Annotated in this window: 371 protein-coding genes, 8 tRNA genes and 4 pseudogenes (2 of these 383 only partly in view); 173 read left to right on the forward strand and 210 right to left on the reverse strand. The window is 72.4% G+C overall.

The window, feature by feature from the left end; translation table 11 throughout:
• Nucleotides 1-1,320 carry the 3' portion of a molybdopterin oxidoreductase family protein gene (locus IE274_RS00965; RefSeq protein ID WP_268255549.1) on the forward strand. 837 nt of this gene lie to the left of the window's left edge, so the window shows 1,320 of its 2,157 coding nt (coding positions 838-2,157); its start codon lies off the left edge, out of view; it ends in the stop codon at nucleotides 1,318-1,320.
• A 114-nt stretch (nucleotides 1,321-1,434) separates the two neighbouring features.
• Here the strand turns inward: IE274_RS00965 and IE274_RS00970 are convergent, their stop codons facing one another.
• Complete coding sequence (locus IE274_RS00970) at nucleotides 1,435-1,929, reverse strand: gamma-glutamylcyclotransferase family protein (protein ID WP_190113596.1); 495 nt, start codon at nucleotides 1,927-1,929, stop codon at nucleotides 1,435-1,437.
• Nucleotides 1,926-2,294, reverse strand: coding sequence for a divalent-cation tolerance protein CutA (cutA, locus tag IE274_RS00975; protein WP_190113597.1), 369 nt, complete (start codon nucleotides 2,292-2,294; stop codon nucleotides 1,926-1,928). The genes IE274_RS00970 and cutA overlap by 4 nt, the downstream gene beginning before the upstream one ends.
• A 280-nt stretch (nucleotides 2,295-2,574) precedes the next feature.
• Between cutA and IE274_RS00980 the strand changes: the two genes are divergently transcribed.
• Together IE274_RS00980 and IE274_RS00985 are read left to right on the forward strand one after the other, a co-directional pair.
• Entirely contained in the window at nucleotides 2,575-3,264 is a 690-nt protein-coding gene (locus IE274_RS00980; RefSeq protein ID WP_190113598.1) for a hypothetical protein, read from the forward strand.
• Nucleotides 3,261-4,610, forward strand: a complete 1,350-nt coding sequence (locus IE274_RS00985) for a sensor histidine kinase (RefSeq protein ID WP_190113599.1) — start codon at nucleotides 3,261-3,263, stop codon at nucleotides 4,608-4,610. The genes IE274_RS00980 and IE274_RS00985 overlap by 4 nt, the downstream gene beginning before the upstream one ends.
• A gap of 65 nt (nucleotides 4,611-4,675) precedes the next feature.
• Here IE274_RS00985 and IE274_RS00990 read toward each other — a convergent pair whose 3' ends face one another.
• On the reverse strand, nucleotides 4,676-5,335 hold the full coding sequence (locus IE274_RS00990) for an NADPH-dependent FMN reductase (protein ID WP_190113600.1): 660 nt from the start codon (nucleotides 5,333-5,335) through the stop codon (nucleotides 4,676-4,678).
• A gap of 63 nt (nucleotides 5,336-5,398) precedes the next feature.
• Here IE274_RS00990 and soxR point away from each other — a divergent pair, with 63 nt between their 5' ends.
• From soxR to IE274_RS01010, 4 genes are all read left to right on the forward strand, one after another.
• Nucleotides 5,399-5,857, forward strand: a complete 459-nt coding sequence (soxR, locus tag IE274_RS00995; RefSeq protein ID WP_190113601.1) for a redox-sensitive transcriptional activator SoxR — start codon at nucleotides 5,399-5,401, stop codon at nucleotides 5,855-5,857.
• Between the two features lie 167 nt (nucleotides 5,858-6,024).
• The gene (locus IE274_RS01000; RefSeq protein ID WP_190113602.1) at nucleotides 6,025-6,900 is read left to right on the forward strand and encodes an aminotransferase class IV; all 876 of its coding nucleotides are present in this window, start codon (nucleotides 6,025-6,027) and stop codon (nucleotides 6,898-6,900) included.
• Nucleotides 6,901-7,129: 229 nt separating this feature from the next.
• Nucleotides 7,130-7,690 carry a GVDTG sorting domain-containing protein gene (locus tag IE274_RS01005; RefSeq protein ID WP_190113603.1) on the forward strand — a complete coding sequence of 187 codons (561 nt, stop codon included), beginning with the start codon at nucleotides 7,130-7,132 and terminating at the stop codon, nucleotides 7,688-7,690.
• Nucleotides 7,691-7,869: 179 nt separating this feature from the next.
• Entirely contained in the window at nucleotides 7,870-8,511 is a 642-nt protein-coding gene (locus IE274_RS01010; RefSeq protein ID WP_190113604.1) for a class F sortase, read from the forward strand.
• 22 nt (nucleotides 8,512-8,533) lie between these two features.
• On the opposite strand, the gene IE274_RS01015 is transcribed toward IE274_RS01010, so the two are convergent.
• Nucleotides 8,534-9,316, reverse strand: a complete 783-nt coding sequence (locus IE274_RS01015; RefSeq protein ID WP_190113605.1) for a sulfite exporter TauE/SafE family protein — start codon at nucleotides 9,314-9,316, stop codon at nucleotides 8,534-8,536.
• Between the two features lie 868 nt (nucleotides 9,317-10,184).
• Here IE274_RS01015 and IE274_RS01020 point away from each other — a divergent pair.
• The 5 genes from IE274_RS01020 to IE274_RS01040 all read left to right on the forward strand — a co-directional run bounded on the left by IE274_RS01020 (nucleotide 10,185) and on the right by IE274_RS01040 (nucleotide 16,434).
• The gene (locus tag IE274_RS01020) at nucleotides 10,185-11,414 is read left to right on the forward strand and encodes an NAD(P)/FAD-dependent oxidoreductase (protein WP_190113606.1); all 1,230 of its coding nucleotides are present in this window, start codon (nucleotides 10,185-10,187) and stop codon (nucleotides 11,412-11,414) included.
• 2 nt (nucleotides 11,415-11,416) lie between these two features.
• Complete coding sequence (gene nirB, locus IE274_RS01025) at nucleotides 11,417-14,053, forward strand: nitrite reductase large subunit NirB (RefSeq protein ID WP_190113607.1); 2,637 nt, start codon at nucleotides 11,417-11,419, stop codon at nucleotides 14,051-14,053.
• Nucleotides 14,050-14,463, forward strand: a complete 414-nt coding sequence (nirD, locus tag IE274_RS01030) for a nitrite reductase small subunit NirD (protein ID WP_190113608.1) — start codon at nucleotides 14,050-14,052, stop codon at nucleotides 14,461-14,463. Before nirB ends, nirD begins: the two co-directional genes overlap by 4 nt.
• Nucleotides 14,464-14,528: 65 nt before the next feature.
• On the forward strand, nucleotides 14,529-15,308 hold the full coding sequence (locus tag IE274_RS01035; protein ID WP_190114068.1) for an SDR family NAD(P)-dependent oxidoreductase: 780 nt from the start codon (nucleotides 14,529-14,531) through the stop codon (nucleotides 15,306-15,308).
• A 172-nt stretch (nucleotides 15,309-15,480) separates the two neighbouring features.
• Nucleotides 15,481-16,434 (forward strand): oxidoreductase, encoded by a 954-nt coding sequence (locus IE274_RS01040; protein WP_190113609.1) that lies wholly within the window; start codon nucleotides 15,481-15,483, stop codon nucleotides 16,432-16,434.
• Nucleotides 16,435-16,458: 24 nt separating this feature from the next.
• Here the strand turns inward: IE274_RS01040 and IE274_RS01045 are convergent, their stop codons facing one another.
• Nucleotides 16,459-17,118 (reverse strand): hypothetical protein, encoded by a 660-nt coding sequence (locus IE274_RS01045; RefSeq protein WP_229909070.1) that lies wholly within the window; start codon nucleotides 17,116-17,118, stop codon nucleotides 16,459-16,461.
• A gap of 232 nt (nucleotides 17,119-17,350) precedes the next feature.
• On the opposite strand from IE274_RS01045, the gene IE274_RS01050 reads away from it, so the two are divergent.
• The 4 genes from IE274_RS01050 (at nucleotide 17,351) to IE274_RS01065 (ending at nucleotide 22,506) form a co-directional block, all read left to right on the forward strand.
• Nucleotides 17,351-19,231, forward strand: a complete 1,881-nt coding sequence (locus tag IE274_RS01050) for an APC family permease (RefSeq protein ID WP_190113610.1) — start codon at nucleotides 17,351-17,353, stop codon at nucleotides 19,229-19,231.
• A 183-nt stretch (nucleotides 19,232-19,414) separates the two neighbouring features.
• Nucleotides 19,415-20,674 carry an ABC transporter substrate-binding protein gene (locus IE274_RS01055; RefSeq protein WP_190113611.1) on the forward strand — a complete coding sequence of 420 codons (1,260 nt, stop codon included), beginning with the start codon at nucleotides 19,415-19,417 and terminating at the stop codon, nucleotides 20,672-20,674.
• 89 nt (nucleotides 20,675-20,763) lie between these two features.
• A complete protein-coding gene (locus IE274_RS01060; RefSeq protein ID WP_190114070.1) occupies nucleotides 20,764-21,666 on the forward strand; it encodes a carbohydrate ABC transporter permease in 903 nt (300 codons plus the stop codon).
• 3 nt (nucleotides 21,667-21,669) lie between these two features.
• Nucleotides 21,670-22,506: a carbohydrate ABC transporter permease gene (locus IE274_RS01065; protein ID WP_190113612.1), complete on the forward strand. Its 837-nt coding sequence runs from the start codon at nucleotides 21,670-21,672 to the stop codon at nucleotides 22,504-22,506.
• A gap of 13 nt (nucleotides 22,507-22,519) precedes the next feature.
• Here IE274_RS01065 and IE274_RS01070 read toward each other — a convergent pair whose 3' ends face one another.
• The 5 genes from IE274_RS01070 to IE274_RS01090 form a co-directional block, all read right to left on the reverse strand.
• A complete protein-coding gene (locus tag IE274_RS01070; protein ID WP_190113613.1) occupies nucleotides 22,520-22,885 on the reverse strand; it encodes an ArsR/SmtB family transcription factor in 366 nt (121 codons plus the stop codon).
• A gap of 185 nt (nucleotides 22,886-23,070) precedes the next feature.
• Nucleotides 23,071-23,445, reverse strand: coding sequence for a roadblock/LC7 domain-containing protein (locus IE274_RS01075; RefSeq protein WP_190113614.1), 375 nt, complete (start codon nucleotides 23,443-23,445; stop codon nucleotides 23,071-23,073).
• A 215-nt stretch (nucleotides 23,446-23,660) separates the two neighbouring features.
• On the reverse strand, nucleotides 23,661-25,262 hold the full coding sequence (locus IE274_RS01080) for an alpha/beta hydrolase (RefSeq protein WP_229909071.1): 1,602 nt from the start codon (nucleotides 25,260-25,262) through the stop codon (nucleotides 23,661-23,663).
• Nucleotides 25,263-25,506: 244 nt separating this feature from the next.
• A complete protein-coding gene (gene ppdK, locus IE274_RS01085) occupies nucleotides 25,507-28,242 on the reverse strand; it encodes a pyruvate, phosphate dikinase (protein ID WP_190113615.1) in 2,736 nt (911 codons plus the stop codon).
• Between the two features lie 480 nt (nucleotides 28,243-28,722).
• Nucleotides 28,723-29,967 (reverse strand): ROK family protein, encoded by a 1,245-nt coding sequence (locus IE274_RS01090; protein ID WP_190113616.1) that lies wholly within the window; start codon nucleotides 29,965-29,967, stop codon nucleotides 28,723-28,725.
• 211 nt (nucleotides 29,968-30,178) lie between these two features.
• Between IE274_RS01090 and IE274_RS01095 the strand changes: the two genes are divergently transcribed.
• Nucleotides 30,179-31,738 carry an MGH1-like glycoside hydrolase domain-containing protein gene (locus IE274_RS01095; protein WP_229909072.1) on the forward strand — a complete coding sequence of 520 codons (1,560 nt, stop codon included), beginning with the start codon at nucleotides 30,179-30,181 and terminating at the stop codon, nucleotides 31,736-31,738.
• Entirely contained in the window at nucleotides 31,731-33,821 is a 2,091-nt protein-coding gene (locus IE274_RS01100; RefSeq protein WP_190113617.1) for an amylo-alpha-1,6-glucosidase, read from the forward strand. The genes IE274_RS01095 and IE274_RS01100 overlap by 8 nt, the downstream gene beginning before the upstream one ends.
• A gap of 183 nt (nucleotides 33,822-34,004) precedes the next feature.
• Here IE274_RS01100 and dusB read toward each other — a convergent pair whose 3' ends face one another.
• Together dusB and IE274_RS01110 are read right to left on the reverse strand one after the other, a co-directional pair.
• Nucleotides 34,005-35,150, reverse strand: coding sequence for a tRNA dihydrouridine synthase DusB (gene dusB / locus IE274_RS01105; protein ID WP_190113618.1), 1,146 nt, complete (start codon nucleotides 35,148-35,150; stop codon nucleotides 34,005-34,007).
• Nucleotides 35,151-35,256: 106 nt separating this feature from the next.
• Nucleotides 35,257-36,174: a helix-turn-helix transcriptional regulator gene (locus IE274_RS01110; protein WP_229909163.1), complete on the reverse strand. Its 918-nt coding sequence runs from the start codon at nucleotides 36,172-36,174 to the stop codon at nucleotides 35,257-35,259.
• Between the two features lie 107 nt (nucleotides 36,175-36,281).
• On the opposite strand from IE274_RS01110, the gene IE274_RS01115 reads away from it, so the two are divergent.
• The 5 genes from IE274_RS01115 to IE274_RS01135 all read left to right on the forward strand — a co-directional run bounded on the left by IE274_RS01115 (nucleotide 36,282) and on the right by IE274_RS01135 (nucleotide 42,753).
• Nucleotides 36,282-37,763, forward strand: coding sequence for an MFS transporter (locus IE274_RS01115; RefSeq protein ID WP_229909073.1), 1,482 nt, complete (start codon nucleotides 36,282-36,284; stop codon nucleotides 37,761-37,763).
• An 84-nt stretch (nucleotides 37,764-37,847) separates the two neighbouring features.
• On the forward strand, nucleotides 37,848-39,329 hold the full coding sequence (locus IE274_RS01120; RefSeq protein WP_190113619.1) for an MFS transporter: 1,482 nt from the start codon (nucleotides 37,848-37,850) through the stop codon (nucleotides 39,327-39,329).
• An 88-nt stretch (nucleotides 39,330-39,417) separates the two neighbouring features.
• Nucleotides 39,418-40,434, forward strand: a complete 1,017-nt coding sequence (locus IE274_RS01125) for an aldo/keto reductase (protein ID WP_190113620.1) — start codon at nucleotides 39,418-39,420, stop codon at nucleotides 40,432-40,434.
• Nucleotides 40,435-40,491: 57 nt separating this feature from the next.
• On the forward strand, nucleotides 40,492-41,076 hold the full coding sequence (locus IE274_RS01130; RefSeq protein ID WP_190113621.1) for a TetR/AcrR family transcriptional regulator: 585 nt from the start codon (nucleotides 40,492-40,494) through the stop codon (nucleotides 41,074-41,076).
• A 105-nt stretch (nucleotides 41,077-41,181) separates the two neighbouring features.
• On the forward strand, nucleotides 41,182-42,753 hold the full coding sequence (locus tag IE274_RS01135; protein WP_190113622.1) for a GMC family oxidoreductase: 1,572 nt from the start codon (nucleotides 41,182-41,184) through the stop codon (nucleotides 42,751-42,753).
• Between the two features lie 101 nt (nucleotides 42,754-42,854).
• On the opposite strand, the gene IE274_RS01140 is transcribed toward IE274_RS01135, so the two are convergent.
• Both IE274_RS01140 and IE274_RS01145 read right to left on the reverse strand, forming a co-directional pair.
• The gene (locus IE274_RS01140) at nucleotides 42,855-43,070 is read right to left on the reverse strand and encodes a hypothetical protein (protein ID WP_190113623.1); all 216 of its coding nucleotides are present in this window, start codon (nucleotides 43,068-43,070) and stop codon (nucleotides 42,855-42,857) included.
• A gap of 74 nt (nucleotides 43,071-43,144) precedes the next feature.
• Entirely contained in the window at nucleotides 43,145-44,524 is a 1,380-nt protein-coding gene (locus IE274_RS01145) for a glycine--tRNA ligase (RefSeq protein ID WP_190113624.1), read from the reverse strand.
• A 214-nt stretch (nucleotides 44,525-44,738) separates the two neighbouring features.
• On the opposite strand from IE274_RS01145, the gene IE274_RS01150 reads away from it, so the two are divergent.
• From IE274_RS01150 to IE274_RS01165, 4 genes are all read left to right on the forward strand, one after another.
• Nucleotides 44,739-45,788: a metal ABC transporter substrate-binding protein gene (locus IE274_RS01150; protein WP_190113625.1), complete on the forward strand. Its 1,050-nt coding sequence runs from the start codon at nucleotides 44,739-44,741 to the stop codon at nucleotides 45,786-45,788.
• A gap of 32 nt (nucleotides 45,789-45,820) precedes the next feature.
• Nucleotides 45,821-46,597 carry a metal ABC transporter ATP-binding protein gene (locus IE274_RS01155; protein WP_190113626.1) on the forward strand — a complete coding sequence of 259 codons (777 nt, stop codon included), beginning with the start codon at nucleotides 45,821-45,823 and terminating at the stop codon, nucleotides 46,595-46,597.
• 9 nt (nucleotides 46,598-46,606) lie between these two features.
• A complete protein-coding gene (locus tag IE274_RS01160) occupies nucleotides 46,607-47,500 on the forward strand; it encodes a metal ABC transporter permease (RefSeq protein ID WP_190113627.1) in 894 nt (297 codons plus the stop codon).
• Nucleotides 47,501-47,603: 103 nt separating this feature from the next.
• Nucleotides 47,604-48,023, forward strand: coding sequence for a Fur family transcriptional regulator (locus tag IE274_RS01165; RefSeq protein ID WP_190113628.1), 420 nt, complete (start codon nucleotides 47,604-47,606; stop codon nucleotides 48,021-48,023).
• Nucleotides 48,024-48,084: 61 nt separating this feature from the next.
• Here IE274_RS01165 and IE274_RS01170 read toward each other — a convergent pair whose 3' ends face one another.
• Both IE274_RS01170 and recO read right to left on the reverse strand, forming a co-directional pair.
• Entirely contained in the window at nucleotides 48,085-48,906 is an 822-nt protein-coding gene (locus IE274_RS01170; RefSeq protein WP_190114074.1) for an isoprenyl transferase, read from the reverse strand.
• 35 nt (nucleotides 48,907-48,941) lie between these two features.
• Nucleotides 48,942-49,691 carry a DNA repair protein RecO gene (recO, locus tag IE274_RS01175; RefSeq protein WP_190113629.1) on the reverse strand — a complete coding sequence of 250 codons (750 nt, stop codon included), beginning with the start codon at nucleotides 49,689-49,691 and terminating at the stop codon, nucleotides 48,942-48,944.
• A gap of 148 nt (nucleotides 49,692-49,839) precedes the next feature.
• On the opposite strand from recO, the gene IE274_RS01180 reads away from it, so the two are divergent.
• Nucleotides 49,840-50,190, forward strand: coding sequence for a DUF6247 family protein (locus tag IE274_RS01180; protein ID WP_190113630.1), 351 nt, complete (start codon nucleotides 49,840-49,842; stop codon nucleotides 50,188-50,190).
• 271 nt (nucleotides 50,191-50,461) lie between these two features.
• On the opposite strand, the gene IE274_RS01185 is transcribed toward IE274_RS01180, so the two are convergent.
• Nucleotides 50,462-50,677, reverse strand: coding sequence for a hypothetical protein (locus tag IE274_RS01185; protein WP_190113631.1), 216 nt, complete (start codon nucleotides 50,675-50,677; stop codon nucleotides 50,462-50,464).
• A 274-nt stretch (nucleotides 50,678-50,951) separates the two neighbouring features.
• Here IE274_RS01185 and IE274_RS01190 point away from each other — a divergent pair, with 274 nt between their 5' ends.
• Nucleotides 50,952-51,794 carry a helix-turn-helix domain-containing protein gene (locus IE274_RS01190; protein WP_190113632.1) on the forward strand — a complete coding sequence of 281 codons (843 nt, stop codon included), beginning with the start codon at nucleotides 50,952-50,954 and terminating at the stop codon, nucleotides 51,792-51,794.
• Nucleotides 51,776-52,078 carry a DUF397 domain-containing protein gene (locus IE274_RS01195; protein ID WP_190113633.1) on the forward strand — a complete coding sequence of 101 codons (303 nt, stop codon included), beginning with the start codon at nucleotides 51,776-51,778 and terminating at the stop codon, nucleotides 52,076-52,078. The genes IE274_RS01190 and IE274_RS01195 overlap by 19 nt, the downstream gene beginning before the upstream one ends.
• Here IE274_RS01195 and IE274_RS01200 read toward each other — a convergent pair.
• From IE274_RS01200 to IE274_RS01210, 3 genes are all read right to left on the reverse strand, one after another.
• Nucleotides 52,038-52,637 carry a hypothetical protein gene (locus IE274_RS01200; RefSeq protein WP_190113634.1) on the reverse strand — a complete coding sequence of 200 codons (600 nt, stop codon included), beginning with the start codon at nucleotides 52,635-52,637 and terminating at the stop codon, nucleotides 52,038-52,040. The genes IE274_RS01195 and IE274_RS01200 overlap by 41 nt on opposite strands.
• Nucleotides 52,638-52,716: 79 nt before the next feature.
• The gene (locus tag IE274_RS01205; RefSeq protein WP_190113635.1) at nucleotides 52,717-53,670 is read right to left on the reverse strand and encodes an ornithine cyclodeaminase family protein; all 954 of its coding nucleotides are present in this window, start codon (nucleotides 53,668-53,670) and stop codon (nucleotides 52,717-52,719) included.
• Between the two features lie 230 nt (nucleotides 53,671-53,900).
• Entirely contained in the window at nucleotides 53,901-54,527 is a 627-nt protein-coding gene (locus tag IE274_RS01210) for a TetR/AcrR family transcriptional regulator (protein ID WP_190113636.1), read from the reverse strand.
• A 142-nt stretch (nucleotides 54,528-54,669) separates the two neighbouring features.
• Here IE274_RS01210 and IE274_RS01215 point away from each other — a divergent pair, with 142 nt between their 5' ends.
• Nucleotides 54,670-55,083 carry a nuclear transport factor 2 family protein gene (locus IE274_RS01215; RefSeq protein ID WP_190113637.1) on the forward strand — a complete coding sequence of 138 codons (414 nt, stop codon included), beginning with the start codon at nucleotides 54,670-54,672 and terminating at the stop codon, nucleotides 55,081-55,083.
• A complete protein-coding gene (locus IE274_RS01220) occupies nucleotides 55,076-55,954 on the forward strand; it encodes an NAD(P)H-binding protein (protein WP_190113638.1) in 879 nt (292 codons plus the stop codon). Before IE274_RS01215 ends, IE274_RS01220 begins: the two co-directional genes overlap by 8 nt.
• Here IE274_RS01220 and IE274_RS01225 read toward each other — a convergent pair.
• Together IE274_RS01225 and IE274_RS01230 are read right to left on the reverse strand one after the other, a co-directional pair.
• Nucleotides 55,903-57,840 carry a beta-galactosidase gene (locus IE274_RS01225; protein ID WP_190113639.1) on the reverse strand — a complete coding sequence of 646 codons (1,938 nt, stop codon included), beginning with the start codon at nucleotides 57,838-57,840 and terminating at the stop codon, nucleotides 55,903-55,905. The genes IE274_RS01220 and IE274_RS01225 overlap by 52 nt on opposite strands.
• A complete protein-coding gene (locus IE274_RS01230; protein WP_229909164.1) occupies nucleotides 57,837-58,598 on the reverse strand; it encodes a FadR/GntR family transcriptional regulator in 762 nt (253 codons plus the stop codon). The genes IE274_RS01225 and IE274_RS01230 overlap by 4 nt, the downstream gene beginning before the upstream one ends.
• A 284-nt stretch (nucleotides 58,599-58,882) precedes the next feature.
• On the opposite strand from IE274_RS01230, the gene IE274_RS01235 reads away from it, so the two are divergent.
• From IE274_RS01235 to IE274_RS01255, 5 genes are all read left to right on the forward strand, one after another.
• Entirely contained in the window at nucleotides 58,883-60,511 is a 1,629-nt protein-coding gene (locus IE274_RS01235) for an ABC transporter substrate-binding protein (protein WP_233103496.1), read from the forward strand.
• Between the two features lie 105 nt (nucleotides 60,512-60,616).
• Nucleotides 60,617-61,576 carry an ABC transporter permease gene (locus tag IE274_RS01240; RefSeq protein ID WP_190113641.1) on the forward strand — a complete coding sequence of 320 codons (960 nt, stop codon included), beginning with the start codon at nucleotides 60,617-60,619 and terminating at the stop codon, nucleotides 61,574-61,576.
• The gene (locus IE274_RS01245) at nucleotides 61,576-63,579 is read left to right on the forward strand and encodes a dipeptide/oligopeptide/nickel ABC transporter permease/ATP-binding protein (protein WP_190113642.1); all 2,004 of its coding nucleotides are present in this window, start codon (nucleotides 61,576-61,578) and stop codon (nucleotides 63,577-63,579) included. Before IE274_RS01240 ends, IE274_RS01245 begins: the two co-directional genes overlap by 1 nt.
• Nucleotides 63,572-64,657: an oligopeptide/dipeptide ABC transporter ATP-binding protein gene (locus IE274_RS01250; RefSeq protein ID WP_372447199.1), complete on the forward strand. Its 1,086-nt coding sequence runs from the start codon at nucleotides 63,572-63,574 to the stop codon at nucleotides 64,655-64,657. Before IE274_RS01245 ends, IE274_RS01250 begins: the two co-directional genes overlap by 8 nt.
• Nucleotides 64,654-65,589, forward strand: a complete 936-nt coding sequence (locus IE274_RS01255; RefSeq protein ID WP_190113643.1) for a dihydrodipicolinate synthase family protein — start codon at nucleotides 64,654-64,656, stop codon at nucleotides 65,587-65,589. The genes IE274_RS01250 and IE274_RS01255 overlap by 4 nt, the downstream gene beginning before the upstream one ends.
• Nucleotides 65,590-65,866: 277 nt before the next feature.
• Here IE274_RS01255 and IE274_RS01260 read toward each other — a convergent pair whose 3' ends face one another.
• From IE274_RS01260 to leuA, 6 genes are all read right to left on the reverse strand, one after another.
• Nucleotides 65,867-67,138: a sialidase family protein gene (locus IE274_RS01260; protein WP_190113644.1), complete on the reverse strand. Its 1,272-nt coding sequence runs from the start codon at nucleotides 67,136-67,138 to the stop codon at nucleotides 65,867-65,869.
• A gap of 510 nt (nucleotides 67,139-67,648) precedes the next feature.
• Nucleotides 67,649-68,326: a response regulator transcription factor gene (locus tag IE274_RS01265; protein ID WP_190113645.1), complete on the reverse strand. Its 678-nt coding sequence runs from the start codon at nucleotides 68,324-68,326 to the stop codon at nucleotides 67,649-67,651.
• Between the two features lie 5 nt (nucleotides 68,327-68,331).
• Entirely contained in the window at nucleotides 68,332-69,705 is a 1,374-nt protein-coding gene (locus IE274_RS01270) for a sensor histidine kinase (protein ID WP_229909075.1), read from the reverse strand.
• 127 nt (nucleotides 69,706-69,832) lie between these two features.
• Nucleotides 69,833-71,938 (reverse strand): MMPL family transporter, encoded by a 2,106-nt coding sequence (locus IE274_RS01275; RefSeq protein WP_190113647.1) that lies wholly within the window; start codon nucleotides 71,936-71,938, stop codon nucleotides 69,833-69,835.
• 164 nt (nucleotides 71,939-72,102) lie between these two features.
• Nucleotides 72,103-72,780 carry a TerB family tellurite resistance protein gene (locus IE274_RS01280; protein WP_190114077.1) on the reverse strand — a complete coding sequence of 226 codons (678 nt, stop codon included), beginning with the start codon at nucleotides 72,778-72,780 and terminating at the stop codon, nucleotides 72,103-72,105.
• A gap of 307 nt (nucleotides 72,781-73,087) precedes the next feature.
• Nucleotides 73,088-74,812: a 2-isopropylmalate synthase gene (gene leuA, locus IE274_RS01285; protein ID WP_190113648.1), complete on the reverse strand. Its 1,725-nt coding sequence runs from the start codon at nucleotides 74,810-74,812 to the stop codon at nucleotides 73,088-73,090.
• A gap of 322 nt (nucleotides 74,813-75,134) precedes the next feature.
• On the opposite strand from leuA, the gene IE274_RS01290 reads away from it, so the two are divergent.
• The 3 genes from IE274_RS01290 to IE274_RS01300 all read left to right on the forward strand — a co-directional run bounded on the left by IE274_RS01290 (nucleotide 75,135) and on the right by IE274_RS01300 (nucleotide 78,059).
• Entirely contained in the window at nucleotides 75,135-76,208 is a 1,074-nt protein-coding gene (locus tag IE274_RS01290; protein ID WP_190113649.1) for a M4 family metallopeptidase, read from the forward strand.
• Nucleotides 76,209-76,269: 61 nt separating this feature from the next.
• On the forward strand, nucleotides 76,270-76,536 hold the full coding sequence (locus IE274_RS01295; protein WP_190113650.1) for a protealysin inhibitor emfourin: 267 nt from the start codon (nucleotides 76,270-76,272) through the stop codon (nucleotides 76,534-76,536).
• Between the two features lie 116 nt (nucleotides 76,537-76,652).
• Nucleotides 76,653-78,059, forward strand: a complete 1,407-nt coding sequence (locus IE274_RS01300) for a GH1 family beta-glucosidase (RefSeq protein WP_372447190.1) — start codon at nucleotides 76,653-76,655, stop codon at nucleotides 78,057-78,059.
• Here the strand turns inward: IE274_RS01300 and era are convergent.
• The 3 genes from era to IE274_RS01315 all read right to left on the reverse strand — a co-directional run bounded on the left by era (nucleotide 78,056) and on the right by IE274_RS01315 (nucleotide 80,305).
• Entirely contained in the window at nucleotides 78,056-79,018 is a 963-nt protein-coding gene (gene era / locus IE274_RS01305) for a GTPase Era (protein WP_190113652.1), read from the reverse strand. The two genes, IE274_RS01300 and era, sit on opposite strands and share 4 nt — an antisense overlap.
• 84 nt (nucleotides 79,019-79,102) lie before the next feature.
• A complete protein-coding gene (locus IE274_RS01310) occupies nucleotides 79,103-79,456 on the reverse strand; it encodes a cytidine deaminase-like protein (protein ID WP_190113653.1) in 354 nt (117 codons plus the stop codon).
• A 30-nt stretch (nucleotides 79,457-79,486) separates the two neighbouring features.
• Nucleotides 79,487-80,305 (reverse strand): helix-turn-helix transcriptional regulator, encoded by an 819-nt coding sequence (locus IE274_RS01315; RefSeq protein ID WP_190114078.1) that lies wholly within the window; start codon nucleotides 80,303-80,305, stop codon nucleotides 79,487-79,489.
• 216 nt (nucleotides 80,306-80,521) lie between these two features.
• Between IE274_RS01315 and IE274_RS01320 the strand changes: the two genes are divergently transcribed.
• The gene (locus IE274_RS01320) at nucleotides 80,522-82,051 is read left to right on the forward strand and encodes an MFS transporter (protein WP_190113654.1); all 1,530 of its coding nucleotides are present in this window, start codon (nucleotides 80,522-80,524) and stop codon (nucleotides 82,049-82,051) included.
• Nucleotides 82,052-82,072: 21 nt separating this feature from the next.
• On the opposite strand, the gene IE274_RS01325 is transcribed toward IE274_RS01320, so the two are convergent.
• The 15 genes from IE274_RS01325 to hrcA all read right to left on the reverse strand — a co-directional run bounded on the left by IE274_RS01325 (nucleotide 82,073) and on the right by hrcA (nucleotide 98,004).
• Nucleotides 82,073-82,429 carry an MmcQ/YjbR family DNA-binding protein gene (locus IE274_RS01325; protein ID WP_190113655.1) on the reverse strand — a complete coding sequence of 119 codons (357 nt, stop codon included), beginning with the start codon at nucleotides 82,427-82,429 and terminating at the stop codon, nucleotides 82,073-82,075.
• Nucleotides 82,426-83,742 carry a hemolysin family protein gene (locus IE274_RS01330; RefSeq protein ID WP_190113656.1) on the reverse strand — a complete coding sequence of 439 codons (1,317 nt, stop codon included), beginning with the start codon at nucleotides 83,740-83,742 and terminating at the stop codon, nucleotides 82,426-82,428. Before IE274_RS01330 ends, IE274_RS01325 begins: the two co-directional genes overlap by 4 nt.
• 4 nt (nucleotides 83,743-83,746) lie before the next feature.
• On the reverse strand, nucleotides 83,747-84,244 hold the full coding sequence (ybeY, locus tag IE274_RS01335; protein ID WP_030357706.1) for an rRNA maturation RNase YbeY: 498 nt from the start codon (nucleotides 84,242-84,244) through the stop codon (nucleotides 83,747-83,749).
• 12 nt (nucleotides 84,245-84,256) lie between these two features.
• On the reverse strand, nucleotides 84,257-85,366 hold the full coding sequence (locus tag IE274_RS01340; RefSeq protein WP_190113657.1) for a PhoH family protein: 1,110 nt from the start codon (nucleotides 85,364-85,366) through the stop codon (nucleotides 84,257-84,259).
• A 155-nt stretch (nucleotides 85,367-85,521) separates the two neighbouring features.
• Complete coding sequence (locus IE274_RS01345; protein ID WP_190113658.1) at nucleotides 85,522-86,673, reverse strand: carbohydrate kinase family protein; 1,152 nt, start codon at nucleotides 86,671-86,673, stop codon at nucleotides 85,522-85,524.
• A 65-nt stretch (nucleotides 86,674-86,738) separates the two neighbouring features.
• On the reverse strand, nucleotides 86,739-87,740 hold the full coding sequence (locus IE274_RS01350; RefSeq protein WP_190113659.1) for an adenosine deaminase: 1,002 nt from the start codon (nucleotides 87,738-87,740) through the stop codon (nucleotides 86,739-86,741).
• Between the two features lie 47 nt (nucleotides 87,741-87,787).
• Nucleotides 87,788-88,696: a ribonuclease Z gene (locus IE274_RS01355; protein WP_190113660.1), complete on the reverse strand. Its 909-nt coding sequence runs from the start codon at nucleotides 88,694-88,696 to the stop codon at nucleotides 87,788-87,790.
• A 54-nt stretch (nucleotides 88,697-88,750) separates the two neighbouring features.
• Nucleotides 88,751-89,104 (reverse strand): histidine triad nucleotide-binding protein, encoded by a 354-nt coding sequence (locus IE274_RS01360; RefSeq protein ID WP_190113661.1) that lies wholly within the window; start codon nucleotides 89,102-89,104, stop codon nucleotides 88,751-88,753.
• A gap of 140 nt (nucleotides 89,105-89,244) precedes the next feature.
• On the reverse strand, nucleotides 89,245-92,574 hold the full coding sequence (locus IE274_RS01365) for a S41 family peptidase (protein WP_190113662.1): 3,330 nt from the start codon (nucleotides 92,572-92,574) through the stop codon (nucleotides 89,245-89,247).
• 45 nt (nucleotides 92,575-92,619) lie between these two features.
• Nucleotides 92,620-93,255, reverse strand: a complete 636-nt coding sequence (locus IE274_RS01370) for a hypothetical protein (RefSeq protein WP_190113663.1) — start codon at nucleotides 93,253-93,255, stop codon at nucleotides 92,620-92,622.
• A gap of 94 nt (nucleotides 93,256-93,349) precedes the next feature.
• Nucleotides 93,350-93,751 carry a VOC family protein gene (locus tag IE274_RS01375; protein ID WP_190113664.1) on the reverse strand — a complete coding sequence of 134 codons (402 nt, stop codon included), beginning with the start codon at nucleotides 93,749-93,751 and terminating at the stop codon, nucleotides 93,350-93,352.
• Nucleotides 93,752-93,773: 22 nt separating this feature from the next.
• Entirely contained in the window at nucleotides 93,774-94,523 is a 750-nt protein-coding gene (locus IE274_RS01380) for a 16S rRNA (uracil(1498)-N(3))-methyltransferase (protein WP_190113665.1), read from the reverse strand.
• A complete protein-coding gene (locus IE274_RS01385; protein ID WP_190113666.1) occupies nucleotides 94,520-95,635 on the reverse strand; it encodes a nitronate monooxygenase in 1,116 nt (371 codons plus the stop codon). Before IE274_RS01385 ends, IE274_RS01380 begins: the two co-directional genes overlap by 4 nt.
• Before the next feature lie 212 nt (nucleotides 95,636-95,847).
• A complete protein-coding gene (gene dnaJ, locus IE274_RS01390) occupies nucleotides 95,848-96,987 on the reverse strand; it encodes a molecular chaperone DnaJ (RefSeq protein ID WP_190113667.1) in 1,140 nt (379 codons plus the stop codon).
• Nucleotides 96,988-98,004, reverse strand: coding sequence for a heat-inducible transcriptional repressor HrcA (gene hrcA, locus IE274_RS01395; protein ID WP_190113668.1), 1,017 nt, complete (start codon nucleotides 98,002-98,004; stop codon nucleotides 96,988-96,990).
• Nucleotides 98,005-98,280: 276 nt separating this feature from the next.
• Between hrcA and IE274_RS01400 the strand changes: the two genes are divergently transcribed.
• Nucleotides 98,281-99,054 carry an MBL fold metallo-hydrolase gene (locus IE274_RS01400; RefSeq protein ID WP_190113669.1) on the forward strand — a complete coding sequence of 258 codons (774 nt, stop codon included), beginning with the start codon at nucleotides 98,281-98,283 and terminating at the stop codon, nucleotides 99,052-99,054.
• A gap of 23 nt (nucleotides 99,055-99,077) precedes the next feature.
• A complete protein-coding gene (locus tag IE274_RS01405) occupies nucleotides 99,078-99,896 on the forward strand; it encodes a DUF3097 domain-containing protein (protein WP_190113670.1) in 819 nt (272 codons plus the stop codon).
• Nucleotides 99,897-100,050: 154 nt separating this feature from the next.
• Here IE274_RS01405 and hemW read toward each other — a convergent pair whose 3' ends face one another.
• Together hemW and IE274_RS01415 are read right to left on the reverse strand one after the other, a co-directional pair.
• On the reverse strand, nucleotides 100,051-101,283 hold the full coding sequence (gene hemW / locus IE274_RS01410; protein WP_190113671.1) for a radical SAM family heme chaperone HemW: 1,233 nt from the start codon (nucleotides 101,281-101,283) through the stop codon (nucleotides 100,051-100,053).
• 203 nt (nucleotides 101,284-101,486) lie between these two features.
• Nucleotides 101,487-103,394 carry a SpoIIE family protein phosphatase gene (locus tag IE274_RS01415; RefSeq protein WP_233103478.1) on the reverse strand — a complete coding sequence of 636 codons (1,908 nt, stop codon included), beginning with the start codon at nucleotides 103,392-103,394 and terminating at the stop codon, nucleotides 101,487-101,489.
• 741 nt (nucleotides 103,395-104,135) lie between these two features.
• Between IE274_RS01415 and IE274_RS01420 the strand changes: the two genes are divergently transcribed.
• Together IE274_RS01420 and IE274_RS01425 are read left to right on the forward strand one after the other, a co-directional pair.
• Nucleotides 104,136-108,374 carry a HAMP domain-containing hybrid sensor histidine kinase/response regulator gene (locus tag IE274_RS01420; protein ID WP_190114079.1) on the forward strand — a complete coding sequence of 1,413 codons (4,239 nt, stop codon included), beginning with the start codon at nucleotides 104,136-104,138 and terminating at the stop codon, nucleotides 108,372-108,374.
• Between the two features lie 13 nt (nucleotides 108,375-108,387).
• Nucleotides 108,388-108,972 (forward strand): response regulator, encoded by a 585-nt coding sequence (locus tag IE274_RS01425; protein WP_190113673.1) that lies wholly within the window; start codon nucleotides 108,388-108,390, stop codon nucleotides 108,970-108,972.
• A gap of 109 nt (nucleotides 108,973-109,081) precedes the next feature.
• Here IE274_RS01425 and IE274_RS01430 read toward each other — a convergent pair whose 3' ends face one another.
• The gene (locus IE274_RS01430) at nucleotides 109,082-110,971 is read right to left on the reverse strand and encodes an AMP-dependent synthetase/ligase (protein ID WP_190113674.1); all 1,890 of its coding nucleotides are present in this window, start codon (nucleotides 110,969-110,971) and stop codon (nucleotides 109,082-109,084) included.
• A 306-nt stretch (nucleotides 110,972-111,277) separates the two neighbouring features.
• Nucleotides 111,278-113,143 carry a translation elongation factor 4 gene (gene lepA / locus IE274_RS01435; protein ID WP_190113675.1) on the reverse strand — a complete coding sequence of 622 codons (1,866 nt, stop codon included), beginning with the start codon at nucleotides 113,141-113,143 and terminating at the stop codon, nucleotides 111,278-111,280.
• Nucleotides 113,144-113,345: 202 nt separating this feature from the next.
• Between lepA and rpsT the strand changes: the two genes are divergently transcribed.
• Entirely contained in the window at nucleotides 113,346-113,606 is a 261-nt protein-coding gene (gene rpsT, locus IE274_RS01440; RefSeq protein WP_190113676.1) for a 30S ribosomal protein S20, read from the forward strand.
• 457 nt (nucleotides 113,607-114,063) lie between these two features.
• On the opposite strand, the gene holA is transcribed toward rpsT, so the two are convergent.
• Complete coding sequence (holA, locus tag IE274_RS01445) at nucleotides 114,064-115,050, reverse strand: DNA polymerase III subunit delta (protein WP_190113677.1); 987 nt, start codon at nucleotides 115,048-115,050, stop codon at nucleotides 114,064-114,066.
• Between the two features lie 171 nt (nucleotides 115,051-115,221).
• Here holA and IE274_RS01450 point away from each other — a divergent pair, with 171 nt between their 5' ends.
• Entirely contained in the window at nucleotides 115,222-115,467 is a 246-nt protein-coding gene (locus tag IE274_RS01450; RefSeq protein ID WP_190113678.1) for a hypothetical protein, read from the forward strand.
• Between the two features lie 86 nt (nucleotides 115,468-115,553).
• Here the strand turns inward: IE274_RS01450 and IE274_RS01455 are convergent, their stop codons facing one another.
• The 6 genes from IE274_RS01455 to leuS form a co-directional block, all read right to left on the reverse strand.
• Nucleotides 115,554-116,435 (reverse strand): YceI family protein, encoded by an 882-nt coding sequence (locus IE274_RS01455; protein WP_190113679.1) that lies wholly within the window; start codon nucleotides 116,433-116,435, stop codon nucleotides 115,554-115,556.
• 270 nt (nucleotides 116,436-116,705) lie between these two features.
• Nucleotides 116,706-119,558 carry a ComEC/Rec2 family competence protein gene (locus IE274_RS01460; RefSeq protein ID WP_190113680.1) on the reverse strand — a complete coding sequence of 951 codons (2,853 nt, stop codon included), beginning with the start codon at nucleotides 119,556-119,558 and terminating at the stop codon, nucleotides 116,706-116,708.
• Nucleotides 119,559-119,677: 119 nt separating this feature from the next.
• Entirely contained in the window at nucleotides 119,678-120,661 is a 984-nt protein-coding gene (locus tag IE274_RS39205; protein WP_443732143.1) for a ComEA family DNA-binding protein, read from the reverse strand.
• Nucleotides 120,662-121,328: 667 nt separating this feature from the next.
• The gene (locus tag IE274_RS01470; RefSeq protein ID WP_190113681.1) at nucleotides 121,329-122,174 is read right to left on the reverse strand and encodes a DegV family protein; all 846 of its coding nucleotides are present in this window, start codon (nucleotides 122,172-122,174) and stop codon (nucleotides 121,329-121,331) included.
• A 133-nt stretch (nucleotides 122,175-122,307) separates the two neighbouring features.
• Nucleotides 122,308-123,081: a hypothetical protein gene (locus IE274_RS01475; protein WP_190113682.1), complete on the reverse strand. Its 774-nt coding sequence runs from the start codon at nucleotides 123,079-123,081 to the stop codon at nucleotides 122,308-122,310.
• Nucleotides 123,082-123,547: 466 nt separating this feature from the next.
• Complete coding sequence (gene leuS / locus IE274_RS01480) at nucleotides 123,548-126,472, reverse strand: leucine--tRNA ligase (RefSeq protein WP_190113683.1); 2,925 nt, start codon at nucleotides 126,470-126,472, stop codon at nucleotides 123,548-123,550.
• 415 nt (nucleotides 126,473-126,887) lie between these two features.
• On the opposite strand from leuS, the gene IE274_RS01485 reads away from it, so the two are divergent.
• Both IE274_RS01485 and IE274_RS01490 read left to right on the forward strand, forming a co-directional pair.
• Complete coding sequence (locus IE274_RS01485; RefSeq protein WP_229909077.1) at nucleotides 126,888-128,321, forward strand: ferric reductase-like transmembrane domain-containing protein; 1,434 nt, start codon at nucleotides 126,888-126,890, stop codon at nucleotides 128,319-128,321.
• Nucleotides 128,318-129,910 carry an NADH-quinone oxidoreductase subunit NuoF family protein gene (locus IE274_RS01490; RefSeq protein WP_190113684.1) on the forward strand — a complete coding sequence of 531 codons (1,593 nt, stop codon included), beginning with the start codon at nucleotides 128,318-128,320 and terminating at the stop codon, nucleotides 129,908-129,910. The genes IE274_RS01485 and IE274_RS01490 overlap by 4 nt, the downstream gene beginning before the upstream one ends.
• 260 nt (nucleotides 129,911-130,170) lie before the next feature.
• Here IE274_RS01490 and IE274_RS01495 read toward each other — a convergent pair.
• Nucleotides 130,171-130,243, reverse strand: a tRNA-Ala gene (locus tag IE274_RS01495).
• A gap of 114 nt (nucleotides 130,244-130,357) precedes the next feature.
• Here IE274_RS01495 and IE274_RS01500 point away from each other — a divergent pair.
• Nucleotides 130,358-131,647, forward strand: coding sequence for a glycosyltransferase 87 family protein (locus tag IE274_RS01500; protein WP_229909078.1), 1,290 nt, complete (start codon nucleotides 130,358-130,360; stop codon nucleotides 131,645-131,647).
• Here IE274_RS01500 and IE274_RS01505 read toward each other — a convergent pair.
• The 3 genes from IE274_RS01505 to IE274_RS01515 all read right to left on the reverse strand — a co-directional run bounded on the left by IE274_RS01505 (nucleotide 131,616) and on the right by IE274_RS01515 (nucleotide 133,582).
• On the reverse strand, nucleotides 131,616-131,849 hold the full coding sequence (locus IE274_RS01505; RefSeq protein ID WP_016643127.1) for a hypothetical protein: 234 nt from the start codon (nucleotides 131,847-131,849) through the stop codon (nucleotides 131,616-131,618). The genes IE274_RS01500 and IE274_RS01505 overlap by 32 nt on opposite strands.
• A 3-nt stretch (nucleotides 131,850-131,852) precedes the next feature.
• Complete coding sequence (locus IE274_RS01510) at nucleotides 131,853-132,029, reverse strand: hypothetical protein (RefSeq protein ID WP_190113686.1); 177 nt, start codon at nucleotides 132,027-132,029, stop codon at nucleotides 131,853-131,855.
• Nucleotides 132,030-132,118: 89 nt separating this feature from the next.
• Complete coding sequence (locus tag IE274_RS01515; protein ID WP_190113687.1) at nucleotides 132,119-133,582, reverse strand: MFS transporter; 1,464 nt, start codon at nucleotides 133,580-133,582, stop codon at nucleotides 132,119-132,121.
• 176 nt (nucleotides 133,583-133,758) lie between these two features.
• Between IE274_RS01515 and IE274_RS01520 the strand changes: the two genes are divergently transcribed.
• Nucleotides 133,759-134,733 (forward strand): helix-turn-helix transcriptional regulator, encoded by a 975-nt coding sequence (locus tag IE274_RS01520; RefSeq protein ID WP_372447187.1) that lies wholly within the window; start codon nucleotides 133,759-133,761, stop codon nucleotides 134,731-134,733.
• Between the two features lie 182 nt (nucleotides 134,734-134,915).
• On the opposite strand, the gene IE274_RS01525 is transcribed toward IE274_RS01520, so the two are convergent.
• From IE274_RS01525 to IE274_RS01555, 7 genes are all read right to left on the reverse strand, one after another.
• Nucleotides 134,916-134,988 (reverse strand) — tRNA-Ala (locus IE274_RS01525).
• 70 nt (nucleotides 134,989-135,058) lie between these two features.
• The gene (locus tag IE274_RS01530) at nucleotides 135,059-135,700 is read right to left on the reverse strand and encodes a histidine phosphatase family protein (RefSeq protein WP_190113688.1); all 642 of its coding nucleotides are present in this window, start codon (nucleotides 135,698-135,700) and stop codon (nucleotides 135,059-135,061) included.
• Entirely contained in the window at nucleotides 135,697-136,155 is a 459-nt protein-coding gene (gene rsfS, locus IE274_RS01535) for a ribosome silencing factor (protein WP_190113689.1), read from the reverse strand. The genes IE274_RS01530 and rsfS overlap by 4 nt, the downstream gene beginning before the upstream one ends.
• Before the next feature lie 188 nt (nucleotides 136,156-136,343).
• A complete protein-coding gene (locus IE274_RS01540) occupies nucleotides 136,344-138,068 on the reverse strand; it encodes an LCP family protein (RefSeq protein WP_190113690.1) in 1,725 nt (574 codons plus the stop codon).
• 16 nt (nucleotides 138,069-138,084) lie between these two features.
• Nucleotides 138,085-138,735 carry a nicotinate-nucleotide adenylyltransferase gene (nadD, locus tag IE274_RS01545; protein WP_190113691.1) on the reverse strand — a complete coding sequence of 217 codons (651 nt, stop codon included), beginning with the start codon at nucleotides 138,733-138,735 and terminating at the stop codon, nucleotides 138,085-138,087.
• 67 nt (nucleotides 138,736-138,802) lie between these two features.
• The gene (locus IE274_RS01550; protein ID WP_190113692.1) at nucleotides 138,803-138,967 is read right to left on the reverse strand and encodes a hypothetical protein; all 165 of its coding nucleotides are present in this window, start codon (nucleotides 138,965-138,967) and stop codon (nucleotides 138,803-138,805) included.
• 109 nt (nucleotides 138,968-139,076) lie between these two features.
• Nucleotides 139,077-139,430 (reverse strand): hypothetical protein, encoded by a 354-nt coding sequence (locus tag IE274_RS01555; protein ID WP_190114153.1) that lies wholly within the window; start codon nucleotides 139,428-139,430, stop codon nucleotides 139,077-139,079.
• A 101-nt stretch (nucleotides 139,431-139,531) separates the two neighbouring features.
• Here IE274_RS01555 and IE274_RS01560 point away from each other — a divergent pair, with 101 nt between their 5' ends.
• Nucleotides 139,532-140,668 carry a M48 family metallopeptidase gene (locus tag IE274_RS01560; protein ID WP_190113693.1) on the forward strand — a complete coding sequence of 379 codons (1,137 nt, stop codon included), beginning with the start codon at nucleotides 139,532-139,534 and terminating at the stop codon, nucleotides 140,666-140,668.
• A gap of 76 nt (nucleotides 140,669-140,744) precedes the next feature.
• Here IE274_RS01560 and IE274_RS01565 read toward each other — a convergent pair whose 3' ends face one another.
• The 5 genes from IE274_RS01565 to proB all read right to left on the reverse strand — a co-directional run bounded on the left by IE274_RS01565 (nucleotide 140,745) and on the right by proB (nucleotide 146,338).
• On the reverse strand, nucleotides 140,745-141,809 hold the full coding sequence (locus tag IE274_RS01565; protein ID WP_190113694.1) for an SCO2583 family membrane protein: 1,065 nt from the start codon (nucleotides 141,807-141,809) through the stop codon (nucleotides 140,745-140,747).
• 146 nt (nucleotides 141,810-141,955) lie between these two features.
• Entirely contained in the window at nucleotides 141,956-142,594 is a 639-nt protein-coding gene (locus IE274_RS01570) for an SCO2584 family spore wall biosynthesis protein (RefSeq protein WP_190113695.1), read from the reverse strand.
• 164 nt (nucleotides 142,595-142,758) lie between these two features.
• On the reverse strand, nucleotides 142,759-144,042 hold the full coding sequence (locus IE274_RS01575) for a glutamate-5-semialdehyde dehydrogenase (protein WP_190113696.1): 1,284 nt from the start codon (nucleotides 144,040-144,042) through the stop codon (nucleotides 142,759-142,761).
• A 327-nt stretch (nucleotides 144,043-144,369) separates the two neighbouring features.
• On the reverse strand, nucleotides 144,370-144,873 hold the full coding sequence (locus IE274_RS01580; protein WP_504740278.1) for a DUF8830 family protein: 504 nt from the start codon (nucleotides 144,871-144,873) through the stop codon (nucleotides 144,370-144,372).
• A 277-nt stretch (nucleotides 144,874-145,150) separates the two neighbouring features.
• Nucleotides 145,151-146,338 (reverse strand): glutamate 5-kinase, encoded by a 1,188-nt coding sequence (proB, locus tag IE274_RS01585; protein WP_190113697.1) that lies wholly within the window; start codon nucleotides 146,336-146,338, stop codon nucleotides 145,151-145,153.
• 369 nt (nucleotides 146,339-146,707) lie between these two features.
• Here proB and IE274_RS01590 point away from each other — a divergent pair, with 369 nt between their 5' ends.
• A complete protein-coding gene (locus IE274_RS01590; RefSeq protein WP_190113698.1) occupies nucleotides 146,708-148,801 on the forward strand; it encodes a CDP-glycerol glycerophosphotransferase family protein in 2,094 nt (697 codons plus the stop codon).
• A gap of 248 nt (nucleotides 148,802-149,049) precedes the next feature.
• On the opposite strand, the gene obgE is transcribed toward IE274_RS01590, so the two are convergent.
• The 18 genes from obgE to folC form a co-directional block, all read right to left on the reverse strand.
• On the reverse strand, nucleotides 149,050-150,504 hold the full coding sequence (gene obgE, locus IE274_RS01595) for a GTPase ObgE (RefSeq protein ID WP_190113699.1): 1,455 nt from the start codon (nucleotides 150,502-150,504) through the stop codon (nucleotides 149,050-149,052).
• Nucleotides 150,505-150,667: 163 nt separating this feature from the next.
• Nucleotides 150,668-150,922, reverse strand: a complete 255-nt coding sequence (rpmA, locus tag IE274_RS01600) for a 50S ribosomal protein L27 (protein ID WP_030362615.1) — start codon at nucleotides 150,920-150,922, stop codon at nucleotides 150,668-150,670.
• 14 nt (nucleotides 150,923-150,936) lie between these two features.
• A complete protein-coding gene (gene rplU / locus IE274_RS01605; protein WP_030362614.1) occupies nucleotides 150,937-151,257 on the reverse strand; it encodes a 50S ribosomal protein L21 in 321 nt (106 codons plus the stop codon).
• Nucleotides 151,258-151,511: 254 nt separating this feature from the next.
• Entirely contained in the window at nucleotides 151,512-152,882 is a 1,371-nt protein-coding gene (locus IE274_RS01610) for a phospholipase D-like domain-containing protein (protein ID WP_190113700.1), read from the reverse strand.
• Between the two features lie 321 nt (nucleotides 152,883-153,203).
• Nucleotides 153,204-157,541 (reverse strand): Rne/Rng family ribonuclease, encoded by a 4,338-nt coding sequence (locus IE274_RS01615; protein ID WP_190113701.1) that lies wholly within the window; start codon nucleotides 157,539-157,541, stop codon nucleotides 153,204-153,206.
• Between the two features lie 265 nt (nucleotides 157,542-157,806).
• Nucleotides 157,807-158,607: a TIGR03936 family radical SAM-associated protein gene (locus IE274_RS01620; RefSeq protein ID WP_190113702.1), complete on the reverse strand. Its 801-nt coding sequence runs from the start codon at nucleotides 158,605-158,607 to the stop codon at nucleotides 157,807-157,809.
• A 46-nt stretch (nucleotides 158,608-158,653) separates the two neighbouring features.
• Nucleotides 158,654-159,871: a hypothetical protein gene (locus tag IE274_RS01625; protein WP_190113703.1), complete on the reverse strand. Its 1,218-nt coding sequence runs from the start codon at nucleotides 159,869-159,871 to the stop codon at nucleotides 158,654-158,656.
• 156 nt (nucleotides 159,872-160,027) lie between these two features.
• Nucleotides 160,028-162,088, reverse strand: a complete 2,061-nt coding sequence (locus IE274_RS01630; RefSeq protein ID WP_190113704.1) for a restriction endonuclease — start codon at nucleotides 162,086-162,088, stop codon at nucleotides 160,028-160,030.
• A 119-nt stretch (nucleotides 162,089-162,207) separates the two neighbouring features.
• A complete protein-coding gene (locus IE274_RS01635; RefSeq protein WP_190113705.1) occupies nucleotides 162,208-164,145 on the reverse strand; it encodes a TIGR03960 family B12-binding radical SAM protein in 1,938 nt (645 codons plus the stop codon).
• A 95-nt stretch (nucleotides 164,146-164,240) separates the two neighbouring features.
• The gene (locus tag IE274_RS01640) at nucleotides 164,241-165,800 is read right to left on the reverse strand and encodes a CYTH and CHAD domain-containing protein (protein WP_190113706.1); all 1,560 of its coding nucleotides are present in this window, start codon (nucleotides 165,798-165,800) and stop codon (nucleotides 164,241-164,243) included.
• Nucleotides 165,801-165,846: 46 nt separating this feature from the next.
• The gene (rodA, locus tag IE274_RS01645; RefSeq protein WP_190113707.1) at nucleotides 165,847-167,043 is read right to left on the reverse strand and encodes a rod shape-determining protein RodA; all 1,197 of its coding nucleotides are present in this window, start codon (nucleotides 167,041-167,043) and stop codon (nucleotides 165,847-165,849) included.
• Between the two features lie 53 nt (nucleotides 167,044-167,096).
• Complete coding sequence (mrdA, locus tag IE274_RS01650) at nucleotides 167,097-169,271, reverse strand: penicillin-binding protein 2 (RefSeq protein WP_190113708.1); 2,175 nt, start codon at nucleotides 169,269-169,271, stop codon at nucleotides 167,097-167,099.
• A gap of 100 nt (nucleotides 169,272-169,371) precedes the next feature.
• Nucleotides 169,372-170,046 carry a rod shape-determining protein MreD gene (mreD, locus tag IE274_RS01655; protein ID WP_190113709.1) on the reverse strand — a complete coding sequence of 225 codons (675 nt, stop codon included), beginning with the start codon at nucleotides 170,044-170,046 and terminating at the stop codon, nucleotides 169,372-169,374.
• A gap of 16 nt (nucleotides 170,047-170,062) precedes the next feature.
• Complete coding sequence (gene mreC / locus IE274_RS01660) at nucleotides 170,063-171,016, reverse strand: rod shape-determining protein MreC (RefSeq protein ID WP_190113710.1); 954 nt, start codon at nucleotides 171,014-171,016, stop codon at nucleotides 170,063-170,065.
• Between the two features lie 253 nt (nucleotides 171,017-171,269).
• The gene (locus IE274_RS01665; protein ID WP_030362602.1) at nucleotides 171,270-172,289 is read right to left on the reverse strand and encodes a rod shape-determining protein; all 1,020 of its coding nucleotides are present in this window, start codon (nucleotides 172,287-172,289) and stop codon (nucleotides 171,270-171,272) included.
• Nucleotides 172,290-172,708: 419 nt separating this feature from the next.
• On the reverse strand, nucleotides 172,709-173,122 hold the full coding sequence (ndk, locus tag IE274_RS01670) for a nucleoside-diphosphate kinase (protein WP_190113711.1): 414 nt from the start codon (nucleotides 173,120-173,122) through the stop codon (nucleotides 172,709-172,711).
• Nucleotides 173,123-173,252: 130 nt separating this feature from the next.
• On the reverse strand, nucleotides 173,253-173,636 hold the full coding sequence (locus tag IE274_RS01675; RefSeq protein ID WP_190113712.1) for a DUF4233 domain-containing protein: 384 nt from the start codon (nucleotides 173,634-173,636) through the stop codon (nucleotides 173,253-173,255).
• Nucleotides 173,637-173,641: 5 nt separating this feature from the next.
• Nucleotides 173,642-175,219: a bifunctional tetrahydrofolate synthase/dihydrofolate synthase gene (gene folC, locus IE274_RS01680; protein ID WP_372447249.1), complete on the reverse strand. Its 1,578-nt coding sequence runs from the start codon at nucleotides 175,217-175,219 to the stop codon at nucleotides 173,642-173,644.
• 155 nt (nucleotides 175,220-175,374) lie between these two features.
• Here folC and IE274_RS01685 point away from each other — a divergent pair, with 155 nt between their 5' ends.
• Nucleotides 175,375-176,382, forward strand: coding sequence for a rod shape-determining protein (locus tag IE274_RS01685; RefSeq protein WP_190113713.1), 1,008 nt, complete (start codon nucleotides 175,375-175,377; stop codon nucleotides 176,380-176,382).
• 453 nt (nucleotides 176,383-176,835) lie between these two features.
• Here IE274_RS01685 and IE274_RS01690 read toward each other — a convergent pair whose 3' ends face one another.
• Entirely contained in the window at nucleotides 176,836-178,047 is a 1,212-nt protein-coding gene (locus tag IE274_RS01690; protein ID WP_190113714.1) for a sensor histidine kinase, read from the reverse strand.
• Between the two features lie 228 nt (nucleotides 178,048-178,275).
• On the opposite strand from IE274_RS01690, the gene IE274_RS01695 reads away from it, so the two are divergent.
• The 5 genes from IE274_RS01695 (at nucleotide 178,276) to IE274_RS01715 (ending at nucleotide 183,659) form a co-directional block, all read left to right on the forward strand.
• Nucleotides 178,276-178,914, forward strand: a complete 639-nt coding sequence (locus IE274_RS01695) for a hypothetical protein (RefSeq protein ID WP_190113715.1) — start codon at nucleotides 178,276-178,278, stop codon at nucleotides 178,912-178,914.
• Nucleotides 178,911-180,053, forward strand: coding sequence for a PAS domain-containing sensor histidine kinase (locus IE274_RS39985; RefSeq protein ID WP_190113716.1), 1,143 nt, complete (start codon nucleotides 178,911-178,913; stop codon nucleotides 180,051-180,053). The genes IE274_RS01695 and IE274_RS39985 overlap by 4 nt, the downstream gene beginning before the upstream one ends.
• Nucleotides 180,050-180,739, forward strand: a complete 690-nt coding sequence (locus tag IE274_RS01705; RefSeq protein WP_190113717.1) for a response regulator transcription factor — start codon at nucleotides 180,050-180,052, stop codon at nucleotides 180,737-180,739. Before IE274_RS39985 ends, IE274_RS01705 begins: the two co-directional genes overlap by 4 nt.
• A 263-nt stretch (nucleotides 180,740-181,002) precedes the next feature.
• Nucleotides 181,003-182,148 carry a non-hydrolyzing UDP-N-acetylglucosamine 2-epimerase gene (gene wecB / locus IE274_RS01710; RefSeq protein ID WP_190114085.1) on the forward strand — a complete coding sequence of 382 codons (1,146 nt, stop codon included), beginning with the start codon at nucleotides 181,003-181,005 and terminating at the stop codon, nucleotides 182,146-182,148.
• A 161-nt stretch (nucleotides 182,149-182,309) separates the two neighbouring features.
• A complete protein-coding gene (locus IE274_RS01715) occupies nucleotides 182,310-183,659 on the forward strand; it encodes an XrtP-associated glycosyltransferase (RefSeq protein WP_190113718.1) in 1,350 nt (449 codons plus the stop codon).
• A gap of 104 nt (nucleotides 183,660-183,763) precedes the next feature.
• On the opposite strand, the gene IE274_RS01720 is transcribed toward IE274_RS01715, so the two are convergent.
• Nucleotides 183,764-186,388, reverse strand: coding sequence for a valine--tRNA ligase (locus IE274_RS01720; RefSeq protein ID WP_190113719.1), 2,625 nt, complete (start codon nucleotides 186,386-186,388; stop codon nucleotides 183,764-183,766).
• 494 nt (nucleotides 186,389-186,882) lie between these two features.
• Here IE274_RS01720 and IE274_RS39220 point away from each other — a divergent pair.
• The 7 genes and pseudogenes from IE274_RS39220 to IE274_RS01750 all read left to right on the forward strand — a co-directional run.
• Nucleotides 186,883-187,371: pseudogene (locus tag IE274_RS39220) on the forward strand (transposase family protein); the annotation flags it as partial.
• Nucleotides 187,372-187,524: 153 nt separating this feature from the next.
• Nucleotides 187,525-188,517: a hypothetical protein gene (locus IE274_RS01725; protein WP_190113720.1), complete on the forward strand. Its 993-nt coding sequence runs from the start codon at nucleotides 187,525-187,527 to the stop codon at nucleotides 188,515-188,517.
• Between the two features lie 110 nt (nucleotides 188,518-188,627).
• On the forward strand, nucleotides 188,628-189,602 hold the full coding sequence (locus IE274_RS01730) for a hypothetical protein (protein WP_190113721.1): 975 nt from the start codon (nucleotides 188,628-188,630) through the stop codon (nucleotides 189,600-189,602).
• A 95-nt stretch (nucleotides 189,603-189,697) separates the two neighbouring features.
• The gene (locus IE274_RS01735; protein ID WP_190114086.1) at nucleotides 189,698-189,937 is read left to right on the forward strand and encodes a DUF397 domain-containing protein; all 240 of its coding nucleotides are present in this window, start codon (nucleotides 189,698-189,700) and stop codon (nucleotides 189,935-189,937) included.
• Between the two features lie 204 nt (nucleotides 189,938-190,141).
• On the forward strand, nucleotides 190,142-191,050 hold the full coding sequence (locus IE274_RS01740) for a helix-turn-helix domain-containing protein (protein ID WP_190113722.1): 909 nt from the start codon (nucleotides 190,142-190,144) through the stop codon (nucleotides 191,048-191,050).
• 44 nt (nucleotides 191,051-191,094) lie between these two features.
• On the forward strand, nucleotides 191,095-191,715 hold the full coding sequence (locus IE274_RS01745) for a Uma2 family endonuclease (protein WP_190113723.1): 621 nt from the start codon (nucleotides 191,095-191,097) through the stop codon (nucleotides 191,713-191,715).
• Nucleotides 191,716-191,790: 75 nt separating this feature from the next.
• The gene (locus IE274_RS01750) at nucleotides 191,791-192,504 is read left to right on the forward strand and encodes a hypothetical protein (RefSeq protein ID WP_190113724.1); all 714 of its coding nucleotides are present in this window, start codon (nucleotides 191,791-191,793) and stop codon (nucleotides 192,502-192,504) included.
• 111 nt (nucleotides 192,505-192,615) lie between these two features.
• Here the strand turns inward: IE274_RS01750 and clpX are convergent, their stop codons facing one another.
• From clpX to IE274_RS01775, 5 genes are all read right to left on the reverse strand, one after another.
• Nucleotides 192,616-193,902, reverse strand: coding sequence for an ATP-dependent Clp protease ATP-binding subunit ClpX (clpX, locus tag IE274_RS01755; protein WP_190113725.1), 1,287 nt, complete (start codon nucleotides 193,900-193,902; stop codon nucleotides 192,616-192,618).
• 205 nt (nucleotides 193,903-194,107) lie between these two features.
• Nucleotides 194,108-194,779 (reverse strand): ATP-dependent Clp protease proteolytic subunit, encoded by a 672-nt coding sequence (locus IE274_RS01760; protein WP_229909079.1) that lies wholly within the window; start codon nucleotides 194,777-194,779, stop codon nucleotides 194,108-194,110.
• Nucleotides 194,780-194,882: 103 nt separating this feature from the next.
• Nucleotides 194,883-195,488: an ATP-dependent Clp protease proteolytic subunit gene (locus IE274_RS01765; protein ID WP_190114088.1), complete on the reverse strand. Its 606-nt coding sequence runs from the start codon at nucleotides 195,486-195,488 to the stop codon at nucleotides 194,883-194,885.
• 791 nt (nucleotides 195,489-196,279) lie between these two features.
• Nucleotides 196,280-197,674: a trigger factor gene (gene tig / locus IE274_RS01770; RefSeq protein ID WP_190113726.1), complete on the reverse strand. Its 1,395-nt coding sequence runs from the start codon at nucleotides 197,672-197,674 to the stop codon at nucleotides 196,280-196,282.
• A 187-nt stretch (nucleotides 197,675-197,861) separates the two neighbouring features.
• Nucleotides 197,862-197,938: transfer RNA gene (locus tag IE274_RS01775), tRNA-Pro, on the reverse strand.
• A 149-nt stretch (nucleotides 197,939-198,087) separates the two neighbouring features.
• Here IE274_RS01775 and IE274_RS01780 point away from each other — a divergent pair.
• A tRNA-Gly gene (locus tag IE274_RS01780) sits at nucleotides 198,088-198,158 on the forward strand.
• A 78-nt stretch (nucleotides 198,159-198,236) separates the two neighbouring features.
• On the opposite strand, the gene IE274_RS01785 is transcribed toward IE274_RS01780, so the two are convergent.
• Genes IE274_RS01785 through IE274_RS01790 form a run of 4 tightly spaced genes read right to left on the reverse strand, consistent with a single transcriptional unit; the run spans nucleotide 198,237 to nucleotide 200,643 of the window.
• Nucleotides 198,237-199,862: an outer membrane protein assembly factor BamB family protein gene (locus IE274_RS01785; protein WP_268255550.1), complete on the reverse strand. Its 1,626-nt coding sequence runs from the start codon at nucleotides 199,860-199,862 to the stop codon at nucleotides 198,237-198,239.
• Entirely contained in the window at nucleotides 199,831-199,956 is a 126-nt protein-coding gene (locus tag IE274_RS39225; protein WP_229909083.1) for a hypothetical protein, read from the reverse strand. The genes IE274_RS01785 and IE274_RS39225 overlap by 32 nt, the downstream gene beginning before the upstream one ends.
• A gap of 35 nt (nucleotides 199,957-199,991) precedes the next feature.
• Nucleotides 199,992-200,414, reverse strand: coding sequence for a protein kinase family protein (locus IE274_RS39230; protein ID WP_229909084.1), 423 nt, complete (start codon nucleotides 200,412-200,414; stop codon nucleotides 199,992-199,994).
• Nucleotides 200,415-200,448: 34 nt separating this feature from the next.
• Entirely contained in the window at nucleotides 200,449-200,643 is a 195-nt protein-coding gene (locus IE274_RS01790; protein ID WP_030362531.1) for a hypothetical protein, read from the reverse strand.
• A gap of 756 nt (nucleotides 200,644-201,399) precedes the next feature.
• On the opposite strand from IE274_RS01790, the gene IE274_RS01795 reads away from it, so the two are divergent.
• A complete protein-coding gene (locus IE274_RS01795) occupies nucleotides 201,400-202,686 on the forward strand; it encodes an acyltransferase family protein (RefSeq protein WP_190113727.1) in 1,287 nt (428 codons plus the stop codon).
• 57 nt (nucleotides 202,687-202,743) lie between these two features.
• On the opposite strand, the gene IE274_RS01800 is transcribed toward IE274_RS01795, so the two are convergent.
• From IE274_RS01800 to IE274_RS01815, 4 genes are all read right to left on the reverse strand, one after another.
• On the reverse strand, nucleotides 202,744-203,178 hold the full coding sequence (locus IE274_RS01800; RefSeq protein ID WP_372447250.1) for an HD domain-containing protein: 435 nt from the start codon (nucleotides 203,176-203,178) through the stop codon (nucleotides 202,744-202,746).
• A 59-nt stretch (nucleotides 203,179-203,237) separates the two neighbouring features.
• Nucleotides 203,238-205,694 (reverse strand): ABC transporter permease, encoded by a 2,457-nt coding sequence (locus tag IE274_RS01805; protein ID WP_190113729.1) that lies wholly within the window; start codon nucleotides 205,692-205,694, stop codon nucleotides 203,238-203,240.
• Complete coding sequence (locus tag IE274_RS01810) at nucleotides 205,691-206,527, reverse strand: ABC transporter ATP-binding protein (RefSeq protein WP_190113730.1); 837 nt, start codon at nucleotides 206,525-206,527, stop codon at nucleotides 205,691-205,693. Before IE274_RS01810 ends, IE274_RS01805 begins: the two co-directional genes overlap by 4 nt.
• Before the next feature lie 452 nt (nucleotides 206,528-206,979).
• Nucleotides 206,980-208,164, reverse strand: a complete 1,185-nt coding sequence (locus tag IE274_RS01815) for a PP2C family protein-serine/threonine phosphatase (RefSeq protein ID WP_190113731.1) — start codon at nucleotides 208,162-208,164, stop codon at nucleotides 206,980-206,982.
• 162 nt (nucleotides 208,165-208,326) lie between these two features.
• Here IE274_RS01815 and IE274_RS01820 point away from each other — a divergent pair, with 162 nt between their 5' ends.
• Complete coding sequence (locus tag IE274_RS01820) at nucleotides 208,327-209,562, forward strand: GNAT family N-acetyltransferase (RefSeq protein ID WP_190113732.1); 1,236 nt, start codon at nucleotides 208,327-208,329, stop codon at nucleotides 209,560-209,562.
• Here IE274_RS01820 and IE274_RS01825 read toward each other — a convergent pair.
• The 3 genes from IE274_RS01825 to IE274_RS01835 form a co-directional block, all read right to left on the reverse strand.
• Nucleotides 209,559-209,819 carry a superinfection immunity protein gene (locus IE274_RS01825; protein ID WP_190113733.1) on the reverse strand — a complete coding sequence of 87 codons (261 nt, stop codon included), beginning with the start codon at nucleotides 209,817-209,819 and terminating at the stop codon, nucleotides 209,559-209,561. The genes IE274_RS01820 and IE274_RS01825 overlap by 4 nt on opposite strands.
• Before the next feature lie 62 nt (nucleotides 209,820-209,881).
• On the reverse strand, nucleotides 209,882-210,715 hold the full coding sequence (locus IE274_RS01830) for an Fpg/Nei family DNA glycosylase (protein ID WP_190113734.1): 834 nt from the start codon (nucleotides 210,713-210,715) through the stop codon (nucleotides 209,882-209,884).
• A gap of 182 nt (nucleotides 210,716-210,897) precedes the next feature.
• Nucleotides 210,898-211,383 carry a ribose-5-phosphate isomerase gene (locus tag IE274_RS01835; RefSeq protein WP_190113735.1) on the reverse strand — a complete coding sequence of 162 codons (486 nt, stop codon included), beginning with the start codon at nucleotides 211,381-211,383 and terminating at the stop codon, nucleotides 210,898-210,900.
• A 224-nt stretch (nucleotides 211,384-211,607) separates the two neighbouring features.
• On the opposite strand from IE274_RS01835, the gene IE274_RS01840 reads away from it, so the two are divergent.
• Nucleotides 211,608-213,116 carry an amino acid permease gene (locus IE274_RS01840; RefSeq protein ID WP_190113736.1) on the forward strand — a complete coding sequence of 503 codons (1,509 nt, stop codon included), beginning with the start codon at nucleotides 211,608-211,610 and terminating at the stop codon, nucleotides 213,114-213,116.
• Between the two features lie 189 nt (nucleotides 213,117-213,305).
• Entirely contained in the window at nucleotides 213,306-214,667 is a 1,362-nt protein-coding gene (locus IE274_RS01845; RefSeq protein ID WP_190114089.1) for an FAD-binding oxidoreductase, read from the forward strand.
• Nucleotides 214,668-214,691: 24 nt separating this feature from the next.
• Here IE274_RS01845 and IE274_RS01850 read toward each other — a convergent pair whose 3' ends face one another.
• Nucleotides 214,692-215,273 carry a biotin transporter BioY gene (locus IE274_RS01850; RefSeq protein WP_190113737.1) on the reverse strand — a complete coding sequence of 194 codons (582 nt, stop codon included), beginning with the start codon at nucleotides 215,271-215,273 and terminating at the stop codon, nucleotides 214,692-214,694.
• 436 nt (nucleotides 215,274-215,709) lie between these two features.
• Here IE274_RS01850 and IE274_RS01855 point away from each other — a divergent pair, with 436 nt between their 5' ends.
• From IE274_RS01855 to IE274_RS01870, 4 genes are all read left to right on the forward strand, one after another.
• Nucleotides 215,710-217,029, forward strand: a complete 1,320-nt coding sequence (locus tag IE274_RS01855) for an amino acid permease (RefSeq protein WP_229909170.1) — start codon at nucleotides 215,710-215,712, stop codon at nucleotides 217,027-217,029.
• Between the two features lie 147 nt (nucleotides 217,030-217,176).
• Complete coding sequence (locus IE274_RS01860) at nucleotides 217,177-218,586, forward strand: amino acid permease (RefSeq protein ID WP_190113739.1); 1,410 nt, start codon at nucleotides 217,177-217,179, stop codon at nucleotides 218,584-218,586.
• A gap of 266 nt (nucleotides 218,587-218,852) precedes the next feature.
• Complete coding sequence (locus tag IE274_RS01865; RefSeq protein WP_164325020.1) at nucleotides 218,853-219,503, forward strand: superoxide dismutase; 651 nt, start codon at nucleotides 218,853-218,855, stop codon at nucleotides 219,501-219,503.
• 156 nt (nucleotides 219,504-219,659) lie between these two features.
• The gene (locus IE274_RS01870; protein WP_190113740.1) at nucleotides 219,660-219,887 is read left to right on the forward strand and encodes a hypothetical protein; all 228 of its coding nucleotides are present in this window, start codon (nucleotides 219,660-219,662) and stop codon (nucleotides 219,885-219,887) included.
• Between the two features lie 14 nt (nucleotides 219,888-219,901).
• Here IE274_RS01870 and IE274_RS01875 read toward each other — a convergent pair whose 3' ends face one another.
• The gene (locus IE274_RS01875) at nucleotides 219,902-220,558 is read right to left on the reverse strand and encodes a mycothiol-dependent nitroreductase Rv2466c family protein (RefSeq protein WP_190113741.1); all 657 of its coding nucleotides are present in this window, start codon (nucleotides 220,556-220,558) and stop codon (nucleotides 219,902-219,904) included.
• A 144-nt stretch (nucleotides 220,559-220,702) separates the two neighbouring features.
• On the opposite strand from IE274_RS01875, the gene pepN (IE274_RS01880) reads away from it, so the two are divergent.
• The gene (gene pepN, locus IE274_RS01880; RefSeq protein WP_190113742.1) at nucleotides 220,703-223,291 is read left to right on the forward strand and encodes an aminopeptidase N; all 2,589 of its coding nucleotides are present in this window, start codon (nucleotides 220,703-220,705) and stop codon (nucleotides 223,289-223,291) included.
• 248 nt (nucleotides 223,292-223,539) lie between these two features.
• Here the strand turns inward: pepN (IE274_RS01880) and IE274_RS01885 are convergent, their stop codons facing one another.
• Nucleotides 223,540-224,616, reverse strand: coding sequence for a S1 family peptidase (locus tag IE274_RS01885; protein WP_190113743.1), 1,077 nt, complete (start codon nucleotides 224,614-224,616; stop codon nucleotides 223,540-223,542).
• Between the two features lie 320 nt (nucleotides 224,617-224,936).
• Here IE274_RS01885 and IE274_RS01890 point away from each other — a divergent pair, with 320 nt between their 5' ends.
• Entirely contained in the window at nucleotides 224,937-226,019 is a 1,083-nt protein-coding gene (locus IE274_RS01890; protein WP_190113744.1) for a hypothetical protein, read from the forward strand.
• A gap of 133 nt (nucleotides 226,020-226,152) precedes the next feature.
• On the opposite strand, the gene IE274_RS01895 is transcribed toward IE274_RS01890, so the two are convergent.
• From IE274_RS01895 to IE274_RS01915, 5 genes are all read right to left on the reverse strand, one after another.
• Entirely contained in the window at nucleotides 226,153-227,316 is a 1,164-nt protein-coding gene (locus IE274_RS01895) for a serine hydrolase domain-containing protein (protein WP_190113745.1), read from the reverse strand.
• 54 nt (nucleotides 227,317-227,370) lie between these two features.
• A complete protein-coding gene (locus tag IE274_RS01900) occupies nucleotides 227,371-229,170 on the reverse strand; it encodes a TIGR03767 family metallophosphoesterase (protein ID WP_190113746.1) in 1,800 nt (599 codons plus the stop codon).
• Between the two features lie 465 nt (nucleotides 229,171-229,635).
• Nucleotides 229,636-230,082: an NUDIX hydrolase gene (locus IE274_RS01905; RefSeq protein ID WP_190113747.1), complete on the reverse strand. Its 447-nt coding sequence runs from the start codon at nucleotides 230,080-230,082 to the stop codon at nucleotides 229,636-229,638.
• 57 nt (nucleotides 230,083-230,139) lie between these two features.
• A complete protein-coding gene (locus IE274_RS01910; RefSeq protein WP_190113748.1) occupies nucleotides 230,140-231,057 on the reverse strand; it encodes a pyridoxamine 5'-phosphate oxidase family protein in 918 nt (305 codons plus the stop codon).
• Between the two features lie 8 nt (nucleotides 231,058-231,065).
• A complete protein-coding gene (locus tag IE274_RS01915) occupies nucleotides 231,066-231,572 on the reverse strand; it encodes a VOC family protein (protein WP_372447248.1) in 507 nt (168 codons plus the stop codon).
• Nucleotides 231,573-231,761: 189 nt separating this feature from the next.
• Between IE274_RS01915 and IE274_RS01920 the strand changes: the two genes are divergently transcribed.
• Together IE274_RS01920 and IE274_RS01925 are read left to right on the forward strand one after the other, a co-directional pair.
• Nucleotides 231,762-232,403, forward strand: a complete 642-nt coding sequence (locus IE274_RS01920; protein ID WP_190113749.1) for a CGNR zinc finger domain-containing protein — start codon at nucleotides 231,762-231,764, stop codon at nucleotides 232,401-232,403.
• 222 nt (nucleotides 232,404-232,625) lie between these two features.
• Entirely contained in the window at nucleotides 232,626-235,958 is a 3,333-nt protein-coding gene (locus IE274_RS01925; protein WP_190113750.1) for a S8 family serine peptidase, read from the forward strand.
• 95 nt (nucleotides 235,959-236,053) lie between these two features.
• On the opposite strand, the gene IE274_RS01930 is transcribed toward IE274_RS01925, so the two are convergent.
• From IE274_RS01930 to IE274_RS01940, 3 genes are all read right to left on the reverse strand, one after another.
• Nucleotides 236,054-237,553: a M28 family metallopeptidase gene (locus IE274_RS01930; RefSeq protein WP_190113751.1), complete on the reverse strand. Its 1,500-nt coding sequence runs from the start codon at nucleotides 237,551-237,553 to the stop codon at nucleotides 236,054-236,056.
• Nucleotides 237,554-237,905: 352 nt separating this feature from the next.
• Complete coding sequence (locus IE274_RS01935; RefSeq protein ID WP_190113752.1) at nucleotides 237,906-238,826, reverse strand: hypothetical protein; 921 nt, start codon at nucleotides 238,824-238,826, stop codon at nucleotides 237,906-237,908.
• Entirely contained in the window at nucleotides 238,823-239,356 is a 534-nt protein-coding gene (locus tag IE274_RS01940; RefSeq protein WP_190113753.1) for an RNA polymerase sigma factor, read from the reverse strand. The genes IE274_RS01935 and IE274_RS01940 overlap by 4 nt, the downstream gene beginning before the upstream one ends.
• A 235-nt stretch (nucleotides 239,357-239,591) precedes the next feature.
• Here IE274_RS01940 and IE274_RS01945 point away from each other — a divergent pair, with 235 nt between their 5' ends.
• Both IE274_RS01945 and IE274_RS01950 read left to right on the forward strand, forming a co-directional pair.
• Nucleotides 239,592-240,611, forward strand: coding sequence for an aspartate-semialdehyde dehydrogenase (locus IE274_RS01945; protein ID WP_190113754.1), 1,020 nt, complete (start codon nucleotides 239,592-239,594; stop codon nucleotides 240,609-240,611).
• Nucleotides 240,612-240,757: 146 nt separating this feature from the next.
• Nucleotides 240,758-240,955 carry a hypothetical protein gene (locus tag IE274_RS01950; protein WP_190113755.1) on the forward strand — a complete coding sequence of 66 codons (198 nt, stop codon included), beginning with the start codon at nucleotides 240,758-240,760 and terminating at the stop codon, nucleotides 240,953-240,955.
• An 80-nt stretch (nucleotides 240,956-241,035) separates the two neighbouring features.
• Here IE274_RS01950 and IE274_RS01955 read toward each other — a convergent pair whose 3' ends face one another.
• A complete protein-coding gene (locus IE274_RS01955; RefSeq protein WP_190113756.1) occupies nucleotides 241,036-242,220 on the reverse strand; it encodes an MFS transporter in 1,185 nt (394 codons plus the stop codon).
• 98 nt (nucleotides 242,221-242,318) lie between these two features.
• Between IE274_RS01955 and IE274_RS01960 the strand changes: the two genes are divergently transcribed.
• A complete protein-coding gene (locus IE274_RS01960; RefSeq protein WP_190113757.1) occupies nucleotides 242,319-243,206 on the forward strand; it encodes a LysR family transcriptional regulator in 888 nt (295 codons plus the stop codon).
• Nucleotides 243,207-243,246: 40 nt separating this feature from the next.
• On the opposite strand, the gene IE274_RS01965 is transcribed toward IE274_RS01960, so the two are convergent.
• From IE274_RS01965 to IE274_RS01990, 6 genes are all read right to left on the reverse strand, one after another.
• Nucleotides 243,247-243,759 (reverse strand): DUF1203 domain-containing protein, encoded by a 513-nt coding sequence (locus IE274_RS01965; protein WP_190113758.1) that lies wholly within the window; start codon nucleotides 243,757-243,759, stop codon nucleotides 243,247-243,249.
• Between the two features lie 101 nt (nucleotides 243,760-243,860).
• The gene (locus tag IE274_RS01970; RefSeq protein WP_190113759.1) at nucleotides 243,861-245,147 is read right to left on the reverse strand and encodes a flavin-dependent oxidoreductase; all 1,287 of its coding nucleotides are present in this window, start codon (nucleotides 245,145-245,147) and stop codon (nucleotides 243,861-243,863) included.
• Between the two features lie 5 nt (nucleotides 245,148-245,152).
• Nucleotides 245,153-246,013, reverse strand: a complete 861-nt coding sequence (locus IE274_RS01975) for an ABC transporter ATP-binding protein (RefSeq protein ID WP_190113760.1) — start codon at nucleotides 246,011-246,013, stop codon at nucleotides 245,153-245,155.
• Nucleotides 246,014-246,145: 132 nt separating this feature from the next.
• On the reverse strand, nucleotides 246,146-246,943 hold the full coding sequence (locus tag IE274_RS01980) for an ABC transporter permease (RefSeq protein WP_190113761.1): 798 nt from the start codon (nucleotides 246,941-246,943) through the stop codon (nucleotides 246,146-246,148).
• 49 nt (nucleotides 246,944-246,992) lie between these two features.
• Nucleotides 246,993-247,979 (reverse strand): ABC transporter permease, encoded by a 987-nt coding sequence (locus tag IE274_RS01985; RefSeq protein WP_190113762.1) that lies wholly within the window; start codon nucleotides 247,977-247,979, stop codon nucleotides 246,993-246,995.
• 197 nt (nucleotides 247,980-248,176) lie between these two features.
• Nucleotides 248,177-249,211, reverse strand: coding sequence for an ABC transporter substrate-binding protein (locus IE274_RS01990; RefSeq protein WP_190113763.1), 1,035 nt, complete (start codon nucleotides 249,209-249,211; stop codon nucleotides 248,177-248,179).
• A 229-nt stretch (nucleotides 249,212-249,440) separates the two neighbouring features.
• Between IE274_RS01990 and pepN (IE274_RS01995) the strand changes: the two genes are divergently transcribed.
• Nucleotides 249,441-252,005: an aminopeptidase N gene (gene pepN / locus IE274_RS01995; RefSeq protein ID WP_190113764.1), complete on the forward strand. Its 2,565-nt coding sequence runs from the start codon at nucleotides 249,441-249,443 to the stop codon at nucleotides 252,003-252,005.
• Between the two features lie 112 nt (nucleotides 252,006-252,117).
• Here pepN (IE274_RS01995) and IE274_RS02000 read toward each other — a convergent pair whose 3' ends face one another.
• From IE274_RS02000 to IE274_RS02010, 3 genes are all read right to left on the reverse strand, one after another.
• The gene (locus IE274_RS02000) at nucleotides 252,118-253,026 is read right to left on the reverse strand and encodes a LysR family transcriptional regulator (RefSeq protein WP_190113765.1); all 909 of its coding nucleotides are present in this window, start codon (nucleotides 253,024-253,026) and stop codon (nucleotides 252,118-252,120) included.
• 27 nt (nucleotides 253,027-253,053) lie between these two features.
• On the reverse strand, nucleotides 253,054-253,956 hold the full coding sequence (locus tag IE274_RS02005; protein ID WP_229909172.1) for a DMT family transporter: 903 nt from the start codon (nucleotides 253,954-253,956) through the stop codon (nucleotides 253,054-253,056).
• Between the two features lie 191 nt (nucleotides 253,957-254,147).
• Entirely contained in the window at nucleotides 254,148-255,107 is a 960-nt protein-coding gene (locus IE274_RS02010; protein WP_229909086.1) for an EamA family transporter, read from the reverse strand.
• Nucleotides 255,108-255,271: 164 nt separating this feature from the next.
• Between IE274_RS02010 and IE274_RS02015 the strand changes: the two genes are divergently transcribed.
• Nucleotides 255,272-255,826: a MarR family winged helix-turn-helix transcriptional regulator gene (locus tag IE274_RS02015; protein WP_190114092.1), complete on the forward strand. Its 555-nt coding sequence runs from the start codon at nucleotides 255,272-255,274 to the stop codon at nucleotides 255,824-255,826.
• Nucleotides 255,827-255,968: 142 nt separating this feature from the next.
• On the opposite strand, the gene IE274_RS02020 is transcribed toward IE274_RS02015, so the two are convergent.
• Genes IE274_RS02020 through IE274_RS02035 form a run of 3 tightly spaced genes read right to left on the reverse strand, consistent with a single transcriptional unit; the run spans nucleotide 255,969 to nucleotide 258,820 of the window.
• On the reverse strand, nucleotides 255,969-256,208 hold the full coding sequence (locus IE274_RS02020; RefSeq protein WP_030363363.1) for a hypothetical protein: 240 nt from the start codon (nucleotides 256,206-256,208) through the stop codon (nucleotides 255,969-255,971).
• A 59-nt stretch (nucleotides 256,209-256,267) separates the two neighbouring features.
• Complete coding sequence (gene malQ, locus IE274_RS02025) at nucleotides 256,268-258,583, reverse strand: 4-alpha-glucanotransferase (RefSeq protein ID WP_229909088.1); 2,316 nt, start codon at nucleotides 258,581-258,583, stop codon at nucleotides 256,268-256,270.
• The gene (locus tag IE274_RS02035; RefSeq protein WP_190113766.1) at nucleotides 258,584-258,820 is read right to left on the reverse strand and encodes a hypothetical protein; all 237 of its coding nucleotides are present in this window, start codon (nucleotides 258,818-258,820) and stop codon (nucleotides 258,584-258,586) included.
• Between the two features lie 443 nt (nucleotides 258,821-259,263).
• Between IE274_RS02035 and IE274_RS02040 the strand changes: the two genes are divergently transcribed.
• Nucleotides 259,264-262,251: a glycoside hydrolase family 84 protein gene (locus IE274_RS02040; protein ID WP_190113767.1), complete on the forward strand. Its 2,988-nt coding sequence runs from the start codon at nucleotides 259,264-259,266 to the stop codon at nucleotides 262,249-262,251.
• A gap of 101 nt (nucleotides 262,252-262,352) precedes the next feature.
• Here IE274_RS02040 and IE274_RS02045 read toward each other — a convergent pair whose 3' ends face one another.
• On the reverse strand, nucleotides 262,353-262,889 hold the full coding sequence (locus tag IE274_RS02045; RefSeq protein WP_190113768.1) for an HNH endonuclease: 537 nt from the start codon (nucleotides 262,887-262,889) through the stop codon (nucleotides 262,353-262,355).
• 266 nt (nucleotides 262,890-263,155) lie between these two features.
• On the opposite strand from IE274_RS02045, the gene IE274_RS02050 reads away from it, so the two are divergent.
• The 14 genes from IE274_RS02050 (at nucleotide 263,156) to IE274_RS02115 (ending at nucleotide 283,404) form a co-directional block, all read left to right on the forward strand.
• On the forward strand, nucleotides 263,156-264,250 hold the full coding sequence (locus tag IE274_RS02050) for a mechanosensitive ion channel family protein (protein ID WP_190113769.1): 1,095 nt from the start codon (nucleotides 263,156-263,158) through the stop codon (nucleotides 264,248-264,250).
• 173 nt (nucleotides 264,251-264,423) lie between these two features.
• Nucleotides 264,424-265,602 carry an ROK family transcriptional regulator gene (locus IE274_RS02055; protein ID WP_190113770.1) on the forward strand — a complete coding sequence of 393 codons (1,179 nt, stop codon included), beginning with the start codon at nucleotides 264,424-264,426 and terminating at the stop codon, nucleotides 265,600-265,602.
• Nucleotides 265,603-265,705: 103 nt separating this feature from the next.
• On the forward strand, nucleotides 265,706-267,046 hold the full coding sequence (locus IE274_RS02060) for an ABC transporter substrate-binding protein (RefSeq protein ID WP_190113771.1): 1,341 nt from the start codon (nucleotides 265,706-265,708) through the stop codon (nucleotides 267,044-267,046).
• Nucleotides 267,047-267,059: 13 nt separating this feature from the next.
• Nucleotides 267,060-267,995: a carbohydrate ABC transporter permease gene (locus IE274_RS02065; protein WP_190113772.1), complete on the forward strand. Its 936-nt coding sequence runs from the start codon at nucleotides 267,060-267,062 to the stop codon at nucleotides 267,993-267,995.
• A gap of 6 nt (nucleotides 267,996-268,001) precedes the next feature.
• The gene (locus tag IE274_RS02070) at nucleotides 268,002-268,913 is read left to right on the forward strand and encodes a carbohydrate ABC transporter permease (RefSeq protein WP_190113773.1); all 912 of its coding nucleotides are present in this window, start codon (nucleotides 268,002-268,004) and stop codon (nucleotides 268,911-268,913) included.
• 8 nt (nucleotides 268,914-268,921) lie between these two features.
• The gene (locus IE274_RS02075; RefSeq protein WP_190113774.1) at nucleotides 268,922-270,187 is read left to right on the forward strand and encodes a 6-phospho-beta-glucosidase; all 1,266 of its coding nucleotides are present in this window, start codon (nucleotides 268,922-268,924) and stop codon (nucleotides 270,185-270,187) included.
• Nucleotides 270,178-271,197, forward strand: coding sequence for an N-acetylglucosamine kinase (locus tag IE274_RS02080; protein WP_229909090.1), 1,020 nt, complete (start codon nucleotides 270,178-270,180; stop codon nucleotides 271,195-271,197). The genes IE274_RS02075 and IE274_RS02080 overlap by 10 nt, the downstream gene beginning before the upstream one ends.
• Nucleotides 271,198-271,459: 262 nt before the next feature.
• The gene (locus IE274_RS02085) at nucleotides 271,460-272,911 is read left to right on the forward strand and encodes a GlnX family signal transduction membrane protein (protein ID WP_190113775.1); all 1,452 of its coding nucleotides are present in this window, start codon (nucleotides 271,460-271,462) and stop codon (nucleotides 272,909-272,911) included.
• Nucleotides 272,912-273,024: 113 nt separating this feature from the next.
• Nucleotides 273,025-273,975, forward strand: a complete 951-nt coding sequence (locus IE274_RS02090) for a glutamate ABC transporter substrate-binding protein (RefSeq protein WP_229909175.1) — start codon at nucleotides 273,025-273,027, stop codon at nucleotides 273,973-273,975.
• Nucleotides 273,976-274,071: 96 nt separating this feature from the next.
• A complete protein-coding gene (locus IE274_RS02095) occupies nucleotides 274,072-275,391 on the forward strand; it encodes a coiled-coil domain-containing protein (RefSeq protein ID WP_190113777.1) in 1,320 nt (439 codons plus the stop codon).
• The gene (locus IE274_RS02100) at nucleotides 275,388-278,051 is read left to right on the forward strand and encodes a serine/threonine-protein kinase (RefSeq protein ID WP_190113778.1); all 2,664 of its coding nucleotides are present in this window, start codon (nucleotides 275,388-275,390) and stop codon (nucleotides 278,049-278,051) included. The genes IE274_RS02095 and IE274_RS02100 overlap by 4 nt, the downstream gene beginning before the upstream one ends.
• Nucleotides 278,052-278,053: 2 nt before the next feature.
• Complete coding sequence (locus IE274_RS02105; protein WP_190113779.1) at nucleotides 278,054-279,574, forward strand: PP2C family protein-serine/threonine phosphatase; 1,521 nt, start codon at nucleotides 278,054-278,056, stop codon at nucleotides 279,572-279,574.
• 186 nt (nucleotides 279,575-279,760) lie between these two features.
• Nucleotides 279,761-281,104: a vWA domain-containing protein gene (locus IE274_RS02110; protein ID WP_190113780.1), complete on the forward strand. Its 1,344-nt coding sequence runs from the start codon at nucleotides 279,761-279,763 to the stop codon at nucleotides 281,102-281,104.
• A 128-nt stretch (nucleotides 281,105-281,232) separates the two neighbouring features.
• Nucleotides 281,233-283,404: an FHA domain-containing protein gene (locus IE274_RS02115; protein WP_190114094.1), complete on the forward strand. Its 2,172-nt coding sequence runs from the start codon at nucleotides 281,233-281,235 to the stop codon at nucleotides 283,402-283,404.
• Nucleotides 283,405-283,470: 66 nt separating this feature from the next.
• Here IE274_RS02115 and IE274_RS02120 read toward each other — a convergent pair whose 3' ends face one another.
• A complete protein-coding gene (locus tag IE274_RS02120; RefSeq protein WP_190113781.1) occupies nucleotides 283,471-284,469 on the reverse strand; it encodes a methyltransferase domain-containing protein in 999 nt (332 codons plus the stop codon).
• 85 nt (nucleotides 284,470-284,554) lie between these two features.
• Between IE274_RS02120 and IE274_RS02125 the strand changes: the two genes are divergently transcribed.
• Nucleotides 284,555-284,959, forward strand: a complete 405-nt coding sequence (locus tag IE274_RS02125; protein WP_190113782.1) for a globin — start codon at nucleotides 284,555-284,557, stop codon at nucleotides 284,957-284,959.
• A 91-nt stretch (nucleotides 284,960-285,050) separates the two neighbouring features.
• Here IE274_RS02125 and IE274_RS02130 read toward each other — a convergent pair whose 3' ends face one another.
• The 7 genes and pseudogenes from IE274_RS02130 to IE274_RS02160 all read right to left on the reverse strand — a co-directional run bounded on the left by IE274_RS02130 (nucleotide 285,051) and on the right by IE274_RS02160 (nucleotide 294,610).
• Nucleotides 285,051-285,737: a DUF8185 domain-containing protein gene (locus IE274_RS02130; RefSeq protein ID WP_190113783.1), complete on the reverse strand. Its 687-nt coding sequence runs from the start codon at nucleotides 285,735-285,737 to the stop codon at nucleotides 285,051-285,053.
• Complete coding sequence (locus IE274_RS02135; RefSeq protein ID WP_190113784.1) at nucleotides 285,734-286,207, reverse strand: acyl-CoA thioesterase; 474 nt, start codon at nucleotides 286,205-286,207, stop codon at nucleotides 285,734-285,736. The genes IE274_RS02130 and IE274_RS02135 overlap by 4 nt, the downstream gene beginning before the upstream one ends.
• A 1-nt stretch (nucleotide 286,208) precedes the next feature.
• Nucleotides 286,209-287,873: an energy-dependent translational throttle protein EttA gene (gene ettA, locus IE274_RS02140; RefSeq protein WP_190113785.1), complete on the reverse strand. Its 1,665-nt coding sequence runs from the start codon at nucleotides 287,871-287,873 to the stop codon at nucleotides 286,209-286,211.
• A gap of 167 nt (nucleotides 287,874-288,040) precedes the next feature.
• Nucleotides 288,041-289,507, reverse strand: a complete 1,467-nt coding sequence (locus tag IE274_RS02145) for an LAETG motif-containing sortase-dependent surface protein (RefSeq protein ID WP_190113786.1) — start codon at nucleotides 289,505-289,507, stop codon at nucleotides 288,041-288,043.
• A 673-nt stretch (nucleotides 289,508-290,180) separates the two neighbouring features.
• Nucleotides 290,181-290,594, reverse strand: a pseudogene (locus IE274_RS02150) (single-stranded DNA-binding protein); the annotation flags it as partial.
• A 330-nt stretch (nucleotides 290,595-290,924) separates the two neighbouring features.
• Nucleotides 290,925-292,964, reverse strand: coding sequence for a YfjP family GTPase (locus IE274_RS02155; RefSeq protein WP_190113787.1), 2,040 nt, complete (start codon nucleotides 292,962-292,964; stop codon nucleotides 290,925-290,927).
• Nucleotides 292,961-294,610: a dynamin family protein gene (locus IE274_RS02160; protein ID WP_190113788.1), complete on the reverse strand. Its 1,650-nt coding sequence runs from the start codon at nucleotides 294,608-294,610 to the stop codon at nucleotides 292,961-292,963. The genes IE274_RS02155 and IE274_RS02160 overlap by 4 nt, the downstream gene beginning before the upstream one ends.
• A gap of 325 nt (nucleotides 294,611-294,935) precedes the next feature.
• Here IE274_RS02160 and IE274_RS02165 point away from each other — a divergent pair.
• A tRNA-Arg gene (locus IE274_RS02165) sits at nucleotides 294,936-295,011 on the forward strand.
• Nucleotides 295,012-295,084: 73 nt separating this feature from the next.
• On the opposite strand, the gene IE274_RS02170 is transcribed toward IE274_RS02165, so the two are convergent.
• From IE274_RS02170 to lanKC, 8 genes are all read right to left on the reverse strand, one after another.
• Nucleotides 295,085-295,879, reverse strand: coding sequence for an ABC transporter ATP-binding protein (locus IE274_RS02170; RefSeq protein ID WP_198898045.1), 795 nt, complete (start codon nucleotides 295,877-295,879; stop codon nucleotides 295,085-295,087).
• 9 nt (nucleotides 295,880-295,888) lie between these two features.
• The gene (locus IE274_RS02175) at nucleotides 295,889-298,054 is read right to left on the reverse strand and encodes a prolyl oligopeptidase family serine peptidase (RefSeq protein WP_190113789.1); all 2,166 of its coding nucleotides are present in this window, start codon (nucleotides 298,052-298,054) and stop codon (nucleotides 295,889-295,891) included.
• The gene (locus IE274_RS02180; RefSeq protein ID WP_190113790.1) at nucleotides 298,047-299,282 is read right to left on the reverse strand and encodes an MFS transporter; all 1,236 of its coding nucleotides are present in this window, start codon (nucleotides 299,280-299,282) and stop codon (nucleotides 298,047-298,049) included. Before IE274_RS02180 ends, IE274_RS02175 begins: the two co-directional genes overlap by 8 nt.
• Nucleotides 299,279-301,150: an FtsX-like permease family protein gene (locus IE274_RS02185; RefSeq protein WP_190113791.1), complete on the reverse strand. Its 1,872-nt coding sequence runs from the start codon at nucleotides 301,148-301,150 to the stop codon at nucleotides 299,279-299,281. The genes IE274_RS02180 and IE274_RS02185 overlap by 4 nt, the downstream gene beginning before the upstream one ends.
• Nucleotides 301,151-301,508: 358 nt before the next feature.
• Entirely contained in the window at nucleotides 301,509-301,598 is a 90-nt protein-coding gene (locus IE274_RS02190) for a class III lanthipeptide (protein ID WP_190113792.1), read from the reverse strand.
• A gap of 44 nt (nucleotides 301,599-301,642) precedes the next feature.
• A complete protein-coding gene (locus IE274_RS02195) occupies nucleotides 301,643-301,765 on the reverse strand; it encodes a class III lanthipeptide (RefSeq protein ID WP_190113793.1) in 123 nt (40 codons plus the stop codon).
• A 65-nt stretch (nucleotides 301,766-301,830) separates the two neighbouring features.
• The gene (locus IE274_RS40280; RefSeq protein WP_190113794.1) at nucleotides 301,831-301,920 is read right to left on the reverse strand and encodes a class III lanthipeptide; all 90 of its coding nucleotides are present in this window, start codon (nucleotides 301,918-301,920) and stop codon (nucleotides 301,831-301,833) included.
• Nucleotides 301,921-301,973: 53 nt separating this feature from the next.
• Nucleotides 301,974-304,505 (reverse strand): class III lanthionine synthetase LanKC, encoded by a 2,532-nt coding sequence (gene lanKC, locus IE274_RS02205; RefSeq protein ID WP_190113795.1) that lies wholly within the window; start codon nucleotides 304,503-304,505, stop codon nucleotides 301,974-301,976.
• Nucleotides 304,506-304,845: 340 nt separating this feature from the next.
• Here lanKC and IE274_RS02210 point away from each other — a divergent pair, with 340 nt between their 5' ends.
• The gene (locus tag IE274_RS02210; RefSeq protein ID WP_190113796.1) at nucleotides 304,846-305,502 is read left to right on the forward strand and encodes a response regulator; all 657 of its coding nucleotides are present in this window, start codon (nucleotides 304,846-304,848) and stop codon (nucleotides 305,500-305,502) included.
• Between the two features lie 145 nt (nucleotides 305,503-305,647).
• On the opposite strand, the gene IE274_RS02215 is transcribed toward IE274_RS02210, so the two are convergent.
• The 4 genes from IE274_RS02215 to IE274_RS02230 form a co-directional block, all read right to left on the reverse strand.
• Nucleotides 305,648-306,709: a winged helix-turn-helix domain-containing protein gene (locus IE274_RS02215; protein WP_190113797.1), complete on the reverse strand. Its 1,062-nt coding sequence runs from the start codon at nucleotides 306,707-306,709 to the stop codon at nucleotides 305,648-305,650.
• On the reverse strand, nucleotides 306,706-307,146 hold the full coding sequence (locus IE274_RS02220) for a hypothetical protein (protein WP_190113798.1): 441 nt from the start codon (nucleotides 307,144-307,146) through the stop codon (nucleotides 306,706-306,708). The genes IE274_RS02215 and IE274_RS02220 overlap by 4 nt, the downstream gene beginning before the upstream one ends.
• A gap of 63 nt (nucleotides 307,147-307,209) precedes the next feature.
• Nucleotides 307,210-308,451 carry a sensor histidine kinase gene (locus IE274_RS02225; RefSeq protein ID WP_190113799.1) on the reverse strand — a complete coding sequence of 414 codons (1,242 nt, stop codon included), beginning with the start codon at nucleotides 308,449-308,451 and terminating at the stop codon, nucleotides 307,210-307,212.
• A gap of 153 nt (nucleotides 308,452-308,604) precedes the next feature.
• Nucleotides 308,605-309,015 (reverse strand): DUF3291 domain-containing protein, encoded by a 411-nt coding sequence (locus tag IE274_RS02230; RefSeq protein ID WP_190113800.1) that lies wholly within the window; start codon nucleotides 309,013-309,015, stop codon nucleotides 308,605-308,607.
• A 98-nt stretch (nucleotides 309,016-309,113) separates the two neighbouring features.
• Between IE274_RS02230 and IE274_RS02235 the strand changes: the two genes are divergently transcribed.
• On the forward strand, nucleotides 309,114-309,797 hold the full coding sequence (locus tag IE274_RS02235) for a MerR family transcriptional regulator (protein WP_190113801.1): 684 nt from the start codon (nucleotides 309,114-309,116) through the stop codon (nucleotides 309,795-309,797).
• Here IE274_RS02235 and IE274_RS02240 read toward each other — a convergent pair.
• On the reverse strand, nucleotides 309,794-311,722 hold the full coding sequence (locus IE274_RS02240) for an AMP-dependent synthetase/ligase (protein ID WP_190113802.1): 1,929 nt from the start codon (nucleotides 311,720-311,722) through the stop codon (nucleotides 309,794-309,796). The genes IE274_RS02235 and IE274_RS02240 overlap by 4 nt on opposite strands.
• Before the next feature lie 502 nt (nucleotides 311,723-312,224).
• Here IE274_RS02240 and IE274_RS02245 point away from each other — a divergent pair.
• Complete coding sequence (locus IE274_RS02245; RefSeq protein ID WP_190113803.1) at nucleotides 312,225-314,075, forward strand: arabinofuranosyltransferase AftB family protein; 1,851 nt, start codon at nucleotides 312,225-312,227, stop codon at nucleotides 314,073-314,075.
• A gap of 71 nt (nucleotides 314,076-314,146) precedes the next feature.
• On the opposite strand, the gene IE274_RS02250 is transcribed toward IE274_RS02245, so the two are convergent.
• From IE274_RS02250 to IE274_RS02260, 3 genes are all read right to left on the reverse strand, one after another.
• Nucleotides 314,147-315,805: a VWA domain-containing protein gene (locus IE274_RS02250; RefSeq protein ID WP_190114096.1), complete on the reverse strand. Its 1,659-nt coding sequence runs from the start codon at nucleotides 315,803-315,805 to the stop codon at nucleotides 314,147-314,149.
• Between the two features lie 306 nt (nucleotides 315,806-316,111).
• Nucleotides 316,112-317,107, reverse strand: coding sequence for an ABC transporter permease (locus IE274_RS02255; RefSeq protein ID WP_229909096.1), 996 nt, complete (start codon nucleotides 317,105-317,107; stop codon nucleotides 316,112-316,114).
• A complete protein-coding gene (locus tag IE274_RS02260) occupies nucleotides 317,104-319,824 on the reverse strand; it encodes an alpha/beta fold hydrolase (RefSeq protein ID WP_190113804.1) in 2,721 nt (906 codons plus the stop codon). The genes IE274_RS02255 and IE274_RS02260 overlap by 4 nt, the downstream gene beginning before the upstream one ends.
• Before the next feature lie 183 nt (nucleotides 319,825-320,007).
• Here IE274_RS02260 and IE274_RS02265 point away from each other — a divergent pair, with 183 nt between their 5' ends.
• A complete protein-coding gene (locus IE274_RS02265; RefSeq protein WP_190113805.1) occupies nucleotides 320,008-321,246 on the forward strand; it encodes a threonine synthase in 1,239 nt (412 codons plus the stop codon).
• Nucleotides 321,247-321,311: 65 nt separating this feature from the next.
• On the opposite strand, the gene IE274_RS02270 is transcribed toward IE274_RS02265, so the two are convergent.
• From IE274_RS02270 to iolC, 6 genes are all read right to left on the reverse strand, one after another.
• A complete protein-coding gene (locus IE274_RS02270; protein ID WP_190113806.1) occupies nucleotides 321,312-322,745 on the reverse strand; it encodes an APC family permease in 1,434 nt (477 codons plus the stop codon).
• 313 nt (nucleotides 322,746-323,058) lie between these two features.
• Nucleotides 323,059-324,570 carry a CoA-acylating methylmalonate-semialdehyde dehydrogenase gene (gene mmsA / locus IE274_RS02275; RefSeq protein WP_190113807.1) on the reverse strand — a complete coding sequence of 504 codons (1,512 nt, stop codon included), beginning with the start codon at nucleotides 324,568-324,570 and terminating at the stop codon, nucleotides 323,059-323,061.
• Between the two features lie 13 nt (nucleotides 324,571-324,583).
• Entirely contained in the window at nucleotides 324,584-326,500 is a 1,917-nt protein-coding gene (gene iolD / locus IE274_RS02280; protein WP_190113808.1) for a 3D-(3,5/4)-trihydroxycyclohexane-1,2-dione acylhydrolase (decyclizing), read from the reverse strand.
• A complete protein-coding gene (iolB, locus tag IE274_RS02285) occupies nucleotides 326,497-327,300 on the reverse strand; it encodes a 5-deoxy-glucuronate isomerase (RefSeq protein ID WP_190113809.1) in 804 nt (267 codons plus the stop codon). Before iolB ends, iolD begins: the two co-directional genes overlap by 4 nt.
• A gap of 31 nt (nucleotides 327,301-327,331) precedes the next feature.
• Complete coding sequence (locus IE274_RS02290) at nucleotides 327,332-328,216, reverse strand: Cgl0159 family (beta/alpha)8-fold protein (protein ID WP_229909098.1); 885 nt, start codon at nucleotides 328,214-328,216, stop codon at nucleotides 327,332-327,334.
• A gap of 91 nt (nucleotides 328,217-328,307) precedes the next feature.
• A complete protein-coding gene (gene iolC / locus IE274_RS02295) occupies nucleotides 328,308-329,282 on the reverse strand; it encodes a 5-dehydro-2-deoxygluconokinase (protein WP_268255551.1) in 975 nt (324 codons plus the stop codon).
• Nucleotides 329,283-329,439: 157 nt separating this feature from the next.
• Here iolC and IE274_RS02300 point away from each other — a divergent pair, with 157 nt between their 5' ends.
• The 5 genes from IE274_RS02300 to IE274_RS02320 all read left to right on the forward strand — a co-directional run bounded on the left by IE274_RS02300 (nucleotide 329,440) and on the right by IE274_RS02320 (nucleotide 334,779).
• Nucleotides 329,440-330,357 (forward strand): sugar phosphate isomerase/epimerase family protein, encoded by a 918-nt coding sequence (locus IE274_RS02300; RefSeq protein WP_190114099.1) that lies wholly within the window; start codon nucleotides 329,440-329,442, stop codon nucleotides 330,355-330,357.
• Between the two features lie 211 nt (nucleotides 330,358-330,568).
• A complete protein-coding gene (locus tag IE274_RS02305) occupies nucleotides 330,569-331,570 on the forward strand; it encodes a helix-turn-helix domain-containing protein (protein WP_190113811.1) in 1,002 nt (333 codons plus the stop codon).
• 280 nt (nucleotides 331,571-331,850) lie between these two features.
• Nucleotides 331,851-332,051: a helix-turn-helix transcriptional regulator gene (locus IE274_RS02310; RefSeq protein WP_190113812.1), complete on the forward strand. Its 201-nt coding sequence runs from the start codon at nucleotides 331,851-331,853 to the stop codon at nucleotides 332,049-332,051.
• Nucleotides 332,052-332,190: 139 nt separating this feature from the next.
• Nucleotides 332,191-332,436: a heavy-metal-associated domain-containing protein gene (locus IE274_RS02315; protein WP_190113813.1), complete on the forward strand. Its 246-nt coding sequence runs from the start codon at nucleotides 332,191-332,193 to the stop codon at nucleotides 332,434-332,436.
• Between the two features lie 81 nt (nucleotides 332,437-332,517).
• On the forward strand, nucleotides 332,518-334,779 hold the full coding sequence (locus IE274_RS02320; protein ID WP_190113814.1) for a heavy metal translocating P-type ATPase: 2,262 nt from the start codon (nucleotides 332,518-332,520) through the stop codon (nucleotides 334,777-334,779).
• A 669-nt stretch (nucleotides 334,780-335,448) separates the two neighbouring features.
• Here the strand turns inward: IE274_RS02320 and IE274_RS02325 are convergent.
• Together IE274_RS02325 and recD2 are read right to left on the reverse strand one after the other, a co-directional pair.
• Entirely contained in the window at nucleotides 335,449-336,747 is a 1,299-nt protein-coding gene (locus IE274_RS02325; RefSeq protein WP_190113815.1) for a citrate synthase, read from the reverse strand.
• A gap of 228 nt (nucleotides 336,748-336,975) precedes the next feature.
• Nucleotides 336,976-339,234 (reverse strand): SF1B family DNA helicase RecD2, encoded by a 2,259-nt coding sequence (recD2, locus tag IE274_RS02330; RefSeq protein WP_372447234.1) that lies wholly within the window; start codon nucleotides 339,232-339,234, stop codon nucleotides 336,976-336,978.
• Between the two features lie 349 nt (nucleotides 339,235-339,583).
• Between recD2 and IE274_RS02335 the strand changes: the two genes are divergently transcribed.
• The 6 genes from IE274_RS02335 (at nucleotide 339,584) to IE274_RS02360 (ending at nucleotide 346,329) form a co-directional block, all read left to right on the forward strand.
• Nucleotides 339,584-340,615: a LacI family DNA-binding transcriptional regulator gene (locus IE274_RS02335; protein WP_190113816.1), complete on the forward strand. Its 1,032-nt coding sequence runs from the start codon at nucleotides 339,584-339,586 to the stop codon at nucleotides 340,613-340,615.
• Complete coding sequence (locus tag IE274_RS02340; RefSeq protein WP_190113817.1) at nucleotides 340,612-342,216, forward strand: sugar ABC transporter ATP-binding protein; 1,605 nt, start codon at nucleotides 340,612-340,614, stop codon at nucleotides 342,214-342,216. Before IE274_RS02335 ends, IE274_RS02340 begins: the two co-directional genes overlap by 4 nt.
• A complete protein-coding gene (locus IE274_RS02345) occupies nucleotides 342,203-344,182 on the forward strand; it encodes an ABC transporter permease/substrate-binding protein (RefSeq protein WP_372447235.1) in 1,980 nt (659 codons plus the stop codon). Before IE274_RS02340 ends, IE274_RS02345 begins: the two co-directional genes overlap by 14 nt.
• A gap of 84 nt (nucleotides 344,183-344,266) precedes the next feature.
• Entirely contained in the window at nucleotides 344,267-345,175 is a 909-nt protein-coding gene (locus IE274_RS02350; protein WP_190113818.1) for a ribokinase, read from the forward strand.
• On the forward strand, nucleotides 345,172-345,567 hold the full coding sequence (gene rbsD, locus IE274_RS02355) for a D-ribose pyranase (protein ID WP_190113819.1): 396 nt from the start codon (nucleotides 345,172-345,174) through the stop codon (nucleotides 345,565-345,567). Before IE274_RS02350 ends, rbsD begins: the two co-directional genes overlap by 4 nt.
• Nucleotides 345,568-345,783: 216 nt before the next feature.
• On the forward strand, nucleotides 345,784-346,329 hold the full coding sequence (locus IE274_RS02360; protein WP_190113820.1) for a DUF937 domain-containing protein: 546 nt from the start codon (nucleotides 345,784-345,786) through the stop codon (nucleotides 346,327-346,329).
• A 66-nt stretch (nucleotides 346,330-346,395) separates the two neighbouring features.
• On the opposite strand, the gene IE274_RS02365 is transcribed toward IE274_RS02360, so the two are convergent.
• On the reverse strand, nucleotides 346,396-346,668 hold the full coding sequence (locus tag IE274_RS02365; RefSeq protein ID WP_190113821.1) for a hypothetical protein: 273 nt from the start codon (nucleotides 346,666-346,668) through the stop codon (nucleotides 346,396-346,398).
• A gap of 152 nt (nucleotides 346,669-346,820) precedes the next feature.
• Here IE274_RS02365 and IE274_RS02370 point away from each other — a divergent pair, with 152 nt between their 5' ends.
• On the forward strand, nucleotides 346,821-347,423 hold the full coding sequence (locus tag IE274_RS02370) for an ArsR/SmtB family transcription factor (protein ID WP_190113822.1): 603 nt from the start codon (nucleotides 346,821-346,823) through the stop codon (nucleotides 347,421-347,423).
• A gap of 18 nt (nucleotides 347,424-347,441) precedes the next feature.
• On the opposite strand, the gene IE274_RS02375 is transcribed toward IE274_RS02370, so the two are convergent.
• Genes IE274_RS02375 through IE274_RS02385 form a run of 3 tightly spaced genes read right to left on the reverse strand, consistent with a single transcriptional unit; the run spans nucleotide 347,442 to nucleotide 350,577 of the window.
• Nucleotides 347,442-348,293 carry a sugar phosphate isomerase/epimerase family protein gene (locus IE274_RS02375; protein WP_190113823.1) on the reverse strand — a complete coding sequence of 284 codons (852 nt, stop codon included), beginning with the start codon at nucleotides 348,291-348,293 and terminating at the stop codon, nucleotides 347,442-347,444.
• Nucleotides 348,290-349,405: a dihydrodipicolinate synthase family protein gene (locus IE274_RS02380; RefSeq protein ID WP_229909178.1), complete on the reverse strand. Its 1,116-nt coding sequence runs from the start codon at nucleotides 349,403-349,405 to the stop codon at nucleotides 348,290-348,292. The genes IE274_RS02375 and IE274_RS02380 overlap by 4 nt, the downstream gene beginning before the upstream one ends.
• Before the next feature lie 11 nt (nucleotides 349,406-349,416).
• Nucleotides 349,417-350,577 (reverse strand): Gfo/Idh/MocA family protein, encoded by a 1,161-nt coding sequence (locus IE274_RS02385; RefSeq protein ID WP_190113825.1) that lies wholly within the window; start codon nucleotides 350,575-350,577, stop codon nucleotides 349,417-349,419.
• 185 nt (nucleotides 350,578-350,762) lie between these two features.
• On the opposite strand from IE274_RS02385, the gene IE274_RS02390 reads away from it, so the two are divergent.
• On the forward strand, nucleotides 350,763-351,815 hold the full coding sequence (locus IE274_RS02390; RefSeq protein WP_190113826.1) for a LacI family DNA-binding transcriptional regulator: 1,053 nt from the start codon (nucleotides 350,763-350,765) through the stop codon (nucleotides 351,813-351,815).
• A gap of 46 nt (nucleotides 351,816-351,861) precedes the next feature.
• On the opposite strand, the gene IE274_RS02395 is transcribed toward IE274_RS02390, so the two are convergent.
• A complete protein-coding gene (locus IE274_RS02395; protein ID WP_190114102.1) occupies nucleotides 351,862-352,050 on the reverse strand; it encodes a hypothetical protein in 189 nt (62 codons plus the stop codon).
• Between the two features lie 156 nt (nucleotides 352,051-352,206).
• Nucleotides 352,207-352,302: pseudogene (locus IE274_RS02400) on the reverse strand (DNA mismatch repair protein MutT); the annotation flags it as partial.
• A 45-nt stretch (nucleotides 352,303-352,347) separates the two neighbouring features.
• Here IE274_RS02400 and IE274_RS02405 point away from each other — a divergent pair.
• The 4 genes from IE274_RS02405 (at nucleotide 352,348) to IE274_RS02420 (ending at nucleotide 356,042) form a co-directional block, all read left to right on the forward strand.
• The gene (locus tag IE274_RS02405) at nucleotides 352,348-352,725 is read left to right on the forward strand and encodes a nuclear transport factor 2 family protein (RefSeq protein WP_190113827.1); all 378 of its coding nucleotides are present in this window, start codon (nucleotides 352,348-352,350) and stop codon (nucleotides 352,723-352,725) included.
• A 120-nt stretch (nucleotides 352,726-352,845) separates the two neighbouring features.
• Nucleotides 352,846-353,856, forward strand: coding sequence for an SMP-30/gluconolactonase/LRE family protein (locus IE274_RS02410; protein WP_190113828.1), 1,011 nt, complete (start codon nucleotides 352,846-352,848; stop codon nucleotides 353,854-353,856).
• Between the two features lie 91 nt (nucleotides 353,857-353,947).
• Nucleotides 353,948-354,886: a bifunctional helix-turn-helix transcriptional regulator/GNAT family N-acetyltransferase gene (locus IE274_RS02415; RefSeq protein ID WP_190113829.1), complete on the forward strand. Its 939-nt coding sequence runs from the start codon at nucleotides 353,948-353,950 to the stop codon at nucleotides 354,884-354,886.
• A 322-nt stretch (nucleotides 354,887-355,208) separates the two neighbouring features.
• Nucleotides 355,209-356,042 carry a sugar phosphate isomerase/epimerase family protein gene (locus IE274_RS02420; RefSeq protein ID WP_190113830.1) on the forward strand — a complete coding sequence of 278 codons (834 nt, stop codon included), beginning with the start codon at nucleotides 355,209-355,211 and terminating at the stop codon, nucleotides 356,040-356,042.
• A gap of 64 nt (nucleotides 356,043-356,106) precedes the next feature.
• On the opposite strand, the gene IE274_RS02425 is transcribed toward IE274_RS02420, so the two are convergent.
• Together IE274_RS02425 and IE274_RS02430 are read right to left on the reverse strand one after the other, a co-directional pair.
• Nucleotides 356,107-356,997 carry a MerR family transcriptional regulator gene (locus IE274_RS02425; RefSeq protein WP_190113831.1) on the reverse strand — a complete coding sequence of 297 codons (891 nt, stop codon included), beginning with the start codon at nucleotides 356,995-356,997 and terminating at the stop codon, nucleotides 356,107-356,109.
• Nucleotides 356,994-358,034 carry an EamA family transporter gene (locus IE274_RS02430; protein WP_190113832.1) on the reverse strand — a complete coding sequence of 347 codons (1,041 nt, stop codon included), beginning with the start codon at nucleotides 358,032-358,034 and terminating at the stop codon, nucleotides 356,994-356,996. The genes IE274_RS02425 and IE274_RS02430 overlap by 4 nt, the downstream gene beginning before the upstream one ends.
• A 149-nt stretch (nucleotides 358,035-358,183) precedes the next feature.
• Here IE274_RS02430 and IE274_RS02435 point away from each other — a divergent pair.
• From IE274_RS02435 to IE274_RS02445, 3 genes and pseudogenes are all read left to right on the forward strand, one after another.
• Nucleotides 358,184-359,077 (forward strand): annotated as a pseudogene (locus IE274_RS02435) (LysR family transcriptional regulator); the annotation flags it as partial.
• A 475-nt stretch (nucleotides 359,078-359,552) separates the two neighbouring features.
• Nucleotides 359,553-361,349 carry a glycoside hydrolase family 3 protein gene (locus tag IE274_RS02440; protein ID WP_229909099.1) on the forward strand — a complete coding sequence of 599 codons (1,797 nt, stop codon included), beginning with the start codon at nucleotides 359,553-359,555 and terminating at the stop codon, nucleotides 361,347-361,349.
• A 125-nt stretch (nucleotides 361,350-361,474) separates the two neighbouring features.
• The gene (locus tag IE274_RS02445; protein WP_190114104.1) at nucleotides 361,475-362,107 is read left to right on the forward strand and encodes a hypothetical protein; all 633 of its coding nucleotides are present in this window, start codon (nucleotides 361,475-361,477) and stop codon (nucleotides 362,105-362,107) included.
• Nucleotides 362,108-362,236: 129 nt separating this feature from the next.
• Here IE274_RS02445 and IE274_RS02450 read toward each other — a convergent pair whose 3' ends face one another.
• From IE274_RS02450 to IE274_RS02480, 7 genes are all read right to left on the reverse strand, one after another.
• A complete protein-coding gene (locus tag IE274_RS02450; protein WP_190113833.1) occupies nucleotides 362,237-363,673 on the reverse strand; it encodes a S28 family serine protease in 1,437 nt (478 codons plus the stop codon).
• Between the two features lie 148 nt (nucleotides 363,674-363,821).
• Nucleotides 363,822-364,214, reverse strand: a complete 393-nt coding sequence (locus tag IE274_RS02455) for a hypothetical protein (RefSeq protein WP_229909100.1) — start codon at nucleotides 364,212-364,214, stop codon at nucleotides 363,822-363,824.
• A 126-nt stretch (nucleotides 364,215-364,340) separates the two neighbouring features.
• Nucleotides 364,341-368,138 (reverse strand): ABC transporter ATP-binding protein, encoded by a 3,798-nt coding sequence (locus tag IE274_RS02460; protein ID WP_229909101.1) that lies wholly within the window; start codon nucleotides 368,136-368,138, stop codon nucleotides 364,341-364,343.
• A gap of 249 nt (nucleotides 368,139-368,387) precedes the next feature.
• A complete protein-coding gene (locus tag IE274_RS02465) occupies nucleotides 368,388-369,317 on the reverse strand; it encodes a serine hydrolase (protein WP_190113835.1) in 930 nt (309 codons plus the stop codon).
• Nucleotides 369,318-369,417: 100 nt separating this feature from the next.
• Complete coding sequence (locus tag IE274_RS02470) at nucleotides 369,418-371,103, reverse strand: thiamine pyrophosphate-binding protein (RefSeq protein WP_190113836.1); 1,686 nt, start codon at nucleotides 371,101-371,103, stop codon at nucleotides 369,418-369,420.
• A 43-nt stretch (nucleotides 371,104-371,146) separates the two neighbouring features.
• A complete protein-coding gene (gene speB, locus IE274_RS02475) occupies nucleotides 371,147-372,163 on the reverse strand; it encodes an agmatinase (RefSeq protein ID WP_190113837.1) in 1,017 nt (338 codons plus the stop codon).
• Between the two features lie 286 nt (nucleotides 372,164-372,449).
• Entirely contained in the window at nucleotides 372,450-373,919 is a 1,470-nt protein-coding gene (locus IE274_RS02480) for a sodium:solute symporter family protein (protein ID WP_190113838.1), read from the reverse strand.
• Between the two features lie 165 nt (nucleotides 373,920-374,084).
• Between IE274_RS02480 and IE274_RS02485 the strand changes: the two genes are divergently transcribed.
• Both IE274_RS02485 and IE274_RS02490 read left to right on the forward strand, forming a co-directional pair.
• The gene (locus IE274_RS02485; protein ID WP_229909102.1) at nucleotides 374,085-375,848 is read left to right on the forward strand and encodes a PucR family transcriptional regulator; all 1,764 of its coding nucleotides are present in this window, start codon (nucleotides 374,085-374,087) and stop codon (nucleotides 375,846-375,848) included.
• A gap of 249 nt (nucleotides 375,849-376,097) precedes the next feature.
• Nucleotides 376,098-376,886, forward strand: coding sequence for a phosphatase (locus IE274_RS02490; protein WP_190113839.1), 789 nt, complete (start codon nucleotides 376,098-376,100; stop codon nucleotides 376,884-376,886).
• A gap of 42 nt (nucleotides 376,887-376,928) precedes the next feature.
• Here the strand turns inward: IE274_RS02490 and IE274_RS02495 are convergent, their stop codons facing one another.
• The 4 genes from IE274_RS02495 to IE274_RS02510 form a co-directional block, all read right to left on the reverse strand.
• Nucleotides 376,929-377,852, reverse strand: a complete 924-nt coding sequence (locus tag IE274_RS02495; protein ID WP_190113840.1) for a cation diffusion facilitator family transporter — start codon at nucleotides 377,850-377,852, stop codon at nucleotides 376,929-376,931.
• A gap of 45 nt (nucleotides 377,853-377,897) precedes the next feature.
• Nucleotides 377,898-378,779, reverse strand: a complete 882-nt coding sequence (locus tag IE274_RS02500) for an acyl-CoA thioesterase (RefSeq protein ID WP_190113841.1) — start codon at nucleotides 378,777-378,779, stop codon at nucleotides 377,898-377,900.
• 7 nt (nucleotides 378,780-378,786) lie between these two features.
• On the reverse strand, nucleotides 378,787-379,944 hold the full coding sequence (locus tag IE274_RS02505; RefSeq protein WP_190114107.1) for an acyl-CoA dehydrogenase family protein: 1,158 nt from the start codon (nucleotides 379,942-379,944) through the stop codon (nucleotides 378,787-378,789).
• Between the two features lie 184 nt (nucleotides 379,945-380,128).
• Nucleotides 380,129-380,725, reverse strand: a complete 597-nt coding sequence (locus tag IE274_RS02510; RefSeq protein ID WP_190113842.1) for an SACE_7040 family transcriptional regulator — start codon at nucleotides 380,723-380,725, stop codon at nucleotides 380,129-380,131.
• 83 nt (nucleotides 380,726-380,808) lie between these two features.
• Here IE274_RS02510 and IE274_RS02515 point away from each other — a divergent pair, with 83 nt between their 5' ends.
• The 9 genes from IE274_RS02515 (at nucleotide 380,809) to IE274_RS02555 (ending at nucleotide 393,449) form a co-directional block, all read left to right on the forward strand.
• The gene (locus IE274_RS02515; protein ID WP_190113843.1) at nucleotides 380,809-382,425 is read left to right on the forward strand and encodes a carboxyl transferase domain-containing protein; all 1,617 of its coding nucleotides are present in this window, start codon (nucleotides 380,809-380,811) and stop codon (nucleotides 382,423-382,425) included.
• A 19-nt stretch (nucleotides 382,426-382,444) separates the two neighbouring features.
• A complete protein-coding gene (locus IE274_RS02520; protein ID WP_190114108.1) occupies nucleotides 382,445-384,535 on the forward strand; it encodes an acetyl/propionyl/methylcrotonyl-CoA carboxylase subunit alpha in 2,091 nt (696 codons plus the stop codon).
• A complete protein-coding gene (locus IE274_RS02525; protein ID WP_190113844.1) occupies nucleotides 384,532-385,542 on the forward strand; it encodes a hydroxymethylglutaryl-CoA lyase in 1,011 nt (336 codons plus the stop codon). Before IE274_RS02520 ends, IE274_RS02525 begins: the two co-directional genes overlap by 4 nt.
• A gap of 5 nt (nucleotides 385,543-385,547) precedes the next feature.
• Nucleotides 385,548-386,708 (forward strand): acyl-CoA dehydrogenase family protein, encoded by a 1,161-nt coding sequence (locus IE274_RS02530; RefSeq protein ID WP_190113845.1) that lies wholly within the window; start codon nucleotides 385,548-385,550, stop codon nucleotides 386,706-386,708.
• A 166-nt stretch (nucleotides 386,709-386,874) separates the two neighbouring features.
• A complete protein-coding gene (locus IE274_RS02535; RefSeq protein ID WP_190113846.1) occupies nucleotides 386,875-387,918 on the forward strand; it encodes an ABC transporter substrate-binding protein in 1,044 nt (347 codons plus the stop codon).
• Nucleotides 387,919-388,236: 318 nt separating this feature from the next.
• Nucleotides 388,237-389,679, forward strand: a complete 1,443-nt coding sequence (locus tag IE274_RS02540) for a pyridoxal phosphate-dependent decarboxylase family protein (protein ID WP_190113847.1) — start codon at nucleotides 388,237-388,239, stop codon at nucleotides 389,677-389,679.
• A 64-nt stretch (nucleotides 389,680-389,743) separates the two neighbouring features.
• Nucleotides 389,744-390,979, forward strand: a complete 1,236-nt coding sequence (locus tag IE274_RS02545) for a lysine N(6)-hydroxylase/L-ornithine N(5)-oxygenase family protein (protein WP_190114109.1) — start codon at nucleotides 389,744-389,746, stop codon at nucleotides 390,977-390,979.
• Nucleotides 390,980-391,020: 41 nt separating this feature from the next.
• Nucleotides 391,021-391,623: a GNAT family N-acetyltransferase gene (locus IE274_RS02550; protein ID WP_190114110.1), complete on the forward strand. Its 603-nt coding sequence runs from the start codon at nucleotides 391,021-391,023 to the stop codon at nucleotides 391,621-391,623.
• Nucleotides 391,620-393,449, forward strand: a complete 1,830-nt coding sequence (locus IE274_RS02555; protein WP_229909103.1) for an IucA/IucC family protein — start codon at nucleotides 391,620-391,622, stop codon at nucleotides 393,447-393,449. The genes IE274_RS02550 and IE274_RS02555 overlap by 4 nt, the downstream gene beginning before the upstream one ends.
• Before the next feature lie 75 nt (nucleotides 393,450-393,524).
• Here IE274_RS02555 and IE274_RS02560 read toward each other — a convergent pair whose 3' ends face one another.
• The gene (locus tag IE274_RS02560) at nucleotides 393,525-395,138 is read right to left on the reverse strand and encodes a beta-N-acetylhexosaminidase (RefSeq protein WP_190113848.1); all 1,614 of its coding nucleotides are present in this window, start codon (nucleotides 395,136-395,138) and stop codon (nucleotides 393,525-393,527) included.
• Between the two features lie 126 nt (nucleotides 395,139-395,264).
• On the opposite strand from IE274_RS02560, the gene IE274_RS02565 reads away from it, so the two are divergent.
• The 3 genes from IE274_RS02565 to glmS all read left to right on the forward strand — a co-directional run bounded on the left by IE274_RS02565 (nucleotide 395,265) and on the right by glmS (nucleotide 398,365).
• On the forward strand, nucleotides 395,265-396,161 hold the full coding sequence (locus tag IE274_RS02565) for a DUF4429 domain-containing protein (RefSeq protein WP_190113849.1): 897 nt from the start codon (nucleotides 395,265-395,267) through the stop codon (nucleotides 396,159-396,161).
• Nucleotides 396,162-396,259: 98 nt separating this feature from the next.
• A complete protein-coding gene (locus IE274_RS02570; RefSeq protein ID WP_190113850.1) occupies nucleotides 396,260-396,517 on the forward strand; it encodes a hypothetical protein in 258 nt (85 codons plus the stop codon).
• A gap of 30 nt (nucleotides 396,518-396,547) precedes the next feature.
• Nucleotides 396,548-398,365, forward strand: a complete 1,818-nt coding sequence (glmS, locus tag IE274_RS02575) for a glutamine--fructose-6-phosphate transaminase (isomerizing) (RefSeq protein ID WP_190113851.1) — start codon at nucleotides 396,548-396,550, stop codon at nucleotides 398,363-398,365.
• 406 nt (nucleotides 398,366-398,771) lie between these two features.
• On the opposite strand, the gene IE274_RS02580 is transcribed toward glmS, so the two are convergent.
• The gene (locus IE274_RS02580) at nucleotides 398,772-399,296 is read right to left on the reverse strand and encodes a universal stress protein (protein WP_030360002.1); all 525 of its coding nucleotides are present in this window, start codon (nucleotides 399,294-399,296) and stop codon (nucleotides 398,772-398,774) included.
• A 531-nt stretch (nucleotides 399,297-399,827) separates the two neighbouring features.
• Between IE274_RS02580 and IE274_RS40285 the strand changes: the two genes are divergently transcribed.
• From IE274_RS40285 to IE274_RS02600, 4 genes are all read left to right on the forward strand, one after another.
• Complete coding sequence (locus IE274_RS40285; RefSeq protein WP_372447240.1) at nucleotides 399,828-400,241, forward strand: hypothetical protein; 414 nt, start codon at nucleotides 399,828-399,830, stop codon at nucleotides 400,239-400,241.
• 396 nt (nucleotides 400,242-400,637) lie between these two features.
• A complete protein-coding gene (locus tag IE274_RS02590; RefSeq protein WP_190113852.1) occupies nucleotides 400,638-401,954 on the forward strand; it encodes a helix-turn-helix domain-containing protein in 1,317 nt (438 codons plus the stop codon).
• 10 nt (nucleotides 401,955-401,964) lie between these two features.
• The gene (orn, locus tag IE274_RS02595) at nucleotides 401,965-402,567 is read left to right on the forward strand and encodes an oligoribonuclease (protein ID WP_190113853.1); all 603 of its coding nucleotides are present in this window, start codon (nucleotides 401,965-401,967) and stop codon (nucleotides 402,565-402,567) included.
• 111 nt (nucleotides 402,568-402,678) lie between these two features.
• Nucleotides 402,679-402,751 (forward strand) — tRNA-His (locus tag IE274_RS02600).
• Nucleotides 402,752-402,836: 85 nt separating this feature from the next.
• On the opposite strand, the gene IE274_RS02605 is transcribed toward IE274_RS02600, so the two are convergent.
• Both IE274_RS02605 and IE274_RS02610 read right to left on the reverse strand, forming a co-directional pair.
• Nucleotides 402,837-403,250, reverse strand: a complete 414-nt coding sequence (locus IE274_RS02605) for an FxLYD domain-containing protein (protein ID WP_190113854.1) — start codon at nucleotides 403,248-403,250, stop codon at nucleotides 402,837-402,839.
• 191 nt (nucleotides 403,251-403,441) lie between these two features.
• The gene (locus tag IE274_RS02610) at nucleotides 403,442-404,497 is read right to left on the reverse strand and encodes a LacI family DNA-binding transcriptional regulator (protein ID WP_190113855.1); all 1,056 of its coding nucleotides are present in this window, start codon (nucleotides 404,495-404,497) and stop codon (nucleotides 403,442-403,444) included.
• 260 nt (nucleotides 404,498-404,757) lie between these two features.
• Here IE274_RS02610 and IE274_RS02615 point away from each other — a divergent pair, with 260 nt between their 5' ends.
• The 4 genes from IE274_RS02615 to IE274_RS02630 all read left to right on the forward strand — a co-directional run bounded on the left by IE274_RS02615 (nucleotide 404,758) and on the right by IE274_RS02630 (nucleotide 409,579).
• Nucleotides 404,758-406,095, forward strand: a complete 1,338-nt coding sequence (locus tag IE274_RS02615; protein WP_190113856.1) for an ABC transporter substrate-binding protein — start codon at nucleotides 404,758-404,760, stop codon at nucleotides 406,093-406,095.
• A gap of 7 nt (nucleotides 406,096-406,102) precedes the next feature.
• Nucleotides 406,103-407,128: a carbohydrate ABC transporter permease gene (locus IE274_RS02620; protein ID WP_229909104.1), complete on the forward strand. Its 1,026-nt coding sequence runs from the start codon at nucleotides 406,103-406,105 to the stop codon at nucleotides 407,126-407,128.
• Nucleotides 407,129-407,137: 9 nt separating this feature from the next.
• Nucleotides 407,138-407,989, forward strand: coding sequence for a carbohydrate ABC transporter permease (locus IE274_RS02625; RefSeq protein ID WP_190113857.1), 852 nt, complete (start codon nucleotides 407,138-407,140; stop codon nucleotides 407,987-407,989).
• 99 nt (nucleotides 407,990-408,088) lie between these two features.
• Entirely contained in the window at nucleotides 408,089-409,579 is a 1,491-nt protein-coding gene (locus tag IE274_RS02630) for a GH1 family beta-glucosidase (protein ID WP_229909105.1), read from the forward strand.
• A gap of 102 nt (nucleotides 409,580-409,681) precedes the next feature.
• On the opposite strand, the gene IE274_RS02635 is transcribed toward IE274_RS02630, so the two are convergent.
• From IE274_RS02635 to IE274_RS02645, 3 genes are all read right to left on the reverse strand, one after another.
• The gene (locus tag IE274_RS02635; RefSeq protein ID WP_190113858.1) at nucleotides 409,682-411,142 is read right to left on the reverse strand and encodes a cellulose binding domain-containing protein; all 1,461 of its coding nucleotides are present in this window, start codon (nucleotides 411,140-411,142) and stop codon (nucleotides 409,682-409,684) included.
• Nucleotides 411,143-411,326: 184 nt separating this feature from the next.
• Nucleotides 411,327-412,763 carry a sensor histidine kinase gene (locus IE274_RS02640; RefSeq protein ID WP_190113859.1) on the reverse strand — a complete coding sequence of 479 codons (1,437 nt, stop codon included), beginning with the start codon at nucleotides 412,761-412,763 and terminating at the stop codon, nucleotides 411,327-411,329.
• A gap of 28 nt (nucleotides 412,764-412,791) precedes the next feature.
• Entirely contained in the window at nucleotides 412,792-413,484 is a 693-nt protein-coding gene (locus tag IE274_RS02645; RefSeq protein ID WP_190113860.1) for a response regulator transcription factor, read from the reverse strand.
• 155 nt (nucleotides 413,485-413,639) lie between these two features.
• Here IE274_RS02645 and IE274_RS02650 point away from each other — a divergent pair, with 155 nt between their 5' ends.
• Nucleotides 413,640-414,191 (forward strand): hypothetical protein, encoded by a 552-nt coding sequence (locus IE274_RS02650; protein WP_190113861.1) that lies wholly within the window; start codon nucleotides 413,640-413,642, stop codon nucleotides 414,189-414,191.
• Nucleotides 414,192-414,218: 27 nt separating this feature from the next.
• On the opposite strand, the gene IE274_RS02655 is transcribed toward IE274_RS02650, so the two are convergent.
• Together IE274_RS02655 and IE274_RS02660 are read right to left on the reverse strand one after the other, a co-directional pair.
• The gene (locus IE274_RS02655) at nucleotides 414,219-415,079 is read right to left on the reverse strand and encodes a spermidine synthase (protein WP_190113862.1); all 861 of its coding nucleotides are present in this window, start codon (nucleotides 415,077-415,079) and stop codon (nucleotides 414,219-414,221) included.
• A 132-nt stretch (nucleotides 415,080-415,211) separates the two neighbouring features.
• Complete coding sequence (locus IE274_RS02660; RefSeq protein WP_190113863.1) at nucleotides 415,212-415,694, reverse strand: hypothetical protein; 483 nt, start codon at nucleotides 415,692-415,694, stop codon at nucleotides 415,212-415,214.
• 334 nt (nucleotides 415,695-416,028) lie between these two features.
• Between IE274_RS02660 and IE274_RS02665 the strand changes: the two genes are divergently transcribed.
• Nucleotides 416,029-417,477 (forward strand): NsdA family TPR-like regulatory protein, encoded by a 1,449-nt coding sequence (locus tag IE274_RS02665; protein WP_190113864.1) that lies wholly within the window; start codon nucleotides 416,029-416,031, stop codon nucleotides 417,475-417,477.
• Between the two features lie 52 nt (nucleotides 417,478-417,529).
• Here IE274_RS02665 and IE274_RS02670 read toward each other — a convergent pair whose 3' ends face one another.
• A complete protein-coding gene (locus IE274_RS02670; protein ID WP_190113865.1) occupies nucleotides 417,530-418,132 on the reverse strand; it encodes a histidine phosphatase family protein in 603 nt (200 codons plus the stop codon).
• Nucleotides 418,133-418,358: 226 nt separating this feature from the next.
• On the opposite strand from IE274_RS02670, the gene IE274_RS02675 reads away from it, so the two are divergent.
• The 7 genes from IE274_RS02675 to IE274_RS02705 all read left to right on the forward strand — a co-directional run bounded on the left by IE274_RS02675 (nucleotide 418,359) and on the right by IE274_RS02705 (nucleotide 425,355).
• Nucleotides 418,359-419,441, forward strand: a complete 1,083-nt coding sequence (locus tag IE274_RS02675; protein WP_190113866.1) for a phosphatase PAP2 family protein — start codon at nucleotides 418,359-418,361, stop codon at nucleotides 419,439-419,441.
• Nucleotides 419,428-420,504, forward strand: coding sequence for a hypothetical protein (locus IE274_RS02680; RefSeq protein WP_190114115.1), 1,077 nt, complete (start codon nucleotides 419,428-419,430; stop codon nucleotides 420,502-420,504). Before IE274_RS02675 ends, IE274_RS02680 begins: the two co-directional genes overlap by 14 nt.
• The gene (locus IE274_RS02685) at nucleotides 420,495-422,120 is read left to right on the forward strand and encodes a hypothetical protein (RefSeq protein ID WP_190113867.1); all 1,626 of its coding nucleotides are present in this window, start codon (nucleotides 420,495-420,497) and stop codon (nucleotides 422,118-422,120) included. The genes IE274_RS02680 and IE274_RS02685 overlap by 10 nt, the downstream gene beginning before the upstream one ends.
• Nucleotides 422,117-423,478 (forward strand): AAA family ATPase, encoded by a 1,362-nt coding sequence (locus IE274_RS02690; protein ID WP_190113868.1) that lies wholly within the window; start codon nucleotides 422,117-422,119, stop codon nucleotides 423,476-423,478. Before IE274_RS02685 ends, IE274_RS02690 begins: the two co-directional genes overlap by 4 nt.
• Nucleotides 423,479-424,058: 580 nt before the next feature.
• Nucleotides 424,059-424,466: a DUF8844 domain-containing protein gene (locus tag IE274_RS02695; RefSeq protein ID WP_190113869.1), complete on the forward strand. Its 408-nt coding sequence runs from the start codon at nucleotides 424,059-424,061 to the stop codon at nucleotides 424,464-424,466.
• A gap of 144 nt (nucleotides 424,467-424,610) precedes the next feature.
• A complete protein-coding gene (locus IE274_RS02700; protein ID WP_229909179.1) occupies nucleotides 424,611-425,291 on the forward strand; it encodes a bifunctional DNA primase/polymerase in 681 nt (226 codons plus the stop codon).
• Nucleotides 425,282-425,355: transfer RNA gene (locus IE274_RS02705), tRNA-Lys, on the forward strand. Before IE274_RS02700 ends, IE274_RS02705 begins: the two co-directional genes overlap by 10 nt.
• 157 nt (nucleotides 425,356-425,512) lie before the next feature.
• Here the strand turns inward: IE274_RS02705 and IE274_RS02710 are convergent.
• Nucleotides 425,513-426,739, reverse strand: a complete 1,227-nt coding sequence (locus tag IE274_RS02710; RefSeq protein WP_190114116.1) for a M6 family metalloprotease domain-containing protein — start codon at nucleotides 426,737-426,739, stop codon at nucleotides 425,513-425,515.
• 394 nt (nucleotides 426,740-427,133) lie between these two features.
• Here IE274_RS02710 and IE274_RS02715 point away from each other — a divergent pair, with 394 nt between their 5' ends.
• Entirely contained in the window at nucleotides 427,134-428,993 is a 1,860-nt protein-coding gene (locus tag IE274_RS02715; RefSeq protein WP_190113871.1) for a putative bifunctional diguanylate cyclase/phosphodiesterase, read from the forward strand.
• Nucleotides 428,994-429,002: 9 nt separating this feature from the next.
• Here the strand turns inward: IE274_RS02715 and IE274_RS02720 are convergent, their stop codons facing one another.
• The 4 genes from IE274_RS02720 to IE274_RS02735 all read right to left on the reverse strand — a co-directional run bounded on the left by IE274_RS02720 (nucleotide 429,003) and on the right by IE274_RS02735 (nucleotide 433,143).
• Nucleotides 429,003-429,911, reverse strand: a complete 909-nt coding sequence (locus IE274_RS02720; protein ID WP_190113872.1) for a LysR family transcriptional regulator — start codon at nucleotides 429,909-429,911, stop codon at nucleotides 429,003-429,005.
• A 145-nt stretch (nucleotides 429,912-430,056) separates the two neighbouring features.
• Nucleotides 430,057-431,244 carry an LLM class flavin-dependent oxidoreductase gene (locus IE274_RS02725; protein WP_372447242.1) on the reverse strand — a complete coding sequence of 396 codons (1,188 nt, stop codon included), beginning with the start codon at nucleotides 431,242-431,244 and terminating at the stop codon, nucleotides 430,057-430,059.
• 241 nt (nucleotides 431,245-431,485) lie between these two features.
• On the reverse strand, nucleotides 431,486-432,226 hold the full coding sequence (locus IE274_RS02730) for a maleate cis-trans isomerase family protein (RefSeq protein ID WP_190113873.1): 741 nt from the start codon (nucleotides 432,224-432,226) through the stop codon (nucleotides 431,486-431,488).
• Entirely contained in the window at nucleotides 432,223-433,143 is a 921-nt protein-coding gene (locus IE274_RS02735; RefSeq protein ID WP_190113874.1) for a maleate cis-trans isomerase family protein, read from the reverse strand. Before IE274_RS02735 ends, IE274_RS02730 begins: the two co-directional genes overlap by 4 nt.
• Nucleotides 433,144-433,601: 458 nt before the next feature.
• Here IE274_RS02735 and IE274_RS02740 point away from each other — a divergent pair, with 458 nt between their 5' ends.
• Together IE274_RS02740 and IE274_RS02745 are read left to right on the forward strand one after the other, a co-directional pair.
• Nucleotides 433,602-434,537 (forward strand): D-2-hydroxyacid dehydrogenase, encoded by a 936-nt coding sequence (locus IE274_RS02740; protein WP_190113875.1) that lies wholly within the window; start codon nucleotides 433,602-433,604, stop codon nucleotides 434,535-434,537.
• A 90-nt stretch (nucleotides 434,538-434,627) separates the two neighbouring features.
• Nucleotides 434,628-436,037, forward strand: coding sequence for an amidase (locus tag IE274_RS02745; protein ID WP_190113876.1), 1,410 nt, complete (start codon nucleotides 434,628-434,630; stop codon nucleotides 436,035-436,037).
• 22 nt (nucleotides 436,038-436,059) lie between these two features.
• On the opposite strand, the gene IE274_RS02750 is transcribed toward IE274_RS02745, so the two are convergent.
• Nucleotides 436,060-436,548 (reverse strand): DUF3830 family protein, encoded by a 489-nt coding sequence (locus tag IE274_RS02750; RefSeq protein WP_190113877.1) that lies wholly within the window; start codon nucleotides 436,546-436,548, stop codon nucleotides 436,060-436,062.
• A 109-nt stretch (nucleotides 436,549-436,657) separates the two neighbouring features.
• Between IE274_RS02750 and ehuB the strand changes: the two genes are divergently transcribed.
• From ehuB to IE274_RS02785, 7 genes are all read left to right on the forward strand, one after another.
• Nucleotides 436,658-437,563, forward strand: a complete 906-nt coding sequence (ehuB, locus tag IE274_RS02755; RefSeq protein WP_190113878.1) for an ectoine/hydroxyectoine ABC transporter substrate-binding protein EhuB — start codon at nucleotides 436,658-436,660, stop codon at nucleotides 437,561-437,563.
• Nucleotides 437,560-438,303 (forward strand): ectoine/hydroxyectoine ABC transporter permease subunit EhuC, encoded by a 744-nt coding sequence (ehuC, locus tag IE274_RS02760; protein ID WP_190113879.1) that lies wholly within the window; start codon nucleotides 437,560-437,562, stop codon nucleotides 438,301-438,303. The genes ehuB and ehuC overlap by 4 nt, the downstream gene beginning before the upstream one ends.
• Complete coding sequence (gene ehuD / locus IE274_RS02765) at nucleotides 438,300-438,965, forward strand: ectoine/hydroxyectoine ABC transporter permease subunit EhuD (RefSeq protein WP_190113880.1); 666 nt, start codon at nucleotides 438,300-438,302, stop codon at nucleotides 438,963-438,965. Before ehuC ends, ehuD begins: the two co-directional genes overlap by 4 nt.
• Nucleotides 438,955-439,770 carry an ectoine/hydroxyectoine ABC transporter ATP-binding protein EhuA gene (ehuA, locus tag IE274_RS02770; RefSeq protein ID WP_190113881.1) on the forward strand — a complete coding sequence of 272 codons (816 nt, stop codon included), beginning with the start codon at nucleotides 438,955-438,957 and terminating at the stop codon, nucleotides 439,768-439,770. Before ehuD ends, ehuA begins: the two co-directional genes overlap by 11 nt.
• 232 nt (nucleotides 439,771-440,002) lie before the next feature.
• Complete coding sequence (locus tag IE274_RS02775) at nucleotides 440,003-440,761, forward strand: IclR family transcriptional regulator (protein WP_190113882.1); 759 nt, start codon at nucleotides 440,003-440,005, stop codon at nucleotides 440,759-440,761.
• A 112-nt stretch (nucleotides 440,762-440,873) separates the two neighbouring features.
• Nucleotides 440,874-440,947, forward strand: a tRNA-Lys gene (locus IE274_RS02780).
• A 300-nt stretch (nucleotides 440,948-441,247) separates the two neighbouring features.
• Nucleotides 441,248-441,976 (forward strand): thioesterase II family protein, encoded by a 729-nt coding sequence (locus tag IE274_RS02785; protein WP_190113883.1) that lies wholly within the window; start codon nucleotides 441,248-441,250, stop codon nucleotides 441,974-441,976.
• Between the two features lie 37 nt (nucleotides 441,977-442,013).
• Here the strand turns inward: IE274_RS02785 and IE274_RS02790 are convergent, their stop codons facing one another.
• Nucleotides 442,014-443,387: a class II 3-deoxy-7-phosphoheptulonate synthase gene (locus IE274_RS02790; protein ID WP_190113884.1), complete on the reverse strand. Its 1,374-nt coding sequence runs from the start codon at nucleotides 443,385-443,387 to the stop codon at nucleotides 442,014-442,016.
• 246 nt (nucleotides 443,388-443,633) lie between these two features.
• Here IE274_RS02790 and IE274_RS02795 point away from each other — a divergent pair, with 246 nt between their 5' ends.
• Together IE274_RS02795 and IE274_RS02800 are read left to right on the forward strand one after the other, a co-directional pair.
• Entirely contained in the window at nucleotides 443,634-445,157 is a 1,524-nt protein-coding gene (locus IE274_RS02795; protein ID WP_190113885.1) for an anthranilate synthase component I family protein, read from the forward strand.
• Nucleotides 445,158-445,275: 118 nt separating this feature from the next.
• The gene (locus IE274_RS02800; protein ID WP_190113886.1) at nucleotides 445,276-445,899 is read left to right on the forward strand and encodes an anthranilate synthase component II; all 624 of its coding nucleotides are present in this window, start codon (nucleotides 445,276-445,278) and stop codon (nucleotides 445,897-445,899) included.
• Here IE274_RS02800 and pdxR read toward each other — a convergent pair.
• On the reverse strand, nucleotides 445,883-447,295 hold the full coding sequence (pdxR, locus tag IE274_RS02805) for a MocR-like pyridoxine biosynthesis transcription factor PdxR (RefSeq protein ID WP_190113887.1): 1,413 nt from the start codon (nucleotides 447,293-447,295) through the stop codon (nucleotides 445,883-445,885). The genes IE274_RS02800 and pdxR overlap by 17 nt on opposite strands.
• A gap of 194 nt (nucleotides 447,296-447,489) precedes the next feature.
• On the opposite strand from pdxR, the gene trpD reads away from it, so the two are divergent.
• From trpD to IE274_RS02830, 5 genes are all read left to right on the forward strand, one after another.
• Nucleotides 447,490-448,551 carry an anthranilate phosphoribosyltransferase gene (gene trpD, locus IE274_RS02810; protein WP_190114118.1) on the forward strand — a complete coding sequence of 354 codons (1,062 nt, stop codon included), beginning with the start codon at nucleotides 447,490-447,492 and terminating at the stop codon, nucleotides 448,549-448,551.
• 167 nt (nucleotides 448,552-448,718) lie between these two features.
• Nucleotides 448,719-449,570, forward strand: coding sequence for an endo alpha-1,4 polygalactosaminidase (locus IE274_RS02815; RefSeq protein WP_190113888.1), 852 nt, complete (start codon nucleotides 448,719-448,721; stop codon nucleotides 449,568-449,570).
• Nucleotides 449,571-449,751: 181 nt separating this feature from the next.
• On the forward strand, nucleotides 449,752-451,173 hold the full coding sequence (locus IE274_RS02820; RefSeq protein ID WP_190113889.1) for a sensor histidine kinase: 1,422 nt from the start codon (nucleotides 449,752-449,754) through the stop codon (nucleotides 451,171-451,173).
• Entirely contained in the window at nucleotides 451,106-451,816 is a 711-nt protein-coding gene (locus tag IE274_RS02825) for a response regulator (protein ID WP_190113890.1), read from the forward strand. Before IE274_RS02820 ends, IE274_RS02825 begins: the two co-directional genes overlap by 68 nt.
• A gap of 260 nt (nucleotides 451,817-452,076) precedes the next feature.
• On the forward strand, nucleotides 452,077-454,332 hold the full coding sequence (locus IE274_RS02830; protein WP_190113891.1) for an MMPL family transporter: 2,256 nt from the start codon (nucleotides 452,077-452,079) through the stop codon (nucleotides 454,330-454,332).
• Here the strand turns inward: IE274_RS02830 and IE274_RS02835 are convergent.
• The 7 genes from IE274_RS02835 to IE274_RS02865 all read right to left on the reverse strand — a co-directional run.
• Nucleotides 454,329-454,688, reverse strand: a complete 360-nt coding sequence (locus IE274_RS02835) for a hypothetical protein (RefSeq protein WP_229909106.1) — start codon at nucleotides 454,686-454,688, stop codon at nucleotides 454,329-454,331. The two genes, IE274_RS02830 and IE274_RS02835, sit on opposite strands and share 4 nt — an antisense overlap.
• Nucleotides 454,689-454,762: 74 nt before the next feature.
• Complete coding sequence (locus IE274_RS02840; RefSeq protein WP_190113892.1) at nucleotides 454,763-455,437, reverse strand: response regulator; 675 nt, start codon at nucleotides 455,435-455,437, stop codon at nucleotides 454,763-454,765.
• Nucleotides 455,395-456,723, reverse strand: coding sequence for a sensor histidine kinase (locus IE274_RS02845; protein ID WP_190113893.1), 1,329 nt, complete (start codon nucleotides 456,721-456,723; stop codon nucleotides 455,395-455,397). Before IE274_RS02845 ends, IE274_RS02840 begins: the two co-directional genes overlap by 43 nt.
• A gap of 90 nt (nucleotides 456,724-456,813) precedes the next feature.
• Nucleotides 456,814-458,562: an AMP-binding protein gene (locus IE274_RS02850; protein WP_190113894.1), complete on the reverse strand. Its 1,749-nt coding sequence runs from the start codon at nucleotides 458,560-458,562 to the stop codon at nucleotides 456,814-456,816.
• 161 nt (nucleotides 458,563-458,723) lie between these two features.
• Nucleotides 458,724-459,323, reverse strand: coding sequence for a lytic polysaccharide monooxygenase auxiliary activity family 9 protein (locus IE274_RS02855; protein WP_190113895.1), 600 nt, complete (start codon nucleotides 459,321-459,323; stop codon nucleotides 458,724-458,726).
• 246 nt (nucleotides 459,324-459,569) lie between these two features.
• A complete protein-coding gene (locus IE274_RS02860; RefSeq protein ID WP_229909107.1) occupies nucleotides 459,570-460,235 on the reverse strand; it encodes a nucleoside/nucleotide kinase family protein in 666 nt (221 codons plus the stop codon).
• 111 nt (nucleotides 460,236-460,346) lie between these two features.
• Nucleotides 460,347-461,373, reverse strand: partial view of an SPFH domain-containing protein gene (locus IE274_RS02865; RefSeq protein WP_190113896.1) — the 3' portion only. The gene runs 248 nt beyond the window's last position; the window shows 1,027 of its 1,275 coding nt (coding positions 249-1,275); the start codon falls outside the window, past its right edge; it ends in the stop codon at nucleotides 460,347-460,349.

The raw sequence follows: 461,373 nt of genomic DNA on the forward strand, positions 1-461,373 counted from the left end.
ATGGCGCATTGGCCCGAGTACGTGGAGCGGGTCACGGGCGTTCCCGTGCCTCAACTCCGTGACGTCGTACGACTGTTCTGCGATGCCGAGCACGCGATGGTCCTCACCGCGCGCGGGCCAGAGCAGCAGGCCAAGGGCACCGACACCGTCAGCGCCTGGATCAATCTGTGCCTGGCCACCGGACGGCCCGGGCGGCCGCTGTCCGGGTACGGGTGTCTGACCGGGCAGGGGAACGGACAGGGCGGGCGTGAACACGGGCAGAAGGCCGATCAGTTGCCCGGGTACCGGAAGCTGACCGATCCCGCGGCGCGGGCCCATGTGGCCGGGGTGTGGGGAGTGGATCCCGATGCGCTGCCCGGGCCCGGGCGGTCCGCGTACGAACTCCTCGACGCCCTCGGTCGGGACGTGAAGTCGCTGCTCCTGATGGGGTCCAACCCCGTCGTGTCGGCGCCGCGCGCCGCCCATGTGGAGGAGCGGATACGGTCGTTGGACTTTCTGGCCGTCGCGGACGTGGTGCTTTCCGAGACCGCTCGGCTCGCTGACGTCGTGCTTCCCGTCACGCAGTGGGCCGAGGAGACGGGCACCGTCACCAATCTTGAGGGGCGGGTGCTGCTGCGGCGGCGCGCCGTCGACCCGCCGGACGGCGTGCGCAGTGACCTTGAGGTGCTGCACGGGCTCGCCGCCCGGCTCGGGCACGGGGAGAAGTTCCCGGTGGTGGCGGAGGAGGTGTTCGAGGAGTTGCGGCGGGCCAGCGCGGGTGGCATCGCGGACTACTCGGGGATCTCGTACGGGCGGTTGCGGGAAGGGGACGGGGAAGGGGTGTTCTGGCCCTGCCCGCGGGAGGCGGCGGGTGCGGACGCGCACGGCGGTACGCCTCGGCTGTTCCTGGAGCGGTTCGCCACCGAGGACGGGCGGGCTCGGTTCGTGGCCGTCGCGCATCGGGACTCCGCCGAGGAGACCGACTCCGAGTATCCCGTCGTGCTCACCACTGGTCGGGTGCTCTCGCAGTACCAGTCCGGGGCGCAGACTCGGCGTGTGGAGGAATTGAACGCCGCCGCGCCGGGGGCGTTCGTCGAGGTGCACCCGCGGCTCGCCGCGCGGTTGCGGGTTGCCGACGGGGAGGCGGTGGCTGTGGTTTCGCGGCGGGGGCGGGTGGTCGTGCCTGCGCGGGTGACCGCCGGGATTCGGCCTGACACCGTGTTCATGCCGTTCCACTGGCCGGGGGAAGGGCGGGCCAATACGCTCACCCATCCCGCGTTGGATCCGGTGTCGGGGATGCCGGAGTTCAAGGTGTGCGCGGTGCGGGTGGAGCGGGTCTGAGGGGTTCCCCGGTCCCGCCCCTTCCCGAGACCGGGGCTTCGCCCCTGGGCCCCGGGGTGGGTGTCCCCCTCGGGTGGGACGGGCCGGCCCCGATCGGCGCTGCGCGCCTCGTCCTCAAGCGTCGGACGGGCTGGATCGTCGCCGGTGCGGGCTGGACCTGCCGTAGCCGGACGTGCCGGTGCCGGGAGGCCAGGTGCCCTCCGGCAGAAGCACCCCGCTCGCCCGCAACCCCGCCGCCAGCCTCTCCCCCGCCACATACACCCACGCCCTCCTCCTCACCCCGTCCGCACACCGCACCTCACGCGCCACCCGCTCGTACAGGCTGTACGGGTCGCCCGGCGCGTACTCCTCCAGGCGGTCCAGGGCCGCGCGGACCGCCTCGTACGCCGTCGGCGCCGGTGTGATCAGGTCGCCGTGGACCGGGCCGCCCCCAGGGGTCTCCACCGCGTAGGGGTAGCCGGGGCCGTCGTACAGGAGCGCGTGCGGCAGCTGGGCCGGGGTGTGGGTCAGGACGCGGCCGCCGAGGTGCGCCGCGTGGTTGCGTTCGCCGGGGCGGAGGGTGCCGTAGACGAAGAACGGCAGGTGTTCGGTGTCGGCGCCCGGGGTCACGCCGGGGCTCCCGGGGACGTCTCCGCCGCCACCCACGCCAGGTACGCCGCGCCGCCCCGCGTCACGGGCGTCGCGATGATCTCCGGGGTGTCGTAGTCGTGCGCCGCCAGGAGCCAGGACTCCAGAGCGGGGTAGCGGGACTCGGTCGTCTTCAGGAGCACCTGCCACTCCCGGGCCGTCTCGACCGCGCCCTCCCAGCGGTACACCGACGTCACCGGACCGCTGATCTGCGCGCAGGCCGCCACCCGCGCCTCCACGGCACCGCGCGCCAGCGCGTCCGCCTTGTCCGGGGTATCGGTCGTCGTCAGAACCGTCAGAACCGTCGGAGCGGTCGGAGCGGTCGGAGCGGTGGTGGGGTCGGTCACGGGGGGTGCTTCCTCTTCTCAAGGCTCAGGTATCAGGGCTCAGGTATCAGGGCTCAGGGCTCAGGTATCGGGGAGGCTACCGGCCAGGTCCAAGGTCCCGATTTCGGACGTTCAGCGACTTTCGTGGCTGTTGTTACACAACCTCGTGGTTCCCGTGATGCGTCCTTCGTAGCGTCGACAGTCGTAGTGGTGGCCGGTGGCCGGTAGCCGCCGGACCCCCGGTGCCCCCCCCGACCGGACGCCACCCAGCCTCCCCCTACCCCCACTCCCCCGGCCCCCCATGAACCTGCGCTTCCGCATCCCGCCCGGCGTGCCCCTCGCCGCCCTGGCCGTCGCCGTGCTGTCCGCGTGCGGGGCCACCAGTGGCCTCGGCGCCACCGAGCCCGCCCCGCCGGTCTCGGTGCAGCCGCGCCCCGAGCCGCTGTGGTCCGCCTGGTCGGGGTCGTCGGCGCCCGGCGCGGACCCCACGTCGCAGCAGCCGCCGCCCGAGCCGCTGGCGGGGCTCGGCGCGCTCGGGCCCGGCGGGCTCGCCAAGGCCGACGTACGGGAGCTGCTGCGCGCGGACACCCGGCTGCGTACCCTCGCCGACCGGCCGCTGGTGAAGAAGCCGGGGCGGCCGGGCATCCGGCCGCCGGTGCTCACCGACCTCACCGGGGACGGCAAGCCCGAGATGCTGGTCGCCGTCGACGTGGAGAGCGGGCGCAGCGTGCTCGTCGTGTATCTCGAAAAGCGCGGGAAGGTCTATCCGGTCCTGTTCACCGCCGGGCGGCGGCTCTCCGTGGAGACCGTCGGCAAGGACCTGCTCGTACGCAGCCCCTGCGCCGAGGGCGGCGAGCAGGCCGTGCGCTTCCATTGGGACGGCACCCGGATGTCCACCGTCAGTGATGTCAAGAGCTACGGCGGCAAGGGCGGCAGCTCCCCCTCGCCCGCCGACCCCGGATCCCCCGGATCCCCCGGAGCCCGCCCATGAGGCTCCGCTTCCCGCGCACCCGCCTCGTGCGCACCCCGCGCCGCGCCCGCGCCGCCCGCGGCCCGCGCCGCCACTCCCTCTCCCTCCGCTGGCACGCCCTGGGCCTGCGCTGGAAGATCGCCGCCCTGCTCGCCGGGGGCTGTGCGGTCGTCGCCGTCGCCATCGGGCTGCTGATCCACGACGCGCGTCTGGATCAGGTGTGTGCGGGCGCGCGGTCGGCGGCCACGGCGCAGCTCGTCCGGGTACGGCAGGTGTACGAGCTGACGGGGCAGGTCCCGCAGGACGACACGGACGCGGCGGTCGACGCGCGCGGGCTGCCGGAGCCGCTGCGGGCCGCCGCGCTCGACGGGCAGCGCAGTACGTATCTGGACATGGACGCGGACGAGCCGTCGGTGTGGGCGGCGCGGCCGGTCGGCGACCACGTCCTGTCGGTGCGGCTTCCGCTGCGCGAACAGGCCGACGAGATGGCCGAGTTCGACCAGCAGCTGATCGTGTCGGGGGCCGTCGTCGTGGCCCTGGCCGCGCTCGGCGGGGCCGCCCTCGCCAGCAGGCTCAGCCGCGACCTGCGGACCGCCGCGGCCACCGCGCGCCGCATCAGCCAGGGCGAGCTGGACGCCCGCATCGGGCATCCGCTGCCGCCGGGTTTCCGGCACGGCCGGAACGAGGTCGCCGACCTCGCCACCGCCGTCGACACCATGGCGGCGACGCTGCAGCGGCGCCTGGAGGCCGAGCAGCGGTTCACCGCGGACGTCGCCCACGAACTGCGTACGCCGCTGACCGGGCTGCACACCGCCGCCGAACTCCTGCCGCCGAGCCGCCCCACCGAGCTGGTCCGCGACCGCGTCGGGGCGCTGCGCACCCTCACCGAGGACCTCCTCGAAGTCGCCCGGCTCGACGCGGACGCGGAACGGCCCGACCTGGACGTCCATCCGCTCGGCACCCTCGTCCAGGGCATGGTCCAACGGGCGGGCTGCGCCGAGCAGTTCAGGGGGCGCGGGGTGCGGCTGAGCAGCGTCGACGAGCGTCTCGTACGGACCGACGCGCGCCGCCTGGAGCGGATCCTGACCAACCTCGTCGGCAACGCCTGCCGGCACGGCCGTGGCCCCGTCGACCTGTGCGTCGACGGGGCCACGGTGACGGTCCGCGACCACGGCCCCGGCTTCCCGGCGCACCTGCTGCGCGAGGGCCCGCAGCGGTTCCAGACGGGCGCCCGCGAACGCGGCCAGGGCACCGGGCTCGGCCTGACCATCGCCCTCGGCCAGGCGGTGGTCATCGGGGCGCGGGTGGAGCTGGGCAACGCGGACGACGGGGGCGCGGTGGCGGTGGTCCACCTGCCGGAGGCGTGAGCGGGCCGGGCCGCCCTTCGCCCCGGCCGCCCCGGCCCGCCTCCGGGACGACGCCCACGCACCGCTCAACTCCCGTACGACCGCACCTCCTTGGCCGACCGCAGCGCCCAAGCCCACCAGTGCAGCTGGTCCAGCATCCCCTTCGCCGCCGCCTCCGCAACCGACGGGTCGCGGTGGGCGCCCTCGTCGTCGAAGAGCGCGCCCGCGTTGTGGAAGGAGACGGTGTCGCGGACGGTGACCATGTGCAGCTCGGCGAAGACCTGGCGCAGGTGCTCGACCGCGCGCAGGCCGCCGGAGATGCCGCCGTAGGAGACGAGGGCGACGGGCTTGGCCCGCCATTCGCCGTGGTGCCAGTCGATGACGTTCTTCAGGGACGCGGGGTAGGAGTGGTTGTACTCGGGCGTGAGGACGATGAACGCGTCGGCCGCCGCCAACTTCGGTGTGACCTTGGCGAGTTCGGCGATGACCTCGGCGGACGGGCGGTAGGACAGGGACGTGGGCAGGTCGACCTCCGCCAGGTCGACGACGTCCGCCTCGAACCCCTCGTGGCCGCGCACCCGGCCGAGCAGCCACTCGGCGACGACCGGGCCGAAGCGGCCCTCGCGGTTGCTGCCGACGATCACGGCGACCTTCACCGGCGTACCGGTCGAGGACGCGAAGGCGGGGTCGGTGGAGGCGGCGGGGGAAGCGGACTCGGAGACGGCCTTGGCCGTGGTGGTGTTCATGCGGAGAGCTTCTTAGTTAAACCTTGGTTCAGGTCAAGCCGTGTCCGGGACTAATCTGGCCGCATGACGACGCATCTCGCACCGGACGCCAAGGAAGCCACCGTCGGTGAACTCGCCGAGCGCAGCGGGGTCGCGCCCTCCGCCCTGCGGTTCTACGAGCGCGAAGGGCTCATCTCCAGCCGCCGTACGACCGGCAACCAGCGCCGCTACGGCCGGGACACGCTGCGCCGCGTCGCCTTCATCCGCACCTCGCAGCGGCTCGGCATCCCGCTGGCCACCATCCGCGACGTGCTGAAGCTGCTGCCGGAGGACCGTACGCCGACCCGCGCGGACTGGGCCCGCATCTCCGAGTGCTGGCGCGCGGACCTGGACCAGCGCATCCGCACCCTGCAGCGGCTGCGCGACAACCTGAGCGACTGCATCGGCTGCGGCTGCCTCTCGCTGGACCGCTGCGCCCTGTCGAACCCGTGGGACGAGCTGGCCGCGCACGGGCCGGGGCCGCGTCGCCTCCTGGAGGACTGAGGACGGGGGACTGAGGACGGGGGACTGAGGACGGGGGACTGAGGACGGGGGACTGCGGGCGGCGGACTGCGGGCGGCGGACTGCGGGGCCGGCCGACCCGCCTGACCAGGGCCTGCGGCAGCCGGGCGGCCGTCCGGGCCCGCGAACTCCGCACGTACGGTGGGGCCATGACCACACCAGCACCCACCACCGCCGACGTCACCCGGCTTGAGATCGACGGCCTGCCCGGCACCGCCGACACCCTGCGGGCCCGCGCCCTCGACGGCTTCGGGCACTTCACCGCCATGCAGGTCAGGGGCGGCAAGGTCCGCGGCCTCGGGCTGCACCTGGACCGCCTGGACGCCGCGAACCGCGAACTCTTCGACCAGGGGCTCGACGGGGACCGGGTCCGGGAGCTGATCCGGCACGCGCTCGCCGGGGACGGCAGCGGCGACGGTGACCAGGAGGGAGGGAGCGCCACCGGCTCGGCCGAGAGCACCACCGGCCTCATCGGCGACGCCTCCGTCCGCGTCTACGTCCACGCCCCCGGCGGCACCCCCTCCCTCATGGTCACCGTGCGGGCCCCCACCGAGTTGCCCGTCACGATGGCCGACCGGGCGCAGGCCCTGAAGTCCGTGCCGTACGTGCGGCCGGTCGCGCACATCAAGCACCTCGGCGGCTTCGGGCAGGCCTACCACGGCCGGGAGGCGCGCCGCGCGGGCTACGACGAGGCGCTGCTCACCGGGCACGACGGCCTGATCAGCGAGGGCGCGATCACGAACGTGGCGTTCTTCGACGGGCGCGAGCTGGTGTGGCCCGACGCCCCGCACCTGGCCGGGATCACCATGCGGCTCCTCCGGGCCGGGCTCGCGGACGCGGGGCTGCCCACGCGGCTCGCGCCGGTACGGCTGCGGGACCTGCCTTCGTACCGCGCGGCCCTCGTCATGAACTCCTGGGGCGTCAGCCCGGTGAGCCGCGTCGACGACCTGGACCTGCCGCTGGACGAGAAGCTGATGGGAACCGTGGCCGAGGTCTACGAGGCCGCGCCCTGGGACGTGATCTGAGCCGGGCTCAGCTGTCGACGCCACCTCGGGTCACCCATTCACCGGCGCCGCGCCACGGCTTCGGATCCTTTCCGTGACACGCGTGGTGACCTGCTGGAACGTTTCCGTCGGGGCGTCAGGAGCCGGGTCCGCGCAGTGTTTCTGAGGGGGCTTCAGCAGGCGTACGCGGCCGAGTGCCACTTACCTCGGAGGTGCGTCCCGCACGAAGGCCTCGACAGGAGCAAGCCCCATGCGCACAGCCCGCCAGCTGACGACCGCCGCCGCACTCGCCGTCACCTCGGCGGGCCTGTGCGCCGCCCCCGCGACCGCGGCGGCCGCGGGGCCCGCGGGGGGTCTGCAGGTGTCGCCGGCCACCGTCACGCCCGGCACCTCCGTCACGGTACGGACCACGGCGTGCGGCGTGGACGGCACCGCGACGGGCGACGCCAGCGCGGTCGGCGCGGGCACCTTCGCGCTGGCCCCGGGGGCGCGGGCCAAGGGGGCGTCCGGGCGGTTCAAGGTGCCGTCGTCGGCGCAGCCGGGCACGTACGAGATCGTGGCGCGGTGCGGCGGTTCCGGCGGCCGGGAGGTGGCGGGCGACCTGTCGGTGACGCTGACGTCCACGGCGTCCGCCCGCGCGGAGCAGCCCGTTCCGGTGCCGGTGCATCCGAAGGGGCACGTGAAGACGGGGGTCGGCGGCGCGCTTGGCCCCGACCCCGTGAAGACCGCGGCGGGCGTGGCGGTTCTCGCCGTCGCCGCCGCGGGCGGTACCTGGCTCCTGCATCGCCGGGCGAGAGGCGACAGGATCTGACGGACCCCCTCCGCGGTCCGCGGGTACCGCCGTTCCCCCTCTCCCCTGCCGGGCGCACGTCCCTCGTGACCGGCAGGGGGAGGCGGGAACGCCATCTGTATCCCAGGTCGCGGGCCCCGCACCCCGCGTCGCGGGCCCTGCACCGAGAACTTCCCTACCCTTCCCCGAGGGGGCGAGCCATGCGGCGGACGCGGCGGCGAGGCAGGTTCGGCACCTGGCTGATAGCGGTGGCCACCGCGCTCGCCCTGTGCGGCGGCGCCTGGCTGGTGCGCGAGGGCACCGCCTCACACCCGCCCCCGCAGCCGTCCGCCGAGCAGGCGGCGACGCCCGGCACCACCCGGGCCGGACCTGCCGCCGCCCCGCTCCCGCCGTCGCCGCCCGACCGGATCCGCATCCCGGCGATCGGCGTGGACGCCCCCCTCATGGGGCTCGGCCTGAACCGCCAGGGCAGCCTCGACGTACCGCCGTCGCGCCACCGGAACCTCGCCGGCTGGTACGAGGCGGGCACCACGCCGGGCGAACGCGGCACGGCGGTCGTGGCCGGGCACGTCGACAACGCGGAGGGCCCGGCGGTCTTCTACCGCCTGGGCGGCCTGGCGAAGGGCCGGGTCGTCGAGGTGGAGCGGCGGGACGGCGGGGTCGCGCTGTTCACGGTGTACGCCGTGGAGGTGTACGACGCGAAGGGCTTCCCCGACGAGAAGGTGTACGGGGCGGCGGCGCGGCCCGAACTGCGGGTGATCACCTGCGGCGGGGCGTACTCGAAGAAGACGGGCTACCTGGGCAACGTGGTGGTCTTCGCCCACCTGACGGGCACCCGCTGAGCCCGCCGCGGGCCTTTCCGGCTCACGCCACCCACTGCTCGTACGCCATCTTCGCCACGAGTGCGACGACGGTCGTCAGGAGCACGATCCGGACGAACCCGCTGCCCTTCTTCAGGGCGGTACGGGCGCCGAGGGTGCCGCCCGCGAGGTTGAAGACGGCCATGACGGCGGCGAGCTGCCAGAGCACGGCGCCCTGCCAGGCGAACATGCCGAGGGCGCCCGCGTTGGTGCAGCAGTTGACGATCTTCGCGTTCGCGGACGCGGTGACCAGGTCGAACCGGAGCACGGCGGTCAGGGCGAGCACGAGGAAGGTGCCGGTGCCGGGGCCGATGAGGCCGTCGTAGAAGCCGATGCCGACGCCCGCGAGGCCGATGGCGGCGAGGACGCGGCGCGGCGGCAGCGGGCCGGTCGCGGGGGCCGTGCCGAAGTCCGGCCGGAAGATGACGAAGGCGCCGACGCCGACGAGGACGGCCATGATGACCGGCTTGAGCACGTCGGTGCTCATCCCGGCGGCGAAGAAGGCTCCGCCCATGGAACCGGCGAGCGCCGCGAGCCCTATCCGCACCGCCGTACGCACATCGATCGGCGCCTTGCGTACGTACGTCACGGCGGCGCCCGTCGTCCCCACGATCGCCACCGCCTTGTTCGTCCCCAGCGCCGTCGCCGCCGGGGTCGACCCCGGCAGCCCCAGCAGCAACGCCGGCAGCAGCAGGAGTCCGCCGCCGCCCACCACGGCGTCGATCCACCCCGCCGCGAGCGCGGCCAGGCACAGGACGACGATCGTGGTCGTCGGTATGTCGGGCATGATCGCGACTTTATGGAGGGGTGCGTGTGGCGTCCACGCATGCCGGGGAGACTTGAGGATCTTCAGAGGTTGTCGCCTCGGGCGCCGTTGGACGGGGCCTGCAACCGTCTCCGCCGCTGCGCCGCTGGACGGGGCCTGCAACCGCCTCCGCCGCTGCGCGGCGGGACTCCCCCACCCGCCCACCCGTGGCCGCCGTCCCAGCCTGAACGCCGACAGACCTCGCCGCTCGACCAGGGGGCCCACGCCACCAAACGCGCGGGCCGGGGCTGCAACCGCCTCCGCCGCTACGCGGCGAAGCCGTCCCACCCGCCCACCCGTATCCGTCGTCCCAGCCTGAACGCCGTCAAGCCCCGCCAACCACAGCCCGACAGCCACCCCGGGCCGCACGGCGGCGCGCAGCAGGTGAGTGGGTGGCGGGGGGGGAGGTCCGGCCGCGCCAACGACGGCCCTCGGGGCCCACCCGACGTCCAACGGCGAACGGGTGGGTGGGCGGGAGAGACCCGCCGCGATAGCGGTGGGCACCACCCACCGAGGCGAAGGAGCCATCGCAACCCCAGCCCCCGGGGGCACCCCGCGTCCAACAGCAAACGGGTGGGCGGGCGGGAGACACCCACCGCGATAGCGGTGGGCACCACCCACCGAGGCGAAGGAGCCATCGCAACCCCAGCCCCCGGGGGCACCCCGCGTCCGGCGGTGAACGCGGGGGGTGGGTGGGGAACCCGCCGCGGTAGCGGTGGGTGTCGTCCGGGCTGGAGGCGGAGCCCGGCGTGCCCTCACAGCCCCTCCCCCCACCCCGCTGAGCCCCCCGTTCGACGCGGGAAACAGATCGGTACTCGGCGGGAAACGTCCAGGCAGCACGCTGCGGGACATGACCAAGAGGAGCCCGTACCCACGTGTGGTGGTGCTCGGTGCCGGGCTGGCCGGGGCCAGGCTCGCCGCACGGCTGGGCCCGGACGCGCTGTTGATCGGCGAGGAGCCGCACGCGCCGTACAACCGGGTGCTGCTCACGGAGGTGCTCGCGGGCCGGTACGGGCCGGAGGTGATCGCGCTGCCGGAGCCCGCGCCGGGGCGGTACCTGCGGACGCGGGCCGTGCGCCTGGACCGGGCGGAGCGGGTGGTGCTGTGCGAGGACGGGACGCGGGTGGCGTACGAGAGTCTGGTGCTTGCCACCGGCGCGAACCCGGTGCTTCCGCCGCTGCGCGGCCTGTTCGCGCCGGGCGCGAGGGAACTGCCGGGCGGCGTGCACGCGTTCCGGACGATGGCGGACTGCCTGGCGCTGTCCGGCGCGTCCCGGCCGGGCGCGCGGGCGGTCGTCGTGGGCGGCGGCCTGCTCGGGGTGTGCGCGGCGCGGGCCCTCGCGGACCGGGGGGTGCGGGTGGTCCTGGCGCAGCAGGGCGACCGGCTGATGGAGCGGCAGCTCGACCCGGACGCCTCGGAGCTGGTGCGCCGCCATCTGACGGCGCTGGGCGTGGAGGTGCACACGGAGTGCCGGGTGCGCGGCGTACGGCAGGTGGACGGCGCCGTCCGCTCGGTGGAGCTCGCCGACGGCTACGTGCTCGGCACCGATCTGACCGTCCTCGCCTGCGGCGTCCGCCCTCGCACCGGCCTCGCCACGGCGGCGGGCCTGGACGTGCGGCGCGGCATCGTCGTGGACGACGGGCTGCGTACCAGCGACCCGCACGTGTACGCCGTCGGCGACTGCGCCGAGCACGCGGGCGCGGCCCCCTGCCTGGCGGCGCCCGCCCTCGACCAGGCGGACGCCCTCGCCGCCGCCCTGACCGCCCCGGAGTCGGCCCGCCCGTACGTCGGCACCCGCTCCCTGACCCGGCTGACCCTGCCACACCCCGAACACCCCCTGGACGTAGCGGCGTTCGGTGATCCGGAGACCCGTCCGGACGACGACGTGGTGCGCCTCACGGACGCCACCCGGGGCACGTACCGCAAGGTCGTCGTGCGCGGCGACCGGCTCGTCGGCGGGGTGCTCCTCGGCGAGCTGACGGCCGTGGGCGCGCTCGCCCGGGCCTGGGAGGCCGACGAAACCCTGCCCGACGACGGCAGCCCGCTGCTGCATCTGCTCACTCACGACGGAGGCCACTGATCATGGACGCGACCTCGACCCACCCGCCGCAAGCGAAGAAGAAGCTCGTCCTGGTCGGGCACGGCATGGTCGGCCAGCGCTTCCTCGAAGCCCTCGCCGAGTGCGGCCTGACCGGCACGCACCACATCGTCGTGCTGTGCGAGGAGCCGCGTCCGGCGTACGACCGCGTCCAGCTCACCTCGTACTTCTCGGGCCGCACTCCGGACGAACTGTCCGTCACCGAGGGCGGGTTCATGGAGCGGCACGGCATCGAGCTGCGGCTCGGCGACCCGGCCGAGCACGTCGACCGGGCGGCGCGGACCGTCACCGCGCGCTCGGGGCGCGTCTTCGGCTACGACGTCCTCGTCCTGGCCACCGGCTCGGTACCGTTCGTGCCGCCGGTGCCGGGCAGGGACGCGGCGGGCTGCTTCGTCTACCGGACCATCGAGGACGTCCTCGCCATCGAGGCGTACGCGAAGGCGGGCGCCACGACGGGCGCGGTGGTCGGCGGCGGGCTGCTCGGCCTGGAGGCGGCGGGCGCCCTGCAGGGGCTCGGACTCGCCACGCACATCGTGGAGTTCGCCCCGCGCCTGATGCCCGCGCAGGTCGACGAAGGCGGCGGGGCGGCGCTCCTGCGCACGCTGACCGGCCGGGGGCTCGCCGTGCACACGGGCACGGGCACGCAGGAGGTCCTGACCGACGGGGCGGGCGCGGTGCGCGCGATGCGCCTGTCGGACGGCTCCGAACTGGACGTCGGCCTGGTGGTGTTCTCGGCGGGTGTGCGGCCCCGCGACCAACTGGCGCGGGACTGCGGCCTGGTGGTGGGTGAGCGCGGCGGCATCACCGTCGACGAGCGGTGCCGTACGAGCGATCCGGCGGTGTACGCGATCGGCGAGTGCGCGCAGGCGGTGGACGGCCGGGTGTACGGCCTGGTCGCGCCGGGCTACGAGATGGCGCAGACGGCCGCCGCCGCCCTCGCGTCCGACACGAGTGACGCCGCGTTCACCGGCGCCGACATGTCCACCAAGCTGAAGCTGCTCGGGGTGGACGTGGCGTCGTTCGGCGACGCGCACGGGACGGCGGCGGGCTGCCTCGACGTCGCGTACGCCGACTCGCGGGCGGGGACGTACAAGAAGCTGGTCGTGGGCGCGGACGGCACGCTCCTCGGTGGGGTGCTGGTCGGTGACACGGAGTCGTACGGGACCTTGCGCGCCCTGACCGGGTCCGTACCGCCGGTGCCCGCCGAGCAGTTGGTGCTGCCCGCGGGCGCGGGCGCGGCGCCCGCGCTCGGCCCGGAGGCGCTGCCGAGCGACGCCGTGGTGTGCAACTGCCACAACGTGACGAAGGCCGCCGTGCAGGCGTGCGCGACGCTGCCCGAGGTGAAGAAGTGCACCAAGGCCGGTACGGGCTGCGGCAGTTGCGTGAAGCTCATCGGCCAGCTCCTGCCGCAGTCCGGTGATCAGGGCCTGTGCGGCTGCTTCGGCCAGACCCGCCAGGAGCTGTACGAGATCGTCCGCACCCTGCGTGTCACCTCCTTCCAGGACCTGCTCGACCGGCACGGCCGCGAGGGGGCGCGCGGCGGCGAGGGCTGCGAGACCTGCAAGCCCGCCGTCGCCTCGGTCATCGCCTCCCTCGCCCCGGCGATCGGCGCCGACGGCTACGTCCTGGACGGCGAGCAGGCCGCGCTGCAGGACACCAACGACCACTTCCTCGCCAACCTCCAGAAGAACGGCTCCTATTCGGTGGTGCCGCGCATCCCGGGCGGCGAGATCACCCCGGACAAGCTCATCGTGATCGGCGAGGTGGCCCGGGAGTTCGGGCTCTACACGAAGATCACCGGCGGTCAGCGCATCGACCTGTTCGGCGCGCGGGTCGAGCAGCTCCCGCCGATCTGGGCACGCCTGGTGGAGGCGGGTTTCGAGTCGGGGCACGCATACGGCAAGGCGCTGCGCACCGTGAAGTCGTGCGTCGGGCAGACCTGGTGCCGCTACGGCGTGCAGGACTCGGTGCGGATGGCGATCGACCTGGAGCTGCGCTACCGGGGGCTGCGCGCCCCGCACAAGCTGAAGTCGGCGGTGTCGGGCTGCGCCCGCGAGTGCGCGGAGGCCCGTTCCAAGGACTTCGGGGTGATCGCCACGGCCGGCGGCTGGAACCTGTACGTCGGCGGCAACGGCGGCGCCACCCCGCGCCACGCGGACCTGCTCGCCCAGGACCTGGACGACGCCGGACTGGTGCGGCTCATCGACCGGTTCCTGATGTTCTACATCCGCACCGCCGACCGACTGGAGCGCACGTCGGCGTGGCTGGAACGGATCGACGGCGGCCTGGACCACGTACGGGATGTGGTGGTGGACGACTCGCTGGGGATCTGCGCCGAGTTGGAGGCGCTGATGGCCGACCACGTCACGCACTACCGCGACGAGTGGGCCGAGACCCTGGCCGATCCGGACCGCCTGGCCCGGTTCGTGTCGTTCGTGAACGCGCCCGAGGCACCGGACCCGCTGGTGGCGTTCGTGCCCGAGCGCGGGCAGATCAAGCCGGACCTGCCGCTGCTGACGCTGCGGCCGCCGTCGGCCGGGGGCCGTGACACCGCCCTCGCCCCGGAGCCCGACAGCGACCTGAACCTGGACCTCGACCTGGAAGGAGCCTCCACGCGATGACGACAGCAACGGTGCGCGAGACGACCACGGCGGCGGACCCCACCGGCGCACCCACCCCGCCCCTGGCGGCGGACGCGAGCGTGCAACTGCACCTGGACGGCGTCTGGTTGACGGTGTGCTCCACCGCCCGCCTCACCCCCGGCCGGGGCGTCGCCGTGCTGCTCCCGGACGGGCGGCGGCAGGCGGCGGTGTTCCTGGACCGGGCCGGGCGGCTGTACGCCATCGACAACCGCGACCCCTTCTCCGGCGCGGCGGTGCTGTCGCGGGGCCTGGTCGGCTCGGCGGACGGTCGCCCGTTCGTGGCGTCGCCGCTCCTGAAGCAGCGCTTCGACCTGGAGACGGGGCGGTGCCTGGACGACGAGGCGGCCGAGGCGGGGGTGGGGGTGTACGCGGTGCGGGTCGGAGCCTAGTATTAGATCGCTCGGTCCAATACTGACGCGTGGGCCGGGCGATCACCGACACCCAGGAGTCCCGCATGCCCGCCGCCGTCGCCCGCACCCGTTTCACCGGCCGCACCGCCCTCGTCACCGGCGGCGGCTCCGGCCTCGGCCGCGCCATCGCCCTCGCGTTCGCCGCCGAGGGCGCGAACGTCGTCGTCACCGGCCGCTCCGAGGGCCCGCTCAAGGAGACGGTGGCACTGGTCGAGGAGGCGGGCGGCACGGCCCTGGCGCACCCTGCGGACGTGACGCGCGCCGCCGACGTCGAGGCCGCGGTCCGCGCGGCCGTCGACCGCTTCGGCGCCCTCGACGTGGCCGTGAACAACGCGGGCGTCTTCCGCGGCGGCGCACCCGTGGCCGACCTCCCCGAGGACGACTGGCGGACGCTGCTCGACACCAACGTCACCGGCGTGTTCCTGGCCCTGCGGGCCGAGGTCCGCCAGATGCGTACGCAGGACGGCGGCGGCGCGATCGTGAACATCGCCTCCAACCTGGGCGCCCACAAGCGCCGCCCGGGCATCGCCGGCTACGTCGCCGCGAAGGCCGCCGTCTCCGCCCTCACCCGTGGCGCCGCCCTCGACCACATCCAGGACGGCATCCGCATCAACGCCGTCAGCCCCGGCCCCGCGGCCACCGCCATGTCCCTGCGCCCCGGCGAGACCGCCACCGACCGCGCCACCCGCATGCGGTCCGAGTCCCCCCTCGGCCGGGTCTCGGACACCACGGAGATCGCGGCAGCCGTCCTCTACCTGGCGTCGGACGACGCGGGCTCGGTGGTGGGCGCGGACTTGGTGGTGGACGGGGGCGCGGCGGCCTGACCGGGGCGCCGTCGCGGCGGGCCCGGACCCGGTTCACCGCGAGGCCGGGCCCGGCCCCGGCGTCCGCGAGCCCCGCCGTCACCACAAGGCCGGGCCCGGCCCCGCCCACCCTCACCACCCCCGCACAGTCACCCCCCTCACCGCCCACACATACAGGCGTACGCTCACCGGCATGACGGTGAGCGGGCGTACGAGGAAGTGGACCGCGCGCGACATCCCCGACCAGGGCGGACGCGTCGCCGTGGTCACCGGGGCCAACAGTGGACTCGGGTACGTCACGGCGCGCGAGCTGGCCCGGCGCGGCGCCCGGGTGGTCCTCGCCTGCCGCAGTGCGGAGCGCGGCGCCGAGGCCCTGCGGCGACTGACGGACGAAGTGCCCGCCGCCGACGCCGAGTTCCGCCCGCTCGATCTCGGGGACCTCTCCTCCGTACGGGAGTTCGCCGACCGGTACGAGCGGGAGCGCGGCGGGCGGCTCGACCTGCTGGTCAACAACGCGGGCGTGATGGCCCTGCCCTACCGGCGGACGACGGACGGCTTCGAGACGCAGTTCGGCGTGAACCACCTCGGGCACTTCGCGCTCACCGGGCTGCTCCTGCCGCAGCTCCTCGCCACGCCCGGCGCCCGCGTCGTCACCGTCTCCAGCATGGCCCACCTGTTCGCCAACATCGACATCGCGGACCTCAACAGCGAGCTGCGCTACCGCCGTTGGCCCGCCTACGCCCGCTCCAAGTCCGCCAACCTGCTCTTCGTCCACGAGCTGGCGCGGCGCCTCGCCGACACCGGCGCCGATGTCGTCGCGGCCGCCGCGCACCCCGGCTACGCCGCGACGAACCTCCAGGCGGCCGGGCCCCGCATGGCGGGCCGCCGGGCCATGGAGCTGTCCATGGCGGTCGTCAACCGCCTCGTCGGCCAGTCCCCGGAGACCGGCGCCCTGCCCACGCTGTACGCGGCCACGGCGCCCGGGGTGCGGCCGGACTCCTTCACAGGGCCGCGCCTCCTCGCCTGGCGCGGCGCCCCCGCACGGTCTCCGCGGGCCGGGTGGACCCGCGGCGACGTGGCGGGCGAGCGCCTGTGGGCGGCGTCGGAGTCGCTGACAGGCGTGACGTACACGGCGCTGAAGGCCTGACGGCCTCCTCGGCCCCGCCTGCGCCTACCGCAACCCCGACGCCTCGAACACCGCCTTCGCCTCCCGGCCGTCCAAGCGCGCCAGCAACCGCCCCAGCTCCACCGAGCCCGTCCGCAGCAGGCCCAAGGCCCGGGACGCGCGGGCCCCCGCGTCCAAGCGGTGCAGCAGCAGCGGGTTCTCGGCGAGGATCCTCGGGTCGAACTCGACGCGGTTGCCGAGGGAGTCGCACAGGACGAGCCGCGCGGCGACGGTCTCGCTGATGCGGACGCTGGTGAGCAGGCCGGTGCACACGTGCCCGCGGCGCAGCGGTCCGCGGACGGCGAGCCAGCCGGGGCCCGCGGTGACGCGCGCCGGATACAGGATCACGTACAGCAGGACGGCGAGCCCCGCCCACAAGCCCGTGCGCGCGGCGCTCAGCGTGCCCGCCGCGCCGTCGACCAGCATGATCAGGGCGAACAGGGCGAGCGAGCAGAAGACGGCGGCGCGCAGGTCGGCGGCCCAGCGCCGGTCCGCCACCACCGCGTCCCGGCCGAGGAGCGCGGGCACGGCGCCGCCGCCGTCGTCCTCGGGTGACGTGCGCGGATGCGGCCCGTGGTCCCGGGCGGAGCCCCAGGCGAGGTCACGCGCACGGCCGCGCGCCGTGACCCGGCGGCGCGTGCCCCGAGTCGTCCAGTCATGTCCCATGTGCCGCACCGTAGGCCGGGCCCTCCGCACCGTCCGCGCTGTTGACGTGGTGCATACACATTCATGGCACACCTTGACGCGGCGCTGACGAACCCTCTCAACAACGCGTCAAGAGGAGTGCCCGCCCCGTCAAAGAGGCGCCAAGGAGTGCCGACGCCCGGCGCGGACGCGCTGACGCTGGGGTGGCCCGCCGACTTCACCCCCTCGGCCGACCTGCACGAAAGGCACCAGCATGACGACCGTTTCCGAGCACCCCGGCGCCCCGGCCATCGAGGAACCTCCCGATACCGGCGCGGCGGACCCGGGTGACCGTCATCGCCTCACGGCCCTCCAGGGCCTGGCCGCGCTGTCCCTGGACGCGATGGCCTCCGTCGCGTACGGGCCGGAGGCCATCGTCCTCGTCCTGGCCGCGGCCGGTGGCCACGGACTCGGCTTCACGCTGCCGGTGACCCTCGCGATCGCCGCGCTCCTTGCCGTGCTCGTCGCCTCCTACCGCCAGGTCATCGCCGCCTTTCCCGACGGCGGCGGCAGCTACGCCGCCGCGAAGACGCACCTGGGCCGCCGCTCCGGCCTGGTCGCCGCCGCGTCCCTGGTCCTGGACTACGTCCTGAACGTGGCCGTCGCCGTGACGGCGGGCGTCGCCGCCCTCACCTCCGCCTTCCCCGAGCTGTACGGCGACCGCCTGGTGCTGTGCCTGGGCGTCCTCGTCGTCATCACGGCCGTCAACCTGCGCGGCATCGTCGACTCGGCGCGCGTGTTCATCGCCCCGACCGCGGTGTTCATCGGCGCGATCCTCACGATGGTCACCGTCGGCCTGTTCCGGGACGGCCCGGTCTCCGCCGCGGCCGCCCAGGGCCACGCCTCCGTCCTGTCCGACAACGCCACGACGGTCGGCGCGCTGCTTCTGCTGAAAGCTTTCGCCTCGGGCTGCTCGGCGCTCACCGGCGTGGAGGCCATCGCCAACGCCGTGCCGTCCTTCCGGACCCCGCGGGTCAGGCGCGCCCAGCACGCGGAGGTCGCGCTCGGCGCCCTGCTCGGCGTGATGCTGATCGGCCTGTCCGTCCTCATCTCCCGCTTCGGCCTGCAGCCGGTCGAAGGCGTCACCGTCCTCGCCCAGCTCACGGACGCCTCCCTCGGCCACAACTGGGCCTTCTACGTCGTGCAGTTCGCGACGATGATCCTGCTGGCTCTGTCCGCCAACACGTCCTTCGGCGGCCTGCCCGTCCTGATGAGCCTGCTGGCCCGGGACAACTACCTGCCGCACGTCTTCGCCCTGAAGGCCGACCGGCAGGTGCACCGGCACGGCGTCCTCGCCCTGGCCGTGGCGGGCGCCGCCCTCCTGGTGTTCTCCGGCGGCGACACCAACACCCTCGTACCGCTCTTCGCGATCGGTGTCTTCATCGGCTTCACGCTCTGCCAGACCGGCATGGTCATCCACTGGCGCAAGGCGGGCAAGCCCGCGAAGGCGCTGCTCAACGGCTTCGGCGCGGTCCTCACCGGCATCTGTGCCATCGTCGTGACGGCCACCAAGTTCACCGAGGGCGCCTGGCTGATCGTCCTCGCGCTGCCCGCGATCGTCCTCGTCTTCGAGCTGGTGCACCGGGCGTACGGCCGCATCGGCGAGGACCTCGGCCTCGGCCGCGTCCCCGAGCCGCCGCACCGCGACCACTCCCTGGTGATCGTCCCCGTGTCCGGCCTGTCCAGGCTGACCTGCGAGGCCCTGAACGCGGCGGTGTCCCTCGGGGACGAGGTGCGGGCCGTCACGGTCACGTACGCCGACGCGGAGGACCGGGCGGCGACGGCGGCGCTGCGGCGGGACTGGGAGCTGTGGAATCCCGGCGTGGATCTGGTCGAGCTGCCGTCCAGCGCCCGGACCGTCGGACGGCCGGTCGCGGAGTACGTGCGGAAGGTGTACCAGTACCACCCGACGACTCGGGTCACCGTACTGATCCCCGAGGTTGAGCCCGCTCATCTCTGGCAGCGGTTGCTGCAGAACCAGCGCGGGGCGGTGCTCGCGCACGCGGTGCGGCGGGACACGGACGCGGTGATCTGCCGGTTGCGCTTCCGCATCGCTGCTCGGCGACGGGCTGATTTCAGCCCGTCCGGCGCTTGAGGACGAGCCGCGGAGCGGCGACAGCGGGGGTCCGGGGGCGCAGCCCCGGGTTCGGGAAGGGGTGGGTCCGGGGCGCCCCGCGAGGGCTACACACGGCCGCAATACCTCTGTCGTAATCCCCCTGCATGGTTGATCGTTGGGCCCGGCATGTACCCGACGATCCAGCGCACTGGGGGACACGGCATGACCATCGACCGCAGGACTCTGCTCGCATCCGGCGCCGCGCTCGGGCTGCTCACCGCGTGCGGTTCGAACACGGGCCGCGGCGGCGACGGCTCGGACGGCGAGGGGCCGAAGCTGTCGCAGTGGTACCACCAGTACGGCGAGGCGGGCACCGAACAGGCCGTGAAGCGGTACGCCGACGCCTACGGCAAGGCCGATGTGGCCGTGCAGTGGCGCCCCGGCAACTACGACGAGCAGACCGCCGCCGCCCTCCTCACCAAGTCCGGGCCCGACGTCTTCGAGGTCAACGGCCCGACCCTGGACCAGATCCAGGGCGGCCAGGTGCTCGACCTCACCGACCTGCTCGACGGCGTACGGGACGACTTCAACCCGGCCGTGCTCGCGCCGAAGACGTACGACGGCCGGATCTGGGCGATCCCCCAGGTCGTCGACATGCAGCTCCTCTACTACCGCAAGAGCCTGCTCGCCGACGCGGGCCGCACCCCACCCAAGTCCCTCGGTGAACTCGTCGACACCGCAAGGGCGTTGACGACGAAGAAGGTCAAGGGGCTGTTCCTCGGCAACGACGGCGGTGCGGGCGCCCTCGGCGGCACCCCCCTGTACGCGGCCGGGCTCCAGCTCGTCACCGACGACGGCAAGGTCGGCTTCGACGACCCGGCCGCCGCCCGCGCCCTCGCCCACCTGCGCGATCTGTACGAGGACAAGTCGCTGCTGCTCGGCGCGCCCTCCGACTGGTCGGACCCGTCGGCGTTCGTGCAGGGCCTCACGGCGATGCAGTGGTCGGGGCTGTGGGCGCTGCCCGCGGTGAAGAAGGCGCTGGGCGACGACTTCGGGGTGGCCGCGTTCCCCGCCGCCGGGCCGGGCGGGAAGGCGGCGGTGCCGGTGGGCGCGTACGGCTCGGCGGTCAGCGCCCGCAGCGCGCACAAGCAGGCGGCCAAGGACTTCGTGAAGTGGCTGTGGGTCGAAAAGACCGACTACCAACGGGACTTCGCCCTCTCCTACGGCTTCCACATCCCCGCACGCCTGTCCCTGGCGAAGAAGGCCGACGCCCTCACCGAGGGCCCGGCGGCCGACGCGGTGCGCCACTCCACCGAGAGCGGGTTCGCCGAGCCGCTGCTCTGGACCCCGGCGAGCCGCGTCGCGTACCAGGACGCGCTCAGCCGCATCATCAAGTCCGGCGCGAACCCGGAGAGCGAACTGCGGTCCGTCGTACGGAAGGTGTCGGCGGAGCTGGACCGGGTCAAGAAGAAGTCGTCGTGAGCGAGGGCGCGGCGAGCGAGGGCGGAAGGGGCTCCTCGACGGCGCGCGGCACGGGCACCCCGCGTCCGCGCGCACGCCGGTGGCGCCGCCTGGCGGGACCGCAGAACCGCACTCTGTGGTTCTGGGCCTTCGTCGGCCCCTTCACCCTCGGCCTGATCGTCTTCACGTACGTGCCGCTGGGCTGGAGCGTCTACCTCAGCTTCTTCGACGCCCACAACACCGTCTCGCCCACGGACTTCGTAGGCTTCGACAACTACACGTCGATGCTGAAGAACGACGCGTTCACCGACAGCCTGTGGACGTTCGTGGTCTTCACGGCCTTCATCGTGCCGACGACCTTCGTCCTCTCCCTGTCGCTCGCGCTGATGGTGAACCGGATGCGCCGCGCCCAGGCGTTCCTCCGCTCGGTCTTCTTCCTCCCGGCGGCGTGCAGCTATGTCGTGGCGGCCCTGATCTGGAAGATGTCGATCTTCAACGGGGTGCGGTTCGGCCTGGCGAACACGGTGCTCGGCTGGTTCGGCGCCGACCAGACGGCGTGGCTGTCGACGACGGACCCGCCCTGGTACTGGCTGGTCATCGTGACGGTCCGGCTCTGGCTCCAAGCAGGCTTCTACATGATCCTGTTCCTGGCCGGACTGCAGCGCATCTCACCGACTCTCTACGAGGCGGCGGCAGTTGACGGCGCCCGCCCCGGCTGGCAGGTCCTCCGCCACATCACGCTCCCCCAACTGCGGACGACATCCGTGGCCGTCGTACTCCTCCTCGTCATCAACGCCTTCCAGGCCTTCGACGAGTTCTACAACCTGCTCTCGGACGCCCGCGGCTACCCGCCCTACGCCCGCCCACCCCTCGTCTACCTCTACTACACGGCCCTCGGCCAGGGCCAGAACCTGGGCCTCGGCAGCGCGGGCGCGGTACTGCTCGCCCTGATCATCGCCGTGGTGACGATCGGTCAGGCGCGCTGGTTCGGCCTCGGCAAGAAGGAGGACTGAGTCGTGTACGACGCGTGGGTACGCGTGGGCCGCGCCCTGCGGGTGGCCCTCCTGATCGCCCTGGCACTGCTGTTCCTGATCCCGTTCTACCTCCTCGTACGCAACGGGCTCGCGTCCGAGCAGGACATCACGTCCCCCGACTGGACGTTCTTCCCCGCCACCCTGCACTGGTCGAACATCCGCGAGCTCTTCGAGGACTCGACCGTCCCGATGGCCCGCTCCCTCTACAACTCCGCCCTGATCGCGGTCCTCACCACAGCGGGCACCCTCCTCCTCGCCTCCCTGGCGGGCTACGGCCTGGCCCGCATCCCCTACCGCCACGCCGACCGCGTCTTCTACTTCATCCTCGCCACGATGATGGTCCCGGCCGCGGTCACCTTCGTCCCCAGCTTCGTCCTGGTCTCGTCCCTGGGGTGGGTCTCCACGATGCGGGGCCTGATCGTCCCCACCCTCTTCTCGGCCTTCGCCTGCTTCATCTTCCGCCAGTACTTCCTCGGCTTCCCCCGCGAGCTGGAGGACGCGGCCCGCGTCGACGGCCTCGGCCACTGGCGTACGTACTGGCTCGTCGTCGTCCCCAACTCCCGCCCCGTCTTCGCGGCCGTCGGCACGATTGTCTTCATCGGCGCCTGGAACTCCTTCCTCTGGCCCCTGGTGATCGGCCAGGACCGGGACGCGTGGACCGTCCAGGTGGCCCTGGCCTCCTTCACCACCTCCCAAGTCATCCGCCTGCACGAACTGTTCATCGCGGCGGCCGTGTCGATCGTGCCGCTGCTTGTGGTGTTCCTGTTCTTCCAGCGGTGGATCGTGGCGGGGGTGGAGCGGTCGGGGATCGACGAGTAGGCGGCGGGCGCCGTCAGACCTGGGGTGAGTGCGCGGGGGGCCGTTCGGCGTCGTTGGAGTCCTGGAGTTCGGCCAGGAGCGCGGTCTGGCTGACGAGGAGTTCGGTGAGGATGCGGCGTGCCGCGCGCAGGAGTTCGGCGACGTCGCCACCGGCCAGCGCGTAGGTGACGGTGGTGCCTTCGCGGGTGGAGACGACGATGCCGGAGCGGCGCAGCACGGCGAGCTGCTGGGAGAGGTTCGAGGGCTCGATGTCGATGGCGATGAGCAGGTCCCGTACGGATACCGGCCCGTTCTGGAGGAGTTCCAGGACGCGGATGCGGACGGGGTGCCCGAGCATGCGGAAGAACTCTGCTTTGATCTGGTAGAGGGGCGCCTGCACGGGATCGCTCGCTTTCCTGACGCGGATGAGGCCCTGGAGACGAGGTGCGGCGGCCTCCGCCGCCGCACCCGGCGTGACGTCCCATCCTTCCCGGCCGAGGGCCTTTCGACCCGCGAGTTCGTCAGATGCAGAGATGACTGCTTGAAGAATTCTTCAAGTAACGGGCGCAGAAAGGGCGCCGGAGGTCACACCTCCATCTGCTCCTCGGTGCGCCTCAGGAGATGGCGTGCCATGGCCAGGTTCGAGCGGGCCTTGTCGATGACGAGATAGATGAAGAGACCGTTCCCGGCCTTGCCGGTCACCGGGCGGATGAGGTGGTACTGGGAACCCAGGGTGACCAGGATGTCCTCGATCTTGTCCCGGAGGCCCAGCGTCTCCATGGTGCGCACCTTGGCGCGGATCAGGTCGGTGTTGCCGGCTGCCGCGACGGACAGGTCCAGGTCCTTTCCGCCGCCCAGGGTGCCCAGCGCCATACCACTGGTGTAGTCGACGACGGCGGCTCCCAGCGCTCCGTCGACCTCGGTCAGCAGGGTCTTGAGGGACACTTCCACACTGGTCACGGGTCCTCCTCCAAGGGTGGTGAGGGCCGGTTCTCCGGCCACGCGGGGACTCTAGGAGTCGCGCCGCACCCCGAGGGGACATGGGGCGAAAGCAGCCGCAGTTGCCCGATCCGGTTCGGTTGGATGCGCTTTCGCCCGATCCGGATCGCGTCCTGTCCGGGAATCGAGGACTGACGCCCGTGCGCGGGAGGGCGTCCCCGCGCACGGGCCCCGGTCTAGCGCAGCCCGAAGGGCGCGGGTGCGGGCTCGGCGGACTCGGCGCGCCGCTGGCCGCCTGGGGCCGCCTTGCAGGTGAGGTCCTTCGCGGGGAGCTTGCCGGTGACGAGGTAGCCCATCGTGGCCTTCTCCGCGCAGGAGTTGCGGGCGTCGCCGAAGACGACGCCGTGGCCCTCGCCGCCCGCGACGGTGACCATGCGGGAGCCCTTCAGGGCGCGGTGCATGGCCTTGCCGGTGACCAGCGGGGTCTGCGAGTCCCACTCGTTCTGCACGACCAGCGACTTGACCTTGTTGTTCACCTGGGTGGCGGGCTCGGCGCCCTTGTCCCAGTAGGCGCAGGGCGTGATCGTGGAGGCGAAGTCGCCGTACAGCGGGTAGCGGGCGCCGTCGCGGATGGCGTCGCGGCGGTACGTCTCCGGGTCACGCGGCCAGGAGGCGTCGGAGCACACGACGGCGAGCTGGCTGGAGGTCATGTTGTCCATCGACTGCTCCTGCGCCCGGGGCAGTTCGCGCACCTGCCGGCCCTCGGCGGCCTTCTTCAGGTCGGCCACGACCTTGGCGCCGCTGCGGACGGTGAAGAACTCGGCGCGCGTGATGTCCCGCACCTCGGCGCCGTCGAGCTTCTGGCCGCCGATGACGATGGGGTCGACGTCCGCCCGCGCCACCAGCTTGCGGAAGGTCCGGGCGACCTTCGCCGGGGAGTCGCCGAGGTGGTACGTGGCGTCGCGCGCGGCCGTCCACTTGGTCCACCGTTTGAAGGCCCGCTCGACCTCCGGCGCCCAGACCTGGAACATGCCGCGCCACATCCGCGCCGGGTCGACGGCGCTGTCGAGGACGAAGCGGTCGGCGCGCTGCGGGAAGAGCTGCATGTAGACGGCGCCGAGCGCGGTGCCGTAGGAGACGCCGAAGTAGTTCAGCTTCTTCTCGCCGAGGGCGGCGCGCATGACGTCCATGTCGCGCGCGGTGTTGCGGGTGCTGATGTGGGGCAGCGCTTTGCCGTACTTCTCGCGGCACTTGTCGGCCACGGTCTTCGCCCACTTGTTGTTCGCGGCGAACTCGGCGGCGGTGCGGGTGGGCCGCGGGTAGACCTGCTCGGCGTCGGTGAGGCCGCATTCGAGGGGCGTGCTCTCCCCGACCCCGCGCGGGTCGAACCCGATCATGTCGTACTGCTCGCGCACGTTCTTCGGCAGCCCGTTGGCGAACATCAGCGACAGGTCGAGCCCCGCCCCGCCGGGCCCGCCCGGGTTGAAGGTCAGCACCCCGCGCCGCTTGCCCGGCACGCTGGTCCTGACCCGGGATATCGCGACGTCGATCCGCTTCCCCTCGGGCTTGCGGTAGTCGAGCGGCACCTTCAGCGTGGCGCACTGGTACTTGGCGGGCCGGTCGGCGGCGCAGCGCTTCCAGGTGAGCTTCTGCCGCGTGTAGGGGGCGAGGCGGTCGGCGTCCGCGGCGGCTCTCGCGGCGGTCGGGGCCGCCGTGTCCCCCGACGGGTCCGCCGAGGCCGCCGATGCCGACCCGGCGACAAGCCCCGGTGCGAGCCCGGCCACCACGCCCAGCGCGAGCACCGGCACGAGGCGCCGCCGATATGCGGAATGTTGCACGTGACGCTCCTTCTGATCGGTTTTGGGTACCGATCAGTTGGACGCAGAAGAGGCCCTGTACACCTCCCCCGAACCGCCCTTGAGCGAGAGCCGTTTCGCGGGACCCGAGCACACACCGAAGGAGCGGCACCTCCGCACAAGGTGCCGCCCCTTCATCGTGGACCGGGACCGCCGCCGCATCGGTTGAGGGTCGGGGACACGGCGGCGGTCCCGGGGTCTTCGCGGGGCCTGGCCCGCCGGCGGGTCAGCGGTGGTCGCTGCCCGTCGACGTCGATGCCGCGCGGCCCGCCTCCAGGCGGGCCACCGGGATGCGGAACGGGGAGCAGGAGACGTAGTCCAGGCCGACCTCGTGGAAGAAGTGGACGGACTCCGGGTCGCCGCCGTGTTCGCCGCAGACGCCGAGCTTGAGGTCGGGGCGGGTGGCGCGGCCGGCCGCGACGGCGTCGCGGACGAGCTTGCCGACGCCGTCCTTGTCGATGGTCTCGAAGGGGGAGACGCCGAAGATGCCCTTTTCCAGGTAGGCGGTGAAGAAGGACGCCTCCACGTCGTCGCGGGAGAAGCCCCATACCGTCTGGGTGAGGTCGTTCGTGCCGAAGGAGAAGAACTCGGCGGCCTCCGCGATCTGCCCGGCGGTCAGTGCGGCGCGCGGCAGTTCGATCATCGTGCCGAGCGCCAGCTTCAGGGCCACGCCGGTGGTCCGCTCGACGTCGGCGATGACCTGCTCGGCCTCCTCGCGGACGATCTCCAGCTCCTGGACGGTGCCGACGAGCGGGATCATGATCTCCGCGCGCGGGTCGCCCTTGGCGTTCTTGCGCTCGGCGGCGGCCTCCGCGATGGCCCGTACCTGCATGGTGAACAGGCCGGGGATGACCAGGCCGAGGCGGACGCCGCGCAGGCCCAGCATCGGGTTCTGCTCGTGCAGGCGGTGCACGGCCTGGAGGAGGCGCAGGTCGTTCTCGTTGTGGTCCTTGCGGGACTCGGCGAGGGCGACGCGGACGGAGAGTTCCGTGATGTCGGGGAGGAACTCGTGGAGGGGCGGGTCGAGGAGACGTACCGTCACCGGCAGGCCGTCCATCGCCTCGAACAGCTCGATGAAGTCCCGCTTCTGGAGCGGGAGGAGCTCCTTGAGCGCGTTCTCGCGCTCCTCGTCGGTGTCCGCGAGGATCAGGTGCTCGACCAGTTCGCGGCGCTCGCCGAGGAACATGTGCTCGGTGCGGCACAGGCCGATGCCCTGCGCGCCGAAGCGCCGGGCCCGCAGCGCGTCCTCGGCGTTGTCGGCGTTGGCGCGCACCCGCAGCCGGCGGACGCGGTCCGCGTACGCCATGATCCGGTGCACGGCCTTGACCAGCTCGTCGGCGTCGTCGGCGCCCGCGTGCATGCGGCCCTCGAAGTACTCGACGACCGGGGACGGGACGACCGGGACCTCGCCCAGGTAGACCTTGCCCGTCGAGCCGTCGATGGAGACGACGTCGCCCTCCTCGACGACGTGGCCGTTGACCGTCAGGCGGCGGCGCTTGGTGTCGACCTCCAGGTCCTCGGCGCCGCAGACGCAGGTCTTGCCCATGCCGCGCGCCACGACGGCGGCGTGGGACGTCTTGCCGCCGCGGGAGGTGAGGATGCCCTCCGCCGCGATCATGCCGTCCAGGTCGTCGGGGTTGGTCTCGCGGCGGATCAGGATGACCTTCTCGCCGGAGCGCGACCACTTGATGGCGGTGTACGAGTCGAAGACGGCCTTGCCGACGGCGGCACCCGGCGACGCGGCGATGCCACGGCCGAGCTGCTCCACCTTGGCGTCCTCGTCGAAGCGGGGAAACATCAGCTGGGCGAGCTGCGCCCCGTTGACGCGCTGGAGGGCCTCGGCCTCGTCGATCAGGCCCTGGTCGACGAGTTGCGTGGCGATGCGGAAGGCGGCACCGGCGGTGCGCTTGCCCACGCGGGTCTGGAGCATCCACAGCTGGCCGCGCTCGATGGTGAACTCGATGTCGCAGAGATCCTTGTAGTGCGTCTCCAAGGTCTCCATGATCTGCATGAGCTGGTCGTACGACTTCTTGTCGATCTGCTCCAGATCGGCGAGCGGGACCGTGTTGCGGATGCCCGCGACGACGTCCTCGCCCTGCGCGTTCTGCAGGTAGTCGCCGTACACGCCCTGCTGGCCCGACGCGGGGTCGCGGGTGAAGGCGACGCCGGTGCCGGAGTCGGGGCCGAGGTTGCCGAAGACCATCGAGCAGACGTTGACGGCCGTGCCGAGGTCGCCGGGGATGCGCTCCTGGCGGCGGTAGAGCTTGGCGCGGTCGGTGTTCCAGGAGTCGAAGACCGCGTGGATGGCGAGGTCCATCTGCTCGCGCGGGTCCTGCGGGAAGTCGCGCCCCGCCTCGGACTTGACGATCTTCTTGAACTTGGTGACGAGCTTCTTCAGCTCGGCCGCGTCCAGGTCCGTGTCGACCGTGACCTTCTTGGTCTCCTTGGCCTTGTCCAGCGCGTCCTCGAAGAGTTCGCCGTCGACGCCGAGGACGGTCTTGCCGAACATCTGGATGAGGCGGCGGTAGGAGTCCCACGCGAAGCGGTCGTCGCCGGACTGCTTGGCGAGGCCCTGTACGGACTTGTCGGAGAGCCCGATGTTCAGGACGGTGTCCATCATGCCGGGCATGGAGAACTTGGCGCCCGAGCGGACGGAGACGAGCAGCGGGTCGTCGGCCTGGCCGAGCTTCTTGCCCATCGTCTTCTCGAGGGCGGAGAGGTGCGCACTCACCTCGTCACGCAGTGCCGCGGGCTCGTCCCCGCTGTCGAGGTAGACCTTGCAGGCCTCGGTGGTGATGGTGAAGCCGGGCGGCACGGGAAGGCCCAGGTTGGTCATCTCGGCGAGGTTCGCGCCCTTCCCGCCGAGGAGGTCCTTGAGCTCCTTGTTGCCCTCGGTGAAGTCGTAGACGAACTTCACGCCCTGAGTTCCCTGAGGTACGTGGGGATCTTTGTTTTCCGACACGGGTCTCGACTCCTCGAGGACGCGGTGGCTGCCCTGACGGCGAGGAACATACCCAGATCAAAGGCGTCTGGGTACGTCCACTTGTGGGTCGCCCGGTCGTAACCACCCGTCCGCCACTAGATCGAAAGTGACTCGGGGGTAGGGCAGGTGGCCGAATCATGTTCAAGTCTTGAACGGGAAACCCGCGAGAACCCGCAATTTTGCTCAGATGAGCGGGATCAACTCAGATGTGAGTTCAGGTCATAAATGATCGAGCGATGGCACTGAGTGCCACCCCTTGGAGAAGTGCAGCCACCCTCAACCCGCTCATCTGAGCGCAAGGCCAATCAAGGGTGGCGAGAATCACGCCGTTTGAAGGGGCCGGATCCGGGCCCGGTCTCGCCATCCGGGCACCTCCGCGACCTCGGCCGACCGCACGCCGACACCACCCCGGAATCCCCCCGGCCTCCCCCGCAATCCCCCGGGCTCCCCCGGGCCCCCTCACACGCCCAGCGCCGCGAGCCGCTCCTCCACCCGCTCCGGCGCGTACAGGTGCTCCACCACCAGCGCACCCGCCCCGACGACGCCCGCGTGCCCGCCGAGCCGCGAGGTGACGATCTCCAGGTGGGCCGTGGAGCGCGGCAGGGCCCGCTGGTAGAGGAGCTCGCGCACGCCGGTGAGGAAGGGTGTTCCGGCCAGATCTCCGGCGATCATGAGAACGCCGGGGTTCAGGAGCGTCACGACCGTGGCGAGGACCTCGCCGACCAGCCGCCCGGCCTCCCGCGCGAGCCCCACCGCCTCCGGGTGCCCCGCGGCGAGCAGCTCCCGCACGTCCGAGCCGGACGCGGCCGGGACCCCCGCCGCCGCGAGCCGGGCCGCCACCGCCCGCCCGCTGGCCACAGCGGCCAGACAGCCGTACGAGCCGCACTTGCAGAGTGCGGCGGCGCTCCCCGGCGCCCCGGGCACCCGAATGTGCCCGATGTCGCCCGCGCCGCCGTCGATGCCCCGGTAGAGCGAGCCGTCGACGACGACGCCCGCGCCGATCCCGGTGGAGACCTTGACCAGCGCGAACGCCGAGCAGTCGGGGTAGTGGGCGCGCTGTTCCGCGTACGCCATGAGGTTCGCGTCGTTGTCGACCAGCACCGGCACCGGGGCGGTGGCGCCCGCGGGCCCGGCGTGCTCGGCGACGGCGCGGCGGAGTCTGCCGCGTATGTCGTAGCCGTCCCAGCCGGGCATGATCGGCGGCTGGACGATGCGGCCGGTGCCGGTGTCGACCGGGCCCGGCACGGCCAGGCCGATGCCGCACACCGTGTCCGCGGCCCGGCCGCTCGCCCGCAGCAGCTCGCCGAACTCCGCGCCGAGCCGGTCCAGGACCCGCTCCGGGCCCTCGTCCACGCGCAGCGCCGTGCCGCGCTCGGCGACGATCTCGCCGGTGAGGGTGAGCAGGGCCGTGCGGGCGTGCCGGGTCTCCAGGTCGGCGGCGAGGACGACGGCGTGCGCGTCGTCGAACTCCAGGCGCACCGAGGGGCGGCCGCCGAGCGGCGAGCTGACCGGTGTGCCCGCGCCCTCGCGGAGCCAGCCCGCGCGGAACAGCCGGTCCAGGCGCTGGCCGACGGTAGCCCGGGACAGGCCGGTGACCTGTTGCAGCGCGCCCCGTGTGGTCGCGCGGCCGCTGCGGACCAGGTGCAGCAGGTCGCCCGCGCTCGCCTGGGCGGCGGCCGGACGTGCCGGGACCCCGTTCCTCATGCCCACTCCCCGCGACTCCCCGCCCATCTGCCGCCCACTCCCTCTGTCTGCCCCCGTGCCCGGCCCGAGGACCCCTTGCGCTCGTCAACTCGGCGTTACATATTGAGTTTTGCGTGTTGCGCAGACGTAACTCTATGGTGGATGGATCCAAACTGACAGGCTGTCGGGCACGGCTCCGGTGAGGCGGCTCCGACGGCCCCGGGAGTGCCGCGTGGACCGTACGACCACGACGAGGGCCGCGATCCGGTCCCCTGCCGCCAACACCGCCGGGCCTCCGGGTCGGCGCCCCGCGGGTCCCCCGCACGCCCCACCGGCTCCTGGCCCCCCGCACCCCGCCCCCGCCTCGCTGCGCGAGCGCGCCGCCCGCGTCCTCGGCGCCAACTGGACCGGCACCGCCACCGTCCCCTCCCGCGCGCTGTACCCGCACCAGTGGTCCTGGGACTCCGCGTTCATCGCCATCGGGTTACGCCATCTCTCGCCGCTGCGCGCCCAGTTGGAGCTGGAGACGCTCCTGGCCGCGCAGTGGGCCGACGGCCGCGTGCCGCACATCGTGTTCAACCCCGCCGTCCCGCTCGACGCGTACTTCCCGAGCCCCGACTTCTGGCGGTCCACCACCGCCGGCCGCGCGGCGGGCGCACCGCAGGCCGTGCAGACCTCCGGCATCGTGCAGCCCCCGGTGCACGCCCTGGCCGCCTGGCTGGTCCACCTCGCCGACCCCGGCCTGTCCCGGGCCCGCTCCTTCCTGCCCCGCCTGCACCCGCGCCTCGCCGCCTGGCACCGCTACCTGCTGCACCACCGCGACCTCGGCGGCGCGGGCCTCGCGGCGGTCGTCCACCCCTGGGAGCAGGGCATGGACAACAGCCCCTGCTGGGACGGGCCCCTGAGCCGCGTCCCACCCGCACGCCCCCGCAGCTACCGCCGGGCCGACCTCGACCACGGCTCCCCCCAGGACCGGCCGACGGATCTCGACTACGGGCGGTACGTGCGGCTCGCGGCGGAGTACCGGGACGGGGGGTACGGGGCCGGGGCGCGGCTCGGCGCCGGGTCCGGGGACTTCGGGTTCGCCGTCGAGGACCCCGCGTTCAACGCCCTCCTGATCGCCTCCGAGCACGCCCTCGCCCGCATCACGGGCGAGCTGGGCGTGCCCGCGACGGCTCGGCACGACCGGGCGGAGCGGCTGACGCGGGTGCTCGTGGAGCGGCTGTGGGACGCGGCGGACGGGATCTTCCGGTGCCGGGACCTGCTGGGCGGGGACGCGCGGGCCGGCGGGGAGCTGGTGGGTGAGCGTGGCGTGACCGGGCTGATTCCGCTGGTGGTGCCCGGGCTGCCACAGGGGGTCGTGGCCGAGCTGGTCGCCACGGCCCGCGGGCCGCACTTCGAGCTCGGCGGGCGGGCCCGGCTCGTGCCGAGCCACGATCTGCTCAGCCCCGCGTTCGACCCGCGGCGGTACTGGCGCGGGCCCGCCTGGTTCAACACCAACTGGCTGCTCGCGCGCGGGCTGCGGCTGCACGGCGCCCGGGAGCACGCGGACGCGCTGCGCGCCGCGCTCCTCGACACCGCCGTGGCCTCGGACTTCGCCGAGTACGTGGACCCGTACACCGGAGAGGGCTGCGGCGCCCGCGGCTTCAGCTGGACCGCGGCGCTCGCCCTCGACCTGAGCGTCGACACGGCGCTCGACCTCGACCTGAGCGTCGGCGCGGCGCTCGACCTCGACCTGAGCATGGATACGCCAGCGGGGCCTGGTGCGGACGAAGGGGCTCGGAATGACTGACCGGGAGCATCAACTGCTGGTGCGGGGCGCGACGTTCGCCGCCGTCGGCGCGGGCGGCGACATCCGGGGCGTGCCCGGCGGCACCGCCCCCGACGGGCTGTTCGTGCGCGACGCCCGTCACCTGAGCCGCTGGCAGCTCACGGTGGACGGCGCCGTGCCCGAAGTGCTCACGCCCGCGACGGCGTACGGCCCGGACGCGGACGCCGACGTGGCACGCTGCGTGCTCGTGCCGCGCGGCGGCCGGCAGGAGCCGCCCGCGTACACGCTCTTCCGTGAACAGGCCGTCGTGGACGGCGCGTTGGTGGAGGCGCTGCGGATCACCAGCAACCGGCCCGTGCCGACGACGCTGCGGCTCGCGCTGACCGCCGACGCGGACTTCACCGATCAGTTCGAGCTGCGGGCGGATCACCGTACGTATACGAAGACGGGGGCGGTGCGGTCGCGGCGGGTGCTGACGGCGGCGGTGGACGGGTCCGGCGAGGGTGGTTCCGGTGAGCGGACTGCCGGTGAGCGCCCTTCCGGGTACGACGGGTCCCGGGCGCACGACCGCCACCTCCCGCAGTCCGCCCATCCCGCCCAACCGCCGGTCCTCGGCGTCGAGTTCGGGTACCGGCGCGGCGACTGGCTGGCGCGCACCACCGTCACCTCCGAGCCCGCGCCGGACGCCGTCGAGGAGACCGGTACCGGTGCGCGGCGGCTCGTCTGGGCCCTGGAGCTGGCCGCGCACGGGTCGGCCGACATGGCGCTGACCGTCATGGCCGGGCCGCACGGGGGCCCGCCGCTGCCCGCGCCGCCCCGCTCGCCGAGTGCCGCGCTGCGCCAGCTCACCGAGGCACAGGACGAGTTGACGTCCTCCGTGACGCTCCCCGGGAGCTGGCCCGAGCTGACCGCGGCCTGTACGCGCGGCCTCGCCGACCTCGCCTCGCTCCAGGTGCCCGCGCGGGGTCCCGACGGCGAGGAGCTGAGCGTGCCCGCGGCCGGGGTGCCCTGGTTCCTCACGCTGCTCGGCCGGGACGCGCTCATGACGTCCCTGTTCGCGCTCCCGTACGTACCGCGCCTGGCCGCCGCGACGTTGCCCGCGCTCGCCGCGACCCAGGCCACCGAGCACACCGAGGGGCGCGTCGCCCAGCCCGGCAAGATCGTGCACGAGGTGCGGCACGGGGAGCTGGCCCACTTCGGGCAGGTCCCCTTCGGGCGGTACTACGGCTCGGTCGACGCGACGCCGCTGTTCCTCGTCCTCCTCGGCGCGTACACCGAGCAGACCGGGGACACCGCGCTCGCCCGGCGGCTGCAGCCGCACGCGCGGGCGGCGGTCGGCTGGATGCTCGACCACGGGGGGCTCACCGCCCGGGGGTATCTGGTGTACCGCGCGGACGAGGGCGGGCTCGCCAATCAGAACTGGAAGGACTCGCCCGGGGCGATCTGTGACGCCGACGGGACGCGGACGCTGGGGCCCGTGATGGCTGCGGGGGCGCAGGGGTACGCGTACGACGCGCTGCGGCGGACCGCGTGGCTCGCGCGCACGGTCTGGGACGACGAGGTGTACGCGGCGCTGCTCACGCAGACCGCAGCGGATCTCCGCGACCGGTTCCAGCGGGACTTCTGGATGCCCTCCCGCTCCTTCCCCGCGCTCGCCCTCGACGGGGAGGGCGGGCAGGTCGACGCGCTCGCCTCCGACGCGGGGCACCTGCTGTGGTCGGGGCTGCTCGACAAGGAGTACGGGGAGGCGGTGGGGCGGCGCCTGCTCGAACCCGACTTCTTCTCCGGCTGGGGCGTCCGCACGCTCGCCTCCGGCCAGGGGGCCTACCACCCGCTCTCCTACCACCGGGGTTCCGTGTGGCCCCACGACAACGCCCTCATCACCCTCGGCCTCGCCCGCTACGGCCTCCACGACGAGGCCCGCGCCGTCGCGCACGCCCTGGTCGACGCCGCCGCCACGGCGTCCGGCCGCCTCCCCGAAGTCCTCGCGGGCTACGAACGCGGGGCGTACCCCGCGCCCGTCCCGTACCCCCACGCGTGCGTACGCGAATCCCGCTCGGCGGCGGCACCGCTGGCGCTGCTCACGGCGGTGGGCGGGGCGTAGCCCTGGCCGGGCGCCGGGCGGGGCGGGGGCCGAGCCGGGCGGGGCGGGGGCCGAGCCAGGCGGGGCGTGGGCCGAGCCAGGCGGGGCGTGGGCCGAGCCAGGCGGGGCGTGGGCCGAGCCAGGCGGGGCGTGGGCCGAGCCAGGCGGGGCGTGGGCCGAGCCAGGGGGCGCGGCCCTCGGGGGTCAGCCGCCCGACGTGTCCAGTTCCGCCTCGGCGGAGATGCCCGCGCAGTCGTAGGGGTCCTTCAGCCAGCCGTCCGGCAGGACCACGCGGTTGTTGCCCGACGTGCGGCCGCGCGGGCCGTCCGCGCCGGTGGGCCAGGGCTGGTCGAGGGACAGTTCGCCGAGGCCGTCCTCCAGTTCCGCGAGGGAGGAGGTGATCGCGAGGCGCTTGCGCATCTCGGAGCCGACGGCGAAGCCCTTGAGGTACCAGGCGACGTGCTTGCGGAAGTCGATGACGCCGCGCGCTTCGTCGCCGATCCACTCGCCGAGGAGCGCGGCGTGCCGCAGCATGACGGCGGACACCTCCCGCAGGGAGGGAGCCGCGGGCGCCCCGGTCCCCTCGAACGCGGCCACCAGGTCCCCGAACAGCCACGGCCGCCCGAGGCACCCACGCCCCACGACCACCCCGTCGCACCCGGTCTCGCTCATCATCCGGACCGCGTCCGCGGCCGACCAGATGTCCCCGTTGCCGAGCACGGGAATCTCCGGCACATGCTCCTTGAGGCGCGCGATGGCGTCCCAGTCGGCGGTCCCGCCGTAGTGCTGGGCGGCGGTCCGGCCGTGCAGGGCGATCGCCGTGACGCCCTCCTCGACGGCGATCCGGCCCGCGTCCAGGAACGTGATGTGGTCGTCGTCGATGCCCTTGCGCATCTTCATGGTGACGGGCAGGTCCCCGGCGCCGCTGACGGCTTCCTTGAGGATCGCCCGCAGCAGCGGCCGCTTGTACGGGAGGGCCGACCCGCCGCCCTTGCGGGTCACCTTCGGGACGGGGCAGCCGAAGTTCAGGTCGATGTGGTCGGCCAGACCCTCCTCCGCGATCATGCGGACGGCCTTGCCGACGGTCGCGGGGTCGACCCCGTACAGCTGGATCGAGCGCGGCGTCTCGCTCGCGTCGAAGTGGATCAGCTGCATGGTCTTCTCGTTGCGCTCGACCAGCGCGCGGGTGGTGATCATCTCGCTGACGAAGAGGCCCTTGCCGCCGCTGAACTCCCGGCACAGCGTGCGGAACGGCGCGTTCGTGATCCCGGCCATCGGCGCGAGCACGACGGGCGGCTGCACGGTGTGCGGTCCGATCGCGAGCGGCTGCTGCTGCTGGGGCTGGGACATGGGCGGGCTCTCCGGGGCGTACGAGGCGGGGCGGGCGGCCGGGACCGGGGGCGAGCCCCGTGCCGGGGGCGCGGCTCCGGGACGGGGGCCAAGCCTCCATTGTCCCCTACGCGCCGGACAGCTCCGTCAGCCGTACGAGGCGCCGCTCGGTCTCGTCGTCCGCGGGCACATACGCGACCAGCCGATGTGCCTGCGGCCGCGCCGCCATCCACAGGTTCCGGTGCTCCAGGCTGAGCAGCCCCACCTCGGGGTGCCGGTACCGCTTCACGTGCGGCGACATCGTCGCGACCTCGTGCCGTTCCCACAGCTCGCGGAACTCCGCCGACTCCGCGAGCAGCCCGTCCAGCCGTTCCTTCCACGCGGGCTCGGCCCCGTGCTCGGCCATGCCCACCCGGAACTTGGCGATCAGGTCCCGCAGCATCTCGTCCCGGTCGAGGAACGTCTCCCGCCAGCGGCTGCTGGTGGTGAGCAGCCACAGGCAGTTGCGCTCCCGCGCGGGCAGTTCGGTCAGCTCGCCGAAGACCTGCGCGAAGGGGCGGTTGTGGGCGAGGACGTCGTAGCGGGCGTTCTGGAGGGTGGCCGGGTAGGGCGCGATGGTGTGCATGAGGCGCAGGGCGGTCGGGGACCGCAGGGGGCAGTCGTAGTCGGGGCGGGGGTCGCCGGCGCCCGCGAGGACGAAGAGGTGGCCGCGTTCGGCGGGGTCCATGAGGAGGGCCCGGGCGATGGCGTCCAGGACCTGCGCGGAGACGCGGATGGCCCGCCCCTGCTCCAGCCACGTGTACCAGGTCACCCCGACCGCCGAGAGCTGTGCGACCTCCTCGCGGCGCAGCCCCGGCGTGCGGCGCCGGGCCCCGCGCGGCAGCCCGACCTGCTCGGGCGAGATCCGCTCGCGGCGGCTGCGCAGGAAGGCGGCGAGCTCCTGCCGCCGGGTGGTGTCCTCGGCCCCGGCGGCACGCAGGGCGGGCTCGTCCTCGGGCTCGCGTGACACCGGCTCGGACGAGAGGGGCCCTGCGTCTGCGGTGATGGTCACCCCTCCAGGCTGCCGCACCCCGCACCCCGTTGCCAGGTGCGTCTGGTACCAGGATAAAGAGACTCTGGTACCCCCCTGGGTGCCCGCCCATCGTCGTATCCGTGACTCCAGCGACCTCTTCCGGCAAGCCCCGTACCCGTACCGCTCCCCCGTCCCCCTCGTCTGCCTCGTCTCCCGCGTCTCCCGCGTCCGCGAAACCCCCCGTCCTCACCCCCCTCGGCCTCGCCACCATCCTGCTCGGCGCCGCGCTGCCGATGATCGACTTCTTTGTCGTGAACGTGGCGCTGCCCGACATCGAGGCGGATCTGCACGCCCCCGCCGCCACCCTGGAGATGGTCGTGGCGGGCTACGCGGTCGCGTACGCCGTGCTGCTGGTCCTCGGCGGGCGGCTCGGCGACACGTACGGACGGCGCGGGCTGTTCCTGTGGGGTGCCGTCGCCTTCGGCGTGACGTCGCTGGCGTGCGGGCTCGCGCCGACCGCGTGGTGGCTGGTGGCGGCGCGGGTGGCGCAGGGTGCGGCGTCCGCGCTGATGCTGCCGCAGGTCCTGGCGACGATCCACGCGACGACGAGCGGGGAGCGCCGGGCGCGGGCCGTGTCGCTGTACGGCTCGGTCGGCGGGGTTTCGATGGTGCTGGGGCAGATCCTCGGCGGCGTCCTGGTGGCGGCCGACCTGGCGGGCACCGGCTGGCGCATGGTGTTCCTGATCAACGTGCCGGTGGCGGCGCTGGCCCTGGTCCTCGCGGTGCGCTCGGTGCCGGACAGCCGGGCGGAGCGCCCGGCGCGCGGGGACGCCGGCGGGACGGTGCTGCTCGCGGTGGCGCTGACCGCGTTCCTGCTGCCCCTGACGGAGGGCCGGGCGGCGGGCTGGCCGCTGTGGTCGGTCGTGACGCTGATCGCGGCGCCCTTCCTGATCTGGGCGTTCGCGGCCGTCGAGCGCCGCGCCGAGGACAGCGGCGGCAGCCCGCTGCTGCCGCCGTCGCTGATGCGCGAGCCGGGCGTCCGCCGGGGGCTCCTCATCGGTGTGCCGATCTTCATCGGGTTCAGCGGCTGGATGTTCGTGAGCGCGGTGACCCTCCAGGAGGGCCTCGGGTACGGGGCGCTCAAGGCGGGCCTGACCCTGATCCCGATGGGCGTCGCGCAGTTCACCGCGTCCCTGCTGGCGCCGCGCCTGGTGAACCGGCTCGGCAGCCGCGCCCTCACCCTGTGCGCCCTGGTCCACGGCGCGGGCGTCGCCGTCCTCGCCCTGACGGTCCTGTGGGCGCCGTGGTCGGCGCTCACCCCGCTCGCGCTCGCGCCGGGCCTGGCGCTGTGCGGATTCGGCCAGGGCATCCAGCTCCCGCTGTACTTCCGCATCCTGCTGTCCGCCGTACCCGCCGCGCGTGCGGGCGCGGGCAGCGGGCTCGCGGCAACGGCGCAGCAGTCCTGCCTGGCCGTGGGCGTGGCGACGCTCGGGTCGCTGTTCCTGGCCCTGGAGTCCGGCACCGGCCTGCGGGAGGCCTTCGCGACGGTCCTCGCCGTCCAGCTCGCCGGGCTCCTCGGCCTGGCCGCACTCAGCCTGCGACTGCCGCGCGACCTCGGCTGACGCCCGGCCGGGGCGGAGCACACCGCGTGCGGAGCCGCCGCCCGGCCGGGGCGGAGCCTCCCACCTGGGGATACCGTCGACCGTATGCCCGAGTTGAGTCACCGGCGTCGGATGCTCGTGCTCGCGATCTGCTGTATGAGCCTGCTGATCGTGAGCCTGGACAACACTGTCCTGAACGTGGCGCTGCCCACCATGGGCCGCGAGTTCGACGCCGGGGTGTCGGGCATGCAGTGGACGATCGACGCCTACACCCTCGTCCTCGCGTCCCTCCTGATGCTCGCGGGCTCGACGGCCGACCGCATCGGCCGCCGCAAGGTGTTCCAGGCGGGCCTGCTGGTCTTCACGCTCGGCTCGGTCCTGTGCTCACTCGCCCCCAACCTGGAATGCCTGGTGGCGTTCCGCATGATCCAGGCCGTCGGCGGTTCGATGCTCAACCCCGTCGCGATGTCGATCATCACGAACACGTTCACCGAACCGCGCGAGCGGGCCCGCGCCATCGGGGTGTGGGGCGGTGTCGTCGGCATCTCCATGGCGGCGGGCCCGCTGGTCGGCGGGCTGCTCGTGGACTCGGTGGGCTGGCGGGCGATCTTCTGGGTCAATCTGCCGGTGGGCCTCGCGGCCCTCTTCCTCACCACCCGGTACGTCCCCGAGTCCCGCGCCCCGAAGCCCCGCCGCCCGGACCCCGTCGGCCAGCTCCTGGTGATCGGCGTCCTCGGCGCCCTGACGTACGCGATCATCGAGGCGCCCACGGCGGGCTGGACGTCCCCGTTGATCATGACGTTCGCCGCGACCGCCGCGACGGCCTTCGCGGGTCTGCTCCTGTACGAGCCGCGCCGCGCGGAACCCCTCATCGACCTGCGCTTCTTCCGCTCGGCGCCGTTCAGCGGCGCCACGGTGATCGCGATCGCGGCGTTCGCGGCCCTCGGCGGCTTCCTGTTCCTGGCCACGCTCCACCTCCAGGACGTACGCGGCCTCGACGCGCTGCACGCCGGTCTGTGGATGCTGCCGATGGCCGCCATGACGCTGGTGTGCGCGCCGCTGTCGGGGCGGCTCGTCGGCGCCCGGGGGCCGCGCCCCTCGCTGCTGATCGCGGGCGTGGCGATGACGGCGTCCGGGGTGCTGTTCGCGGCCTTCGAGGCGGAGAACGCGGTCCCGAGCCGGGTCCTCGCCTACGTCCTGTTCGGCCTCGGCTTCGGCTTCGTCAACGCGCCCATCACCAACACGGCGGTGGCCGGGATGCCCCGCGCCCAGGCGGGCGTCGCCGCCGCCGTCGCCTCCACCAGCCGCCAGATCGGCCAGACCCTCGGCATCGCGGTCATCGGCGCGGTCCTGGCCTCCGGGGTGGCGGCAGGGCACACGGCTTCGTACGCGGCCGACTTCACGCACGCGAGCCGCCCCGCGTGGTGGATCATCGCGGGCTGCGGTGCCGCGGTCCTTGCCGTCGGGGCCCTGACCAGCGGGAAGTGGGCGCAGGGCACGGCGCGGCGGACGGCGGAGCGGCTCGCGGAGGGGCCGGGTGACGTGCCGGTGCCGGAGGTCGGGAGACCCCTCCCGGGTGACAAGTAACAGAAAACAGATAACAAAACTTGAAATCTGTCAGCGACGGGTGCATGGTGGAACCACGCCATCTACCAGCAAAGGCTCTGGAGTCCTCATGCGCACCCTCACCCTCGGCACCACCGGCCCCACCACCTCCGCCCTCGGCCTCGGCTGCATGGGCATGTCCGCGCTGTACGGCGAGGCCGACCGCACGGAGTCCATCGCGACCATCCACGCGGCCCTCGAAGCGGGCGTCACGCTCCTGGACACCGGCGACTTCTACGCGATGGGCCACAACGAACTCCTCATCGGCGAGGCCCTGCGCTCCGCCCCCGCCGCCCACCGCGAACAGGCCCTCACCAGCGTCAAGTTCGGCGCCCTCCGGGACCCGGACGGCGGCTGGTCCGGCTACGACGGGCGCCCGGCGGCGGTCAAGAACTTCGCCGCGTACTCGCTGCAGCGCCTGGGCGTCGACCACATCGACGTCTACCGCATCGCCCGCCTGGACCCGGACGTCCCCGTCGAGGAGACCGTCGGCGCGATCGCCGAGCTGGTCGAGAAGGGGCACGTGCGCCACATCGGCCTCTCCGAGGTCGGCGCGGAGTCGCTGCGCCGGGCGGCGGCCGTCGTCCCGATCTCGGACCTGCAGATCGAGTACTCCCTCGTCTCCCGCGGCATCGAGGCCGAGATCCTGCCCACGGCCGCCGAACTCGGCATCGGCGTCACCGCGTACGGCGTCCTGTCGCGCGGCCTGATCTCCGGGCACTTCGAGCGGGACCGGCAGCTCGCGGCGAACGACTTCCGCGGCATGAGCCCGCGCTTCCAGGGCGACAACCTGCAGCGCAACCTCGACCTCGTCGACGCCCTGCGCAAGATCGCCGAGAACAAGGGCGTGAGCGTCGCGCAGACCGCGATCGCCTGGGTCCTCGCGCAGGGCCCGAAGTCCGGCGCCTCGATCGTGCCGCTGGTCGGCGCCCGCCGCCGGGACCGGCTCACCGAGGCGCTCGGCGCCCTGGACGTGACGCTCGACGCCGCCGACCTCGCCGCGATCGAGCAGGCCGTCCCCGTCGACGCGGTCGCGGGCGCCCGCTACCCCGAGTCGCAGCTGGCGCACCTCGACAGCGAGCACTGACATGACCGGGCACCGCCGCCGTCAGTGCCGTCAGTGCCGACGGGTACCTTCGTGACCATGGCTACGACCGAGACCCTGACCGCCGAGCGCATCCTCGCCGCGACCGAGGAGGTCCTGCGTCGGCACGGCGCCGCCAAGGCGACCGTGGTGGACGTGGCCCGGGTGCTCGGCGTCAGCCACGCCAGCGTGTACCGCCACTTCCGCACGAAGGCCGCGCTGCGCGAGGCGGTCACCAAGCGCTGGCTGGACCGCACGTCCGACGCCCTGTCCGGCGTGGTCGACGCGGACGGGCCCGCCGAGGACCGGCTGCGGCGCTGGCTGACCGGGCTCTTCGCGGCCAAGCAGCACAAGGCGGGCGACGACCCGGAGCTGTTCGCGACGTACACGGTCCTCGTCGGCGAGGCCAGCGAGGTCGTCGACGAGCACATCGCGGACCTCACCGGCCAGCTCGCCCGCATCGTCCGACAGGGCATGGAGAACACCGAGTTCACCCCGTCCGACCCCGCCACCACGGCCCGCGCCCTGTTCGAGGCCACGGCCCGCTACCACGACCCGGCGTACGCACCGGAGTGGTCCCGCGCGGACGCCGAGGAGGCCTTCACGGCCCTGCTCGACCTGCTCGTGCGGGGCCTGCGGCCCTGACGGGCACATTCGAAGAGGCGCCCGATTCTCCTGTTCCGCTGACCCGCTCCCGACCCGCCTGATTCCCTGATCCCCGGCACCCCCAGGGACAACAGGAGGCACGAAGTGGCTTTATCGGCAAGCGAGTTGACGGCAGGTACGGTCGAAGCCGACTACGTCGTCGTCGGCGCCGGGTCGGCCGGATGCGTGCTCGCCGCGCGGCTCAGCGAGGACCGAGGCGCCGGTGCCACCAGCGTGCTGCTGCTCGAAGCGGGCCCCCGCGAGACGAAGGCGGACCTCGCGACGCCCGCCGCGTGGCCGTCGCTGTTCGGCACGGACGTGGACCACGGCTACACCTCGGTGCCGCAGCCGGGCCTCGGCGGGATCGCGCCGCCCTGTCCGCGCGGCCGCACCCTCGGCGGTTCCAGCGCGATCAACGCGATGGTGTTCCTGCGCGGCCACCGCGCGGACTACGACGCGTGGGCGGCGGCGGGCTGCGACGGCTGGGGGTTCGACGACCTGCTGCCGTACTTCCGGCGGATGGAGTCGGTGCCGGGCGGTGGCGGCGCGGGCGCCGAACTCCGGGGCGACCGCGGCCCCTTGCGCCCCTCCCCCACCCCCGACGCCGACGTCAACCCCGTCTCACGGGCCTTCGTCGCTGCCGCTGCCGCCGCCGGACACCCCCTCACCGACGACTTCAACGGCGCCCGCCAAGAGGGCGCGGGACTGCACGACCTGACGGTCGCCGACGGGGTCCGGCAGAGCGCGGCGGACGCGTATCTGCACCCGGTCGCCGCGCACCGCCCGCGGCTGACGGTGTCCACGGACTCCCGCGCGCACCGGCTGCTCTTCGACGGCGACCGGTGCACGGGCGTGGAGTTCACCCGCGACGGCCGGACGGTGCGGGCGTACGCGCGGGCCGAGGTGATCGTCAGCGCGGGCGCGGTCGACTCGCCCCGGCTGCTCCTGCTGTCCGGCATCGGCCCCGCCGACGAGCTCCGCGAGGCCGGGGTCGACGTGCGCCACGACCTGCCCGGGGTCGGCCGCGCACTCCAGGACCATCCGCTGTGCGGGCTCGTGTACGCGGCCGAGAAGCCGATACCGGCCGGCCGCGCCAACCTCTCGGAGGCGTCCCTCTCCTGGCGCAGCGACGCCGGCCTGCCGGGCCCGGACATGCAGGTGATGTTCATCCACGTGCCGTACCACCCGCCGACGATGTCCGCGCCGGAGAACGGCTTCACCCTGGGCGTGACCACGGTGCCGCGCGCCCGGGGCTCGGTGCGGCTCGCCGACGCCGACCCGGACTCGGCGCCGCTGATCGACCCGGGGTACCTCGCCGACGAGTCGGACGTGCGGCGCCTGCTGCACGGCCTTGAGGTGGCGCGGGGGATAGCGGCGGCGGGCCCGTTCGCGGAGTGGGGGGCGCGGGAGGTGCTGCCGGGCGCCGGGGTGACGGACGCGGCGGGGCTACGGGCGTTCCTGGCGGCGGCGACGGGACCGTACTTCCATCTGGCGGGGAGCTGCGCGATGGGGCCGGGCCCGGCGGCGGTGGTGACGCCGGACCTCAGGGTGCGGGGCGTGGACGGCCTCCGGGTCGCGGACGCGTCGGTGATGCCGTCGATCGTGTCGGTGAACACGAACGCGGCGGCGCTGGTCATCGGCGAGAAGGCGGCTGACATCGTCCGCAGCGCCGCATAGGTGCTCCGCCTGCGCCGTGGCGACTTGGCCGCTTCTCCGGCTGCGGGTGCCTTGTGGCTGGTCGGGCAGTTCCCCGCGCCCCTACGGGGCTCGGAGCCCGCCTATGAACCCGCGGACGCCGACGGATCCACCGTCGCCTGGTGCTCCTCCGCCAGGTGTTCCGCCGCCTTGAGCCACGGCAGGAACTGCGCCTTGCGGCTCCAGTCGCAGGTGTCGCAGGTCAACTGCCGCTGCACACCGGCTTTTCGCACGTGGACGATGTGCTCGCGCCCGTGCTGATCCCATCTGCTGACCTTGCTCGTGGTCGTCGGAGGCATGGCGCCCAGTGTGCAGCAAGGCCCCCGGTTCCGTGGCCGGAACCGGGGGCCTGCGTGCCAAGAAGGAGTGAACGTCAGCAGCCGACGAGACGCGTCGCCAGGTAGCCCTCGATCTGGTCGAGGGAGACCCGCTCCTGCTTCATGGTGTCGCGCTCGCGCACGGTCACCGCGTTGTCCTCAAGGGTGTCGAAGTCGACGGTGACGCAGTACGGCGTGCCGATCTCGTCCTGGCGGCGGTAGCGGCGGCCGATGGCGCCCGCGTCGTCGAACTCGATGTTCCAGTTCTGCCGGAGGGCGGCCGCGAGGCCCTTGGCCTTCGGGGACAGCTCCGGGTTGCGGGACAGCGGCAGGACGGCGACCTTCACCGGGGCGATGCGGTGGTCGAAGCGCATGACGGTGCGCTTCTCCAGCTTGCCCTTGGCGTTGGGGGCCTCGTCCTCGATGTAGGAGTCGAGCAGGAAGGCGAGCATGGTGCGGCCGACACCGGCGGCGGGCTCGATGACGTACGGAGTCCAGCGCTCGCCGGCCTCCTGGTCGAAGTAGGAGAGGTCCTGGCCGGACGCCTTGGAGTGGGCCGACAGGTCGTAGTCGGTGCGGTTGGCGACGCCCTCAAGCTCGCCCCACTCGCTGCCGCCGAACTGGAAGCGGTACTCGATGTCGGCGGTGCGCTTGGAGTAGTGGGAGAGCTTCTCCTTCGGGTGCTCGAACCACCGCATGTTCTCCTCGCGCAGGCCGAGACCGGTGTACCAGTTCCAGCGCTGCTCCATCCAGTACTCCTGCCACTTCTCGTCCTCGCCCGGCTTGACGAAGAACTCCATCTCCATCTGCTCGAACTCGCGGGTGCGGAAGATGAAGTTGCCGGGCGTGATCTCGTTGCGGAAGGACTTGCCCATCTGGGCGATGCCGAACGGGGGCTTGCGGCGGGAGGTCGTCTGCACCTGGGCGAAGTTGGTGAAGATGCCCTGGGCGGTCTCGGGGCGCAGGTAGGCGACGGAGCCGCTGTCCTGGGTGGGGCCGAGGTGGGTGGAGAGCAGGCCCGAGAACTGCTTGGGCTCGGTGAACTGGCCCTTGGTACCGCAGTTGGGGCAGTTGATGTCGGCGAGGCTCTCCGGGGCGCGGCCCTTCTTCTCCTCGAAGGCCTCCTCCAGGTGGTCCGCGCGGAAGCGCTTGTGGCAGGAGGTGCACTCGGTGAGCGGGTCCGTGAAGGTGGCGACGTGGCCGGAGGCCTGCCAGACGTCGGTGGCCAGGATCACGGACGAGTCGATACCGACGACGTCCTCGCGCGAGGTGACCATGTAGCGCCACCACTGGCGCTTGAGGTTCTCCTTCAGCTCGACGCCCAGGGGTCCGTAGTCCCAGGCGGCGCGCTGACCGCCGTAGATCTCACTGCACGGAAAGACGAAGCCTCGGCGCTTGCTCAGGCTGACGATGGTGTCGATCTTGTCGGCGGCCACGGTGCTCTCTTCATTACGACGACGGCGAAGCCACGCTTCGGGGCTGACGAAGCGCATGCCTCAGGAGCGAATGCTTCAGATTACCGGCGGCCGTACCCCTCGGATCAAATCGGTTCCGGCATGGGCTGATTCCAGAAGTCGCCGAGCGCGAGTGCGCATGCACACATCGACACTTTGTTGACAATCGTTTCCAAGTTTGTTGAAAATGACTGTCATGAACGTACGACGCCTCATACCCACCGCCGCCCTCGCGACCGCCACGGTCCTCGGCCTCACGGCCCTGACCGCCTGCTCCCCCGACGCGGCGGACAAGAACAGCGAGGGCAAGCTGGACGTGGTGGCGTCGTTCTACCCGATGGAGTTCCTGGCCAAGGAGATCGGCGGCGACGACGTCGAGATCACGACGCTGACCGAGCCCGGTCAGGAGCCGCACGACCTGGAGATCAGCGCCAAGCAGACGGCGCAGCTGGAGAACGCGGACGCCGCGCTCTTCCTGAAGGGGCTGCAGCCCTCCGTGGACGAGGCCATCGGCCAGTCCGGCATCAAGACCAAGATCGACGCCGCGTCCCTGACCAGCCTGGAGAAGCACGGCAACGAGGTCGGCGGGCACGCCAAGGAGCACGACGAGGGCGACGGGCACGGCGAAGAGGGCCACGGGGGCGAGGAGGGCCACGAGGGCGAAGAGGGCCACGAGGGCGAAGAGGGCCACGAAGGCCACAGCCACGAGACCCCCGGCGGCAAGGACCCCCACATCTGGCTGGACCCGGTGCGCTACGCCGAGGTCGCCGAGGGCGTCGGCAAGGCCTTCGCGAAGGCCGACCCCGACCACAGGGCCACGTACGAGAAGAACACCGCGGCCCTGGTGAAGAAGCTCAAGGGCCTGGACACGGACTTCAAGAACGGCCTGCAGGACCCCGCCGCCAAGTCGAAGGTCTTCATCACCACGCACGCCGCCTTCGGCTACCTCGCCGAGCGCTACGGCCTCACCGAGGAGGCCATCACCGGCCTGGACCCCGAGGGCGAGCCGAGCGCGAACCGTGTGAAGGAGCTCCAGCAGATGGCGAAGGCCGACGGCGTCACGACGGTCTTCTACGAGACGTTGGTGAGCGACAAGACCGCCAAGACCCTCGCGGACGACGCGGGCCTGAAGACGGCCGTGCTCGACCCGATCGAGGGCATCACGGACAAGTCCAAGGGCGACGACTACATCGAGGTGATGCGGTCCAACCTCACCGCCCTGCAGCAGGCACTCGGCACCAAGTGACCACCGTCAGCCCGTCACGAGAGGCAGCCGCCATGGCCGACGCCAGGACCGAGCCCGTCATATCCCTGCGCGCGGTGACGGCGGAGCTGGGCGGCCGCCCGGTGCTCCGCGGCATCGACCTCACCGTGGCGCGCGGTGAGGTGGTCGCGCTGCTCGGCGCGAACGGCTCCGGCAAGTCCACGGCCGTGCGCACGGTCATCGGGCAGGTCCCGGTCACCGGCGGCGCGGTGGAGATCTTCGGTACGCCGCGGCGGCGCTTTAGGGACTGGGCGCGGGTGGGCTACGTCCCGCAGCGCACCACGGCCGCGGGCGGCGTCCCGGCGACGGTCACCGAGGTCGTCACGTCCGGGCGGCTCTCGCGGGCCCGCTTCGGCGTGCTGCGCAAGGCCGACCGCGCGGCGGTGACGGACGCCCTGGAGCAGGTCGGCATGGCGGACCGCGCCAAGGACTCCGTGAGCGCCCTCTCCGGCGGCCAGCACCAGCGGGTCCTGATCGCCCGCGCCCTGGTCTCCGAGCCCGAACTGCTGATCATGGACGAGCCGATGGCGGGCGTGGACCTGGCCAGCCAGGAGGTCCTCGCGGCCACCCTGCGCCACCAGGTCGAGCAGGGCGCCTCGGTCCTCCTCGTCCTGCACGAGCTGGGCCCCTTGGAGCCGCTGATCGACCGCGCGGTGGTGCTGCGCGACGGCTGCGTGCTGCACGACGGCCCGCCGCCCAAGGCCGTCGGCCAGCACGCGCTGCCCGGCCACGACCACGTCCACCCGCACGACGCCGACGCGGCCCCGGTCCGCACCGGCCTGCTCACCTGAGGACCGGCGATGGAATTCCTGAACTACGCGTTCATGCAGCGGGCGCTGCTCGCCGCCGCCCTCGTCGGCGTCACGGCGCCCGCGGTCGGCATCTATCTGGTGCAACGCCGCCAGGCCCTCATGGGTGATGGAATCGGCCATGTCGCGATGACGGGTGTCGGCCTCGGCTTCCTGCTCTCCACCTCGCCGGTGTGGATGGCCACGGCGGTCGCGGTGGTCGGAGCTGTCGCGATGGAGCTGATCCGCTGGTACGGCAAGACGCGCGGCGACATCGCCCTCGCGATGCTGTTCTACGGCGGTATGGCGGGCGGTGTGATGCTGATCAACATCGCGCCGGGCGGCTCGAACGCCAACCTGAGCTCCTACCTCTTCGGCTCCCTGTCGACGGTGTCCGACGACGACGTGACGGCGATCTGTCTGCTGGCCGCGTTCGTGGTGCTCGTCACGGTCGGGCTGCGGCGCCAGTTGTTCGCGGTGAGCCAGGACGAGGAGTTCGCGCGTGTGACGGGTCTGCCGGTGCGGGCCCTGAACCTCCTCACGGCCGTCACGGCGGCGGTCACGGTCACCGTCGCCATGCGGGTCGTGGGCCTGCTCCTGGTGTCGGCGCTCATGGTGGTGCCGGTCGCGGCGGCGCAGCAGCTCACCCGGAGTTTCGCGGCGACGTTCGCGATCGCGGTGGCCATCGGCATCTCCGTGACCCTCGGCGGCACGGTCACCTCGTACTACCAGGACGTGCCGCCCGGAGCGACGATCGTGCTCCTCACGATCGGGGTGTTCATCGTGCTCACGCTGCTCGCGACGCCGCTGGCCCGCCGGAGGGCACGAGCCTCGGCGGCCCGGGACGCGGCGTGCACGGCGGACGTGCCCGGTGCGCGGGGCACGGCGGACGAGGTCACTGTCTGAGATCACTCTGGTCACCGTCCGGCAGCGACCTGGCACAATGGCCGGGCGAGAGACGACGCGCTACGAAGTGCGGACGAGTCCTTACGAGTGCTAGGAGGCACCTGTGACGACCGCTGCGGGACCCCCCGTACGAGGCCGGTCCACCCGGCAGCGCGCCGCTGTGGCGGCCGCGCTCGACGAGGTGGACGAGTTCCGCAGTGCGCAGGAGCTCCACGACATGCTCAAGCACCGCGGCGACTCCGTGGGCCTGACGACCGTCTACCGCACGCTCCAGTCCCTCGCCGACGCCGGCGAGGTCGACGTGCTGCGCACCAACGAGGGCGAGTCGGTCTACCGCCGCTGCTCGACCGGCGAGCACCACCACCATCTCGTCTGCCGCGTCTGCGGCAAGGCCGTGGAGGTCGAGGGCCCGGCGGTGGAGACGTGGGCGGAGGCGATCGCCGCGGAGCACGGGTATGTGAACGTGGCGCACACCGTCGAGATCTTCGGCACCTGTGCGGACTGCGCCAGCAAGAAGCAGTGACGTGCGTACGAGGGGCCCGCACCGCCGACCGGCGGTGCGGGCCCCTTCGTGTACCCGTCGCCTAGCTGTTGGCGATCTGCTCCTCGTTGGGAATCGCACCGCCGAAACGCCGGTCGCGCGAGGCGTACTCCAGGCAGGCGCGCCACAGGTCGCGGCGGTCGAAGTCGGGCCACAGGACGTCCTGGAAGACCATCTCGGCGTAGCTGGACTGCCAGATCAGGTAGTTGGACGTGCGCTGCTCGCCGCTGGGGCGCAGGAAGAGGTCCACGTCCGGCATGTCCGGGTAGTACATGTACTTGGCGAAGGTCTTCTCGTTCACCTTGCCCGGGTCGAGCCTGCCCGCCGCCACGTCCCGCGCGATGGCCTGCGCGGCGTCGGCGATCTCGGCGCGGCCGCCGTAGTTGACGCAGAAGTACAGCGTCATGGCGTCGTTCTCGACGGTCTGCTCCTGGGCGATCTGGAGCTCCTGGACGACGGACTTCCACATCTTGGGCATGCGGCCCACCCAGCGGATGCGGATGCCCAGCTCGTTCATCTCGTCGCGCCGCCGCCGGATGACGTCCCGGTTGAAGTTCATGAGGAAGCGGACCTCCTCCGGGGACCGCTTCCAGTTCTCCGTCGAGAAGGCGTACAGGGAGAGGTTCTTGACGCCCATCTCCAGGCAGCCCTTGAGGACGTCGAGGACGACGCCCTCGCCGACCTTGTGGCCCTCGGTGCGCGGCAGGCCGCGGTCCTTGGCCCACCGGCCGTTGCCGTCCATGACGACGGCGACGTGCTTGGGGACCAGCTCGCCGGGGATCTTCGGCGGGCGCGCGCCGGAGGGGTGCGGCTCGGGCGCCTTGTACTCACGGCGGCTCCGTCCCAGGATTCCGCGTCGTGCCACTGCCATCGGGGGCTCTCACTCCTAGCTGAGCTCGGTCAGTTCTTCTCTACGTACCGCAGCGACCGCAGGCCGCGCTCCATGTGCCAGTGCAGGTAGGCCGATACGAGCCCGCTGCCCTCGCGGGCGTGCCGGGCCTCGCAGGAGTCGGCCGTCGCCCAGTCCCCGGTCAGCAGCGCGCCGAGGTGCGTCAGGGTCTCCGCCGACGGCACGACGCTGCCCGGCACCCGGCAGTCGACGCAAATCGAGCCGCCCGCGGCGACGGAGAAGAAGCGGTTGGGGCCGGGCAGGCCGCACTTCGCGCAGTCGTTGAACGTGGGGGCGTAGCCGTTCACGGCGAGGGAGCGGAGCAGGAACGCGTCGAGGACGAGGTGCGGTTCGTGCTCGCCGCGGGCGAGGGTGCGCAGGCCGCCGACGAGCAGCAGATACTGCTGCACGGCGGGTTCGCCCTCATGATCGGTGAACCGCTCGGCGGTCTCCAGCATGGCCGTCCCGGCGGTGTACCGGGCGTAGTCCGTGACGATTCCGCTACCGTACGGAGCGATCGTCTCACTCTGCGTGCACAACGGGAGCCCGCGGCCGACCAGTTCGCCGCCCCGCGCGAAGAACTGCACGTCCACGTGCGAGAAGGGCTCCAGGCGCGCCCCGAACTTGGACTTCGTCCGCCGCACCCCCCGGGCCACGGCCCGCACGCGTCCGTGCCCGCGCGTGAGCAGCGTGATGATGCGGTCCGCCTCACCCAGCTTCTGGGTGCGCAGCACCACACCGTCGTCACGGAACAGGCTCATGGGGCCATTCTCGCGTACGGCGCGCCCGCGACGACCCCGGGTTCAGCCCTGAGGGCCACGGTTCATCGCGGTCGCCCGCCAGTTTCCTCTGGTTTTCTCCAGCGGGCCGGTAGCGTACGAAGACACCCCTGTCCGCACCGGAGGCCCCGTGAGCGCGCAACCCGACGGCTCGTACGGCCCGCTGATCCCGATGCCCGAGCTGACGCCCGACGCGCTGCGTGCGGCGGTGGCCAAAATCGCGCCCAGCCGCGTCCCGGCGCTCACCCAGCACCTCTTCGAGGCGACCACGAACGCCCAGCAGACACAGAGCCTCGCCCCTTTGCGGGCGTTCATCCACTCCTGGGCCGTATTCGTGGCGATCGAGCGGCATCCGCAGCAGGCGGCACGGCTGCGGACGCTGGAGCGCCTGATCGCCGACGGCGAGCAGGACCCGACGGATGCCGTGATGGAGATCCGCCGGATCCGGGAAGCCGCAGAAGCCGAGGCCGGGCTGCGGTGAGCGACTGGACCTGGGGCTGGAACCTGAGCGAGGAATACCTCACCGAAGGCCTACCACCGGCGTGGTCGCCTAGGTCGAGCGCCTGGTAACCGAACTCGCCGTCCTCGGCCCAGACACCGTCCGGGTCGGCAGGCCGATCGGCCGAGAAGGCGGGCTGCGCGAGTTCGACATTCTGGGCGGTCGCGGGTTCCTCAGCTTCCTCCCCGTCCCTCGCCACGAGTGCGTCTACGTCTGCGACATCACCTGGTACGGCTGACCCTCCCGCAGCGCGTCAAGGCACCTCGCCGCGGCTGCGGGCGTTCGCGTACGCCGTCGCCGCGCGCAGCCGCTCCGCGCTCGTCGCCATCCTGAGCGCGTCCGGAGCACAGTCCCACTCCCGGCCGCCCCCGTACGGCCGCAGTTGTACGTACGGGCCCTCGTGGCCCATCACCCGGCCCACCCGGCCCGACCTGGTGTCCACCGCGTACGTGCCGATCGGCAGCCTCATGCCGTCACCGCCCCCGGCCGCGCCTGCCCGCAACCGGTCGCTTTCGGCAAAGAATTTCCTGCCCGACCCTGAGCGGCGCGCAATTCTTCCACTGTTTCCTCCACCTCTTCGAGGCAACCCGCAGAGTGCCGGTGGCCTGCGGCGTTAATCGCCGTCACGTGGCTCCCCTTTGCCATCGGATTTCACGCTTCACATCTCCACGATGACGCGGCCCGCCTACACTCGGCAGGAGTCTGTCCGCTACAAGTACGCGGCTGAGGAGGGGAGTTCATCCATGGCCAAAGGTGTTCATGGATCCCGGCAGGCCGCGTGGGAGTTCTTCGGCGCCGAGCTCAAGCGACGGCGCGAGGAGGCCGCGTTTACGCAGGTCGAGCTGGGTGCGCGGGTTTTCGTCTCCGGCGGGTACATCGGCCAGTTCGAACAGGCCATTCGTAAGCCGCAGTTGGATGTGGCCCAGCGGATTGACGCGGTCCTGCAAACCGCGGGCTTTTTCGAGCGAATGTGGCGCAAGCTGATCGACGACAAGCGGTATGCCGACTATTTCGCCGCCGTCGCCGACTTGGAGGCGCTGGCCACCAAGATCTGCGAGTTCGCGCCGACGGTGATCCCGGGGCTGTTGCAGACCGCCGCCTACGCGAAGGCGGTCACCCTCGCGGCCGACCCGTTCGTCAGCGACGACTACGTCGAAGACATGGTGTCGGCCCGGCTGGACCGGCAACGCATTCTCGCGGACGCTACGAGGCCCGTGTATTGGGTGATCCTGCACCAGAACGTGCTGAGCGTGCCGGTGGGCGGCCCGGCCGCCATGGCGGAGCAACTCGAGCACATCACCGTGCTCGCACGCGCGCGGAAGGTGCTCGTGATGGTGGTGCCGCGAGTGGAAGGGGCCTGCGCCTCCATGGCAGGGGACCTGCGGCTCATGGAGTTCGACGACGCGCCGCCTACCGCCTATACAGAGACGTCGTTTTGGGGCGAACTGCTGGACGATCCGGCTGTGGTGAAGCGTGCACAGCGAGCATACGATCTGCTCAGGGGCACTGCGCTGTCGCCGGGGGTGTCCCTCGCCCGGATCGAGTCGGCGGCTGAGGACTTCAGACGATGCGCGAGTACGACCTGAGCAACGCCCGCTGGCGCAAGAGCAGTCACAGCAACGGTGAAGGCGGCAACTGCGTCGAAGTCGCGCACGATTTCCCAGGCGCCGCCCGCTGGCGCAAGAGCAGCTACAGCGGAGGCAGCGGCGGGGAGGACTGCGTCGAAGTCGCCGACGGGCTCCCCGGGGTCGTGCCCGTCCGGGACAGCAAGGCGGGTCCCGACGGCGGCCCCGTCGTCCTCATAGGCGCCCCCGCCTGGACCACCTTCCTCACCTCTGTGTGCGGCGGCGACGCCAGTACGCCCAGGTGACCGCCCCCAGCAAGGGCCCCCACAGCAACAGCGGAGCGTAACTCACGTACAGGGCCGCGGCCTGCCACGGGCCCTGCCGCGTCGGGTAGTCGTCGGAAAGCGGCTCCCCCGTGATCGTCACCCCCGCCGCCTCCGACACGAACGCGCCCGTCCACAGCACCGTGACGAGCAGGGCGCCGATCGCCGCCGCGACGACCGCCGCCCTCGTCGGCACCCGGCGCCCCCGCAGGAACGGCACCCAGCGCGGGAACACCTCGCCCCACCGCGTGACGAGCCCCACCGCCGTGAAGGCGAGCAGCTCGGAGACGAGGGACAGGAACAGCATGTAGGACCATCCCGGCACCCACGCCGGGAGGTCACCCCCCTTCCCGTGGCTGCTCTCGTCGAGGAACCAGCCCGCGATGCGCCAGATGCCCGAAGGCAGCACGGTCAGCGGGACGGCGAGCGCCGCCAGCCACGCCCACTGGGGGACGCCGTCGGCGCGGGCGTGGGCGGCGGCCCAGCAGGAACGCAACCTGCCTGGCGCGGGCGGGAGTTCGGTACGGGTGTCGGTCGTCATGCGACCAGCCTCGCGATCACGCCCCACCCCCGGATCGCCCACCGGGACGAAGCGCCTCCGCCGCGCGGCGGACCGGGGATCAGCCCAGGAGGTCCACGGCGCCGCCGAGGCCGCGCCGCTCCGCCTCCTGGTGGGCGAGCCGGGCCAGGGCGAGGTCCTGCCAGGGAAGACCGACGGGCGCGTACACCGTGCGGGTGGTCGCGGGGGCGCCCGCGCGGCCGGGGTGCTCGCCGCGCAGGACCTCGCCGAGGGTGGCGTCGGCCGCGGCGGCGGGCAGCCCCGCGGCGGCCAACGCGCCCATGGATGCGGCCAGTTCGCGGTCGTCGACGACGAGGAGGGCGTTCTCCAGGAGGTCGGCGGCCAGCTCCTGCTTGCCGGGTTCGTCGGCGCCGAGGGTGGTGAGGTGCTGGCCGGGGCGGGTGTCGGCGAGGCCGAGGAGGGGGGTGCGGGACCAGGTGGCGAGGAGGACCACGTCGGCCTGGGCGGCGACGTCGGCGGCGGCCCCGGACACCCGGCCGTCGTGGCGGGCGGCGAAGTCGGCGGCGCGGTCCGCGTCCGTGTCGTACACAGCAAGGGCACTGAAGCGGCGCAGCGCCCGCAGGCCGCGCACCATCAGTTCCGCCTGCGCGCCCGCGCCGACCACCCCGAGCACGGCGGTGCCCGCGGGGTCGGGGGCGGCGAGGGCGTGCGTACCGAGGGCGGCGGCCAACCCGGTGCGCCAGGCGGTGACCGTGGCCGAGTCGAGCAGCGCCAGCAACTCGCCGTCCACGCCGCTGTACAGGCAGATCACCCCGCGCAACGCGGGCCGCGCGGCCGGGAACTTGGCGTTGACCTTCACGGTGTACGCCTCCACACCGGGCAGCAGGCCGGGGACGAGCGCCGTCGCCGTACCGGGAAACGGCAGGTCCGTACGCACCCGCTGCCCGGCGATCGACACCTCGTCCGCCGTGCGGAACCCCTCCGCGAGCACGTCGAGACACGCGGCGGGGTCGAGGAGGGCGAGGAGATCGCTGTGGGTCAGCAGACGCGTCATGCCCCGATCGTGCCACCCGCCCACCCACACCCCTGGACCACGCCAACACCACCCCACCCCAACCACCCACAGCACCCCTCTCAACCACCGCGGGCACCGCCCACCCCACCTACCTCGCGGTCCGCTCGGACGACGACAACCCGGAGGTACGCATCCTCCGGGCCCTCGCAGTGGCGCCGGCGCGGGAGTCGAGGCCGACGATCCGCTGAGCCACCCGCCGCTCGGGCCGGTCAGCGAGTGGCGCTCGCCCCGCACCCGCCCTGACCCGGACAGGAACTGTCCTGATCGAGCACCTTCCCCACGTACTCCCCCAACCGCCCCCGGATCTCCTCCCCCGACATCCCCTCCACCGCCACCAGATGCTCGACGAGGTCCGCCCGCACCGCAGCGAGCAGCGCGTGCGCCGCGAAGGCGGGGTCGGGCACCGCCTCCACCTCCGCGAGGGCGTCGCGTACGACGCCGTGCCACCACCCGTAGTGCTCCGCCGCGTAAGGGCTGCCTGAACCCGCGTCCTCCAGGGCGACCGACAGATGGCGGTTGTCCAGCTTGAAGCCGAGAAGGGCATCGAGGAGGGCGGGCACCCGGTCGCGGGCGGGGGCAGTGGGGCCGAGCGGCGGCGGTCCGGACTCGACGGCGGCGCGCACCGCCTCGCTGCGGGCCGCGAACACCGCGCGGATCAGGCCGGTGCGGTCGCCGAAGCGGCGGAACAGGGTGCCCTTGCCGACGCCCGCCGCGGCCGCGACCTGCTCCATGGACACACCGCGCGGGCTGTCGCTGCGCGCGAACAACTCGTCGGCGGCGGCGAGTACGGCCTCGCGGTTGCGCGCCGCGTCGGCGCGCGCCTTGCGCTCGGTCATGGGGACACCGTCATCTCAGGCATGGGCACACCGCCCTCTCGTACGGGGCCTTCGGGAGCCCTTTACAAAGCGGACCAGCGGTCCGTATCGTCGAACCGTCAACCGGACCGGCAGTCCGAATCGTAAAGGACGGCACCCCACCATGCCCACCACCCCTTCCGACCTGTTCCGCGAAGGCATCCGGCTCCTCCTCGCCGACGACGTCACGAGCTGGGCCGACCTGTTCGCCGAGGACGGCGTCGCCGAGTTCCCCTTCGCCCCGGCGGGCTACCCGCGCCGCGTCGAGGGCCGCACCGCGATCAGCGCCTACCTGCGCGGCCTCGGCGAGAACATCGCGTACCAGGACTTCCCGCACCTGGTGATCCACGAGACGGCCGCCCCGGAGACGATCGTGGTCGAGATGCGCGCGACGGGCCGCGCCACCGCGACAAACGCGCCCTTCGACATGACGTACATCGCCGTGATCACCGCCGAGGACGGCCGCTTCACGCACTACCGCGACTACTGGAACCCGTTGGACATCCCCGGTGCCCTCCAGGAGGCAGTCGGTGCCTGAGCGACACACCATCCTGGTCACCGGCGCCGGCGGCACCACCGGCAGCCGCGTCACCGCCCGCCTCGTCGCCCTCGGCCACACCGTGCGCGCCGCGAGCCGCTCGGCCCGCACCCCGCACCCGGGGGCCCGCGCGGTCCGCTTCGACTGGTACGACGAGGCGACGCACGCGCCCGCCCTGCACGGGGCCGACCGCGTCTACCTGGTGGCGCCGGTCGGCGACCCCGACCCGGCCGCCGTCATGCTGCCGTTCCTGCGCCGGGCCCGCGCGGCGGGCGTGCGCCGGGTGGCCCTGCTGAGTTCGTCGGCCATCGAGGCGGGCGGCCCCGCCCTCGGGCAGGTCCATCAACTCCTCGCCGAGGAAGGTCTTTTCGAGGAGTGGGCCGTCCTGCGCCCGTCCTGGTTCATGCAGAACTTCACCGCCGGCCACCTGCACGCCGAGAGCGTCCGCACCGACGGCGTCCTGACGACCGCCACCGGCACCGGCCGGGTGCCCTTCGTCGACGCCGACGACATCGCGGCGGTGGCCGTGCACGCCCTCACCGCCCTCCCCGCCCCCGAGCACGACCTGGTGATCACCGGCCCGGAGGCGCTGACGTACGACGAGGTGGCGGCGATCCTCACCCGCGCCACCGGGCGGACCGTCACCCATCACCCCGTGTCGGCCGACCGGCTCGCCGCCCGGCTCACGGAACTCGGCATCCCCGCCGGGTTCGCCCGCATCCTCGCCGCGCTCGACGACAGCATCCGCGGCGGCGCCGAGGACCGCGTCACGGACACCGTGGCGCGCCTCACCAACCGGGCGCCGCGCGCCTTCGCGGACTACTGCCGGGACGTCTGGTCGCGCTCGACCGTCACCGACCCGTCGCGGTGATCGAGGCGCAGCCGGACCCGCTCCCCCGCCGCCGTCACCCGCGTCCGCACCTGCACCCCCTCCGGCAGGCCCGCCACCACGGGCGACACCCCGGCTTCCGCCCGCACCCGGTCGAGCAGTTCGCGCATCGTCTCGGGGTCGGGGCTGAGGCCCAGGTACCAGGCGGTGCCCCGGCCGTAGGGGTGGCGGGTCACGGCGGGGCCGCCGTCGTCGCGCGCGAGGATACGCTCGGCGCCCTCCAGGCGGATCTCCTCCGCCCAGGTGCCGTCCGGACGGGGGTCGAACTCCTCGACGGTCAGGCCGAGGACCTCGCGGAGCGGTCCCGGATAGCCGCCCAGGTGCACGCGGTCGTGTTCGTCGGTGATGCCGGAGAAGTACGACACGACGAGCGTGCCGCCGTCGCGCACGTAGTCGGTGAGGCGCGCGGCCGTGTCGAGCGACATCGCGTACAGATGCGGCACGAGCAGCAGCCGGTACGCCGTCAGGTCCCCGTCGACCGGCACCACGTCGCACGCCACCGACGCGTCGTACAGCGCCTTGTGGTGGGCGAGCGCCCCGTCCAGGTAGTCGATGCGGGCCGGGTGCGCGTCCGTCTCCAGGGCCCACCAGTTGGGCCAGTCGAGGAGGAGGGCCGCGTCCGCCCGGTCGGGCCGTGACCTCAACAGGTCGGGGTGCGCGGCGAGTTCGGCGCCGAGCTCCGTCACCTCGCGGAACGTGCGCGTCTCGCGGCCCGCGTGCGGCACCATCGCCGAGTGGAACTTCTCGGCGCCGCCGCGCGACTGGCGCCACTGGAAGAACAGCACCGCGTCCGCGCCGTGCGCCACCGCCTGCCAGCTGTCCTGGCGCATCCGTCCGGGCGGCTTGCGGCCGTTGTGGGCCCGCCAGTTGACGGCCGAGGGGGCCTGTTCGAGGAGCAGCCAGGGCTGTCCGGCCCTGAGGCCGCGCATCACGTCGTAGGAGAAGGCGGTGCGCTGGGCGGCGTCCGGGTCGTGCGGGTCGGGATAGGAGTCGTACGAGACGACGTCCAGGTGCGGTGCCCAGCGGAACAGGTCGAGGGTCTTGGCGACCGGGACGAAGTTCGTGGTCACGGGGGTGTGCGGGGTGACGCGGGCGAGGACGTCCTTCTCCGCCAGGTAGCAGGCGAGGAGTTCGTCGGAGGAGAACCGCCAGAAGTCCGCGCGCTGCGCCGGGTTGCGGAAGGAGGGGGCCGCGCGCGGGGTGTGGATCTCCTCCCAGGCGCTGTAGCGCTGCGACCAGAACGTCGTCGACCAGGCGTCGTTCAGGGCGTCGAGGGTCCCGTACCGCCCGCGCAGCCAGTCGCGGAACGCCGCCGTGGACACCTCGCAGTGGCAGTGGCGTGAGATGTGGCAGCCGTACTCGTTGCCGATGTGCCACAGGGCGAGCGCCGGATGGTCCGCGTACCGGGTGGCGAGGCGTTCCGTCAGGCGCACCGCGTGGCTGCGGAAGACCGGGCTGGAGGGGCACCAGTGCTGGCGGGAGCCGGGGTGCAGGCGGGTGCCGTCCGCCATGACGGGGAGCGTCCCGGGGTGCAGGCGGGCCAGCCACGGGGGCGGGGACGCCGTCATCGTGGCCAGGCAGACGGCGACGCCCGCGTCGGCGAGGCGGTCCAGGTGCGCGTCCAGCCAGGTGAAGTCGTAGGCGCCGGGGGTCGGTTCGGTGGTGGCCCAGCCGAAGATGCCGAGCGTCACCAGGTTCACGCCCGCCGCGCGCATCAGCTCCCTGTCCTCGGCGTGCACGTCGGGGCCCCACTGCTCGGGGTTGTAGTCGCCGCCGTACGCGAGGGAGGGCAGCTTGCCGTAGAAGCGGTCCAGGCCGCCGGTGTCCGCCGGGTCCCCGTTGCCGCCGCCGGTCGTGTCCGGGCTCATCCCACGCCTCTCGATTCCTGCCCCGCCCGCGCCTCGATGCCGCGGAAGTGGTCCGCCATCGCCCGCTGTGCCGCGCCCACGTCGCCCGCGCGCAGCGCCGCCACTATGTCGCGGTGCCTGCGTACGGTGACGTCGGGCGCCGGATCCCGCGACCAGCCGCGGACGCCCGCGACCCGGTGGAAGACGTTCCAGAACGCGCCGAGCAGCTGCGGCACGAGCGCGTTGCCGAGCGGCCGGTACAGCGCCTCGTGGAACTCGCGGTCCAGGTCGGGGAAGGCCTCCCCGGCCGCCGCCGACACCTCCATGCGCCGCACCAGATCCTCCAGGCCGGTCAGCTCGGCATCGGTGAGCACCGCCGCGACCGCACGCACGAGACCCTCCTCCAGGACCGCGCGGACCTGCAGGATCTCGGCGAGGGCGTGCGTGTCGTCGGCGAGCTGGACCAGGGTGCGGAAGGTCAGGCCGTCGGCGAGAGGGGTCAGCGAGGCCTGGCCGACGTAGGTGCCGTAGCCGTGCCGGATCTCCACGATGTCGAGGGCCTGCAGCGCCTTCAACGCCTCGCGTACGGAGTTCCGGCTGACGCCCAGCTCCGCCATCAGCTCGGCCTCGGTCGGCAGCAGGGCGCCGGGGCGCAGCCGCCGGTCCAGGATCAGCTGTGTCACCTCGCGCTGGACCTGGCCGCTCACACGCCGTTCACCGGGGCGCCGCCGCGCGGACCCGGGTCGTTCACGGATGGGCTCCTGAGGCATGCGCCACATCGTAGGCACGGATGACATCCCACGTCCCACCTCCGGACGAGACTTCCGCCCGCAAAGCCGCCGATCGGGTGCGGAGCCGGGCTGAGGCGCACTCAATTCCGATCCGGGAACAGCGGGTTCTGATCCGTGCGCGTTCTCTTGACCGGCACTCGCGGCCCTCTTATGGTCGCCACGCCAGCATGACGTAGGACGTGGGATCTCCCACCGGAAGCACCGCACCCTCCTCTCACCCGGCCCTTGGGGAGCAGGCCTCCCCACTCCTTCATGGAGGCACTGTGAGCCACCTGATCCCCGTGACGCGCGACGGCGGGCACGGCCCGGACCGCCGGTCCTTCCTCAAGTACACCGGCGCCCTGGGCGCGGCGGCGGGTCTCACCAGCACGCTCGCGGCCTGCTCGGGACCGGACTCGACGAACGACACCGGTGGCGGCGGCAAGGACGGCGGCACCCTGACGGCCGTCATCGGCTATGGCAACGACGGCAGTTGGGACCCCACGCAGACGGCGTCGGCGTTCGCGATGGCCGGCAACGAGCACATCTACGAGGCGCTGCTCGGCACCGACCCGATCAGCCGCGAGCCCTACGCCCAGCTCGCCACGGCGGTGCCCGCCGACCTGAAGGCGACGACGTGGAAGTTCGAGCTGCGGGCGGGCGCCACGTGGCACGACGGCAAGCCCGTCACCGCCGACGACGTGGTGTTCGTGTTCGACCGGATCCTCGACCCGAAGACGCAGACCCTCGCCAAGGGCTTCTTCGCGAGCTGGCTGAAGGAGGTCCGGAAGGTCGACGCGCGGAACGTCGAACTGGTCCTCAAGTTCCCCTTCCCGGACGGCGCGGCCCGCCTCACGCTCGCGAAGATCATGCCGAAGCACGTCTACTCCAAGCCGGGCGCGTGGGACGACGCGACCAAGGGCAAGGCGATCGGCTCGGGCCCGTACAAGCAGACCGCCCACAACCCGAAGTCGAACACGACCTTCGAGGCGTTCGCCGACTACAACGGCCCGCGCAAGGCCGCCTTCAAGAAGATGAACTGGCTGACGATCGTCGACGCGGCGCCGCGCGTCGCGAAGATCTCCGGCGCCAGCGCGGACGCCGAGATCTCCGACAACATCCCGTACGCCAACATCGAGCAGCTCAAGAAGGGCGGCATGACGGTCGAGGGCGGCGCCGGGATGAACAACCTCTTCCTGATGTTCAACACCGCCCACAAGCCGTTCGACGACGTCCGGGTGCGCCAGGCGCTGCACTACGCCATCGACCGCGAGAAGATGATCGAGGTCGCCCTGAAGGGGCACGGCAAGGCCGCCTCGTCCTTCCTCAACGAGGGCAACCCCAGCTACCGCCCGGCGAAGACCGTCTACGGCTACGACCCGAAGAAGGCCAAGGCGCTCCTGAAGGCGGCCGGGGTCGACGGCCTGAAGATCAACATCATGGCGGTCAACGTCAGCTGGATCGTCGACTGCCTGCCGACCATCAAGGCGTCCTGGGACGCGATCGGCGTCGAGACCACGCTCGACCCGCAGGAGACCACGGCCGTCTTCACCAAGATGGACCAGAAGAAGGACTACCAGGTCGTCGCCGCCGCCTCGAACCCCAACCAGTTCGGCATCGAGGCCGACCTGATCATGCATTACAACTACGGGCCCGACAACCTGTGGATGGGTTACGCCCGCTGGGCGAAGAACGCCCGCGCCAAGGAGTTGTTCCGGCTCATGGACCAGGCGACACGCGAGTCGGACACCTCCAAGAAGAAGACGATGGTGCAGGACTACATCGACATCGTCGCCGAGGAGGCCGTGCTGTACCCCGTCGTGCACAACGAGCTGATGACGGCGTGGGACCCCGAGCAGCTCACCGGTGTCCGCGCCCAGCCCTACCCCGGGATCAACCTCCTCCAGGCCAAGTGGGCCTGAGCCGCCCCCGGGGCCCGTCCGCCGTGAGGGGCCCGTACGCCCGAGAGGAGGCCGTGCGCCCGTGAGGAGCCCGTACGCCGTGAGCGACCAGAGGAGCAGTGCGCAGTGACCGCGATCCTCCGCATCCTGGCCCGCCGTATCGCCCTGCTCGTGCCGCTGCTGCTCGGCATCGTGCTCTTCGTGTTCCTCGTGATGCGGTTCTCCGACATCGACCCGGCGTCGGCGTTCTACCAGGGCGCGAACCCCACCCAGGAGCAGCTGCACCAGTTCCGTGAGGACAACGGCCTGCTCGACCCGCTGCCGGTGCGCTACGTCCACTTCGTGGGCGACCTCGTCGGCGGCGACATGGGCATCAGCGTCCTGACCCGGTCCCCCGTCGTCGACCAGATCACCACCGCGCTGCCCCTGACGATGCAGCTCACCTTCCTCGGCCTCGGCGTCGCCGTGCTGCTCTCCCTGCCGCTCGGCGTGCTCGCCGCGATCTACCGCGACCGGCTGCCCGACCAGATCATCCGCGTCGTCTCGCTGACCGGCGTCGCCGCGCCCGGCTTCTGGCTGGCCCTGCTGATGATCCAGTACCTGGCGGTCGACCTGGGCTGGTTCCCGACCGGCGGCTACGTCAACCCGGCCGACTCCTTCACGGGCTGGCTGAAGACGATGACGCTGCCCGCCCTCGCCCTGTCGCTTCCGGTGGCCGCGCAGATGACCCGCATCGTGCGCACCGCCGTGGTGGAGGAGCTGGACAAGGACTACGTCCGCACGGCCGTCGGCAGCGGCCTGCCGCCGGTCGTGGTGGTCGGCCGCAACGTCCTGCGCAACGCCCTCATCAACCCGCTGACCGTGCTCGGCCTGCGCGTCGGCTATCTGCTGGGCGGCGCGGTCGTCATCGAGACGATCTTCTCGCTGCCCGGCATGGGCAAGCTCATGATCGACGCGGTGAAGAACGGCGACCCGGCCGTCGTCCAGGGCGTCGTCATCACCACGGCCGTCGGCTTCGTCGTGGTCAACCTGGTGATCGACATCCTCTACTTGCTGGTGAACCCGCGATTGAGGGGAACCTCCTGATGCTCCAGTCGCGCAAGAAACTCTCCGAGCGGCTGTCCGTGCCCGGCATCCGGCTGCGGTCCCTGGCGAAGCTGCCGGTCCTCTCCCGCATCTCCCTCGGCGTCGTCTCCGTGGTCGTCCTCGTCGCCGTCTTCGCCCCCCTCATCGCCCCGCACGACCCGCTCGACCAGCAGTCCCTCGTCGACGGCACCGGCCACCCCTCCGCCGACCACTGGATGGGCCAGGACAGCCTGGGCCGCGACATCCTCAGCCGGCTGATGTACGGGGCGCGCTGGTCCCTCGCCATCGGTCTGGGCGCGACGACGCTCGCGCTGATCGTCGGCGCGGTCATCGGCGCGATCGCGGCGACCTCCCGCAAGGCGGTCGACGAGACGCTGATGCGCTGCCTGGACGTCGTCATGGCGTTCCCCGGCATCGCGCTCGCGGCGGTCCTCGTCGCCGTCTTCGGCGGCGGCATCACCGTCCTGATCTGCGCGATCGCCTTCCTGTTCACCCCGCCGATCGCCCGTGTCGTCCGCGCCAACGTGCTCGACCAGTACGGCGAGGACTACGTCGTCGCCGAACGCGTCATCGGGGCGCGCACCCCGCACATCGTCATCAAGCACGTCGCCATCAACTGCGCCGCCCCCGTCCTGGTGTTCTGCACCGTCCAGGTCGCCGAGGCGATCGTGTTCGAGGCGTCCCTGTCGTTCATCGGCGCGGGCGTGCGGCCGCCCGACCCGTCGTGGGGCAGCGTCATCGCCGACGGCAAGAACATGGTCCTGATCGGCGGCTGGTGGGCGACGGTCTTCCCCGGCCTGCTGATGCTCCTGACCGTGCTGTCCCTCAACGTGCTCTCCGAAGGCGTGTCCGACGCCTGGGCCGCGCCGTCCGGCCGTGACGTCACCGGGCGCGGCCGCAAGGACGACCCGGTTGAGGCGCCCGAGCCGGGCAGCGGTGAGGTCCTGGAGCTGCCGGGCCTGACCGAGGCGGCGGCGAGGCTGCGCTCCCGGGCCCGGCCGCTGCCCGCAGGCGCGCCCGTGCTCACCGTGCGGGACCTCGCCATCGGCTTCGAGGAGCGGCACTCCGGCGTCGACATCGTCGACGGCATCAGCTTCGAGGTCCGGCCCGGCGAAGTCCTCGGCCTCGTCGGCGAGTCCGGCTGCGGCAAGTCCCTGACCGCGCTCACCGTCATGGGCCTGGAGCCCAAGGGCGCCCGGGTGCGCGGGCACGTCACCTTCGACGGGCAGGAGCTGATCGGCCTGCCGATGCGGGCCCGGCGGCGGCTCCTCGGCCACGACATGGCGATGATCTACCAGGACGCCCTGTCGTCCCTGAACCCCGCCATGACCGTACGCGCCCAGCTCAAGCAGGTCGTCCGGCGCGGCGGCCACCGCAGCCCCGCGGAGCTGTTGGAACTCGTCGGCCTCGACCCCGACCGCACCCTGCGCAGCTATCCGCACGAGCTGTCCGGCGGCCAGCGCCAGCGCGTCCTGATCGCCATGGCCCTGTCCCGCGACCCCAAGCTCATCGTCGCCGACGAGCCGACCACCGCGCTCGACGTGACCGTGCAGGCCCAGGTCATCCAACTCCTGCTGCGGCTGCGGGCCGAGCTGGGCTTCGCGCTCATCCTCGTCTCGCACGACCTGGCACTGATCGCCGACGTCACCGACCGGGTCGCGGTCATGTACGGCGGCCAGATCGTCGAGACCGGCGTGACCGCCGACCTCGTCGAGGCCCCCACCCACCACTACACCCGCGGCCTGCTCGGCTCCGTGCTCTCGCTGGAGTCCGCCGCCGAACGCCTCACCCAGATCAAGGGCGTCGTGCCCTCACCGGCCGACTTCCCCGCGGGCTGCCGCTTCGCCGACCGGTGCCCCCTGGCCGACGGCCTGTGCCACACCACCGCCCCCGAACTCATCGGCGAGGAACGGCACCTGACGGCTTGTCACCACCCAGCGCCGGTCGGCGGGACAGCGGAGCCCGGGCTCCGAGGAAGCGAGGCGGTCCGTGACCGTGGCTGAGACCGTGCCCCCCGGCGACCTGCCCGCCGACGACCCCGCCGCCCTCGTCACGCTGCGCGACGCGCACGTCGTCCACAAGGCCCGCACCGGCGGCCTGTTCTCCCGCGACCGGGTGTACGCCCTCACCGGCGCCGACCTCACCATCGCCCCCGGCGAGACCGTCGGCGTCGTCGGCGAGTCCGGCTGCGGCAAGTCGACCCTCGCGAAGGTCCTCCTCGGCATCCAACGGCCGACGTCCGGGCGCATCGCGTTCCGCGGCCGGGACCTGTGGGAGATGGGCGCCGCCGAGCGCCGCAGCACGATCGGCACCGGCACCGCCATGATCTTCCAGGACCCGTCGACGGCCCTCAACCGCCGGCTGCCCGTCCGGCAGATCCTCCGCGACCCCCTCGACGTGCACCGCCGCGGCACCCCCGCCGAGCGCACCGACCGGGTGCGCGAGCTGATGGGCCTGGTCGGCCTGCCCCCCGTCCTCGCCGACGCCCTGCCCGGGCAGCTCTCCGGCGGCCAGCGCCAGCGCGTCGCCATCGCCCGCGCGCTCGCCCTGGAACCCGAGCTGGTCGTGGCCGACGAGCCGACCAGCGCCCTCGACGTCTCCGTACGCGCCCAGATCCTCAACCTGCTCCTGGACCTCAAGGAGCGCCTGAACCTCTCCCTGGTGTTCGTCTCCCACGACATCCAGACCGTCCGCAGGATGAGCGACCGCGTCATCACCATGTACCTGGGCCGGATCGTCGAGGAGTCACCCGCCGCCGAGATCCTCGACAACGCCCGGCACCCGTACACCCGGGCGCTGTTCTCGGCCACACCCGGACTGCTCGACCCGATCGACCCGATTCCGCTCGTCGGCCCGGTACCGTCGGCCACGCGGCCGCCCAGCGGGTGCCCCTTCCGCACCCGGTGCTGGAAGGCCGACGAGGTGTGCGCGACGGCCATGCCGGACGTCGCGGACGCCGGTGCCGAGCACCGGTACCGGTGCCACCACCCCGTACTGGCGGGCGAGTCCACGCGTGACCTCGTCAGCCAGTCGTCCGCAGCGACGGCCGCCGCCACGGCCACGTCCAAGGAGACTCCATGACCTTGCCCTCCCCGTTGACCGGTGTCGTCCCTCCCGTCTGCACCCCCCTGACCCCGGACAACGAGGTGGACGTGGCGTCCCTCGAACGCCTCGTGGACCATCTGATCGACGGCGGCGTCGACGGCCTCTTCGTCCTCGGCTCGTCCTCCGAGGCCGCGTACCTGCCGGACGGGCACCGCGAGGTCGTCGTGGACCGGGTCGTCCGGTACGTCGGCGGGCAGCTGCCCGTCCTCGCCGGGGCCATCGACATGGCCACCCTGCGCGTCCTCGACCACGTCCGGACCGCCGCCGCCGCCGGGGCCGACGGCGTCGTCGTCACCGCGCCCTTCTACACCCGCACCCACCCGGCCGAGATCGCCCGCCACTTCCGGCTCGTCGCCGCCCGCGGGGAACTCCCCGTCTTCGCCTACGACCTCCCCGTCTCCGTCCACACCAAGCTCGACGCCGACCTCGTCCTCGAACTCGCCGCCGACGGCGCGCTGGCCGGGCTCAAGGACTCCAGCGGCGACGACGGGGGGCTGCGCCGCGTCGTCCTCGGCGCCCGTGCCCGCACCGACCTCCCCTCCTTCGCCGTCCTCACCGGCTCCGAACTCACCGTCGACGCCGCCCTCGCCATGGGCGCCGACGGCGTCGTCCCCGGCCTCGGCAACGTCGACCCGCACGGCTACGTACGCCTGTACCGCTACGCCCGCGAAGGCGACTGGGCGCGGGCCCGCGCCGAGCAGGAACGGTTGTGCGCGCTGTTCCGGATGGTGGGCGTCGGGGACCCCCTGCGCATGGGGGCCAGCTCGTCCAGCCTCGGCGCGTTCAAGGCGGCGCTGCACTTGCGGGGCGTGATCGCCTGCCCCCTGACCGCGGCCCCGCAGGTCCCCTTGTCCGAGGCGGAGACGGAACAGGTGGGCAAGCACCTGGCGGCGGCCGGGCTCCTGTAGGCCCCGGCCCGGCCGGGCGTGTGCGACTGGGCCGCCTCGCCCCGATCGCGGCCTCCGGCCTGGCTCGTCCTCAATCGCCGGACGGGCTGTCCCCCACCCACCCGCCCTTCTCGCCCTCCGGGCGGGATGGGTGGGGCGCGCTGAAACGGCGCCGCCGAGCTGGATCTTTCAGCCCGTCCGGCGTTTGAGGACGAGGCCGCCCAGGCCGATGGCGGGGTCCGGGGGCGGCAGCCCCGGTTTCGGGAAGGGGCGGGGCGGGGGAAAGCCCCGCAGGGGCCTACACCCCCACCCGCCGCCACGCGATCCGCTCATACGTCCCGGCGACCCCCGTCTCGTACAGAACCCCCACCACCCCGGGCCCCACCTGCACCAGGTCCGAGTACCCGGCCCGGTCCTGGGACAAGGTCACCGCCTTCACGAACGACCGCCCCCCGTCCCGGCTGCGCCACAGCGCCATCGCCTGCCGGGCGGTGGGCACGGACGGCCCGGAGAAGAGCAACGGCTCCCCCCACCCCCGCAGCTGCAGCAGCCCGCCCTGCACGACGGGCACGTCGTTGAGGGAGGCCTGGACGGCGTAGGGCCGATCGAGGCTGCGCCCGCCGTCGCTGGAGTAGCTGTCGAGCCGGTTGCCCACGGCCACCCCGTGCTGGTCCCGGGAGCTGAGATACAGCCGCCCGTCGGGAAGCTGCGCGGCGGCGGACTCGTTGGAGTTGTGCTCGCCGTCGTAGGTGTCGTCGACGAACCCGATGCGCCAGCTGCGCCCGTGGTCGTCACTGTAGAGGGCGTGCCCGCCGTAGTACTTGGGCTCCTGCCCGGTGTCGGAGGACCCGGGGGCGGGCGCGGCGGAGTGGTTGGCGGGTACGACGAGCCGCCCGGCGTGGGGCCCGCGGGTGAGGGCGACGGCGTGCCCGGGCCCGGTGGCGTACCACCGCCAGCGGGGCCGCTTCACGGCGGCGGTGATCTCGCGCGGCGAGGAGAACGTACGGCCGTCGTCGACGCTGGTCTGCACGAAGGCGCGACGGCTCTGCGCGGCCGTGACCTCGCCGCGCATGATCTGGCCCTCGGTGACGGCACCGCTGTTGTAGGAGGTGAGCAGCACGACGCGCCCGGTGCCGGGGTCGACGACGGGGGCGGGGTTGCCGCGGGTGTCGCCCCGGCCCGCGGCGACGACGCCGAGGGGGCCCCAGGTGCAGCCGCCGTCGGTGGAGCGGCGCAGGACGACGTCGATGTTGCCGGTGTCGGAGGCGCTGGCCCGCCGCCCCTCGGCGAAGGCGAGCAGGGTGCCTCGGCCGGTGCGGGCGACGGCGGGGATGCGGAAGGTGTCGTAGCCGTCGGTGTCGGCGGTGTAGGGCACGGAGGCGGTGCAGCCGGGGAGGCGGTGGTCGGGGGCGGCGCCGGGGGCGGTGAAGGCGGTGAGGCCGAGGGCGGCGGCGAGGACGCCGACGGCGAGCCGGGCCCGACCGCTTCGACCCGTGCGGCCGTCCCGGCCGGACGGGCTGCTCCGGACGGGTGGACGTCGTCTCTGGATCACGCGGCTCGTACGGCTCATACGGCTCCTCACGACGGGACGTGGGACGTAGGACGTCGCGCGTGAAGCTAATGCGCCTCAGGCGGTACGACAATACCCCTGTGTGACGACGGAGTTGACGCTGTGTTGACGCAGGAGAGTGACGGGGGTGCGCTGGGGCGGGTGTCCCCGGCCGGACGGCGGACCGTCGGACAGGGCGCCGGGGGACCGCACTCCGGGCCGGAACACAGGACGTCGGCCCCGCGCCGCACCCGAGGGGGCGGCGGCGCGGGGCGCTGCGGCCGGTGCCGGGGCGGGCACCCCGCGGGCACCACGGCCCCGGACCAGCCCGTCACACCGAGCGTCCCCAGCCGGACCAAGGCCGTAGCACCGAGCGTCCCCAGCCGGACCAAGGCCGTAGCACCGAGCGCCCCCGGCCGGGCTCACGCGTCATCGGCAGGCCGCCCGCGCCAGAACCGAGCCTTCCGCCCACGACCCCCACCCCGCCGTGCGGCGGCGACCCCCGCGAGCCCGAGCGACCGCCGGCGGCCCTCACCCCGTGGCCCCCGGCGTCACCAACCCCGACTCGTACCCCACGATCACGAGCTGGGCCCGGTCCCTGGCCCCCAGCTTCCCCATGATGCGGCTCACGTGGGTCTTCGCGGTGAGCGGGCTGAGGCCGAGCGCCTCGGCCACCTCGGTGTTGTTCAGGCCCCGGGCGACCAGCGTCAGGACCTGCCGTTCGCGGTCGGAGAGGGCGCCGAGGGCGGCGGGGGCCGGCGCGTCGGCGTGGGGCGGCTGGGGCTGGCGCAGGACGCGGGCGATGAGGCGGCCGGTGGGGCCGGGCGACAGGAGGGACTCGCCCGCGGCGACGGTACGGATGGCGTCGAGCAGCTCGGCGGGCTTGGTGTCCTTGACCAGGAAACCGGACGCCCCCGCGCGCAGCGCCTCCACCACGTGCTCGTCGGTGTCGTACGTCGTGAGCATCAGGACCTTCACGCCCGCCAGGTCCTCGTCGGCGGCGATCAGGCGGGTGGCCTCGATGCCGTCGAGGTCGGGCATGCGGACGTCCATGACGACGAGGTCGGCCCGCTCGGCACGGGCCAGGTCCACGGCCTCCCGCCCGGACCCGGCCTGCGCCACGACCTCCATGTCCCGGGCGGACTCCACCAGCATCGCGAAGGCGGCCCGCACGAGCGCCTGGTCGTCGGCCAGCAGCACGCGAATCACCCGGCTCACCTCTCCCCGCCCAACGGCAGCACCGCCACCACCTCGAACCCCCGGCCCGCGCCCGCCCTCGGCCCCGCCTCCAGCGTCCCGCCCACGCTCCGGGCCCGCTCCCGCATCCCGATGAGCCCGAACCCGGGCGCGCCCGCGCCCCCGTTCCCGGCCGGGTCCGCGGCCGCCTCCCCCGCCCGGACCGCAGGCGCCCTCCCGGCCCGAGCCGGGGCCGCCTTCCCGCTCTCCCCCGCGGCCGCGACGGCCGCAGCCACCGCCGACGCCCCGTTGTCCCCCGGCCCGGCGCCCCCGCCGGCACCCCCGTCGTCCCGCACCGTCACCCGCAGCTCCCCGTCCTCCTCGGCTATGCCCACCGCCACGCCCGGCCCCGGTCCGCCGTGCCGGACCGCGTTGGTCAGGGCCTCCTGCACGATGCGGTACGCCGCCGCGCCCACCGCGGGCGGCACCGCGGGGGCCGGGAGGCCGACCGCCAGGTCGACCTTCGCGCCCGCCGTGCGGGCCGCGTCCGCGAGGTCGATGAGGCCGTCCAGGCCGGGGAGGGGGCCGCGGGACTCGTCGAGGGCGTCGGGCCCGTCCGCGCCGGACGCCCGCAGCACCTCCAGCGTGGCCCGCAGTTCGCCGCGCGCGGTGCGGCAGGTGTCGGCGATGTCGTCGAGGGCGCCCGCGATGGCGGCCCGGTCGAGGCGGTCGGGGTCGGCGGCGAGGACGTGCGCGGCGACCGAGGTCTGCACGCCGACCAGGGTGATGCTGTGGGCCAGCAGGTCGTGCAGATCGCGGGCGACCCGCAGCCGCTCCTCGGCGACGCGCCGCCGCGCCTCCTCCTCGCGGGTGCGTTCGGCGCGCTCGGCGCGTTCGACGACGGAGGCGACGTACTGCCGGTGGACGCGGACGTACGTACCGAAGATCAGCACGGCGACGATCCAGCCGGTGATGCGCACGACCTCGGTGACCGGGTCGCCGCCGACGCCCGAGTTGACGACGAGGATGACGCCGATGATGTGGACGCCGGTCAGGAGGGTGCGCCGGGGGCGTCCGGAGACGGCGACGGAGTAGAGGGCGACCATGCCGACGTGGGTCGCGGCGGCGTGGTCGTAGTCCATGGCGTGGTACGGGCCGATGAGCGCCATCACGGCGATCAGCACCGTCATGGGGCGTTCGCGGCGCCAGATCAGCGGGACGTGGGCGGTCAGGAGGAGCGTCCAGCCGAGCGGGTCGGGGGTCCGGCCGTCCTGGAGGACCTGGGCGAGCACGGCGGCGCACGCGGCGAGCAACGCCGCGAGCAGCGCGTCCTCGCGCAGGGCGCGCCGCGACCCCGGCGCCGCTCCGGAGAACGGCCACCAGGGGCGCGAGGCGGACGGCGGATCGGGCACGTCGTCGGTTCCCCCTTCTCGTACACGCGTCGCGGGTACGCCCATGTGTGGCCCTCATCTTCCTGTAGGGCGGCGCCCCTCCGACAGGGAGGGGCGCCGGGCGGATGGGTTCAGCGGGCGTCGGGGGTCAGGGGGTGCGGACCAGTTCCGGGGCGCTGGGCTCGGGGGCCGGTGGCGGCGTCTGCCGCTTGGACAGCGGTCCCGGCCACCAGACCTTGTCGCCGAGGGCGAGGCTCGCGGACGTCACCAGGTACGTCCGCACCAGGAAGGTGTCCAGGAGTACGCCGACGGCGATGACGAAGCCGAGTTCGACGAGCTGGACCATCGGCATGTTGGTGAGGACGGCGAACGTCGCGGCGAGGACGAGGCCCGCGGAGGCGATCACGCCGCCGGTGGTGCGCAGCGAGGTGAGCGCGGCGGTCCCGGTATCCGCCCCGGCCAGGCACTCCTCCCGCATGCGGTGCATGAGGAAGATGCCGTAGTCGACGCCGAGGGCGACGAGGAAGCAGAAGGACAGCAGGCCGAGGCCGGGGTCGGTGCCCTCGAAGCCGAAGACGGGGCCGAAGACGAGTCCCGCGATGCCGAGCGAGGCGCCCCATACGGCGACGACCGCGAGGAGCAACAGGAGCGGGGCGATCAGGGCGCGGAGCAGGACGACGAGGATGAGGAGGACCGCTGCCAGGACGATCGGGACCACCACCCACATGTCCCGGCGGTTGGTGTCGTCCAGGTCGATCTGTTCGGCGCTCGCCCCGCCGACGTACGCGCCGCCCGGGTCCAGCTCGTCGCGGAGCTTCTCGATGGTCCCGGTCTCCGCCGCCGTCTGCGGCGGGGCCTTGGCGACGACGGAGATCTCGGTCCACTGCTTCGAACTCCGGCCGCGTTCCGCGCTGTCGACACCCGGCACGCCCCGTGCGTCGGCGAGCACGCGGTCGGCGCGGTCGGTGGGCGCGATGACGCTGATGGGCTGGGTGCCGCGTTCGGGGTAGGCGGCGGCGAGGGTCTCCATGGCGGCGATGGAGTCGGGCTTGCTGGTGAAGGTGTCCTCCTGCTTGAGGTTGCCGGGCAGGGCGAACGCGCCCAGGGCCAGGGCCCCGAGCAGGACCCCGCCGGACACGAGGACGGTGCGGGGACGGCGTCCGGCAGACGAACCCATCGACTGGAAAAGAGACTTCCGCTTCTTCGGCTCGCTGCCGAACGCGGGCACCAGCGGCCAGAACACCCGCCGTCCGAACAGCACGAGCAGCGCGGGCAGCAGCGTCAGCATGGCGGCGAGCGCGCACAGCACACCGACGGCGCCCAGCGGCCCCATGCCCCGGCTGCTGTTGAGGTCGGCGGCGAGCAGGCAGAGCAGGCCCGCGGCGACGGTGCCGGAGGAGGCGACGACGGCGGGCCCGCAGCCGCGCAGGGCGGTGCGCATGGCGTCGTACGGCCGCTCGGTCCGGCGCAGTTCCTCGCGGTAGCGGGAGACGATGAGGAGGGCGTAGTCGGTGCCCGCGCCGAAGACGAGGATCGTCATGATGCCCGAGCTCTGGCCGCTGATCGAGGTGTCGAAGCCCTGGTTGAGGCCGTAGGCGACGCCCATGGAGAGGTAGTTGGCGACTCCGGCGACCGCGAGCGGCACCAGCCACAGCAGCGGGCTGCGGTAGATCAGGATGAGCAGGATCGCGACGACGCCGACGGTGGTGTAGAGCAGCGGGCCGTCCAGGGAGCTGTAGACCTCGCTGGCGTCGGTGGCGAGCGCGCCGGCCCCGCCGACGTCGACCGTCAGGCCGTCCGCGCCGCCGGGGGCCCGCACCACGTCCCGGACGTCCTTGACGAAGGCGTCCCGCTTCTCCTCGTCGGTGCCGGGGGCGGTGCTCGCGGCCGGGTACATCAGGGTCGAACCGTCCTTCGACGCCACCCCCGTGGGCGTCGCGACCAGCTCGAACTCACGGTCCATGGCGGCGACTTGAGCGGCCGCGGTCTTCCGGTCGGCCGCACTGAGGCCACCGTCGCGGTGGTAGACGAGCACCAGTTCCGTCGTCTCGCCGCCGGGCAGCTGCTCCTGGATCTTGGCGACCTGCGTGGAGTCGGCGCTCGCGGGCAGGTAGTCGACGGCCCGGTCGCGCTGTACGTCGCCGAGCTTCCCGGCGAACGGGCTGGCGAGCGCGAGCACGGCGACCCACAGGCCGAGCAGCACCCAGGGCACGGCGCGTGGTCGTCGGCGCTTCGTCGTTGATGCGGCCCCCATCGGTGGGCCTCCCTCCGTGGCGGTGTCTGAAGGCTTACGGCTTCCAGACTTCCGCCGGACGGGGGCCGAGGCGTCGCGCCGCAGGGCGAGTTGGCGCCTACATCCGGGGGTGGCACGGGGCGGGGACTACTCCCCGGGGAGTATCGCCCGCGGTCGTACGCGGCTCAGGACGGCGTCCGCGTGGCCGCCACCAGGAGTCGCGCCACGTCGTCGGAGTCGATGGTCAGCGCGCACCCCGCGGTGGCGAGCACATCGCGTTCGGCGGGCGTGTACGGCCCGTCGGCGAGCGCGATCCGGGCGCCCTGCAGGAGCAGCGCCTCCCGGCCCGCGGGCGCGAGGTGCGGGGCCAGCGGGCCGAGCGCCTCGTGGAGTTCGATGGCGAGGCCGGGCACGCAGTCCGGGTCGGCGAGGCGGCCGGTGTCGGCGGCGAGCGCGTCGAGGAGGGCGCCGAGGCGTTCCTCGGTGCAGTCGTCGAACCCGGCGCCGCGCAGGGTGGTGACGGCCGCGTCGAGGGCGGCGCGGGCGGTGGTGCCGCCGGTGGTGAGGACGGCGAGGACGACGGTGTGCACGGCGTCGCGGAGCATCGCGGAGAGCCGGACGGTGGTGGGGTGGTCGAGGGCGTCGACGCCGAAGTGGTCCTGGCAGGCGGCGCATTCGACGACGGGCCCGGCGTCGCCGCGGGAGAGCAGCGGCAGGCCGAGGACCACGAAGCGGCGGCGGCCGGTGCGCCGCTGGTAGTTGCGGTCACCGCCGCAGCCGGGGCAGAAGAACTCGCCGTCGCAGAGGGTGGTCCAGACGGTGCGGGTGCCGATCAGGCGGGGGCCGCGGCCGCGGTGCAGCAGCCGCGCGAACGGTCCGGGACGGTCGAGGTCGCGGGCGCCCGGGACCCCAGGTGGGGTGAATCTGCCGAAGATGCGGGATTCCCGGCCTTTTCGTCCCCGATCTGGCAGCACCACGCACCTCCATGACGCCGCGGCAGCCCTGCCGCGTTGGCGTGATGTTAGCCACATCTGTGATGCCGCGTCAGTACCCCGTACGGGAGATGGCCGGTTGCTGGCCTGGACCAGTCCCCCGGACAGGCGGCGGCCCCGCCCGCCACGAGGGCGGACGGGGCCGGGAAAGCACCGGTCGAACGGGAGTCCGGCAGGATCAGCGGGCCGCTCGGTTGACGGCGGAGACGACGGCCTTCATGGAGGCACGTGTCGTATTCGCGTCGATGCCCACGCCCCACAGGACGCGGTCACCGATGGCGCACTCGATGTACGAGGCGGCCTGCGCGGAGGCGCCCTCGCTCATCGTGTGCTCCTGGTAGTCGAGCAGGCGCAGGTCGATGCCGACGATGGACTGCAGGGCGTTGAAGAACGCGGAGATCGGGCCGTTGCCGGAGCCGGTCAGGGTGATGTCGGCGCCGTCGACGGTGGCCTCGACGGTGAGGGTGTCGGTGCCGTCGACGTCGGTGATCGTCTGGCCGTTCCTGACCTGGATGCGGCCCCAGGGCTTGTCGGGGTTGGGCAGGTACTCGTCCTGGAAGACGTTCCAGATCGCGTCCGGGGTGACCTCGCCGCCCTCGGCGTCGGTCTTCGTCTGGATGATCTTCGAGAACTCGATCTGCATGCGCCGCGGCAGGTCCAGCTTGTGGTCGTTCTTCAGGACGTACGCGACGCCGCCCTTGCCGGACTGGGAGTTGACGCGGATCACGGCCTCGTAGGAGCGGCCGACGTCCTTGGGGTCGATGGGCAGGTACGGCACGGCCCACTCGATGTCATCAACGGTCTTGCCCGCCGCGGTGGCGCGGGCCTCCATCGAGTCGAAGCCCTTCTTGATGGCGTCCTGGTGGGAGCCGGAGAAGGCGGTGTAGACCAGGTCGCCCGCGTAGGGGTGGCGCGGGTGGACCTCCATGCGCGTGCAGTACTCGTACACGCGGCGGACCTCGTCGATGTCGGAGAAGTCGATCTGCGGGTCCACGCCCTGGCTGAACAGGTTCATGCCCAGCGCGACCAGGTCGACGTTGCCGGTGCGCTCGCCCTGTCCGAACAGGCAGCCCTCGACGCGGTCGCCGCCCGCCATCACGGCGAGTTCGGCGGCGGCGATGGCGGTGCCGCGGTCGTTGTGGGGGTGGATGGACAGGCAGACGTACTGTCGCCGGGACAGGTTCCGGGACATCCACTCGAAGCGGTCCGCGTGCGTGGCGGGCGTCGAACGCTCCACGGTGGCGGGCAGGTTGAGGATGATCTCGCGGTCGGCGTCGGGCTGCCAGACGTCCATGACGCCCTCGCAGACCTCCAGGGCGAAGTCCAGCTCGGTGTCGGTGAAGATCTCCGGGCTGTACTGGTAACCGAACACCGTCGCCGGGTCCAGGATCTTCTCCGCGTACTCCATGACCAGGCGGGTGCCGTCGACGGCGATCTGCTTGACCTGGTCGCGGGAGCCGCGGAAGACGACCTCGCGCCAGACCGGCGCGGTGGCGTTGTACAGGTGGACGGTGGCGCGCTTGGCGCCCTTCAGGGACTCCACGGTGCGCTCGATCAGCTCTTCGCGCGCCTGCGTCAGGACGGAGATCGTCACATCGTCGGGGATGGCGTTCTCGTCCTCGATGATGGAGCGCACGAAGTCGAAGTCGGTCTGGCCCGAGGACGGGAAGCCGACCTCGATCTCCTTGTAGCCCATGCGTACCAGCAGGTCGAACATGGCGCGCTTGCGGGCGGGCGACATCGGGTCGATCAGTGCCTGGTTGCCGTCGCGCAGGTCGGTGGACAGCCAGCGGGGGGCGACCGTGATGCGCTGGTCGGGCCAGGTGCGGTCGGGGATGTCCACCTGCTCGTACTTGCCGTACTTGTGAATCGGCATGGAGCTGGGGCGTTGGAAGTTCGGCATGGTGTGCGGGGCTCCTCGGAAGGTCCGGAAGGACGGCCGACGGTCTAGCACAGCACCCAACTCCGCGGGGAGGGGGTCGGCCTGCTACAGACCCTCGCCGCGGCAGCTAAGGAGAAGCAGCCCGAAACGCATGATGCGGGGCAGCCTAGCCGAGGTCCGCGAAATGCGCGGGCGCGTATCAGTATGCGGGACCACAGGGACGTATCGGACAAAACGTGCCGTATATCACCTGGAGAGGACGCCGGGGGTCCGTATACGTCTATTTCACCAATCATGGTGGCTGCTAGTGACAGCGGCATGACCCAGTGCCACATTGCCGCACATGACCGCCAACCCGACGGGCTTCGAGCCCGTCTTCTGCACCATCGTGCCACCCGTCGTCCTGGACACCCTCGCCCAGTCCTCGGACCCCGCGCTCGCCAGGGCCGCCCGCCGCACCCTCCAGCGCGACGCCTACGAGCGCACCCAGCGCCGTCTGACCACGGTCATCGGCGCCCCCTCCGTCGCCGCCCCCCGGGGCGCCGTCGAGGGCAAGCCCCACCGCACCATCTACGACGCCAAGACCAAGACGGACCTGCCCGGCCGCAAGGTCCGCGGCGAGGGCGACAAGCCCGGCAAGGACGCGACCGTCAACCGCGCCCACGCCGGCCTCGGCGCCACCTTCGAGCTGTTCTTCAAGCAGTACGCACGCGACTCCATCGACGGCGGCGGCCTGCCGCTGAACGCGACCGTGCACTACGGCGAGGAGTACGGGAACGCCTTCTGGAACGGCGAGCAGATGGTGTTCGGCGACGGCGACGGCGAGATCTTCCTCGACTTCACCATCCCCGTCGACGTCATCGGCCACGAGCTGACCCACGGCGTCGTCCAGTACACCGCCAACCTGACCTACTTCGGCCAGCCCGGCGCCCTCAACGAGTCCATGGCGGACGTCTTCGGCTCGCTGATCAAGCAGTTCACCCTCGGCCAGACCGCCGACCAGGCCGACTGGCTGATCGGCGCGGGCCTGCTCGCCCCGCGCGTCACCGGCACCGCGCTGCGCTCCATGAAGGCGCCCGGCACCGCGTACGACGACGACGTCCTCGGCAAGGACCCGCAGCCCGCGGACATGGACCACTACGTCAGGACCGGGCGCGACAACGGCGGCGTGCACATCAACTCCGGCATCCCCAACCGCGCCTTCTACCTCACCGCCGAGTCGCTCGGCGGGCACTCCTGGGAACGGGCCGGACAGATCTGGTACGACGTCCTCACCGGCGGCGAGCTGGCCCAGGACGCGTCGTTCGAGGACTTCGCGAAGCTGACGGTCGCGGCGGCCCGCGCCAAGTACGGCGACGGCGACGAGCTCAAGGCGGTCGTGGACGCGTGGGCGCAGGTCAAGGTGCCCGCGAGCTGAACCGGCCGGGAGCCTTCGGTGCCACCTGGCGGGGCGTCGGCGCCTGGAGTAGACAGGACCCATGCGTATCCAGGTGAAGCGCACCGGAGGTTTCGCGGGCATCGAGCGGCACGCGGAGGTGGACACCACCGCGCGTCCCGACGCCCAGGAGTGGCACGATCTGGCCGAACGAGCCGAGGCCGACGGCCGGGGCACGCCCCCCATAGGCGTGCCCGACGGATTCAACTACCAGATCACCATCGACGGGCGGACCGTGTACTGCTCGGACCCCCGGCTCACGGAGGAGCAACGGAAGCTGATCAGCCGGGTGCTCAAGGAAGGGTCTTGAGGAAGGGCCTCAGGGGGCGGGGGCGACGGCGGGCCGGTCGGCGTTCGACACCCGGGGTGCGCCCGCACAACAGCCGCTCCGTGCACGGGCGTTGACTTCCGTACCAGCCGGTACGGATGATCGCGCGCATGGCGACGACGCGCGCACCGCTGCCCCGCTTCCCCCGCGACTTCCTGTGGGGGGTGTCCACCTCCGCCCACCAGATCGAGGGCGCCGCCGACCAGCGCGGCCCCTCGGTATGGGACGCCTTCACCGCCCTGGCCGGCACCGTCAAGGACGGCACGACGGCCGCCGTGGCCTGCGACCACGTCCACCGCTACCGCGACGACGTCGCCCTGATCCGCGACCTCGGCGTGGGCGCGTACCGCTTCTCCGTCTCCTGGCCGCGCGTGCTGCCGCACGGCACCGGCGCGGTCAGCGAGCGCGGCCTCGACTTCTACGACCGGCTCGTGGACGAGCTGTGCGCGGCGGGCGTGCGCCCCGTGCCCACGCTCTTCCACTGGGACACGCCCCTCGCCGTCGAGGAGGCGGGCGGGTGGCTCTCCCGGGACACCGCACACCGGTTCGCGGAGTACGCCGCCGTCGTCGCGGCGCGTATCGGGGACCGCGTACCGAAGTGGATCACGCTGAACGAGCCCGCCGAGCACACGCTCCTCGGCCACGCGCTCGGGCAGCACGCCCCGGGCAGGCAGCTCCTCTTCGACGCGCTTCCCGTCGCGCACCACCAGCTCCTCGGGCACGGGCTCGCGGTGAGCGCGCTGCGGGCCGGGGGCGCCGACGACATCGGGGTGGCGAACTCGCACGGGCCGACGTGGCCCGCCTCGGACGACGCCGCGGACCGGGAGGCGGCGGACCTCTACGACGTGCTCCTCAACCGGATGTTCTCCGACCCGCTGATCGTGGGCCGCTACCCGGAAGTGATCGCCGAAATCCTCGGCGCCGAAGTCCCCGATCTGGACGGCGACCTGAAGGTCATCTCGGCGCCGATCGACTGGTACGGGATCAACTTCTACCAGCCCACGAAGGTGGGCGCGCCCCGCGCGGAGCCCACCCCCACGGAGTTCTCCGGCCTCACCCTGCCGTCCGGACTCCCCTTCTCCCCCCGGCCGATCGACGGCTACCCGACCACGTCCTTCGGCTGGCCCGTGGTCCCCGACGCCCTCACCGAGCTCCTCCTCGCCCTCCGCGACCGCTACGCCGACCGCCTCCCGCCCCTCCTCATCACCGAGAACGGCTGCTCCTACGACGGCCTCGACGACCAGGAGCGCATCAGCTACCTCGACGGTCATCTGCGCGCCCTGCACCGCGCCCTGGAGGCCGGAGTCGACGTGCGCGGCTACTTCGTCTGGTCCCTGCTCGACAACTTCGAGTGGGCAGCGGGGTACGCGCAGCGGTTCGGCCTGGTCCACGTGGACTACGCCACGCAGCGGCGGACGCCCAAGGCGTCGTACGGGTGGCTGCGGCGGGAACTGCTCGCGCAGCACGCCCCCGGGGCCGGCGACCCCGGACCCGCGCGGGGCTAGAAGCCCAGCTTGCGCAGCTGGCGCGGGTCCCGCTGCCAGTCCTTGGCGACCTTGACGTGCAGGTCGAGGTAGACGGGCGTACCGAGCAGCGCCTCGATCTGCTGCCGGGACTTGATCCCGACGTCCTTGAGCCGCTTGCCCTTGGGGCCGATGATGATCCCCTTCTGGCTGGGCCGCTCGATGTAGACGAAGGCGTGGATGTCGAGGAGCGGCTTGTCGGCGGGCCGGTCCTCGCGGGGCAGCATCTCCTCGACGACGACGGCGATGGAGTGCGGCAACTCGTCCCGCACCCCTTCCAACGCCGCTTCGCGGATGAGCTCGGCGACCATGACCTGCTCGGGCTCGTCGGTGAGATCGCCCTCGGGGTAGAGGGCGGGTCCCTCCGGCAGGAGGGGGACGAGCAGATCGGCGAGCAGGTCGACCTGCTTCTCACCGACGGCGGAGACGGGCACGATCTCGGCCCACTCGAAGCCCAGCTCCTTGCCGAGCTGGTCGATGGCGATGAGCTGCTCGGCGAGCGCCTTGCTGTCGACGAGGTCGGTCTTCGTGACGATGGCGATCTTCGGCGTCTTCTTGATGGACGCCAGTTCCTTGGCGATGAACCGGTCGCCGGGCCCGAGCTTCTCGTTGGCGGGCAGGCAGAACCCGATGACGTCGACCTCGGCCCAGGTGGCGCGGACGACGTCGTTGAGCCGCTCGCCGAGGAGCGTGCGCGGCTTGTGGAGGCCGGGGGTGTCGACGAGGATCAGCTGGGCCTCGGGCCGGTGCACGATGCCGCGGACGGTGTGCCGCGTCGTCTGCGGCCGGTTGGAGGTGATCGCCACCTTCTTGCCGACCAGAGCGTTCGTGAGGGTGGACTTGCCCGCGTTGGGGCGGCCGACGAAGCAGGCGAAACCGGCGCGGTGGGCGGCCTGCTCGGACGGCTCGGGTGACTGGGTACGCACGCTCATACGGCCCATTGTCCCCGATCCCGCGCCCCGCACCGCACCACGAGGCCCGTCCGGGCCCCGCGGCGGGGCGCTCGGCCCGCCCCGGCGGAGGGCTCAGCCCGCCTGGGCCGTGACCCGTACCACTCCGTCGGGCCCGGCGAGGAACACCGGCGTCCCGGCCCCGCCGAGGTCCCGTACCGCCGCCAGGTCCTCCGCGCCCAGCGCCGCCGCGCCGGAGACGACGGCCGCCGCCTCCAGGGATTCCGCCCCGGACGCCACGGCCATCGCCACGGCCGTGCGCAGCGCGGAGAGGCGCAGCGAGGCCAGCTCGACGGTCCCGGCGACGTACGTGCGTCCCGTCTCGTCCCGCACCGCCGCGCCCTCCGGCACGCCGTTGCGGGCGCGGGCCGAGCGGGCGAGGGTGACGATCTTCTGGTCCTCGGGGCCGAGGTCGGTGCGCTCAGTCATGGCACGAGCATAAGGAGCCGCCGCGGCGGCTCAGCCCGCCACCCGGTACATCGTGCCGCGCCGGGCCTCCGGCGACGCCAGCCACTCCAGCTTCGCCGCGGTGTCGGCCAACGGCAGCGGGGTGTGCAGGACGATCGTGAGGTGGGGCTGCGCGGGCACCTTCAGGGCGGTCGACTCCACGTGCAGGACGCCGACCAGCGGGTGGTCGAGTTCCTTGTGCACCTGGCCGGCGGGGCGGATGTCCTGCCGCTGCCACAGCGACGTGAACTCCTCGCCGGTGGCGTGCAGCCGGGCCAGGAGGTCCTGGAAGCCCTCGTCCTCGGGGTGCTCGGAGCAGGCCGCGCGCAGCTGCGCGACGAGCGTCGCCGCGTTCCGCTCCCAACTCGTGTTCCGGGAGCGGTACATGGGGTCGGTGAAGAAGTCGAGGACGCAGTTCTGGGTGGTCTCGGGGCGCATGCTGAGAACCATCGCGGCGGCGTCGTTGTAGACGAGGCAGTTGTAGTAGCGGTCCATGATGTGCGCCGGGTACGGCATCCAGGTGTCGATGAGCCGCCGCAGGCCCTCGCACATCTCCGCGCAGTCCTCATCGGCCTGCACGGCGGGCGGGTTGAGGCCCGCGAGCACGTACAGGTGGCGGCGTTCGATGCCGGACAGCTTCAGGACCCGCGCCACGGCGTCCAGGACCTGCGGGGACACGGAGATGTCGCGGCCCTGCTCCAGCCACTGGTACCAGGACGCGCCGACGCCCGCGAGCACCGCGACCTCCTCGCGGCGCAGCCCCGGCGTGCGGCGTCTGCCGCCCTCGGGGAGGCCCGCGTCGGCCGGGCTCACCCGGGCGCGGCGGCTCATCAGGAAGTCCCGCAGCTCCACTCGGCGACGCGCCTTCGTCCCGTCGGCCCGCTCCTCGACCTGGCCCGCCACCGCTCCCCCTGTCGTCCGTCCGCGCGCACGGTCACCCGCACACGGCCCCGCTGGTCGTACTCGTACGCGTGGTGCCTGGTGTTCGCACCACCAGCATAAGTTCCCGCTCCCCACGGCTATTCCTGCCGGTGGAGGCTCTTGACCATGGCGATAGACACCTCCCCTCCCTCCCCCACGACCCCGGGCACCACCGGCACCACAGACACCACCGGCACTGCAGACACCACCGGCACCTCGGGCACCTCGGCACCGGGCGATGCCCCGAAGACCTCGGGCCGCGCGGCCGCCGGAGCCGCCGCGGCCGCCCCGGCCGCCCCCCGGCTCTCCCGCCGCGACCAGCTCATCCTCTTCGTGCTGTGCGCAGCGCAGTTCATGGTCGCCCTCGACTTCTCCGTACTGAACGTGGCCCTGCCCGTCCTCGGCTCGGACCTCGGCATGAGCCATGCCGCGCTCCAGTGGGCCGTCACCGCCTTCGCGCTGCCGTCCGGCGGCTTCCTGCTGCTCTTCGGGCGGTTCGGCGACCTCTTCGGACGGCGCAGGCTGTTCCTCGGCGGGCTCGCCCTGTTCGGCGCCGCCTCACTGCTCGCGACGCTCGCCTGGGACCCGGCGTCGTTCCTCGCCGGGCGGGCGCTGCAGGGCGTGGGCGCGGCGGCGATCGTGCCGACCGGCATGTCGCTGCTCACCACGACCTTCCCCGAGGGCCCGCAGCGCGACCGCGCGCTCGGCATCTCCGGCACGCTGCTCTCCCTCGGCTTCACCGTCGGCATGGTCCTCGGCGGTGTCCTCACCGACACGCTCGGCTGGCGCTCCACGATGGGGCTGCTCACCCTGTTCGCCCTGCTCGTGCTCCCGCTGGCCCCCGGCCTGCTCCCCGAGTCCCGGACCCCGGACCGCCCGCGCCTCGACATCCCCGGCGCCGTCACCGTCACCGGCGGGCTGCTCGCCCTCATCTACGCCCTGTCCACCGCCGCCGAGCGCGGCTTCGGCGGCACCGACGTCATCGTCACGCTGATCGCGGGCGTGGTGCTGCTCGCCCTCTTCGGGTACGTCGAGTCGCGCGCCGCCGCGCCGCTGGTCTCGCTGCCGATGCTGCGGCGCCGCAGCGTCGCCTGGGGCAACCTCGCCGGGATCGTCACCTTCTCGATGATGACGACGGTCGTCTTCGTCCTCACCCTCTACTTCCAGGACGTCCTGGACCTGTCCGCCTTCCAGACCGGCCTCGTCTTCGGCGTGCAGGGCGTGCTCTCCGTCGTCGCGGGCATGCTCGCGCCCAAGGTCATCGGGCGCTTCGGGCCGCGCCGCACCCTCGTCTGGGGGCTTCTCGGCCAGGGGCTGTTCGTGGCCGCGCTCATCGGGGTCGGGGAGCAGATGTGGTCCGTGTGGCTGGCGGCCGCCGCGATCTCCGTGGCCAGCATGTTCCACCTCGGTGCGATCGTCTCGTACGGGGTGACGGTGACGTCGGGCGTGCCCGACTCGGAACAGGGCCTGGCCACCGGCCTCGTCACCTCCACCCAGCAGGTGGGCATCACCATCGGCATCCCCCTCCTCGGCATCCTCGCCACGACGTCGTCCGACGTCCTGACGGGCACCCGCACGGTCCTGGCCCTCGACGCGGCCATCGTCCTCGCCACCGCGGCACTCGTGGCCGTGGGCCTGCGCCCGCGCCGCCCCTAGGTCCGACCCATCGGACCGGCCCTAGGGCCGGTCCAGCCGAAGGCGTACGGCCCGGGGCAGCCCGGCGACCACCAAGTCGTACGAGTCCTCGATGAGTTCCCGGAGCTGGCGGTCGGGGAGGGCGCCGGACAGGGACACCGTGTTCCAGTGGCGCTTGTTCATGTGCCAGCCCGGGACGATCTCGGGGTGCGCAGCCCGGAGTTGGAGGGCGATCTCCGGCTCGCACTTGAGGTTCACGCGCAGGGGGTCCGCGTCCAGCGCCGACAGGGCGAAGAGCTTCCCGGCGACCTTGAAGACCGAGGTGTCCGGGCCGAAGGGGAACTCCTCGACGGTGTCGTTGAAGGAGAGGCAGAAGGCCCGGAGTTCGGCGGGGGTCATCGCGGGCCGCCTTCTCCGGGGCCGGGCCGCACCGGCGGCACCGGCTGCACCGGCTCCACAAGGACTGTGATGATCTTGTTGCGGCGCCCGGCCGCCGCCTCGGCGGTGAGCTTCAGGGCGCGCCCGTCGGGAAGGTCGACGACGGCCGAGGCCCCGGCGATGGGCACCCGCCCGAGGGCCTTGGCGAGCAGCCCGCCGACGGTCTCGACGTCCTCGTCGTCGTAGGACTCCAGGCCGTACAGCTCGCCGAGGTCGCCGATGTCGAGGCGGGCGGTGACGCGGTGGCAGTCGCCGTCGAGTTCCTCGACGGGCGGCAGCTCGCGGTCGTACTCGTCGGTGATCTCGCCGACGATCTCCTCGAGGATGTCCTCGATGGTGACGATCCCGGCGGTGCCGCCGTACTCGTCGATGACGACGGCGACGTGGTTGCGCTCCTGCTGCATCTCGCGCAGCAGGTCACCCGCGTTCTTCGTGTCGGGGACGAAGGTGGCGGGCCGCATGGCCGTGGAGACGAGGTCGTTCTCGGCGTCGCGGTTGATGTGGGTCTTGCGGACGAGGTCCTTCAAGTACACGATCCCGACCACGTCGTCGTCGCTCTCGCCGGTGACGGGGATGCGGGAGAAGCCCGAGCGGAGCGCGAGCGTCAGCGCCTGCCGGACGGTCTTGAAGCGCTCGATGGCGATCAAGTCGGTGCGCGGGACCATGACTTCGCGGACGAGGGTGTCGCCGAGCTCGAAGACGGAGTGCACCATGCGGCGCTCGTCGTCCTCGATCAGGGACTCCTTCTCGGCGAGGTCGACCATGGCCCGCAGCTCGGCCTCGGAGGCGAACGGGCCGCGCCGGAAGCCCTTGCCTGGGGTGAGGGCGTTGCCGATGAGGATGAGGAGCGGCGGGATGGGGCCCATGACGCGGGCGAGCGGCAGCAGGACGTACGCCGCGGCGGTGGCCGTGTTCAGCGGGTGCTGGCGGCCGATGGTGCGCGGGGAGACGCCGACGGCGACGTAGCTGACGAGCACCATCACGCCGATGGCGATGGCGAGGGCCTCCCAGGTGGCGTCGACGGCCTGCAGGCAGGCGTACGTGACGAGGGCGGCGGCCGCCATCTCGCAGGCGACGCGCACGAGCAGCGCCACGTTGAGGTAGCGGACGGGGTCGGCGGCGACCTGCGCGAGCTTCGCGCTGCCGCGCCGCCCGGAACGCACGGCCTCCTCGGCGCGGAAGCTGGAGACGCGGGCGATGCCCGCCTCGGCGCAGGCGGCGAGCCAGGCCACCACGATCAGGGCGACCGCGCCGGCGATGAGCTGGAAGGACATGGCGTCAGGAGACGGTGGGCGCCGGGGACGGGCCGGTGAGGCCCTGCTCCGCGCGCCAGCCGTCGACGATCGCCGCCTGCAGGCCGAACATCTCGGCCTTCTCGTCGGGCTCCTCGTGGTCGTACCCGAGCAGGTGCAGCACTCCGTGCACGGTGAGGAGCTGGAGCTCCTCGTTCATGGAGTGCTGCGTCGGCGCTTCCTGGCCCTGCTTCAGGGCGACCTCGGGGCAGAGCACGATGTCGCCGAGGAGGCCCTGCGGGGGCTCGTCGTCGTCCTTCATGGGCGGGCGCAGCTCGTCCATGGGGAAGGACATGACGTCCGTGGGCCCCGGCAGGTCCATCCACTGGATGTGCAGCTGCTCCATGGCGTCGGCGTCCACGACGATCACCGAGAGCTCGGAGAGCGGGTGGATGCGCATCCGCGCGAGCGCGTAGCGGGCGATGTCGAGGATCGCCTGCTCGTCGACCTCGGTTCCGGATTCGTTGTTGACGTCGATCGACATGGTGCTGTTCCGCTACTTCCCTCTGGACCGGCCGCGGCTCTGGTGGGAGCCGTTCTCCGTACCGTTCTCGCTGTCGTACTTCTCGTACGCGTCGACGATACGGCCGACGAGCTTGTGCCGTACGACATCACTCGACGTGAGCCGCGAGAAGTGCACGTCGTCCACCCCGTCTAGGATGTCCTGGACCTGGCGCAGACCGGACTTCGTGCCGTTGGGCAGGTCGATCTGCGTCACGTCGCCCGTGATCACGATCTTCGATTCGAAGCCGAGGCGGGTGAGGAACATCTTCATCTGCTCGGGGTTCGTGTTCTGCGCCTCGTCCAGGATGATGAACGCGTCGTTCAGCGTCCGGCCGCGCATGTACGCCAGCGGGGCGACCTCGATGGTGCCCGCGGCCATCAGGCGCGGGATCGAGTCCGGGTCCAGCATGTCGTGCAGCGCGTCGTACAGCGGGCGCAGATACGGGTCGATCTTCTCGTAGAGCGTGCCCGGCAGGAAGCCGAGGCGCTCGCCGGCCTCCACCGCGGGGCGGGTCAGGATGATCCTGCTGACCTGCTTGGACTGCAGGGCCTGGACCGCCTTGGCCATGGCCAGATAGGTCTTGCCGGTGCCCGCGGGGCCGATGCCGAACACGATCGTGTTCTTGTCGATCGCGTCGACGTACCGCTTCTGGTTGAGCGTCTTGGGGCGGATGGTGCGGCCGCGGGAGGAGAGGATGTTCTGCGTCAGGACGTCGGCGGGGGTCTCGTCGCCGTCGGCCTCGCCGCTGTCGTCCGCCCTGAGCATGGCGATCGAGCGTTCCACTGCGTCCTCCGTCATCGGCTGTCCGGTGCGCAGCACCAGCATCATCTGGTCGAACAGGCGCTGGACGAGGGCGACTTCGTGGGCGTCACCGACCGCGCTGATCTCGTTGCCCCGGACGTGGATGTCGGCCGCCGGGAAGGCCGTCTCGATCACTCGCAGCAGTGCGTCTCCGGAGCCCAGGACCATCACCATGGGGTGGTTGGCCGGGACGGTGAAATGAGCCTTGGCGCTGCCCTTGGCGGGCGCCTTCGTCCGTGCCGTGTCCTGTTCCGCGTCCTGCGGCTGCGCAGGGGTCTGAGCTGTCGGTGTCTGCGTCATGGGCCGGCCACTGAGGGCCTGCACATCCTCCTCGTCACGGGACTCGCCGCGAGGCGACTTCTGCACTCCCAAGCGTACGACGCGCCACTGACAAGGCCTAAGCCCTTTTCCGGGACCGGCGGGGACGAACAGCGACGGGCAGCGGCGGACGCGCCCTACAGCGACCGGCCGAAGCCGATCGTCGGCACCGCCCGACGCAGCGGCCAGGCCCGGCCGCCCGCGGGCAGCAGGTCCTCCAGGAAGGCGTACCGCCGCAGGGCCACCGGGTCCTGCTCGTCGAACTCGCCGACCCGCCGCCACCAGGCCGCGACCTCCGCCCACCCGGGCGCCGACAGGGAGCCGCCGAACTCCTGCACGGACAGCGCCGCGGTGAGCCCGGCGAAGGCGAGCCGGTCGGCGAGCGGCCACCCGGCCAGCGTGCCGGTGACGAACCCCGCGACGAACACGTCGCCCGCGCCGGTGGGGTCGAGGGCCTCCACCTCGATGGCGGGCACGGACGCCGTCTCGCCGGTGCGCCCGTCGACCGCGTACGCCCCCTCGGCGCCGAGGGTGACCACGGCGAGCGGAACGTGCTCGGTGAGGGCGTGCGCGGCGGCGCGCGGGCAGGTGGTGCCCGTGTACCGCATGGCCTCCTGGGCGTTCGGCAGGAACGCCTCGCAGTGCGCCAGGTCCGGCAGCGCGGTCAGGTCCCAGGCGCCGGTGTCGTCCCAGCCCACGTCCGCGAAGATGCGCGTCCCGCGCCGGGCCGCCGCGGCGATCCACGGCGCCCGCACCCCGGGCACCAGGGAGGCGATGGCGGCCCGCGCCCGCGGCGGGCACTTCGGGGCGCCGCCGTCCGGGGAGTCCGCGTCGGGCGGCGGCTCGTGGCCGTGGCTGACCATGGTCCGCTCGCCCTCGTACGCCATGGACACCGTCACCGGCGAGTGCCAGCCGGGCACCGTCCGTGACGACGACAGGTCGATGCCCTCGCCCCGCTCCAGGGCGTCCCAGCAGTACTCCCCGTAGTGGTCGTCGCCGAAGGCGGCGGCCAGGGAGGTGCGCAGGCCGAGCCGGGCCAGGGCGCTCGCCATGTTGGCGACGCCGCCCGGGCTCGACCCCATGCCGCGCGCCCACGACTCGGTGCCGCGCACGGGCGCCGAGTCGAGGCCGGTGAAGATGATGTCCAGGAAGACGGTCCCGGTGAGGTACACGTCGCAGGGCGGATCGCCCGCCCTGCGCGCCGACTTGAGGGGATCGACGACGGTCTCCGCAGCCGCGGCGGGTGTCTCCTGCGGTACGCCGGGTGGTACAGCGGGTGGTACGGCCATGAGGGCAACGTAACCCAGGCCTGTGACAACGCGTCGCGTACGTCGCCGGGACGGCCCGGTGTCCGTCAGTCGAACTCGTACGCCGCGACCTCCGCGAGGTACCGCGCGCGCAGCGCCTCCTCCTCCGGGCCGCCGTCCAGGAACGCGGCCTCGAAGGAGTTGCGGGCGAGCTCGCGCAGCCCCTCGGGGCCGATGCCCAGGGCCTCGTGCACGGCGTGGAACGTGTCGTCCACATAGCCGCCGAAGTAGGCGGGGTCGTCGGAGTTGATGGTGCACAGCAGCCCGGCCGCCATCATCCGCGGCAGCGGGTGCTGCTCCAGGATGTCGACGGCCCGCAGCCGCACGTTGGACAGCGGGCACAGCGTCAGCGGCACCCGGTCCCGCACCAGCCGCTCGACCAGCTCCGGGTCCTCCACGCAGCGCAGCCCGTGGTCGATCCGCTCGACCCCGAGTACGTCGAGCGCCTCCCGCACGTACGCGGCCGGGCCCTCCTCCCCCGCGTGCGCCACCTTCCGCAGCCCGAGCACGCCCGCGGCCTCGTACACGGCGGCGAACTTGCTCGGCGGGTGGCCGACCTCGGCGGAGTCCAGGCCGACGCCGATGATCCGGTCCAGGTGCGGCTTCGCGGCCTCCAGGGTCGCCATCGCCGACTCGGCGGACTGATCGCGCAGGAAGCACATGATGAGGCGGGTGGAGACGCCGTGCCGCTCCTCGCTGCGGTCCAGGGCGCGGCCGAGGCCCTCGACGACCGTGGCGAACGGGATGCCGCGCGCGGTGTGCGCCTGCGGGTCGAAGAAGATCTCGGCGTGCCGCACGCCCTGCGCGGCGGCCCGCGCGAGATAGGCGTCCGCGAGGTCCTCGAAGTCGGCCTCGGTGCGCAGGACGGCCATCAGGCCGTAGTAGAGGTCGAGGAACGACTGCAGGTCGTCGAAGAGGTAGGCCTTGCGCAGCTCTTCGGTGTCGGCGTACGGCAGCGGGACGCCGTTGCGTTCGGCGAGCGCGAAGGCGAGTTCGGGTTCGAGGGTGCCTTCGATGTGCAGGTGCAGTTCGGCCTTGGGGAGGGGCATGGTGGCGCGTTTCTCTCGGGTGACTCAGCTGTCTCAGATGGGTGGTGCTAGGGGGTGCGCTTGGGCAGCGGTACGCGCATCAGGTCCCGCGCGACCGTCAGCTCGCCCTCGAACCCGGCGGCCCGCGCCTGCCGTTCGAAGAGCGCGGGGTCGGCGTACCGCTGGCTGAAGTGGGTGAGGACGAGGTGGCGCACCCCGGCGTCCCGGGCCACGCCCGCGGCCTGCCCGGCGGTCAGATGACCGTGGTCGGAGGCGAGCCGGTGGTCCTCGTCGAGGAAGGTCGACTCGATGACAAGCATGTCGCAGCCGTCGGCGAGGGCGTGCACGCCGTCGCACAGCCGGGTGTCCATCACGAAGGCGAACCGCTGCCCGCGCCGCACCTCGCTGACCTCGTCGAGGGTCACGCCGCGCAGGCTGCCCGCGCGTTGCAGGACGCCGATGTCGGGGCCCTTGATGCCGCGTTCGGCGAGCAGCGCGGGCAGGATGCGGCGCCCGTCGGGCTCGACGAGGCGGTAGCCGTACGCCTCCACGGGGTGGGAGAGCTTCGCGGTCTCCAGGCGGTACGAGGGCGCGTCGGCGATGACGCCGTCGGCGGCCACCGGCGCCTGCACCAGGTCGACGGTCTCGCGGTAGGCGGTGGAGTACCGCAGCCGGTCGAAGAAGTGCTGGCCGGACGCCGGGTAGTGGGCGATGACGGGGTGCGGCACGCGGTCCAGGTTGATGCGCTGGATCACGCCCGCGAGGCCCAGGCTGTGGTCGCCGTGGAAGTGCGTGACGCAGAGCCGGTTCAGGTCGTGCGCGGCGACGGAGGCACGCAGCATCTGGCGCTGCGTGCCCTCGCCCGGGTCGAAGAGGATGCCCTCGCCGTCCCAGAGCAGGACGTAGCCGTTGTGATTGCGCTGGCGGGTCGGCACCTGGCTCGCGGTGCCGAGGACCACCAATTCACGTACGGACACAGGGGATCGTCCAAGCTGTTCGGGGTGCGGGCGGAGGTGGCGGTGCCGTGTCGGCTAGCCGGGGGGCCACTGGAGGCCGCGGCCGCCGAGGACGTGGGCGTGCGCGTGGAAGACGGTCTGCCCGGCGCCGGAGCCGGTGTTGAAGACGATGCGGTAGCTCTCGGCCTTCTCCTCGGCGGCGACCTCACCGGCCGCGCGCAGCACGTCAGCGGCGGCCTTCGGATCGGCGGCGGCGAGGGACGCGGCGTCCGGGTAGTGCACCTTGGGGATCACCAGGACGTGCGTGGGGGCCTGCGGGTTGATGTCGCGGAAGGCGACGGTCGTCTCGGTCTCCCGCACGACGGTCGCGGGCACCTCACCCGCGACGATCTTGCAGAACAGGCAGTCGGCCTGCGGTTCACCCGCCATGGGGACACCCTCCCGGGTCACTGGAATCACGTGAGTCGCATCGTATCGGGGTGGGGTGCGGGGTCGGCGGGGCGGCAGTGTGCCCGAGGGGCGAGGGGGGGCGGGCCGAGGGCAGGCGCCCCCGGCCGCGGCGGCGACCGTCAGGCCGACGGCGCCCCGTCCCCGGGCCCACCGGGCACGGCGGGCGGAGTCTTCGCCGGGGTCACCTCGAGCGCCGCCAACGCCACGCGTACGGCCTCGTCCAACTGCGGGTCCCGCCCCGCCGCGTAGTCCTCGGGGGTCACCACGACCTCGACGTCCGGGTCGACCCCGTAGTTCTCGACCCCCCACCCGTACCCCTCCATCCAGAAGGCGTACTTGGGCTGCGTCACGAGCGTGCCGTCGACGAGGTGGTACCGGCTGTCTATGCCGACGACGCCGCCCCACGTGCGCGTACCGACGACGGGACCGATCCCGAGCGCCTTGATCGCCGCGTTGACGATGTCCCCGTCGGAGCCGGAGAACTCGTTGGCGACGGCGACGACGGGCCCGCGCGGCGCGTCCCCGGGATAGCTGAGCGGCCCGGACCCGCGCGGCAGGTCCCAGCCGACGATGCGGCGGGCCAGCTTCTCCACGACGAGTTGCGAGGTGTGCCCGCCGCGGTTCTCGCGGACGTCGACGACAAGCCCCTCCCGGGCGACCTCGATCCGCAGGTCCCGGTGGATCTGGGCCCAGCCGGGCGCCTGCATGTCGGGCACGTGCAGATAGCCGAGCCGCCCGCCGGAGCGCTCGTGGACGTAGGCCCGCCGGTCGGCGACCCACGCGTGGTATCGCAGCGGCTCCTCGTCGTCCACGGGAACGACGACGGCGTGCCGCGGGTCGCCGCCGCCCGCGGGCGACACGGTCAGCTCGACGGGCTTGCCCGCGGTGCCGACGAGCAGCGGCCCGGGCCCGGTCACCGGGTCGACGGGCCGCCCGCCCACGGCGAGGATCGCGTCGCCCGCCCGCACCGCGACCCCGGGCGCGGCCAGCGGCGAACGCGCGTCCGGGTCGGACGTCTCGGACGGCAGCACCCGGTCGACGCGCCACGCCCCGTCCTCCCCGCGCGAGAGGTCCACGCCGAGCAGCCCCTGCCGGGTGCCCGCGCCGCCGCCCCAGCCGCCGCGCGGCGTCACGTAGGCGTGCGAGGTGCCGAGTTCGCCCTGCACCTCCCACAGCAGGTCCATGAGGTCGTCGTGGGTGGCGACGCGGGCGAGGACGGGGCGGTAGCGCTCCAGGACGGCGTCCCAGTCGACGCCGCCCATGTCGGGCCGCCAGAAGTTGTCCCGCATGAGGCGCCCGGCCTCGTCGTACATCTGCCGCCACTCGGCGGCCGGGTCGATGGTCTGGCGTACGCGGCCGAGGTCGACGGTGATGTTCGTGTCGCTGTCCTCGTCGCCGGACGCCCGCCGGTCGCTCGGCACGACCTTCAGCTTGCCGTCGGCCCACAGCAGCACCCGCTTGCCGTCGCCGGTGACCGCGAAGTGCTCGGCGACACCGGCGAGTTCCTCGACGCGGTGCTGCGCGAGGTCGTAGCGCTCCAGCTCGGAGCTGGGGTCGGGGTCCGTCGGGGTGGCGCGGGACGCCCCGAGCACGCCGTGCACGGGGTGGCGCAGCCACAGCAGTCCGTCCTTGGCGGCGCGCAGTGTGGAGTAGCGGGCGGCCTCCACGGGGAACGGCACGACGCGTTCGGCGAGCCCGTCGAGGTCGACGCGGGTCGCGGGCGTGCCCTCGCTGTCGGGCGTCTCGGCGTGCGGGGTGTCCGGGGCGTCGAAGGCCCGGCCGTGCCGCTGCGGCCCGAACGGCGAGGGCGTCGTGGCCGCGAGGGTGATCAGGTGCGGCCGGGCGCCGCCGACGAACGCGAGGTCGAAGACGTGGTCGTCGTAGACGGGGTCGAAGGCCCGCGCGGACAGGAACGCGAGGTGCTTGCCGTCGAGGGTGAACGCCGGGCTGTAGTCCCGGAATCTGAGCTGGGTGGCCTCCGACACGGCCAGGTCGGCGGTGTTGGCGAGCTTGAGCTGGCGCAGCGGGCGCGGCCCGGGATGCGACCAGGCGAGCCACGCGGAGTCGGGCGAGAACACGAGCCCGGTGGCCTCGCCGTGCTCCGCCCGGTCCACCTCCCGCACCTCGCCGCTGTCGCGCTCCACGAAGAGCACCCGCCCGTCGTGCGCGGCGACGGCCGCCCGGCTGCCGTCGGGCGCCATGGCGAGCGCGAGGACCCGGCCGAGCTGTCCGGCGGCGAGCCGCCGGGGTGTCGCGCCGGGCGCCAGGCCGGTGGCGGGCGCGAACTCCAGGGCGTCGTCGCCCTCGGCGTCCGTCACCCACACCACGTGCTCCTCGCCGTCCACCCGGAACGTGCGCGGAAGCCGCGCCCGCACCCCCGGTTCGGCGGCGAGCGCCCGGGCGGGCCCCTCGCGGTGCGTGACCCAGTGCACGGCGCCGCGCACGGCGACGGCGCTGCCGCGCCCGGTGTGGTCGGGCGCGGCGGCCCCGAACCAGCGGGCGGCGCTCACCGGATGCGGCTGCAGGTCCGTGCGCTGCCCGCCGAGGACGATGTCCAGGCGGCGCGGCTCGGCGTCCACGAGGTCGTCCAGGAGCCAGAGTTCACCGGCCGCGGTGTACGTGACGCGGGTGCCGTCGGTGGCGGCGTGCCGGGCGTAGAAGCCGCCCCCGACGGGCGTGTGGCGGCGCAGGTCGGTGCCGTCGGGCAGCGAGGAGTACACGGCGCCGACGCCTTCGTGGTCGCTGAGGAACGCGACGCGGTCGCCGACCCACAGCGGGTACTCGATGTTCCCGTCGAGGTCGGCGTGCAGCCGTACGAAGCGGGGCCCCGAGTCAGGACTGTCGGGGCTGTCAGCGCTGTCGGCGCCGGCCGGGCTGTCGGCACTGTCGGCGCCGTCGGCCCCTTCGGCCGCCGTCCCCGCCCCCTGCCGGATCCACAGCTTGCCCGCCGTGCCGCCCCGGTACCGCTTCCACCAGGCGGCCTCCCGCCCCATCGGCGCGGACAGCAGCAGCACGTCGCCCTGCGGCCCGTACGCGACGTCCCCGACGAGGCCGTACGGCAGCGTCTCGGCGGGCCCGCCGTCGAGCGGCACCGCGCGCGCCCGGGTGCGGCGCAGCGACGCCTCGCCCTCGGTGCTGATCGCGAGGACCCGGCCGTCGGCCGTCCAGCCGCGCACGGACGTCTTCCCGCTGCCCCAGTACGTCAGGCGCCGGGTGGGGCCACCGGCCACGGGCGCGACGTGCACCTCGGGGGCGCCGTCGCGCGTGGACGTCCACGCGACGGTGGTGCCGTCCGGGGAGATCCGTGGCTGGGTCACGGGTACGTTGTCGGCGCTGACCCGCCAGGCGCGGCCGCCGTCGAGCGGGGCGAGCCAGACGTCGTCCTCTGCGGTGAAGGCGATCAACTCGCCGCGCAGGTGCGGAAACCGGAGGTAGGCAGGCTGAGTCACACCGTCAGCCTAAGCAGGCGGCGCGCGGGGCGGAGGCGTTTTGGATCACTTGCCCGGTTCCTCGTCCGGCTGTTCGGTCACGGTGACGGTGGCGGTGGGCCCGGGATCGGGCTTCTCGTGCCCGGCGTTGTCGTCACTGCCGTTGCCGTTGCCGTCATGCCCGTCACTGCCGTTGCCGTCGTTGCCATTGCCGTCGTTGCCGTCATTGCCGCTGTCGTCGTTGCCCTGGTCGTCGTTGCCGTCGTCGTCGGGCGTGTGGTCGCAGTTGCCGAGGGCGTCGACGCGGAACCACTCCTCGCTGCCGACCTTCGCGGTCAGATGCCCGCGGACGCAGGCGCCGTTCTGCACCTCCGTCACCCGGCCCTTGATGGTGATGACCTCGTCGTCGTCGGACTGGCCGCGGCAGTCGACCTGCGCGGCCCGCGGCTCGTCGGACTCCGAGGCCTTCTTGTCCCGGCCGATGAACGACGCCGTACAGGTGAGCCAGTCCACCTCGGCGTGCTGGCGCTCCAGCTCCCGCGTGCCCATCTTGTCGGTGGTGATCGCGACGGCGGACGTACTCATGTCGCCCTCGACGGGGTCGCACGCGGTCAGGCCGAGACCGGCCGCCGCCATGGCCGTCACGGCGACGAGAACGCTGCGCGCCCGCCGTGTGCGCGGTATTCGCCTCAATGCCCCCATGAGCGGCAGCGTGCCACCGTGGACGGCACGGCGGTAGACCGCTTGTGGCCATCTGTCCGGTAACCGCCCCCGTCAGCGGCCCTGTCGCGTCCGGTCAGGCGCGATCCGTGCGCAGCAGCAGCCACTCCTGGAGCTCCACCAGGTTCCCCTCGGGGTCCTTGAGGTGGGCCACCCGCATCCGGTCCGTCATCGGCGCGGGCCCGTGCGTCAGCTCCGCGCCGCGCTCGGTGATCCGCTCGCAGTACGCGTCCAGGTCGTCGACGCGCAGCACCACCAGGGAGCGGTGGCCGGTCGCCGACTCGGCGAGTTCGCCGAGGAGTTCGGCCATCACGGTCCGGTCCTGCAGGGCGATGCCCGCGGAGCCCGTCGTGGGGCTGAACTTCTCGTACGGTCCGTTCGCCGCGCCCGACTGGGGCTTCAGGCCGAGGACGTCTGCGTAGAAGCGGTAGCAGGCGGGGAAGTCGGTGACGAGCAGGCGTACCTGGGCGAGTTCCACGGGGATGCCTTTCGGGCGGTGATCAGGACCAGCGTCCGGTCCGGCCGAGGAGGAGGGCCGTCGCGGCGGTGCCCGCGGTCGACGTGCGCAACACGCTACGCCCGAGCCGGTAGGGCTTGGCACCCGCCTGCGCGAACGCCGCCAGCTCGTCCGGGGACACGCCGCCCTCGGGGCCGACGACGAGGACGAGGTGGCCGGTGGCGGGGAGTTCGGCGGTGGCCAGCGGTTCGCTGCCCTCCTCGTGCAGGACGGCGGCGAGGTCGGCGGCGGCCAGGAGCGCCGCGACCTGCTTGGTCGTGGCCAGTTCCGCGACGTCCGGGAAGCGCACGCGGCGCGACTGCTTGCCCGCCTCGCGTGCCGTCGCCCGCCACTTGCCGAGCGCCTTCTGACCGCGCTCGCCCTTCCACTGCGTGATGCAGCGGGACGCGGCCCAGGGCACGACCTCGTCGACGCCGGTCTCCGTCATGGTCTCCACGGCCAGCTCGCCCCGGTCGCCCTTGGGCAGCGCCTGCACGACGGTGATCCTGGGCGTCTCCCGCGCCTCCTCGCGGACGCCGTCGGCGTCCAGGGACACCGTCAGGCGGTCCTTGCCCTCGGTGTCCGTGACGACGCCGTGCGCCCAGCGTCCGGCGCCGTCGGTGAGGACGACGTCCTCGCCCGCGTGCAGCCGCTTCACGGACACCGCGTGCCGCCCCTCGGGCCCTTCGAGTACGTAGCGGCCGCCGGGGCCCGCGCCCCGGAAGTCCTCGACGACGAAGACCGGCGCCGTCACTCCGCACCCCGCGCGCCGAACACGGCCTTCGCCTCGTCGAGTTCGGCGACCAGGACCTCCATCAGCTCCCCGGCGGGCAGCGCCCGCGCCAGGCGGTGACCCTGGCCCGCCCACAGCGCCATGGCCTGCGGGTCACCGGCCTTGGCCGCGGCCTTGCGCAGGCCCGCGGTGAGGTAGTGGACCTGCGGGTACGCGGCCGGGGCGTACGGGCCGTGCTCGCGCATGAAGCGGTTGACCAGGCCGCGGGCGGGGCGGCCGGAGAAGGCCCGGGTCAGCTCGGTGTGGCTGAACAGGGGGTTCGTCATGGCCTGCTTGTGCAGCGGCTGCGCGCCCGACTCGGGGGTGACCAGGAACGCGGTGCCGAGCTGGGCGAAGGCGGCGCCCGCGGCGAGGACGGCGGCGATCTGGCCGCCGCGCATCAGGCCGCCCGCCGCGATCACCGGCAGCTGCACGGTCTCGCGGACCTGCGCGATCAGGCTCAGCAGGCCGATGCCGGAGCCGTCCGCCTCCGGGTTGTCGCGGTGCGTGCCCTGGTGGCCGCCCGCCTCGATGCCCTGCACGCACACCGCGTCGGCACCCGCCCGCTGGGCCGCGCGGGCCTCCTCGGGCGTGGTGACGGTGACGACGGTACGGGTACCCACGCGGTCCAGCGCCTGTACAGCCTCCCGGGTCGGGCAGCCGAACGTGAACGACACCAGCGGCACCGGGTCGTCGAGGAGGATCGCGAGCTTCGCGTCGTAGCCGTCGTCGCGCTTACCCTCGGTGTCGCCGAGCTGCGTCTCGTACCAGGTGGCCTCGCCCGCGAGCTGGTTGCGGTACACCTCGACGGCGGCGTCGAGGGGCGCGGCGCCGACCGCTCCGGTGGAACCGGGGCCCGCACCGGGGTACTCCGGCTGCGGCATGAACAGGTTCACGCCGAACGGCCGCGCCGTCAGGCCCCTGACCTGCTTGATCTCCTGATACATCCCGTCGGCGGTTTTGTACCCGGCAGCGAGGAAGCCCAGCCCCCCGGCCTCAGCGACCGCCGCCGCGAGCTGCGGCGTCGAGCCACCGCCCGCCATCGGGGCCTGCACGATCGGATAGCGACAGAGATCGGTGAGCGCGGAGGACATACCGGCATCGTGCCACGTCTGGCGGAGGCGCCTCGTCCGGGGTCCAGCGGCGGCGCACCGTCCTGCCCGTCCTGCCCTGTGGGCAGCTGGGCCGCCAGGGGCGGCACGGGTGGGCACAGCCCCGGCCGACGGAGCCATCGCGCACAGGGTGACCACGCAAGTCGGCCCGGGGTGAGCGTGACGTCCACGCTCACCCCGGGCCGCCCAAGGCGCTAGCGCCCGTTGAACGCGTCCTTCAGGCGCGAGAAGAGCCCCTGCTGCCCCGGTTGAAACTGGCCGGTAGGCCGCTCCTCACCCCGCAGCTGCGCAAGCTCCCGCAGCAACCGTTCCTGCTCGGGATCGAGCTTGGACGGCGTGAGCACCTCGACGTGCACGATGAGGTCACCGCGCCCCCCACCGCGCAGGTGGGTGACCCCGCGCCCGTGCAGCGGGATCGACTGCCCGGACTGCGTACCGGGCCGGATGTCGACCTCCTCCATGCCGTCCAACGTCTCGAGGGGCACCTTCGTGCCGAGCGACGCGGCGGTCATGGGCAGCGTGACGGTGCAGTGCAGATCGTCCCCGCGCCGCTGGAAGACGGCGTGCGGCAGCTCGTGGATCTCCACGTACAGGTCACCGGCGGGACCCCCGCCGGGCCCGACCTCACCCTCACCGGCGAGCTGGATCCGGGTGCCGTTGTCGACCCCGGCCGGGATCTTCACGGTGAGCGTGCGCCGCGACCGGATCCGCCCGTCGCCCGCGCACTCGGGGCACGGCGTCGGCACGACGGTCCCGAAGCCCTGGCACTGCGGGCACGGCCGGGAGGTCATGACCTGGCCGAGGAAGGACCGCGTGACCTGGGACACCTCGCCGCGACCGCGGCACATGTCGCAGGTCTGCGCGGAGGTGCCGGGCGCGGCACCCTCCCCGGAGCACGTCGTGCAGACGACGGCCGTGTCGACCTGGATGTCCTTGGTGGTGCCGAAGGCCGCCTCTTCGAGGTCGATCTCCAGGCGGATCATGGCGTCCTGCCCGCGCCGGGTGCGCGAACGCGGCCCGCGCTGCGACGCCGTACCGAAGAACGCGTCCATGATGTCGGAGAAGTTGCCGAAGCCACCCGCTCCGAAGCCGCCCGCGCCACCGGCGCCGCCGGCCTGGGACAGCGGGTCGCCGCCGAGGTCGTAGACCTGCTTCTTCTGCGGGTCCGACAACACCTCGTACGCGGCGTTGATCTCCTTGAAGCGCTCTTGCGTCTTCGGGTCAGGATTGACGTCCGGGTGCAGCTCGCGTGCGAGCCGCCGGAAGGCCTTCTTGATGTCGTCCTGGGAAGCGTCGCGGCGCACGCCTAGTACGGCGTAGTAGTCCGTGGCCACTTACGACTCCGCCAGGATCTGTCCGACGTAACGTGCCACTGCGCGTACTGCTCCCATCGTTCCCGGATAGTCCATGCGGGTCGGTCCGACCACGCCCAGCTTGGCCACTGCCTCGCTCCCCGAACCGTAGCCGACGGAGACCACCGACGTGGAGCTGAGCCCCTCGTGGGCGTTCTCGTGACCGATCTTGACTGTCATGCCCGAATCCGTCGCCTCACCAAGCAACTTGAGGAGGACGACCTGCTCCTCCAGTGCCTCAAGGACGGGCCTGATGGTGAGGGGAAAGTCATGTCCGAAGCGGGTGAGATTGGCGGTGCCGCCGATCATCAGCCGCTCCTCGGTCTCCTCCACCAGCGTTTCGAGGAGGGTGGAGAGGACCGTCGTCACCGTGCCCCGGTCGTCCTTGTCGAAGGACTCCGCGAGGTCCTGCACGAGCTGCGGCACGTCGGAGAAGCGGCGGCCCGCGACCCGGCTGTTGAGCCGCGCCCGCAGGTCCGCGAGCGACGTCTCACCGAACGGCGCCGGGCAGTCGACCATGCGCTGCTCGACCCGGCCGGTGTCGGTGATGAGGACCAGCATCAGGCGGGCCGGGGCCAGCGAGAGCAGTTCCACGTGCCGCACCGTGGAGCGGGTCAGCGACGGATACTGCACCACCGCGACCTGCCGGGTGAGCTGCGCGAGCAGCCGCACCGTGCGCCCCACGACGTCGTCCAGGTCGACCGCGCCGTCCAGGAAGTTCTGGATCGCGCGCCGCTCCGGCGGCGTCATCGGCTTGACGCCCGCGAGGCGGTCCACGAACAGGCGGTACCCCTTGTCGGTCGGGATCCGCCCGGCGCTGGTGTGCGGCTGGGCGATGAACCCTTCCTCCTCCAGCGCGGCCATGTCGTTGCGGACCGTGGCCGGGGAGACGCCGAGGTGGTGGCGTTCGGTGAGCGCCTTGGAGCCGACGGGCTCCTCCGTGCCCACGTAGTCGTGGACGATGGCGCGCAGCACCTCAAGCCTGCGTTCACTGAGCATCGCGCACACCTCCAGCTGTCGTCCCGCACCCGGAGCCCCCCGCGGTGGCCCCTCACCTTGGCACTCACCACACACGAGTGCCAGCCTTCACCGAGTCAGTGTACGGCCGGTGGGTACAGCCCCGGCAAGGGCCGACCCCTTTGTCATGCCGACGAGTGCCGCCCTTGTCCCGCCTTGTCGTACCGACGGGTACCACCGCGTGACGTCCAGGGCAGCGGTTCGCTCTCGCCCCGGGCCCGTCCTGCCGCCGCGCGCCGTCGGCGTTAGCGTCACCCCATGGATACGAGGGATACGAGCACGCCTTCCCCCGCGCCCGCACCGGCCTGGGCGGAGGCGGGCTGGGAACGGCTCGCCGCGCGCGTGGGGCGGTGCAGGCTGCCGGTGTGGGACTGCACGGCCGGGCTCGTCGTCGGCGACGACGCGGCCCTGATGATCGAGGCCGGGTCGAGCCTGCGCGAGGGCTCCCGGCTGCGCGCCGACGCCCGGCGGCTCCTCGGCGGCGACCGGCGTGTGACCCATCTCGCCCTCACCCACCCCCACTTCGACCACGTCCTCGGCGCGGCGGCGTTCGCGGGCGTCGAGATCTTCGGCGCCGTCGGCGTCGACACGGTCCTGGACCAGGGCCGCGACGAGCTGCGCGCGGACGCCGTCGCCCAGGGCCTGGACCCGGCCGCCGCGGCCGAGGCCGCCGACCTCCTCGTCCACCCGCGCCACCTGGTGTGCGGCGAATGGACCCTGGACCTGGGCGGCATCCAGGTGCTGCTGGCCAACGTCGGCCCCGGCCACTCGGGCCACGACCTGGTGGTCCTGGTTCCCGGCGATGCCGACGGCGGCCCTGAAGTCGTCTTCTGCGGCGACCTGGTCGAGGAGTCCGGCGAGCCGCAGGCCGGTCCCGACGCGGCGCCCCGGCACTGGCCCGCCGCGCTCGACCGGCTCCTCGACCTGGGCGGCGAGGACGCGTTGTACGTGCCCGGGCACGGGGCGGTCGTCGACGCCGCCTTCGTACGCCGCCAACGCGACGAGCTGGCCCGGCGGTTCGGTGTCGCCTGACGCCATGCCATAACGTCTGGCCCATGCGCAGCTACCACCCGGACCTGACCCCGCCCTGGAAGAAGCAGGCTCCCGCCCCCGAGGTGCCCGCCGAGACCGACCTGGTCGTGGAGGAGGTCACCACGGGCTTCTGCGGTGCGGTGATCCGCTGCGAGAAGACGGCCGAGGGGCCGACGGTGACGCTGGAGGACCGCTTCGGCAAGCACCGCGTGTTCCCGATGGCGCCGCGCGGCTTCCTCCTGGAGGGCCGGGTCGTCACGCTGGTCCGCCCGACGGCCGCCGCCGCGCCCCGGCAGCCCGCGCGCACCGCGTCCGGCTCCCTCGCGGTGCCCGGGGCGCGGGCCCGCGTGGCCCGGGCGGGGCGGATCTACGTGGAAGGACGGCACGACGCCGAGCTGGTCGAGAAGGTCTGGGGCGACGACCTGCGCGTCGAGGGCGTCGTCGTCGAGTACCTGGAAGGCATCGACGACCTGCCCGCCGTCGTCGAGGAGTTCGCCCCCGACGCCGGGGCCCGCCTCGGCATCCTCGTCGACCACCTGGTCCCGGGCTCCAAGGAGTCCCGCATCGCCGCGGCCGTCAGCAGCGACCACGCCCTGGTCGTCGGCCACCCCTACATCGACGTGTGGGAGGCCGTGAAGCCGTCCTCCCTGGGCATCACGGCCTGGCCCCGGATCCCCCACGGCCAGGACTGGAAAACCGGCGTGTGCCGCGCCCTCGGCTGGCCGGACAACACCGGCGCGGCCTGGCAGCACATCCTGCGCTCGGTCCACAGCTACAAGGACCTGGAGCCGCAGCTTCTGGGCAGGGTCGAGGAGCTGATCGATTTCGTGACGGCTCCGTAGCCGGGCCCCTGTCAGGCGCCGAACGAGGAGGTATCAGCCCGTCCAGCACTTGAGGACGAGGCGCCGGACGAGGAGGTATCAGCCCGTCCGGCGCTTGAGGACGAGGCGCGAAGCGGCGACAGAGGGGGACAGGGGCGAAGCCCCATACGACCGGTCAGTCGACCAGGTCCCGCACGACGGCGTCGGCCAGCAACCGCCCCCGCAGGGTGAGCACGGCCCGCCCCTCCGCATAGGGCCCGGGGTCAAGCAGTCCGTCGGCAAGGGCACGCCGGGACGCGGCCAGCCCGGCCTCCTTCAACAAAGACAGAGGGCACCCTTCAAGCAGCCGCAGCTCGAGCAGCACCCGCTCGACCCGCCGGTCCTCGTCCGAGAGGACCTCACGCCCGGCCCCGGGCGACCTGCCCCCGGCGAGCGCGGCGGCGTACGCCCCGGGATGCTTCACGTTCCACCACCGCACGCCCCCCACGTGGCTGTGGGCCCCCGGCCCGGCCCCCCACCAGTCGGCGCCCCGCCAGTACAACTCGTTGTGCAGGCACCGCCCGGCCTCGGAGGTGGCCCAGTTGGACACCTCGTACCAGTGGAACCCGGCGCCGGAGAGCCGCTCCTCGGCGATCAGATACCGGTCGGCGTGCACGTCGTCGTCGGTCATGGGCACCTCCCCACGCCGGATCCGCCGCGCGAGCTGCGTCCCCTCCTCGACGATCAGCGCGTACGCGGAGACATGGTCGGGCCCGGCCCCGATGGCGGCGTCCAGCGAGGCCCGCCAGTCGTCATCGGTCTCCCCGGGCGTGCCATAGATCAGGTCGAGGTTGACGTGCTCGAACCCGGCGGCGCGCGCCTCGGCCACGCACGCCTCGGGCCGCCCCGGCGTGTGCGTACGGTCGAGGATCTTCAGGACGTGCTGCTTGGCGCTCTGCATGCCGAAGGAGACGCGGTTGAACCCGCCCTCGCGCAGCGCGCTCAGATAGGCGGGGTCGACGGACTCCGGATTCGCCTCGGTGGTGATCTCCGCGTCGTCGGCGAGCCCGAACTCGTCGCGTACGGCGGCGAGCATCCGTACGAGATCGTCGGCGGCCAGCAGCGTGGGCGTACCGCCGCCGACGAACACGGTCCGCACCGGGCGCGGGTCGTCGCCGAGGACCTTGCGCGCGAGGCGGACCTCGTCGACGAGGGTGTCGGCGTAGTTGTCGCGGGAGGCGAGCACGCCGCCGCTGCCGCGCAGCTCGGTGGCGGTGTAGGTGTTGAAGTCGCAGTAGCCGCAGCGGGTGGCGCAGTACGGCACGTGCAGATAGAACCCGAGCGGCCGCTCACCCGCTCCGACCAGGGCGGAGGCGGGCAGCGCCCCGTCCTCGGGCATGGGCTCACCGTCGGGCAGTGCAGAAGGCATACCTGCCATTGTCCCGGACGCCCGGGGTTCGCGGTCCCCGTAGGGTTGCCGGTCCCCGTGGGCGCCCCCGATCGCGCTGCGCGCTCGTCCTCAATCGCCGGACGGGCTGGTTACAGCCCCTCCGGCGATCGAGGAGCGGGGTCCGGGGCGGAGCCCCGGGTTCGGCGAAGGGGTGGGCCCGGGGCGCCCCGCGATGGCTCCCCTCACTTCGCCCTGAGCACCAGCAGCGCCAGATCATCGTCCGGCGGCCGCTGCGAGAACTCATGGACCAGCCGCCGGATCCGCTCGGCGACGAGCTCCGCGTCAAGGCCCGCACACCCCGCCAGCGCCTTGGCGAGCCCGTCCCCGTCGTCGAAGAGATGCAGCCCGGAGCGCCGCTCGGTCACCCCGTCGGTGACGCACAGCAGCGTGTCGCCGGTGCGCAGCTCGAAGGTGGTGCTGGTGTACGTCTCGTCGTCGACGACCCCGAGCAGCATCTGCGGCGCCGCCACGGCCCGCACCTGCCCGTCGGAGCCGAGCAGCAGCGGCAGCGGATGCCCGGCGCACGCCACGGTGCACCGCACGCCGCCTTCGACGGGCACGAGCTCGCCGTAGAGGAGGGACAGGAACCGGGAGGTGGGCCCGTCGACGGGCTCGTCCTGGCCGCCGGCGACGGCGAGGACGGCCGCGGCGGCGTCGGCGGCCTCGGTGGCGTCGTCGAGGAGGAGCTGGTTGAGCCGGTCGAGGACCTCCGCGACCTGGTACCCCTCGCGGGCGAGCAGCCGCAGCCAGGGCCGGGCGAGCCCGATGACGACGGCCGCTTCGGGCCCCTTGCCCTGGACGTCGCCGAGAGCGAAGCACCAGCGGCCCTGCCCGGCCTGGAACACGTCGTAGAAGTCGCCGCCGGGCCCGCCCTGCTCGCGGGGCTCGTACACGATGCCGCTGTCCATGCCGGGGATCTCGGCGACGGCGCTGGGCAGCAGGCCGCGCTGGAGGACCTGGCTGATGGTGGCCTGGCGCTGGTAGCGGCGGGCGGCGCTGATGGCGAGCGAGACGCGGCGGCTGAAGTCCTCGACGAGCCCGGTGGCCTCGTCGGGGAAGCGCACGAGCCCGGCCCGCCCGATCACGAGCGTGCCGAGCTGGCGGCCGCCCGCCACCAGCCGGTAGGCGAGCGCCGCGCCGCCCGACTGTCCGCCGCCCAGCGCGTCCCCGGGCCACAGCACGGCGACCGCGCCGGACCCCACCGCCTCGGTGAGCCGCGGCGGCTCCTTCTCCAGGAGCCTCCGCAGCTCCTCTATACGGTGTTCGCTGGTGTGCCAGACGCGGGCGAGGCGGGTGCCGGGGGCGCGCCCGTCGGGGGTGCGCCCGGGGCCCTCCGCCTCGTCGTCGAGCCACACCGCGCACCAGTCCGCGAGGCGGGGTACGAGCAGTTGTCCGGCGAGCACGGCGACCAGGTTCTCGTCGAACTGCCCGGCGAGCAGGTCGGAGGCCTCGGCGAGGAAGGTGAGGGCGCCGCGGTTGATCCACTCCGTGTCGTGGGTGGCTCTGCCGGGCAGCGGCGCGAGGATCTCGGCGGCGCGCAGGCCGCGTTGCAGGGCCTGTTCACCGGCGTACGTCTCGATGTCCTGGACGGCGGGGAGGCCTTCGACGGGCAGCCGGGCCCAGACCGTCTTGGTGCCGGAGCGGTAGGTGATGCCCCAGGACTCGGAGAGGGTGGCGACGAGTTGCAGGCCGCGGCCGTACTCGGGGGTGCCGGGCTGAAGGGCGGGGGGTTCGCTGCGCACGGCGCGCGCCGGGTGGTGGTCGGACACCTCGATGACCAGGGCGTCGATGCTCTCGCCCGGTGCGCCCTCGTCGAAGCGGCACAGGACGTCGACGGCGGTGCCCGCGTGCACGACGGCGTTCGTCACCAACTCGCTGACCAGCAGCACCGAGTCGTCGGCGAGCCGGTCGGTGATCCTGGTCGCGGCGGGCACCCCCAGCTCGGTCCAGTCGGCGAGCGCCGCCCGGACGAACCGGCGTGCCGCAGCGGGCGCCAGCGGGTTTCCGGGCAGGGACGTGCGCACCACGGCCCATGGCCCGGGGCGTGCCGCGGGCTGGGCGGAAGCACGAAAACTAGTCTCCCGTTGCATCGGAATGGCCCCCACTGTGCGGCTCCTGAGCAGTTCGGACGAATACGCCTCAGGTGACACGGACAGAGTGACAGACTGACTGGGCCCATAAGCACCGAGTTACCGAAGTGGGCCACCATGAGTGAGAACAGTGCTACGCCCGCGCTCGGACGCGGTCAGATTCCGTCATCCGCCGATACGGGCAGTCCTGCGCGGATTTCGGCCCCGGGTGCCGCGGTGGCTCCCGGCCCAACACCCCCACCGGCCACCGCGGATTCGGGTGGCCTGATCCGGCCCCGGACGGCGGCCGTGACGCCCGGCGAGATCCGGCCAGCCGAAGCGGGCAGCGTCGGCCGCGTCCCACCACCCTCACACCTCCCCCTCCCTAACCCTCTGTCACCGTCAACTGCCGCTGCTTTACCGGGACTTGACGACACGAAGGCGCCCGAATCGGCGACCCCTGGCACCCCGCGCGCATCCATGCCACCGGCGCCCGACGCCGTGCGCACGCCCCCGGCGCCGAAGTGCCCCCGCCCGGTTTCCCCGGCCGAACAGCGCCCCGCCCGCACCGTCCGCGCCAAGATCCCACCCCCGGCCGCGGCACCGCCCACCACCCCGCCCCCGGCCGAACAGCCCTCCGCGGCCACGGCCAGTCGGTCACCCAAACGCCCCGCCAAGTCCACCCGCACGCCGGACCCCGGCCCCGATCTCGGTGACCCGTGCGGCGAGTCCGCCGCCGACCTGCGCGTCCTGCTCGCCGCCATGCGGGCCGCCCGCGACGGCAACTTCACCAAGGCCCCGCACACCAGCTCCGGCCTGGTCGCCGAACTGGTCACGGTGTTCAACGAACTGGTGGACCGCTCCCGGCACTTCGACGGCGAGCTGCTGCGCGTACGCCGGGAGATGGTCCGGCACGGCCGCCTCGACACGCGGTTCACGGCGAGCCCGGGGCAGGGCAGCTGGGCCACCCGGATCATCGAGGCGAACTCGCTCCTGGACTCGCTGGTCGCGCCCGCCACGAACGCGACCCGGGTCCTGAACGCCGTCGCGGGCGGCGACCTCACCCAGCGCGTCGACCTGCACGACGGGTCCCGGGAGCTGCGCGGCGACCTGCGGCGCCTCGGGCGTGCCGTCAACACGATGGTCGACCAGTTGTCACTCTTCACGGGCGAGGTCACGCGCGTGGCCCGCGAGGTCGGCACGGAGGGGCGGCTCGGCGGGCGCGCCAAGGTCCGCGGCCTGTCCGGGAGCTGGCGGGACGTGACGGAGGCCGTGAACACCATGGCCTCCCGGCTGACCGCGCAGGTCCGCGACATCGCGCTGGTCACCACGGCCGTGGCGCAGGGCGACCTGACCCGCACGGTCACCGTCGAGGCCACCGGTGAACTCCTTGAGCTGAAGCTCACCGTGAACACGATGGTCGAGCAGCTCTCCGCGTTCGCCGCCGAGGTGACGCGTGTCGCCCGCGAGGTCGGCACCGAGGGGCGGCTCGGCGGGCGCGCCCAGGCCCGGGGCGTCTCCGGGGTGTGGAAGGACCTCACCGACAACGTCAACTTCATGGCGTCCAACCTCACCTCCCAGGTGCGCAACATCGCGCAGGTCACCACCGCCGTCGCCAACGGCGACCTGAGTCAGAAGATCACCGTGGACGCGCGCGGCGAGATCCTGGAGCTGAAGGACACCGTCAACACGATGGTCGACCAGCTCTCCGCGTTCGCCGACGAGGTGACGCGTGTCGCCCGCGAGGTCGGCACCGAGGGCAACCTCGGCGGCCGCGCGCACGTGCGCGGCGTGTCGGGGGTGTGGAAGGACCTCACCGACAACGTCAACTTCATGGCGGACAACCTCACTTCGCAGGTCCGCAACATCGCCCTGGTGTCGACGGCCGTCGCCCAGGGCGACCTGTCGAAGAAGATCACCGTGGAGGCCAAGGGCGAGATCCTGGAGCTGAAGTCGACGATCAACACGATGGTCGACCAGCTCTCCGCGTTCGCCGACGAGGTGACGCGTGTCGCCCGCGAGGTCGGCACCGAGGGCAACCTCGGCGGTCAGGCGCAGGTGCGGGGCGTCAGCGGCGTCTGGGAAGAACTGACGGACAACGTCAACTTCATGGCGTCCAACCTCACCTCCCAGGTCCGCAACATCGCGCAGGTCACCACCGCCGTCGCCAACGGCGACCTGTCGAAGATGATCACGGTGACGGCGCGCGGCGAGATCCTGGAGCTGAAGGACACCGTCAACACGATGGTCGAGCAGCTGCGCGCCTTCGCCGACGAAGTCACCCGGGTGGCCCGCGAGGTGGGCACGGACGGCAGGCTGGGCGGTCGCGCCCAGGTCCTCGGCGTGTCGGGGGTGTGGAAGGACCTCACCGACAACGTCAACTACATGGCGGACAACCTCACCGGGCAGGTCCGCAACATCGCGCAGGTCGCGACCGCCGTGGCGCAGGGCGACCTGTCGAAGAAGATCGACGTGGACGCGCGCGGCGAGATCCTGGAGCTGAAGACCACCATCAACACCATGGTGGACACCCTGTCGTCGTTCTCCTCCGAGGTCACCCGGGTGGCCCGCGAGGTCGGCTCCGAGGGGCAGCTCGGCGGTCAGGCCCGGGTCGAGGGCGTGTACGGCACCTGGAAGCGCCTGACCACGAACGTCAACGAACTCGCGCTGAACCTCACCACGCAGGTCCGCGCGATCGCCGAGGTCGCCTCCGCGGTGGCGCAGGGCGACATGTCCCGCTCCATCACCGTGGAGACGCGCGGCGAGGTCGCCGAGCTGAAGGACAACATCAACCTGATGGTGTCCAACCTGCGCGAGACCACCCGCGCCAAGGACTGGCTGGAGTCCAACCTGGCCCGCCTCGCCGGCCTGATGCAGGGCCACCGGGACCTGATGGAGGTCGCCGACCTCATCCTGCGCGAGCTGACCCCGCTGGTGAACGCCGGATACGGCGCGTTCTTCCTGGCCGACCCGGACGCCGACGGCACCGTGCCGCTGCAGACCTCGCCCGCCAAGGGCCTCGCCTTCATCGCCGGGTACGGCTCCGCGCAGGGCAGCGCCACCGAGGAGCAGGGCTTCCTCGTCGACACCGGCGGGATGCCCGCGCACGGACTGGTGCGGCAGGCGGCCCTGGAGAAGAAGCGCATCCTCCTCGACGAGGTCCCGCCCGACTACATCAAGATCCACTCAGGGCTCGGGGACGCCTCCCCGGCCAGCGTCGTCATCATCCCGATCCTGTTCGAGGACAAGCTGCTCGGCGTCATCGAGCTGGCCACGTTCTCCCGCTTCTCCGACGTCCACCTGGCGTTCTTCGACCAGTTCGTGAACACCATCGGCGTCGCCATCAACACCATCATCGCCAACTCCCGTACGGAGTCCCTGCTGAGCGAGTCCCAGGGGCTCGCCATCCAGCTGCAGGAGCGCTCCGACGAACTCCAGCGCCAGCAGGCCGAGCTGCGCCGCTCGAACGCCGAACTGGAGGAGAAAGCGGCCCTGCTCGCCACGTCCTCGCAGTACAAGTCGGAGTTCCTCGCGAACATGTCGCACGAGCTGCGCACCCCGCTGAACTCCCTGCTCATCCTGGCCCGGCTGCTCTCCGACAACCCGGACAACCATCTCTCCGACCAGGAGGTGCAGTTCGCGACCACCATTCACCGCTCGGGATCCGACCTGCTCCAACTGATCAACGACATCCTCGACCTGTCGAAGATCGAGGCGGGCCGGATGGACGTACGCCCCAAGAAGCTCCCGCTGATCAAGGTCCTGGACTATGTGCACGCCACGTTCCGGCCGCTCACCATCGACCGCGGCCTCGCCTTCGACGTGACGGTCGGCCACAACGTGCCGCGGGAGATGTTCTCCGACGAGCAGCGGCTCCAGCAGATCCTGCGCAACCTCCTGTCGAACGCGGTCAAGTTCACCGCGAACGGCCGCGTCGAGCTGCGCGTGCAGCACGTCACCGACTCCACCGACCCGCTCCTGAGCGACCGCGGCGACCTGATCAGCTTCGCCGTCCAGGACACCGGCATCGGCATCCCGCCCGAACAACTCCCGGTGATCTTCGAGGCGTTCCAGCAGGTCGACGGCACCACCAACCGTAAGTACGGCGGCACCGGGCTCGGCCTGTCCATCAGCCGCGAGATCGCCGGTCTGCTCGGCGGCCGCATCACCGCGGACAGCAGGCCCGGCGAGGGCTCCACCTTCACGCTGTACGTGCCCGTGGTGCACCCCGGCCACGGCGCGGCGGCCGCGGCGTACGCCTCCGCGCGCATCACGCCCGCCCCGGTCCCGCACGACGAGGCCGCCTCGACCGCGCACACCCTGCCGGAGACCGACGACAACTGGCCCGCGCCGACCAAGCTGGAGGTGTGGAAGGAGGGGCGAGCGGGCCGGATACTGCCGGGCCGCCGGGTGCTCATCGTCGACGACGACATCCGCAACGTCTTCGCCCTGACCCATGTCCTCAGCCGCGTGGGCCTGGTGGTGCTCTACGCCGAGAACGGCCGCGAGGGCATCGAGACCCTGGAGCGCAACCCCGAGACCGACCTGATCCTGATGGACATCATGATGCCGGAGATGGACGGGTACGAGACCATCGCCGCCATCCGCCGCACCCCCCGCTGGACCGGCCTGCCGATCGTCGCCCTCACCGCGAAGGCGATGCCCGGCGACCGCGAGAAGGCCATCTCGCAGGGCGCCACCGACTACGTACCGAAGCCGGTGGACGTCGACCAACTGCTCACGGCCGTCTGCGCACTCCTGGACCCGGAGGGCGCGTCGTTCTACAAACAGGCCAACGCGGCCCTCCACGACGCCACCGACCCGCTGGAACCGGCGTCGCCCGCCGCCGACCTCCTGGAAGCCGAAGCCATCGGCCCCCTCAGCCCCGTCGACCGTGTTGCCCCCATCAGCCCGGTCGGCCTCGTTGAACCCACTGAATCCGTTGACTCGGTGCGGCCCGGTGCGCAGGGGGAGCCTGCCGAGCCGCCCATGACTGAGTGAGGCACTTGTCACCATGAGCACTGAGGCGCCGACCGACAGCCGCGCCAGCATCCTCCTGGTCGACGACATGGAGGACAACCTGATGGCCCTGGAAGCGGTCCTGGGCTCCCTCAACGAGCCGCTCGTGCGGGCCCGTTCGGGAGAGGAGGCGATGAAGGCCCTGCTGCGGCAACGATTCGCCGTGATCCTCCTGGACGTACGGATGCCGGGCATGGACGGCTTCGAAACCGCGTCCAACATCAAGCGCCTCGACCAGACGAAGGACGTGCCCATCATCTTCCTGACGGGCACGGACAACGACGCGGGCTACGCCTTCCGCGGCTACGCGACGGGCGCGGCGGACTACCTCACCAAGCCCTTCGACCCCTGGGTGCTGCGTGCCAAGGTCACCGTCTTCCTCGAACTGCACCGCAAGAACCAGCAGTTGGAACGCATGCTGGCGCGCGAGCAGGTGCAGTTCGACGAACTGTCCGAGCGGCTGTCCGCGATCGAGCGACATATGGCGGCGAGCAGCCTGACCGACGTACTCGAACTGCGTCACCACGTGGCGCACATGGAGGAGCTGCTGCGGGAGATGCGGCGCGTGCGCGGCGGGTGACCGCCCGGGGCTCACGCGCCCCGCGCGGTCGGGCCCCGCGCGGGCCCGCGTACCGTCAGACTCCGCGCGGGCCCGCGTACCGTCAGACTCCGCGCGGGCCCGCGTACCGTCAGGCTTCGCGCGAGCCCGCGTACATCTCCTCGATCAGACCCTTGTACTCGCGCTCCACGACCGGCCGCTTCAGCTTCAGGCTGGGGGTCAACTCGCCGTGCTCGACGTCGAGGTCGCGGGGCAGCAGCTTGAACTTCTTGACGGTCTGCCAGCGCTGCAGGCCGTCGTTCAGCTGCTGCACGTACCCCTCGATGAGCGCGACCGTCGCCGGGGCGGCGACCACCTCGGCGTACGACTTGCCGTCGAGGCCGTTCTCCTTGGCCCAGCCCATGATGGACGGCTCGTCGAGGGCGATGAGCGCGGTGCAGAAGTTCCGGTCGGCGCCGTGCACGAGGATGTTGGAGACGTACGGACACACGGCCTTGAACTGGCCCTCGACCTCGGCGGGCGCGATGTACTTGCCGCCGGACGTCTTGATCAGGTCCTTCTTGCGGTCGGTGATCCGCAGATAGCCGTCGGGGGACAGCTCCCCGATGTCGCCGGTGTGGAACCAGCCGTCGGACTCCAGGACCTCGGCCGTCTTCTCGGGCTGACCGTGGTAGCCCTCCATCACGCCGGGGCTGCGCAGCAGGATCTCGCCGTCGTCCGCGATCCGCACCTCGGTGCCGGGCAGCGGCTTGCCGACGGTGCCGGTGCGGTACGCCTCGCCGGGGTTGACGAAGGACGCGGCGGAGGTCTCGGTGAGGCCGTAGCCCTCCAGGATGTGCACGCCGGCGCCCGCGAAGAAGTACCCGATCTCGGGCGCGAGCGCCGCCGACCCGGACACCGCGGCCCGCAGCCGCCCGCCGAAGGCCTCCCGCAGCTTGCTGTAGACGAGCTTGTCGGCGACCGTGTGCTTCGCGCCGAGCCCGAACGGCACCGAGGCCACCCCGGTCCTGCGGAAGTTGTCCTGGCTGGTCTTCGCGTACTCCCGGGCGACCTCCGCCGCCCACTGGAAGATCTTGTACTTCGCGCCGCCACCGGCCCGCGCCTTGGCCGCGACGCCGTTGTAGACCTTCTCGAAGATGCGCGGCACGGCGGCCATGTACGTCGGCTGCACCACCGGCAGGTTCTCGATGATCTTGTCCACGCGGCCGTCGACGGCGGTGACGTGCCCGAGCTCGATCTGCCCGCTGGTCAGCACCTTGCCGAAGACGTGCGCGAGCGGCAGCCACAGGTACTGCACGTCGTCGGCCGTGAGCAGCCCGGTCGCCGCGATGGCCTTCGCCATGTACGACCAGTTGTCCTGCGGCAGCCGCACGCCCTTGGGGCGGCCCGTCGTCCCCGACGTATAGATGATGGTCGCCAGGTCATCGGACCTGATCGCCTCGATGCGCTCCTTGACCGCCCCGGGGTTCTTCTCCAGATAGGCGGCGCCGCGGGCCTCCAGGTCGGCGAGCGTGAGCACCCAGCCCTCGGGGTCGTCCGCCGCGGGCGCCACGCCCTCGGCGTCGAAGACCACGACGTGCTTCAGCTCGGGCAGGTTCGCCCGCTGCTCGCGCGCCTTCGCCAGCTGCTCGGCGTTGTCGGCGATCAGGACGCGGCTGCCGGAGTCGGCGAGGATGAACGCGGACTCCTCGGCGTTGGTCTGCGGATACACCGTCGTCGTGGCCGCTCCGGCGCACAGGATGCCCAGGTCGGCGAGGATCCACTCGACGCGCGTCGCCGAGGCGAGCGCCACCCGGTCCTCCGGGGCGAGGCCCAGGTCGACGAGGCCGGCCGCGATGGCGAAGACCCGCTCGGAGGCCTCGGCCCAGCTCAGCGACCGCCACTCGTCCGGGCCCTCGCCGGCGGCGGCCGGGACGGGATAGCGGTAGGCCTCGGCATCGGGTGTGGCCGCCACCCGCTCCAGGAAGAGATGCGCCACGGAGGGCGGACGGTTCTCGATCAAGGTCTGTGTGTCGCTCACGACATCCTCCGGGCCCGCGACGGTGCGTCCTGACGGTGCGTTTCTACTGGCTACATGACTGCGGTCGCTGCGCTCCCGTGCCTCTCCGGGCACTTGTTTAACTTGCGAGTAACCTACGAGCAGTGATCAGAGTAAAGGCCGGACGCCATGTGCGTAAGGGGCTGCAGCCTGTCACTTCCTACAGCTTCAGCGGCGGTGAACGCGCAGAGCACCTGCCCGCCAGGCGGACAGGTGCTCTGCGTACGACGCGGCACGGCACGGCACGACGCGGCACGATAGGACGTGCGCGGGCGCCGGGGCGCGGGGCTACTTCTTCTTGCCGGAGCCCTCGTCGCTGGACAGCACCGCGATGAAGGCCTCCTGCGGGACTTCCACGGAGCCGACCATCTTCATCCGCTTCTTGCCTTCCTTCTGCTTCTCGAGCAGCTTCCGCTTACGCGAGATGTCACCGCCGTAGCACTTGGCGAGGACGTCCTTGCGGATGGCGCGGATGGTCTCACGGGCGATGACCCGCGATCCGATGGCGGCCTGCACGGGCACCTCGAAGGCCTGCCGCGGGATCAGCTCGCGCAGCTTGGCGACGAGCCGCACACCGTACGCGTACGCCGCGTCCTTGTGCGTGACGGCGGAGAAGGCGTCGACCTTGTCGCCGTGCAGCAGGATGTCGACCTTGACGAGCTGCGCGGACTGCTCGCCGGTGGGCTCGTAGTCGAGGGAGGCATAACCACGCGTCTTGGACTTCAGCTGGTCGAAGAAGTCGAAGACGATCTCCGCGAGCGGCAGCGTGTACCGGATCTCGACGCGGTCCTCGGACAGATAGTCCATGCCGAGCAGGACGCCGCGCCGGTTCTGGCACAGCTCCATGATCGAGCCGATGAACTCGCTGGGCGCGAGGATCGTGGCGCGCACGACGGGCTCGTACACCTCGTCGATCTTGCCCTCGGGGAACTCGCTCGGGTTGGTGACGACGTGCTCGGCGCCGTCCTCCATGATCACGCGGTAGACCACGTTCGGAGCGGTGGCGATGAGGTCGAGTCCGAACTCGCGCTCAAGGCGCTCACGGATCACGTCGAGGTGCAGCAGGCCCAGGAAGCCGACGCGGAAGCCGAAGCCGAGCGCGGCGGAGGTCTCCGGCTCGTAGACGAGCGCGGCATCGTTGAGCTGCAGCTTGTCGAGAGCGTCGCGCAGGTCGGGGTACTCCGAGCCGTCCAGCGGATAGAGCCCCGAGAACACCATCGGCTTGGGGTCCTTGTAGCCGCCGAGCGCCTCGGTCGCGCCCTTGTGTAGGGAGGTGATCGTGTCACCGACCTTGGACTGACGGACGTCCTTCACGCCGGTGATGATGTAGCCCACCTCGCCGACGCCGATGCCGTCGGCCGGGGTCATTTCGGGGGACGAGACGCCGATCTCAAGAAGCTCGTGCGTCGCGCCGGTCGACATCATCCGGATCCGCTCACGCTTGTTGAGCTGACCGTCGACGACTCGTACGTACGTCACCACGCCCCGGTACGAGTCGTACACCGAGTCGAAGATCATCGCGCGGGCGGGCGCGTCGGCGACGCCGACCGGCGGCGGGACCTCGGCGACGACCTTGTCGAGCAGCGCCTCCACCCCGAGGCCGGTCTTCGCCGAGACCTTCAGCACGTCGTCGGGGTCGCAGCCGATGAGGTTCGCCAGCTCCTCGGAGAACTTCTCCGGCTGCGCGGCCGGCAGGTCGATCTTGTTGAGCACCGGAACGATCTTGAGGTCGTTCTCCATCGCCAGATACAGGTTGGCGAGGGTCTGCGCCTCGATGCCCTGGGCCGCGTCGACCAGGAGGACCGTGCCCTCGCAGGCCGCGAGCGAACGGGAGACCTCATACGTGAAGTCCACGTGGCCCGGGGTGTCGATCATGTTCAGGATGTGCGTCGTGCCCTGGTCGGGGCCCTCGGAGGGGGCCCAGGGCAGACGCACGGCCTGGGACTTGATCGTGATACCGCGCTCGCGCTCGATGTCCATCCGGTCGAGATACTGGGCGCGCATCTGCCGCTGCTCGACCACACCGGTCAGCTGCAGCATGCGGTCGGCAAGCGTGGACTTGCCGTGGTCGATGTGCGCGATGATGCAGAAATTGCGGATCAGAGCCGGGTCGGTACGGCTCGGCGCGGGCACATTCTTAGGGGTCGCGGGCACGCAGGGTCCTGTCTCTTGAGGCGCCTTATGCCTCGGGTCGGATCGATACGTAGCCTCCATGGTCCCACGGGTGGGCCGTGGGGATCGGTTTGGGCCGGTCGGAGGACGGCTGGTAACGTGGTCAGCTGTGTCTCTCAGCCCTCTCGGCATCGAGGCACATGTCAGAGAAATCAGCAGTACCTGAACCTGAGAAGGCTCTTTCGTGGCGAACATCAAGTCCCAGATCAAGCGGAACAAGACCAACGAGAAGGCGCGCCAGCGCAACAAGGCCGTCAAGTCCTCGCTGAAGACCGCGATCCGCAAGGCCCGCGAGGCCGTTGCCTCCGGTGACACCCAGAAGGCGACCGAGCTGACCCGCGAGGCTTCGCGCCAGCTCGACAAGGCCGTCTCCAAGGGCGTCATCCACAAGAACCAGGCCGCCAACAAGAAGTCGGCGCTTGCTTCGAAGGCTTCGTCCCTCTAAGGCCGAACCAGTGATGTAACCGCCGGGAGGACCAGAGCGGGCCCTCTCTCATCCGCTCCCGACCGGCACCCCGATCCACACGCGGCCTGCGTTCGCCACGCGGGTGTGGATCTTGAAGAGCTTGAGCTTGACCGAAGGCCCCGTGCACTGTCCTTCCCCAGGACGGTGAGCGGGGCTTTTCGGGTTAGCGGGGCTTTTCGGGGTCCGGGTTTCGGGTTTCGGGGTCCGGGGTCCGCTGAGGTTGCCGGGGTCCGGGTTTCGGGGGCCCGGGATCCGGGGTCTGGGGTCCGGGGGCCGCCGAGGTCCGGGATCCGGCGAGGTTACCGGGGTCCAGGGCGGAGCCCCGGTTTCGGGAAGGGGCGGGATCGGGGAAGAAAAATCCCGCCGCAACGACGAGCAACCCCGAACAACCGCCCTCGGCGGTGCCAACCCCACCGCCCCCTCCCGGAGGGACGACCTACCCCCGACGAAGCCGAGCCGCCCCCGCAACAGCGACGACGGCCTTCTCCAAGGCGTACGCAGGATCATCCCCGCCCCCCTTGACGCCCGCGTCAGCCTCCGCACAGGCCCGCAACGCGACAGCGACTCCGTCCGGCGTCCACCCCCGCATCTGCTGCCGCACCCGATCAATCTTCCACGGCGGCATCCCCAGCTCCCGAGCAAGATCAGCAGGCCGCCCCCCGCGCGCGGAGGACAGCTTCCCGATGGCCCGCACCCCCTGCGCCAACGCGGAGGTGATCATCACGGGCGCGACGCCGGTCGCCAGAGACCACCGCAACGCCTCAAGCGCCTCCGCGGCCCGCCCCTCCACGGCCCGATCGGCCACGGTGAAGCTGGACGCCTCCGCCCGCCCCGTGTAGTACCGCCCGACGACCGCCTCATCGATCGTCCCCTCGACATCCGCGACCAGCTGCGCCGCCGCGGACGCCAGCTCCCGCAGATCACTGCCGATGGAGTCGACCAGGGCCTGGCACGCCTCGGGCGTCGCCGACCGCCCCAGCGTCCGGAACTCACCCCGCACGAAGGACAGCCGATCCGCGGGCTTGGTCATCTTCGGGCAGGCCACCTCCCGCGCCCCCGCCTTGCGCGCGGCATCGAGCAGCCCCTTGCCCTTGACCCCACCCGCGTGCAGCAGCACCAGGGTGATCTCCTCGACGGGCGCCCCCAGATACCCCTTCACGTCCTTGACCGTGTCCGCCGACAGGTCCTGCGCATTGCGTACGACGACGACCTTGCGCTCGGCGAACAGCGACGGGCTGGTCAGCTCGGCGAGGGTGCCGGGCGCAAGCTGGTCGGGGGTGAGGTCACGGACATCGGTGTCGGCGTCCGCGGCCCGCGCGGCGGCGACCACCTCCTGCACGGCGCGGTCGAGCAGCAGGTCCTCCTGGCCCACGGCGACCGTGAGGGGAGCGAGCGGATTGTCGTTTGCGTTCTTCCTGGCCATCGCGGTCAAGCATCCCACGCACCACTGACAGCGCGGCGCGAAGCGGCACCCGGCACCGCTGCGGGGGGGCGGGACCCACGAGCCCCGAGGCCGGGTCCGAAGCACGGGCACACGGCCCACGAGGCCCGAGCCGGAGCACACCCCGACCCAGCCGTATCGGAGAATGGCCAGGTGACCGACGTACGACATGTCCTGGTGCTGCCCGACCGCGACGCCGCGGAGCAACTCGCCGAAGAACTCCCCGACCGCTTCGGCGTCCCCGAAGAACCCCAGCTCGTCCGGGACGCGCTGGCCGGTGAGGACGACGCCGAGGACGCCCAGTGGCTGGTGGTCGTCGAGGACCCCGAGCGCCGCCTCGACCCGACGGAACTGGACGCACTGGCAGCCGAGTTCGAGGGGTGGCTGGAGGCGCCTTAGCGGGGGGCCTGGCCGGGGGGCCTAGCGGGGACTTCCGCCGGGGCTCCTGCCGGGGACTCCTGGGCTGAGGGCTCCTGGCCGGAGGCTCAAGCCTTGGGCAGGACCTGAATGTCCAACTCGATGGTGATGCTGGCGCCGACTGCCGCGATCCCCCGGGCGAGCATCGTCTGCCACGTGATGGTGAAGTCGTCGCGGTGCAGCTCGGTCGTCGCCCGGCACGCGGCCCGCGTCTCGCCCTCAAGCCCGTGCCCGACGCCCAGGTACTCCGTGTCCAGGGTGACCGTCCGCGTCACACCGTGCAGCGACAGCGCACCGGTGATCGCCCAGCGCGTACCGCCCTTGTGCACGAACTTGTCGCTGTAGAACTCCATCGTCGGAAACCGCGCCACGTCCAGGAAGTCGCCCGACCTCAGGTGGTCGTCGCGCATCTTGACGGCCGTGTCGATGGAGGACGCGTCGATCACGACATGCATCGCGGAGTCCTCCATCCGCTCGGCCAGCCGTATCGCCCCCGCGAACGTGTTGAACCGGCCGTGGATCCGCGCAAGACCGATGTGCCGCGCCGTGAACGCGATCGAGGAGTGCATCGGGTCGATGTCCCAGTCCCCGGACTCCGGCAGCCCCGGGAGCTGCGCGATCTGCAGCGTCACATCCCCCATCGACGCGTGCGCGCCCTCGCCCACCGTGACGTTCGCCCGGTACGGCGTGAACCCCTCCGCCACCACCGCGAGCCGGTACTCCCCCGCCGGCACCGTCGCCACGAACGACCCGAACGGATCCGTCCCCCCGCCGACGATCTTGCGCCCCATGGAATCGCTGACCGACAGCTCCGCGTGCTGCACCGCCTCATTGACCGGATCGAGCACCCGGCAACTGAGCACCCCCGCGCCGGTCGGCACCGTCACCGCCGACAGCGGCCCGGTCCGCCCGCCCCGGCTCAAACGGTTTCCCAGCCAACGGCCGAACACTGCGACACACCCCGCACGCCTTGACAACACCTGCAACGAATAGGCATTCGATCACCGTTGCGGCATTCGATGCAAACGCAACCACTTCAGCAAGAACATTGTGGAATTCCCCGGACCGCCCACACTGCCCCACTAACCCGAATTAACAGTTCCACCCCACTTCGCCTCCCCTCCCCTCCCCCCGGCCCCCGCCCCACCCCTTCGCCGCCCCACCCCTTCGCTGCCTCTGCCCCCGACCCCCTCGGCCCCTCGGCCTCTCGGCCTCGCCCCTCACCTGCGCGTCGTCACCTCCAGCTCGGTCGCCTCGTCCCCGCCCGCACCCGAGCCCCGCCCCGGTGACTCCGCCCGCGCCCCGGTCCGTCCCCCGGTCACCGCGATGGCGCCGCTGGTGTCCGTCCGCAGCACCTGCGCGCCCCCGGCCCGCAGCGCCGCGACCGTCCTGGGCGAGGGGTGTCCGTACGGGTTGTCCTCGCCGCACGAGACCAACGCGAGCCGCGGTGCCGCCCGTCGCAACAGCAACGGATCCTGGTACGCCGACCCGTGGTGCGCGACCTTCAGCACATCCACCCGCGGCAGCGCGGCGCCCGCCGAGGTGCGCAACAGGGCCCGCTGGGCTGGTGGTTCCAGGTCGCCGAGCAGGAGCAGGGTGAGTCCCGCGACCCGCGCCAACAAGGTGACGCTGGCATCGTTCGGCCCCTCCGGCCGCGCCCCAGGACCGGGCGGCGGCCAGAGCACCTGCCACTCCAGCGGCCCGGCACGTCTCCGCTCCCCGGCGACGGCCCGCGTCAGCGGAATCCCCCGCGCGGCCGCCTGCCCGCGCACGAACTCGGCCTGCCCCTGCGGCTCCTGGAACCCCGTCGTCTGGATCGCCCCCACCGACCTCCCCCGCAGCACCCCGGGCAGCCCCGCCACATGATCCGCGTGAAAGTGCGTCAACAGCACCAACGGCACCCTCGTGATCCCGAGCGAGCGCAGACACCGGTCGACCAGCACGGGATCCGGCCCCGCGTCCACGACCACCCCGGCGCCCCCGCCCGCCGCGAGCACCGTCGCGTCCCCCTGCCCCACATCGCACATCACCAGCCGCCACCCCTGCGGCGGCCAGCCCACGATGACCCGGGTGAGGGGCGGAGGTTGAACCACCACCAACAGGAGCAGCAGCACGCATCCCACACTCAGCCACAGATGCCGGGCGAGCCTGCGGCAGGCCAGGACGAGAGCCCCGGTCACGATCGCGAGCAGCAGTGCCCCGCTCCAACTGCCCGGCCAGTCGACCCCGTTCCCCGGCAGCGCCGCCCCCGTCCGAGCGATACTCGCGATCCAGCCCACCGGCCAACTCGCACTCCACGCGAGCACCTTGGCCACTGGCATCGCCACGGGCGCCAGCGCCAGCGCCGCGAACCCCAGCACCGTGGCGGGCGCGACAGCGAACTCCGCGAGCAGGTTGCACGGCACCGCGACCAGACTCACCCGCGCCGCGAGCACCGCCACGACCGGCGCACATACCGCCTGCGCCGCCGCGGCAGCCGCCAACGCCTCGGCCAGTCGCCCTGGAACTCCTCGCCGCCGCATCGCCGCACTCCACCTCGGCGCCAGCGTCAGCAGCGCCCCCGTGGCCAGGACAGACAGCAGGAACCCGTAACTCCGCGACAACCACGGGTCGTACAGCACCAGCACCAGCACCGCCGCAGCCAGCGCGGGCAGCAGCGATCTGCGCCTACCCGTACCGATGGCCAGCAGCACGATCAGGCCGCAGGCCGCCGCCCGCAGCACACTCGGCTCCGGCCTGCACACGATGACGAACCCCAGCGTCAACCCGCCGCCCAGCAGCGCCGTCGTGCGCAGCGGGATGCCCAACCTCGGGGCGAGCCCGCGTCGTTCCGCACGGTGTGCCGTACCGGGCGGGCCGATGAGCAGCGCCAGGATGATCACGAGGTTCCCGCCGCTCACCGCCAACAGGTGAGTGAGGTCCGTCGCCCGGAAGGCCTGGTCCAGGTCCGGTGGCACCCGCGAGGTGTCCCCGATCACCAGCCCCGGCAGCAGCGCCCGGGCATCCGCCGGCAGCCCGTCCGTCGCCTCCCGCAGCCCCGCCCGCAGCTCCCCCGCGAACCGCTGCGTCGCCGACGGTGCCCCGATCACCTGCGGCGCCTGCCCCTCGGGCACCCGCAACACCGCCGCGATCCGCTCGCTGTCGGACCACGGTCCCGCGAGGCTCCCGCGCGCCCGCAGCCGCGTGGACGGCAAGAGGTCCAGCCACGGTGACCCGCGCGGCCGCACATCCGTGCCCTCGGGGCCTACGTCCTCCGGTGAGCCACCGGCGCCGACCGGACCGCCTCGGCCGACGGCACCGTCCGGGCCGCGTGCGTCCTCCGGCCGCCAGGGCCCGCGCCCCGGGCCTTTGCCACTGCTCTCCCTCGGCTGCCTCGTCTCCCCTGCCTCCCTGGTATCCGTCCTCTCTTCGCGCACAATGACCAGCACCGGCGTTCGCGTCACACTCGTCGTGCCGTCGGCCTCTCTGACACGGACGACTTCCGCGTTCAGCACGATGGACGGCGGAGCCGTGCGGTCGCCGGTCACCCGGGGGCGGGTGCGGCGCGGGTCCGACGTCACCTCCACCTCCGCCGTCACCTCGGCGTACCGCTCAGCGAGCGCAGGCACTGGGCCGCGGTGCAGGTCCGCCCCGTGCAGCCCGGCGGAGGTGGCCGACGCCGCGGCGCACAGCAGCACGGCGGCCACACTCACCCGGCCCCATGTGAAGCGGCCCCCTCTCCGGGGCCGGTCATGCCCTCCCCCGATGTCTGCGCGCCCTGCCTGGGCTCGGCCACCCCCTCCTTGGCCCTGGGCCTGGGCACTCCCCGCGCGCGCCCGTCCGCCCCCGCACCCCCACGCGGTCCACACCACCAGGAGCGCTCCTGCCACCACTACGCAGACCACGACCGCGCCGATCACCACCCGGGGTGGGGCGTCCAAGGCGAGGGCCGCCGCGCCCCAGGCCGCGAGGGCGGGTGGGACCAGGCGAAGGTCGGCGGGACCCTCCTGGCGCGGGTCGGCAGGATCCTCCAGGCGTGGGTCGGGTCCGCTGGGACGGGGGTCGGGCCCGGGGGCGGGCGACCGGCGCCTCATGAACGTCCCCGCGCCCCCCGTCCCCGCACCGCCCGTCCCCGTACCGCCCGTCCCCGTACCCCGCGTCCCCGCGCGACTCCTCGCCGTCCCGGCGCCCCCCGTCGCCGTCGCCGCGCCCCTCATGGCCGCACAAGATTCTGCAGATCGGCGAACCGCTTCTCGCCGATGCCGTTCACTTCCCGGAGCTCGTCCACCGAGCGGAATCCCCCGTGCTCCGTGCGGTAGTCGATGATGTGCTGCGCCAGGACCGGGCCCACTCCCGGCAAGGTGTCCAGTTGTTCGGCGGTGGCGGTGTTGAGCCCCACGGGTCCGGCCGCCGCACCGGCGCCCCCTGCCGGTCCGGCCGCTGTGGCCCCAGCCGTCGGGCCCGGGCCGGAGCCCGGTGGGGCAGCTGCCGCGGAGCCTGGTTCCGGTGGCGCGGGGCCGCCCACCACGATCTGCTCGCCGTCGATGAGGAGCCGGGCGCGGTTGAGTCCGTCCGTCTTGGTGCCGGGGCGGACCCCGCCCGCCGCCCGCAATGCGTCGGCCACGCGGGAGCCTCCCGGCAGCCGCTGTACGCCAGGGCTGCGGACCTTGCCCCTGACATCCACGACGACGGCCGCCGCGCCCGCGCCGCTCCCCGCTCCGGTGGTGTCGCCTGCCGCGTCCGCCGGGAGTTCCCCGTCGGGTGCGGGTGGCGTCCCGGGCGACGGGGATGGTCCCGGCTCCCCGCCCGGCCCTGCCGCCTCGCCCACCACGTCCGGCGGCTGGACCGGTTGTGTCCGCCCGGTCCAGAAGTGCTGCGCCGCGAAGACCGCGGCCACGATCAGGACCAGGCCGAGCGCGACGACGCTCCGCCGCTCCATGCCGCACCGCAACCGCAGCCAGAGCGGCAACCGCTCCCGTACGGCAAGCCCGGCCCGCGCCCGCCACGACGACTCCCCTCGGGCATCGGCCCTGGAATCTTCGTCAGCCGCGCGCTCCGTGACCCCTGCGCCCGCCGCAGCCACCCTGCCCGAAGCACCCGCCGCGCCCCACCTTCCTGCGGGGCTCTCCCGACCCACCAGGCCCGAGTCCCCCAGCCCGGGGCCAGGCAAATCCGAGTCCGCCAAGTACGGGCCCAGGTCAGGGTCCGCCGAGCCAGCCAGACCTGCCGGGTCCACCGGGTCCACCGGGTCCACCGGGTCCACCGGGTCCACCGGGTCCACCGGGTAAACGAAACCCCCGTCACCCCCAACTTCCCCAGCCCACCGAGGAGTTCGCCGCACCCCCTGCTCCGGAGGCAAAGGCGACGTAGGAGCCCGCCCCCACCCGCCTCCCCGTACACCCGGCTCAGCGAAAAGCGCCTCGGCCCGCAGCCGCATCGCCTCCGCCGCCGCGCGCCTGCGCCGGGCCCGTCGCCGAGCATGGCGGCGCGTCATGTGTCCCACGGCCACGCGGTGTTCCCGCGTGCGGCCGTCCGATCCCGGCGCCCGGCCGGAACCACCATTCGCCGACCCCACCGAACCGCCGCTCGACGAGCCGACGGAGCCGCCGCTCACCAGGCCGACCGGCGGACCGCCGTCCGCCGAGCCCGCCCGACCACCACTCACCGCGTCTGAACCTGATCGAAGTGCCATGCCGAAAACGCTAGGCACCGCAGCGGAAAGCTGTTGATCTTGCTCAACTTCCGGGGATTACCCGGCAGTTGTGGATAACTCCGTCACCCGCACGAGCGAACCTCGCCCGCGCAGAGGGGAGACCAGACCCCACCTCAGCGCAGAGACAACACATCAGCGCAGAGACCACGCCTCACCGAGGCGAGACCACGGCCCCCAGCAGTCCGGGCCCCGTGTGCGCCCCGATCACCGCCCCCACCTCGCTGACGTGGAGTTCGGCGAGGCCCGGGACGCGGTCGCGGAGGCGGTCCGCGAGGGTTGCCGCGCGCTCGGAGGCCGCGAGGTGGTGCACGGCGATGTCCACGTCGTGTGTCCCGGCCCGCTCGACCACGATCTCCTCCAGGCGGGCGATCGCCTTGGACGCCGTGCGGACCTTCTCCAGCATCTCGATGCGGCCGTCGTCCAGGGACAGCAGCGGCTTCACGGCGAGCGCGGAGCCCAGGAGTGCCTGGGCCGCGCCGATGCGGCCGCCGCGGCGCAGATAGTCGAGGGTGTCGACGTAGAAGAACGCGGACGTGCCCGCGGCCCGCTTCTCCGCGGCGGACACCGCCTCGTCCATCGTGCCACCCGACTCGGCGGTCTCGGCGGCGGCGAGGGCGCAGAAGCCGAGGGCCATCGCGACCATGCCGGTGTCGACGACGCGGACCGGCACGGGTGCCTCGCGGGCGGCGAGGACGGCGGCGTCGTACGTTCCGGAGAATTCGGCCGACAGGTGGAGCGAGACGATGCCCGTGGCGCCTGCCTCCGCGACCTTGCGGTAGGTCTGGGCGAAGACCTCGGGGCTGGGGCGCGAGGTGGTCACGGGGTGGCGTTTCTGCAGTGCCAGCGCGAGCGAGCGGGCCGAGATCTCGGTGCCCTCTTCGAGTGCCTGGTTGCCGAGTACGACCGTCAACGGCACCGCGGTGATGTCGTGCCGCTCCATCGTCCGCTGCGGCAAGTAGGCCGTTGAATCGGTGACGATCGCGACATGGCGGGACATGAGCTGGAGATTACCCGCAGGAACCCTGGTGCGGCAGCCCGACCCCTGCACGCGGGCGCCCGGGGCGACGTGGGCCGACAGGGCTTCGGGCACGCGTGGGCCGGGTCGTGGCCGCGGCGGAGGGTCGTGCCGGTCAGGTGGTGCTCTCGGGCTTGGGCTTCTTCTGCCAGGGGTACGTCGGCTGCGGCGTCGGCGGGGTGATGGCGGCGGGCCTGGTCGGCTCCTGGGCCGTGTGGTCGGCTGTCTGGGGGCGCGACGGCTTGTTCAGGTCGGCGGCGGAGCCGGACGCGGTCTTCGCCTGATCGGGCTTCGGGGTCGCCGCCGGGTCGGACCAGGAGGTGAGGGGCTGGTCGTCGGACGGTCCGGCCGTCCAGTGCCGCAGCGCGCCCGCCTCCATGTCGATCTGCTGGCTGAGCAGATCCAGGTCGTCGTCCGCGAACTTGTGGGCGCGGTCGCGGGCCGCCCAGCGGAGTGAGTCGGCGGCCTTGACGATCTGCTCGGTGCGCTCCTTGAGGGCGGGCAGGCGCTGGCTGAGCTCGATCCGGTCGGGCTCCCGCTCCAAGCGCTTGAGGTCGTCATCCAGCTCATGGCCGTGGGCGCTCAGGCGTTGGAAGAGCGTCAGGGACTCGTGCAGCGAGGAGTCCTCGGCCACGCCCGCGCGCAGCGAGTCCTGGGTGGCCCGCATCGACGTGCGCAGCCGCAGCCGCAGCTGGGCCAGCTCGCCGACGGCGCCGGGCTGCGCGATGGTCCGGGCCCGCAGGGTGGTGTCCTCCACTGTGCGGCGGGCCTGCGTGATCGTGCGGTCCATGCCGCGGCGGGCCGCTCCGACCACCTTGACCGTCGCATACGCTCCCACCGCCAGGAACAGCACGAAGAGCAGCGCGACCACTGCGATCACGGCTTCCACGATGCTTCTCCTTCGGCCCGGCGAATCGGTTTGCGGCGGTTCGGGGTGGTGCGGGATGGTGCGAGGGGTGCTGCGGGATGGTGCGAAGCAGTGTCGGCGGAGCCAGTCTCTCCGCCTTCTCCACGGTAAACGCAGCAGGCCTCCCGAGGGTTCCAGCGGAACCCCCAAGCTGCCCGTAGGGGACTACCCCGATGCGCTGCGCCCGACCCGTAGTTGACCGGCCGCCCTCGGTTCACGACCGCCGGCCCCCGACCGCCCCGGCCAGCCGCAACGGAAAGCGGCGGAGCCCCCTAGGGCCCCGCCGCTCGCGGTCCGCGCCCGGCCGATCAGCCCAGCCGAGCAGCCGGGTCGATCAACCCGGCCCGTCCGCACCGGGCCGAGCAGCCCGGCCGGTCGCGCCGACCGGACCATGAAGGCCCGGTCACGCTGGCCCGACCACGCCACCCGGGTCGGTCCGAATCGCCCCTCACGCAGGAACGATGTTCACCAGCTTCGGCGCCCGCACGATGACCTTGCGGATCCCCGCCCCGGCCAGCGCCGCGACCACACGCTCGTCGCTCAGGGCCGCCTTCTCCAGTTCCTCCTCGGAGATGGCGGGCGGGACCTCCAGGCGGGCCTTGACCTTGCCCTTGATCTGCACGACGCAGGTCACGGTCTCGTCGACGACGTACGCGGGGTCGGCGACCGGGAAGTCCTGGTGGACGACCGAGTCGGTGTGGCCCAGCTTGCGCCACAGTTCCTCGGCGATGTGCGGGGCCAGCGGCGCGATCAGCAGCACCAGGCGTTCGGCGATGGAGCGCGGGACGGGGCCCGCCGCCTTGGTCAGGTGGTTGTTCAGCTCGGTGATCTTGGCGATGGCGGTGTTGAACCGCATGCCGTCCAGGTCCTGGCGCACGCCGTCGATCGCCTTGTGCAGGGCACGCAGGGTGTCCTCGTCGGGCTCGGCGTCGGTGACGGTCAGCTCGCCGGTGGCCTCGTCGACGATCAGGCGCCACATGCGCTGCAGCAGTCGGTACTGGCCGACGACCGCGCGGGTGTCCCAGGGGCGGGAGACGTCCAGGGGGCCCATCGCCATCTCGTACAGGCGCAGCGTGTCGGCGCCGTACTCCTCGCAGATCTCGTCCGGAGTGACGGCGTTCTTCAGGGACTTGCCCATCTTGCCCAGCTCGCGCTTGACCGGCTCGCCCTCGAAGAAGAACTGTCCGTCGCGCTCCTCCACCTCGGTGGCCGGGACCGGGAAGCCGCGGCTGTCGCGGTAGACGTAGGCCTGGATCATGCCCTGGTTGAACAGCTTGTGGAACGGTTCGGCGGACGAGATGTGGCCCAGGTCGAACAGGACCTTCGACCAGAAGCGCGCGTACAGCAGGTGCAGTACGGCGTGCTCGGCGCCGCCGACGTACAGGTCGACGCCGCCGGTGGGCTGGCCCTCGCGGGGGCCCATCCAGTAGCGCTCGGCGTCGGGGGCGACCAGCTTCTGGTCGTTGTGGGGGTCCAGGTAGCGCAGTTCGTACCAGCACGAACCGGCCCAGTTGGGCATGGTGTTGGTCTCGCGGCGGTAGCGGCGCGGGCCGGTGCCGTCGCCCAGGTCCAGGGTGACGTTGACCCAGTCCGCGTTGCGGGACAGCGGGGTCTCCGGCTGGGTGTCGGCGTCGTCCGGGTCGAAGGTGCGGGGGCTGTAGTCGTCGACCTCGGGCAGTTCCAGGGGCAGCATCGACTCGGGCAGCGAGTGGGCGACGCCGTCCTCGTCGTAGACGATCGGGAAGGGCTCGCCCCAGTAGCGCTGGCGGCTGAACAGCCAGTCGCGCAGGCGGAAGTTGACGGTGCCCCGGCCGATGCCCTTGCGCTCCAGCCACTCCGTGATGCGGGCCTTCGCCTCGACGACGACCAGGCCGTCCAGGGTGACGTCGTCCCCGGAGGAGTTGATGATCTTCGCTTCGTACGAGTCGAAGGAGTCGTCCCATGTGGCGGGGTCGGTGCCGCGGTCGTCCGCGGGCTCGACGACGCAGCGCATCGGCAGTTCGAAGGCGCGGGCGAAGGCGAAGTCGCGGGAGTCGTGCGCCGGGACGGCCATGATGGCGCCGGTGCCGTAGCCCATCAGTACGTAGTCGGCGATGAAGACGGGGACCTGCTCGCCGCTGACGGGGTTCGTCGCGTACGCGCCGGTGAAGACGCCGGTCTTCTCCTTGGCGTCGGCCTGGCGCTCGACGTCGGACTTGGCGGCGGCGAAGGCGCGGTACTTGGCGACGGCCTCGGCGGGGGTGGCGTGGCCGCCCGTCCACACGTCGTGGGTGCCTTCGGGCCAGGCGGCCGGGACGATGGTGTCGACCAGCTCGTGCTCGGGCGCCAGGACCATGTAGGTGGCGCCGAACAGGGTGTCCTGGCGGGTGGTGAAGACGGTGATCGCGTCGTCTTCGGAGCCGACGGGGAAGTCGACGCGCGCGCCTTCGGAGCGGCCGATCCAGTTGCGCTGCTGCAGCTTGATGGCCTCGGGCCAGTCCAGCGCGTCCAGGTCGTCCAGCAGGCGGTCGGCGTAGGCGGTGATGCGCATGTTCCACTGGCGCAGCTTGGCCTTGAAGACGGGGAAGTTGCCGCGCTCGGAGCGGCCGTCGGCGGTGACTTCCTCGTTGGCCAGGACGGTGCCCAGGCCCGGGCACCAGTTGACGGGGGCGTCGGAGGCGTAGGCCAGGCGGAAGCCGCTCAGGACGTCGGCGCGCTCCTGGGCGTCCAGTGCGCTCCACGCGCGCGTGGAGTTCGGTACGGCGCGCTCACCGGAGTCGAACTGGGCGATCAGGTCGGCGATGGGGCGGGCCTTCTTCGCCTCGTCGTCGTACCAGGAGTTGAAGATCTGTACGAAGATCCACTGGGTCCACTTGTAGTAGTCCGGGTCGATCGTCGCGAAGGAGCGGCGCTTGTCGTGGCCCAGGCCCAGGGCGCGCAGCTGTGCCTTCATGTTCTCGATGTTGGCTTCCGTCGACACGCGCGGGTGCGTGCCGGTCTGCACGGCGTACTGCTCGGCGGGCAGGCCGAAGGCGTCGAAGCCCAGGGAGTGCAGGACGTTGTGGCCGGTCATGCGCTGGAAGCGGGCGTAGACGTCCGTGGCGATGTAGCCCAGCGGGTGGCCGACGTGCAGGCCCGCACCGGAGGGGTACGGGAACATGTCCATGATGAACTTCTTGGGCCGCTCGACGATCGCCTGGTCACCTGCCAGGTCGCCGCTCGGGTTGGGTGCTTCGTACGTGCCGTTCGCGTCCCAGAAGTCCTGCCAGCGCGCCTCGATCTCGGCTGCCAGGGCGGCCGTGTAGCGGTGCGGGGCGGCTGCCTCGGCGGCGGAGGGGGCGCCTCCCGCGCCTGCCGCGCTTTCAGCAGTGGCGGAGGAATTCGTCTCGCTCATGGTCCTCAAAGCTCCATCGATCGTCTCTGCCTGCGGAAATGGCCGGACGGCCAAATAAAAATGCCCCTCGCACAGGAGGGGACGCCGCGCCGATTCCGACCGCGCTCACTGGGCGGTCGGGACTGATCAGCGCGGCCCGCTAAGCAGAAGGCGTACGGCACGCATGGCGTCAGGGTACCGCAGCGCTTCGGAGCCGGGCCACGCGCTTTGTCCGTATCCCCCGGAGAGCCGTGGTACCTCCCCGGAGGGCCCGGGAACCCCACCCCTGGCCAAGGGTTACTCCGCGTACCGACCACTATCGGGGCAACGCCAAGATCGAGTCGCGCTTTGATAACAACGCAATAACTCAAACCACGTACCCATCGGTATGGCTCGACTTAGCATGCGGCGACCGGACCATTTCGGAGTCGCCCCCATGAACCCTCTGAACCCGCACCGCAAGAGCCGTAGAAGTCCCGCGTCACCCGCAACGCCGCCGCAGCACCCCTCCTCGCCGCGGCGCCCCTCCCCGGCATCCGCGCCCTTCCCGCCGCCCGCACCGCCCTCAGCACCGGGTTTCCCGTCCTTCCGCGCGCCCGGCAGAGCGGCCCGCGGCATCGTCACCACGACCGCGCTGCTGCTGATACCCCTGCTCGTGTTCGCGGGCGGCGACGACTTCCGTGCCGCCCTCGACTTCACCACCGGCGTCCTTTCGCTCGTGTCCCTGACGGCCTCGGTGATGTGGGGCCTGGTCGCGTCGGACCGGCTCTTCCTGCGCTCCCGCCAGCGGCTGCTCGCCCAGGCCGTGCACCGGGCCACGGCGGTCGCGTCGGTGGGTTTCCTGCTGCTGCACGGCACCGTGAAGCTCGCCCTGGACCATGTGTCCGCGGTCGGCGCCCTGGTGCCCTTCGGGCTCGGATTCGGCGGCGGTGACGGGCTCATCGGCCTGGGCTCGCTCGCCGGGCTCCTCATGATCACCACCAGCGTCACCGGCGCGCTGCGCAGCTCCTTCGCCTCGCCGGTCCAGGTCGCGTCCCGGTGGCGGGCGCTGCACATGCTGGCCTACCCGGCCTGGTGCGCGGCCCTGATCCACGGCCTGTACGCGGGCCGCCCGCCGAAGCCGTGGGTGGTGGCCCTGTACTGCCTGTGCCTGCTCGCGGTCGCCGGGGCAGTGGCACTGCGCGCGGCGCCGCGTCCGGTCAAGCGCAAGGTGGCCGCGCGGATCTTCGCCCTCCTCGAACCCGACGCCCGGCCCGCGCCCGACCGCGCCCGCCGCCGCGAGGCCCCCGCGTCCACCCGGGACACCGCGTCGGCCCCGCTGCCCGGCACCGCGTCGGGCCGCGCCGCCGCCCCGCCCGACCAGCCCCCGGTCGTCGGCATCGCCGCTGCCTACCGCGCGCTGGCCGCGCCCTCCGAACCCGACTCGTCCCTGCGCCTGGACCTCCAGCCCACCGAGGTCCTGCCCACGATGACCCCCCGCTGGCCCGCGCCCTCCCCGCCCCCTCCGGCCGAGGCGCCCTCGACCTCGTTGCCGTACGACTCCGTGGACAACGGCTACGACTCCGTAGAGGCCGGATACGACTCCGTAGACACCGGTTACGAGCCGCCGGGCCGCGGTTACGACCGCCGGGACGCCCAGGACACACAGCACGACTACGGAGACAGGGGTTTCGGCTCCAGGGGTGCCGACCCGTACGACCCCTCGTACGGCACCGGCCCGCAGCCCGCCTACCACCCGCCCGTGCACGATCCCCTGCCCGTGCCCGACCCCGGGTACGACGACGGCCCCGCCACCCAACAGCTACCCGGCCCCTTCCAGGCGCCCAGCACCGGCGAACCCTGGAACGCGTCCACCGGAGGCAGCAAGTGAACGCGTCACTGCCCGACGTCCCCGAAGTCCGTGTCGTCGGGCTTCCGCTCCTGACCTCGGGCTTCGATCTGGTCGAGCGGCTCGACCTGGCCATGCACCTGAAGGTGCACGGCCCGCTGGAACCGATCGCGGGCGAGCAGCTCGCCACGCTGGCCGAGCAGATCTCGCTGCGCGGCCGCGGCGGCGCGGGCTTCCCGTTCGCCAAGAAGCTGCGGGCCGTCGCCGAGTCCGCGATCCGCCGGGGCGTACGTCCCGTGGTCGTCGTCAACGGCAGCGAGGACGAGCCCGCATGCCGCAAGGACACCGTGCTGATCAACCGCGCCCCGCACCTCATCCTGGACGGCGCGCTCCTTGCCGCCGAGGCGCTGGGCGCGCGCACGCTCGTCATCGGCGTGACCCGGGACTCCACGGAGGCCTCGATGCAGGCCGCGCTCGCCGAGCGGGGGCTGAGCAACCGGCGCGGATCGATCCTCCGCGCGCGCGTGCAGCGCAATCCCGTGCGCATGGTCACCGGTGAGTCGTCGGCCCTGGTGCGCTCCGCGGACGGCGGCCCGGCGCTGCCTCCGGGGCGCAAGGTGCGGACGTCCGACTCCGGGGTGGGCGGCGCGCCGACACTCCTGTCGAACGCGGAGACGTTCGCGCAGTTGGCCATCGCCGCCCGCATCGGCGCGGACCGCTACCGGCGCACCGGCCTGCGCGACGAGCCGGGCACCGTGCTGCTGACGCTTTCCGGAGCCGTCGCCCGGCCCATGGTCCTTGAGGTCCCAACGGGCGTGCCCCTTCGGTATGTTCTGCAGCTCGCCGGTGCACCGCCGCTGCCACAGGGCGTGCTCACGGGCGGCTATCACGGCAAGTGGCTCGACGCGGTCACCGCGCACGACGCGGTCGTGTCCCGGGCGGCCCTGGAGGCCTGCGGGGGCGCGCTCGGCGCGGGCGCGATCCTGCCGCTCGGCCCGGGCACGTGTCCGCTGGGCGAGGCGCTGCACGTGGCGAACTGGCTGGCCGGGGAGAGCGCCGGTCAGTGCGGGCCCTGCTATCTGGGCCTGCCGGCCGCCGCGCGCGGGCTCGCCGACGTCCTGGACGGCGGTGGGCCCACCGCCCTGGAGGCGCTGCGCGAGGTGACGCGGGCGGTGAAGCGGCGGGGTGCGTGCAAGCATCCGGACGGCTCGGCGGCGTTCCTGGAGTCGACGATCGCGGCGTTCACGGACGATCTCGCCGCGCATGTCCTGGGCGACGGGTGCGGGCGGCCCGTGGAGGGGGTCCTTCCGCTCCAGGACGACAGTCCCCAGGGGGAGGCGTCGAGCGGGCGCAAGCTCGCCGTCGACTGGACGCTGTGCCAGGGCCACGGGCTGTGCGCGGACATCGTCCCGGAGCTGATCCAGCTCGGCCCGGACGGCTTCCCGGCGGTCGCGGAGGCCGCGGTGCCGCGCTACTCGGAGGCGCGTGCGCAGCGTGCGGTGCGCCGCTGTCCGGCGCTGGCCCTGCGCATCGAGGAGGCCCCGGCAGCGCTCCCGGCGCAGGCGCCGTCGGCGGGCCTGCCGATGCTGCCTCGCGGCCGGGGGCGCAGGGCGCTCGGCAGCGGGCGGTGACGGCTGCAAGGGCGGTGCGGGTGGCCTGAGCGACGCGTACGGGGGCCGCTCGGCGTGGAGCTCACAACGAAGGGCCTGGGTGTGTGACCGGGCTCTCCGTACAGCTCCTGGAAGCACACGTTCCAGGCGCAGCCCGAGGCCGCGCGCCCGCACACTCCGTAGGCACCCGTCCCGAACCGGCACCCTCCTTGGGCCCACGGAAAAGCCCCGGGGCACACGAAAAGCGGGCCACCCGATTCGGGTGGCCCGCTCATCTGCTGTGGAGCTAAGGAGAATTGAACTCCTGACCTCCTGCATGCCATGCAGGCGCTCTACCAACTGAGCTATAGCCCCTTGCTGCTGCTCCGCCCGGTTTCCCCGGCGGCTCCGCAAACATTACACGGTCACCCCCGGGGTCCACCAAATCGTTTCCGTCCCGGACACACGCGGTCGTTAGCGTCCCGCCTCGTGTCCGTGATCGCCAGCGTTGTCATCCGCCGCCGCATACCCCTGGCCGCCGGGGGCTGCGTGCTCTCGTTCGCCCTCTTCTGGGCCGCGCAGCGCGCGGCCGACGTCTCGATGGTCGACTTGATGGTCTACCGCGCGGAGGGCGAGGCCGCGCGTACGGGCGCCGACCTGTACGCGCTGCGTGCCACCGAGTACGACCTCCCCATGACGTACCCGCCGTTCGCGGCGCTGCTGTTCATACCGCTGACGCTGCTGGACCCGGTGGACCTGCGTCCGCTCGCGACGGTCGGGAACCTGCTGCTCGTGTTCGCGTTCGTGCGGCTGTCGCTGCGGCTGGTGGGAGAGCGGCGGCACGCGCGCGTGGAGACGGCTCTGTGGGTGTCGGCGGTGGCTGTCTGGGTGGAGCCGGTGTGGACGACGCTGCGCTACGGGCAGGTCAATCTGCTGCTGGCCGTGCTGGTGCTGTGGAGCCTTACGCGGCGCCCGGACCACCGGTGGGCGGGGGTGGGCATCGGGGTCGCCGCGGCGATCAAGCTCACGCCCGCGCTGTTCGTGGTCTTCCTGCTGCTGGTGGGTGCCGTGGCGGGGGTACGGCGGGGTGCGTGGCGGCCGGCCGTGCGGCACGCGTGCGTGGCCGCCGCCGCGTTCCTGGGGGCGACGCTGCTCGCGGCCGCGGTGCTGCCGGGCGCCTCCCGGAACTTCTGGACGCGGGTGGTCTTCGAGGCGGGCCGCGCGGGGCGGGCGGAGAACACCGCGAACCAGTCGGTGCGCGGGGTGCTGGCGCGGCTGCTGCACACCCCGGAGCCGGGTGCCTGGTGGGCGGTCGGGGCGGCGGTGGTCTGTGTGGCCGGGCTGGGCGTGGCGGTGGCCGCTGCGGCGCGCGGGGAGCGGGCCTGGGGCGCGGTCGCCTGTGCGGCGACCGCGCTGCTGGTCAGTCCGGTGTCGTGGTCGCACCACTGGGTGTGGTGCGTGCCGATGGCGCTGCTGCTGTGGACGCGTGCGGCGCGGTGGGGTGGCCGGGGGCGGTGGGCGGCGGCGGGCGGCCTTGCGCTGGTGTTCTGTTCGTACGCGCTGTGGTGGGTGCCGCACGGCCATGGTCGGCCTGAACTCGCCCAGGATTTTGGCGAGATGACACTGTCGGCGATCTATCCACTGGCTGCTGTCGGCTTCCTCGCCGTCGCCGCGGCCGTCGCTCTGGGGTTTCCGCGCAGGGGGTCCAGGGTGCCGCGTGCGGGGGCCGGACGGCCACGTGGAGGGCTCAGGCGGTGGCGAACGAGTAGAAGCGCTTGAGGGTGCAGTGCTCGTCGAGCAGGCGGCCGTAGATCGGCTCGCCTTCGAGCTCGCGGTACGTCTCGATGGGGTCGCCCTTTATGATCAGCGCCCGCGCGCATTCCTCGCACCAGTACTGGTAGTCCGGGTTGACCGGCTCCATGTCGCGGACGATCGGCGTACCACTGCCGCACCAGTCGCATTTACGCCTGTGTGCACCCATCGATCAGCTCCAGCTGTGGCCGCAGGCGGTGCACACGTAACTGACTCCGCCGTTGTCACCGAGGACTTGAGCCACGTGGGCCGAACCGCAGGAAGGGCAGTGGAGGAGCGTGGCATCGCCGACCTGTATGTCCGCCACTTCGAAGAGGCCCCCGGCCTCTTCGAGGATGCTCGAAGGCATCGCGCTCTCCCTCCCGTCGGGTCACCGTCGGCGCTTTGGTGCAGTCCCCTTCCGGCCCCGTCGATTCTGCCACGACCACGGCGAGACGGTCAGCGACGCCTACGTACCAGTCCGGACACGGCCCCCAGGGCAGCCGCCGCGGCGAGCGCGTAGAAGCTCACCAGGAGCGCGTCCGCCGATGAATACGCCCCAGGAGCCCCCTGTGACTCAATCCCGGCGAGGAAAATCGCGCCGAAGACGGCGACGCCGGTGAGCTGCCCGAGCTGGGTGACGGTGGCGAGGAAGCCACTGGCGTCCGCCGCCTCCTCGGGCCGTACCGTCGCCAACGCGCGCGTGAGGGTCGGGCTGAATCCGAGGGACATGCCGACGCCGCCGCCCACCAACGCCGCGTACAGCCAGATGCCGCCGTCGCCGCCGTCCCGCAGCAGCAGCCCCACCGCGACGCAGGAGACCGCCGCGAGGGCGAACCCGCCCGGAATCAGCGCCCGTTGCAGCTGCACGGACCACTTGCGCCAGGTCAGACCGACCACTCCGAAGACGATCGCGGACGGCGCGAACGTCAGCCCCGCGCGCAGCGCGCTGTAGCCGAGGCCGCCCTGCACGTGCAGGGACAGCACGAACAGGAAGCCGGAGTTGACCGCCATCACCGCGCCGAGCCGGAACACGGCGAGACCCATGCCCGGCACCCGCAGGACCCGGGGCGAGATCAGCGGCGCCCCGCCGCGCCGGGCGAGCCGCCCCTCGTACCCGCAGAACAGGGCGAAGATCACGGCCGCGGCGCCGAGGGAGACCCAGGTCCACAGCGGCCAGCCCTCCTGCTCTCCGAGCACGAGCGGCACCGTGAACGCCGAGACGGCGGCGCCGAGCATGACGAGCCCCGGCAGGTCGAGCCCGCGCGCCCGCCCGGGCTCGCTGCGGTCGTCACGGGGCAGCACCCGGGCGGCGACGGCCAGCAGGACCAGGCCGACCGGCACGTTCACCAGGAACACCGGGCGCCAGCCGGTACCGAACAGGTCGGCGCTGACCAGGAGGCCGCCGACGACCTGCCCGGCGGCGGCGCCGGTGGCGAGGACCGCGGAATAGGCGCCGAGGGCCTTCATCCGGGCCTCGCCGGTGAAGTTCCGCTGGATGAGGCTGAGCACCTGCGGGATGAGGACGGCGGAGCCCGCGCCCTGCAGGAGCCGGAACGCGATCAGCTGGCCGGTGCTCTGACTCAGCCCGCAGGCGAGCGAGGCGGCGGTGAACACGGCGAGCCCGACGAGGTAGACGCGGCGGTGGCCGAGTCGTTCTCCGAGGCGCGCGCCGGTGATCAGCAGGACGGCGTACGTGATGGTGTAGCCGGCGATGACGAGCTGCAGCCCGGCGCCGGACGCGTCCAGTTCGACGCGGATCGTGGGCGCGGCGACATTGACGATGAACACGTCGAGCAGCGCCATGAACTGTGCGGTGAGCACGGCCGCGAGGATCCGTCCGGGGCGGATGTCAGTGCCGGGCGCTTTACTGGATCCAGGAGTTGAGGCGGGGGCCGCCGTGGGTGGGGTCGTAGTCGTCATGCCCCGAGCGTGGGCGCGGCCCGGTACAGGTAGTGAGAGCCCGCTGATGCTGGTACTGGCAGCACCTGGCACGGTCGGGCACAGGCACGGATTTTGCACGGACCATGGGGGATGTGACGACGATGGACATGACGGGGGCACCGCGCACGGGACCGGCCGCGCGCACAACAAGCGCCGTGCGTACGACTGGCGCCACGCGTACGGCCGGCGGCGCACGTACGGCCGGCGACGCGCGCACGGAACCGGCGGACACGGCATTCCCACCCGCGCCCCCCGCCGCGCCGCCCTGCCCCACGCCCGCCACCACGTCCTCCCGGCGCCGCCCCGAGCTGGCCGCGTTCCTGCGAGGCCGCAGAGCCCGGGTCACCCCGGCCGACGTGGGCATGCCGCCCGGCCCCCGGCGCCGCACGCCGGGCCTGCGCCGCGAGGAGGTCGCCCAGCTCTCCGGCGTCGGTGTGACGTGGTACACGTGGCTGGAGCAGGGCCGTCCCATCAACGCCTCCGCCCAGGTCCTGGACGCCGTCGCGCGCACGCTGCGCCTGGACCAGCCGGAGCGCGAGCACCTCTACCACCTGGCGGAAGTGCCGTACGCCTCCCGGCACGAGGCGGCCGCGCAGGCGGTGAGCCCGGACGTCCAGACCATCATCGACGCCCTGGATCCGTATCCGGCGGCGGTGTACAACGCGCGGTACGACATCCTCGCCACCAACCCCGCCTACAGAGACCTCTTCCTGATCCCGCCGATCGAGGCGATAGGCGTGGAGAACGTGCTGTGGACGCTGTTCGTGGTGCCGGTGAAGCACTGTCCGCTGGTCTTCCGGGATGCGGAGCTGCCGCTGATGGTGGCGACGCTGCGCGGGGAGTACGGCCGGCATGTGGGCGAGCCCGCCTGGGAGCACTTCATCCGGGAACTGTCCGCGGCCAGCCCGGAGTTCGCGGCGCTGTGGGCGAGCGGCGATGTGGTGCCGCCGGGGCCGCGGGTGAAGACGTTCTGGCACAAGGCGGTCGGCGAGCTGCGGATGACGTCGGTGTCGCTGTCCATCAACGGGATGCCGGACTGCCGGATCGTGGCGTACACGCCGGACGACGAGGAGACGACGGAGCGGATGCGGCAGCTTCGCGACCTTGAGCACGATGACATGCCCGTGTGAGGAGGGGAGCGCCGTCCGTCGGCGTCAGGGGATGCAGGTGGCGCAGTAAGGGGGTGCAGGTGGCAAGGACCCCCGCCACGCACGGACGAAGGCCGTGGAAGACGTACGGACGAAGGCCGTGGAAAATGACGAAAGCGACGCGGCTCACGCTTTCCGTGAGCACACGCCGCTTGTCGATCGAGTGGAGCTAAGGAGAATTGAACTCCTGACCTCCTGCATGCCATGCAGGCGCTCTACCAACTGAGCTATAGCCCCGCGTGTTCTTCCCGCTCGGCGGGCGAACAAGAAGAACTTTAGCCTGCGACCTGCCCGAACGCGAAATCCGCTAGTCGTCGTCGCCGAGGACCGGCTCGGGCAGCGTGCCCGCGTTGTGCTCGAGCAGGCGCCAGCCGCGCGCGCCCTGGCCGAGGACCGACCAGCAGCAGTTGGTGAGCCCGCCCAGGCCCTCCCAGTGGTGCGGCTCCAGGCCGAGGAGGCGGCCGATGGTGGTGCGGATGGTGCCGCCGTGGCTGGCGACGACCAGCGTGCCGTTGTCGGGCAGCTTCTCGGCGTGCCGCAGGACGACGGGGGCGGCGCGGTCGGCCACCTCGGTCTCCAGCTCGCCGCCGCCGCGGCGCACCGGCTCGCCGCGCTTCCACGCGGCGTACTGCTCGCCGTGCCGGGCGATGATCTCGTCGTGGGTCAGGCCCTGCCAGGCCCCGGCGTAGGTCTCGCGCAGGGACTCGTCGTGGGTGACGTCGAGGCCCGTGACGGCGGCCAGCTCGGCGGCGGTGGCGGCGGCCCGCCTGAGGTCGGACGCGATGATCGCGTCCGGCTTCAGGGAGGCGAGCAGCCGGGCGGCGCGCCGGGCCTGGGCCAGGCCGACATCGGTCAGCTCGATGTCCGTGGTGCCCTGGAAGCGGCGCTCCAGGTTCCAGGCGGTCTGGCCGTGCCGCCACAGGATGATCCGGCAGCCGCGGTTGCTCACCGCAGCTCACCGCCCAGCTCGCGCAGGGCTCCGGCCTCCTCGGCGGCCTGCTGCCGGTCGGCGTGCTCGGCGGCCTTGCCGCGGGTGGCCTTGGCCTCGGCGGGCAGCTCGATCTCGGGGCAGTCCTTCCACAGGCGCTCGAGGGCGTAGAAGACACGCTCCTCGCTGTGCTGGACGTGCACCACGATGTCGACGTAGTCGAGGAGGACCCAGCGGGCCTCGCGGTCGCCCTCGCGGCGCACCGGCTTGGCGCCGAGCTCCTTGTTGAGGCGCTCCTCGATCTCGTCGACGATCGACTTGACCTGGCGGTCGTTGGGCGCGGAGGCGAGCAGGAAGGCGTCCGTGATCGACAGCACGTCGCTGACGTCGTACGCGATGATGTCGTGCGCGAGCTTGTCGGCGGCCGCCTGGGCGGCGACGGTGATGAGCTCGGTGGAGCGGTCCGTGGCGGTCACTAGAGAGCTTTCCTTGAGATGGGCAATACCCGTCAAGGGTCTCACGGACCGCGCACGGCTCCCCAGAAGATTGTTTCGGCCCCTCCGGGACCATGCCCGGACCACGCCGGGACCGCTCCAGGAACACCCCGGGAACACCCGAGGGGGCCCTCCCCCACCAACCCGGAAAGGGCCCCCTCCCACCGGGCCTAGTAATCCCCGCCGAGCACCACCGACACGTCCGCGTTCGGTGCCGTCTTGCCCTTGCGGACCGCGCCGACGGGCAGGCCGAGGGTCTTGGCGACCTCCTGCGCCTCCGCCTTCTTGGCCGCGTCCGCGTACGTGACCTGCGACGACGACGCCGACGAGCCGGAGCCGCCGTCGACGAAGGTGTAGCCGCCGTTGACCAGCGCGATGCGGGCCTTCTCCGTGGACTCCTTGGCGCCCGTGGCGTTGCGCACGCCGACCCGGACGGCCGCGCCCTTCTCCGGGCTCTTCACGGCGCCGCCGAGGACGTCCTTGACCACGCTGGCGCTGGCCTTCTCGGTCAGCGTCCCGTCTTCCTGGACGGGCAGGAGCGCGGTGGCGTAGTCGCCGCCCTTGGCGTGGTCGGCGAGCTTCGCGAGGAAGGTGCCGAGGTCCTTCTCCTTCAGCGACGGGTCGAGGATCTGCGCGAGCGACTGCACGGTGACGGTGGCGGCCTGCGGGTCGGACGACAGCTTGCGCAGTACGCCCTGCATGACCTGCCCGAACCGGCTGAGCTGCGCGGTCTCGGCCTCGCCGGGGGCGCGGTAGGTGGCGTACGCGACGGCCATCGGCCCGCTGAGGGTCTGCTGCTCGCCCTTCTTGACGAGCGGCGCCTCGCCCTTCTTCTTCGACTTCGGGTCGGGGACGTCGGCGTTGGTGTCGATGTCGATGTTGCCGACGAGTTCGACGAGGTTGTTGAGGTAGGGAGTGTCCAGGCGCCAGGTGCCCTCGACATGCGTGCCGAGGGCCGTGTCGATCTCCTCGCGGGTACCGGTCGAGCCGTCGTCGTCGACGGACTTGGCGAGCGTCGTCGCACTGCCGTCGTCGCCGGTCAGGGCCAGGGAGTCGGGGAGCAGGACGGTGCTGCCGCGCTTGGTGGTGGTGTTGTTCACCAGGAGCGCGGTGGAGGTGCCGCCGCCCTTGGTGTTGTGCAGGTGGACGACGATGACGTCGCGCTTCTGGGGTCCGTCGGCCGCCTGCGCGCCGGACTTCTCCTCCGCGCCGCCGGGCAGCTTGTCCGAGGCCCACAGGTAGCCGACGCCGCCGACGACGGCCAGGACGAGTACGACGGCCAGCGCGACCACGCGCGAACGCCCGCGCCGCTTGGCCTCCTCGCGCCGCTCGGTGCGGCTCTCGGTGAACTTCAGCCAGTCGATGACGTCTTCGGATTCCTCGTCCGGTTCCTCTATGAACGAGAACTGCTCGGTGCGGTACTCCGGCGCTTCCCCGCCCGCGCCCGGCTGCTCCGGCCCGGCCTCCTGGTCCAAGGAAGAGTCGGGGTGCCGCTGTTGCTGCTGCGACGGCTGGTGGTGCTGCTGCGCGTGCTGCTCATGCTGGGGCTGCGGTGACTGCTGCGGCTGCCGTGCCTGGGGGGACTGCTGTGTCTGGGGGGACTGCTGCTGCGGGACCCACCCCGTCTGCTCCTGGGTGCCGTACGCACCCCCACCCTCGTAAGAGGCCCCGGAGTTGTACGGGTCGTAGCCGTACCCCTGCGGCTGCTGCTGCCCGGCGTACGTGTCGTAGGCGGGCGCCGCCTGCGGGGGCACCTGGGGCTGTTGCACCAGTTGGTACACCGGCCGCCCGTACTCGTCGTACCCGACGACCTCGTACTGGTCCGCCGCGTCAGCCGCGTACTGACCCGCGTACGGGTCCTGGCCCGCGTACGGGTCGTACTGTCGGTCGTTCACCGGTGCCCCTCTCGGCTCACTCGCCGCGGTACAGCTCGCGCTTGTCGATGTAACGCACCACGCCGTCCGGCACCAAGTACCAGACGGGGTCCCCCTTGGCGACTCGCGTACGGCAGTCCGTGGACGAGATCGCCAGGGCCGGTACCTCCACGAAGGAGACGCCGCCCTCGGGCAGGCCGGGGTCGGCCAGGGTGTGGCCGGGCCGGGTGACGCCGATGAAGTGTGCCAGCGAGAACAGCTCTTCGGTGTCGCGCCAGGTGAGGATCTGGCCGAGCGCGTCGGCGCCCGTGATGAAGAAGAGGTCGGTCTCGGGGTTGAGGCGGCGCAGATCGCGCAGGGTGTCCGTGGTGTACGTGGCGCCGCCGCGGTCGATGTCGATGCGGCTGACCGAGAACTGCGGGTTCTCGGCGGTCGCGATGACCGTCATCAGATAGCGGTCCTCGGCCGGCGAGACGTTCTTGTCGCTCTTCTGCCACGGCTGCCCCGTCGGCACGAACACGACCTCGTCGAGGTGGAACTGGGCGGCGACCTCACTGGCCGCCACCAGGTGTCCGTGGTGGATCGGGTCGAACGTTCCGCCCATGACGCCGAGGCGGCGCTTGGCGGCGCTCGCCGGGCCGGAGCCGGGGCCGCCCTGCGGGCCGGTAGGCATGTCCTGCTCTCCCATGCGTGCAGACACTACCGGCCCCGTCGCGGGGCTCAGTTCCAAGGCGCCTCGGCGGGCGGCCCGGGGCTCAGCGGTCGCGGTTGAAGCGGGTGGTGATCCACAGCAGCAGGAGCAGCACCAGGAGGGCGCCGCCACCGGTGATGTACGGGCTGAGGCTTTCGTGGTTGCCGGCGTGCTCGCCCTCGGAGGCGAGGGAGACCAGCTGGGCGGTGGCAGTGCTCTGGAGGCTCATCGTCAGCAGGACCTATCCGGGCTGTGGGATCGGGACAAAGACTCGGGGCCCATCGTATGCGGGCACCCGACCGCCGATCACGCCGACTCCGCCGTTCCGGTACGTGGCGTCAGGCGTCGCGGCCATCGGCGGCGGCGCCCTGGCGCTCCTCGCCGCCCCGGGAACCGTCCTCACCGTCTCGGGAACCGGCCTCGGCGTTCCCGGAACCGACCGCACCGTCCCCGGCGTTCCCGGAACCGACCGCACCGTCCCCGGCGTTCCCGGAACCGCCCCCAGCATCACGGGAACCATCCCCGGGCTCCTGTGCGTTCCCTTGTCGGTAGCCCCTCAGCAGTAGCCACGCCACCAGGACACAACCCACCACCATCACGATCAGCACGACGCGGAGCAGGTTGCCCGCGCCCTGCTTCTCGGCCGCGTGGGCGGCCACGGTGAGGGCTTCGGCTGCGGAGATGTGCTCCATGGCGGATGACTCCTTCTGTGTGCTGCCCTGTCACGGTATCTCCGCCTAGGCTGGGCCCCACCTCGGGGGCAGGAATGAGGACAAGACATGGGGGATGCGGCATGACCGACGGCAACGACAACGGCGCTGGGGACGGGCAGGAGAACGTGCCGAGCCGACAGCGCAGGCGCTTCCCCGGCATCTCCTCGCGGGCGTACGAGCACCCGGCGGACCGCTCGGCCCTGGTGGCCCTGCGCAAGCTCAGCGGCTTCGACACGGTCTTCAAGGCCCTCAGCGGACTGCTGCCGGAGCGCAGCCTGCGGCTGCTGTTCCTCTCGGACTCGGTGCGGGTCTCCGACGCCCAGTTCACGCACCTGCACACGATGCTGCGGGACGCCTGTTACATCCTGGACCTGGAGAAGGTCCCGGCGATGTACGTCCAGCAGGACCCGAAGCCGAACGCCATGTGCATCGGCCTGGACGAGCCGATCATCGTCGTGACGACCGGCCTGGTCGAGCTGCTCGACGAGGAGGAGATGCGCGCGGTGGTGGGCCACGAGGTGGGCCACGCCCTCTCCGGCCACTCCGTGTACCGCACGATCCTGCTGTTCCTCACGAACCTCGCCCTGAAGGTCGCGTGGATCCCGCTGGGCAATGTCGCGATCATGGCGATCGTGACCGCGCTGCGCGAGTGGTTCCGCAAGTCCGAGCTGTCCGCGGACCGCGCGGGTCTGCTGGTCGGCCAGGACCTGCAGGCGTCCATGCGCGGCCTGATGAAGATCGCGGGTGGCAACCACCTGCACGAGATGAACGTGGACGCGTTCCTGGAGCAGGCCGAGGAGTACGAGGCGGGCGGCGACCTGCGCGACTCCGTCCTGAAGATCCTGAACGTGCTGCCGCGTTCACACCCCTTCACCACCGTGCGCGCGGCCGAGCTGAAGAAGTGGGCGGCGACCCGCGACTACCAGCGGATCATGGACGGTCACTACCCGCGCCGCGAGGAGGACAAGGACACGTCGGTCAGCGACTCCTTCCGCCAGTCCGCGTCGTCGTACGCGGAGAACGTGCGCACCAGCAAGGACCCGCTGATGAAGCTGGTCAACGACATCGCGGGCGGCGCGGGCGACCTGGGCGGCAAGCTGCGCGGGAAGTTCACCGGGCAGGGCGGCCAGAGCGACCAGGGCTCGCAGGGCGGCCAGGGCAACGGCGACGGCGGCTCCGCGTCCAACGGCTCGGCGGACCGCCCGTCCGACAACTAGCAGCGCCCACCGGGCAGCGGCGCCCCCACCGGGCGCGCGCTCACAGCTAAGGCCGGGCTCACAGCGAAGGCCGCGCTCACAGCGAAGGCTGGGCGGCCCCCGCCAGCGTCCCGCACAGCGCCGTGGCGTCCCCCGTCGCGTAGGGGTCGGTGCCCGCGGGGCCGCCCGCCGTCGCCTTCTCGCCCGCGAGCAGCGGCCGCAGTTGCCGGGTGGTGTCGGCGGCGCAGGTGAGCGGCCCGGCCTGGACGTAGGAGGCGAGCAGTTCGGCCTGGTGCATGCGCAGGTCGTCGCGGTCGAAGCGGAAGTGCAGCTCGCGCCGGACGGTGAACAGGGAGGCGGGTGCGCCGGCGCCGGTGCGGGCCGCACGCAGCGCGTAGACGAAGGTGTGGTCCGAGGCGACCTCGAGGGTGTTCTTGTCGGTCTCGGAGGCGCGCAGGCTGCCCTGGACGCGCACGCCGGGGTCGGCGAGCGCCGTCCGCCCCGCGTCGAACCGCACCAGCCAGCCGGTCGGCGCGTGCCTGCCGTCGGCTGCGGGGTGCGCGAAGCTGCGGTCGAACTGGTCGAGCTGGCCGGGGTCGAGCAGGACGCGGGCCGGGCGGACGGCGCGGCCCAGAAGCACCTCGGGGTCGAGGGAGGACTGCACGAGGTAGTCCTTGGCGGTGGCGAGCGCGGAGACGACCTGGCCCTCGGAGAAGTGGGCGGTGCGGCGGGCCGCGGGCAGGTTGATGCCGCCCGCGCCGATGCGGAACTGCGCGGCGGGGCTCTTGGCGAACAGGTCGGCGACCTTCGCGGAGCCGGGCACGCGGCCCTGCGGGGCGAGCGGTATGACGGTCATCCGCAGCGGGTCGGGGCGTTTGGCGGCCGGGCTGCCGTACGGGTGTCGTACGCCCATGTAGATCGCGGTGCCGAAGGCGACAGCGATGAGGACGACGAGGACGACGACCTGCCGGGAGAGGCGGCGGTGGGCGTTGGGCCTGCGGCGCACGGCGCGCGCGTGATCGCCCATCCGTTCCCGCGCGGAGAACTCCTGCAGCCGCGCAGCACGCACGAACGACTCGTCGAAGACGACGGATCGGTACTCGTCCTCACCACCGGGAGCGCCCTCGGGTGTCCCCGCAGGTGGTTCTCCTGGCCCGCCCATACCTTCAGGGTAGGTCTCCGGGCCGTCAGGTAAACGCCCTGGTACACGACAAGTTCTGACAACTCCTCACGCACACGGCCCAGTTGGACACACCGGCGCACGCGGGCGGTCGTGGCGGGGCTGGCCTGGGCGGATGCGCCCGGCGGTCAGGGGGTGCGGGGTTCGGCGGGGACCGGGGACTGGCCGAACTCCGCCGACGCGGACGGCCCGCCGGAGTCGCTGGGGCCCGCGTTCTGCTCGATCTCGGTGGTGGCGGGCGGGGGTATCCGGTCCTGGCGGCCGGACGACGCCCCCCGGTAGACCGCGGCGAAGGCGAAGGCGACCATGCCTATGCCGAGCAGGAGGGCGAGCATCCAGGCCACCGGGCGGTGCCAGCGGACCTTGGCGCCGCGGCGGCCGTAGCGCCCTCGGCGGTCCTCCAGGAACTCCTGGTCACCCAGGTCATCGTAGTCGTCGAGGTCGCCGTCGCGGCCGAACTCGCCGCTGCCGTAGCCCTCGTAGAGGTAGTCGTCGTAGTCGTCGTCCGGGCCGTCCGGGCTGCCGGGGCCATGGGGGCCGCGGCGGCGGGAGCGGCTCCTGCGGGCCTCGGCCTCGGATGCCTCGGCGCGTGCCTGGGCGGCGGCGAGCAGCCGCTCCACCGCGGTGGGTTCATGGATCTCGGCGGCCCGCACGAAATCCTCGTCGAAGACCACGGAGGCGAACTCTTCGTCCGCACCCCCGTGGTCGCGGTCGTCGTCGGGCTCCCAGCCGTCGGGAAACGGCGAACCCCCCACGTCCTCCGGCACCCGTCCAGGGTAGACCTGGGAGGGGCAATTTGGGCAGACGCAAAGGCAATTCGACGGTTGTGACCCTCAACGCCCACTACCCCACAGGGGTCACGCGACGTGCCGCGCGCCGCGCACGACCGTCACGCGGCGCCGCGTCCGTGCCCGGGCACGCGGCACGACCGTCACCGCACGTGGCCGTCGCCCGTCACGATGTACTTCGTCGACGTGAGTTCCGGCAGTCCCATCGGGCCACGGGCGTGCAGCTTCTGTGTGGAGATGCCGATCTCGGCGCCGAAGCCGAACTGGCTGCCGTCGGTGAACCGGGTGGAGGCGTTCACGGCGACCGTCGTGGAGTCCACGAGCTGGGTGAACCGGCGGGCGGCCTGCTGCGAGGTGGTGACGATGGCCTCGGTGTGCCCGGAGGTCCACAGCCGGATGTGTTCGACGGCCTGTTCCAGGTCGTCGACGACGGCGGCGGCGATGTCGTACGAGAGGTACTCGGTCTCCCAGTCCTCGGTGGTCGCCGGTACGACGGTGGCCTTGGAGCCGGGGGCGTATGCCTGGACGCGTTCGTCGGCGTGCACGGTGACGCCGGCGTCGGCGAGGGCGTCGAGGGCGCGGGGCAGGAAGGCGTCGGCGATGTCGGCGTGGACGAGCAGGGTCTCGGCGGCGTTGCAGACGCTGACGCGCTGGGCCTTGGAGTTGATGAGGATGTCGACGGCCATGTCGAGGTCGGCGTGCGCGTCGACGTAGACGTGGCAGTTGCCGGTGCCGGTCTCGATGACGGGGACCGTGGACTCCTCGACGACGGTCCGGATCAGGGAGGCGCCGCCGCGCGGGATGAGGACGTCGACGAGGCCTCGGGCCCGCATGAGTTCGCGTACGGACTCGCGGCTCTCGCCGGGGACGAGCTGGACGGCGTCGGCGGGCAGTCCGGCGCCGTGCACGGCGTCGCGCAGCACGCGGACGAGCGCGGTGTTGGACTCGTACGCGGAGGACGAACCGCGCAGGAGCACCGCGTTGCCGGACTTCAGGCAGAGGGCGGCGGCGTCGACGGTGACGTTGGGGCGGGCCTCGTAGATGATGCCGACGACGCCGAGGGGCACGCGGACCTGGCGCAGGTCGATGCCGTTGGGCAGCGTGGAGCCGCGGACGACCTCGCCGACGGGGTCAGGCAGGGCGACGACGTGGCGCACGTCGGCGGCGATGGCGCGGACGCGTTCGGGGGTGAGGGTGAGGCGGTCGACGATCGCCTCGCTGGTACCGGCCTCGCGGGCGCGTGCGATGTCCTTGGCGTTGGCCGCCACGATCTCCGCGGTGCGCACTTCGAGGGCGTCGGCGATGGCGAGCAGCGCGTCGTCCTTCTCGGCGCGCGGCAGCGGCGCGAGGGTGGCCGCGGCGGCGCGGGAGCGGTAGGCGGCCTGGGCGACCGGGGACATGTTGTCGTAGGGCGAGAGCGCGGTCATGAGGGCAGCGTAACGGCGCGTCGCAGGGCGTCCAGACGCTGTTCCGCAGTACGAGACGTGGGGCGGGACGGCGGGCGGGGCGCCTGGCCTCGGGGGTGGGCCGCCGTGCGCGACGCCGCGCCATCGGGGACGGGACGCCGGATGGGACCCCTCGCCGGATGGGACCCCTCGCCGTCCGGGGTGCACCGCCGCACGAGGCCCGGCGTCATGAGACTGGCTGGTATTGACCACCGACCGCGGAACGAGGTGGCTCGCCCGCGCATTCGGGGTAACCCCGCCGGGGTACCCGGATCCGGGGCCCGGAAACCGCAGGCCGGACCGGGCGGGCTAGAACGGGTGGACGCCGACCGGCGTCGCGGGCAGCGGCCCGTAGCCCTCCGCGATCCGGTGGTGATACGTGTCGCGATCGATGACTTCGAGGCCCACGATCTCCCACGGCGGCAGCTGCGCGCTCTGCCGGTGCTCGCCCCACAGGCGCAGCGCGACCGCGGCGGCGTCGTGCAGGTCACGGGCCTCTTCCCAGTAGCGGATCTCCGCGTGGTCCTGGGCGTAGCGGCTGGTGAGCAGGAAGGGGTGGTCGTGGGCGAGCTGTTCCAGGCCGCGCCTGACCTCTTGGAGGGGCGCCTTGGCGCCGGACACGCTGAGCGTGACGTGCCAGAGGCGGGGTGCGTCGGCCGCCTCGCCGTCGTCGCCGTCCCGCGCCTGGCGCTCGCGCGCCTCCCGGTCGTGACCGTCGGCCGCGTCACCGCCGTACGCCGCCCCCGCGGCGACGCTTGTCAGCGCACGCTCAGCCGACCCGCGGGACGCCGCCCCTGGGCGCACTCGTCTCACGACGGCCTCCTTCAACCAGTGATGTCAACCAGTGATGGTGCGGATATGCAACGGTCGTGCGGAACTGCCTTGCAACAAAGTTGAGCAGGACAAGCGGTCCCGCGGGGCGGTTTTGCGGAGTTTCACCTCGGGCGAGCCAGCCGTGACACGGCGTTCGCGCCTGTTTTCGGCCTGATTTGCGCTGGTGTCTCCGGGGCGGGCGGGACTAGGGATGCACCGCCGGGCGGGGTCGGTGGTGCACCGCCGGGCGGGGTGGTGGTGCACGGCCCGGACAGGGTCAGGGCTGCAGGACCACCAGGTCGTCGCGGTGCACCACTTCGCGCTCGTAGGCGGGGCCGAGGTCGCGGGCGAGGTCGCGGGTGGAGCGACCGAAGAGGCGCGGTAGTTCCTTGGCGTCGAAGTTCACCAGGCCGCGGGCGACGGCGCGGCCCGCGGTGTCCCGCAGCTCGACCGGGTCGCCCGCGATGAACTCACCCTCGACCGCGGCGATGCCCGCGGGAAGGAGCGACTTGCGGCCCTCGACGACCGCCCGCACCGCGCCGTCGTCGAGCGTGAGGGAGCCGCGGGGCGCGGAGGCGTGCTGGAGCCACAGGAGGCGGTCCGCCGAGCGGCGTCCGGTGGGGTGGAAGTAGGTGCCGGTGTCGCGGCCCGCGAGCGCGTCGGCGGCCTGGCTGGCGGTGGTGAGCACGACGGGGATGCCGGCGGCCGCGGCGATCCGGGCGGCCTCGACCTTGGTGACCATGCCGCCGGTGCCGACGCCCGCCTTGCCGGTGCTGCCGATCTTGACGTGCGCGATGTCGTCGGGCCCGGTGACCTCGGCGATCCGAGCGGTGCCGGGGACGGCCGGGTCGCCGTCGTACAGGCCGTCGACGTCCGAGAGGAGGACGAGGAGGTCGGCGCGGACGAGGTGGGCGACGAGGGCGGCGAGGCGGTCGTTGTCGCCGAAGCGGATCTCGTCGGTGGCGACCGTGTCGTTCTCGTTGACGACGGGCAGGGCGCCCATGGCGAGGAGCTTGTCGAGGGTGCGGGACGCGTTGCGGTGGTGGGCGCGGCGGCTGGTGTCGTCGGTGGTGAGCAGGACCTGGCCGACGCGGACGCCGTAGCGCGCGAAGGACGCGGTGTAGCGGGCGACGAGGAGGCCCTGGCCGACGCTGGCGGCGGCCTGCTGGCGGGCGAGGTCCTTGGGGCGGCGGCGCAGGCCGAGCGGGGCCAGCCCGGCGGCGATGGCACCGGACGAGACGAGCACGATCTCGCGCTCCCCGCCGCCCGCCCGTCTCCCACCACCGCCCTCAACCGAGGACCTTCGGTCCACCCCCACGATGCGGCTCTTGGCGAGTACGTCCACGAGCGCGTCCACGCGGTCCGCGTCGAGCCCGCCCGACGCGGTGGTCAGCGACGACGACCCCACCTTCACGACGACCCGGTGGGCCCCCGCGACGTCCGTCCGTCCCTTTGCCCCTGTCACGGCCCTTGTCACGTACTTCCCCAATGGTCCCCATGTGCTGTGGACCAGCAATGTACGTGAGGAGGCGGCGGGAGCGCCCGTGCGTTTCGCCGACCGGACCGGCGTACGGAAGTACAGGGGCCCTAAGTCGTCAAGGGGCCGAATTTCGGACTCTGGGTTCCGTTACCTTTGCCCCTTTATCCGGTGATTAGCGTCACGGAAGATTGCTACCGAGGCACCGAGCGTCATACGGTCAGGGGTCTTCCACTAATCCGGATGAGTGTCGCCCACACGTCCGGACCCCGCATGACCGGCTTACCCGGCATTGCCCCGCAGTGCCCCGTAACGCCCTCCCCCATCCGTTACGCCCCCCGCCAGGAGCCAAAGCCCGTGCCCTCCGCCGGACTCGCCCCCCGCCGCCGCGTCGTACAGCTCACCGCCCTGCTGTCGATGTTCGCGCTCTTCACGGCACAGCTCGTTTCCGCGCTCGTCCCGTACGTCCCGGTGTTCGTCGCCGCGGCGGCGGCGAACCTCGCGCTCGACATCTATCTGCAGTACAAGCAGCCGAGTCTGCTCTCCCTCCTGGGCAAGATCCGCTTCGATGTCACCGTCCGGCAGCTCCTGCGCGACATGCTGATCCTCGTCGGCCTGCTGCGCGTCGACGGCATCGAGCCGCTGGCCGAGCAGTCGCCGCTGACGATCACGCTGCTCGCGTTCTACGCCCTGCACTTCTTCTGCCAGGCCGTCGCCGTCATGGTGCGCCGCGCCCGGACGCTGCCGATCGTCACGCGCAACATCGACGCCTCCGCGCTGCACCTGAGCGCCGCGCCGCCGCGCATCCTGTCCCGCCAGCAGGCCCGCCGCCTGCTCTCGTTCTCGGTGCCCGCGACGGCCGGCCTGCTGCTGACCGCGGCCACCACCGACGCGTACTGGGGCGGCATCGGCCTCGGCATCTCCGTCGTCCTGATGGGCGGCGGCGCCGCGTACCTGGCGACCTGGCTGCTGCCGAAGAAGCGCGCGAAGAGCGACCAGGCCGTCATGGAATGGCTCGACCAGTGGCTGGCGGAGTACCAGCCGACGGTCGCCATGTACTTCTCCGGCGGCACCACGTCCGCGTACCAGGCGAACATGTGGCTCTCCACGCTCTCCCAGCTCGACGGCAACCCGCTGATCGTGCTGCGCGAGCGCTTCATGGTGCAGAAGATCGACTCCACGGACGTGCCGATCATCTGCTTCCCGAAGGTCGCCACGATGTTCTCGCTGGAGACGTCGACGCTGAAGATGATGCTGCACCCGGCGAACGCCGCGAAGACCTCCCAGGTCCTGCGCATCCCCTCGCTCAAGCACGCCTTCATCAACCACGGCGAGAGCGACAAGCTGTCGTCCTGCAACCCGTACGCGAAGGCGTACGACGAGGTGTGGGTCGCGGGACCCGCCGCCCGCGACCGCTACCAGCTCGCCGACATCGGCGTCGAGGACAAGGACGTGGTCGAGGTCGGCCGCCCCCAGCTCTCGCCGATCCGCCCGTACGCGGGCCCGCCCACGGGCGCGTACACGACCGTCCTCTACGCCCCGACCTGGGAGGGCTGGGACGGCAACCCCGGCAACACCTCGGTCGTGCTCGCGGGCGAGAACATCGTCCGGCACCTGCTCGCCGACCCCGCCGTACGCCTCATCTACAAGCCGCACCCGATGACCGGCTCGCAGAACCCGGCCGCGGGCGCCGCCAACGAGCGCATCAAGGCCATGATCCGCGAGGCCGCCGCGAAGCGCTCCGGCGCCCGCCCCGGCCCCGAGGCCGCGGCCGAGCTGGCCGCCCGCACGGACGCGTTGAACCTGCTCACCGCCAAGAAGTTCCGCAAGAGCGTGGACGAGCAGGAGCGGATGATGCTCCAGGGCACGCCCGACGGCGACAGCCGGGCCGCGATCGCCGAGGCGACCGCCGCCTGGGAGTCGGCGTACTGGGCCTCGCTGCCCGAGTGGGAGCACCAGATCATCACCGAGTCCCGCCCGGCGATCTTCTCCTGCTTCAACCAGGCCGACCTGCTGATCAGCGATGTCTCCTCGGTCGTCTCGGACTGGCTCAGCAGCGAGAAGCCGTACGCCGTCGCCAACACCTCCGGCCTGTCCGAGGCGGACTTCCGCTCCGGCTTCCCGACGGTGCGGGCCGCGACGATCCTGGCGCCCGAGGCGGACGGCGTGCCCGCCCTCCTGGCGGCCGTGCGCACCCCGGAGACGGACGTGTACGCGGAGGCCCGCGCCGAGCTGAAGGAGCACCTCCTCGGCCCGTCCGACCCGCCCTCCATCGTCCGCTTCAACGCGGCGGCCCTGGCCCTGTCGGCCAAGTCCGACGCCCGCCGCGCCCGCGCCGCGGCCCGCCAGGAGGCGGGGATCCCGGCGCAGCGCGACGAGTCCTCGGACACGGTGGACGCCGCGGAGGCGGCGATGGACGCGGACCCGGCGGAGGAGCTGGAGTCGGCGTGACTGGCCGTGGGCCTTGGCCGGGGGCGGCAGCCGAGAGCCCCGGCGCTCCACGCCGGGGCTCTCCCACCCGCCCACCCGTTACGCTCGTCCCCGCCGTGCCGTAGAGACAGCGAAGGGGCCCCGGAGCAGTTCGCTCCGGGGCCCCTTCGCTGTCAGCCGAGGGTCACACTTCGACGGCAGGCCGGGTCTGGCAGCAACGGGCGGGGCAGCGGTTGCCGCCCCGCCCAAGGCCTCCGGCCCGAACCCGCCTAGAAGGGCTTGAACTCGTCGTACTCCTTCTCCGCCTCGTCCCGCTCCGCGTCGCGGTCCCTGCGGCGCTGTGCGGCCGGGCGGGGCGCCTCCATGCGGTGGTCCTCGCCGCGCCGTCCGAGCATCTCCGCGCCGGCGGACATCGAGGGCTCCCAGTCGAAGACGACCGCGTTGTCCTCGGGGCCGATGGCGACGCCGTCGCCCGCGCGGGCCCCGGCCTTCATCAGCTGGTCCTCGACGCCGAGGCGGTTGAGCCGGTCGGCGAGGTAGCCGACGGCCTCGTCGTTGTTGAAGTCGGTCTGGCGCACCCAGCGCTCCGGCTTCTCGCCGCGTACGCGGAAGACGACGTCCTCGCCGTCGGTCCCGTCCTCGCGGGTGACGGTGAATCCGGCGTCGTCGACGGCCTTGGGCCGGATGACGATCCGCGTGGCCTCTTCCTTGGGCTTCGCGGCCCGCGTCTCGGCGACGAACTCGGCGAGCGCGAAGGACAGCTCCTTGAGGCCCTTGTGGGCGACCGCGGAGACCTCGAAGACGCGGTAGCCGCGCTCCTCCAGGTCGGGCCGCACCAGGTCGGCCAGGTCCTGGCCGTCGGGGATGTCGACCTTGTTGAGGACGACGAGCCGCGGCCGGTTCTCCAGGCCCGCGCCGTACTCGCGCAGCTCGGCCTCGATCACGTCGAGGTCGGAGACGGGGTCGCGGTCGGACTCCAGCGTGGCGGTGTCCAGGACGTGCACGAGGACGGAGCACCGCTCGACGTGGCGCAGGAACTCCAGGCCGAGGCCGCGGCCCTGGCTGGCGCCGGGGATGAGGCCGGGCACGTCGGCGATGGTGTAGACGGTGGAGCCCGCGGTGACGACGCCGAGGTTGGGCACGAGCGTCGTGAACGGGTAGTCCGCGATCTTCGGCTTGGCGGCGCTGAGCACCGAGATCAGCGAGGACTTGCCCGCGCTCGGGTAGCCGACGAGCGCGACGTCCGCGACGGTCTTCAGCTCCAGGACGACGTCGCCGCCGTCACCGGGCTCGCCGAGGAGCGCGAAGCCGGGGGCCTTGCGGCGGGCGGAGGCGAGCGCGGCGTTGCCGAGGCCGCCGCGGCCGCCCTGGGCGGCGACGTACGTGGTGCCGTGGCCGACGAGGTCCGCGAGGACGTTGCCCTGCTTGTCGAGGACGACGGTGCCGTCGGGGACGGGCAGGACCAGGTCCTGGCCGTCCTTGCCGGAGCGGTTGCCACCCTCGCCGGGCTTGCCGTTGGTGGCCTTGCGGTGCGGGCTGTGGTGGTAGTCCAGGAGCGTGGTCACGGACTGGTCGACGACCAGGATGACGTCGCCGCCCCGGCCGCCGTTGCCGCCGTCGGGGCCGCCGAGCGGCTTGAACTTCTCACGGTGGACGGAGGCACAGCCGTGGCCCCCGCTACCCGCGGCGACATGCAGCTCGACGCGGTCCACGAAGGTGGTCATGGTGGGTGCCTCCAGTGACGAACGGCGCGAGCGCCGCATACGTAGGTACTAAATGTCTCAACTGCAACACGCGAAGGGCGGACCCGCTTCCCGGAATCCGGGAAGTGAGGTCCGCCCTCGCGAAGAAAACCGCTCTACGGAGCCTTGAGCCCTGGGAAAGGGATCAGGCGACCGGAACGATGTTCACGACCTTGCGGCCGCGGTGGGTACCGAACTCCACCGCACCGGCGTCCAGCGCGAACAGGGTGTCGTCCTTGCCGCGGCCGACGCCCGTGCCCGGGTGGAAGTGGGTGCCGCGCTGGCGGACCAGGATCTCACCGGCGTTGACGGTCTGACCGCCGAAGCGCTTCACACCGAGCCGCTGAGCATTGGAATCGCGCCCGTTCCGAGTGGACGATGCGCCCTTCTTGTGTGCCATCTTGTCTCAGTCCCTTACTTCGCAGCCGTGGGGATACCGGTGATCTTGATCGCCGTGTACTGCTGACGGTGACCCTGACGACGGCGGTAGCCGGTCTTGTTCTTGTAGCGAAGGATGTCGATCTTCGCGCCCTTGTGGTGGTCCACGACCTCGGCGGTGACCTTGATACCGGCAAGGACCCACGGGTCGCTGGTCACGGCGTCGCCGTCGACAACGAGCAGGGTCGAGAGCTCGACCGTGTCGCCAACCTTGGCGGTGGAAATCTTGTCAACCTCAACGATGTCGTCGACAGCAACCTTGTGCTGGCGACCACCGCTGCGCACGATGGCGTACACGCGGATCTCTCTTTCGCTCGGAACGGGACCCCCGCAGTCCAGCCGCCCCGCGCCGAGGGCACGAACGGCCTCTCCCCGATGTCGCGCGGAATTCCGCGTGATGTCCGGGAGGAATGAGGTTTACAGGGGTTGGACGTGCATAGGAACACGCCGACGGTCAAGGTTACGGGCCTCGTCCGTACGGGTCAAACCGGGTCCGCGCCGCCCTGCCGGGCGGGCTTCTCACCGTCCCGCCGGGCGGCCTTCCGACCGCCCTAGCGGGTGGGCTTCTCGCCGTCCGGCGGCAGCGGCTTCACGCCCCGGCACAGATCGGTCTTGTCGTTGGTCCCCGGCCAGGCCACCTTCTTCACCCGGTCGAAGTGCTTGCGGTAGGTGTCGTGCACCGAGTCGTCGTCGACCTTCACGATCACCTCGTCGTTCTCGCGCAGCGCGGGGGCCGTGTAGTTCTGCGAGCCGGTGAAGGTGACCTTGTTGCGCTTGCCGTCGTACACGCCGTCGATGAGGACGTACTTGCTGTGGATGATGTACGGCGTGGTCAGCTTCTGGCCGGGCACGAGCGGGTCCCGGTCGTCGTTGTAGCAGCGCAGCGCGGGACCGCCGGGCTTGTGCAGGGCCTCCCAGGTGCCGGGGGTGCCGCCCTGGCTCTTGGCGCTGTCGGTCTCGGCGTACACGAGGTCGACCGCGCAGCCCGCCTTCTTCAGGGCGACCAGCTTGTCGGCGATCTGCTTGCGGGTGATCTTGAAGATGGAGGCGCGGACCTTCGTCTGCCGCCGCACGCCGTTCGCGTCCTGGTAGCTGCACGCGACGTTGTTGAGGACCGAGTACATGGTGTCGGTCTCGTTGACCGTGCCCTCGCGCGGGAAGAAGTACGCCTTGTAGAGGCCGTTGCTGACCGTGCGGTAGTCCCAGCCCCGCCAGTCCATGCGGACCATGTCGTCGAAGTACTCGGCGAACGCGTCGTACATCGTCGGGTTGTTCGGGAGCTGCAGCGCGTCGTTGAAGAACTTGGTGTGCGCGGACGGCGTCGAGTTCGACGTGGTCTCCACGACGACGTCGCGGGCGCCCTTGACCTCGGAGAACAGCCAGAACTTGTTGTGCATGATCGACTTGCCGTGGCGCGGGTCGCCCAGACAGGACTTGTCCGTGGGACACAGCGCGACGAACGACTTCTCGGTCCGCTTCGTGCCGAGCGACGTCGCGAGCTTGGCGTACGAGGGGTTGTTCGGGCGGTCCGTGCGGCTCGTCGAGTCGAGCAGGATCTGTACGTTGACGCCGCGCTCACGGGCGTTCAGGAGCGCGTCGACGACCGGGGCCTCCCACACGTGGTAGACGGCGACCTTGATGGTCGAGCCGGGCACGGCCGCGTCGGTGAGCTGGATCAGGCGGGTGCGGATCGCGTGCTGGGCCTCGTCCGTGCCGAGCGGGTCGTTGAAGACCGGGCCCTCGGTCCACGTCGGCGTGGCCGCCGCCGTGTCGTCCGGGGCGGCACCGGCGGCGCCCGTGCCCGCGGCCTGCAGGCTCGCCGCCGCCGACAGGACCGTGGCGAGCGCCGCGGCCTGCCGCCCGCCCTTGACCTGTTTCACGGCGCGATGGCGGCCCGTGCCCTTGAGGCGCAGCTGCGCCATGGTGCATCCCTCCCCTGACTCCGGCGCGCGGTCTCCCCACGGCACACCGGTGTCCTGTCCTCACGGTCGACTCTTCGTCAACTCTTCACGACAACTCTTCACCACTACAAACCGCATGAGTCTTACAGGTAAGACGTGGCGATCCAAGTAGCGGGCGAAAACGGCACATTGGGGCCGCCCGGCGCGCATAACGCGCGCCGACGCGCCGGTGCCCCCGGCAGCGGCGAACTCGCCGTGCCGGGGGCACCGTTGCTGCGGTGACGCCCTGCGACGTCAGCCGGTGTCAGCCGACTGTGTCGCTGTCAGCCACGCGGGCCGACCTCAGCCCGCGTCGGCCGGGGCCGAGACCACGGTGCCCGACTGCTCGGCGGCGGCCTTCTTGGTGGTCTTCGCCGCCTTCTTGGCCGTCGTCTTCTTGGCGGCCGTCTTCTTCGCCGTCGTCTTCTTGGCCGCGGTCTTCTTCGTCGCGGCCTTCTTGGCGGTGGCCTTCTTGGCGGTGGCCTTCTTGGCCGTCTTGCGCGCCGCCTTCTTGGCGGCCGGAGCGGCTTCCTCGGCGGCGTCGGCGGCGGGCGCCTCGGCCGTGGCGTCGGACACCTGCTCCGCGGCTGCCTCGGACGGCTTGTCCGCCGCGGGCACGACCATGACGGCCGTCTCCGCGGACGCGGTCGGCGCGGTGGCCTTGCGCACGGCACGGCGGCGCGGGCGCGCCGGGGCCTCGGTGGCGGTCTCCGCGACCGGCTCGGCCTGCGCCGCCGTGGCGGGCTCGGCGGCCGGGGCCTCGACGACCGGCTCCGGCTTGGCCGGCTCCGCGATGATCACCTCGGCGCTGTCGGCGGCCTTCGGCGAACCGGCCGGAGCCGTCGCCTTGCGGGTCGCCCGACGCCGCGTACGCCCCTTGGGAGCCGCGTCGTCCTCGACGGGAGCGGCGGGGGCCTCGACGGCGGCGGCCACGGGGGCCTCGACCGGCTCGGCGACCGGCGCAGCCGGGGCCTCCTCGGCCGACGCGGCTTCCTCGGCCGGGACGGACTCCGCCTTGACCCTGCCCGCACGGGACTTGGCCTTCTTCTCGGCACGCCCGGCCTTGTCGCCCTTGGCCGCGCGCCCGGACTTGGGGGCCTTGTCGGGCTGTTCGGCCTGCTCCGCGCTCTCGGGCGCCTCGACCTCGGCCGTCTCCGACTTCGGCGCGCCCGCGGGAGCGGACGCCCGGCGCGTGGCCCGGCGCCGCGAACGGCCCCGGGTGGCGGCCGCCTCGGCCTCGGCGGGGCTGCTGTACAGCTCCTCGTCGGGGACGAACGCGGGCTCGGGCAGCGCCACCGGCTCGGCGACCTCCGCGGCGACCTCGGCAGCCGTCTCGGCCTGCTCGGAGACACCGGACTCGGCGGTCTCGTGCGTGTGGTCGTGGCCCGCGCCCTGGTCGCCGCCGCGGCCGCGCTTCTTGCGCTTGCCGCCGCCACCGGCCGTCGTCGCCTGGTCCATGTGCACGATGAGGCCGCGGCCGTTGCAGTGCACACAGGTCTCGGAGAAGGACTCCAGGAGCCCCTGGCCGACGCGCTTGCGGGTCATCTGGACCAGGCCGAGCGAGGTGACCTCGGCGACCTGGTGCTTGGTCCGGTCCCGGCCCAGGCACTCCAGCATCCGGCGCAGGACCAGGTCCCGGTTGGACTCCAGGACCATGTCGATGAAGTCGACGACGACGATGCCGCCGAGGTCGCGCAGGCGCAGCTGGCGCACGATCTCCTCGGCCGCTTCGAGGTTGTTCCTCGTCACGGTCTCTTCGAGGTTGCCGCCCTGACCGGTGAACTTGCCGGTGTTGACGTCGATCACGACCATCGCTTCGGTCTTGTCGATCACCAGCGAGCCGCCGCTGGGCAGCCACACCTTGCGGTCGAGGGCCTTGGCGAGCTGCTCGTCGATCCGGTACGTCGCGAAGACGTCGACCTCGGACGTCCACCGCGAGAGGCGGTCGGCGAGGTCGGGGGCGACGTGCGAGACATAGCCGTGGATGGTCTCCCAGGCCTCGTCGCCGCTGATGATGACCTTCGAGAAGTCCTCGTTGAAGATGTCGCGGACCACCCGGACGGTCATGTCCGGCTCGCCGTACAGCAGGCTCGGCGAGCTGGTGGTGGTCATCTTCGACTTCTTGAGGATGTCCTCCCACTGCGCCTGCAGCCGCTCGACGTCACGGCGCAGCTCGTCCTCGCTCGCGCCCTCGGCGGCGGTGCGCACGATGACGCCCGCGTCCTCGGGGACGATCTTCTTGAGGATGGTCTTCAGCCGGGCGCGCTCGGTGTCGGGCAGCTTGCGGCTGATGCCCGTCATGGAGCCTTCGGGCACGTAGACCAGGTAGCGGCCGGGCAGCGAGACCTGGCTGGTCAGGCGGGCGCCCTTGTGGCCGATCGGGTCCTTGGTGACCTGCACGAGGACGGACTGGCCGGACTTCAGGGCGGACTCGATGCGGCGCGGCCCGTTGGCCATGCCGAGCGCCTCGAAGTTGACCTCACCGGCGTACAGGACGGCGTTGCGGCCCTTGCCGATGTCGATGAAGGCGGCCTCCATCGACGGCAGGACGTTCTGCACCTTGCCCAGGTAGACGTTGCCGACGTAACTCGTCGACTGCTCCTTGTTGACGTAGTGCTCGACGAGGATGTTGTCCTCGAGGACGCCGATCTGGGTGCGGTCGCCGTTCTGACGGACGATCATCTCCCGGTTGACCGCCTCGCGACGGGCCAGGAACTCGGCCTCGGTGATGATCGGGACGCGGCGGCGGCCCTGCTCGCGGCCTTCACGGCGGCGCTGCTTCTTGGCCTCCAGGCGGGTCGAGCCCTTGATGGACTGCACCTCGTCGGAGGGCGAGTCGTCGCCCTTCTTGCGCGGCTCGCGGACCTTGACGACCGTGCGCTCCGGGTCGCCCTCGCCCGGCTCGGCCTCGCCGTTGTCACCGGCGCGACGGCGACGGCGACGGCGGCGACGGCTGCTGCTGGAGCCACCCGCGCCCTCGGCCTCGTCGGTGTCGTCGTCGGGCTGGTCGGCGGCGGCCTCGTCGGACTCGTCGGACTCGTCGGCGGGCTCGTCGGACTGCTCGGCGTCGTCCGACTGCTCGGCGCCGTCGGCGGACTCGCCACGACGGCGGCGACGGCCACCGCGGCGACGGCGACGGCCGTGCCGCTCACCGGCGTCGTCACCGTCGACGTCGTCGGCGGCGGCCTCGTCGGCCGTCTCGGTCCCGGCGTCGGCCTCAGCCGCGACGGGCTCGGCCGCGACGGCCTTCTCGGTCTCCTCGGGCTCCGCCGCGACGGGCGCGGCGGGCTGCTCGTCCACGGCGCGGCGGCGACGACGGCGGCGCGGGCCGGTCTCCTCCTCGGCCACGGGCGCGGGCGCAGGCGCGGGCTCGACGGGCTGCTCGGCCGCCTCGGCGGCGGCAGCGGCGGCGGCGCGCTCCGGGGTCTGGAACATCGGCTCGGCGAAGACGGGCGCCTGGAACACGGCCACGGCGGGCCGCGCGGGGCGGCGCTCGGCGTCGTCGTCGGAGCGCGTGCCCGTCGCTGCGGGCGCGGTGAATCCGGCGGCGGCCTTGCGGGTGGCGCGGCGGCGGGTGCGGCCGCGCGGCGCGTCGGCGTCGGCCTGCTCGGCGGCCTCGGTGTCGCGGCCGTTACGCCCACGCGGGGCGGCGTCGGCCTCCGGCGCGGCGGCCGGGGTGTCGGCCGGGGCAGACACGGCGGCCTCGGCGGGCTGCGTGTCGGCCGCGGTGGCGGCGGCGCGGGTGGCGCGGCGGCGGGAGCGGCGCGGGGCGGCGTCCTCGGCGGCCGGGGCCTCGGCGGTGTCCGGGGCGGCGGCCTGCGGCGCTGCGGCCTCAGTGACCTCGGGGGTCTCCGTGGTCTTCGCCTCGGCGGCGGGCGCGGCGGCACCGCGGGTGGCACGGCGGCGGGCGCGGCGCGGGGCGGCGTCGGCCTCCGGGGCCTCGGGGGTCTCGGCGGCCGCGACGGCCTCCTCGGTCGTGGCGGGCTCCGCGTCCGGGGCGGCCTGCGGCTCGGCGGCGGGCGCGGCCGAGGCACGCGTGGCGCGGCGGCGGGCGCGGCGCGGGGCGGCGTCCTCGGCGGGGGCCTCGGTGGTCTCAGGGGTCTCGGGGGCCTCGGTGGCGGGTGCGGCCGGGCTCTCGGCGACGGCGGCCGACGCCTGCTCGGCCTCGGCTGCCTGCGGCGCACCGGCGGGCGCGGAGGCACGGCGGGTCGCACGGCGACGCGTACGAGCGGGCGCGGACTCCGCCACGGCGGGCTCCTCGACTGCGGCCACCGGCTCGGCGGCGGGGGCGGCCGGGGCGTCGCCCTCGGCGGCGGACTGGGGCGCACCGGCGGGCGCGGAGGCACGCCGGGTCGCGCGGCGACGCGTACGAGCGGGGGCGGCCTCTTCGACGGCGGGCGCGGCCTCAGCGGCGGCCTCGGCGTTCCCTTCCGTCTCCTCGGCCTCGACCTCGTCCTCGAGGTCGCTCGCGGTGTCCACGGCGGTGGCGGGGGTGGCCGGTATGGCCGGCCCGGCGTTCGTGGTGGTGCCCGCGGGCGGTCCCGCGGGACGCGACGCGGCCCGGCGCCGGCGGCGCGGGGGCAGGGTGTCGCTGGGTGTGCTGTTGTTCGAACCCTCAGTGGGGTCGTTCGGCTCAAGCATGCGGGCGGTTCTCCCGTCACGCTCCCGGGCGCCGCGCCTGTACCGGACATGTCCGCGGCTCTCGCTTGCTGCGCGGGGCCGCCATCCGGGGGCGTGGGCGCCGCACGGGAGCTCTCTGTGTCTTGTCTCGCCGGTTCCGTACGCCCCTTGGTGCGGACGGCCTGGCGAAAGTCTTCTGGTCAGTGCGCCGCCCGACCCAGGTGGCTCCCGAGTACGAGGGCGGCGCTGCGGTGTTCTCGGCGAACGCCCCTGCGCGGGACCGTCCCTACTCCGGCGCCGTCGCGGCGGCAGGTGCGGCGTCCCCTGAACGATCGGATCGATCGGCCGGAGCGGCCATGTCTGCCTCGCGGTCGGGCGCGAGCGGGTCGGTCACCGTGCCGGTCTCTTCATCGAAAAGCCCCTGCGCCAGCCTGGTCACCGCTGCGGGGACCGGCGGCGCCAGGTCGGCCACAGCTCGGAGACCGGACAGGACGTCGTCGGGTCGGACGGCAGGTGTCACGTGCCGCACAACCAGCCGCAGTATCGCACAGGGCTTGTCGCTCGGCCTATCGGCACGGGAGGCGAGCGCCTCCGGGCCGAGGCTGTCGAGGCTCACGACGGCCGCGCGGGCGTCGAAGGTGCGCATGCCGTTCTTCGTGCGGCGCTGGACCTCGACGGTCTCGGCGGCGCGGAAGGCGTCGGCGGCGCGCTCGGCGTCGGCGGGCGCCACGCCGTCCAGCCGCAGCTCCCACACGGAGGCGGTGAGCCGGTCGGCGAGGCCCGAGGTGCGGGCCTCGACGGCGTCGGTGATGTCGAGGCCGTCGGGCAGTGACGCGTCGAGCAGCTCCCACAGGGTGTGCGGGTCGCGGTGCTCGGTGAGGGCGATCTCCAGGTACTCGGCCTCGCTGCCCGTGCCGGTGGGTGCGGCATTGGCGTACGACACCTTCGGGTGCGGGGTGAAGCCGGCCGAGTACGCCATGGGCACCTCGGCGCGGCGCAGCGCCCGCTCGAAGGCGCGCTGGAAGTCACGGTGGCTGGTGAACCGGAGGCGGCCGCGCTTGGTGTAGCGCAGTCGGATGCGCTGCACCGCGGGTGCGGGCGGCGGGCCTTCGGGCTGTCGCTTGCCCAGTGGTCTAGTCCTTCGTGAGTACGGTCGTGCCAGGGTCCAGGGTACGTCCCCGGCCGCTGTCCGGTTCCCGCCGGGCCTGCGGGACCCGCTCGACGGGGGTCCGCTCCCGGGCGCCGCCGAACAGGGCGCGCCGCACGTCCGCACGGGCCTGGCGGACGCTCTGCCGGGCGGTGGCCAGGGCCTGCCTGGTGGCCCGGCCCACGGCCCGGGCGGCGTCGGCGGCGGGGCGCCACACCAGGTCGCGGACGGCGTGCCCGGCCGGGGTGAGGACGCTGCGGTACACCCAGCGCGCCGGGCTCACGAAGATCCACCGAAGGAGCTGTCCGAAGAACCGCCACACGGCCCGCGACACGTGCCCCGCGACCCGCCAGGCGTGCCCGAGCGCGTCCCCGATCTCGCGCGCCACCACGGCGATGCCCCGCCCGATCGGCGCGAGCACCCACCGCCACACCGCCACCGCGGGCACCACGAAGATCCACCGCAGCAGCGTCCCGACGACGAACCCGATCCCCCGCAGCAGCCACACGATCCCGGCCCCGAGCCACATCAGCCCGGCGCCGATGCCCCGCGCGACCCAGGCGATCGCGTGCCCGACCGGCGTCAGGACGTATCGGTACAGCGCCACCGCGGGCACCACGAACAGCATCCGCAGCAGCCACCGCACACCGCGCCCGAGCGCCTTGCCGCCGGCGCCGATGCCCCGCGCGACCCAGGCGATCGCGTGCCCGACGGGCGTCAGGACGTACCGGTACAGCGCCACCGCGGGCACCACGAGCAGCAGGTGCAGGAGCCAGCCGAGCCCGAGGCCGACCGGCACGACCACGTACCGCCACAGCCCCACCCAGGGCCAGACGAACAGGCACTTGCCGAGGAAGAGACCGGCTGCCGCGAGCCCCCGGCCCAGCGGAGCGAGGACGTACGTCCACAGCGCGCCCAGCGGCAGCAGCACGAGGGTCCGGCCGAGCCAGGCCAGCGCACGGCCGACAGGGCGCAGCGCGGTGTCGAGCAGGAACCGCCCGGCCACCACGAGCGCGTCCCACACCAGGCGCACCGGCACGACGACCACCAGCGCCACGATCCGCACCGGCAACCGGATGGCCACGACGAGACAGCCCTCCGCCTGCGCGGGGGGCTGTCTCGGTGCGAACTGCGGCGCGGGTGCCGCCGGGTGCTGCGCGGCCTGCTCCGCGGGGGGTGCGGCGGGCCGTTTCTCCAGGTCCATGTGGTGCTAGACGCACGCGGGGGCCATCCGGCTCCCGGTTTCCGCGCCTACCTCTGCCTTTCCGTTCGGGGGCGGTGCCACGGCGACGGCGGGTCACTCCACGGCGATGGCAGGCTAGTCGACGGCGAAGGCTGACTGCTCCACGGCGATGGCTGGTTACTCCACGGCGATGCCGTAGTCCGGCAGGAGCTGCTCCAGGCCGCCGGTGTACCCCTTGCCGCCGAGGACGAAGTCCCAGTCGCCCCCCGCTCTGCGCCGGAACGAGCCGAGGACCAGGGCGGTCTCGCCGGAGCGGCCCTCGGAGACCTCGAGCGTGCCGAGTTCGGTGAGCGCCGGATCCAGGAGGCGGATGCGGGCGTCGGTGAAGCCCGACAGGTCCGCGTGCGGGTTGACCTCGGGGTCGACCGCGGCGACCAGCGCGAGCCGGTCGGCGGCCACGGGCAGGGACTCGAAGGCGACGCGCACCGCGGCCTTGTCCGGCGGGCTCGCGGTGTGCGCGCGCACCGAGCCGTCCGGGGTCCGGGAGTTGTTGAAGAACACGAAGTGGTCGTCGCTCAGGACGCGGTCGCCCGCGCAGACGAGGGCGCAGACGTCCACGGCCACGGTGCCGGACCAGGACATGCCGAGGACGTTGTAGTCCTCCTGGCGCGGGGCGGGGGCCGGGGGCGGCTCGGGGGCCGCGCCGCCGCGTTCGCCGAGGCGGCCGGTGAGTCCGTGCCGGTGCAGCAGGTCGACCAGTTCGGGGCCCGATATCAGCTCCAGCGGCTTGCCGTTGGCGAAGGTGTACGAGCCGGGGCCGAAGCCCGACGTGGTGACCAGGACGCCCTTGTTGGCGCCGCAGTCCTGGACGGTGCCGTACAGATCGCGGACGGCCGTCGGCGGCACGGTGTTGCGGTACCGCTTCACCTGGACGACGATCTTGCCGCCGCGGATCGGGGTGGGGTCGAGCGCGTCGACGTCCACACCGCCGTCGTTCGAGCGCTGCGTCATCACCGCCTGCATGCCCATGGCCCGGAACAGCTCGGCGACCAGGGACTCGAACACGATCGGGTCCATGTCCCGCAGATCCGGTTCCTCCCCCGCGCCGGCGCCGCCGTGGCTCGCGACGTGCTGGCCCACGTCGTCCGGCCTGCGCGCGGGCCGCACCGGGGAGAGCTGGTCGGGCCGCGCCGCCAACTGCCCGCGGAGGCCGTCGACCAGGCAGCTCACCGGGTCCACCTGCGCCAGGCGGAGGTCGGCGAAGGTGGCCCGCGAGGCCATGACCGTGGCGAGGAAGATGTGTGCCCGGACGCCCGTCGCCGGATCGTGGTCGTCGACGAAGGCGTTCAGCGCCACGGATTCGAGCGCGCCGTGCTCGTCCGCCGCGAACAGGTCGTGCAGCACGAGCAGCACGCACTGGGCGACGACGCCCCGGTACAGCGCCCGGCGCTGGCTCACCGGGCGCGGCGCTTCCTTGTCCTCGTCGGCGTTGATCATGTAGCGCACCGACTTCGCCTCGGGCACCACGTCGTAGCCCGGGAGTTCCCAGTCGAGCACCAGTTGGCGCGACGCCGGGTCGTAGGCCGCGGAGACCTGCCGCGGGAAGCCCTCGGGCCAGGCCGTCGAGGAGTACAGCGCGGCCGTGAAGTACTCGACGGCGGCTTCCGCGTCGCCGCTCCGGACGCCCGCGCCGACCTCGGCGATGCCCGCGTTGTGGCGGCGCACCTCCATCAGGTGACTGGTGACCCAGGCGTCGTACTGGCGCCGCAGTGCCGCCAGTTGCTGCTGCCGCTGGGCCTCCGCGGCCTGCGCCGCCTGCCAGTCGTACGCGAACCGGGCCCGCGCCTCCGCCTGCGCCTGGGCCCGGCGGCCCGGCGTCCAGCCGCCCTGCGCCTGATAGACGTCCGGGTCCGGCATGGGCACCGGCACCGCGAGCTGTCCGGCCGAGAACGGCATGACCTCCTCGGACCGCAGCAGGGCCTGCGCCCGGAAGGCGGGGGCACGGCAGCCGGCCGCTAACAGCCCTTGCAGGGACTCCACTTGCGCGTCGAGTTCCTGGGTCAGGCGCCGGGCCTCCGCCTGCCGGTACTCGCGGTAGTCCCGCTCCATCCGGCGCTGCTCGGCACGGGCCCGCCGCTCCTGTTCCCGGCGTTGTCGGGCCTCGGCCTCCAGCTGGCGTTGCTGCTGCCGCTGGACCTCGGCCCAGACACCGACAAGACCACTTGAGCGACGACTCATGCGTGCAGGCCCTCCCCAGGACGCCGACCTCTCCCCAAAACCGCTGGCCGGCCCTCCAACCAGCGGTTATGAGATGACTTTAGCCAGCATCCGGCGTCCCGCCCACGTCGCCGGGGGGCTCACTTCACGGCGGGCGTCTTCACCGACAGCGGCAGCAACTTCTTGCCCGTCGGCCCCACTTGGATCTCCGTCTGCATGGCGGGGCAGACACCGCAGTCGAAGCACGGCGTCCAGCGGCAGTCGTCGACCTCGGTCTCGTCGAGCGCGTCCTGCCAGTCCTCCCAGAGCCAGTCCTTGTCGAGACCGGAGTCCAGGTGGTCCCAGGGCAGCACCTCTTCGTACGTGCGCTCGCGCGTCGTGTACCAGTCGACGTCCAGGCCCACCTCGGGCAGCGTCTTCTCGGCGCACCGCATCCAGCGCTCGTAGCTGAAGTACTCGCGCCAGCCGTCGAAGCGGCCGCCGTCCTCGTAGACGGCGCGGATCACGGCGGCGAGACGGCGGTCGCCGCGGGAGAGCAGGCCCTCGACGATGCCGGGCTTGCCGTCGTGGTAGCGGAAGCCGATGGAGCGGCCGTACTTCTTGTCGCCGCGGATCTTGTCGCGGAGCTTCTCCAGGCGGGCGTCGGTCTCCGCGGCGGAGAGCTGCGGGGCCCACTGGAACGGCGTGTGCGGCTTGGGCACGAAGCCGCCGATGGAGACCGTGCAGCGGATGTCGTTGGAGCCGGAGACCTCGCGGCCCTTCTGGATGACGTTCATCGCCATGTCGGCGATCTGCAGGACGTCCTCGTCGGTCTCGGTGGGCAGGCCGCACATGAAGTACAGCTTCACCTGGCGCCAGCCGTTGCCGTACGCGGTGGCGACGGTGCGGATCAGGTCCTCTTCGGAGACCATCTTGTTGATGACCTTGCGCATGCGCTCACTGCCGCCCTCGGGGGCGAAGGTGAGGCCGGAGCGGCGGCCGTTGCGGGTCAGCTCGTTGGCGAGGTCGACGTTGAAGGCGTCCACACGGGTGGACGGGAGGGACAGGCCGATCTTGTCCTCCTCGTACCGGTCGGCGAGGCCCTTGGCGACCTCGGCGATCTCGGTGTGGTCGGCGGAGGACAGGGACAGCAGGCCGACCTCCTCGAAGCCGGTCGCCTTCAGCCCCTTCTCGACCATCTCGCCGATGCCCGTGATGGAGCGCTCGCGCACCGGGCGGGTGATCATGCCCGCCTGGCAGAAGCGGCAGCCGCGCGTGCAGCCGCGGAAGATCTCCACCGACATCCGCTCGTGCACGGTCTCGGCGAGCGGCACCAGGGGCTGCTTCGGGTAGGGCCACTCGTCGAGGTCCATGACGGTGTGCTTGGACACACGCCACGGGACACCGGACTTGTTCGGTACGACACGGCCGATGCGGCCGTCCGGCAGGTACTCCACGTCGTAGAACGCCGGGATGTAGACACTGCCGGTGCGCGCGAGGCGGAACAGGACCTCTTCGCGGCCGCCGGGGCGGCCCTCAGCCTTCCAGGCGCGGATGATCTCCGTCATGTCGAGCACGGCCTGCTCGCCGTCGCCGATGATCGCCGCGTCGATGAACTCCGCGATCGGCTCGGGGTTGAACGCGGCATGACCGCCCGCGAGGACGATCGGGTCGTCCAGGCCGCGGTCCTTGGACTCCAGCGGGATGCCCGCGAGGTCCAGGGCGGTCAGCATGTTCGTGTAGCCCAGCTCCGTGGAGAAGGACAGGCCGAACACGTCGAAGGCCTTCACCGGGCGGTGGGCGTCCACCGTGAACTGCGGGACCCGGTGCTCGCGCATCAGCGCTTCGAGGTCCGGCCAGACGCTGTACGTGCGCTCGGCGAGGACGCCCGGGCGCTCGTTCAGTACCTCGTAAAGGATCATGACGCCCTGGTTGGGCAGACCGACCTCGTACGCGTCCGGGTACATGAGGGCCCAGCGGACGTCGCACTCGTCCCACGCCTTGACGGTGGAGTTGAGCTCACCGCCCACGTACTGGATCGGCTTCTGCACATGCGGGAGCAGGGCTTCGAGCTGCGGGAAAACCGACTCGACAGACATCGCTGGACCTTCGTGAGCTGACAGGGGTGACCCTCAAGCCTAACGTGGCCCGGACCCGTCCCCGTACCCCGATCGGCCGACCCCCGCGCCCGGCGCTAGCCGCCGAGCGCCGCCCGCGCCTTCGGCCGCGACGCGCGCTCCCACACGCCCACCAGCTCCCGCTCCCGGGCCGCCGCGGCCGCCTCCTCGCGGCCGTACAGCAGCCCCCACACGAACGCCGACTCGCCCGCCCCGTGCGCCTGGATCGCCAGGTCGCGCAGGGCCTCGCGGGCCACCACGGAGTCCTGGTGGTCGCCGAGGACCTTCTGCACGGCCTTCATCCCCTTGGCGAAGCGGGCCGCGGGGTCGCCGAGGGCGGGGGTCGCCGCCTCCCCCGCGTACCTGGCCCGCTTCGCCGCCTTGCGGGCCTCGTGCATCGCCAGGTCCCGGTCCGTGCCGGGGGGCACGGCGAGCGCGTGGTCCACGCGGGTCGCGAGGCGGTCGTAGTCCTTCAGGACCGCCGTGGGCAGGGCCTCGGCGGCGGGGGTCCGCGCGGTCTTGCGGAGCGGAGGGTCGGCCAGGAGGGCGTCCAGGCCGTCGAGCAGGGCCAGGTAGCGCCTGCTGTCGAGCACGGCGACCGTCTTGCGGCGCGAGCCCGCGTGGCCCGCCGCCGTCCACCGGCGCAGTCTGCCGCGGACCGGGCCCAGGAGGAGGGTGCGGGGGATGTCCGTCAGGGCGGCCGTCAGGCGTTCGGTGAGGACCTCTCGGTCGCGGTCCACGCCCAGCTCGGCCGCCAGCCACTTCAGCTCCTCGCCGATCGGGTCCGTGACCGCGCGGTCGAGGATCTTGCTGTACGTCTTGAAGGCGCTGCGGGTCCTGCGGGTCGCCACCCGCATCTGGTGGACGGAGTCGGGGAGGTCCTGGCGGACCGCGGGGTCGAGGTCGACCAGGGCGTTTCGCTGCTCGCGGAGGTAGGCGAGGACTTGGGTGCCCGCTGCGTCGGGGTTCAGCTGGGGCTCGGGCTGCTCGCCGGGACGACTGCCCACAGCGGCAAGGGGCTCCTTCGCCGCCGTCTCGGCCAGGGCCCGTGCCAGCTTCGACTTGGACGTCGACCTGCGTACGCCCGCCTTGCGGAGTCTCTTCTCCACCTTGTCCAGGAGGTGGGGGTCGCCGTTCGGGGCCAGTTCCACCTCGATCTCCGACCAGGACGCGGTGGCCGTGGTGCCGTCCAGGCGGTCGGCGCGGACGGCGTCGACGCTGAGCTCGGCGAGGAGGGTGCCGTCGGTGTCGACGAGGTGACGCAGGTCGCGGGCGGAACGGAGGCGGACGACCGGGGTGAGGGGCGCCTCGCGGACGCGGGAGCGGACCAGGCCGAGGAGGGCGCGGGGGACGTCGTCGGACAGGGGGGCGTGCACCTCGTCGCGGGCGCCCTCGATCTCGGGCACGGGGAGTTTCAGGTGCCAGCCCGCGTCGTGGCCGCCGGTGCGGCGGCGCAGCGTGATGGCGGCCGCCGCGAGGCGCTGGTCGGCGGTGTCGTAGTAGACCGCGTCCAGGTCGGCGACGCCCTTGTCGAGGACGTCGGCCACCCCGGCGACTCCCCTGAGGTCGGGGAGCCCACCGGGGGCGTCGGCGTCGTACTTCCGCTCGATCTCACGCTCGCGCTTCGTGTCCGCCATGAACCGAATCTAGACGCGATCGGCCGTCTTGGGCAGACCCCGGCCGCTATGCCGAGAGCGGTCTTTCCACCTTGATCGACTGGAGTAGGCCCACGGCCAGCCAGACCGCGAACATGGAGGTGCCACCGTAGGACACGAACGGCAGGGGCAGACCGGCGACGGGCATGATGCCGAGGGTCATGCCGATGTTCTCGAAGGCCTGGAAGGCGAACCAGGCGATGATCCCGGCGGCGACGACGGTGCCGTACAGCTCGGTGGTCTCGCGGGCGATGCGGCAGGCGCGCCAGAGGACGACGCCGAGGAGCAGCAGGATGGCGCCCGCGCCGACGAAGCCCAGTTCCTCGCCGGCGACGGTGAAGACGAAGTCCGTCTGCTGTTCGGGGACGAACTGGCCGGTGGTCTGGGAGCCCTTGGTGAGGCCGGTGCCGGTGAGGCCGCCGGAGCCGATCGCGATGCGGGCCTGGTTGGTGTTGTAGCCGACGCCCGCCGGGTCGAGGGCGGGGTTGGCGAAGGCCGCGAAGCGGGCGATCTGGTAGTCGTCGAGGACGCCGAGCTGCCAGATGGCGACGCCGCCGAGGGCGCCCGTGCCGAGCAGGCCGAAGACCCAGCGGTTGGAGGCGCCGGAGGCGAGCAGCACACCGAGCACGATCATCACCATGACCATGACCGAGCCGAGGTCCGGCATGAGCAGGACGATCAGTATCGGGACGGTGGCGAGGCCGAGGGCCTGCAGCACCGTGCGGTGGTCGGGGCGGTCCTTGTCGCCCGCGTCGACGCGGGCCGCGAGGAGCATCGCCATGCCCAGGATGATGGTGATCTTGACGAACTCGGAGGGCTGCAGCGAGAACCCGGCCACCACGATCCAGGCGTGGGCGCCGTTGATGGTCGCGCCGAGCGGGGTGAGCACGAGCAGCACCATGAAGACCGAGATGCCGTAGAGGATCGGCACGGCCGTGCGCAGGTTGCGGTGACCGAGCCAGACCGTGGCGGTCATCAGGGCCAGGCCGATGCCGATGTTCACGACGTGCTTGATCAGGAAGGCGTACGGGTCGTCGCCGACGAGTTCCGTGCGGTTGCGGGTCGCCGAGTAGACGAGCGCGGAGCCGATCACGGAGAGCGCGAGGGCGGCGAGCAGCATCACCCAGTCGAGCCTGCGCAGTATCGAGTCGCGGGCGAACAGGCGGGAGAGCGTGGAGCGTTCGGGGCCGTAGCCCGAGACGGAGAAGCCACCGTTCATGGTCATGGGCGCGGCCCATTCGTCGGAAGGGCGGTGGTGGGAGACGGGTGGGCCATGGACTAGTCACGCCTCCCGGCGGCCGGGGGCCCGGCCAGTTGGGTCTGCTCGTTCGGCGGCTTGGGCTTGCCGGGCTTGAACGGCTTGATCTTCGGGGCGTCGATGGAGCCGTCGGCCTCGATCTTGGGCAGGGACTTCTGCGGCTCGGGCAGCAGGGCCTTCTTCAGGTCCTGGTTGCCGCTGTCGTCCAGGCCGTAGATGGCGTCGTAGATCTTGCGGACGGCGGGCCCGGAGGCGCCGGAGCCGGTACCGCCCTGGGAGATCGTCATCACGATCGAGTAGTCCTTGGTGTACGTGGCGAACCACGACGTCGTCTGCTTGCCGTAGACCTCGGCGGTACCCGTCTTGGCGTGCATCGGGATCTTGTCCTGGGGCCAGCCGCCGAAGCGCCAGGCGGCGGTTCCCTTGGTCGCGACGTCCGCGAGGGCACCGTCTATGTCCTTGCGCAGCGCCGCGTCCATGGGCAGCTTGCCGTGGGACTCGGGCTTGATCTCCTCGACGCGCTTGCCGTCGCCGCTGATGATCGCCTTGCCGACGGTCGGGTTGTACATGGTGCCGCCGTTGGCGATGGCCGAGTAGATGGTGGCCATCTGGATCGGCGTGACGAGGGTGTCGCCCTGGCCGATGGAGTAGTTGACGGAGTCACCGGCGCGCATCTTCATGCCTTCGAGGCAGTTCTCGTAGGCGATGCGCTCGGCGTACTCGCCGTCCTTCTTGCCCTGCTTGCACCAGGCGTCCTTGTTGGCACCCCAGTAGTCCTTCTTCCACTGGCGGTCCGGGACGCGGCCGCTGACCTCGTTGGGCAGGTCGACGCCGGTCTCCTTGCCGAGGCCGAACTGGTGGGCGGTCTTGTAGAACCAGTCCTTGGCGTCCGTCTTCGGCTTGTTGCCGCCGTCCTTGCGCCATTCGTCGTGCGACAGCTTGTAGTAGACGGTGTCGCAGGACACCTCCAGGGCCTGGCCGAGGGAGATGGAGCCGTGGCCCTGGGACTCGAAGTTCTTGAAGACCTGGCCGCCGATGGAGTACGAGCTGGGGCACGGGTAGCGGCCGTTGAACTCGTAGCCCGCGTTGACGGCGGCGGTGGTCGGGATGACCTTGAAGATCGAGCCGGGGGCGGCCTGGCCCTGGATGGCCCGGTTCAGCAGCGGGTAGTTGGACTTCTTGCCGGTGAGGCGGGTGTAGTCCTTGCCGGAGATGCCGCCGACCCAGGCGTTCGGGTCGTAGGTGGGGTTGGAGGCCATGGAGACGATGCGCCCGGTCTTGTTCTCCATGACGACGACGGCGCCCGCGTCGGCCTTGTAGTTCTCGCCGGTGTTGTCGTCGAACTCGTCCCGGGCCTTCTTCATCGCGTCGTTCAGCCAGTACTCGGACACGGCCTGCACGCGCGCGTCGATGCTGGTGACGACGTTGGAGCCGGGCTCGGCGCGGTCGGAGTCGGCCTTCCCTATCACCCGGCCGAGGTTGTCGACCTCGTAGCGGGTGACGCCGGCCTTGCCGCGCAGCTGCTTGTCGTAGGTGCGCTCGAGACCGGAGCGGCCGACCTGGTCGGAGCGCAGGTAGGGCGAGTCGGAGTCCTTGGCCTTGTTGATCTCGTCGTCGGTGACGGGCGAGAGGTAGCCGAGGACCTGCGCGGTGTTGGACTTGCCGGGCGCGGGGTAGCGGCGCACGGCGGTGGGCTCGGCGGTGATGCCGGGGAAGTCCTCGGAGCGCTCCCGGATCTGCAGGGCCTGCTTGGGCGTGGCCTCGTCGGTGATCGGGATGGGCTGGTACGGCGAGCCGTTCCAGCAGGGCTGGGGGGTCTTGGAGTCGCAGAGGCGGACCTTGTCGGCGACGTCCTTGGGGGTCATGTCGAGGACCCCGGCGAGCTTGTCGAGGACGGCCTTGCCGTCGTCCGGCATCTTCATCAGGTCCGTGCGGGACGCGGAGACGACGAGGCGGGTCTGGTTGTCGGCGATGGGCACGCCGCGGGCGTCGAGGATCGCGCCGCGCACGGCGGGCTGGACGACCTGCTGGACGTGGTTGCCGGAGGCCTCCTCGGCGTACTCGGCACCGTTGCGGACCTGGAGGTACCACAGGCGGCCGCCGAGGGTGAGGAGCAGCGAGACGACGAGGATCTGGATGATGACGAGACGGATCTGGACGCGCGGGGTGCGGCCCGTCTCCGGGATGTTGGTCACTGCTGCACTCCTCCCCTGGTGACTGCCGTGCCGGCCGCCCTGGTCACCGCTCCCCCGGTGCCGGGCGCCGTCGGCCGTGCGTACGTCGGCTGCTGCGCGCTCATAGGCGCTTGACCCCCTTGATGCGTCCGGCGCGGGCCATGCGGGCCTTGGCGGCCTTCATGCGCAGGCCGCTGCCGCGCTGGTTGCCGATGCTCAGGCCGGTGCCGGAGGAGAGCCAGCCGGAGGAGACGTCGGCGGCCTTGGCGTTGGCGCCGGTCTCCCCGAGCGGATCGTTCTCGGCGCGCCGGGCGAGCGCGATGATCAGCGGGATGGTGAACGGCGCGAGCAGCAGGTCGTACAGCGCGGCCGTGAAGAGCAGCCCGCCGAGGCCCACATGGCGGGCCGCGTCGTCGCCGACGAGGGCGCCCACGCCCGCGTACAGGAGCGTGGAGCCGATGGCGGAGCTGACCACGACGACGAGGGGGCCGCTGGCCGAGCGCAGCCGGCCGGTCTCGGGTTTGGCGAGTCCTGCCAGGTAGCCGATGACGCACAGGACCAGGGCGTAGCGCCCGGCGGCGTGGTCGGCGGGCGGGGCGAGGTCGGTGAGCAGGCCCGCGCCGAAGCCGATCAGGGCGCCGCCGGTGTGGCCGTAGACCAGGGCCAGGGCCAGGACGGTGAGCAGCACCAGGTCGGGGACGGCGCCGGGCAGTTGGAGCCGGGCGAGGACGCTGACCTGGATGACGAGGGCGACGACGACGAGGGTGCTGGAGAGCAGGATCCGGTTGAAGCGCATGGGGGTGTCAGTGCTCCTACTGCTCGTTGCCGTTGTCTGCGCCGTCGGCCGGGGGCTCCCCGGACGGCGTGGCCGTGACCGTCACCGTCGGGGCGGGTTTCGGCTTGGCCGGCTTGGGCGGGAGGACGGTGTCGCGGGGGTCCTCGCGCGGGGCCTCGACGACCACGCCGACGACGTCGAGCTTGGTGAAGCCGACGTAGGGGCGGACGTAGACGTTGCGGGTGAGGTCGCCGCCGGAGGGGTCGACGCGGACGACCTCGCCGACCGGGACGCCCGGCACGAACGGCTTGTCGGCCTGGGAGCCGAAGGTCACCAGGCGGTCGCCCTTCTTGACCTTGGCCTTGCCGTTGAGCAGCTGGACCCGCAGCGGGCGGTCGCCCTGGCCGGAGGCGAAGCCGAGCTCGTCGGTCTTCTCCATCCGGGTGCCGACGGTGAAGTCGGGGTCGTTGGCGAGCAGGACGGTGGCGGTGGACGGGCCGACGGTGGTGACGCGGCCGACCAGGCCGTCGCCGTTGAGCACCGTCATGTCCCGCTTCAGGCCGTCGTTGGCACCGGCGTCGATGGTGACGGTCCAGGAGAAGCCCTGGGCCGCTCCTATGCCGATGACCTCCGCGCCCTTGATGCCGTACTGTCCCGCGCCGGCCTTCTTCAGCATGGAGTCGAGCTGCGCGACGCGGCTGCGGTTGCGGTCGTCGCTGCCGAGTTTCGCCTTCAACGCGGCGTTCTGGCGCTCCAGTTCGGCGATGCGGTCGTGCCGGTCGCCGGAGTCGCGGACCGCTCCGATCGCGTTGCCGATGGGGTCGACGGCGGACGACATGCCGTCCTCGACGGGGCCGAAGACCGTGGCGGCGGCCTGTCGGGCACCGTCGACCGGCGAGTCCTCGCCGCCGCGGATGTCCACCGTGATCAGAGCGAACGCGATGGCGATCAGCAGCACCAGGAGCAGCCGGCTCTCTCGTGTGTCCCTCACGTGCGGCGGCCGTGCCTTCCTCAAGTCGGAATCTGCGGAAATTCCACTGACCGGACCGAACGGACTGAAGAGTCCGAACAGCCCGAACAGTGTGAACAGTCTGAACAGGTCGGGAATCCACTGAACAGAAATCTATGAAACCGCGAGCAGGCGAGTGCTCGCGGAATTGTGGGTTCCCTCAGTGTTGCCTCTATATCAACGATCCGCCGCACGAGGTGGCAGGCACTCGTACGGCGGACATTGACGCGTCACATCATCTGCGCGGCTGGGCGTCCAGAACCTGCTGGAGCGCCTCGAACTCCTCGACGCACTTGCCGGAGCCGAGCGCCACGCTGTCCAGCGGGTCCTCGGCGATGTGGATCGGCATGCCGGTCTCGCGGCGCAGGCGCTCGTCCAGGCCGCGGAGCAGGGCGCCGCCGCCGGTCAGGACGATGCCGCGGTCCATGACGTCGCCGGAGAGCTCGGGCGGGCACTTGTCGAGCGTGGTCTTCACCGCGTCGACGATCGCGTTGACCGGCTCCTCGATGGCCTTGCGGACCTCGGCGGCGGAGATCACGACGGTCTTGGGCAGGCCGGAGACCAGGTCGCGGCCGCGGATCTCGGTGTGCTCGTCGGCGTCCATGTCGTACGCGGAGCCGATGGTGATCTTGATCTGCTCCGCGGTGCGCTCGCCGAGGAGGAGGGAGTACTCCTTCTTGATGTGCTGGATGATCGCGTTGTCCAGCTCGTCGCCGGCCACCCGGATGGACTGTGCCGTGACGATTCCGCCGAGGCTGATGACGGCCACCTCGGTGGTGCCGCCGCCGATGTCCACCACCATGTTGCCGGTGGCCTCGTGGACCGGCAGGCCCGAGCCGATCGCGGCGGCCATGGGCTCCTCGATGATGTGCACCTGGCGGGCACCGGCCTGCGAGGAGGCCTCGATGACGGCGCGGCGCTCGACGCCGGTGATGCCGGAGGGCACACAGACCACCACGCGCGGGCGGGCCAGATAGCGGCGCTTGTGGATCTTCAGGATGAAGTAGCGCAGCATCCGCTCGGTGATCTCGAAGTCGGCGATGACGCCGTCCTTCAGCGGGCGCACGGCGACGATGTTGCCGGGCGTGCGCCCGATCATCTTCTTCGCTTCGGCGCCGACCGCGAGGATGCCGCCGGTGTTGGTGTTGATCGCGACGACGGACGGTTCGTTGAGTACGATCCCCCGACCCCTGACGTACACCAGCGTGTTGGCGGTCCCGAGGTCGACAGCCATGTCACGGCCGATGAACGACATGTTGTTCCCCATGAGGATGCGTCTGGCCTTCCCTAGTGGAGCGTGTGATGGCTTGTTAGGTAGGCGAGGTGGGTGCTGAGTGGCGTGGAGGCTTCCATCGTAGTCTCGCCCGCACGGACACGGCGCGAGGGTCTGCGCCATTGTCAGCAGATGATGAGCCGCCCCGCTTCTGGAGACGTGCCATCAGGGGCACGGGTTCCCCCAATCGGGCCGCATATGCCAAGGGACGGCCGGATTTCTCCGGCCGTCCCGGCCTTGCGAGAAGCGCCTCACGGGCCTTCGGTCAGCGTCTTCGGGGGCCTCGTGGCGATGGCGCCGTCAAAGAATCCTGATGGAGTACCGCGGGATTCCTGACGCGTCGTCCACGGGTCGGACGGTGCCGTCCGGGCGAGGCTCGGACGGCGCCGTCGGAGCGAGGTTCAGACAGCGCTCGGGAAGAAGATCTTCAGCTCGCGCTCGGCGGACTCCGCGGAGTCCGAGGCGTGGATCAGGTTCTCGCGCACGATCACACCGAAGTCGCCGCGGATGGAGCCGGGGGCGGCGGCGATCGGGTCGGTCGGCCCGGCGAGCGCGCGCACGCCCTCGATGACCCGCTCGCCCTCGACCACGAGGGCGACGACGGGGCCGGAGGCCATGAAGGCGACCAGGGGCTCGTAGAACGGCTTGCCCTGGTGCTCGCCGTAGTGCTGCTCCAGCGTCGCCTGGTCGAGCGAGCGCAGTTCGAGCGCGGAGATGGTCCAGCCCGCCTTGCGCTCGATACGGCCGATGATCTCGCCGATCAGGCCTCGGCGGACGGCGTCCGGCTTGAGGAGGACGAGAGTGCGCTCGCTCATGGTGTGCGGCTCCAAGAGGTGTTTTTACGGTTCCGTGGGAATGCCCGCACGATACCGGGGCCGCTACGCAGTGTGGCCACCGGCCGGGAACCGGCCAGGGGCGGCCGGGAACAGGCCCATGGCGCGGGCCTCAGCCCCCGGACGGCGCCGCCCCGCCCGCCGCCGCGTCCGCGCCGTCCGCCTCCGCCATCGCCGCGAACCGCGCCTTGGCCTCGTCGATCTTTCGGCCGAAGTGCACCGACGCCCACCACAGGGCGGCGAACATCGCGCCCATGAAGAACATCATCGGGACCACCACTCCGCTGGCGATCAGCGCGATCTGCAGGGCCCAGCCGAGCTGGACACCGCCCGGCCGGGTGACCATGCCGCACAGCAGGACGGACAGCGCCATGGCGACGCCGCAGACCGTCCAGACGGTGCTCATCTCCAGGTCCGGGTCCTTCATGGCGACGAGACCGGCGAAGCCGATGACCAGGAACTCGCCGATCAAGGTCGACGAACAGAGCGTACGCACAGCGGTCAGCCCCTCCCCAGGAGCAGTCGGGCCTCGCCGACGGTGATGACGGAGCCGGTGACGAGGACGCCGCCGCCGGCGAACTCCCCCTCCTCCTCGGCCAGGGTGATCGCGGCCTCCAGGGCGTCCGGCAGGCGCGGCTCGACCTGCACGCGGTCCTCGCCGAAGACCTCGACGGCGAGACCCGCGAGCTCGTCGACGTCCTGGGCGCGGTGGCTGGAGTTCTGCGTGATGACGACCTCGGCGAAGATCGGCTCGAAGGCCTCCAGGATGCCGCGGGCGTTCTTGCCGTCGCTGACGCCGATCACGCCGATGAGGCGGCTGAAGTCGAAGACCTCGCCGATCGCCCCGGCTGCGGCGCGGGCGCCCGCGGGGTTGTGCGCGGCGTCCAGGACGACGGTGGGCGAGCGGCGGACGACTTCGAGGCGGCCGGGCGAGGTGACGGTGGCGAAGGCCTTGCGGACGGTCTCGATGTCCAGCGGGCGGGCGTGCTGGGCGCCGATGCCGAAGAACGCCTCCACGGCGGCGAGGGCCACCGCGGCGTTGTGCGCCTGGTGCTCGCCGTGCAGGGGCAGGAACACCTCGGTGTACTCGTTGGCCGCCCCGCCGAGGCCGCGCAGGGTGAGGAGCTGGCCGCCGACGGCGATCTGGCGGCTCGCGACGCCGAACTCCAGGCCCGCGCGGGCGACCGTCGCGTCCACCTCGACGGCCTTCTTCAGGAGCACCTGGGCGGCCTCGACGGGCTGCTGGGCCAGGATGACCGTGGCGTCCGGCTTGATGATGCCGGACTTCTCGGTGGCGATCTCGGCGGGCGTGGTGCCGAGGCGGTCGGTGTGGTCCAGGTCGATGGGGGTGACGACGGCGACGGCGGCGTCGATGACGTTCGTCGCGTCCCAGGTGCCGCCCATGCCGACCTCGACGACGGCGACGTCCACGGGGGCGTCCGCGAAGGCGGCGTACGCCATGCCGGTCATGATCTCGAAGAAGGAGAGCCGGAACTCCTCCTTGGCGTCGACCAGCTCCACGTACGGCTTGATGTCCTCGTATGCCTCGATGAAGCGCTCGGCGCTGATGGGGGCGCCGTCCAGGCTGATGCGCTCGGTGATCGACTGGACGTGCGGGGACGTGTACCGCCCGGTGCGCAGTTCGAAGGCGCCGAGGAGGGCCTCGACCATGCGGGCCGTGGACGTCTTGCCGTTCGTCCCCGTGATGTGGATCGAGGGGTACGCCCGCTGGGGCTCGCCCAGGACGTCCATCAGGGCCGCGATGCGGGTGACCGACGGCTCCAGCTTGGTCTCACCCCAGCGGTCGGCGAGCTCCGCCTCGACGGCGCGCAGCGCCCTGTCCACCTCCGGGTCGGCCGGGCGGACCGGGACGTCGGCCTCGGGCGGGCTCCCCTGGGTGCGCAGGGTGCGGCTGCCGGCCTCGATGACGGCGAGGTCGGGGTCGCGGTCGGTCTCGGCCCCGACGATCTGGTCGAACTCGTCGAGCCCACTGCTCGCACCGGTCCCGCCGATCTCGTCGGCGGGTCCGCGCTCGTCGTCGTCATCGCGCTGGCTGTCGTTCGGAGGGAGGTCGCTCACGTACGCCAGTCTACGGAGGAGTGCTGACAGCGGCCGTGGGGACCGGCCCGTCGCGGTGCCCGTGGGCCCTCCAGGCCCCCTCAGGACCTTCGCCCCGTCCGATTCGGGACTTTGGTCCCTCCGTGTCCCGCTCCCACCGGGCAAACTTGGCGATCATGGACATAGGCATCGACCTCGGCACCGCCAACACCCTTCTCTACGTACGCGGTCAGGGCATCGTGCTCAACGAGCCGTCCGTGGTCGCCGTCAAGGCGGGCGCCCGCCACGCGCTGGCCGTCGGGACGGAGGCCAAGGAGACCATCGGGCGCACCCCCGGCTCCATCACCGCGATCCGCCCCCTCAAGGACGGCGTGATCAGCGACTTCGAAGCCGCCGAGGAGATGATCCGGCACTTCGTGCGCAAGGCAGTGCCCGGGCGCAGGCCCCGTACGCGGATGGTGATCTGCGTGCCCAGCGGCGTCACCCAGGTCGAGCGGCGCGCCATCGTGCACGCCTCGCAGCGGGCCGGGGCGCGGGCCGTCCACCTCGTCGAGGAGCCGATGGCCGCGGCCATCGGGGCGGGTCTGCCGGTGGCCGAGCCGCGCGGGTCGATGATCGTGGACATCGGCGGCGGTACGTCCGAGGTCGCCGTGATCTCCCTCGGCGGGATCGTCACGGCGCAGTCCCTGCGGGTCGGCGGGGACCGGCTCGACACGGCGATCACCGACTACGTACGCCGCGAGCACTCCCTCCTCATCGGCGAGCGCACCGCCGAGGACGTCAAGGTCGCCATCGGGTCGGCGTGGCCGGTGCCGGGCGAGGACGCCTTCGAGATGCGGACGTTCACCGTGCGGGGGCGGGAGAAGGTCGGCGGGCTGCCCAAGACGGTGGACCTGACCGTGCGGGAGGTGCGTGCCGCGCTCGACGAGCCCGTCGAGGCCATCATCGCCGCGGTGCGCACCACCCTGGAGGAGTGCCCGCCCGAGCTGTCCGGCGACGTCATGGAACACGGCATCGTCCTCACCGGCGGCGGCGCGCTCCTCCCCGGCCTCGACCTCCGTCTCGCCTCCGCCACCGGCATCCCCGTCTTCGTCGCCGACGACCCGCTGGACAGCGTGGCGCTGGGCTGCGGGAAGTGCGTGGAGGACTTCGACGGGCTGGAGCGGGTCATGTCCGCGGCGTAGCCCTCCGGGCGGGCCGGGGACGGGGGCCGGCCGTGGGCCGGGGGTACGTCCCTCCGGGCGGGGTGTCCCTGGGACGGGGGTTCGCCGTGGGCCGAGGGGTGCCCCTCGGGGTGGAGGTGCCCCGGGCCGGGGTGGCCCCCGATCGCTCTGCGCGCTCGTCCTCAAGCGCCGGACGGGCTGTTTTCGCGGCTCTGGGTGCCCCAACCCCCAGCAGGAGGTCAATCAGCCCGTCGTGGGTCCCCCCCTGCTCATGCAGGGCTTGGGGGAGCTTGAGGACGAGCCCGGAGGGCGATCGGGGGCGGCCCCGGACGCGGTCGGGATCACCCCCGCAGCAGCAGAAGTGGCTGCAGACCCGCCCCACAGCAGTGGATGAAGGGCGGGCGGGTGGGGAACAGCCCGTCCGGCGCTTGAGGACCAGCGCACAGCGCGACCCGGCGGCCGCCCCGGACGCGGTCAGGTGAGGTCGCCGGAGGGGAGGTCGGCCTCGACCACGTACGCGCCCCCGCGAGGACCCGCCACGAACGTGCCGCCCACCGCCCGGACCCGCTCCGCCATCCCGGCCGTCCCGATCCCGGCGGACACGGGCACCACGCCCCCCGCCCCGGCGCCCGCGGGGCCGACGCCCGCCGCCCCCGGCGAAGCGGTCCCCGCGCCCGTCGGCAAGGCGTTGCGCACCCGCACCCCGAGGCGGTCCCCGGCCACCTGTACGCGGACCTCGACCAGCTCCCCCGGCGCGTGCTTGGCCGCGTTGGTGAGGCACTCCTGCACCACCCGGTGCACCGCGGCCTGCCGCAGCGGCGACAGCCGGTAGGCGGCGCCGTCGACGAGCAGCTCGACGGGACTGCCCGCGCGCCCGCTCGCGGCGGCCAGCTCGGGCAGCGCCTCAAGGCCGGGTGTGGGCGCCCCGTCGACCCCCCGCTGGACGATGATCTCGTTGAGCATCCGGTGCGCCGACCGCGCGGTCTCCGACAGCTCGTCGAACCCGGCCGCGTACGGCGTCGCCCCGGCCCGCCGGGCGAGGACCTGCGAGCGCACGCTCAGCAGGGTCAGCTCGCGTCCGACGAAGTCGTGCACGTCCCGGGCGATCCGCAGCCGCTCCTGCTGGACGGCTTCAAGGGCCTGGGTCGCGGCCCGCTGGGCCTGGAGCTCCCGTACGAGGTCCTGCCGGTTGGCCGCGACGCCCACCCCCGCGGCGAGGACCCCGATCGGCACGACCAGGCTGAGGAATTCGCTGAGGGTGTCCCCGCGGTGCACGGGCCAGCCGGGCAGGGTGAACATCACGTACGCGAACGAGATGTACGCGACGACCCCCACCGCCCCGGCGAGCCGCCCCCGGTACCGCCCCAGCGAGTACAGCGCGAACTGCGCGAGCGTCAGCTCGTGCAGCCAGCCGAGCAGCACCAGCGCGACGAGGAACGGCACCCAGGGGACCGCTCGCCGCAGCAGCAGCGACGACGCGCCCGCCGCGAGGACCAGGGCGGCCATGACGCCGTTGAGGGAGTTGTCCTGCGCCGCGAGGCCCGGGACGTCCAGGGCCATCAGGGCGAGGCAGGCCAGGGCGGTGAGCACGTCCAGGGCCCGGGGTTCGCGGGCGCAACGCCGAGCGAGGCGACGGGCCGCGGCCGCCGCCTTGCGTAGCGCCTCGGCGGCGGGCAGGTCGTACATATCCCTCCCATCATCCCTGGCCCCGCGCCCCCGACACATCGGACTTTTGGCCTTGATGTCCCCCGGCCACCGGACGGCGGCGCCGAGCCTCACCGCGTCCGGGGGCGCCCCCAAGCACCCAGCGCGACCGGCACCCACCCCGGCCAGGAGCACCCCGCCCCCCGCGAAACGGGTGTACCCCCGGCGCGGCAGACGCGCCCCCGTGAGACCCGGCGTTCCAATACGACCATGTGGTATGCCCAGAATCCGGGTCGACGGACCCGCCAGCTCGCCGGTGACGCCGCGGTCCTGCTGTGGACCGCTGCCTGGACCGCCGCCGCGGTCGTCGCGTACCGCCTCGCCGTCCTCCTCACCCGCCCGGGCCCGGACTCGGGCGTCGCCTCCTCCGGCTCACCCGCCGCGCGCCTGCCGCTGGTCGGCGACGACGTGCGCGCCACGCTGCGCTCCGTGGTGGGCGTCGTGGACGACATCGACCCGGTGACGATGCGCGCCGGGCTGGTGGTGAGCGCGGTCGCCCTGCTCCTGGTGCCCGTCGGCCTGGTCCTCGCCCGCTGGCTGCCGCGCCGCCTGCGCTGGGTCCGGCAGGCCGCCGCCGCGCGGGAGCTCGCCGAGTCCGACGACGGCCGCGAACTCCTCGCCCTGCGCTCCCTGCTGCGTCCCCTCGACGAGGTGGCCGTGACCGCCGCCGCCCTCGCGGGCACCCCCGGCCTGCCGGACGCGACGCCCGGCAGCCTCGCCGAGGGCTGGCGCAGCGCCGACCCGCGCGTGCTCGACGCGCTCGCGGACGCCGAACTGGAGCGCCTCGGCCTCGCGCCCACGCCGGGACCGGGACCGGTGGGGGCGCCGGTGGCCGAGCCCGCCGCATGACGGCTGAGCCGCGGGGCCTGCACGCCCCGTACAGCGACGCGGTGCTCCGCGCGATCCCGCTCGGGGCGCTGCTCGTCAGCGAGGACGGCCAAGTGATCGCGGCCAACCCGCAGTTCGCGACGGTGTGCGGGATCGAGGGCGTCGACCTGTCGACGGGCGCCTCGGCCGAGCCCATCGCCGAGGCGATGGCGCGGCTGCTTCCTGACCTGGACGTCGCGTCGGCGCGCGCGCTGCGCGGCCAGTTCGTCCGCAAGGCGGAGCTGCGCCTGGTCGACGGCCGCATCCTGCGCCGCAGCCGCCAGCCGATCGACACCGGCGCCACCCGCCTCGGCGTCCTGTGGCTCGTCGAGGACGTCACCGACCAGCGCCGCCACGAGGACGACCTGCACCGGCACATCGACACCCTCGGCGAACTGGCCCGCGACCGCGCCGAGTTCGCCGCCCGCACCTCCCACGAGCTGCGCACCCCGCTGGCCACCGTGCTCACCTTCTGCGAGCTCCTCGCCGACCCGGCCGCGGGCACCCTCACCGCCGCCCAGCGCGAGTACGTCGACACCATCCGACGCGGCGCCCAGCGCATGCACGACATGGCCGACGGCCTCCTGCACCGCTACGCCCAGGCCGCCGGCACCACCCCGCCCGCCTACGCCCCCCTCGACCCCGGCCCCCTCCTCACCCGCCTCGTCGCCGACACCACCCCCCTCGCCACCCGCGGCGGCGTCTTCGTCAGCCTCGGCCTGCCCGCCGAGCGCCCCCCGCTCGTCGCCGACGCCGACCAGCTGGAGCGGGCCCTGGCCGCGCTGCTCGACAACGCCGTGAAGTTCACGCCCGCGGGCGGCAGCGTCACCGTCACCGCCCGCCCGCACGACGGCCCCGGCACCCCCGGGTGGGAGTTCGTCGTACGCGACGACGGCATCGGCATCCCCAAGGAGTTCCACGAAGAGGTGTTCACCGAGTTCGTGCGCGCCCCCAACGCCCGCCGCGGCCCCTACCCCGGCACCGGGCTCGGCCTCAGCGTCGTCCGCGACGCCGTCCGGCAGCACGCGGGCACGGTCACCCTGCACAGCGCCGAGGGCCACGGCACCGCCGTCGAGGTGTGGCTGCCCGCCGGGGGCCCGCCGGGGAGCGGCCCGGCATGACCTGCCTGCTGCTCGTCGAGGACGACCCCGACCTCGGGCTCGCGCTGCGCGTCCTGTTCACCCGCGCCGGGTACGAGGTCGTGACCGCCGACGACGGCCAGGCGGCGCTGCGCCTCCTCTTCGCCCGGCGGCCCGCCCTCATGGTCCTCGACCTGGTCCTGCCGGGCCTCGACGGCTGGGAGGTCCTCGACCGCACCCGCGACCTCACCGACCTGCCCGTCCTGATCCTCTCCGGCCGCACCAGCCCCGCCGAACGCGTCCGCGGCCTGCGCTCCGGCGCCGACGACTACCTCTGCAAGCCCTTCGACCACGTGGAACTCCTCGCCCGCGTCGAGGCCCTGCTACGCCGCAGCAACCCCGAGCACTGGCGCGGCGACTACGTCGAAGCGGGCCTCCGCCTCGTCCCCGAACGCCGTTCGGCTGTCTGGCAGGGTCACGAGACCCGCCTGAGCGCCATCGAGTACCGCCTCCTCGAAGTCCTCGTCCGCAACCGCGGCCGCGTGGTCACCACCGAACAGCTCCTGGACCTGGTCTGGGACGACCCCGACGCGACGGGCCGCGAACGCGTGAAGTTCGCGGTGCTGCGCCTGCGCAGAAAGCTGGCTGTCGGGGACAGCGAGGACCCCTTGGAGTCGGTCAGGGGCATGGGCTACCGGTACCGGGACACAAGCCCGTCCGGCGATTGAGGACGAGGCGCGGAGCGCCGACAGGCGGGGGAACGGGGGCGCAGCCCCCATCAGGTACCGGCTCCTGGGCCAAAGGTCCCGGCCTCCCGGGACCCATGGGCCAGGGCCTAAGCCCTGAACCAGCCTCGGCCGAAGGCTCGCAACCGTCGAGCAACCGACGGCACCCCGCCCCGGCAACCCACACCCCCCACGCTCCTGGAGTCCGCCGCACCCCGCACCCGCCAGGAGCCCACCCCGTGACGCCCGCCGCCCCGGTGACCCCCATGCCCACGCCCCCGCTGCCCCAGCGCTCCGTGGCCATCGTCCTCGGCACCCGCCCCGAGCTGGTCAAGCTCGCCCACCTGGTCCGTCTCCTCGGCCCCGCCGCGCACCTGGTCCACACGGGCCAGCACTACGACGCCGACCTGTCGGGCCGTTTCCTCACCGAGCTGGGCCTGCCGGAGCCGACCCTCCTGGAGGGCGTCGGCGGCAAGCCCCGCGCCGTACAGATCTCCGCCGCCCTCACGCAGCTCGACGCGCTGTTCGCGGCGGAGCCGCCGCTGGCCGTGGTGGTGCAGGGCGACACGAACGCCTCCCTCGCCGGGGCGCTCGCGGCGAACTCCCGCGGCATCCCCCTCGTACACGTGGAGGCGGGCCTGCGCAGCCACGACCGCGCGATGCCCGAGGAGCACAACCGCATCGTCATCGACCAGCTCGCGGACGTGCTGTGCGCGGCCACCGAGGACAACCGGGACCTGCTGCGCGCCGAGGGCGTCCCGTCCGGACGCGTCGCGGTCACGGGCAACACGGTCGTCGAGGCCGTACAGGAGCATCTGCCCGCCGCCGAGGAGCGTGCCGCGCTGCTCGCCGCGCACGGCGTCACCGCCGACCGCTACGTCCTCGCCACCGTGCACCGCCCGGAGAACACCGACGACCCGGCCGCCCTGCGCGCGATCCTCTCCGAGCTGGCCGCCCTGGCCGCCGACCTGCCGGTCCTCTTCGCCGTGCACCCGCGCACGAAGGCCCGCCTGGAGGCCGCCGGTCTGGGGCACCTGCTCGCCGTGCTCACGCCGCTGCCACCGCTCGGGTACGGGGAGTTCCTCGCGCTGGCCCGGCACGCCGCCGTCCTCGTCTCCGACTCGGGGGGTGTCCAGGAGGAGACCACGGTGCTCGGCCGGCCCCTCGTCGTCGTGCGCCGCTCCACCGAGCGGCCCGAGGCCATGGACTCCGGCTTCGCCGAGCTGGTCGCCCCCGGGCGGGCCATCGGCCGGGCCGTCCGGCGTCGGCTCGCCGAGGGCGAGGCCGGACTGCGGCGCCTGACGGCCGCCCCCTCCCCGTTCGGGGACGGGCTCGCCTCGCAGCGGATCGTGGCGCTCCTCGGCGCGATGGCCTCCGGGCAGCAGCCCGGCCGCCTCTCCGTCGCCGCCTGACCGGCCGCACCTAGGGGGCTGCACCCCCCTGTCCCCCGCCCTTCCGGTCCTTCGGGCCTCGTCCTCAATCGCCGGACGGGCTCACCTGCCCCCGCTCACCGGACGGGCTCGGAAACCCCCACCCGACCCGCCGCGTACTCCCCCACCACCCCGAGGACCCCGTGCTCACCCCCCACCACCTGCTCTACGCCCTGCCGTTCTTCCTGCTCGCCTGCTTCCTCCTGTACTGGGCCGGGGCCCGGCGCGCGTACACGCGCCGCAAGCCCACCCCGGACGGCGACCCGGCGGCCTTCGACTGGCACTTCTTCGTGCCGTGCCGCGACGAGGAAACCGTCATCGGCACGACCGTCACGCAACTGCGCACCGACTTCCCGGCCGCCCACGTCTGGGTGGTCGACGACGACAGCGACGACACCACCGCAGCCGTCGTGACCGCGCTCGCCGACGGCGACAGCCATGTGCACCTGGTCTCGCGCCGCCGCCCCGACGCCCGCATCGGCAAGGGCGCGGCCCTCAACTCGGCGTACGCGGCCCTGAACGACTTCCTGCCCGCCGACGCCGACCGCTCCCGGGCCGTCGTGTGCGTCGTCGACGCGGACGGCCGCCTGGCTCCGGACGCGCTCGCGCGGGTCAGCGGCGAGACCGGCTTCGGCGACCCGGAGATGGGCGGGGTGCAGGTCAGCGTGCGGATGCGCAACGTCACCGAGCCGCGTCCGCTGGCGGAGCACGGCCGCGTCGCCAACGCCTTCGCGCGACTGCTCGTGCGCATGCAGGACATGGAGTTCGCGGTGTCCAACGCGGGGATGCAGCTGCTGCGCGGCCGTACCGGCTCCGTCGGTCTCGGCGGCAACGGCCAGTTCACGCGGCTCAGCGCGCTCGACCGCATCGCCGCCGCCGAGCGCCGCCCCTGGCAGCGCGACGCGCTCCTGGAGGACTACGAGCTGGGCCTGCACATGATCCTCGGCGGCTACCGCGTCGCCCACATCGCCGACACCTACGTCTCGCAGGAGGGCCTGCCGCGCGCCCGGCGCTTCCTCACCCAGCGCACCCGCTGGGCCCAGGGCAACCTGCAGTGCGTGCGCTACGCGCCCCGCATCGTCGGCTCCCGGCACTACTCGGGCCGGGGCGTCCTGGAGACCCTGTACACGTTCATGCAGCCCCTCGCGCACGTCGCCACGCTCGTCCTGAGCGTGCTGCTGCTCGGCGCGGTCGTCGCGGGCGGCTCGATGCGGGACGCGTTCCTCGGCAACTGGCCGCTGATCCTGGTCCTGTGCGCCCTGTCGGTGCTGCCGTTCGTGGCCTGGGGCCCGCTCTACCGCCGGGACTTCGCCCCGGACCGCTCCCGCCTCACCGGCCTGCTGTGGGGGCTGGCCCTGTGGGTGTACGCGTACCACGTGTTCATCGTGTCGGCGCGCGGCTTCCTGCGCCTGCTGCGGGGCCGCAACGGCTGGGCGAAGACCCGCCGCAACGCGGAGTCCGTGGGCACGGGGCCGGTGGCCACCGAGGCCTGAGCGGCCGGGGGTACGAAGACTACGACGGCGACGGCGGTACGAAGACGAAGGCGCCCGGAACCGAACGGTTCCGGGCGCCTTCGTTCGCGTATGCCTGAACTGCCTTACGCGGCCGGGAGGTTGTCCAGCTGCGTCTGGAGGCGGGCGATGTCCTCCTCGGCCTTGGCGAGCCGACCGCGGATCTTGTCCACGACGTTGTCCGGCGCCTTGGCGAGGAACGCCTCGTTGCCGAGCTTGGCCGTGGCCTGGGCCTTCTCCTTCTCGGCACCGGCCAGGTCCTTGGCGAGGCGCTTGCGCTCCGCCGCCACGTCGATCGTGCCGGACAGGTCGAGGGCGACGCTCGCGCCCGCCACCGGCAGCGTCGCCGTCGCCGCGAAGGACTCGCCCTCGGGCTGGAGGCGCAGGAGCTGGCGGACTGCGGCCTCGTGCGGGGCGAACGGCGTGCCGTCCAGGGTGAGGCGGGCCGGGACCTTCTGGCCGGGCTGCAGGCCCTGGTCGGCGCGGAACCGGCGGACCTCGGTGACCAGGTCCTGGAGGGAGAGGATCTCCTTCTCGGCGCCCGCGTCCCGGAAGCCGCTGTCCTTGGGCCACGCGGCGACGACCACGGACTCTCCGCCCGTGAGCGTGGTCCACAGGGTCTCCGTCACGAACGGCACGACCGGGTGCAGCAGGCGCAGCGTGACGTCCAGGACCTCGCCGAGGACGCGCTTGCTGACCTCGGCGGCCGGGCCGCCCGCCATGAACGTCGTCTTCGACAGCTCGACGTACCAGTCGAAGACCTCGTCCCAGGCGAAGTGGAAGAGGGAGTCGGAGAGCTTCGCGAACTGGTAGTCCTCGTAGTACGCGTCGACCTCGGCGACCACCGAGTTCAGGCGGGAGAGGATCCAGCGGTCCGTCGCCGACATGTCGGCGGCGTCCGGCAGCGGGCCCTCGACCGTGGCGCCGTTCATGAGCGCGAAGCGGGTGGCGTTCCAGATCTTGTTGGCGAAGTTCCGGGAGCCCTGCACCCAGTCCTCACCGATCGGCACGTCCACGCCCGGGTTGGCGCCGCGGGCGAGCGTGAAGCGCAGCGCGTCGGAGCCGTACTTGTCCATCCAGTCCAGCGGGTTGACCGCGTTGCCGAAGGACTTCGACATCTTCTTGCCGAACTGGTCGCGGACCATGCCGTGCAGGGCGATGGTGTGGAACGGCGGGGTGCCGTCCATCGCGTACAGGCCGAACATCATCATCCGGGCGACCCAGAAGAAGAGGATGTCGTAGCCGGTGACCAGGACGGAGTTCGGGTAGAACTTCGCGAGGCTGTCGGTCTTCTCCGGCCAGCCGAGCGTGGAGAACGGCCACAGGCCGGAGGAGAACCAGGTGTCGAGGACGTCGGTGTCCTGCGTCCAGCCCTCGCCGGTGGGCGGCTCCTCGTCGGGTCCGACGCAGACGACCTCGCCGTTCGGGCCGTACCAGACGGGGATGCGGTGGCCCCACCAGAGCTGGCGCGAGATGCACCAGTCGTGGAGGTTGTCGACCCAGTCGAAGTAGCGCTTCTCCATCTCCTGCGGGTGGATCTTGACCTGGCCGTCGCGGACCGCGTCACCGGCGGCCTGGGCGAGCGGGCCGACCTTGACCCACCACTGCATGGAGAGCCGGGGCTCGATGGTGGTCTTGCAGCGGGAGCAGTGGCCGACCGAGTGCGAGTACGGGCGCTTCTCGGCGACGATGCGGCCCTCGGCGCGCAGGGCGCCGACGATCGCGGAGCGGGCCTCCAGGCGGTCCAGGCCCTGGAAGGGGCCGGGGACGGTGATGATGGCGTGCTCGTCCATGACCGCGATGTTCGGCAGGCTGTGGCGCTGGCCGATCTCGAAGTCGTTCGGGTCGTGGGCGGGCGTCACCTTGACGGCGCCGGTGCCGAACTCGGGGTCGACGTGCTCGTCGGCGACGACGGGGATGGAGCGGTCGGTCAGCGGCAGCTTGATCTGCTTGCCGACGAGGTGCTTGTACCGCTCGTCCTCGGGGTGCACGGCGACGGCCGTGTCACCGAGCATGGTCTCGGCGCGGGTGGTCGCGACGACGATCGTCTCGTCGCCCTCCCCGTACGTCATCGACACGAGCTCGCCGTCGTCGTCCTGGTACTCCACCTCGATGTCCGAGATGGCGGTCAGGCAGCGCGGGCACCAGTTGATGATGCGCTCGGCGCGGTAGATCAGCTCGTCCTCGAAGAGCCGCTTGAAGATCGTCTGGACGGCCTTGGAGAGGCCCTCGTCCATGGTGAAGCGCTCACGGGACCAGGCGACGCCGTCGCCGAGGCGGCGCATCTGGCCGGAGATCTGCCCGCCGGACTCGCCCTTCCACTGCCAGACGCGCTCGACGAAGGCCTCGCGGCCGAGGTCGTGCCGGGACTTGCCCTCCTTGCCGAGCTCGCGCTCGACGACGTTCTGGGTGGCGATACCGGCGTGGTCCATGCCGGGCTGCCACAGCACCTCGAAGCCCTGCATGCGCTTGCGGCGGGTGAGGGCGTCGATGAGGGTGTGCTCGAAGGCGTGGCCCAGGTGCAGGCTGCCGGTGACGTTGGGCGGCGGGATGACGACGGTGAACGGCGGCTTCTCGCTGCTCGCGTCCGCGTCGAAGTAACCGCGCTCCACCCAGCGCTCGTACAGCGCCCCTTCTACCTCGGACGGCGCGTACTGCGTCGGGAGTTCGGGGGCGGTCGCTGGCGGCTGCTGCTGAGCGTTCTCGGTCACGCGCCCAGTTTAGGGGTTGGGAACTGCTGCCCGCGTACTGTGCTGGAGTCACTCTCAGTGAGGGCGAGGGAGCTTCTCGGCCGGGCCGGGCCCGGCTGTCCGGCCGGGTACCGGGGGGGTCTCCTCTGTCATGACGCGTGCTCTGACTCCCCTTTCAGGATGAGAACGGAAGTTCCTAGATCGAATGGGTGACCGTTACGGGTGATGCTCGTTGACCAACGTGACGGATCTTCGGCCGGGTGGGGTGAACGGGTGGGCAGGCTAAGGGAGTTGACGGCTCCGTTCGTGGTGCCTGGACCCTCCGGGGTGGCTGTCCGGGACCGGCTGCGGATATCGGAGGCGGATGCGGTGGTGCTGGCCGAGGTCGGAAGGTTCCTCGGTTCGCTGGCCGCTGGCGATCTGGCGGATCGGTCCCAGCAAGGGCTGGGACATGATGCGGCCTCGTGGGCGGTGCGCAAGCGGGAGCTGACGGGGAAGTCCTCGGCGCGCTGGGCAGGCAGCAGCACGGCCGAAACAAGCGTTTCCGCCGTCTGATCTCCCGTTTCCCGACCGCGAAACTCCGCGCCCGGCTGGTGTCGATGGCCGCCGAGCAGGACATCGGCATCGTGGCGGTGGACCCGGCGTACACCTCCCGATGGGGTGCCCAGCACTGGCAGAACCCCCTGGCCACCCCGACCCGCAAGATTTCCCGGCACGATGCGGCGAGCATCGCGGTCGGGCGACGCGCCCTCGGACATCCGATCCGGCGACGGACGACACCGCCCCCTCATCACCAGAGCGATGGTGCGGGGCATCGGACCGCCCAGGCCGCCTCGGGTGCCCGTGGGTGTGAGGAACCCCGCCCCCACGTTCCCGGACCGCGCACACGATGCGTGCCACCGGACTGTGGGCCGAAAGCGGGGGACCAGTGTGCCCAGCACCGTTCGGGGCATGCGGCTGAGCACGAGTCCCGGAAACAGGACTCACGCCCGCTCAGTCACTAGGAACGGTGTCACAGACTGGTCCCGAAACCAGAATCTTGAGTAACGGTTGGCTCCCCGGGGCTCACGCGGGTCTCCGCGTCGGTGAGGATGTTGGGAACACATAAGCGCGCGGACAATGCAGGCGCGTTCAGGCGTTCGAGGGGAACCCCAGTAATGAGCTACAACCAGCCGGGCCCGTACGGCGGGCAGCAGCCGCAGCAGCCCGGGCCGTACGGCGGCCAGCCGCAGCAGCCTGGCCCCTATGGCCAGCCGCCGCAGGCCCCGCAGCCCGGCTATGGCTACCCCCAGCAGGCGCCGCAGGGGGTTCCGCCCCAGCAGCCGCCGCAGCCGCCCTACGGCCAGCCGCAGCAGCCCGGCCCCTACGGGCAGCAGCCACAGGCCCCGTACGGTCAGCACCCGCAGGCCCCCTACGGCCAGGTCCCCCCGCCCCCGCAGGGCGGCGGCAAGAAGACGGGCCTGATCATCGGCGCGGTCGCGGTCGTCGCGGCCATCGGCGTCGGCGCCTACTTCGTCCTCGGCGGCAGCGACAGCGGCGGCTCCGGCACGGTGAAGGACGACGGCCCGCACAAGCTGACCACGCCCGCGACGGTCCTCTCCGACTACAACTTGAAGCCGAGCAGCGACTCCGGCAGCGACATGTCGTCCGAGCAGATCGAGAAGGCCGAGGAGTACGGGGTGAAGAACCCCACCGAGGTCAAGGGCCAGTACATGGCGGGCACCGAGGAGGCCCCGCTCGGGCAGAAGATCCTGCAGATGAACGGCGTCTACGGCGACATCGAGGACCCCGAGGCGGTCGTCGACAAGATGTTCTCCTCGGCCAAGGAGAAGTCCGAGGACAGCAGCAACACCGGCGCCACCGGCCGCAAGGTGACGATCATCGGCAGCCCGAAGTCGTACAACCCGTCCGACCTCGACGGCGCGATGATGAAGTGCCAGGAGATGAAGTACGCCATGGGCTCCTCGACCGGCAGCAGCCAGGAACCGAAGGAGATGTCGATGGCGACCTGCATCTGGGGCGACAACAGCACGATCGGCGTCGTGGTCACCGCGGACGTGGCGAGCGCCATGGGCGGCAAGAGCGCCGACCTGGGCGAGGCCGCGGAGAAGACGGCCAAGTTCCGCAAGGAAGTCCGCGTCAAGCTCTGACGCCGAGGCGCGCACCGCGCACCGGCAAGGGCCCCGGCCGTCGCGGCCGGGGCCCGCTTTCCGTCACGATGGTGCGCGCAGCACCGCATCACGAAGGGGGAACCCCACACATGAGCCACAACCAGCCGGGCCCGTACGGCGGCCAGCAGCCCGATCCCTACGGCGGCGGCCAGCCGCAGCAGCCAGGACCCTACGGGCAACAGCCGCCCCAGGGCCCGGGCTACGGCTACCCGCAGCAGCAGCCCCAGCAGCCCGGCTACGGCTACCCCCAGCAGGCCCCGCAGGGCGTGCCGCCGCAGCAGCCGCCGTACGGCCAGCCACAGCAGCCGGGCCCCTACGGGCAGCAGCCGGGAGCCTCCTACGGCCAGGTCCCGCCGCCCCCGCCGGGCGGAGGCGGCGGCAAGAAGACGGGCCTGATCATCGGCGCGGTCGCGGTCGTCGCGGCCATCGGCGTCGGCGCCTACTTCGTCCTCGGCGGCGACGACAGCGGCTCCGCCAAGGTCAAGGACGACGGCCCGCACAAGCTGACCACGCCCGAGACCGTCATCGACGGCGAGTTCAAGAAGGACGGCGCGTCGGGCGGCGCGTTCGGCGGCATCAACACCGAGAAGGCCGAGAAGGCCGGGGTGAAGAACGCCAAGGACGTCGGCGCGGACTACCAGTCCGGGAACAAGGACAACCCGCTGTCGGTCAAGGCCCTGAACTTCGGCGGCGTGTACGGCGAGATCGACGACCCCGAGAGCGTCGTGGACAAGATGTTCGCCAACGCCAAGAAGGAGCAGGCCAAGGGCGGCGGCAACGGGCCGAAGACGACAGTGGTCGGCGACCCGAAGTCGTACAACCCGTCCGAACTCGACGGCGCGGTCATGAAGTGCCAGGAGATGAAGGTCGACACCAGCGGCTCGGCCAACTCCTCGGCACCCAAGGAGACGTCCGCCGCCGTCTGCATCTGGGGCGACCACAGCACGATCGGCTTCACCGTGAACATCGACGTGGCCAGCGCCATGGCGGGCAAGAGCGCCGACCTGGGCGACGCCGCGGAGAAGACCGCCAAGCTCCGCAAGGACGCACGCGTCAAAATCTAAGCGTGACCGACCCCCGTTGGAGGGGGCACTCGCCTGGCCCCCTCCAACGAGCCCGGGGGCGCGCCCCGCCTAGGCCCGTGCCGCACGACAGGCGGTTGAACGCCTCCTGGCGGAAGAGCACATACAGCGGCGGCGGTGGCGGCGACTGCCTGGAATTCGCCGACAACATACCCGGCACCGTCCCCGTCCGCGACAGCAAGAACCCCACCGGCCCCGCCCTGCACTTCCCGCCCACGGCCTGGTCCGCATTCATCGACGACGTCGTCCGCGTCGTCCGGGACCCGGATTCCCACACCCCGGTGAACCGCCCCCCGGCCGCCCACGCCGCTCTTTAAAGCAACGGGAAAGAACCCAAACCCAACCCCGCCCCACCGCCCCAGCCAGCCCAACTCCCCTGGCCACCCGATCGGGTGACAGCCCATCCGATATCCGGATAGGTGGGGTACGGTCGGCCGCGACGACCACAAACAAATAACGGCCCCCGGCAGGACTGCAATCCTGAACGAGGGCCTCACCACCCAGGAAGAAGACGCTTCCCGATGGCTGACCCAAAGTCTAGCGTGGCCCTGCCCGCGCACGCTCTCCCGGACGCATCCTCCGGCGCACTCCCGGGCGGAGCCCCCCGCTCCGGCGTACTCCACGTACGCCACCGCCACACCGACCGCTTCACGGTCGTCGGCAACCACCTCGCCCAGCACCCGCGCCTCTCCGCGGCCGCGATCGGCATCGGCGTCCACCTCCAGTCGCTGCCCGACGGCGCTTCCGCCACCGTCAAAACGCTGACCCTCCGCTTCCGCGAAGGCGAGACCACCATCCGCCGCGCGCTCAACGAGCTTGAGGAAGCCGGGTACTTGGAACGCCGCCGCGTACCCCTCGGCGGCGGCCGCGTCGCCACCCGCACGGTGTTCCACGACAACCCCGGCTGCGTACGAAAACCACAGCACCCGAAGCGACTCCCTCCGGCACCCCCAACCCCCTTACAGCCATGCCCAGTCGACGCCCCCACCGAAGCACCGCCTGACGTACCGCCGACGGAAGCCCCGCAGCACCCAAGGCAGCCACCCCCGAATCCCGCCCAGGGCCCCGCCCCCGACCTTCTGGCGCGCCTCCGCCTGGCCGACCCTCGCCTCCTCCTCTCCACCCACGACGTACGCCGCCTCACCCCGGCCGTCGACGCCTGGCTGACCCGAGCCGCCACCCCCGCCCAGATCACCCACACCCTCACCGCGAACCTCCCACCGGCCCGGGTCCCCATCCACCACCCGGCCCGCTTCCTGGAACACCGCCTCACCACACACCTCCCACCCCTACTGCCACGGAGTCAGCCCGCAGTCATCCCGCCGCCCGCAGCCCCTCTCCACACCTGCGACGGCTGCGACCGCGCCTTCCGCACCCACGACCCCACCGGACTCTGCCGCGACTGCCGCTCAGCAACCCTGGCTGCATGAGCGCGCCCCGTACCGACTGGACCCCACCCCAAAGGAGCCGCATCATGACAGTGATGCTGGAACGACCGACGACAAGCGGCACCGACCCCGACCGCTTCGAGGACCTGTGCAAGGCCCTCGACGAGCTGCACGTGCCCGACGGCTTCAAGGCCGAAATCATCAGGGGAAACATCGTCGTGTCACCGTGGTCGAAGGCGTACTACCTCGACGTGATGGACCTGATCTGCGATCAGCTGCGCCCGCACCTGCCCGAGGAGCATCGCATCAGCTCCGCACCCGCGCTGTACGTGTTCCCAGGAGTCCAGCGGGCGTACGGCCCGGACATCCACGCGGCGCACCGGCGGACCCGCCTGACGACGAGCAACCAGCTGGACGGCGACGGCCTCTCCTTGGTCGCCGAGCTGACCTCCCCCTCCACCCGTGACGACGACCTGACCGACAAGGTCGAGCGGTACGGCAAGGCGGGGGTACCGGTCTATCTCCTGCTCGACATGCAGGAAGAGCTGGCCACCGTCTACTGGTCGCCGACCGCCAAGGGGTACGCCGCCCACACGACCGCCCCGTTCGGGGAAGCGATCCGCGTCCCGGCCCCGTTCGACTGCGCACTCGACACCACCGGCTTCCAGGCCCCGGCCGACGATTCCGACGAAGCCACCGAACACTGACCTACCCCTGGCGTCCCTCCGGTCTCCCGGCTCCGTCAGGATGTCCGCGACACATGGACACCAGGGGGACCAGAAGTGAGCGACAACCAGCGGGGCAGGAAGGCCGTGACCGCCGTGGCCGGGATCGGCATCGTCGCCGTGCTCGGCGTCGGTGCGTACATCGGCTTCGGCGATGACTCCAGCGACGGCGGGGGCGGGGGCGGTGGCTCCGCGGCCGTCAAGGACGACGGCCCGCACAAGCTGATCGCGCCGAAGACCGTGCTCGACGGATACAAGCAGCTCGACGGGATCACCTCGACCGAGCTTGAGGAGCACGCGCGGTTCGGGGTACACGAGGCCGAGAACGTCCAGACGGTGTACGGGAACGGCAGCAAGGGCGATGACATGGGCGGCGGGATGATCCAGTTCACCGGTGCGTACGGGAAGATCGCCGACCCGGAGAAGACCGTGGACGCGATGTTCACGGACCTCTCCGAGAAAGCGGAGAAGGGGCCGGGCAAAGGCGGCGAGAAGAGCACATGGCTCGGCGACGGGCCCGAGGACTTCAGCGCGGACGGCGCGGTCCTCAAGTGTCAGGCGTCGCGGGTCGAGGACAGCTCCACCGCCGCCCGCAAGGGCCTCAGCCCCAAGGAGGCCCGCCTCGCCCTGTGCGTCTGGGCCGACCACAGCACCGTCGCCGTCGTGCTGCCGATGGACACCCGCGCCATCAAGGAGGGCAAGGCCGCGTCCCTCGACGAGGCCGCCACCACAACGAAGAAGCTCCGCAAGGAAGTTCGCGTCAAGCGCTGACGCAGCGACGACGACACGGCGTACGCGTGGAGAAGTAGGCCCGCGAGAGGGCAACGCAAGGGCGCCCGGCGAGGTCAACTCGCCGGGCGCCCTTGGGTGTTGTCGGGACCGCTACGCGGACTTCTGCTCGCCCGCCCCGGGGCCGCGCACCTCGCGCGGCACCAGCGTCGGGTTCACGTTCGAGTGGACGACGTCCGCCGTGATGACGACGCGGGCGACGTCCTTGCGGGACGGCACCTCGTACATCACCGACTGGAGGACCTCCTCCATGATGGCGCGCAGGCCGCGCGCGCCGGTCTGGCGCAGGATCGCCTGGTCGGCGATGGCCTCCAGGGCCTCGCGCTCGAAGTCCAGCTCCACGCCGTCGAGTTCGAAGAGGCGCTGGTACTGCTTGACGAGGGCGTTGCGCGGCTCGACCAGGATCTGGAGAAGCGCTTCACGGTCCAGGTTGTGCACGGACGTGATGACCGGGAGACGGCCGATGAACTCGGGGATCATCCCGAACTTCACCAGGTCCTCCGGCATGATGTCCTCGAACTGGTCCTTCTCCTCCAGCTCCCGCTTGGAGCGGATGGTCGCGCCGAAGCCGATGCCCTTGGCACCCGCCCGCGACTCGATGATCTTCTCCAGGCCCGCGAAGGCACCGCCCACGATGAACAGCACGTTCGTCGTGTCGATCTGGATGAACTCCTGGTGCGGGTGCTTGCGGCCGCCCTGCGGCGGCACGGAGGCCGTCGTGCCCTCCAGGATCTTCAACAGGGCCTGCTGGACGCCTTCACCCGATACGTCGCGCGTGATCGAGGGGTTTTCGCTCTTCCGGGCGACCTTGTCGATCTCGTCGATGTAGATGATGCCCGTCTCGGCCTTCTTGACGTCGTAGTCGGCGGCCTGGATGAGCTTCAGGAGGATGTTCTCGACGTCCTCGCCGACATAGCCCGCCTCCGTGAGCGCCGTCGCGTCCGCGATGGCGAAGGGGACGTTCAGCATGCGGGCGAGCGTCTGCGCGAGCAGCGTCTTGCCGGAGCCGGTGGGGCCGAGCAGCAGGATGTTGGACTTCGCCAGCTCGATGGCGTCGTCGCGGCCCTGCGCGCCGCCGTTCTCCCCGGCCTGGACGCGCTTGTAGTGGTTGTAGACGGCGACGGAGAGCGCCTTCTTGGCGGGCTCCTGACCGACCACGTACCCCTCGAGGAACTCGTAGATCTCGCGGGGCTTGGGCAGTTCCTCCCAGCGGACCTCGCTCGTCTCGGCGAGTTCTTCCTCGATGATCTCGTTACAGAGATCGATGCACTCATCGCAGATGTACACGCCGGGGCCTGCGATGAGCTTCTTGACCTGCTTCTGACTCTTTCCGCAGAACGAGCACTTGAGCAGATCGCCGCCGTCACCGATGCGTGCCACGGTGTGCTTCCCCTTCGCCTGGGAGACGCCGTTGGTCCAGCGGCTCCTGGTGCCTTGTATCCGACGGTACCTTGCCTGGCCCCCCGTTCGGGCCCCCCTTGGCGCGGTTCGCTTCCACGTGGACCGCGTCGAGGGGTGGGCGGATGGTGCTGCGATGCCCCGGGCCAGGCCGGCAGGTGGGCTCGCCCGGGGCTCGGACGAGACTCTAGAGAACCGAGGAGTTGTTCATCTTCCGGGTGGAGATGATCTGGTCGATCAGGCCGTACGCCAGCGCGTCCTCGGCCGTGAGGATCTTGTCGCGCTCGATGTCGTCGCGGATCTTCTCGATCGGCGTCGTGGAGTGCTTGGCCAGCATCTCCTCGAGCTGCGAACGCATCCGGAGGATCTCGTTGGCCGCGATCTCCAGGTCGGAGAGCTGCTCGCGGCCGGTGCCGCCGGAGGGCTGGTGGATCAGCACCCGGGCGTTCGGCAGGGCCATGCGCTTGCCCGGCGTGCCCGCGGCGAGGAGCACGGCGGCCGCGGAGGAGGCCTGGCCCATGCAGACCGTCTGGATGTCGGGCTTCACGAACTGCATCGTGTCGTAGATCGCGGTGAGCGCCGTGAAGGAGCCGCCGGGGCTGTTGATGTAGACCGAGATGTCCCGGTCGGGGTCCATCGACTCCAGGCACAGGAGCTGCGCCATGACGTCGTTGGCGGAGGCGTCGTCGATCTGGACGCCGAGGAAGATCACGCGCTCCTCGAAGAGCTTCGCGTACGGGTCGTACTCGCGCACGCCCTGCGAGGTGCGCTCGACGAAGCGCGGGATCACGTAGCGGTTGTCCACCTGGGGGCCGGTGTGCAGGCCCGCGGGCTGGCCGCTGACGGGGAAGGTGTTCATCTGAGGCGTTCCGTCCTGGTGTGAGCGTGGCTTGGTCGGCTGGGGCCGCTCCCGGCGGCCGCCGCTGCGCGGGGCCGGTGCCGGGGGCCCGGGGGTGCCTTGGTCAGGCCCCCGTGCCGCCGCCGCCCGGAACACCCGAAGCGGCGCTGATGATCTCGTCGATGAGGCCGTACTCCTTGGCCTCCTCGGTGGTGAACCAGCGGTCGCGGTCACCGTCGCGGATGATCGCCTCGACCGTCTGGCCGGAGTGGAGAGCGGTGATCTCGGCCATGCGCTGCTTGGTGCGCAGCAGGTACTCGGCCTGGATCTTGACGTCCGACGCGGTGCCGCCGATGCCGGCGGAGCCCTGGTGCATCAGGATGTCCGTGTGCGGCAGGGCGAAGCGCTTGCCCGCGGTGCCGCCGGTGAGCAGGAACTGGCCCATGGAGGCGGCCATGCCCATGCCGATGGTCACCACGTCGTTCGGGATGTACTGCATGGTGTCGTAGATCGCCATGCCGGCGGTCACCGAGCCGCCGGGGCTGTTGATGTAGAGGTAGATGTCCTTCGACGGGTCGGCCGCGAGGAGGAGCATCTGCGCCGTGATCTTGTTCGCGATGTCGTCGTCGACCTGCTGGCCGAGGAAGACGATGCGCTCGCCGAGCAGTCGGTTGTACACATGGTCGCCGAGGCCACCACCGATGGACGGCTCACCGGCTGCGTAAGGCATCAGATTCGTCACGTATCCACCTGCTCGTCTCTGACGGCTCCGGCCGTCTCGCATCTTCGTCCCGAGGGCAAGGACTCCACTGCCCCCGTATTCATGGACCCTAACGCGCAGGTGGGACAACGCCATCCCGGTTCCTGAACTGTTCGCTGGCAGCGCAAGGTCTGGCGGGGGCGCCTTGGGCAGGCTTGGCGGGTGGGCTTGCCCGGGGTTCCGGGGCGGCCCTGGTCGGGGGCGGCAGCCCTTCCGCCGCTGCGCGGCGGCTCCCCCACCCACCCGCCCGTGACTGCCGTCCTCGAGCCACCCCCGAGGGGCCACCCAGGCCCTGCGGGTGCTCTGCGGAGTGCGGGCAGGGGCGAGGTGGAGGTGCACCGACTGGCTGGAACTGGCGGGCGGGAAGATCGCGGGGGCAGGGGGTGCGGGGCCGCTGTGGGCCGGGGGGTGCGCGGCCCCCGGGCGGTGGGCCTGGGGTGGCCGCGGGGGCCGGGGTCCGGTCGCGCCCCCGTGAGGCGGGGTGCCGGGGCGGGGCGACTGTGCGGGCAGGGGCTTGTTCGCGCCGTAGCGGGTGACGCCTCCCGAAGGGGCCACCCCACGGCACCGCCGGACCCCACCATTTCGGGTGACCACGGAGCCCGGTCCCACCCCCGGCACGCCCTCGTCCGGTTCCGGGCGACCGCCACCCCGCGGCGTGCGGCGGCGGGGGTCGGGGGTCGCAGTGGGGGTACGCCGAAGGCCCCCGTACCGCGCTGGTGCGCTGTGCGGGGGCCTTCGGGGCGTACAGGGAGATCCGGAGATCAGGCCTTGGGCTCGTCCTCGGTGGACTCGGCGGCGGCCTCGGCCGGGGCCTCGGCGGCCTCCGTGGCGGCAGCCTCGTCCTCCTCGTCGTCGAGGTCGACGACCTCGCCGTTGGTGTCCTTGACCGTCGCCGCCTCGACGACGACCGCGAGGGCCTTGCCGCGGGCGACCTCGCCGACGAGCATCGGCACCTGGCCGCCCTCGACGACGGCCTGGGCGAACTGGTCGGGGCTCATGCCGGAGGACTGGGCGCGACGCATGAGGTGCTCGGTGAGCTCCTCCTGGTTCACGTTCAGCTTCTCCTTGTTGACGAGCTCGTCGAGGACGAACTGCGTCTTGATGCCCTTGACCGCCTGCTCACGGGTCTCGGCGTCGAACTCTTCCTCGGTCTTGCCCTGGATCTCCAGGTACTTCGCGAGGTCGAGGCCCATCTGACCGAGCTGGTGGTGCTCCAGGTTGTGCTTGCGGGTGCGGATCTCGTCCTCGAGCAGCTTCTCGGGGACGGGAACCTCGACCAGCTCGAGGAGCTTCTCCAGGACGCGCTCCTGGGCCTGCGTGGCCTGGTCGAACTGACGGGCCGTCTCCAGCCGCTTGCGGCTGTCGGCCTTCAGCTCGTCGAGGGTGTCGAACTCCGACGCGAGCTGCGCGAAGTCGTCGTCCAGCTCCGGCAGTTCACGCTTGGCGACCTGGGTGACCTTGACGGTGACCTCGGACTCCTTGCCGGCCGCCGAGCCGCCCTTGAGCTCGGAGGTGAAGGTGGCCTCGCCACCGGCCTCCAGGCCCTTCACGGCGTCGTCGATGCCTTCGAGCAGCTCGCCGGAGCCGATCGTGTAGGAGACGCCGGACGCGACGCCGTCCTCCAGGACCTCGCCCTCGACCTTGGCCTCCAGGTCGATCGTCACGACGTCGCCGTCCTCGGCGGGGCGCTCGACCGGGGCGGTCGAGGCGAAGCGCTCGCGCAGCTCCTCGACGGCCTTGTCGATGTCCTCGTCGGCGATCTCGACGGCGTCCACCTCGACCTCGATGCCGGAGTAGTCCGGGATCTCGATGGTCGGACGGATGTCGACCTCAGCGGTGAAGTTGAGGGTCTCGTTGTCCTTGAGCTCGGTGATGTCCACCTCGGGCTGGCCCAGGACGTTGAGCTCGGCCTCGTTGACCGCCTCGGTGTAGAACTTCGGGAGGGCGTCGTTGACGGCCTCCTCCAGCACCGCACCGCGGCCGAACCGCTGGTCGATGACGCGGGCCGGGATCTTGCCCTTGCGGAAGCCCTTCACCGTGACCTGCTGGTTGATCTTCTTGTACGCCGCGTCGAGGCTGTCCTTGAGCTCCTCGAAGGGCACCTCGACAGTGAGCCGAACCCGGGTCGGGTTCAGGGTCTCCACGGCGCTCTTCACGGTTCGGTCTCCTTGGTGGGCTGACTTCTTGGATTCTGCCCGGTTGAGAGACACACGGGCACGCAGCTTGCATAGTAACGGCACGCGGGAGCCGACCCACAATGCGATCTTGGACAACGGACCGCCGGGGCCGTGCGGAGTTCAGGTCCCCGCCGGGAAACAGGCCACCGGATGCGGGGGAACCAGCTGGTCGGGGTGGCGGGATTTGAACCCACGGCCTTCCGCTCCCAAAGCGGACGCGCTACCAAGCTGCGCCACACCCCGTCGGTGCGACACGTAGGGTACATGCCCGCAGGCCGTGCGGCGCCCGCTCGCACGGGAGTGAATAGGGGTGTGCGGCGCACGCCCTCGACCCGCTACGATGCTGTCCGTGCCGCGCACGCTGACCTGCGAGGGGTCGCTGCGCGAGCTGTGCGGGCGTAGCTCAATGGTAGAGCCCTAGTCTTCCAAACTAGCTACGCGGGTTCGATTCCCGTCGCCCGCTCTGTGGCCTCCGGCCCGGTGTGCAGGTCCTTCCCTGTGCCCGGGCCGGGGGCTTTTTCGTGCGCTGTCGCGCTTCGGGTCAGGGGTTTCGTACGTCGACGCTGTAGACGGAGCGGACTCCGTACGGGACGTAGAGGGCGTCGCCGACCAGGGTGAGCGCGGCGCCGGTCTCCGAGGCGACGGTCATCCCCGCGCCCCTGCCGCGCGCGGGCAGGCTCCACTTCTCCTCGCCGGTCCTGCGGTCGAGCGCCGCGAGACGGCCGCTCACGGAGGCCAGGTACACATGGCTCCCCGAAGCCAGCGGCGGGCCCGGCGACTCCACGACGGAGTTGACCGACCACCGCTGGCGGCCGGTGCGCGGGTCGATCGCGCGGATGTCGCCGTTGCGGTACGTGAAGTACAGGGTGTCCCCGGTGACCGTGGGCGTCGCCTCGTCGGCCCGGGGCTCGGCGGGAAGCGTCCGCACCCGGCGGGTGGCCAGGTCGAGCACGCTGATCCGGCGGGGCGACTCGTCCACTTCGTCGTGGCTGAGCAGCAGGCGGCCGGACGCCTGGCCCAGGAGTTCCAGGCCGCCGTGCGGCACGGTCGCCGTCCAGTCCGGCTTGCCGGACGTCAGGTCGATGCGGGAGACGCGGGTGCTCCGCGCGCTGTCGGCGCAGAGCAGATAGCCATGGCCCTCGGCGCCGCGCACCCGGCAGTGCGCCGAGGGGAGCTTCTCCCGCCAGCGGGGCTTGCCCGTGTCGCCGCGCAGCAGGGCGTAGTCGTCCCCTTTGGCGCCGAGGGCGGTGAGCACGCCCGCGTCGGTCCACACCGCGCCGCCGTGCTCCGCGTCCGGGACGGGGGGCTCGGCCCCTTCGCCGTGCTGGGCGGCGGTCGTCCACAGCTCCTTGCCGGTGCGGGCGTCGAGGGCCTGGATCGCGTAGTACGGGACGGGCGCCTCGTCGCGGTCGACCTGGTCGTTGCGGTACGCGAAGACACGGCCACCGGACACACCGATGACGCGGCCCTCCATGTCTCCCCACTCTCCCGGCGTCCGGTCGACCGGCCTGCTCCAGCCGAACGCGCCGGTGGCGAGCGAGAACCGCGCGGCCTGCACGTCGTCGCCGGCGCAGAAGAGCCCGCTCCCGGCGGCGACACAGCCGCCGAAGGGGCCTGACGCCTCCTTGCGGTCACGCGTGTCCTTCGCCTCCCAGGCCCGCCAGTTCCCGGGCAGGTCGCCGGCCTCGGGCTCGGCGCCCGTCAGCCACAGGGCGAGCCCCGACGCGACACCGGCGAGAAGTACCCCCGCCACGACGGCGATCAGGCGTGCGCGGCGGCGACGCGCGCGCACCGGGACCGGCGCCGCCACCGCGGGCGGCGGCGCCGGCGGCGGCAGCGGTTCGCCCCGCAGCAACGCCAACAGCTCGTCCGGCGTGGGGCGTTCCTTCGGGTGCTTGGCCAGGCACTGGGTGACGAAGGGGCGCAACTCGGCGGGGACACGGTCGAGTTCGGGGACCGATTCGACGACGCCGGTCGCGGTCTCGTACGGGGACACGGAGTCGAAGGGCCCCCGGCCGGTGGCCGCGTAGGTGAGGACCGAGCCGAGGGAGAAGATGTCGGAGGCGGGGCCCACGTCGCGGGGTGACGTGAGTTGTTCCGGGGACATGTACGGCGGGGTGCCCTCCCCCAAGCTCTCAACTTCGTTCGAGCAGGGCGGTACCCCCATCGCGGCCGGTCTGGGTGAGGGGGTCGCCCGCGAGGGCCGCCGCGGCGCGGGAGACGCCGAAGTCGATGACGCGGGGGCCGTCTTCGGCCAGCATGACATTGGCCGGTTTGAGGTCGCGGTGGACGACGCCTACGGAGGGGGTCCCCCCTGCTCCTTCAGAGCTTGGGGGCGGATGTCGCGCAGCGCCTCAGTGAGCCCGGCGGCGAGTTCCAGAAGGCGGTCCGGGGGCAGCGGGCCCTCGCGGCGGACGTGGGCGCCCAGGTTCTCGCCGGGGATGTAGAGGGTGGCCATCCAGGGCCGCGCGGCGTCGGCGTCGGCGTCCACGACGGGGGCCGTGAACGCGCCGCTGACCTGTCGCGCCGCCGCCACTTCGCGGCTGAACCGGGTGCGGAACTCGGGGTCGTCGGCGTACTGCCCGTGCACGACCTTGACCGCGAGGCGGCGTCCGGAGGCGGAGCGGGCGAGGTAGACGACGCCCATGCCGCCGGAGCCGAGGCGGTCCTCGACCGGATAGCCGCCGATCCGCGGCGGATCGGTTTCCCGCAACGCCATCCGACCAGGACCCCCCGTCCGCCGCCGCACACCGTCAGAACTGTATGTCCCCGATGGTCTCGGCCAGCGAGTCGAGGAGTTCTTGGATGTCGTCGGCCATTCCCGTGGAGGCGAGTACGAAGCCGAAGAGGGCCGCGACGATGGCCGGCCACACCTTGATGTTTCCCTGACGCACCATCATGACGAGGACGATCGCCAACAGCAGCACCACTGACAGCGAAATGGCCACACAGATCACACCCTAGGTCGGTCGCTCTCCCGCCCGGGGGGTACGACCCCGCACTCCCCCGCCAGAACCATCGTGCCACCAACAGGACCTCGCTATGCGGCCGGTGACACATCGTCGGCCAAGCCTTGACCAGTGGTGCGGGTATTCCCGGTGCGCCGGGAGGGCCCGGGAACCACGCGCCGCACACCAACCCGGGCCATCCGTACGGGAATTCGACGGGTCCACCGGACGGCGAATTTCGACTTGATCGTTTCCATGGCCAGCCATCTCGGGGACGTCGGCGCATCATCTTCCGGCCACCCGCGCCCGGCCGCGTACGCATCAGTGGTTCACAGGAATTCGAATTGTTGCCGAGCACACATTTGGCGCCGCGCCAGCACCCGCCACGCACCGATCAACCGGACATTTCACCAGAGTCGCCCGCAGGCGTTATGCACGATTTAAGCGGTGTGAATGCTGACCTATCGGACAGTTGGCCGTGGGGCAACTCGGGTACCCGTGCCACCCATACGGAAAGCCCGACGCGTGTGATGAACGGTGCGGAAGGACAACCGGCGGGCGTGGTGCCGGAAACGAGACAGAAGACGCCAAGGGAACACGGCAGGAACACGGAGCGATGAACGGCATGAATGAGTTGAGGGTTTTACGGGAACACCACGGCGACGCTAGGGTGCCTCAGATGTTCCACGCTGCCATGACCCCCGCAGGCGCAGTGCGGTCCCGGATCGTCTCACCGAGCTCCTGGTGGGAGGGCCTGTGACGAACTCCGCTCAGCCGCACGGGCGGCACCGGGCGCCACTGCCTCCCCTGCAGCCCGCCGGGCAGGAGCCGGTCGCCGGAATGCCGGGCCCCCGCGTCCACCAGTCCACCGCGACCACCGCGGCCCCGGCCACCCCCCGCCCGGCCGGCCGCCACTCCGCCCCACCGGTTCCCCCCACACACCGAACCCCCCACTCCCCCGCGGTTCCCGCCGCCGCACGCCCCGCCGACGGCGCGGGCAAGCCCGCCAAACAGCGCGACGCGTTCTTCGACAACGCCAAGTACCTGGCGATCGTGCTCGTCGCGATGGCCCACGCGTGGGAACCCCTGACGGATCACAGTCGTACCGCCGAAGCGCTGTACATGACCGTCTACACCTTCCACATGCCGGCGTTCATCCTGATCTCCGGCTACTTCTCGCGCAGCTTCGACATGCGCTCCGACCGGCTCAAGCGGCTCGTCACCGGCATCGCCGTGCCGTACGTGATCTTCGAGGTGGCGTACACCTTCTTCAAGCGGTGGGCCGACGACGATCCGACGCAGCCGATCAGCCTGCTCGACCCCTGGTACCTGACCTGGTTCCTGATCGCCCTGTTCGTGTGGCGGCTGACCACCCCGCTGTGGAAGATCGTGCGCTGGCCGGTGCCGCTCGCTCTGGCCATCGCCGTGCTCGCCGTGGTCTCGCCCGACATCGGCGACGACCTGGACCTGCAGCGGGTCCTGCAGTTCATGCCGTTCTTCGTGCTCGGCCTGTTCATCAGGCCCGAGCACTTCCAGCTGGTGCGGCGGCGCGAGGTGCGCATCCTGTCGGTGCCGGTGTTCGCGTGCGCGGTGGCGCTCGCCTACTGGGCCGCCCCGCGGATGACGTCCGTGTGGTTCTACCGCCGCGACAGCGCCCAGGAGCTCGGCGTCCCGTGGTGGGTCGGCGTGGTCATGACGCTGGCGCTCTTCGGCTGCTCGGTGCTGCTCACGGCGTGCTTCTTCGCCTGGGTGCCGCGGCGGAAGATGTGGTTCACGGTGCTCGGCGCCGGGACGCTGTACGGGTACCTGCTGCACGGCTTCCTCGCCAAGGGGTCCCGCTTCTGGGGCTGGTTCGAAGCCCACCCGTGGCTGCACGAGCCCGCCGGTGAGGTGGTCGTGACGGTGATCGCGGGCGCCGTGGTGACGCTCCTGTGCACGCCGCCGGTGCAGCGGATGTTCCGCTTCGCCATGGAGCCCAAGATGGAGTGGGCCTTCCGGCGCGACGCCGCCGCGCTGGCCCGCGAGCGGGGTTCCGCACGCTGACGCCGACGGGCCCGGCGGTGTGGTTCGCACCGCCGGGCCCGTGGGCTCCCGCGCTCCTCAGCACCCCGACAGCAGCGCCCGCAGGTGCGCGTACTTCGCCGTCAGGCGGTCCCGGGTCGTCTCGTCCAGTACGGCGAGGCGGCCCGGGTCCGCGTTGTGGGCCAGGTCGGACTCCTTGACCAGAACCGCGCCGGGTGTGGCCCGGATGCGGGCCGCGTAGGCCTCCGGGGGCTCGCCCGGCCGCTTCGTGAGGGCGAGCACGATGGCCTTCGTGGCGGGCGCGAGGGCCGCCGCCGCCAGCCACTCCGGCGTCAGCGCGTCGTCCTCGATCGCGTCGTGCAGCCACGCCGCCGCGATCTGCCCGTCCGAGCCGCCCCGCGCCCGCGTCCCCTCGGCGACCGCCGCGAGATGCTCGGCGTAGGGCCGCCCGGCCTTGTCCGTCTGCCCGGCGTGGGCCCGCCGGGCCACGGCCTCCACCTCGGCCAGGGTCATGAGCGCGTCCGACGGCTGCAGTGTCATGGGCGGCTCGGGCGGCTCCGGCGACTTGGGCGTCATGACGACGACCCTAGCGCCGCCCGCGCGGGCACACCCGTGGCCACCAGGCCGAGCAGCACGGCCGACCCGGCGAAGGAGACGTACAGCAGCGGCGGGATGTACGGGCCCTCGCCGGTGAGGCCCTTCATCATCGGGACCAGGGTGGCCAGGGCGATGCCGGTGCCGATGATCACGCCCGCGCAGGTCACGAGCAGCGCCTCCCAGCGCACCATCCGCAGCACCTGGCGCCGGGTGGAGCCGATGAGCCGCAGCGTGCCCAGTTCGCGCCGCCGGTCCAGGACCGTCATGACGAGGGTGTTGGCGGCGGCGACGGCCGCGAAGCCGCCGAGTACGGCCGCCATGGTGGTGTTCGCCCAGGCGCCCACCGCGCGGTCCTTGGACTGGGTGGTGGTGTAGTCGTCACGGTCCAGGAGCGTGCCCTGGGCCGTCAGGGGCTTCAGCTCCGCGGCGGAGGCGCCCTTCGTCCAGATCTCCGTGTCGAACGCCGACGTGACGTGCCGCTTCACATCGGCCGCGCCCAGGGTCACCTGGGACAGGCCGAGCCCGCGCTCGTACGTCGCCACGACCTCGGGCCGCGTCCTGGTGCCGTCGGGCAGGCGCAGGTCGACGCGGTCGCCGACCTTCAGGTGGGCGTTGCCGGCGAGGGTCGCGTCGAGGGCCACCTTGCCCTTGCCCAGGTCGAGTTCGCCGGACTTGACGTTGAGGTCCTGCACCTTGGCGAGGTTCGCGACCGTGCCGGTGACGGCCTGCGTGCTCGCCGACTGCAGATAGCGGTCGCCGCCCGAGCCCATGGGCAGCAGCACCGAGGTCTTCAGGAGGCCGACCGCGGAGCCGCCGCCGGGCCCGGTGGCCGCGCGTACCGTCGGCGCGTCGAAGCCCGTCCTCGCCGCCACGATGTGGTCCGCCGTGATGCCGTCCCGCTGCTGGTTCTCCGCGACCTTGTCCTCGGAGGTGTGCATGAAGACGAGCGTGGAGGCGAACGCCATCGCGAGCACGATGGGCGTGATGGCGGAGGCCATCCGGCGGGCGTTGCTGCGGGAGTTGGCCGCGGCGAGCGAGGCGGACGCGCCCGCGCCGCGCAGCGGCAGGCCGAACAGGCCCGCGCAGGCCCGCGCCACCAGCGGCCCGAGGAGCGCCACCGCGAGCATGAAGAGCATCACGACGCCGAGTGCCGCGTTCGCCGCGTCGTCGCCGGTGGCCTTGGCGGCGACGCCGGCGAGGACCACACCGCCGACGGCCGCGGCGACACCGAGGGGCGTACGGATCCAGCCGGGCCGCAGCCGCTCCACGGAGGCCTCGCTGAGGGCCTGGCCCGGCTTGATGCGGGCCGGGCGGTGCGCGGCCATGATCCCGGCGAACAGGGCGGTGAGGATGGCCGTGCCGACGGCGATGAGCAGCGGGAGGTACGACACGGACAGGTCGACGGCCTCCGGGATCGCGCCCCTGTCCTTGAGCTGCCCGAACCACCAGCTCGCCAGGGCGATGCCCGGCAGGCAGCCGAGGGCGCCCGCGAGCGGGGCCACCAGGAGCGTCTCGGTGGCGACGGTGCGGCGGATCTGGCGGGGCGTCGTGCCGATGGCGCGCAGCAGCGCGAACTCGCGGGCCCGCTGGCCCACGGAGAGCGCGACGGTGCCGGCCGCGGTGAACACGGCGACCATCGTGGCGACGCCGCCGAAGGAGCCGCCGAGGCCGGTGAGGAGTTCCTTGGCCTCGGCGAGGCCCGGGTCCTCGGCGCCGCCGCGGCCGTCGCCGGTGTGCACCTCGGCCTTGTCGCCGAGAGCCTTGGCCACCTGGGACTTGAGGGCGTCGTCCGTGACGCCGTCCTTGGGCAGCACGGCGATGGCGTCGATCCGGCCGGGGTGCCCGGAGACCCGTACCGCGTCGGAGTCCGCGAACCAGGCCGTCGGGGCCGTGCCGCCGCTCAGCCCCGAGACCCGGAAGTCCCGCGGTCCGTCCGCCGTCGTCAGCGTGACGCGCTCGCCGACGCGGGCCCCGGCGCCCGCGAGCACCACGTCCCCGGCGCCGGGCGCGCGGCCCGCCGACAGCTTCTCGCCGGTGAAGGCGGTGGAGCCCCAGCCGTGCGCGGTCAGTTCCTTGTCACCGTGCTTGACGGGGAAGGTGAGGTCCGCGACGGCGGTACGCGCGCCGGGCACCGAAGCCGCCTTCGCCACCAGGGAGTTGTCGAGGCGGGCGCGGTCCGGGACCTGCGCGCCGCCGTCGCTGCGGTCCTCGCCGCTGCCGGTCTCGTAAGGGGACTTCTGGTCGGCGGCGGCCACCACGGCCGCGTCGGCGTAGCGCACCGGCGGCACGGAGGCCCGCAGGCCCGTCTCCAGGAGGATGCCGCACGCGGACACGATCAACGCGGCCATCGCGAGGGCGACGAACGTCCCCACGAAGGCGGCGGGCTTGAAGCGGACGGCCGCGCGGGCCAGTCCGTTGGGTACGAAGCTCATGCCGCCACGCCCGCGTACTCCGGGGCGGTGGCCGTCGCCAGATGCGTCATGCGGTGCGCGATCCGGTCGGCCGACGCGCCCTGGAGGTGATCCACGATCGAGCCGTCCGCCAGGAACAGGACGCGGTCCGCGTGGGCCGCCGCGGCCGGGTCGTGCGTGACCATGACCACCGTGGCGCCCATGCCGTCCACGGCCGAGCGCAGCAGGTTCAGGATCTCCCGGGCCGTCGTCGTGTCCAGGGCGCCGGTCGGCTCGTCCGCGAACACCACGTCCGGGGACGTCACCAGGGCGCGGGCGATCGCCACGCGCTGCTGCTGGCCGCCCGACAGCTGGCCCGGGCGGCGCCTGCCCTTGTCCCCCAGGCCCACCCGGGACAGCATCTCCGCCGCCCTGCGGCGGTCCGGGCGGTGGCCCGCCAGGCGCATCGGGAGCAGCACGTTCTGCTCGACGGTGAGCGACGGGAGCAGGTTGAACGCCTGGAACACGAAGCCCAGGCGGGTGCGGCGCAGGGCCGTCAGCTTGTTCTCGCTCATCCCCGTGATCTCCGTGCCGCCCAGGCGGACGCTGCCGTCCGTCGGGCGGTCCAGGCCCGCCGCGCACTGCAGGAAGGTGGACTTGCCCGAGCCGGACGGGCCCATCACCGCGGTGAAGCTGCCCCGCGGCAGGGCCAGGTCTATGCCCCGCAGGGCGTGTACGGCGCCGGTGCCGCGCCCGTACCGGCGGCGCACCCCGCGCAGCTCCACGGCCCAGTCCGTCGCCGTCGGGGCCGGGCCCTCGTGCGGGGCCGGGGCGGAGTCGTGCTGCTGCCGCTGCTTCTTCTTGCGCAGCCCCATGGCGTGTGGCCTTCCGTCGTTCGTGCGTGGTCGATGCATTGAACGTACGGAGTGCGGGGTGGTCGCGACCATGAGGCGGCCCGCCGAGTGTGGGGTGGGGTTTCCCCCACCCTGTGGCGTCGTGCCAGGTGGGGGCCCTGCGGGGCTTTCCCCAGTCCCGCCCCTTCCCGAAACCGGGGCTGCGCCCCTGGACCCCGGGGGTGGGTGTCCCCTTCGGGTGGGACGGTCCGCCGCCGATCGGCCTTCGGCCTCGTCCTCAGACGCCGGACGGGCTGGAATGTGCCGGGCCGGGACTCAGACGCACCCTTTCAGCCGCGCCCCGTCCCGCCCGGAGGGCAAGAACGGCGGGCGGGCGGGGAAAAGCCCGTCCGGCGTTTGAGGACGAGCGCGCAGCGCGATCGGCGGCGGACCGTCCCACCCGCACGGGACACCCACCGAGGCCCCCGGCCAGCTCACGCGTCGCGGCAGATCAGCAGCAGCGCCCGATCGTCGTTGACGTCCTTCGCGACCGCCTCGATGAGGTGCCACGCGGCGCCGTGGAAGCCGCCGGGGACGTAGCGGTCGGCCTCGCCGGTGAGGCGGTCGATGCCTTCGGCGATGTCGCGGTCGGCGGCCTCGACGATGCCGTCGGTGAAGAGCATGAGGACGTCACCGGGGCGCAGGGAGCCCTTGACGGGGTCGAACTGGGCGCCGTCGTAGACGCCGAGGAGGGGCCCTTCGCCGGACTTCTCCTCCCAGCGGCCGGTCCCGGCGCTGAGCTGGAGGGCGGGCAGGTGTCCTGCGGAGAGGAGTTCGTAGTCGCCGGTCTCCAGGTCGAGGACGAGGTGGATGGAGGTGGCGAAGCCCTCGTCCCAGTCCTGGCGGAGGAGGTAGCCGTTGGCGGCGGGCAGGAAGGCGTGCGGCGGCAGGGAGCCGAGGAGGCCGCCGAAGGCGCCGGAGAGGAGCAGGGCCCGTGACCCGGCGTCCATGCCCTTGCCGGAGACGTCGGTGAGGACGACTTCGAGGGTGCGCCCGCCGTTGGTGCGGGCGGCGACGACGAAGTCGCCGGAGAAGGACTGGCCCCCGGCGGGCCGCAGCGCCATCTCGCGGTGCCAGCCGCGCGGCAGCTTGGGGAGCTTGCTCTGGACGCGGATCCGCTCGCGCAGGTCGAAGAGCATGGTCCCGCCGCCCCGCCAGGGCACCCCGACGCGGCTGCGGAACTGGGCGATGAGGAGCCCGAAGAATCCGCAGGCGGCGACGGCGAGGACGGTGCCGGGGGTGACCCGGGCGGGCCCTTCCGTGTAGGGGCCGAGCTGCACGGACTCCACGATGAGGGCGGCGGCCGAGGCGGCGTACAGGCCGAGCAGGCTGGAGGGCCGCAGCAGCAGCCCGCCCGCGACGATCGGCAGCACGAGCGCGGCGGGCGAGAACCACACCGGGTTGACGATCGTGCACGCGGTGATGACAGGGACGGTCAAGAGGAGTGCGGCGAGCGCCACCCAGTCGGAGCCGTCGCCCCGGAAGTAGTCGACACCGGATTTGCGCAGCCCTATGCGCGCCCGGTGCAGCCGCTTCTTCATGCGGGCCGGGAACGTCTCGGCTTCGGCGCGCCGCGCACGCTGCTCGCGCCGCTCGCGCCCTTCTCGTCGTACCGCCATTGCTCGTGGACCCTATCCACCGGGCCAGGCACTTCGCACGGGAGGTACCTCTTGTCCCCCTTCAGGGGCACCTCACCCGTATCTCCACGCCCAGCGTCCACACGCGTTCCGGTACGCGGAAAACAATTCGCCGCGCCCTTGGAGCCCTGGTAGGCATGGCATATGACAGCAGACTTGCGGGAGTTGAGCCAGGGCGACTGGGAGCAGTGGTACAGAACGCTGGACGTCGCCTTCGGGGGCGTCCCCGAGGCTCCGGAGGAGATCGAGCTGTGGCGCGACCTCACCGAGTGCGAGCGCTCGATCGGCGCCTGGGACGGCGAGACCTGCGTGGGCACGGCGGGCGCGTTCAGCTTCCGGATGGCGGTGCCGGGCGGCGCCGTGGTGGACACGGCGGGCGTGACGATGGTGGGCGTGGCGGCCACGCACCGGCGGCGCGGCCTGCTCACGGCGATGATGCGGCGCCAGCTGGACGACGTGCGGGAGCGCGGCGAGGCGGTGGCGGTCCTGACGGCGTCGGAGCCGGAGATCTACGGCCGGTTCGGGTACGGGGCGGGGTCGTTCCACCATCGGATGGAGATCGACAAGACCCGGGTCGGCCTGTCCGTCCCGCCGGGCACCGACGACGTGACGCTGCGCTACGCGAAGCCCGCCGAGGCGCTGCCGCTCTGCGAGGCGGTGTACGCGCAGCGGGTGGCGGGCCGTCCCGGCATGCTGGCGCGGCGGCCCGGCTGGGAGCGCCTGATCATCCTGGACCCGCCGGCCGACCGCAGCGGTGCCTCGCCGCAGCAGTGCGTGCTCGCCGAGCGTGACGGCGAGGTCGTCGGGTACGCGTTCTACGCGGTCAAGCCCGAGTGGGACGCGCAGGGTCCCAAGGGCACGGTCAAGGTCCAGGACGTGGAGGCCCTCGACCCGACGGCGTACGCCGCGCTGTGGCGCTTCCTCTTCGGCATCGACCTGACCTCGACGATCCTGGCGATGAACCGGCCGGTCGACGACCCGGTGGCCCAGCTCGTCACGAACGTCCGCCGCTGCGACCTGCGGACCCGCGAGTCCCTCTACGTGCGCCTGGTGGACCTCGGCGCCGCCCTCGAAGCGCGCACGTACCAGACGCCGGTGGACGTCGTCCTCGACGTCGACGACGCCTTCTGCCCCTGGAACCAGGGCCGTTGGCGCCTCGTCGGCGACCCCAAGGGCGCCTCCTGCAAGCGCGTCCCCGACGACACCCCGGCCGATCTCGCCCTCTCCGCGAAGGAGTTGGGCTCCCTCTACCTGGGCGGCGTCCCCCTCACCCAGCTCACCGCGGCGGGCCGGGTCCGGGAACTGCGCCAGGGCACGGCGGCGGAGGCGGGCCTGGCGTTCGCCTCGCCCGTGGCGCCGTGGCTGCCGCACGGCTTCTAGGCGGGCTCCGGCGGCGGCCCCTGGACCGGCTCCGGGTCACCCGGCCGCGTCCCGCGGGGTTCCTTCGCCGTGCGGGTCGCCAGGTACAGGGCGAGGAACCAGCCGAGGACGCTGGCGCCGAACAGGGCGTTGACGGCCAGGACCAGCCAGCGGTTCTCCGCGTTCCGCCGGAAGGCCACGAGCGCGGGAAGGAAGTAGAGGACGAAGAACGCCACGGTCGCGGCTACCACGAACGGTACGCCCACGTCGTCGAACACGGTGGTGGAACCTCTTCCTGCGAGGGTGCTTGTGCTGGGTCCCGGCCGGTGGCCGGGGCCGGTTACGGCCGGTGGGCCCGGGGCTGGCAGGCCGGGCACCAGAAGAGGTTGCGGGCGGCGAGATCGGCGGTGCGGATCTCGCCGCCACAGATGTGGCAGGCCTGCCGGGCCCTGCGGTACACGTACACCTCGCCGCCGTGGTCATCCACGCGCGGCGGGCGGCCCATCGCCTCCGGCAGGTGCTCGGGCCGGACCGTGTCGATGCGATTGTGCCGGACGCCCTCGCGCATCAGCTCCACCAAGTCCGCCCAGATCGCGGTCCATTGGGCGTACGTGAGGTCCTTGCCGGGCGTGTACGGGTCGATGCCGTGGCGGAACAGGACCTCGGCGCGGTAGACGTTGCCGACGCCCGCGACGATCTTCTGGTCGAGGAGCAGTGCGGCGATCGTCGTGCGGCTGCGGGAGATGCGGCGCCAGGCCGTGTCCGGGTCGTTGCCGTCCTCGTCCCGCGGGCGCAGGGGGTCCGGGCCCAGGCGGGCGTGTATCGCCTGCTTCTCCTCGTCCGTGATCAGGGCGCAGGTCGTCGGGCCGCGCAGGTCCATGTACGCGGTGTCGTTCGCCAGGCGGAGGCGGACCGTGTCCGTGGGCGGGGGTGGCTCCGCCCCGCCGAAGTCGACCTTGCCGAAGAGGCCCAGGTGGATGTGGATCCAGCCGGTGTCGGCGAAGCCCAGGAACAGGTGCTTGCCGTGGGCCTCCGCGGTGTCCATCGTGCTGCCCGTCACCAGGGCCGCGCTGTCGGAGAACTTGCCCTGCGGGCTGGTCGCGGTCGTCTTCCGGCCCTGGAAGCGGTCCCGGTGGTCGGCCGCGAGGCGGTGGATCGTGTGCCCTTCCGGCACGGGGTGCTCCTTCTGCGGGGGTGGGGGGTGGGGCCCTGCCGGGGGCTCTCCCCAGCCCCGCCCCTTCCCGAAACTGGGGCTCCGCCCCAGACCCCGCTCCTCAAACGCCGGAGGGGCTATGGGTAGCCCCTCCGGCGTTTGAGGACGAGGCGCGGAGCGCCGATCAAGCGGGGGCCGGGGGCTCAGCCCTGGGGGTGGTGGGCCGGGATGGCCGGGAGTTCGCCGGTGGTCTCGTAGCGGGAGAGCATGTCGATGCGGCGGGTGTGCCGCTCCTCGCCGGAGTACGGCGTCGAGAGGAAGATCTCGACGAACTTCGTGGCCTCGTCCCGGGTGTGCATCCGCCCACCGATGGAGATCACGTTGGCGTCGTTGTGCTCACGCCCGAGCGCGGCCGTCTGCTCGCTCCAGGCGAGAGCGGCCCGCACCCCCTTCACCTTGTTCGCCGCGATCTGCTCCCCGTTCCCGGAGCCGCCGATGACGATGCCCAGGGACTCGGGGTCCGCGGCCGTCCGCTCCGCGGCGCGGAGGCAGAAGGGGGGGTAGTCGTCCTGGGCGTCGTAGATGTGGGGCCCGCAGTCGACGGGCTCGTGCCCGTGGGCGGTGAGCCATTCGACGAGGTGGTTCTTGAGTTCGTAGCCGGCATGATCCGAGCCGAGGTACACGCGCATGGGCGAAGTCTGGCATGCACGGGGGCGGGCGGCCGCCGTGGGGCGGCGGGGCGCCCCTCCGGGCGCCGATTGGTGCAGGCCAATCCCCTGGTCGGTCATCGTGCGTAAGCGACCGTTCACGCGGCATTCCGCGGAATACAACGATCCGGAGACGGGTCTTTCGTCCCGTACTCCGCTGCGCTTTTAATGCGGGGGCTCGTCCCCGCGAACCAAAGGATCTGCCTATGACCTCGCAACCGTCCCTTGCGAAGGAAGACAGCAAGCCCGAAGGGCCCGATGATTCCCAGTCGGGCAAGGCGGGCAACGGCCATGGGCAGGGCGGCGACGGCCTGCAGGCCGGGCTGAAGAACCGCCATTTGTCGATGATCGCCATCGGTGGCGTGATCGGTGCGGGTCTGTTCGTCGGTTCCGCCTCCGGCATCAAGGCCGCGGGCCCGGCGATCCTCGTGTCGTACGCCCTCGTCGGCACGATGGTCGTGCTCGTGATGCGGATGCTCGGTGAGATGGCCGCGGCCCGGCCGACGTCCGGTTCCTTCTCCGCCTATGCCGATCAGGCGCTCGGCCGCTGGGCGGGCTTCTCCATCGGCTGGCTGTACTGGTTCTTCTGGGTCGTGGTGCTCGCGGTGGAGGCCACCGCCGGCGCCGTGATCCTGGAGGGGTGGATACCCGCCATCCCGCAGTGGGGCTGGGCGCTGATCGTGATGGTGGTGCTCACCGCGACGAACCTGGTCTCGGTCGGCTCGTACGGTGAGTTCGAGTTCTGGTTCGCCGGCATCAAGGTCGTCGCGATCGGCGCGTTCGTGCTGATCGGTGTGCTGGCGGTGTTCGGTGTGCTGCCGGGCTCGGACAACCCGGGTGACGGCTTCGCGCATCTGACGGACGCGGGCGGCTTCATGCCCAACGGCGCGGGCGCCATCCTCACGGGTGTCCTGATGGTGGTCTTCTCCTTCATGGGTTCGGAGATCGTCACGCTCGCCGCCGGTGAGTCGGAGGACCCGCAGCGTGCCGTCACCAAGGCCACGAACAGCGTCATCTGGCGCATCGGCGTGTTCTACCTCGGTTCGATCTTCGTGGTCGTGACGCTGCTGCCCTGGAACGACAAGTCCATCGAGAAGGACGGTTCGTACGTCGCCGCGCTGAACTCGATCGGCATTCCGCACGCCGGTCAGGTGATGAACGTGATCGTGCTCACCGCGGTGCTGTCCTGCCTCAACTCCGGCCTGTACACCGCCTCCCGGATGGCGTTCTCGCTCGGTCAGCGCGGGGACGCGCCGAAGGCCTTCGCCCGCACCGACTCCAACGGTGTGCCGCGGACGGCGATCCTCGGCTCGGTGGTCTTCGGCTTCGCGGCCGTCTGGTTCAACTACCAGTGGCCGGAGACGGTCTTCGACTTCCTCCTGAACTCCTCCGGCGCGGTCGCGCTCTTCGTGTGGCTCGTCATCTGCTTCACGCAGCTGAAGATGCGCGGCATCATCCTGCGCGAGCAGCCGGAGAAGCTCGTCGTGAAGATGTGGCTGTTCCCGTATCTGACCTGGGTCACCATCGGGATGATCTCGTTCGTGATCGTCTACATGCTGTACGACGACGCCGGGCGCAAGCAGATGCTGCTCTCGCTGCTCGTGGCGGCCCTCGTGCTCGGCTTCTCGCTGGTGCGCGAGAAGGTACGGCCCCGGGTCGCCGAGGGCACGGCGGACGCCGCGGGTACGGAGGGCGCGGAGCAGGGCAAGTCCTAGCTCCCACTCGGCGGTAGCGGTACGCGGCGGGGCGGTTCCGGGTCAGACCGGGGTCGCCCCGCCGTCGTCTGCGCGGACGCGGGTTCCGGCGGTCCGCCTCCGGAAAACCTGACGGGAACTGTCAAGTTATCCGGGCAGAGTGGGCCCCGTACGGACAAGATCCACACCACCCGACGGAGGCCCCCCGTGATCGACACCGCCCAGCCCGCCACGCCGCTCGCCTTCCGCCCCGGCCAGGACGGCTACGAGGACGAGCTCGCCGGATTCCAGACCGGGTACGCCCAGCGCCCCGACGTCGTCTTCGCGGTCGCGGGCACGGACGAGGTCGTCGCGGCCGTGGCGTACGCCGCCGAGCGAGGTCTGCCGGTCGGGGTAGAGGCAACCGGGCACGGCCGGCCGGACGCCTCGCGGGGCGGCGTGCTGATCAGCACCCGGCGCCTGGACGAGGTCGTCGTGGACCCCGTGGCGCGCACCGCCCGGGTCGGGGCGGGCGTCCGCTGGGGGCAGGTGGTCGCGGCCGCGGCGCAGCACGGGCTCGCGCCCCTGAACGGCTCGGCGCCGTCCGTGGGCGCCGTGTCGTACACGCTGGGCGGCGGGCTCGGCATCCTGGCGCGGGAGTTCGGGTACGCGGCCGACCACGTGCGGGCCCTGGACGTGGTCACGGCGGACGGCGCCGTGCGGCACGTGACGGCCGAGAGTGATCCGGAGCTGTTCTGGGGGCTGCTCGGCGGCGGCGCGAACCTCGGCGTCGTGACGTCCCTGGAGTTCGGCCTGGTGCCCGTGGCGCGGCTGTACGGGGGCGCGCTCGCCTTCGACGGGCGCGAGGTGGACCCGGCGGCGATTCTGCGCGCGTACACGGCCTGGGCGGAGACGGTCCCGGACGAGGTCAGCTCGTCCCTCGCCGCGCTGGTCTACCCGGACCTGCCGATGCTCCCGGAGGCGCTGCGGGGCCGCTATCTGGTGACCGTGCACGTCGCGTACACGGGCACGGCGGCGGACGGGGAGCGGCTGGTGGCGCCGCTGCGCGCGATCGGACCCGCCCACGACGACTCGCTGCGCGAACTGCCGTACACCGAGAACCACACCATCCACAGCGACCCGGACTTCCCGCACGCCTACTACGGGGAGAACCGCATGCTGGACGCCCTCGACACCGCGGGCCTTGAGCGCGTCCTGTCCCTGACCGGGCCCGCTGCCGACCGCATGCACGTCGTGCACCTCAAGCACCTGGGCGGCGCCCTCGCCCGGCCCGCCGCGAACGCCGTGCCGCACCGGGACGCGCGCTGGCTGCTGAGCATCCTGGCGCCCCTGAACGGCACCGGCGGCACCGAGGACACGGACGGGTCCGACCGGGAGCGCCTGCGGGAGCTGTACGCGGGCCTGTTCGGCGCGGTGGCGCCGGGGGCCGTCGGCCGGGCGCTGAACTTCACGTTCGCCGGGGGCGACCGGACCGAGGGGCTGTACGACGCCGAGACGCGCAAGAGGCTCGCCGGGCTGAAGGCCACGTACGACCCGGCGAACCTCTTCAGGCGGAACTACAACGTCCGTTGACGTACGGACGACGGACGTGCCGCGTCAGCGCTTGTCGTCGATGAGCTTCCACGCCAGCGGCAGCACACCCATCGCGAGCGCCGCCTTGAGCGCGTCGCCGATGAGGAACGGTGTGAGTCCGGCCGCGACCGCCTCGGTGAGGGACATGCCGGTGGCCGCGGCCAGGTACGGCACGCCGACGGCGTAGATGATCGCGGAGCCGAGGACCATCGTCCCGGCCGTGCGCACCACGTTCCGGTCGGCGCCGCGGCGGGCGAGGGCGCCCACGACCAGCGCGGCCAGCATCATGCCGAAGACGTAGCCGAGGCTCGGCGCGCCCATGCCCGCCTTGCCCTGTGCGAACCAGGGCATGCCCGCCATGCCGACGACCGCGTACACCGCGAGCGAGGCCGCGCCGCGGTAGGCGCCGAGCGAGGTGCCGACGAGCAGGGCCGCGAAGGTCTGGCCCGTGACCGGGACCGGGGAGCCGGGGACCGGGACGGCGATCTGGGCCGCGATGCCGGTGAGGGCGGCGCCGCCGAGGACCAGGGTGGCGTCCTTCACGCGGGAGGCGGGGATCAGGTCGGCCAGGACCTGGCCCGGACGGGTTATGGCGGCTGTGCTCATCGGGACTCCGTGATTCTGGGGGCCTGGGGAAGTGGGGTCTCCCCTGCTCGTGCGAAGCCGAGAGCTCGGGGAAGAGCGGGACGCTGTGACCTTATCCCCGGGAGGGGCGCCGGATCAGGGGGTGCCGGTGACAAAGGCAGCGGCCCGGCATTGGTGGGCTTCGTACAAAGGCACCGGGGCACACCTCGTTCGGCGTGACGCTCGTCACTGAGGTCAGTGCCGTGGCGGCCCCGGTTGCTTCGGGGGACATCCAGCGGCGACACTGTGGATTCCCGCCAAACTCCTTGAGCCCGAGAGCCGACGACACGTGAAGCACGACTCCTTGCCGTCCCGGTCTGCGGTGCCCCCTGCGGGAGCGACGGCGGTCGACACGCCCGCCGCCACGGACGCGGGTCCCGAACCCCTCGGCGGCGGCCTCAAGCAGCGCCACCTCACCATGCTGGGCCTCGGCGGCGTCATCGGCGCCGGGCTCTTCGTCGGATCGGGGGCCGGGATCGAGGTCGCGGGTCCCGGGATCGTCCTCTCTTATCTGATCGCGGGCGCGCTCGCGATGTGCGTGATGCGGATGCTCGGCGAGATGTCCGCCGCGATGCCCGCGTCCGGCGCGTTCTCCGTGCACGCGGAGCGGGCGCTGGGCCGGTGGGCCGGGTTCTCGGTGGGGTGGCTGTACTGGTTCCTGCTGGTCGTGGTGCTCGCAGTGGAGGCGACCGGCGCAGCCCGGATCGCGGGCGAGTGGGCGCCGGGGGTGCCGCAGTGGGCGTGGGTGCTGGTCTTCATGGTGTTCTTCACCGGCGCCAACCTCGCGGCCGTGAAGAACTTCGGCGAGTTCGAGTTCTGGTTCGCGGCCCTGAAGGTCTTCGCGATCGTCGCGTTCCTCGTTCTCGGGCTGCTCGCGATCTTCGGGGTCCTGCCCGACACCGACCCGGTCGGCTTCACGCATCTGACCGGTGACGGCGGCTTCCTGCCGCACGGCTGGGACGGGGTGGTCTCCGGTGTGGTCGTGGTGCTCTTCGCCTTCGGCGGTCTGGAGATCGTGACGATCGCGGCGGCGGAGTCCGACGATCCGGTGCGGTCGGTCGCGCGGGCGGTGCGCAGCGCGGTGTACCGCATCCTCTTCTTCTATGTCGGCTCGATGCTGGTCATCGTGACGGTGCTGCCGTGGACGGCGCAGCGGGCGGGTTTCAGCCCGTATGTCACGGTCCTCGACTCCATCGGTGTCCCGTCGGCCGGGACCCTCATGAACATCGTGGTGTTCGTGGCGCTCCTGTCGTCCCTGAACGCCAATCTGTACGGCTCCTCGCGCATGATCTTCTCCCTCGCCGAGCGCGGCGAGGCGCCGAGGGCACTCCTTCAGGTGTCGGGGGGCGGGGTGCCGCGCCGGGCCGTGCTCGCCTCGGTGGCCTTCGGCTTCGTGTCCGTCCTGCTGAATCTGAAGTGGCCCGAGTCCGTCTTCCTCTACATGCTCAACTCGGTCGGCGCGGCGCTGCTGTTCGTGTGGGCGCTGATCGCGCTCTCGCAGTTGCGGCTGCGGCGGCGCATCGAGCGCGAGGCGCCCGAGCGCCTGACCCTGCGGATGTGGTTCTTCCCGTGGCTGACGTGGGCGGCGCTCGCGGCGATGGCCGTGGTGATCGTGCTGATGCTCCGGGACGACGGGGCGCGGCCGCAGTTGCTGTGGTCGGCGGGCGCGACGGCCCTGGTGATCGCGGTGGCGTGGGTACGGGAGTGGCGTACCGGACGCGGACACTCACACTTCTGACGCAAATATGTTCTTGATGTAAAGACTTCTTCACCATGTGTGAGCGTGGTGTCCGTATACCGGTCAACTGTTCCCTGTGAGCGGTGCCCGCGCTCAGACTGTGGCCCGCTCCGCTCTCCCGTCTCTGCTACTGAACAGGGCACGCCCATGTCTCGGACGTCCTTGCAGGACGCACCACCCAAAGTCGATTCCCCGCTGGGCCACGGCCTCAAGCAGCGCCATCTGTCGATGATCGCCCTCGGCGGCGTGATCGGCGCCGGGCTCTTCGTGGGCTCCGGCACCGCCATCGCCGCGGCCGGACCTTCGATCATCCTGGCGTACGCGATCTCCGGCGCCCTGGTCATGCTCGTCATGCGCATGCTGGGCGAGATGGCCGCGGCCAATCCGGCGTCCGGCTCCTTCTCCGTGCACGCCGAGCGGGCGATGGGTCCGTGGGCCGGGTTCACCGCGGGCTGGTCGTTCTGGTTCCTGCTCTGCGTGGCCGTCGGCCTGGAGGGCATCGGCGCCGCGAAGATCGTGCACGGCTGGGTGCCGGGGGTCCCGGAGTGGGCCTGGGTCGCCCTGTTCATGCTGATGTTCTGCGCCACGAACCTCGCGGCCGTGAAGAACTTCGGCGAGTTCGAGTTCTGGTTCGCCGCCCTGAAGGTCGGCGCGATCGTCCTCTTCCTCGGCATCGGCGTGCTCGCCATCCTCGGCTGGCTCCCCGACACCGACGCGCCCGGCATGACCAACCTCACCGGGCAGGGCGGGTTCATGCCCAACGGTGTGGACGGTTTGATCGTCGGACTGCTCGCCTCCGTGTTCGCGTACGGAGGCCTGGAGACCGTCACCATCGCGGCGGCCGAGTCCGAGCACCCCGTGCAGGGCGTGGCCAAGGCCGTCCGCACGGCGATGTGGCGGATCGCGCTCTTCTACGTCGGCTCGATGGCCGTCGTCGTGACGCTGCTGCCGTGGACGGCCGAGGAGGTCGCCGCGAAGGGTCCGTACGTCGCCACGCTCGACCACCTCGGCATCGACGGCGCCGGCCAGATCATGAACGTGGTCGTCCTGATCGCCCTGCTCTCCGCGATGAACGCCAACATCTACGGCGCGTCCCGCATGGCCAACTCCCTGGTGGCGCGCGACCAGGGCCCGAAGGCGCTCGGGCGGCTCTACGGGGGCGTGCCGCGCATCGCCGTCGCCACGTCGTCGGCCTTCGGCTTCCTGTGCGTCCTGCTCAGCTACTGGCGGCCCGACGACATCTTCCAGTGGCTGCTCAACACCATCGGCGCGATCATCCTCGTCGTGTGGTTCTTCATCGCGGTCGCGCAGTTGAGGCTGCGCGCGAAGCTGGAGCGCGAGTCGCCGGAGAAGCTGGTCGTGAAGATGTGGCTCTTCCCCTGGCTCACCTACGTGGCCCTGGCCGGGATGGCGACGGTGTTCGTCCTGATGGCCCGCGAGTCCGAGACCCGCACCCAGCTCCTCTACACGGGCGGCCTGACCCTGCTCCTCATGGTGATCGGCTACGCCCGCCAGAAGGCCGTGGAGAACCGCGACTCCGGCGCGCCCTCCTCCTGACGCCCCCCGGCACCGCCTGGCGCCGACGCGCCCGAAGGCCCCGCTCCCCCTGTGGAGCGGGGCCTTCGGCCGTCCGGGCCGTCCGGGCCGTCCGGGCCGTCCGGGCCGGAGGACCGTGGGTCCCTCGGCCTAGGACGAAGGGCTGATCAACTTCACCGTACTCCTGCTGCTAGCCTGCAGTTGCACATAGGTCGCAATAAGAGGTGCGAAGCGGCGCCGCGCGACACGGCGCGGCACGCACGCAGAGCACGTCGGAGGGCTCTCTCATGGCCATTTACACGCTTCCTGAACTTCCGTACGACTACGCGGCGCTGGAGCCGGTGATCAACCCGCAGATCATCGAGCTGCACCACGACAAGCACCACGCCGCGTACGTCAAGGGCGCGAACGACACCCTGGAGCAGCTGGCGGAGGCCCGCGACAAGGAGTCGTGGGGCGCCATCAACGGCCTGGAGAAGAACCTGGCCTTCCACCTCTCCGGGCACATCCTGCACAGCATCTACTGGCACAACATGAACGGCCCGAAGGACGGCGGCGGCGGTGAGCCCACGGCCGCCGACGGCGTCGGTGAGCTCGCGGACGCCATCACCGAGTCCTTCGGCTCCTTCGCCAAGTTCAAGGCCCAGCTCACCAAGGCCTCGGCGACGACCCAGGGTTCGGGCTGGGGCGTGCTCGCCTACGAGCCGCTCAGCAACCGCCTGATCGTCGAGCAGATCTACGACCACCAGGGCAACGTCGGCCAGGGCTCGACCCCGATCCTGGTCTTCGACGCCTGGGAGCACGCCTTCTACCTGCAGTACAAGAACCAGAAGGTGGACTTCATCGAGGCCATGTGGCAGGTCGTGAACTGGCAGGACGTGGCGAAGCGTTACGAGGCCGCCAAGCAGCGCGTGAACAGCCTGCTGCTGGCTCCGTGACCCCACCTGCCAGGGGGCACCGCCCCCGGTGAATCGTCCTGCCTCGTGATCGTCTTCTCAACCTTCATGACGGCAGGCGGATGGACGAAAGGCCTCCGCGAGGACGTGACTCGCGGGGGCCTTTCGGTGTGCCGGAATCCGGCAGAAAGTGGCTCCATGCCGCAACCCACAGAGCTGTCCTGCTGGACATGCCCGACCAACGAGCTGCAGTTGCACCGTCCGTTGACCGAGGCGCAGAAGATCTGGCTGCGCGCCAAGATCGACGAGACCTACGTGGAGCACTACTGGATGTGCGCCAAACCCGGCTGCCGGAACGTACGCACCTATATGACCGAGCGGAGCTTCCGGGGCACGCCCGTGAAAATACCGCCGGGCATCGACTGAGCGCCCGTCGACGGTCAGTCGAAGATCGGACCCTGCGTACGCGTCCGCTTGATCTCGTAGAAGCCCGGCGTGGACGCCACCAGGAGCGTGCCGTCCCACAGGCGGGCCGCCGCCTCGCCCTTGGGGGCGGGGGTGACGACCGGGCCGAAGAAGGCGACCTGTTCGCCGTCGGTGCCGGGGACGGCGATGACGGGGGTGCCCACCTCCTGGCCGACCTTCTCGATGCCCTCGTTGTGGGAGGCGCGCAGCTCGGCGTCGTAGGGCGTGGACTCCCAGTGGTCGAGGAGCGAGTCGGGCAGGCTCACGTCCTTCAGGGCGCCCGCGACGGCCTCCCTGGTGGGGCCTTCGCCCTGGTTGTGGATGCGGGTGCCGAGCGCGGTGTAGAAGTCGCCGAGGACCTCGGGGCCGTGCTCCTGCTGGGCCGCGATGACGACGCGCACGGGACCCCAGGCGTGGGTCTCCAGCATCTCGCGGTACTCCTCCGGCAGCTCGTCGAGCTTGTTCTCGTTGAGGACGGCGAGGCTCATCACATGCCAGCGGACCTCGATGTCGCGGACCTTCTCGACCTCGAGGACCCAGCGCGAGGTCATCCACGCCCAGGGGCACAGCGGGTCGAACCAGAAGTCGACCGGGGTCTTGCCGTTCGCGGTCTGGGCGGCGTTCTCAGCCATGTCTCTCCCTAAGGGATCCGTTCGGGGACTGGCTTCGAAACGTCGGGGGCGCACCGGGGCATTCCCGGATGTCCGCCGAACGGACCGCGTGCGAGGATCAGTGGCATTCGAACGATTCATGCGAGCCACAAGGGAGTGCCGCCCGTGCCCGGTGAGAATCTGTCCCGCGACGAGGCCCAGGAGCGGGCCGCGCTGTTGTCCGTCGAGGGGTACGAGGTCTTCCTCGACCTGCGCTCGGCGGTGGGCGACAGCGACGGCGACGCGGGAGGTCCGCGCACGTTCCGGTCGGTGACGACGCTGCGCTTCCGCTGTGCCGAGCCGGGCGCCGCGAGCTTCGCGGACCTGATCGCGCCGAGCGTGACGGCCGTGTCCCTCAACGGCAAGGACCTGGACCCCTCGGAGGTCTTCGACGGCGCCCGCATCGCCCTTGAGGACCTGCGCGAGGAGAACGAGCTGGTGGTGGACGCCCAGTGCGCCTACAGCCGCACCGGTGAGGGCATGCACCGCTTCGTCGACCCCGAGGACGGCGAGGTCTATCTCTACACGCAGTACGAGCCCGCCGACTCCCGCCGCGTCTTCGCCAACTTCGAACAGCCCGACCTGAAGGCCCCGTTCCGCTTCTCCGTGCAGGCGCCGGAGGGGTGGACGGTGTGGAGCAACGGCGTCGGCGAGGTGACCGACCGGGTCTGGAAGTTCGCGGAGACCAAGCCCATCTCGACGTACATCACGGCGGTCGTGGCGGGTCCCTATCACTACGTGACCGACTCCTACGAGCGCGTCTTCGAGGACGGCACGCGCCTGGAGATCCCGCTCGGCGCGATGTGCCGCAAGGGCCTGGCCAAGCACTTCGACGCGGACGACGTCTTCCTCGTCACCAAGCAGGGCCTGGACTTCTTCCACGACAACTTCGACTATCCGTACCCCTTCGGGAAGTACGACCAGGCCTTCGTGCCGGAGTACAACCTCGGGGCGATGGAGAACCCGGGCTGTGTCACGTTCCGCGAGGAGTTCATCTTCCGCGGCAAGGTGACCCAGGCGTCCTACGAACGCCGGGCCAACGTCATCCTGCACGAGATGGCGCACATGTGGTTCGGCGACCTCGTCACCATGCAGTGGTGGGACGACCTGTGGCTCAAGGAGTCCTTCGCCGACTTCATGGGCTCCTTCTCCATGGTCGAGGCGACCCGGTTCACCAGCGGCTGGACCACCTTCGCCAACAACCGCAAGGCCTGGGCGTACCGCGCCGACCAGCTGCCCTCCACCCACCCCGTCACGGCCGACATCCGCGACCTGGAGGACGCCAAGCTCAACTTCGACGGGATCACGTACGCCAAGGGCGCCTCGGTGCTCAAGCAGCTCGTGGCCTACGCCGGGCGGGACGCCTTCCTGGAGGGCGCCCGGCGCTACTTCAAGCGGCACGCGTACGGCAACACCCGCCTCGGCGACCTCCTCTCCGTCCTGGAGGAGACCAGCGGCCGCGACATGACGGCCTGGTCGCGGGCGTGGCTGCAGACGGCGGGTGTCAACTCCCTCACCCCGCAGGTGACCCTGAACGCGGAGGGCCGGATCACGGAGCTCGCCGTCGTGCAGGAGGCCGCGGAGTCGCACCCGGAGCTGCGCCCGCACCGCGTGGCCGTGGGCCTGTACCGCAGGGCGGCGGGCGGCGAGCTGGTGCGGTACGCCCGCGCGGAGGTGGACGTCGAGGGTCCCCGGACCTCGGTCGCCGAGCTGGCCGGGGCCGAGGCGCCGGAGCTGGTCCTCGTCAACGACGACGACCTGACGTACTGCAAGATCCGCTTCGACGAGACGTCCCTCGGCACGCTCCGCGACCACCTCGGGGACATCACCGACCCGCTGGCCCGCGCGCTGTGCTGGTCGGCGCTGTGGAACCTCACGCGGGACGCGCTCATGCCCGCGCGGGACTTCATCGGCCTGGTCCTGCGCTTCGCCGGGCAGGAGTCCGACATCGGCGTCCTGCAGATGCTGCACACCTGGGCCAACACCGCCCGCACGCACTACGCCACCGCCGACTGGCGCGCGGAGGGCGGCCGCGCGCTCGCCGAGGGCGCCCTGCGGGAGCTGCGCGTGGCCGAGCCGGGCAGCCAGCACCAGCTCACCTGGGCGCGGTTCTTCGCGTCGGTGGCGTCGTCGGCGGCCGATCTGCAGTTGCTCCAGGGCCTGTTGGACGGCACCGCGAAGATCGACGGGCTCGATGTGGACCAGGAGCTGCGCTGGGCGTTCCTGGGCACGCTCGCGGTGAGCGGCGCGGCGGACGAGCAGGCGCTGGCCGCCGAGCTGGCCCGCGACGACACGGCGTCCGGCAAGCGGCACCAGGTGCGGTGTCTGGCCGCGCGGCCCTCGGCGGCGGTGAAGGCGCAGGCGTGGGCCTCCGTGGTGGAGTCGGACGCGCTGTCCAACGCCCTGGTGGAGGCGACGATCGCGGGGATCCAGCAGCCCTCGCAGCGCGAGCTGACCGCTCCGTACGCGCCGAAGTACTTCGAGGTGATCGAGCGGGTGTGGGCCGAGCGGTCCATCCAGATCGGCATGGACGTGGTGCGGGGCCTGTTCCCGCACTTCCAGGACCGCCAGGAGACGCTGGACGCGGCGGATGCGTGGCTCACCGGGCACGAGCAGGCGCCGCCCGCGCTGCGCCGCCTGGTCCTTGAGGCCAGGGACGACTTGGCGCGCTCGCTGCGGGCGCAGGCATGCGATGGGGCCGCGGGCCCCGTTTGAGGGGAGTAGGTGGGCCCGGGGGGGGCGCCCCCTGGGCCCCGACCGCCGCGCTGCGCGCTTGTCTTTCGTGTTTCGCGCCGCGGTGCTCGTTGTCAGGGCATCGCGCTGCGCGCTCGTCCTCAGACGTCGGACGGGCTGTGGTAGCCCCGCCCGGCGGTTGAGCTCGCGCTCGTCCTCAGACGCCGGACGGGCTGTGGTAGCCCCGCCCGGCGGTTGAGGGGGTGCGCCCGTGAAGGGCTGGTGGTGCGTCAGCCGATCTGGGCCCCGTAGCGGGACAGGGCGTCGGTGACCGGGGCGAAGAACGTCTGGCCGCCGCTGGAGCAGTTGCCGCTGCCGCCCGAGGTCAGGCCGAGGGCGCTGTTGCCGGCGAACATGGCGCCGCCGCTGTCGCCGGGCTCGGCGCAGACGTTGGTCTGGATGAGGCCGTTGACGGTGCCCTGCGGGTAGGTGACGGAGACGTTCAGGGCCTGGACGGAGCCGCCGTGCAGTTTGGTGGTGCTGCCGCTGCGCTGTACCTGCTCGCCGACGACGGCCGTGCGGGCGCCGGTGATCTGCTGGGCGCTGCCGTTGTAGAGGTTGACCTCGCTCGGGTGCGCCGTGCTGGCGGTGTACTTCACGATGGCGTCGTCACGGCCGGGGAAGCCGTAGTCCTCGACGGTGCCGATGGCCGAGCCGCCCTGGGTCTCCGACCAGGTGGTCCCGGCGAGCGCGGCGCAGTGGCCGGCGGTCAGGAAGTACGGCTGACCGTTCTTCACCACGTTGAAGCCGAGGGAGCAACGGCCGCTGGAGGCGTAGATGGCGTCGCCGCCGCGGATGAGGGGCTGGAACTTGCCCGCGGTGCGCTTGAGCACGGCCTTGCCGTCCTGGGCGGCGACCTCCGCGCGCAGCCGGTTCAGGGCCGCGCCCTTGACCGTGCTGTCGGCGGTGACGACGACCTTGTTGGCGACCGGGTCGACGGCGCGGGACGTGCCCGGGACGGCACGCTCGCCCAGGGACTTCTGCACGGAGTTCAGCTCGGCCCGGGAGTTCTTGACGAGCCTGGCCTCGGCGCCGGACGCGCGCGCCTGGTCGGCCGCCGCGCTGTCGAGCACGCTCACGACGAGCTTCTTGGCCGTGGCGTCGTAGTGGGCGCCTGCCAGGTCGCTCTTCAGGTCGGTGGAGAGGGAGTTCGCGAGCTTGCCCGCCGCGGTCGCGGTCAGGGTGTCCGGGGTGGGGGCGGGCGCCGCGGCGCTGGTGTTCGCCATCGTCAGGGTGCCGGCGACCAAGGCGGCGACCCCGACTCCGGTGATGGTCAGACGTCGCCTGCTCGCTCGTTGGGTGTTCACGCAGTACCTCCATGGGGGGATGGACCGCTCAAGTGGGGGGCGGTCATCGGGAGTTACCGGTGCCTGGCGCGGGCGCGCCTCAGGGATTGCCCGACTTACGTCGCGTCCATGCCAAACATCGCGCCGAGTATGACAACGGTGTCCGCCGCCCACAAGAGGGCCTCACAACGCCCCGCGCGCCCCTCGCCGCACCGGCGCGCCCCCCGAACCGGCCATTTTCGGCTCTCGAACGCCCGTACTTTAGGGCGGGGTTGTCCGGTTTTGTCGACGGGACTGTAACAGCGGTTAGCGGGCCGTCCAGGCGCGGGAAAAGCCCCGTCATGAACCACAACACCCCGCTCTCCCCCCGCCCCCTGCGTCACCTCACCGCCGTCCAGCGCCGCGTGATGAGCGCTGCCCAACTGCGCGAGCACGGCGTCTCCGGCGCCGACACCAGCGCGCACTGCCGCCCGGGCGGCCCCTGGCAGCAGTTCCTGCCCGGCGTCTTCCTGCTCCACCCCGGACCGCCCACCAGCGAGGAGCGGCTGCACGGCGTGCTCCTGTACTGCGGCCGCCCCCCGGCCAAGGAGGCCAGGACCGTGCCCGCGCAGCCCGGCGCGGGCGAGCCGCACGCCGCGTACGCGGACGCGATGATCACCGGACTCGCCGCGCTCGCGCTGCACCGCTTCTCCTCCGCGCCGCCGTTGCTCTCCCTCGACCGCATCGACGTGCTCGTCCCCCGCACCCGGCGGCTGCGCTCCACCGGCTCCGCCCGTCTCGTCCGCAGCAACAGCCTGCCGACTCCCCAGCAGATCACCGGACTTCCCGTCGCCCCCGTGCCGCGCGCGCTCGCCGACGCCGTCGCACAGCTCGCCGAGGCGGGCGCGGTGCGGCGGCTGCTCACCGAGGCGGTGCGCGGCGGCCACTGCGAACCAGCGGCGGTGGTAAGGGAGTTGAACAACGCACGGCTGCTCACCCGGCCGCATGTGGTGGACGCGGTGGAGTCGCTGCTCGCCGAGGGCCGGGCGATCGCGGAGGACCGGATGTACGCGCTGGTACGGGAGTTCGGCCTGCCCGACCCGCTGTGGAACGTCGACCTGCGACTGCCCGGCGGCCCGCATCTGGGCGGCGTCGACGCCTACTGGCCCGAGCACTCCGTCGCCCTCGAACTGGACACGCGGGCGCCGCGCCAGGGCGAGGACGGCCTGGACCCCTCCCTCACCGAGCGGAGCCGAGAGCTTGGGGAATGGTCCGAACAAGCCCGAAAGCGCGAGCACTTGGAGCGCCTGGGCATCACCGTCGTGCACGTCACCCCGAAGAAGCTCAGGGACACGCCGGAGCAGCAGGCCATGGTCGTGCGGACCGCGCTGATGGCGGCGGCCGACCGGGACCCGGCGGCGTACGTCGTGGTGCTGCCCAGATAGGCAGGCCACGGCGGACCGCAGGAGGGGAGTGCGGGGGCGGAACCCTGGACGGCGGGGTTCCGCCCCCGTACGCGTGCCCGGGACGCGCCCCTTGCGCAGGCCGGGCGCGCCCCCTACGCAGCCCCGGCCGGGGCTACTCGGCGCAGAACTCCGCCTCGACGATCGGCTTCAGGTCGCCCGTCCAGTCCCCGTTGAGGTTGAAGGCCAGCGCGCGGCGCCCGTCACCGGTGGCCATCGCCTCGGACTGCGAGCCCTGGATGCCGCCGCCGTGCCCCCACACGGCCGTCCCGCAGGACAGCTTGAGGCGCATCAGGCCGAGGCCGTAGCCGACGCCGGGGCCCAGGTCGGTCGCCGGGACCGTCTCCTTCATCTCGGAGAGCTGCTCGTCGGGCAGCAGCCGCCCGTCCAGCAGCGCCCGGTAGAAGCGGTTGAGGTCCGCCGAGCTGGAGATCATCTCGCCTGCGGCGCCCGCCTCGGACGGGTTCAGCTCGGTGACGTCGTAGGTCGTGGACCGCGACTCGGCGAACAGCTTGGAGTACGCCCGGGAGCTGGGCCGCGGCAGGGTCGGCCGGGTGCCGGGCACGGAGGTGTGGCGCAGGCCGAGGGGTTCGATGACGCGCGCGCGGATCTCGTCGGCGTAGGAGTGGCCCGTCGCCCGCTCCACGATCATTCCGGCGAGCAGGTAGTTGGTGTTGGAGTAGCCCCAGGCGGTGCCGGGCGGGAACTGCGGCCGGTGGCGCATGGCCAGGCGCACCCAGTGCTCGGGCGGCCGGGTGTCGAAGCGGTGCCGCATGAACTCCGGGGAGAAGTAGGCGCGTTGGAACTCGGGGTCGGCGAGGTAGTCGTAGATGCCGCTCGTGTGGTTGAGGAGTTGGCGGACGGTGATCCGGTCGCCGTCGTGGCCGTGGCCCTCGACGACGCCCGGCAGCCACTCCCCCACGGTGTCGTCCAGGCCGACCTTGCCCTCCGCCGCGAGCTGGAGCAGCACCACGGCGGTGAAGGTCTTCGTGATGCTGCCGACGCGGAAGTGGTCGTACGCGCCGCGCGACGCCCGCGTGCGCAGGTCGCCGATCCCCGAGGTGCCGGTCCACTGCCCGTAGGGGTCGACGGCCTGGCCGGTGACGCCGGGGACGCCGGACGCGACGGCCCGGTCCATGGCGCGCTGCGTGGCGCGGTGGCCGTGGTCGGCGCCGGACGCACCGGGCTCGGCCGGGGCGGCGGACACGGCGGGTGCGCCGAGGACGCCCGCCGCCGTCATCACCGCGGCCACCCCGAGGAGCCGCTTGCGTACTGACATGCGTCGTCCCTTCTCCAGGCCGAGACCGTAGCGCAGCCGGGCCCGGGTCCGGGATCACCCCTTACGCAGGACGAGTTCCGTGTTGCGGTCGCCGGGTTCGCCGCCGAGCGCGGGCTTCGCGCCGGGGGCGTTGAACGACAGCTCGCGGTACAGCGCGGCGAGCCCCGTCTGGGACAGGTCGGCGAAGTCCGTGCGGTGCGGGGCCGCGGACTCGATGAGCGTGGTGAACAGCGAGAGCGTCCCGTCGTGGTTGTCGGCCAGCTCGATGACCCGGGCGAGCTGCGGGAAGTCGATGTGCGACGCGGTGGACACCTCCCAGAACGAGCCGTGCTCCGAGTGGTGCGGGGTGATGGCGTTCTTGTGGCTGTGGCCGTTGACCCAGGCGAGCACCGAGCGGTGCCGCCCGAGCAGCGCCGCGACCTCGTCGCCGCCGTGCCGGGACTCGCGCGGGTGGTGGGGGTCGGTGCGCAGGTTCCGCATGGACTTGCTGGTGTGGTGGCTGAAGACGATGACGTACGACGCGTCGCCGCTCTTCTCGACCTCCGTGAGCCGCCGTTCCAGCCAGCGCAGTTGGGCGGTGCCGAGGGAGCCCTCGTAGTGGCCGCCCGGGTCGGTGGTGTCCAGGCTGATGCCCAGCACGTCGTCGGTGATGCGGAAGGAGTAGTACTGGGTGCGGTCCGCGAGGTTCCGCTCGGTGTAGCCGTGGCCGACGGGGCCGCGGCCCGCGTGCGCCGGGTCCAGGTGGGCCTTGACGTACTCGGCGGGCGTGAAGGGGGCGCGGGACTCGTCCGGGGTGACCGAACGCATCCGCCGGGACTCGGACTTCAGCAGGTCGCGGAAGGCGGCGCCCTTCGGGTCCTGGCCCTTCTTGACGGCCTTCCACAGGGCGGCGCCGCGCGCCTCGTCCAGCGACATCAGCTTCTTGCCGCCGACGGCGAACTCGGTGAAGTACGAGTCGCCGGGGGCGTAGCAGCCGCCGGGCAGGCCGTCGTGGTTGCCGACCGTGGAGTACCACGGCAGATTCAGGCCCGGGCTGTTGACCTCGCGGATCGCGGCGTCCAGGAAACCGTGCAGCCGGGGGAAGCCGACGCCCTTGTCGGCGTCGCGCAGGGCGGCGTCCGGGTGCCAGTAGAGCTTCAGACCGCTGTCCTGTACGCCCTCGTAGCGGCGCGGGTCGCCGGAGTTCGGGGTGACGCGGCCGCCGCTCATCACCTTCAGGAACCAGTCCAGCTCGTTGCGGGAGTTGTTGTCCGTGTTGTCGCCCGTCGTCATCACGAAGTGCAGCGGGGCGCCGGTGGCGGGGGCGCCGCGCAGGCCGTTGACCTGCTCCACCAGTGCCGTCGCGCCCGCGACGGACAGGGACTCCTGCGGGCGCCAGGCGCTGGCCGTCTGCGCCCGCAGGTACTCGTAGCGCAGCGGGTGCTGGACGTCCACCAGGTGCAGGTCCGTGAACTGGACGAACGCGGCCAGGGGGGTGCGGCGGGACTCGCGGCCCGGCTCGGCCGCCGCCAGGTCCGTGCGGACGACGCGGTCCCAGGCCGGGCCGTCGCCGAGGCGGCGGTAGCCGGAGGTGCCGCGCGGTGCCGAGACCGTGGCCAAGGTGGTGCCCGAGCGGTACGGGGCCAGGGGGGCGGACGGGGCCCTGCGGGACATCGGCACCGGGGCCGCGGCCGCGGCCGCCGCCTTGTCCGTGCCCAGGCCCGGGCCCAGGGTGTAGCCGATGCCCGCGGAGAGGGAGACCGCGCCCGTCGCCGCGAGGAACGCGCGGCGGTTCGGCCTTGAGGTGGGTGCGGCTGCTGGATCCGTGGTGGTGGCTGCGGTGGCTGCGGTGGCGACAGAGCGTGTGCGCGACATGGCGCGGTCTCCCCGAGTGCGAACGCTTCGGCAGTGGTCGCGGGAGCCTCGGCGGTGCTTGTGCCGCCGGGGTTTCCCGCTCGTACTGGATCGTTGGCAGCGGGGGTGGCCTGCGCGTTAACGTCGCCACAACGGGTGGCGCCGATCACCGTAAGTGGATCTGGGGGTGCGGTGCGTGTGCACTCGGTGCTCGTTGCGGGGTCGGGGGGTGGTTGCTCCGCGTTCATCTGCTGGGGTAGGCGGGTCCTGCCGGGGGGGCTCCCCAATCCCGCCCCTTCCCGAAACCGGGGGCTGCCGCCCCCGGACCCCCGCTATCGGCGCTTCGCGCCTCGTCCTCAATCGCCGGACGGGCTAAAAGCATTGCTGCACCGGCGAGATATATAGCCCCTCCGGCGTTTGAGGAGCGGGGTCTGGGGCGGAGCCCCAGTTTCGGGAAGGGGCGGGACTGGGGAGCCCCCGGCAGGGCTACGGCAGGTGGCCGTCGGCCGGGCGGGCGCGCCAGAGGTCGAGGCCGACGTCGACCAGGCTGACGCGGTCGAGGGCGGCGACGTCGTCCAAGGGGTGCCACGCCGCCCGGTCCGTCGACCCCGACGTCTCGTGGCGCAGGGACCCCCCGGTGACCCGCCCCTCGTACACGATGCGCACCCCGTGGAAGTCGGCCACGGCACCGAGCCGTCTCGGGTAGCGGCGCCGCAGGGAGTCCACGCCGAGCAGCGCGACCGGCTCCACGGTGTACCCGGTCTCCTCGTCGGCCTCCCGGATCACCGTGTCGTAGGGGTCCTCCCCGTGGTCCATGCCACCCCCGGGCAGCGTCCAGCGCTTGCTGCCGTCACCCGCCACCCAGCGGGCGAGCAGCACGGACCCGTCGCGTACGCATACGGCGTAGGCCGCCACCCGCAGTTCTTTGTGCACGGGCCGACGTTAGACCTCGTACACCGGATAGGCACGTCCCGTTACCCGACGGCCCGGTCACGGGGTGCGCGGCGGGCGCGGGTTGGCCGGGGAGTATTCCGGGGCCGACCAGATCCACGGGGACGCCGACTCCGTCGCCCTCGCCTCGGCCACCGTGAAGCGGACCGTGCGGGTGCCGTCGGCCGCGTACACGGTGACTGCCGTGCCCGTCAGTTGCAGTGTCGCGCCCGTCGTCCAGTCCAGGAACAGCAGGCCGGCGCGGGGGTCGGCCGTGAGGTTGCCCAGGGTCAGGAACATCGCGTTGCCGGGGTAGTCGGGCCATTCCAGTTCGCGGGGCGAGAGCACCCGCACGAAGCCGGGGTTGCCGCCCCGGTGGCTCGCGTCCGCGCCGGTTTCGTGGACCGTGGCGAGGAAGAAGGTGTCGGATGCGGTGATCAGCGCGCACTGGGGAGGGGTGAGGGCGGTACCGCGTGTCGTGCGCGGGGCGAGGTACGGCGCCCGCGCGCCCAGGAGTTCGCGCTTCTGCAGATGCTTCGGGCAGTTCGAGAAGACCTGGTCCGCCTCGATCGCGAGGCCGCGCCGCGTCGGCCGCGCCCTGCCGTTCAGGCGCATCCTTCGGCGGGTGCGCGGGTCCAGGGCGATGGTGCCGACGGGGGTGCCCGCAGTTTTCAGCGCGGGCGTCAGGGGGTCGGTGTCCGGGAGTTCCGTCGTGAGGGAGATCTGGTGCGGTCCCGTCGCCCGTACGAAGCCCGGCTCGCCCGTGCGCAGCGACGCCCACACCTTGCCGCTCGCCGGGTCCGCCCCGCCAAGCACCAGCATCGGCTGGAGTTCCAGGAACGCCGCCGCCACCGGGCGGATGCCCTGGCCCATCGATCTGCCCACGTGGTCGGCGAGTTCGCGCACTCCCACCCGGTCCTGCACGGCACGCGAACTCGGGCGGTAGGGGTCGGCCACGTGCTGTTGCTCGGTGTTCATGCGCACCCCTAGAAGAAGCCGCATGTCGGCGCCGACTCCACCGGAGCCTTCGCCGTCTCCGCGCCCGCGCGGGCGAAGATCTCCAGGCGCGTCCCGTCCGGGTCGTGGAAGAAGATCCCGCCGGACGCCGCGCCCTCGCCGTGCGGGACGACACCGTCGTACGCGAACTCCACTCCGTGCGCGCGCAGTTCCCGCTCGTACGCCCGCACCTCGTCGATCGTGTCGGCCTCGAAGGCGAGGTGGTGCAGGCCCGCGCGGCCGCCGTCGTACGCGTCGGCCGCCTGCTGCCACAGCGTGAGCGTCAGGGCGCCGTCGCGGCCGAGGTAGGCGAACCTGCTGCCCGCCGCCACGCCCTCCGCCCCGTCCGCCTTGCCCTCGGCGAGGACCTCGAAGCCGATGACGTCCCGGTAGAAGGCTAGGGAGCGGTCCAGGTCGGTGACGTTCACGCCGACGTGGCCGGTACGAAGCGTCGTGGAGCTCATGGGGCTCGTGAGGGTCGAGGAGGTCGTGGTCATGGTGCCGCCCTTCGGCATGTGCGGCCCGCCGCATGCGGGCTAACCGTCTAGATTGATGTTAAGGGTTATAGACTGGGAGCGTCAACCAGTCACGTAACCTTCAGGGGTTAGCCCGCCGATGTCGGTGCGGGCACCAGCACCAGCACCAGCACCAGCACCGACATCGGCGTCGACACCGAAGGGAGCCCCATGCCCGCCACCCCCACCCCGCCCGACCCCCGCCCCCTCACCGGCGAACCCCTCTCCCTGGACCTGCTCAACACCCGGTGGATGCACGACGGCGCCCGCGCGGACCTGCTCACCGGCGCGGGCATCACGGGCACAGGCGCGGGCACCGGCACGGGCGCGGGCGGACCCACCGGCACCGAGGAGCCCGACAGCACCGAAGGGCTCGCCGTCTGGCTCCGCGCCAACGCGCTCGACCAGCGCTTCACCGCCGACCAGCGCACCCTGCGGCACCTGCTGCGCGCCCGCGACGCCCTCGCCGGGCTCGTCGACCTGCCGGGCAAGCCCGGCGGGGACCCCGACGCCGTCGCCCGCGTCGACGCCGTCCTCGCGCACGGGCGGATCCGGGCGACGCTGACGCCGACCGGGCCGGGCGAGGAGGCCGAGTTCGAGGACGCGTCGTGGGGGCCCGCGTGGCTGGCGGCGCGGGACTACCTGGAGCTGCTCGCGACCGCCCCGGACCGGATTCGCGGGTGCGCCCACGAGGCGTGTGTCCTGCACTTCTTCGACACCTCACGGAACGGCACCCGCCGCTGGTGCTCGATGGCCGTGTGCGGGAACCGCGCGAAGGCGTCCCGTCACTACGCGCGGTCGCGGGACAGCTAGCGGCGACCGCGGGGAGCGGCGAACGCACCCCCGTAGGCGGCAAGTCCCGTTATGCGGGGCCTTGTTCCCGATGGCGTATGGCGGAAGTACGCCACCGGGCCAATCCAGCCCCGGGCAACTCTCCCCAAACAGGCACCCCTTACGTAAGGCTGAGCGGTCATCCGGCCCCGTATTCCGGACCCTCACCGCATCGGCTCGACCAGCCGATCTTCACGTACAGGGATGCTGATGACCCTCGATTCACCAGGCGCGCCCGAGCAGGGCGCGAGACGTGGCGACCGCGCAAGACGCACGGCCCGTCTCACCACCGCGATAGGCGTGGCCGCCGCACTCTGCGCGGCGGCCCCGCTCCCGCTGGCCCTCGCCGCCGACGGCCCCACCCCCGCCCCGGCCGCCCCCGCGCCCAAGGACGCCGCCGCGAAGCTCGGCGCCCAGGACGCCGAACTGCTCGCCGACGCCAAGGCCGAGGGCGAGAAGACCGTCACGATGATGGTCGCCACCGCGCCCGGCGCGACCGAGCAGGTCGCCGAGCAGCTGGACGCCGTCAAGGGCGGCTCCGTGGGCCGCACCTACGACAAGCTCGGCTACGTCCGCGCCGCCGTCCCGACCGCGCGCGCCGACGCCGCGATCAAGGCCGCGTCGAAGCTGACCTCCGTGCACGCCATCGACCTGCGGCACGAGATCGCGCTCGACGACCCGAAGCCCCGGAGCCCCAAGGGCGCCAAGTCCGCGCAGGGCCGGGCCGCGTACCCGGCACCGGACAAGAGCACGCCCGCCAAGAACCCGTACAACCCGTCGTTCGAGACGGGCGCCGTCGACTTCGTGAAGAAGAACCCGAAGGCGGACGGCCGCGGCACCACCATCGGCATCCTCGACTCGGGCGTCGACCTCGGCCACCCGGCGCTGCAGAAGACCACGACCGGCGAGCGCAAGATCACCGACTGGGTGACGGCGACCGACCCGATCGTCGACGCCGACGCGACCTGGCGCCGGATGACGAACCCGGTGACCGGGCCCGCGTTCACCTTCGACGGCGACTCCTGGAAGGCCCCCGCGGGCTCCTACCAGATCAGCCGCTTCCGCGAGGCCGCCACGACCGGCGGCGACGCCAAGGGCGACCTGAACCGCGACGGGGACACCACGGACACCTGGGGCGTCCTGTACGACCCGGCCGCCGGTACCGTCCGCGTCGACCTGAACGACAACAAGGACTTCGGGGACGACGCGCCCATGAAGCCCTACGGCAAGAACCACCAGGTCGGCTACTTCGGCAAGGACGACCCGGCGACCGACGTCGCCGAGCGCGTGCCGTTCGTCGTGGAGATCCGCAAGGACGTGCCGACGGACCCGTACGGCGGTGACTGGGTCGGCAAGAAGGCCGACTTCGTGAACATCGGCCTCATCGAGTCCGAGCACGGCACCCACGTCGCGGGCATCACCGCCGCCAACAAGCTGTTCGGCGGCAAGATGAACGGCGCCGCCCCCGGCGCCAAGCTGGTGTCCTCGCGCGCCTGCACCTGGACCGGCGGCTGCACCAACGTCGCGCTCACCGAGGGCATGATCGACCTCGTGACGAAGCGCGGCGTCGACATCGTCAACATGTCGATCGGCGGCCTGCCCGCGCTCAACGACGGCAACAACGCGCGCGCCGAGCTCTACAAGCGCCTCATCGACACCTACGGCGTGCAGCTGGTGATCTCCGCGGGCAACTCCGGCCCCGGCGCCAACACCATCGGCGACCCCTCCCTCGCCGACCACGTGGTCTCCGTGGGCGCCTCGGTCTCCAAGGAGACCTGGGCCGCCAACTACGGCTCCGCGGTGAAGAAGAAGTACGACATGTTCAACTTCTCCTCGCGCGGCCCGCGTGAGGACGGCGGCTTCCAGCCCCTGGTGACCGCGCCGGGCTCGGCCATCAACACCACCCAGACCTGGCTGCCGGGCTCCCCGGTCGCCGAGGCGGGCTACCAGCTCCCCGCCGGCTACTCGATGCTGCAGGGTACGTCGATGGCGTCGCCGCAGGCCGCGGGCGCCTCCGCGCTGCTCCTGAGCGCCGCCAAGCAGCAGCGCGTCGACCTCACCCCGGCCAAGCTGCGCACCGCGCTCACCTCGACCGCCCACCGCATCCCGGGCGTGCAGGCCTACGCGCAGGGCACCGGCCTGATCGACGTCGTGGACGCCTGGAGCGCCATCAAGGGCGGCGCCAAGGCCCATGAGTACACGGTCAAGGCCCCCGTCGACACGGCCCTGGAGCAGGAGCTGAAGAAGCCCGGCACCGGCCTGTACGACCGTGAGGGCGGCCTGAAGAAGGGCCAGAAGAAGACGTACAAGGTCACCATCAAGCGGACGACGGGCCCGTCCCGTCCGGTCATGCACAAGCTCGGTTTCGCGGGCAACCACGGCAAGACCTTCCGCCTGGTCGGCGACGACGACGTGCTGCTGCCCCTGAACACGGCCGTGACCGTGAAGGTGCAGGCCAAGCCGGAGTCGTACGGCGTCTCCAGCGCCATCCTCACGGTGAACGACAAGCGCACCCGCGGCATCGACCACCAGATCATGACGACGGTCGTCGTGGCCAAGGACCTGGCCAAGCCCTCGTTCACCGCCGAGGCGGCGGGCTCGGTGCGCCGCAACGGCACCAAGTCGTACTTCGTGACGGTGCCGAAGGGCGCGAAGACCCTGGAGGTCGCCCTCGGCGGCCTGAAGGACAAGAGCCAGACGCGGTTCATCTCCGTGCACCCGTACGGCGTCCCGGCCGAGTCGACGTCCTCGCTCGTCTGCTACCCGGACTTCCCGAACCCCGACAACACCTGCCGCCCCGACCTGCGTTCGTACGCGAACCCGACGCCGGGCGTCTGGGAGATCGAGGTCGAGTCGCGCCGTACGTCGCCGCTGCTCGACAACCCGTACAAGCTCGACATCGCCGCGCTCGGCGTGACCTTCGACCCGGCCACGCAGAAGGTCGCGGAGGCCAAGTCCGGTCAGGCCGCGCCCGTCACCTGGAAGGTGACGAACAAGTACGCCGCCGTCGAGGGCAAGCTGAAGGGCGGCACGCTCGGCTCGGCCGCGACCACGCGTCCCACCATCAAGCAGGGTGAGAAGCAGACCACCACGGTCGAGGTGCCCGCGGGCGCCGAGCGGCTCGACGTGGCGATCGGCGCCACCGCCGACGCGGCCGCCGACCTGGACCTCGCGGTCCTCAAGGACGGCGTGCCGGTGGCCAGTTCGGCGGACGGCGACTCCGAGGAGTCGGTGAGCCTGACGAAGCCCGCCGCGGGCAAGTACACCATCGAGGTCGCGGGCTACTCCATCCCGTCGGGCTCGACCGCGTACGACTACCGCGACGTGTTCTTCTCCGACTCGCTCGGCCAGATCAAGGTCGACGAGTCGAAGACGGTCAAGCTCGCGAACGGGGCGTCCGCGGACGTCTCGGCGGAGGTCGTCGCGAGCGGGCCCGCCGCCGCCGGCCGCGTCCTGTTCGGCGAGGTCAACCTCCTGAACGCGCGCGGGACCGTCGCGGGCACGGGCAGCGTGACGGTGGAGAAGGTCACGCCGTAGTGCGTCACTGATTCCGGCATGACGATGGGGGCGGGCACCGAGTGCCCGCCCCCATCTGTGTGTTCAGCCGGTCCGCCCGTTCAGGCGGGCCCCGCTCAGCCCTTCAGGGAGCTGAGGTCGTGGGCGTAGGTGCCCACCGCGTGCGCGATGACGTCGATGTTCGTCGCGAACGCCTTGCGGTCGATGTTCTTCAGGTCGTCGCCCGCGCCGTGGTAGTTCGGGTCGTACGGCTGACCGGCCTTGCCGCCCGCCTTCGCCGCCTGCTCCTCGGTCTTGAGGCCCTCGGCGCCGGTGAAGGTGCCACCGGCCGGGATGCCGTTCGCGATGAACGCCCCGTAGTCCGAACGGCCGTCGAAGTCGGTGCCCCAGTGCGGGACCTTGTTCTTGTCGAGGAAGCCGTTGATCAGCTTCTCGATCTGGGCGGACCCGGCCGGGCCCGCGCCCTCGCCGACCTTGTCGGAGTCGTCGCCGTCGTAGACCAGCTCGGCCGCGTTGGGCGAGGCGATCATGTCGAAGTTCAGGTACAGCTTGATGTTCTTCTTCTGCCGCGCCGACAGCGACTTCACGTAGTGGTCCGAGCCGAGCAGGCCGAGCTCCTCGGCCGACCACCAGGCGAAGCGGACCTTGTTGGTCAGCTTCTTGCCGCCCTTGGTCTCCTTGGCGAGCTTCTCGGCGACCTCGATCAGGCCGGCGGAGCCGGAGCCGTTGTCGTTGATGCCGGGGCCCTCGGGCACGGAGTCCAGGTGCGCGCCGAGGCCGACGACGCGGTCGGCGCGGCCGCCGCGGGTCTCGGCGACGACGTTGCGGGTCTTGTGCGGGACGGCCTTGGTGGCGACGTCCACGGAGACCTTGACCTCGCCCTTGGCGAGGTCCGCGGCCAGCTTCTCGCCCTCGGCCTTGGTGATGCCGACGGCCGGGATGTGCGCGTTCGCCGGGACCTCCAGGGTGCCCTTCACGGGCTGGTCGCCGGAGTGGTTGTACAGGACGAGGCCGATGGCGCCCGCCTTGGCCGCGGCGGCCTCCTTCTCGGCGAAGGTGCAGGTGCCGCGCTTCACCAGGGCGATCTTGCCGGTGAAGGTGTCGGACGTGTAGTCGTCGGCCTCGCAGCCCGGGGTGTCGTCGACGCGGGCGGCGGCGAGCGGCGCCTGGATGCCGCCCTCGGGCGTGGACTTGCTGAAGTCGAACGCCAGGGTGTTGAGCTTGCGCGCGTCGGGTGTGAGCACGGCGGCGCTCTCGCGCAGCGTCTTTGACTCGTAGAACGTGAAGTTCTGGTACGAGACCTTGTAACCGGCCTTCTTCAGGCGGTCGTACACGTACTTCGTGGACGCCTCGTGGCCCTTGGTGCCCGCGGCGCGGTTGCCGCCGTTGGCGTCGGCTATCTGCTGGAACTTCTCCAGGTGGCGGTAGGCGCTCTTGCCGGTGGACTTCTTCACCAGCTTCTTGGCGAGCTTCTTCGCCTTCTGGGACTGCGTCGACTGGTGCTCGGCGTGCCGGGGCGCGTCCTGGGCGCCCGCGGGGGCGGCGGCGAGCAGGAGCGGGGCGGCGACGGCTGCGGAGACGAGAGCGGCCGTGGTCCGGCTGCGGGGTGCGCGCACGGAGGTCCTTCCTTGCGTGGTCGGAGTTCGGCGCCGGTGACCTCCGTGGTCGGGCACGCGGTCGGTACTGGTCGGGTACGCGACCGGCGTGCGGCGGTGATCAACGGCGAGCGGTGGAAGGACGCTAGCCCGGAAAACGCCTGTTCAGAGCGCTATCCGGGCATCGCAATCGCGCCTTCACGCAGTTGTCACCGGAACTCAGTACTCCGCTACCGACCGGAGCATGACACTCCGGTCAGCGGCTCCGCGCACCGCTCGGCACGTCGTCCCACGTGCGGCTCGGCACGTCGTCCTACGTGCGGCTCAGCGCTTCGTCCCACGCGCTGCTCAGCGCTTCGTCCCCACATGCCGCTCAGCACGTCATCCCGCGCGAGCCGGGCAGCGCCTTCTCGATCCACTTGCGGTCCGCCGCCAGCCGCTTGCCCGTCGTCCAGAGGTCGGGCGTGGACTCGCCCTTGGTGATGCCGATGAGGGCGCGGTCGCCCGCCCGCAGCCGCGGGTCCACGTCCGTGTTCATCACGAACGTGATCCTCGACTCCCCCTCGGCGGGCTTGTAGTAGCGGGACACGTCCAGCGTGATCCGGTCCCGGGTACCGCCGGGCAGCGACTCGACGCGGTGCACGGTGCCCTCGACGACGAGCCGCGCGCAGGCGACGTAGGCCTCGGGCGACCGGTCGTCCGAGGCGCCGTCCGAGCCGTCGGAGCCGTCCTCGTCGTCCTTCGAGGCGTTCGGGGGCTTCGAGGCGTCCGGGGCGTCCGGGGCCCGCGAGGCGTGCTCCCGCGCGTCGCCGCCGCCCGGCACCGAGACCTTGGCGCCGTCGTCGCCCGCCCTGTCCCCGTCCCCGGTCGCACCGCTCGCCCCGAGCCAGACCACGCCGCCGAGCAGTCCGGCGCCGAGCGCGGCCGCGAGGGCGAGCACGGCACGGCGGCGGGCGGCGCCGGGCTGCCGGAAGGGGGCGGTGGGGGGCAGGGCGGGTGGGGGAAGCGGGGCAAGCGAGGGAAGCGGGGGGAGGGGAGCCGTCCGGGCCCGCCCCTCCGCACCGGCCCGCGGCACGCCCTCCGCACCGGCCCGCGTCTCCCCCTCCGTACGCCGCGCCAGCGTGTCCCCCACGATCCTGAGCTGCTCCCGCAGCAGGGCCACATCCGCGACCGCCGCCGCGTGCTCGGCCAGGAACCGTTCGTCGGCGCGCAGCCCCCCGGGCACCGGTGCGTCCGTGACCGCCAGCGTCAGCGCGTCGACGGCGTCGTCAGTCTCCTCGTGCGCCACGGTCACACCACCTCTCCCTCGTGCAGCCGCGTCCGCAGCATCCGTACGGCCGCGTGCAGCCTGCTCTTGACCGTGCCCTCCGGGATGCCCAGCTCGGCGGCGATGTCCCGGACCGGCAGGTCGGCGTAGAAGCGCAGGACGACGACCTGCCGCTGGCTGTCCGGCAGCGCGTCGAGCCCCTGCGCCACGGCCAGCGAAAGCACCCGCGACTCGGCGCCGTCCGCACCGGCCTCCGCGGGGCGCAGCGCGGCGAGCCGCTCGCCGAGCCGTTCCTGGCGGCGCCGGGCCCGGTGGAAGTCCATCGCCCAGTTCGAGGCGACGACCGCGGCCCACGCCGACACGTCGCGCGGCGCCTGCTCCCCCTTCGCCGCCCGCTCCAGGAGCCGCAGCCTGACCTGCTGCACCCCGTCCTGCAGCTCGCCGTGCGGCACCCCGCCCAGCGACAGGACGGCCCGGACCCGGTCCTCCTGGGCCGGGCCGAGCGGGTCGGCGGCCTGTTGTCCCCGTGGTCCGCGGCGCGTGATTCTGCGCAGCAATGGCCCTCCCCCTGTGTCCCGCGCTTGCCCGCGCTTGTCCCGCGTTTCCCCTAGGACGCCGGAGCGGGCCGAAACGTTCGCGGGAATGTGGCGTCCCGCACCTCGGACAATGGATTGGACAAAGCGGCCGTGGACAGACGCATCATGGAGCGGCGGCGGCAGCGCCCCTGGCCGGACGGCCGCACGCCCGGCAGGAGACTGCCGCAGCCAGGCACGCAACTACGGAGGGACCCCTGTGAAGGTCGGAATCGTCGGAGCCACCGGTCAGGTCGGCACGGTCATGCGCAAGATCCTCGCCGAGCGGAAGTTTCCGATCGACGAGCTGCGCCTGTTCGCCTCGGCCCGCTCGGCCGGTTCGGTCCTGGACGGCGTGACGGTCGAGGACGCCTCGACGGCCGACTACACGGGCCTGGACATCGTCCTGTTCTCCGCGGGCGGCGCCACCTCCAAGGCGCTCGCCGAGAAGGTCGCGGCCCAGGGCGCCGTGGTGATCGACAACTCCTCGGCCTGGCGCCGCGACCCCGAGGTGCCGCTGGTCGTCTCCGAGGTGAACCCGCACGCGATCGCGGACCGTCCCAAGGGCATCATCGCGAACCCGAACTGCACGACGATGGCCGCGATGCCGGTCCTCAAGCCGCTGCACCTGGAGGCGGAGCTGACCTCGCTGGTCGTCGCCACCTACCAGGCGGTGTCCGGCTCCGGCCTCGCGGGCGTCGAGGAGCTGTTCGAGCAGGTCAAGAAGGTGGGCGAGGACGCGCCGAAGCTCACGCACGGCGGCGACCAGGTCGAGTTCCCCGAGCCGGACAAGTACGTCGCGCCGATCGCGTACAACGTCCTGCCGCTCGCGGGCTCGATCGTCGACGACGGTCTGAACGAGACCGACGAGGAGCAGAAGCTGCGCCACGAGTCCCGCAAGATCCTGGAGATCCCGGCCCTCAAGGTCTCCGGCACCTGCGTCCGCGTGCCCGTCTTCACCGGCCACTCGCTGCAGATCAACGCCCGCTTCGCGCGGCCGCTGTCCGCCGAGCGCGCCGCCGAGATCCTCGCCGCCGCGGAGGGCGTCGTCCTCACCGACGTCCCCACGCCGCTGGTGGCCGCGGGCCGCGACGAGTCCTTCGTGGGCCGTATCCGCGGCGACGAGACCGTCGAGAACGGCCTCGCGTTCTTCGTCTCCGACGACAACCTCCGCAAGGGCGCCGCGCTGAACGCGGTGCAGATCGCGGAGCTGGTGGCGGCGGAGCTCGCGGCTTCCTGAGCCGCCGGAAAACCTGAGCGATCGGCAAACCTGCTGGTCGCAGGGGATCGTTTCGTCACCCACGGATGAGTGAAACGGCGCATGCCTCCCGGGCGGGTCCGGGCAGTACCTCGGTGCACCAACCGCACCACACACAAGGGAAGTTCATGCGCCGTATCACCGCCGTGGCCGCCATGGCCGTCGGAACCCTCGCTCTCGCCGGTGCGCTCGCCGCCCCGGCGAGCGCCGTCCCGGACCCCGTAGCCACCGTCGACTGCGCGGTCGCCGATGTCACGGGCCTCGTCGACCCGGCCAACCTCGGCGTGCCCGCCGAGGTGCCGGGCGCGGGTTGCCTGGCCCCCTGACCTGACGCTCGCAGGACCGGGACACCACCGCGCCCGTACGGACCCGACCAGGTCCGTACGGGCGCGGTGCCGTTGTCGCGTCACTGCTTGCCGCGCCCCGCAGTCGCCACCACCCCCAGCGCCACCACCGCGAGCCCGCCCCCGACCCACAGGACGTCGGTCACGCCGATCCCGTCGGCGACCCGGCCGCCGGTCAGCGCGCCCACCGCGATGGCCACGTTGAACACCCCCGCGAACAGCGCGGACGCCGCTTCCCTGGCGCCCGGCGCGGCCGCCATCACCCAGTTCTGCGAGGACACCGACACGCCTCCGTACGAGAGGCCCCAGGCGACGAGAAGCACCACCGTCACGGCGAGCGAGCCCCCGGCCGGGACCAGAAGGAGCACCACGCCGCCGAGCGCCGCCGAGATCAGCAGGAGCGCGCGGCGCGGGTCGCGGGCCGCGAGGGAGCCGCCGACGAAGTTGCCGACGATCCCGGCGACGCCGTAGCCGAGCAGCAGCGCGCTGACGAGCCCCGCGCCCAGGTCCGGCACCCGCTCCAGGACCGGCCGCACATAGGTGTACGCGGTGAAGTGCCCGACGACGAGCAGCGCGACCGCGACCAGGCCGACCCGCAGCCTCGGCATGCGCAGCAGCTCCGGGAAGACGCCGAGCCGCACCGGCTCGGTGGGCGGCAGCGGAGGCAGGACGACGGCGAGCAGCCCGGCGACCGCGGCGCCGAGCACGGCGACGGCGCCGAACGCCCAGCGCCAGCCCGCGAGTTCACCGAGGAAGGTGCCCGCGGGGACGCCGAGCACCGAGGCCACGGCTATGCCGCTGAAGATCACGGCGGTGGCCCGCCCGAAGGACTCGGTACGCACCAGACGGATCGCGAGGGAGGCCGCGACGGCCCAGACGCCGCCGATGCACAGGCCGACGACGATGCGCGCGCCGAGCAGCACCGCGAAGGACGGCGCGAGCGCGGACAGCAGGTTCGCGGCACCGAGCAGCAGCATCAGGCCGACCAGCACGGCACGCCGGTCCGCGCGGCGGGCGGCGACGGGCAGCAGCAGCGCGGCGAGGGCCGCGACGAGGCCGGGCAGGGTGACGGTGAGCCCGGCGGTGCCGTCGCTGACGCGCAGCCCCGACGACAGGGAGGTGAGGAGTCCCACGGGCAGCATTTCCGTGGTGACGACGGAGAAGGTGGCGGCCGCGACGGCGACGACGGACAGCGGCAGGGACCGGCGTCCGGTGGGGAGCGGCGCGGTTTCGGTCACGGTTTTCATGGGCACCAGCCAACGCCCGTGGGGTCACCGGGAACAACGGCGGACTTCTCATCCTTGAATGAGCGTGGCTCATTGATCGAGGGACGGGGCGAACGCGTATGAGTGGGCTCGAGGTCCGGGAGCTGGAGTGTTTCCTGGCACTGGCCGAGGAACTGCATTTCGGCCGGGCGGGCGAACGGCTCTATGTCTCCCAGAGCCGGGTCAGTCAGCTGCTGGCCGCGCTGGAACAGCGGATCGGCGCGCGCCTCGTGGAGCGTACTAGCCGCCGGGTCCGGCTGACCCCGCTCGGCGAACGGTTCCACGCGGAACTGCGGCCCGCGTACGCGGAGTTGTCGGGTGTGGTCGAGCGGGCGCGGGAGTCCGCGCGGGGGGTGGCGGGCCGGATCAGGATCGGCTTCCAGGGGACGGCGGACGCGCGCCTGATGGAAGCGATCACGACCTTCCAGAAGCAGCATCCGGGCTGCGTCACGGAGATCGCGGAGGTGCCCTTCGCGGACCCCTTCGGGGCGGTCCGCGCGGGCGAGGTGGACGCGGCGATCGTGCTGCTTCCGGTGGCGGAGCCCGAGCTGGTGCTGGGCCCGCTGTTCTCCCGCCAGCAGCAGACCGTCGCGGTCTCCGTACGGCACCCCTTCGCGTCCCGGCCGTCCCTGACCCCGGCCGACCTCGCCGACACCCCCCTGATCTCGGCGACGGCGCCCGCCCCCGCCTACTGGCGCGAGGCCCAGGCGCCGTCCGCCGTCCCCGCGCCCGCCGTGCGCACCCTCCAGGAGGGCCTGACCCTGGTCGCCGCCGACCGGGGCGCGATGCTGCTGTGCCGTCCGACGGCGGAGTACCACGGGCGGCGGGACGTCGCGTTCGTCCCCGTCACCGGCGTCCCGGACTCCGTCCTCGGCCTGGTGTGGCACCGGGACGGGGAGACGGAGCGGGTGCGGGCGTTCGCGCGGGCGGTGGCGGCGGCGGGCGACGTGGCCGCGTCGGCCGCGTGAGGTGCGCACCGGGCGGCGCGGCGCCGTCCGGGCCGGGCCGTCACCGCGGGCGGCGGACCTCGAAGTGGAAGCAGCCGTACTCCACGGCGCGGACGTGGACCAGGGCGACCTGCGGGTCCCCGAACGCCTCCGTGAGGGCCTCGTCGAAGGCCGCCGTCGTGTCCTCCGGCATCTCCACGAAGCGGCCGCCGACGATGTTGCCGCCGGCGTCGTAGCGGCGGAACGCCCGGAGGGCGCCCGGCCTGACGTACGGGTACTCCGTCCGCGTCGCCTCCGGCTCCGGGCCGTCGCACGGGTCGGCGTGGATGAACACGGGGCCCTGCTCGTCGTACGCCCCCGGGTCCGCGCCGGTCTCCGCCGCCCAGCGGCGCAGCGGGGCGTACGCGACCAGGGCGATGCGGTCGCCCTTGCGGGCGGGGCGCAGGCAGCAGCGGAGGGGGTCGCCGCCCTCCGGGTCGGTGTAGGGGAGGCAGGGGCGGCCCGCGTCGTCCGTGTCGCGGAGCTGCTTGAGGGTGTCGGGGGCGATGGGGCGCGGGGTGAATGTGGTGGTCATGGGCCCAGGTTCGCGCGTGCGCGACCGCTCCGGCTGGCGGTTTCCGGACGTCGACCTCTCCCTCGCTTCCCCTCGCCTTCCCACCATCCCGTCGGGGTGCCCTACCCCACGCCCCAGCTCCCCCTCCCGTTCAGCTCCGCCACGTCCGTCCCCGTCGTCCACCGGTACGCCGCGTCCAGCTCGGACAGCTCCTCGGGGGTGAGGACGTCCTCGACCCGTTCGAACCCCTCGGGGGCCCGCTCGGCGACGACTTGGAGGAGCCGGTCGGCGGGCATGCTCCGGTTGGCGAGGACGAGCTCGGCGGTGGCCTCCCGGCGGACCTCCTCGTACGCCCGCAACCCGGCGACCCGATCGGGGTCGTTGACGGCGAGGGACCGGGCGAGGACCCGCGCGTCGAGGACGGCCTGCGACCCCCCGTTGGACCCGACCGGGTACATGGGGTGGGCGGCGTCCCCGAGGAGGGTGACGGGCCCGCGCCCCCATCGGGGCAACGGCTCCCGGTCGACCATCGGGTACTCCAGGATCCGCCGGGTGGCGGCGAACAGCGCGGGCACGTCGAGATCCCCGATCCGCCACCCGGCGAAGTAGGGCAGGACGTCGGAGAGCCGCCCGCTGCGGTTCCAGTCGGCCGCCCCGGACATCCCCCCGTGCTCGACGGGAAAGCGCACCTCGGCGACCCAGTTGAGCAACGCGCGGCCCCGCCGCTCGGCCTCCCCGGAGATGGGGTAGACGACGAGCTTGGCGTGCGCGTTGCTCCCGGCGATGGCGACGGTGCGCCCGCCGAGCACGGGGTCCCACTCGGCGACGCCGCGCCACATCCGAATGCCGTTCCAGAGCGGCGGCCCCTCCCCGGGATGCAGCCGCGCCCGCACGGTGGAGTAGAGACCGTCCGCGCCGATGAGCGCCCGCACCCGCACGGAGTGCTCCCGCCCGCGCGCCAGGTCCCGCAGGATCACCCGCAGCAACTGCCCCTCGGTCTCGGCGCACCGCACGAACGCCGTGCCGGTGACGACGGCCCGTTCGCCGAGGCGTTCGCGCACCGCGTCGAGGAGGATCATCTGGAGGGCGCCGCGGTGGATGGAGTACTGCGGCCAGTGGTAGCCGAGGGCGTGGCCGCGCGGCTCGCCCCAGATGCGGTTGCCGTGCCGGTCGTAGTGGACCATCCGGGCGGTCGCGACGCCGGTGGCGGCCAGTTGCTCGCCGAGGCCGAGCTCGGTCAACTCCCGTACGGCGTGCGGCAGCAGGTTGATGCCGACGCCGACGGGCCGGAGCACCTGCACCGGCTCGATCACCCGCACCCCGATCCCCGCCGCGTGCAGGCTCAGCGCCGCCGTGAGCCCGCCGATGCCCGCGCCCGCGACCAGTACGTCGGCGTTCGCGGCGTTCATGGCGCTCACGGTCGCCGCACCGCCCGCCCGACCTCGGCCCGCAGCTTCACGAACTCCGGCAGGCCCCGGGTGACGATCTGGTCGCGCGGCGCGGGCAGTTCGACGCGCAGTTCGCTGTGGACGCGGCCGGGGGCACCGGTGAGGACGACGACGCGGTCACCGACGTACACGCTCTCGTCGATGTCGTGGGTGACGAGGAGGATGGTCATTCCGGGACTGCCGCCGCTCTCCGTACCGCCGTCGGCGTCGCCGCCCCCGCCGAAGTCACCGGGCCCGCCGCCGGAATCACCGCCTCCGCCCGACCCCCCACCCGACCCCCCGCCCCCGCCCGCACGCACCGAGAGCAGCAGATCCTCCAGATCCTCCCTGGTCTGCGCGTCGACGGAGCCGAACGGCTCGTCCATCAGGAGCAGGGCGGGCCGGTAGGCGAGCGCGCGGGCGATGGCGACGCGCTGCTGCATGCCGCCGGAGAGCTGCCACGGATAGCGGCCCGCGGTGCCGTCGAGGCCGACCTGGGCGAGGGCGGACTCGGCGCGGGCGCGCCGCTTCGCACGGGCGAGGCCGCGGCGGCGCAGCGGCAGGGCGACGTTGTCGCGGACGGTCAGCCAGGGGAAGAGCGAGCGGGTGTAGTCCTGGAAGACGACGGCGAGGTCGTCGGGCACGCCGTCGACGTCCCGGCCGCCGACGGCGATCCGGCCCTCGCTGGGCCGCTGCAGCCCCGCGACGCACCGCAGCAGCGTGGACTTGCCGCAGCCGGACGGCCCGACGATGCTCACCAACTCGCCGCGTGCGACGTGCAGTTCGACCCCTTCGACGGCCCGGTGCCCGTCGGCGTAGCGATGACTGAGCCCAGCGATCTCCAGCATCCCCTGTTCCCCCTGTCCCCCTGTTGCCAACTGCCTTGCGGTCTACGTGATGTGAGGGTCCGTGAACCCTTTGCGTTCCCTGTGTGTCCCCTGCATCGGGTGGCCGGTCCGCCGCCCGTGCGCCGGGGTGGTCTAGGTGTCCGCCCGTCGTGCGCCCCGGTGCCAGGCCAGGGCCCGGCGCTCGACGAGCAGGAACAGTCCGTTCAGTACGCAGCCGACGGCGCCGAGGAGCACGATCCCGGCCCACAGGTGGTCCGGCCTGAACTCCCGCTCGGCGGCGTTGAGCCGGGCGCCGATGCCTTCGCCGGACCCCATCAGCTCGGCGATGACCATGAGGATCAGGGCGAAGCCGAGGGCGACCCGCAGTCCCGCGAAGATTCTCGGGGCGGCGCCGGGCAGGACGACGTACCGGAGCCGCGCGACGCCGCCGAGCCCGAGTACGCGGGCGGTGTCGAGTTGCAGCGGCTCCACGGAGCGGACGCCGTCGGCGGTGTTGAGCAGCACCGGCCAGACGACGCCGAAGACGATGGCCGCCAGTTGCATGGACGTGCCGAGCCCGAAGGCGACCATGAAGAACGGGATGAGCGTGGGCGGCGGCACGGCCCGCCCGAACTGCAGCACCGGGTCCAGGACGTGGAAGGCCACCCGGGAGAGCCCGATCCCGACCCCCACGGCGATCCCGACGGCCCCGGCGACGGCCCAGCCGAGCAGCAGATGACTGAGACTCGGCACGAAGTCGTCCACGGCGAGATCACTCAGCCACAGCCGCGACGGCGGCCCCGACCACCACAGCTCCCGCATGGCCCGCACGATCCGCGAGGGCGGCGGAAAGTACAGGTCCTCGGCCCGCCGGGCGGCCAACTCCCAGAGCAGCACGAGCAGGACGAGCAGCCAGCCACGAGCGAGCAGCCCGAGGGCGACGCGACGCACACGCCCACTCATCGCCCCGCCCCCGACCCGTCAAGCCCGTCCGGCGACCTCATCGCCCCACCCCCGACCTATCAAGCCCGTCGAGGGGGCCCCTCCCTGCTCCTTCAGAGCCTGGGGGAGATTGAGGACGAGCGCGGAGCGCGACACGGGGGGTCCGGGGGGCGGAGCCCCTCGGTTTCGGGAAGGGGCGGGACTGGGGAAACAACACCCTCTCCACCCCCACGAGCCCAGCGTTCGCCGCAACACCGAGCACCCCCGCCCAACAAGCCCCCGCCACCATCAGATCCGGCCGACCGCCCCCGGACTGCGTATCGAGCAAATAGACGCCGAGTCCCCCGTCACCCCCGGCCCGCAACTCCGCGCTGACCGCCACGATCAACCCCACGGACGCGGCGATCCGCACCCCGGTGACGACGAAGGGCCCCGCGCTGGGCAGCGACACCCGCCACACCACCCCGAGCGGCCCGAACCCGAAGGACCGGAGGGTCTCCTTGGCGACGGGGTCGACGTCCCGGAGCCCGTAGAGGGTGTTGAGGAGGATGGGCCAGAGCGCGGCGTAACAGACGAGGGACCGCTCCACCCGGTCGGGCTCGACGAAGACGAGGATGGCGAGGGGGATGAGGGCGACGGAGGGGATGGGCCGGGCGAGTTCGACGACGGCGAGGGCGGCGGCGCGCAGCCGGGGCAGGGAGCCGAGGAGCAGCCCGGCGGGCACGGCGAGGGCGACGGCGAGGGCGAGCCCGCCGAGCCAGGCGGCGACGGTGGCCCACAGGTCGTCGAGGAACCCGTCGTCGACGGCCATCTCGGCGGCGCGGGCGAGCACGGCGGAGGCGGGCGGCAGCGCCTGCTCGTCGAACACCCCGCTGCGGGCGACGAGTTCGACGACGAGGAAGGCCCCGCAGAGCCCGAACGCCCCGAGCAGGGCACGGCCCGACCTGCGCTCGACCAGCTGCCCGGCGCGCCCACCGGCGCGCAGGCGAGCGCGCGCCCCGAACCCCGGGCCGAGGCCCGGACCGGAGCGCGCGCCCCGTTTCACCGCATCGCCCCATTCATCGCATCGCCCGCCGCACCGCGCAGCCACCGCACCGCGTGACCCGCCGCACCGCGCAGCCACCGCACCGCGTGACCCGCCGCACCGCGCAGCCACCGCACCGCGTGACCCGCCTCATCGCGTAGCCCACATCGTCCCCGTCACGCACGTCACGCCATCCCCCTGGCATCCCGTCGCCACCCTCACGGCCCCGCCCGCACCAGCAGCGGCTCCACGTCCAGTTCCCGCTTCAGATACCCGAACTCCCGCATCAGCCCGACCACCCGGCGCAGTCGCGCCGGATCGAGGGCCGCGGGGTAGCCGCCGAGGTTCAGCTGGGCGGCCTGGTCGGCGGTGATCTTCGTGTAGTCGGGGAGCGTGGCGACGACGGCGGAGCGGTTGGCGGCCTGTTTCTGGGCGCGGGCCATGGCGCGCTGGAAGGCGGCGACCGTCTTGGGGTTGTCCTTGGCGAACGACGCCGTGGCCGCGTACCCGGCGACCGGGAAGCCCGCGGTGGGCGGCTTGCCGAGGTCGGCGACGACCCGGCCGGTGCCGGAGCGCTCGATCGCGCTGACGAAGGGCTCGACGGCCTGTACGGCCTCGACGCTGCCGGACTTCAGGGCGGTCTCCATGTTCGGCATGTCGACCTCGGCGAAGTTCTTGTCGTCGTCGAAGGTGGCGCCCTCCGCCTTTCCGGCCTTCTTGACCAGCAGGGCGCTGATGTTCCGCTTGGTGTTGACGCCGATCTTCTTGTCCTGGAGGTCCTTCAGGGACTTGACCGGCGAGTCCTTGCGGACCAGGACCGCGTGCGTGCGGGGCGCGGACTGGAAGGCGTCGGAGACGATGCGGACGTCGATGGCCTTGTTGGCGTGGGCGAGGAAGTACGAGACGTAGTTGCCGAAGGAGATGTCGAGGGCGCCCGCCCGCAGCCGGCTGACGGACTCCGCGCCACCGCTGAGCGTGGTGGTGCGCACGGTCAGCCCCTCCGCCTTGAAGAAGCCCTTGCGCTGGGCCATCTCCAGCGGGGCGGTGTCGGCGACGGGCATGGTGCCGACGGTGATCCGGGTCTTCTCCGGACCCTTGCCGTCACTCCGGCCGGAGTCGTCGGACGAGCCGCAGCCGGCGGCGGCCAGCAGGACCAGGGCGAGGGCGGGCGCGGCCGCGCCGTGTAACCGTGCCCGGCTCCGTGACCGCCGCGGCCCGCGCGGGCCCTGTGCACCGCGTGCACCCCTTGCCATATGCATCTGCTCCCGCTGCTCCGGACCGTCGCGGTCGGCGTCCGGCCGCCTACGGCTGCTTCCGTCCGCTTCGGTCCCGCTTCCGTCCGCTCCTTGACCTGAGCCGACGCGCGGATGTTAACGGCCGCACGACCTGAGAACAATGGCCCGGGGCAGGCGGTGACCGCGCATGGAAGGATGGCGAGAAACATCGCAAAAAGTTCGCAAGTCGTACCGAGGAGATGACCGCGTGCCCGGCACCAATCTGACCCGTGAAGAGGCGCAGCAGCGGGCGAAGCTGCTCACCGTTGACTCGTACGAGATCGATCTCGACCTCTCCGGAGCGCAGGAGGGAGGGACGTACCGGTCGGTGACCACGGTGCGTTTCGACTCCGCCGAGGCGAACGCCGAGACCTTCATCGATCTGATCGCCCCCGCCGTCCACGAGGTCGTCCTGAACGGGCACGCCCTGGAGGTGGGCGCCGTCTTCCGCGACTCGCGGATCGCCCTGAGGCATCTGCACGAGGGCGCCAACGAGCTGAAGGTCGTCGCGGACTGCGAGTACACGAACACCGGCGAGGGCCTGCACCGCTTCGTCGACCCGGTCGACCAGCAGGCGTACCTGTACACCCAGTTCGAGGTCCCGGACGCGCGCCGCGTGTTCGCCTCCTTCGAGCAGCCCGACCTGAAGGCCACCTTCCAGTTCACCGTGAAGGCGCCCTCCGGCTGGACCGTCATCTCCAACTCGCCGACGCCGGAGCCGAAGGACGACGTCTGGACGTTCGCGCCGACACCGCGCCTTTCCACGTACGTCACGGCGCTGATCGTCGGCCCGTACCACGCGGTGCACAGCGTCTACGAGAAGGACGGGCAGTCGGTCCCGCTCGGCATCTACTGCCGTCCCTCCCTCGCGGAGTTCCTGGACGCGGACGCGATCTTCGACGTCACCCGGCAGGGCTTCGACTGGTTCCAGGAGAAGTTCGACTACACCTACCCGTTCGCGAAGTACGACCAGCTCTTCGTGCCGGAGTTCAACGCGGGCGCGATGGAGAACGCGGGCGCCGTCACCATCCGTGACCAGTACGTGTTCCGGTCCAAGGTGACCGACGCCGCGTACGAGGTGCGGGCCGCGACGATCCTGCACGAGCTGGCGCACATGTGGTTCGGCGACCTCGTGACCATGGAGTGGTGGAACGACCTGTGGCTGAACGAGTCGTTCGCGACGTTCGCCGAGGCGGCCTGCCAGGCGTACGCGCCCGGGTCGAAGTGGCCGCACTCCTGGACCACGTTCGCGAACTCCATGAAGACCTGGGCGTACCGGCAGGACCAGCTGCCGTCCACGCACCCGATCATGGCGGACATCCGCGACCTGGACGACGTGCTCGTCAACTTCGACGGCATCACGTACGCCAAGGGCGCGAGCGTCCTCAAGCAGCTCGTCGCGTACGTCGGCATGGACGAGTTCTTCAGCGGCGTGCAGGCGTACTTCAAGCGGCACGCGTTCGGCAACACGCGCCTGTCCGATCTGCTCGGCGCCCTGGAGGAGACCAGCGGCCGGGACCTGAAGACCTGGTCGAAGAAGTGGCTGGAGACGGCCGGCATCAACGTGCTGCGGCCCGTCGTGGACGTCGACTCCGCCGGGAACATCACCTCCTTCGCCATCAAGCAGGAGGCCCCGGCGCTGCCCGAGGGCGCCAAGGGCGAGCCGACGCTGCGCCCGCACCGCATCGCCATCGGCCTGTACGACCTCGACGACGACTCCGGCAAGCTGCTGCGCACCGACCGCGTCGAGCTGGACGTCGACGGCGAGCTGACCGCGGTGGAGGCGCTCGTGGGCCGCGCCCGGCCCGACGTGATCCTGCTCAACGACGACGACCTGTCGTACGCCAAGGTCCGTTTGGACACCGAGTCCCTCGCCTTCGTCACCGAGCACCTCGGCGACTTCGAGGCCTCGCTGCCGCGGGCGCTGTGCTGGGCGTCGGCGTGGGACATGACGCGCGACGCCGAGCTGTCGACGCGCGACTACCTCTCCCTCATCCTGTCCGGCATCGGCAAGGAGTCCGACATCGGCGTCGTGCAGTCGCTGCACCGGCAGGTGAAGCTGGCGCTCGACCTGTACGCCGCCCCGGCCGGCCGCGAGGCCGCGCTCACCCGGTGGACCGAGGCCACCCTGGAGCACCTGCGGGCGGCCCGGCCCGGCGGTGACCACCAGCTGGCGTGGGCGCGGGCGTTCGCCGCGACCGCCCGCACGGAGTCCGACCTGGCGCTCCTTGAGGGGCTCCTCGACGGCTCCGAGACCATCGAGGGGCTCGCCGTCGACACCGAGCTGCGGTGGGCGTTCGTGGCGCGGCTCGCCGCGACCGGGCGGCTCGACGAGGGCGGGATCGCCGCCGAGTTCGAGCGGGACAAGACCGCCGCGGGTGAGCGGCACGCCGCCGCGGCGCGGGCCGCCCGGCCCACCGCCGCCGCCAAGGCCGAGGCGTGGGCTTCCGTCGTCGAGTCCGACAAGCTGCCCAACGCCGTGCAGGAGGCGGTGATCTCCGGCTTCGTCCAGACCGAGCAGCGGGAGTTGCTCGCGCCCTACACCGCGAAGTACTTCGACGCCGTCAAGGCAGTCTGGGAGTCCCGCTCCCACGAGATGGCCCAGCAGGTCGTGGTCGGCCTGTACCCGGCCGTCCAGGTCTCCCAGGCCACCCTGGACGCGACGGACACCTGGCTCAAGTCCGCGGAGCCCACGGCCGCGCTGCACCGTCTCATCACGGAGTCCCGCGCGGGCGTCGAGCGGGCTCTGCGCGCGCAGTCCGCCGACGCGTAGCCCTCCGGGCGTCCGGGGACGCCGGGGGTGGGCCCAACGCAGGCCGTTGCGCCCACCCCCGGCACCGGACGCCCGTCTCCCCGGCGCCCCGCAGAGCCCCGGAGCCCCGCCGTCAAGCGCGCGTCGCCCCCCGCAGCGCCGCCAGGACGTGGCTCACCGTCGGCGAAGCCTCCGCGCCGCGGCGTACGGCGGCGATCACATGGCGGCGCGGGCGGTCCGCCGCCAGCTCCCGCATCGCCACCCCGCTCCGGCCAAAGGCCCCCGCCCCGGCCATCCTCGGCACGAGAGCCACCCCCATCCCGGCCTCCACCATCGCCAGAATCGCCTCCCACCCCGCCGCGCTGTGCGCCTGCTCGGGCACGAACCCGGCGGCCTCGCACGCGGTCCGCGTGATCTCGGACCAGGGCCCGGAGCCGCCGAAGATCCACGGCTCGGAGGCGAGGTCGGCGAGCCGCAGGGCGGCGGTGCGGGCGAGGGGATGGTCGCGGGGCAGCGCGACGTCGAGGGGATCGGCGAGCAGCGTGACCTGGGTGAACCGCCCTCCCTCGAACTCTCGGGGCGCCTGCGCGGCCAGGGACAGGGCGAGGTCGACGTCCCCGGCGGCCAGCAGGTCGTAGGCCTCCCCCGCCTCGGCCTCCCGGACGCGGACGGAGATCCCGGGGTGCGCGCCCCGCAGGGCCCGTACGGCGGGCACCACGAGCGCGGGCACGGCGGTGGCGAAGGCGCCGACCCGCACCTCCCCGGCCTCCCCCTTGGCATACGCGGCCAACTCCGCGTCGGCCCGCTCCAGTTGAGCGAGAACGGCGTCGGCGTGCCGGAGCAGAAGACGCGCGGCCCCGGTGAGCCGCACCCGCCGCCCGTGGGCCTCCAGGAGCGGCACACCGACCTGCTTGGCGAGGTTGGAGAGTTGCTGGGAGACGGCGGAGGGGGTCATCAGGAGCACCTGGGCCGTCGCGGTGACGGTCCCGCGTTCGTTGAGGGTGCGCAGGATCTGCAGCTTCTTGATGTCCCACTCGGTCATGGCGTCAACGTACCCGCGCACGTGCCGCTACTTCCCGCCCGCGGAGCCGAGCACCACGCCGCCCAGGATCAGCGCCATGCACATGACCTGCAGCCATCCCATCCCCTCGCCGAGGAGGGCGAAGGACAGCAGGGCCACACACACGGGCTGGAGGTAGTAGACGACGCCCGCGCGGGCCGCGCCGATGACGGAGATCGCCTTGTTCCAGGCGAAGAAGGCGACCGCCGATGAGACCACGCCGACGTACAGGAGCGGGGACACCGTCGCGGCCGTCGGCTCGAAGCCGCCCTGGACGACGAGGTTGACGAGGAACACGGGCAGCAGCATCAGCGCGCCCAGGACGAAGGTGGCGAAGAGGAAGGGCAGTCCGGAGATCTCGGCGGGCCTGCGGCGGAGCAGCGCGCTGTACGAGCCGAAGGCGACGGCGCCGCCGATCACCCACAGGTCGCCGACCGCGAGGTCCATGCCGAGGGAGCCGCCGCTGACCAGGAGCAGGACTCCGGCGCAGGCGACGAGCATGCCCGTGACGCGCCGCGCTCCGAGCCGGGCGCCGCCGAGGCGTTCGTACACCGCCATCAGGACCGGCGAGGCGGCCATGATCATGCCCATGTTGCCCGCGGTGGTGGTGACTCCGGCCTGGTTGACGAGGGTGTTGTAGACGGTGACGCCGAGCAGGGAGGCGGCGACCAGGAAGCCGAAGTGGCGGCGGAGCAGAGCTCGTTGACGCCAGGCCTGGCGGGCCGCGAACGGCGCGACGGCCGCGATGGCGATGAGCCAGCGCCAGAACGCGTGCTGGATCGGCGGGACGCTGTCGGCGAGGGCGCGGGAGGTGACGAAGCTGCCCGACCAGACGACGGTGGCGAGCGCGGCGAGCGCGAGCCCGACGCCGAGCCCTCCGGCGGCGGTACGCCCACCTCCCACGCCCCGCACACTCGCGCTGCCGCTGCCGCTGCTCCGGTCCAGGTCCAGGACGCTCGCCACTGGTATCCCCTTGCCTCTCTCCCCTGTACGGGGCTCTCGCCCGGCCCCCCTGCGGGACCGGGCGAGAGCTACCGTCGCAGCCCAGGACTGCTCAGGTCCATCGAATCTTTTCGATCATTCTTTGAAGCAGATCTGAACGATTACTTGATGAGTACTTGCGCCTGCGCCCCCTCGGTCACCTGCGCCCCCGCCCCCTCGGGCACCCGCGGCTGCGACTCCGCGAGCACCTGGTCCCGCGGCTTCGGCCGCGGCTTCGCCCGCAGTTGCCCGAACACCGTCGCCCCGAACGCGAGCACCATCCCCGCCACCTGCACCGGCGTCAGCGACTGGCCGAGCGCCGCCCACCCGATGACCGCGGCCGTGAGCGGCGAGAGCGGGCCGAGGAGGCTGGCCTGGGTGGCGCTGAGGCGGCCGATGCCGCGGAACCACAGCCAGTACGCGACGGCCGTACCGGCGAGGGACAGGTAGAGGTAGCCCGCGATGTTCCGTCCGTCCAGGGCGGGCGGCGCGCCCTCGACCAGGAACGCGACGGGGGCGATGAGCAGGCCGCCGACCGTGAGCTGCCAGGCCGTGAGCGCGAGCGGGCCGATGCCGTCCGGGCGCCCCCACCGCTTGGTGAGCACCGTGCCCGTGGACATCGAGGCCGTCGATCCCACGGCCGCGAGCAGCCCGACCGTGTCGAGCGCCCCGGTGGCCTTGAGGACGACCAGGCTGACGCCGAGCGCCGCCGCGGCGCCGGTGAGCAGGGTGCGCGGGGTGGGCCGGTCGGCGAGGAGGAGCGCCGCGAGTCCGGCGACGAAGAGCGGGCCGACGGAGCCGACGACGGCGGCCATGCCGCCGGGCAGGCGGTAGGCGGACAGGAAGAGCAGCGGGAAGAAGGCGCCGATGTTCAGGGCGCCGAGGACCGCCGACTTCCACCACCACTCCCCTCGGGGCAGCCGTCTGGCGAGCAGGAGCAGCAGCAGGCCGGCGGGCAGGGCCCGCGTCAGGGCCGTGAACAGGGGCCGGTCCGCGGGCAGGAACTCGGTGGTGACGGCGTAGGTGGAGCCCCAGGTGAGGGGGGCGTAGGCGGTGAGGAGGATCGCGGTGGCGCGGTTCATGACGGACGTCTCCCGAGGGCTCACGAAGGAAGCTGAGTGATGAGTAGCTTAGCCCTAAGCTACTTACGGTCAAGTCACTTAGTTGGAACCCACTCATTTGCAACCCACTTACTTGCAAGCATCCGTATCTCGTGGATACTTCCCTCATGAACGCGAGCAACGTGATGTCCTCCCCGAGCGCGACGCACTCCGGAGAAGCGGCCGCCCCGGCCGTGCCGGACGGCGTCGACGCGATCATCGAGCAGTGGGCCGCAGTCCGGCCGGATCTGGAGACCACGCCCATGGAGGTCTTCGGCCGCGTCTACCGCACCACGCAGGCCATGGGCGACCGCATCGAGAAGGCGTACCGCCGACTCGGCACCACGCGCGGCGAGTTCGACGTCCTCGCGACGCTGCGCCGCCACGGCGAGCCGTACACGCTCTCGCCGCGTCAGCTCTCCTCGACGCTGATGCTGACGACGGGCGGCATGACGGGGCGCCTGGACAAGCTGGAGCGGGCCGGGCTGCTGCGCCGCTCCCCCGACCCGCACGACCGGCGGGGCCTGCAGGTCACGCTGACCGAGGAGGGCCGGGAGCTGGTGGACCGGGCGGTCGCGGCGGGTCTGGAGGTGCAGCACGCGGCGCTCGTGGCCGCGGGGCTCGACGAGGCGGAGACGGCGCAGCTCGCGGCCCTGCTGCGCAAGCTGCTCGCGGGCTCGCAGCCGGGCGACGGCTCATGACGGCGGGTGGGGCCGGGGGTTTGTGAAACACCGAGGGCGCCCTCCGGCCTCGTCCGCGGACGTCAACAGGCGTCCGTGTACGCGGCCGAGGGGCGCCCTCGGCGAAGAAAAGCGAAAAGCGTGCAGGGGCGGACCCGCGTCGTCAGCTCTGCTTCTGCTGCTTGCGGGACTTGTCGCCGACCATCACCAGACCGGCGATCACCAGGAACAGCACGATCGGCGCGGCGACATACAGGCCCAGCGTCTCCATCACGCTCAGGCCCGGGCCCGGGTCGTCGCCGTCGTCGCGGTTGAGCGCGAGCGCGGGGGACGACATGAGCAGCATCATCAGCGTCGTACCGGCCGTCAGAGCACCGGCGCGCAGGGCGTTCTTCTTGTCCACGGTGCCAACGTAGCGAACCGCCGCGCGGCCCGCGCGCCCGGGGTGCCCGTACGGGCGCCTCATCCGGCGCCCGGCGGGTGCGGCCGCGGCTCCCGGAACGCGCGGAACACCTCCAGCAGGGCGTGCAGCCGGGGTGCGGCGGCCAGGTCCTCCAGGGTGACGGGGCGGCCCGCGGCGTCGGCGATCGGCAGGCGCCAGTTGGGGTACTGGTCCCGGGTGCCGGGCAGGTTCTGCGGGCGGCGGTCGCCGACGGTGTCGGGCAGCCAGACGCCGACCATGCGGGCGGGCGTCGCGAGCAGGAACCGGTGCACGGCGCGGACCTCGTCCTCCTCGTTCCCGGCGCCGCCCGGCAGCAGGCCGAGCCGGGACAGCAGGCCGAGCCATTCGCGGACGTCGGCGGCGGCCTCGGCGCGTTCGGCGGCCAGCGGGCGGCTGAGCAGGCCCAGGTCGTGCCGGAGGCGCACGTGGGAGCCGGTGACGCGGGCGGCGGTGGACGGCAGGTCGTGGGTGGTGGCGGTGGCCAGGCAGTCGGCGCGCCACGCGTCGGGCGCGAGGGGCTGGCCGGTGCCGTCCCAGTCCCGCTCGAACCACAGCACGGAGGTGCCGAGCACCCCGTGCTCGCGCAGCGTCCCGCGCACGCCCGGCTCGACCGTGCCGAGGTCCTCGCCGATGACGAGGGCGCCCGCGCGGTGCGCTTCCAGGACGAGGACGGCGAGCATGGCTTCGGCGTCGTAGCGTACGTACGTCCCGTCGACGGGGGTACGTCCGACCGGCACCCACCACAGCCGGAAGAGCCCCATGACGTGGTCGACGCGCACGGCGCCCGCGTGCCGCAGCGTCGCGCGCAGCAGCGCGCGGAACGGGGCGTAGCCGGACTCCGCGAGCCGGTCGGGCCGCCAGGGCGGCAGCCCCCAGTCCTGGCCGCGTTCGTTGAAGGCGTCCGGGGGCGCGCCCACGGACATGCCCGCCGCGAAGTACCGCTGCTGCGCCCAGGCGTCGGCGCCGTCCGGATGCACGCCGACGGCGAGGTCGTGGATGAGGCCGATGGCCATCCCGGCGTCGCGGGCGGCCCGCTGCGCGGCGGCGAGTTGCGCGTCGGTGAGCCACGCGAGCCGCTCGTGAAAGTCCACACGGTCCATCAACTCGGCGCGGGCGCGGGCGGTTTCGGGGGACGTCGGGTCCTGGAGGGCGGCGGGCCAGGCATGCCAGTCCGGCCCGTGCCGTTCGGCGAGCGCACACCAGGTCGCGTGGTCCTCCAAGTCCTCCCCGTGCTCGGCGAGGAAGTCGCTGTACGCGGCGCACCGGCCCGGACCGAGCGGCACGTCCCGGATCAACTCCAGCGCGGCCGCCTTGAGTTCCCACACCGCGTCCCGGTCGATGAGCCCGCCCGCACGCAGCACCGCCCGGCGCAGCTCCGCGCCCCGCTCCGCACAGCCGCCCGCCCGCTCGCGCGCCTCGCCCCGCAGGTGGGCGAACTCCGGGACGTTCTCGACGCGCAGGTGCACGGGGTCCGGGAAGCGGCGGGAGGACGGGCGGTACGGCGAGGGGTCCCCGGCACCGCCCACCGGTCTGGGCACCGCCGCGTGCAACGGATTCACCTGCACGAACCCCGCCCCCAACGCCCGCCCCGCCCACGCGGCCAGCTCCGCGAGATCGCCCAGGTCGCCCATGCCCCAGGAGTGCCCGCTCAGGAGGGAGTAGAGCTGGACGAGGAAGCCGTGGGTACGGGGCGGGGGCGCGGGGGCGCGGCGGGGGGCGACGATGAGGTGGGTGCGGGCGGTGACGCCGTCGGGGGTGGTGGCCGTCAGACGGTGAACGCCCAGGGGGAGCCGGGGGGATGCCGGGGTCGGGTGCTCTCCGGCGAGGGCGGCGGTGAGGTCGATCGGGGGCCCGTCTTGTTCCGTCTCCACGGTGAGCCGGGTGCCCGGGGGGAGACCGGAGAGGGCGGCCGGGGCTTGCGGGGGCTCCTGCGGCGTGGGGTGCGCGTGGCCCTCACGGTCGTCACGGTCCTCGCGGTCCTCGCGGTCCTCGCGGTCGTCACGGTCCTCGCGGTCCTCGCGGTCCTCGCGGTCCTCGCGGTCCTCGCGGTCGTCACGGTCCTCGCGGTCCTCGCGGTCCTCGCGCGGCGGATCCGCGCCCTCGCGTACGGGCCGTTCGTCCGTCCACAGCACCACTGTGGGGGGTAACAGCCTCTCCCGTAACTCCCGTTCGCGTGCCGCCACCGCGTCCCGTACCGCCTCCGGCGTGCTCGCGTCGACGTCGAGCGCGGCGAGGGCCGCGACGACCGCGGCCTCGGAGGCCCGGACCGTACGGTCCGGGGACGGTGCGTAGGAGGTGGCCACGCCGTACAGAGCGGCCAGCCGGGCAAGGGTCATCTATACGCCCATGGGGTCCAGGCCCGCGGCCATGCCCGTCGAGGTGGGCTCGCTGGTCAGCGGTGCGGCGTCCATGAGGGACGGCTCGCTGGTGAGGGGGGCGGCGTCGGCCAGCGGGGGCTCGCTCGTCAGGGGCGGCTCCAGACAGCCGCAGGAGCAGGAGCCGTCGAGGCCGGAGTCGGGGTGCGAGACCTGTTTGGACAGGGCGGAGAGGAGGAGGTTCGCGGAGGCGGGCATGGGGTGCTCCCTAGGTCGCGGATGCCGGTTCCGAAGCCCTACCCACTGCGGTGGGGGGCATCCGTATACGGCTGGGGAACGTGGCACTGGTCACACCGCACCCCGGCCGGAGGCTCCCCAACCCCGCCCCTTCCCGAAACCGGGGCTGCGCCCCTGGACCCCGAGGGTGGGTGCCCCTTTCGGGTGGAACGGGGCACCGCCGATACGGGGGTCCGGGGGCGGAGCCCTCCCCCGCGGCGGAGCCGCACATGGTCACAGCCGGGAAGGGGCGGGGCAGGGGAACGAACCGCCGGAGGCAACGCCCGCCCCCCACCCCCGCTTTGACACCCTCCCCACCCCGATGATGGGCTTCCGGCACCCTGTGTGACCACGCGAGTGTCCACAGTGACGAGACCGGCGGGGCGGGCCACCCCCGGAGTACTGCCGAGCGGCAAGGAGAAGGCGTGGAGCTGCGACGCGGGAAGGGCGCAGCCGCCCTCGCCCTCGCGGTGATCGCGGGCGCTCTCGGCGCGGCCCCGGACGCCTCCGGCACCCCACCCCCACCGGGCGGCACCCCGACCGCGCCGCCGGGCGGCACCTCGACCGCACCCCCGGACGACCAGCGATCGACGGCCGTGCCGGAGGTCTGGCCGAGGCCGCACGCCCAGGAGGCCACGGGCCGGGGGAACACGGTGGCCGTCGGCGACGAGGTGGCCCTCGTCACGGGCGAGCGGGCCGACCCGCACGCCGTGGAAGTCCTGCGCACCGTCCTCCGTACCACCGGCGCCCGCAGCGTCACCGAGGTCCAGGAGGGCACCCGACTCCCGCCAGGCCCCCACCTCGTGGTGCACGCCGGAGGCGCGAGCGCCGCGGAGGCGTTGCGCGCCCTGGGCGCGAAGCCCCGCGCCGACCTTCCCCGAGGCGGCTACCGCCTCGCCGTCGGCCGCGCGGCGGGCCGCGCCACCGTGGCCCTGGACGGCGTGGGCCCGGACGGCCTGTTCCACGCGGCGCAGACGCTGCGACAGCTCACCGACCCCAGGACCCGCACCATCCCGGGCACCCGCATCCGCGACTGGCCGGCGACGCCGGTCCGCGGCCTCGCGGAGGGCTTCTACGGCACCCCGTGGACCCACCCCCAACGCCTCGCCCAACTCGACTTCATGGGCCGCACGAAGCAGAACCGCTACCTGTACGCACCGGGCGAGGACCTGTACCGCCAGGCCCGCTGGCGCGAGCCGTACCCGGCGGCACGCCGAGCCGAGTTCCGCGCCCTCGCCGAGCGAGCCGCCCGCAACCACGTGACGCTCGCCTGGTCCGTGGCCCCCGGCCAGTCGATGTGCCTGTCGGAGGACGACGACGTCAGGGCCCTGACGCGGAAGGTGGACGCGATGGGGGCGCTGGGCGTGCGGGCGTTCCAACTGCAGTTCCAGGACGTGAGTTACAGCGAGTGGCACTGCGGCCGGGACGCGGAGGTCTTCGGCTCGGGTCCGCGCGCGGCGGCCCGGGCGCAGGCCCGCGTCGCCAACGCCGTCGCGCGGCACCTCGCCGCGCGGCACCCGGCCGCCCGGCCGCTGTCCCTCATGCCGACCGAGTACTTCCAGGACGGCGCCACGGACTACCGCGCGGCCCTGTCCGCCGCGCTCGACGACTCCGTCGAGGTGACGTGGACGGGGGTCGGCGTCGTACCGCGCACCATCACGGGCCGCGAACTGGCGCGGGTCCAGCGGGCGTTCGGGGATCATCCGCTGGTCACGGCGGACAACTACCCCGTGAACGACTTCGCCCAGGACCGGATCTTCCTCGGCCCGTACCGGGGCCGGGAACCCGCCGTCGCGCAGGGGTCCGTCGCGCTGCTCGGCAACGCGATGGCGCAGGCCGCGGCGTCCCGCATCCCGCTGTTCACCGTCGCCGACTTCGCCTGGAATCCCCGGGGTTACCGCCCCCGGGAGTCCTGGCGCGCCGCGAGCGCCGACCTCGCGGGCGGCGACTCGAAGGCGCGTGCCGCGCTGGCGGCGCTCGCCGGGAACGACGCGTCGTCCGTCCTCGGCGCCGACGAGTCGGTGTATCTCCGGCCGCTGATGCGGGAGTTCTGGCGTTCGCGTACGACGGCGGGACCGGGCCGCTTCGAGGCCGCCGGGCGCGCGCTGGGCGGTGCCTTCCGGGTGCTGCGGGACGCGCCGGGGCTGCTCGCCGGGAGCGACGTGGACGGCGTCGGCGACCTCGCGGCGGAGGTGCGGCCCTGGACGGAGCGGCTGGCACGCTACGGCGAGGCGGGTGAGACGGCTGTCCGGATGCTGAGCGCGGCGGCGCGCGGGGACGGGGAGGGCGCGTGGACGGCGGCGCGCGCCCTGCACGCACAACGTGCTGATCTGGCGGCGGAGGACAACAGGGAGGGGGGTCGGGTGACGGTCGGGGAGGGGGTTCTCGAACCGTTTCTGCAACGGGCGGAGGAGGCGTACGGGAGGTGGGCGGGGCTGGACGGGGAGCACGCCGTCCGGGGCGCGGTCGCTCGTTGGCGGGGTGCCCGGCCGCTCGCCGGGGTGACGGTCCTGACCGACCCCGGCAGTCGCGGCACCCTGGCGGGCCACGTCCCCGGCGAGGGCTGGCGCCGCCTCACGGCGCTGTCCCCTTCGGGCTGCACGGAGCCGGTGCCGCCCGTCCTCCCGGAAGGCCTGCGTGCCGACGCCCTCCGCGTCACCCTCGACCGAGGCGCCGTCCGGCACCTCGTGCCGTGGTTCGCCGACACGCCCGTCGCCCGGCTCGGGGTGGAGCGCGCGGAGGCGGACGCGGAGATCGGCGGCGGCCCGCGCCGGGTCACGGCGACGCTGCGGTCCCGGCGGCCCGGTGACGTACGGGGTGAGGTGACGGTGGCGGCGCCCGGGGGCGTGGAGGTGCGGGCGCCGCGGGCGGTGACGCTGCCGCGGGGCACGGAGGTCGGCGTGCCGCTCGGGGTGCGGGTGCCGGAGGGGACGCGCGCGGGGGCGTACGAGGTGTCCGTCACGTTCGGGGGCGAGACGCGGACCGTGCGGGTGCGGGCGTTCCCGCGCACCGGCGGACCGGATCTCGCGCGCGGCGCCAGGGCCACGTCCTCGGGTGACGAGACGGCGGACTTCCCGGCGGCGGCCGCGAACGACGGCGACGCCACGACCCGCTGGTCCTCGCCCGCCGAGGACGACGCGTGGTGGCAGCTGGAGCTGGCCGGGCCCGTGCGCCTCGGCCGGGTGGTGCTGCGCTGGCAGGACGCGTACGCCGCCGGGTACCGGATCCAGACCTCGGCGGACGGCAGGACCTGGCGCACCGCCGCCGTCGTGCGCGACGGCGCGGGCGGCCGCGAGTCCGTCCGCATGGACGCCCCGGACACCCGCTTCGTGCGGGTGCGGGGCGAGCGGCGGGCGACCCGCTTCGGCTACTCGCTGTGGTCGGTGGCGGCCTACGCGGTGGCGGAGGACTGAGCCCGCCTCCGGCACCGCGTGCGGCAGGGCGCGGGCGCCGGAGGCCCGGGTACGACAAGGCCCGGGTACACCCCCGGGTACAACAAGGCCCGGATCGGTTCCTAGGCGGAAATTCCGTCGATCCGGGCCATCGCGTCGTCCGCGCCGAACGGCTGCAAGTACGGCAGCCAGCGCGGATCCCTATGCCCGGTGCCGATGATGCGCCAGGCGAGGCCGGTGGGTGGCGCGGGCTTGTGGCGCAGGCGCCAGCCGAGTTCGAACAGGTGCCGGTCGGCCTTGACGTGGTTGCAGCGGCGGCACGAGGCCACCACGTTGTCCCAGGCGTGCCGGCCGCCCCGGCTGCGCGGAATGACGTGGTCGACGCTGGTTGCGACGCCACCGCAGTACATGCACCGGCCGCCGTCGCGGGCGAACAGGGCACGGCGGGTCAGTGGAACGGGCCCCCGGTAGGGGACCCGCACGAAGCGCTTGAGCCGGACCACGCTGGGTGCGGGGATGGTGCAGGTCGCGCTGTGCATGAAGGCGCCGGACTCCTCAAGGCAGAGTGCCTTGTTCTCCAGGACGAGGACGAGCGCGCGGCGGAGCGGTACGACGCCGAGCGGCTCGTACGACGCGTTGAGGACCAGGACATGCGGCACGGATGCCTCCTTGTACGCCGGCGGCGCGTGGCTCGCGCCGGGACGATCTGTAGCCAGTCTCCCCTCATGCCTGGTCGTAGCGCCACCATGTGCCGGTAACGGCCTTGAAGTGTTTTCGAGCACATCTCCGACGGCGCGCCCGTCCGCCCTGGTGAGCACCGTCTCTCCTTCGAACATGACAACGATCCCCACACAATGCCCCGTTAGTGTGGTGAGTCTGCCCGGTGCATCTCCTGGGCAGGCCGCTATGCCTGGAGGTACCAGCCGTGTTCCTGTCCGCCCTGTCGGCCGCCGGGGCCGACCCGGACCCGACACCGACGCCGACGCGCAAACCCGTGACGCTCGACGACGCCCAGGAGAGCGCGACCAACGCCGCCAGCTGGGTGGAGGAGAACTGGTCGACGTGGCTCGCCATCGGCCTGCGCATCCTGCTGATCGTCGTGATCGCCATGGTGCTCCGCGTGATCGTGCGGCGCGCCATCACCAAGCTGATAGAGCGGATGAACCGCACGGCGCAGGCCGTGGACGGCACCGCGCTGGGCGGTCTGCTCGTCAATGTGGAGCGCCGTCGGCAGCGCTCGCAGGCCATCGGGTCGGTGCTGCGGTCGGTGGCGTCGTTCCTGATCCTCGGCACGGCCGGGCTGATGATCCTCGGTACGTTCCAGATCAATCTGGCGCCGCTGCTCGCTTCCGCGGGTGTCGCGGGTGTCGCGATCGGCTTCGGCGCCCGGAACCTGGTGACCGACTTCCTGTCCGGCGTCTTCATGATCCTGGAGGACCAGTACGGCGTCGGTGACTCGATCGACGCCGGGGTGGCTTCCGGCGAGGTCATAGAGGTCGGGCTGCGCGTGACCAAGCTGCGCGGCGACGACGGCGAGATCTGGTACGTCCGCAACGGCGAGGTCAAGCGCATCGGCAACCTCTCCCAGGGCTGGTCGACGGCCGGTGTCGACGTGACGGTGCGCCCGGACGAGGACCTGGACAAGATCAAGCGGGTGCTCGGCGAGGTCGGCGAGCGGCTCGGCAAGGACGAGCCGTGGAACGAGCAGCTGTGGGGCCCGGTCGAGGTGCTCGGCCTGGACAGCGTGCTGCTCGACCAGATGGTGGTGCGGGTCTCGGCCAAGACGATGCCGGGCAAGTCGCTCGGGGTGGAGCGGGAGCTGCGCTGGCGCATCAAGCGGGCCTTCGACGCGGAGGGCATCCGCCTCGTGGGCGGCCTGCCGGTGCTGCCGGACGGCGGCGTGGCGCAGGCCCCGGACCCGACGGCGGGCATGGCGGCCCCGTCCGCGTACGCCTCGACGACGTCCCCGCAGTCGATGGCGGCGTCGCCGATAGCGCCGCCGCCGAACCTGTCGAAGTAGCCGCGCGCACGGCCCCGCACGACAGCGCCCCCGCAGGTAACGACTTGGTTGCCGCGGGGGCGCTTGCTCTTGACGCCCCCTTCACGGGCCTTTACGTTCCTCGCATCCAATAGGAAGCCTTCCTAACAGTGACATGAGGGAGGCGGGTCGCCGAAGGGCAGGTGTCGTCAGCGATGGCTGGAACCACCCCATCCAATGGGTCTCCCGGCGTGCCGGGCACGCCCCGCGTGCTCCGCGCCATGAACGACCGCGCCGCGCTCGACCTGCTCGCCGCCCACGGACCGCTCACCCGCACCCGCATCGGCGAGCTGACCGGCCTGTCCAAGCCCACCACGTCCCAGCTCCTGAGCCGCCTGGAGAGCGCCGGGCTCGTGCGCACCACCGGCCGCCAGAGCGGACGGCCAGGGCCCAACGCCGTCCTGTACGAGATCGACCCGGCCGTCGGCCACGTCGCCGCCCTGTCCGCCGACCCCACCGGCATCACCGCCCTGGTCGCCGACATCACCGGACGCGAGGTGGGCCGCTGCCGGATCGAGGCCGATTCCGTCTCCGAGGAGGTGCGGCACCGCACCGCCCAACTGGTCGTGGAGGCCGTGGACGGCGCCCTCGCCCAGGCCGGGCTCGGCCACCACGACCTGCGCGCCACCGTCATCGGCACGCCCGGCGCCATCGACCCGCACAGCGGCCAGCTCCGCTACGCCCCGCACCTGCCCGGCTGGCACTCCCGGGCCCTGCGCGCCGAGCTGGCCGAGGTCCTCGGCACACCGGTGGCCATCGAGAACGACGTGAACCTCGCCGCCATCGCCGAGCAGTACGAAGGCGCGGCGCAGGACAACGACGACTTCGTCCTGGTCTGGCTGGACGAGGGCGTGGGCGCGGCGATCGTGCTCGGGGGCGTGCTGCTGCGCGGCGCGACGGGCGGCGCGGGCGAGATCGGCTACATGCCGGTGCCGGGCGCGCCGCTGTTGCGCGGCCCCGGGGGGACGCCGTCCTCGTACCGGGGCGGCTTCGAGAGCCTCGTCTCCGGTGCGGTGGTCCGCGAGCGGGCGGGGGGCAAGCCGCTGCCCGACGCGCTCGCCGACGCCGTCGTGCGCGACGAGCTGGCCCACCACATCGCCACCTGCCTGGCCGCGATCGTGGCGGTCGTCGACCCCGAACTCGTCGTCCTGTCCGGCCAGGTGGCCCAGGCGGGCGGCGAGGAGCTGCGCCTGCGCGTCAAGGAGGAGATGACCGGGCTCGCGCTGCCGCGCCCGCTCCTGCGGATCAGCGAGCTGGACGGCGACCCGATCCTCACCGGCGCCCTGCGCACCGCCCTCGACCAGGCCCGCGAAACCCTCTTCGACACCGCCTGAGCCCACCGGCTCCACATCCCCCCGGGCACACCCCGCCCCGGACCCGCACCCGAGGTCGACCCGGCCCCGCCCCCGACGCCCCCTCCCGCAAAGGAAGTCCGCCATGCCGCGATGGCGCATACGCACCCGCGTGCCGGTCGCGCTCGCCACCGCCGGGCTGCTGTTGGCCGGTTGTGCCAACCCGAGCACCGGCAGCGCCGACGACGACCCGACGAAGCCGGTGACGCTGAAGTTCTGGCACGGCTGGGCGGCGCCCGGCGAGGTCAAGGCGATCAACGCGAGCATCGACCGGTTCGAGAAGCTGCACCCGAACATCAAGGTGAAGGCGACCGGCAACGTCACCGACGCCACGATCAACCAGGCGCTGCGGGCGGGCGGCGGGGACAGCCCCGACGTGGTGTCGTCGTTCACCACGAACAACGTCGGGCAGTACTGCGACTCCGGCATGTGGGTCGACCTCGACCCGTTCATGAAGAAGACGGGCCTCGACAAGAAGAAGACGTTCCCCAAGACCCTCCTCGACTACACGAGTTACGAGGGCACCCAGTGCGCGCTGCCGTTCCTCGCGGACGCGTTCGGCATGTACTACAACAAGGACGCCTTCAAGGAGGCGGGCATCAAGCGCCCGCCGCGCACCATGTCGGAGTTCAAGAAGGCCGCGGCGAAGCTGACGGTGCGCAGCGGCAAGGACTCGTACCGGCGCGTCGGTTTCATGCCGAACTTCCGGCTCTACCAGAACTCCCCCGACCGGCTGTTCGCGCAGTGGGGCCCGAAGTACTTCGACGCCGAGGGCAAGTCGAACCTCGCGAACGAGCCGAAGACGTACGACTTCTACAAGACCACCAATGAGCTGATCAGGGCGCAGGGCGGCTACGACGACCTGGAGAAGTTCCGGTCCACGTTCGGCGACGAGATGTCGAGCCAGAACGGCTTCCTCACCGGCAAGCTGGCGATGCACCTGGACGGCGAGTGGCGCGGGCTGATGCTGGACGACGCGAAGGCGAAGTTCGACTGGGGGGTCGCGCCGCTGCCGGTGCCGGACGACCAGGCCGACACCTACGGCCGCGGCTTCATCACCGGCACGGTCCTCGGCATCGCGCACAGCAGCAAGCGCCAGAACGCCGCCTGGGAGCTGGTCAGGTTCCTGACCGCGAACACGAACCAGGTCGTGGACCTCGCCAACGACATCCACAACGTCCCGTCCACCTTCGCGGCCCTCAAGTCGCCGCGCCTGGACGCCGATCCGCGCTTCCGCACCTTCTTCAAGATCCTGGAGAGCAAGCACAGCACGGCGCTCCCGCCGTCCACGAACGGCGGCGCGTACATCGTCTCGCTGGGCGACTTCTCGTACTCCGTGGAGGCGGGCGGCAAGAAGAACCTGCGCGCGGAGCTGAAGAAGCTCGACGACCAGATCGACGCCGACAACCTCCAGGCAGAGAACTGAGGAGCGCCCCGCCATGGCCCTGTCACTCTCCAATCCCGCGCGCCGCAGACTGCGCGTCCTCGGCTTCCTCTCCCCCTGGCTGATCGGCTTCAGCGTCTTCTTCCTGTATCCGCTGATCGCCACCGTCTACTTCTCGTTCATGCACTACAACCAGATCAAGGAGCCCACCTTCGTGGGCCTCAGGAACTGGCGGTACGTGTTCGAGCAGATGCCGCTGTTCGGCCCGGCGCTGTGGAACACGCTGTGGCTGGTGGTGGTGATGGTGGCGCTGCGGGTGGTCTTCGGGCTCTCGCTCGGGCTGCTCATCACGAAGCTCAAGTCGGGCGTCGGCCTCTTCCGCACCGCGTTCTACATCCCCTACCTCGCCCCGCCGGTGGCGGCGACGGTCGCCTTCGTCTTCCTCCTGAACCCGGGCACGGGTCCGGTCAACGAGATCCTGTCCCGGGTCGGCATCGACGCGCCCACCTGGTTCAACGACCCGAACTGGGCGAAACCGTCGCTGGTGATGCTGTCCCTGTGGGGCATCGGCGACCTGATGGTGATCTTCATGGCGGCGCTGCTCGACGTACCGAAGGAGCAGTACGAGGCCGCGGAGCTCGACGGCGCGGGCGCCTGGGCGAAGTTCCGGTACGTCACCTGGCCGTCGATCACACCGATCGTGATGTTCGCGGTGGTCACGGGCGTCGTCCAGACCATGCAGTACTACACGCAGGCCCTGGTCGCGGGAAAGATCGCCTCCGGTGTCTCCATCGGCCCCGGCTCGGTGATCCAGCCCGGCTATCCGGACCACTCGACCCTCACGGTCCCCCAGCTCGTCTACTCGATGGGCTTCCAGAACTTCAACACCGGTGCGGCGTGCGTGCTCTCGCTCGTGCTCTTCGCCATCGCCATGGCCGTGACGATGCTGCTGATGCGCAAGCGCTCCGGCCTGCTCTCGGCGGAGGACTGATCACCGATGACTTCCACGACACTCAGCGCACCCGCCGCGAAGGCCCCCGACGCCCCCGTGCGGCCGCACGGCCCGGAGGCCGCCCGCGCCCGCCGCAAGCGGATCCTGCACTGGATAGCGGTCCACAGCGTCGCCATCGCCGTGGCCCTGCTCTTCATCCTGCCCTTCGTGTTCGTCTTCCTGACGTCCGTGATGAGCGACTCGCAGGCGATGAGCGGCGACCTGTGGCCGTCCTCCTGGCACTGGGAGAACTACAAGGCCGTCTTCGAGACGGACGGCTTCCTCACCTGGTGGCGCAACTCCCTGATGTACGCGGGCCTCGGCACCCTCTTCACGGTGTGCTCGGCGATCCCGGTGGCGTACGCCCTCGCCAAGTTCCGCTTCCGCGGCCGGCGCACGGCGATGCTGCTCGTCATCTCGACGATGATGCTGCCGCCGCAGGTCATCGTGATCCCGATGTACCTGGTGTGGGCGCAGCAGTTCCACCTGTCGGGCACGCTGTGGCCGCTGATCATCCCGATGGCGTTCGGCGACGCGTACTCGATCTTCCTGCTCCGCCAGTTCCTCCTGACCATTCCCAAGGAGTACATCGAGTCGGCGCGCGTGGACGGCTGCGGCGAGTTCCGCACCCTGCTCACGATCATCGTGCCGATGGCGAAGCCCGGCATCGCGGCGATCGCGCTGTTCCAGTTCTTCTACTGCTGGAACGACTACTTCGGCCCGCAGATCTACGCGGCCCAGGACCCGGGCTCGTGGACGCTCTCCTACGGCCTCGAATCGTTCAAGAGCGCCCACATGGTGAACTGGAACATGACCATGGCGGCGACGCTGCTGGTCATGGCTCCGGTCATCGTCATCTTCTTCTTCGCACAGAAGGCCTTCGTCGAAGGCGTCACCCTCACCGGAGTAAAGGGCTGATTCAGCACATGAAGCTCGCAGTGGTCGGCGGAGGCTCGACCTACACACCCGAACTCATCGACGGATTCGCGCGGTTGAGGGACACCCTGCCGATCGAGGAACTCGTCCTCGTCGACCCGGCGGCCGACCGCCTGGAGCTGGTCGGCGGCCTCGCCCGCCGCATCTTCGCCAAGCAGGGCCACCCGGGCCGCATCGTCACCACGTCCGACGTGGACGCGGGCGTCGCCGACGCCGACGCGGTCCTCCTCCAGCTCCGCGTGGGCGGCCAGGCGGCCCGCCAGCAGGACGAGACCTGGCCCCTGGAGTGCGGCTGCGTCGGCCAGGAGACGACCGGCGCGGGCGGCCTCGCCAAGGCGCTGCGCACGGTCCCGGTGGTCCTCGACATCGCCGAGCGCGTCCGCCGCACCAACCCGAACGCCTGGATCATCGACTTCACCAACCCCGTCGGCATCGTCACCCGCGCCCTGCTCCAGGCCGGGCACAAGGCCGTCGGCCTGTGCAACGTCGCCATCGGCTTCCAGCGGAAGTTCGCCGCGCACCTGGGCGTGGACCCGGCGCAGGTGCACCTGGACCATGTGGGCCTGAACCACCTCACCTGGGAGCTGGGCGCGCGCGTCGGCGGCCCCGAAGGCGAGAACGTCCTGCCGAAGCTCCTCGCCGAGCACGGCGAGGCCATCGCCGCGGACCTGCACATGCCGCAGACGATCGTCGACCGCCTCGGCGTGGTCCCGTCCTACTACCTCCGCTACTACTACCAGCACGACGCGGTCGTACGGGAACTGCGCACCAAGCCGTCCCGGGCGGCGGAAGTGGCCGCGATGGAAGCCGAGTTGCTGACGATGTACGGCGACCCGGCGCTCGACGAGAAGCCGGAGCTGCTGGCCAAGCGGGGCGGCGCGTTCTACTCCGAGGCGGCGGTGGACCTGGCGGCGTCGCTCCTCGGCGGCGGCGGAAGCCCGTACCAAGTGGTGAACACCCGCAACAACGGCACGCTGCCCTTCCTCCCCGACGACGCGGTCATCGAGGTACAGGCATCCGTGGACGGCACCGGCGCCACCCCGCTGGCCGTCCCCGCCCTGGACCCGCTGTTCTCCGGCCTGATCGCGAACGTCACCGCGTACGAGGACCTGGCGCTGCACGCGGCCCTGCACGGCGGCCGCGACCGCGTCTTCAAGGCGCTGCTCGCCCACCCCCTGGTGGGCCAGTACGAGTACGCGGAGAAGCTCACGGACGACCTCGTCGCACACAACCGGGAGCACCTCGCGTGGGCCTGAGTACAACGCACGGCGCGGGCCCTTCGGCGTCCCTGTCCCTGCTCGCCATCGACGCGGGCAACAGCAAGACCGACGTCGCGGTGGTCACGGCGGCCGGAGAGGTCGTCGGCGCGGCGCGGGGCGGCGGCTTCCAGCCCCCGCTGGTCGGCGTGGAGACGGCCGTCGACATCCTCGCCGAGGCGGTGGACCGGGCGCTGGCCCAGGCCGGGCGCACCTCGGTCGGGCATGTCTCGGCGTGCCTGGCCAACGCCGATCTGCCAGTGGAGGAACGGGAGTTGGCGGCGGCGCTGCGGCGGCGCGGCTGGAGCACGAGCGTCGACGTCCGCAACGACACCTTCGCGATCCTGCGGGCGGGCCTCGTCGAGGACGCGGAACCGCGCGGGGTCGCGGTGGTGTGCGGCGCGGGCATCAACTGCGTGGGCATGCTCCCGGACGGCCGCACGGCCCGCTTCCCGGCGATCGGCAAGATCTCCGGCGACTGGGGCGGGGGCGGCGGCCTGGCCCAGGAGGCCCTGTGGCACGCGGCCCGCGCGGAGGACGGCCGGGGCGGGCCGACGGCCCTCATGGCGACCCTCCCCGCCCACTTCGGCCTGCCCACCATGTACGCCCTCATCGAGGCCCTGCACCTGGGGCACATCCCCCCGTCCCGCCAACACGAACTGACCCCCGTCCTCTTCGCCACCGCCGCCGCCGACGACCCCGTCGCCTGCTCCCTGGTGGACCGCATGGCCGAGGAGGTGGTGGCCATGTCCACCGTGGCCCTCGCCCGCCTCGGCCTCCTCGACGAGGCGGCCCCCGTCCTCCTCGGCGGCAGCGTCCTGGCGGCCCGCCACCCCCGCCTCGACGACACCATCCGCACCCTCCTGGCGGACCGCGCCCCCAAGGCGAATCCCCGCGTGGTCACGGAACGCCCGGTCCTCGGGGCGATCCTCCTGGGCCTGGACGAACTGGGCACTCCGGCGAAGGTGCACGCACGGGTGCGGGACCACTACACGACGCCCCACCACTAGGGCCTGTCCGGTGGGCAGGCCCCAGCCGCTCGGGGAGCCCCCGGCAGGGCCCCACCCGTCCCCACCCCGCGCGAAGGGAACCGAACACGCTCCCGAGGCGTGTTCAAAGACGCCAGGCCGGCCACCAATCCGCACAAGATCGAGTCAAGCCCTGTGCGGATGTCAGTCCCTACGGCGATACTTGCGGCCGTGCACTGCTTCCGCAGCCACCAAGGCCCGGAGGCAAGGGCAGTCCGAAGACCAAGGGGGAGGTCGAGGTCAGGTGACACACCCACCACAGGCACCACCGCAAGTGCCCGCGCCCAGCCACCCGCCGCTGCCGACGCAGGCAGCGGCGACGGCCAAGGCACCGCGCCAGGCGCCCACGCCGGCGCGAAGCACGGCGTGGGCCGAGGGCGTGGACCGCCTGCGCGCGGCGGCGACGACGGAGCCGGGCAGGCTCCGCGCGATAGGCGCCGTCCTGGCGGCCCTGGTCCTGGTGTTCGGCGCGGTCACGGCCTGGCAGACGACGTCCCGGGCGGACGCGGCGGACCGCGTCCTGAACCGCAGCCAGCCGCTGAGCAACGACGCGGCGGCGATCTACCGCTCGCTGGCGGACGCCAACACGGCGGCGTCGAGCGGCTTCCTGGCGGGCGGCCAGGAACCGGCGAAGGTCCGCGAGCGCTATCAGCGCGACATCGACCGGGCGAGCGAGAAGCTGGCGACGGCCGCGTCGAACGCGGGCTCGGACGCCTCGTCGGCGGCGTCGGTGAGCCAGTTGAACAAGCTCCTCCCCCAGTACACGGCCCTGATCGAGCGGGCCCGCGCCAACAACCGCCAGGGCCTGCCGCTGGGCGGCGCCTATCTGCGGTACGCGAACGACACGATGCAGACCCGGATGCTCCCGGCCGCCGAGAAGCTCTACAAGGCGGAGAACGAGCGCCTGACCGATGACTACGGGGACGCGAAGCCGTATCCGTGGCTGGCGATCGCCTTCGGAGTCGTGGCCCTCGCCGCCCTCGGCTGGGCCCAGCACCGCAACTACCGCCGTACGAACAGGGTGTTCAACACGGGCCTGGTGGCGGCCACGACGGCCGCGGCGGTGGCGCTCCTGTGGCTGCTGGCCGGACACACCTTCGCCCGCTCGGGCCTGAACGAGTCCTACGACCGCGGTGTGAAGTCCCTGAACGTCCTCAACGACGCCCGCATCAGCTCCCTGAAGGCCCGGGGCAACGAGAATCTGACGCTGGTCAGCCGCGGCGCCGAGACGGTCCTCGTGGGCGACGCCACGAAGGACAAGTTCGACGTGGCCTACCAACGGCAGATGGCACGGCTCGCGGGCGCGAAGGCGGGCGACGAGGGGCTGCTCGGCAGGGCCGCGGAGCTGGCCGACGACGCGTCGGGCGAGCGCCCGGTGGCGGCGGCCGCGAAGAACGTGACCGAATGGAAGGACCGCCACAAGTCGGCCCGCGCGAGCGACGACTCGGGTGACTACGAGGGCGCGCTCGACAAGGTCATAGGCGCGAAGAGCGCCGAGCCGACCGGCGAGTCCTTCGACAACGTGGACGCGGCCCTCGATGTCGCGCTCGCGCACGAGCAGCGCGAGTTCAAGCGGGCCGCCGAGGACGGCAAGGGCGCCATGACGGGCCTGCCCGTGGGCGCGGCCGTGCTCGCGGTCGTCGGTGCGGCGGCCGCCGTGCTGGGCATCGGCCGCAGGCTTTCGGAGTACCGGTGATGGGGGGCGCGCGGACGATGCGTACGCGACCTGGCGGGACGGAACAGCACGGCGCCGGAGCGCACCCGCGCCGCGGCCTCGCGGCACTGCGCGGCTGGGGCGGGGTCGCCTCGATGGCCCTCGCCTGTCTCCTGGCGACCGCCCTGATCCTGGCCCTGCCGCAGCTGCGCGGCGACAACGACCCGGGCAAGGACGGCGGTTCGGACGCGGCCGACCGACTGACGCAGGCCGCGCCCGCGCGCGCCGACGAGTGCCAGGCGCCCGAGCGCAGCCTGCGCCCCGCCACCAAGGACGGCCCGACGATCGAGAAGATCAAGCAGCGCAAGGTCAAGAAGCTCGTCGTCGGCGTCGACCAGAACAGCTACCGCTGGGGCTACCGCGACCCCAACAAGGGCGTCGGCAAGCTGGAGGGCTTCGACATCGACCTGGCGCACGAGATCGCCGAGAAGCTGCTCGGCGACCGCGACGCCGTGGTGTTCCGCGCGATCCCCACCAACCAGCGCGTGCCGGCGATCCAGAGCGGCCAGGTCGACATGGTCGTGCGCACGATGACCGTCAACTGCGACCGCATCAAGGACGTCGCCTTCTCCACGGCGTACTTCGAGACCGGCCAGCAGGTCCTCGCCCCGAAGACCTCCGACATCACGGGCTACGACGACTCGCTGAAGGGCAAGAAGGTCTGCTCCGCGGCGGGCTCCACGGCGGAGACGGCACTCAAGGAGAAGAGCTTCGGTGCCGACATCAGGACCACGGTGCCGAACCAACTCGACTGCCTGGTAAGGCTTCAGCTCGGCGAGGTGGACGCGGTGGTCACCGACAGCGCGCTCGCCGCGGGCCAGGCCGCCCAGGACCCGACGGTGGAGCTGAAGGGCGACAAGCCGTTCACCACGGAGTACTACGGCGTGGCGATGAAGAAGGACGCGGACGACCTGGTGCGGCGCGTGAACGACGTACTGGACGACTTCCGCAAGGACAAGGACGGCTGGCGCGCCTCCTACGACAGGTGGCTCGCGGACGACCTCGGCGACTCGGCGGGCCCGCCGAAGCCGAAGTACAAGGACTGACCCCCGGATACAAGGACTGACCCCCGGCCCACCCGGCAGCACCCGGACCACCCAGAAGCACACGGAACGCAGCAACGCAGAGCGGAGAGGTGATCGATGAGCGTCGCGGGACCCCCCGGCCCTGTCATGGACCGGGACGAGGTGGACCGTGCGCTGGTGCGGCTCGACGCCGAGCACGAGGCGATCGAGACGTCGCTCCTCGCCCTCCAGGACCACGCGGGCCGCCGCCTCCTCGAAGGCGCCCGGCTCACCGGCACCACGTACGAACGCTGGCTCGGCACAGAAGCCCAGATCACGCTGCTCTGGACGTACTTCGACGCGTACGCGGGCGCCCTGAACACCGCCCGCGACGTGCGTGAGCGCAGGCGCTGGCCCAACCGCGACGACCTGCTCGAACTGACCCGGCTGCTGCGCGGCCGGGGCGTCACCGTCGCGGGCGGCTCGTCGTCCGGCGCCGCGCCGTCGATCACGGGGCCCGCGAAGCTCACCGAACAGTTCACGCTCGAAGAGCTGGTCGCGCGGATGAACGAGCTGTACGCGCACTCCCTGGACATGGTCGTCGCCGCCGACGCCGTCTGGTCCGCGCTGCCCGCCCGCATCGACCTGCTCGCCGCCGAACTCCAGCGCACCCGCCAGCTCGCGCACTCCGTCGGCGTGCGCCCCGGCGAGCACCCCTCGGGCGACGACCTGGAGCGCATCACGCGGGAGCTGACGGCACTGCGCGAGCAGGTGGTGTCCGACCCGCTCGCGTTCTGGCAGCCCACGCGCGGCAGTTCGGCACCCGGCGGCGGCCGCCCGCACACCGACCGCTACGACCACGCGGCCCGCGCCCTGGAGGACGTGCGCCGCGAGATCGACGCCGTGCTCACGGTCCGCCAGGACGCCGAGGCGCGCCTGGGCAGGCTGCGCGACGTGCTGTCCCGCGCGGACCGCACCCTCGCCGAAGCCCGCTCCGCGCGCGGGGAGGTGCTCGCGAAGATCGCCGCCTCCGAGGTGCCCGCCGTCTCCGGGCCGCCGACCGCGCTCCAGGAACAGCTCGCGATGGCCGCGGACTACCGCAGGCACGCCCAGTGGCACCGCCTGTCGCCGCTCCTGGAGTCCCTGGAGGAGAAGGCCGAGGACGAACTGCTGCGCGCCCGCGAGTCGTTGACGGCGGTCACCGCGCCGCTCGCGGTCCGCGCGGAGCTGCGCGGCCGCCTCGACGCGTACAAGGCGAAGGTCGCCCGGCACGGCCTCGCGGAGGACCCGGTCCTCATCGAGCGGTACGACGCGGCGCGCCGCATGCTCTGGAGCGCGCCCTGCGACCTGCGCGTGGCCGAGCAGGCCGTGCTGCGCTATCAACAGGCGGCGGCCGACGCGCTGGCGCCCAGGGTCCCGCAACCGGGCGGGCCCACCGACCGGAGGGGGGAAGCATGAGCGAGGAGAACGGCGGACAGCAGCCGTGTCAGCGGCCCAAGTGCACGGGTTCGTACGAGGACGTGGGCGGCGGCGAGCTGTACTGCGACACGTGCGGACTCGCCCCGGTCGTGTCGGCGAGCGGCATGGTGGGCTCCCCGGCGACGGGCATCACGGTCGGCGGGCGCAGCGCCCGGGGCTCGCGGGCCTCGTCGAGCATCGGCACCCACGGCACCCGCGGCAGCACGCGCTCCTCCCGGTCGTCCTCGTCGCGCCGCTCGGTGTCGGGGCGCCTCTCGCGCTCCACGTCGGGCAGTACGTCGACGCGGTCGGTGTCGGTGCGCAGCTCCGGGTCGTCGGCGGCGTCGTCCGCCCGCAGCAGGCTGGGCGTCGGCCTGGTCTCGGTGCCGCAGGTGCCGCGCCCGGACCCGCGGGGCGCGGTGCAGCAGAACCCCGAGGTGCCCGAGCGGAAGCGATTCTGCTCGCGCTCCGACTGCGGCGCTCCGGTGGGCCGCGCCCGCGGTGAGCGCTCGGGCCGCACGGAGGGCTTCTGCACCAAGTGCGGCCACCCGTACTCGTTCGTGCCGAAGTTGACCACGGGCGACATCGTGCACGGCCAGTACGAGGTCGTGGGCTGTCTCGCGCACGGCGGGCTCGGCTGGGTGTATCTCGCCGTGGACCGCGCGGTGTCGGACCGCTGGGTGGTCCTCAAGGGCCTGCTCGACACCGGCGACCAGGACGCGATGGCCGCGGCGATCTCCGAGCGCCGCTTCCTCGCCGAGATCGAGCACGCCAACATCGTGCGGATCTACAACTTCGTCGAGCACCTGGACCAGCGCACCGGCTCCATGGACGGCTACATCGTCATGGAGTACGTCGGCGGCAAGTCCCTCAAGGAGATCGCCAACGGCCGCCGCACGCCCACCGGCAAGCGCGATCCGCTGCCCGTGGAACAGGCCTGCGCGTACGGCATCGAGGCCCTGGAGGCCCTCGGCCATCTGCACAGCCGCAACCTGCTGTACTGCGACTTCAAGGTCGACAACGCCATCCAGACCGAGGACCAGCTCAAGCTCATCGACATGGGCGCGGTCCGCCGCATGGACGACGACGAGTCGGCGATCTACGGCACCGTGGGCTACCAGGCCCCGGAGGTCGCGGAGGTCGGCCCGTCGGTGGCCTCCGACCTGTACACGGTCGCGCGCACCCTCGCCGTGCTCACCTTCGACTTCCAGGGCTACACGAACGTCTTCGTGGACTCGCTGCCCGACCCGGACAACATCGAGGTCTTCCGGACGTACGAGTCGTTCTACCGGCTGCTCGTGCGCGCCACCGACCCCGACCCGGCGCGGCGGTTCGGCTCCGCGCAGGAGATGGCCGAGCAGCTCACCGGCGTCCTGCGGGAGGTCGTGGCGGTGCAGAGCGGGCGGCCCCGGCCCGCGCTCTCGACGCTGTTCGGCCCTGAAGTGAAGGTCACGGACACGGAGTTGTTCGCGGAGCTGGCCGGGGAGGTGTCCGTGCTGGGGGCGCGGGGGCCGGTGGTCAAGGCTGCTGCCGGTACCGGGGGCGGCGGGGTGCTGGGCGCCGGGGCCGCCAGCGTGCTGGGACTTGAGGCATTCACGGAGGGCTCCGGGAGCGGTGCCGGTGCGCAGCCCGGCGGGACCGGCCCCGGGGAGGGCGCGGAGCCCGTGTCGATGGTGCGCGCGCTGGACGCCCCGGTGACGTCGCTCGCCCTGCCGGTGCCCCGGGTCGACCCCGGTGACGCCAACGCCGGTTTCCTCGCCGGGCTCGTGGACTCGGCGGGCAGCGAGCTGATCGCCGCCCTCGGGGCCGCGCCCGCGACCTCCACCGAGCTGCGCCTGCGCGAGCTGCGCGCCCTGCTCACCATGGGCGACCCCGCCGGGGCGGGCAAGACGCTGGAGTCCCTGGAGATCGACCACCCCGACGACTGGCGGGTGATCTGGTACCGCGGGGTCGCCTCGCTCACCAGCGGCGACCACGAGATCGCGGCGCTCTCCTTCGACGCGGTGTACGACGCGTTCCCGGGCGAGCCCGCGCCCAAGCTCGCCCTCGGCGTCTGCGCGGAGGTACTCGGCCAGCTCGACAACGCCGCCGAGTACTACCGCCTGGTGTGGGCGACCGACCCGAGCTACGTCAGCGCCGCGTTCGGGCTCGCCCGGGTGCAGCTCGCCGCGGGCGACCGGAGCGGGGCGGTGCGTACGCTGGAGTCCGTGCCGGAGTCGTCGATCCACTACACGGCGGCGCGTGTCGCCGCGGTGCGGGCGCGGCTGCGGCGGCGTATGACCTTCGACACGACGGCCGGGCCAGGAGCCCGCTTCCTGGACGACCTGACGGCCGCCGCCGGGCAGGTCGAGGCGCTCGCGGGCTTCGGCCTCGACGCGGTGCGCAGAGAGCGCCTGTCGACGGAAGTCCTCGGCACGGCGCTCGACTGGGTACTCTCCGGTAGCCACTCCGGCCACGCCACCGGCCCCTCCGGGCCCCCGGCGGCCGCGGGCGACGGGCGTACGGGAGCCGTACTGCTCGGCAGCGAGCTGGACGAGCGCGGCCTCCGGTTCGGTCTGGAGCGTTCGTACCGGACCCTGGCCCGGCTCGCACAGGGTGGCGAGGAAAGGATCGAACTGGTGGAGCGGGCCAACCGTTTCCGCCCCCGGACGTGGGTGTGAAAATGGCGCAGATGCACCAACCGGCGGCATTGTCCACGTGTCCGAGCTGCGAGGAGCCCCTGGAGACGGGCGACTTGTTCTGCGGCGCGTGCGGCTACGACCTCTCGGCTGTTCCGGCGCCGCCGGACGACCGGCCCACGCTCGCGATCAACGGCCTGCCGCCGATGCCGGGCTCGGCGCCCGCGGCTGCGGCTGCCTCCGGCCCGGGTTCCGGTGCCGATCCCGGCTTCGGCCCCGGCTCCGCCCGGTGGCCCGTCGCCCCCGAGGTCGACAGCTCCGACACCCCGGCCCCCACCCACCGGTCCTCCGACCTGCCCGGCACCGACTCCTCGGGCGGCGAACTCGGGGATTCCGGCGGCGTGGGCGCACCGGGCGCCGGGGCGGGGACGCCCGGACCCGCGGCCGCCCCGGGGGGCGAGGCGCGTGCTCCTGGCCGACCGGCCGCTCCGGCCGCTCCGGGCAGCGCGGAGCCTAGTACGACCGGCCACGCGGCCGCCCCCGCAGCCGAGCCGGACGACTACCCCCTGCCCGCCCCCGACCCACGCGCCGGCGCACCCACCCCCGAGCAGTCGGCGTCCCCGGCCCTCGCCCCCACCCCGCCCGCAGGAACGAAACTCTGCGTCGCCTGCCGCTCCGGCCACGTCGCCCCCGACGGCTACTGCGAGAACTGCGGGCACGCCCAGCCGCGCGAGCGCGACCACATGGAACTGGAGCTGGACGCGGTCGCCGCCGTCAGCGACCGGGGCCTGCGCCACCACCGCAACGAGGACGCGTTCGCGATCTCCGCGGCCACGCTGCCCGACGGCTCGCCCGCCGTCATCGCCGTCGTCTGCGACGGCGTCTCCTCGGCGACCCGGCCCGACGAGGCCTCCATGGCCGCGTCCCGCGCCGCCGACACGGTCCTGCGCGCCGCCCTGCCGCGCGGCACCCACCCGCAGCAGGCCATGCACGAGGCGATCGTCGCCGCCGCCGAGGCCGTGAACGCGCTCGCCGACGAGCCCACCGGAGCCCGCGAGCACAGCCCGCACCAGAACGCGCCCGCCTGCACCCTCGTCGGCGCCGTCGTCGCGGGCGGCCTGCTCGTCATCGGCTGGGTCGGCGACAGCCGCGTCTACTGGGTTCCGGTCGACCGCTCCGGCCCCGCCGCCCGCCTCACCGAGGACGACTCCTGGGCCGCCCAGATGGTCGCCGCGGGCCTGATGAGCGAGGCCGAGGCGTACGCGGACGAACGGGCGCACGCCATCACGGGCTGGCTCGGCGCGGACGCGTACGAACTGGAGCCGCACACCGCTTCCTTCAAGCCGGACCGCCCGGGTGTAGTGGTGGTGTGCACGGACGGCCTGTGGAACTACGCGGAGGCGGCCGAGGACATGGCCCGCGCCATCCCCGTCGACGCCGCCCTGCGGCCGCTGCACAGCGCCCAGGTCCTCGTCGGCCACGCGCTCGACGGCGGGGGCCACGACAACGTAACAGTGGCGGTCCTGCCGTTCCCCGCGGCGCCGCAAGGGGCAGGATCGGCCTAGCGCGGACGGGGACCGCGCCGCGCGGCCGACGGCCGGGAGGACCGACCGGCCCGCCGGTCGGCCGACCTGCCGCCGCACCACGTGCGTCACCGGCACCACCCGCACGCGCGGGCACCGCGGCGGGCACCAAGGCGAGCACCAGATCCGAGCTTCTGTGGAATGAAGTCCTAGGGGGGAGCACCATCCATGGCCAATTTCTCCAAGTCGAACGTGCCGCAGTTCACGGTCGACGTCTACCAGAACGAGTACCTGCCCGAGGGCGGCCGCGAGGTCAACGCGATCGCCACGGTCACCTCGACGGGCGGCGGAACCGTCGGCTCCGCGGTCGGCGCGCCCCATCTGTACGCGGTGGGGGAGGGCCCCGACGCCGCGGTCGCGATCATGGTCGACTGCTCGGGCTCCATGGACTACCCGCCGACGAAGATGCGCGGCGCCCGTGACGCCACCGCCGCCGCCATCGACGCCGTGCGCGACGGCGTCCACTTCGCCGTCATCGGCGGCACCCACGTCGCCACCGAGGTCTACCCCGGCGGCGGCCGCCTCGCCGTCGCCGGACCCCAGACCCGCACCCAGGCCAAGGAGGCGCTGCGCAAGCTCAGCGCGGGCGGCGGCACCGCCATCGGCACCTGGCTGCGCCTGGCCGACCGGCTCCTCGCCTCCGCCGACGTGTCCATCAGGCACGGCATCCTGCTCACCGACGGCCGCAACGAACACGAGTCACCCGAGGACCTGCGCGCCTCCCTCGACGCCTGCGCGGGCCGGTTCACGTGTGACGCGCGCGGCGTCGGCACCGACTGGGAAGTGAAAGAGGTCACAGGCATCGCCTCGGCGCTGCTCGGCACCGCCGACATCGTCGCCGACCCCGCGGGCCTCGCCGCCGACTTCACGCAGATGATGGAGTCGGCCATGGGCAAGGAGGTCGCCGACGTCAGCCTGCGGCTGTGGACGCCCATGGGCGTGGAGATCATGTTCGTGAAGCAAGTGGCACCCACGGTCGAGGAGTTGACCGACCGACGCACCGAGGCGGGTCCCCGTGCGGGTGACTATCCGACCGGCTCCTGGGGCGACGAGTCCCGCGACTACCACGTCTGTGTCCGCGTCCCCGGCGCCGATCTCGGCCAGGAGATGCTCGCGGCCCGTGTCTCGCTCGTCGTACCGGCCGCCGACGGCACCGTGCAGACCCTGTCCCAGGGCCTGGTCCGGGCCGTCTGGACGGACGACATGGCGGCCTCCACCTCCATCAATCCGCAGGTCGCGCACTACACCGGCCAGGCGGAACTGGCCCAGGTCATCCAGCAGGGCCTCGACGCTCGCAAATCGGGCGATTACGACGGCGCAACGGCCAAACTGGGCCGGGCAGTTCAACTTGCGAGCGCCTCCGGCAACGCGGACACCGCCAAGCTCCTTTCCAAGGTGGTGGACGTGGTCGACGCCGCGACAGGTACTGTTCGATTGAAGGCGCGGGTCGCCGAGGCCGACGAGATGACACTCGAGACGCGCTCGACGAAAACGGTCCGCGTGAAGAAGTAGCGAGGAAGCAGCAGGGCGCCTCGCGGCGTCCCGCACGCCCGGTACGCATCGCGTACGCCCTGTCAGTACCCGAAGAACGCCAGCGCACGCGGCCCACGGGCCGGAGAAGGAGAGGGGGAAGCGCCGACATGCCGACCTGCCCGAACGGACACCAGTCGGGTTCCGACGACTGGTGCGAGGTCTGCGGTCACCGCATGGCCGGTGCCGTACCACCGCCGCCTCCACCACCGCCCCCGGCCGCCGGTTACGGCTACCCGCCGGGGCCCGGCCAGCCCGGTGGGCCTGGTGGCCCCGGCGGTCCCGGTGGGCCCGGTGGCCCCGGCCAGCCCGGCCGCTCGCATCTCTCCGCGGTGCCGGACCTCGGGCCCGAGCCCGAGCTCTGCCCGCAGTGCCGCACGCCCCGCGAGGCCAACGCGCCGTTCTGCGAGGAGTGCCGGTGGAACTTCCTCACCGGTACGGCCACGTCGTACACGCCTGCCGCGCCTAATCCGCCGTTGCCCGGTGGTGGGCCCGGGGGTCCTGGTGGGCCTGGTGGTCCGGGGATGACTGGGCCTGGTGGGCACGGTCCGGGTGGTCCCGGTGGTCCCGGCCCGGGCGGTCCCGGTGGTCCCGGTGGTCCTGGGTTTGGTGGGCGTGGTCCCGGTCCTGGTGGTCCGGGTGCCGGTGGTCCCGATGGGTACGGGTATCCGCCGCAGGGTCCTGGTCAGCCTGGTGGTCCGGGGCAGCCCGGTGGTCCCGGTCCCGGTGGTCCCGGTCCCGGTGGTCCGGGTGCTGGTGGTCCTGGTCCTGGTCCCGGTGGGTCCGGTCCTGGTGGGTACGGGTATCCGCCGCAGGGTCCTGGTCAGCCTGGTGGTCCCGGGCAGCCCGGCGGTCCTGGGCAGCCCGGTGGTCCCGGTCAGCCCGGTGGGTTCGACGGTCCCGGCGGTCCTGGTCCCGGCGCGCACGGCGGGCCCGGCGGCCCTGGGCAGCCCGGTGGTCCCGGTCAGCCCGGTGGGTTCGACGGTCCCGGTGGGCCTCGTCCCGGTGGTCCCGGTGGCTTCGACGGACCCGGCGGTCCTCGTCCCGGCGGACCCGGTGGTCCCGGTGGTCCCGGTGGGTTCGACGGACCCGGCGGGCCCGGTGGCTTCGACGGTCCCGGTGGACCGGGCGGACCCGGCGGGCCTGGCGCCCCCAACCCCTCGCAGCAGTTCCAGCAAGGCCCTCCCCCGCCCCCGCCGGGCCCCGGCGCTCCGGGCGGCCCCGGTGGACCTGGTGGCCCCGGTGGACCTGGTGGCCCCGGCGCGTTCGACGGTCCTGGCGGCCCGGGCGGACCCGGCGCCCCGGGCGGACCTGGCGCGCCCGGTGGCCCTGGCGGCCCCGGCGCACCCGGCACCACCTCCCCGACCGGCCAGCAGTCCCCCGGCCCCGGCCAGGACCCGTTCGGCTACCAGGGCTCCCGGCCCTCGCAGATGAACCGTCCCGCCGAGCCGATCCCGCCGTTCGGCACGGGCAACGGCGGCCCCGGCGGCGGCGGACCCGGTGGTCCTGGCGGCCCTGGCGGCCCCGGCAGCGCGCCCGGGCAGAACCAGCCCGGCGCCCCGCAGGCGTTCCAGCAGCAGGGTCCGCCCGCACCGCCCGCGTTCCCGCAGGAGACCGGCGCCCCGCAGGGCCCGCCGCCCCCGCCCGGCCACGGCGGCCCCGGTGGACCTGGTGGCCCCGGCGGACCTGGCGCGGGCCCCGGTGGACCCGGCGCGCAGTCCTTCGGCCCCGGCGGAGACGACTGGGTCCTCTCCCCGCCCGCCTCCGGAGCACCCGGCCAGGGTCACCCCGGCGGCCCGGGCGGACCCGGCGCCCCGGCCCAGCAGCCCCCGCAGGGCTACCCCGGCCAGGGCGCTCCGCCCCAGCAGGCGGGCCCCGGCACCTGGACCGCGACCATCGGCCCCGACCGTGACTACTTCATGGCGATGATGCAGCGCAGCGGCCCCGAGGCCACGGGCCTGAACCTGCCCGCGTACTCCCCGGAGCAGCAGCGTCCGCTGATCGGCAACCAGATCACGATCGGCCGCCGCCGCCACTCCACCGGCGACACCCCCGACATCGACCTGTCGGTGCCGCCGGAGGACCCGGGCGTATCGCACCAGCACGCGGTCCTGGTCCAGCAACCGGACGGCGGCTGGGCGGTCGTCGACCAGAACTCGACCAACGGCACCACGGTCAACGGCGGCGAGGAGCCCATCCAGCCCTTCGTCCCGATCCCGCTGCAGGACGGCGACCGGGTGCACGTCGGCGCCTGGACGACGATCACCGTCCGCCGGGACTGACCCCGGCCGGCACCGAGGCCCCCGGGCCACCCGCACCACCGAAGGGCCGTACGCCTGGCCACCGCTTCACAGCGGCCAGGCGTACGGCCCTTCCGGGTCGTCCAGCCACGCCCACGCGTACGGCCCGCTGACCGTGACCCCGAACCGTTCCCGCACCGGCCGCCGCTCCCGCTGCCACAGCGCCAGCGCCTCGTGCGGGTCGAGGCTCCCCGCGGTGAGTTCGAGCAGGAACCGGAACAGCTCGCTCTGCAGCGCCCGGCGCGGCAGCCCGCCGATGTGCTGCTCGGTCCGCGGCGCCGCGCTGCCGCCGCGCAACGGCACGAAGTACGCGGGGGTGTGCAGGAACCGCCCCTCCGCGTGCTCGGCGTCCGCGACCCGCAGCGCGATCAGGCCGGTCGCCAGCGGCGCGAGCACCCGCGCGCCGGGGCGGCACTGCGCGAGCCAGGCCCGCGGCACCGAACTGAGCGTGCAGGTGGCGATGATCCGGTCGAAGGGCGCCCGCCGCGGACAGCCCGCGGCGCCGTCGCCGGTCGCGACGACCGGCCGGTACCCGGCGGCCGTCAGATGCCGGCGCGCGGACTCGGTGATCTCCGGGTCGAGGTCGACGGTGGTGACGTGCTCGTCCCCGAGCCGGTGCGCGAGCAGCGCCGCGTTGTAGCCCGTACCGGCCCCGATCTCCAGGACGTCGTGCCGCGCCCCGTCCCCGACGTCCAGCTCGATGAGCATCTTCGCCATCAGCGAGGGCTGGCTGCTGGACGAGACCAGCTCACCGTCCCGTACCCGGGTGGCCAGCGGCGCGTCCGCGTACGCCCCGCGCAGCCACCGCCCCCGCCGCACCGGGTCGGGGTCCTCGCCCCACAGCCGCTCGTACCCGCCGCTCGTGCTCACGTAGTAGTACGGCACGAACAGGTGCCGCGGCACCGCCTGGAACGCCTCCCGCCAGGCAGGATCGTCGTCCCAGACCCCGCCGGCCTCGATCTCCCGCACCAGCCCGGCCCGGGCCTCGGCCGCCTGCACGGGGTCGGGCCCACCGGGTTCGTCGGCAAGTGGAGCTTGCGCACCCATACCACCACTGTGCTGCCCCGGGCCGCTCGATGCGAGTGGTCCTAAGCCTTCCGTCCTCGGCCGTCGCGTCTGAGACCATGGAGGAGTGAACGAGATCCCGCGCGGCACGCTTCAGGAGCAGACCTTCTACGAACAGGTCGGCGGCGAGGAGACCTTCAGGCGCCTGGTGCACCACTTCTACCAGGGTGTGGCCGAGGACCCGCTGCTCCGGCCGATGTACCCGGAGGAGGACCTGGGCCCGGCCGAGGAACGCCTCGTCCTGTTCCTGATGCAGTACTGGGGCGGCCCCCGCACCTACAGCGACAACCGCGGCCACCCCCGCCTGCGCATGCGCCACGCCCCCTTCACGGTCAACAAGGAGGCCCACGACGCCTGGCTCAAGCACATGCGGGCCGCCGTCGACGCCCTCAACCTCTCCGAGGAACACGACCGCACCCTGTGGAACTACCTGACCTACGCGGCAGCTTCCATGGTCAACACCCCCGGCTGACCGAAGCGCCCCACAGCAGCCCCACCTGCTGTGGGCAGGCGCGGCCCCGATCACCGTGCCGCCGCCGCTGTGCGCACGTCGACGGTCAGTGTCAGGTCGGCGTGACGGTGAGCGCCCCGACGCCGGTCCGGCGCAGCGCGATGGAGCCGAAGGGCGTCCGCAGCCGCAGCCAGGGCCCGGCCGACAGCAAGTCCAAGGCGTCGCCCCGCAAAAAACCCAGCGCGTGCGCCGCGTGCGCGGCCCGCACGGGCAACTGGGTCCCAGGAATCTCCCGGGACCAGATCTCCCGCCCCACCAGATCCAGTTCGGCCCGAACCCGCCGCTCGGGCGCCAACTCCTCCACCCGCCCCCGGAATTCGGCGACGGCGTCCCGCACGAGCTCCCGCACCTCCCCCGCCGAAGGCAGCCCGTGCACCTGCCGCCACCCCGCGCGGGGCGGCAGCACTCCGGCCCACGGCGGCCCGGTGACCGCCTCCGGCACCACAGCCGTACCCGCGGTCTCCTCGGCCTCACCCGCCTCGGCCACGGCCTCCAGGAACTCCCCGGCGGAGACGGTTACATCGAGCGAGGTGTCGAGCCCGTACTCGTACGGCTTGGCGAGGCGCGCCGTACGCACGGCGAGCACCTCGAACGACGGCGGCCGCCCGAACACCGCCAGGGTGTCCCCCGCGGCCTGCAACCGCACCGCGGCCGCCTTGTCGTAGTGGACGAGCCGTGCCAGGAAGGCGGTGAGATCCACCGCCTCCCCGGCGTCGACGAAGTCCAGTCGCACGGTCATGCGACAAGCGCCCCCGCACCGCCCGCGCGCCGGCCACCGGCCGCGCCCGCGGTGTCCTCGGGGCGGTACTCCTCGAGCACGGCCCGCTCCTCGGCGGTGATCCGCCGCGGCCGCTGCGCGCTCAGGTCGAACGGCACGACGATCGTCGACGCCCGCACGTACACCTGCCCGCCCGCCTCGGGCTCCTTTATCTCGTACGAGATCGTCAGCGACGCGGCCCCGATCTTCGTCACCCACGACTCGATGGTGACCGGCTCGTGCCGGTGCACCAACGGCCGCAGATAGTCGATCTCGTGGCGCGCCACCACGGAGCCGCCCGAGAACGACGGCCCGCCGTCGTCGGACGAGAGCCGGAACATGAAGTCGATCCGCGCCTCTTCCAAGTACCGCAGGAAGACGGCGTTGTTGACGTGCCCGAAGGCATCCATGTCCGACCACCGCAACGGGCAGCTGTAGATGTGGCGCGCCATGTCAGCCTCGCGTGAGCTTCTTGTACGTGGCGCGGTGCGGACGCGCCGCGTCCGGGCCGAGCCGCTCGACCTTGTTCTTCTCGTACGACTCGAAGTTGCCCTCGAACCAGTACCACTTGGAGTCGCCCTCGTACGCCAGGATGTGCGTGGCGACCCGGTCGAGGAACCACCGGTCGTGGGAGATCACGACAGCGGCACCCGGGAACTCCAGGAGCGCGTTCTCCAGGGAGGACAGGGTCTCGACGTCCAGGTCGTTCGTCGGCTCGTCGAGGAGCAGCAGGTTGCCGCCCTCCTTGAGCGTCAGCGCGAGGTTGAGGCGGTTGCGCTCACCACCGGAGAGCACCCCGGCAGGCTTCTGCTGGTCCGGCCCCTTGAACCCGAAGGCGCTGACATACGCGCGCGAGGGCATCTCGACCTGACCGACGTTGATGTAGTCGAGCTCGTCGCTCACCACGGCCCACAGCGTCTTCTTCGGGTCGATGTTGGCGCGGCTCTGGTCGACGTAGGAGATCTTGACCGTGTCGCCGATCTTGATCTTGCCGGAGTCCGGCGTCTCCAAGCCCTGGATCATCTTGAACAGCGTGGTCTTGCCCGCGCCGTTCGGACCGATGATGCCGACGATGCCGTTGCGCGGCAGCGTGAAGCTCAGGTCGTCGACCAGAACCTTGTCGCCGAAGGCCTTGGAAAGGTTCTCGACCTCGACGACGACCGAGCCGAGCCGCGGACCCGGCGGAATCTGGATCTCCTCGAAGTCCAGCTTCCGCATCTTGTCCGCCTCGGCGGCCATCTCCTCGTAACGGGCGAGGCGCGCCTTGGACTTGGCCTGACGCCCCTTGGCGTTGGACCGCACCCACTCGAGTTCTTCCTTGAGCCGCTTGGCTCGCTTCTCGTCCTTGCGGCCCTCGACCTTGAGGCGCGTGGCCTTCTTGTCCAGGTACGTGGAGTAGTTGCCCTCGTAGGGGTGTGCGCGGCCGCGGTCGAGTTCGAGGATCCACTCGGCGACGTTGTCCAGGAAGTACCGGTCGTGGGTGACCGCGACGACAGCGCCGGCGTACTTGGAGAGGTGCTGCTCCAGCCAGTTCACCGACTCGGCATCGAGGTGGTTGGTGGGCTCGTCGAGGAGGAGCAGGTCGGGCGCCTCGATGAGGAGCTTGCAGAGCGCGACACGACGCTTCTCGCCACCGGAGAGGTTCACCACGGGCCAGTCGCCGGGCGGGCAGCCGAGCGCGTCCATGGCCTGCTCGAGCTGGGCATCGAGGTCCCACGCGTTGGCGTGGTCCAGGTCCTCCTGGAGCTTGCCCATCTCCTCCATGAGCGCGTCCGAGTAGTCGGTCGCCATGAGCTCGGCGACCTCGTTGAAGCGCTTGAGCTTGCCCATGATCTCGGCGGCCCCGTCCTGCACGTTCTCCAGGACCGTCTTCGACTCGTCGAGCTCCGGCTCCTGCATGAGGATGCCGACGCTGAAGCCGGGCGACAGGAACGCGTCACCGTTGGACGGCTGCTCGAGCCCCGCCATGATCTTCAGCACCGTGGACTTACCGGCGCCGTTGGGACCCACGACACCGATCTTCGCGCCGGGCAGAAAGCTCAGGGTGACGTCATCAAGAATCACCTTGTCGCCGTGCGCCTTGCGCGTCTTGCGCATGGTGTAGATGTACTCAGCCAAGAGAAACCGTCCGGCAATCAGTGTGTGGGCAGATACACCCCATCTTGCCGTACAGCCACCCCCCGCAAGAAACCAGTATCACGAGGACCGCGTGACCTGGCCCTTCCGTGCCCACCTGCGTAGTTGATCATCCACCCAACGTAGTTGCCGCTCGCCGCCGGCGCCGCTCACTCCTCGGGCGACGCAGCCTCCGCGGACCCCGCCGGGTCCTTCTTCCTGCGCAGGAAGAACACCGCGCCACCGCCGACCACGACAAGCACCACCGCGATGCCGGCTATCAGCGGCGTCGCGTTCGACCCGCCGGTCTCCGCGAGGTCACCGCCGCCGCTCGTACCGCCCGCCGACGCCGGGCTCGGGTTCGACGCGGGCTGCGCCTTGCCGTCGACCGCGACCGCGTTGCCCTCGGTCCGGCAGTCGAGCACTCCCTTGAACCGCTTCTCGAACCCGCCAGGGCCCATGATCGTGAAGTCGTAGGGCTGGTCCTCCTGCAGCGGTATCGTCACTGTCCGTCGCTCACCGGCCTTGATGGTGTGCTTGAACCGCATCAGGCTGAAGGTGAACGCCGCGTCCCCCTTGTTGCTCGCGGTGATGTCCACGCCGCTCTTGGCGCAGTTCTTCTCCGCCGACAGCGCGGGTATCGCGCCCTTCTTCGCCCACTGCGCCGTCGCCGCGGCGGACACCGTGGACTCGCTGGAGCCCGCGAGTATCTGCGTCTGGCTGCGGGTCTCGGAGGTGAAGGCCCGCCCGACCGGCACGGTCGTCGCCGCCTGCACCTCCAGCGAGGCCGCGCCGTCCGGCGTGCCCTTCGGCACGTCGAAGAACAGTCGGCTGCCGTCACGCGCCGTCTTGACCTGCTTGCCGTTCTTGCCGACGACCTTCACCCCGCTCGCCGAGTCCGCGGGCGGCGTGACGGTCACGCTCTCCGCGTCGGTCCGCACGGTCACCGGGCCCAGGCGCTTCCCGGCGCCGCCTGCGACGGCCGACGGCTCCAGCGTCAGTGACGCCTTCGGCTCGGGGCTGTTGCGCGCGCTGCGCTCCAGATAGTCCGCGAGCTTCTCGGCCCGCGGGTCGACGGCTGCCACCTTCGTCCTGCGCGGCTTCACCGATTCACTCGCCGCACGGGGCTCACCGGACTTGCCCGCCTTGCTCGACTCGCTCGGCTTGCTCGACTTGTTCGCGCTGCTCGACGTATGCGGCTTGCTCGGGATTTCCGAGAACCGCCAGATCGCCACCTGGGTGCCGGCCGCGGCCGACTTCTCGGTGAGCGAGCCCGCGCCCGACCGCCGCGCGAGCTGGGCGAGGTTGTTCACCCGGGGATAGGAGTGCTGCAGGATCCAGCGGATCTTGCCCGCGTGCGGGTTGCCGTTCAGGGACGTGCCGCTCCAGGGAGTCTCCTGGTACTTCGCGTCCTTCTGCGTGGGGTTGTGGAGGTCGATGCAGTACGTCTGCAGCGTGCCGCCGTTGTCCACGGACATCTCGAACAGGCCCGCGGGGATTCTGTGGCTCTCGCCGTTCTCACGGACGACCGCCTGGCCGTACGTCTGCAGGCCGCTGAGGGTCGCGCTCGCCCCGCCCCGGTACTCCGGGGCGTCCACCGCCGCGGCCTCGGCCGCGGTGACCGTCACGCCGGCCATGACAAGGCCGGAGGCCACCGTCGCGGCGGCGAGCCGGGCGGCACCTCGGCCACGCAGGGGCGATATCGCGAACGCCTTGAGCGCCCGACACCCTGACAACGCAGAAAACACAGAAATCCCCTCCGAGCGGGACCCAATTCACATGGGGGGACTGGCCCCGCCAGCAGATTCAACCGAGCAGACTCACCTGCCGACCGCTCCGTTCGGGCCTCAACCGCCCCACAGAGCCACGCCCGGCATCCTAAGGAAGCGACGCATCGCCGTTCCCAGTAGCGCCGTCAGACAACCGATCCGAATCGGAATTGTTATCGACAACGCCCCTTCTGAGCTGGGCATATCGACAAATCCATGGTTCCGGTTAGCGGCTCGGACGGTGTCCGGCCGCGCAGCGGGGTCACCCGACGGGGGCCGGGTCCCGCTCCAACTCGACGTCCGGGACGCCTTCCGAGACGACTTCCGGCAGGACCGCCGAGGCGATGTCCGGGACGACCGCCGAAGCGGCTTCCGGCGCGGTTTCCGACCCGACTGCCGACCCGACTTGCAGCTCGTCGTGCGGCTCGGCCTCCGACTTGGCCCGTGTCTCCGCCCCCGACCCCATCAGCGTCCGCGCCTCCTGCTGGGACTGGGCGTGGGCCCGGTCCCGGGCGCCGGACTGGGTGGGGAACTCGAACTCCGGCTCATCCCCCGTACCCCGCACGGGACTTCGCTCCTTCGCCGCGGAGTGCCCCGTCCTGCCTCCGCGCCGGAACGCGGACGTCCCGCGGGCGAGGTCGTGCCCGATGGACTGGGCGTCGATGTCCACCGACCGGAAGTGCTGCCCGCCCCGCTCCTCGTCCCGCACCCTCAACCTGCCCTGCACGATGACCGGTTCGCCGATCGCGAGCGAGCCCTGCACATTCACGCCGAGCGCCCGCCAGGCCCACACCGTGAAGAAGTTGGTGTGCCCGTCCGCCCACACGTTGCGCGAGCGGTCGAAGTGCCGTGCCGTGACCGCGATCCGAAAGCGTGTCACCGGCCCCGACGGCAGCTCCCGGAACACCGGCGTCGTCGCCACGTTCCCCACCACCGTCACCACCGTGTCGTTCATGCCGACCCCTCCCTACGTCCCCACACGTGCGGGCCCGTCCCGCACGCCCACGTCTGAGTCCGCGGCCGCGCACCCCCGTCCGCACCTCCGCCTTCGCGTTCCGGCGTCGGCGGTGGGTGGCTGCCGCGATCTCAGATTGCACCGGCCGGGCCGAGCCCGCTGAGCCCTGTGTTCTACCGGCCGGTTGTGGACAACTCCGTCACCCGACGGAGCCCTTCCGCTTCCCCTCGCTCCCCGGACCGCGCCCGGACCTCCTCCCCCGGTCCCGGGGCCCGGCCAGGGGCCCGGCCACCCCCCCGCCTCACCATCCGGCCCGCACAGCCCGCCCCCTCACCCCCGCTGAGCCACCCGCACGTACTGCTCCCGGACCTCCCGGTACCGCAACAGCTCCGCCGCCACCGGATCCAGCACCCGCGCCCGCCCGCACCCCGCGGCCGCCTCCCGCAGTCGGCGCTCGGCCTCGAAGCCGTACCGTCTGGCCGGCCCGCGCGCCGCCATCCCGCTGGCCCACTCCACGCACGGACCGCCGACGATGCCCAGGGCCATCAGGAGCACCGGCACGCCCAGGTTCGGCTCCACGACCCCGACGATCTGCCCCACCAGCCACAGCCCGCCGACGACTTGGAGCAGCGTCATCACCGCCTGCGCCAGGACCGCGACCGGCCACCAGCCGGGCCGCGGCGGTCGCCCGTCCGGCAGCGCGGCCCGCAGCGCCAGCTCGTCGAGCGCCTCGGGCAGCCCCTGTGCTCCCCGCGCCGCCGCCTCGCGTACGGCCTGCCCCCAGGGCGTGGGCAGTCCGGTGGCGGCCTCCTCGGCGACGGTGCGCACGGCGTGCTCCACGCGCGCGCGTGCCGTCGCCTCCTCGTCCGCGGGGGGCGCCACGACGTGCCTGCCGGTGCTGTGCGGGAAGCGCTGTGTCTCGTACCAGCGCCACAGCCGCAGCCATGGCGAGGAGCACGCCTTGCCCGCGTGCCTGCGCCAGGCCCGCTCGGCGGCCTGGCCCGCCGCCGCCGCGCCGACCGCCTCCGCGAGCCGGTCGGAGAACTCCTCGCGGGCCTCCTCGCTGAGCCCGATCGCGCCCCGCGCGGACGCGGATCCCACCCCGGCGGCGTACACCGGCCGCAGGCGGGCCGCCGCCGCGTCCAGGTCCGCCTCGACGCGCCGTGCCGCGGCTCCCCGCTCGCGGGTGAACTGGCTGAGGGCCTCCCGCAGATCGCCGACGCCCTCTCCGGTGAGCGCGGACAGCGCGAGCACCGTGGCACCCGGTTCGCCGTGCTCGCCGAGGGCGATGCCGTCCTCGTCGAGCAGCCGCCGCAGATCGTCGAGGACCTGGTCGGCGGCGTCTCCGGAGAGCCGGTCCACCTGGTTGAGCACGACGAACATGACCTCGGCGTGCCCCGCGAGCGGCCGCAGATAGCGCTCGTGCAGCATCGCGTCGGCGTACTTCTCGGGGTCGACGACCCAGATGACCGCGTCGACGAGCCCGAGGATCCGGTCCACGTGCTCGCGGTGGTCCCCCGCCGCCGAGTCGTGGTCGGGCAGGTCGACCAGAACGAGACCCTGGAGGACCTGCGCGTCGGCCCCCGGGAGCGGCCGTCTGCGCAGCCTTCCGGGGATGCCGAGCCGGTCCAGCAGCCCCGCGGCGCCGTCCGTCCAGCTGCACCCGATGGGCGCGGCGGTGGTGGGTCTGCGTACGCCCGTCTCCGAAATCATCACGCCCGCCAGGGCGTTGAAAAGGGTCGACTTGCCACTCCCCGTGGCACCCGCGAGCGCGACAACGGTGTGCCGGTCGGACAGCCGTCGCCGCGCGGCGGCCTCGTCGAGCACCCGCCCGGCCTCGGCGAGCGTCCCGGTGTCGAGCCGCGTACGGGACAGCCCGATCAACTCCCGCAGCGCGTCGAGGCGGCCGCGCAGGGCCCCTTCGTAGACGACGGTTGTGTCCTGCGTGGCGGTGCTGTTCTCGTACGGGGGCCGGGTGTCGTACGCGGCGGAGTCCCCGTACGAGGACGGCCTCTCCGTAGCCGTGGACACAGCCGACGGCGAACCGGACGCGACCGACCCGGCAAGGACCTCGGCCACCGTCCTGGGGTCCCCGTTCCCCGGGGACGAGCCGGGCACGACGCGCCGTGCGATGAGCCCGTCGTCCCAGACGCCTTCGGCCTCGCGCGCGTGGTTGCCGTTCTCCTCGCCGTCCCCGGCCTGCTGAACACCCCCCGCATCGCCGTCCATGCCCGGCGCGCTGGCGACACTCTCAGTGCTCTCCGCACCGCCGGGGCCGCCTGCCGTGCCGCCTGTGCCTTCCGTGTCGTCTGTACGTTCCAGATCGCCCGTGTGATCGGTGTGGCCCGTGACGGCGGTCACCGCGGTCACCTCTCCTTCTGCAGTACGGACAGCGCGGCGATGAGTTCGGCCTGGGGCTCCGGGTTGACGTCGAGTGCGTCGAGGGGGGCCAGGCGGCGCTCCCGCTCCGCGCCGAGGACCTTGTCCAGGTAGTCGGTGAGCAGTCGGCCGCCGCGGTCGCGCAGCCGCAGCGCCCCGTGGGCGCCGATGCGCTCGGCGAGGGTCTCTCCGGCGGTGCGTGCCCGCCGCCCGCCTAGCAGGGCGGTGGCGAGCAGCGCGGCGACGACGTCGGCGTCGGGAAGGGAGTTCTTGTCGGCGCGGTCGAGGGTGCGGACCTCGTCCTCGGCGTACTCCTCGAGTTCGCGCCGCCAGCGCCGTACAGCCATGCCGATGCGGTGTTCGGGGCTGTCGCCGTCTTCGTAGGGGGCTCTTTCGTACCGTCCGCCGCGGCGGACGAGCGCGGGGGCCTGGGCGGCGGGCTCGCGCCGCCACGCGTCGTCGATGTGTTCGTCGGCGGCGGTGACCGCGCACAGCAGGAGGGCTTCGAGGCTTTCGGAGATGGCGTCGAGGAGCTCTCCGGGGCCGCAGTCGAGCGGGTAGGCGCGCCAGCGCTTCAGGGCGTCTCCGGCGAGCGCGGCGCCTGCCTGGAGGCGGGCGCGGACGCGCGCGTGCTCGCTCTCGTAGGCCTCGTCGACGGCGGAGGTGAGGCGGAGGGCGGCGGCGTACTGGGCGGCGACGGCACCGGCGAGTTCCGGCATGCGGGAGTTGAGTGAACCGAGGACTCCGTAGGCGGTGCGTTCGATGGCCTGTCTACGGGAGGAGGGTTCCTGGGCGCGGTGGGCGAGCCAGGTGCGCAGGGGTTCGACGGCGGTGGCGGGGAGGAGTCCGCCACCGCCGGCGGACTCGGGGAGTTCGGGGACGGTGAAGCGCGGTACGTCGCCGAGTCCGGCCTTGGCGAGGAGGGCGCCGTACTGCCGGGACACCTCGCCGACGACCTGGTGGGGCACGCGGTCGAGGACGGTGACGAGGGTGGCGTCCTGTTCCTTGGCGGTACGCAGGAGGTGCCAGGGGACGGCGTCGGCGTACCGGGAGGCGGTGGTGACCATGACCCACACGTCCGCGGCGCAGATCAGCTCGGCGGCGAGCACGCGGTTGTCGGCGACGAGGGAGTCGATGTCGGGGGCGTCGAGGAGGGCGAGGCCGCAGGGCAGGGTGTCGGCGGTCAGCACGCGCAGCAGGCGCTCGCTGTCGCCCCCGGGGCCCGGGGCCGCCCCGTCGTCACCCTCACGGCCCTGGCGGGGTGCCCACGCGCGCGTGAGGTGCGGCAGGACGCGCATCCCGGCGAACCAGTGCTGGTCGTCCGGATGGCACACCAGGACGGGCGTGCGGGTCGTGGGCCGCAGGACGCCCGCCTCGCTCACCTGGCGGCCCACCAGAGAGTTCACGAGCGTGGACTTGCCGGCGCCGGTGGAGCCGCCGACAACGGCCAGCAACGGCGCTTCGGGGGCCCGTAGCCGGGGCACCAGATAGTCGTCGAGCTGTGCGAGGAGCTCGTCCCGGTTGGCCCGCGCGCGTGGCGCCCCCGCGAGGGGGAGCGGAAAGCGTGCGGCGGCGACACGCTCACGCAGGGCGGAGAGTGCGTCAAGCAGTTGAGGCCGTACGTCCAAGGTCACCACATGCGAAGAATGCCCAATTTTGGCGCCTTTCTGAAGCATATGGGCACCCCTGCGCGCCGATCGGACACCCGCGACGGAAGGGACGACTGGGGCGCAGGCATAACGAGTGCACAACACCCGGGGCGACAGACGCCAAAAGCGATGCGAGATTCGCACCTGCCTGCGATTATCAGGATCGCTTCACCGAACCTCCACATCGCGTGGCGGAGGTGAAGCATCAGGGACAAGCCACCAGGAGCCCTATCCTTGTCCCCGGTCCATGGTCCACGCCCCCCGGCAAGGCCACGGACCACCCACCGGGCTCCAGGCCACCGGCCGCCACCCGGCCCCCGTAGCTCAGTGGATAGAGCAGGTGCCTTCTAAGCACTTGGCCGCAGGTTCGAGTCCTGCCGGGGGCGCCACACTGAAGGTTCGCGCGGCACGCCCGTGGCGGCTACCGGGCCGTCGGCGACCAGGGCGGACAAATCGACTGTTTCAGGGCATGTCGCTGTGGCGTGTTCCGTCGAACCTGTTCATGCGTTCCAGGACCTGGAGGGCGTCCGGCCGCCGGACCTCATCGACGATGCGGCCGTCCGCGAGGAAGACGACACGGTCCGTGCGGGCGGCTGCCGCGGGGTCGTGCGTCACCATGACGATCGTCTGCCCCAGCTCCCGGGCCAACTGTCCGAGCAGCGAGAGAACTTCCGCCCCGGCCCGGGTGTCCAGGTTTCCCGTCGGCTCATCGGCGAAGATGATGGCGGGGCGCCCCGCCATCGCCCGCGCGCAGGCCACCCGCTGCTGCTGACCGCCGGACAACTGCGGCGGGCGGTGGGAGAGACGGTCCATCAGACCCAGCGCCGTGACGATCTGTTCGAGCCACTGCGGCTCCGGGCGCCGCCCGGCGATGCTCAAAGGGAGCGTGATGTTCTCGGCCACCGTCAGAGCGGGCAGGAGATGGAAATCCTGGAAGATGAACCCGATCCGCTCCCTGCGCAGTCGGGTCAGCGCCCTGTCGGAGAGTCCTGACAGCTCGACGCCTCCGACCCGCACCGACCCGGAGGTGGGGCTGTCGAGCCCCGCCAAACACTGCATCAAGGTGGACTTCCCCGAACCGGACGGCCCCATGATGGCCGTGAATTGCCCCTGGTAGAAGGAGACGGAGACATCGGCCAGGGCGGTGACTCGCTGTGCGGCGTCGCCGAGCACCTTGGTGAGGTCCGAGGCGGATGCCGCCACAGGGAGTGCCCGTGTCCGAGATCCCAGGTCGTTGGGCAGGTGGGCTGAAGTCACGTGGCACTCCTAGCGGTTCGCGGATCGATTGCCGGTGGAGGGCGCGCGCAAGCCCGTCCGGCCGGCCAGCAGAGCGAGGAAGCGGGCGTTCAAGGCCCGGGCGGCGCTTCCGGACCGTCCGTCGTGCCCGCCGTCCTCGTGATGGTCGAGGAGAACCGGTGCGTCACTGGAGGTGGCCTCCTGCAGCGCCGCACACAGCTTCCAGGCGTGCCACGGGCGCACCCGCGCGTCATTGCCCCCGGTCACGAAGAGCGTGGCGGGGTAGGGCGTGCCGTCACGGACTCGGTGGTACGGGGAGTACCCCAGCAGCGCCCGCAGCGCGTCCCGGTCCGCGGGATCTCCGTATTCGGCATGCCAGAGGTTGCCCAGGCCGCCGATGTGATAGCGCGCCATGTCCGTGAGCGGGGCCACGCAGACCGTGGCGGCGAAGAGGTGGGAGGCACGCACCATGGCCGCCGCCACGACCATCCCCCCGTTGCTGGCGGAGAGGGCGGCGAGCTGTCCCGGACCCGCCTCGCCTCCCGACTGGAGGTACCGGGCGGCCGCACACAGGTCGTCGACGGTTCCGGACTTTCCTGGACCGCGTCCGGCCCGGGCCCAGCGCGGCCCGAGCTCACCGCCGCCACGGGCATGAACCCAGGCGATGCGACCGCCCGCGGCCAGCCACGCCGCGACGATCGGATCCCAGGAAGGTTCGAGTGAGACGCCGAAGCCGCCGTAGACGGTGATCAGGGTAGGAGCCGCCTGGCCCGCGGACACGAACGGCGGGTCGCAGATGGTGAGGGGGACGGTGGCCCCGTCACCGCTCGTGGCGGCAGCCGCGCGCAGGACCGACCTGCGTGCGCGTGGGACGCACGGCGCCCCCACGGTGACTCGATGGCTGACCGCGCCGAACCGAGGGTCGTCCACCAGGACCCAGGCCCCGTCACCCGGTCCACCGTCGGCGCGGCGAGCGGTCGGTCCGATCCGAAGTCGCGCGTGCCAGGTGAACCCGGATGCGGCCGGTTCCCCGTTTCCTTCATCCGCGGTCGCCACCGCGTCGGACGCCACCGCACCGGATCCCGGCTCACCGAATCCCCGCTCACCGGATGCCACCGCATCGGATTCCGGCTCGTCGGGCACCGCGCCATGCGCTGCGATCACACGCTGGACGTCGAGCCGCCGCGTGGTGCCCAACTGCCGCAGCACCGCGAGCGACGGAGCGGCGTCGGCGCTGCCGGAGTCGAGTACGCGAAGTGCACGGATCGTCCCTTCGCTCCCGCCCTCGGACGGAGGCGGGACGAGCGGGCCGAGGGGAACGAGAGGGAGGAGGCGCACCGGGCAGCCCCGGGACACAGACACCAGGTCGAGCCCGAGCAGCCCGTTCCCGCCGATGTACATGTCGTTCGGGCCGACGGCGAACGCCGTGACAGGGAGACCGGCCAGCGGCAGCTCCTGCCAGTCCGGCGTGCCCGAGCCGTCCCACCGCGTGCACCACCAGCGCGCGGCCGGAGAAGCGGGTGCCCGGGTCCGCAGGAGCAGGTGGCCGCCAGGACCTGTGTGCAGCGAAAGCCGTACGGGTCCCGGAACGGGCAGCGCGACAGTCCGAGGAGTCCCGCCGGGAAGTCGACGGACACGCAGCTCGTGCTCGGTGCGACTCCCGGAGCTGTACAGCAGCAGCTCGCCGACGAACACGACGGCGGGGTGGGGGGACGCGTCGGGGACGTACCACGCCTCGCGGCCGTGAGCGGCGGGGACGATGTGGAGGCCGCCGTTCTCGTGACCGTCGAGGTGGAGTTGCAGCGCGACGGAATTCCCAGCGGCGTCCGGGAGCCAGCGGGCCACACGACCGTGCGCGGCGTGGTCGCCGGTGTCGAGGAGTACGCGGCTGCGGCCATCCGGTTCGGACACTGCGATCAACTCACCGCCATCAGCGGTGAGTTGATGGCTGAAGATGCTGTCGCCGATTTCCGTACGGGGGCTCAGCTCACGCCCGACGGCAGCGGCATCGATCTCTTTGAGTATGTGTCCCCAGGTACGTTCCTCATGGTGGCGTGCATGTCGTTCGAGCAGGCCTTGTTGAAGACGGAGCCACGAGCGCGTGCGCGGGGAACCCTCCTCCTCCAGCCAACGGTAGGGGTCGGCGCTGTCGTCCAGCGGCGCTTCGGAAGAGCCGACTGCTGCGGCGTCATCCACGATGAGCCTCCAGGCGGGGTGCTTCGGGGTGCGGGAGGTTGTCGGGATCCCTCGCGTGGTGGGTGGTGATGAAAGCGCCGACGGCGGCGAGAAGGAGCACCAGACCGGCTGCCCCGAACACCGTCGGTGTCAGGCCGAACGCATGGGAACTGGCCCCGGCCAGTACGGGGCCGAGCGGCGCAATGGCCTGAGCGAGGAAGCCGCTGCCGCTGTGAACCCTGCCCTGCAGACTCAGCGGGGTGATGCGCATCTGCGCGGCGGAGACGACCACAGAGATGACCGGTCCCGCGGCGGCGGCGAGCGCGAGCATGAGCGCCGAGCCCCAGGTGTCCTGTGCCACCGCGAAACCCGTCAGCGCGGCGGCGATCACGGCGGTGGCGCCGACAATGGCGTGTCGTACGGGAAGGTGTCGCGCCACGGGGGCCGCGGCGAGGGCGCCGACGAGAGCTCCCGCGCCGAGTGCGGCGGTCTGCACGCCGACGCTCACTTCGCCGGTGCCCTCGCGCTGGGAGGAGGCGATGATGACGATCAGGAGCCCGTTGAAGACGAGGTTGAGCACGGTGGCGTTGAGGGCGCCGTAGCGCAACAGGGGAGATCGCCACAGGAAGCGCAGGCCTTCGGCGGTGGCTCTGAGCGGTGTCTTCTCCGCACTGACGGGGCCCGTTCTCGAAGGGAGGAGGAAGGCACAGCAGGCGGCAGTGAGGTACGTGAGGGCATCGGCGCCGAACACCCAGGCGGCGTCGGCCTTGAGGAGCGCGCCGCCCGCCAGGGGCCCGGCGATCATGGCGAAGGCCGAACGGCCCTGGAGCAGGGCCAGTGCCCTCGGCAGGAGCGCCGCGTCGACGACGTTGCGCACGGCGACGTTCTCGGCGGGAGCCAGGGTGCTGCCGACGGTTCCCAGGAGGAAGGCGGCGACGAGGAGCACGGCCAGCTGCGCCGCGTGCGCTGCCTGCAGGACCGCGAGCGCGCCCAGGACCAGCGCGCCCACGGCGTTGCACCACAGCAGGATCGTCCTGCGCTCGTGCCGGTCGGCGAGCAGACCCGCCGGCAGCCTGGCGGCGACGATGCCGACGGACAGGGCGGTGCTGACGAGCCCTGCCGCCCGGACGTCACCGCTGTCCTGGAAGGAGACCAGCGGCAGCGCGATCGCCGAGGCGCCCGTTCCCACCGCGGAGGCGGACTCGCCGCAGAACAGCAGCCAGAACACTCCTCCCAACCGCGGTCTCACGCCCTCCTCCTGGCGAACTGCTCCTGGACGTTGTGCAGGGGATGGGCCGTCATGGCGGAAGGGACCGCGACGGCCAGCACCGCGGCGACCAGCACGCCGGCGGTCCAGGGCAGGTCGAGGGCCGGGGCCGCACCGACATCGAGCACCATGGCCAGCGGGATCAGGCAGGCCAACGCGGTGATCGCCGCCAGGCCGACACCGATCGTGGCGGCGCCGACCGATTCGTAGAGGACGCAGCGCAGCATCTGGACGCGGCCCAGTCCCAGTGCGCGGAGGTGGGCGTGCTGGGCGCGCCGGTCACGTTGGGCGAGCGAACACGTATTGGCGGCGGCCAACAGCGCGTACCCCGAGATGACGGAGACGATCAGGCGGGATGCCAGGTCGTCCGCCGGGTTCCTCGGGGTGAGGTGGTCGAGATAGTGGGCGCGCGTCTCCAGCTTCTGGCCCTTGTCGGCGGGCCATGAGCGCAGGGCGCCCGCGAGCAGGATCTTGTCGGCGTAGGGGGCCTTGGTGTGCTTGAGCGCCGTGGTGCGCGGGACCACGTACTCCGGGAAGGCCAGGTCGCGTTCGTAGACGGCCACCAGGGTCAGCGTCTGCCGTGATCCGTCCGCCATGGTCAGCCGGACGCGCTGACCGAGCCGCCAGTGATGCGAGTCGGCCTGCATGGCGCCCGCGGCGAAGGTTCCCCCGCGCAGGGCGGACATCCGGCCTTCGCGCACCCCGAGATCGAGCACCCGCACCAGTCGTGGGCCGTCCACACCCCAGGTATCGGCGGGTTCCGGCTGGTCGTCCAACGAGGTCGGCGCGGCGGTCACTTCGGTGTGTACGAGCGCTGTCGCGGATCCGCCGGGAAAGCGGGGGGCGGCGGGAAGGCGGTGTCCCGGCTCCGCGGTCACCACGCCGTCGGCGAGCAGCCCGTCCTCGGCCTGGTGGTGCACGGCCTTCCCAATGGTGGCACCGGCGCCGAGCAAGGACACGGCGACCCCGACCGCCAGCATGACCGGTACCGCCATGGCTGTCGTCCGCGAGGCGGCCGCGCTGAGTCCGGCCGCGGCCACGCGCCCGACGCGGCGGTCGACGATCCGCAGGACGGCGGACACCGGACGGATCAGGGGCGGCACGATCCAGGGAGCGAGCACGGCGAGGCTGGGAATCAGGGTCAGGGCGAGACCAGGGGTCATCGCGGCCCGCACGGTCACCGGCAGATCCATGAAAGCCATGACGCACAGCAGGGGAACGCACAGCATCAGGATCATGAGGAGACCGGTCACCAGGCGAGCCCGGCTGCGGGCGGTCGCCGTGGCCGACCCCGGGTCCTTCAGGAGCAGCCCGGGGCTGACGCGACCCGCCGCGAGCACACTGGCCAGCGCCGCCAGGACCGCCACGGCTCCGGTGATCAGGCAGACCCCGGCTCCTGTCGACCAGACGTGGCCGGCGGAGGGCAGCGAAGCCGTCTCGGGGAAGAGTTCGCGGTCCACGAGGAGCCGGCGTCCGAGCCGGGCGAGGGGCACCATGCCCAGCGCCGCCCCCACGGCGGCGGAGACGAGGGCCAGCATCAGCACGTCACCGGCGACCATGCGACGCAGCCGCCCGGACGTGACTCCGAGGGCACGCAACACGGCGAACTGGTGCAGCCGTTGCCCCGTCCAGAGCGCGACGGTGGAGCCGACGACCAGCACCGCGGACATCACCAGCAAGGACAGGAGCAGGGCCAGCACGTCCTGGGCGTCCTGAGCGGCGGCGGCCTCGACCGAGCCCTCCGCGTAGTCCGGGAGACTCGCGCCGATGAGCAGCAGTGCGCTCGCGCCCACCCCGGCCGCGGTCACGGCGCAGGCCAGGGCGGTGCCGGCGACCCGGCCGGGGTACACCCTGGCTTCTGAAACGAATAGACGGCGCATGCTGGTCGAGCCAGCAAGGGAACGAGAGGTGCGTGACGCCGCGGACATCGGCTTTCTGTCCTCCACCGGGGGCACATATGCTGGGAGGAGTACGGGGGGCCACCCGAATCGTGGCCCCCCGTACTCATTGGTGAGAACGGGACGGTCATGCTCCCGTTTCCAACGGGGCGGTCATGCTCCCGTTTCAGTGGCAGGCGGCGCCGCTGAGGGTACTGATCGGAGCGTCAATGACGGTCTCCTCGTCGAGCTCCTGAAGAGCCAGAACGTTCTGCATGTGCAATCACCTCCCTTCATCGCACGTCACCGACCGACAACCTCCGCTCATGCCTCAGTGGCAGCCGGCGGCGCTGAAGGTACTGATCGGAGCGTCAATGACGGTCTCCTCGTCGAGCTCCTGAAGAGCCAGAACGTTCTGCACGTGCAATCACCTCCCTTCATCGATCGACGGTCCGCACCCGCGTCTCAGTGGCAGCTGCCCACGCTGATCGTGGTCACGGGGTGGCAGCCGGTGAGGCTGAGGGTGCTGAGCAGGGCGTCGACGCCTGTCTCCTCGTCAAGCTCTTGGAGCTCAAGGACTTCGAGCATGCGGAGTGGCCTTCCCTCACGTCGCATTAGGGTCGATCGAGCCCGGCCGTGGCCAGGACCACCGATCAGTGGCAGCCACCGATGCTGATGGTGCTGACCAGCGCATCCGCGCCGGTCTCCGCAGCAAGCTCTTGGAGCGCGAGAACATTCAGCACAAGAAGTCACCTCCTCTCATGGGTCGGTACGGCAGGGTTCCGGAGTGTCCGCTTCAACCGAGGTCCACCTCGCAGACCGGGTGGGCGCCGGGGAGCAGACAACTGCCGGGGCTTTGGGCGGCCACCTGTGTGAGCACCGCACCCGCGGAGCCCGTGGCCAGATCCGTTGACAGCCGGATGAGCTGGTCGCCGTGCAGGACCTGGGCGTCCTTGAACGGTGCCAGGTGAAGCGCGAGGGCGCGAAGGTGATCGTCCAGCGCTTCCCGCCACTGGGGCGCTCGGGCGACGGCGTGGCAGAGCAAGTAGGCGAGCCCGGCTCTGCCGTTGAAGAGGCCGCCCTGGATGACGACTTCGACAGCGCCGGCCCGGACGGCCCCGTCGACGACGCGTTCGACGCCGAGGGAATCGGCTTGGGCTGCGGGCAGCGCCAGGGCGGCGAGCGCCACGCCGGCGGAGCCCTCACCGAGGTAGGGCAGCAGCCGATCCGAGCTGTGCATCTCCAGCATGCCGTCCAGTTCCCGGGCGTGGCGCAGATCGCAGCGCACCGCACGCTCGGCAGCCTGAGCCCACTCCAGGTCCCCGGTCGACTCGGCGCAGCGGGCGAACAGGACCGCGGGGCCGGACCAGCCGAACATCAGCCCGGGTCGGTCCAACAGGCCTTCCGTCCCGATGCGTTCGCGTACCCGAAGGGCCAGTTCGAGCGCTTCCTCCTTGAGGCCGACGTCCAGGAACAGATGGGCGATGCCGGTGCTCCCGCCGAACAACCCGGGCGAGGCGGGCATGGGACCGTCGATTAGGCGATCGATGAGGTTCGGAGCTTCCGGGTGGCCGAGTCGATGCAGGAGCCACGCGGCGCCCGCAAGGCCGTCGTAGAGTCCGGTCGGCCCGTCGGAGGGAGCCTGCCGTGCGGTGCGTACCAGCCATTCGACGTGCTCAGCGGCTGGTCTCACGCCCGCTGCGCGCTGTGCCAGCAGCACACCAGGAGTTCCATGGGCGAGCCCGAGGGACGCTCCTGGCTGGTGTCCGTGGACGTCTCCGGGAAACAGCCGGTCCGTACGCCCGGTATCCGCCGCACGAGAGATTCCGCGCAGCAGGTCCGCGGTGTCCGGAACGGGCAAGGGGGCAGCCGTCGCGGCCCCGGGAGAGGGCAGGTGGGGGCGGAGCGCCGGGGACAGTGCCAAGCGCTCGATCATCCGTCGCACGAAATCCGTCGGCACCGTCGGAAAGGACCTGGTCGCCATGTCGATCAGGGAGGCGACGACGGCTGGATTCCGCAGTGTCAGCACGGTGAGCGGAGCGAGAACCGCGAGTTGGCAGCATCCCAGTGCGAACAGATCCGCATCGCGTGGGTCGGTGATGGTCGTATCCGTGAAGCCCGGTGCGCCCAACGCGGCCTTGCGGACGGCGTCCACGGGTGTCGCGAGTTCGAAGTCGATGAGCGCGACGGTGTTGTCGGGGCGGATCAGGATGTTGCGGTGATGCAGGTCTCCGAAGGCGACTCCCGCGTCGTGCAGTGCCTCGATACAGGCTTCGACCTGTTCCAGGCGGTCAACGGCGAGTGCGGCGAATTCCACGCGGGCAGCCTCTGTGGGGCGGTGCCGCGTAAGGGGGAACTCGCGCCCCAGCCAGGAAGTGACGGTCTCCCCTGCCACGTACTCCATGACGAGAAAGGAGTGTTCCCAGGAGGTGAAGGAGTCGAATCGCCGGGGGACGAAAGGCAGTTGCTCAAGCCTCTTGAGCATGTCGTCCTCGATGCGCAGCCGGTCGACCGCGTCGACTCCGTTCGCGTCGAGACCCGCGTACCGCCGGGCCTCTTTGAGTACGACCTGTCGGCCTTGGGCGTCCTGAGCCTGATAGACGCCACCGCCATTGGAGAAGTGCAGCGCCTTCTCCACCCGGTACGCCGCCAACGGGCCACCGTTGTCGGTCGATTCGCCGGACGCCAACCCCTCGGCCAGGAAACGCGGGGTGTCGGCCCAGTCCGGCACGGTGAAGACGGGGCGGCGCTGATCAGGGACGAGCCGCCCCTGGGGGTCACGCAACGCCGGCACGCGGGAACCGTCGGGAAGTTCGCACCACATCAGCGTGAAGGCCCCGTACCGCACGGACACAGGCCCCTTGTTCCATCGGCGGTCGGACAGCACGTAGGGGCCCGGTCCGCCCCCCAGCGCGGTGTCCAGTTCTTCGAGTGCGGTGTGCAGCTCCTCGGCGGTCCGCGGGTACACCGTTATCGCCTTGCCACTTGTGGCCCGATTCGCGTACTTGGAGTTCATCATCGTGACGATGTGTCTGCTGCGCAGAAACTTCCAGGGAAGCGCCAGGCGACGGCACACCTCCCAGGCCGTCTCGATGGTTTCCGCGGCGCCGTCCGGAGTCGCACTGACATGTATCTTCCAGCCCTGCTCCGGCAGTTCACCGCCGCCATCCGGCGCGAGGAACCGCCAGACTCCGTGGTCTTCCCGACGCCAGCCCCGCGGCGGCTCCGCCGCACCCAGGGCGAACAGGGAGTCTGAATCCTTGCAGCGCTCCAACGGCTCGTACCACGTGGCGTCTGCGATTGCGTACGCCTCATATCTCGGATTCATGCACTCCCCCACCGGGCCAAGAGTTCACAGCGTTCAGTTCTTCATGAAACAGCGTTCAGTTCTTCATGAATCTGCGACGCGGGCAGGCGCGTCGGGCCGAACTCGAACCCAAGAGCCAGGAGCCATCGCTGCCCGTTGCACCTAATCTTTCAGCGTGGCGCTTTACGGCAGCAACCTTCTTAAGGTCACCCTTAATCGGAAGATTTCCCTCCGATTGCGAGCGATTTTCAGCCCGCCGATCCCATGGCAGAACCCTCCGCACAACGGCCGCCGCGCTGGCCGAGATTGCTCGATCGTGGCCTGAATTCTCCACCTGCATGCGATCACCTCGCATGGCACCATGAACGGCATGAAGACGCGCGTGCTCCTGGCGGACGACCAAGTCAGTATCCGGACAGGTTTTCGCAGGATCCTGGAAGCTCAGCACGACCTGCAGGTCGTCGGCGAGGCCGAGAATGGGGTGACGGCCCTGGCGGCCACCCGTTCCCTCGTACCCGATGTGCTGCTCGCGGATATCCGCATGCCGGAGATGAACGGTCTTGAGCTGACTCGGGAAGTCATGCAATCCACGCCTTCCGTGCACGTGGTGATCGTCACCACGTTCGACCTCGACGAATACGTTCATGCCGCGTTGGGCGCGGGAGCCTGCGGGTTCCTCCTCAAACGTTCCAGGTCCGCCGTGCTCATCGAGGCGGTCCGGGCCGCGGCGGCAGGCGATTCCATGATCAGCCCCGAGATCACCACCCGGCTTCTGAGCCGCTTTCGGAATAGGCCGCTCGTCGTTCATCAATCCAGTGAGCTCCTGACCAAGCGTGAACAGGAAGTCGCCAGGCTGGTGGCGGAAGGAATGACCAACGCCGATATCGGTGCCGAATTGTTCATCTCCGCGGGAACGGTCAAGACACACCTCGCGCACCTCCAGAAGAAGCTGAAGGTCCAGAACCGCGTGGGTATCGCCGCATGGGTCTGGGGCTCCGGACTGATGGAAGAACCGTAGCTCCGACCCCCCGCGCACGGCGCAATCTGCCGAACGGCCGATAGCCCGGCACCGCCGCTTTCGACATCATGAGCGGTGTGCGGAGGAATTCAGGTGTGCGGAGGAATTCAATGGTCTGCGTCGCCAAGGTGCTGCCCCCAACACGTCATGCGAAGGTCGGTCGCGGTGCGGACGCGGTCGGCCACGATTCAAGTGCCCCCACTTGCAGCAAAAGGCGGCCGAGGTGCGTGACGGTATGGACCACATGGCTGCGATTGCGATGCGTGGCGATCAGGCCGGCGGCCCGCAGTACGGTCGTGTGCTGGCTCACCGCGGCGGCGGACACCCCGAGCCGTTCGGCGAGTTCGGCGTTCTTCCAGCCTTCGCGCTCTCTCAGCACACGGAGCGCGGCGGCTCTCGTTCTGCCAAGGAGTGCCGCGAGGCCGTCCGATTCCCTGCCGCGCCGCTCGCCCGCAGCGGTGGTGTCACTCAGCAGGCGCGCGAGCTCATCCGCTGCCGGACGGTCGGGAAAGAACAGGACCGGAACGTCACGCCCTCTCCCGCCGGTGAACCGGGCCACGTGCCCGGCGCTCTGCAAGAAAATCGAAGGTGCCAATACGAGTCCGGTCCCGTTCAGTTCCAGCTCGCCCGCTTCGACATTGTGGATCTCCAACGCCGGAGCGTTCCAGCGGATGTCCGGGCCCAGGGCATCGAGCAGCACGCGGACCCCCTCGCGGGACATCACGTCTCTGCGCGTGTCCCCGGCCAGGCTCAAGTGGGCGCGCAAAGGCTCCCAGTGCGGCGCGACAGCCAGGCGGAAGAAGTCCCGTATCGCCGACATCGCCTGAGCCCGCGACGCGCTGATGTCACCGCGCGGCCTGGATTCCGAGGGTCCCGCGCCGGTACACAACGCAAGGAGTACCTCCGGATCGCTGACGGTACGGACCAGGTTCGCAGTACGTTGTGCCCGCGCACCCGAGCGCATCAAGTTCCTCGCTACGCGTAACCGCCACTCACCGAATCCATCATGGCCACTGCCGTGGAGCGCCTGCAGAGCAAAGACGGCCTCCACGGACGGATTGTTTGTCTCGCTTACCCTGATGCGCATGATGTCGTCAGCAGACAGAATGATTCGATACACAGCGAAGCTCCCCTGAGGGCAATGTATAAACAATCTACAAACAGGCAGCACAAACAGCCGACTCAAGTCGGCGGCAATCTGGTTCACACCTCCACATCGCACGTCTGTTGCGCACCATTCAGATCCATGATGGTGACACCTGGCGACGCCGAGACGAACACATCGACATCCGGGGGAAGGTGGACAACGTACTCAACGCTGCAATTTATCGCGATGCCGGTGCAGCGCGCGAAGAGGCGCAGGACCTGATCCTCCAGGCTCCAGGATGAATTCCCCTTCTTTGCCGCCGCACCGGTCAGCTTCCGGGTAACGGTGACCTCGTTCTTCTTCCCGTACCGCAGCCTTGCGCGGCCGTCGCCGTGCACCACGACGGAAAGGCGCGTTCCGTCGAAGACGAACTGGCGTCGTCCGTCACGAGGGCTGGCGTCCAGGTCGTCCAGCGCACCCGTGCTCACCCCGGTCAGCGCGACAAGTGTCGCCAGCGCCAACGCCAGAACGATCTTCGCCCCCGTTCGCTCAGACATGAGGATCATGCTGCCAGGACGGCCCTCATCCCGGTATCGGCCGTTTGGCAGATGCAAATCGGGTCAGGTGGGCGTCTCGCCTGGCAGGGGCACCAAGATGCTCACGCTCCACCCGTGCGGTGGGTGCGGGCCCGCCGTCAACTCGCCCCCCAGCGCCGCTGCCCGGTCGGCGAGACCGCTGATACCGGTGCCGCCCACACCTGTCGCACGGTCCACCAGGCCGGGCACGGGCTGCGGATGCTCGGCGTCGTCCGTGACCACGATGCGCAGTGCGTCGTCGCCGCGCCAGGTGTCGCCGCTGAGCACGATCTCCACCCGTGAGGCCGCGGCGGCGTGGCGACGCACATTGGTGAGGGCCTCCACGACCACGCGGTATCCCAGCGCGCTCACGTCCGCCGGCAGGCGCTCCAGTACTCCATCGGCCACCTCAAGGACCGCTTCAGGGGTGCCGGTGCGATTGAACCGGGCGACCAGGGCGGGCAGTTCACTGAGGTCACGCCGCGCTCCCGGGCCTCTCTTCGGGCGCGGCACCCCGTTCTCCCCGCCCGCCTCGCGCGGAGGCACGCTGCCGCTCGCCACCTCCGCAGCGCCGTCCCGCTCCGTACCCGACGGGGCCTCGGAGAGCAGCTGAACCGTGTGGTCCATCGCTTGCAGGGCCTGCACCCCGGCGGCGCCGATCTCGGGAAGCAGCTCCAACGCCTGTTGGGGGTGCTCGACGGCCAGGACCTGGGCGGCTTCGACAAGGACGACGACCGCCGAGATGTCGTGGGCGGCGTAGTCGTGCAAGTCCCGTGCCAGACTGATCCGTTCGGCTCGACGCTCGGCAGCCGCCCTGGCGAGGCTGCGGGTGTCCAGGCTGCGCAGATAGACGCCGATGCCTGCAGCGGCCATCGCAAAGATGGCCCACAGCAAGCAGAGCTGCAGGGTCTCGGCACCGCTCGCTCGAGGAACGACGTTCATGGTGATGCGCAGGGGCGACAGAATGATCGAGGTGGCCAGCAGGGTGCTGAGCCCCAAGGCCGTACTCACCGTCGCCCGGCGGACGCTGAAGATCACCAACGCCATCAGCGCCAGCGTCTCGGCCGTCCACCAGTTCGCCGCCGCGGTCCTGGCCGGACCCTGATAGGTGAAGGTGACGATCAGGGATGTCCCCGCCGCGATCAACATGGTGGGGAGCAGCACCGCCGACCGGCGTGATCGCCATGCGGTCAGCATCAGCACGGCTGCGACCGTCACCGAGCCGGACCCGCTGATGAGCGGCCCGACTGACGGAGTCGTGGCGGTGGCCACGATCAGCGTCACCACCGCCGACAGCGCGCAGAGAAGTTCGCGTAATCCCGTCCGCTTCCGTCTCGTCACGCAACGAAAGCGTAGTGGTGGCCGGGCGCCGTTAGTTCGTGTCCCTCAGTCGCCCCAGGGCCACGCATGACGGGCGCGACGTGGGCAGCCTTCGCCCCGTCACGCGTGGCCGTGCGGCGTCGACGCCTCCTCCGCCAAGCGGCGCTTCGCCTCCGCCCAGTCGATCGGCAGCTCCCCCGCCGGGACCTCCCAGAACGTGAACACCGAGTCCCGCATCGTCGGGCGCAGGCCCGTCATGATGCTCTTGTGGGGTTCCGTGCGGGCGTACGCGTACAGGGCGGCGCGGTCCTGCCAGGCGGAGAGGGTGTAGAAGACGCCCTTGGTGAGCTGGGCCTCCAGGGAGGCACCCAGGGCTCCGGGGGCGGTGCGGACCTGTTTCCAGGTCGCGTAGGACTTCCAGAAGAAGCGCGGGACGTGCTTCAGGGACTTCACCTCCAGGCGGGAGGCCATCACGAACGCGATCGTGTCGGGGGCCGCCTTGTGCGGGGTCACCCAGGGAATGATCGGCACGGTATCCTCGATCCCTAGTTAGAGAGTGGCGCTATCCATATTAGGTAGTGGCGCTCTCTAATGCCATAGGGTCAGTCACAGGGAGAGGGTCGGCGGCTGTGCGTATCTCCGAGTTGAGTCGGCGCAGCGGGGTGCCCACCGCGACGATCAAGTTCTATCTGCGTGAGGGGCTCATGCCGCCCGGGCGGGCCACCTCCGCCACGCAGGCCGAGTACGACGAGTCGCATCTGCGGCGGCTGCGGCTCGTCCGGGCGCTGATCGGCGCGCGCGGGCTGAGTGTCAGTGCGGCCAAGGAGATCGTGGGCAGCCTGAGTGAGGTGGAGGGCGATACGTACGAGTTGCTGGGGCTCGTCTTCGGGGTGTGGCCCGGGGCGGGCGGCGGCACGGACACCGGCGCCGGGCAGGGCGCCAAGGCCGATGGCGACGCCGACTCCAGCGCTAACGCCGGTCAGGACGCCGAAGTCGACGCGCTCATCGCCGAACTCGGCTGGGACGTCACCGAGTTCAGCCCCGCCCGCAAGACCGTCACGCGGACCCTGAACACGCTGCGCGGCCTCGGCATCGCGTACGACTGGCGCGCCCTGCTCCCCTACGCCCGCCTCGCCGAGCGCACCGCCGCCCTCGACCTCGACCAGATCGAGGGCCCGGAGGACCCGCTGGAGAAGGCCGAGCGCGCCGTCCAGCTCACCTTCCTCCTGGAACCGGCCCTGCTCGCGCTCCGCCGCCTCGCCCAGGAGTCGGAGGCGGCGGCGCGCTACCGCGGCCCATCGGACAGGCCCTAGCGCCCACCCGAGTCGTACAGTCCCTCGATCTCCTTCGCGTACGCCCCCACGACCGCCCCGCGCTTGAGTTTCAGGGATGGTGTGAGGAGGCCGTTCTCCTCGGTGAACGCGCCCTCGACGACCACGAAGCGGCGGATGGACTCCGCGCGGGACACTGCCTCGTTGGTGTAGTCCACCGCCTTCTGCAGGTCCTCAAGGAGCTGTGGGTCGTGGCACAGCTCGGACAGGGGGGTGTCCTTGGGGCGCTTGCGCACGGTCAGCCAGTGGGCGACGGCTTCCGGATCGAGGGTGATGACGGCGGCTACGTAGGGGCGGTTGTCTCCGACGACGAGGCACTGGCCGACGAGGGGGCGGCCGCGCAGGCGGTCCTCCAGGACGGCGGGTGAGACGTTCTTGCCTCCGGAGGTGACGATGATGTCCTTCTTGCGGCCGGTGATGGTGAGGTAGCCGTCGTCGTCGAGGGAGCCGAGGTCCCCGGTCGCCAGCCAGTCGTCCGCGAGGACGGCGTCGGTGGCTTCTTTGTTGTTCCAGTAGGCGTTGAAGACGATGCCGCCCTTGATGAGCACCTCGCCGTCGTCCGCGATGCGGATCGCCGTGCCGGGTACGGGCGTTCCGACCGTACCCGCGCGCGGGCCGAGCGGCGGCACGATGGTCGCGGCCGCGGTGGTCTCCGTCAGGCCGTACCCCTCGTAGATGAGGATTCCGGCGGCGTAGAAGAAGAGGTTGAGGCGTTTGTCGAGCGGGGAGCCGCCGCTGATCGCGTACCGCAGGCGGCCGCCGACCTCCTTGCGGACGCGGCGGTAGACGAGGAGTTCGTACAGCGCCCAGCCGGCGTAGAGGCCCAGGGACGGGCCGCGGCCGCGGCCCTGGAACTTGTTCAGGTACGCCTCGGCGAAGCGCACGGCGATGCGGTCCGCGCGGTCGAAGGAGGCGCCGCGGCCCATCCGTTCGGCCGTCGCGCGCCCGGTGTCGTGGATCCGCTCGAAGAGGTACGGGACGCCGACGACGAACGTCGGTCTGAAGGCGCGCAGTTCGGGGCGGAGCTCGTCCGGTCTGACGCTCGGGAAGTGGCCCAGTTCGATGCGGGCGAGCATGCAGGCGATCTGGATGGAGCGGCCCAGGATGTGGGCCAGCGGCAGGAACAGGAGGGTCGACGCGGTCTGGCCGGTGACCTCCTTGAAGACCGGGTGCATCAACGCGACGGTGTTCGCGGCCTCGGCGTGCAGGTTGCCGTGCGTGAGGACGCAGCCCTTGGGTCTGCCGGTGGTCCCGGAGGTGTAGCAGACGGTGGCTACGGAGTCGGGGGTGAGGGCCGCGCGGCGCGCGGTGACCTCCTCGTCGCCCACCCCGTGCCCGCGCTCCGCGAGTTCGAGGACCGCGCCGTCGTCGAGGACCGACACGGCCGGGGGCGTGGGGTGTCCGGCGACCGCGCGGCGCGCCGTCGCCGCGTTCTCCCCGGTCTCGGCGATGAGGAGCGTGGCGCCGGAGTCGCGGACGATCCACTCGATCTGTTCGGCGGACGACGTCGGGTAGACGGGCACGGTCTGGCCGCCCGCCGCCCAGATCGCGAAGTCGAGGACCGCCCACTCGTAGCGGGTACGGGACATCAGGGCGACCCGGCCGCCCGGTTCGAGGCCGGACGCGATCAGGCCCTTGGCGGCCGCGGTGACCTCGCGGGCGAAGGCGGCGGCCGTGACGGGGCGCCACTGGTCCGCCTCCTTGCGGCGCAGGACGACGGCGCCGGGGGCCTCGGCGGCGTTGGTGAAGGGGATGTCGGCGGTGCTGCCGCGGGTGGCCGACGCCGCCAGGGCGGGGGTGCGGGCCTCCCGTACGACGCCCTGGTCGTCCCTGACGGTCTCGACCTTGGCTCGGTCGGCCAGATCGGTGCGGCGGCGCGCCTGTTTCAGGTCCTTGCGTACGCCCATGACGGCTCCCGTTCGTTCGCTCGGCGCGGGTGCGGGGGTGCGGTGCATTTGCGGTGCGGGGTGTGGGGGATGCGGTGCGGGGGTGCGGTGTGGTGCAGGGGGCGCGGTGTGGCGCCGGTGCGGCGGATCCCAACGCTTACTTTCGAGTCAACTTACCGACGCGTAAGGGAATTTCAATGGTTCGCGCAGAAGAACTCCGGGCCGGGCGCGGGGCTCGAAACACACCGACCACACCGAGAGCATGCTGGTCCAGGCCCGCGCGCGGGAACATCCACCCCACGCTGAGGACGACGACGTCCGGCGGCCCGACGGGGACGTCGTCGCGCACCAGCGCGGCACGTACCGCGGCTACGCGCGGGAGCAGGGCCTCGGCCTCCTCAAGAGGTGCGGATTCCAGGCGGAGCACGGGAGTGGGAACGGTCCGTTCCCCGGCTGTACGCGGCTGCAGCCGGCTGGACAGCCACCGTTCAAGACCCGGCTGACCTGCGCCGAAGTACGGTGCATGACCTCTACACGCACCCCTGTCCGGCGCCGCGGCACGCTGGGCGCCCTCGCCGCCCTCGCCGGCACGGCCGCCGCACGGCCGGGCGGCCGACCCGGCCCCGCCCGGCCGCTCCTGCGGGCCGCCCTCTGCCTGGCGCCCGCGCTCGTGCTCCTCGTCGCCGGGTTCCAGCGGCGCTGGATGTCCGACGACGGGCACATCTACGTCCGCACGGTCCGGCAGATCCTCGCCGGGAACGGACCGGTGTTCAACGCGGGCGAGCGCGCCGAGTCGTCCACGGGGACGCTGTGGCAGTGGCTGCTGGTGCTCGCGGGGCTGCCGGGCGCCGATGTGGCCACCGCCGCCGTGTACGGCGGGCTGCTGCTCACCGCGGCCGGGTTCGGGCTCGCGGCGTGGGGGGCGGTGCGGCTGCACGACGGGGACGGCACAAGGGGCGGCGCGGATGGCGGCCGCGCCGGGGCCCGCGGCACCCGGACGCTGCTCCCCCTCGGCGCCCTGATCCCCCTGGCCCTCCCGCCCGTCTGGGACTTCGCCACGTCCGGTCTGGAGACCGGGCTCGCCACCTGCTGGATCGGCGGCGCCTGGCTGCTGCTCGTCACCCGGCCGCGCTCCCTCGCCACCGCCTTCGTCCTCGGGCTCGGCCCGCTCGTACGGCCCGATCTGGCCCTGGTGTCCGCCGTGTTCCTGGGCGCGCAGTGGCTGAGCGCGCGCCCCTCCCGGCGCGCCGCGCTGGCCGGTGCGGGCGCGGCGGGGGCGCTGCCGGTCGCGTACGAGATCTTCCGCATGGGCTACTACGGGCATCTGGTGCCGCTGCCCGGCGTCACCAAGGAGGCCTCGCAGAGCCTGTGGGGGCGCGGCCTGGGCTACCTCGGCGACTTCGCCGGACCGTATCTGCTGTGGGTGCCCGCGCTGTTCGTGGTGGCGGCGGTGCTGCCGTCGGGGCGCACCCGGCTGTCCGCACGCGGCGAGTGGTCCGTGCGCGCCGGGGCGGCCGCGCCCGCCGCGATGTCCGGGCCCGCCCACCCGACCGTACCGCTCGTCCCGGCACTCGCCCCCGTCCTCGCGGGCCTGCTCTGCTGGGCGTACGTCATCAAGGTCGGCGGTGACTTCATGCACGCCCGGATGTTCCTGCCGGGACTGTTCCTGATGGTCCTGCCGGTCTTCCTGGTGCCCGCCACGCGCGCGTGGGCGCTGGCCGCCACGGGGGTGTGCGGGTGGGCCGTGGTGTGCGCCGCCGTGCTGCGGATCGGGTACGAGGGGCACATCGGGCCCGGCGGCATCGCGGACGAACGCGGGGTGTACGTACGGCAGAACGCCGCCGCCCACCCCGTCCACCACACCTTCGGCGGCTACCGCGAGAACGCGGCCTACGCGCGCGAGGTGCGCGCGGCCGGGCACGGCGGCGCTTCCGCCCTGTTCGTCTCCCGCACCCGCGTCGACGCCGCCGCCCCCGCCGTGACCGGCTTCTACGCCACCCTCGGCCTCAACGGCACCGTCGTCCCCCTCGACGGCGCCGCCCTCGACCCCATCGGCCTCGCCTACCCCCTGGCCGCCCACTCCCAGCGCATCGCCCACGCGCGCGTGGGCCACGACAAGTGGCTGCCCGACGAGTGGGTCGTCGCCGACCGCGGCACCGCCGACCTGCCGTCCGGACTCGACCCGGCCCGGGTGGCCGCCGCCCGCCGCGCCCTCGGCTGCGGCCCGCTCGCCGAACTGCGCGCCGCCACGCGCGCCCCCCTCACACCGGGGCGCTTCCTGCGCAACGCCGCCGGCGCCCTGGAGCGGACGTCGTTCCGCTTCCCGAACGATCCGGTGCGGGCGGAACGGGAGTTGTGCGGCGGAGGGCGCTGAGGGGGGCGCGCGGCACTGCGGGGCGCGCGGCGCTGCGGCGGCGGGTACGACCGAAGCCGCAGTCGCCTCCGTCAGCGCGGCGTGGACCCGCCGTACCCCGGCGCCGGTGTCCCCGTGGCGTACGGGGCGGGCGGCGTCGTGTCCTGCCGTGTGGGCGCCCGCTCCCGCAGGTCGTTCGCCTTGCGGATGCTCTCCGCGAGATCGCGCACGTCCTCGTCGTCCGTCGTGTACGCGAGGCCGCGCGCCCACTGCTCGAGCCGGTCCGGCGACGGGGCGCCCGGCAGCGGTGTCGTCGTGCTGTCCTCGCCCTGGCTGCCGTAGTCCTCCCGGCCGTCCTCGCCGTATGTCTCGCCGCCGTCGGGGCGGTCGTACGGCGAGCGCAGCCCGTCGGCGAAGTACGCGGCGGTGGCGGCCACTTGGAAGCGCGGGTCGGCCTTGTCCAGCGTGCCGTCCAGGTCGCCGGCGCGGAGGTCGGCCGACTCCTCGCGCGGGGCGCGGCTCTCCGGGTCGAGCCAGCGGACGTGCGCCGTGGCCAGCGGGCCGCTCGCGCCGGGCCGGGTGCGGACCGCGTACAGGGCCGTCACGGTGTGGCCGGGCCCGACCTCCCCGCCGTCCACGCGGTCGTCGCGGAAGTCGTCGTCGGCGACGCGCCGGTTGTCGTACCCGATGAGCCGGAACCGCTCGACCGTCCGCGGGTCGAAGGACACCTGGGCCTTGGCGTCGCGGGCGCGCAGGTCGATGTTGGCGGGCAGTTGCTCGCAGAACACCTTGCGGGCGTCCTTCTCGTCCGCCACGTACGTGGTGTGGCCGTCGCCCCGGTCGGCGAGCCGTTCCATCAGGGCGTCTCCGTAGTCGCTGCCCACGCCGACGCCGAACAGCGTGATGCCGTGCGCCCTGCGGGCGTCCTCGACCCGGCGCAGGATGCCGTCGGCGCTGGTGTCGCCGGTGTTGGCGAGGGCGTCGGAGAGCAGTACGACGCGGTTGGTGGCGCCCTTGCGCAGGCCGCGGGACGCGGTGTCGTAGCCGGTGGTGATGCCCGCCTCCACGTTCGTGGACGCGGTGGGGCGCAGTGCGTCGACGGCGCCGTGCACGCGGTCGCGGTGGTCGCCGAGGCGGGTCATGGGCAGGACCGTCTCGGCACGGTCGCTGAAGGTCACGAGGGCCACCGAGTCGTCGTCGCGCAGCTGGTCGGTCATGACGCCCAGGGACTTCCTGACCAGGTCGAGGCGGCCCGGCTCGGCCATGGAGCCGGAGATGTCGATGACGAACGTGAGGGCGGCGGGCGGGCGGCGGCGCTCCTCGTCGTCCGGGCGGGTGGCGAGGCCGACGCGCATCAGGGACCAGCCGTCGGCGTTGGTGCGGGCGCCGTCCACGCTCACGGAGAAGCCGTCGCCGTCGGGCTTGCGGTAGTCCTGCCGGAAGCTGTTGACGAACTCCTCGGGGCGCACCGTCGCCGGGTCGGGCAGGCTGCCCCGGTCCAGGGTGCGGCGGGCGAAGCCGTACGAGGCGGTGTCGACGTCCAGGGCGAAGGTGGAGCGCATGTCGGCGGGGGTGGGACTGGGGGCGATGTCGTCGCGCTTGCCGTCCTGTTGCTCCCGCGAGTCCCGCGCCCCGTCGGGGACCGCCGGTGCGGGCGCGGGCAGCGCGTTCGACCCGCGTTCCTTGCTCGCCGTGCGGCGCTTGTCGCCGCCGCTGTCGTCCCCGCCGCCGCTGCAGCCCGCGAGGAGCATGCCGCCCGCGAGGAGGGCGGCGGCCAGCGCGGTGCGGCGGCGTCGGTCAGGTATGCGGGTGCGTGCGCGGGTGTGGCTGCGGGTGCGTGAGAAGGGCGTGTGTTTCATGGGTCGGTCCCCCGGTTCGTCTCGTCAGCGCTCGTGACTGTGACGGCCGAGGGGCCCAGGACGATCGATCCCGGATGTTGCGGAAGGGTCTCAAGTCGGCCACGGCGAGCGGAAGTCGATCCTCCGCCTCCGCCGAGCCCCGGCGCCCGCGCCTGCCCCGGCGCCCGCGCACCTGCACCACCCCGGGACCCACCCCGCCTACGACACCACGTCCTTCCGCGAGAACCCCCGGAACGCGAGCGCGAACAGCACCAGGGCGTACGTCACCGAGATCGCCGACCCCTGGATCATGCCGCCCCACTCCGGAGTCGGCTGGAACACGTCCGCCCAGGCGAACTGCCAGTGCGCGGGCAGGAAGTCGCGCCAGCTCCCGAGGGCCGTCACGGCGTCCAGGACGTTCCCGGCGATGGTGAGACCGACGGCGCCGCCGACCGCGCCCAGCGGGGCGTCGGTCTTCGTCGACAGCCAGAAGGCGAGGCCCGCGGTGACGAGTTGCGACACGAAGACGTACGCCACCACGATCGCCAGGCGCTGCGCGGCCGTGCCCGCGTCGAGCGTGCCACCGGTCGGGATCTCCAGCGGCCCCCACCCGTACGCCGCCACCCCGACCGCGAGCGCGACCACCGGAAGCAGCAGCATCGCGGCGGCGCTCAGGCCGAGCGCCACGGCGAGCTTGGACCACAGCAGCCGGGCTCGGGGCACGGGCGCCGCGAGCAGATAGCGCAGGCTGGACCAGCCCGCCTCGGAGGCGACGGTGTCCCCGCAGAACAGCGCCACGGGGATCACCAGCAGGAACCCGGCCGACACGAACAGACAGGTCGCGGCGAAGTTCACGCCGGACGCCGTCGCCGTGTCCATGAGGGTGACCTGGTCGTTCCGCCCGCCCGGCGACCCTGCGACGGCGAAGGCGATGAGCAGCACGAACGGGAGCAGGGCGAGGATGCCGCCCATCACCAGGGTGCGCCGCCGCTTGAGCTGGCGGACCGCCTCGACGCGCAGGGGCAGGGTGCGCCCGGCGCGGTATCCGGGCGCGGTGGCGCGCTCACCGGGGCCCGCTCCGGGGTCGGCGGTCACCGCGTCGGCCACGCCCACCGCGACCGACGCCTTCGAAGCGTCCGTCGCATTCGTCGCGTCCGGCACGTCGGGGGCGTCCGTCGCGTCGGGTGCGTCCGGTGTGCTCTCGGTCGCCGTCATGCGGTGCCTCCGATCAGGGTCAGGAACGCGTCCTCCAGGCGGCGGTGCGGTCCGGCGGACTCGACGGGGACTTCGAGCCGTACGAGTTCGACGAGCAGCCGCGCCGCCGGGGAGCCGTCCCCGGTCCCCGGTCCTTCGAGGCGCACCAGGAGCCCGCCCTCCGCGCGCGTGGCCGACACCACGCCCGGCAGCGACGCCACCTTCTCCACCAGCGGGTCCGGGACGTCGGCGGCGAGGCCGACCAGGAGCGTGTCTCCGGAGCCGACGATCTCGTCCACGGGCCCCGCCTGGACGAGGCGGCCTCGGTCCATGACGACCAGGTGCGTGCAGGACTGCTCGACCTCCGCGAGGAGGTGGCTGGAGACGATGACGGTGCGCCCGCCCTCGGCGTACCGGATCATCACCTCGCGCATCTCGCGGATCTGCGGCGGGTCGAGGCCGTTGGTCGGCTCGTCGAGGATGAGCAGGTCCGGCAGGCCGAGCATGGCCTGGGCGATGGCGAGGCGCTGACGCATGCCCTGGGAGTACGTCCGCACCGCGCGGGCGAGGGCGTCGCCGAGCCCGGCGATCTCCAGGGCCTCGTCGAGGTGGGCGTCCGCGGCGGGGCGGCCGGTGGCGGCCCAGTACAGCTCCAGGTTCTCCCGGCCGGAGAGGTGCGGCAGGAAACCGGCGCCCTCGACGAACGCGCCGACCCGGGACAGGACGGGCGCGCCGGGCCGGATCGCGCGGCCGAAGACGCGGATCTCGCCCGCGTCGGGGCGGATGAGGCCCATGAGCATGCGCAGGGTCGTCGTCTTGCCCGCGCCGTTCGGCCCGAGCAGGCCGAGGACCTGGCCCTTCTCGACGCGGAAGGAGACGTCCCGGACCGCGTACCGGTCGGTCGACTTCGCGTACCGCTTGCTCAGGTCCGTGATCTGCAGGGGGACTTCGGCGAGCGCCGGGTCGGGCGCGGGCGCCGTGGTGCGCCTGCGGCCGAGGACCAGCAGGCCCACCGCGAGGACGGCGCCGGTGATCGGCAGCCACCACACCCAGGCGGGCAGCGGGGCCGCGGCGGTGTCCACGCCGGGGGCCGTCGGGACCTTCAGGTCGCTCTTCAACGACACCGTGTACGCGGCCGGTCGGGCCGGTGAGGCGTAGCCGAGGTCGGTCGAGGCGAGCACGAGGCGCAGCCGGTGGCCCTTCTTCAACTCGTGGTCGACGGCGGGCAGCGTCAGGTCGACGTCCACGCCGTCCACGGCGTCCGCCACCCGCACCGGTGCGACGAGTTGGGCGGGCAGGACCCGCTGGTCGCCGCCGGGCCCGACGTCGTACACCTTCCCGAAGAGGACCGTGTCCTCGCTGTCGGACTTCACATGCGCCCGCACGGTCGGCGCGCCGGTGACGTGCAGGTCTTCGGAGACCGGCTTCGACTCGAACGACGCGTTCTGGCCGGGGAAGTCGAGGGAGACGCCGATGCCGAGCGAGGAGAGCTGGGCGAGACCGCCGCCGCGGCCGCCGCCACCGGCCGCCGTGCCGATGCCGGGCAGCGCGGACACGGCGGGCGGCGAGGCGCCCGCGGGGTTGTCGAAGGTCTGTGGGCGCCCGGCGAGGGGCACGTCGCGGACGCCGCTCTCCAGGCCCGGGTAGCGGTCGGCGCTCGCGCCGCGCAGGGTGGCCGCGCCGTCTGTGGAGTCGATGCCTCCGGTGCGCGTGACGCGGAAGGCGGGGCCGGTGTCGACGCCCTTGTCGTCCTTCAGATAGCGGTCGAACCAGGTGCCGACCCGGCCCGCGACCCGGTCGGTCTCCATGTCGCCGCCGTCGTGCCCGCCCGCGATCCAGTCGACCGACACGGGGGCGTGGTTGTCGCGGATCGCCCTGGCCATGGCGTCGGACTGGTTGAGCGTGAACAGCGAGTCGGTCTGGCCCTGCACGATCAGCGCGGGCACCTTGATGCGGTCGCCGACGGCGGACGGGCTGCGCTCGGACAGCAGCTCACGCGCCTTCGCGTCCGGCTTCCCGGCCACCGCGACCCGGTCGTACATCTCGCACAGCCGCTTCTCGAACCGGTCGCAGCCGCCGCCCGCGCTGAGGAAGATCCCGGCCCACAGCTTCTTGAACACGCCCTGGGGGAACAGGGCGTCCGCCAGGTTCCAGTACGTGATCACCGGGGCGATCGCGTCGACCCGCTGGTCGTACCCGGCGGCGAGCAGCGCGGCCGCGCCGCCGTACGAGGCGCCCGTGACGCCCACACGCGGGTCGCCCGCCTTGTCGAGGCGCACCTCGGGGCGCTCGGCCAGCCAGTCGATGAGCCGGGAGACGTCGGCGACCTCGCCCTTCGGGTCGTTCAGACCGATCCGGCCGGTGGACTTGCCGAAGCCGCGCGCGGACCACGTCATGACCGCGTAGCCCTTGCGGGCGAGCTTCTCGGCCTGCTCGCGCACATCGCTCTTGCTGCCGCCGAAGCCATGCCCGACGAGGACGGCGGGGCGCTTCTCGCCGGGGTCGCCCGCCGTGAAGTACGACGTGTCGATCCGCACGTCCTGGCCGTCGGCCGCCTTGCCCATGGCGAGCGTCTGGTCCGAGCGCCGCACGTCCGGGCCCTCGTCCGACAGCGCCGGCACCACCGTCAACGTACCCGCCCCGGCGAGCACCACCACGGCGGCCGCGGCGGCGAACAGCCGCCTCGGCCCGCGCAGCGCGGCCTTCCAGGCTCCGGCCTTGGGCCGTCGTAGATCCATGGCGTCAACGGTACGGGGGCCCGCCGACAACCAATGCCCCCGGCGGTCGGAACCCCGGGGCCTCCCCGGGAAGTACGGCGGGGTGCTGGCGTACCACCGACGCGGTAGGCGGGGGCCGGGTCCCGCCCTTGCCGCCGCGCCCCTCAGCGAGTCAACTGTCAGGGGCGCCTACCCTGTTGACCCATGACACCTCCGCCCGCGGCCCCCGGCGGCCCCGCCGTCCCCACGGAATCACTGGCCATCGGCCAGCGCTCGCTCGGCGACCCCTCCGTGCGGTTCCCGCTGTGGCCACCGCTCACCGAGGGCTGCCCGGTCACGTCTACGGAGTCCGTCGCGTACCCCGTAGAGGTCGATTACGCCTACGACAAGGTGCCCGCCGACTTCTTCGCGACCGCCGCGGAGCGGCCGCGCGGGCACGAGCGGTGGGCGCCGCTGCTTCCGCCCCTGCACTCCCCCGGGCTCGCGGAGGGGGGCACTCCGCTGGTGCCCCTGGAGGACGGGGTGTGGATCAAGGACGAGTCCCGCAATCCGACCTGGAGCCACAAGGACCGGCTCAACCGGGTCGCCGTCGGCGCGGCGGCCGGCGTCGGCGCGGCGGGGGTCGTCGTCGCCTCCTCCGGCAACCACGGTGCCTCCGCGGCGGCGTACGCCGCTAGGGCCGGGCTGCGGTGCGTCGTCCTCACCTCGGCGGAGGTGCCGCCCGCCGTCGACGCGTTTCTGCGCGGCTACGGGGCCGTTGTGCTGCGCGTCCCCGCGGAGGCGCGGTGGCCGCTTCTCCGGCGGATCGCCGAGCGGACCGGGTACCACCCCGTCAGCAATCTCACGCCCGCCGCGCACACCGGGCACGGGTTCGGGCCCGAGGGTTACAAGACGCTCGCCTACGAGATGTTCGCCGACCTCGGTGTCGTCCCGCGCGTGGCGTTCGTGCCCACCGGCTACGGAGAGATGCTGTTCGGCATCTGGAAGGGGTTCGCCGAGCTGGTGCGGCTCGGGTGTGCCGAGCGGGTGCCTCTTCTGTACGGGTGCGAGCCTGCCGCCGGGGGGCCGCTTGCCGCGGCCGTGCGGGACGGGGTGCCCGCGGCGCATGTCCCTCTGGGGCCCACCGCCGCGTACGCCATCGCCTGTCCCGTCGGTGGCTACCGTGGGGTCGTCGCCCTCCGCGAGTCGCACGGCGCGGCCCTGCTCGTCACCGACGACGAGATGACCGCCGCGCGCTCCGAGCTGGCTCGGAACGGGATCTGGGCGGAGCTCTCCGCCGCCGCGGCCCTCGCCGGCCTCCGCCGGCTCGGGCCCCAGGAGGGTCCCGTCGTCTGCGTCTCCACCTCCAGCGGCTTCAAGGACCTCGACCTCCTGACGGCCCGCCCCTCCGAGACGATCGACCCGGATGACTGGCCGGCCGTGGAACGCCGCCTCCGCGCCTAGCGCTGCCCTCGGGGGCTGGGGCGCCGACCCATCAGCCGCGTCAACAACCCTGCGAGTCAATACACCTAGTCCGTGGGGACCGTCACCAGCCACCGGCTCTCCCGCCGCGGCCGCAGGTACAGCGCCCAGTACAGCGTCGCCACGCCCACGATCCCCCCGGTCCACAGCAGATAGGGCGCCTCCTGCTGGCTCAGGACGTAGGCGAGGACGGCGATGAGGACCACGGGCACCCCGGGCCACAGCGGCATGCGCCACGCGGGAGCGGCCCCGTGGGACCCCCGCCGGGCGAGCAGCGCGGCGACGGCGACGAGGAGGTACATCCCGGTGACGGACACCCCGGTCACCCCGTACAGGGTGTCGAGGTTGACGAAGCAGAGGGCCGCGCCGGGCACGCCGACCAGGAGCGTGGCGACCCACGGCGAGCCGAAGCGCCCGAGCCGGGACAGGACGGAGTTCACGGGCGCGGGCCACGCCTTGTCGCGGGCGGAGGCGAAGAGGACGCGGGAGTTCTGGATGACCATGACGATGCCCGCGTTGATGATGGCGAGGGCGACGCACAGGCTGATGAAGGTGCCGACCCCGGAGCTGGACCAGGCGGCGACCATCGCGCCGATGTCCCCGCTGGTGAGCGCGGCGAGGTCGGGTGCGCCCATGGTGATCGCGGCGACGGGCACGAGGAGCACGACGGCCGAGATGCCGAGGGTGAGCAGCACGGTACGGGCGACGTTCCTGCGCGGGTTCTCCATCTCCTCGGAGAGGTACACGGCGGTGGAGAAGCCCTGGGTGACGAAGAGGGCGATGGCGAGCCCGGAGACGATCAGCATGGCGGTGACGGCTTTCGTGCCGTCGCCGGAGCCGGACCCCGTGGCCACGGTGAGGTCCACGAGGCTCCCCGCCCCCCGCTCCGCGTGCGCGAACCCCAGCACCGCCACCACTCCCGCGGCGATCACCTCGAGGACGAGGAAGATCCCGGTGATCCACGCGTTGGCCCGCAGGTCGAGGAGGCCCGCGAGGGTGGCGAGGAGCATGACTCCGGCGCCCGCGTAGGACGGGTCGAGGTGGACGACGGGGGCGAGGTAGTCGGCCGTGCCCATGGCGATCACGGGCGGCACGATCATCACGACGAGCAGGGAGAGGACGAAGACGAGCCAGCCCGCGAGCCGTCCGGCCATGGTCGACACCATCGCGTACTCGCCGCCCGCGCTGGGGATGAGGGTGCCCAGCTCCGAGTAGCAGAAGGCGACGCCCACGCAGAGCAGCGCGCCGATGGCGATGGTGAGGGCGGTGGCGGTGCCGAGGGTGGAGAAGAGGTCGGGTACGACGACGAAGAGCGTGGAGGCGGGCGTGACGCAGGACAGCGTGAGCAGGGTGCCGCCGACGACGCCGATGGAACGCTTCAGCTTGCGCGGGGCCTCGGCGGCCGTGGGAGCCGCCGGTTCCGTCGGCGCGGAAGCGGGCACGGCCACGGGCTCGGGCAGCGTGCGAAGCGTTTCGCTCATGCGGCGGTTCCGTTCGGTTCGGGCGGCAGAGCCGTCATGGAAACCCCGGCGTAAGGGGAACGTCAATGCCCGATTACCTACGGAATCCGCAGCCCTTCACGTAGCCAACTCGCCGTTGATTCCCAGCCCTTCGCAGCCATAGGTGAATTTCACCTGATCGATTTCACCCATGACCTTTGATAGCAAGGTCGATTACGAGTGCAGCCTGCGTCACCCGTTTCATCCCCTCTCCACGAGAACCGCAGCCCGAACCCCGAAAAAGAAACGAAGCCGTCCGGAATCCGGACGGCTTCGTCACCTGCTTCGCGACTGCTCAGTGGTTGCGCGGGAACCCCAGGTCGACCCCCGCCGGCGCGTCCGACGGGTCCGGCCAGCGGGTCGTGACGACCTTGCCGCGGGTGTAGAAGTGCGTGCCGTCGTTGCCGTAGATGTGGTGATCGCCGAAGAGCGAGTCCTTCCAGCCGCCGAAGGAGTGGTAGCCCACCGGCACCGGGATCGGCACGTTCACGCCGACCATGCCCGCCTCGACCTCCAGCTGGAAGCGGCGCGCGGCGCCGCCGTCCCGGGTGAAGATCGCGGTGCCGTTGCCGAACGGCGAGGCGTTGATGAGGGCGAGGCCCTCCTCGTACGTCTCCACGCGCAGCACGCACAGGACCGGGCCGAAGATCTCGTCCTTGTACGCGTCCGCCGTCACCGGCACCCGGTCGAGCAGCGAGAGCCCGATCCAGTGGCCGTCCTCGTGGCCCTCGACGGTGTAGCCGGTGCCGTCCAGGACGACCTCGCTGCCCTGGGCTGCGGCGCCCGCCACGTATGAGGCGACCTTGTCGCGGTGGGCGGCGGTGATGAGCGGGCCCATCTCGGAGGCCGGGTCGTTGCCGGGACCGATCTTGATCTTCTCGGCGCGCTCCTTGATCTTCGCGACGAGTTCGTCGCCGACCGCGCCGACGGCGACGACGGCCGAGATGGCCATACAGCGCTCGCCCGCCGAGCCGTACGCGGCCGAGACGGCGGCGTCGGCGGCCGCGTCCAGGTCGGCGTCGGGCAGGACCAGCATGTGGTTCTTGGCTCCGCCGAGGGCCTGCACGCGCTTGCCGTTGGCGGAAGCGGTGGTGTGGATGTAGCGGGCGATGGGGGTGGAGCCCACGAAGGACACGGCCGCCACGTCCGGGTGCTCCAGGAGGCGGTCCACGGCCACCTTGTCACCATGGACGACGTTGAACACGCCGTCCGGCAGGCCCGCCTCGGCGAGCAGCTCCGCGACCTTCATCGCGGCCGACGGGTCCTTCTCGCTCGGCTTGAGCACGAAGGTGTTGCCGCACGCGATGGCGAGCGGGAACATCCACATCGGCACCATGGCCGGGAAGTTGAAGGGCGTGATGCCCGCGACGACGCCGAGGGGCTGCCGGATGGAGGAGACGTCCACGCGGCTGGCGACCTGCGTGGACAGCTCGCCCTTGAGCTGCACGTTGATGCCGCAGGCCAGGTCGACGACCTCCAGGCCGCGGGCGACCTCGCCGAGGGCGTCGGAGTGCACCTTGCCGTGCTCGGCGGTGATCAGCTCGGCGATCTCGTCGCGGTGCGCGTCGAGCAGCGCCCGGAACTTGAACAGGATCGAGGTGCGCTGCGCGAGCGAGGACTGACCCCAGGTCAGGTACGCGGCCTGCGCGGCGGCGACCGCCGCGTCCACCTCGGCCACGGACGCGAACGCCACCCGGGTCGTCACGGCACCGGTCGCCGGGTCGGTGACCGGGCCGTACGTGCCGGACGCGCCCTCGACGCTCTTGCCGCCGATCCAGTGGTCGACGGTCTTCGTCGTGCTCGTCATGCCAAGAACTCCTTCACAGATGGCGGCGCCGGGCGGACACGTGCCGGTCGTACTCCTCGCGTGCCTTGACCGCCGACGCCCGGGTCGCGGTCTCGGCCACGGGCACATCCCACCACGCCTGTGCCGGGGGCGGGCCCGACACTGTGTCTGCCGTTTCCGTCTCCACGTAGACACATGTGGGGCCGTCCGCTTCGCGTGCTTCGCGCAGGGCCTCGCGCAGGTCGCCGACGGTCTTCGCGCGCCGCACCGGCAGTCCGAGGGAGGCCGCGTTGGCGGCGAGGTCGACGGGCAGCGGGGGGCCCGTGTAGGTGCCGTCGGGCGCGCGGTGGCGGTAGGCGGTGCCGAAGCGTTCGCCGCCGACGGACTCGGAGAGGCCGCCGATGGACGCGTACCCGTGGTTCTGCAGGATCACGACCTTGATCGGGATGTTCTCCTGCACGGCCGTGACGATCTCGGTGGGCATCATCAGGTACGTCCCGTCGCCGACCAGCGCCCACACGGGCCGCTCGGGCGAGGCCAGGGACACCCCGATCGCGGCCGGGATCTCGTAGCCCATGCAGGAGTAGCCGTACTCCACGTGGTACTGCCGGGGCGAGCGGGCCCGCCACAGCTTGTGCAGGTCGCCGGGGAGCGATCCGGCCGCGTTGATGAGGACGTCGGCGTCGGTGACCAGCTCGTCGAGGAGGCCGAGGACCTGTGTCTGGGTGGGCCGCACATCGGGCTCGTCCGCCGCGTAGGCGGCGAAAGCCTCGTCAACACGCCGCTCCCAGCGCTCCTTGTCGTCGGTGTACTCCACCGCGTACGCCGGGTCGACGCGGTGGCCGGACAGCATGTCCCGCAGGCCTTCGATGGCGGCGCGGGCGTCGGCGACGACCGTGGCGCCCGCCATCTTGTGCGCGTCGAACGCGGCGACGTTGATGTTGAGGAAGCGCACGCCGGGCGCGCCGAAGAGGGTGCCGGACGCGGTGGTGAAGTCGGTGTAGCGGGTGCCGACACCGATCACCAGGTCGGCGGTGCGGGCGAGTTCGTCGGCGGTCGCGGTGCCGGTGTGGCCGATGCCGCCGACGTCGGCGGGGTGGTCGTGGCGCAGCGAGCCCTTCCCGGCCTGGGTGGCGGCGACGGGGATGCCGGTGGCGGCGGCGAGGTCGGCGAGGGCCTGCTCGGCGGCGCTGTGGTGGACGCCGCCGCCCGCGATGATCAGGGGCCGGTCGCTGTCGCGCACGAGGCGGGCGGCGGCGGCGAGTTCGGCGGGGTCGGGGGCCTGGCGGCGTACCGTCCACACCCGCTCGACGAAGAACTCCTCGGGCCAGTCGTAGCCTTCCGCCTGCACGTCCTGCGGGAGCGCGAGGGTGACGGCGCCCGTCTCGACGGGGTCGGTGAGCACGCGCATCGCCTGCAGCGCGGCCGGGATCAGCGCCTCGGGGCGGGTGACACGGTCGAAGTACTTCGAGACGGGCCGCAGGCAGTCGTTCACGGACACGTCGCCCGCATAGGGCACTTCGAGCTGCTGGAGCACCGGGTCGGCGGGGCGGGTGGCGAAGGTGTCGCCGGGCAGCAGGAGCACCGGCAGGTGGTTGACGGTCGCGAGGGCCGCACCCGTGACGAGGTTGGTGGCACCGGGCCCGATGGACGTGGTCACGGCGTGCGTGGCCAGGCGCCCGCACTGCCGGGCGTACCCGACGGCCGCGTGCACCATGGCCTGTTCGTTGCGGCCCTGGTGGAACGGCATCTGCTCGCCGTACTCCACGAGCGCCTGGCCGAGGCCCGCGACGTTGCCGTGCCCGAAGATGCCCCAGGTCGCGCCGATGAGGCGGCGCCGCTCGCCGTCCCGCTCGGTGAACTGGCGCCCCAGGAAGCGCACCAGGGCCTGGGCCGTCGTGAGCCGGACCGTGCCGGGCGCGGCGCGCGTGCCCCCCTGCGTATCGCTCATCGGTAACCCTCCGTGTGGTCGGGGTGGAAGCAGATCTTCCACTCCCGCTCGTCCCCCGGTCCCGCCATGACGTTCAGGTAGTACATGGGGTGCCCCGGCTGGGCGATGGACGGGCCGTGCCAGCCGTCGGGCACGAGCACCGCGTCGCCGGAACGCACCTCGGCGAGCACGTCGGTGCCGCCCTCGCGGGAGGGGAACACCCGCTGGTAGCCGAAGCCGTGCTCGCCCTCGATCTCGAAGTAGTAGATCTCTTCGAGGACCGACTCGACGCCGGGACGGTGCTCGTCGTGCTTGTGCGGCGGATACGAGGACCAGTTGCCGCCCGGCGTGATCACCTCCACGGCGATGAGCCGGTCACAGTCGAAGGCGTCCGCGGACGCGAAGTTGCGGACCTGGCGCGCGCAGCTTCCGCTGCCGCGCGCTTCGACGGGGACCTCCGGCGCGGGGCCGTAGCGGGCGGGGAGTCGGCGCTCGCACTTCGCTCCTGCCAGGGCGAAGCGGCCTCCCACGCCGGAGGCGATTTGGATGTGGGCGTCACGGGGCACGTAAGCGAAGTCGGTGACTCCGCTGAACACGCTCCCACGGCCCAGGAGTTCGATGATCTCGCCCTCCGCGTGCACCGTACAGCCGCCGGTCAGCGGGAGCACGATCCATTCACTCTCACCGGTGGCGAAGGAGTGCGATCCACCGGCCGGGATCTCGACGACACGCAGCCCCGCATACGTCCAGGCTGCGCTTTTCGGGTCGATGGCGACGGCGTAGGGCCCGTCGGCCGCACTTCCTTTTGGTACGTACGTCATGCGGGGCTCCTCCTGATTGCGTACGTCACGGCTACAGCAGGCCGACCGCGGTGTCGACGGCGCCCGCGACATCGCCGTCCGCCGGGTACAGCAGCGTCCGCCCGGCGACCAGGCCCTGCACGGTGGGCAGCCGCAGGGCGCCGCGCCACTTCTCGTACGCGGCGTCCGCGTCCCCGGCGATGTCGCCGCCGAGCAGCACGGCGGGCAGCGTCGAGGTCTCCATGACGCGGGCCATGTCGTCGGGGTTCTCGGTGACGGGGACCTTCAGCCAGGTGTACGCCGAGGTGCCGCCGAGTCCCGCGGCGATGGCGATGGACCGGGTGACGGCCGCCGCGCTCAGGTCGTTGCGCAGCACGCCGTCGTCGGACCTGCGGCACAGGAACGGCTCCACGAACACGGGCAGCCTGCGCGCGGCCATGGCGTCGACGGCGCGGGCGGTGGCCTCCAGGGTGGTGAGGGACCCGGGGTCGGTGTAGTCGACGCGGAGCAGCAGCTTGCCCGCGTCGAAGCCGAGGCGGCGCAGGTCCCGGGGGCGGTAGCCGGTGAAGCGGTCGTCCAGCTCGAAGGCGGCGCCCGCGAGGCCGCCGCGGTTCATCGACCCCATGACGACCTTGCCGTCGAGCGCGCCGAGCAGCAGCAGGTCGTCCAGGATGTCGGCGGTGGCCAGCACGCCGTCCACGCCGGGGCGGGACAGGGCGAGGCACAGGCGGGCGAGGAGGTCGGCCCGGTCGGCCATGGCCATCGGGTCCTTGCCGACGCCGAGGGCGCCGCGGGCCGGGTGGTCCGCCGCGATGATCATCAGCCGCCCGGAGTCGCCGACCAGCTCCCGCCGCTTACGCCGGGCGGCGGCCTCGGCGATGGCTTCGGGCTCCCGCACCCGGGTCCGCACGAGCTCGCCCACGTCTACGGTGGTCACGCGACCACCTCCCCACCACTGTGGGCAATCGTGCCGCAGGGCGGCACGGGTGGGCACGGCCCACGGCGCACGGTACTGCGAGTCCAACGGTTCACAGGACAGCCCCCGCCTGAAGCGCAGCTTCAACCTCACCGGCGTACGGCATCGCCGACGAACACTCCAGCCGAGAGGCGACGATCGCCCCCGCCGCGTTCGCGTACCGAATCACCCGCTCCAACTCCCACCCCGCAAGCAGCCCGTGACACAGCGCCCCACCGAACGCGTCCCCGGCCCCGAGCCCGTTGAGGACGGTCACCGGCAGCGGCGGCACCTCGACGGTGTCCCCCGCCTGGTTCATGGCGAGCACCCCCTTGGGCCCCTGCTTGACCACGGCGAGCTCGACGCCCGCGGCGAGCAGCGCCCCCGCCGCGGCCCGGGGCTCCCGCACCCCGGTGGCGATCTCGACCTCGTCCACGTTGCCCACGGCGACACTCGCGTGCCGCAGCGCGGCGGCATAGTGCGGCCGGGCTTCGTCGGGGTCGCTCCAGAACATCGGCCGCCAGTCGAGGTCGAAGACGGTGATGCCGCCGGAGCGCGCCCCGAGCGCGGCGATGGTCGCGGTCCGGCTGGGCTCGGCGCAGAGCCCCGTCCCGGTGACCCAGAAGATGCTGGCCTCGGCGATCGCGTCGAGGTCGAGCTCGGCGGCGGACAGCTCCAGGTCGGGCGCCTTGGGCTGCCGGTAGAAGTACAGCGGAAAGTCGTCGGGCGGGAAGATCTCGCAGAACGTCACGGGCGTGGGCAGGCCGGCGACCGCGCCGACCCACCGGTCGTCGACCCCGAACTCCCGCAGCTGCTCGCGCAGATACGTGCCGAAGGGGTCCTGTCCGGTCCGCGTGACCACGCCCACGCGCCGCCCGAGCCGCGCCGCCGCGACCGCCACGTTGGTGGCCGAGCCGCCGAGGAACTTCCCGAACGTCGTGACCTTCGAGAGCGGCACCCCGGTCTGCAGGGGGTAGAGGTCCACCCCGATCCGGCCCATCGTGATGACGTCGTACGCGTCGTACGGATCGGTGTTCGGATCGCTCACCCTGCACATCCCTTCCTGGAGGCAGCCTGTCGTCGCCTGCCTCAGGTCTAATCCCGTCCCAGGAACCCTGTCAACATTTTGTCCTTACATTCGGACTACTCCTTGACACTCTTCTCGGCCGCCGTGGAGGCTGACGCCCATGGCGACCAAGACCCCCTTGACCCCATCGTCGGCATCGTCGGCTCTGTCCCGCATCCGCATCGGCTCCGCCCCCGACTCCTGGGGCGTGTGGTTCCCCGAGGATCCCCAGCAGGTCCCCTGGACGCGCTTCCTGGACGAAGTCGCCGACTCCGGTTACGAGTGGATCGAGCTGGGCCCGTACGGCTATCTGCCGACCGACCCGGCGCGGCTGACCGCCGAGACGGACCGCCGCGGCCTCAAGGTGTCCGCCGGAACGGTCTTCACGGGCCTGCACCACGGCCCGGACGTCTGGGACAGGACCTGGGACCACGTCTCCGCGATCGCCGAGCTGACCCGGGCGATGGGCGCACGCCACCTCGTCGTCATCCCGTCCTTCTGGCGCGACGACAAGACCGGCGAGGTCCTGGAGGACGCCACCCTCACCCCCGGGCAGTGGCGCCAGCTCACCACCCAGACCGAGCGCCTGGGCCGCGAGGTGCGCGAGCGCTACGGCCTCACGATCGTCGTCCACCCGCACGCCGACACCCACATCGACACCGAGGAGAACGTCGCCCGGTTCCTGGACGGCACGGACTCCGACCTGGTCTCGCTGTGCCTGGACACCGGGCACTACGCGTACTGCGGCGGCGACAGCGTCAAGCTCATCGAGACGTACGGCGAGCGCATCGGCTATCTGCACCTGAAGCAGGTCGACCCGGCCGTGCTCGCCGAGGTGCGCGCGCAGGACATGCCGTTCGGGCCCGCCGTCGCGCGCGGCGTGATGTGCGAACCGCCCACGGGGGTGCCCGCGCTCGGTCCTGTCCTGGAGGCCGCGCAGAAGCTGGACGTCGACCTGTTCGCCATCGTCGAGCAGGACATGTACCCGTGCGAGCCGGACAAGCCGCTGCCGATCGCCCGCCGCACCCGCTCGTTCCTGCGCTCCTGCGGCGCGTGAGCGCTTCGCTGGATGTGCGGTCTTGCTCCTGCGGGCCGGTGGGGGCTGGTCGCGCAGTTCCCCGCGCCCCTTAGGGGCGCTTCGTACCGCGGCGGACTTTGTCTGCCCGCTCGGAGCCCTGGCCCCGTCCGGGGCCTCCTGCCCGGCGCGCGGTTGCGGCACGCTTGTCCCACGACGGGCGGGGCCGGGCCGACGACGAGCGGGAGGCCGGATGAACGCGGGCCGCTGGCACGACGCACGTACGCGCACCCCGGTGCGCTCCCTGCGCGGCCCGGACGGCCTCTGGGAGGTCGCCCTGGCCCGGCCGCACCCCCGGCTGCGGCCGGGCGTCCTCAGCTACCGCGGCTTCCGGCTCGCCCTCGGCGCGCCCCGGCAACGGCTCGAAGTCCCCATCGGCGCGGTCACCTTGATGCTGGGATTCGGTGACCGACTGCGCATCCGGGGCCTCCCGGGCTCCACCCGCCCGCCGGTGTCGCTGGTCTCGGTGGTCTCCGGGCTCACCACGCGGCCGGTGCTCGGCGAGCACGACGGGCGCATCGCCGGCGTCGAGGTGCTGCTCACGCCGTGGGCCGCGTTCACGCTCTTCGGCACGGAACAGCACGAGCTGGCCGAGCGCGCCCTGGACCCGGACACGCTCGGCGTCCGGCCGGGGCGGGGCCGCCGGGACCACGTCGGGGACCTGGCGGCGGCGCTCGCCGCGCTGCCCCGCTGGAGCGACCGCTTCGGCCTCCTCGACGACGTCCTCGCCCACTGGTCGCAGGACGGGCCGCCGTGCTCGGCGCGGATCGTGCGGGCCTGGGACGCGTTGACGCGCACCGGTGGCCGGGCGTCCGTGGCCCGGATCGCGGAGGAGGTCGGCTGGAGCGTACGGCAGTTGGAGAACCGGTTCCGCGAGCAGATCGGCGTCGGCCCGAAGGCGGCCGGCCGGATCCTGCGCCTGCAGCGCGCCCGCCGCCTGCTCGCCGCGGGCCGCAGTCAGGCGGAGACGGCGGCGCTCTGCGGCTTCTACGACCAGGCGCACCTCAGCGGCGAGTTCAAGGCCATGACGGGCTGCACCCCGCGCCGGTTCGTGCTCGCCGGGGCGGTCCCGCTCCCGGCGCACAGCGGGCCGCCGTCCGCCGAGCGGCTCGCGGGCGAGCAGACGAGCCTGGTCCTGGTGCCGGGGTCGCCCGGGCAGCGGGCGGTGTTCGCGTCGACCGGACGCCGCCGCTGAGGGCACGGCGACACCGACGAATACCACCACGTGTAGTCACGCGCCCCGGACACGCCCCGTGTCCACGCCCTGCGCGAGCGGCACTTCCGTCACAAACACCCTTTTCCTGTCACACATGTCCCGGGTACGCGGGTCTTGCGTCACAGCCAGTCGACAGACGCCCCCGCGCGGTCACTCTGCGTCGTTCGCCGGGCACAGGCTGAGTGATCGCCAGTGTCGCGCCCAGCTCCCCCGTCGGCCGTACCGGCCGCCCCTGGGCGCGCACAGGGAGGAGCCACCCATGACCGACCGAAGGCTCTGGTCGTACAAGGACATCGCGGCGCACATCCGGGTCCAGCCCGACACCGTGCGCTCCTACCGCAAGCACGGTCTGCTGCCCGAGCCCGACCACGTCGAGGGCGGCAAGCCCTACTGGTACGCCGACACCATCCGCGCCTGGGTGGCCTCCCGGCCCGGCAACCGGGCCCGCAGAGACGGCTGAGAAGAGCCCGCCGCCCCCTCTTGGATGAGTACCCCCTAGGGGTATAGTGTGAAGCACGTCAGGGGTTCCCTGGAACCAACGGGACCCCACGCGTGCACAGACGTCCACCACGTCCACACCCTTCACCGAGGAGAACGACATGACCGCCAACGCCCAGACCTCGCAGACCGACTCCGTCACCACGGTGTTCGCCGTGACGGGCATGACGTGCGGCCACTGCGAGGGCGCCGTGTCCAGCGAGATCGGCGAGCTCGCGGGCGTCAGCTCGGTCAAGGCCGAGGCGTCCAGCGGCAAGGTGACCGTGGTCTCCGCCGCGCCGCTGGACGAGGAGGCGGTCCGCGCCGCGGTCGACGAGGCCGGCTACGAGCTCGTCGGCAAGGCCTGACCGCCACCTCGCCCCTCCCCCGGGCCCCGCGGCACGCCACCCACGGCCGCGGGGCCCGGCGCCTTCCCCGAAAGAGCCGTCATGAACACCTCCGAGGTCGAACTCGCCATCGGCGGAATGACCTGTGCCTCCTGCTCGGCCCGCATCGAGAAGAAGCTGAACCGCCTGGAGGGCGTGACCGCTTCGGTCAACCTCGCCACCGAGAAGGCCAAGGTCGCCTACCCGGACGGGATCGAGGTCGGCCAGCTCGTCGCCACCGTCGAGAAGCTCGGCTACTCGGCGCACGAGATCGTCCCGCCCCCACCGGACGCCGGGCCGGGCGACGGTGCCGACCGGCCCGTCAGCACCGACCTCACCGAGGCCGACCGGCTGCTGCAGCGCCTGCTCGTCTCCGCCGCCCTCGCGCTGCCCGTCGTGGTGCTCGCGATGGTGCCCTCGTTCCAGTTCGAGTACTGGCAGTGGCTGTCCCTGACGCTGGCCGCGCCGGTCGTCGTGTGGGGCGGGCTGCCCTTCCACAAGGCGGCGCTCACCAACGCCCGGCACGGCGCGGCGACCATGGACACCCTGGTGTCCCTCGGCACGCTCGCCGCGTTCGGCTGGTCGGTGTGGGCGCTGTTCCTGGGCACGGCGGGCGAGCCGGGCATGCGGCACGGCTTCGAGTTCACGATCGCGCGCGGCGACAGCTCCTCGGCGCTCTATCTCGAAGTGGCCGCGGGGGTCGTCACGTTCATCCTGCTCGGCCGCTATCTGGAGGCCCGCTCCAAGCGGAAGGCGGGCGCGGCCCTGCGGGCCCTGCTCGAACTCGGCGCCAAGGACGTGTCCGTACTCGGCCCCGACGGCACGGAGACGCGGGTCCCGGTGGGGCGGCTCGCCGTCGGGGACCGCTTCGTCGTACGCCCCGGGGAGACCGTCGCCACCGACGGCACCGTGGTCGAGGGCGCGTCCGCCGTCGACGTGTCGATGCTGACCGGCGAGTCCGTGCCCGCCGACGTCACAGTCGGCGACGCGGTCACCGGCGCGACCGTGAACGCGGGCGGGCGCCTGGTCGTCGAGGCCACCCGCGTCGGCGCCGACACCCAACTGGCCCGCATGGCCCGCCTCGTCGAGGACGCGCAGAGCGGCAAGGCCGAGGTGCAGCGCCTCGCCGACCGCGTCGCCGCCGTCTTCGTCCCCGTCGTCATCGCGCTCGCCGTGGCCACGCTCGGCTTCTGGCTCGGCAACGGCGTGGGCGCCGCCGCCGCGTTCACGGCCGCCGTCGCCGTACTGATCATCGCCTGCCCCTGCGCGCTCGGCCTCGCCACGCCCACCGCCCTGCTCGTCGGCACCGGCCGCGGCGCCCAGCTCGGCATCCTCATCAAGGGCCCCGAGGTCCTGGAGTCCACCCGCCGCGTCGACACGATCGTCCTCGACAAGACCGGCACGGTGACGACGGGACGCATGACCCTCCAGGAGGTGTACGCGGCCGAGGGCGCCGAAGAGAAGGAGCTGCTGCGGCTCGCGGGCGCCCTGGAACACGCCTCCGAGCACCCGGTCGCACGGGCCGTCGCGGCGGGCGCCGCCCAGCGGCTCGGCCTCGACGCGGGCGCCCTGCCGGTGCCGACGGACTTCGAGAACGTCCCCGGGTCCGGGGTGCGCGGCACGGTCGACGGGCACGAGGTGCTGGCCGGGCGCGAACGGCTGCTCGCACAGGCGGGCGTGACCGGCCTGGCCGAGCTGACCGCCGCGCGCGAGCGGGCCGAGGCCGCGGGCCGCACGGCCGTGCTCGTCGCCCGGGACGGGGTGGCCTGCGGGCTGCTCGCCGTCGCCGACACCGTCAAGGACACCAGCGCCGACGCCGTCCGCCGTCTGCGTGAACTCGGGTTGCGGCCGGTGCTGTTGACCGGCGACAACCAGGCCGTGGCGGAGACGGTCGCGCGGGACGTCGGGATCGCGCCCGAGGCCGTGTACGCGGAGGTCCTGCCCGCGGACAAGGCCGACGTGGTGCGGCGCCTGCAGGGCGAGGGGCGGGTCGTTGCCATGGTCGGGGACGGCGTGAACGACGCGGCCGCGCTGGCGACGGCCGACCTCGGGCTGGCCATGGGAACCGGCACGGACGCCGCCATCGAGGCGGGCGATCTCACCCTCGTCCGGGGTGACTTGCGCGTGGCCGCCGACGCCATCCGGCTCGCCCGCCGCACCCTCGCCACCATCAAGGGCAACCTCTGCTGGGCCTTCGGCTACAACGTCGCCGCGCTGCCCCTCGCGGCCGCCGGACTGCTCAACCCGATGATCGCCGGAGCGGCCATGGCGTTCTCCTCCGTGTTCGTCGTCACCAACAGCCTCCGCTTGCGGTCTTTCACATAGCCTCGCGATCCTTCACACTGTCTTCGCGGGACTCTCACCTCAAGGGAGATATCCGCATATGGGCCCCCTTGCGCGCGTTCGATGGCATATGCAAGAGACGTAGATCACAGCGATCGCAACGTAACCATCAGGGGGGCTCGCGAGTCTAAGAGGGCGACACCAGAGGGATCTTGGGGGATCCATCGGGCGTCGGGGGACATCTTGGGGGATGTCCCTGATGGAGGAACCCCTCTGCTCCTGCAGAGCTTGGGGGAGCGTTGGCCGGGGCACGTGCACCGGGGAGCTTTGAGCGGCCCTCCCGATCCCGTACGCGTCCCGGCAGATCGCACACCATCCATTCAGGACCCGCGCGCCCCCAGCGCGCACGACAGACTCCCGGCCGGATCCCGTGGGGGGAATCCGCACCGGGGCACAGGAAAGCGCCCCGACCGTCGACCCGTGGGGGGATCGACGGCGGGGCGCTTTTCATTGGCGGGGCGCCTTGACCAGTGGGCACCCGCGAGGCCGACCTGAGCCCGGTCAGGGGCGCGGGGAACTGCGCGACCAGCCACAGCGAAAGCCGCAGTCGCGTCTGCCGAGATCCCGGCAGACGCGACTGCGGCTCTTCGCGCGCTGAGCGCGCAGTTCCCCGCGCCCCTTGCGGGGCACAGAGTCAGCCGCGGCCGCAGGCTAGCGGGACTCCACCGGGACGAAGTCCCGGATCACCTCGCCGGTGTAGATCTGGCGGGGACGGCCGATGCGGGAGCCGGGCTCCTTGATCATTTCGTGCCACTGGGCGATCCAGCCCGGCAGGCGGCCGAGGGCGAAGAGGACCGTGAACATCTCGGTCGGGAAGCCCATGGCGCGGTAGATGAGGCCGGTGTAGAAGTCCACGTTGGGGTACAGCTTGCGCTCGACGAAGTAGTCGTCGGCCAGCGCGTGCTCTTCCAGCTTCAGTGCGATGTCGAGCAGCTCGTCGGACTTGCCGAGCGCCGAGAGGACATCGTGCGCCGCCGCCTTGATGATCTTCGCCCGGGGGTCGAAGTTCTTGTAGACGCGGTGCCCGAAGCCCATGAGCTTCACGCCGTCTTCCTTGTTCTTCACCTTGCGGATGAAGGTGTCGACGTCGCCGCCGGAGGCCTGGATGCCCTCCAGCATCTCCAGGACCGACTGGTTGGCGCCGCCGTGCAGCGGGCCCCAGAGGGCGGAGATGCCCGCGGAGATCGACGCGAACATGTTGGCCTGCGAGGAGCCGACCAGACGGACCGTGGACGTCGAACAGTTCTGCTCGTGGTCCGCGTGCAGGATCAGGAGCTTGTCGAGCGCGGCGACGACGACCGGGTCCAGGTCGTACTCGGCGGCGGGCACCGAGAAGGTCATGCGCAGGAAGTTCTCGACGTAGCCGAGGTCGTTGCGCGGGTAGACGACCGGGTGGCCCTGCGACTTCTTGTACGCGTACGCCGCGATCGTCGGAAGCTTGGCGAGCAGGCGGATCGTGGAGAGGTGCCGCTGCTTCTCGTCGAACGGGTTGTGGCTGTCCTGGTAGAACGTCGACAGCGCGGAGACGACCGACGACAGCATCGCCATCGGGTGCGCGTCGCGCGGGAAGCCGTCGTAGAACCGCTTGACGTCCTCGTGCAGCAGGGTGTGCTGGGTGATCTCGTTCTTGAAGGTGGCCAGCTCGTCGACCTTCGGCAGCTCGCCGTTGATCAGCAGGTACGCCACCTCGGTGAAGGTGGAGCGCTCCGCGAGCTGCTCGATCGGGTAGCCGCGGTAGCGCAGGATGCCCTGCTCGCCGTCGAGATAGGTGATGGCGGATTTATAGGCGGCGGTGTTTCCATAGCCGCTGTCCAGGGTCACCAGACCGGTCTGGGCGCGGAGCTTCCCGATGTCGAAGCCCTTGTCGCCGACGGTCGACTCGATCACCGGGTAGGTGTACTCGCTGTCGCCGTACCGCAGTACTACACCGTTGTTAGCGTTCTCGCTCACGTCATCCCTCACCGACGTTGTGCCTCTTCTTCGAGGTGCCCTGACTGTCTCTACCATCCCCCATTTGGCCCTGGAGAGTGCACTCGGGGTCGACCATTGGGCCTATTGGCGGCACTCAGTGCCGCCAACCTGCTCATCCTGCCCCCTTCGCCCCAGTTCCGAAAGTGCTGTGTGACCTTTCCGACTCGTTTGATCGATCAAAGGTCGGCAGTGCCTTGACGCCTACCCTCAACCGCCGCGCCGAACCGCGAGCCGATGATCCAGTGCCGTCCATCTGCGGCCCGCGGAGACCGTGCGGACCGCCTGCCCGAGAGCCTTGCGCGAGCCGACCAGGACGACCAGTTTCCGGGCCCGCGTCACGGCCGTGTAGAGCAGGTTCCGCTGCAGCATCATCCAGGCGCCGGTGGTGACCGGGATCACGACCGCTGGGTACTCACTTCCCTGGGAGCGGTGGATTGTCACCGCATAGGCGTGGGCGAGTTCGTCGAGTTCGTCGAAGTCGTACGCGACCTCCTCGTCCTCGTCCGTGCGGACGGTCAGGCGCTGCTCGTCGGCGTCCAGGGCGGTGACCACGCCGACCGTGCCGTTGAAGACGCCGTTGGCGCCCTTGTCGTAGTTGTTGCGGATCTGTGTGACCTTGTCGCCGACGCGGAAGACGCGGCCGCCGAAGCGCTTCTCCGGCAGATCGGGGCGGCCGGGGGTGATGGCCTGCTGGAGCAGGCCGTTCAGGTGACCCGCGCCCGCCGGGCCCCGGTGCATGGGGGCGAGGACCTGCACGTCCCGGCGCGGGTCGAGGCCGAACTTCGCGGGCAGGCGGCGGGCGGCCACGTCGACGGTGAGCCGCCCGGCCTCCTCGGTGTCGTCCTCGACGAAGAGGAAGAAGTCGTCCAGGCCCTGGGTGAGGGGTGACTGCCCGGCGTTGATGCGGTGGGCGTTGGTGACCACGCCGGACTGCTGCGCCTGCCGGAAGACCCGGGTCAGCCGCACCGCGGGGACGGGGCTGTCCGTGCTGAGCAGGTCCCGCAGGACCTCGCCCGCGCCGACGCTGGGGAGCTGGTCGACGTCGCCCACGAAGAGCAGGTGCGCGCCCGGCGGGACGGCCTTGACCAGCTTGTTGGCGAGGAGCAGGTCGAGCATGGAGGCCTCGTCGACGACCACCAGGTCGGCGTCCAGGGGCCGGTCCTTGTCGTACGCCGCGTCGCCGCCGGGCTTCAGCTCCAGGAGGCGGTGGACGGTGGACGCCTCGGCGCCGGTCAGCTCGGCCAGGCGCTTGGCGGCGCGGCCCGTGGGCGCGGCGAGCAGCACCTTGGCCTTCTTGGCGCGGGCCAGCTCCACGATCGAGCGGACCGTGAAGGACTTGCCGCAGCCCGGCCCGCCGGTGAGGACGGCGACCTTGCTGGTCAGGGCGAGCCGGACGGCCTCCTCCTGCTCGGGCGCGAGCTCGGCCCCCGTGCGCCCCTTGAGCCAGCCGAGCGCCTTGCCCCAGTCGACGTCCCCGAACCCCGGCATCCGGTCGTCCGGCGTCCGCAGCAGCCGCAGGAGCTGGGCGGACAGGGACAGCTCGGCGCGGTGGAAGGGGACCAGGAAGACGGCCGTGACGTCGCCCCCGCCGTCCGGTCCAGGGACGGGCTCGCGGACCACCCCTTCGGGGTCCTGGGCCAGCTCTCCGAGGCAGTCGATGACGAGGCCCGTGTCGACCTGGAGGAGCTTGACCGCGTCGGCGATCAGGCGCTCCTCGGGCAGGAAGCAGTTGCCCTGGTCGGTGGATTGCGAAAGGGCGTACTGCAGACCGGCCTTGACGCGCTCCGGGCTGTCGTGCGGGATGCCGACCGACTGGGCGATGCGGTCGGCGGTGAGGAAGCCGATGCCCCACACGTCGGCGGCGAGCCGGTACGGCTGGTTCCGGACGATGGAGATCGAGGCGTCCTCGTACTTCTTGTAGATCCGCACGGCGATCGACGTGGAGACGCCGACGCCCTGGAGGAAGACCATCACCTCCTTGATCGCCTTCTGCTCCTCCCATGCGGCGGCGATCTTCTTCGTGCGCTTGGGGCCGAGGCCGGGGACCTCGATGAGGCGCTTGGGCTCGGTCTCGATGACGTCGAGGGTGTCCACGCCGAAGTGCGTCGTGATGCGGTCGGCCATCACCGGGCCGATGCCCTTGATGAGGCCGGAGCCGAGATAGCGCCGGATGCCCTGGATCGTGGCCGGGAGGACCGTCGTGTAGTTCTCCACGGTGAACTGCTTGCCGTACTGCGCGTGGGAGCCCCAACGGCCCTCCATCCGCAGCGACTCGCCGACCTGCGCGCCGAGCAGCGCGCCGACCACGGTCAGCAGGTCACCGGCGCCGCGCCCGGTGTCCACGCGCGCGACCGTGTACCCGTTCTCCTCGTTGGCGTACGTCACCCTCTCCAGGACGCCCTCGACGACGGCCATGCGGGGTGCGGGAACACCGGCGACGCTCTTCCGCTGTGCGGCACTGGACATGACCCGACGCTACCGCCGCCCACTGACAGCGCCTCGCCAGGGGCGCATGCGGGGAGATGCCGTGCCCCGTCAGGGGCGCGGGGAACTGCGCGACCAGCCCCAGCAAAAGCCGCAGTCGCGTCTGCCGAGATCCCGGCAGACGCGACTGCGGCTTCTCGCGCGCTGAGCGCGCAGTTCCCCGCGCCCCTGACGGGGCCCAGCCGCTGGTCAAGGCGCCCCCACCCGGTCAAGGCGCCCACGCCAGCAAAAATCACGATCGAGTTTCAGCCATCGGACAGGGGGTTGCCACCAGCCGTGTAATCGATTCCAATCCTCGTGTAATCGATTCCACGAGGAGGTGGCATCGGCAGTGGCAAGCGTCGGCATCAAAGACGTCGCGGCCCGTGCGGGCGTCTCCGTGGCCACGGTCTCGCGTGTCCTGAACGCGCACGCGTCCGTGAGTCCGGCCGCCCGGGAGCGCGTGCTCGCCGCGGTGGACGCGCTCGGCTACCGGCCCAACACGCTCGCCCGGTCCCTCAGGACGGACCAGACGCGCACGCTGGGCCTGGTCATCAGCGACGTACTGAACCCCTACTTCACCGAGTTGGCCCGCTCCGTCGAGGAGGAGGCCCGCGCGCTCGGCTACAGCATCATCTTCGGCAACGCCGACGAGCGGCCCGAGTTGCAGGACCACCACATCCGCACGCTCCTGGACCGCCGCATCGACGGCCTCCTCGTCTCCCCCGCCGACGGCGGCTCCCCGCTCGTCCTGGACGCGGCCCGCGCGGGCACCCCGATGGTCTTCGTCGACCGCTGGATCCCCGGCCTCGACGTGCCCGTCGTGCGGGCCGACGGAAGCTCCGCCGTGCGCGACCTGGTCGCCCATCTGCACGGGCTCGGCCACCGCAGGCTCGCCATCATCGCGGGCCCGGCGGCGACGACCACCGGCAGCGAGCGCGTGGCGGCGTTCCGGGACGCGCTGGCCGCGTACGGCCTTGAGCTGCCCGCCGAGTACATCGGGCAGGGCGACTTCCAGGCCGCGAGCGGGCGCCGCGCCACCGAGCGGTTCCTGGCGCTGCCCGAGCCGCCCGAGGTCGTCTTCGCCGCCGACAACCTGATGGCGCTCGGCGCGCTGGACGCGATCCGCGCGCGCGGGCTGCGGATTCCGCAGGACATCGCGCTCGCCGCGTTCGACGACATCCCCTGGTTCGTGCACACCGATCCGCCGGTCACGGCGATCGCCCAGCCCACGGGCGAGTTGGGCCGGGCGGCCGTGCGGGCGCTCACCGACCTGATCGAGGGCCGGACGCCGGAGTCGGTGACGCTGCCCGCGCGCCTCGTCGTACGCAGCTCGTGCGGCGAGCACCCCCCGACCGGCACGACCCGAAGGAGTGACGCATGACTGGCCCCGCACCGGTGCGCGACGCCGCGCAGGACGCGCCGGAACTGCTGCGCGTCGAGGGCATCCGCAAGGCCTTCCCCGGCGTCGTCGCCCTCGACGGCGTGGACTTCGACCTGCGCGGCGGGGAGGTGCACGTACTCCTCGGCGAGAACGGGGCGGGCAAGAGCACGCTCATCAAGATGTTCTCCGGCGCCAACCAGCCCGACGCGGGCCGGATCCTGGTCGGCGGCGCGGAGGTGCGCGTCCACGGCGCGCAGGACGCCGAGCGGCTCGGGATCGCCACCATCTACCAGGAGTTCAACCTCGTCCCCGATCTGACGGTCGCCGAGAACATCTTCCTGGGCCGCCAGCCCCGCCGCTTCGGTCTGATCGACCGCAAGAAGATGGAGGCCGACGCGGCCGAGCTCCTCGCGCGCGTGGGCGTCGACGTCTCGCCGCGCGCCCGCTGCCGCGAACTCGGCATCGCCCGGCTGCAGATGGTGGAGATCGCCAAGGCGCTCAGCCTGCACGCGCGCGTGCTCGTGATGGACGAGCCGACGGCCGTGCTCACCTCCGAGGAGGTGGAGAAGCTCTTCACCATCGTGCGCGGGCTGCGCGCCGACGGTGTCGGCATCGTCTTCATCACCCACCACCTGGAGGAGATCGCCGCGCTCGGCGACCGTGTGAGCGTGCTGCGCGACGGCCGCAGCGTGGGGCAGGTGCCCGCGTCGACGCCGGAGGACGAACTCGTACGCCTCATGGTGGGGCGGTCCATCGAGCAGCAGTATCCGCGCGAGCGGGGCGCCGCGGGCGAACCGGCCGACGGGGACGCGCCGTTGCTGCGGGTGCGCGGCCTCACCCGGGGCGGGGTCTTCCACGACGTCGGCTTCGAGGTGCGGGCCGGTGAGGTCGTCGGCGTCGCGGGCCTGGTCGGCGCGGGGCGCACGGAGGTGGCGCGGGCCGTGTTCGGCGCGGATCCGTACGACGCGGGCACGGTGGAGGTCGCGGGGCGGGCGCTGCCCCGGCACGACGTGTACGCGGCGATGACCGCCGGCGTCGGGCTGGTCCCGGAGGACCGCAAGGGCCAAGGTCTGGTGCTCGACGCGTCCGTCGAGGAGAACCTGGGCCTGGTGACGCTGCGCTCGGCGACCCGGGCGGGCCTGGTCGACCGGGCCGGGCAGCGCGCCGCCGCCGAGCGGATCGCGGGCCAGCTCGGGGTGCGCATGGCCGGGCTCGGCCAGCACGTGCGCACCCTCTCCGGCGGCAACCAGCAGAAGGTCGTCATCGGCAAGTGGCTGCTCGCCCAGGCGAAGGTGCTCATCCTCGACGAGCCGACGCGCGGCATCGACGTCGGCGCGAAGGTCGAGATCTACCAGCTCATCAACGAACTCACGGCCGCCGGGCACGCCGTCCTGATGATCTCCAGCGATCTGCCGGAGGTCCTCGGGATGAGCGACCGGGTCCTGGTCATGGCACAGGGCCGCATCGCGGGCGAACTCGGCGCGGCCGAGGCGACGCAGGACGCGGTGATGGCGCTCGCCGTCAGCACCACGACCCCGGCAGTGCACAACGACAACGCCCCTGCGGGGGACGCGAAGGAGGACTCCCGTGGCAACCACTGACACCCGGCCGGACAACACCGGCAAGACGGGCACGGGCCGCGGCGGGGGCCTCGACCTGCGCCGCGTCCTGCTCGACAACGGCGCGCTCAGCGCCCTCGTGGTCCTGGTGGTCGCGATGTCGCTGCTCTCCGGCGACTTCCTGACCACGCAGAACCTCCTCAACGTCGGCGTGCAGGCGGCCGTGACGGCGATCCTCGCGTTCGGCGTCACCTTCGTCATCGTCGCCGCGGGCATCGACCTGTCGGTCGGCTCGGTGGCGGCGCTGTCCGCGACGGTCCTCGCCTGGTCGGCGACGAAGGAAGGTGTGCCCGTCTGGATCGCGGTGCTCCTCGCGGTCGCCACGGGCATCGCCTGCGGTCTGGTCAACGGCGTGCTCGTCTCGTACGGGAAACTCCCGCCGTTCATCGCGACGCTCGCGATGCTGTCCATCGGCCGCGGCCTGTCCCTGGTGATCTCGCAGGGCTCCCCGATCGCGTTCCCCGAGTCGGTCTCCAAGGTCGGTGACACGCTGGGCGGCTGGCTGCCGGTGCCGGTCATCGTGATGGTGGCGATGGGCCTGATCACGGCGCTGATCCTGACGCGTACGTACATCGGCCGCTCCATGTACGCGATCGGCGGCAACGAGGAGGCCGCGCGCCTCTCGGGCCTTCGGGTGAAGCGCCAGAAGATCATCATCTACGCGCTCTCGGGCCTGTTCGCGGCCGTCGCGGGCATCGTCCTCGCCTCCCGCCTGGTGTCCGCGCAGCCGCAGGCCGCGCAGGGCTACGAGCTGGACGCGATCGCCGCCGTCGTCATCGGCGGCGCGAGCCTCGCGGGCGGCGTCGGCAAGGCGTCGGGCACGCTCATCGGCGCGCTGATCCTCGCGGTGCTGCGCAACGGCCTCAACCTCCTTTCCGTGTCGGCGTTCTGGCAGCAGGTCGTCATCGGCGTCGTGATCGCCCTCGCGGTGCTCCTGGACACGCTGCGCAGGAAGGCCGGGGCGGGCGCGGGCGGCGGGGGTGCCGTCGGCAGCACGTCGTCCGGGTCCGGCGGCAAGGGACCGCAAGCCCTCAAGTACACGCTCGCCGCCGTGGTCGCGGCGGCCGTCATCGCCGCGGTGTCCGTCTTCCACTCCGGCTCGTCCGGTACGTCCACGAAGATCGGCCTGTCCCTCTCCACCCTGAACAACCCCTTCTTCGTACAGATGAAGGAGGGCGCGCAGGCGGAGGCCAAGAAGGCGGGCGTCGACCTGACGGTCACGGACGCGCAGAACGACGCGTCCCAACAGGCCAATCAGCTGCAGAACTTCACCAGCGAGAGCATGAAGGCCGTCATCGTCAACCCGGTCGACTCCGACGCCGTCGGCCCGGCCGTGCGCGCCGCGAACAAGGCGGACATCCCCGTCGTCGCCGCCGACCGGGGCGTGAACAAGGCGGACGTGGCCACCCTCGTGGCCTCCGACAACGTCGCGGGCGGCAGGCAGGCCGCGAAGGCCCTCGCCGACAAGCTCGGCGGCAAGGGCGAGGTCGTCGTCCTCCAGGGCACGGCGGGCACGTCCGCGAGCCGGGAGCGCGGGCAGGGCTTCGCCGAGGGCATCAAGGCGTTCCCCGGCATCAAGGTCGTCGCCAAGCAGCCCGCGGACTTCGACCGCACCAAGGGCCTGGACGTCATGACGAACCTGCTCCAGGGCAACCCGGGCGTCGACGGCGTCTTCGCGGAGAACGACGAGATGGCGCTCGGCGCGGTCAAGGCCCTCGGCGACAAGGCGGGCAGGTCGGTGTCGGTGGTCGGCTTCGACGGCACGCCCGACGGCCTGAAGGCGGTCGAGGCGGGCACGTTGTACGCGTCGGTGGCGCAGCAGCCCGCGGAGCTGGGCCGGATCGCGGTGCGCAACGCGATCCGCGCGGCGGACGACAAGAAGGTGTCCTCCGTGGTGAAGGTGCCGGTGAAGGTGGTCACCGAGAAGAACGTGGCACGGTTCAAGTGAGGTTCTCCGCGCGCGGGGCCACACGTGGCGTTCCGCGCGCGGAGGCGCACGTACACGGGGAAAGACTGGAAAGGCAGAACCACGATGCATGACTACGACCTGCTGGTCGTGGGCTCGGCCAACGCCGACCTGGTGACCGCCGTCGAGCGGCGGCCCGCCGCGGGCGAGACGGTCCTCGGCTCGGACCTGGCCGTCCACCCGGGCGGCAAGGGCGCGAACCAGGCGGTGGCGGCGGCCCGGCTCGGCGCGCGCACGGCGCTCCTGGCGCGGGTCGGCGACGACGCGTACGGGCGGCTGCTCCTGGACTCGCAGCGGTCGGCGGGGGTGGACACGGTGGGGGTCCTGGTGGGCGGCGCGCCGACCGGGGTCGCGCTGATCACGGTGGACCCGTCGGGCGACAACAGCATCGTGGTGGCGCCGGGCGCGAACTCGCGCCTGACACCCGAGGACGTACGGGCGGCCGGGAGCCTCTTCCAGGCGGCCCGGGTGGTGTCGGTGCAACTGGAGATCCCCCTCGACACGGTCGCGGAGGTGGTCCGCGCCCTGCCCGCGGAGACCCGCCTGGTCCTGAACCCGTCGCCGCCCGCTCCCCTGCCGCACGAGGTCCTGGCGGCCTGCGATCCCCTCGTGGTGAACGAGCACGAGGCGCGGGTGGTCCTGCGGGGCGCCGGGGCGGACGTCCCCGACGCGCCGGAGGAGTGGGCGAAGGGGCTGCTGGCGCTCGGCCCGAGGTCGGTGGTGGTGACCCTCGGCGGCGATGGCGCGCTGGTGGCGGGCCCGGACGGGATGGCGCGGGTGCCGTCGGTGACGGTGGACGCCGTGGACACGACGGGTGCCGGGGACGCGTTCACGGCGGCCCTCGCGTGGCGGCTCGGCGCGGGCGAGGGCCTGGAGTCGGCGGCGCGCTACGCGGCGAAGGTGGGGGCGCTCGCGGTGACGCGGGCGGGCGCGCAGGTGTCGTACCCGTCGGGTCCTGAGGTGGCCGCGCTGTGAGGAAGGCCGGGATACTCAACCGCCATCTGTCGGGCGCGCTGGCGGAGCTGGGTCACGGTGACCGGGTCCTGGTGTGCGACGCGGGCATGCCGATTCCGGCGGGCCCGCGGGTGGTGGACCTGGCGTTCGTCGCCGGGGTGCCGTCGTTCGCGCAGGTCCTGGACGGGCTGCTCGCGGAGCTCGTGGTGGAGGGTGCGGTGGCGGCGCGGGAGGTGCGGGACGCGAATCCGGGGGCGGCGGCGTTGCTGGAGCGGCGGTTTCCGGGGGCGGCGCTGGGGTGGGTGCCGCACGAGGAGCTGAAGGAGCTGTCGGCGGGGGCGCGGCTCGTGGTGCGGACGGGCGAGGCGAGTCCGTACGCGAACGCGTTGCTGACGTGCGGGGTCTTCTTCTGAGCCCGGGAACGTTTCGAGGGGGCCCTGTCCGTCGACCGGGCCCCCTCGGTTTCCCTCCCCTTGTCAGTTGCTCCGCGGATCCCCCCGGATCCCCCCTCCAGAGCTTCTGACACCCAGTACGACACGCATGGTGGCGGAAGGGTTGCACGCCGTCGGCAAGTTCCCCCGGAAGATTTCAGCGCGCCGACGAACCACCGCGGACGTAGCGTTTCGCCCATGAGCGACGACACCTCATTCGAGCAGGACGTACTGACCGAGCTGGGCGACGACAGGCTCCAGGAGATCGCCGACGCGCTCGGCACAGACCCGGCCGCGGCGCAGGCCGTCGTGGGCGAGACGGTCTCGACGCTGTCCGGCTCCTTGCGGGACAAGGCCCAGGCGGCCGACCCGGCGGAGGCGGCCGAGGTGCGCCAGGCCTTCACGGCGGAGGCCCCCCTCCAGGGCGTGGCCACCCTGGGCGGCGGCCTCGGCGGGCTGCTCGGCGGCGGCGTCATGGCAGGCATGCTCGGCAAGCTGAGCCGCCCGGTGGCGAACGCGGTCGCGAAGAAGACCGGCCTCCCGGTGGCGACGGTGACGCGCGCGGTGGAACTCCTGATCCCGGTGGTTCTCGCGGTGCTCACGAAGCGCGCCCAGAAGACGCAGCGGACCGGGTCCTCCGGCGCCGCGCCGGGTGCGGCGCCCACCGCCGGTCAGGGCGGCGGCGGGAGCGGGGGCGGGCTCGGGGATCTGCTGGGCGACATTCTGGGGAGCGGCAAGAAGTAGCCGCACGCGGCGGCACGCCCGCGAGCGCCGCGCCCCGCACCCGTCAAACGCCGCGCCCTGGACCCGTCAACAGCGGCGTGCGGCCTGCAGCCAGGCGAGGTTCATCACCGCGATCGCACCCCAGATCCAGCAGACGACGGCGCTTCCGTCCGGCGCCAGCGCCGTGGCGAGTGCGCCCAGTGCGACCGTGCCGAGCACCAGTCTGGTGCCGCGCCTCAGCTCCAGTGCCGTGCGCAGTGGCCCCGGTTCGGCCAGCCTGTCGGCCAGGTAGGCATCGAACGCCTCCGCGACCTGGTCGTCGATCTCGTCCCGCAACTGGGCATCCAGCGAGTCAGCCATGGTCGGCCACCCCCGCCCGGTTCTTCCGCATCTCGACCCCCGAGCGCTCCGGCGCCCGTTGGCGCCCCTTGAACCAACGTAGCCATTGCAGAGAGATTCTGCAAACAATCTCTGCAACAACTGCAGAGACTCTCTGCAGTACCCTGGTCGGCATGGTCGAGCGCCCCGAGAAGAGAGTCCTCACCGGCCCGGACCTCAAGGCCTTCTACAAGGCGCTGTCCAACCCGGTGCGCCGCGACATCCTGAGCTATCTGGGCGAGCACGGCGAAGCGAACTCCACCAGCGTCGCCAAGGCCCTCGGCGAGAGCACCGGCACCACCAGCTACCACCTGCGCAAACTCGCCGACCTGAAGCTGATCGCCGAGATCGAGGAGCGGTCCACCGGCCGGGAGCGCTGGTGGAAGTCGCTCATGACGGACATCTTCACGCCGCCGGGCCTGGAGCTGACGGCCGACGAACGCGAGGCCGCCGTCAAGATCGGCGCGCTCAAGATGACCCAGGACCTGAACCTGGTCGTGCGCGCGTACGCCGGGTACGACGCCTCCGCGGGCTGGAACCAGATCCATCGCTCCGGGCTGCGGATGACGAAGGAGCAGGTCGCCGCGTTCGCCGAGGAGTACCAGACACTGCTGCGCAAGTACCAGTCCGAGCCGGGCGACCACCCGCCCGGCTCACGGCAGGTGGCCGTACGCCTGGTGGTCGTGCCCGACGAAGGCCCCCGGCCCACCCTGCCGACCGTGCCTGACGACGAGTGACGGGCGGGCCGGGCAGGCTCAGCAGGCGTGCGCCAGATACCTCCGCACCGTCTCCCCCAGCACCTCCCGGCCGTCCCCCGCCCACAGGGTGTCGTTGAAGAGCTCGACCTCGATCGGGCCGGTGAAGCCGGAGGACTCGACCAGGGAGCGCCAGAAGCGGAAGTCGACGGCGCCGTCGCCGAGTTGGCCGCGGCCGGTGAGGACGCCGTGGGGCAACGGGGTGGTCCAGTCGGCGAGTTGGAAGGCGTGCAGGCGGCCCGTGGTGGTGGCGCGGGTGAGGGCGGCGGGGGCCTGGTCGTCCCACCAGATGTGGTACGTGTCGGCGCAGACGCCGACCTGGTCGGCGGGGAAGCGTTCGGCCAGGTCGAGGGCCTGGGTGAGGGTGGAGACCACGCAGCGGTCGGCGGCGTACATCGGGTGCAGGGGTTCGATGGCGAGGCGGACGGCGCGGGCGGCGGCGTAGGGGGCGAGGTCGGCGAGGGCGTCGGCGACGCGTTCGCGGGCGGCGGGCAGGTCGCGGTCCCGGTCGCCGGCGGGGAGGCCGCCGGAGACCAGGACCAGGGTGTCGGTGCCGAGGGTGGCGGCCTCGTCGACGGCGGCGCGGTTGTCGGCCAGGGCACGGGCCCGTTCGGCGGGGTCGCGCGCGGTGAAGAAGCCGCCCCGGCAGAGCGTGGTGACGGTCAGACCGGCGCCCCGCACCAGCTTCGCGGCCGCCTCCACCCCGTACTCCCTGACCGGCTGGCGCCACAGGCCGACGCCCCGGATGCCCAAGTCGGCGCAGGCGGTGACCAGTTCGGGGAGCGAGAGCTGCTTCACCGTCATCTGGTTGATGCTGAAGTGGGCCGGGGCGCGGGGCGGGGCGGGGGTCATGGGGTGACTCCGTGGATCGTCAGGAGCGTCCGCATGCGGTACGCGGCCAGGTCCGGGTCGGGGAACAGGTGCAGGTCGGCGGCCAGTTCGTACGCCCGGGTGAGGTGCGGCAGCGAGCGCGCCGACTGCCAGCCGCCGACCATCGTGAAGTGGCTCTGGTGTCCGGCCAGCCAGGCCAGGAAGACGACGCCCGTCTTGTAGAAGCGGGTGGGCGGCTGGAAGAGGTGGCGGGCCAACTCGACGGTGGGGTCGAGGAGTTCGCGGAAGGCCTTGGGGTCGTCCGCGTCCAGGGCGCGTACGGCTCGGGCCGCGAGGGGTGCCAGCGGGTCGAAGACGCCGAGGAGCGCGTCGCTGTGGCCCTGGTCGTCGCCCGCGATCAGGTCGGGGTAGTGGAAGTCGTCGCCCGTGTAGCAGCGCACCCCGTCCGGCAGGCGGCGGCGCAGGGCGACCTCGCGGTCCGCGTCCAGGAGCGAGATCTTCACGCCGTCCACCTTGCCGGGGTGCGCGGCGATCACCTCCAGGAAGGTGTCCGTGGCGGCGTCCAGGCCGGCCGAGCCCCAGTAGCCCGCGAGTGCCGGGTCGAACATGGGGCCCAGCCAGTGCAGGATCACGGGAGCGGCGGCCTGGCGGAGCAGGTGGTCGTACGTGGCCAGGTAGTCGTCGGCGCCGCGCGCCACGGCCGCCAGCGCGCGCGACGCCATCAGGATGGCCCGCGCGCCGGTCCCCTCCACGAGGCCCAACTGCTCCTCGTACGCGTGCCGTACGTCGGCGAGGGTCGCCGCGGGCGAGGTCAGCTGGTCCGTGCCGACGCCGCACGCGATCCGGCCGCCCACCGCCTCGGCCTCCGCCGCCGACCGCCGGATCAGCTCGGCCGCGCCCGCCCAGTCCAGGCCCATGCCGCGCTGCGCGGTGTCCATGGCCTCGGCGACGCCCAGGCCGTGTGCCCACAGATGGCGGCGGAAGGCGAGGGTGGCGTCCCAGTCGACGGCGGCGGGGTCGTCCGGGGACACGTCGGCACGCGGGTCGGCGACGACGTGGGCGGCGGCGAAGACGGTGCGGGTGCGCAAGGGGGGTGAGGGGGATGCAGGGGGCGAGGAGGGCGAGGAGGGCACGGACGCCGCGTTCACAGCGCGATCTCCGGTACGTCGATCCGGCGCCCCTCCGCCGACGACCGCAGCCCCAGCTCCGCCAGTTGCACGCCCCGCGCGCCCGCGAACAGGTCCCAGCGGTAGGGCGCGTCGGCGTACACGTGTCGCAGGAACAGCTCCCACTGTGCCTTGAAGCCGTTGTCGGACTCGCCCGCGGACCCGTTGTCGGGCACCTCCTGCCACTGGTCGCGGAAGGAGTGCGCGGCGGGCAGGTCGGGGTTCCAGACCGGCTTCGGGGTGGCCGCGCGGTGCTGGAAGCGGCAGCCGCGCAGGCCCGCGACGGCCGAGCCCTCGGTGCCGTCGACCTGGAACTCGACCAGTTCGTCGCGGTGCACCCGGACCGCCCAGGACGAGTTGATCTGCGCGACGGCGCCCCCGTCGAGCTCGAAGACGCCGTACGCGGCGTCGTCCGCCGTGGCGTCGTACGGCTTGCCGCGTTCGTCCCAGCGCTGCGGCACGTGGGTGACGGCGAGCGCCTGCACGGAGCGCACCCGGCCGAACAGTTCGTGCAGGACGTACTCCCAGTGCGGGAACATGTCGACGACGATGCCGCCGCCGTCCTCGGTCCGGTAGTTCCACGACGGGCGCTGGGCCTCCTGCCAGTCGCCCTCGAAGACCCAGTAGCCGAACTCGCCGCGCACGGACAGGATCTGCCCGAAGAAACCGCCGTCCACCAGGCGCTTCAGCTTGCGCAGGCCCGGCAGGAAGAGCTTGTCCTGGACGACGCCGTGCTTGACGCCGGCGTCCCGGGCGCGCCGGGCCAGGTCGAGGGCGGCGGCGAAGGAGGTGGCGGAGGGCTTCTCGGTGTAGAGGTGCTTGCCGGCGGCGAGCGCCTTCTTGATCGCGTCCTCGCGGGCCGAGGTGACCTGCGCGTCGAAGTAGATGTCGACCTCGGGGTCGGCGAGGACGGCGTCCAGGTCGGTCGACCAGTGCGTGAGGCCGTGGCGCCCGGCGAGCTCGCGCAGCGCGTGCTCCCTGCGGCCCACGAGGACCGGCTCCGGCCACAGCCGGGTGCCGTCGCCCAGGTCGAGGCCGCCCTCCTCGCGCAGCGCGAGGATCGAGCGGACCAGGTGCTGGCGGTGACCCATGCGTCCCGTCACGCCGTTCATGGCGATGCGGACCGTCTTGCGTGTCACGTGGTTCCTCCGTAGGCGCGGGGCGCTGGGCGCGCGGCGGGTGGGCGGGGGCGGTGGGCGGGGCGGTGGTCCTGTGCCCGGCGGGGTTCTTGGGCCCGGTGCGTCACTCCATGCGTAGCAAGCGCTTTCTATTGGGGAGAAGCTAGCCTGCCGGACAAGGTTCGTACAAGACCGGAGGCCAACAGATGACCGTGACCCTGGCGGACGTGGCGGCTCGCGCCCAGGTGTCCCCCGCCACCGTGTCCCGCGTACTGAACGGCAACTACCCCGTCGCCGCGGCGACGCGGGAGCGCGTACTGCGCGCGGTGGACGACCTGGAGTACGTCCTGAACGGCCCCGCGAGCTCGCTGGCCGCCGCGACCTCGGACCTGGTGGGCATCCTCGTCAACGACATCGCCGACCCGTTCTTCGGGATCATGGCGAGCGCGGTCCAGTCGGAGATCACCGGGCCCGGCGGGCGGGCCGGGGGCGAGCGGATGGCCGTCGTCTGCAACACCGGCGGCTCCCCCGAGCGCGAGCTGACCTACCTGACCCTGCTCCAGCGCCAGCGGGCCGCGGCCGTCGTGGTGACCGGCGGCGCCATCGAGGACGCGCCGCACGCGGCGGCGATCGGCGGGAAGCTGCGGCGGCTCGGCGAGGCGGGCTCGCAGGTGGTGCTGTGCGGGCGGCCGCCCGCCGACGAGGCGCCCGACGCGGTGGCCCTGACCTTCGACAACCGAGGCGGCGGGCGCCGCCTCACCGACCACCTCATCGGCCTGGGCCACCGCCGCATCGGCTACATCGCGGGCCCCACGGAGCGCACCACCACCCGCCACCGCCTGGAGGGCCACCAGGAGGCCCTCGCCGCCGCGGGCGTCCCCGACGACCCCCGCCTGACCCTGCACGGCCCCTACGACCGCCGCTCCGGCTACGACGCCACCCTCGAACTCCTGCGCCGCGCCCCCGAGTTGACCGCCGTCGTCGCCGCCAACGACACGGTGGCCCTGGGCGCCTGCGCGGCTCTGCGCGACCGCGGCCTGACCATCCCCGACGACGTCTCGGTGGCGGGCTTCGACGACCTCCCCTTCAGCATCGACGCGGTCCCGGCGCTGACGACGGTGCGGCTTCCCCTGTACGAGGCGGGGGCGCGGGCCGGGCGGATCGCCATGGGCCGCGAGGAGGAGCCGCCCGGGGGCATCGCGACGGTCCACGGCGAACTGATGGTGCGCGGCTCCACGGGGGCGCCGCGCCGGGCCTGAGGCCTCCGGGCCGCCTCCCGTCACCCCCGGTCGCCCCGGGCCCGCCTCAGGCCCCCGTGATCGTCCACCGGCCGACCTCCCGATGGGCGGAATCGAGGACGGTCTCGCCCGCCCCGGGCTCCATGCCGTAGTACCGCAGGTTGCCCGCCCAGTAACGGAGGATGCGCCCCAGCTCCCGGGTGGTGTCCTCCGCGGACGCGGTGTCGTCGACGTCGACTTCGAGCAGGAACTTCACGACGGCCTCCACAGGCGCACTCGGGGCGGGGCCGATGCCACCGCCCACTCGTGGGTTCCAGCATTTCATTGAAGTTGCTCTGGGGACTTTTCCAGAATCCTGGCAGGTCAGCGACTCGCGTAACGCGACAAGTCTCAAATGGGGACGGTGGCGTGCCCGGCCCTGGTCACCGGTCACGACGGCGGAGGCAGCCACGACCAAGCTGTTGGGTTCCGGGGCGTCCGGATCGTCGTGGTACCCGGTCCGTGCCATCAGGCGGTCTGACGCGCCTCGAACGGGTACTGGTATGACTGGTGCATGCAGGAAGAGGCCGCGCAGTCCGCGATCGACACGTTCATCTCCGCCTTCAACGCCCCGGACGACAGTCGGGTGACGACCCTGCTCTCCCAGGCCCTGACCTCGGACGTGGTCTTCTGGGGGCCGCTCGGGCAGCGGGAGGGGATCGAGGAGGTCGAGCGGTTCGTGCTGGATCTTCGGCGGCATCCGGCGGGGGCCGGGACCATGGTGCGGTGCTCGGCGGTGGACATGCCGGACGAGTGGGCCCGGTACCAGTGGGTCTTCACCACGCCGGACGGGGGGCCGCGGCTCGCGGGCACGGATGTCGTGCATCTGCGGCGGAGTCTCATCGACCAGATCATCGTGTTCGCCGGGGAGATCAAGCCGTCCGGCTCCTGAGTCCGTTCGCTTGAGGGGCGTGATACCGGCGGGAACTCCGGGTACCCAAGTGGGCTCTGCTCGCCGAAGCTGAAGGGGAGTTCGTCTCCTTCCCTGCCAGTCGATGCGGAGAGTTGAACCATGGCCCCAGAGAATCCCTCGGCCCGCGCGTCCGGGCCGGTCGGCACGCCCCGTCGCACCGTGCTCGCCGGTGCGGTCGCCTCCGCCGTCGCCTCCGCCGTCGCCGTCGCCGCGGGTACCGGCGCCGCGCGGGCCGCGTCCGGGCGCGGCGGCTGGCCCAGCACCTTCCCGCTGCCCAACGGGTTTCGGCCCGAGGGCATCGCCGTCGGGAGAGCGCCGTACGCCTATGTGGGGTCGCTGGGCACCGGGGGCGTGTACCGGGCCGATCTGCGCACCGGGCGGGGCGAGTTGCTGCACGCGGGCGCGCCCGGCGTCCCCGCCGTCGGGATGAAGGCCGGGCGGGACGGGCTGCTGTACGTCGCCGGGGGCGCCAGCGGTACCGCGCGCGTGCTGGATCTGCGCACCGGCGCGATCGTGGCCACGTACCAACTCGCGGCGGAAACCGGCCACTTCATCAATGATGTGCACCTTGCGGAGGACCGCGCCTGGTTCACGGATTCGAGTGACCGGGTGCTGTACGGCGTACCGCGTGGGCGCGGGCGCCGGGGGGACGTCCGCCGGGTGCGGCTCGGTGGGGACTGGCAGCAGGAGCCCGGTGTCATCAACGCCAACGGCATCACGTCCACTCCTGACGGGCGGGGGCTGATCGTCGTCAGGAGTCTGCCCGCCGGGCGGCTGTACCGGGTCGACGCGCGCAGCGGTGACGCTGTGGAGATCCGGCTGAAGGGCGCGGCCGACGTGCAGTACGGCGACGGTCTCGTGCGGGTGGGGCGCACGTTGTTCGTGGTGCAGAACCGGCTCAACGTCGTCACCGGGTTCCGGCTCGGGGCCGATGGGCGCAGCGCCGTCCTGCGCCATCGCCTCACCGACCCCCGCCTCGACGTTCCCGCGACCGCCGCCCGCTTCGGCGACCGCCTCTACCTGGTCAACGCCCGGTTCACGACTCCGCCCGCGCCCGACACCACGTACGACGTCGTCGCCGTGCCGCTGCCCGGGGCCACGGCCAGGTGATGTCAGGCCATGGCTCCTGGCCGGTTCCGGTCGTATGCTCGGAGTTGCATCTCTGACTGAGTCAACTATCCGCCGGGAGAGGTGGTGGCGCGTGAGCGTTCAGGAGATCCGTTCCTTCAACCGCTTCTACACGAATCTCATCGGCGCGCTGGACTACAGCCGCCACCTGTACGCGCCCTACACCCTCACCGAGTCCCGGGTGCTGTACGAACTGGCCCACTCGCCGCGCACCGACGTCGCCGATCTGCGGGGTGAACTCTCTCTGGACGCCGGGTACCTGAGCCGCATCCTGGCCAAGTTCGAGGAGGACGGGCTGGTCGAGCGGACGCCGTCGGAGCGGGATCCGCGGCGGCGGCGCGTCACGCTCACCCCGCGCGGGCGCACCGCCGCCGAACTGCTCGACGAGCGGTCGCGGGAGGCGGTCGGCTCGCTCCTCGCGACCGTTCCGGCCGCCGAGCGTGAGCGGCTCACGGCCGCCATGGCGACCGTCCGCGCCGTCCTGTCCGACGGCACCCGCCGCCCGCCCCGCGCCGACGACGTGCTGCTGCGCGAGCCCGTGGCGGGCGAGCTGGGGTGGATCGTGCAGCGCAACGGCGCGGTGTACGCCGCCGAGTTCGGGTGGAACGCCGACTACGAAGGCCTGGTGGCCCGCATCGTCGCCGACTTCGCGCAGGACCACGACCCGTACCTGGAGCGGGTGTGGATCGCCGAGCTGGACGGGCGGCCCGTCGGGTGCGTGATGTGCGTACGCGACGAGGCGCCGGGCACGGCGCGGCTGCGGCTGCTGCTCGTCGAGCCGGAGGCTCGGGGGCTCGGCATCGGGGATCGGCTGGTGGGGGCGGTGGTGGAGTTCGCCCGGGAGGTGGGGTACCGGGAGCTGGTGCTGTGGACCAACGACGTGCTGGCCGCGGCCCGGCCCCTCTATCAGCGGCACGGGTTCGTGCTGGTGGCGGAGAAGGCGCACCGGTCGTTCGGGGTGGATCTGGTGGGGCAGGACTGGCGGTTGCAGGTGCAGAGCGGGGCGCTTTGAGCTGCGACAGGGCGTGGGGCGCCCCGTCAGGGGGTTCGGCCGTCCCGCCAGGGGGCTCGGCCGTCCCGCCAGGGGGCTCGGCCGCCGCCCTCGGGCGAGGGAAGTCCGCGGTTGCGTCTGCTTGGTCGGCCTGTCTGTGCGGCTGCGGGTTCGCTGTGGCTTGTCGCGCAGTTCCCCGCGCCCCATACGGGGCACTCAGTACCGCGCCGCTTACGGGGCGCTCGGCACCGCGCCTCTTGCGGGGTGCCCCTTACGGGGCACCCCGCCCCTCACCCCTCTCCAGGGGCGTTTCCGTCGGCGTCCTCGGGAAAGAAGTTCGGCCATGAAACTCGCCTTCTCCACGCTCGGCGTACCCGGCATGCCCGTCCCGGACGTACTGCGCCTCGCCGTCACCCACGGCTATCACGGCGTCGAGCTGCGCGCACACCCCGAGGAACCCGTCCACCCGGGCCTCGGCCTCACCGAACGGGCCGACGTGGCCGCCGAGTTCAAGGACGCGGGCATCGACGTCCTCGGCATCGCGGGGTACCCGCGCGTCGCGGCGCCCGGTGCCGACGAGCCCGTCCTGGACGAGATCAGGACGCTGCTCGGCCTGGCCAGGGACCTCGGCGCGCCGTTCGTCCGTGTCTTTCCCGGCGGATTCCCCGGCGGTTCCTCGGCCGACGGCCCCGAGCCGTCCCAGGAGCAGCGGGACGAGGCCGACGCGAGAGCCGCGCGACGGCTCGGCACCGCCGCCGAGTACGCCGCCGACGTCGGCGTCCGCATCCTCCTGGAGACCCACGACTCGCACCGCACCGGCGCCGCCGCGGCCCGCGTCCTCGGCCCCGTCGGCCACCGGCACGCCGGGGCCCTGTGGGACGTGATGCACACCTGGCTCGGCGGCGAGCAGATCGCCGACACCTACGCCGCGCTGTCCCCGTTCCTCGGCTACATCCAGGTCAAGGACATCGCGAGCGCCGACGACACCACCCCGCTCCCCCTCGGCGCGGGCGTCCTGCCCCTCGCCGAGTGCGTGGAACTCCTGACCCGCAAGGGCTGGGACGGCTGGCTGTGCTGGGAGTACGAGAAGCGGTGGTACGAGGGGGCAGCACCGTTGCCCGAACTGCTCGGGCCAGGGCGGGAGTTGCTGGCGCGGTTGCTCACGGAGTCGGCCTGAGGGAGCCGGGTGCGCCCCCGCGGGTCGGTGTCGGCCCGCCGGTGCCCCGGGCCACCCGAACCGCTCAGGCCTCCCTGCCCCCGCCCAAGTACCCGTCCAACAACCCCGCCCCCGCCAGCATCGCCCGCGACCTCCGCGTCAGCTCCTCCTGGCGGCGGGCCAACGCCGCTCGCAGCGCCTCGCTGCTGCCCGTCTCGCGGAGGCCGTCCAGGACGGGGCGGATCGCGGGCAGGGGGTAACCGGCCTGCCGGAGCATGGTGATCATGCGGGCGTCGCGGATGTCCGCCGCGCCGTAACGGCGGTACCCGGTGCCCCGCTCCCGCGCGGGCGCCAGCAGCCCCGCCGACTCCCAGACCCGCAGCGCCGACGTCCGCACGCCGACCCGGGCGGCGACCTCGCCGACGGTCAGGGCCGGGCGGGACGGCGCCGCGGCCGCGACGGGCGCCCCCGTGGGCCCCGACCCGGCCAGCCCCGAAGCGGCGGACGCCGACCCCACGGACGCCGACCCCGCAGACGCCGACCCCGCAGACGCCGACCCCACGGACGCCGACCCCGCAGACGCCGTTCCCACGGACGCCGACCCCGCCCCCACATCCCCACCGGCCACATCCGCCAACGCCTCCCCCGTCTCCCGCAGCGCCTCCCGCTCCGCATGCAGCTCCGCGTGCGCGGCGTCCAGCAGGCGCAGCGCCTCGGGTACCTCCCCCGCGTGCACCGCCCGCATCACCGCCCGCGCCGTGTCGGGGCCGAAGCCCTTCGCCAGGGCGCGGTAGGCCAGCAGGGCCCGGCCGTGGACGGGGGCGAAGCGGCGGTAGCCGGAGGGGGTGCGGGGGGTGGGCGGCAGGATGCCCGCGTCGGCGTAGTCGCGTACGAGCTGGGTGGAGACGCCCGCCATCCGGGCCAGGTCGATGGGGCGCAGGGCCTTGGGAAGCGGCCGCGCGGGGCGCGGGGTCATGCTCGGGGCGCGGGTTCCGGGATCACTTCGTCAGCGTACGTCTCCGGGGCGGGCGGGGAGGGCGGCGGAGAGACCGGGGACGCCTGGGGTGCTTGGGACGCCGAGGACACCGAGGACGCCGAGGACACCGAGGACACCGAGGACGCCGAGGACGCCGAGGACGCCGCAGCGGACTTCCCCCGGCTCCGGCCCGGCAGCGACGTCAGCGCCACCCCGCACACCAGCAGCGCCGCCGCGCACCACTGCAGCCCGCCCACCGACTCGCCCAGGAACAGCGCGGCCGACGACATGCCGAAGACCGGGACCAGAAGCGAGAACGGGGCGACCGTCGACGCCGGGTAGCGGCGCAGCAGGTAGCCCCAGACGCCGAAGCCGAACACGGTCGTGACCCACGCGACGTACGCGATGATCCCCACGCCCTGCCAGTCGAGGGAGCGCAGCGCGTCGAGGTCGCGTGCGGGGCCCTCGAAGAGGAGCGAGAGGGCGAGGAGGGGGAGGATCGGGACGGTGCTCACCCACACCATGAAGTTCAGGGCGTCGGGCGGCGAGGCCTTGCGGGTGAGGACGTTCGACACGCCCCAGCAGGCCGCCGCGGCGACGGTCAGGCCGAAGGCGGTGAGCGGTCCGGACGCGCCCTCGTGGACGGCCGCGACCCCGATGCCCGCGAGGGCGACCGCCATGCCCAACACCCGTATCCGGGCCGGGCGTTCACCCAGTACGGCGAAGGCGATGAGCGCGGTGAACACGGCCTGGATCTGGAGGACGAGCGACGACAGACCGGCCGGCATCCCCGCGTCCATGCCGATGAACAGCAGCCCGAACTTGGCCACGCCGAGCGCGAGACCCACGCCCACCAGCCACTTCCAGGCGACCTTGGGGCGGCCGACGAAGAACACGGCGGGCAGCGCCGCGACGAGGAACCGCAGGGCGGAGAAGAGGAGGGGCGGGAAGTGGTCGAGGCCTACCTCGATGACGACGAAGTTGACGCCCCAGAGGGCGGCGACCAGGACGGCGAGGAGGATGTGGGTGGGGCGCATGCGTCGAGGATCACGCGACCCGAGTGTTCAGCACCAGCGCGAGTTTCTTCATGATTGCCTGAAGCGTTGCTTAGGAATGGCTCCCCCGGCCGCACCGGAGACGTCCTTCGACCGCCGGGACTCGACCGCTGAGAGACGAGGTGACCCCCGTGCTGGATCTCGCCCGGCTCCGCGCCCTGCACGCCGTGTCCGTCCACGGCACCGTCGGCGCCGCCGCCGCGGCGCTCGGCTACACGGCCTCCGCCGTGTCCCAGCAGATCGCCAAGCTGGAGCGGGAGACCCGTACGACGTTGCTGGAGCGGCGGGGCCGGGGCGTGGCCCTGACCGAGGAGGCGGTGCGGCTCGTCGAGGCGGCGCAGGAGTTGCTGGCGATCGTGGAGCGCGCGGAGACGGACCTGGAGGAGCGGCGGGGCGTCCCGGCCGGGCGCCTGACGGTCGTGGCGTTCGCGTCGGCGGCGCGCGGCCTGCTGCCCGGGGTGCTCGCCGAGCTGGCCCGCCGCCACCCGGCGCTCGACGCGCGCCTGTCGGAGATCGAGCCGCACCTGTCGGTGGACCTCGTCGCCAAGGGCGCCGCGGACCTGGCGGTCGCGCACGACTGGGACATCGCGCCGCTGCCCGCGCCGCCCGGCGTCGAACAGGCCGTGATCGGCGACGACTTGTGCGACCTCCTGGTCCCGGCCGGGCACCGGCTGGCCGGGCGGACGTCGGTGCGGCGGGAGGAGCTGCGGGGCGAGCGGTGGATCTCGCAGCCGCCGGGGCGGGTGTGCCACGACTGGCTGCTGCGGACGATGCGGGCGGCGGGCTGCGAGCCGGACATCGTGCACCGCGCCGAGGAGAACCCCACCCTGATCGCGCTGGTCGCGGCCGGTCTGGGCATCGCCGTGATCCCGCGCCTCGGCCGCGGCCCGCTGCCGGCGGGGGTGACGGCGGTCCACCTCGATCCGCTGCCGGTGCGCAGGCTGTACGCGGTGTGGCGGACGGGGGCGGCGCGGCGCCCGGCGATCGCGGAGGCGGTGCGGGTGCTGCGGGAGGCGTGGGTGCGGGAGCCGGGCGAGACGGGCGGCGGACCGCACGCCGACGCGGGCGGCGGACCGCACGCCGACGCGGACAGCGGACCGCACGCCGACGCGGACAGCGGACCGCACGCCGAGACGGACGGCGGACCACCCACCGACCCGGGCGGCGGACCGCACGCTGAAGCCCCCGAGAGGCCGTCGCGGGGTGCGAGCTGACCCCACGCCCCCCAGTCGCACCAACTTCCGGCGATCGGGGGCTGTTCGGGAACCCTGGCGCGCGCCCCGGCGTCCAAGGGGCACGCTGCCGGAGAGTCTCCGCGAGGCGGTGTCGGCATCGCTGCTGGCTGCGAACGCTGACCACCCTCTCCGCCGCCCGTGGCCGGCAGCGCGCCGCCACCGGTGCGCCCCTCCCTTGCATCGGTGGCGGCCCCTTCGACACCCGTCCGCGACCGACGGCCGCCACACTCTTGACCCACCGCACCCCACGGGATATCCGTGGCAGGTGCCTCACGACTCCCACTCCACCCCCAGCGGCCAGGACACCCCCGACGACCACGACGCCCACCCGCGCGCCCTGCTCTCCCGCATGACGCTCGAAGAGAAGGTCGGCCAGCTCTTCGTCCTGCATGTGTACGGGCAGCACGCGAGCGCCCCGGACCCGGCCGACATCGAGCTGAACGAGCGGGAGCTCGGCGTGCGCACCGCCGCCGACGCCGTCGCCAAGTACCGTCCGGGCGGGCTCATCTACTTCGGCTGGGCCCACAACACCCGCGACCCGCACCAGCTCGCGGCGCTCTCCAACGACGTGCAGCGCGTGGCCCACGCCACCTCACCGGGCGTACCGCTGCTGCTCTCCGTGGACCAGGAGCACGGCATCGTCGCCCGCATCGGCGCGCCCGCCACGCTCCTGCCGGGCGCGATGGCGCTCGGCGCGGGCGGCTCCGCCGACGACGTCCGCGAGGCGGCCCGGATCGCGGGCGCCGAGCTGCGCGCGCTCGGCATCTTCCAGAACTACGCCCCGTCCGCCGACGTCAACGTGAACCCGGCCAACCCGGTCATCGGCGTACGGTCCTTCGGCGCGGGCCCGGACGCGGTGGCCGCGTTCGTGACCGCGCAGATCGAGGGCTACGAGCAGGCGGGCATCGCCCCGGCCGTGAAGCACTTCCCGGGCCACGGCGACACCGAGACCGACAGCCACTCCGCGCTGCCGCACATCCACCACACCCGCGAGCAGTGGGAGGAGCTGGACGCCCCGCCGTTCCGCGCCGCGCTCGCCACCGGCATCGACGTGGTGATGACCGCGCACATCGTGGTGCCCGCGCTCGACCCGGCGCTCGACCCCGCGACGCTCTCGTACCCCATCGTCACCGGCATCCTGCGCGAACAGCTCGGCCACGACGGCGTGATCGTCACCGACTCCCTGTCCATGCAGGGGGTGCGCACCAAGTACGGGGACGACCGTGTCGCCGTCCTCGCCCTCAAGGCGGGCGTCGACCAGCTGCTGCACCCGCCGCAGCCCGAACTCGCGTGGAACGCGGTCCTCCAGGCCGTCCGCGACGGCGAGCTGACCGAGGCCCGCATCGACGAGTCCGTCCTGCGCATTCTCCGGCTCAAGCGGAAGCTGGGCCTGTTCGAGCAGGCGTACACGACCGAGGCCGACGTCGACGCCACCGTCGGCAGCGCCGGCCATCTCGCCGCCGCCGACCGCATCGCCGAGCGCACCACGACGCTCCTGCGCAACGAGGGCGGCCTGCTCCCCCTGTCCCCCGACACCCACCGCCGCCTCCTGGTCCTCGGCGCCGACCCGGTCTCGCCGTCGGGCACCACCGGACCGCCGACCACCGTCCTCGCCGCCGCCCTCACCGAACTCGGCTTCACCGCAACGGCGTTGAGCACCGGCATGGAGCCGTCCCCCGAAGCCGTCGACAAGGCGCTCGCCGAGGCGGCCTCCGGCCACGACGCCGTGATCGTCACGACGTACGACGTCACGGACGGCGACCGCCAGCACGCCCTGGTGACGGCCCTCACAGCCACCCCCGGGGGCCCGCCCGTCGTCACCGTCTCCGTCCGCACCCCGCACGACGTGACCCGGCTCCCCGGCGTGACCGCCGCCCTCGCCGCGTACTCCTGGACGGACGTCGAACTCCGCGCCGCCGCCCGCGTCCTCGCGGGCCGCGTCCGGCCCGTCGGCCGCCTGCCCGTGCCGGTGCCGAGCCCGGACGACCCCGGGCAGGTGCGGTACCCCATCGGCTACGGACTCTCGTACGAGCCCTACGCCACCGCCGACCCGCAGGCGTAGCAGGCGTACGCAGCCCGCCGCCAGCGCCGGGGCCAACGTGCGCAAAGCCCCCCGCGCGGCTGGCGTGCGCCCGCCGCGCGGGGTCACGCTGGGTGCACATGGCGTACGTGTCGGGGGGTCCGGCCATGCGGGTGTCGGGAGCGGTGGTGGCGTGCGGTGGCACGCTGCTCGTCGCCGCGCTCGCCCTGACCGGGTGCCAGAAGTCCCCCGGCTCCGGATCCGGGCCCTCCGGCGACACCTCGCCCGCCGGGTCCGCCGGGACCGGATCGGTCTTCCTCGGTGCGGACGAGTGCAGTTCACGGGGGCGGGAGGCCTTCACCGAGGTGCCCTGCGGCAGCGAGCGGGCCGCCGCCCGGGTCATCGCCCGGCACGGGGGGCGGGTCGGGGACGGGCCCCGCTGTCCCGGGCGGACCGACTTCGTCCTCCACATCAGCGCCAATCGGCCCTCCGTCGACGAGGACGGGGACGGGGCCGTGCCCCAGGGGTACGCCTGCATGCGCAATCTGGAGTCGCCGCATCCCGGGGATCCCGGGGCCGGGGGCGGGCCTCGTACCGTCGTCGGGGACTGTGTGTACGGGGCCGGGCGGGGGCAGGTCCGGGAGACCGCCTGCGAGGGGTCGGGGCGGCGGGCCCCCGAGTACCGCGTGGTCGCGGCCGTCCGCTCCCGCGACCTCTGCCCTGCGGGCACGCGGCTGTATGTGGCTCTGGGTGGGGGGCGGCCGGTGGGGTGTGCGGTGCGGGTGCAGGCGCCCCGCTGATCGGCGCTCCGCGCCTCGTCCTCAAACGCCGGACGGGCTGAAATCAGCCCGTCCGGCGTTTGAGGAGCGGGGTCCGGGGCGGAGCCCCGGTTTCGGGAAAGGGGCGGGACTGGGGCGCCCCGCGACGGCCTACCGCCGCAGCATCTGCTCCCGGTCCCGGTCTCGACGGTCGAGCTTCGCGTCGTAGGGCGCCAGCGGCTTCGCCTGAGCGGCCTGAGCGGCGGGCACCCCGGCCCAGGCGAGGATCCGCTCGGTGGCCTTGGCCTTGTCCGCGGCGGCGAGCCCGGCCACGTTGGCGCCGTGGTTGGCGCCGGGCGCGGTCAGGACGTGGGAGTCGTGCTTGGCACCGCGCGCGGGCCGGAACGGCTCGGCGCCCCACGGGTCGTTCTCGCCATACACGAACAGCATGCGGTGGGAGTTGTGCCGCACCCACCGGTCGACGTCCTTCATGGCGTTCTTCTGGAACTTCATCGGGATCTCCCGGGGCACGAAGTTCCGCGGCGGCTGGTACCCGTAGCGGCTGAGGCCCTTGAGCCAGGGCTGCTTGATGTCGGGGGAACCGAGCTGCGTACCGGCCTGGTAGTAGTACGGCGTGTAGTACTCAAGGCCCTGGTCGGTGTAGGAGGCCCAGCCGCCGACCTCGTCGATCCAGCCGAACAGCGTGGCATCGCTGGCGGTCTTGGCGACGGGCACGTCGGCGCAGGCGGTGGCGGCCGGCTGGTACTGCCAGAAGCCCCAGTTGACGTCGAGGACGACGGCCTCGAAGGCCTTGTCGATGCCGCCGATGGTCTTGAAGGTGTGGTTGTTGGCGGCGGCGAAGTCGGCGTACAGCTTCTTCATGGGCGCGCGCCGCACGAGCGACTCGTGCTGCACGGCCTCGATCTTCGCGCGGCACTCCTTGGTGCCGACGGTGTCGAGGAAGCGGTCGTACGCGGAGTCCTCGCGGTTGTTGACGTCGTTGGGCGCGACGTAGGCGACGACGCCGTCCATGTCACGCGGGTAGAAGCGCTCGAAGTAGGTGGCGGTCATGCCGCCCTTGGAGGCGCCCGTGGACAGCCACTTCTTGCCGTAGATCGGCTTGAGGACCTTGAAGATGCGGTGCTGGTCGGTGGCGGCCTGCCAGATGTTCAGCTTCGACCAGTCGGCGGGCGCGGGGCGGGACGGCGTGAAGAAGCGGTACTCCATGGAGACCTGGTTGCCGTCGATGAGGCGGGTGGGCTCCGCGCGGCCCGGGTTGGTGTTGAGTCCGTAGCCCGAGGTCGAGAAGACGGTGGGCCGGGCGGTGTCCTTGTGCAGCACGGTGATGCGCTGCTGGAACGTGCCCTTGGACGGGTGCCGGTGGTCGACCGGCTGGGTGTAGTTGAGGACGAAGAAGCGGTAGCCGTCGTACGGCTTCTCCTCGATCAGGCTCATGCCCTTGATGGCGAGGAGCCGGTCCTTGATGTCCTTCTGTGCGGCGGGCGCGCCCTGTTCGGCGTCGGTCGCCGCCGTGGCGGTGACTCCGGTGAAGCCCACGGTGCCTATGAGCACCACGAGCGAGAGCACCCATCTGAGGGTCTTGCGCATGCATCCTCCCCTGTCGGCGCAGCGATTGACCGGAACCTAACCGAGCAACTCGTCGCACACCAGGGCACATTGAGGACAAAGCGAACAAAGAAGGCTCAGGAAAATTCACTGAGAGGACGGGGACATCCGCTGACCGGACAACTCGGGCTCAGCAGAGGATCCAGCCCGAGCTGACCTTCGCCCGGCCCACCGAGCCCTTGATCCAGACGCAGCGGTGTCCCGCGTGCACCTTCACGGGGCCCGCGAGGCGGGTGAAGGTGCCCGCGTCCCGCACGGGGCGGCTGCCGCGGGCCTGCACGCTGATCGACATCTTCTTGCGGGCGCCGGGGTTCTTGGCGTACGTCACGGCGCAGACGTAGCCGCGTTTCTTGTAGAGGACGACCTTGCCGGTGCTGAAGGTCAGGGTGCGGGCCTTGTGGCCGGGGCAGGGCCCGGCGGCCTCGGCGGCTCCGACGCCGGGTCCCGCGAGTGCGAGCAGGACGGCAGCCGCGAGCGCGGCGGTGCCCGTCGACAGGCCCAGCCGTATCCGACCACTCTTCACGTGTGCCCCTCCCATACACCCCCGCATCAGCGTACTGACGTACTGACGCCGGATCCGCATCCGATGGTTGCGGAACCTCACCTCTCAGTTCTGCCGCGCCCGGAACCCGGGACCCATCGGACAGCCCTAGGCCCCCACCGGCTCCCCCACGAACGTCCGCCACAGCCGCGCGTACCGGCCGCCCAGCGCGAGCAGCTCCTCGTGCGTGCCGTCCTCGGCGACCCGGCCGTGGTCCATCACGATCACGCGGTCCGCGCGGGCGGCCGTGGTGAGGCGGTGGGCGACGATCAAGGTGGTGCGCGTGCCGGCGCTCGACGCGGGGTGGTCGTCGGGCGACGGGTGGGCACGCTTGCCCGCGATGCGGTCGGTGGCCTGGTTGACCTGGGCCTCGGTGGCGAGGTCGAGGGCGGCGGTGGCCTCGTCCAGGAGCAGGATGTCGGGGTCGACGAGCTCGGCGCGGGCCAGGGCGATGAGCTGGCGCTGTCCGGCCGAGAGGTTGCGGCCGCGTTCGGAGACCTCGTGCAGATAGCCGCCGTCGAGCGTGGCGATCATGTCGTGCGCGCCGACGGCCCGCGCCGCCGCCTCGACCTGCGCGTCGGTGGCGTCGGGGCGGCCGTAGGCGATGGCGTCGCGGAGGGTGCCCGCGAACAGATAGGCCTCCTGCGGGACGACGCCGAGCCGGTGGCGGTACGAGGTGAGGTCCAGGGAGCGCAGGTCGGTGCCGTCGACCGTGACCCGGCCCGACGTCGGGTCGTAGAACCGGGCGACGAGCTTGACCAGCGTGGACTTGCCCGCGCCGGTCTCGCCGACGAAGGCGACGGTCTGCCCGGCCGGGATGTGCAGCCGGACCCCGCTCAGCGCGGCCTCCGGCTCGGCGGCCGAGCCGTAGCCGAAGTCGACGTCCTCGAAGGCGATCTCGCCGCGCAGGGAGAGCACGTCGAGGGGTTCGTCGGCGGACTTGGTGGACGTGGGTTCCTGGAGCAGTTCCTGGATGCGGCCGAGGGAGACGGTCGCCTGCTGGTAGCCGTCGAAGACCTGGGAGAGCTGCTGGACGGGGGCGAAGAACAGGTCGATGTAGAGGAGGTACGCGACCAGGGCGCCGGTGGTGAGCGTGCCCGCGTCGACCCGGTGCGCGCCCACCATCAGGACGGCCACGACGGCCACGGACGACAGGAGCTGCACGAACGGGAAGTACACCGAGATCAGCCACTGGCCGCGGATGCGGGCCGCGCGGTAGTCGGCGCTGCGCGCGGCGAACGACTCGCTGCCGGAGCGCTCGCGCCGGAAGGCCTGCACGATCCGCAGCCCGGACACCATCTCCTGGAGGTCGGCGTTGACCACCGACACGCGCTCGCGCGCCAGCTCGTACGCCTTGACGCTGGAGCGGCGGAAGAAGAACGTGCCGACGACCAGGAGCGGCAGCGTCGCGAACACGACGAGGGCGAGCTGGACGTCGATGACGAGCAGCGCGACCAGGATGCCGAAGAAGGTGACGACGGAGACGAACGCGGTGACCAGGCCGGTCTGCAGGAACGTGGACAGGGCGTCCACGTCCGTGGTCATCCGGGTCATGATGCGCCCGGTCAGCTCCCGCTCGTAGTAGTCGAGGCCGAGCCGCTGGAGCTGCGCGAAGATCTTCAGGCGCAGCGCGTACAGGACCCGTTCGCCGGTGCGGCCCGTCATCCGGATCTCGCCGGTCTGCGCCGCCCACTGCACGCCGACGGCGACGAGGGCGAGCGCGGACGCGGTCCACACGGCGCCGAGGGCGAGCTGGGAGACGCCCTCGTCGATGCCGTGCCGGATCAGGACGGGAAGCAGCAGGCCCACCCCGGCGTCGACGGCGACGAGCAGCAGGCTCAGGGCGAGCGGCGCGCCGAAGCCACGCAGCAGGCGGCGCAGTCCGTACGACTCCTCGGCGGTGACGGCCCGCGCCTCGTCGATGGCCGGGGTGTCGGTGGCGGGCGGCAACGCGTCGACCTGGGCGAGGAGTTCGGGGGTCGCCGGGGTCCCGGACATCGCGATGTCCCGGGGCTCCCGGTCGCCGACCCACAGGCGCGGGGTGATGCCGCGCTCGGCGTCGAACTCGGCGTCCAGCTCGTCGCGTACGGAGGTGTCCTCGACGGCCTCGGCGGGCGCGGCGGGGGCGACGTGGCCGGGCGAGACGCCGCCCAGCTCGTCGGGGTCGGTGAGCAGGCGCCGGTACAGCGGGGAGCGGCGCTCCAGCTCGGCGTGGGTGCCGATGTCGGCGAGGCGGCCGCCGTCGAGGACGGCGATGCGGTCGGCGAGGTTCAGGGTGGAGCGGCGGTGCGCGATGAGGAGGGTCGTACGGCCCTCCATGACGTGCTTGAGGGCCTCGTGGATCTCGTGCTCGACGCGGGCGTCCACCGCCGAGGTGGCGTCGTCCAGGACGAGCAGGCGCGGGTCGGTGAGGATGGCGCGGGCCAGGGCGACGCGCTGGCGCTGGCCGCCGGAGAGGGTCAGGCCGTGCTCGCCGACCTTGGTGTCATAGCCCGCGGGCAGCTCGGCGATGAAGCCGTCGGCCTGGGCGGCGCGGGCGGCGCGCTCGATCTCCTCGTCGGTGGCGCCGGGGTGGCCGTAGGCGATGTTGGCGCGGACGGTGTCGGAGAACAGGAACGAGTCCTCGGGGACCAGGCCGATGGCGGCGCGCAGCGAGTCCTGCGTCAGCTCGCGCACGTCGTGGCCGCCGATGAGGACGGCGCCGCGCGACACGTCGTAGAAGCGGGGCAGGAGCAGCGACACCGTCGACTTGCCGCTGCCGGAGGAGCCGACGACGGCGAGGGTCTCGCCGGGGCGTATCTCGAAGCTCAGCCCGTCGAGGACCGGGCGGCCTTCCTCGTACGCGAACGACACGTCGTCGAACTCGACGGTCGCCGGGGCGTCGTCCGGCAGCTCCTTCGTGCCGTCCCGCATCGTCGGCTCGGTGTCGATCAGCTCCAGGACCCGCTCCACGCCCGCGCGGGCCTGCTGGGCGACGGTCAGGACCATCGCGAGCATGCGGACGGGGCCGACGAGCTGGGCGAGGTAGGTGGAGAACGCCACGAACGTGCCGAGCGTGATCTCGCCCTTGACCGCGAGCCAGCCGCCGAGCGCCAGCATCGCGACCTGGCCGAGCATCGGCACGGACTGCAGGGCGGGGGTGTAGCGCGCATTCAGCTTGATGGTGCGAAGGCGACCCGCGAAGAGCCTGCGGCCGACCTCCCTGAGCTTCCCCGTCTCCTGCTCCTCCTGCCCGAAGCCCTTCACCACGCGGACACCGCCGACGGCACCGTCGACGACCCCCGCGACGGCGGCGGCCTGCGCCTGCGCGTACCAGGTGGCGGGGTGCAGCTTGGAGCGGCTGCGGCGGGCGATCCAGAGCAGGGCGGGGGCGACGGCGAGGGCGACCAGGGTCAGCGGCAGCGACAGCCACGCCATGATCACCAGCGACATCACGAACAGCAGGACGTTCCCGATGGTCATCGGCAGCATGAACAGCAGGCCCTGGATGAGCTGCAGGTCGCTGGTCGCCCGGCCCACGACCTGCCCGGTCGACAGCTCGTCCTGCCGCCGCCCGTCGAGGCGCGTGACCGTGTCGTACATCTCGGTCCGCAGGTCGTGCTGCACGTCGAGGGCGAGGCGGCCGCCGTAGTAGCGCCGGATGTACGTGAACACGTACACGAGGACCGCGGCGCCGATGAGGGCGGCGGCCCAGGGCCCCATCGACCTGCTGTGATCACCGATCACGTCATCGATGACGACCTTCGTGAACAGGGGCACCAGTGCCATGACGGCCATGCCGCCCAGCGAGGAGCCGAGCGCGAGCACCACGTCCAGGGGGTGCCGCCACGCATACCCCCACAGCCGCTTGGCCCACCCCTGCACTGGACTCTCCGGCTGCCCCGGTGTCACCGGCTGCTCCGCCACTGTCCGCCTCCCGTCGACCTGACCTGCCGAGAGGCCCAACGCGGGGGTCTACCGATTTCATCCCGCCGCAACAAAACAGCTGGGGGCTGCGCCCCCGTTCCCCCTGCCTTTTCGGCGCTCCGCGCCTCGTCCTCAAGCGCCGGACCGGCTGTTTCCCCCGCCCGCCCCTGTCAGGGGCGGGCGGGCGGGGGAAATCCGCCGCGAAGCGGCGGAGCAGGCGAACGCCCCGGTCCGGGCCGGGGTCCGGGGTCAGGACTGCGGGACCGGGACCGCGGCTTCCTTCGGGGTCTCCGTCGGGGCGAAGCGGGTGGGGGCCTGGGTGAGGGGGGTGAGGTCCTTGTGGATGGCCTTGGCTACTCGCTGGATGGTGTCCACGCCGTAGTTCATGCTGCTGTTGCCGTGGGTGAGCACGGAGAGGGTGTAGTCGTGGCCGCGGCCCTTGAAGGCGCCGAGGCTGTGGACGCGCCAGCCGTGCGTGGCCCGCGGCAGCCAGCCGTTCTTGACGGCGATGGAGGTGCCGGACGGGGCGCCCGCCGGGGTGCCCCAGCGCTGGTCGCGGACGACCTTGCCCATCAGCTTCAGGATGTACGCGCGAGCGTTGTCGCTGAGGACGTTGTTCTTGCCGGTGACCAGGGCGAGCAGCTTCTGCTCGTCGGTGGCGTTGATCCGGGTGAGGCCCCAGTAGCCGCCGGAGCCGGGCACCGTCTTGGTCATCTTGGCGGCGGCCAGGAACTTCTTGACCTTGGTGACACCGAGCTGCCGCCACAGCGCGCTGGTGGCGTCGTTGTCCGATCTGGTGATCATGGCGGTGGCGAGGTTGGACTCGCGCTCCGTCAGGTACCGGTTCGTCTTCTTCGCGTCCCACAGCAGGGTCGCGAGCACGGTCACCTTGACGACGCTGGCCGAGTCGAACGACGTGGAGCCGCGCAGGGTGCAGGTGGTCTTCGTGGCCTTGTCGTGGAAGCCCACGGCGATGGTGCCCTTGCGGTTCTTCAGGGCGGCCGTGATGTCCTTCGTCAGCTTCTTCGCCAGCTCGGGCTGGGCCGACGAGGTGCACTTGACCTGGGCCGTCGCGGCGGCGGCCGGGGTGGCGGCGGCCACCCCGGCGACGGGCACGAGGACGGCGGCGGCCGCCCCCGCGCTCAGGATGCGGGCACGCCGGGATATGCGGTGAGTCATGGAGGTTCCCCCCGTAGTCGGACACGCGTACGCCCCCAGCGCACGCGTATCACTTGACTCACCGGCCTGGGTGAAAGGTTGCACGCGGAACGAAAAAACCTCAGCCCAGATGTGTAGGCGCGAACATCCGCAGCAGCGCGGGCAGCACCACGACCGACGGCCCCGGCGAGGCGAGTGCCTCGGCCAGGTCGTCCCGCAGCCGCTCCGGCGAGCTCCGCACCCCCGGCACCCCGAAGGACTCCGCGAGCGCCACGAAGTCCGGCCGGGCCAGCTCCGTGCCGGTCGCCTCGCCGAAGGCGTCCGCCATGTACTCGCGCAGGATGCCGTAGCCGCCGTCGTCGACGATGAGCCAGGTCACGTCGAGCCCGTACTGCTTGGCGGTGGCCAGCTCCGCGAGCGAGTACATCGCGCCGCCGTCGCCGGAGACGGCGAGGACGGGCCGCGTCGGGTCGGCCGCAGCGGCGCCGAGGGCGGCGGGGAAGCCGTAGCCGAGCCCGCCCGCGCCCTGCGCGGAGTGCATGGTGCCCGGCCGCCGCGCGTCGAAGGCGGACCAGGCCCAGTAGGCCAGGATCGTCATGTCCCAGAAGGACGGGGACCCGTCCGGCAGGGCGGCCCGCACGGCGGCGAGGACGTCCTGCTCCAGGGTCAGCTCCTGCCCGTCGATCCGCTCCCGGACGGCGGCGAGGACCTGACGTACCCGCTCCGGAGCCGCCGGATCGGCCCGCTCCCCGACCGTCTCCAGGAGCGCCGACAGGGCGATCCTGGCGTCCGCGTGGATGCCGAGCGCCGGGTGGTTGGACTCCAGCTTGCCGAGGTCGGCCTCGATCTGGATGACGCGCCCGCGCGGCTTGAACGTGTGGTAGTTGGACGACAGTTCACCGAGCCCGGAGCCGACGACCAGCAGGACGTCGGCGTCCTCCAGGAAGTCGGTGGTGTGCCGGTCCTCCAGCCACGACTGGAGGGACAGCGGGTGCTCCCAGGGGAAGGCGCCCTTGCCGCCGAAGGTGGTGACGACGGGCGCGTTCAGGCGCTCGGCGAGCGCGCGCAGCTTGCCGGAGGCGTCGGCGCGCACGACACCGCCGCCCGCGATGATCGCGGGCCGCTCGGCGCGGGCCAGCAGGTCGGCGGCCACGGCGGTGAGCTCGGGCCGGGGCACGAGCTCGTGCGGGGTCGCGTCGACGGCCGTGACGACCGGCAGCGTGGTCTCGGCGAGCAGCACGTCCTGCGGGATCTCCACCCACACCGGACCGTGCGGCGCGGTGAGCGCGGACTGCCAGGCGGCGGCGACGGCGGACGGGATCTGCGCGGCGGTCCGCACGGTGTGCACGGACTTCACCACGTCCCGGAACGAGGCCTGCTGGTCCCGCAGCTCGTGCAGATACCCGTGGCGCCCGCCGCCGAGCCCGGCGACCGGGATCTGGCTGCCGATGGCGAGCACCGGCGAGGACCCGGCGGCGGCCTCCTGGAGCGCGGCCAGCGAGGTGAGCGCGCCCGGCCCGGTCGACAGGAGCAGCGGCGCGACCTCGCCGGTGATCCGGCCGTACGCGTCGGCGGCGAAGCCGGTGTTGTTCTCCACGCGCAGCCCCACGTACCGCAGGGAGGAGCGGCGCAGCGCGTCGAACATGCCGAGCGCGTGCTGGCCGGGAAGGCCGAAGACAGTGGTGGCGCCGAGGCCCTGGAGGGTCTCGACGACGAGGTCACCGCCGTTGCGTCCCGGCGGGGGGTTCAGCGCGGCGTGCGTCTGCGCGGCGGTGGGCCGCAGCACGAGATCGTGGTCATGGGTCATGTCGGTCGTCCTTCCGTCGCGCGCGGCGGCCCGGCGGCACAGGTCACTTCGCGGCCCGGTCCGCCTCGGCGGCGGCACGCTCCTCGGCGGCGCGGCTCGCGGCGATCTGCCGGGACATGATCGTCGTCAGTTCGTACGCGGTGTGGGAGGCGGCCACGGCCGTGATCTCGGCGTGGTCGTAGGCGGGGGCGACCTCCACGACGTCGGCGGAGACCAGGTTGCAGGAGGCGAGTCCGCGCAGGATCTCCAGGAGCTCCCGGGAGGTCATGCCACCGGCCTCCGGCGTGCCCGTGCCCGGGGCGTGCGCCGGGTCCAGGCAGTCGATGTCGATGGAGATGTACAGCGGCCGGTCGCCGATGCGCTGGCGCAGCTGGTCGGCGACCTCGTCCGCGCCGCGGCGGTAGATGTCCGACGACGTGACGATGCCGAAGCCCATCTTCTCGTCGTCGGTCAGGTCCTTGCGGCCGTACAGCGGACCGCGCGTGCCGACGTGGGAGAGCGCCTCCGTGTCGAGGATGCCCTCCTCCACCGCCCGGCGGAACGGGGTGCCGTGCGTGTACTCCGCCCCGAAGTACGTGTCCCACGTGTCCAGGTGCGCGTCGAAGTGGAGGAGCGCGACCGGGCCGTGCTTCTTCGCCATCGAGCGCAGCAGCGGCAGCGCGATCGTGTGGTCGCCGCCGAGCGTCATCATGCGCGCGCCCGTCGCGAGCAGGTCGTCGGCCGCCGCCTCGATCGTCTCCACGGCCTCGTTGATGTTGAACGGGTTCGCGGCGATGTCGCCGGCGTCGGCGACCTGGGCCAGGGCGAAGGGGGACGCGTCCTGGGCCGGGTTGTACGGGCGCAGCAGGCGCGAGGCCTCGCGGATGGCGTTGCCGCCGAAGCGGGCACCCGGGCGGTACGACACGCCCGTGTCGAAGGGGACGCCGACGACGGCGATGTCCGTGGTGCCCACCTCGTCGAGGCGGGGGAGCCTTGCGTACGTGGCGGGGCCCGCGTAGCGCGGGACGCGCGAGGAGTCCACGGGGCCGCGGGGCTCGTTCGGGACGCTGCTGCTGGTCATGGTCGGGTTCCTCCAGGTGGTGCATGTCTTGCGTGGTCGAGTGTGGCGTGGTGGTGGGCCCTGCCGGGGGCTCCCCGACCCCGCCCCTTCCCGTAACTGGGGGCTACGCCCCCAGACCCCCTTGTCGGCCTGAACGGCCTCGTCCTCAAACGCCGGACGGGCTGAGAATGTGCTGGTGAGTTGTCAGCCCGTCCGGCGTTTGAGGACGAGCCGCGAAGCGGCGATCGGCGGGGGTCCAGGGGGCGGCAGCCGCCCGGTTTCTGGGAAGGGGTGGTTTGGGGACTCTTCATGCGGCCACCGAAGCCTCCGGCACCGTCTCCTCGGGCCCGCGCCCAGCGACCCGCTCACGCCAAGCGGCCAGCGTCGCCGCATCAGTGGGCGGCGTGGCCAGCGACACGGCCACGTACACCACGAGCGAGGTCAACAGCCCGTAATAGATGGGCTCGTTGGCGAGGATGCCGTAGTGCCACATCAGGCCGATGACGGAGAGCCCGCCGGCGGAGACGGCGGCCAACGCCCCCGCCCCGGTCCCCCGCCGCCACAGCAACCCGCCCAGAATGGGCACGAGCAGCCCACCCACCAGCAGGTTGTACGCGACGGTCAGCGCCTGGACGACGTCGTTGAGGGCGATGGACACGCAGATGACGGCGATGCCCATGACGAGGATGAAGAGGCGGTTGCCCTTCACCTCGTCGTGCGGCTCCCCCGCACCCGAGTCCCCGCGCACGGCGCCCCGCACCCGCGCCCAGATGTCGTTGTTGGCGACGGTCGCGCAGGCGATGAGCGCCCCGGACGAGGTGGACATCACGGCGGCAAGGGCGGCGGCGAGCACCAACCCCCGTACCCCCATGGGCAGTTCGTCCTTGACGATGGTGGCGAAGGCGGCATCCGCGCTGGGCAGCTTCGGGTACATGACCTTCGCGGCGGTCCCGATGACGGCTCCCGCGAGGGCGTACACGAGGCAGTACGTCCCGGCGACGGTCCCCCCGTACCGGGCGACCTTGTCACTGCGCGCCGTGAACACGCGCTGCCAGATGTCCTGCCCGATGAGCATGCCGAACGTGTAGATCAGGACGTACGTGAAGATCGTCTCGGCGCCGACGCCGAGCGGCGCGAAGTACTCGTCGGGCAGCTTGTCCCGCATCTCGCCGAAGCCACCGGCCTTGACGACGGCGATGGGCAGCAGCAGGAGCAGCACGCCGACCGTCTTGACGACGAACTGCACCATGTCGGTCAGCGTGATCGACCACATGCCGCCGAGGGTGGAGTACGCGACGACGATGGAGCCGCCGATGACGATCGCGAGCGTGCGGTTCATGTCGAAGAGGACGTCGAAGATGGTGGCGTACGCGATGGTCGAGGTGACGGCGAGCATCAGCGTGTACGCCCACATGACGACGCCGGAGAGGACGCCCGCGCGACCGCCGTAGCGCAGGTCGAGCATCTCGGAGACCGTGTAGACCCGCAGCCGGGCGATGCGCGCCGAGAAGAAGACCGACAGGGCGAGCAGGCCGAGCCCGATCGTGAACACCATCCACGCGCCGGACAGGCCGTGCGTGTAGCCGAGGCCGACGCCGCCGATGGTGGACGCGCCGCCGAGGACGATCGCGGCCATCGTGCCGGAGTACATCCACGGCCCGAGGCGACGCCCGGCGACCAGGAATTCGCTCTTCGACTTGGCGCGGCGCATGCCCCACCAGCCCATGGCCAGCATTCCGGCGAGATAGACGACGATCACTGTGTAGTCGACGGCCATGGAGGCCCTCCTTGCGCGCTCGGTCGGTGGCGTGTCGTGCGGGTGGAGTGCTGCGGCGACCGGCCGCGGGGACATCCGCCCGTACCCGAGGCCCCGGTCGGCACGACCCTAGGTGGCCGGAAAGCGACGCTGAAGTGTACGTTTCCTACACTCGCCGAGCGGTGGATGGAGGAAGTGTCCATGGTGCCGAACCCCGAACCCGCGCCGCCGCCGTCGCCGACACCACGGGACGCGTCCGCCACACCGTCGGCGACACCAGCACCACCCCCTCCCCCCGCCGCTCCCCCGACCCCGCCCGTCCCCCTGACCGCCCTGCTCGCCCACGAGGAGCTGGGCCTGCGCCAGATCGCGGGCCCGGACGCGGCGCGCACCGGCGCCGTCGTGCACTGGGTGCACACCTCGGAGATGGCCGACCCGTACCCGTACCTGCTGGGCGGCGAGCTGCTGCTCACGGCCGGGGTGCACGTGCCGGCGGCGGACGCGGACGGCGCGGCCGACCGCCTGGACGCGTACGCGGCGCGCATCGTGGCGGCGGGCGGCGCCGCGCTCGGCTTCGGGGTGGCCCCCGTCCACGACACGGTGCCGCAGGCTCTGGTCGAGGCCTGCGAACGGCACGGCCTCCCCCTCCTGGAGGTGCCCCCGCGCACGACGTTCAGCGGCATCGCCCGCGCGGTGTGGCAACTCATGGCCGAGGCCCGGCACGCCGAACTGCGCCGCGTCGCCCAGGCCCAACAGGGCCTCGCGGCAGCGGCGTCCCGCCCGGACCCGGTACCGGCCCTGCTCCGGCAACTGGCGGCGCGCCTCGGCGGGTACGCGGCGCTGTACGGCCCGGACGGGACGCCCACCCAGGCGGCGGGGACGTCGCCGGAGGCGGCGGCGGGGGTGGCGTTGGGGCGGCTGGTGGGGGTGGTCAATCCGGGTGCGGTGCCGGGCGCCGTCGTGGGTGCGGGGCAGGGGCAGGCGGGGGTGGCGGGCCAGCCGGGGCACGTCGGCCAGGCGGGCCAGACGGGCCAGGCGGGCCAGGCGGGCCAGGCCGAGCGGGCTCCGCGTCCGGCGCCCGCCTCCGCCACCGACACCGTCACCGGCACCCACCTCGCGGCGTACGCACTCGCCGGGGCCCACGGGCTCGCGCTCGGGGTGGCCACGCGGCAGCGGGAGCCGGGCGACCACACGCTGGCCGGGGTCGCCGCCGTGCTCCTGTCGCTGCTGACCGCGCCGCACCAGGGCGCGGCCGAGTCCGCCCGGTCGGCGGCGCTGGTGGGGCTGCTGCTGGGCGCGGAACCGGAGGACGTGGCGCCCCTGCTCGGCGCCGGAAGCTGGACCGTCGTCCACGCGCGCGTACGACGCGGCGACCACGAGCGGCCCCCGCCCACCCCGGCGTCCCTGGCGGCGGCCCTCGGCAGCACGCTGGCGGACGACGGCAGGCGGGCCGAGGGCTACGCCGAGACCCGGGCCGACGCGGCGGCGGACGGCACCCCCCACCCCGTACGCCTGCTGCTGCCCGCCGACCGGGAACCCGCCCCGCAGAGCGGCTGGACGCTCGGGGTCTCCGCGCCCGCCGGGGCCGGCGCCCTGCCCGCCGCCGACGCGCAGGCCGCGCGGGCCCTGCGTCGGGCCGAGGCGACGCGGGTGCCGCTGGTGCGGCACCGCGAGACCGGTCTGGCCGGGCTTGTCGCACCGGCCGAGGCCGACGCGCACGCGCGGGCGCTGCTCGCCCCGCTCGGCGGGGGGCCGCTCGCCGAGACGCTGCGCACCTGGCTGTCCCTGCACGGCAGTTGGGACCGTACGGCCGCCGCACTGGCCGTGCACCGCAACACCGTCCGTCAGCGCATCACCCGCTGCGCGGCGCTGCTGGACGCGGACCTGGACGACCCGGACGTCCGCATGGAGTTGTGGTTCGCCCTGGGCCGCACGGACGGGGTGGGCTGAGCACGGGTAGCCGCACGGCCCCGGAGCGACGGGCGACGGGGCGACGGCCGTACTCGCAGGCGACACCGGCCGCCCGCCCCCGTGACCCGCCCCGAGAGCCCCGAGCCGTACGCACCGGAGTGGTCAGGGGCCTCCGCACGCCCCCAGGACGCCCCCGCACCGCCCCGCCCCCGGAACGTGAGTCGCCGCACAGGTCCAGCGTGCGGGACGGCCCGCGCCGGGGTCGTTGACGACGGCACAATGGGTCGTATGCCGATACCCAGCCGCGCCGCGCTCGTCGATCATCTCGTCCGCACCCGCATCGCGGGCGATGTCGCGACGCCCCGCGACAACAACCTCTCCCACTACCGCAAACTCGCGAACGGCGACCGCCACTACTGGCTGGGGCTCGAACTGGGCGACCGCTGGACCGACGAGCAGGACGTGCTCGCGGTGATGGCCGAGCGCTGCGGCGTGAACGACGACCCCGAGTACCGCCAGGGGCAGGACACCATCGACCCGGAGCTGACCGTCGACGCCCTGGAGCGCATGGCCGGGCGGCTGCGCAAGGCCGCTTCCGCCCAGGAGCGCGTGCTCTTCGCCACCGGTCACCCCGGCGGCCTCCTCGACGTGCACCGCGCCACCGCCGCGGCCCTGCGCGCCGCGGGCTGCGAGATCGTCGTCATCCCGGAGGGCCTCACCGCCGACGAGGGCTTCGTCTTCCAGTTCGCGGACGTCGCCGTCCTGGAGCGCGGCGCGACCCTCTGGCACACCCACTCCCCCGAGCCGATGAACGCCATCCTGGACGGCCTGCTGCGCGAGGAGCGGCCCCTGCCGGACCTCGTCGTCGCCGACCACGGCTGGGCGGGCCGCGCGGGCCAGCGCGGGATCGACTCCGTCGGGTACGCGGACTGCAACGACCCCGCCCTGTTCATCGGCGAGGCCGAGGGGACCGTGCAGGTCACGGTGCCGCTCGACGACCACGTGACCAGTCCGCGGTTCTATGACCCGCTGACGGCGTACCTGCTGGACGCGGCGGGGCTCGGGGGAGCTGTCTAAGCCCGTCCGTCGTTCGAGGACGAGCGAGGCCGAAGGCCGCGATCAACGGTGCCCCGGCGTCGGGTCGAGGTACACACGGCTCACCGCGGGAAAGCGGGCCTGGATTCGTTGAGCCATCCGGTCGCAGGCCAGCTCGATGTCGGCAGCCGTGGACACGTCCCGGAAGTCCACCTTGGCGGCGACCAGCGCCTCCTTCGGGCCCTGGAGCAGCGTGGTCAGCTCCAGTACGGCCACCACGTGCGGGTCCGCGAGGAGTTCGGCCCGCACCGCGTCCCGGATCGGCTTCGGCAGCGGCCGCCCGATGAGCAGCTCCGCGTTCGCGTGCCCGAGGACCCACGCCACGTACACGAGCAGCACGCCGATGCACAGCGACGCGATGCCGTCCCAGACGCCGGAGCCGGTGAGCTGGCCGCCGAGCAGGCCGCCCGCGGCGAGCACGAGGCCCGCGAGGGCGGCCGAGTCCTCCATGACGACGGCCTTCACCGCGGTGTCGGGCGTGTGCCGCAGGTAGTGCTTGACGTGCACCCCGAACCGGTCGGCCTCGCCCCGCGCCTGCTTGAGGCCGGTGCGCAGGGAGTAGCCCTCCAGGAGGAAGGCGACGCCGAGGACGAGGTACGAGACGAGCGGGTCGCCCGGTTCCTCGCCGTGCGTGAGGGTGTGGACGCCGTCGTACACGGCGAAGACGCCGCCGCCGACGAACGTGGCGACGGAGGCGAGCAGCGCCCAGATGTAGCGGGCGCCGCCGTAGCCGAGCGGATGGTCCTCGTCGGCGGGGCGCCGCGCGCTCCGCAGCGAGACGAGCAGCATCAGCTCCGTGACGGTGTCGGCCACGGAGTGCGCCGCCTCCGACAGCATCGCGCTGGATCCGCTGAGCACCCCGGCGGCGGCCTTGGCGACGGCGATGCCGAGGTTGGCGAGGGCGGCGACGAGAACGGTGACGGTGCTTTCGGCTGCGGGTTCACCCATGGTGGGGCAGTATGCCGGAATTATGACCGCGGAGCGGCCGGGATCTCAGTCCCGGGGAACCCGGACCACACCCTCCTGGATCACCGTCACGGCCAGCTTCCCGTCCCTCGTCCAGATCCGCCCCTGGCCGAGGCCGCGCCCGCCCCCGGACGACGGGGACTCCTGGTCGTAGAGGAGCCACTCGTCCGCCCGGAACGGCCGGTGGAACCACATGGCGTGGTCGAGCGAGGCGCCGACGACGTCCCCGACGGCCCACCCGCCGCGCCCGTGGGCGAGCAGGACGGAGTCGAGGAGCGTCATGTCGGAGACGTACGTGGCGAGGCAGAGGTGCAGGAGGGAGCCCGCGGGCTCCGCGCCCAGCTTGCCGTTGGTGCGGAACCAGACCTGGGACCGCGCCTGCCGGGGCGCGCCGACGCTGGCGAACGGCGGCTCGTCCACGTACCGCAGGTCGACGGCGGCCCGCGCTTCGAGGAGCCGCCGCACGACGTCGGCTCCGAGCACGTCCTCGTACCGGGGCAGCGAATCCGCGGCGGTGGGCAGCGTCTCCGGGTCGGGCGCGGGCGGCATCGCGTCCTGGTGCTCCAGGCCCTCCTCGTACGCCTGGAACGACGCGGAGAGGTGGAAGATCGGCTGCCCGTGCTGCACGGCGACGACGCGGCGCGTGGTGAAGGAGCGCCCGTCGCGGATGCGGTCGACGGTGTAGACGATGGGCGCGCCCGGGTCGCCGGGGCGCAGGAAGTAGGCGTGCAGGGAGTGCGCGGGCCGTTCGCCGGGGACCGTGCGCCCGGCGGCGACGAGGGCCTGCGCGGCGACCTGGCCGCCGAAGACGCGCGGCACCAGCGACGTCCGGCTGACGCCGCGGAAGATCTCCTCCTCGACCCGTTCCAGGTCGAGGAGGCCGAGCAGGCTGTCGAGTTCCTCGCTCATCGGCGAGTTACAGACCCATCGACTTCGCGATGATCATCTTCATGACCTCGCTGGTGCCGCCGTAGATGCGGTTGACGCGGTTGTCCGCGTACAGGCGGGCGATCGGGTACTCGTTCATGAAGCCGTAGCCGCCGTGCAGCTGGAGGCAGCGGTCGATGACGCGGTGCGCGACCTCGGTGCAGAACAGCTTCGCGGAGGCGGCCTCGGCGGGGGTCAGCTCGCCCGCGTCCAGGGCCTCCAGGGCGCGGTCGGCGACGGCCTCGGCGGCGTCCACCTCGGCCTGGCAGGCGGCCAGTTCGAACTTGGTGTTCTGGAACGAGGCGACCGGCTTGCCGAAGACGGCCCGCTCCTGGACGTACTCCTTGGCGAACCGCACGGCCGCCTTGGCCTGCGCGTACGCGCCGAAGGCGATGCCCCAGCGCTCGGAGGCGAGGTTGTGGCCGAGGTAGTGGAAGCCCTTGTTCTCCTCGCCGAGCAGGTCGTCGACGGGGACCTCGACGTCCACGAAGGCCAGTTCGGCGGTGTCGGAGACCTTCAGGCCGAGCTTGTCGAGCTTGCGGCCGACGGAGTAGCCCGCGGACTTGGTGTCGACGGCGAAGAGCGAGATGCCGAAGCGGCGGTCGTCCTCGCGCGGGGCGGAGGTGCGGGCGCAGACGATCACGCGGTCGGCGTGCACGCCGCCGGTGATGAAGGTCTTGGCGCCGTTGAGGACGTAGTGCGTGCCGTCGGCGGAGAGCTTGGCGGTGGTCTTCATGCCCGCGACGTCGGAGCCGGTGCCGGGCTCGGTCATGGCGAGCGCCCACATCTCCTCGCCGGAGACGAACTTGGGCAGGAAGCGCTTCTTCTGCTCGTCGGTGGCGAGCATCTCGATGTACGGCAGGCCGAGCAGGACGTGCACGCCGGAGCCGCCGAAGGAGACGCCCGCGCGGGCCGTCTCCTCGTACATGACCGCCTCGAACTTGTGCGAGTCGATGCCCGCGCCGCCGAACTCCTCGGGGACGCGGATGCCGAAGACGCCGAGCTCGCCGAGCTTGTAGTAGAAGTCCCGGGGCGCCTGGCCCGCCGCGAACCACTCGTCGTAGACCGGGACGACCTCGGCCTCGATGAAGGCCCGGACGGTTTCCCGGAATGCCTCGTGGTCCTCGTTGAAGACGGTACGCCGCACGACTGCTCCCTGGGTCACGGATCCGACTAAGCGCTTGCTCATCCTGAGGTTACCGGTGAGTTCCGGTGACCGTCCAGGGCACAATCCGTGACCGTCGGCCACCGCGCCCTTGATCGCGGCCCGCGGCCCGGCCCGCCCTCAAACGCCGGACGGGCTTGTTCCCCTCCCCCGACCGTCGGGGGGTTCAGCCCCCTTCGGCCGCCGCCGCCAGCGCCCCGTGCGCCAAGCGGTTCAGCAGATCCGCCATCGCCTCCCGGTCCGGCAGCGAACCCGGGCGGCCCAGGTGCGGCGTCGAGTTCAGGAGGCCGAACACCGCGTGCACCGACGCCCGCGCCTCCGCCTCGGCGAGCCCGGCGTACACCTCCCGCACCGCGGAAACCCACAGCTCGACGTACCGCCGTTGCAGCGAGCGGACCAGTTTGCGGTCGCTGTCCCGCAGGCGGTCCAGCTCGCGGTCGTGGAGAGTGATCAGCGGGCGGTCGTCGAGGGCGAAGTCGATGTGACCCTCGACGAGCGAGTCGAGCACGGCGCCGGGCGACCCCGCGGCCTCCGCGGCCCGGCGTTCGCCGCCCCGCAGCAGCTGCTCGCTGATGCCCACGAGGAGTTCGGCCAGCATCGCGTCCTTGCCCGCGAAGTGGCGGTAGAGGCCGGGCCCGCTGATGCCGACGGCGGCCCCTATCTCGTCCACGCCGACGCCGTGGAAGCCGCGCTCGGCGAACAGCCGGGCGGCTTCCTTGAGGATCTGCTCGCGGCGGGTGGGGGCGTCGGTCCTGGTGGCCATGGAAACAATTCTAGACAGCACGGTTAGCGGTCGTTAACCTTGGCGACATACGTTAACGCTCACTAACAGCGGGAGCACAGCGGATGCAACAGGCACCAGTCCTCGCGAGCGCGGCGGACCCCGCCTCGGAAGCCTGGCGGTCGAACGAGACGGCGCACCGCGCCCTGGCCGAGGAGCTGCGCGGCAAACTCGCGGCGGCCCGGCTCGGCGGCGGCGAGCGTGCCCGGCAGCGGCACGTGGCGCGCGGCAAGCTGCTGCCGCGCGACCGCGTGGACGCCCTCCTCGACCCCGGCTCGCCGTTCCTCGAACTGGCCCCGCTCGCGGCTGACGGGATGTACGACGGGGCGGCCCCGGCCGCCGGCGTCATCGCGGGTGTCGGCCGGGTCAGCGGGCGCGACTGCGTCATCGTCGCCAACGACGCCACCGTCAAGGGCGGGACGTACTACCCGATGACGGTCAAGAAGCACCTGCGGGCGCAGGAGATCGCCCTGGAGAACCGGCTCCCCTGCCTGTACCTGGTGGACTCGGGCGGCGCCTTCCTGCCGATGCAGGACGAGGTGTTCCCCGACCGGGAGCACTTCGGGCGGATCTTCTACAACCAGGCGCGGATGTCGGGCGCGGGCATCCCGCAGATCGCGGCGGTCCTCGGCTCCTGCACGGCGGGCGGCGCGTACGTCCCCGCGATGAGCGACGAGGCCGTGATCGTCCGCAACCAGGGCACGATCTTCCTGGGCGGCCCGCCCCTGGTGAAGGCCGCCACCGGCGAGGTCGTCACCGCCGAGGAGCTGGGCGGCGGCGAGGTGCACTCCCGGGTGTCGGGCGTCACCGACCACCTCGCGGAGGACGACCCGCACGCCCTGCGCATCGTCCGCACGATCGTCTCGACGCTCCCCGCGCGCGGGCAACTGCCCTGGGAGGTCCGGCCGGTCGAGGAGCCGAAGGTCGACCCGCTCGGCCTGTACGGCGCGGTGCCGGTGGACTCCCGCACTCCGTACGACGTCCGCGAGGTCATCGCCCGCGTCGTCGACGGCTCGCGCTTCGCCGAGTTCAAGTCCGAGTACGGCCAGACCCTGGTGACCGGCTTCGCGCACATCCACGGCCACCCGGTCGGGATCGTCGCGAACAACGGCATCCTGTTCTCCGAGTCCGCCCAGAAGGGCGCCCACTTCATCGAGCTGTGCGACCAGCGCGGCATCCCGCTGGTGTTCCTGCAGAACATCTCCGGCTTCATGGTGGGCCGGGACTACGAGGCCGGGGGCATCGCCAAGCACGGCGCGAAGATGGTCACGGCCGTGGCCTGCACCCGTGTCCCGAAGCTGACGGTGGTGGTCGGCGGATCGTACGGAGCGGGCAACTACTCGATGTGCGGCCGGGCCTATTCACCGCGCTTCCTGTGGATGTGGCCCAACGCCAAGATCTCCGTGATGGGCGGCGAGCAGGCCGCCTCCGTCCTCGCCACCGTCAAGCGCGACCAGCTCGAAGCGCGGGGCGAGGAGTGGTCGGCCGAGGACGAGGACGCCTTCAAGGCCCCGGTCCGCGCGCAGTACGAACAGCAGGGCAACGCCTATTACGCCACGGCACGGCTGTGGGACGACGGTGTCATCGACCCGTTGGAGACCCGCCAGGTGCTCGGCCTGGCTCTGACCGCGTGTGCCGGGGCGCCCTTGGGCGAACGCGGCTTCGGCGTCTTCCGGATGTGAGGGACCAGACCCCATGAGCATGTTCGACACAGTCCTGGTGGCCAACCGGGGCGAGATCGCCGTCCGCGTCATCCGCACGCTGCGGACGCTCGGCGTCCGTTCGGTGGCCGTCTTCTCCGACGCCGACGCCGACGCCCGGCACGTCCGCGAGGCCGACACGGCGGTGCGGCTCGGGCCCGCCCCGGCCGCCGAGAGCTATCTGTCGGCCGAGCGGCTCCTGGCCGCCGCCGCGGCGTCCGGCGCCCAGGCCGTCCACCCCGGCTACGGCTTCCTCGCCGAGAACGCCGCCTTCGCGGCGGCCTGCGCGGACGCCGGGCTCGCCTTCATCGGACCGCCCGCCGCCGCCATCGACCTGATGGGCGACAAGATCCGGGCCAAGGAGACGGTACGGAAGGCCGGGGTTCCGGTCGTCCCCGGCTCCTCGGGCAGCGGCCTCACCGACGCCCAGCTCATCGACGCCGCCCGGGAGATCGGCACCCCCGTGCTGCTCAAGCCCTCCGCGGGCGGCGGCGGCAAGGGCATGCGCCTGGTCCGGGACGCCGCCCTCCTCGGCGACGAGATCGCCGCCGCGCGCCGCGAGGCCCGCGCCTCCTTCGGCGACGACACGCTGCTCGTCGAGCGGTGGGTGGACCGGCCCCGGCACATCGAGATCCAGGTCCTCGCCGACGCCCACGGCAACGTGGTCCACCTCGGCGAGCGCGAGTGCTCCCTCCAGCGGCGCCACCAGAAGATCATCGAGGAGGCGCCGTCCGTCCTCCTCGACGAGGCGACGCGGGCCGCGATGGGGTCCGCCGCCGTGGAGGCCGCGCGCTCCTGCGGGTACGTCGGCGCGGGCACGGTCGAGTTCATCGTCCCGGGCGACGACCCCGCCTCGTACTACTTCATGGAGATGAACACCCGCCTCCAGGTCGAGCACCCCGTCACGGAGCTGGTCGTATCCGTTGATCCGGCTGCCGCCGGGGGCGGGCTCGACCTGGTCGAATGGCAGCTCCGTGTCGCCTCCGGCGAGCCGCTGCCCTTCGCGCAGGACGACATCACCCTCACCGGGCACGCCGTCGAGGCCCGCATCTGCGCCGAGGACCCTTCCCGCGGCTTCCTGCCGTCCGGCGGGACCGTCCTCGCCCTGCACGAGCCGTCCGGCGACGGCGTGCGCACCGACTCCGGGCTCAGTGAGGGCACGGAGGTCGGGAGCCTGTACGACCCGATGCTGTCGAAGGTGATCGCGTACGGGCCCGACCGGGCGACGGCTCTGCGCAAGCTGCGGGGCGCGCTCGCGGAGACGGTCACCCTGGGGGTGCCGACGAACGCGGGGTTCCTGCGGAGGCTGTTGGCCCATCCGGCGGTGGTGGCCGGGGACATCGACACCGGCCTGGTCGAACGCGAGGCCGAGAACCTGGTGGACCCGGACGTCCCGGCCGAGGTCTACCTGGCTGCCGCGTTGGTGCGGGTCCGTCGTGCCCACCCGTCCCGCCCTGCGGGACGACTGCCCACGACGACGGCGGCAGCAGGATGGCTGGACCCGTTCTCCGTGCCCAACGGCTGGCGGCTCGGCGGCGAAGCCGCGTGGACGGTGCACCACTTGCGCGTACCGGGGCACGAACCGGTCGTCGTCCGCACCCGCCCCGGTGCCGAAGGCATCGAGATCCAGCTCCCCTCCGGGGAGACGGCCTGGGGGCCCGGGGGCCTGCCCCCGGTTTCGGGAAGGGGCGGGCTCGGGGAGCCCCCGGCAGGGCCCACCACCGTCACCCTCCACCACCAGGACCGGACCCACACCTTCCACCACGCCGGCGACTGGCTCGGCCAGGACGGCCACGCCTGGCACGTCCAGGACCACGACCCCGTGGAAGCCGCCCTCAGCGGCGCGGCCCATACGGGCCTGGACGCCCTGACGGCCCCGATGCCCGGCACCGTCACCGTCGTCAAGGTGGCGACCGGCGACGAGGTGACCGCGGGCCAGAGCCTCCTGGTCGTGGAGGCGATGAAGATGGAGCACGTCATCTCCGCCCCGCACGCGGGCACCGTCACCGAACTGGACGTCACCCCGGGCACCACGGTCGCCATGGACCAGGTCCTGGCCGTGGTGACCCCCGCGGAGGAGGACGCGTCATGAGCACCGAAGCGAGCGGCGGCACCGCGGCGCGCGGCAGCGCCCCGGCGAACGCCCTCCCCATGGTCGTCCCCACCGAGGACCTCCCGCCCCGCGTCCGCATCCACGAGGTGGGCGCGCGGGACGGCCTGCAGAACGAGAAGGCGACCGTACCGACCGAGGTGAAGGCGGAGTTCATCCACCGCCTCGCCGCCGCGGGCCTCACCACGATCGAGGCGACCAGCTTCGTGCACCCCAAGTGGGTGCCCCAACTGGCCGACGCGGAGGACCTGTTCCCGCTGCTCGGGGACCTGCGCGAGACCCAGGGCACGCACCTGCCCGTCCTGGTCCCCAACGCCCGCGGCCTCGACCGCGCCCTCGCGCTCGGGGCCCGGCGCGTCGCGGTGTTCGCGAGCGCCACCGAGTCCTTCGCCAAGGCCAACCTGAACCGGACGGTGGACGAGGCGCTCGCCATGTTCGAGCCGGTGGTGGCGCGGGCGAAGGCGGCGGAGAGCGCGCACGACCAGGTGCACGTGCGCGGCTATCTGTCGATGTGCTTCGGCGACCCCTGGGAGGGCGCCGTGCCCATCGCCCAGGTGGCGCGGGTCTGCAGGGCGCTGATCGACATGGGCTGCGACGAGCTGAGCCTCGGCGACACCATCGGCGTGGCGACCCCCGGCCACGTACAGGAACTGCTCGCCACCCTCAACGAGCAGGGCATGCCGACGCACCGCATCGGTGTGCACTTCCACGACACCTACGGCCAGGCGCTGTCCAACACCCTGGCCGCCCTGCAGCACGGGGTGACCACCGTGGACGCCTCCGCGGGCGGCCTCGGCGGCTGCCCGTTCGCGAAGAGCGCCACCGGAAACCTCGCCACCGAAGACCTCGTGTGGATGCTTCACGGCCTCGGCATCGAGACCGGGGTCGACCTCGGCCGTCTCACCGCCACCAGCGTGTGGATGGCCGGCCAGTTGGGCCGACCGAGCCCGTCCCGCACCGTGCGTGCCCTCTCCCACCAGGAGCAGTGAGAACGATGGACCACCACCTCTCCCCCGAACACGAGGAACTGCGGCGCACCGTCGAGGCGTTCGCCCACGACGTGGTCGCCCCGAAGATCGGCGACCTCTACGAGCGGCACGAGTTCCCGTACGAGATCGTGCGCGAGATGGGCCGCATGGGCCTCTTCGGCCTGCCCTTCCCCGAGGAGTACGGCGGCATGGGCGGCGACTACCTGGCGCTCGGCATCGCCCTGGAGGAACTGGCGCGCGTCGACTCGTCCGTGGCGATCACGCTGGAGGCGGGCGTATCGCTCGGTGCCATGCCGCTGCACCTCTTCGGCACCGAGGAGCAGAAGCGGGAGTGGCTGCCGAGGCTGTGCTCCGGCGAGATGCTCGGCGCCTTCGGCCTGACCGAGCCGGACGGCGGTTCGGACGCGGGCGGTACGCGGACGACGGCGCGCCTGGACGAGGCGACCGACGAGTGGGTCATCAACGGCACGAAGTGCTTCATCACCAACTCCGGGACCGACATCACGGGCCTGGTGACGGTGACGGCGGTGACGGGCCGCACGGACGCGGGCAAGCCGCTGATCTCCTCGATCATCGTGCCGTCCGGCACCCCGGGCTTCACAGTCGCGGCGCCCTACTCGAAGGTCGGCTGGAACTCCTCGGACACCCGGGAGCTGTCGTTCGCCGACGTGCGGGTGCCGCGGGCGAACCTGCTCGGCGAGATCGGGCGCGGCTACGCGCAGTTCCTGCGGATCCTGGACGAGGGGCGGATCGCGATCGCGGCCCTGGGCACGGGGCTCGCGCAGGGGTGCGTCGACGAGTCGGTGAAGTACGCCAAGGAGCGGCACGCGTTCGGGCGCCCCATCGGCTCGAACCAGGCCATCCAGTTCAAGATCGCCGACATGGAGATGAAGGCGCACACGGCGCGGCTCACCTGGCGCGACGCGGCCTCGCGCCTCGTCTCGGGCGAGCCGTTCAAGAAGGAGGCGGCGCTCGCGAAGCTGTACTCGTCGACGGTCGCCGTCGACAACGCGCGCGAGGCCACGCAGATCCACGGCGGGTACGGGTTCATGAACGAGTACCCGGTGGCGCGGATGTGGCGGGACTCCAAGATCCTGGAGATCGGCGAGGGCACGAGCGAGGTGCAGCGCATGCTGATCGCCCGGGAGCTGGGCCTCACGGGCTGAGGCCGGGCTCCCGGCGAGAGCTCCGCGAAGGCCCTGCGAGGGCTGTGCGGGGGGGGCTGTGCGGGTCCGGTGAGGACCCGGTGCGGGGGGCCACTGGACCGGAAGCAAGGTTAGGTTAACCTAAGCTCGACTTCCGGCCAGTGCCCCGTACGAAAGCAGAGACCTCATGTCGCACAGCCTCCGCACGCCCTCGCGCCGCGGCATCCTCGCCGCGGGCGGCGCCCTCGGGCTCACCGCCGTCCTCGCCGCCTGCGGGGACGAGAAGAAGGACAAGAGCGGCTCGGGCAGCGGCACCGAGGACGGCGGCCCCTGGTCCTTCAAGGACGACCGGGGCAAGACGGCCAAGACGGACGCGACGCCCGCGAACATCGTGGCGTTCACCGGCGTCGCCGCCGCGCTGTACGACTACGGCATCGAGGTCAAGGGCGTCTTCGGCCCGACGAAGACCAAGGACGGCAAGCCGGACGTCCAGGCCGGTGACATGGACATCAGCAAGCTGACGATCCTCGGCAACGCCTGGGACCAGTTCAACATCGAGAAGTACGTGGGCCTCCAGCCGGACGTCCTCATCTCCACGATGTTCGACGACAAGGGCACCCTCTGGTACGTGCCCGAGCAGTCCAAGGACAAGATCCTGGGGCTCGCCCCGAGCGTCGGCGTCTCCGTCTACGACCGGCAGCTGGCCAAGCCCCTGGAGCGCATCCTCGCCCTCGCCGAGTCGCTCGGCGCGGACGTGAAGTCGGACAAGGTCGTCACGGCGAAGAAGCGCTTCGAGGCCGCCTCGGAGCGGCTGCGCAAGGCCGCGAAGTCCCGCCCGGAGATCAAGGTCCTGGTCGGCTCGGCGAGCGCGGAGATCTTCTACGTCTCCGGCTCCGACCTCTCCGCCGACCTGGAGTACTTCAAGGCGCTCGGCGTGCACCTCGTCGAGCCGCCGGAGAACGCCAAGAAGGAGAGCGGGGGCTGGTTCCAGAACCTGTCCTGGGAGAACGTCGACACCTACAAGGCCGACGTGATCATGATGGACAACCGCACGTCGGCGTTGCAGCCCGCGGACCTGGCCAAGCAGAAGCCCACCTGGGGGAAGCTGCCCGCCGTCAAGGCCGGTCAGGTCATCCCGCGCGTCACCGAGCCGATCTTCTCGTACGCCAAGTGCGCGCCGATCCTGGAGGACCTGGCCAAGGCCATCGAGAAGGCCAAGAAGGTCTCCTAGCGGAGGCTGGTGAACGCTGGCCTTGGCGCGCCGTCCATCGCGGCCTTCGGCCTGGCTCGTCCTCAATCGCCGGACGGGCTTGATCTCCCCCAGTGCCGCCCGGCTGCTCTCCGCAGCCGGGCGGCACTGCGTTTGTGACCTGCGAGCTTGTGGACGACGCGTGAATATCCCGGTGATGTGCGAGGCGGAAGGGGCCCACGAGCACTGTCACAATGAACTTAGGTTAGGCTAACCTAAGTTCCATGTCGCGCCCTCGGCCCTCCCTGCTGTGCCCTGTCCCGGGGGCGCGACCAAGTCCCCTCACCTGGAGGACAGTTCATGCGCTCGCACCTGCTCAATGACACCACCACGGAGTCGTACCGCGCCTCCGTGACCGAAGGAGTCGAGCGGGTGGCGGCCAGAATCGCCACCACCTCCCGTCCGTTCACCGGCGTCTCCGCGGACGCTCTCACCCCCCGCGTCGCGGCCGTCGACCTCGACACCCCCCTGCACGACACCGGCGCCGCCCTCGACGAGCTGGACGAGCTGTACCTGCGCGACGCCGTCTACTTCCACCACCCCCGCTACCTCGCCCACCTCAACTGCCCGGTCGTCATCCCGGCCGTGCTCGGCGAGGCCGTCCTGTCCGCCGTGAACTCGTCCCTGGACACCTGGGACCAGTCCGCGGGCGGCACCCTCATCGAGCGCCGCCTGATCGACTGGACCACCGAGCGGATCGGCCTCGGGCCCGCCGCCGACGGCGTGTTCACCTCCGGCGGCACCCAGTCCAACCTGCAGGCGCTGCTGCTCGCCCGCGAGGAGGCCAAGACGGACTCCCCCGCCCGGCTGCGCATCCTCGCCTCCGAGGTCGGCCACTTCAGCGTCCAGAAGGCCGCGAAGATGCTCGGCCTCGGCCAGGACGCCGTCGTGGTGATCCCCACCGACCGCACCAAGCGCATGCAGACCGTCGCGCTGGCCCGCGAGCTGGCCCGCCTGGACGCCGAGGGCCTCGTCCCGATGGCCGTCGTCGCGACCGCGGGCACCACCGACTTCGGCTCCATCGACCCGCTGCCGCAGATCGCCGACCTCTGCGCGCAGTACGAGACCTGGCTGCACGTCGACGCCGCCTACGGCTGCGGTCTGCTCGCCTCACGCACCCGCCGTGACCTCCTCGAGGGCATCGAGCGCGCCGACTCCGTCACGGTCGACTACCACAAGTCGTTCTTCCAGCCGGTGAGTTCGTCGGCGCTCCTGGTCCGGGACGCGGCGACGCTGCGGCACGCCACGTACCACGCCGAGTATCTGAACCCCCGGCGCGCGGTGCAGGAGCGCATCCCCAACCAGGTCGACAAGTCCCTGCAGACCACCCGCCGCTTCGACGCGCTGAAACTGTGGATGACGCTGCGCGTGATGGGCGCCGACGCCATCGGCGACCTCTTCGACGAGGTGTGCGCCCTGGCGGACGAGGGCTTCGACCTGCTCGCCGCCGACCCGCGCTTCGACGTCGTCGTACAGCCGCAGCTCTCCACGCTCGTCTTCCGCTACATCCCGGCGGCGATCTGCGACCCGACGGCCATCGACCGCGCCAACCTGTACGCCCGCAAGGCCCTGTTCGCCTCCGGTGCCGCCGTGGTCGCGGGCACCAAGGTGGGCGAGCGCCAGTACCTGAAGTTCACCCTGCTCAACCCCGAGACCACGGCCGCCGACATCGCCGCCGTCCTCGACCTGATAGCCGGCCACGCCGAGCAGTACCTGGGAGAGAACCTTGACCGCGCCAGCTGACCTCCGCGACGCGCGGCCGACAGCCTCGAAGACGCCGACGGCGGCCCGGCCGACGTACGACTTCATCGGCATCGGCCTCGGCCCCTTCAACCTCGGCCTAGCCTGCCTCACCGAGCCCCTGGACGATCTGAACGGCCTGTTCCTGGAGTCCAAGCCGGACTTCGAGTGGCACTCCGGCATGTTCCTGGACGGCGCCCACCTGCAGACGCCGTTCATGTCGGACCTGGTGACGCTCGCCGATCCGACCTCCCCGTACTCCTTCCTGAACTTCCTGAAGGAATCGGGGCGGCTGTACTCCTTCTACATCCGCGAGAACTTCTATCCGCTGCGCCGGGAGTACAACGACTACTGCCGCTGGGCCGCCGGGAAACTCTCGTCCGTCCGCTTCGGCACGACGGTGACACGGGTGACGTACGACAACGGCCTGTACTTCATCACCACCGGCTCCGGCGACACCTTCCGCGCCCGCCACCTCGTCCTCGGCACCGGCACCCCGCCGCACATCCCGGAGGCGTGCCGGGGCCTCGGCGGCGACTTCCTGCACAACTCCCGCTACCTGGAGCACAAGGAGGAGCTGCAGAAGAAGAACTCGCTGACCATCGTGGGCAGCGGCCAGAGCGCCGCCGAGATCTACTACGACCTGCTCGCCGACATGGACACCCACGGCTACCGCCTCAACTGGGTGACCCGCTCGCCGCGCTTCTTCCCGCTGGAGTACACGAAACTGACCCTGGAGATGACCTCTCCGGAGTACATCGACTACTTCCACGCACTGCCCGAGGACACCCGCTACCGCCTGGAGAGCGAGCAGAGGAGTCTCTTCAAGGGCATCGACGGCGAGCTGATCGACGCCATCTTCGATCTGCTGTACCAGAAGAACCTGGACGGGCCCGTGCCGACGCGGCTGGTCACCAACGCGAGCCTGCGGAAAGCCCGTTACACCCATGGCGTCTACACCCTCGGCCTGCGTCAGGAGGAGCAGGGCAAGGACTTCGAGGTGACGACGGAGGGTCTGATCCTCGCCACCGGCTACCGGTACGCCGTCCCCGCGTTCCTGGAGCCGCTGCGCGCGCACCTGCGCTTCGACGGGCACGGCCGTTTCGACGTGGCCCGCAACTACTCCGTCGACGACAGCGGGCGCGGCGTCTTCCTCCAGAACGCCGCCGTCCACACCCACTCCATGACCAGCCCCGACCTGGGCATGGGCCCGTACCGCAACGCGTACATCATCCGCGAGCTGCTCGGCCGCGAGGTCTACCCGGTCGAGAAGTCCATCGCCTTCCAGGAGTTCGCCGTATGAGCTGGATGAGAGGGACGGGCCGGACGAGCGGCGTGAGCGGGATGAGGCGCACGCCGAGCAGGGACCGCGGCGTCGGCACCCTCGCCATGCGCCCCCTCGACCCGTTCGAAGACACCGAGCTGGTCCACTCCTGGGTCACCCACCCCAAGTCGGCCTTCTGGCTGCTCCAGGACGCCCGGCTGCAGGACATCGAGCGCGAGTACATGGCCATCGCCGCCTCCGAGCACCACGACGCGTTCGTGGGCCTGCACGACGGGGAGCCCGCGTTCCTGATGGAGCGCTACGACCCCCGGTACATCGAGCTGGTCGGCCTGTACGAGCCCGAGCCCGGCGACGTCGGCATGCACTTCCTGGTCGCCCCCACCGACCGGCCGGTGCACGGCTTCACCCGCGCCGTCATCGCCACGGTGATGGAGCACCTGTTCGCCGACCCGCGCACCCATCGCGTCGTCGTCGAGCCCGACGTCACCAACACGGCCGTGCACCGCCTCAACGAGGAGGTCGGCTTCGTGCCGGAGCGCGAGATCGACAAGCCGGAGAAGCGGGCACTGCTCAGCTTCTGCACCCGCGAGAGTTACGACGCGGCCGTGGTGCGCCACGCCGTGGCGACACGCCCCACCGCAGTTTCTGGAGCACGGACATGACCCTGACCCCCGCCGCACCCCTGTCCCCCGCCGCCCCCCGGACGCCGCTGTCGGCCCTGTCCCCGCAGGCCCGGGCCGTGGACCATCTGAACCCGGAGCGCTGGGCCGAGGCCAACCGGCTCCTCATCCGCAAAGCCCTCGCCGAGTTCGCGCACGAGCGCCTCCTCACGCCGGAGGACCTGGGCGCGGGCCGGTACGTCGTCCGCAGCGACGACGGTCTGACCCGCTACCGCTTCGCCGCGCGCGTCTTCGCCCTCGACCACTGGGCCGTCGACGCCGCGTCCCTCACCCGGCACCGCGACGGCGTCGAACTCCCCCTGAACGCACTGGAGTTCTTCACCGAGCTGCGCGGCACCCTCGGCCTGAGCGAGAAGGTCCTGCCGGTGTACCTGGAGGAGATCTCCTCCACCCTCTCCGGCACCTGCTTCAAACTCGCCAAGCCCCACGTCTCCGCCGCCGACCTGGTCACCGCCGGTTTCCAGGAGATCGAGACCGGCATGACCGAGGGCCACCCCTGCTTCGTCGCGAACAACGGCCGGCTCGGCTTCGGCGTGCACGAGTACCTGTCGTACGCCCCCGAGACCGCGAGCCCCGTCCGGCTCATCTGGCTGGCCGCGCGCCGCGACCGGGCCGCGTTCACCGCGGGCGAGGGCCTGGAGTACGAGTCGTTCCTCCGCGCCGAGCTGGGCAGGGAGACCCTGGACCGGTTCGACGCCGTGCTGCGCGCCCAGGACCTCGACCCGGCCGACTACCTCCTCATCCCCGCCCACCCCTGGCAGTGGTGGAACAAGCTGTCCGTGACCTTCGCCGCCGAGATCGCCGACCGGCGCCTGGTGTGCCTGGGCGAGGGCGACGACGAGTATCTGGCCCAGCAGTCGATCCGGACGTTCTTCAACGCCTCCGCCCCGGCCAAGCACTATGTGAAGACGGCCCTTTCCGTCATCAACATGGGCTTCATGCGCGGCCTCTCGGCGGCGTACATGAAGGCGACCCCGGCCATCAACGACTGGCTCCACGGCCTCGTCGCCTCCGACGAGGTCCTGCGCTCCACCGGCCTCGGCATCATCCGCGAGCGCGCCGCCGTCGGCTACCGGCACCTGGAGTACGAAGCCGCCACCGACCGCTACTCGCCGTACCGCAAAATGCTCGCCGCGCTGTGGCGGGAAAGCCCCGTGCCTGCCCTCAAGGACGGCGAGAGCCTCGCCACCATGGCGTCGCTGCTGCACACCGACCGCGACGGGGCCTCCTTCGCGGGCGCCCTCATGCAACGCTCGGGCCTGGCCCCGGCGGAGTGGCTGCGCCGCTATCTGCGCGCCTATCTGACGCCGCTCCTTCACTGCTTCTACGCGTACGACCTGGTGTTCATGCCGCACGGCGAGAACGTGATCATGGTCCTGAAGGACGGTGTCGTCGACCGGGTCCTGTTCAAGGACATCGCCGAGGAGATCGCGGTGATGGACCCGGCGGCGGTGCTGCCGCCCGAGGTCGAGCGGATCCGCGTCGACGTGCCCGAGGACCGCAAACTCCTGTCGATCCTCACGGACGTCTTCGACTGCTTCTTCCGCTTCCTGTCCGCGAGCCTCGTCACCGAGGGCCTCCTCGACGAGGACGTCTTCTGGCGCACGGTCGCCGAGTGCGTCCGCGACTACCAGCACTCCATGCCCGAACTGGCCGACAGGTTCCGGCAGTACGACATGTTCGCGCCCGAGTTCGCGCTGTCCTGCCTGAACCGGCTCCAGCTGCGCGACAACGAGCAGATGCTGGACCTCGCCGACCCGGCGGGCGCCCTCCAGCTCATCGGCACCCTGAAGAACCCGATCGCCTAGACCGGGCTGCCCGAGACCGGGCGGGGCTCCGCGGACGGTCCCGCGGAGCCCCGCTCACGAATGCCCCTGCCGTCCCTAGCGCTTGCCGGGCCAGGGCACCTGCGGCGACTTGTAGTAGGTGATGCCGAGCGCGTCCCAGCGCGGCGCCTGCTCCGCGAGCCGCGTCCTGTACGTGTTCCAGTCGTGCGTGGACGCGGGCGACCAGCCGAGCTCGGCGATGCCGGGCAGGCGCGGGAACGCCATGTAGTCCAGCTGCGCGGGCGTGGACAGGGTCTCCGTCCACAGCGGCGCCTCGACGCCGAGCACCGCGTCGGCCGGGGCCCCTTGCAGATACGTGCCCGGGTCCCAGTCGTAGGAGCGCTGCACCTCGACGTAGCCCGCCCAGGACAGGCCGAGCGGGGTGTCCTTGTCGTACTTCATGTCGAGGTAGGCGCGGTCGGCCGGGGAGAGCACCAGCTTGGTGCCCTTCTTCGCCGCGTTCACGACCTGGTCGCGCTCGGCCTGGCCGGTGCGGTCGTAGCCCCAGTACTGGGCGACGGCGCCCTGGACCGGGTTGGCCCCGGCCAGTTGGTGCCAGCCCATCACGTTCTTGCCGTACTTGGTGACGAGGGGCTGCACCTTGCCCATGAACGTCACGAAGTCCTCGTGGCTGGTGGAGTGCGCCTCGTCGCCGCCGATGTGCACGCTCCCGCCGGGCGTGAGCGCGCTCAGCTCCCGGACGACGTCCGCCACGAACTTGTACGTCACGTCCTTCTTGACGCACAGCGAGCTGAAGCCGACGTTCGTGCCGGTGTACAGCGGTGGCGCGACGCCGTCGCAGTTCAGTTCGGCGTACGAGGCGAGCGCGGCGTTGGTGTGGCCCGGCATGTCGATCTCCGGGACGACCTCCATCTGCCGGGACGCGGCGTAGGCGACGATCTCCTTGTACTGGGCCTTGGTGTAGTGGCCGCCGGGGCCACCGCCGACCTGGGTGGAACCGCCGTACGTGGCCAGGCGCGGCCAGGAGTCGATGGCGATGCGCCACCCCTGGTCGTCGCTCAGGTGCAGATGCAGCTTGTTCATCTTGTACAGCACCATCTGGTCGATGTAGCGCTTGACGTGCTCGACCGGGAAGAAGTGCCGGGACACGTCCAGCATCGAACCGCGGTAGGCGTAGCGCGGCTTGTCCTTGATGGTGCCGCCCGCGATCAGCCACGGTCCCGGCTGCTTGGTCTTCCGCTCCGCGGCGGCGGGCAGCTGCTGGCGCACCGTCTGCACGCCGTAGAAGAGACCGGCGGACGACCGGGACGTGATGGTGAGGGAGCCGCGCTTGGAGATGACGCGGTAGCCCTCGTCGCCGAGGGCCCTGTTCGCCGGCTCGGCACTGATGCGCAGCCGGATGGCGTCGCCGCCCCCGCGGTCGGTGACCGGGAGGCGGTAGCCGGTGGAGGGGCGCAGGACGCCCGCGAGGTACTCGCCGACGCGGCGCTCCTCGGGCCGGTCGCCGACGCGTATGCGGGTCTTGGAGGTGATCTCGAACGCGGATCCGCCCGGCTCCGCCTGCAGGGGCACCGGCACGACGCGGCCGAGCGGAACGGGCTCGGCCCGGTCGGGAGCGGGGCCGGGGGCGGCCGCCGAGGACGATGTCCCGGCAGCGGCGATCAGCAGGAGTGATCCGATGACACAGGCAGTTCTGTGGTGCTGTCTCACAAGCGGGTCCCTTCGCCGGGCAACGCGGATGTGACGCAGTCGAACCGTTCACCATGCGTACCGCGCACCCCAGACCAGGTCAAGGTGTAGACCACCTGGCCCAGCACACGATGCGAGAATCAGTTCATGGCGGAAATCATCCAGCGCGACGGCACCTGGACCTTCGACGGAGAGACGCTGCGGCTCGTCCCCGGCCGCGACAAAGCCGTCTCGTTGCTGCGCAAGACCCTCGGCGAACTCACGGTGCCGCTCACGGCGTTGGCGGGCATCGCCTTCGAACAGGGGAAGAAGAGCGGCCGGCTGCGACTGCGCCTGCGGGACGGCGCGGACCCGCTGCTCCAGGCGACGGGCGGCAAACTCACCGACGCCTCCGACCCGTACCAACTCACCGTGGAGCCGGACCGGTACGGCGTCGCGGAGTACGTGGTCGACGAGGTGCGCAACGCGCTGCTCCTGGAGCAGGTCCCCGCCAAGCGCTGCGAGAGCTATCTGTTGTCGGGCCCCTCGGTGCCGCTGCAGGTCGCCGCCGGTGACGCCACGGTGAGCTTCGACGGGGAGCACGTCCGCCTGGAGTGGAACTGGAAGACGGAGGAGGCCAAGGCCGCGTCCGGCACCCGCTCCATCGACCTCGCCGATGTCGCCGCCGTGGAGTGGCAGCCCGCCATAGGCCTGGAGAACGGGTATCTGCGGTTCACGGTGAAGAACGCCCCCACCAAGGCCCCGCCGAAGTACGACCCGAACTCCGTGGAGCTGTGGGGCTTCAAGAAGGACCCGCTGATGGCGCTCGTCGCGGCGGCCGTGCAGGCCCGCCTGCCGCACCCGGCCACGCCCGCGAAGGCGGCGCTCGCCGAGGACGCGCCGGCCGCCTCCGACGCCCCGGCCGCGCTGCCCGCCGCCCCGGCCGAGGACAGCCATGACGCGCTGCTCCGGCGGCTGCGGGAGCTGGGTGAGCTGCACCAGAGCGGCATCCTCACGGACGAGGAGTTCGCGGCGGCCAAGCAGGCGGTGCTGAAGCGGATGTGAAGGGGTTCGGGGCCCGATAAAAGTACGGACCAAGCCGCTCCTGCCCGATATCGGGCAGGATTCTTGCGAAAGCTCCCCTCGTACCCCAGGATCAACGGGTGCACGAAGAACTTGTCGATCACCTGACGCGCTCCACCCAGCTCCATCGCGGCGAGGCGCTGCGGGTGATCCAGGACGTGCTCGCGTACTTCGACGAGACGACCGAGGCGTTCGTCCGCCGCCGCCACCGTGAGCTCCAGGGTCAGGGCCTGGTGAACACGGAGATCTTCGAGCGGATCGCGGCGGACCTGCGCTATCGCGCGGTCGCGCCGCCCGAGCTCACGCTCAGACAGCTGCGCCGCGTCGTCTACGGCTGACCCCTGTCCACACCAACCCGAGGGACCCTTATGTGCGGAATCGTCGGATATATCGGCAAGCGTGATGTCGCCCCGCTGCTCCTGGAAGGCCTGCAGCGCCTGGAGTACCGCGGCTACGACTCCGCGGGCGTCGTGATCACCAGCCCGAAGGCCACCGGCCTGAAGATGGTCAAGGCCAAGGGCCGCGTCCGCGACCTGGAGGCCCGCGTCCCCAAGCGCTTCACCGGTACCACCGGCATCGCCCACACCCGCTGGGCCACCCACGGCGCCCCCTCCGACGAGAACGCCCACCCCCACCTGGACGGCGAGAACAAGGTCGCCGTCGTCCACAACGGCATCATCGACAACGCCTCCGAGCTGCGCGCCAAGCTGACCGCGGACGGCGTCGAGTTCCGCTCCGAGACCGACACCGAGGTGATCACCCACCTCATCGCCCGCTCCACGGCCGAGAAGCTGGAGGACCGGGTCCGCGAGGCGCTTCGCCACATCGAGGGCACGTACGGCATCGCCGTCCTGCACGCCGACTTCAACGACCGCATCGTCGTCGCCCGCAACGGCTCGCCCGTCGTCCTCGGCATCGGCGAGAAGGAGATGTTCGTCGCCTCGGACGTCGCCGCCCTGGTCTCGCACACCCGCCAGGTCGTCACCCTCGACGACGGCGAGATGGCCACCATCAAGGCCGACGACTACCGCACGTACACGACCGAGGGTTCGCGCACCTCGGCCGAGCCGACCACCGTGGAGTGGGAGGCCGAGTCGTACGACATGGGCGGCCACGACACGTACATGCACAAGGAGATCTTCGAGCAGCCCGACGCGGTGGACCGCGTCCTGCGCGGCCGCATCGACGACCGCTTCGCCACCGTGCACCTCGGCGGCCTGAACCTGGACGCGCACGACGCCCGCAAGGTGCGCCGCGTCAAGATCCTCGGCTGCGGCACCTCGTACCACGCGGGCATGATCGGCGCCCAGATGATCGAGGAGCTGGCCCGCATCCCCGCCGACGCCGAGCCCGCCTCGGAGTTCCGCTACCGCAACGCGGTCGTCGACCCCGACACCCTGTACGTCGCCGTCTCCCAGTCCGGCGAGACCTACGACGTGCTCGCCGCCGTGCAGGAGCTCAAGCGCAAGGGCGCCCGCGTCTTCGGCGTCGTGAACGTCGTCGGCTCCGCGATCGCCCGCGAGGCGGACGCGGGCGTGTACGTGCACGCGGGCCCGGAGGTCTGCGTCGTCTCCACCAAGTGCTTCACCAACACCACCGTCGCCTTCGCGCTGCTCGCCCTGCACCTGGGCCGCATCCGTGACCTGTCGGCCTCCGACGGCAAGCGGATCATCGCGGGCCTGCGCCAACTGCCCGCGCAGATCGAGCAGATGCTGGCGCGCGAGGACGAGATCAAGAAGCTCGCGGAGGAGTACGCCGACGCCAGGTCGATGCTGTTCATCGGCCGGGTGCGCGGTTACCCCGTGGCGCGCGAGGCCTCCCTGAAGCTCAAGGAGATCTCCTACATCCACGCCGAGGCCTACCCCGCGTCGGAGTTGAAGCACGGCCCGCTCGCCCTGATCGAGCCCGCCCTGCCGACGGTCGCGATCGTCCCCGACGACGACCTCCTGGAGAAGAACCGCGCCGCCCTGGAGGAGATCAAGGCCCGCAGCGGCAAGATCCTCGCGGTCGCCCACCAGGAGCAGGAGAAGGCCGACCACACGATCGTCGTCCCGAAGAACGAGGACGAGCTCGACCCGATCCTGATGGGCATCCCGCTCCAGCTCCTCGCCTACCACACGGCCCTGGTCCTGGGCCGGGACATCGACAAGCCGAGGAATCTCGCGAAGTCGGTCACGGTGGAGTAGTCCTGCCACTGATCACGGCGGCGAAAATTGAGCAACCCCCACGGTGAGCAACCACCTCCGCGAGAGCGGCGGCGGTTTAGCCGCAAAGGGGCGAACGGTCCCCTGTGTGTGCCACCAAACGCACAGGGGACCGTTCTTCGAGGGACCGGGGTCGCCCATTACCCCGGCCCGCGCCTGCTCAGCCGGCGGCCGTCACCCCCCGACCTGCAGGGCATACACCGCGCACGTCGGCGCGGAACGCCGGACGCCGCCGTACGGGCACTGGGCCGTGGTTGCCCCAACAAGCGGTATGTACCCTTCACAAGGGCACGAACCACCTCTACGCGCGAGTAGATTTATGCGTCGCCAGCAGGCGGCCGACGCCGCGCACTCCTCATCCCACCTGGGACGAAAGGGAGTTGCGGAGCTACGGGATCACGACGACGGGCCGTTGCGCACGGCGCGCGAGACGGCCCGCGACCGAGCCGAAGATGCGCCCCACGATCCCGTGCGTCGAGCCGACCACGATGGCGTCCGCGGAGTACTCCCGGCCGACCTCTTCGAGTTCGTGGCAGATGTCGCCGCCGCGCTCGACCAGGATCCAGGGCACCTCCGACAGATACTCCGCGCAAGCCAGTTCGAGGCCGAGGACCTCGGTGCGGTGGTCGGGGACGTCGACGAAGACCGGGGGTTCGCAGCCCGCCCAGACGGTGGTGGGCAGCCGGTTGGCGACGTGGACGATGATCAGGCCGGAGCCGGATCGGTGTGCCATCCCGATCGCGTAGGCGAGGGCCCGCTCGCTGGATGTCGAGCCGTCGAAGCCGACGACGACACCGTGCCGGAAGGCGGGATCGCAGGAGTGACGTGGTTCTTCCGCCGCTTGGGGGGTCGCGCTCGGATCGGCGACCTGCCGCTTGCGGTTCGCGGGTTCGGAGAATTCGTGACCGGCCATCGGTGTCTCGGCGAAGGAGTCCTCTGTGGGAGGGTCGGCTTTTTCCAGGTGCGCGGTCTGGCTGCGCGGTAGGGAACATGGCGGTACAAGCAGGTTCGGATGTGTGCGGATCACCGCAGGTCGGGCACTGTGGCGAAGCACATCACCGGACGCGTGTCCGGGAATCATCTTCCCAACCCCTTACCCCCAAGGGTACGGCCGCACTCCTCTCCTGCCCAGCTCTCGACGAGCCTCGTCCGGGTCCCCGCGGAACCCGCCCGGGAGGTGCCCCGGGGCGCCGCCGCAGGCCTGTTCGAGGCCCGCAAAAGGCCCCACTGAGGCCTCACGGCGTTCACCGGAGCATGCATGAGCCGGGCCCGGATGGCAATGGCGGCTGCCCCGTACAGGCGGTTTGCGCCCGGTTCGCGCGCGCGGCCCCTTCAGGCCAGTGACCGGCCGGTCGGCCGCGCGTTGAACCCTTGAAACCACTCTTTCGGAGACATCCGCCGCCACCGCCACACCGTGCGAAACCACTGCCGCAGGGAGCACGCCGTGCCAGGACCGTCCACCGCCGCCCCGGTCGTCGCAGCCACCACCCGCCGCCGCGCGCCCGAGGGGGCGCGCGAGCGCCGGGCCCCCTCGGTCCCGACGCCCCGCCCCGCCCGGACCCCGGCCCCCGCCCCGCAGGAAGCGGCGAGCGACGTGGTGCGCTGGGCGGCGTTCTCCTGCGTCCTGGTTCCGGTGGTCCTCGTCGGGTACGGGACCTCGCTGGCCGGCGCGGGCGGAGCGGCCCTCGGACTCGCCGCCGTGACCGGGGTGTGCCGAGTGCTCCTGCAGCAGTCCGAGCGCGGGGCCGCGCGGGCGCGCGCGCAGCGGGGTGCGGGCACGCGCGGACGGCGGCAGCGGCAGGCGCCCGGGGCGCACCGGGGCGGCCGTCGTCCGGGGCCGGATGCGCCGGTGGACTGACTGATTCCCACGCACTCCCCCGTATGTTTTCAGCCAACTTCCCAGCCGTCGACATTCCCAGGCGGAACAGGGGGTCAACGCACGTCTCACCAGGGGCGAAAGGAGCGGGGAAAGGCTCTGCACCCTACGTTGACCGGCCACTGGCACAAGGCGCACTTCCCTGCGCGGCCCGTGAGTGCGACGCTTCGTGATCGAATGCTTCACGCCAAGTTGCCATGTCGACAATGCGCCGGGTGCTGAACTGGTCACAGCGGCGTCACACGACGCAGTAGATTCGATCTTGACTGTAGTACGGCGGGGGACTGGTGGAGGACCGAGGGGAAACGTGCAGGAGCGACAGGCCCAAAAAGCACGTCAAGAACAGGGAGCCGCGACGACCGAGGGGGGCTTAGCACCATGAGCCACGACTCCACTGCCGTGCAGGAAGCCGCGGCGCGGAAACTCTCCGGGCGGCGACGTCGGGAGATCGTCGCGGTGCTGCTCTTCAGCGGTGGTCCCATTTTCGAGAGTTCCATACCTCTCTCCGTGTTCGGCATTGACCGGCAGGACGCGGGAGTACCCCGATACCGGCTGCTCGTATGCGCCGGTGAAGAGGGGCCGCTGCGCACCACCGGCGGGCTCGAACTGACCGCGCCCCACGGGCTGGAGGCGATCTCGCGGGCGGGCACCGTAGTGGTGCCGGCCTGGCGCTCGATCACATCGCCGCCCCCGTTGGAGGCACTCGACGCGCTGCGCCGCGCGCACGAGGAGGGCGCACGCATCGTCGGGCTCTGCACCGGCGCGTTCGTCCTGGCCGCGGCCGGTTTACTGGACGGCCGACCGGCGACGACGCACTGGATGTACGCGCCGACGCTGGCCAAGCGCTACCCGTCCGTGCACGTCGACCCGCGCGAGCTGTTCGTCGACGACGGCGATGTGCTCACGTCGGCCGGCACCGCGGCCGGAATTGATCTCTGCCTGCACATCGTGCGCACGGATCACGGCAATGAGGCGGCGGGCGCACTCGCCCGCAGGCTCGTCGTGCCACCGCGCCGGGCCGGCGGCCAGGAACGCTACCTGGACCGGTCGCTGCCGGAGGAGATCGGCGCCGACCCGCTCGCCGAGGTCGTCGCCTGGGCGCTGGAACACCTCCACGAGCAGTTCGACGTGGAGACGCTGGCCGCCCGCGCCTACATGAGCCGGCGCACCTTCGACCGGCGGTTCCGCTCGCTCACCGGGAGCGCTCCCCTGCAGTGGCTGATCACCCAGCGGGTGCTGCAGGCACAGCGGCTCCTGGAGACCTCCGACTACTCCGTCGACGAGGTCGCCGGGCGCTGCGGGTTCCGCTCGCCGGTCGCGCTGCGCGGCCACTTCCGGCGTCAGCTCGGCTCCTCGCCCGCGGCCTACCGCGCGGCGTACCGGGCGCGGCGGCCGCAGAACGAGCGATCCCTGGAGTCCGCGTCGGCACCGTCGGCGGCCCCGGCCGCCTCCGGGGCCACCGCGGCGGCCGCCATGGCCACCGGACCCTCGGTGGTCGCCACGGACGGGCCAGGACCTGGTCCGGGCGGAAATCCCGGTCTGACACCGGGCCCCGTCCCGTCCCAGACCCGGCGTACGGCCGCCGCCAGCTCACTCGGCGCCGCGGCTTCGCTGCCGATGGATCCGGGCAAGCCGCACTCCGACGCGTACGCGCCGGGCCGCACTCCCCTGCCCGGTCAGAGGAGCGCGCCGTAGGGTTGGGCGCATGAACGATCGCATGGTGTGGATCGACTGCGAGATGACCGGGCTCTCGCTGACGGACGACGCACTTATCGAGGTGGCCGCACTGGTCACCGACTCGGAACTGAACGTGCTCGGCGAAGGTGTGGACATCGTGATCCGCCCGCCGGACGCGGCCCTGGAGACCATGCCCGAGGTGGTGCGGCAGATGCACACCACCTCGGGGCTCCTCGACGAGCTGGCCGGCGGCACCACGCTGGCCGACGCCGAGGAGCAGGTCATCGCCTACATCCGGCAGCACGTGAAGGAGCCCCGCAAGGCCCCGCTGTGCGGCAACTCGGTCGGCACGGACCGCGGCTTCCTGCTGCGGGACATGCCGACCCTCGAGGACTTCCTGCACTACCGCATCGTCGACGTCTCCTCCATCAAGGAGCTGGCCCGGCGCTGGTACCCGCGGGCGTACTTCAACAGCCCGGACAAGAACGGCAACCACCGCGCCCTCGCCGACATCCGCGAGTCCATCGCGGAGCTGCGCTACTACCGCGAGGCGATCTTCGTCCCGCAGCCCGGGCCCGACTCCGACACCGCCAAGTCGATCGCCGCGAAGCACGTCCTGCCTGCGGATTAACCCTCCGCGGCACCCCGTGTACGGGGTCCGTAAAAGGGGTGCGCGAGCACCCCTTCGGACCCTGTACACTTTTTCTCGGCCGGTCAGAAGAACACCAAAGACCGGCTCATGGTGGGTGTAGCTCAGTTGGTAGAGCACCTGGTTGTGGTCCAGGTGGCCGCGGGTTCAAGTCCCGTCACTCACCCTGAAGGATCGGCCCCTGACCCGGGAACGGGTTGGGGGCCGATTTGTTTCCCTGGCAGGGGCGGCCCGTCTGCACGGGGCAGGGCTCAGGAAGCATGACGCGTCACATCAGTGATCCGGCAGACGACCTTCCCCGAAGCCTCCCGGAAGCCGGACGCGGACTCGTTCGCGACCTGGTCCGGCGCCAAGTTGCTCGTACCAGCAACTCCCTCGGCGATGCGCACGCCGTCGGCGTCCACGAACTCCACCTCGACCCAGTAGTCGGACGTCTTCGAGCTGTGGTTGGTGATGCGCAACTCAGCGTTGGGCCAGCGGGTATTCGGCTCCACCGAACACTTGATGATCTCCACATCGGCGCGCGGACCCGACACGGGCGGAGCGGTCTGCTCCTGCGAGGGGCTCCTGCCGGGCGGCGTCTCCTCGTCGCTGCCGCCGATGAGCGCCACCGCCACCAAGATCGCCATCAGGGCGACGGCCATCAGGACCACGTACAGAAGCACCCGCCCGAGCCGCCTCCTCTTGGGCGGAGGGCGCTGCCCCCACCCACTCGGCGGTGCTGCGGCAGGAGGCCGCTGAGGTGACATGGCGCCCTCAGGTGGGGCGTGGGGCTAATACGTCAAGCATCTCTCCGCACGGCGAAAAGCGCACGTCAGGCCTTGTCTCCGGGGCCGCGCGCACAGCGCCGAGCGCCTCAGGACGACGCCCTGCACACCAGTTCCGTAGGCAGCACGATCTGCTGGCGGGCGAGGTGGCGGGTCCCGGCGGGGCGGGTGTCGGCTATTTCGGCGAGGAGGACGTCAGTCATGGTGCGGCCCATCTCGGTGATGGGCTGGCGCACGCTGGTCAGCGGTGGGTCCATATGGCGGGCGATGGCCGAGTCGTCGAAGCCGACCAGGGCCACGTCGTCCGGTATCCGGCGGCCGACCTCGCGCAGGACCTGGCGGGCGCCCGCGGCCATCACGTCCGAGCCGGCGAAGACCGCGTCCAGGTCGGGGCGGCGGGCCAGGAGCTCGGTCATGGCGCGGCGGCCGCCGTCCTCGGTGAAGTCACCGCGGGCTATCAGGGACTCCTCGACGGGGTGGCCCGCCTCGGTGAGGGCGTCGCGGTAGCCGTCGAGGCGGCGCTGGGCGCCGTACACGTCCAGGCGCCCCGTGATCGTGGCTATCGTGCGGCGGCCCCGGTCGAGGAGGTGACCGACGGCCGCGCGGGCGCCCGCGAAGTTGTCGGAGTCGACGGAGGCCAGCGGCTCGTCGGCCGAGCGGCGGCCGCTGATCACGGCGGGGATGCCGAGCTGCCGGAGCAGGTCGGGAAGGGGGTCGTCGGCGTGGACGGAGACGAGCAGGACGCCGTCCACGCGGTGCGCCGACAGGTACTGGGCGAGGCTGCGGCGCTCCCGGTCACCGCCCGCGAACGTCAGCAGGAGCTGCATGTCCGTCTCGGCGAGCGCCGCGCCCACCCCGTGGATGATGTCCGAGAAGTACGGCTCGGCGAAGAACCGCGACTCCGGCTCGGGCACGACCACGGCGATCGAGTCCGTACGGTTCGCGGCGAGCGCGCGGGCCGCCGTGTTCGGGACATAGCCGAGCTCCGCGACCGCCTCCTCGACGGCGGCCCGCGTGTGCTCGCTCACCCGGGGCGAACCGTTGATCACCCGGGACACGGTGCCGCGCCCGACCCCCGCCCGCGCGGCGACCTGCTCCAGCGTGGGCCGTGCCCCGCCGCGCCCCCTGGGCTGACCGCTCCCCATCAGTGCCTCCCCACGACGCGAATCTAACAGCCACGCCACGACCACCAGCGACGGCGCCCGCGGCCCGCAACTCCCGGCGTCCGGTGCCTTGACACCCCCCTGGCGAGCCGCGACCCTTCAAGGCATCACACATGGGAGCGCTCCCACCCTACCCGGCTCTTACACGACCCGCACGTCCCGTCCGAGCCAATTCCTACCAACTCGCCCATTTCATATGAGAGTTGACCGGCTTTCGGTACGTCCGGGACCAGGAGGACGCAATGCGCTACAGGACTCGAACGTCCCGCACGGCCGTGGTCCTCGCGGCCGTCACCACTCTTGCCGCCGGACTGCTCGCCGGCTGCGCGGAGGACTCCGACGAGGACGAGCCCGGTGGCTCCTCGGGCGGCGGCGGGGGCGGAAAGGGCAAGACGACCCTGACCGTCGGGGTGTTCGGCGCCTTCGGCCTGCAGGAGGCCGGTCTCTACGACGAGTACGAGAAGCTCAACCCCGACATCAACATCAAGCAGAACTCCGTACAGCGCAACGAGAACTACTGGCCCGCCCTCCTCACCCACCTGAGCAGCGGCAGCGGCCTCTCCGACGTCCAGGCCGTCGAGGTCGGCAACATCGCCGAGCTGACCGGCACCCACGCGTCCAAGCTGGTGGATCTCGGCAAGACCTCCGGCGTCGACAAGAACGCCTACCTCGACTGGAAGTGGCAGCAGGGCACCACCGACGACGGCAAGACGATCGGTCTCGGCACCGACATCGGGCCGACCGGCATCTGTTACCGCAAGGACCTGTTCAAGAAGGCCGGTCTGCCCACGGACCGGGAGGCGGTCGGCAAGCTCTGGGCGGGCGACTGGAGCAAGTACCTGGACGCGGGCAAGCGGTACCAGAAGAAGGCGCCCAAGGGCACCGCCTTCGTCGACGGCGCCACCGGCGTGATGGCGGCCGTGCACGCCTCCGGCAAGGAGAAGTTCTACGACGCCGAGGGCGAGCTGATCTACCAGGACAGCGCGGGCGTGCAGGAGGGCTGGGACCTCGCGGCGCAGTTCGCCGAGGCCGGACTCACCGCCAAGCTCCAGCAGTTCCAGCCCAGTTGGGACCAGGCCTTCTCCAACGGCTCCTTCGCCACCGTGACCTGCCCGCCCTGGATGCTCGGCTACATCAAGGACAAGGCGGGCGACAAGGGCGAGGACCAGTGGGACGTCGCCGCCGCGCCGAAGCCCGGCAACTGGGGCGGCTCCTTCCTGACCGTGCCCGAGGCGGGCAAGAACAAGGAGGAGGCCGCCAAGCTCGTCGCCTGGCTGACCGCCCCGAAGCAGCAGGCCAAGCTGTTCGACAAGCGGGCCAGCTTCCCGAGCGCCGAGGCCGCGTACGGGCTGCCCGAGGTGAAGGACGCCAAGAACCCCTACTTCGGCGACGCGCCCGTCGGACAGGTCTTCGCCAAGGCCGCCGAGGGCGTGCCGGTCCAGCCCATCGGCCCCAAGGACGGGATCATCTCCCAGTACCTGGCCGACACCGGGATGCTCGGCGTCGACCAGAAGGGCACGTCTCCCGACAAGGCCTGGGACAAGGCAGTGAAGACGATCGACAACGCACTGGACCAGTGATCATCCGGTGACCGACATCCCGAGCGACACCCGTACCGCCGCGCCCTCCACGGGGGAGGAGGGCGCGGCCCCGCGCGCGCGGGCCGTGGCAGCGCTCGACCCGGCCGCCGAGCGCCGCCGGGCCCGGCGCAGCCGCCGCTACCGCTGGGACATGAAGTGGAGTCCCTACGCCCTGATCGCGCCGTTCTTCCTCTTCTTCATCGCCTTCGGCCTCTTCCCGCTGCTGTACACGGGGTGGGCCTCGCTGCACCGCGTGGAGCTGGGGACGCCCACGGACATGGAGTGGGTGGGGCTGCGCAACTTCTCGCGGCTGCTGGAGGACGACTTCTTCTGGAACGCGCTGCGCAACACCTTCACCATCGGCATCATCTCGACGGTGCCGCAGCTGGTGATGGCGCTCGGCATCGCCCACCTCCTTCACTACCGCCTGCGCGGCTCCATGTTCTTCCGCGTCGCGATCCTCACCCCCTACGCCACCTCCGTGGCCGCGGCGACCCTCGTCTTCGTGCTCATGTTCAGCCGTACCGACCACGGCATGATCAACTGGGCGCTCGGGCTCATCGGCGTCGATGCCGTGGACTGGCAGAACGGCGACTGGACCGCGCAGTTCGCCGTGTCCTCGATCGTCATCTGGCGGTGGACCGGCTACAACGCGCTGATCTATCTCGCCGCGATGCAGGCCATCCCCAACGATCTGTACGAGTCGGCGGCGCTGGACGGCGCGAGCCGCTGGCAGCAGTTCCGGCACGTCACGATTCCCTCGCTGCGGCCGACGATCCTGTTCACCTGTGTGGTGTCGACGATCGGGGCGACCCAGCTCTTCGGTGAGCCGCTCCTGTTCAGCCAGGGCGCGAGCCCCACCGGCGGCTCCGACCACCAGTTCCAGACGCTCGGTCTCTATCTGTACGAACAGGGCTGGTTCAACCAGCACCTGGGCCGGTCCTCGGCGATCGCCTGGACCATGTTCCTGATTCTCGTCCTGATCGGCCTGGTCAACTGGGCGATCAGCCGCTGGATCCGCAGAAGCGCGTGAGGGGATGACGTGGCAAGCCTCAAGAAACGCGGCGCCGGGCGCCAACTGCACGGCGGCAAGGTGGCCTACGCCGTACTGATCCTGTTCACCATCGGCTCCCTCTTCCCCCTGGTGTGGACCGCGATCGCCGCGTCCCGCAACAACACGCGGCTCGCCGAGACGCCTCCGCCCTTCTGGTTCGGCGGGAACCTGTTCAAGAACCTGGAGATCGCCTGGACCGACGCCAACATGGGCACGGCCCTGATCAACACCCTGGTGGTGGCGGGCACCATCACCGTGGGCACCGTGCTCTTCTCCACCCTCGCGGGTTTCGCCTTCGCCAAGCTGCGCTTCCGCTTCCGGGGGCTCCTTCTGCTCCTTGTGATCGGCACGATGATGGTGCCGCCGCAGCTCAGTGTCGTACCGCTGTTCATGATGGTGGCCGAGTTCGGCTGGACCGATCAGCTGCAGTCGGTGATCCTGCCGACGCTGGTGAGCGCCTTCGGGGTGTTTTTCATGCGGCAGTACCTCATCGAGGCGCTGCCCACCGAGGTGATCGAGGCCGCCCGGGTCGACGGGGCCAGCAGTCTGCGGCTGATCTGGCACGTGGTGTTCCCCGCGGCCCGGCCCGCGATGGCCGTCCTCGGCATGCTGACCTTCGTCATGGCCTGGAACGACTTCTTCTGGCCCATCATCGCGCTGACCCAGGGCGGCGAGCCGACCGTGCAGGTGGCCCTCGCCGGACTCGGCCGCGGCCAGATCCCCGACCAGTCCGTGATCATGGCGGGCGCGCTGCTCGGGACGCTGCCGCTGCTCATCGCCTTCGTCCTGTTCGGCAAGCAGATCGTGGGCGGCATCATGCAGGGCGCCGTCAAGGGCTGACCCGCACCACCGCTCCTCGCCGCACCCCCACGACTCGCCGCACCGCCGTCCCGGCTCGACGTGCACCGACCTTTCCGTACGACCCATGGGAGCGCTTCCATGCCTGATGCGAAGTCCGACGTGAAGTCCGCCGTGAGGCCCGACCCGAAGCCCGCTGCCGGCCTCCGGTTTCCGTCCTCCTTTCTGTGGGGCGCCGCCACCGCCGCGTACCAGATCGAGGGGGCCGCGCGGGAGGACGGCAGGACGCCGTCGATCTGGGACACCTTCAGTCATACGCCGGGCAAGGTGCTCGGCGGGGACACCGGGGACGTGGCCTGCGACCACTTCCACCGGTGGCGCGACGACGTGCGGCTGATGGCCGACCTCGGGATCGGCTCGTACCGCTTCTCCGTGTCCTGGCCGCGGGTGCAGCCCACCGGGCGCGGCCCCGCCGTGCAGCGCGGCCTCGACTTCTACCGCGCGCTCGTCGACGAACTGCTCGCGCACGGCATCACGCCGATGGTCACGCTCTACCACTGGGACCTGCCCCAGGAGCTTGAGTCGGCCTTCCCCAGCGGCTCCCCGGCGGGCGGCGGCTGGCCGGAGCGGGACACCGCCTACCGCTTCGAGGAGTACGCGGGCATCGTCGCCGGGGCGCTCGGCGACCGCGTGGAGCTGTGGGCGACCCTCAACGAGCCCTGGTGCAGCGCGTTCCTCGGCTACGGCTCGGGCGTGCACGCGCCCGGCCGCACCGACCCCGCGGCCGCCCTGCGCGCGGCCCATCACCTCAACCTCGCCCACGGCCTGGGCGTCCGCGCGCTGCGCGCGGCCCTGCCGACCCGCGCCCAGGTCGGCGTCTGTCTCAACCCGAGCGCCGTGCGCCCGCTCACCCCGTCCGCCGCGGACCTCGACGCGCGGCGCCGCATCGACGCGCTCGCCAACCGTGTCTTCACCGGGCCGATGCTCCGCGGGACGTACGACGACGACCTGCTCGCCGACACCGCGCGGATCACGGACTGGTCCTTCGTGCGCGACCGCGACCTGGCCACCGCCCGGCAGCCGCTGGACTTCCTCGGCATCAACTACTACTCCCCCGCTGTCGTGTCGGCCGCCCCGCACGCGGACGGACCGCGCCTGGACGGACACGGCGCCGCCGACCACTCCCCCTGGCCGGGCGCCGACTCCGTCTCCTTCCACCGGGCGCCCGGCGAACTCACCGCCATGGACTGGCCGGTGGACCCCACCGGCCTGAAAGACCTTCTCCTTGAGTACACCGCTCAGGCCCCCGGGGTTCCCCTCTATGTGACGGAGAACGGCGCGGCCTACGACGACAAGCCCGGCGCGGGCGGCCAGGTCCACGACCCCGACCGGATCCGCTATCTGCACGGCCACCTCGCCGCCCTGCACGAGGCGATCCTCGCGGGCGCCGACGTCCGCGGCTATTTCCTCTGGTCGCTCATGGACAACTTCGAGTGGGCGTACGGCTACAGCAAGCGGTTCGGGGCGGTGCACGTCGACTACGAGACGCAGAAGCGGACGCCCAAGTCGAGCGCGCACTGGTACGGGAAGGTGGCGGCGAGCGGGGAGCTGCGCGCGGCCGAGGAGGAGTAGAGAAGGGTGCGCCCCGGCCGGGTGGGGGGAAATGCCGGCCGGGGCGCGTGTGGGGGGAGAGAGTGGCTATGGGGGAGAGAGTGGCCAGAGGGAAGGCAGTGGCTACTTGTACGCCGCGAACGCCTTCGTGAACGCCAGCGGGTCCTGCGCGATCGACGAGCACGTCGGCTGGACGCCGCCGGAGCCGCCGGGGCAGGCCTTGTCGCGCGTCGAGGACCACATCGACAGCCAGCCGATCCCCTTGTCCTGCGCGAACTTCACCAGCTGGGTGGCGTCGTCGACCTTGAAGATCTCCGTGGTGACGTCGTTGACGCCGATCATCGGCGTGACCGCGACGGTCTTCCACGCCTGCGCGTCCGACAGGCCGAGCACGCCCTTGATCTGTGCCTGCGTGGCGGTGGCCGCCTGGGTGGCGTACGTGCCCATGTCGTCGCTGTAGGCGGGGCCGTAGTCCATGGCCATGATGTTCACGGCGGAGATCTTGACGCCGTTCTTCTTGGCGTCGGCGAGCAGGTCGACGCCGGGCTGGGTCAGGCCCTCGGGCATCACGGGCAGGGTGAAGGAGACGTCGAGGCCCGGGTGGTCCTTCTGGAGGGCGGCGATCGCCTGCGCGCGGCGGGAGTTGGCGGCGGTGTCCGGCAGGGCCGCGCCCTCGATGTCGAAGTCGACCTTGGTCAGCTTGTACGCGTCGATGACCTTGCCGTACGCCTTGGCGAGGGCGCCCGCGCTGTCGCAGCGCAGGCCGAGTTCCGAGCCGGCCGCGCCGCCGAAGGACACGCGGACGTCGCCGCCCTTGGCGCGCAGGTCGCCGATCTGGGCGGCCACCTTGTCGTCACCGAGTGCGGTGCTGCCGCCCCACAGGGGCTCGCAGCCGCCGCCGGAGGTGACGAAGGCCAGGTTGAACTCCTTCACGCCGGTCTTCGCGGCCGTGTCGAGGAGGTCGTAGGCCGGGGCGAGGGAGGTGTCCACGAAGGGAGCGAACTTGGCGGCGCCCTGGGAGCCGGTGCCCTCCGTGGGCTTCCCCGTAGGCGTCGGCTTCTCGGTGGGCTTCTCCGTAGGAGTGGGCTTCCCGGTCGGCTTCTCCGTAGGCGTCGGTTCGGGCTTCTCGGTGGGGCGGCCGGACGGCGCGGGCGTGGCGTCGTCGTCCGCCGCGCACTTGGCGTCGTCGATCAGACACGTGACCGGGTCGGCCGTGCCGGACACGACGAAGCCGACCGTCACCGACTCGCCGGGGGCCAGCTCCTTGTCCCACTTGGGCGGCGTGACGGTGACGCGGCGCCCCTCGACCTTGTGCTCGGCGTTCCACAGCGAGCTGAGCTTCGCCTTCGCGGGCAGCTCGAACTCCAGGGTCCAGTCGGCCTTGGCCTTGTCGGTGCTGTTCTTGACGACGTACTGCGCGGTGTAACCGCCCGACCAGTCGCTGGTCTTGGTGTACGCGGCGCCGACGCCGGCCGCCTGGGCCGTACCGGAGAGCAGGAAGGCGCCGCCTCCGACGACGGCCGCGGTGACGAGGGCACCTATCGCCTTCTGGCCGCCGGTGATTCTGCGACGGTGGGTGGTCATGGGGGGCCTGCCTCTTCGGGGGGAGTGCGGGGGTGGGGACCGCTTGCACGTTAGCCCCGCCGTACGCGACAAAAGGGGCTTCCCGGGCGCGACTTGGCGATCTTAGGGTTGGCTTAAGAGTGGGATCGGGGTCGGGAAAGGTTGGGCCCCGCACCGGGCGCCAAAGCCCCAGGCCAACCCGGACCTAGTCCGCCCCGGCCCCCGTCCCCTGCTCCGCCCCCGCCACCCGCACCCGCTTCCGCCGCCGCACCACCCTGCGCCGCCCCCGCACCCCCGCCGCGGGCCGACGCGGATCCCGCTGGATCCAGAGGCGTACCTCCGTACCGCCCAGGACCGACCGGCCGATCCGCACATCACCGCCGGTGGACTCCGCGAGGCGGCGGACGATGTCGAGGCCGAGGCCGGTCGACCCCGTCGAGCCGGTCGCGGCGCCGGAGCCGCCGCGGGCGAGCGCGGCCCCGGGGTCGGCGATCCCGCCCCCGGCGTCGGAGACGAGCACGATCACCGCGTCCTCGCCGCTGTGCACGTCCACGGCGAAGGCGGAGCCCTCGCTCGTGTGCCGGAAGACGTTGCCGAGCAGGGCGTCGACCGTGGCGACCAGGTCCGCCCGGGCCACCGGGAGCCACACCGGCTGCTCCACCCCGGCGACCCGCGCCTCGCGCCCCTCGTCCTCCGCGAGCGCCGACCAGAACTCCATGCGTTCGCGGATCACCTCGGCGGCGTCGCACCCGGCGCCGGGGCCGGTGAGGACACCGGCGGCGGTCTGCGGCTTCGCGTCGCGGGCGGTGCGGATGATGGTGTCGACCTCGCGTTCGAGGCGTTCGACGGCGGTCCGGGTCTGTTCGGCGGCGGCGCCGTCGCCGAGCGAGGCGGCGTTCAGGCGGAGGACCGTCAGGGGCGTCCGCAGCCGGTGCGACAGGTCCGCCGCCAGCTCCCGCTCGTTGGCGAGGAGTTGGACGACCTGGTCGGCCATGGAGTTGAACGCCACGGCGGCGAGCCGCAGTTCGGTGGGCCCGTCCTCCGGCACCCGCGCCCCGAGCTTGCCCTCGCCGAGGTCGTGCGCGGCGCCGACGAGCCGCCGGGCGGGCTGGACCATGCGGACGCCGAGGCGGTCGGCGACCGCGACGGACCCGATGATGAGCGCCACGCCGACGCCCGCGAGCACCAGCCACGCCGTGGTCACGCCGTTGCTGACCTCGCTCTCCGGCACGAAGATCTCGACGACGGCGATCTCGCCGGAACCCAGCCCGAAGGGCTGGAGCAGCGCCGAGCCACCGGGCACGCCCGCGGTCCTGGCCCGCCCCTCCGCGCGGGTGGCGGCCACGTCGTGGGCGGCGGCGCGGCGGTCGCCGATCCGCAGCGGCGGCTGCTCGCCGACGGCCGGTACGTACACGGCCATCCGCCCGTCGCCGCCCGCCTCGGAGGTGGCGACGGCCCGGGTGAGCTGGGCGCGGTCGGTGGTGATGGAGAGCGTCGGGCCCATGCCCGCGGCGTGCCGTTCGGCGGCGGAGAAGGCGCGGTCGCGGGCCATCTCCTGAATGACGAGGCCCAGCGGGATGGCGAACGCGGCCACGACCATCGTGGTGACGGCCAGGCACACCCGCACGAGCGCCCACCTCACGGCGCGGCTCCGGCCCGCCGGGCGCGGGTCACAGGGGTGGCTCCAGCTTCACGCCGACGCCCCGCAGGGTGTGCAGATAGCGCGGGTTGGCGGCGTTTTCGCCCAGTTTCCGGCGCAGCCAGGACAGATGGACGTCGATGGTCTGGTCGTCGCCGTAGCTCTGCTGCCAGACCTCGGCGAGCAGTTCCTTGCGCGGTACGACGACGCCGGGCCGCCCGGCGAGGAAGGCGAGCAGGTCGAACTCGCGCCGGGTCAGGTCGAGCCGGGCGCCGTCCAACTCGGCCTGGCGCCGCAGCGGGTCGACGGTGAGGCCGCCGACCTGGAGGGCGCGGCTCGGCGGCGCCTCACCGGAGCCGGAGCCGCGCGCTCGCCGGAGCACGGCGGCCATGCGCGCGGACAGGTGCTCGACGGAGAACGGCTTGGTCAGGTAGTCGTCGGCGCCGTCGTTGAGGAGCCGGACGATCTCCGTCTCGTCGTCCCGCGCGGTCGCGATGATCACGGGTACGTCGGTGATGCCGCGCAGCATCTTCAGCGCCTCGGCGCCGTCCAGGTCGGGCAGGCCGAGGTCCAGAATGACCAGGTCGAAACGGAAATGGGCGACCTCGCGCAGCGCCTCCAGGGCGGTTCCGACGCTCCGTACCGTGTGGGAGGCGTCGGTGAGATGCCGGATGAGGGCCGAGCGTACGAACTGGTCGTCCTCGACGACGAGCACACTTGCCATGGGCGGCACCGTACGCCATTCGGGGGACACGGGTGCCGAGCGGGACTCTTGGCCCGGACTTGGGTCCGATGTCCGCTGCCGGACCGGGTGCCGAAGGTAAGCGGAAGCCTCAACTCCTGGTCCTCGGCACGGCGGGTGGTGCACTATGGCCCGCGATGCACAGAGGTCTCGTACACGCGATCGCGTGGTCGCTCGCCACGGGCGCGGCGGTCACGCTGTCGTGGTGGGGCGTGCACACGGTGATGGCGGGCACGGCGTACGACCCGCCGCGCGCCCTGCCCCTCGCGTCCGGCGACCGCGCGGCGGACCCCCTGTCGTCGTCGACGCACCGCCCCGAGCCGACGTCGAGCAGCAGGCCCCCGAAGTCCGGCGCCCCGTCCAAGTCGCAGCGCCCGGACCCCACGAAGAGCCCGCAGCACCCCCGGAGCCCGTCCCCGGACCACTCGGCCAAGCCTCCGAGGACGCCCGCCCACCCGTCCCCCTCGGGCAGCGTGAAGGGCTACAACACCGACGGTGGCCGGGTCGTCTTCGACCTCGGCGACACGTACGCGACGCTGGTGTCGTCGTCGCCGTCGGCGGGTTGGTCGATGCAGGTGTGGAAGGCGTCGACGTGGATCCGGGTGGAGTTCACGTCGGGCGCGGACCGGGTGTCGGTGTTCTGCACGTGGCACGACCACGCGCCGCGGGTGGACCTCAACACGTACTGAGCCCGACGGCTCGGGGAACCCCGACGGCTAGCGGAACACGGACGACGGCGGTGCGGGCGACGCCACGGCGCTCGCGTCCGTCACGGCCGCCGCGCCGCCGCTGAAGTCGCCGAGCGCGGGCCCGTGTTCGACCCGGGCGGGGTGCGGGTCGCCGGCGCTGCGCCGGGTGAGTTCGGCGATGGGCAGGGGCTGTCCGGCGCCGAGGAGGACGGCGTTGCCGAAACGTTTGCCGCGCAGGACGGCCGGGTCGGCGACGAGGGCGAGTTCGGGGAAGACGGTGGCGGCGGTGGCGAGTTGGCCGCGGAGGTAGCCGAGCGGCGGGCCGTCGGCGAGGTTGGCGGCGTACCAGCCGGTGGGTTTCAGGGCTCTGCGGACGTCGCCGAGGAATTCCGCGGTGGTGAGGTGGGCGGGGGTGCGGGCGCCGCTGAACACGTCGGCTATGACGAGGTCGGCCCAGCCGTCGGGGGTCTTCGCGAGCCCTTCGCGGGCGTCGGTGCCGCGGATGCGGATGCGGGCGCCGGGGTCGAGGGGCAGGGCGCGGCGGACGAGTTGGACGAGGGCGGTGTCGCGTTCGACGACCTGCTGGGTGGAGCGGGGGCGGGTGGCGGCGACGTACCGGGCGAGGGTGAGGGCGCCACCGCCGAGGTGCAGGACGTGCACGGGCCGCCCGGGCGGCGCGACGAGGTCCACGATGTGCCCGATCCGCCGCTGGTACTCGAACCCGAGATGAGCGGGATCGTCGAGGTCGACGTGCGACTGCGGCGCCCCGTCGACGAGCAGGGTCCACCCGCGGGCCCGCTCCCGGTCGGGCATCAGCTCGGCAAGCCCGCCGTCAACCTCCTCGACGAGTGCTTCCCGCGTCTGCCGTCCCCGCCGATTCCGTGCCACGCGCCCATTATCGCCGCAGACAGAAACGGCCGCCCGACGAGACCGTCTCCGCCCGTCCGGCGCTTCAGGGCGAGCCGCGAAGCGGCGACGAAGCGGGGCAAGGGGCACCGCCCCCGCCACCCACACCGCAGGTCAACGACAGTTGTCCGCCGCTTCGATCATGCGGGCGGCCTCGCCGAGCGCGGCCCGCAGCACAGCCGGATCCGTCACCGGGTCGGTGTCCCCGGGCGGCACCAGCCACCCCGTCCCGGCGACAGGCGGCGCAGGCACCGGGTCCGGGTCCCGGGCCAGGGCGACCCCCCGGCCGAAGGTCTGCGTACAAGCACTGCCGGGCAGGTCCCACCCGTCCGCCGTGCCGGGCGGCACGAGAAAGCCGAGGGTGTCGCACCCGCCGTCGTGCAGAACGGGCCCCACGGCCTCCTCGCCGGCACCCCGGCGCAGAATGTCGACGGCTTCGAGCCCCTGGCGCGCGGGAACAGTCACGAGGTCGCACTCCTCGTGACCGTCGGGGTCCTCATGACCGTCAAGGCCGTCGTAGCCGGGCCCCGGGCTGTGGTCCTGGCTCGGCCGGTGCCGGGCGGTCGTCAGCGCGCCCCCGGATTCGCTGTTCTCCATGCCGAACTCCAACAAGGGAACCTCCTCGCCAGGGCGGAAGCGGCGTCGCTCCCTCTCCGCATGGTTCAACGCGCCAAGGCGTCAACGGCTACGGCGCCACGCCGCCGCAAAGGATGGCAGTTCATGGCAGATCACGGGTGAGATATCCGGTTTGTAGCCAAACTCCGCGTGGTGGCCGGTTCGCAACCGGTACGTTCATGCTCCGCCGGAACAGGTCCGCCCCCGCCGCATCCCACCCAGCCGAACGCCGGCAGGCGTACCAGCGGCCGACGGCGCGGGACGGCGCGCCACGGTCCGGCACCGTCCGGCACGGTCCCCAGCGAGAGGATCCGGCATGGCGTCGTCGACACCGGCATCGTCAACTCCGCCTCCGCGTCCGAATCTCACGTTCCGGCAGCTGCGCGGGCAGCGCTCCCCGGGCGAGTTCGCGGCCGCGGTGCGGCGGGCCGCGCGCGAGATCGGCGAGCGGGTCAGCTGCGACGCGCGGTACGTCGGCCGGGTGGAGGCCGGTGAGATCCGCTGCCCCAACTACGCGTACGAACGGGTGTTCCTGCACATGTTCCCCGGCCGGACGCTGACGGACCTGGGCTTCGCGCCGCGCGCGGCCGTCCGGGGCCGGGGGGCGCGGGCCGCCGGGGACGCGCGGGGGGCGGCCACCGGCCGCCCGCATGACGACCAGGACCCGAGGTACCCGCGTGCCAGTGACAGCGACAACACCTTCAGCACCGAGGAGAGCGACGTGCGGCGTCGCGCATTCATGACCAGCGGCACGGCCACCGTGGCCGCCGCCTCGCTGGGGGCCGTCGGGCTCCCGCTGGGCGGCGTCGCCGCGGCCCGCGTCCGCGAGCCGCGCCGCCTTCGCGCGGCGGACGAGCACGAGGTGAACGCCGTCGAGGAGGCCGTCCGCGCGATCCGGCTGCTCGACGACCGGCACGGCGCCGACGGCCTCTACCGGCGGGCCGCCACCCCGCTGCGCACGGCCTACGCCCTGCTCGACGCGGGCACCACCCGGCAGGCCGGGAAGGCGGTGGCCGACCGGCTGTACTCGAGCGCGGGCGAGCTCGCCATCTCCGTCGGCTGGCTCGCCCACGACTCCGGCCGCTTCGACGACGCCCGCTCGCACTACGCGGAGGCACTGGCGACGGCACGGATGGCCGGGGACCCCGCCCTGGAGGCGCACGCGTTCTGCAACACGGCGTTCCTGGCCCGGGACTGCGGGCGGCCCCGGGAGGCGGTGCGGGCGGCGCAGGCCGCGGCGCGCGCCGCCCGGTACCTCGACTCGCCCCGGTTCCTGTCGCTGCTCGCGCTGCGCGAGGCGGGCGGCTGGGCCGGGCTCGGCGACCGCACGGGCTGCCGACAGGCGCTCACCCGCGCGCACGCCCTGTTCGACCGGGGCGCGGCCGAGACCGACCCGGAGTGGATGACGTTCTACGGAGCCGCCGAGCTGGAGGGCCTGGAGGCGCAGTGCTGGTCGGCGCTCGGGCAGTGGGAGCGCGCGTCCCGGCACGCGCACCGCGCGGCGGGCGTGGCGGCGGCGCAGACGCCCGAATTCACGCGGAACATCGCGCTGTACACCGCGGAGCTGGCCGACGACCTGGCTCGCGCGGGCCGGCCGGACGAGGCCGCGGCGGCGGGCCTGCGGGTCCTTGCCCTGCTGGACGAGGTCCAGTCGTCGCGGATCGAGGCCATGCTCGCGACCACCGCCCGGCTGCTGTTGCCGCACCGGCGGGCCACCGAGGTGACGGGCTTCCTGGAGCAGCACTGCGCACGCGCGCGTGGGTGACGATTCCGTCGGCGTGCGGACGGTCCGGGGCTCGGGCCTCCGCCCCGCCGCCCTACGGCTGTCCCGCGAGGTGGCCCGTCTCGTTCCAGGACTCCAGGGCGGGCTCTCCGTAGGCCCAGCCCAGGACGGAGAGGGACGTCGGGTTGAGGCGGATGCGGGACGCGAAGTCGATGTCGTAGCCGAGCCAGCGGGCGCCGATGGCGCGCAGGATGTGGCCGTGCGCGAAGACCAGGACGTCCCGGTCGGCCTCGCGCGCCCAGGCGACGACCTCGTCCGCGCGGGCGGACACCTGCGCCAGCGTCTCGCCGTCCGGGACCCCGTCGCGCCAGATGAACCACCCGGGGCGCAGGGCCTGGATGTCGGCGGGCGTCAGTCCGTCGTACGCCCCGTAGTCGAACTCCATCAGCGCGTCCCACTCGGCGGCCCGGTCGCCGAACCCGGCCAGCTCGCACGTCTCCCGCGCGCGGGACAGCGGGCTGGTGCGCACCTCGACTCCGGGGAGGCCGTCATAGGGCGCCCGGTGCAGCCGCTGGCCGAGGAGCTTCGCGCCGCGCCTGCCCTCTTCGAGGAGCGGGATGTCCGTCCTGCCGGTGTGCTTTCCGGACAGCGACCACTCGGTCTGTCCGTGCCGGGCCAGCAGGATGCGCGGTGCCATGAGAAGCCTTTCTAGAGGGACATGCAAGGACAAAAAGGGACAGTCGCCCGTCCGTTCCTTCCATCATCACTCACACCGCGAAGGCGCAACCCGGGCGGCGATCTCTGCGTCTTTGACGACCAGGGGGATGGCTCATCGGCCTTCGCGTACGCCGTAAAGTGACCCAGCGGCCGTACGCCGCACCAACTGAGCGGGAACAGCGCGAATGAGATGGGGGACCCACCGGATGCCGCAGACCGAGGCACAGGGCGCCGGCAGCCGCGGCATATCCGAGAGCCGGACGTCCCGGATCCACCTGCGCTGGTGGACCGAGCTGCCGCTGATCCTCCTGGTGTACGGGGCCTACTCGGCCGGGCGGCTGCTCGCGCGCGGGGACGTCGAGACGGCCGTGGGCCACGGCCTGGACATCCTGCGGGTCGAGAAGGCCCTGAACCTCAACCTGGAGCATCCGCTCAACCGGCTCTTCACGGCCCATACCTCCATCGGCGTCCCGGCGGACTTCTGGTACGCCTCGCTGCACTACCTGGTCACGCCGCTGGTGCTGATCTGGCTGTTCCGCAGCAGGGCCGTGCACTACGCCGCCGCCCGCACCTGGCTGATGGTGTCCACGCTCATCGGCCTGATCGGCTTCACGCTGATGCCGACCTGCCCGCCGCGGCTCCTCGACAAGAGCCACGGCTTCGTCGACACCATGGCGCAGTACAGCGACTGGGGCTGGTGGGGCGGCCAGGCCAGCGCCCCGCGCGGGCTCGGCGGCATGACCAACCAGTACGCGGCGATGCCAAGCCTGCACGTCGGCTGGTCGCTGTGGTGCGGCGTGGTGCTGTGGCGGTACGGCCGCACGCCGCTGGTGAAGGCGCTCGCCATCGTCTATCCGCTGTTCACGACCATCGTCGTCATGGGCACGGCCAACCACTACTTCCTCGACGCGGTCGCGGGCGCGGCCGTGATGGGCCTGGGCCTGCTGCTCGTCCGGCCTGTGCAGCGCGGCGCGGCGCGGCTCAAGGCCCGGCTGCGGCCGATCGTCGCGACCGCCCTCGCAGGCCGCGGCGCCGGGCGGGCCACGGCCCCCGCGGACGCCACCGCCACCTCTTCCGCCACTGAGTCCTCGATTGTCAGTGCCGGATGCCAGACTTCGGCGGGTGAGCGAATTCCCCATCAGCGCAAGCTCGGGACCGATCCGGGCGGCAAGTCCGCGGCCAAGCCGGGCGGCAAGCCCCGCGGGAACAAGGGCGCCAGACCCGCGGGCCACGCCGCGGACACCGGGGACAGCGCTCAGACATCGGCTCGCGGAGCTGCGCGGACCTGACGTGCCGCCGCAGTCCCTGGACGCCCGCGCCCTGGCGGCGCTCGCGGCCAACCCGGGCTGCGGGCGGCGCGCGCTGCTGGACGGCGCGGGCGTGCCCAAGGCGGCGCTCGCCCAGGCGCTCGGCTCGCCGTCGGGCTTCGGGCAGTCGCAGTTCGCGTTCATGCGCGGGCACGCCTTCGAGGCGCGGGTGAAGGCCGACGGCGGCACGGAGCTGCTGCGCCTCACGCACGCGTGCCTGGGCGGCGGCCCGGAGCCGGAGCCCGGTGCGGCGAGCGTGCCGGACCTCACGGCGGCCGGGCCCGAGGGCCGCGCGGCCCGCACGGAACTCGCCCTGGACGAGGCCTCGGCCGCCCGCACCTGGACGCTGCTCGACCACCCGATGCTGGCCCTGGACGTCGCGGGCACGCCCGCCTTCCTGGAGCCGGACGCCGTGGTCGTCGCGCCGGACGGGACGTGGACGGTCGTCGAGATCAAGTCCTTCCCCATGATCGACGGCTCGGCGGACGCGGCGAAGGTGGGCGCGGCGGCGCGCCAGTCCGCGGTGTACGTCCTCGCCCTGGAGCAGGTCGCGCGGCGGCTCGACCCCGCGCCGGAGGTGCGCCACCGTGCGCTCCTCGTCTGCCCCAAGGACTTCTCGAACCTCCCGACCGCCTCGGCCGTGGACGTCCGCAAGCAGCTCGCCGTCACCCGCCGCCAGCTCTCCAGGCTGACCCGAGTCGAGGACATCGCGGCCACGCTGGCCCCCGGCACCACGTTCGACGTGACACGGCCCGCCGCCGAGCTGGCCGCCGCCGTCGACGCGGTCCCCGCGACGTACGCCCCCGAGTGCCTGGCCGCCTGCGAGCTGGCCTTCCACTGCCGCGACCGCGCCCGCGCGGCGGGCGAGCTGACCTCCCTCGGCCGCTCCCTGCGCGCCGACCTCGGCACGCTGGCCACCATCGACGAGGCCCTGGCCGCGGCCCGCGGCGAGGCGGGCGACCCCGACGACCCGGCCGTGTCCGCGCTGCGCCGCGCGGGCGCGCTGCGCGCGGAGGCGCTCGCCGGAGGTGTGCGTTGTCCCTGATCGACAACCTGGCCCGGCTCGACGCCGCCACCACCGGCCGCGCCCAACCGAGGGCCACCGTCCGGCACCGGCACCTGTCCCAGCGCCCCCTCGTCTTCGTGCCGCTCATCACCGCCGGTGAGGCGGGCGCCCCGCTCGGCGCCCTGATCGGCACCGAGCGCACCTCCCCCCGCCTGCTCACGGTGGCCCAGCCCCGCGACCGCGACCTGCGCTTCGCGTTCCTGTCCCGGCTCGCCGAGATCCTGCTGCCGTACGTCGAGTCGTACGCGGACGACGTCGAGCCCGCCGAGCGCACCGAGGCCGACCCGGAGACCGGCAAGCGCGTCAAGGTCGAGGTCGAGCTGTGCGCGGACGCGCCGCAGCTCATCGTGCCGAGCCGCACGGGCATCGAGTTCGTACGGCTGCTCGGCCGGTCCATGCGGTTCCGGCGGACCGCCGAGCAGGACCCGGACGCGCCGTATCCCGCGCCCCCGCGCGTGCCGCTGCTCGGGCGCTGGCTCACGCACTACGGCGAGCGCTCCCGGGTGCCCGGCTCGTCGCTGCTGCTCGCCATGACCGACCTGCTGTCCCGGCACTGGGCCACCGGCCAGTCCTCCCTGGAGGAGCAGCACCTGGGCGCGCTGCTCGCCTGGATCGAGGCGCCCGAGGGGACGTCCGGCGCGGACGCGGCGCTCCGCGCGGAGCTGGCCCGGGACGCCGACGGGCAGTTGCTGTGCCCGCCCGCGGGCCCCGCCACCGACCCGGCGTTCGACAACCAGCTCCTCGCTCCGGCCATCGAGCGCCACGACCGGGCGCGCACCGCTCTGGCCGCCGCCGCGGACGGCGTCGAGGCGGACGCGCTGCTCGCCTCCCTCGGCGCGGCCGAGCGCGAGATCGACGCCCTGGTGGCCAGCCGCACCCGGCCCACCTGGGACGCGGTGTGGCGTGGCCTGGACGCGCTGTGCACTCTGCCCGAGGCCCCGCACACCGTCGACCGGTGGCGCGGGGACCGCTGGTCGTTCACCGGGCACCGCGACCGCGTCGCCGCCGGTGAGCCGCCGCAGCCCCGCGTCGACGACGCGGTCACCGCCGCGAACAAGCTCGCCACCCGCGAGCGCGAACAGGCCCGGCTCGACGCCCAGGAGGCCCTCGACGACCCCCTCGTCATGGCCGGGCGGCGGCTCGCGGGCGAGGCCTTCGCCGGTGAGGTGACCGACGTCGTCATGGCGTACAGCGAGGGCCGCGCGCCCCGCCCACGCCCCCTCGTCACCGTCCGCACCCCCGACCGCCCCCAGCTCGACGAGGGCGTCAAGGCCTACCGCTCCCTCGCCGGCAAGCCCCAGTCCTTCCAGTTCGTCACCCACACCCCCGACGGCGCCCTCGTCCTGCGCCTCCTCGACAAGATGGGCCGCGGCAAGGAGCCCGAGCCCGGCTCGGTGCCCGAGGTCGGCGACCACGTGTGCTGGACGCTCTTCGAGCACGAGCAGCGGGGCGGGCCGCGCCTCCCGGACCCGGAGGACACCCCGTGGACGCACGGCGGCCCTCCGGAGACAGCGGCCACGACGCCCGCCGTAGGCACCCCGCCCGCCCCGGTCGGCGACAGGCCGGACCCCGTGACCGCGGAGGACATCCTGTGAACCCGGTCCCCTTCCCATTCCCAGCGAACCCGGCATCCTTCGACCCCGGCGCCGAGGCCACCCGCGCCACCGACGCGATCCTGCGCGACACCCTGGACGGCGCGCACCGCGGTGTCGTCGTCGACTCGCCCCCCGGCGCCGGAAAGTCCACCCTCGTCGTCCGCGCCGCCCTCGAACTCGCCGCCGCGGGACGCCCCTTGATGGTCGTCGCCCAGACCAACGCCCAAGTCGACGACCTCGTCCTGCGCCTCGCCGAGAAGAACTCCGACCTCCCCGTCGGACGGCTGCACAGCAGCGACCCCGACCCGTACGACAAGGCACTCGACGCCCTGCCGAACGTACGCAAGTCCGCGAAGGTCGGCGACCTCTCGGGGCTCGACGTCGTCGTGTCCACCGCCGCGAAGTGGGGGCACGTCAAGGACGTCGAGCCCTGGCGGCACGCGATCGTCGACGAGGCGTACCAGATGCGGTCGGACGCGCTCCTCGCCGTCGCCGGGCTCTTCGAGCGGGCCCTGTTCGTGGGCGACCCGGGGCAGTTGGACCCCTTCGCCATCGCCGAGGCCGAGCAGTGGGCGGGGCTCGCGTACGACCCGTCGGCCAGCGCGGTGACCACGCTGCTCGCCCACAATCCGGGGCTGCCGCAGCATCGGCTGCCCGTGTCGTGGCGGCTGCCCGCCTCGGCCGCGCCGCTGGTGTCCGACGCGTTCTACCCTTTTACGCCCTTCCGCAGCGGCACGGAGCACGCCGACCGGGCTCTCGACTTCGCTGTCCCGTCCGACGGTTCCGGCCCCGACCGGGTCATCGACGAAGCGGCCCTCTCCGGGTGGGGCCTGCTCGAACTGCCCGCCCGGCACACCCCGCGTACGGACCCCGAGGCGGTCCGGGCCGTCGCCCTCGTGGTGCGGCGGCTGCTCGACCGGGGCGGGGCGGCGACGTCCGAGCGGGCACCCGAGCCCGTGCCCCTCACGGCCGACCGGATCGCCGTCGGGACGGCGCATCGGGATCAGGCCGCGGCCGTACGTGGCGCGCTCGCCGCTCTCGGGGTCGTGGACGTGACCGTCGACACGGCCAATCGCCTGCAAGGCCGGGAGTTCGACGTGACCGTCGTGCTCCATCCGCTCTCCGGGCGGCCGGACGCCACAGCCTTCCATCTGGAGACGGGGCGGCTGTGTGTGCTCGCGTCCCGGCATCGGCACGCGTGCATCGTGGTGTGCCGGGCGGGAGTTGACACGCTCTTGGACGACCACCCGTCCACGGAGCCGGTCCAACTCGGCGTCACCGTCAAGTTCCCCGACGGCTGGGAGGCGAACCACGCAATCCTCTCGCGCCTCGCGCACCACCGGATCCCCTGGCCGTAGTCCCACACCACGCCCGGGCGTCGCCGCTCCCTCCCTCGCATCACAGACACCCTCGGCCCGGGACCGTGGCCCTCCCCTCCCCTCACATCAAAGTCACCGTGGGACGGGGCTGTGCCCACCCTCCCCCAAGCTCTCGGCTTCGCTCGAGCAGGGAGGTACCCCCATCGCCCTGCAGAACGATTGCCCACAGGGTGGGACGCGACAGCAAAGCCAGACCACCACCCTCACCGGACCACCACCCCCACCGAACCGAAGGCCGAACGCGGCACCCCCACCGAACCGATCGCCGCCATCCGAACCGGAGGGGACGTGCCGGTATGTCCGCGCGCAGCTCGGCCCACCACGACGCACGTACACGAAACGTTCCGAACGACACACACGCGAGCACGGACATACCGGCACGGCCCCGCCCCACCACCGGAAAGAAGGCGACAGGACCGCAACCACCCCGGAGAGACGGCGAGAGGACCCCACCCCACCACCGAAGAGATGGCGGGGGGAGCACGACCGGCGCGCGGGCCTCTTGCGCGGGGAGGGACAATGGATGCGGCAACGCGGCGTACGACGAGAGGAAAACGACATGGCGGAGCCCTCGCGGCCCCGGTCCAGCCAGCGCATGCGCCCCGCACCGCTCCTCTTCGAGCCCGCGGAAGCCACCGCCGACCCCGAGCACTTCTTCGACCTGGAGTCCATCGACGACCCGCGTGAACTCCTCGCCCGGGCCACCGAGTTGACCCTCGCCTTCCGCGCCGCGACCGACCGCTCCGTCGAGTTCCAGGCCCTGGCCGCCGCCCAGCTCGCCGACCCGCGCCGCTTCGACCGCCTCACCCCGGCCGACATCGCCGAGCGCGCCGAGTGGACCGAGGACTACGCGAAGAAGATGATCGAGTTCGGCCGCGAGCTGCAGAGCGGCACCTCCGACACGACAGGGCCCACGGGAACGCCGGGGGCGCCGGGCGCACCGGATTCGACCGGCTCGGCGGACTAGGCGGACCAGGCGGGCGGAACCCACGCCCCACGCGGCCACAAGATCCGCTGGCATATGCCGGTGGGGCAAGGTACCCCACGCCCCCACCCACTGTCCCGGATTCCCGCAACTCTGCGAGACCGAGCGCTCACCACCGGTAGATGTATCGACATGAGCAGCTCCCCCCTCACTCTCGCCGCCCACACCCCCACCGCCCCCACAACACCCTCCACCCCGGCCCCCGCCCCCACTCCCGCCAACGCCTGCGACGTCACCCCCGCAGGCGCGGCCTGGCTGGCCTCCGCCGAAACGTATCCCCACAGCGTCCTGGCCGACTGGCGCGCCCACCCCGGCACCCCGGCCGTCCTGTCCTGCGGCACCGTCTTCGACGTGGTCAGCGTGCCCGGCGTCTTCGGCCGGCGGATGGTCGACCGGCTGTGGCACGAGGGCCCCGGCTCCGGCCCGGTCGCCACGTACCGGGGCCGCATGCTGCTCTTCGCCGCCCCGGGCACGGCCCGCCGTCTCCCCGCGCTCCTGGAGTGGGAGGAATGGGGCTCCGCGGTCCCCGCCCTGCTCTGCCACGGCCCGGGCGACGCCGTCACCGTGCCCCCGCTCACAGCGAGCCGCGGCACCGGACCGGGAGCGGCACCGGGGGCCGACGACCGGCTCGGATCGCGCTGGCTGGTCGCCCCCGACACCCGCCGGCCCTGGCTCCCGGGCCCCGACGTAGTGCTCTGGGCATGCGTCCGCGCGGCCCGCGCCGCGGCCGGATCCGCAGTGCGTATATCGATTTTTCCTCGCGGCGATCAGGATGCTAAGGTCTACGACGTCAGCAGGCGCCGCTAGCTCAGTTGGTTAGAGCAGCTGACTCTTAATCAGCGGGTCCGGGGTTCGAGTCCCTGGCGGCGCACGACACCGACAGCGAGGCATGTCCACGGAAAACGTGGACCGGCCTCGCTGTCGTGGTTTTTGCGCGGCTTCGCCGCGCGTTGTGGGGGCTTCGCCACCCACACCCCCCTGGGTCCCTTGGGGTCGGCCGGGATGCCGGAACATCTGGGTACCCCGGATCAGGTGGGGCTGATCTTGACGGTCCAGGCCCCGGACGGAGTCCTGTCCTCGACCTCGATCCGGACCCGCTCCCCGGGCACCGTGAAGGCCTCCCCCACCCGCACCGGCGCGTCCGCCAGCGGCGGGTAGACCGATTCCGTGTCGCACGCCTCCGAGTCGGGGTGGGCGTCGATGACCTCGACGGGCCCCCGGCCGGACGCCGTCTCGTTGCGGACGCGGTAGGCGAGGACCCCCTCGCTGCAGGTGCCCCGGTCGTTGCCCACGGCACCCCGCGCCTCGATGGCGACGGCGCTGCCCCGGCCCGTGCGGACGACGGCGAGCTTGGCGGCGCCGACGCCGCCGGAAGGGGGCTGGGCCGCCAGCGGGTCGAGGGTCAGGCGCCGCGGGCCGCTGTCGACACAGACGACCTGGCGGGGCCCGAGCCAGCCGAGCTTCCACTTGTGCCAGGCGAAGAGTTCGGGGGCGAGGCCGAACTGGCTGCCCATGACGTCCCAGTCGCCGACGTGGGTGTCCCAGTCGCCCTTGCCGTCGGTGGGGCGGTGATAGAGGTCGGGCAGGTCGAAGACGTGGCCGGTCTCGTGGGCGAGGACGTTGCGATCCGGCGGATGGCGCTCGAAGACGGTGACGATGCGGCGGATGCTGGTGCCGTCGGCCCGCATGGGGCGGTCGAAGTTCACGACCTTCGTGGCGTCCGAGTTCACGCCGGGCGCGTCCGGATCGGCGACGAAGTACACGATGTCGTACGCGGAGAAGTCCACCCGCGGATCGGCCGCGGCGACCGCGTCCCGGAGGTAGGAGGCGCGGTGCTGCGGGTCCCAGTCCCGCTCTATGGCGTACATCGTGGAATCTTCCGGCATTTCCACCCATTCGTGTTGCGGGTGGGGGCGCAGCTTGAACCTCCCGTAGGAGGCTTGGTCGAAGAAGTCGCTCGTGGCCGGGAAGTAGTCGGCTGCCAGCTCCTGCGGTGTCGTCAGCGGTGGCGAGTCGGGAAAGGAGAGGAAGACCATGACGGCGTCGAGGGCGCGGGCGGGGCGCGGGTAGGCGCCGTTCCAGGTGTCGAGGCCTTCCGAGTGGTGCGCGGGCGTGCGCCGCAGGGCGCACGGACCCGCCTCGCCGTGGGCGATCGCGGGCCCGGCGACCAGCGAGGTGGCGGCGAGAGCGGTCAGACAGGTGAAGAGGATGCCCGCGGTGCGCAGGCGCGGCCTCTCCCCTCCACGAGTGAGCATCCAAGGGGGGAGCTGACGCTCCACGTCGACCTCCGGGTGCGGAATGCGAGACACCTCACCCACCCTGTGATGGTTTGTCGCACTTCGCCCTGTTTGTCTGACCCGGTCGAGTGAGGATCGGCCAGGATGCGACACTCCGACCACTCACCGGCTGTCACAAGCGGTCGAGCAGCAAATAAGCCCGTACAGGCCCGAGCAGAAACGATCTGTCGGGCGCCTCGGAGGCCCCCGCGGGGCGTGGTACGGCTGGAACGGGTCGTCGGCCTGCCTCTATGATCGGCACACTTTCCCGGCCCCGTCGGCCGTCCCCCAACCGGCCGACCGCCTCCCCAGACCCGCCAGGATTCGGGGCCCATCGACCTGCTCGACATCAATTGCACTGCGGGAGCAAGCGGTGAACGGAACCTCACAAGGGCCGACCGCCACAGCGGTCGCAGACCCCGGCCGTGCCCGGCCTGCCGTCACAGAGCGTCACCAACCCGGCCCGACCGGGCCCCTCGCCCAGTACGCCGCCGACTACCGCGCCGCCTTCGCCGCGGCCCCCCTCGCCCTCGCCGTCGTCGACCGCGAGGGCCTGGTCGTCAGCGCCAACGACGCGCTGGGCGAGCTGCTCGGCGCCGACGCCGCCGACCTCACCGGCCGGGTCGCCGCCGACCTGGTGGACCTCGCGTCCGACGCCCGCACCTGGCACGCGTACCGCGAGGTGCTCCGCGGTCGGCAGGCCAAGCTCCGCTGCACCCGCCGCCTGAAACACCCCGACGGGCACTCGCTGTGGACCCAGATCACCGCGTCGCCGCTGCCCGGCGGGAGTGAGCGGTGCGGCGCGGGCAGCGTCCTGCTCGCCGCCGCCGACATCAGCGCGCGCCGCGATCTGCAGGCCCGGCTGCGGCATCTGCAGATGCACGACCCGGTGACCCGGCTGCCCAACCGCGCGCTGTTCTTCGAGCGCCTGGCCACGGCCCTTGAGGCGGGCGCCTACGACGACACCAGCACCGGCCGGATCGGTCTGTGCTACCTGGACCTCGACGGCTTCAAAGCTGTCAACGACACCCTCGGCCATCGCGTCGGCGACCGGCTGCTCGCCGCCGTCGCCGAGCGGCTGACCGCCCTCGCCGACCGCGCCGGGTACGGCAGGGCGTCGGCGCCGCTGGTCGCACGGCTCGGCGGGGACGAGTTCGCGCTACTCGTGGAGGACTCCACGGGCACCGACCAGCTCACCGAACTCGCCGAGACGGTCCTGCGGACGCTCCAGGAGCCCTTCGACCTGTCCGGGCAGCGGCTGTCCGTGTCGGCCTCCATCGGCGTCGTCGAGCGGCGCGCCGCCGGGACCACGACGACCGGCCTGATGCAGGCCGCCGACACCACGCTGTACTGGGCGAAGGCCGACGGCAAGGCCCGCTGGACCCTCTTCGACCCCGAGCGCAACGCGCACCGCATGACCCGTCAGGCGCTCGCCAGTTCGCTGCGCCCCGCCGTGGAGCGCGACGAATTCGTCCTGGACTACCAGCCGTTGGTGTGCCTGGAGAGCGGCGACGTGCGCGGTGTCGAGGCACTCGTACGGTGGAATCATCCGCAGTTCGGACTGCTCACGCCGAATCGGTTCATCGGACTTGCTGAAGAAGACGGCTCGATCGTGCAGCTCGGCCGCTGGGTGCTGCGCACCGCCTGCCGGCAGGCCCGGCGGTGGCAGCTCGAACACCCCGGCCGGGACCCGCTGTTCGTGAGCGTCAACGTCGCCGTGCGGCAGGTGTGGGACTCCGACCTGGTGGCGGACGTCGCTGACATCCTGGCCGAGACCGGTCTCGCGCCGGGGCTGCTGCAACTGGAGCTGACCGAGTCCGCCGTCATGGGCTCCGCGGGCCGCCCGCTGCAGGCCCTCCAAGCGCTCAGCGACATGGGCGTGCGCATCGCCATCGACGACTTCGGCACCGGCTACTCCAACCTCGCCTACCTCAGCCGTCTCCCGGTGTCCGTCCTGAAGCTGGACGGCTCCTTCGTGCGCGGCTTCCAGTACGACGAGGGCGAGTACGGCGAGGCGTCCGCGCACATCAACCCCGCCGACGAGGTGATCGTCGAGGCCCTGGTGCAGCTCGCCCACCGCCTCGGGCTCACCGTCACCGCGGAGTGCGTGGAGACGTCCGGGCAGGCGGAGCGGCTGCGCAGGATCGGGTGCGACACCGGGCAGGGGTGGCTGTACTCACGGCCGGTGGGGGCGGATCGTATCTCCGTACTTCTCGGGTCGCGAGGCGACTGACGCCCCCGGTCACGGCGCGGGCTCCGGTTCGTCGCGCGCGGCCGCGCATGCCCCTACGAAGTCCCGTACGACCTGCGGGACTTGAGCGCCCCGGGCGCAGGCCACGCCGACCCCGGCGGGGCTGATGCCGCGCACGGGGCGGTAGACCACGTCGGGGCGGTGGCCGGTGCGGGCCGTGGCCGCCGAGGCCAGGGAGACGCCCGCGCCGTCCGCGATGGCGGTCAGCCACTCCGCCGCGGTGCGGGCGACGGCGCCGATCTTCGCCGGGCGGCCGTCACGCTCGGCCGTCGCGAGCCAGTGGTCGCGCCACCAGCCGGACTCCGGCGGGGCCGCGACGAAGGGCTCGTCGAGGAGCTCGGCGAAGTCGACCTCCTCGGCCTCGGCCAGACGGTGCCCGGCGGGCAGTGCCACCCAGCGCGGTTCGGTCAGCAACACCTCGATGTCCAGGGCCTCCTGGCCGGGAAACGGCAGCCGCAGCAGCGCCGCGTCGGCGGTGCCCGCCGCCAGGCCCGCCGTCGGGTCGTCCGCCGCGGCCTGCGTGAGGCGCACCCGCCAACCAGGCCTGCGGCGCGCGAACTCCGCCACGCTCCGCCGCGTGAGACCGTCCGCCCCGCCGGTCACGAAGCCGACGCGCAGCACCCGGTCCGCCCGCGCCGCCGCGCCCCGTGTGGCGCCGAGCGCCGCGTCCCAAGCGTCGACCACCGCGGGCGCGGCGGCGGCGAGCGCCGCACCCGCGTCCGTCAGCGCCATCCCGGCGCGCGACCGCGTGAACAACTCCGTCCCCAACTGCGTCTCAAGGCGCCTGAGCTGCCGGGTCAGCACGGGCGCCGACAGGAACAGACGGTCGGCGGCACGGGTGAGGTCGCCCTCCTGGGCGACGGCGGTGAAGCAGCGCAGCAGTCGGGTGTCCATGTCCATGGCGACAGGTTAGGGAAGGGGGTGGGGCCTGAGGGGTGGGGGGTGGGGGTGGGGCGAGTGCCCCAACGGACTTATGAGAGGGGGGAGTTCAGGGTGCCACCACCGTCGGGGGCAGCACCCCTTCGTCGCCGTGTGCCGGTCGCGGTCAGTCCGGGGTCGGCAATCCGTAGGCGTCCGCGATGAGTTCGTAGCTGCGCAGGCGTACGTCGCCGCTGTGCGCGTTGGCCGTGAGCATCAGCTCGTCCGCGCCGGTGCGCTTGGCGAGGTCGTCGAGGCCGGTGCGGACCTGGTCGGCGGTGCCGTGGACGACGTTGGAGTTCCAGCTCGTGATGAAGTCCCGCTCCATGTCCGTGAACCGGTGGGCCTCGGCCTCCTCCGGCGTGGGCACCAGGCCGGGACGGCCGGTGCGCAGCCGGACCATGTTCAGGGCGGCGGCCAGCACCTGGCGGCGGGCCTCCTGCTCGTCGTCCGTCGCCAGCGCCGAGACGCCGATGAGGGCGTACGGGGCGTCGAGGAGGGCGGACGGGCGGAACGAATCCCGGTACAGGTCGAGGGCCGGGATCGTGTTCTGCGCGGAGAAGTGGTGCGCGAACGCGAAGGGCAGGCCGAGCATGCCCGCGAGGCGGGCGCTGAAGCCGGACGAGCCGAGCAGCCAGACCGGCGGGCGGTGCGGGGACTGGACGCCGCCCGGGGACGTGGACTGGACGGGGCCCGGGACCGCGTGGATGCGGGCGTAGGGGTGGCCGTCGGGGAAGTCGTCGTCCAGGAAGCGGGTCAGCTCCGCGAGCTGCTGGGGGAAGTCGTCGGCGCCCTCGTTGAGCTGGTCCGTGCGGCGCAGGGCCGCGGCCGTGGCGCCGTCCGTGCCGGGGGCCCGGCCCAGGCCCAGGTCCACTCGGCCCGGGGCCAGGGCCTCCAGGGTGCCGAACTGCTCCGCGATGACCAAGGGGGCGTGGTTGGGCAGCATGACGCCGCCCGAGCCCAGACGGATGCGGGTCGTGTGGGCTGCCAGGTGGGCGAGGATCACCGCCGGGGAGGAGGAGGCCACGCCCGGCATGGAGTGGTGCTCGGCCACCCAGTGGCGGTGGTAGCCGCGGGACTCGGCCAGCTTGGCCAGGGCCACGCTGGTGTGGAGGGCGTCGGTGGCCGTGCGGCCCGCGCCCACGGTCACCAGGTCCAGTACGGACAGTGGGGTCGGGGCTTCGCCGTACCTGGGGGCGCGGATTCCCTCGGTCTCGGCGGGCCCGGGCGCGCCTTCGCCTGCGGGGGTGCCGTCGCCGTTCTGCTCCACTGTCACCGGGGCCTCCTGGTCTTCGCATACGTGTGGCTTACGCATCGTCGAACAGGAGGGTGGCTCCGCTTATTCCCTCGCGGGGCGCCCCGGTCCCGCCCCTTCCCGAAACTGGGGGCTGCCGCCCCCTGGGCCCCCGCTTGTCGGCGCTCCGCCTGTCGGCGCTCCGCGCCTCGTCCTCAATCTCCCCCAAGCTCTTAAGGAGCAGGGGGGACCCCCACGACGGGCTAGAGACAGCCCCTCCGGCGTCTGAGGAGCTGGGTCCGGGGCGGAGCCCCCGGCAGGGCTACTGGTTGCGGAGTTGGATGATGGGCTCCTTCGTGAAGAGGGCGCCCAGGGTGGGGGCGTTCATGCGGCGGGAGGTCAGGCGGAGGGCTTCCCAGAGGGTCACTTGGTTGGCGGTGAGGACGGGTTTGCCGAGGGCCGCTTCGAGGGGCTGGATGTGGGCGGCCGTGTGGAGGGCCGTGTCGGGGAGGAGGACGGCGGCCGCGTCGGGGTGATCGCCCGCGCGGGCGAGGGCGAGGACCTCGTCCCAGCCCCAGGTGCCGACCTCCGCGGCGGTGATGATCCCGCTGCCGCGCATGGCCACGACTTCGACGCCCGCCGTCTTGAGGAAGGCGGCGAAGTGGACGGCCACGTCGTCGGGGTAGGTGGCGGCGATGGCGACGCGATCGACGCCGAGTTCACGTACCGCGTGGGCGAAGGCGAAGGACGTGGAGGAGGCGGGCAGACCGGCGGCCCGGGCGAGCGCGCGGACCTGGTCGTGCGCCCCGTCCCAGCCGAAGACGAAGCTGCCGCTGGTGCAGGCCCAGACGACGGCCTCCGCGCCGGTGAGCCGCAGGTCCTCGACCCCGGCGGCGAGCCGCGCCGCCGAGCCCATCTCCAGGAGCGCGTCCACGCGGTGCGCGTCCTCGCCGATGTCCGTGTGCACGACGTGCAGGCGGATGTCGGAGTCGAGGAGTTGTTCCATACGGGGGTAGTCGTCCTCGGCCGAGTGTCCGGGGTAGAGGAATCCGAGTGCGGTCAAGTCCAGCCTCCTTCGGCGGTCGGTCCTGCGGGCCCGGTGGGTTCCGCGGGACCGGCTGGTCCCCCGGGCGGGTCGGGCAGGCTGTCCGAGGGCGCCCCTGCGGGCGGCACCGCGGGGGACACGGGCGGCTCGGCGAGTGCGTCGAGGGCGCCGTACTCCGCACTGCCGGGCCGCGCGCCCGCGTTGATCAGCGCTTGGTAGGGCCCCACGGCTCGCGTACCCAGCCTGCGCAGGGACGACCACATCGTGACCTGGTTCGCGGAGATCACCGGCATCCGCAGTTCCGCCTCCAGTTGGGGGATGACGTCGTACGTGGGCAGGTTCGTGCAGCTGATGAAGAGCGCGTCGACGGGCCCGGAGGCCGCTTGCCGCGCCATGTCGGCGACGTCGCGGTAGGGCACCTTCCAGATGTGCCGGGTGAGCCCCAGGTAGGCGCGGCCCACGACCGAGACGCCCGCCTCGGCCAGATACTCCTCCAGGGACTGGGTGACCGACCAGGTGTAGGGCGTGACCAGGGCGATGCGCCGCGCGTCCAGCTCGTCGAGCGCTTCGAGCAGGGCGCCGGACGTCGTCACCGAGGCCACCGAACCCTCGCGCGACATGGCCTCGCACATCGCGCGCTCGCCCGCGATGCCGCCGACGAAACTGCCCGAGGTGCAGGCGTAGGCGAGGACTTCCGGTTCGGCGGCCGTGAGCGCGCGGACCGCCTCGGCCAGGGTCTCGTGCTCGCTGACCAGGCGGGCCAGGTCGAGGCTGACTTCGACGGGCACGTACGGCGTACGCGTCAGATGCAGGGAGACCTCGTCCGGGACCCAGCGCCACAGCTCCCGGTCGAGGGCGAAGTCGAAGGGTGCGACGACACCGACACCGCGCTGAGGGTGTGGTCCGCCGAGCGAGGAAAAGGAAGTGACGTCCATGAGCAGGCCCTAAATTCGTGCGTGCAGGGACAGGGCCGGCCGGGGGCCGGACAGTGGAGCTTGGCGGCGCGCGACGCGCCGGGACGTCGGGACGGGGGTGCGTGTGCGGCGAGCACACCGTGCGCGAGGGAGCGGGCACGCAGCGTACTCGTCCCTGTGGTGCCTGAGCTGAACTGCTTCTGTTGACGAAGGTAGGTTGGGGTGCGAGCGTGGTCAATCCGCACATCTCAGACGGCTGAGAACGTCGGCCGCCGGGACACTGCGGTGTCGTCCTGACGCTCTCCCAGGGAAGCGGGCTCTCGTTGCGAAACGGTTTCTCTGCCATGTCCGAAAGCGGTGGCTCCGGGGGTGGGGCTTCCGGAAGCACTGCGGCCAGTGAGGGCGCACCCCGGAGTGCTGAGGCGCGGGGTCCGGCGCCCGGTGAGACCCCTGCGCCCCCTGCCGTCCCCACCGTTCTCGTGCTCGACGCCCCCTCCCCCGCACCCCCGCCCCGCCTCGGCTCCCTCACCGGCCGCGCCCGTGTGCTGCACGCCGACGAGAGCACCCTCGCGGATCAACTGCCGGGCGCGGACGTGCTCCTGGTGTGGGACTTCCTCTCGCACGCGGTGCGGCGCGCGTGGCCCGGCGAGGGGCCGCGGCCCGCGTGGGTGCACACCGCGAGCGCCGGCGTCGACCATCTGATGTGCCCCGAACTCGCCGACTCCGACGCGGTGGTGACCAACGCGCGGGGCGTCTTCGACGAGCCGATCGCCGAGTACGTGGCCGCGCTCGTGCTCGCCATGGCCAAGGACCTGCCGCGCACCCTCGACCTCCAGCGGGAGCGGACCTGGCTGCACCGCGAGAGCCGCCGGATCACGGGCACGCGGGCGTGTGTGGTCGGTTCGGGCCCGATCGGTCGCGCCATCGCCCGCACCCTGAAGGCGCTCGGCATCGCCCCCGCGCTCGTCGGGCGCGCCCCGCGCACCGGCGTGCACGGCCCGGAGGACCTCAACCGCCTCCTGGCGCGCGCCGACTGGGTGGTGTGCGCGGCGCCGCTGACCGACGACACCCGCGGCATGTTCGACGTGCGCCGCTTCGGCGTCATGCAGCCGTCGGCGCACTTCATCAACGTGGGCCGGGGCCAGCTCGTCGTCGAGGACGACCTCGCCGCCGCGCTGTCGAAGCGGTGGATCGCGGGCGCCGCCCTCGACGTCTTCGAGCGGGAGCCGCTGCCTGCCGACAGCCCGCTGTGGACGGCGCCCGGCCTGATCGTCTCGCCGCACATGAGCGGCGACACGGTCGGCTGGCGGGACGAACTCGGCGCGCAGTTCGTGACGTTGTACGGGCAGTGGGAGGAGGGTCGGCCGCTGGCGAACGTGGTCGACAAGAAACGTGGGTATGTCCCTGGGCACTGATCGTCCAGTGCCCGGCCCGGACTCCGGACGATCACCCCGGGCCGTCGTCGGTGCCCGCCCGCCCCGCCCCCGTCTCCCTGAGGAGCACGCATGACCGAGCTCACGGACCTCACCGCCGTACAACTCGTCGATGGCTACCGCAAGGGCGAATTCAGCCCCGTGGATGTCACCCGTGCGGTGCTGCGCAGGGCCGAGGAGATCCAGCCGGTCGTCAACGCGTTCGTACGGCTGGACCACGAGGGTGCGCTCGCGCGGGCCGAGGAGAGTACGGAGCGGTGGCGGCGGGGTGCGCCCGTCGGGCTTGTCGACGGCGTGCCGGTCACCGTCAAGGACCTGCTGCTGCAGCGTGGCGCGCCCACCCTCCGTGGCTCCAAGTCCGTTTCGGAGAAGGGGCCTTGGGACGAGGACGCGCCGTCGGTGGCGCGGCTGCGTGAGCACGGCGCGGTGTTCGTCGGCAAGACGACGTCTCCGGAGTTCGGCTGGAAGGGCGTGACGGACAGCCCGCGGCACGGCGTGACCCGTAATCCGTACGGCATCTCGCGCACCTCGGGCGGCTCCAGCGGCGGCAGCGCGGCGGCGGTCGCCCTTGGTGCGGGGCCCCTTTCCCTCGGCACGGACGGCGGCGGCTCGGTGCGGATCCCCGCCGCGTTCTGCGGGATCTTCGGGTTCAAGCCGACGTACGGCAGGGTGCCCCTGTATCCGGCGTCGGCGTTCGGGACGCTCGCGCACGTCGGGCCGATGACGCGGGACGCGGCCGACGCCGCCCTGATGATGGACGTGATCTCCGCCCCGGACGCGCGCGACTGGTCCCACCTCGGACCGGCCCCCGGGAGCTTCCGGGACGGGCTCGACGGCGGGGTGCGGGGGCTGCGGGTGGCCTACTCGCCCTCGCTCGGCGGGCAGGTCGCGGTGCGGCCCGCCGTCGCTGCGGCCGTGCGGGACGCGGTGGGGAAGCTGGCCTCGCTCGGCGCGTACGTCGAGGAGGCCGATCCCGACTTCACCGATCCCGTGGACGCCTTTCACACGCTGTGGTTCAGCGGGGCCGCGCGGGTGGTGCAGCAGTTGCCGCCCGGGCGGCGGGAGTTGCTCGATCCGGGGCTGCGGGAGATCTGCGCGCAGGGGGCTCGGTTCAGTGCGCTCGACTATCTGGCGGCTGTTGATGTGCGGATGGCGCTGGGGCGGCGGATGGGGCTTTTCCATGAGACGTACGACCTGTTGGTGACGCCTGCGTTGCCGGTCACCGCGTTCGAGGCGGGGGTCGAGGTGCCGGGGAAGTCGGGGCTTCGGCGGTGGACGGGGTGGACGCCGTTCACGTACCCCTTCAATTTGACGCAGCAGCCTGCCGCGACTGTTCCCTGCGGGGTGGACGGGGAGGGGTTGCCGGTGGGGGTGCAACTGGTGGCCGCCCGGCATGGGGATGCGTTGGTGTTGCGGGTCGCGCAGGCGTTGTACGGCGGGGGCGCCGCGCTGAGCGTTCCCCGACCCCTCCCCTTTCCGTAACCGGGGGCCGCCGCCCCCGGCGTCACGCGCGCCTGAAGTTCAGCGTCTCCCCCAGCGCCCCCGTCCGCCACAGGTCGTTGCACGCCTCCGCCATCCCGTCGAGGCCCTCGACGATCTGGCCCCAGACGATGCCAGGGACCCAGCCCACATCGCCGTTGATCAGCAGGTTGTTGCGTTCGTAGAACAGGGCCAGGTCGACGATCGTGCCCTGCTGGGACGTCTCGTAGCCGTGGGACTTCGTGCCCAGTTCTGTGCCGGAGAAGGTGAAATAGCACAGGTCGCCGGGGATGGGGGTGATCGTGGGGTTTTCCAGGGGAGGCTCCTCGGGGGCGAAGGCCGGAAACAGGGCATAAACCTCGTTCCGGGCATACTTCGCGTGGTACACATCCCCGCCCAGCGGGAGCGCGTCCCAGACCGCCGCGCATGTCACCGGGGCCCGGTCGTCGAGGAGCTTCGCCGTGGCCTGAACTCCCCGCTTGGCGAGGGAGACTTCGATGTATCGGTCTGCCATGCGCCCCATGGTCCTCCCCGGGTCGGCGCCCGCGTCAAGTGCGCAACGATCGGATCAGGGGCTGAAATTCAACGGCATACCTCGCGTGGGCTCGGGTAGCCGCGCGCCCATGGCTCCACCATCGAGGAACCCAAACAAGACAGAGAGCGCACGAGCGCCGGGCGTGCGCCGGAGATCCCTGTTGGCCTCCGCCGCCGTCCTGGGCGCGGGCGCGCTCGGCGCCACGGCGTGCAGCCGGGTGCCCACGGGCGACACGCTGGCCCGGCTGAAGTCGCAGGGCACGGTGCGGCTCGGCATCGCGGGCGAGGCCCCGTACGGTTACATCGACGAGAAGGGCGAATTCACCGGTGAGGCGGTGGAACTCGCGAAGATCATCTTCAAGCGCCTCGGCGTGGACAATGTGCAGCCCGTCGCCACCGACTTCAGCTCCCTGATCCCGGGCCTGAAGACGCAGCAGTTCGATGTCGTGTCGGCCGGGATGTACATCAACAAAGAGCGCTGCCAGCAGGTGATCTTCTCCGATCCCGAGTACCAGATGCTGGACTCGTTCATCGTGCGCAAGGGCAACCCGAAGGGGCTGCACACGTACGCCGACGTCGTGAAGAAGAAGGCCAAGTTCGGGACGGGGACCGGGTACGCGGAGATCGCGTACGCCGTCGACGCCGGGTACAAGGAGAGCGACATCGTGATCCTCCAGGACCCGGTGGCGGGGCTCAACGCCGTCGAGGCCGGACGGATCGACGTCTTCGGCGGGACCGCCCTGACCGCCCGCGGCGTGGTCAGGAAGAGCCGCAAGGCCGAGGCCACCGAGGCCTTCGCGCCCCTCGTCGACGGCAAGAAGCACGTCGACGGCGGCGGCTTCACCTTCCGCCCCAACGACACCAAGCTCCGCGACGCCTTCAACGTCGAGATCCACAAGATGAAGAAGAGCGGCGAGCTCTTCCGGGTGCTCAAGCGGTTCGGTTTCACCAAGGACGAGATGACCGACCTGACCGCAGAGGAGCTGTGCAAATGACAGCGGGACTGTGGGAACACTGGGTACTCCCCGGCATCTGGATCACCATTCAGCTCACGCTCTACAGCGCGGCGCTCGCGACCGTCGTGGCCTTCGGCATCGGCATCGCGCGCACGCACCATCTGCGTGTGGTGCGGTTCTTCGCCGGGTTCTATACAGAGGTCTTCCGCGGGACGTCCTCGCTCGTGCTGATGTTCTGGATCTTCTTCGTACTGCCGCAGCTCGCGGGCTGGGCGCTCGTCCCGATGTGGGCGGCGGTGCTCGCACTCGGGCTTTCGTACGGTGCGTACGGTGCCGAGATCGTCCGGGGCGCCCTGAACGCGGTGGCCCCCGCGCAGCGCGAGGCGGGGGTCGCGCTGAGCTTCACGCCGTGGCAGCGGATGCGGCTCATCCTGCTGCCGCAGGCCGTGCCGGAGATGATCCCACCGTTCTCGAACCTGCTGATCGAGTTGCTCAAGGGCACCGCCCTGGTGTCGCTGCTCGGCATCGGTGACGTGTCCTTCGCCGCCTATCTGGTGCGGCTCGCCACCACCGAGAGCGCGGAGATCTACTCGATCACGCTCGTCATCTACTTCGTGATCGCCTTCTTGCTGACACGGGGCATGCGGGTCCTTGAGCGCAAGGCCAAGGCGGGCATCGGGCAGAAGCCCGAACCGGGCGTCGGCATCCTGCGCAGGCTCAACCTCCGGAAGACGACCGAGAAACCGAGCAACGTCATCGTCGGCGGGGGTGGCTCATGAACAACGGCACCGACAAGTGGGACTGGGGCGCCGTCTCCGACTTCATGCCGCACTTCTGGGACGGGGTGCTCGTCACCCTCCAGGTGCTCGCCCTCGGCTCGCTGATCTCCTTCGGGGTCGGGCTGCTGTGGGCGCTCGCGTTCCGGGCGCCGACGCGGTTCATCCGCTGGCCCGTCGGGATCATCACCGAGTTCATCCGCAACACGCCGCTGCTCGTGCAGCTGTTCTTCCTGTTCTTCGTGCTGCCGGAGTGGGACATCCAATTCTCCGCCGAGACCACCGGCATCCTCGCGATCGGCCTGCACTACTCGACGTACACCGCGCAGGTCTACCGCGCGGGCATCGACGCCGTGCCCGTCGGCCAGTGGGAGGCGGCCAAGGCGCTGAGCCTGTCGTACCCGCGCACCTGGACCGCGGTGATCCTGCCGCAGGCGATCCGCCGCGTGATCCCGGCGCTCGGCAACTACGTCATCGCGATGCTCAAGGACACGCCGCTGCTCGCCAGCATCGGCGTCCTTGAGCTGTTGCAGCGGTCGCGTCTCGAAGCCGCGCAGACCTTCCAGTACACCGAGGCCCTGACCGTCGTCGGTGTCGCCTTCATCCTCATCGCCTATCCGTCCTCCCTCCTCCTGCGAGCCCTGGAGCGCCGTCTTGTCCGCTGACACGAACCTCACCAAGGACCAGCCGAACCCGGCGGTGGACGGCAGCGAGCTGATCCGCTTCGACAAGGTGGTCAAGCGCTTCGGGTCCAACACGGTCCTGGACGAGCTGGACTTCTCCGTCGCCTCCGGCAAGCACGTCACCCTGATCGGCCCGTCCGGATCCGGCAAGACGACGATCCTGCGGCTCCTCATGACCCTGCTCAAGCCGGACGAGGGCACGATCAAGGTCGGCGGGGAGTACCTGACGCACGAGGAGAAGAACGGCAAGCTCGTCCCGGCGGGCGAGAAGCACGTGCGCGAGGTCCGCAAGAACATCGGCATGGTCTTCCAGCAGTTCAACCTCTTCCCGAACATGAAGGTCCTGCGCAACATCACCGAGGCGCCGGTCACCGTGCTCGGCCTGTCCAAGGACGAGGCGGAGCAGCGGGCCCGGGACCTGCTCGACCTGGTCGGGCTCGGCGACCGCTGCGACGCCTATCCGACGCAGCTCTCCGGCGGCCAGCAGCAGCGCGTCGCGATCGCCCGCGCCCTCGCGATGCGGCCGCAGGTGCTGCTCCTGGACGAGGTGACGTCCGCGCTCGACCCGGAGCTCGTCGCGGGCGTCCTCGACGTCCTGCGGGACATCGCGCACACCACCGACATCACCATGCTGTGCGTGACCCACGAGATGAACTTCGCCCGGGACATCTCCGACCAAGTGCTGATGTTCGACGCGGGCCGGGTGATCGAATCCGGGCCGCCGGAGAAGATCTTCTCGGATCCGGAGCACGAGCGGACCCGGGGATTCCTGTCCGCGGTGCTCTGAGCACGGCCGACGCACCACGGAGTGCCATGAGCGCGGCGCGCAACGCGTGCGGCCATGGCGCTGGAGCATTCACTTGGCATATGCCAGGGTGGCGCGTTCCTGCTCAGCGGGGCGGAAACGCGCCACTCTTGTGGCCAACACCCTCTCCCCAGGGGGTATTTGGCGGTTATCGTGGACAGTGTCCAGCTGTCCGGAACCGTTCCATCTCAGGCGCAGGGATCAGGGAGAAGCCGTGGCGGTGCAGCGCGAGTCGACGACGGCCCACCAGTTGGTGCAGAACGCCCTGCGGGTACTGGAGATCGTCGCGCGCCGCGGCACCGGCGTCACCGAGGACGAGCTGGCCCGGCGCACCGCCCTGCCCGCCACCCAGCTCGCCGGCCTCCTTCGCATGCTGCGCCGCGAGGGGTACGTCGAACAGATCACCGACGGCGCGTACGTCACGGGCGCCTCGCTCACCCGCCTCGGCTCCGCCCACGACCGCGCCCTGGCCCTGCGCGACAAGCTCCGGCACACCCTCGGCGGACTGCGCGACTCCATCGGCGCCGCGGTCTACGTCAGCCGGTACGTGGACGGCGAGATCCGGGTCACCGACTTCGCCGACGGCCCGCACACCCCGAAGGTCAACGAGTGGGTGGACTTCCGGGTCTCCGCGCACGCCAGCGCCGTCGGCAAGAGCCTGCTCGGCCAGCTCGACCTCGACGCCCGCCGCGACCACCTCTCCCGGCACAAGATGGCCCGCCTCACCTCGCGCACCATCACCAGCGAGCGCGTCCTCCTGAACAACCTCGACGCCCAGGCCGCCACGGTCCCCGTCCTCGACCTCCAGGAGTACGCGGTCGGCACGGTCTGCGCCGCCGTCCCGATCACCGCGGGCGCGACGGTCGGCTCGCTCGCCCTGTCGCTGCCCGTCGAGCACGCCCACCGGCTGCGCGAGGCCGCGGAGACGCTGAACCGGAAGGCCGCGCCCGTCCTGCTCTCCCTGGCGATCTAGACGGCCCCGTCCGGGTCCGGTCCGAGTCCGGGTCCGGTCCGGGGCCCGCCCCGGTCCGCCCCGGGTGGTCCAGAGCACCCCCGGGGACCAGGTATTATTTTCGAGTCAGCAGGCGCCGCTAGCTCAGTTGGTTAGAGCAGCTGACTCTTAATCAGCGGGTCCGGGGTTCGAGTCCCTGGCGGCGCACGACACCGACAGCGAGGCATGTCCACGGAAAACGTGGACCGGCCTCGCTGTCGTCATTTCTGCGCGGCTTCGCCGCGCGCTGTGGGGGCTTCGCCGCCCACACCCCCCTTTGAGGCCGGCCGAAGTGCCGGGCCATGGGCCGAAGGCGAGTGGCGGTGCGCCGCGTCCCGGACGGAGTGCCACACCTCACAGGCCGGGCGGGCCCCTCGGCCAGGTGGCCGTCGGCGGGCGGTGGAATCATGAGGGCCGACCGAAGTGCCGTCACCCGCCGGTGGAGGCACCGGCGACTGGGGGACGGTCATGGTGTGGACGCAGGCAGTCGAGTCACGGCCCTTCGCGTCGGGCCGCCTGGTGTGCTTCCCGCACGCCGGGGGCTCGCCGTACTTCTACCGCTCGTGGGGCAAGGCGCTCACGGACGTCGAGGTCCACACGGTCTGCTACCCGGGACGCGCCGCCCGCATCGCCGAACCGCCCGCCACGGACCTCAAGGCGATGGCGCGCGACCTCGCCGCCGAGCTGCGCCCGCTGCCCGACGGGCGGCCCACGGCGTTCTTCGGGCACAGCATGGGCGCGTTCGTCGCCTACGAAGTGGCGCGGCTCTGGCAGGCCGACGGCGCGGACGTCGGCCACTTCTTCGCGTCGGCCGCCCGCGCCCCGCGCACGGCGCACGGCACCCCGGAACGCGCCGCCGAGATGGACGACGCCGCCGTCCTGCGCACGCTGGCCCAGCTGGGCGGCACGGACGCGGCGCTCCTCGACAACCCGGTCTTCCTGGAGCTCGTGATGCCGTACGTGGGCGCGGACTTCCGGATGGTCGCGGGCTACACGGGGCAGCCGGACGCGCTCCTGGACTGCCCCGTCACGGTGCTCCGCGGCGCGACGGACCCCCGGGTGAGCCCCGCGGAAGCCGCCGCCTGGCGGCAGCAGACCCGGGGCCCGGTCACCCTGCACACGCTCGCCGGCGGGCACTTCTACCTGACGGACGAGCCGCCCCTGCGGATCGTCGAGGACGCCCTGCGCGCTGGCTGACGCCGGTGTGCCCCGCAGGGGTCGCGGTGCGCCCGGATCACCTCCCGCGGTACATCTCGGCCAGCAGGAACGCCAGGTCCAGGGACTGGGTGTGGTTGAGGCGGGGGTCGCAGGCCGTCTCGTAACGGTGCGGCAGGTCCTCCTCCAGGACGGCGTTGCCGCCGCCGACGCATTCCGTCACGTCGTCGCCGGTCAGCTCGACGTGAATGCCGCCGGGGTGGGTGCCGAGCTCCTGGTGGACCTCCACGAACCCGCGCACCTCGTCCAGGACCGTGTCGAACCGCCGGGTCTTGTGGCCGCTCGGCGCCGTCGTGGTGTTGCCGTGCATGGGGTCGCTCACCCAAGCGACCTGCGCGCCCTCGGCGTTGGCCTTCTCCACCAGCGTCGGCAGCAGGTCCCGCACGCGTTCGGCGCCCGCGCGCACCACGAACGTGAGGCGGCCGGGCTCCCGGTCCGGGTCGAGCCGGTCGAGCAGGGACACGACGGTGTCGGGGGACGTCGTCGGGCCGAGCTTGACGGCGATGGGGTTGGCGACGCGGGAGAAGTACTCGACGTGGGCGCCGTCGAGGTCGCGGGTGCGCTCGCCGATCCAGAGGAGGTGGCCGCTGGTGGCGTAGGCGCGGCCGGAGTCGGGCTCGGTGCGGGTCAGGGCCGCCTCGTAGTCGAGGAGCAGCCCCTCGTGGCCGACGAAGAACTCGGTGGTGGCCAGCTCCCGGGTGTCGACGCCGCAGGCCCGCATGAAGTCGAGGGTGCGGCCGATCTCGTCGGCGAGCTGTTCGTAGCGCTCGCCCGCGCCGGACGCGGCCACGAACCCCTCGTTCCAGGCGTGCACTTGGCGCAGGTCGGCGAAACCGCCCGTGGTCAGGGCCCGCACCAGGTTGAGGGTGCGGGCCGACGCCTCGTACATCGTGCGCAGGCGCCGCGGGTCCGGGACGCGGGCCGCCTCGGTGAACTCCAGGCCGTTGACCGCGTCGCCCCGGTACGAGGGCAGGGCGACCCCGGCACGCTCCTCGACCGCGCTGGACCGCGGCTTGGCGTACTGCCCGGCCATGCGCCCGACCTTCACGACCGGCAGCGCGGTGGCGTGGGACAGGACCACGGCCATCTGGAGCAGCGTCTGGAGCTTGCCGCGGATCGCGTCGGTGGTGGTCCGCTCGAAGGTCTCGGCGCAGTCGCCGCCCTGGAGCAGGATGGCCTCGCCGCGCGCGACCGCCGCCATGCGCCGCCGCAACTGGTCGCACTCCGCGGCGAAGACCAGCGGTGGCGCGGCGGCCAGGTCGTCGGTGACAGCCCGCAGGGCGCGCGGGTCCGGCCAGTCGGGCTGCTGCCGGGCAGGGAACGCCCGCCAGGACGCGGCGGCCGGGTGCTCCGCTTCGCTTTCCCTTTTGCTGGCTCTTGTGCTGTCTTTCATGACGGCCTTCCCCGTGCGGACATAGGACAGGAGGAACAGAGGAGCAGGAACGAGCTACCACTGAATCCGTGCGCCCACGCCCGGGTCAAGCGATTCGGAATTGGTCCGCATCGGGGCCCGGGAATTGGTCTGGCACGGGTGGTGAGGGCGCTGCTTGACTTTCCGGCAACAACAGAAGGCAGCCGTGGGGGCAATCCGACGGCGGTGAATTCACTGGGAGTTCGCCACGCCGGAAGGGAGTTCTCCATGCCGGAAATGACCACGGTCGACGTGCGGGTGACCGACAGCGAACTGCCCCGCCACGACCCCCTGGACCTGTACGTCCCGCTGCGTGCGGCCCTCGGTCAGGACGACGTGTTCCTGTTCGAGAGCGTCGACGGCGCCGACCAGGACCGCCGCGCGGCCGTCGTCGGCTTCGGGCGGCTCGCGGAGATCCGGGTGTACGACGGGTACGTCGACCTCGACGGCACGCCCGCCCTCGGCCGCGCGCTCGCCGGGGCGGCCCTGGCGGCCGGGCTGTGCGGGGACCACCCGCAGGAGCCGGAGCCGGGCGTGCACCGGCTCCGCCTCACCGCCCCCGACCAGGTCTGGGACTTCCTCGCCCGCGCGCAGCGCCTGTTCGCCCTGGACACCGAACTGCCCACGACGGGCTACGCGTTCGGCTTCCTGACGACGCTGGCGTACGAGACCGCCTGGCACCTGGAGGCGCTGCCCGCCCGCACCGAGCAGCCGGATGCCCCGGACATGACGCTCACGCTCTTCCGGGACACCGTCTGGTACGACCTGGCCGACGGGGCGGTGCGTCATCTGCAGGCCGCGAGCGGGGCGTTCGGGGAGGGTGACCCGACGGCGGCCCGGGAGGTGGCGTACGAGGCGGCGCTGGCGGCCGCTTCGGGCACCCGCCGGCCGGTGCCGGTCCCCGAAGCGCCCGGGCCGGAGTCCGTGCGGGACAGCGTGGACCGCGAGACGTTCCTGGGCTGGGCGAAGACGTGTCTGGAGCACATCGGGGTCGGTGACATCTACCAGATCCAGATCGGCCACCGCATCGACGTCCGCACCGAGTTGACGCCCGTCGACGTCTACCGGCGGCTGCGCGCCCGCAACCCGTCGCCGTACATGTATCTGATGCCGCGCGCGGGCCGCACGCTGATCGGGGCGAGCCCGGAGCTGTTCTTCCGGATCGAAGGCGACGAGATCGTGATGCGCCCCATCGCGGGCACCGCGCGGCGCGGCCCCGACGCGGAGGAGAACCAGCGCCGGGTCAAGGAGATGCGCGAGTCCATCAAGGAGCAGGCCGAGCACATCATGCTGGTCGACCTGTGCCGCAACGACATCGGCCGGGTGACCACGGCGAGCACCAAGCCGGTGGACCGGCTGATGGCCGTGGAGGGCTTCAGCCACGTCTTCCACCTGGTGTCGACGGTGTCGGGGCGTCTTGAGGAAGGCGTGGACGCCTGGCAGGCGGTGCGCGCGACGTTCCCCGCGGGCACCATGACCGGGGCGCCGAAGGTGCGCGCCATGGAGATCATCGACGGCCTGGAGCGGGAGCGGCGCGGTGCCTACGCGGGCGCCGTGGGCCTGGTCGACGTGCGCGGCTGGAGCGAACTCGCGCTGTGCATCCGCACGGTCGAGCACGACGGGGACACCTACTCCACGCAGAGCTCGGCGGGGCTCGTCGCCCAGTCCGAGCCCGAGGCCGAGTGGCGCGAGACGCTGGCGAAGATGGGCGCCGCGTACTGGGCTCTGACCGGTGCGGAGCTGCTGCCGTGACCGGCACACCGCGGCCGTGCGGGCCGCGCGGACTCACTCCGCCGCCCGCGTCGACCGCCCCCCGCACCCCGTCCGCGTACGACACCCCCCGGCCCCGTACGAGAGAGGCATCCCGGGCATGAACGTCCTGCTGATCGACGCCTACGACAGCTTCGTCCACATCATCGACCAGTACCTGCGCACGCTCGGGGCGCGCACCCGGGTGGTGCGCTCGCTGACCCGGTCCCCCGCCGACCTGGCCGCGACCGAGCCCGACGCGGTGGTGCTCGGGCCCGGTCCCGGGCATCCCGCCGCGTCCGGACACGTGGAGCTGGTACGGGAGTTCGCGGGGCGGGTACCGCTGCTCGGCGTGTGTCTGGGGCACCAGGCGATCGCGCTCGCGTACGGCGGGCGGATCGAGGTGGCCGGGCAGGTGATGCACGGTCGGACCAGCACGGTGCGGCACGACGGCGCCGGGGTCTTCCAGGGCCTCGGCCACACCCTCGAAGCCACCCGCTACCACTCCCTGGTCGTCGCCGAACCGCTGCCCGCGCAGCTGGTGACGACGGCCACCGACCTCGACCACGGGTACGTGATGGGGCTGCGGCACCGGACCCTGCCCGTGGAGGGCGTGCAGTTCCACCCCGAGAGCATCATGACGAGCGGCGGGCTCGCGATGATGGAGAACTTCCTGGGGCGGGCCGCCACCACCGGGGCCACCGCGGCCGGTGTCGGCGCCGACGGGTTCACCGCCGCCCCCTGACCACCTCCCCGATCTCCCGTATCGCCTCCGCGACGCCCGAGCTGGGCAGGTGGGCGTGGCCGACGACCAGCGCGGGCGCCGTGGGACCCGGCCGGGCGTGGAACGCCGCGCCGCCGCGCACCAGGACGGAGCGGGCGAACGCCCCGGACACCACCACGGCCTCGTCCACGTGCCGGGGCAGCCGCACATACGCGTGCAGGCCCGCCTCCCGCCCGATGACCCGCGCACCGGGAAGCTGCTTCCGCACCGCCTCCTCCAGGGCCTCGCGGCGGCTGCGGGCGCGGGCGTTGAGGCGGCGCAGATGGCGGTCGAACTGGCCGCCGCGCAGGAGCTCCGCGAACGCCAGCTGGGTGAGGGTGTCCGTGCCCAGGTCCTGCCGGGCGCGCACCCTCAGCAGCCGGTCGAGCAGCGGCCGGGGCGCGGCGATCCAGCCGAGGCGCAGGCCGGGGACGAGGGTCTTGCTGGCCGTGCCCGAGTACACGACGTGGTCGGGGGCCTCGCGCTGGAAGGCGAGCGGGCGGATGCTGCCCTGCTCGTACCAGAGTCCGCCGTCGTAGTCGTCCTCGATGACCAGGCCGCCGGTCTCGCGCGCCCAGCGGGCCAGCGCCTCCCGGCGGCTCGCGGACAGCTCGACGCCGGTGGGGAACTGGTGGGCGGGTGTGACCAGGACGGCGCGCAGGCCGGACGCGGCGAGCGCCTCGACGTCGAGGCCCTCCGCGTCCACCGGCAGCGGCACCGGGCGCAGTCCGCTGTCACGCACGAACTGCCGCTGCCCGGGGTGGCCCGGGTCCTCGATGCCGATCTCCCCGATGCCGTCCTCGGCGAGCATCGCGCACACCAGGGACAGCGTCTGGGCGAACCCGGCGACCACCATCACCTGGTCCGCCCCCGTGCGCACGCCCCGCAACCTGCCCAGGCAGTGGGCCAGTTCGACGCGCAGGGCCGGCTCGCCCGCGGGCGACGGATAACCGTGGTCGCTGGCGGCGGCGCGATCCAGGACGCGCTGGTAGCAGCTCAGCCACTCGCGGCGCGGGAACGCCGCGAACGTGTGGCTGCCGGGTCTGAGGTCCCAGCGGGCGCCGAAGGCGTGCGGGGCCGGTCCGTCGTCGAGCAGCGCGGGCACGACCTGCGGCGGCTCGGTCTCCAGATGCGCCACCACGCGGGTGCCCGCGCCCCGCACGGCCTCCAGATAGCCCTCGGCGACGAGCTGCCCGAACGCCTCCACGACCACGCTGCGGGAGACTCCCAGGTCGTCCGCGAGGCGGCGGCTGGACGGCAGCCGCGTGCCCGGGTGCAGGATGCCCTCCGCTATCTCCTTCCTGATGAAGCCCTGTATCTGGGAGGTCAGGGACTGTTCGGATTCCCTGACGACGTCCACTGCCATGTGCAGGGCCACGGCCCTCCCTTTCCCTTCGCTTCGTGAACTCCGATGTTCTCGTGAACTCCCGCGCATTTCCTAGTGATTGCCTGTCGGGGGCAGAGAATGGTCCGTACGGATCCTCAAAAAGTGGTCTGGAGGACGCGTCCCGCGCTCCCCAGAATCAAAAGGACGAGCCCTCCACCCCCTCTTCTTCGAGGAGAGTTCCCGTGATCGCCGAAGAGCCACAGGGCCGTACCTGGCCGGAACTTCTGAACGCACTGCTGAGCCGCAGGGATCTGTCCGCGGCCGAGACCGCCTGGGCGATGGATCAGGTGATGTCGGGCGCCGCGGGCCCCGCGCGGCTCGCGGGTCTGATGGTGGCGCTGCGCGCCAAGGGCGAGACCGCCGAGGAGATCGACGGTCTGGTCGACGCCATGTACGCGCACGCCGTGCCGTTGTCCGTGCCCGGACCCACGCTCGACATCGTCGGCACCGGTGGCGACGGGTCCCACAGCGTCAACATCTCCACGATGTCGGCTGTCGTCGCCGCCGGTGCCGGTGCGCGGGTAGTCAAGCACGGCAACCGCTCGGCGTCCTCCGCCTGCGGCTCCGCCGACGTCCTGGAGGAGCTGGGCGTGGCGCTCGACCTGCCCGCGCCGAAGATAGCGGAAGTGGCGGAGGAGGTGGGCATCACGTTCTGCTTCGCGCCGCTGTTCCACCCGGCGATGCGGCACGCGGCCGGGCCGCGCCGCGAGTTGGGCATCCGCACGGTCTTCAACATCCTGGGCCCGCTGACGAACCCCGCCGCGCCGATGGCCCGCGCGGTGGGTGTCGCGGACGCCCGGCTCGCACCGCTGCTCGCGGCGGTCCTCGCCCGGCGGGGCGTGTCGGCGCTGGTGTTCCGGGGTGACGACGGGATGGACGAACTGACGGTCACGACCACCTCCACGGTCTGGTCGGTCTCCGGCTCCGAGGTGCGCGAGGAGTCCTTCGACCCGAGGGACATCGGCATGGCGTACGCCACCGAGGACGCGCTGCGCGGCGGTGACCGGACGCACAACGCGCGGGTGGCACGCGAGTTGGTCGCGGGGGCCCGCGGCCCGGTCCGGGACGCCGTCCTGCTCTCGGCCGCCGCGGGGCTCGCGGCCCTGGAGCCGAGCACCGCCTCCGTCACGGAGCGGATCGCCGCCGGGGTGGACCGCGCCGCCGAGGCCCTCGACTCGGGCGCCGCCGCGGCCGTGCTCGACCGGTGGGCGGCGGTCACGACGAAGCGCCGCGACACGGGGGCGTGAGCGGGCGGGCCGGGACGAGCGCCGCCCACGGGCCCCGGGCGACCGGGGCCTTCGCCCGTCGGGGCCGGGGCGGCGGGCGGCGTCGCGGGAGGACGGCGGGCGCGGCGTGCACACTTGAACGCGCACCTCACCCACCGCACGACCCGCACGGAACACAGGACGGCCAGATGCCCCGCACGCCCCGCCCCGCCCACCTGGCCCTCACCCTCGTCACCGTCCTCGCGGTACTCACCGGCTGCGCCACCTCCGACCGGTCCACCGAGCGGAAGCCCACCGACCGCCGCACCACCACCGGGAAGACGCCCCGCCCGCCCCGCGCCGACACCCCCTTCGACTACCAACTCGGCGGCCCCTACACACCCCCGGACGGCGTCCGCGCCGTCTCCCGCGACCGCTCCGCGAGCCCCGCCCCCGGCCGCTACAACATCTGCTACGTCAACGCCTTCCAGGCCCAGCCGGGCAAGGAGGCCGCCGCCTGGTGGGACGACGAGCACCCCGACCTGATCCTGCGCGACGACGACGGCGACCCGGTGGTCGACGAGGACTGGGACGAACCGCTGCTCGACATCTCCACCGCCGCCAGGCGCACGGAGCTCCTCGGCGTCGTCGGCGACTGGATCGACGGCTGCGCGCGCTCCGGCTTCGACGCGGTCGAGCCGGACAACCTCGACTCCTACGCCCGCTCCGACGACCGGCTCGACCCGGCCGACGCGACGGCGTTCGCGCGGCTCCTGGTCCGCCGGGCGCACGACCGGGGGCTCGCCATCGCGCAGAAGAACACCGCCGAACTGCTGGGCAAGGGCATCGGGTTCGACTTCGCGGTGGTCGAGGAGTGCGGGCAGTACGACGAGTGCGAGCCGTTCTCGTCCGCGTACGACGGGAGGGTCTTCGACATCGAGTACGAGACGAAGGGGTACGACACCGCGTGCCGCCGCTGGGGCAAGGACCTCTCGATCGTCCTGCGCGACCGGGACGTGCGCCCCGCCGGGGAGAAGGGCCACGTGTACCGGCGGTGCTGAGCCGCGCCCCGCACCGCCGGGGACGCCGGGCCACGCCCCCCGCCCCCGGCGAAGCCGCCCCGCGTCCCCCGCGTCCCCCGCTCCACCGATCCACCGCCCCCGGCATCTCCCCCGCACCGGCGAGGACGCGCCCCGCCGCCCACCGCGATACTGGCAGCCGCCTCCGCCCGGGAGCCGCCGTATGCCGCGCCTCGACCTGCCCGAACCACCCGGCCCGAATGTCCCGTCCGACCGGACGCGCCGCCCCCTCCGCACGCTGATCCGGACGCGCTCGCGTGCGCTCAGCAGGCACCCGTACGTCGTGGACGCCGCCCTCGCCGCCCTCGTCCTGTTCGCCGTCTCGCTGCAGTTCGTCTTCCCCGACGAGGGCGACGACCGGCTCTCGGCGGTCGGCTTCCTGCTCGGGGCGGGAACGGCCGTGCCGCTCGCGTGGCGGCGCCGGTCGCCGATGACGGCCGTGTACCTCGTCAGCCTGTTCACGCCCGCGATGGCGGTGTACCGGCAGCCGCCGCCGGACGTGGCGTACGGCGGGCTGGTCGCGCTGTACACGCTGGCGCTGGTCGCGCGGCCCGTGCAGCGGCGGGTGCTGCTCGGGGTGTGGCTGGTCGCGTCGACGGCGACGATGACGTTCCGGGAGCAGGCACAGCCGTTCGAGTACGCCTTCCATCTGCTCAGCTTCGTCACGGCGTACGGGTTCGGGGTGCTGGCCCGGGTGCAGCGGGCGTACACGGCGGCGCTGGAGGACCGGGCCCGGCGCCTGGAGCGGGAGCGGGCCGCCGAGACGGCACGGGCCGTCGCGCGGGAGCGGGCGCGCATCGCCCGGGACATGCACGACGTGCTCGCGCACGCCGTGAGCCTGATGGTGGTGCAGGCGGAGGCGGGGCCCGTGGTGGTGCGGGACGATCCGGCGCGGGCGATCACGGCGTTCGACGCGATCAGCGGCGCGGGGCGGGACGCGATGGCCCAGTTGCGGCGGATCCTCGGGGTGCTGCGGGACGCGGAGGGGGCCGGGGACGGGGCCGGGGAGGGCGGGGCGGCTGGGGCTACAGGGGTGGCTGGAACTGCTGGGGGCGCTGGGGCGTCGGTGGACCGGGGGCCGCAGCCGACGCTGGCCGCCCTGCCCTCCCTGATACGGGACGTCGAACTCGCCGGGACACCGGTCGAGTCGCGGGTCACCGGGGAGCCGGTCGCGCTCCGGCCGGACGTGGAGGTCGCGGCGTACCGGGTGGCGCAGGAGGCGCTGACGAACGTACTCAAGCACGCGGGCACCGCACGCGTGACATTCCAACTAGCCTGGCTGCCAGGCGAGTTGACGCTCACGGTCACGGACGACGGGGCCCGGGCAGGTCCCAACGGCACCCCCGCGTCAAGGGCACCCTTCGGGACGGCCCCCCACAGTGGTGAACGGCCGCGCGGCCAGGGCCTCGTCGGCATCGCCGAGCGCGCCGCCGCCTGCGGCGGGACGGCGGAGTCCGGTCCCGTACCGGCCGGAGGTTTCCGTGTCGCCGTACGCCTGCCCACGGCATCCTTGACGGATGAGCATCCGCGTAGTGGTGGCCGACGACCAGGAGCTGGTCCGCAGCGGCTTCACGATGATCCTTGACGCGCAGCCCGACATCGAGGTGGTGGCGGAGGCGGGCGACGGCGCGCAGGCGCTGGAGGCGGTGCGTCGGCACACCCCGGACGTGGCCCTCCTGGACATCCGGATGCCCGTGATGGACGGCATCGAGGCGGCGCGCGCGGTGTGCGCGGAGTCGGCCTGCCGGGTGGTCATGCTGACGACGTTCGACGTCGACGCGTATGTGTACGACGCCCTGTACGCGGGCGCGAGCGGCTTCCTGCTCAAGGACGTGCGCCGCGACGACCTGGTGCACGCGGTGCGCGTCGTCGCGGCGGGCGACTCGCTGCTCGCGCCGTCCGTGACGCGGCGCCTGGTCGCGGACTTCGTACGCCGGGGACGTACGACGCGGTCCGTGACGGCGTCGCCCGCGCAGCGCCTCGCGGTGCTCACCGCGCGCGAGGAGGAGACGCTGCGGCTGCTGGCGCGCGGCCTGTCGAACGCGGAGATCGCGGCGTCGTTCGTGGTGAGCGAGCACACCGTGAAGACGCATGTCAGCAACGTCCTCTCGAAGTTGGCGCTGCGGGACCGGGTGCAGGCGGTGATCTGCGCGTACGAGAGCGGCCTCGTCGCACCGGGCGACACCGGGCCGGGACCGGGCACGCCGGACGACGACGGGGCGCGCTGACCGCGAAGGGCACGCGCACGCGCTGACCCCCCGCACACGGCCAAATACCCTGCGGCAGCCCCCTCCCCCGCCCGACGGAGCCCTCCCCCGCACGGGCGAGGCCCCAAGACCGCTCCGCGCGGCGATCCGTCGCGCCCGTTCCACGGCGAAGGTGTGGCCAAGGCGTTCGGGGTCGCCCGGCCCCGGACGCCCCTCCCGCCAGGGATCCGGTCCCGCCAGGGTTCCGGCCTCACACGCCTCCAAGCTCCCGAGGAGCGGTCATGCTCGCGACCCTCGCCAGGACGGCCACGCGCCGCCCCCGCACCGTGCTCTTCATCTGGTTCCTGCTGCTCGCCGTCGGACTCGGCTTCGGTACCCGGGTGTTCGGCGACCTCACCTCGACGGTGGAGGACGTGCCGGGCAGCGAGTCGGTGGTCGCGGACGACCTGTTGTCCCGGCTCGACCCCGACGGCGACGACTTCACGGCGGTCGTCTTCGGCGGCCCGGTCCGCGCCGCCGACGTGCGCGCGGCGGTGACCGGGGCCGTCGCGGACGTCCGGAAGGCGCCCGGGATCTCCGTCGCCGCCGACCCGTACAGGACCGACGGCCTGGTCGCACGCGACGGCAAGGCGCTGCTGATCCCCGTGACGCTCAAGAGCGGCCTCGACGACGACGCCGAGGAGGACGTGGTCGGCGACGTCGCGGACCGGCTGCGGGAGATCGGCGGGGCGGTGGACGGCCGCGTCGACGTGGCGGTGAGCGGCGATCCGCTGCTCGGGGAGCAGATGGGCGGGCGGGCCCAGGAGGACGTGGCACGCGCGGAGTTGATCACGCTGCCCGCCGTCCTCGTCGTCCTGCTGCTGATCTTCGGCGGGCTGCGGGCGGCCGGGCTCCCGCTGCTCGTCGCGCTCAGCGGCGTGGCGGGCGCGTTCCTCACGCTGCTCGGGTTCCAGCAGGTCACGGAGATCTCCGTGTACGCGGTGCAGGTGGTCACGATGCTCGGGCTCGGGCTCGCGGTGGACTACGCGCTGCTCCTTGTGATGCGGTTCCGGGAGGAGCGGGTACGGGAGGACGACGTGGTGCGGGCGGTGCGGGCGACGGTCGCGCACGCCGGGCGGACCGTGCTGTTCTCCGGGCTGACGGTGGCCGTGTGCCTGTCGGGGCTCGTGTGGTTCCCGAGCCCGTTCCTGCGGAGCATGGGACTTGCGGCGGGCGCGGTGGTCGTGGTCGACATGCTGGCGGCGCTGACGCTGCTGCCCGCGCTGCTCACGCTGTTCGGGGGCCGGATGACGCCGAGGGAGCGCAGGTCGCGCGGCGGCGGGTGGTTCCGCTTCCCGGGACGTCGGGCCCCGCGCAAGGCCCGTACGGCAGCGGCCACTTCACACACGGCCACGACGGAGATGGCCACCGCGCCGGAAGCAGCCGCACCCGCGAAGGCGCCCGGGGCCTTCTTCGCCCGCCTCGCCCTGTTCTCCCTGCGCCGCCCCCTCGCCGTCGTGGTGACCGTCGTGGCCGGGCTCGTCGTGCTCGCGCTGCCGGTGTTCGGGCTGCGCATCGAGATCGGCGACGCGCGCCAGCTGCCGCACGACACCGAGGCGCGCCAGCTGCACGACGCCGTGCACGCGCACTACCCGCCGGGCACGGGCACCGACACCGTCGACGTCCTGATCAGGCCGGGCGCGGACCCGGACTGCGCACGCAAGATCCGCGCGCTGCCGGGCGTGACCCGGGTGGAGAACGGGCGGATGACCGACGGCACGATCCTGCTGCGCCTGACGCCGCGCGGTTCGGCGGACGGCCCGGAGGCGACCCGTCTGGTGGAGCGGGTACGGGACCTGCGCGGCACCGAACCCGTCGAGGTCACCGGCGACGCGGCCCGGCTCGTGGACTTCCGCGAGATGCTCGCCGACCGTGCCCCGTGGGCCGTACTGACCGTCCTCGCGGGCCTGTTCGCCCTGCTCTTCGCCTTCACCGGGTCGCTGCTCAGCCCGCTGCGGACGCTCCTGACGACGCTCCTGAGCCTCGGTGCCGCGCTCGGCGTGGTGGTGTGGGTGTTCCAGGACGGGCACGGCGCGAGCCTGCTCGGCGGCGAGGGACTCGGGGCGCTCAGTCTGACCGCGCCGCCGCTGATCATCGCGATCGCGTTCGGCCTGGCGATGGACTACGAGCTGTTCATCCTGGCGCGGATGCGCGAGTCGTGGGTGGAGACCGGCGACCACCGGACGGCGATCGTGTCGGGGCTGCGCAGCTCGGGGCGCGTGGTGAGCTGCGCGGCGCTGCTCCTCGCGATCGTGTTCGGCGGGTTCATGACGGGCGGCTTCTCGCCGATCCTGCAGATCGGGCTCGGCCTGACGCTGGCGGTCCTGATCGACGCGACGGTCGTGCGGATGTTCCTGGTACCGGCGGCGATGGCGCTGCTCGGGCGCCGTGCGTGGTGGGCGCCGCCGGGGCTGCGGCGGCTGCACGAGCGGTACGGGCTCTCCGAGGGGCCGGTGCCGGCTGCCCGCCGGGACAGCACGACCATGTCCACCCGCTAGGACAGCACCACCACGTCCATGAGCAGCGCCGCGACCAGGCCGGCACCCAGCAGATAGCTGCCGAGCCTGGTCCGGCCGCGTCTGCTGAGCTCGATGACCAGGCCGCAGAGGATGAGCAGCAGTCCGTACACGCCCACGACGAGCACGGACGACCGGCTCGCGAGCCGGACGGCGAGCAGCACGGCCGCCGTGGCCATCAGGAGCGAGGCGGCGCCGATGCGCAGCCGCCGGGCCTGGCGCGGGGTGAGCCCGAGACGTTCGGGCGCGTCGGCGGGCTCGTCGGCGAACGGCTCCTGGCCGGACGGCGCTTCGTCGGCGGCCGCTTCGTCGGAGGGCGCTTGGTCAGGGACGCTCATGACCCGGAAGCGTAGTCGAGGGGTACACGTCAAGAGATCCAGGCCCACGGGTACTCGGGCCCGCGGGTGGGGGCTCAGCCCCGCAGATACGCGAGGACCGCGAGCACCCGCCGGTGCGTCCCGTCGGTGACCGGCAGGTCGAGCTTGGCGAGGATGTTGCCGACGTGCTTGCCCACCGCCGCCTCCGTGACGACGAGTTCGGCGGCGACGGCCGCGTTCGAGCGGCCCTCGGCGACGAGGGCGAGGACCTCGCGCTCGCGCGGGGTCAGCCGCTCCAGGGGGTCGCGGCGGCGGCGCAGCAACTGGCGTACGACTTCGGGGTCCACGACGGTGCCGCCCGCCGCGACCCGCGTGAACGCGTCGACGAACTGCTCGACCTGGCCCACCCGGTCCTTCAGGAGATAGCCGACGCCGCCGCCGTCCCCGGTGTCGAGCAACTCGGCGGCGTACGACCGCTGGACGTACTGGCTGAGCACGAGCACCGGCAGCCCGGGCCGCTCCGCGCGCAGGGCGATCGCGGCGCGCAGCCCCTCGTCCTGGAATCCGGGCGGCATCCGCACGTCGGTGACGACGATGTCCGGTTCGTACGTGGCCACGGCGTCCCGCAGCGCGTCCGCGTCGCCGACCGCGGCCACCACCTCGTGCCCGAACCGGCCGAGCACCCCGACCAGGCCCTCGCGCAGCAGCACACTGTCCTCGGCGAGGACTACTCGGTGGGCGCGGGGCCGCTCGGTGGGCGCGGGGTGCACGGGATCTCCAAGGTCAGGACGGTGGGGCCACCGGGCGGGCTGGTGACGGTCAGTGTGCCATCGAGGACGGCGAGGCGGTCGGCGAGCCCGGTGAGGCCGGAGCCGCGGGCGGGGTCGGCGCCGCCGGTGCCGTCGTCGCGCACGGTCAGGCGCAGGGCGCCGTCGGCGTGGCGGGCGCGCACGGCGGCGCGGGTGGCGCCGCTGTGCCGGGCGACGTTGGTGAGGGCTTCGCGGACGGCGAAGTAGGCGGCGGACTCGACGGGTTCGGACAGCCGGGGCAGCCCGGCGCCGCTGTCCACCGCCACGTCGACGGGGACGGGCGAGCGGTCGGCGGCGTCCTCGATGGCGGCGGGCAGGCCGTAGTCGGCGAGGACTTGGGGGTGGATGCCGCGGATGAGTTCCCGCAGTTCGGCGAGGACGGCGTCGGCCTCGCCGTGGGCGGAGGCGAGGCGGGCGGCGAGCGGGCTGCCCGCCTCGGCGTCGAGGCGGGCGAGGCCGAGGGTCATGCTGAGGGCGACCAGGCGCTGCTGGGCGCCGTCGTGCAAGTCCCGTTCGACGCGGCGGCGTTCGGCCTCGAAGGCGGTGACGAGGCGGGCCCGGGAGCGGGTCACCTCGGCGAGCTGTGCCCGCGTCTCCGCCTCGCGCGGGGCGAGCAGGAGCCGGGCGAGGGCGGCGCGGGCGGCGGCGTACGCGCCGAGGGGGTAGAGCAGGGCGACGAGCAGGGCGAGGCCCAGGACGGCGGTGCCGCAGGCCGCCGGATAGCTCTCGACCAGCCAGAGCTTGGCCGGGCGTACGCCGCCCTCGGCGGGGCCGCCCGTGAGGGCGAGGTGGGCGGGGGCTCCGGCCAGGAGGAGGGGCAGGGCGAGGGTGCAGGCGGCCGCCGCCAGGTCCAGGGGCCACAGGACGAACGCCATGAGGACGGCGTACGCCAGCTCGCGCCACGTCGCCTGCTCGCGGACGCGCAGCCGCAGCCAGGCGGTGAGGCCCGGGGCGTCCGGGGCGCGGTGGGGGCTCGGCGCGGGCGCCGGGTCGACGGAGCGGAGCCTGCGGCGCTCCAGGGCGGCGACGGGGAGGCCCACGAAGGCGAGAGCGGCGAGGAGGGGCAGCCCCACCAGGAACACGCTGAGAACGACCCCCACGGCAAGGGACGCCACCAGCGTGACCAGCACGGGTACGCCGACGAGCGCCCCGCCGCCCACGTACGCGGCCGCCCGCCACGGCGCGGCCCCCCGCAGGTACCGTCGGCCACCGCCCCGCAGGTCGGCCCACACACTCTCCCGTCCCATGCCCGCACGCTACCGACCCGCCGCCGAGCCCTCATCAGGCACCGAGCCCCCAAAAGGCACCGAACCCCCCTCAGGCACCGAACCCCGCCTTCACCCCAACAACCCCTCCCGCCCCCTCTCCCGAAACTCCCCCACCACCCCCTCGGCATCCCTCACCGTGAACTCCCGATAAGCCCCACCCCCACCAGGCCGCCACCACACAACCCCCGCCTCCACCCCGGCCGTGGCCCCCACCCCAACCTCAACCCCGGCCCCGGCCCCAGCCCCAGCCCCAGCCCCAGCCCCAGCCCCAACGCAGCGAAACCCCTCCCTGCGCAGCGCGCCCCGCGCCACCTTGTGCGTAGCGGTCACGGGCAACCGTGGCAGCACCCGCACGAACCGAGGCGCCATCTTCGTCCCCAAATCCCCCTGTTCCAGCAGAAACTCGGCGAAGGCCAACGGGTCGAAGGACGACACCCCCGCCCGCAGCGCGAGCGCCGCCATCACCTGATCCCCGGCAACAGGGTCCGGCACGGCGTACACGGCGACACCCACCACCGGCTCCCACCGCGCGAGGATCGCCTCGATCACCGCCGCCGCCAGGTTCTCGCTGTCGACCCGCAGCCGGTCGTCCGCGCGCCCGGCGAAGTACAAGTACCCCTCGGCATCGCGGTAGAAGAGGTCCCCGGTCCAGTACCAACCGTCCCCCCGGACCCGCTCCGCCTCGGCCGCCGCGTTGCGCCAGTAGCCCTCGAAGGGGCTGCGCCCCCGGTTGACCAGCTCGCCGATCGCCGCGTCCCCGTTGAGCAGCCGCCCGCCGGGCCCGAACTCGGCCGCCGCGCACTCCGCCCCGGTCCCGGGGTCGAGCACGGCGAGGTCGTCCCCGGGCGCGGCCCGCCCGATCGCCCCCTGGGGCGTGCCGGGCGAGCGCTGGATGGCGGCCCCGCCCTCCGACGACCCGTACCCCTCGACGAGCCGCACCCCGAACCGCTCCTCGAAGCGCCGCGCGTCCACCGCCCCGGCCTCGGTGCCGAAGCCGAGGCGCAGCGGGTGCGCGCGGTCGTCGGCGCGGGCGGGCGTGGCGAGGAGGTACTGCACGGCCCGGCCGACGTACGTGAAGTAGGTGGCGCCGAACCACCGTACGTCCGTGAGGAATCCGGACGCGGAGAAGCGCCGCCGCAGCGCGACCCCGGCCCCGGCGGCGACCGCGGGCGCCCAGTCGGCGATGACGGCGTTGCCGTGGAACATGGGCATGCAGACGTAGTGGACGTCGTCGGGCCGCACGCCGAAGTGCGTACAGAGGGAGTGCCCGGCCGCCGCGAGCCGCCGCTGGCTGCACACGGCGGCCTTGGGGGCGCCGGTCGACCCGGAGGTGAAGTAGAGGAGCAGCCGGGCGGCGGGGGTGGCGGCCGGGGACGGCTCCGGTGCGGCCCCGGCGTAGGGCGCGAGGAGTTCGTCGTACGCGGCCGTGTCCGTGACCAGGATCCGTACGCCGGGCAGGTCGAGCCCGGTGAGCAGGGGCAGGTGGGCCCGCTCGGTCACGAGCACCTGGCAGTCGGTGTGCAGGATGTCGCGGGCGAGTTCGGCGCCGCGCCGGGTCGGGTTGATCCCGGCGACGGCCGCCCCGGCCAGCGCGGCGGCGCTCAGCCACAGCGGGTACTCGGGGGTGTTGTCGAGCAGGACGCCGAGGTGCGGTGCCCGGCGCGCGGAAAGCAGGTCCCGCAGCAGCGCGGCCCGCGCCGCCGCGCCCGCGGCGACCTGGTGGTGGCTGAGTTCCTGGTCCTCGAAGCGGAGCCCGGGGCGGTGGTCGCCCCACCGCGCGAGGACGAGTTCCGCGACCGTCTCGGGTTCGGACTTCATGGCGGCGCACGATAATTGACGTACCGTCAGAAGTGGAGGGGCGAGACGGCTCGGCGCACCCCGGACAGCACGATGCCGGGGCCGTCCTGCGCACGCCGCCGCCTCCGCGGACGGCGTGCACAGAACTTACCCGTGGGGGGTGGCAGTTCCGCTGGACCAGGTCAGAACTGAACGTCCGAGCAGGCGTAGAACGCGTTCCCCGTGTCGTGGACGGTCCATACGGCCACGATCACGTGGTGGCCGCTGCGGCCGCCGGGGATCGTGCCGCTGTGCGACAGGGTCGCGGGCGGCTGCTGGCCGCCATAGGGGACGTTGAGGAACGGCTGGGTGTCGAGCGCCGCCCGGGTCACCGGCTGGCCCTCGTTCCAACCCTGCTTGGTGATGTAGTACTTGAAGTCGGTGGTCCGGTGCCGGGCCGTGAACTGCCAGCGGAAGCTGTAGTTCTGACCGGCCGAGACCTTCGTCGTGGGCCAGGCGCCGCCGCCCGGCTTGGTCGCCTTGTCCAGCGAACTGAAGCCCGCGATGCCGGCGGAGCATATCTTTCCGTCGGCCGGACCGGACGCCGGGAAGCCCTTGGGGCCCTCGACGCTCTGCGGTTCGTACTGGATGGCGCCACAGCCGGTCACCACGCCCTTGGCGCAGTTGATCTGACGGCTTGCTGGCAGGTCGGTGTAGCCATGGCTGCTGGCGCCGCCGGTCGAGAGCACGAACGCTCCCACCGTCGCCATCCCGAGCATGGCCGCGGAAATCTTCTTTCGCATGCTGCCGCTCCTGAAGAACGTGGGGGTGTTCCATGAGCCGTGCGCGCGCTAACGGTCGTGCGTCGCCCTTCGAGGCACCGTCGGTTCCCGAGACTGCTGCGTACCTCTGGGGGCGATGTTGGGGAAGTACTTGCTGTGCTTGTGGTGCTTGCTGTTCTTGTCGTGCGTGAAGTGCGGGTCGTGCGTACTGCTGATGCTGCGTGACGTGCGATCCTGCGTGTTCTGCGGTCTAGACCAAGCCTCAGATTATTGCGAGTAGTTGAACATGTCCATACCAATCGTGGAGAGGATCCGGTCGCACCGCCCGCGCGAGGCCGCCACGAGTTCACCGTTCGGAACGTCGTTCTCCGCGACCCACGCGCGCGCCGCGTCCGGCCCCCGTCCGCCCGCCAACTGCCGCTCCACCAGCCGCCCCTGGAGCACCCCGGCGGGCGCCTCCAGGTACCAGCACGCCGCCATCAGCTCCCGCGCCGCCCGCCAGCCCGGCAGGTCGCACGCCAGGTAGTTGCCCTCGGTCACCACGAGCCGCGCGGCGGGCGCGACCCGGTGCCGGGCGGCGACGGGCTCGTGCAGGGTGCGGTCGTAATCGGGTACGTAGACATCGGCGGCCGTGTCGTCGAGGACCCGGTGCAGCAGGGCGAGGTACCCGCGCGCGTCGAAGCTCGGCTCCGAGCCCTTGCGGGACGTCAGGCCGAGGCGCTCCAGCTGGACGTTCGACAGATGGAAGCCGTCGAGGGGCAGATACGCGGCGCCGTCGCCCAGCTCGGCGACCAGCGCGCGGGCGAGGGTGGACTTCCCGGCACCGGGCGGCCCCGCGAGTCCGAGGACGACGCGCGGTCCGCGCTCGGTCAGCTGCCAGGCGTCGGCCGCCAGTGCCGTCAGGCTCGTGGCCGGATTCATGGGCGGGTTCATGGGCGGGGACGATACGACGGCCACGCTCGCGGCGGGCGGGCGCCCCGGCGTCGGGCGCCCGGGGTCGGGGGTGGGCAGGGCAGGCGCCGTCCCCGCCCGGCGGCCACGCCGTCAGGTGCTGTCGCCGCCCCGCCCCGTGCAGAACGCCACCGTCAGGTCCTTCACCAGCGCCCTGCGCTCGTAGTCGTCGAGCTCGACCAGGCCCCGCGTGGTCAGCCGGGTCACCGTGTCCTCCACGGAGTCCACCACCGACGTGAGCAGGCTGTCGCGGTGCCGGGCGTCGAGGGCGGCGATGCGGTGGCGGTGCATGGCTGCGGCGACCTCGGGCGCGTACTCGATGCGCGTCGGCTGCACCGAGAAGATCTCCACGCCCACCGGCTCCGTCTGCGCGGCGAGCGCCCGCGTCAGCGCCTCGCCGACGGCCTCCGCGTCCCGCAGCGTCGGCGCGTCGTCGTGGAAGGCGTCGGCGGGCAGCTTCGAGAGCACCCGCGCGGTGGTCGCCTCCACGCACTCCCGCAGGTACTCCTGGTGGTCGGCGACGGCGAGCGTCGCCCGCGCGGTGTCCTTGACCCGCCACACCACGAGCACCACCACCCGCAGCGCGACCCCGGACCGGTCCACGGCCGCCATCGGTTCGCTCCGCCAGTGCCGCAGGCGTACGTCGACACGGCGCCGCAGCAGCAGCGGGTTCACCCACAGCAGCCCGGTGCGCCGCACGCTCCCCCGGTACCGGCCGAACAGCGAAAGCACCCACGCCCCGCCGACCCGCCCCCGCGCCAGGCCGCCGAACCCGAAGAGCGACAGCGCCCCCGATCCGGCGAGCGCGGCCCACTGCCCCACCGAGACCCCGGCCGACCCACCGCCCCGCAGGTCCCCGTCCGGCGCCACCAGATCCACCAGCGGCTCCGGCAGCACCCCCGCCCACCACAGCGCGAGCGCGCACCCGGCCGCGCCGACCCCGCCGCCGAACACCCCGACCGCCCCGGGCAGCACCCGGGCACGACGCTCGACGAGCCCGGTCTCCACGTGGGCCACGCAGGGCGCGGGCCGCACCGCCGCCACCGGCGGCCGGCCCGCCTGCGCCTGCTGTCCGGCTCGCCCCGCCTGTCCCGCGCCGGCCGCGCGCCCCGACCCGCCG

Origin of the sequence: Streptomyces flavofungini (assembly GCF_014650815.1) — a bacterium.
GTDB lineage: Bacteria > Actinomycetota > Actinomycetes > Streptomycetales > Streptomycetaceae > Streptomyces > Streptomyces flavofungini.

Bases quoted from the DNA above. Each gene is read 5' to 3' on its own strand.
- IE274_RS00980 (WP_190113598.1), top strand. From the start codon at position 2,575: ATGAACCTGCGCTTCCGCATCCCGCCCGGCGTGCCCCTCGCCGCCCTG.
- IE274_RS00985 (WP_190113599.1), top strand. From the start codon at position 3,261: ATGAGGCTCCGCTTCCCGCGCACCCGCCTCGTGCGCACCCCGCGCCGC.
- IE274_RS00990 (WP_190113600.1), bottom strand. From the start codon at position 5,335: ATGAACACCACCACGGCCAAGGCCGTCTCCGAGTCCGCTTCCCCCGCC.
- soxR (WP_190113601.1), top strand. From the start codon at position 5,399: ATGACGACGCATCTCGCACCGGACGCCAAGGAAGCCACCGTCGGTGAA.
- IE274_RS01000 (WP_190113602.1), top strand. From the start codon at position 6,025: ATGACCACACCAGCACCCACCACCGCCGACGTCACCCGGCTTGAGATC.
- IE274_RS01005 (WP_190113603.1), top strand. From the start codon at position 7,130: ATGCGCACAGCCCGCCAGCTGACGACCGCCGCCGCACTCGCCGTCACC.
- IE274_RS01010 (WP_190113604.1), top strand. From the start codon at position 7,870: ATGCGGCGGACGCGGCGGCGAGGCAGGTTCGGCACCTGGCTGATAGCG.
- IE274_RS01015 (WP_190113605.1), bottom strand. From the start codon at position 9,316: ATGCCCGACATACCGACGACCACGATCGTCGTCCTGTGCCTGGCCGCG.
- IE274_RS01020 (WP_190113606.1), top strand. From the start codon at position 10,185: ATGACCAAGAGGAGCCCGTACCCACGTGTGGTGGTGCTCGGTGCCGGG.
- nirB (WP_190113607.1), top strand. From the start codon at position 11,417: ATGGACGCGACCTCGACCCACCCGCCGCAAGCGAAGAAGAAGCTCGTC.
- nirD (WP_190113608.1), top strand. From the start codon at position 14,050: ATGACGACAGCAACGGTGCGCGAGACGACCACGGCGGCGGACCCCACC.
- IE274_RS01035 (WP_190114068.1), top strand. From the start codon at position 14,529: ATGCCCGCCGCCGTCGCCCGCACCCGTTTCACCGGCCGCACCGCCCTC.
- IE274_RS01040 (WP_190113609.1), top strand. From the start codon at position 15,481: ATGACGGTGAGCGGGCGTACGAGGAAGTGGACCGCGCGCGACATCCCC.
- IE274_RS01045 (WP_229909070.1), bottom strand. From the start codon at position 17,118: ATGGGACATGACTGGACGACTCGGGGCACGCGCCGCCGGGTCACGGCG.
- IE274_RS01050 (WP_190113610.1), top strand. From the start codon at position 17,351: ATGACGACCGTTTCCGAGCACCCCGGCGCCCCGGCCATCGAGGAACCT.
- IE274_RS01055 (WP_190113611.1), top strand. From the start codon at position 19,415: ATGACCATCGACCGCAGGACTCTGCTCGCATCCGGCGCCGCGCTCGGG.
- IE274_RS01090 (WP_190113616.1), bottom strand. From the start codon at position 29,967: ATGAGGAACGGGGTCCCGGCACGTCCGGCCGCCGCCCAGGCGAGCGCG.
- IE274_RS01100 (WP_190113617.1), top strand. From the start codon at position 31,731: ATGACTGACCGGGAGCATCAACTGCTGGTGCGGGGCGCGACGTTCGCC.
- dusB (WP_190113618.1), bottom strand. From the start codon at position 35,150: ATGTCCCAGCCCCAGCAGCAGCAGCCGCTCGCGATCGGACCGCACACC.
- IE274_RS01120 (WP_190113619.1), top strand. From the start codon at position 37,848: ATGCCCGAGTTGAGTCACCGGCGTCGGATGCTCGTGCTCGCGATCTGC.
- IE274_RS01125 (WP_190113620.1), top strand. From the start codon at position 39,418: ATGCGCACCCTCACCCTCGGCACCACCGGCCCCACCACCTCCGCCCTC.
- IE274_RS01130 (WP_190113621.1), top strand. From the start codon at position 40,492: ATGGCTACGACCGAGACCCTGACCGCCGAGCGCATCCTCGCCGCGACC.
- IE274_RS01140 (WP_190113623.1), bottom strand. From the start codon at position 43,070: ATGCCTCCGACGACCACGAGCAAGGTCAGCAGATGGGATCAGCACGGG.
- IE274_RS01150 (WP_190113625.1), top strand. From the start codon at position 44,739: ATGAACGTACGACGCCTCATACCCACCGCCGCCCTCGCGACCGCCACG.
- IE274_RS01155 (WP_190113626.1), top strand. From the start codon at position 45,821: ATGGCCGACGCCAGGACCGAGCCCGTCATATCCCTGCGCGCGGTGACG.
- IE274_RS01160 (WP_190113627.1), top strand. From the start codon at position 46,607: ATGGAATTCCTGAACTACGCGTTCATGCAGCGGGCGCTGCTCGCCGCC.
- recO (WP_190113629.1), bottom strand. From the start codon at position 49,691: ATGAGCCTGTTCCGTGACGACGGTGTGGTGCTGCGCACCCAGAAGCTG.
- IE274_RS01185 (WP_190113631.1), bottom strand. From the start codon at position 50,677: ATGAGGCTGCCGATCGGCACGTACGCGGTGGACACCAGGTCGGGCCGG.
- IE274_RS01190 (WP_190113632.1), top strand. From the start codon at position 50,952: ATGGCCAAAGGTGTTCATGGATCCCGGCAGGCCGCGTGGGAGTTCTTC.
- IE274_RS01195 (WP_190113633.1), top strand. From the start codon at position 51,776: ATGCGCGAGTACGACCTGAGCAACGCCCGCTGGCGCAAGAGCAGTCAC.
- IE274_RS01200 (WP_190113634.1), bottom strand. From the start codon at position 52,637: ATGACGACCGACACCCGTACCGAACTCCCGCCCGCGCCAGGCAGGTTG.
- IE274_RS01205 (WP_190113635.1), bottom strand. From the start codon at position 53,670: ATGACGCGTCTGCTGACCCACAGCGATCTCCTCGCCCTCCTCGACCCC.
- IE274_RS01210 (WP_190113636.1), bottom strand. From the start codon at position 54,527: ATGACCGAGCGCAAGGCGCGCGCCGACGCGGCGCGCAACCGCGAGGCC.
- IE274_RS01215 (WP_190113637.1), top strand. From the start codon at position 54,670: ATGCCCACCACCCCTTCCGACCTGTTCCGCGAAGGCATCCGGCTCCTC.
- IE274_RS01225 (WP_190113639.1), bottom strand. From the start codon at position 57,840: ATGAGCCCGGACACGACCGGCGGCGGCAACGGGGACCCGGCGGACACC.
- IE274_RS01230 (WP_229909164.1), bottom strand. From the start codon at position 58,598: ATGTGGCGCATGCCTCAGGAGCCCATCCGTGAACGACCCGGGTCCGCG.
- IE274_RS01245 (WP_190113642.1), top strand. From the start codon at position 61,576: ATGCTCCAGTCGCGCAAGAAACTCTCCGAGCGGCTGTCCGTGCCCGGC.
- IE274_RS01255 (WP_190113643.1), top strand. From the start codon at position 64,654: ATGACCTTGCCCTCCCCGTTGACCGGTGTCGTCCCTCCCGTCTGCACC.
- IE274_RS01260 (WP_190113644.1), bottom strand. From the start codon at position 67,138: ATGAGCCGTACGAGCCGCGTGATCCAGAGACGACGTCCACCCGTCCGG.
- IE274_RS01275 (WP_190113647.1), bottom strand. From the start codon at position 71,938: ATGGGGGCCGCATCAACGACGAAGCGCCGACGACCACGCGCCGTGCCC.
- leuA (WP_190113648.1), bottom strand. From the start codon at position 74,812: ATGCCGAACTTCCAACGCCCCAGCTCCATGCCGATTCACAAGTACGGC.
- IE274_RS01290 (WP_190113649.1), top strand. From the start codon at position 75,135: ATGACCGCCAACCCGACGGGCTTCGAGCCCGTCTTCTGCACCATCGTG.
- IE274_RS01295 (WP_190113650.1), top strand. From the start codon at position 76,270: ATGCGTATCCAGGTGAAGCGCACCGGAGGTTTCGCGGGCATCGAGCGG.
- IE274_RS01300 (WP_372447190.1), top strand. From the start codon at position 76,653: ATGATCGCGCGCATGGCGACGACGCGCGCACCGCTGCCCCGCTTCCCC.
- era (WP_190113652.1), bottom strand. From the start codon at position 79,018: ATGGGCCGTATGAGCGTGCGTACCCAGTCACCCGAGCCGTCCGAGCAG.
- IE274_RS01310 (WP_190113653.1), bottom strand. From the start codon at position 79,456: ATGACTGAGCGCACCGACCTCGGCCCCGAGGACCAGAAGATCGTCACC.
- IE274_RS01315 (WP_190114078.1), bottom strand. From the start codon at position 80,305: ATGAGCCGCCGCGCCCGGGTGAGCCCGGCCGACGCGGGCCTCCCCGAG.
- IE274_RS01320 (WP_190113654.1), top strand. From the start codon at position 80,522: ATGGCGATAGACACCTCCCCTCCCTCCCCCACGACCCCGGGCACCACC.
- IE274_RS01325 (WP_190113655.1), bottom strand. From the start codon at position 82,429: ATGACCCCCGCCGAACTCCGGGCCTTCTGCCTCTCCTTCAACGACACC.
- IE274_RS01330 (WP_190113656.1), bottom strand. From the start codon at position 83,742: ATGTCCTTCCAGCTCATCGCCGGCGCGGTCGCCCTGATCGTGGTGGCC.
- ybeY (WP_030357706.1), bottom strand. From the start codon at position 84,244: ATGTCGATCGACGTCAACAACGAATCCGGAACCGAGGTCGACGAGCAG.
- IE274_RS01340 (WP_190113657.1), bottom strand. From the start codon at position 85,366: ATGACGCAGACACCGACAGCTCAGACCCCTGCGCAGCCGCAGGACGCG.
- IE274_RS01345 (WP_190113658.1), bottom strand. From the start codon at position 86,673: ATGGCCGTACCACCCGCTGTACCACCCGGCGTACCGCAGGAGACACCC.
- IE274_RS01350 (WP_190113659.1), bottom strand. From the start codon at position 87,740: ATGCCCCTCCCCAAGGCCGAACTGCACCTGCACATCGAAGGCACCCTC.
- IE274_RS01360 (WP_190113661.1), bottom strand. From the start codon at position 89,104: ATGGCGGGTGAACCGCAGGCCGACTGCCTGTTCTGCAAGATCGTCGCG.
- IE274_RS01370 (WP_190113663.1), bottom strand. From the start codon at position 93,255: ATGGGGGCATTGAGGCGAATACCGCGCACACGGCGGGCGCGCAGCGTT.
- IE274_RS01385 (WP_190113666.1), bottom strand. From the start codon at position 95,635: ATGTCCTCCGCGCTCACCGATCTCTGTCGCTATCCGATCGTGCAGGCC.
- hrcA (WP_190113668.1), bottom strand. From the start codon at position 98,004: ATGCTCAGTGAACGCAGGCTTGAGGTGCTGCGCGCCATCGTCCACGAC.
- IE274_RS01400 (WP_190113669.1), top strand. From the start codon at position 98,281: ATGGATACGAGGGATACGAGCACGCCTTCCCCCGCGCCCGCACCGGCC.
- IE274_RS01405 (WP_190113670.1), top strand. From the start codon at position 99,078: ATGCGCAGCTACCACCCGGACCTGACCCCGCCCTGGAAGAAGCAGGCT.
- hemW (WP_190113671.1), bottom strand. From the start codon at position 101,283: ATGCCTTCTGCACTGCCCGACGGTGAGCCCATGCCCGAGGACGGGGCG.
- IE274_RS01415 (WP_233103478.1), bottom strand. From the start codon at position 103,394: ATGCAACGGGAGACTAGTTTTCGTGCTTCCGCCCAGCCCGCGGCACGC.
- IE274_RS01420 (WP_190114079.1), top strand. From the start codon at position 104,136: ATGCGGGCCGCCCGCGACGGCAACTTCACCAAGGCCCCGCACACCAGC.
- IE274_RS01425 (WP_190113673.1), top strand. From the start codon at position 108,388: ATGAGCACTGAGGCGCCGACCGACAGCCGCGCCAGCATCCTCCTGGTC.
- holA (WP_190113677.1), bottom strand. From the start codon at position 115,050: ATGGCCAGGAAGAACGCAAACGACAATCCGCTCGCTCCCCTCACGGTC.
- IE274_RS01460 (WP_190113680.1), bottom strand. From the start codon at position 119,558: ATGAGGCGCCGGTCGCCCGCCCCCGGGCCCGACCCCCGTCCCAGCGGA.
- IE274_RS01470 (WP_190113681.1), bottom strand. From the start codon at position 122,174: ATGTCCCGCCATGTCGCGATCGTCACCGATTCAACGGCCTACTTGCCG.
- leuS (WP_190113683.1), bottom strand. From the start codon at position 126,472: ATGAGCGAGACGAATTCCTCCGCCACTGCTGAAAGCGCGGCAGGCGCG.
- IE274_RS01485 (WP_229909077.1), top strand. From the start codon at position 126,888: ATGAACCCTCTGAACCCGCACCGCAAGAGCCGTAGAAGTCCCGCGTCA.
- IE274_RS01505 (WP_016643127.1), bottom strand. From the start codon at position 131,849: ATGGGTGCACACAGGCGTAAATGCGACTGGTGCGGCAGTGGTACGCCG.
- IE274_RS01510 (WP_190113686.1), bottom strand. From the start codon at position 132,029: ATGCCTTCGAGCATCCTCGAAGAGGCCGGGGGCCTCTTCGAAGTGGCG.
- IE274_RS01515 (WP_190113687.1), bottom strand. From the start codon at position 133,582: ATGACGACTACGACCCCACCCACGGCGGCCCCCGCCTCAACTCCTGGA.
- nadD (WP_190113691.1), bottom strand. From the start codon at position 138,735: ATGGGAGAGCAGGACATGCCTACCGGCCCGCAGGGCGGCCCCGGCTCC.
- IE274_RS01550 (WP_190113692.1), bottom strand. From the start codon at position 138,967: ATGAGCCTCCAGAGCACTGCCACCGCCCAGCTGGTCTCCCTCGCCTCC.
- IE274_RS01555 (WP_190114153.1), bottom strand. From the start codon at position 139,430: ATGGAGCACATCTCCGCAGCCGAAGCCCTCACCGTGGCCGCCCACGCG.
- IE274_RS01560 (WP_190113693.1), top strand. From the start codon at position 139,532: ATGACCGACGGCAACGACAACGGCGCTGGGGACGGGCAGGAGAACGTG.
- IE274_RS01565 (WP_190113694.1), bottom strand. From the start codon at position 141,809: ATGGGCGGGCCAGGAGAACCACCTGCGGGGACACCCGAGGGCGCTCCC.
- IE274_RS01575 (WP_190113696.1), bottom strand. From the start codon at position 144,042: ATGACCGCGCTCTCGCCCTACGACAACATGTCCCCGGTCGCCCAGGCC.
- obgE (WP_190113699.1), bottom strand. From the start codon at position 150,504: ATGACCACCTTCGTGGACCGCGTCGAGCTGCATGTCGCCGCGGGTAGC.
- rpmA (WP_030362615.1), bottom strand. From the start codon at position 150,922: ATGGCACACAAGAAGGGCGCATCGTCCACTCGGAACGGGCGCGATTCC.
- IE274_RS01610 (WP_190113700.1), bottom strand. From the start codon at position 152,882: ATGGCGCAGCTGCGCCTCAAGGGCACGGGCCGCCATCGCGCCGTGAAA.
- IE274_RS01615 (WP_190113701.1), bottom strand. From the start codon at position 157,541: ATGCTTGAGCCGAACGACCCCACTGAGGGTTCGAACAACAGCACACCC.
- IE274_RS01625 (WP_190113703.1), bottom strand. From the start codon at position 159,871: ATGGACCTGGAGAAACGGCCCGCCGCACCCCCCGCGGAGCAGGCCGCG.
- IE274_RS01630 (WP_190113704.1), bottom strand. From the start codon at position 162,088: ATGAGTCGTCGCTCAAGTGGTCTTGTCGGTGTCTGGGCCGAGGTCCAG.
- IE274_RS01635 (WP_190113705.1), bottom strand. From the start codon at position 164,145: ATGTCTGTCGAGTCGGTTTTCCCGCAGCTCGAAGCCCTGCTCCCGCAT.
- IE274_RS01640 (WP_190113706.1), bottom strand. From the start codon at position 165,800: ATGGCGGACACGAAGCGCGAGCGTGAGATCGAGCGGAAGTACGACGCC.
- rodA (WP_190113707.1), bottom strand. From the start codon at position 167,043: ATGACCATGAACGGTGGCTTCTCCGTCTCGGGCTACGGCCCCGAACGC.
- mreD (WP_190113709.1), bottom strand. From the start codon at position 170,046: ATGCGCTTCAACCGGATCCTGCTCTCCAGCACCCTCGTCGTCGTCGCC.
- IE274_RS01665 (WP_030362602.1), bottom strand. From the start codon at position 172,289: ATGTCGTTCATCGGCCGTGACATGGCTGTCGACCTCGGGACCGCCAAC.
- ndk (WP_190113711.1), bottom strand. From the start codon at position 173,122: ATGAGCGAGCGCACTCTCGTCCTCCTCAAGCCGGACGCCGTCCGCCGA.
- IE274_RS01685 (WP_190113713.1), top strand. From the start codon at position 175,375: ATGGACATAGGCATCGACCTCGGCACCGCCAACACCCTTCTCTACGTA.
- IE274_RS01690 (WP_190113714.1), bottom strand. From the start codon at position 178,047: ATGTACGACCTGCCCGCCGCCGAGGCGCTACGCAAGGCGGCGGCCGCG.
- IE274_RS01695 (WP_190113715.1), top strand. From the start codon at position 178,276: ATGTGGTATGCCCAGAATCCGGGTCGACGGACCCGCCAGCTCGCCGGT.
- IE274_RS39985 (WP_190113716.1), top strand. From the start codon at position 178,911: ATGACGGCTGAGCCGCGGGGCCTGCACGCCCCGTACAGCGACGCGGTG.
- IE274_RS01705 (WP_190113717.1), top strand. From the start codon at position 180,050: ATGACCTGCCTGCTGCTCGTCGAGGACGACCCCGACCTCGGGCTCGCG.
- wecB (WP_190114085.1), top strand. From the start codon at position 181,003: ATGCCCACGCCCCCGCTGCCCCAGCGCTCCGTGGCCATCGTCCTCGGC.
- IE274_RS01725 (WP_190113720.1), top strand. From the start codon at position 187,525: ATGAGCTACAACCAGCCGGGCCCGTACGGCGGGCAGCAGCCGCAGCAG.
- IE274_RS01730 (WP_190113721.1), top strand. From the start codon at position 188,628: ATGAGCCACAACCAGCCGGGCCCGTACGGCGGCCAGCAGCCCGATCCC.
- IE274_RS01740 (WP_190113722.1), top strand. From the start codon at position 190,142: ATGGCTGACCCAAAGTCTAGCGTGGCCCTGCCCGCGCACGCTCTCCCG.
- IE274_RS01745 (WP_190113723.1), top strand. From the start codon at position 191,095: ATGACAGTGATGCTGGAACGACCGACGACAAGCGGCACCGACCCCGAC.
- IE274_RS01760 (WP_229909079.1), bottom strand. From the start codon at position 194,779: ATGAACACCTTCCCCGTCAGCGGCCAGCCCGCGGGCCTGCACACCGGC.
- IE274_RS01765 (WP_190114088.1), bottom strand. From the start codon at position 195,488: ATGCCTTACGCAGCCGGTGAGCCGTCCATCGGTGGTGGCCTCGGCGAC.
- IE274_RS01785 (WP_268255550.1), bottom strand. From the start codon at position 199,862: ATGGGGGTACCGCCCTGCTCGAACGAAGTTGAGAGCTTGGGGGAGGGC.
- IE274_RS39225 (WP_229909083.1), bottom strand. From the start codon at position 199,956: ATGCTGGCCGAAGACGGCCCCCGCGTCATCGACTTCGGCGTCTCCCGC.
- IE274_RS39230 (WP_229909084.1), bottom strand. From the start codon at position 200,414: ATGGCGTTGCGGGAAACCGATCCGCCGCGGATCGGCGGCTATCCGGTC.
- IE274_RS01800 (WP_372447250.1), bottom strand. From the start codon at position 203,178: ATGACCCTGGCCGAGGTGGAGGCCGTGGCCCGGCGGGCCCACGCCGGG.
- IE274_RS01805 (WP_190113729.1), bottom strand. From the start codon at position 205,694: ATGAGCTTCGTACCCAACGGACTGGCCCGCGCGGCCGTCCGCTTCAAG.
- IE274_RS01810 (WP_190113730.1), bottom strand. From the start codon at position 206,527: ATGGGGCTGCGCAAGAAGAAGCAGCGGCAGCAGCACGACTCCGCCCCG.
- IE274_RS01815 (WP_190113731.1), bottom strand. From the start codon at position 208,164: ATGGCGGTACGACGAGAAGGGCGCGAGCGGCGCGAGCAGCGTGCGCGG.
- IE274_RS01820 (WP_190113732.1), top strand. From the start codon at position 208,327: ATGACAGCAGACTTGCGGGAGTTGAGCCAGGGCGACTGGGAGCAGTGG.
- IE274_RS01835 (WP_190113735.1), bottom strand. From the start codon at position 211,383: ATGCGCGTGTACCTCGGCTCGGATCATGCCGGCTACGAACTCAAGAAC.
- IE274_RS01840 (WP_190113736.1), top strand. From the start codon at position 211,608: ATGACCTCGCAACCGTCCCTTGCGAAGGAAGACAGCAAGCCCGAAGGG.
- IE274_RS01850 (WP_190113737.1), bottom strand. From the start codon at position 215,273: ATGAGCACAGCCGCCATAACCCGTCCGGGCCAGGTCCTGGCCGACCTG.
- IE274_RS01855 (WP_229909170.1), top strand. From the start codon at position 215,710: ATGCTGGGCCTCGGCGGCGTCATCGGCGCCGGGCTCTTCGTCGGATCG.
- IE274_RS01860 (WP_190113739.1), top strand. From the start codon at position 217,177: ATGTCTCGGACGTCCTTGCAGGACGCACCACCCAAAGTCGATTCCCCG.
- IE274_RS01865 (WP_164325020.1), top strand. From the start codon at position 218,853: ATGGCCATTTACACGCTTCCTGAACTTCCGTACGACTACGCGGCGCTG.
- IE274_RS01870 (WP_190113740.1), top strand. From the start codon at position 219,660: ATGCCGCAACCCACAGAGCTGTCCTGCTGGACATGCCCGACCAACGAG.
- IE274_RS01875 (WP_190113741.1), bottom strand. From the start codon at position 220,558: ATGGCTGAGAACGCCGCCCAGACCGCGAACGGCAAGACCCCGGTCGAC.
- IE274_RS01890 (WP_190113744.1), top strand. From the start codon at position 224,937: ATGAACCACAACACCCCGCTCTCCCCCCGCCCCCTGCGTCACCTCACC.
- IE274_RS01895 (WP_190113745.1), bottom strand. From the start codon at position 227,316: ATGTCAGTACGCAAGCGGCTCCTCGGGGTGGCCGCGGTGATGACGGCG.
- IE274_RS01900 (WP_190113746.1), bottom strand. From the start codon at position 229,170: ATGTCGCGCACACGCTCTGTCGCCACCGCAGCCACCGCAGCCACCACC.
- IE274_RS01910 (WP_190113748.1), bottom strand. From the start codon at position 231,057: ATGAACACCGAGCAACAGCACGTGGCCGACCCCTACCGCCCGAGTTCG.
- IE274_RS01915 (WP_372447248.1), bottom strand. From the start codon at position 231,572: ATGACCACGACCTCCTCGACCCTCACGAGCCCCATGAGCTCCACGACG.
- IE274_RS01920 (WP_190113749.1), top strand. From the start codon at position 231,762: ATGCCCGCCACCCCCACCCCGCCCGACCCCCGCCCCCTCACCGGCGAA.
- IE274_RS01925 (WP_190113750.1), top strand. From the start codon at position 232,626: ATGCTGATGACCCTCGATTCACCAGGCGCGCCCGAGCAGGGCGCGAGA.
- IE274_RS01950 (WP_190113755.1), top strand. From the start codon at position 240,758: ATGCGCCGTATCACCGCCGTGGCCGCCATGGCCGTCGGAACCCTCGCT.
- IE274_RS01955 (WP_190113756.1), bottom strand. From the start codon at position 242,220: ATGAAAACCGTGACCGAAACCGCGCCGCTCCCCACCGGACGCCGGTCC.
- IE274_RS01960 (WP_190113757.1), top strand. From the start codon at position 242,319: ATGAGTGGGCTCGAGGTCCGGGAGCTGGAGTGTTTCCTGGCACTGGCC.
- IE274_RS01965 (WP_190113758.1), bottom strand. From the start codon at position 243,759: ATGACCACCACATTCACCCCGCGCCCCATCGCCCCCGACACCCTCAAG.
- IE274_RS01970 (WP_190113759.1), bottom strand. From the start codon at position 245,147: ATGAACGCCGCGAACGCCGACGTACTGGTCGCGGGCGCGGGCATCGGC.
- IE274_RS01975 (WP_190113760.1), bottom strand. From the start codon at position 246,013: ATGCTGGAGATCGCTGGGCTCAGTCATCGCTACGCCGACGGGCACCGG.
- IE274_RS01990 (WP_190113763.1), bottom strand. From the start codon at position 249,211: ATGGCAAGGGGTGCACGCGGTGCACAGGGCCCGCGCGGGCCGCGGCGG.
- IE274_RS02000 (WP_190113765.1), bottom strand. From the start codon at position 253,026: ATGACCGAGTGGGACATCAAGAAGCTGCAGATCCTGCGCACCCTCAAC.
- IE274_RS02010 (WP_229909086.1), bottom strand. From the start codon at position 255,107: ATGAACCGCGCCACCGCGATCCTCCTCACCGCCTACGCCCCCCTCACC.
- IE274_RS02015 (WP_190114092.1), top strand. From the start codon at position 255,272: ATGTCCTCCCCGAGCGCGACGCACTCCGGAGAAGCGGCCGCCCCGGCC.
- malQ (WP_229909088.1), bottom strand. From the start codon at position 258,583: ATGACCCTTGCCCGGCTGGCCGCTCTGTACGGCGTGGCCACCTCCTAC.
- IE274_RS02035 (WP_190113766.1), bottom strand. From the start codon at position 258,820: ATGCCCGCCTCCGCGAACCTCCTCCTCTCCGCCCTGTCCAAACAGGTC.
- IE274_RS02055 (WP_190113770.1), top strand. From the start codon at position 264,424: ATGGCTGGAACCACCCCATCCAATGGGTCTCCCGGCGTGCCGGGCACG.
- IE274_RS02060 (WP_190113771.1), top strand. From the start codon at position 265,706: ATGCCGCGATGGCGCATACGCACCCGCGTGCCGGTCGCGCTCGCCACC.
- IE274_RS02065 (WP_190113772.1), top strand. From the start codon at position 267,060: ATGGCCCTGTCACTCTCCAATCCCGCGCGCCGCAGACTGCGCGTCCTC.
- IE274_RS02070 (WP_190113773.1), top strand. From the start codon at position 268,002: ATGACTTCCACGACACTCAGCGCACCCGCCGCGAAGGCCCCCGACGCC.
- IE274_RS02075 (WP_190113774.1), top strand. From the start codon at position 268,922: ATGAAGCTCGCAGTGGTCGGCGGAGGCTCGACCTACACACCCGAACTC.
- IE274_RS02090 (WP_229909175.1), top strand. From the start codon at position 273,025: ATGGCCCTCGCCTGTCTCCTGGCGACCGCCCTGATCCTGGCCCTGCCG.
- IE274_RS02095 (WP_190113777.1), top strand. From the start codon at position 274,072: ATGAGCGTCGCGGGACCCCCCGGCCCTGTCATGGACCGGGACGAGGTG.
- IE274_RS02100 (WP_190113778.1), top strand. From the start codon at position 275,388: ATGAGCGAGGAGAACGGCGGACAGCAGCCGTGTCAGCGGCCCAAGTGC.
- IE274_RS02105 (WP_190113779.1), top strand. From the start codon at position 278,054: ATGGCGCAGATGCACCAACCGGCGGCATTGTCCACGTGTCCGAGCTGC.
- IE274_RS02110 (WP_190113780.1), top strand. From the start codon at position 279,761: ATGGCCAATTTCTCCAAGTCGAACGTGCCGCAGTTCACGGTCGACGTC.
- IE274_RS02115 (WP_190114094.1), top strand. From the start codon at position 281,233: ATGCCGACCTGCCCGAACGGACACCAGTCGGGTTCCGACGACTGGTGC.
- IE274_RS02120 (WP_190113781.1), bottom strand. From the start codon at position 284,469: ATGGGTGCGCAAGCTCCACTTGCCGACGAACCCGGTGGGCCCGACCCC.
- IE274_RS02130 (WP_190113783.1), bottom strand. From the start codon at position 285,737: ATGACCGTGCGACTGGACTTCGTCGACGCCGGGGAGGCGGTGGATCTC.
- IE274_RS02135 (WP_190113784.1), bottom strand. From the start codon at position 286,207: ATGGCGCGCCACATCTACAGCTGCCCGTTGCGGTGGTCGGACATGGAT.
- IE274_RS02145 (WP_190113786.1), bottom strand. From the start codon at position 289,507: ATGGCCGGCGTGACGGTCACCGCGGCCGAGGCCGCGGCGGTGGACGCC.
- IE274_RS02195 (WP_190113793.1), bottom strand. From the start codon at position 301,765: ATGCTCGAAGTCCTTGAGCTCCAAGAGCTTGACGAGGAGACAGGCGTC.
- lanKC (WP_190113795.1), bottom strand. From the start codon at position 304,505: ATGAATCCGAGATATGAGGCGTACGCAATCGCAGACGCCACGTGGTAC.
- IE274_RS02210 (WP_190113796.1), top strand. From the start codon at position 304,846: ATGAACGGCATGAAGACGCGCGTGCTCCTGGCGGACGACCAAGTCAGT.
- IE274_RS02220 (WP_190113798.1), bottom strand. From the start codon at position 307,146: ATGTCTGAGCGAACGGGGGCGAAGATCGTTCTGGCGTTGGCGCTGGCG.
- IE274_RS02240 (WP_190113802.1), bottom strand. From the start codon at position 311,722: ATGGGCGTACGCAAGGACCTGAAACAGGCGCGCCGCCGCACCGATCTG.
- IE274_RS02245 (WP_190113803.1), top strand. From the start codon at position 312,225: ATGACCTCTACACGCACCCCTGTCCGGCGCCGCGGCACGCTGGGCGCC.
- IE274_RS02250 (WP_190114096.1), bottom strand. From the start codon at position 315,805: ATGCTCCTCGCGGGCTGCAGCGGCGGCGGGGACGACAGCGGCGGCGAC.
- IE274_RS02255 (WP_229909096.1), bottom strand. From the start codon at position 317,107: ATGACGGCGACCGAGAGCACACCGGACGCACCCGACGCGACGGACGCC.
- IE274_RS02260 (WP_190113804.1), bottom strand. From the start codon at position 319,824: ATGGATCTACGACGGCCCAAGGCCGGAGCCTGGAAGGCCGCGCTGCGC.
- IE274_RS02265 (WP_190113805.1), top strand. From the start codon at position 320,008: ATGACACCTCCGCCCGCGGCCCCCGGCGGCCCCGCCGTCCCCACGGAA.
- IE274_RS02270 (WP_190113806.1), bottom strand. From the start codon at position 322,745: ATGAGCGAAACGCTTCGCACGCTGCCCGAGCCCGTGGCCGTGCCCGCT.
- mmsA (WP_190113807.1), bottom strand. From the start codon at position 324,570: ATGACGAGCACGACGAAGACCGTCGACCACTGGATCGGCGGCAAGAGC.
- iolD (WP_190113808.1), bottom strand. From the start codon at position 326,500: ATGAGCGATACGCAGGGGGGCACGCGCGCCGCGCCCGGCACGGTCCGG.
- iolB (WP_190113809.1), bottom strand. From the start codon at position 327,300: ATGACGTACGTACCAAAAGGAAGTGCGGCCGACGGGCCCTACGCCGTC.
- IE274_RS02305 (WP_190113811.1), top strand. From the start codon at position 330,569: ATGAACGCGGGCCGCTGGCACGACGCACGTACGCGCACCCCGGTGCGC.
- IE274_RS02310 (WP_190113812.1), top strand. From the start codon at position 331,851: ATGACCGACCGAAGGCTCTGGTCGTACAAGGACATCGCGGCGCACATC.
- IE274_RS02315 (WP_190113813.1), top strand. From the start codon at position 332,191: ATGACCGCCAACGCCCAGACCTCGCAGACCGACTCCGTCACCACGGTG.
- IE274_RS02320 (WP_190113814.1), top strand. From the start codon at position 332,518: ATGAACACCTCCGAGGTCGAACTCGCCATCGGCGGAATGACCTGTGCC.
- recD2 (WP_372447234.1), bottom strand. From the start codon at position 339,234: ATGTCCAGTGCCGCACAGCGGAAGAGCGTCGCCGGTGTTCCCGCACCC.
- IE274_RS02340 (WP_190113817.1), top strand. From the start codon at position 340,612: ATGACTGGCCCCGCACCGGTGCGCGACGCCGCGCAGGACGCGCCGGAA.
- IE274_RS02350 (WP_190113818.1), top strand. From the start codon at position 344,267: ATGCATGACTACGACCTGCTGGTCGTGGGCTCGGCCAACGCCGACCTG.
- IE274_RS02360 (WP_190113820.1), top strand. From the start codon at position 345,784: ATGAGCGACGACACCTCATTCGAGCAGGACGTACTGACCGAGCTGGGC.
- IE274_RS02365 (WP_190113821.1), bottom strand. From the start codon at position 346,668: ATGGCTGACTCGCTGGATGCCCAGTTGCGGGACGAGATCGACGACCAG.
- IE274_RS02370 (WP_190113822.1), top strand. From the start codon at position 346,821: ATGGTCGAGCGCCCCGAGAAGAGAGTCCTCACCGGCCCGGACCTCAAG.
- IE274_RS02375 (WP_190113823.1), bottom strand. From the start codon at position 348,293: ATGACCCCCGCCCCGCCCCGCGCCCCGGCCCACTTCAGCATCAACCAG.
- IE274_RS02390 (WP_190113826.1), top strand. From the start codon at position 350,763: ATGACCGTGACCCTGGCGGACGTGGCGGCTCGCGCCCAGGTGTCCCCC.
- IE274_RS02405 (WP_190113827.1), top strand. From the start codon at position 352,348: ATGCAGGAAGAGGCCGCGCAGTCCGCGATCGACACGTTCATCTCCGCC.
- IE274_RS02410 (WP_190113828.1), top strand. From the start codon at position 352,846: ATGGCCCCAGAGAATCCCTCGGCCCGCGCGTCCGGGCCGGTCGGCACG.
- IE274_RS02420 (WP_190113830.1), top strand. From the start codon at position 355,209: ATGAAACTCGCCTTCTCCACGCTCGGCGTACCCGGCATGCCCGTCCCG.
- IE274_RS02425 (WP_190113831.1), bottom strand. From the start codon at position 356,997: ATGACCCCGCGCCCCGCGCGGCCGCTTCCCAAGGCCCTGCGCCCCATC.
- IE274_RS02430 (WP_190113832.1), bottom strand. From the start codon at position 358,034: ATGCGCCCCACCCACATCCTCCTCGCCGTCCTGGTCGCCGCCCTCTGG.
- IE274_RS02445 (WP_190114104.1), top strand. From the start codon at position 361,475: ATGCGGGTGTCGGGAGCGGTGGTGGCGTGCGGTGGCACGCTGCTCGTC.
- IE274_RS02450 (WP_190113833.1), bottom strand. From the start codon at position 363,673: ATGCGCAAGACCCTCAGATGGGTGCTCTCGCTCGTGGTGCTCATAGGC.
- IE274_RS02465 (WP_190113835.1), bottom strand. From the start codon at position 369,317: ATGACTCACCGCATATCCCGGCGTGCCCGCATCCTGAGCGCGGGGGCG.
- IE274_RS02470 (WP_190113836.1), bottom strand. From the start codon at position 371,103: ATGACCCATGACCACGATCTCGTGCTGCGGCCCACCGCCGCGCAGACG.
- speB (WP_190113837.1), bottom strand. From the start codon at position 372,163: ATGACCAGCAGCAGCGTCCCGAACGAGCCCCGCGGCCCCGTGGACTCC.
- IE274_RS02480 (WP_190113838.1), bottom strand. From the start codon at position 373,919: ATGGCCGTCGACTACACAGTGATCGTCGTCTATCTCGCCGGAATGCTG.
- IE274_RS02485 (WP_229909102.1), top strand. From the start codon at position 374,085: ATGGAGGAAGTGTCCATGGTGCCGAACCCCGAACCCGCGCCGCCGCCG.
- IE274_RS02490 (WP_190113839.1), top strand. From the start codon at position 376,098: ATGCCGATACCCAGCCGCGCCGCGCTCGTCGATCATCTCGTCCGCACC.
- IE274_RS02495 (WP_190113840.1), bottom strand. From the start codon at position 377,852: ATGGGTGAACCCGCAGCCGAAAGCACCGTCACCGTTCTCGTCGCCGCC.
- IE274_RS02500 (WP_190113841.1), bottom strand. From the start codon at position 378,779: ATGAGCGAGGAACTCGACAGCCTGCTCGGCCTCCTCGACCTGGAACGG.
- IE274_RS02510 (WP_190113842.1), bottom strand. From the start codon at position 380,725: ATGGCCACCAGGACCGACGCCCCCACCCGCCGCGAGCAGATCCTCAAG.
- IE274_RS02515 (WP_190113843.1), top strand. From the start codon at position 380,809: ATGCAACAGGCACCAGTCCTCGCGAGCGCGGCGGACCCCGCCTCGGAA.
- IE274_RS02520 (WP_190114108.1), top strand. From the start codon at position 382,445: ATGTTCGACACAGTCCTGGTGGCCAACCGGGGCGAGATCGCCGTCCGC.
- IE274_RS02525 (WP_190113844.1), top strand. From the start codon at position 384,532: ATGAGCACCGAAGCGAGCGGCGGCACCGCGGCGCGCGGCAGCGCCCCG.
- IE274_RS02530 (WP_190113845.1), top strand. From the start codon at position 385,548: ATGGACCACCACCTCTCCCCCGAACACGAGGAACTGCGGCGCACCGTC.
- IE274_RS02535 (WP_190113846.1), top strand. From the start codon at position 386,875: ATGTCGCACAGCCTCCGCACGCCCTCGCGCCGCGGCATCCTCGCCGCG.
- IE274_RS02540 (WP_190113847.1), top strand. From the start codon at position 388,237: ATGCGCTCGCACCTGCTCAATGACACCACCACGGAGTCGTACCGCGCC.
- IE274_RS02550 (WP_190114110.1), top strand. From the start codon at position 391,021: ATGAGGCGCACGCCGAGCAGGGACCGCGGCGTCGGCACCCTCGCCATG.
- IE274_RS02555 (WP_229909103.1), top strand. From the start codon at position 391,620: ATGACCCTGACCCCCGCCGCACCCCTGTCCCCCGCCGCCCCCCGGACG.
- IE274_RS02565 (WP_190113849.1), top strand. From the start codon at position 395,265: ATGGCGGAAATCATCCAGCGCGACGGCACCTGGACCTTCGACGGAGAG.
- glmS (WP_190113851.1), top strand. From the start codon at position 396,548: ATGTGCGGAATCGTCGGATATATCGGCAAGCGTGATGTCGCCCCGCTG.
- IE274_RS02580 (WP_030360002.1), bottom strand. From the start codon at position 399,296: ATGGCCGGTCACGAATTCTCCGAACCCGCGAACCGCAAGCGGCAGGTC.
- IE274_RS02590 (WP_190113852.1), top strand. From the start codon at position 400,638: ATGAGCCACGACTCCACTGCCGTGCAGGAAGCCGCGGCGCGGAAACTC.
- orn (WP_190113853.1), top strand. From the start codon at position 401,965: ATGAACGATCGCATGGTGTGGATCGACTGCGAGATGACCGGGCTCTCG.
- IE274_RS02610 (WP_190113855.1), bottom strand. From the start codon at position 404,497: ATGGGGAGCGGTCAGCCCAGGGGGCGCGGCGGGGCACGGCCCACGCTG.
- IE274_RS02615 (WP_190113856.1), top strand. From the start codon at position 404,758: ATGCGCTACAGGACTCGAACGTCCCGCACGGCCGTGGTCCTCGCGGCC.
- IE274_RS02630 (WP_229909105.1), top strand. From the start codon at position 408,089: ATGCCTGATGCGAAGTCCGACGTGAAGTCCGCCGTGAGGCCCGACCCG.
- IE274_RS02635 (WP_190113858.1), bottom strand. From the start codon at position 411,142: ATGACCACCCACCGTCGCAGAATCACCGGCGGCCAGAAGGCGATAGGT.
- IE274_RS02645 (WP_190113860.1), bottom strand. From the start codon at position 413,484: ATGGCAAGTGTGCTCGTCGTCGAGGACGACCAGTTCGTACGCTCGGCC.
- IE274_RS02650 (WP_190113861.1), top strand. From the start codon at position 413,640: ATGCACAGAGGTCTCGTACACGCGATCGCGTGGTCGCTCGCCACGGGC.
- IE274_RS02660 (WP_190113863.1), bottom strand. From the start codon at position 415,694: ATGGAGAACAGCGAATCCGGGGGCGCGCTGACGACCGCCCGGCACCGG.
- IE274_RS02665 (WP_190113864.1), top strand. From the start codon at position 416,029: ATGGCGTCGTCGACACCGGCATCGTCAACTCCGCCTCCGCGTCCGAAT.
- IE274_RS02670 (WP_190113865.1), bottom strand. From the start codon at position 418,132: ATGGCACCGCGCATCCTGCTGGCCCGGCACGGACAGACCGAGTGGTCG.
- IE274_RS02675 (WP_190113866.1), top strand. From the start codon at position 418,359: ATGCCGCAGACCGAGGCACAGGGCGCCGGCAGCCGCGGCATATCCGAG.
- IE274_RS02695 (WP_190113869.1), top strand. From the start codon at position 424,059: ATGGCGGAGCCCTCGCGGCCCCGGTCCAGCCAGCGCATGCGCCCCGCA.
- IE274_RS02710 (WP_190114116.1), bottom strand. From the start codon at position 426,739: ATGCTCACTCGTGGAGGGGAGAGGCCGCGCCTGCGCACCGCGGGCATC.
- IE274_RS02720 (WP_190113872.1), bottom strand. From the start codon at position 429,911: ATGGACATGGACACCCGACTGCTGCGCTGCTTCACCGCCGTCGCCCAG.
- IE274_RS02725 (WP_372447242.1), bottom strand. From the start codon at position 431,244: ATGCGTAAGCCACACGTATGCGAAGACCAGGAGGCCCCGGTGACAGTG.
- IE274_RS02735 (WP_190113874.1), bottom strand. From the start codon at position 433,143: ATGGACGTCACTTCCTTTTCCTCGCTCGGCGGACCACACCCTCAGCGC.
- IE274_RS02745 (WP_190113876.1), top strand. From the start codon at position 434,628: ATGACCGAGCTCACGGACCTCACCGCCGTACAACTCGTCGATGGCTAC.
- IE274_RS02750 (WP_190113877.1), bottom strand. From the start codon at position 436,548: ATGGCAGACCGATACATCGAAGTCTCCCTCGCCAAGCGGGGAGTTCAG.
- ehuB (WP_190113878.1), top strand. From the start codon at position 436,658: ATGGCTCCACCATCGAGGAACCCAAACAAGACAGAGAGCGCACGAGCG.
- ehuC (WP_190113879.1), top strand. From the start codon at position 437,560: ATGACAGCGGGACTGTGGGAACACTGGGTACTCCCCGGCATCTGGATC.
- ehuD (WP_190113880.1), top strand. From the start codon at position 438,300: ATGAACAACGGCACCGACAAGTGGGACTGGGGCGCCGTCTCCGACTTC.
- IE274_RS02785 (WP_190113883.1), top strand. From the start codon at position 441,248: ATGGTGTGGACGCAGGCAGTCGAGTCACGGCCCTTCGCGTCGGGCCGC.
- IE274_RS02790 (WP_190113884.1), bottom strand. From the start codon at position 443,387: ATGAAAGACAGCACAAGAGCCAGCAAAAGGGAAAGCGAAGCGGAGCAC.
- IE274_RS02795 (WP_190113885.1), top strand. From the start codon at position 443,634: ATGCCGGAAATGACCACGGTCGACGTGCGGGTGACCGACAGCGAACTG.
- IE274_RS02800 (WP_190113886.1), top strand. From the start codon at position 445,276: ATGAACGTCCTGCTGATCGACGCCTACGACAGCTTCGTCCACATCATC.
- IE274_RS02815 (WP_190113888.1), top strand. From the start codon at position 448,719: ATGCCCCGCACGCCCCGCCCCGCCCACCTGGCCCTCACCCTCGTCACC.
- IE274_RS02820 (WP_190113889.1), top strand. From the start codon at position 449,752: ATGCCGCGCCTCGACCTGCCCGAACCACCCGGCCCGAATGTCCCGTCC.
- IE274_RS02825 (WP_190113890.1), top strand. From the start codon at position 451,106: ATGAGCATCCGCGTAGTGGTGGCCGACGACCAGGAGCTGGTCCGCAGC.
- IE274_RS02830 (WP_190113891.1), top strand. From the start codon at position 452,077: ATGCTCGCGACCCTCGCCAGGACGGCCACGCGCCGCCCCCGCACCGTG.
- IE274_RS02835 (WP_229909106.1), bottom strand. From the start codon at position 454,688: ATGAGCGTCCCTGACCAAGCGCCCTCCGACGAAGCGGCCGCCGACGAA.
- IE274_RS02845 (WP_190113893.1), bottom strand. From the start codon at position 456,723: ATGGGACGGGAGAGTGTGTGGGCCGACCTGCGGGGCGGTGGCCGACGG.
- IE274_RS02850 (WP_190113894.1), bottom strand. From the start codon at position 458,562: ATGAAGTCCGAACCCGAGACGGTCGCGGAACTCGTCCTCGCGCGGTGG.
- IE274_RS02855 (WP_190113895.1), bottom strand. From the start codon at position 459,323: ATGCGAAAGAAGATTTCCGCGGCCATGCTCGGGATGGCGACGGTGGGA.
- IE274_RS02860 (WP_229909107.1), bottom strand. From the start codon at position 460,235: ATGAACCCGCCCATGAATCCGGCCACGAGCCTGACGGCACTGGCGGCC.